This is a genomic window from Streptomyces sp. NPDC030296 (assembly GCF_055572815.1).
Genome location: NZ_JBVICQ010000005.1, coordinates 286,269 through 619,803, shown reverse-complemented (window position 1 = coordinate 619,803; position 333,535 = coordinate 286,269). Strand labels below are relative to the sequence as shown.

The window sequence follows — 333,535 nt, the reverse complement described above, 5'->3', positions numbered from 1 at the left end:
GGTTGATAGGCCGGATCTGGAAGCACGGTAACGTGTGGAGGTGACCGGTACTAATAGGCCGAGGGCTTGTCCTCAGTTGCTCGCGTCCACTGTGTTGGTTCTGAAACCACGAACAACCCCGCGTTTGTCACAGAGCGTGGTGCGGTTGATTGTTTCATAGTGTTTCGGTGGTCATAGCGTGAGGGAAACGCCCGGTTACATTCCGAACCCGGAAGCTAAGCCTCACAGCGCCGATGGTACTGCAGGGGGGACCCTGTGGGAGAGTAGGACGCCGCCGAACTCCTTTTACAGCTCTGGCTCTTGGGCACTACGCCCAGGAGCCAGAGCTTTTTTGCGTTGAGGTAGGGTCAGGGAGCATCATTGGCTCGTTTTGCACAGGAGGCCCCCGGGTGGAGGTCCAGGAGACCCGAGTCCAGACGGACCGGGTGCTCACCATCCCGAACATCCTCAGCATGGCGCGGCTCCTCGGAGTCCCCGTCTTCCTGTGGCTGATTCTCTGGCCTGAGTTCGGCGGCCCCCAGGTCGACGGCTGGGCGCTCCTCGTGCTCGCCCTGAGCGGCGTCAGCGACTATCTGGACGGCAAGCTGGCGCGACGCTGGAACCAGATCAGCAGCCTCGGCCGGCTACTCGACCCCGCGGCAGACCGGCTCTACATTCTGTCGACTCTGGTCGGTCTCACCTGGCGCGAGATTCTCCCTCTTTGGTTGACTGCTGTACTTCTCTTGCGTGAGCTGGTTCTGCTGGTGATGGTGGGCATCCTCCGCCGACACGGCTATCCGCCGCCGCAGGTGAACTTCCTCGGGAAGGCGGCCACCTTCAACCTGATGTACGCCTTCCCCTTGCTGTTGCTCAGTGACGGAACCGGATGGATCTCGTCACTCGCTGCTATTTTCGGATGGGCGTTCGCCGGATGGGGTACAACGCTGTATTGGTGGGCAGGGATCCTCTACGTGGTTCAGGTCCGCCGACTTGTCGCGGCGGACGCCATGGCCGATTGAGCCCGTCCGATGGGACAGCCGTAGTGGCTCGATGGCCCGCGTCGAAAAAGTGCGGGACAATCTGGACGGGTGAAGTCGGCTAGACCGTGTCTCTTCAAGGAGGACGCTTCCGACATGAAGGCCGTCGTGATGGCCGGAGGCGAGGGCACACGCCTTCGCCCCATGACCTCGAGCATGCCCAAGCCGCTCCTGCCCGTGGCGAACCGCCCGATCATGGAGCACGTACTCCGGCTGCTCAAAAGGCATGGGCTCAATGAGACCGTCGTTACCGTCCAGTTCCTGGCGTCACTCGTCAAGAACTATTTCGGCGACGGTGAGGAGCTCGGGATGGAGCTCTCCTATGCCAATGAGGAGAAGCCACTCGGTACTGCCGGGAGCGTGAAGAACGCCGAGGAAGCACTGAAGGACGATGCCTTCCTCGTCATCTCCGGTGACGCCCTGACCGACTTCGACCTCACCGAGCTCATCAATTTCCACAAGGAAAAGGGTGCTCTCGTCACCGTCTGCCTGACGCGAGTGCCGAACCCGCTGGAATTCGGCATCACGATCGTCGACGAGGAGGGCAAGGTCGAGCGGTTCCTGGAGAAGCCCACCTGGGGGCAGGTCTTCTCGGACACCGTGAACACCGGCATCTATGTGATGGAACCCGAGGTCTTCGACTACGTCGAGGCCGATGTCCCCGTCGACTGGTCCGGAGATGTCTTCCCGCAGCTCATGAAGGAAGGCAAGCCGATCTACGGCTATGTCGCCGAGGGCTACTGGGAGGACGTCGGCACGCACGAGAGCTATGTGAAGGCACAGGCCGACGTCCTCGAAGGCAAGGTCGACGTCGAGATCGACGGATTCGAGCTCTCACCCGGTGTGTGGATCGCCGAAGGCGCCGAAGTGCACCCCGACGCCGTGCTGCGCGGGCCGCTGTACATCGGGGACTACGCGAAGGTCGAAGCCGGCGTCGAGATCCGCGAGCACACCGTGGTCGGCTCGAACGTCGTCGTGAAGAGCGGGGCCTTCCTCCACAAGACCGTCGTCCACGACAACGTCTACATCGGACAGCACAGCAATCTGCGTGGCTGCGTGGTCGGGAAGAACACCGACATCATGCGGGCCGCGCGGATCGAGGACGGCGCCGTCATCGGCGACGAGTGCCTCGTCGGCGAAGAATCGATCATCCAGGGGAACGTTCGCGTCTACCCCTTCAAGACGATCGAGGCGGGTGCGTTCGTCAACACGTCGGTGATCTGGGAGTCCCGCGGACAGGCGCATCTCTTCGGTGCCCGCGGCGTGTCCGGAATCCTGAACGTGGAGATCACCCCGGAGCTGGCCGTGCGACTGGCCGGGGCGTATGCGACGACCCTCAAGAAGGGCTCGACGGTCACCACCGCACGTGACCACTCCCGAGGCGCGCGTGCCCTCAAGCGGGCGGTCATCTCGGCGCTGCAGGCCAGCGCCATCGACGTACGGGACCTGGAGAACGTACCGCTGCCGGTGGCCCGGCAGCAGACCGCTCGGGGCAGTGCCGGTGGGATCATGATCCGGACCACGCCCGGCGTGCCGGACTCCGTCGACATCATGTTCTTCGACAGTCAGGGAGCGGACCTGTCGCAGGGCAGCCAGCGGAAGCTGGACCGGGTCTTCGCGCGGCAGGAGTACCGGCGCGCGTTCCCGGGCGAGATCGGCGATCTGCACTTCCCGGCCAGCGTCTTCGATTCGTACACCGGGTCCCTGTTGCGGAACGTCGACACGACGGGGATCGCCGAATCGGGGCTCAAGGTCGTCGTCGACGCGTCCAACGGCAGCGCCGGACTCGTACTGCCGAGCCTGCTCGGCAAGCTGGGCGTCGACTCGCTGACGATCAACCCCGGCCTCGACGAGTCGAGGCCGACGGAGACGGGCGACATGCGTCGGTCGGGGCTCGTGCGGCTCGGCGAGATCGTGGCGTCGTCGCGGGCCGCGTTCGGAGTGCGGTTCGACCCCGTCGGCGAACGGCTGTCCCTGGTCGACGAGAAGGGGCGGATCGTCGAGGACGACCGGGCCCTGCTGGTGATGCTCGACCTGGTGGCCGCGGAGCGGCGGAGCGGGCGCGTGGCGCTGCCGGTGACCACCACCAGGATCGCGGAACAGGTCGCCGCGTACCACGGCACCCAGGTCGAGTGGACGACCACCTCGCCGGACGACCTGACCCGGGTCGGCGGCGACGAGACGACCATCTTCGGCGGAGACGGGCGCGGCGGGTTCATCGTGCCGGAGTTCAGCAGCGTCTTCGACGGGACGGCGGCCTTCGTACGGCTCATCGGGCTCGTGGCGCGGACACAGCTCACGCTGAGCCAGATCGACGCGCGGATTCCGCGGGCGCATGTCCTCAAGCGGGATCTCGCCACTCCGTGGGCCGTCAAGGGGCTCGTGATGCGCCGGGTCGTGGAGGCCGCCGGCAGTCGCTTTGTCGATACGACCGACGGTGTGCGGGTCGTGGAGACCGACGGGCGGTGGGTGATGGTCCTGCCGGATCCGGCGGAGGCCGTCACGCATCTGTGGGCCGAAGGACCCGACGACGCCTCGGCGCAGGCCCTGCTGGACGAATGGTCGTCGGTGGTGGACAGCGCCGGACGCTGAAACACCCGCCACACGCGCGTGCCGGACAAGTGCCCCCAACGGGGCCTGTCCGGCACGCGGGTGGGGCCATTCGGAGGTAGCGGGCGCGACGTGCGACGATGTGCGGCATGCCGCAGCAGCCCCCCGTTCGGAGCACACCCGCGCGCCCGTCGCGTCCGGACGCCTCCATGTCGCTGCTCAACAACGTCATGGACCACAGCCTCGACGACGGGTACGCCGAGGCCGCCGCCCGGAAGAAGGCCGACGGCACCGGGGGCATGCCGAAAACCGTACGGGCGAAGCTGGGCCTCGCCGTCGGGCTGGTGCTCGCCGCCCTGGTGGTGACCGTGGGCGCGGCGCAGGCGCGTATCAGCGCACCGGCGCTGGCCAAGGAGCGCGAGGAGCTCATCGACCGCATCCACCAGCGGACCGCGGCCGCGGACAAGCTGGAGGACTCCGTCGACGACCTCCGCGACGACGTGAGCGCACGCCAGCGCGAGGCGCTCAAGAACGGCGGCAGCGGCCAGGGCGACCTCGTGGGCATCCTGTCGGGCGCCGTCGAGGTGCACGGCCCCGGCGTGAAGCTCGTCGTCAACGACTCGAAGACCGCCAGCCAGGGCGGTGACGGCGGCCCCCGCGAGACCTCCGGATTCTCCGACACCGGGCGTGTGCGCGACCGGGACATGCAGCGGGTCGTCAACGGGTTGTGGGAGTCGGGCGCCGAGGCCGTCTCGATCAACGGACAGCGGCTCACCGCGCTGTCGGCGATCAGGGCCGCCGGCGACGCCATACTGGTCGACAACAAGCCGCTGGTGCCGCCGTACACGGTGCTCGCGGTGGGGGACGGGCAGCGGCTGAGCACCAGGTTCCAGAACAGCCCCGACGGGCTGTACCTGCATGCCCTGCAAGAGAACTTCGGGATCCGGACGAGCATCTCCGCGGAGAGCGACATCAAGGTGCCGGCCGCGCCGAGCGTGATCGTACGAACAGCAGAACCGAGCACTAGGAAGGGCACATCGTGATCGCCGTACTGGGCCTCGTCCTCGGAGTCGTGGCCGGACTGTTGGTCCGGCCCGAGGTACCCGCGGTGGTCGAGCCGTACCTCCCCATCGCCGTCGTCGCCGCCCTGGACGCCGTTTTCGGCGGGCTGCGCGCCATGCTGGACGGGATCTTCGACGACAAGGTCTTCGTGGTGTCGTTCCTGTCCAACGTGGTCGTGGCCGCCCTGATCGTGTTCCTCGGCGACAAGTTGGGTGTGGGGGCCCAGCTGTCCACGGGCGTCGTGGTCGTTCTCGGCATCCGCATCTTCTCCAACGCCGCGGCGATCCGCCGGCACGTGTTCCGGGCGTGAGGCCGATGAGCGAGAGGCACGAGACGCCGAGGCCGACGACGGGCCCGGGTGCGGGCCGGGGCGCGGGCGGGGCGGACGACGACGAGCCGACGACCCGGTTGCGCCGTGAGCTGCCGCAGGAGGTCCCCGTCACGGCCGCCGGAGCGCCCGACACGGCCACGCCCGACGAGAAGAACCGGCTGACCGGACGGCAGCGGCTGGCCCAGGGGCTGTGGCCGCCGCGCTTCACACGAGCCCAACTCATCGTGGCCGTGCTGCTGTTCGGCCTGGGCTTCGGCCTGGCCGTCCAGGTGGCCTCCAACAACGACGACAGCGCGCTGCGCGGCGCACGCCAGGAAGATCTCGTACGCATCCTCGATGAACTGGATGACCGTACTCAGCGTCTGGAGGAGGAGAAGCAGGGTCTCGAGGATCAGCGCACCGAGCTGGAGAACAGCTCGGACCAGGCCGAGGAGGCACGCAAGCAGACCGTCGAGAAGGAGAGACAACTCGGCGTACTGGCGGGCACCGTGGCCGCGCAGGGACCCGGCATCACGCTGACGATCAACGACACGAAGGGGACGGTCGAGGCGGACATGTTGCTCGACGCGATCCAGGAGCTGCGCGCCGCCGGCGCGGAGGCGATCCAGGTGAACGGCGTACGCGTGGTCGCCAGCACCTATCTCACCGATTCCGGCAAGGGAATCAGTGTCGACGGGAACAAGATCACCCAGCCCTTTCGTTTCAAGGTCATCGGCAACCCGCAGGACCTCGAGCCCGCGTTGAACATCCCCGGAGGCGTGGTGCAGACACTGGAGAAGGAGCAGGCCACCGTGACCGTGGAGCGGGCTGACAAGATCGTCGTGGACGCCTTGCGAGCGGCGAAGCGGCCTGACTACGCTCGGTCGTCCTCCCAGTGAACCGCAGGTGCATAGGGGTCGTCCGGCGAGGGCAAGAGGTTGCGGGGGGTCGGCGCACCGAATGGGTGGTGCGTGGTGGAAACTGTCTGGTGGAAACGGACGTTGTGAGGATGTCCGGGTCGGCCGGTGTGTTCAGTCAGGGTTCGTCCTGCCCCACGGGCGGGTCTGTTTCGGTCAAGGGGAATCGCCCGTGAAGTTGTTTGCGAAGTTGTTCGGCAAGAGCGCGCGAGAGGACAGCGGCAACGCGACCTCCCGCCATCGCGCGCAGCCTTCGGAGGCGGAGGGCCAGGGCGGCGAGCGCCCCCTCTTCCGGGACCAGGTCGCTGGTCCGGGCGGTGACATTTCCGGAGGTCAGGGCGCGCCGTCTGTTGACCCTGCCCAGTCGGGCCGCATAGGTTTCGGGGACCCGTCAGCCTCAGGTACGGGTGGAGGGTTTGCCACCGACCCGTATGCGTCCAATGCCCCGGCGGGGCAGCCGCGGCAGGAGGATCCGTCGATGTCGGCCCTGGTGTGTACGCGGTGCGGTAACCGCAACGCGGAGAACAGCCGCTTCTGCTCGAACTGCGGTGCGCCGCTGCGTCCCGGCGCCGTCCCGGAGCGTCCGTCCGAGACGACCTCCACGATCTCGATCTCCGGCCTCGAGGCCTACGACTCCGAGACGACGGGCCAGACGCAGCTGCCGGCGCTCTCGCCGGAGGCCCAGGCCGCCGTCGACGCGCTGCCGCTCGGATCGGCACTCCTCGTCGTACGCCGCGGGCCGAACGCGGGCAGCCGCTTCCTGCTCGACAGCGACCTGACGACGGCGGGCCGTCACCCGCAGAGCGACATCTTCCTGGACGACGTCACTGTCTCCCGTCGCCATGTGGAGTTCCGTCGGGCCCAGGACGGCTCGTTCACGGTCGCCGACGTCGGCAGCCTGAACGGCACCTACGTCAACCGCGAGCGCATCGACCAGGTCGCCCTGCACAACGGTGACGAGGTGCAGATCGGCAAGTACCGGCTGGTCTTCTACGCGAGCCAGCGGGGTTACTGACCCGCCCCCGGACTCGATCCGGGGGGAATCCCCAGGGAAGGTCCATGCTTCGAACAACGAGCGGTGGTGCCGATCACGGCACCGCCGCCGCGAACAGTGGCCTGATGAGCATCGGCTCGGTGCTGAACCTGCTGCGCGAGGAGTTCCCCGAGGTCACGATCTCCAAGATCCGTTTCCTGGAGTCGGAGGGGCTCATCGAGCCGCAGCGGACCCCCTCGGGGTATCGCAAGTTCAGCGCCGGGGACGTCGAGCGTCTCGGACACGTCCTGAGGATGCAGCGGGACCACTATCTGCCGCTCAAGGTGATCCGTGAGCACCTGGCGGCCCTGGAACGGGGCGAGGACGTCCGGCTGCCGCCGGTTGGCCGCCAGCGGGACATCGGCGACGGAGAGCGGCTGAGCGAGCTCTTGGGGGAGCCCGAGGAGCCCACCGCCGCCCGGATCGGGCGGGCCGAGCTGCTGGCCGGCGCCGGGATCGGCGAGGAGCAGCTGGCCGAGTGGGAGTCGTACGGGCTCGTGGCGCCGCTGCCGGACGGCACGTACGACGCCGAGGCCCTCACGGTCGCCACGCTTGTGGTGGAACTGGGGCGATTCGGTATCGAGCCGAGGCATCTGCGGGTGATGCGGGCCGCCGCCGACCGTGAGGCGGGCCTCGTGGAGCAGGTCGTCGCGCCGCTGCGCCGCCACCGCAATCCCCAGACCAGAGCGCACGCGGAGGACCGCACGCGGGAGCTGGCGGGGCTCACGGTGAAGCTGCACGCCGCGCTGGTGCGGAGCGCGCTGGGTGTCCGGCTCCGCTGAAGAGGGGTGTTCGCCTGTGGCGGATCGTCCGGCCTATCCGTGCTCGACTACCCAAACATCCCGAGCACGGCCTAGGGTTGCTGTGTGAACGAGCTCGATGTCGTAGGTGTCCGGGTCGAAATGCCCTCCAACCAACCGATCGTGCTCCTGCGTGAAGTGGGAGGCGACCGTTACCTCCCCATCTGGATCGGGCCCGGGGAGGCCACCGCGATCGCCTTCGCCCAGCAGGGCATGGCCCCCGCGCGGCCGCTGACCCACGACCTGTTCAAGGACGTGCTGGAGGCCGTCGGCCAGGAGCTCACGGAAGTGCGCATCACGGATCTGCGTGAAGGCGTCTTCTACGCGGAGCTGGTCTTCGCCAGCGGTGTCGAGGTGAGCGCCAGGCCCTCCGACGCCATAGCGCTGGCGCTGCGCACCGGGACGCCGATCTTCGGCAGTGACGGGGTGCTCGACGACGCGGGCATCGCGATCCCGGACGAGCAGGAGGACGAGGTGGAGAAGTTCCGCGAGTTCCTCGACCAGATCTCGCCGGAGGACTTCGGTACCAGCAGCCAGTGAGGCAGGGCCGCGGTGGTGTCTGTCCCCGCGGCCGCCGGGCCGTCGGCCCGTGGCGCGGGGCCGAGTCGCCGACGCGCCGCCAAGGGCGGCTGGTGGACCGCCGGGCCGCCGCGCCGTCACCGGGCCGCGCAGTGGTGACCGGCGGGAGCAGCACCGCGTGCCGTCCACGGCCTAGCGGAGCGCCGACCGAGCGGGTCGGGGCCCGGGCGTGTCGATCAAGGGGGCGGCGTCACGAGAGTCCGGCACCTGACACGTGCCGATGCGGTGTCCTGGGGTTCCGCTTAGCACATTCGGCTAGCCTTTCCCCGCGGAAGGGCACGGGAAACCACTCTCAGGGTGATTATCACTCGGCGTGCCGAGTGTGGCGGTCGTTGACGCACCCCTGGTGGCTGCCTACCGTCGATAAGGCAGGTCAAGGACGGAGGTCGGCGTGAGGAACAGCGGCGACGGTACGGCTGGGGGTGCCCCCGGACGCAGTCTGGGGGAGAGCGGCTCGTACCCTCCCCCGAGCGCTCGGCTCCGCTCGAGCAGGGGCTATCCCCATTCCGGCGGCGCGGCCGGTCCCGTTCCACAGTTGCCGACGGCTGTCCATGACAGCACGGAGGCAGAGCCCGAGCCGCACGAGAACGTCGGATACCGCGGCCCCACCGCGTGTGCCGCCGCCGGCATCACCTATCGCCAGCTCGACTACTGGGCCCGCACCGGCTTGGTGGAGCCCAGTGTGCGGTCCGCCCACGGGTCCGGGACGCAGCGGCTCTACAGCTTCCGGGACGTCGTCGTCCTCAAGATCGTGAAACGGTTCCTCGACACCGGCGTCTCCCTGCAGAACATCCGCACAGCCGTCCAGCACCTGCGGGAGCGGGGCTTCAGCGATCTGGAGCGGATGACGCTGATGAGCGACGGGGCCACGGTCTACGAATGCAGCTCGCCGGACGAGGTCCACGCCCTTCTCCAAGGCGGCCAGGGGATCTTCGGAATCGCCGTCGGGGTCGTCTGGCGCGATGTGGAAAGTGCTCTCTCCCAGTTGCACGGCGAGCGGATCGACACGGGCGAGACCCTGGTCCGCCCCAATCCCACGGACGAACTGGCGCGCAGGCGCAACCGCGCGGTCTGATCGGGGCGCCGCGGCCGAGAGCGGCGGGTGGCGGCGGGCCCGAGCGGCGGGTGCCGGCCCTCGGCGTCAGGAGCGTGGCCGGCCCATGACCGGGCCGGGTCGTCTGCGGCGACAGGGCCGCCGTCGGGCCGTGGCAGGGCATTGTCAGTGGTGTAGGGCAGCATCGGAGATGTGAGAACCGCGCCCACGATCCTGCATCTCGACATGGATGCCTTCTACGCCTCGGTGGAGCAGGCGTCCAAGCCGAGTCTGCGCGGGAGGGCCGTCATCGTGGGCGGGATCGGCCCCCGCGGCGTGGTCGCCACCGCCTCCTACGAGGCGAGGGTCTTCGGGGTGCACTCGGCCATGCCGACGGCGCAGGCCCGTCGGCTCGCGCCGAACGCCGCCTACCTCACGCCCCGCTTCACGTTCTACCGGGCGATCAGCCAGCAGGTCATGGGGCTGCTGCACGGCCTGTCGCCCCTGGTCGAGCCACTGAGCCTGGATGAGGCCTTCGTGGACCTGGAGGCCGGGGGAGTGGCCTGGGACGAGGCCTCGGCGCGTGCGACGGGCGTGCGACTGCGTCAGGAGATACGGGAAGTGACCGGGCTGACCGGGTCGGTGGGGCTCGCCGCGTCCAAGATGCTCGCGAAGATCGCCTCCGAGCAGGCCAAGCCGGACGGGCTGGTGCTCATCGAGCCCGGCACCGAGCGGGCACTCCTCGGGCCGATGTCCGTGCGGATCCTCCCCGGCGTCGGGCCGGCCACCGGGGACCATCTGCGGCGCGCGGGGATCACCACCGTCGAGGAGATCGTGGAGGCCGGCGAGGACGAGGTCGTACGGCTGCTGGGGAAGGCCCACGGGCACGGCCTGTACGCCATGGCGCTGGCGCGCGACGACCGGGCCGTGGTCGCCGAGCGGGACGCCAAGTCCGTGTCCGTGGAGGACACCTACGACGTGGACATCCATGACCGGGTGCGGGTCCGGCTGGAGGTGCAGCGGCTCGCCGACCGGTGTGTGCGGCGGCTCAGGGGGGCCGGTCTGTCGGGGCGGACGATCGTGCTGAAGGTACGGCGGTACGACTTCTCGACGCTGACCCGGTCCGAGACGCTGCGAGGGCCGACGGACGATCCGGCCGTGGTGCGGGAGGCAGCGGGGCGGCTGCTGGAGGCCGTCGACACCACCGGTGGGGTACGGCTGCTGGGGGTCGGGGTCAGCGGGCTCGCCGACTACACGCAGGAGGACCTGTTCGCCCAGGCCGCGGGGGAGCCGGAGCTTCCTGAGGAGGAGACGGTGGAGGAGGCCGTTGCTGACGAGAGGAGCGCGGGGCATGTCGTCGAGCGTCGGTGGTCGGCCGGGCACGACGTATGGCACTCCGAGTACGGGCACGGCTGGGTGCAGGGAAGCGGGCTCGGGCGGGTCACCGTGCGGTTCGAGACGCCCGAGGACAAGGAGCCGGGGCGGGTGCGGACGTTCCGGACGGACGACCCGGATCTCGAGGCGGTGGACCCGCTGCCGCTGGTGCCGGGCGGGCCGGTGCGACCTTCGGAGGCGGTGCCCGTGCCGGGGCCGGGAACGGAGCACGAGGGAGGGGCGGGGAGGGCGTCGGGATGAAGGGGCCACTGTGGGGCTGAGAGGCCGTGTCGAGGCGGCGCGGAGTGGGGACGGGGTGGGTTCAGGGGTCTTCCTGGCTCGCGACGTTGCCGAAGTCGTGGTCCAGCGGGGGCGGCGGGGCTATGTCCAGGCCGTAGTGGTGGTAGAGCTGGAGTTCCTGTTCGGGGGAGAGGTGGCGGCCGACACCGAAGTCGGGGGCGTCCTTGATGAGCGCGCGGTCGAAAGGGACGCGGAGGGAGCCCTCGACGAGTTCGCTGGGCTCGAGGGGGATGAAGGCGTCGCGGCCGAAGAGGCCCATGCGTATCGCGGCCCACTCGGGGACGCCGGTCGCGTCGTCGAGGTAGACCTCGTCCACGGTGCCGATCTTGGTGCCCTTGCGGTCGAACGCCTTGCGGCCGATCAGATTGCGCGGATCGATGTCGGTCTGCACGGGCCCTCCAAGTGGTCGCCATGGGGGTTTGCAAATCCTTCCTCACCACTACGAAAAGGCACAACCGGGACGGCGGCCACTCGAAGGCGCGTGCGTTGACCGCGCTGATACGCTGGCAGCGGCTGTTGAACCCGTGCGGGAGAGTCCTCCGGACACCATCCGGAGGCGCCGAAGGAGCAAATCCTCCCCGGAATCTCTCAGGCTCACGTACCGCACGGACGAGGTCACTCTGGAAAGCAGAGCGGGTGTCGACGGTTTCCGCTCTCACCGACGGTGAAAGCCGGCCCCTACCCGGGCCGGTGAAGCTCTCAGGTCGAGATGACAGAGGGGGAGGCCGTCGGGCACCCATGCCGTGGTGCCCTCGAAGGTCGTGTCAGACCAGGAGGCCTCCGCAATGACCGCCCACCGCATTCCGCTCACAGAGCTCGAACAGGGCATCCCGTTCGAGCGGCGTCACATCGGACCCGACGCCGAGGCCCGGGCCAAGATGCTCGCCCACGTCGGATACGGCTCGCTCGACGAGCTGACGGCCGCCGCGGTCCCCGATGTGATCAAGAACGCTGAGGCGCTGAAGCTGCCGGGCGCCCGCACCGAGGCCGAGGTGCTCGCCGAGCTGCGCTCGCTCGCCGACCGCAACCAGGTGCTGGGCTCCATGATCGGGCTCGGCTACTACGGGACGTTCACCCCGCCGGTCATCCTGCGGAACGTCATGGAGAACCCCGCCTGGTACACGGCCTACACGCCTTACCAGCCCGAGATCTCCCAGGGGCGGCTCGAAGCGCTGCTCAACTTCCAGACCATGGTCGCCGAGCTCACCGGGCTGCCCACCTCCGGAGCCTCCCTGCTCGACGAGGGCACGGCCGCCGCCGAGGCCATGTCCCTGTCCCGGCGCATGGGCCGGAACAAGAAGGGCCTCTTCCTGGTCGACGCGGACACGCTGCCGCAGACCATCGCCGTGATCGAGACCCGCGCCGAGCCGACCGGGGTCGAGGTCGTCGTCGCCGACCTCAGCGACGGCATCCCCGCCGACATCGCCTCCCGCGAGATCAACGGCGTACTCCTGCAGTACCCGGGTGCCTCCGGTGCCGTACGCGACCTCAAGCCGGTCATCGAGCAGGCCCACGGCCTCGGGGCGCTCGTCACCGTCGCCGCCGACCTGCTCGCCCTCACCCTGCTGACCCCGCCCGGTGAGCTGGGCGCCGACATCGCGGTCGGCACGACGCAGCGCTTCGGTGTGCCGATGGGCTTCGGCGGGCCGCACGCGGGCTACATGGCCGTGCACGAGAAGTTCGCGCGCAGCCTGCCTGGACGGCTCGTGGGCGTCTCCGTGGACGCGGACGGGCACAAGGCGTACCGGCTCGCCCTCCAGACCCGTGAGCAGCACATCCGCCGGGAGAAGGCGACCAGCAACATCTGCACCGCCCAGGTGCTGCTCGCCGTGATGGCCGGCATGTACGCCGTCTACCACGGCCCCGAGGGGCTGCGGACCATCGCCCGGCGCACCCACCGGTACGCCACCGTCCTCGCCGCCGGGCTCGCCGCGGGCGGCGTCGAGGTCGTGCACGGCGCGTACTTCGACACGCTCACCGCCCGGGTGCCGGGACGGGCCGCCGAGGTCGTCGCTGCCGCGCGGCAGCACGGCGTGAACCTGCACCTCGTGGACGCCGACCAGGTGTCCGTCTCCTGCGACGAGACCACCACGCGGGCGCAGCTGGGTGCCGTGTGGACGGCGTTCGGGGTGGAGGGCAACGTCGAGGACCTCGACGCCGTCGCCGAGGACACGCTGCCCGAGGCGCTGCTGCGCTCCGACGAGTACCTCACGCATCCCGTGTTCCACGAGCACCGGTCCGAGACCGCGATGCTGCGCTACCTGCGCCGTCTCGCCGACCGGGACTACGCGCTCGACCGGGGCATGATCCCGCTGGGCTCCTGCACGATGAAGCTCAACGCGACCACCGAGATGGAGCCGGTGACCTGGCCCGAGTTCGGGCAGCTGCACCCCTTCGCGCCCGCGGCGCAGGCGCAGGGCTATCTGACGCTGATCCGTGAGCTGGAGGAGCGGCTCGCCGAGGTCACCGGATACGACAAGGTGTCGCTCCAGCCGAACGCCGGCTCGCAGGGTGAGCTGGCGGGCCTGCTCGCCGTGCGCGGCTACCACCGGGCCAACGGCGACGACCAGCGCACCGTCTGCCTGATCCCGTCCTCGGCGCACGGCACCAACGCCGCGAGCGCCGTGATGGCGGGCATGAAGGTCGTCGTCGTGAAGACCGCCGAGGACGGCGAGATCGACGTCGAGGACCTGCGGGCCAAGATCGAGCAGTACCGCGACGAGCTGGCCGTGCTGATGATCACCTACCCGTCGACGCACGGTGTGTTCGAGGAGCACGTCGCCGACATCTGCGCCCAGGTGCACGACGCCGGCGGCCAGGTGTACGTCGACGGCGCCAACCTCAACGCGCTGGTTGGCCTCGCCAAGCCGGGCCACTTCGGCGGTGACGTCTCGCACCTGAACCTGCACAAGACGTTCTGCATCCCGCACGGCGGCGGCGGTCCCGGTGTCGGGCCCGTGGCGGTCAGGGAGCACCTGGCGCCGTATCTGCCGAACCACCCGATGCAGCCCGCGGCCGGCCCGGAGACCGGTGTGGGCCCGATCTCGGCCGCCCCGTGGGGCTCGGCGGGCATCCTGCCGATCTCGTGGTCGTACGTCCGGCTGATGGGAGGCGAGGGCCTCAAGAGGGCGACGCAGGTCGCCGTGCTCAGCGCCAACTACATCGCCAAGCGGCTGGAGCCGCACTACCCCGTGCTGTACACCGGTCCGGGCGGGCTCGTCGCGCACGAGTGCATCGTCGACCTGCGGCCGCTCGCGAAGACGACCGGGGTCAGCGTCGACGACATCGCCAAGCGGCTGATCGACTACGGCTTCCACGCGCCGACGATGTCGTTCCCGGTGGCGGGGACGCTGATGATCGAGCCGACCGAGTCGGAGGACCTCGCCGAACTGGACCGGTTCTGCGACGCGATGATCGCGATCCGCGCGGAGATCGAGAAGGTCGGTTCGGGCGAGTGGCCCGCAGAGGACAACCCGCTGCGGAACGCCCCGCACACCGCGGCCGCGCTGGGCGACGAGTGGAACCACGCGTACACCCGTGAGGAGGCCGTGTTCCCGGCCGGGGTGAAGCCCGCCGACAAGTACTGGCCGCCGGTTCGCCGGATCGACCAGGCCTTCGGTGACCGGAACCTGGTCTGCTCCTGCCCGCCGCTGGACGCCTACGAGGAGTAGTCGCCCGCGGATACGCGTCGGGGCCGGTGCGGAGAGTGCTTCTCCGGCCGGCCCCTCTTTGTGTCCGGGCGGGCGTCCGCCTGCGGGGACGCTCGCCCTGTGCGCACCTCTCGCGGCTCAGGCCGCCGTCATCACCGTGCCGCTGTCGAGCGGGCGGTGCGGGGCGATGATCTGGCCGTCGGGAAGGAGCTCACCGGTGTCCTCGAAGAGCAGAACGCCGTTGCAGAGCAGGCTCCATCCCTGCTCCGGGTGGTGCGCCACGAGACGGGCGCCTTCCCGGTCGGCGGATTCGGCGGTCGGGCACGGTGGCTGGTGCTGGCACATGGTTGTGGGGATCTTTCGCTCTGTCGTCAGTGGTGAGATGGCTGTCGTGTCTGTATCGCGGCGTGAAGCCTCGCTCATGGCCGCCCCCCGTTGTGATTATTCGGTCCGGTCCCAGTGTTGCCCCACGGGCGTGAATCCGCAGGCATTTCGCAGCACGGCTTTCTCACAGGTTGATGACGCATCCTCCATGCGCACGGTTCATCGCAACGCCCCTGCCCGTTCGGGTGGTTCGCCATGGTCGGATGGGGCTAGTCCGTCGTGGGGCGCGGACTATGAATGGCTCGTACGAGCGTATTGCCGCGCGTAAGAGCGGAATGCCGTGCCGATGACAATGGCGTACCCCGCCGCCCGGATATCGGCGGCGGGGTACGCGACGGTGCGAATGAGGTGGCGGCCCTCGGTTCAGGCGGGCGATCCCATGAGGGGTGCGGGGGTCAGGCGGGTGGTCAGGACCGGGAGGAGGTCGGCGACCCGGTGCGGCCGGTGGGCCGCGATCCCGGGTGGGGCGGGCGCCAGCGGCACGAGGAGGTCGGTCGGTGCCGGGACGCCGGTCGCGCCGTCGGCCGTGGTGTCCGCGTGCAGCCAGAGGGTGAGCATGTACAGCTCGGGCACGGACAGCAGGCGGGGCTGGTAGGGCTGTTGCATGAGGTCGGCCTGGCGCAGGGCGAGTTCGGTGGACGCGAGGTACGGGCCCTCGAAGAAGTGCGAGAAGGCCCAGCCGTCCGGGGTGAGGCGGGTCTCGGCGGCGGCCAGGGCGCGGTCGCCGGAGCGGATCAGGAAGCGCCAGCCCGCGAGCCGTGTGCTGCCGGCGCCCTCGGGGGTGATCCGGTCGAGCACGTGGACGGGCAGCGGGAGCTCGGGGGTGGCGGGACCTTGGGCGCTTCGCAGGGAGGGAGTTCGGGCCTCGCTGACGGCGGTGGGTGATCCGAGTGCCGTGAGGACGGTGCGCAGGGCGGGCGCGGGAGCCGGGGGGACAAGCAGCGGCATGGTGGGTCGCCTCTCATTCGACAGGCACGGTGGCGCGAGGGCGGGGGCGGACGGCGCTGTCAGCTCTCGGGGATCGGAGAGACGGGTGCCCGGGGTCCGGTGCGTGGGTTGAGGGTCCGCCGTGCGAGCTCCGACGACAGGACCGAGGACCGCGAGAGCCGACTCTCAGCCTCGTTTGCGGAGTTTATACGACGCTTGTTCAAACAGTGTTTCGTCTAGCTGTCTTCGATATGAAGAGCAAGGCGGTATCCGGTCGCTGAATCGCGGGAATCATCCCGATATTCTCTGGGGAGTGAGAGGATGACCTCGGATTACCGTCGCGTAGCGGTAGGCCGGTTCCCATCGGTGCTTTTCACGAATCTCGAGGCATGGAAAGCGCGTGCTCTTTCTTGCCGCGTGAATGTGCCAGAAGCACGCCGCGTGCATTCCATGGAGGGTGAACGCGCTCAGCCTAGCGGGCGCAGGTCTCCCGCGGGACGTTATCGGCGGCTCTGCCTGGGCATCATCATCCGTGAACCGCAGTCGTGGCCGGCTCATCGGCCTGCCCATCCGAGGAGGGACACTTCGATGGGGGAGAAGGTCGTGGCGGGGTCGTTCGGCCTGTCCGACCGTCAGCTCTACCGTGACAAACTGCGGCAGTGCCTGGCGGGACTGGAGCGCCTGCTGGAGGAGAAGCGGTTCGATCGCCCCAAGAACCTGATGGGTGTGGAGATCGAGCTCAACCTCGTCGGGGCGGACGGTCTGCCGAGAATGATGAATGCGCAAGTACTCGAACGGATTGCGAGCCGAGATTTCCAAACAGAACTCGCCATGTTCAATCTGGAAGTCAACATCGCTCCACACCGCCTGGGCGGCAGGGTATTCGACCAGCTTTCCGAGGAGCTGCGTACGTCCCTGGCGTACGCCGACCGGAAGGCCGGTGAGGTGGATGCCGGCATCGTGATGATCGGCATTCTGCCGACACTCGACCGGGACGATCTGGTCTCGTCCAATCTCTCCGCGGGCGACCGCTACACCTTGCTCAACGATCAGATCGTCGCCGCGCGGGGCGAGGACTTCACGCTCGACATCGATGGTGTGGAGCGGCTCGTGTGCACGTCGAAGTCCATCGCGCCCGAGGCCGCCTGCACCTCCGTGCAGTTGCACCTCCAGGTCACCCCCGAGCGCTTCGCGGACGTGTGGAACGCGGCCCAGGCGGTCACGGCGGCGCAGGTCGCCATCGGCGCCAACGCGCCGTTCCTGTTCGGGCGCGAGCTGTGGCGTGAGTCGCGGCCGCCGCTGTTCCAGCAGTCCACGGACACCAGGCCGCCGGAGCTCCAGGCCCAGGGGGTCCGGCCGCGCACCTGGTTCGGGGAGCGGTGGATCTCCTCGGCGTACGACCTCTTCGAGGAGAACCTGCGCTTCTTCCCGGCGCTGCTGCCCATCTGCGACGACGAGGATCCGCTCGGCGTCCTCGACGCGGGCGGCGTGCCGAAACTCGCGGAGCTGACCCTGCACAACGGCACGGTCTACCGCTGGAACCGGCCGGTGTACGGCATCGCCGACGGGGTCCCGCACCTGCGGGTCGAGAACCGGGTGCTGCCCGCCGGCCCCACCATCACCGACGTGATCGCCAACGCGGCGTTCTACTACGGGGTCGTGCGCGCCCTCGCCGAGGAGTCGCGGCCCGTGTGGACGCGGATGCCGTTCGAGACCGCTGCCGCCAACTTCGACGAGGCGTGCCGGCACGGCATCGACGCGCGGTTGCAGTGGCCGCGCCGGGGCCGGTACGGCGGGGTGGGGCCGGTGGACGCCGTCAACCTCGTACGGGAGGAACTGCTGCCGCTCGCCGAGGCGGGGCTGGACGCGTGGGGCGTCGAGCCGGTGGACCGGGACTTCTACCTCGGGGTGATCGAGGAGCGCTGCCGACGGCGGGTCAACGGGGCGTCCTGGCAGGTCGAAACGTTCCATCAGGCGCTGGAGAAGGGCCTCGGACGGGACGCGGCGCTGGCCGCCACCACACGGAGGTACTGCGAGCTGATGCACGCCGGGGAGCCGGTCCACACATGGCCGGTGGGGTTGCCGGAGCCGGTGCCGATGGGCTGAGGAGCCGGGCCCCGCCACCTGCTCCGCCGTGGGTCGAGCCCTGAACGTACGCCCCTGGAAAGATCCGCGGCGCCGCAGGCGATGATGGTCCTTCGGTGGGAACGGACCAGTGGAGGCGTGGGTGCAGGGGCAGGCGGAGTCGGTGGACGGTGCGTTGCCGGGGGAGCGGCCGACCCGGCGGATACTCAGGGACGAGACCCTGCTCGTGCTGGGCCTGTCGCTCGGCGCGAGCGGCGTGTCCGCGCTGATCAGCTTCATCGGTTCGGTCACCAAGCCGGGCGGGCTGAAGGACCAGGCGGCCACCATGAACGCGTCGGCGGCGCCCGGCCGCCCATGGCTCGACCTCGCGTGGCAGCTGTTCGGGATCACGACCGCCCTGGTTCCGGTGGCGTTGGTCGCCCACCTGCTGATGAGGGAAGGCGCGGGCCTGCGGACGCTCGGGTTCGACCGTACGAAGCCGTGGTTCGACCTCGCCCGGGGTGCGGCGATCGCCGCCGTGATCGGCAGCACGGGCATCGCCTTCTATCTGGCGGCCCGTGGGCTCGGCTTCAATCTCACGGTGGTGCCGGAGGCGCTGCCCGAGGTGTGGTGGAAGTACCCGGTGCTGATCCTCTCCGCGATCCAGAACGCGGTCCTCGAAGAGGTGATCGTGGTCGGGTATCTGCTGCGCCGGCTCCAGCAACTGGGCTGGTCCCCGGCAGGCGCACTGGCCGCCAGCTCGGTGCTGCGCGGCTCGTACCACCTCTACCAGGGCATCGGCGGGTTCGTCGGCAACATGGTGATGGGCGTGGTGTTCGTCTACCTGTACCGGCGGTGGGGCCGTGTCGGCCCGCTGGTCGTGGCGCACTCGCTGCTCGACATCGGGGCGTTCGTCGGATACGGGCTGCTCGCCGGCAAGGTGGGGTGGCTGCCGACGCCTTGACGGGGTGAGGGTGCCACGACCAGGGCGCGGGCAGGGGCGTACGGCGGAATGCGTACGCCCCTGTGGTGTTGGTGCGCCCCGTGGTGTGTCGTCAGGCCAGCAGTTCGCCGTCGATCACTGTGATCGCCCGGCCGCTCAGGAGGGTGCGGTCGCCGCGGAGCTCCGTGCGGACGTGGCCCGAGCGGGCGGAGGCCTGGAGGCCGGTGAGGGCGGGGCTGCCGAGGCGCTCGGACCAGAACGGGGCGAGGGCGGTGTGGGCGCTGCCGGTGACCGGGTCCTCGTCGATGCCGACGTTGGGGAAGAAGCAGCGCGAGACGTAGTCGTGGCCGGCGGAGGGGTCCTCGGCGCGGGCGGTGGCGATGACGCCGCGCCGGGAGTGGCGGCCGAGGGCCCGGAGGTCGGGGGTGAGGCCGCGGACCGTCTTCTCGTCGGCCAGCTCCACCAGCAGGTCTCCGACCTGGGGGCCGGTGTCGAGCACGGTGAGCGGTTCGGCGCCCAGCGCCTCGGCGAGGCCGTCCGGGGCGGTGACCGGGGTGAGGGGCGCGGTCGGGAAGTCGAGCGTGAGGGAGCCGTCCGACCGGGGGGTCGCGGTGAGGACGCCGCTGCGGGTGGCGAAGCGTACCGGGCCCTCGTGCGAGCCCGTGGAGGTCAGCACGTGCGCGGTGGCCAGCGTGGCGTGGCCGCACATGTCCACCTCCGCGACGGGTGTGAACCAGCGCAGCGCCCAGTCCGCCTCGCCGCCCTCGGTGAGCGGGTGCGCGAACGCGGTCTCGGCGTGGTTGACCTCCAGGGCCACGTTCTGGAGCCAGGCGTCGTCGGGGAAGGAGTCGAGGAGGAGGACACCGGCCGGGTTGCCGTGGAAGGGGCGGTCGGTGAAGGCGTCGACGATACGAATACGCATGGGACGACGCTAGAGGTCCGGAGGAGGCGCGGGCCAAGGCCAATTTACGGGCACTGGACCGACGATCACTGGATCCGACGAGCGGGGCGCCCTCACTCCGGCGACCCCGCGGTCACTCCAGCGGCTTGACGATGCGGTCCAGGGTCCGGCGCCCCAGTCCGCTCATCGCCGGGTTGCTCTCGACGTAGTACCAGACCAGGCCCATCGCCTGTTGGAACGCCCACGCCTTGCCGCGCTCCCACTCCAGATCGTCGCAGCCCAGGGTCCGCCGGAGTACGTCCCGCGGGCCCGGCCGCAACAGGTGCCAGGCACTCACCAGATCGAGTGCGGGGTCGGCGGGGCCGAAGCCACCCGTGTCGAGGACGCCGGCGAGGCGGTCTCCCGCGACCAGGACATTGCCGGGGATCAGGTCGCCGTGGCTCATCACGTCGGGACCTGTGCGGGGCAGCTCCCGGAAGTGGCTCCACGCCTGGCGCAGCGGGGCCACGTCGAGCAGCCCCTCGCTCTCCACGAAGCACTGCGCCATCCAGTCGTCGTGGTCGGTGAGAACACCGCCACGGCCCTCGCCGCTGAAGCGCCGCCCCCGCGTCTCCGCCTTCCGGAGGGTCGCGATGAAGGCCCCGAGGTCCTCGGCGAACGCTTCCGACCCGCTCGGATCGGCGTCGGAGGCGACCGTTCCCGGTATCCAGGTCTGGATCGACCACGGCATGGGGTAACCCGCTCCCGGCTTTCCCAGGGCGACGGGTTCCGGGGCGGGGAACCGGGACACATGAGCCAGCTCCGCGCTCGCCCGGGCTTCCTGCTCCAGGATCGCCGACGCCTCGGCCACGTCCGACGGACGCAGGGGTAGGCGCGCGGAGAGGTCGTTCCCGATGCGGAAGATCGCGTTGACCGTCCCGGTCGACGACACGGGGTGGATCGCCTTGTCGCTCCACTGAGGGAACTGATCTCGGATCAAGGTCGCCACGATGTCGGTGGTCACGTCCAGTTGGTCGTCGTGCACGGCCGTCTCTCTCGGGGGCTGAGGTGAGGGCGGTCAGTATTCCTGCGCCGGGGCCGGCATCGCCGAGCTTTTTTCGGCCGCCCGCGCTGTCTCGACAGGTGGGGGACGGGTCCGCACCGGTCAAAGGGGTTGTCGTATGACAGCTTCCGATATATCGTTGAAGCATCGCGACAGATCAACGATGGAATGGAGTGATCGTGATGCGTTCCCGTGGACAGGACTACGGACAGGGCTTCGGTTTCGAGCGGGGGCATGGGCGCCCCGGTGGCGGCCATCCGTTCGGCCGGGGTGACGGTGAGGCGCCGCGCGCCGCGTTCGGGCCCTTCGGGCCGGGCCATGGTGGCCCCGGCCCCTTCGGACCATTCGGTCCGGGACCCTGGGGTGGACGAGGCCGGGGCGGCCCCCGGGGGAGGGCGCGGCGGGGAGACGTACGCGCGTCGATCCTGGCCCTCCTGAAGGACCGGCCGATGCACGGCTACGAGATGATCCAGGAGATCGCCGAGCGCAGCGGCGGGGCGTGGAAGCCCAGCCCCGGCTCGGTGTACCCCACCCTCCAGCTGCTGGAGGACGAGGGGCTGATCGCCAGTGCGACCGAGGGCGGCAAGAAGCTGTTCTCGCTGACCGAGGCCGGTCGTACGGCGGCCGAGGACGGGCCCGAAGCCCCCTGGGAAGAGGCCTCGCGCGGGGTCGACTGGGAGGCGCTGAGCGAGATCCGGCAGGCCGGGTTCGGTCTGATGGAGGCGTTCGGCCAGGTCTGGAAGACCGGTGACAAGGACCAGCGCGACAAGGCGCTGGCCGTGATCAACGAGGCCCGCAAGAAGCTTTACCTGATCCTCGCCGACGAGGACTGAGGCAAGGGCCCAAGGTCTACCTCGGTGCGGCTCGGAGTGCCCCGCGGAGTGGTTTCCGCGGGGCGCTTTCCGTGTGCGCCGGTCGTGGCGGGTGCGGGGAGGGAATCGGGGGGTGATCTCACTTCACCAGGGCGTCCAGCTTGCGCAGGGACTCGCTGAGGGCGGCTGTCGCGGAGTCCTTGAGCTTGCCCGCCATGAGGGAGACGGCCGCGCCGGTGAAACTCCCGTCGATGCGGACCGTGGTGGTGTCGCCGTCGGGCGTGAGGGTGTAGCGGGTGGCCAGGTCGACGGCCATCGGGCCCCTGCCGCGGATGGCCAGCACCCTGGCCGGCTCCAGCTCGGCGATGGTCCACACGACCTCCGCCGGGAAGCCCATGAGCTTCAGGTTCTCCGGGAAGGTGCCGCCCACCGCGAGCGACTGCGGGCCGCCCTTGGGGAAACCGGTGTGGGTCGTGTTCCACTCGCCGTGCGAGGGCCAGTCCACGAGTCGGGCCCAGACCTGCTCGGCCGGTGCCCCGATGCGTGCCTCCGCGCTGACATCGGCCATGTGACAACCCCTTCGTCTCGGACGGTGGTGTCGCGGAACGTAGCCGCGAGGGCCGGAACATTCAATACTGATGAACCGTCAGAAAGCTTGCGTGGTCAGGGTCGCGTCTCATCCGTAGGGAGGAGGCGGGAGCAGTCCTCACGCAACCTGTGTGGGACTCGAAGATGGTTCGTTTCGTGGATGCCGTCCGCCCCTGTGGCTGATGGGGTGGAAGGCGTGCGATCCCGTATTCCTCGGCAGGCGGCCGTCGGTGACGGTCCGAATCACGCGGAGCTCGAGAGCAGGCTCACGGACGAGCTGGCCTCGGTGGTCGGTGGCGCGCGCAGACGGGCGCTGCGGGACGGCGACCGGCAGATCGACACGGCTCATCTGCTGCACTCCCTCCTGGAGTCCGACCCGCAGGTACGAGCCGCCTTCGACCCTCCGCAGATCGCCCGGCTGCTCGGCTATCTCGTGCAGCGGAGCATCGGGTACGGGCTGCGGTGGCAGATCGGCGTCGAGGACGCGGGGGCCGGCCCCGTCGCGCCCGGTGTGCCGGGCTGGTCACCGGTGGCGGCACGGGCCATGGCGGAGGCGTACGAGCGGGCCGCGCGGCGCGGTGCCGACCGGGCCCACGGGATCGATCTGCTCGCCGCGATCGTCTCGGCGCCGGCCTCACGGGCGGTGGAGGTACTCGGGCACGCCGGTGTCGATGTCGGGGGCACGGATCTGCGGGGTGCGGGGCCCCGGGGTGGAGTCGAGGGCTGAGGGTTCGTCGGGTGTCCGAGCGGTGAGACAGGAGCAATGTGGGGTGACGCTCCTGTTCTCGCCTGTCATGATGTGCCGGTGCATACGTCTCAGAGCAGCAAGGGGCAGGGCGGGCGCGTCGGGCTGGGACTCGCGCTCGTGTCGGCGTTCGCCTTCGGCGGGTCCGGCCCCGCTGCCAAACCACTCATAGAGGCGGGGCTCGACCCGCTGCACGTGGTGTGGCTGCGGGTCGCGGGCGCCGCGCTGGTCATGCTGCCGCTGGCCGTGCGGCACCGGGATCTGGTGCGGCGGCGGCCCGCGCTGCTCGCCGGGTTCGGGCTGCTCGCCGTGGCCGGTGTACAGGCCTTCTACTTCGCGTCCATATCCCGGATCCCCGTCGGGGTCGCCCTCCTCGTCGAGTACCTCGCTCCGGCGATGGTGCTCGGCTGGGTGCGGTTCGTGCAGCGGCGGCCGGTGACCCGGACCGCCGCCGCGGGGGTCGTCCTCGCGGTCGGGGGACTCGCCTGTGTCGTCGAGGTGTGGGCGGGGCTGAGCTTCGACGTGCTGGGCCTGCTGCTCGCGCTCGGCGCCGCCTGCTGTCAGGTCGGGTACTTCGTCCTCTCCGACCAGGGGAGCGAGGCGGGGGACGAGGCCCCGGATCCCCTCGGTGTCATCGCCTACGGTCTGCTCGTCGGCGCGGCCGTGCTCACCGTGGTGGCCCGGCCCTGGGGCATGGACTGGGCGGTGCTCGGGGGGAGCGCCCACATGGACGGCCGGCCGGTGCCGGCCTGGCTGCTGCTCGGGTGGGTCGTGCTGATCGCCACGGTTCTCGCCTACGTCACCGGGGTGGTGAGCGTACGGCGCCTGTCCCCGCAGGTGGCGGGCGTCGTCGCGTGTCTGGAGGCGGTCGTCGCGACCGTGCTCGCCTGGGTGCTGCTCGGCGAGCATCTGTCGGCACCGCAGGTCATCGGTGGGGCGGTCGTCCTGGTGGGGGCGTTCGTGGCGCAGCGGTCCGTGCCGGGGAAGGGGGCGGCCGGAGCGGCTGAGGTGGTGGCGTCCGGCGGGGAGGGCGCCGAGCGGGGCGAAGTGGCCGCCGGACGCCGCTGACGGTGGGCGCGTGGGGGCCGGCCGATCGCGGTGGTGGCGCGGTCAACTCGCCGGTGACCAGATGCCCCTGCGGTTCAGCTGGTGGTCGCGGGCTGCCGCGTCGCCCGGGCCGCCTCGGGCCGTGAGGCCGGCCACGATACGGTCCTGGACCTCCTCGGGGCGGTGGGCGGCGTACTTGAACTTGGCGCGTACGGAGGTCACTTCGAGACGCAGGCCCCGGATGCCGGGGAGAAGGCGGCCGTAGGGCGCCTCCTCGGCGGCCGCGGTGGCGGAGCCTCCCTCCGGCTGGAAGTGGACCAGTTGGCGGTTGAGGAGAGCGGCCTTCTCCGCCGGCTCGTCGATGACGTGGGCCGTGCAGCGGAGTTGGACCGCCGCGTAGAAGCTGGTCGGAGTGCCGTGTTCCGGTGGGGCGTCCGGTGGTGCCTGCCAGGGGCCGGGGATGTAGACGTAGTCGTCCACGACGCTCAGCAGGACGTCGGGCGCGGCCTCCAGCGCCGGCCACAGCGGGTTCGGGCGGGCCAGATGGGCGAGGGCGACACCGTGTTCGCCCTCGTCGGGGTCGTAGGAGAAGTGCATCGGCTGGACGTGGGGCGGGTCGCCGGGCAGGCCGTTGACGGCGAGTTGGCCGAAGTCGTGGGCGGCGAGCCAGCGCCTCCATTCGCTGTCGTCGCGTGGGGCGTCCCAGGGGTGGATCAGCATCACAGGCTCTTGAGGTACTCGGGGAGTTCGATGCCGGGCGCCAGGTCGGGCGACGGGATCGGGGCCTCGTAGCCCTTCCGCAGGGGGACGACACCGGCCCAGTGGGGGAGCGTGAGGTCTTCGGGTTCGTCGTGGACGCCGCCGGTGCGGGCCTTGGCGGAGACCTCGTTCAGGTCGAGCTTGATCACGGCGGTCGCGGCGGACTCCTTGGGGTTGGCGGGCCGGGAGTCCCGCGAGCGGCCGGGGACGGCGTGGTCCACGAGGGCGTCCAGGGCGATCCGCCGCTCCTCCGGGTCGGTGACCTGGTGGGCGAGGCCGTGCACGACCACGGAGCGGTAGTTGATCGAGTGGTGGAAGCCGGAGCGGGCCAGGACCAGGGCGTCCACGTGGGTGACTGTCAGGCACACCGGGAGGCCGGGGTCGGCCTTGCCCGTCATCCGCAGTGGACGCGACCCGGTCGAGCCGTGCACGTACAGCGTCTCGCCGACCCGGCCGTACAGCGTGGGCAGCACCACCGGCGCGCCGTCCCGGACGAAGCCCAGGTGGCAGACGTACCCCTCGTCGAGTATCGCGTGCACCGTCTCCTTGTCGTACGAGGCCCGGTCCGAGGCCCGGGTGGGGACCGTGCGGTCGGTGGCGGCGTAGGCGGCCGGTGTCGGCGTCGTCGACTGCGGGGTCCCCGTCATTGCGCTCTCCATTGCACTAGTGCATAATCAGCTTTGTGCTAGGAGAATACACAATCGCTGGTCGGGGTGCAGCCGAGATCGCGGCCAGTGTGGAGCGCGCGGTGGGGGCCGGGGAGTTGGAGCCGGGTCAACTACTGCCTCCCATGCGGGAGTTGGCGGCACGACTGGGGGTGAACCCGAACACGGTCGCGGCCGCCTATCGCACGCTGCGCGAGCGTGGGGTCATCGAGACCGCCGGGCGGCGGGGGAGCCGTGTGCGGCCCAGGCCGGCCACCACCGGGCGCGAGTACATCCGGGTCGAGGTGCCGGAAGGGGTGCGGGACCTCGCCGACGGCAATCCGGACCCCGAACTGCTGCCGCCTCTCGCGGCCGCGTTCGCGGCGGCGGCGGAGCAGGGCGACCGCGAGCCCGTGCTGTACGGGGCGGGGCCCGTCGAGCCCGACCTGGCACGGATCGCACGGGCCGATCTGGACGCCGACGGGGTCCCGGACGGACCCGTCGCCGTCACCTTCGGTTCCCTGGACGCCATCGAGCGGGTGCTCGCCGTGCATCTCAAACCCGGGGACGCCGTGGCCGTCGAGGACCCCGGGTGGGGGAGCGTCCTCGATCTCGTCCCGGCACTGGGCCTGCGGACCGTGCCGGTCGGCGTCGACGACGAGGGCCCGCTCCCCGAGGACGTACGCCAGGCCCTGGAAGCCGGGGCGCGCGCCCTCATCGTCACCGACCGGGCGCAGAACCCGACCGGAGCGGTGGTCGGTGCCGAGCGCGCGCGTGCTCTGCGCGCCGTGCTGGGGGAGTACCCGGAGACCGTTCTCGTCGAGGACGACCATGGTTACCGGATCGTCGACCAGCCCCTCCATCCGCTGGCCGGCGTCACGCGCAGCTGGGCCTTCGTACGGTCGGTCGCCAAGGCGTACGGCCCCGATCTGCGGCTCGCCGTCCTCACCGGGGACGCCGCCACCCTCGACCGGGTGCGAGGGCGGCAGCGGCTCGGGCCCGGCTGGGTGAGCCGGTTGGTGCAGCGGGCCGTCGTGCGGCTGTGGGCCGACAGGGCGGTGGACGCGCCGGCCGTGGCGACGGCGTACGGGCGACGCCGCGACGCGCTGATCCAGGCGCTCGCCCGGCGCGGGGTCCAGGCGCGCGGCGCCAGCGGGATGAACGTGTGGATCCGCGTCCCCGACGAGACCGGCGCGGTCGCCCGCCTGCTGCACGCCGGCTGGGCCGTGGCCCCCGGCGCCCGCTTCCGGATGAGCGCCCCGCAAGGGATCAGGATCACCGTCTCCACGCTCACGGAGGAGGAGATCGAGGAGGTGGCGGACGCGGTGGCGTCCGCGGTGGGCGGCCCGGGGGCGGCGGGCGGGTACGTGTGAGGAGGGGGCGCTTGGCGGATGAGACCCCGGCCCGGGACATCGAGGGCGACGTGTGGAGCTTCGGCACGTACGCCCCCGAGCTGGGCGGCTGACCCGGGCGGGCCGGGCGGGGGCTCGTGGCGCTCCGCTCCGGCCCGGCCGCCTCCGAACCCGGCTCGGCGTCAGCCGCATCCGGCCCGGCCCGGACGACCGCGGCTGAGCCGAGGCCGGGCCGGCCTCCGCTCGAAAGGGCGGTGTGCGCGGGCCGCGGGGCTCCGGGTGCCGTCGGCTCGTGGCCGGCTCAGGTGCGTGGCCTTGCCTGGGTCAGGGACGCGCCCGCCAGGACTATCGCCGCGCCCACCGGGGTCGACCAGGTCAGGGGTTCGCCGAGGAGCGCCACGCCCGCCGCCGTGGCGATGACCGGGATGAAGTAGGTGACCATCTGGGCGGTGGTCGGGCCGACCTCGGAGACGAGGCCGTACTGGACGAGCATGGCGACTCCCGTGCCGAGGGCGCCCAGGGCGATCACGGCCAGCAGGGGCAGGACCGGGAAGCGGCTCGGCAGGGTGGTGAACAGCGGGGTGACCACGGCGAGTTGGGCGGTGGCCAGGAGGAGCTGGGCGCCGGTGAGGGAGAGCGGGGAGCGGTCGGTACCGGCCAGGGTGCGGCGAACGTAGATCCAGCCGATCGGGTAGCTGAGGGAAGCCAGCAGAGCCATCGCGGTGCCCCTCGGGTCGAGGCCGTCGAAGCCCTGCCAGGCGCCGAGGACGGTGAGCACGCCGAGGAAGCCGAGGCCCAGACCGGCGACCCGCACCCGCGTCGGCCGGTCCTCGGAGAGCGCCACCAGGGACAGGGCCATGCCCCACAGGGGGGAGGTCGCGTTGCAGATGCCGGCGAGTGTGGAGGGGATCGTCAGCTCGGCGTAGGCGAAGAGCGAGAACGGCAGGGCGTTGAGGAGGAGAGCCGCCACCGCCAGATGCCCCCATGTCCGGGCGCCGCGCGGCAGCCGCTCACGCTTCACCGCCATCGCCGCCGCCAGGACCAGCGTGCCGAAGACCAGCCGCCCGAAGGTCACCTGGAACGGCGCGTAGGCCTGTGTGCCCACCTTGATCAGCAGGAAGCTGAAGCCCCAGATCAGGGAGAGAAAGCCGAAACGCAGGCGCCAGTCGACGGTGGCGCGGCGCTGTGCGGAGGCAGGGGAGGTGGCTCGGGAGGGCGTCGCCGTGGTCATGCCCCACACGATGCTCCGCAACGATCTCGTAGCACAAGCGAGATTTGGTGAGCCGATTCTCGTAGCATCGCTTACATGTTGAATCTGGAGCGCCTGCGCACCCTCGACGCCCTCGCCCGGCACGGCTCGGTCAGCGGCGCGGCGGAGGGCCTGCACGTGACCACCTCGGCCGTCTCCCAGCAGATGGCGAAGCTGGAGCGGGAGGTGGGGCAGCAACTGCTCGCCAAGAACGGACGCGGAGTGCGGCTCACCGACGCGGGACGGCTCCTCGCCGACCATGCCGCCCGGATCCTCTCCCAGGTCGAGCTGGCCCAGTCCGATCTGGAGGCCCAGCGGGGGCAGGTCGTCGGCGAGCTGCGGCTCGCCGCGTTCCCGACGGCCGTGCGGGGACTGTTCCCCGCCGTCTTCCGCACGCTCAAGGCCGACCATCCGGCGCTGCGGGTGCGGTCGCGGGAGCTGGAGCCGGAACTCGCGATCAACGCGGTGGTGCGGGGCGACGTCGACCTGGCCGTCGTCCTCGACTGGTACAACAAGCCGCTGCCCGTGCCCGAAGGGCTCGCCCGCGCCTCGATCCTCGACGATCCCGTGGAGGTCGCCCTGCCCGAGGACCACCCGCTCGCCGGGCGGGGGGAGATCGACCTGGAGGAACTGGCGGACGAGGCGTGGGTGGCGTGGCCCGAGGGCGAGTTCTGCCACGAATGGCTGCTCTACACCCTGCGCGCGAACGGCATCGAGCCCCACATCGCCCACCGGGCCGGCGAGCACCACACCCAACTCGCCCTCGTGGAAGCCGGGTTGGGGGTGTGTATCGCGCCCCGGCTGGGACGGGACCCGATGCCGGCCGGGGTACGGACCGTACCCGTGCGGCACCGGGTCCACCGCACCGTCTACGCGGTGTGGCGCGCCGACGCGGACCGCAGACCGTCCATCAGGGCGGCCGTCGAGGCACTCAGGGCAGCCGGGGCGGCGAGCCGGGCGTAGGGGGCTGCACTCGGGCAGCCGGGGCGGCGTGCGGGGCGTAAGGGACTGCACTAGGGTCGACTGGTTCGAGGACCGGGGGACGGCCGCGGCGGCCTTCGCCGGAGTGCTCGGCGACGACATCGAAGGCCTGGTCGCCGAGCCGTCGGAAGGCCCGCTGCGCCGGGCCCGTCGGGTCCTCGACTGCTCGGGCCCGGTGCCCTGGCCGGGGAAGGAGGCGGTGTTCCGTGCCGCGGTACGGCTACCTGTCCTGCACGCGGCCCTCTTCGCTGGCCTCCGCGCCGGCTACCACGATCTCTACGGCGACCTCGAACCGGCGGCCGCCCTGGCCCTCCTCGACCGGCTGGAGCTCCCGGCCGACACCGAGCACCTCGCGGAACTGCGGCATGTGCTCGCCGCGGGGCACCGGAACCACCACCGCAGCCCCGGCGCGTGGGACGAGGCGGTGCGTTCCCGTGGCTGAGCGGGGCGGGCGGCCCGAGTCGGCCGCCTCGGCGGCTCTGTGGAGCGCTACGGCCCAGTCGCGCTCGGTCGCCGTCCCCGGGGCCGGTGTCTCGTCGAGTGCGCCCCGGTCACAGTGAACCGAGCTTGCGGAAGTCCCAGGACGTGATCGCGTCCGGGGTCAGGCGCAGCCAGGCGTGTCTGCCGTCGTGCGGCATCTCGTCGATGCCGAAGTTCTTGCGGGCGAACAGGCGCTCCGCCTCGACCAGTTCGGCGAGCGACTCGCCCGTCCGCGGAACCTCGCCGACCACCTCGACGGTGCCGGACAGCTCGACACCCCGCAGCTCGCCGTAGTCCTCGCCCGCGTCGACCACGACGGCGACGCGCGGATCGCGGCGCAGCTCCGACCAGCGTTTGCTGCGGGTGATCGAGTACAGCCAGAGCGAGGTGCCGTCCCAGACGAACCAGAGCGGGCTGACGTGCGGCGCGCCCTCGGCCGAGACCGTCGCGACCCGGCAGGTCCGCTGGGCGCCCAGGAACGCGTCCAGCTCGCCCGGCTCCATCATGATCTTCCGGCCCCGGCGCTGAGTGGCGGCCATGGATTCCTCTTCTCTGACGTGGCGTCAGATGAGCATGGGTCGTCTTCCGTCCATGCGCAAGAGGCGTTACGCTCGCCCGCCCCGGTCACCGGCACCCGTTGCCGCCGGTCGCCGATGCCCCGCTCTCGACCTCGCTCGAAACCCAGGGGGACACCATGCCGTCGTACGCGCACGAGTCGAAGAGGCGGCGGGAGCTGGGCGAGCTCCTCGATCCCGCCACCACCGCGCTGCTCACCGTGGAGTGCCAGCAGGGGGTCGTGGGGCCGGACAGCGCCCTCCCCGAACTCGCCGAGACGGCCCGCTCCTCGGGGGCGCTCGCGAACGTGGCACGGCTGGTCGCCGCCGCCCACGCGAGCGGGGTCCAGGTCCTGCACGCGGTCGCCGAGCGGCGGCCCGACGGGCGGGGCGCCAACGACAACGCCCGTCTCTTCCGGGCCGCTGCGCGGCTTCCCGTACGGCAACTGACGGGGACCGCGGCCGTACGTGTCGCACCGCCCATCGAGGTCGCCCGGGAGGACCTGGTCGTCCGGCGGCTGCACGGACTGTCCCCGCTGGCCGGCACCGACGTCGACGCGCTGCTGCGCAACCTCGGCTGCCGCACGCTGATCGTCGCCGGCGTCTCGGCCAACGTGGCCGTCCCCAACGCCGTCTTCGACGCGGTGAACCTCGGCTACCGCGTCGTCGTGCCCGGGGACGCCATCGCGGGGGTGCCCGCCGACTACACCCCCGCGATGATCCGCCACACCCTCGCGTTGGTCGCCACGGTCGCGACCACGGCCGAGGTCCTGGCCTGTGTCGAGCGGGCCGGGCGGCAGGCCTGAGCGTCCAGGGACGTCAGGCCAGGGTGATCGACGTCCCACTCACCTTGATCTCCTTGGCGGGCAGGGCCTCCGTCGCGGGGCCGCTCTTCACGCTGCCGTCGGTGATCGAGAAGTTGCTCTGGTGGCAAGGACAGTTGATCACCCCGTCGGCGACCGTCTTCACGGCGCAGCCACGGTGGGTGCAGGTGGAGGAGAACGCCTTGAACTCGCCCGCCTTCGGCTGCGTGACCACCACGTTCTTGTCCTCGAAGATCTTGCCGCCGCCCTCCGGGATGTCGCTGGTCTTGGCCAGCTCGGTGCCGCCCGAGCCCGCGTCGCCGCCGCCCGTGCCGCCGCCGCTCGTGCTGCCGCCGCTCGCGGAACCGCTCGCGTCGCCGCCGGTGCCCGACGAGCCGGACGAGTCGTCGCCGGACCCGCACGCGGTCAGCGCGACGGCGAGTCCCGCCGCACCGGCCGCCGCCAGCATCGTGCGACGGGCCGGTTCAGAAGCGGGTGTGATCGTTTCGCTGCTCATGCGGACGAATCCCTCCGAGATCGCTTTGCACTTTCGCCCATGGATACGGCGACGGCGCGGTTGAACGTTCAGACAGGGGTACATCTTGGTCCGCCCGGCATCACGATCGCGTCAAGTGAAGCTGTCTCGAACCTGTCGATCCGGAGGTCGACTCCGGCTGTGGCTACGACCGAGCCCTCGCCCTCGCCCGGATCGTGTCGATGACCGCCCGGACCGCGGTGACGAAGTTCTGCGGGTCGTCCAGCGACTTGAACCGCGGGGCCAGCCGGGCGATGTTGGGGAACTTCTCGGGCGGCAGGGTCAGATAGTCCGTCTTCCACGCCCGGAGGTCCGCCTCCCGGAGATCCGGGGACAGCGACGCGAGACTCGCGTCCATCGCGCTGTAGGACAGCACCAGATCGGCGAAGACCCGGTAGTAGCGGGCCGCGTCGTCGTCGTCGAGGCCGGCGCGGCGCATGCAGTCCAGTTTGCGTTCCACGGTCCGGAACTCGTTCTCCCGGCGGGCGGTCCGCGCCGCCGCGAGGGCACCCACCCGAGGGTGCCGGAGGAACGCCTGGTGGGTGTGGACCGCGATCTGCATCAGGTCGTGGGCCCAGTCGTCCGTCGGCGGCGGTGTGTGCGCCAGCGCCTCTTCGTGCAGGGCGTCGATGAGGGCGAGCAGCAGCTCGTCCTTGTTGCGGAAGTGCCGGTAGATCGCGGTCGGATGAGCGGCCAGCTCGCGGCCGAGCGCCGAGAACGTCAGCTTGTCCATTCCGGACGAGTCGGCGACCCGGAACGCGGCTCGGACGATCATCTCCTGGCTCAGCGTTCCGCGGGGCAACCGGCTTCGGCGGGCGCCCTTGGCCGTACCGCCGGCGTTACTCGAGGTCATATGTCCTTCCTCATCTCGGCTGTCTCCCATAGTGGTCCACCGGTGGCGGGGCTCAGCCCGCCACGGCCGACCCGTCCGCACGAGGATCGGTGGCCGCGACCAGGCGCGGACCGTCGGCGCCGCCCGCCCGGCGGACCAACTGGCCGTGCCCCACACCGTCGTCGTGCGCGTCGATCAGCTCGACGTCGAAACCCCCGTCCTCGATCGCACGGACGCCCGCCGTGGGCACGTCCCGCTCGGCCTTGACGGTACCGGCGCCCTCCGTCACCCCGGCCTCCATGGCCCCGAGGACCCAGCGCGGCGACGACACGGCACGCTCCGCCGAGGCGCCGGCGGCCAGGCGCAGGGCCAGATGGGTGTGCACCTGCGGCTGCGCGCGTCCTCCCATCACCCCGTGCGCTCCGACCAGCGCACCGCCCTCACGGACCAGGACGGGCATCAGCGTGTGCAGGGGACGCTTTCCGCCGGCGAGACGGTTCGGCGACGCCGGGTCGAGCGAGAACGACGCGCCCCGGTTGTGCAGGACCACACCGGTACCGGGATCGAGCACCCCGGAGCCGAAGCAGTGGAACACGCTCTGGATCAGGGACACCCAGGTACCGTCCCGGTCCGTCACGACGACGGCGACCGTGTCGCCGGACGCCTTGCGCTGACCGAGCAGTTCGACCGGGGTGCCCGCCATCGCCCGCTCGGCGATGCGCCGCACGTACGGCTCGGACAGCAACTCCTCGGCGGGGGCGGCCTCTCCCCACTCCGGGTCGCAGCAGAAGCGGTCTCGGTCTGCGGCGGTCTGGGCGAGCACGGAGGCCACCACGCCCGCGTCGCGGCCCAGCGGATCGAGGGTTCCCCGGACCGAGCGGACCACGTCGAGCGCGCGCAGGCCCTGGAGGAAGTACAGGCCCTGCGAGTTGTCGCCGCCGGAGAGATGGTCGACGCCGTCGTACGCCGCGCTGTGCGTTCCCGACAGCCGCACCGTGTGCTCGGCGAGGTCCTCGACCGTCATGGCCGAGCCCCGCTCGGCGAGCAGTCTCACCAGGCTCAGGCCCACGTCTCCGCCGTACAGCGCGGACGGGCCCTGCGCGGCGATCGACGCGAGCGTCCGGGCGAGGGCCGGCTGCCGCAGGGTCCCACCGGCCGCGAGGACGTCGCCGTCGGCGAAGAACACACCGCGCATGCCGGGGTCGCGGGCCAGGGTCCGCTCCTCCCTGCGCAGGTCCAGAGCGAGTCCGGGGGCGACGGGGACTCCCTCGCGGGCGGCCGTCTCGGCGGGCGCGAGGGCCGCCGAGAGCGGACGGGTTCCCCAGGTGTCGGCGAGCGCGGCCCAGCCGGCCACCGCGCCGGGGACCGTCACCGGGAGCGCGCCGAGGACGGGCATGCTCTCGTACCGTGCCGCGATCTCCCCGGCGTCGACGGCCCGCGGTGCCCGGCCGGCGGCGTTGACGAAGCGAACCTCGCCGTCGGCGGTGCCCACCAGGGCGAGCAGATCGCCGCCGACGGAGCACTGGTTGGGGTAGACGACGGTCAGCACGGCGGCGGCCGCGAGAGCGGCGTCCACCGCGTTGCCGCCGCCACGCAGGACGTCGGCCGCGACGCCGCTCGCCGCGGAGTGCGGTGTCGCGACGGCCCACTCGTCGCCCGTGGCGGAGAGTCGGCGAGCAGTGAATTCGGACATGGTTCCCTTCCCCAACACCGGTGCGGATCCGCTGAGGTGCGCCCGTCCGCCGGTGCGGCAGAGCCGTGAACCCGGATGCGGCGGCTGGGCTCACTCCTCGGGCGATCGTCGTTAACCGCCCTGTTACGGGGGTTTCCTTGACAGCCTCGGAGCGCCCGCCCTAGCTTCCCCTCATAGTCAACGGCATCGACTATGGCACTGACTACCTGTCGGGGCAACCACGGAAAACTCCCTGAAGGGGGCCGGCAATGGCAAGATCATCGCGTCGTGCCTGTCGTACGACACTCCCCGCCGCCTGTGCCGCGTTCGCGGCCGCGGCCGTGCTCGCCGGATGCGGTGGCTCCACGGAGAACGCGGCCTCGCCCGCGGTCTCGCCCGTGGTCGACCTGCCGGCCGGGACGCTCGTGAAGGACGGACAGATCACCTACTGCTCGGACATCAGCGCACCGCCCCTGACGTACTACGACGCCGCGCAGAAGCCGGTGGGCGCCGAGATCGAACTCGGCGACGCGCTCGCCGCGCGACTCGGCGTCAAGGCGACCTGGGCCAACACCGCCTTCAACGGCATCATCCCCGCGCTGCAGGCCAAGCAGTGCGACGCGATCATCACCCAGCTCTACATCAAGCCCGAGCGGGAGAAGGTCGTGAACTTCGTCCCGTACATGTACGCCTCGAACACGTTCGTCGTGTCCGCGAAGGACGACAAGGGCGTCAAGAGCGCGGGCGACCTGTGCGGCAAGAAGGCCGCGGCACAGACCGGCACGACCGTCGCCGACTACCTCTCCGCCCAGTCGAAGAAGTGTGTCGCGGACGGCGAGAAGAAGGTCGACATCCGGCTGTTCAACAAGGACACCGACGCTCTCCAGCAGTTGCGCCTCGGTCTGGTCGACTCCTACGGGACGACCCTCGAGACCGCCGCGTACGTGATGAAGCAGCAGCCGGACACCTTCCGACTCGTCGGCAAGCCCTTCAACCGCATCAAGGTGGGCGCCGCGACCCGAAAGGACGACACCGCCCTGCACGACGCGCTGACGAAGGCGTTCGCGGAGATCCGGAAGAACGGCGAGTACACCGCCATCCTCAAGAAGTGGAATCTGACCGGCGACGACATCGCCGGATAGCGCCCGGCCCGTTCGACCGGTGGGGCCGCCCGGCCGCCGTCCACCGGGGCCGCCAGGGGGCCGGCCGTCCGCATCCGCACATACGCAGGGAGAGGATGACGTGGCTGACACGTCCTTGCTCGCCGACTCGGCGCAGGTCGCCGGCTTCGACTGGTCGTTCTTCTGGCACTACCTCATATCCCCTTCGGGCACCTTCCTGGAGGGCCTGTGGCGGACCGTGTACATCTCGGTCGTCGCCCAGGCGCTCGGCGTGCTCCTCGGCCTCGTCGTCGCGCTGGCCCAGCGCAGCCGCTTCGCCGCACTGCGCTGGGCCGGCGGCGTCTATGTCTGGCTCATCCGGGGCACGCCCCTGCTCGTCCAGCTGGTCCTCGTCTACAACGGCCTCGCGGCGGCGGGCGTCTACCGCTTCACCGACGTCCAGGTGGGGGGCCTCGTCCTCCTGGGCGTCGTACAGGCGGCCGTCCTGACCCTCGCCGTGAACGAGGCGGCCTACATGGCCGAGATCATCCGTGCCGCGCTCGACGCCATCGACCGAGGGCAGACGGAGGCGGCGCAGGCGCTCGGCATGACGCCCTCGCTGACCATGCGCGTGGTGCTGCTGCCCCAGGCGCTGCGGATCATCGTTCCGCCGCTGGGCAACGAGTTCAATCTGATGATGAAGTCGACGTCGCTGCTGTCGGTCATCGGACTCCAGGAGATGTTCCTGACGGCCCAGTCGATCAACTCGGCGACCTTCAAGACGTTCGAGATCTTCCTCGTCGCCGCCTGCTACTACCTCGCCCTGACGACGGTGTGGTCGTTCGTCCAGCGGTTCGTCGAACGCAAACTGGCGGACCCGGGGACCACGCCGCCGCCCGGCCCCTCCCTCAGGGAGCGGCTCGTCGGCGGCAGGGGCGGCGGTCCCGCGCCCCGCGGTACCGCGGTCGTCGGCAAGGAACCCACGCTCGCAGGCAGGGAGGTGTCCTGACGTGGAACCGATCGGGAGGACAACGACGGTGAACGACCCGCACGGTCCGCACGACCACCCCACCCCCGGGCACACGGGCCCGACCGGCCCCGCGGATCCGACGGCGGTGCTGTCGGCACGCGGGATGGTCAAGGCCTTCGGCGGTGTACGTGTGCTCAACGGTGTCTCGATGGACGTCCGGGCCCGCGAGGTGGTGGTCGTCGTCGGGCCGTCCGGGTCGGGCAAGACGACGTTCCTGCGATGCCTCAACCACCTGGAGAACATCGACGAGGGGGAGATCCTCGTCCACGGCCGCCGGGTCGGCTACAAGGACGGCCTTGACCGGCTGGTCGAGGAGCGGCCGAGGGCGATCGCCGCCCGCAGACGCAACATCGGCTTCGTCTTCCAGCGCTTCAACCTCTTCCCCCACCTCTCCGCCCTGGACAACGTGGCCGTCGCCCCGATGAAGGTCCTCGGCGTGCCGAAGGCCGAGGCGAGGGAACAGGCGCACGCCCTGCTCGCCAGGGTCGGCCTCGCGCACAAGGCGTCCTCGCGCCCGTCCGTGCTCTCCGGAGGCCAGCAGCAGCGCGTCGCCATCGCGCGCGCCCTCGCCATGAAGCCGGAGCTGATGCTGTTCGACGAACCCACCAGCGCCCTCGACCCGGAGATGGTCGGCGAGGTCGTCGCCGTGATGAAGGAACTGGTCGAGGACGGCCTGACCATGATCGTCGTCACCCATGAGATGGGCTTCGCGCGGTCGGCCGCGGACAGGCTCGTCATGTTCGACCAAGGGGTGATCCTGGAGGAGGGCACCCCCGGGAAGCTCATGACGGACCCCGACCACCAGCGCACCCGCGCCTTCCTGCGGCGCATCGACGGCCACGGCTGAGCGGCGCCGGGGCCTTCCCGCCCGTGCCCGGTGACGCCCTGTCACCCCGCCCCGGTGATCACCCTCGGTTACTATGCTCACTTCATGCCGCAGGCCGGACTCGCTGGTGAACACCCCGAGGTCGACCGCGGGTTGCGAGGAAGACGAAGTGGGTGGCCTGAGGACATGCTGAGAGAGGTCGTCGCGACGCGTTACATCACGCCCCTCCGTGAGGGCGGCTCGCTGCCCGGACTCGTCGAGGCCGACGACCGCGGTACGTACGTCCTGAAGTTCACCGGCGCCGGACAGGGCCGCAAGACCCTCGTCGCGGAGGTCGTCTGCGGCGAACTGGCCCGGCGGCTCGGCCTGCGCGTCCCCGGCCTCGTGACCGTCGACCTCGACCCCGTCCTCGGGCTCGGCGAGCCGGACGAGCAGGTGCAGGACCTGCTGAAGTCCAGCGGCGGCACCAACCTCGGCATGGACTTCCTGGCCCGGGCGATCGGCTTCGACCCGCTCGCGTTCGAGGTGAGCCCCGAGGAAGCCGGACGCATCGTCTGGTTCGACGCGCTGATCAACAACGTCGACCGGTCCTGGCGCAACCCGAACCTGCTGATGTGGCACGGGGAGCCGTGGCTCATCGACCACGGCGCCACCATGATCTGGCACCATCACTGGCCCGGCGCCCGCACATCCGCCGCCAAGCCGTACGACGCCTCCGACCACGCCCTCGCCCGCTTCGGCCCCGATGTCGCGACGGCCGCCGCCGCGCTCGCCCCCCTGATCACCCAGGAACTCCTCGCCGAGGTGACCGCGGAGATCCCGGACGTGTGGCTGGCGGACGAGCCCGGCTTCGACACCCCGGACGCCCTGCGGCGGGCCTACGCGGAACCGCTCCTCGCCCGGGCCGCCGGCATCCACGAACGCATCGAGGGGATCAAGTGAGCGACCGCTTCCTCGCCACCGGGGCGACCGGGCAGGACGTCTACGAGTACGCGCTGCTGCGTGTCGTGCCGCGGATCGAGCGCGGCGAGTGCTTCAACGCCGGTGTCCTCGTCTACAGCCGCTCCCGGGCCGTCGTCGCCGCGCGCACTCATCTCGACGAGACCAAGCTGCTCGCCCTGGACCCCGAGGCGGACGTGGCGGGCGTACGGGCCGCTCTGCGGGCCGTGGAGGGCGTCTGCGCCGGCGGGGAGGCCGCGGGCCAGGCCGCCGCAGACGACGCGGGACGGCGGTTTCGGTGGCTCGTCGCGCCGCGTTCCACGGTCGTGCAGGCCGGACCTGTGCACACGGGGCTCACCTCCGACCCGGTGGCCGAGGCCGCACGACTGCTCGACCTGCTGGTCAGGTGAGACCCTCGCGGCCGGGGCGGACGACACCCCGGTGGCCGGGCGGCGACATGCCGCCGATCGGCCGGGCGTAAGGGATCACACCTGGTGGGGCGTTGACACCGGGTGCCAGGACTTCTAGCGTCACGTGTGCCGAAGGTACTAAGCGGTCGCTCACCGGATGGGCGAGCCGCAGGAGCCGCATCCCAAGGGCGAGGAGAACCAGCAATGTCCACCACTGAGCAGCGTGTCGCCGTGGTCACGGGTGGCGCGCGCGGCATCGGCGCCGCGACCGCCGTACGACTGGCCGCCGAGGGGCGGGCCGTCGCGGTGATCGACCTCGACGAGGCCGCGTGCAAGGACACCGTCGAGAAGATCACCGCCGCCGGCGGCAAGGCGCTCGCGGTCGGCTGCGACGTCTCCGACGAGGCCCAGGTCGAGGCCGCCGTCACCCGCATCGCCGAGGAGCTGGGCGCCCCGACGATCCTGGTGAACAACGCGGGCGTGCTCCGCGACAACCTGCTGTTCAAGATGAGCGCCTCCGACTGGGACACGGTCATGAACGTGCACCTGCGCGGCGCCTTCCTGATGGCGAAGGCCGTCCAGAAGTACATGGTCGAAGCGAAGTTCGGACGGATCGTCAACCTGTCCTCGTCCTCCGCGCTCGGCAACCGCGGCCAGGTCAACTACTCCGCCGCCAAGGCCGGTCTCCAGGGCTTCACCAAGACCCTCGCCATCGAGCTCGGCAAGTTCGGCGTCACCGCCAACGCCGTCGCGCCCGGGTTCATCGTCACCGACATGACCGCCGCCACCGCCGCCCGCGTCGGCATGGGCTTCGAGGACTTCCAGGCCGCGGCCGCCACCCAGATCCCGGTCCAGCGCGTCGGCCGGCCCGAGGACATCGCGGGCGCCATCGCCTACTTCACGGGCGAGGACGCCGGATTCGTCTCCGGCCAGGTGCTGTACGTAGCCGGCGGACCGCTCAACTAGAGGACCGGGAACATGACTTCGGTGGAACTCCCCGAGCTTTCGGGCAAGGTCGCCCTCATCACCGGCGCCAGCCGCGGCATCGGCTACGGCATCGCCGAGGCCCTCGTCGCGCGCGGCGACCGGGTGTGCATCACGGGCCGCAACGAGGACGCCCTCAAGGAGGCCGTCGACCAGCTCGGCGCCGACCGCGTCATCGGCGTCGCGGGCAAGGCCCACGACGAGGCCCACCAGGCCCAGGCCGTCGAGCGCACGATGGAGGCGTTCGGGCGCGTCGACTTCCTGGTCAACAACGCCGGTACGAACCCTGTGTTCGGGCCGATCGCCGACCTCGACCTGAACGTGGCGCGCAAGGTGTTCGAGACCAATGTCGTCTCGGCGCTCGGCTTCGCCCAGCGGACCTGGCACGCCTGGCAGAAGGACAACGGCGGCGCGATCGTCAACATCGCCTCCGTCGCCGGTGTCTCCGCCTCGCCGTTCATCGGGGCCTACGGCATCAGCAAGGCCGCCATGATCAACCTCACCCTCCAGCTGGCGCACGAGTTCTCGCCGAAGGTACGGGCCAACGCGATCGCGCCCGCCGTGGTGAAGACCAAGTTCGCCCAGGCCCTGTACGAGGGCCGGGAGGCGGAGGCCGCCTCCGCCTATCCGCTCGCACGGCTCGGCGTGCCCTCGGACATCGGTGGCGCCGCCGCGTTCCTCACCTCCGAGCAGTCCGACTGGATCACCGGCCAGACGCTCGTGGTCGACGGCGGCATCTTCCTCAACGCCGGGGTCGGCTGACCGGCGGCCGGGCCCCGTCCGCGGGCGGGCGCCGAGGGTGTTTCCGAAGGCTTCCGCCGAGCCTTCGCCGAATGTCCCCGGCGCCCGCCGCGAGCCTTCACCGGGGCTCGACGAAGCCGTCACCAGGAGCTGATCAAGGGTTCTGCCAGCCGGACGATGGCGGCCGGCAGAGCCTGCGGTATCGTTCGGCCACTCTTGGTACGGCATTTCGAGGAGCATGCACGTGTTCAACCGGAACCGATACTTGCCGCCCCTCGCGGCGATCGCGTCCATATCCATGGTGGCCGGGTGTGGTGTGTTCTCCTCGGATGCCTCGGAGGAGCAGGGCCCGATCATCGTGGGCACCACCAGCGCGCCGAGCACGCTGGACCCCGCGGCCGCCTGGGACAGCTCCTGGGAGCTGATGCGCAACGTCTTCCAGCCCCTGCTGAACTACAGCCCCGGCGGATCCGACCCCGAGCCGGACGCCGCCGAGAGCTGCGAGTTCACCGACAGCGGCAGCACGACCTACGCCTGCACGCTCCGCGAGGGCCTGAAGTTCTCCAACGGGAACACGCTGGACGCCAAGGCCGTCAAGTACTCGTTCGACCGGATCAAGAAGATCAACGTCAACGGCGGCCCCGCCGGTCTGCTGACCACGCTGTCCCGGGTGCAGGTCAAGGGTGACCGCGAGGTGATCTTCCACCTCAACCAGCCCGACGCGACCTTCCCCCTCGTGCTCACCACGCCCGCCATGTCCATCGTGGACCCGGCGGAGTACCCCGCGGACAAGCTCCGTGAGGACGGCGGGGTCACCGGCTCCGGGCCGTACAACCTGGAGTCCTACGAGGAGGGCAAGACCGCCGAGCTGGTCGGCAACGACAGCTACAAGGGTATCGCCGACCGCAAGAACTCCGCGGTCACGATCCGGTACTTCCAGCAGTCGGACCGGCTGGTCAAGGCCCTCAAGGACAAAGAGATCAGCGTGGTCTACCGCGGTCTCGCGGCCAAGGACGTGGTGGACATCGAGGCCCACCGCGACGAGGAGAACCTCCAGATCGTCGAGAACGCCACGACCGAGATCAGCTACCTGGTGTTCAACCCGAAGTACGAGTGGGCCAAGAACCCCGCCGTCCGCAAGGCGGTCGCCCAGGTCCTCGACCGGCCGGCGCTCGCGCACAACGTCTACAAGGACACCGTCGAGCCGCTGTACTCCATGATCCCGAGGGGCCTGGTCGGCCACACCACGGGCTTCTTCGACGACTACGGCACCCCCAGCCCCGCCAAGGCCCGGAAGCTCCTGCGGGACGCGGGCATCACCGAGCCCGTCCCGCTGACCCTGTGGTACACCAGCGACCGCTACGGCTCCCAGACCAAGCCCGCCTTCGAGGAGCTGAAGCGCCAGCTGGACGATTCCGGCCTGTTCACGGTCACGCTGAAGAGCCGCCCCTGGAAGACCTATTTCCAGGGCTACCAGAAGGGCGAGTACCCGGTCTTCGGCCGTGGCTGGAACCCCGACTTCAACGACGCCGACAACTTCATCGCCCCCTTCGTCGGCAAGCAGAACGCCCTCGGCACCCCGTACGAGTCGCCGGAGATCACCGACGAGCTGCTGCCGGAGTCCCGCGCGGAGAGCGACCGCGGTGCCGTCGGCGAGGAGTTCGAGGAGGCTCAGCAGATCCTCCTGGACGACGCCCGGCTGATCCCCCTGTGGCAGGGCAAGCTGTACGTGGCCGCGGACGAGGAGATCGCCGGCCTGGACAAGCTCATCGACCCGGCGACGATGATGACGATGTGGGAACTCTCCCGGAAGACCAGCTGGTAGGACCTGGCGCGGGCCGGACCGTCCGACGGTCCCGCCGGTATCTCCGGTGGCCGGCCCCGATTGTCAGTGGGCGCCTGTAGGTTCTGTGCTCTGACGGCGGCCGCGCCTGGCGCGGCCGTCCATGGCCGCGCGCATCGCGGTCGTGAAGCGAGCGCACACCGGAGGAAGTTGACGTGACCGACATCGCCATGCTGCCCGAGTCCTGGCGCGGGGTCCTGGGGGACGAGCTGCAGCAGCCCTACTTCAAGGAACTCACCGAGTTCGTCGAGGAGGAGCGAGCCAAGGGTCCCGTCTACCCCCCGCGCGAGGAGGTCTTCGCCGCCCTCGACGCCACGCCGTACGAGCGGGTCAAGGTGCTCGTCCTCGGCCAGGACCCCTACCACGGCGAGGGCCAGGGCCACGGGCTGTGCTTCTCCGTGCGGCCCGGTGTGAAGACCCCGCCCTCCCTGCGGAACATCTACAAGGAGATGCAGGCCGAGCTGGGCACCCCCATCCCGGACAACGGCTATCTGATGCCGTGGGCCGAGCAGGGCGTCCTCCTGCTGAACGCGGTGCTCACGGTCCGCGCCGGTGAGGCCAACTCCCACAAGGGCAAGGGCTGGGAGAGGTTCACCGACGCCGTGATCCGCGCCGTCGCCGACCGGCCGGACCCGGCCGTCTTCGTGCTGTGGGGCAACTACGCGCAGAAGAAGCTCCCGCTGATCGACGAGGAGCGCCACATCGTGGTGAAGGGCGCGCACCCCTCGCCGCTGTCGGCCAAGAAGTTCTTCGGCTCCCGCCCGTTCACCCAGATCAACGACGCGATCGCCCGGCAGGGCCACGAGCCGATCGACTGGACCATCCCGAACCTCGGCTGACCCCCGCCGGTGGTCCGGCGGTCACCCGCCCGCCCTCCGTACGGCCGCCGGGGCGACCCCGCGGCCGTACGGAGCCGCCTGACCGGGATTGTCAGTGCCTGCCGCTAGCGTCGGCGGGGACAGGCGGAGCCGGGTGCGACGAGTGTGGAGGACGCGGTGGAGCGACAGGAGCAGGCGGCGCCGGACGCCATGATGACCCGCATCGGGCAGACGGTCATGCTGCACCACGGCGGGGACCGCGAGGAGGCCCGGGACCGCTTCCTGAAGCTGTGGGAGGAGATCGGCGAGGACGGCGATCCGTTCCACCGCTGCACACTGGCGCACTACATGGCGGACACCCAGGACGACCCGGTCGACGAGCTGGCGTGGGACCTCAGGGCCCTGTCGGCGGCGGACGAGCTGACCGACGAGCGGGTGGCGCGACACCACGAGGGACTCGCGGTGCGCGGCTTCTACCCCTCGCTGCACCTCAACCTCGCCGCCGACTACGCGAAGCTCGGCCGCCCCGAGGCCGCCCGCAGCCATCTGGCCCTGGCCCGGGGCGCCCTGGGCGCACTGGCGGACGACGGCTACGGCGACGGCATCAGGGCCGCCCTCGCCCGGCTGGAGTCCCGCCTCGACGAGGAGAGCCCGGCCACCGGGGGAGAGACACCGGGGCCGCCCAGACAGCGGCCGTAGGGTCTGCGGCTCGGCATCGCGTCCGGGGTTCCGCCGTCCGGCCGCCGGGAGGGGTGCCGGCCCGCTCACGCCGACCTGGATACGCCGGCCTGGACACGCCTGGCCGGACGAGGTCAGGGCCGCCCGGCGCCGCGCGTGGCCGTCCCCGACGGTCTCTCAACGGCCGTAGACATCCTTGCAGATGACCGCCTGGGGCGTGTCCCTGCCCCAGCCGCCGTACTTGTGGCCGAGGGCGCACACGTCGCCGTTCCCCGGGGGATGCGCCGGGATGGTCCCCGGGATCGGGGGGATCTCGACACGGGGCTGGGACCTCGGAGGCGGGGCGGGCCGCGGGGCGGTCCGTTCCCGGCGGGCAGCCGGTGCCGTGGGCCTGGCAGCGGCGGCGGGGGCCGACGTGGCGGCGAGTCTCGGCGCCGGTGAGGCGCTCGGTGTGGGGCGACGCGGGGGGCCGATCAGTTCCAGCGCCTCCCGCGCCGGGGCCTGCACGATCTGGGTCGCGGTGGTGCCGTCGGGCCGGGGCTCCGACGACTGGGACGGAGTGGGCGGCGTCCCGGGCGGGGGCGGGCGGTGAGTGGTCACGCAGCCGGTGAGAGCCGAGACGGCCACGGTGACCAGGAGCGTCGCGGTGGTGGTCGGTCGATGCACCCGCGCAACTCTGCTGTGTCCACGCCGCTTTGGGGAGGGGAGAGGCGGAGGATGCCCCACACGGGTGACCCCCGGGCGTCGTCTCAGTGACCCGTCGCCCCGTCGATCCGTTCGCGGAGGAGGTCGGCGTGACCGTTGTGGCGGGCGTACTCCTCGATCATGTGGGTGTAGATCCACCGGAGGCTCGGCGCCTCGCCCTTGCGTCCGTGCGCCGACCTGGCGATGTCGTCCAGGGCGGCGCGCGCGGCGTTGCGGCGGGCGACCGCGATCTCGTCCCGCCAGACGCGGTACGCCTCCTCCCAGGTGTCCCGTTCGGTGAGGTGGAACTCGCCGTCCGGGTCCTCGTCGCTGAAGTAGATCGGCCCCTGGTCGTCACCGGCGAGCACCTTGCGGAACCAGATGCGCTCCACCTCCGCCATGTGCCGGACGAGCCCCATGAGGGACAGCTCGGAGGGCGGCACGGAGGCGAGTCGCAACCGGGCGTCGTCCAGGCCCTCGCACTTGAGCGCGAGGGTCTCCCGGTGATGGTCGAGCCATCCCTCCAGCATGTCCCGTTCACCGGCGGTCACGGAGGGTTCGGTGCGCTGCGATGTCATGCACGTATCCTCACCCACCCGGGCCCCGCCCGGCCACGCATATGCTGGGGCTCGGCACACCGTGGACGGGAGACCCCTGTGAAGGTCGGCTGCATCGGGCTCGGCGACATCGCGCGGAAGGCGTACCTGCCGGTGCTCGGCACCCAACCGGGCGTCGAACTGCACGTGCAGACGCGGACGCCCGCCACGCTCACCGGCGTCGCCGACAGCCTGCGTCTCCCGCAGGGACAACGCCACGCCGACCTCGACGCGCTGCTCGCCCAGAACCTCGACGCCGCCTTCGTGCACGCGCCGACCGGCGCCCACCCCGAGATCGTGACCCGGCTGCTGGAGGCGGGCGTCCCCACGTACGTCGACAAGCCCCTCGCCTACGAACTCGCCGAGTCCGAGCGCCTGGTGCGGCTCGCCGAGGAGCGGAACGTGGGTCTCGCCGTCGGCTTCAACCGGCGCTACGCCCCCGGATACACCCAGTGCGCCGACCATCCCCGCGAGCTGATCCTGATGCAGAAGAACCGCATCGGCCTGCCCGAGCACCCCCGCACGATGATCCTCGACGACTTCATCCACGTCGTCGACACCCTGCGGTTCCTGGTCCCGGGGACCGTCGAGGACATGACCGTGCGCGCCCGGACCGAGAACGGGTTGCTGCACCACGTCGTCCTCCAGCTCGCCGGGGACGGCTTCACCGCGCTCGGCGTCATGAACCGCCTCAGCGGCTCCGCCGAGGAGATCCTGGAGGTCTCCGGGCAGGACACCAAGCGCCAGGTCGTGAACCTCGCCGAGGTCATCGACCACAAGGGGCAGCCGTCCCTGCGGCGGCGCGGGGACTGGGTGCCGGTGGCCCGGCAGCGCGGCATCGAACAGGCGGTGCTCACCTTCCTCGACGCCGTCCGGGCCGGCAAGGTGCTCAGCGCACGGGACGCGCTCGCGACCCACGAGATGTGCGAGCGGGTCGTCCGGGAGGTGGAGGAGCGCTCCCGTCCCGGTCGGCCCTAGGCCGTGTCCGCAGGCCCTCGAAGGCGCCCCACACCACCAGGATCAGCAGCGCCGCGTGGACCGGCCAGTCGCCGAAGCGGACGTACGGTGTCGTACCGCTCGCCGTCGGTACGTCGTACACCGCGGAGGTGCTCTCGTCGGTGCCGAGCCAGGAGCCGACGCGTTCGCCGCTCGGACCGTGGACGGCGGAGACACCGGTGAGGGTCGCGTGCACCATCGGGCGGCCCGTCTCCGCCGCCCGCAGCGCGGCCAGTGAGGCGTGCTGCTCCGGCGCCCAGCTCTGCTGGAACGTGGAGGTGGCCGACTGGGCGAGCAGCACCACGGCGCCCTCGTCGACGAGATGGCGGCTCATGTCGGGGAACGCGCTCTCGAAGCAGACCATCGGCCCGACGCGCAGCCCCTTGCCGACGTCCATCACCACCTGCTCCGTGCCGCGCCTGCGGTCCTCACCGGCCGCCTCGCCGACGGAGGTCGCCCAGCCGAGCAGGGAGCGCGCCGGGACGTACTCGCCGAAGGGGACCAGCCGCATCTTGTCGTAGCGGTCGCCGGTCGGGCCGTCGGGGCCGACGAGTACCGAGCTCTTGTAGATGCCGGGGCGGTCCGAACGGTCGGCGTCCACGTTGACCAGGATGTCCGCGCCCGTCGCGCGGGACAGCGCGGCGATGCGGTCGGCGAGGTCGGGACGCTCGACCAGGTCGTAGCCGACACTGCTCTCGCCCCACACGATGAGATCGAGGTCCTGATCCGCGAGACGCCGGGTCAGCGTCTCCTCCCTCGTGAACCGGTTCTCGGGGCCGTCGGTGACCCCGGGCTGGACGACGGCGATCCGTACCCGGCCGTCCGCGTCGGGGCGCGGTGACCACACCCACGCGGCGGACGTCACGGTGGCCGTCGCGACCAGGCCCGCGACGGCGGGGACCCGCGCCCGCCGTACCGCGACGAGGACGGCGACCGCGACGTTCACGGCGACCACCAGGAAGCTGAGCAGCCAGACCCCGCCGACCGAGGCCAGCCGCAGCGCGGCCTCCACCTGCCACTGGCTGGACCCCAGCAGCCCCCAGGGCCCGCCGAGCCCCTGCCAGGACCGGACGAGCTCGATCGCCAGCCAGCCCGACGGCACGACCAGCAGGGCGGCGGCGACCCGCCGGGGCGGGGGCGCGCCGGCCAGCAGACGGTGCACCAGCCAGCCCCAGGGCGCCCAGAGCGCCCCGAGCAGGGCTGCTATGACGAAGGTGAAGACATGCAGGTTCGGCAGCAGCCAGTGGTGCAGCGCCAGCATGTACCCGAGGCCGCCCAACCAGCCGTCGTACGCGGCCCGCCGCGCGGTCGGGGCCGTGCGGACCAGCAGCAGCCAGGGCACCAGGGCCACGTACGCGAACCACCACAGGGCCGGTCCGGGAAACGCGACCATGGGCAGCGCCCCGGCCGCCGCGGCGCCGAGACCACGCCGCCATGGGGAGGCCGTCCCTTCGGGCGTCGTCATCCAGCGCCTCCCTCCCCGGTGATGGGTATCTTCCAGTGTGCGCCCCCGAGACGATCTCCGACAGAGGGCGTGGGGAGGGACGGGCGTGACGGGACGGTACGCCGGGGCAGACGGGCAGCCGGGCAAGCGAGGGCGGCGGCGCTGGGATCAGGCGGGGGTGGCGGTGGCGTGGGGTCAGGCCGGGTGGGGGTGGTGGTCGGTGGGGAGGCCCTCGGGGGTGCGGCGCCATTTCTCCCGGACCACGACCTCGCTGAGCCGCCAGCCGTCGTCCGTGCGGACCAGGCCGAACGTGTAGCGGCCGCCGCAGACGAAGTCGGGCGCGGTGGATCCGCCGTCGTGACCGGCGAAACGCATGGGGTTGATGTAGTCCGCCTGCACCTCGGCGGTGTCACCGGTGTCGTGGTCCAGGTACCCGAACCGCACCCGCCGGTTGACGATCAGGTGCTGGCGCATGGGGAACAGCTCCATGCTGCGGGCCAGCCAGCCGGTGACCTGCGCGGCGTCGCCCTCGATACCGCCCGCCGAGCGGTAGTCGGCGCGGCCGCCCGGGGCGAACAGCCCCCGGTACGCCGTCCAGTCGCCGTCGTCCACCGCCACCGCGTACTCGGTGATCAGGCCGTCGACGGCGAGCCGGTCCATCACGGTCGCGAGCTCCACACGCTGCGTCATCGGTTCAGTCTTGGGGCAGGGGGCGCGACACGCCAAGGGGCGTGCGGTGACGACATACGACCGGCCGATATTCGGTGGCCCGCGGAGCCCGTGGTGATCGAATCTTGCTCCCGTGAAGGAAAGTGAGCGAGAACGAACAGAAGACACGACCGAGCCCCGATTCCGGGTCCGGGCCCGCCACACGGCGGACACGATCACCGTGTACCAGGCCTACCGGCCCGGGATCGGCGGCCCGGCCGCCCGCGACGGCCGCTTCCCGGCCGAGTGGAAGCGGGACCGGATGACGTGGATCAAGCCCTCGTTCCTCTGGATGATGTACCGCTGCGGATGGGGTCTGAAGGAAGGCCAGGAGACGGTGCTGGCCGTCGAGATCCGCCGCGAGGGCTTCGAGTGGGCGCTGCGCCACTCCTGCCTGTCGCACTACGTCCCTGAGTTGCACGAGAGCCAGGCCGCCTGGCAGCGGGAGCTGCGCCGGTCGCCCGCCCGGGTGCAGTGGGACCCCGAGCGCGGTCTGCGGCTGAACCCGCTGCCGTACCGCTCGTTGCAGCTGGGCCTGGCGGGCGAGGCGGCGGCCCGGTACGCCGACGAGTGGATCGTCGGGATCGAGGACGTGACCCCGCTCGCCCGGGAGGTGCACGGCCTCGTCCGGGCGGGCGAACTGGAACAGGCGGCGAAGCTGCTGCCCGAGGAGCGGCCGTACCCGCTCGACGACACCATGCCGGCCCATCTGCGCGGCTGAGCCGGCCGGCCGGACGGGTCGTACAAGTCGTACAGGTCGAGCGGGCCGTCGGTGTCAGCGGTGGCGGCGGCCGAGGAGGACGCACACCGCGTTCTCCTGGATCGCGCGCAGCCGCGCCAGCAGGGCGGGGTCCGAGGTCCTGTTCACCTGCGTCGTGATCGAGAAGGTGATCGACTTCCGCCCGTCGGGCGTCGCCGCCATCAGCTGCGTGTAGCCGGGGAAGTTCCCGGTGTGCCCCAGCACGACCCCGCAGCGGGTGCTGTAGCGGAAGATGGCCAGGCCCGCCGAGTTGCGGCCCGGGCCGGCCGGCTCGGAGGCGCCCTCGATCCAGCGGCGCTGCTCCTCGCGTACGGCCGGCGACGTCAGTTCACCGGCGGCGTAGGCGCGGATGAACCGCGTGAGGTCGCGCGGGGTGGAGACGATGCCGCCCGACGCCCACACCCCGGAGGCGCTGAGCAGCTCGCTGACGTCCTCCGGCGGCCCGGGCGGGCGCACGTCGTACCCGTGCATGTACGGCTCCGGAAGCTCGTAGCCCAGCGGGAGGCTGGTGTCGCGCAGGCCGAGCGGCCGGGTGACGAGGCGGTGCAGCAGATCCTCGTACGTCCGCTGGGTGGCCGACTCCGCCATGAGGGCCACGGCGATGTTGTCCGAGTTGGAGTACTGGTACCGGGAGCCCGGGGGAAAGCGCAGCCGTTCGCCGGCGACGAAGTCCAGCAGCCGTCGCGGGTCGAAGGTGCGGCGCGGGTCCGCGGTGAGCAGTTCCAGGAACTCCGGGTCCTCGGAGTAGTCGGGCAGCCCGCTGGTGTGGTTCAGCAGCTGCCGGAGGGTCACCTTGCGCCAGGCGCGGGGGAGTTGCGGGAGTCGGCGGCCGATCGTGTCGTCGAGGCCGAGGGCGCCCTGCTCCACCAGACGGAGGGCGACGGCACCGCTGAACGCCTTGGCCGTACTGGCGATCCGCATGTGGTCGGTGGGCTGGATCGGGCGGTCGGTCGCAAGGTCGGCGACACCGGCCCGCAGCACCTGGGTTCCCTGCTCACGCTGGAGGACGACGATGACGCCGGGTGGCCCTCCCGGCGTGTGGACCAGTTGTTCGAGCTGGTGGCGCAGGGCGCGCTCGTCCCCGCCGCCGGGAGCGGCACCCGTCGCCGGAGCGGCGAGGAGGCCGCCGAGACAGGACGAGCCGAGCAGGGCGACGAGCGCCAGACGGGCACGGGCGCGAGGACGGGGGCGGGGGATGAGCGGCATGGTGGTCCCGGGGAGCGTAGAGGGGGGCGGGCCCCCTCAGCATGGGCAGGACCGACGGCCGTGCGCTCGTGAGCTTGCTCTGTACGGCGGATCGGCGGGCCCCGGCCCCCGTCCGGGGCCCGCCGTGGGGTGCTCAGTGCCGGGCGAACTGGACCCGGGTCGGCTGCACGGTGTTGGGCCGCAGCGCGATCCCGTCGATGGTCAGCTGTTCCCCGTAGATGTCGGTGATCCTGATCGCGCCGCCGCAGCCGGCGCCGTGCTCGGAGAGGAAGTAGTTGTAACCGGTGCGGGCCAGCGCGGTCCAGCCGCTGCCGGTGCGCACCTCCAGCCGGGCCAGCGGGTTGCGGTGGCCGAGGGCCTGGATGCCGCACCAGTAGCGGCTGGAGCCGGTCTTGTACCGGATGGAGAGCGTGTCGGGCGAGCCGGGGCTCACCAGGCTCCAGGTGATCGGTATCTGGCCGCGCGACGGATCGGCGAGCTTGGCGAAGGCCTGGGTGGAGAGGTCGAGCTGGCCGGGCTTGCAGGGGGCCGGGCACTCGTTGGTGATCCGGACCGTGACGGAGGCACTGCCCGAGCGGACCAGGACGTAGGCCCCGCACGCCCTGGACGTCTCGTAGTCGGTGGTGTTCATCGCGGCGATCATCATGTCGGGGCTCGGGCCGAACGAGCATGCGCCGTCGCCGTTCCCGGCGTCGTAGAGGGTGGCGATCCCCTGGTAGGTGGTCCTGGGGCGGATGCGTCCCGCCAGGGTCGCCGTACCGGACCCCGGCCGGCGGGCGCTCGTGACCTTCGGCTTCGGGGACTTCGCGGTCGGGGTCGGCGACGGGCTGGGGGACGCGCTCGTCGAGGCCGACGGGCTCGGGGACGGCGACGGCGAGGACGTACGCCCGGTCGGTGTCGGCCGCTCGCGCGCCGGGGCGTCGGCGGCGGCCGTGGTGGTGACCTTCCTGGCCTCCTCGCTCTCGGCACCGCGGCCGGAGCCGAACGCCATGACGAGGGACGCGACGAGTGCGACGGCCGCCACGGCGACGGCGGAGACGAGGGCGGTGCGTCGGCCGGACCGGGAGGAGCGGCGCGGTGAGCGGTGTGAACGGGATGCCACGGATGAGTCCTTGCCTGGCTTGGGCGAACGGATGGTGCGTGTGTGGCTCCTGTGGGGGGAGCACACACCTCATCAGTGGCCGCCGGGTGCGGAAAGGTTGCCGTCACTTTCGCATCAGATCGGTGGACCGGGTGGGGGAACGAGCAGAACGGCTTCTGCCCTGGTGGCCGACCGGTGTTCATAGGATGATCGATCATCGGGCAGCGGGAGAAGCGGTGAAACGGAGCCGCCGGGGGTACAGCCGCCGGGGTACAGGGAGGTCGTTATGTCACGTCCGGTCACGGTGGTCACGGGGGGAAGCCGGGGCATCGGCGCCGCGACCTGTCTGCGGCTCGCGGCGGACGGCCATGACGTGGTCGTCGGATACGTGAGCGACGGCGCCGCCGCCGAGTGGATCGCGACGGGGGTCCGGGCGAACGGCGCCCGGTGTGTCACCGTCAAGGCGGACACCTCCGTCGAGGCCGACGTCGACCGGCTCTTCGAGACGGCGGCGGAACGGCTCGGCCCGGTCACCGGGCTGGTCAACAACGCCGGTGTGACGGGCCCGTTCGGCAGGCTGGCCGACACCGACCCGGCCGTGCTGCGGCAGGTGGTGGAGGTCAACCTCCTGGGCGTGCTGCTCTGCTCCCGCCGCGCGGCGCGCGGCATGGCCGCGTGGGGCGGTGGAGCCATCGTGAACGTGTCCTCGGCGGCGGCCACGCTCGGCAGCCCTGGTGAGTACGTCCACTACGCGGCGACCAAGGCCGCGGTCGACACGCTCACGACGGGGCTGGCCAAGGAACTCGGACCCGACAACATCCGGGTCAACGCGGTCGCGCCGGGCGTCATCGACACCGAGATCCACGCCAGGAACGGGGATCCGGGGCGGCCCGAGCGGATCGCCGCGTCCATTCCTCTGCGGCGTCCGGGGCGGGCCGACGAGATCGCGTCGGCCATCGCGTGGCTCATGTCGCCGGAGGCGTCGTACACGACGGGTGCGGTGCTGCGGGTGGCCGGCGGGCGGTGAGGGCTGGGCGACGGCCGTTGGCCCACAGCCCCGCACCGCCGCTACCGGCCCTACCGCTTCTCGCGCAGGCGTTGGAAGGCGGTCGGGGTGGGGCGGTGGGGCAGGAAGTCCTTGATGCGCCTTGCGCAGTCCTGCGGGGCCGCGAGGGACGTGTCGCACTCGATGTCGTAGATCCCGTGGGTGTGCACCCGCGCCAGCTGCCGTGCCGCGAGCCCCGGGGGTCGGTCGCCCCGCTCGCGCTCCCGTCGTTCGAGTTCGGCGCGGGGGCAGTGGACGCCGACGAACACGACGTCCTGCGGTACGAAAAGGTCCAGGCAGTCCCGCAGCCGCCACCCCTCGCTGAGGACGTGGTCCACCACGACGTTGTTGCCCGCGGCTGCCATGCCCGCGATCGCGCGGTGGTAGCCCCGCCAGGTGCGGTGGAGCACGTTGGCCAGCCGCTCGGGGTCCATCTCCCGCCGTGTCCGCATGGCGTGGAACGCGTCGACCGGCAGATGGAAGAACGGCTCGTCCAGGATCCGCAGCAGCTCGACGGCGATGCTCGACTTGCCCGAACTGGACGTGCCGTTCAGGAAGATGATCAGCCCCCCAGGGACGCCGTACGATACGGCCGCACCCTGCTCCGGGACGCTCACGCGGCCTCGATGACCTCTCCGCGTATCGCCGCGGCCCACTCCACCACCAACAGCTCGTACTCCGCGCGCTCCTGAGCCGACAGCGAACCGCCCGCGCGCCGCCACAGCGCGCGGATCTGGTCGTTCACATCGGCAGCGGACCGCACGGAACCACAGGCAAGGGAATCGGGGGACATGCGGACAAGCGTAGGCGCAAGAGCTGACGGTGCGCTACAGCCCGGCTACGGATCCCGTATGTGCTTGGTCACTGAAGGGAGTTGGGGCGTCCGCTCAGGTGCGGACGCCCCAACTCACGTGCTCGGGGCGGCTCCGTGACGCGGCCGCCCGCGGATGCCTCCCGGTCAGCCCGCCGACTCGCCGGCGTGCGGGCTCAGTACGCCCATCGAGACGAGGACGACGATGACGATGCCGAGGGCGATGCGGTACCAGACGAAGGGCATGAAGCTCTTGGTGGAGATGAACTTCATGAACCACGCGATCACGGCGTACCCGACCACGAACGCGATCACCGTGGCGAAGATCGTCGGGCCCCAGGAGACATGACCGCCCTCCAGGGCGTCCTTCAGCTCGTAGCCGCCGGAGGCCAGCACGGCGGGGATGGCGAGGAGGAAGGAGTAGCGGGCCGCGGCCTCGCGCTTGTAGCCCATGAGCAGGCCGCCGCTGATGGTGGCGCCGGAGCGGGAGACGCCCGGGATGAGGGCCATGGCCTGGCAGAGGCCGAAGATCAGGCCGTCCTTGACGCTCAGCTGGTCCAGGGTCTTGCGTTCCTTGATGGCACGGTGCTTGCCGCCCGTCTCGTCGCGGGCGGCCAGACGGTCCGCGACGCCCAGGACGATGCCCATCACGATCAGCATGGTCGCGGTGATGCGCAGATCGCGGAACGGGCCCTCGATCTGGTCCTTGAGGGTCACGCCGAGGACACCGATCGGGATGGAGCCGACGATCACCAGCCAGCCCATCTGGGCGTCGCGGTCGCCGCGCATCTCCTTGTTGAACAGGGAGCGGGACCACGCCGAGATGATGTTGACGATGTCCTTGCGGAAGTAGATCAGCACCGCGGCCTCGGTGCCGATCTGGGTGATCGCCGTGAAGGCCGCTCCCGGGTCCTCCCAGCCGGAGAAGGCCGCCGTCAGCCGCAGGTGCGCGCTGGAGGAGATGGGGAGGAACTCGGTCAGCCCCTGGACGAGTCCGAGGATGAGGGATTCAAACCAAGACATGAAGTTACGTGGTCCAAGCGCTGATCGTGAGGGGCCGACGGGAAAGGTGACACGCCGCCGACCCGGCCGCCGGGCGGCCGTGCGGGGCGGGTGATCACAGGTACGGGGGCAGCCTAGCGCCCCCGGATGACAGGGCTGCCACAGGGGTTTGGCAGGGCCGTGCGGGGGAGGGGCGGGGACCGGCGTACCGAGGGGTGGAACGGCCGAATCCACGGTGTTGACCGGTGACTATGTCCGCACATACGTTGCTGGCTGGAGAAAGCGCTTGCCGTTGCGAGGGTCGCCGTACCGCCGGAGCCCTGGCCACCAGGCGTTGGCCACTGTCCGACGTCCCGTTCGATGGAGTGCTGATCACGTCCATGCCCACACCCAGCAACGATCCGAGCCCGACTCCGGACCAGCCGCGGACCCCTCTGAAGGGCCGCCGTGTCCGCGCCGCCATCGTCGGTGTCGGCGCCATCGGCGGCGGCTCCCACCTGCCCGCGCTCGCGCGCCTCGCCGAGGAGGGGGAGGCCGAGGTCGTCGCGGCGGTCGACATCGATGCCGGGGCGGTGCGCGCGTTCTGCGCCGAGCACGGCATCCCGCACGGCTACACCGATCTGGACCGCATGCTGGCCGAGGAGCGCCCCGACCTGGTCTGCGTGTGCACCCCGCCCACCCTGCACCGCGACCAGACCGTGGCCGCCCTGCGAGCCGGCGCCTGGGTGTGGTGCGAGAAGCCGCCGGTGCCCACGCTCGCCGACTTCGACGCCGTGGAGGCGGAGGAAGGCGCGGACACCGGCGGGCCGTTCGCCTCGATCGTCTTCCAGCACCGCTTCGGTTCGGGCGCCACGCACGTACGGAAGCTGATCGTCGAGCAGGCGGTCGGCCGTCCCCTCGTCGCGCACTGCCAGACCACCTGGTACCGGAACGCCGCCTACTACTCCGTGCCCTGGCGTGGCCGCTGGGCGACCGAGGGCGGCGGCCCCGCCATGGGCCACGGCATCCACCAGATGGACCTCCTCCTCGACCTGCTCGGCCCCTGGAGCGAGGTCCGCGCCATGGCCGGGCGGCTCGTCCACGACGTGGAGACCGAGGACGTCTCGACCGCCCTCGTGCGCTTCGAGAACGGCGCCCTGGCCACCGTCGTCAACAGCGTCCTCAGCCCCGACGAGGTCAGCCGCATCCGCATCGACTGCGAGCGCGCCACGATCGAACTCACCCACCTGTACGGCCACTCCAACGCCGACTGGTCCATCACCCCCGCCCCCGGCACCCCGGACGCGGACACGGCGGCCTGGCGGGACTTCGGCGCCGACGTGCCCAGCTCCCACCTGGCCCAGCTGCGTGAACTCGTCGCGAGCATGCGCGCCGGTGAGCGGCCCCGCAGCAGCGGCGCCGACGGCCGGACGAGCCTGGAGCTGATCGCCGCGCTCTACAAGTCGGCGTTCACGGACACGACCGTACGGCGTGGCGAGATCGGCCCGGGGGACCCGTACTACACGGCCATGCACGGCGGAGCCCCCGGCTGGGCGCCCGCACCCGCCCAGGAGCCCGCCACGAGTGAGGAGATCCCCGCATGACCTTCCACGACGGGCTGCGCGTGGTCCACGCCCACGGCGACCGGATCACGGTCACCGAGCCGGCCACCGGCGTCGAACTGTTCAGCTACGTGTACCGGCCGGAGGCGGCCTGGGAGGCCCCCAAGCCGTACCTGCACCCGATTCGCACCCTCGCGGGCGACGTCGTCACCGGCTACCGCCCCAACGACCACCGCTGGCACAAGGGCCTCCAGCTGACGGCCTCGCACCTGTCGGGTCAGAACCTGTGGGGCGGCAACTCCTACGTCCACGGCGAGGGATATCTGCCCATCCCCGAGCGGGTCGGCTCGATGGCCCACGCCGGTTTCGACGAGGTCGTCTCCGAGGGCGACCGGGTGGTGATCGCCGAGCGGCTGACCTGGCACCCGTACGGCGGGGAGCTGTGGGCCGACGAGGAGCGCCGGATCGAGGTGCACGACGTCGACACCGAGGCGGGATCGTGGGCGCTCACCTGGACCAGCGCGATCACCAACCGCCGTGACGAGCCGCTGCTGTTCGGCAGCCCGACCACCGCCGGGCGCGAGATGGCCGGCTACACCGGCCTGTTCTGGCGCGGCCCGCGCGCCTTCCGCGCGGGGCGGATCATCGGCCCCGACGCCGAGGGGCCGGAGCTGATGGGTGGGCAGGCGCCGTGGCTGGCGTACTCGGGCGAGCACGACGGCGCCGACGGGCACGCCACGCTCGTCTTCGTCCACGCCCCCGAGAACGACCACACGGGTGCCGAGGGCGCCCACCCCGCTCACTGGTTCGTCCGCAACGAGCCGTTCGCGGCCGTCGCCCCCTCCTGGGCGTTCTTCGACGAACTGGCGCTAGCCCCCGGCGACACGCTCACCCGCCGCTACCGGGTCGTCGTGGCGGACGGGGCATGGGAGCGGGAGGAGATCGCCAAGTACCTGGAGGCGCACCCATGGTGAAGGGTCACGAGGGACTGCCCGGCGGGGTCGCCGTCTCACACCTGTCCGTCTACGACTGGCCCGCGACGGACGGGGTGTGCGGCGGAACGCCCCATATGCACCTGACCTGTTCGGAGGGGTACGTCGTCACCGGCGGACGCGGCGCCGTGCAGACCCTGACGGCGTCCGGGTACGAGGTCACACCCCTGACGCCGGGGACGGTCGCCTGGTTCACGCCCGGCACCATCCACCGGCTGGTCAACGAGGACGAGCTGCGCATCACCGTCCTGATGCAGAACAGCGGGCTGCCGGAGGCGGGCGACGCCGTGCTCACGTTGCCGCCGCGGTACCTGACCGACCCGAAGACGTACGCCGCGGCGACCCGTATCCCGGTGGACGCGCCGGAGGAGGAGCAGGAGCGGGTCGCCCGGGCCCGCCGCGACCTCGCCCTGGAGGGCTACCGGGCGCTGCGCGGCGCGGACGGGCCCGAGCCGCTCGCCGCGTTCCACCGGGCCGCCGCGGCATTGGTCCGGCCACGGCTCGCCGAGTGGCGGGCGCGCTGGGTAGGGGGCGCGCGGGCCGCCGCCGAGGCGACGGGGGAGCAGTTGGACCGGCTGGAGCGTGGGGACGTGACCTACCTGGCCGACGCCGTGGTCCGGGCCCAGGAGCCCTCGGTGCACGGGAAGTTCGGGATGTGCGGGCGGCTGGACGTCTATCAGGGGGACTGAGCGGGGGTGGCGGGGCGCCGCCGGGGATGGGGCCGGGGCGACGGGGCGCCTGCGGGGCGGGGGCGACGGTCACCTGGCGGCTGCGGGTCGTGGCGGCCAGTTCCCCGCGCCCCCTTCAGGGCGCGGGTGTGAGCCTCTGCTTGTTGCCGCAGGCCGAGCAGTGTCAGACGAGGGCGGTGGCCAGCAGGGCGAAGGCGGCGACGATGAGGGCGACGCGGCCGTAGTGGTAGCGCTCCCAGCGGTTCATCTGCTCCTTCCAGTCGGCGGGCCGGTTGTCGGGGGTCCAGGTCTTGCCCCGGTTGTTGATGGGGACGAGCAGCAGGACCGACATGATCACGCTGAGGAGCAGCAGTACGCCGGCGGTGACGACGAGGCCGGTGCCGGCATCGTGCCGGCCGGCCGCGGCCCAGACCCCGACGAGGGCCAGCGAGCTGATGTACCAGACCGGCATCACGGCGCCGAGCATCCGGCCGCCGTGGGAGCGGCCGAGCTGGCCGCTGTCGCCGGGGAGCGCGTCCAAGATCCGGTTGAGCACGAAGGCGACGGAGAACTCCACCCCCACCATCACGCCGACGGACACGAGGGTGACGACCTGGAGCACGTTGAGCATGGCGATGCCTCTTCCCGAGATCGATCTAGCGTTGCTAGATGATGTGGCAACGCTAGTACTGGCGCCGCTCGCTTGTCTAGCGATGCTAGAATTCGAGGCATGTCGGTACAGGAACGCAAGGAACGCGAGCGGGCGGCCCGTGAACGTCTGATCGTGGCGACGGCCCGCGAACTCGCCGAGGAGCAGGGCTGGGACGCGGTCACCACCCGTCGGCTGGCCGAGCGCATCGAATACAGCCAGCCCGTCCTCTACAGCCACTTCCGGGGCAAGCGGGAGATCATCGGCGCCGTCGCCCTCGAAGGCGCCGCCGAGATGGCCGCGGCGCTGCGGGCCGCGGCCCCCGCCGCGGACGGCCCCCGCGCCCGGGTCGTCGTCCTCGCCCGCACCTACCTCGACTTCGCCGAGCGCAACCCGGCGGTCTACGACGCCATGTTCCAGCTCGACGGCGGTCTGACGTTCGCGCGGGAGGACACCCCCGCACCGCTGAAGGACGCCTTCGCCGCCCTGCTGGAGACCCTCGCGGAGGTCGCCGGGGACGGCGTCCACCCGGGCGTGTTCACCGAGGTGTTCTGGGCGTCCCTGCACGGGCTGGCGACCCTGACCCGGGCGGGACGGCTGCCGGCGGAGTACGCCGAGGGCAGACTGGAGCTGCTGGTGGACCGGCTCGCCGTGGTCTGACGCGGGCCAGCGAACGCCCCGGCGGGTGTCACAGCGGTCGGCGCATGCAGGCCCGGGGCCACCGGTCCAGGCCGTGCGCCGCTTCCCGGGCACGGATCGCCCGCAGGCCGGGGGTGAGCCCGCTCTCGGTCAGGAGCCGGAACCCGCAGCGCGCGTAGTAGGGGGCGTTCCATGGGACTTCGGTGAACGTGGTCGGCGTCAGGGCGGGTGCCCCCTCGGTCGTGGCCTGACCGGCCAGATGGTCCAGCAGGGACCGGCCGAGGCCGCGGCGCGCACTGTCCGGGCCCGACCCGCCCGGCGGTGTCAGCGGGCCCGCAGGTGGTGGCGCTTGCGCCAGGCCACTGCCGCACCCAGCAGCGCCGGGAGCGCGATGCACGCCATCGCGAGCAGGAAGGCCGGGGACGTCGGGGCGGAGGCGCGGGCGCCCGCTACGGCGTACGCGGCGGTGTTGGGGATGGAGCCGAGGGCGGTGGCCAGCAGGAACGGCAGGTAGCCCATGCGGGAGACGGAGGCGCAGTAGTTCGCCGCCCAGAACGGCACCCCGGGGAAGAGGCGGGCCGCCAGCATCGAACGGAACCCGTGACGGCTGAGCTGGCCGTCCGCCGACTTCAGCCAGCGGTGCCGCAGCAGCGGCCGCAGCGCGTCCTGCCCGAGCATCCGGCCCAGCGCGAACGCGATGCCCGCCCCGAGGACCGTTCCCGCGAGCGCCGAGGCCAGGCCCAGCTGCGAGCCGAAGAGGGCGCCCGCCGCGATGTTGAGGATCGGCCGGGGCACGAACGCCACCGTGCACAGCCCGTACGCCACCGCGAACACCACGGCCGCGGTGCCGCCGCTCAGCTGGGGCGGCCAGCCGTCGGCCAGCAGCCGCTGCGGCTCGAACAGCAGCACGGTCACCACGGCGCCGGCGAGCAGCGCCAACAGCAGTGAGAACCGCGCCCACGGCGAGAGCAGCGCTCTGCCCCAGCGGGCGGCGCCGTTCGGCGGGACGGCGGGGACGGCTGCGGGTGCGGCGACGGCGAGCTCCGTGGCGGCGGCCCGGGGAAGGACCGAGGCGGTGCCCCCAGAGCGGGTGGTGGCATCGAGCATTCGTCGACGGTAACCGACCGATGTGTGTGTACGCCCTACGGAACGTCTCACCGCGGTCACAGGAACCGGAACGGCAGCACCCTCGGGCATCCGCCACCGGGCGCCCGGCCGGGGACCGTACACCGCGCGGCCTGCGCCTTCGGGAGCACGCGCACCGCCCGGCCCGCGTTCAGCCCGCCCCCGACCTGTGAAGCATCTCTCTTCGGCACGGTTCGCGAACTCGCCCTCCCGGAAAACCATTCGACGCGGGCGGCCGCGTCGGCGAGGATCGACCCATGTTCCGGTACGCCTTCGTTCTCGCAGCGTCCGCGGTAGACGCGGATGCGCCGAAGGCTGCCCTTCTGATCGTCGTGGCCGCCGCAGACGGCGCCCGAAGCTGACCCTTCCCGGAGATTCCGGCGGACCCCGCAGGGGGAGGGTCGGCGCGTTCTCGGGGTCCCCGTCCCGGCCACGCCCTCACGGCGCCGGGGCCATCACTCAGTACCGCTGAAGAGGCTTCGAGGTATCGCCATGTCCAAGACCGCTTACGTCCGCACGAAACCGCACCTCAACATCGGCACGATGGGCCACGTCGACCACGGCAAGACCACCCTGACCGCCGCCATCACCAAGGTCCTCGCCGAGCGCGGGGCCGGCACGTTCGTGCCGTTCGACCGCATCGACCGCGCCCCCGAGGAGGCGGCGCGCGGCATCACCATCAACATCGCGCACGTCGAGTACGAGACCGACACCCGGCACTACGCGCACGTCGACATGCCCGGCCACGCCGACTACGTCAAGAACATGGTCACCGGCGCCGCGCAACTCGACGGGGCGATCCTCGTCGTCTCCGCGCTCGACGGGATCATGCCCCAGACCGCCGAACACGTCCTGCTCGCCCGGCAGGTGGGCGTCAACCACATCGTGGTGGCGCTCAACAAGGCCGACGCGGGTGACGAGGAACTGACGGACCTCGTCGAGCTGGAGGTGCGCGAGTTGCTCACCGCGCACGGCTACGGCGGCGACTCCGTCCCCGTCGTACGGGTCTCCGGGCTGAAGGCCCTCGAAGGGGACCCACGCTGGACGGCGTCCGTCGAGGCGCTGCTCGACGCGGTGGACACCTATGTCCCGATGCCCGAGCGGTATCTGGACGCGCCGTTCCTGCTGTCCGTGGAGAACGTCCTGACGATCACCGGGCGGGGGACCGTCGTCACCGGTGCCGTCGAGCGGGGCACCATCCGGGTCGGCGACCCGGTCGAGGTGCTCGGCGCGGACGTCGAGACGGTCGTCACCGGTCTGGAGACCTTCGGCAAGCCCATGGCGGAGGCGCAGGCCGGGGACAACGTGGCGCTGCTGCTGCGCGGAGTGGCGCGGGACACCGTCCGGCGCGGACACGTGGTGGCCGCGCCGGGAAGCGTCGTGCCCAGCCGGCACTTCACCGCGCAGGTGTATGTGCTGTCGGCGAAGGAGGGGGGCCGCACGACGCCGGTGTCCAGCGGGTACCGGCCGCAGTTCTACATCCGCACCGCGGACGTGGTCGGTGACGTCGACCTCGGGGAGGCGGCCGTCGCCCGGCCGGGCGACCGGATCACGATGCGCGTGGAGCTGGGACGGGAGGTTCCGTTGGAGCCCGGTCTCGGGTTCGCGATCCGTGAGGGCGGCCGCACCGTGGGGGCGGGGACCGTCACGGCCGTCCGCTAGTCGGGGCAAGGAGCGTGGGGGACCGCGGGCCGTCGTGGCCGGTCGCGCGGTCCCCCACAACCCTTTCCGGCCGGTCGCGCGGTTCCCCGAGCCCCTTTCCGGCGGTGCTCCTACGGTCCTTCGGCCGGGTCCGCGCCCGGCAGAATGGATCCCGTGAACGAAGCCATACCCGTCTCCCGTGCCATCGACCGGGGCACCGCCAAGCTCATGCCCGACGTCGACCGGGAGCGGGCCTGGCTGCTGACGGTGGACGGGGCCCCGCAGTCGTACGTGGACCTGGACGAGCCCACGCACCTGGAGTTCGAGTACGCGCGGCGGCTGGGGCACGCGCTGGACACGGTGGCGGAGCCGGGGCGGCCGCTCGACGTGCTGCACCTCGGCGGGGGCGCGCTCACCCTGCCCCGCTATGTGGCCGCCACCCGCCCGGGATCCCGGCAGGACGTCGTCGAGTACGACCGGGGACTGCTGGACCTCGTCGTGGAGCGGCTGCCGCTGCCGGCGGACGCCGGGATCGCGCTGCACGACGCCGACGCGAGGAAATGGCTCGAAGGCGCTCCCGCCGGCTCCGCCGACGTACTCGTCGCGGACGTCTTCGGCGGCTCACGCGTGCCCGCGCATCTGACGACCGAGGGGTACGCGCGGGCAGCCGCACGGGTCCTTCGGGCGGACGGCGTCTATCTCGCGAACCTCGCCGACGCCGCGCCCTTCGCGTTCCTGCGGTCCCAACTGGCGACGCTGGGCACCGTGTTCGAGGAGCTGGCGCTGATCGCCGAACCCGGGGTGCTGCGCGGCCGGAGGTTCGGCAACGCCGTGCTGCTCGCCTCCCACCGGCCGCCCGACGTCGCCGTCCTCGCCCGGCGCACCGCCGGTGACGCCTTCCCCGCGCGGGTCGAGCACGGGGCGGCGCTGCGCGACTTCATCGGCGGTGCCGCGCCCGTCGGCGAGGAGGACGCGGTGCCGTCACCCGAGCCGCCCGACGGCGCCTTCGGCATCGGCTGAGCCGGGCTCGGCGTCCGGCTCGCCGAGGGCGACGGGCTTGGTTCCCCGCCGGGTCAGGGTCCGCACGTCCCGGATGCACAGCACCGCCGCCGTGGCCGCGACGCACGCCCCGGCACAGCCCCACAGGGCCGCCGGGCGCCCGAAGGCGCTCTCCGCGGGCCCCGCCAGCGCGGCGGCCAGCGGCACCATCGAGACGGAGCCGAACCAGTCGTACGCCGAGACGCGCGACAGCTTCTCCTCGGGGATCTCCTGGTGCAGCGCCGTCATCCAGGAGACGCCGAACACCTCGATCGACATCCCGCTGACGAACATCGTCACGCACAGCACGGCGACCGGCGCGGGCACGGCGAGCGCCGCGGACGGCAGGGCGAACGGGAAGACGCACAGCACACCCACGAGGAGCAGCCGGCGCGGTTTCCAACGGGTCATCAGCAGCGCCCCGACGGCGTTGCCGGCTCCGAACAGCGCCAGCGCCAGACCCCAGGGGCCCGCACCGCCCAGATGGTCACGGGCCACCTGGGGGCCGTAGACCGCGTCGGCGGCGACGATGACCGCGTTGACGAGGGAGAACTGCACGACGATCGCCCACAGCCAGGGCCGGCCGGTGAACTCCCGCCAGCCGTCGCGGAGATCGGCGAGCATGCCGTGGCCCGGCTCGCGGTCCGGTATGTGGCTCACGTCGAGGAAGGCGCGCATGGCCCCGGCGATCGCGAACGCGGCCGCGTCGACGGCGAGCACCCAGCCGGGGCCGATCACCGCGACGAGCGCACCCCCGACGGCCGCGCCGGTCATGGTCGCGCCCTGCGAGGCGAACCGGAACAGCGCGAAGGCCCGCCCCGCCTGCTCGGCGGTGACCGACGACAGCAGCATGCCCTCGGCCGCCGGGTTGAAGAACGCCTGCCCGGTGCCGCCCAGGGCGGACAGCAGCATCATCTGCCACAGCCGGGCCTCCCCGGTGAGCACCAGCACCGCGAAGACGGCCTGGGACAGACAGTTGAGGGTGTTCGCGGCGACCATCACCCGGTGCCGCGGCAGCCGGTCCGCGACCGCGCCGCCGATGAGCAGGAACAGCACCAGCGGCAGGGTGCGCGCCGCCGCCACCAGACCCACGTCCCCGCCGTCGCCGCCCGACTCCAGGACCGCGAAGGCGGCCGCGATGAGGGCGCCGTGGCTGCCCAGGTTGGTGACCACGGCGGCGGTCGTCAGCATCGTGTAGTTGCGGCCCGCCCAGGCGGGCCGGCGGAAGGCGGCGGGAGTGGTCACCGGCTGACTATCGCTGCCCCCGGCAGTGCTTGCCAAACCGTTTCCGCATGGCGTATGGCCAGATCAGGCCACCGGGACGGGGTGGCTCGGCCGCCTCGGGGGCCGGCACCCGCCGGCCCCCGTACCCGGTGTCGTGCTCAGCCGCCCGTGGGCTCGCCGTACAGCCGTACCGTGCTGAGGATCTTCTGCACCGTCGAGTCCGGCACCTCGTCGTCGACGCCCTTGGCGCCGTGGAACGTCCAGGAGACGTAGTCGTCCTTGGAGTTCTTGAAGGCGAACGTGGTCGCCTTGCCGTCGGTGTCGCACTTGCCCTTCTTGGGGACACCGGTCGAGGAGGTGGTCGCGACACTGCCCTCGACGCCCGACGCCGTCGTGTACGGCTCCGGCTTGCCGACCTTCATCAGCTTCTTGGAGGAGTCCTTCTGGTCGGTGTACCCGCCGAAGACCCACCACGCCGAGTCGTTGCGGGCGATGTCGTCGGTGTTCTTCGCGCCCTGCTGTCCCTTGGTGCCGACGGCGGCGAGGGACGTCTCCTCCTTGTAGCCGTCCTTGTCGGCGTCGGAGACGCACCACTTCTCCTTGAGGATGGCGGGCGCCGACATGCCGATGATGACGGAGGTGTCGTCCTTCGAGTTGTCGTCGAAGCCGATGAAGGTGCCGGGCGTCTTGACGTCCCAGTCCGGGGGCACGTCGAAGGCCGTGCCCCACTTCGGGTTGACGACGACCTTCCAGCCCTTGATGGTCGGCTGCGCGCCGGCGTCCTCACCGCGCGGGTTGTCCTGGCTCTCCGAGGCGGTCGGCGTGGGCGAGACCGACGGCTTGGAGTCGTCCTTCGCATCGGTCCTGCCGTCCTCCTCGCCGCCGAGGACCAGGAATCCGGTCACACCGGCGGCGACGACGACCGCCGTGGCCGCCACGATCGCGATGAGCTTGGTCCGGTTGCCGCCGCCTCCGCCCGGCGGTTCCGGCGCGCCCACCGGGGACGGGGCACCCCACTGGGGCTGCTGCCCGTAGTGCGGTTGCTGACCCGTCGACTGGTAACCCGGCTGCTGGTACGGGTTCGGCTGCTGGTACCCGGGCTGCGGGTACGCCGGCTGTTGATGCCCCGTCTGTCCCGGCTGGCCGTACCCGGGTTGCTGGTACGGGTTCGGTTGCTGCGGGTTCTGCTCGCCCCCGGGCGGCTGCTGCTGTCCTGGCCACATGGCTCGTAACCATAGATGTGCCGGAGGCGGGGGTGCCACGGAGCCCCCGCCCCGCGGCCGTCAGCCGCCCGTCGGTTCGCCGTACAGCCGGACCGTGCTCAGGATCTTCTCGATGGTCGCGTCCGGGAGTTCGTCGTCGACACCCGTGGCACCGAACAGGCTCCACGCCACGTAGTCGCCCGCGGAGTTCTTGAACCCGAAGGTCACGGCCTTGCCGTCGCTGGCGCACTTGCCCTTCTGCGGCGTGTTCTCGGAGCGGGCCCAGGCGACACTGCCCTCCACCCCGGAGGCCGTCGTGTACGGCCGCGCCTTCTTGTCGACGGTGAGGCTCTTGCGGTCGGGCTGCGTGTAGCCGCCGTACACGTACCAGGGCACCTGGTTGAGGGCGACCTCGTCGGTGTCCTTGGCGCCGTTCGCGCCCTTGGTGCCCGCGCCGGCGAGCTCGGTGTGGTCCTTGCGGCCGTCCTTGTCGTCGTCAGAGGTGCACCACTCGGACTTGAGGAACGCCGGTGCCGACATGGTGATGAGGGGCGGGTCCCCGACGTCGCCCTTGGCGTCCTCGAAGCCGGTGACGGTCGTCGGCGACGCGACCTCCCAGTCCGCCGGGACGTCGAAGGCCGTGCCCCACTTGGGGTTGACGACGACCTTCCAGCCCTCGACGGTCGGCTTCGGACCGTCCGCGCCACGGCCGTCGTCGGCCGAGGCGGAGGCGCTCGGATCCGGGGAGGCGCTCGCCGAGGACTTCCCGCCCTTGCCGCCGCCCTTCGCCTCCTCGTCCTTGTCGCCGCCGAGGACCAGGAACCCGGTCACCCCGGCGGCCACGACCACGGCCGCGGCCGTCACGACCGCGATGAGCCTGGTCCGGTCGCCGCTCTTGCCGGGCGGCTGCGGCGTGCCCGACGGCGCCGGCGTGCCCCACTGCTGCCCGTACGGTCCCTGCGCGGCCGACTGCTGACAGCCGGGCTGCTGATAGGGATTCGGCTGCTGGTATCCCGGCTGCTGGTACGGGTTCTGCTGCGGATTGTGCTCGCCCCCGGGCGGCTGCTGCTGTCCTGGCCACATGTCCGGCAACGGTAGTGAGCCCGTGCCACGGTTCCGTCACCGTGCGCCTCCAGGCATGTACTGGTCATGTGGAGAGTTCGTGAGGGATCGGGCGGCGCCGGCTTCTGTTGCGCTGACCACACCGCGGCACCCCTGGTCAGAGGTTCCTACTCGTGGGTAACATCCCGGCATGAGCGCAGACCAGATGTCGATCGGCGAGATGCTCGCCGCCACGGTGCCGATGGCCAGGACGCTGAACCTGGAGTTCCTGGAGACCACGCCGGAGAAAGCCGTGGTGGCGCTGCCGGACCGGAGCGACTTCCACAACCACGTCGGCGGGCCGCACGCCGGCGCGATGTTCACGCTGGGCGAGTCGGCGAGCGGGGCGATCGTGCTCGCCGCCTTCGGTGACCAGCTCTCGCGTGCCGTGCCCCTCGCGGTCAGCGCCGAGATCGCCTACAAGAAGCTCGCGATGGGCGAGGTCACGGCCACTGCGACCCTCGGCCGTCCCGCCACCGAGGTCGTCGCCGAGCTCGACGCCGGTGAGCGCCCCGAGTTCCCCGTCTCCGTCGCCATCCGGCGCGCGGACGGCGCCGTCACCGGCGAGATGACCGTCGTCTGGACCCTGCGCCCCAACGGCTGACCCGGTCACCTCCCGTCACCCTCGCCGTCCGCCGCCCCGGCCGACCGGCGAGGGCTCCTTCGCGCAGCGCATTGACACGAGTCACTGACGGCCCTAGGTTCCCCGCCGACACGCGCACCGTGGTCCACCACGACGCCTGCACGAAGGAGTGAGGCTCATGCACGACACCGTGTCCCGGAGTTCCGCCCGCTTATGGCGGCTGGCGGTGGGAGCGACCGCCCTCGCCGCCACCCTCCTGGCACCCGCCCCGGCCCAGGCCGCACCCCCCGGAGAGCCGGCCGTCGTCCGCACCGACGCCGGCTGGGTACGCGGGCAGACCACGGCCGAGGGGCGGCAGTTCCTCGGCATCCCCTACGCCCGGCAGCCCGTCGGCGACCTCCGCTGGACCGAGCCCCGGCCGGTGCCCCCCTGGCAGGGGGTGCGCGAGGCCGGCGCGTTCGGCAACAGATGCGCCCAGACGGCCAGTTGGGACCCCGGCTACGAGCGGCCCAGCCACACCGAGGACTGCCTGGCCCTCAACGTGTACACACCGCAGGGCACCGCCCGCCGCCCGGTCATGGTCTGGCTGCACGGCGGCGGCCTCACCGCTGGCGCCGGCGAGGACGTGGTGCCGGACGCCTTCGCACGGCGTACCGGCACGGTCGTCGTGACCGTCAACTACCGCCTCGGCGCCATGGGCTTCCTCGCCACCGACGACCTCGACAACGAGGCGAGCGACGGCGTCTCCGGCAACTTCGGCATGCTCGACCAGCAGGCCGCGCTGCGCTGGGTACGGGCCAACATCGGCCGCTTCGGCGGCGATCCGGGCCGCGTCACCATCGCGGGCGAGTCCGCGGGCGGCCGCTCCGTCTGCACGCAGCTGGCCTCACCCACCTCCCGGGGCCTGTTCCGCGCCGGCATCGTGCAGAGCGGCGCGTACGGCGACTGCTCGGCCCGCACGCACGAGTCGGCGGTCGCCCAGGGCAGGACCTTCCTGACAAGACTCGGCTGCGCGGACACGGCGTGCCTGCGGGGGAAGACCGCCGCCGAGATCCTCGCCGCCCAGGCCGGCCTGAACTGGGGGCCCGTCGCCGGCGGCGCCTTCCTGCCCGTCCAGCCCTTCGAGGCGTTCCGGAAGGGGGCGGCCGCCCGGGTGCCCGTCCTCAACGGTGCCAACCAGGACGAGGGCCGCCTGTTCGCCTTCGGCCGCTTCGACGCCGCCGGGACCCCGCTCACCGCGGAGCAGTACCCGACCGTCATGCGGGCCGCCTACGGCGACCGCGTCCTCGCCCGCTACCCGCTCACGGACCACCCCTCGCCGACCATCGCGTACGGCACCGCCCAGGGCGACCAGGGCTTCGCCTGCCCGGCGCTGCGACTGAACGAGGTTCTCGCCGGACGCGGACCGGTGTACGCGTACGAGTTCGCCGACCGGACCTCCCCGCCCTTCGCCTCACTGCGCAACCTGGACACCGACTTCGACTTCGGCGCGACCCACGTCAACGAGGTGCAGTACCTCTTCCGGCACTTCGGTCTGGACAGCCCGCTGGACGCCGGGCAGCGGGCCCTGGCGCGCCAGATGACCGACTACTGGGGCTCCTTCGTCCGCGACGGGGTGCCGAGGGCCGCCGGTCAGCCCGCCGTCCCGGCCGGTGGCGACCGGGTGCTGACCCTCAGGGCCGCCGCGCAGGGCGGAAACGGGCTCAGCCGGACCGTGCACGGGGAGCACGCGTGCGACCTGTGGGACAACCTGCGGGGCTCCGCCGCCGTCCCAGTAAGCAGGTAGGCTGCCCCGGCGCGCGCTCCACCATGGGCGCGCGCCGCGGGCCCGAGAACCGGACGCATGGGAGGAAGCGGCTTTGCACGTCCAGGAGTGGCTCGAAACGGTGCCACCGCTCAGCATCTATCTGCTGGTGGGGCTGGTCATCGGTCTGGAGAGCCTGGGCATCCCGCTGCCGGGTGAGATCATCCTGGTCTCCTCCGCGCTGCTCGCGTCCCAGCACGGCGAGATCAACCCGGTCGTCCTCGGCGCCTGCGCCACGGCCGGCGCGATCATCGGTGACTCGATCGGCTACGCCATCGGCCGCAAGGGCGGTCGTCCGCTGCTGGCCAAGCTCGGCCGGAGATTCCCCAAGCACTTCAGCGAGAGCAATATCGCGGTGGCCGAGCGGTCCTTCGACCGCTGGGGCATGTGGGCGGTCTTCTTCGGCCGCTTCATCGCCCTGCTGAGGATCTTCGCCGGCCCCCTCGCCGGTGTCCTGCAGATGCCGTACTGGCGCTTCCTCACCGCCAACGTCCTCGGCGGCATCCTCTGGGCCGGCGGCACCACCGCCGTCATCTACTACGTCGGCGTGGTGGCCGAGGCGTGGCTCAAGCGCTTCTCGTGGCTGGGCCTGGTGCTGGCCGTGCTGATCGGTGTGGCGTCGATGCTGGTGGTCAAGCGCAAGGCGAAGAAGGCGGCGGAGAAGGCCGAGGCCGGTGAGACCGAACTGGTCCCGGCCGCGGATTGAGAAGCCGCGCCCGAGGGAGCCGGGGCAGAGCACGGGCGGATACGCGGGCTGGGCCGACAGGCAGGGGCCGCGCCGCCGACCGGTGGCGCGGCCCCTCCGCCGTCTCAGGCGCCGTACTCCTCCTGCGCGGCCCGGTGGGCCTGCGCCAGTTCGGTGTAGTGCGTGCCGTTCAGGGTGACGCCCTCGCGTTCCTCCTCGGTGAGGGGGCGCTTGACCTTCGCCGGCACCCCCGCGACCAGCGAACCGGGCGGCACCCGCATCCCCTGCGGCACCAGCGCCTGCGCCGCGACGAGGGAGCCCGCCCCGATCACCGCGCCGTTCAGCACGGTGGCGCCCATCCCGATCAGGCAGTCGTCCTCGACGGTCGCCCCGTGCACGACGGCGTTGTGCCCGATCGAGACGCGCTCGCCGATCGAGATCGGGAAACCGGGGTCGACATGGAGCGTGCAGTTGTCCTGGACATTGCTCCCGGCCCCCACCACGATCGGCTCGGACTCGGCCCGCAGCACCGCGCCGTACCAGACGCTGGACCCGGCGCCCAGCGTCACGTCGCCGATCACCGCCGACGTGGGGGAGACGAACGCGGCGTCCTCCACGTCCGGCTTCTTGCCGCCGAACACCGTGATCAGGGCCCGCTGCCGATTCATTGCCGCCTCCTGGTGATGGATCAGTCTCCCTCCGCACCGTAAGCCATGGGCACGACGTCGCGTGGGGTGAAGATCACAGTCCAACGACACGGTCCGGAAGCCGACCGGTGAGTACGGTGAGCGGGTGCCCATAAGCAGGAACACGTTCTCGTCATGGCGGCGTCGCGCGGTGCAGCGCGCCGTCCACGCGGGCTGGGAGTGGGTGCAGCGCAAGGGGGCGGTGACGGCCGACCACCCCGGCCGCTTCCGGTTCGGCGCGATGGGAACCGGTACCAGACTGGCCTTCCCGCTGGGCACGGTCTTCGGGGAGCCGTGGATCCATCTGGGCTCCCACTGCATCATCGGCGAACAGGTCACGCTGACCGCCGGGCTGATGCCCGACCTCGACCTCGGCGCGGAGCCCATCCTGCGCATCGGTGACGGCGTCGTCCTCGGCCGGGGCAGCCATGTCATCGCCGACACCAGCGTGACCATCGGCAGCGACTGCTACTTCGGGCCGTATGTGTACGTGACGTCCACGAACCACTCGTACGACGACCCGCACGAGCCGATCGGCAAGCAGTGGCCGCGGATGGACCCCGTGTCCATCGGGCCCGGCTGCTGGATCGGCACCGGCGCGGTGATCCTGCCGGGAGCGCGGGTAGGCCGCAACGTCGTGGTGGCCGCCGGAGCGGTCGTCCGGGGCGAGGTTCCGGACCGCTCGGTGGTGGCGGGGGCGCCCGCGAAGGTCGTACGGCGGTGGGACCCGGTGGAGGGCTGGCAGCCGCCGATCCGGACGCCCGCGCCCGTGCCGATCCCTGACGGGGTCACGCCGGAGCAGTTGCTGGCGTTGGCCGAGTGGGAGGCGGAAGGGGCCGGGGAGTCCGCCTGAGGCGTCGGTGGATCCGGGTGGTTGTCGGCTGCGGGTTCGTCGTGGCTGATCGCGCAGTTCCCCGCGCCCCTGGAGCGGCGGTGTCGGGCTCGGTGGTGGGATGCTCAGCCTGTTGCCAGGAGAAGGGTGCCTGCCAGGGCCAGGCCCGCGCCGGCCGCCTGGATGGGGCGCAGGCGTTCGCCGAGCATGAAGCGGGCGGCCAGGGCGGTGATCACGGGGTACAGCGAGGCGAGGACGGCGGCGACGGTCACCGGACCGTGCTGGGCGGCCAGGGAGTAGGTGCCGTTGGCGGCCACGTCCGCGAGGCCGACGAAGGCGGAGGCCGGGAGCGAACCGTACGGGAAGCCCTCGGGCGGGAGGGCAGGCGCGCCGCGCCGCACCGAGACGTAGAGGGCGGCGCCGCCCGCGGCGGCGTTCGTGACACGCTGGACGAACAGGGCCAGGAACAGGCCGGTGAGCGTCGTCGACGCCTCCGCGATCAGGGCCATCACCGCGCCGAAGCCGAAGGCCGCGATCAAGGTGAGGACGATGGCCTGCCGCTGGACGGGGGCGCCCTTGAGCTGCGGGCCGCCCGCGAGCACGATCCCGACGACGGCCACCAGGATGCCGGCGATCTGCGGCAGTGCGGGGCGCTCCCCGAGGAAGAGTCCGATGCCCACCGGGACGGCCACGCTCAGCGAGCCGAGCGGGGAGACGACGCCCATGGGGCCGAGGGCGAGCGCCTTGTAGAAGGCGAGCATGGCGACCGGGCCCACCACGCCGGCGGCCACGGCGAACCACAGCCGGGGGCCGGCCTCGCTCCAGCCGCCGGTCGCGACGACGATCGCGCCGAGCACGACGGCCGCGATCGTCTGGGAGACGACGACCACGGTGAGCGCCGGGACGCGCCTGCTCAGCAGCCCGCCGCCGAAGTCGGCCAGGCCCCACAGCAGGCTGGTGGCCAGGGCGAAGAGTGCGGTCATCGGGCAGCCTCGCAGTACAGTTCGGTGAACGAAGAGTGCACTCCACCGTAGTTCATTGAACTGAACTATGCCATTCAAAATATTGGACGGAATGTGTCGGACCTCGACCTGCTGACCCAGTCCCTGGCGCGAAACGTCAAACGCTGGCGCACGGAGCGCGGCTTCACCCTGGACGCCCTCGCCGCCCGTGCCGGAGTCAGCCGCGGCATGCTCATCCAGATCGAGCAGGCCCGCACCAACCCCAGCATCGGCACCGTCGTCAAGATCGGCGACGCCCTCGGCATCAGCATCACCACCCTGCTCGACTACGAGCAGGGCCCGAAGGTCCGGGTCGTCCCGGCCGAGCAGGTGGTCCGGCTGTGGCACACCGACGCGGGCAGCTACAGCAGGCTCCTCGCCGGTACGGAGGCGCCCGGCCCGCTGGAGATGTGGGACTGGCGGCTGATGCCGGGCGAGGGCAGCGGCTCGGACCCGCACCCCGCCGGCACCGTCGAGATCGCGCATGTCACCGCGGGCGAGCTGACGCTCACCGTCGAGGGTGCGGAGTACCGTGTCCCGGCCGGCGCGAGCGTCACCTTCGAGGCCAACGCCACGCACCGGTACGCCAACGAGGGCGACGTCCCGACCGAGATGGTGCTGACGGTCTCGGTGCCGCCCGTCCACTGAGACGTGGACCTCCCCTCACCGGCGCTTTGTTAGCGTGCCGCTCATGCGCGCACCCATCGGAGACTTCGACCACGCCACGCCCGCCCCCGCATGCCTCGACCAGCTGGTCGGGCCGGTCGCCGACGCCGTACGCCACTGGGGCGGCGCCGTGCCCGCCGAGCAGATCCTGTACGTCGAGACGGACCCGCGGTGGGCCGACACCGCCGTGTTCGTCGAGCACTACGGTCGGGATCTGCTGGAGCGGTCCGCGAACTGCGTGGTCGTAGCGGGCAAGCGGGGCGGCGAGTCGAGCCTCGCGGCCTGCGTGGTGCTGTCCACGACCCGTGTCGACGTCAACGGCGTGGTCCGGCGGCAGTTGGGCGCCCGCAAGGCGTCCTTCGCGCCGATGGACACGGCCACCGGGGAGACGGGCATGGAGTACGGCGGCATCACGCCTGTCGGGCTGCCGGCGGGGTGGCCGGTCCTGGTGGACTCCGCCGTGGTCGACCTGCCGTACGTCCTGGTCGGCAGCGGCCGGCGGCGCGGCAAGCTGCTGGTGCCGGGCAAGGCGTTCGCCGAACTGCCCGACGCGGTGGTCCTGGAGGGCTTGGGCATCGCCTGAGGGGTGCCGCGGTCGCCCGGGGAGGGCTGGGCATCGTCCGACGGGCGCCGCGGACTACGGGGGGTGCCGTCTGGCCGGCGCGGATCCGGCGACCCGGTGCGGGGCCGGAACGGCGGCGCCGGGCGCCGGGCCTCGCGGCACGGAACCCGGCGACGTGCGGTCGTGCGCGACTCAGGCGGCCGCGGTGCCCGTGCTGGCGGTGAGCTGCTCGATGACGGCGGTGAGGCCGGTGACGACCTCGGCGTCGTCGGCCGGGTGGGTCTCGGCGAAGCGGACGACCGAGCCGGGGATGGAGAGCTTGGCGTCCTCCAGGACCGTGGCACCGGCGATGCCGACGGCCTTGCGGGTCTCGTCCTGCGCCCATACGCCGCCGAACTGGCCGAAGGCGGTGCCGACCACGGCGACCGGCTTGCCCGTGAAGGCGCCGGCGCCGTACGGGCGGGACAGCCAGTCGATGGCGTTCTTCAGGACGGCCGGAATGGTGCCGTTGTACTCGGGGGAGAAGAGCAGGAAGCCGTCGGCCTGGCCGGCCGCCTCGCGCAGCCGGGCGGCGGTGGCCGGGAGGGCGGCCTCGTTGTCGATGTCCTCGTTGTAGAACGGAACGTCGGCCAGGCCCTCGTACAGCTCGATCTCGACGCCCTCGGGGGCGTGCTTCACGGCCGCCTCGGCGAGCTGACGGTTGTGCGAACCGGCGCGAAGGCTGCCTACGAGCGCGAGGATGCGTACGGACATGAGCTGACTCCTAGCAAAGGCGGAAAGCTGAGGGACGAGGGTCCGGGATAAGCGGACCGGGGTCCGTTGAAATTTGTACCAGCTATCCGGACCGCGGTCCACTTCTCTGTGGTGAGCGTTACGCTCTTTTCATGAACGAGCCGCTGCCTCCCTTGGTCAGGCCCTCGGAGAGTGACCCCCTCGACGGCCTGATCGACCCCCTCGACGGCCTGATCGACTTCGTATCGCCCGCCGGTGACCAGCCGCGACTGCGGGCGGACGCCGCGCGCAACCGTGCCCGGCTGCTGGAGGTCGCCGCACGTCTGGCCGGGGAGTGCGGAGCGGGCAACCTGACGATGGAGGCCGTGGCGACCGCCGCGCAGGTCGGCAAGGGCACCGTCTTCCGGCGCTTCGGCGACCGCACGGGACTGCTGGTCGCCCTCCTCGACCATCACGAGCGGGAGCTCCAGGCCGCGTTCCTGACCGGGCCGCCGCCCCTCGGTCCGGACGCGCCGCCCGCCGAGCGGCTCCGCGCGTTCGGCGCGGCCGTCCTGCGGCACGAGTACGCCCATCGCGACCTCTACCTCGCCGCCGGTGCGGACGCCTCCCGCCGCTTCAGCGGCCCCGCCAACCAGCTGCGGCTCGGCCACCTGTGCATGCTGCTGCGGCGGGCCGAGGTCACCGGGGACGTGGAGCTGATGGCGCAGACCATGCTCGGCTACCTGGACATCCACCTGGTCGACCACCTGGTCAGCCGACGGGGGATGCCGCTGGAGCGGCTGGAGCTGGGGTGGGGGGACCTGGTGGGACGGTTCGTCCAGGCGGACTGAGGCGGCCTGAGGCTCTGTGCAGGCAAAGCGACCGCTTGGTAGCTTGAGGGCGGTGTCGGCCGGCGGCACCGCGTACGTGCGAGGGGGAGTGGCAGATGGCCGACTCGAACGGGTCCCGGCCCGAGGGTGCGGGGACGGGGTTCTTCAACTCCGTGGACGACGTCCTCGCACAGCTCGCCGAAGCGGGCTACCTGGCCTCCACGGCCGTCGCCACCACGGTCTTCCTGGCCGACCGGCTGGGCAAGCCGCTGCTCGTGGAGGGCCCCGCGGGCGTCGGCAAGACCGAGCTGGCCAAGGCCGTCGCCCGGGTCGGCGCCGCCCGCCTGGTCCGGCTCCAGTGCTACGAGGGCATCGACGAGTCCCGCGCCCTGTACGAGTGGAACCACGCCAAGCAGCTGCTGCGCATCAGCGCCGGACGCGACGAGGCCTGGGACGACACCCGCAACGACATCTTCAGCGACGAGTTCCTGCTCACCCGGCCCCTGCTGACCGCCATCCGGGGCGACGAGCCGACCGTGCTCCTCATCGACGAGACCGACAAGGCCGACGTCGAGGTGGAGGGGCTGCTCCTCGAAGTGCTCAGCGACTTCCAGGTCACCGTCCCCGAACTGGGCACCATCGCCGCCACCCGGCGCCCCTTCACGGTCCTCACCTCCAACGCCACCCGCGAACTCTCCGAGGCCCTGCGCCGCCGCTGTCTCTTCCTCCACCTGGACTTCCCCGACGCCGAGTTGGAACAGCGGATCGTCCGGCTCAAGGTGCCCGGCCTGGACGCCGTGCTCGCCGACTCCCTGGTCCGCGTCGTCGGCGCGCTGCGGGAGATGGACCTGCGCAAGGCGCCCTCGGTGGCCGAGACCATCGACTGGGCCCGCACCCTGCTGGCGCTCGGCGCCGACACCCTGGACGAGACCGTCGTCCGGGACAGTCTGGGCGTGATCCTCAAGCACCGGGACGACATGGAGAAGGCCACGCGGAAGCTGACCCTGGTATGACCGCGGTGGACGGCGCCGGGTCCGCCTCCGGTGCGGCCTCCTCGGGTACGGCTGACCCCGGTATGGCCTCCGCCGCGCCGCTCGCCGAGCGGCTCACGGGGTTCGTACGGGCGTTGCGCGGCCACGGCATCCGGATCGGGCCCGGCGAGACCGTGGACGCGGCGGCCGTTCTGGAGGCGCTGGGCCTCGCCGACCGGGAGCGGATCCGCGAGGGCCTGGCGGCGGCGCTGCTGCGTGCCGACCGTCAGCGGGCCGTGTTCGACGCGGCCTTCGAGCTGTACTTCCCGCTCGGCGTGGGCGAGTTGACGGGCCCGTGGGAGGCGCCGGCCGCGGACCGGGACGAGTTGCGCGCACGGATCGCCGCCGCGCTCGCCGCCGGTGACGTCGCCGCGCTCAACCGGCTCGCCGGTGAGGCGGTCGAACTCCTCGGCCGGTACGGCACGTCGTCCCCGTCGGACGGCTGGTCGGCCCACCAGACGCTGGACCGCCTGCGGCCCCAGACGTTGCTCGCGGGAATCCTCGCGGCGCAGCGGACCGGAGGAGGGGGTGGAGGCGGCGGCGGTTCCGGCTTCGGCCCGGGGAACGGCGCCGGGGGCGGGTTCGGCGCCGGTGCGGGTGGTGCGGGCGGCGCTGGAGCCGGGCCGGGCTCGGGCGGCCCGGGTTCCGGCAAGTTCACCGATCGGCTGGACGCGGACGAGATCCGGCGCCGTATCGAGGACTTCCGCGAACGGGTCCGCACCGAGGCACGGCGACGAGTCGCCGAACGGCGGGGCGCGGCGCTGATCGCCCAGCGGGGCATCGCCCGCAGCGCCGACCAAGTCGACTTCCTCATCGCGAACCGCGAACAACTCGTCGAACTCCGCCGCACCGTACAGCCGTTGGCCCGCAAACTGGCGACCCGTCTCGCCGCGCGGCGGCGCAGGGCGGCGCGGGGGCGGATCGACATCCGGCGCACACTGCGCCGCTCGCTGTCCACCGGGGGAGTACCGCTGCGCCCGGCCTACCGGCGGCACCGGCCCGCCCGCCCGGAGATCGTGCTGCTGTGCGACGTGTCCGGTTCGGTCGCGGGGTTCGCGAACTTCACGATGCTGCTGGTGCAGGCGATGGCGGACCAGTTCAGCAAGGTGCGGGTCTTCGCCTTCGTCAACAAGGTCGACGAGGTCACCCACCTCGTCACCACCGGTGAGGCCGATCCGGCGGAACTCGGCCGCCGGATCGCCGAGGAGGCGACCATCAGCGGCTGGCACGGCAGCAGCGACTACGGGACCGCGCTCGGGGAGTTCGCCGAGCGCCACCTCGACGCCGTGGGGCCGCGCACCTCGGTGATCGTCCTCGGTGACGCCCGCACCAACGGGTTCGACCCCAACGCGGCCGCCCTGCGCCGAATCGCCGGCCGCGCCCGCCGCGTCCACTGGCTCAACCCCGAGTCACCCGAACTGTGGTCCACGGGCGACTCCGCCGCGCACGTCTACGCCGAGGTCGTCGAGATGCACGCCTGCCGCAACGCGCGGCGCCTCGGGGAACTGGTGACACGGTTGCTGCCGGTGTGAGGCGGTGCCGATGCCGGCCTCAGTCCTGAGGCCCCGCCCCGGCCTGAGGGGCGCCCCCGACCTCAGGTCAGCCCCCGGCGTCAGGTCAGCCCCCGGCGTCAGGTCAGCCCCCGGCGTCAGGTCAGCCCCGGCCGGTGTCGATCACGCAGAACCGGTTGCCTTCCGTGTCCTCCAGGACGACGAAGTCGGAGTCGTCGTCGTACAGCTCCCAGTCGACGCGGCGCGCGCCAAGACGCACCAGCCGCTCGACCTCCGCCGCCTGGTCGGCCGCGTTCCCGGCGTAGAGGTCCAGATGCACCCGGGGCCGCGCCTGCACCGGGGTCTCGCTCAGCCCGAGCGACAGCTGGGGCCGGTGGCCGTCCGGGTGCACCAGCACCACCCAGTCGTCCTCCGGTTCCTCGCGCGGCACGTAACCCAGCGCTCGCGTCCAGAACGCGGCGGCCCGCCGTACGTCGGAGGCCCCCATCACCACGGATCCGATGCTCAGCATGCACCGATTCTCGCGGACCCGGGCCGCCTCTCACGAATCCGGGCCGCCGCGCCGCTGCGGTTCCGCCACCTTGCCGCGATCCTGGAGACAGGCCTCGACGTCAGGAGGTGCGTCCATGCCCCGCACCGTCACCGTGGGCTTCGACGGTTCCCCGGAGAGCCGCGCCGCCGTCGAGTGGGCGGCCCGTGAGGCCCGGCTCCGCGCGCTGCCCCTGCTCCTGGTCAACGTGTGGGAACCGGTGCCCGAGCCGATGGGGCGGTCCCCGATGCTCGGTCCGTCCGCCCAGCAGGGCTGGGCCGAGCACGGGGTGACGTCGGCGGGCCCCTGGGCGCGGCGGATCCTGCGCGACGCCGCCGACGAGGTCCGGCGGCGCCATCCGGCCCTCGACGTAGGCCTGGAGCAGCTGACGGGCCGGGCGACGGAGGAACTGCTGAAGGCGGCCGTGGACGCCGAACTGCTGGCCCTCGGCTCGCACGGGCGAAGCCGTGTCGCGGGACTGCTCGTCGGCTCCGTCGGACTGCACGTCGCCGCGCACACGGAGCGTCCCGTCGTCCTCGTCCGGGCCGGCGAGTCGGCCGACGACGAGCACGTGCGGGATGCGTCAGGTGCCGCGCCCGCCGGGGCGCCGTTCCGGCCCGTCGTCCTCGGCCTGGACCCCGCGCACCCGGACGACACGCTGCTCCGCTTCGCCTTCGAGGCCGCCGCCCTGCGGAAGACCGCGCTGCGCGTCGTCCACGACACGGGCCACCGCTCCCCGGCCGGGCGCGGCCCTCACGAGGGCGGCGCGCCGGACGCGGCGCCCGACCACGGGGACGTCCTCGGGCCGGCCGGTGCACTGCACGCCTCGCGGCAGGAGTTCCCGGACGTCGAGGTCGTCGAGGAGTCACCCCCGGGCAAGGCGGCGGACCACCTCGTCGCGGCGTCGCGGGAGGCGTCGTTGGTCGTCGTCGGCCGCCGGGTACGCCATTCCCCGCTCGGCGCCCACCTCGGGCCGGTCGCCCACGCGGTGCTGCACCACGCGGCGGCGCCGGTGGCGGTGGTCGCCCACAGCTGAGCAGCCGTGCGGAACCTGATCCGACGTGGAACCTGAGCCGCCGCGTGGATTCTGAGCCGACGCGCGGCACGCAGCCGCCGCGCCGACGGTCAGCCCAGCCGGGGAATCTCGATGGCGGGGCAGCGGTCCATGACCATGTCGAGCCCGGCGGCGCGGGTGCGGTCGTAGGCATCCTCGTCGACGACGCCCAGCTGGAACCAGACGGCCCGGGCGCCGATCCGGACGGCCTCGTCGGCCACCGGACCGGCGAGGTCGCTGTTGACGAAGACGTCGACGACGTCCACCGGGAAGGGGATGTCCGCGAGCGAGGCGTACCCCTGCTCGCCGTGGACCGTCTCGGCCTTGGGATGGACCGGGACGACCCTCTTGCCGTAGCGCTGGAGGACGTCGGCGACACCGTACGCGGCGCGGCCGCGGTTGGTGGACAGGCCCACGACGGCCCAGGTGTCGCCGAGTTCCGTCAGGATCTTGCGGATCGTGGCGGCGTCGCCGTACATGTCCTGTCTCCTCATCGTCCGTACGAGAGCGCCCGGTGCGGGCTGCCTGCGCCAACAGCGCGACGGGTCCGGTGATTCCCGCGCCACCCGAGCGGCGCCGCCGGGGCGACCGGCGACCGGCGACCGGCGACCGGCCACCGCCGAGCGGGCCGGGCCGTCGCCTCGGTCGGCCGCACGGAATGTCGTGGTGCGCACTGCGTTCCGCCGCTCGCGCGCCTACGCTCACCTCGTGCTGCGTATCACCGACGCCCGGACCGGCGAGCCCGTCGACGTCCGCAGAGCGCTCACCAGGGTCCACGTCCACGTGCCGAGCGACGACACGTCGGGGCTGCGCGTGCTGCTGGTCGCCGATGTCCTCGCGCGGGCCCTGGACATGGGCGGTGTCCCGGCCCTGCTGGTCGCCGACCCGCCCGCCACCCTGCGCGGACGCGCCGACGACCTGGGCGTCCGGCCGACGGAGGCCGCCGGGGCGGGCGGCGGGCGGCAGGTGCTGGTGGTGGCCGGCACCGGGCAGACGACCGGCGACGGCGTCGGTGTCGAGGTCGCCCCGGTCACAGGACCGGAGGCACCGGCCGCGTCCGGCACCGCCCTGCGGCTCGCCCTCCTCCGCGTGCCCCGCCGCACCCCCGTCGCGCTCGACGCCCCCGCCCTGGCCGAGGCGGACGAGACCCTCGACGCGTGGCGCAAGGCGGTGGCCGGCTGGGCCACCCGCCCGTCGAAGCCCGTCCCGGAGGACGTACGGCAGGCCCTGCGCACCGCCTGGGAGGACGACCTGGACGTGGCGGCCGTGCTCGCCGTCCTGCGGGCCGTGGAACGGGCCGACGACGTGCCGGACGGGGCGCGGTTCGAGACGTTCGCCTACGCGGACCGGCTCCTCGGGCTGGAGCTGACCCGGGAGATCGGAGCACCGGCATGAACGGGCGGGGAGCGGGACCGCTGCGCAGACTCGTCGTCCTGCGGCACGCCAAGTCGGCCTGGCCGGTGGGCGTCCCCGACCACGAACGCCCCCTGGCCACGCGGGGTCGCCGCGACGCCCCCGCCGCCGGGCGGGCCCTCGCCGAGGCGGACTGCCTGCCCGACCTCGCCCTGTGCTCCACGGCCGTCCGGGCCACCCAGACCTGGGAGGCGGTCGCCGCCCAGTGGGGGACGCCGCCGCCCGTACGCCTCGACCCGCGCGTGTACGCCGCCGACGCGGGGGAGCTGCTGGACGTCGTGCACGAGGTCCCCGACGGGGTCAGGACCCTGCTGTTGGTGGGCCACAACCCGGGCCTCGAGGAACTGGTGCTGGACCTGGCCGGTGACGCGCTCGACGGCGCCCTGGACGCCGTCCGCACCAAGTTCCCGACCTCCGCCGTCGCCGTCCTCGCCTGGCACGGCGACACCTGGTCCGCCCTGACCCCGGGCACAGCCCTCCTGACGGACCTGATCGTGGCCCGCGGAGAGAAGAAGGGCTGACGGCAGCCCTGCCTCGCTGTGCACGCCGGCGCACACGCCCGGCGCGGACGTGTACCGGGCTGCGCATAGGCTGGCCCGATGCAGGACGAGTACCGCACCGTCGCCCGCGCCGGCGTGCACGAGACCGAGGTCAACCGCTCACGTTTCCTGTGCGCGGTCGCCCCGGCGGCCACCGAACGGGAGGCCCAGGAGTTCATCGCGGCCGTCCGCAAGGAGCACGCCGACGCCACGCACAACTGCTACGCGTACGTCATCGGCGCCGACGCCGCCGTGCAGAAGGCGAGTGACGACGGGGAGCCCGGCGGCACCGCCGGTGTCCCCATGCTGCAGATGCTGATGCGGCGTGACATGCGCTACGTCGTCACCGTCGTCACCCGGTACTACGGCGGCGTCAAACTGGGCGCCGGCGGCCTCATCAGGGCGTACGGCGGTGCCGTGGGCGAGGCGCTGGACGCGCTCGGCACCCTCACCCGCCGGCGCTTCCGCCTCGCGACGGTCACCGTCGACCACCAGCGCGCCGGCAAGGTGCAGAACGACCTGCGGGCCACCGGACGCGAGGTCCGCGACGTCCGCTACGGAGAGGCCGTCACCATCGAGATCGGGCTCCCCGACACCGACGTGCCCGCGTTCCGCGCCTGGCTCGCCGACACCACCGCGGGCACGGCCGGCTTCGAACTCGGCGGGGAGGCGTACGGCGACGCGTGACAGGCGTGCCGACCGGCGAACGACCCGTGACCGCGGCGAGAATCGCTCCCATCTCCCCTTTTTCCCCAATGGTCGGCTTTCGCGGCGAAAAGTCGACGCGTCTCCACGAACCGGTGACTGTGGCGGACCGTGCAGGACCAGGTGCCGACAGGTATTAGCGTGGTCGGTGCGCCCGGCGTGGCAGGGGTCGGTCGCCGCGGGGCCAGGTGGGTCCAGGGAGGGATGAGGGGAAACATGCGGGTCGGAGTGGCGTCTTGAGGATTCTGCACACCTCCGACTGGCATCTCGGTCGGGCGTTCCACCGGGTGAGCATGCTCGGGGCGCAGGCCGAGTTCATCGGCCATCTCGTCACGAACGTGCGGGAGCGCGAGGTGGACGCGGTGGTCGTGTCCGGGGACGTGTACGACCGGGCGGTGCCGCCACTGGCCGCCGTCGAGCTGTACGACGACGCCCTGCACCGCCTCGCCGAGCTCGGCGTCCCCACGGTGATGATCTCCGGGAACCACGACTCGGCGCGTCGACTCGGCGTCGGCGCCGGGCTCATGGGCCGTGCGGGCATCCACCTTCGCACCGACGCCTCCGCGGCCGGAGTCCCGGTGGTCCTCGCCGACGCCCATGGCGACGTCGCCTTCTACGGGCTGCCCTACCTCGAACCCGCGTTGGTCAAGGACGAGTTCGCGGTCGACAGGCCGAACCACGAGGCCGTGCTCGCCGCCGCCATGGACCGCGTCCGCGCCGATCTGGCCACCCGCGCACCGGGCACCCGTTCCGTCGTCCTCGCCCACGCCTTCGTCACCGGTGGCGCGCCCAGCGACAGCGAGCGGGACATCTCCGTCGGCGGGGTCTCGTCCGTGCCCGCCGGGGTCTTCGACGGCGTCGACTACGTCGCCCTGGGCCATCTGCACGGCAGCCAGACCCTCACCGACCGCGTCCGCTACTCGGGCTCCCCGCTGCCGTACTCCTTCTCGGAGGCCGACCACCGCAAGAGCATGTGGCTGATCGACCTCGGCGCCGACGGCTCGATCGACGCCGAACGCGTCGACTGCCCCGTGCCGCGCCGACTCGCCCGCATCCGGGGCCGGTTGGACGAGCTCCTCGACGACCCCGGCCTCGCCCGGCACGAGGACGCGTGGGTCGAGGCCACCCTCACCGACCCGGTGCGGCCCGCCGAACCCATGGCCCGGCTCTGCGCGCGCTTCCCGCACACCCTCAGCCTCGTCTTCGACCCGGAACGCGCCCCCGACGACCCGGACGTCTCCTACGCCCGGCGCCTCGCGGGCCGTGACGACCAGCAGATCGCGGAGGACTTCGTGGCCCATGTGCGCGGCACCGGCCCCGACAGCCAGGAACAGGCCGTGCTCCGGGACGCCTTCGACGCCGTACGGGCCGACGAGACCTTCCGGGAGACCGCCCGATGAGACTGCACCGGCTCGACATCACCGCCTTCGGCCCCTTCGGCGGCACCCAGTCCGTCGACTTCGACGACCTGTCGGCCGCCGGCCTCTTCCTGCTGCACGGCCCGACCGGCGCCGGCAAGACGTCCGTCCTGGACGCCGTCTGCTACGCCCTGTACGGCTCGGTGCCCGGCGCCCGCCAGAACGGCCAGGGCATGACCCTGCGCAGCGACCACGCGGACCCCGCGACACGCACCGAGGTCCGCCTCGAACTGACCGTCGCGGGACGCCGGTTGGAACTCACCCGGCAGCCGCCCTGGGAGCGGCCCAAGAAGGGCAAGCGGCAGGGAACGACGGTCGACAAGGCGCAGAGCTGGCTGCGGGAGTACGACGCCGCCGCGGGCGCCTGGAAGGACCTCAGCCGGTCCCACCAGGAGATCGGCGAGGAGGTCACCCAGGTCCTGGGGATGAGCCGGGAGCAGTTCTGCCAGGTGGTGCTGTTGCCGCAGGGGGACTTCGCCCGGTTCCTGCGGGCCGACGCCGAGGCCCGTGGCCGGCTGCTCGGCCGGCTGTTCGACACCCAGCGTTTCGCCGCCGTCGAGAAGCGCCTCGCAGACCGGCGCCGGGCCACCGAGGCACAGGTGCGCGAGGGCGACGCCGACCTGCTCGCCGACGCCCACCGCATGCAGCAGGCCGCCGGAGGCGACCTCGTCCCGCCCCCGCTCGCACCGGGCGATCCGGGACTCGCCGAAGCCCTCCTCGGCTGGGCCGCCGTCGCCCGCAGCACCGCACGGGAGCAGCTCACCATCGCCCACTGCGCGCGGGCCGCGGCCGAGTCCGCGCATACGGCCGCCGAGCGCGACCTGGACGACGTACGGGAAGTGGCCCGGCTCCAGCGGCGGTTCGCCGAGGCGCGGGAGCGGGCCCGGAAGCTCGAGGAGCGGGCCGACGCCCACCGGGCGGACCGCGAACGCATGGAACGAGGCCGCAAGGCCGAGGCCGTGGAACCGGCGCTCGACCTGCGGGACGAGGCCGAGACCGCGCACCGCAGGGCGAGCGCGGACGAGGCACGCGCGCGTGCCGCCCTGCCCGCGGAGCACGCCGACGCCGGCGCCGCCGGGCTCGCGGCCGCCGCCCGGAAGGCGTCGGAGGAGCTGGGCGGCCTGGCGTCGGCCCGCCGCGCCGAGCGGAAGCTGACCGACCTGCTCGCCGAGCGCGCCGAACTCGACAGCGAGGAGCGCGCCGACGAGGACGTCCTCCAGGACGCCGAGAGCTGGCTGGCCGACTGGGACACCGCACGGGCCGGGCTGCAGGCCCGCGTCGAGGCCGCCCAGGAGGCCGCCACCCGGGCCGAGCAACTCGCCGTGCAGCGCGAGCCCGCCGAGAGGCGGCTGCGAGCCGCCCGCGAACGGGACCGGCTCGACCGGGACATCGACGAGGTCCGGGCGGACGTCGTCCGGCTCGCGGAGCGGGCCGGGGACGCGCGCACCCACTGGCTGGACCTCAGGGAACAGCGCCTGAACGGCATCGCCGCCGAACTGGCCGCCGAACTGGTCGACGGCCGGCCGTGCGCCGTCTGCGGCGGTACCGACCACCCCGCGCCCGCCCGCAAGGACGCCGGGCACGTCGACCGCGAGGCGGAGGAAGGGGCGCTCACCGCGTTCCAGCGGGCCGACGAGGAGCGCGCCCAGGCGGAACGGCGCCTCGGGGACCTGCGGCGGGCGCTCGCCGCCGCGAGCGCGGAGGCCGGTGACACACCGACCGACCGACTCGCCGCACTGGCCGAGGAGGTGGAACGGGACTACGCGCAGGCCCGGCGCGGCGCCTCGGACCTGCACCCCGCGCAGGAGGCACTGCTCCACGCCGAACGGGAGCGCGACCGGCGGGCCGCCGCACGACAGGAGGCGGCGGTCCGGGCCGCCACCCGCAACACCCGGCGGGACACCCTGGAGCGGGAACGGGCCGCGCTGGAGGAGGAGTTGACGCAGGCCAGGGGCGAGGCCCGGAGCGTGGCCGAGCGGGCGGAGCAACTGGAGCTCCGGGCCGCCCGGCTCACCGAGGCCGCCGAGGCCGTGCGCGCCGCCGACGACACCGCGCAGCGGCTCAAGGACGCCGACGCACGCCTCGCCGACGCCGCCTTCCGCGCCGGGTTCGACACACCGCGGGCGGCCGCCGCGGCGCTCCTCGACGCCGCGGCCCACCGGGACCTGCAACGGCGTCTCGACGACTGGCAGGCGGAGGAGGCGGCGGTACGGGCCGTGCTCGCCGAGCCCGAGACGGCCGCCGCGGCCCAGCGGCCGTCCGCCGACGTCGCCGGCGCCGAGCGGGCCGCCGAGGCCGCCGCCCGGCGCCTCCAGCGGACGGTGTCCGCCTGGGACGAGGCCGAGCGGCGCAGCGCCGCGCTCGACCGGCTCTCCGCGCGGGCCGCCGCCTCCGTACGGCGACTGGCACCGCTGCGGGAGGAGTACGACCGTGTCGCCCGCATGGCGGGACTCGCCGCGGGCACCGCAGCGGACAACGAGCGCAAGATGCGGCTGGAGGCGTACGTCCTGGCCGCCCGTCTCGAACAGGTCGCCGCCGCCGCGACCGTACGGCTCCAGCGGATGTCCTCCGGCCGCTACACCCTCGTCCACTCCGACGACCGCTCCGGGCGCGGGCGCAGCGGACTCGGCCTGCACGTCGTCGACGCGTGGACCGGCCGGGAGCGGGACACGGCCACGCTCTCCGGCGGTGAGACGTTCTTCGCGTCCCTCGCGCTCGCGCTCGGCCTCGCCGATGTCGTCACCGACGAGGCCGGCGGTGTCCGCCTCGACACCCTCTTCATCGACGAGGGGTTCGGCAGCCTCGACGACCAGACCCTCGACGAGGTCCTCGACGTCCTCGACGCGCTCCGCGAGCGGGACCGCAGCGTCGGCATCGTCAGCCATGTGGGGGACCTGAGGCGGCGGATCCACGCCCAGCTGGAGGTCGTGAAGGACCGGTCGGGGTCGGTCGTACGGCAGCGCGCGACAGCCTGATCACGGCGTCAGTGGCCGAGAGGGCGCCGGGGGAGCGGTGAGGAGTACACGACGCTGGTCGTGACGGAGCCCAGCGAACCGATCTTCCCCGACACCTCCTCCAGGTGGCGCATCGAACGGGCGGTGACCTTGATCACGAAACAGTCGTCGCCCGTGACGTGGTGCGCCTCCAGGATCTCGGGGGTGACGGCCACCAGGTCGTGGAACGGCTTGTAGTTGCCGTTGGGGTACCGGAGGCGCACGAACGCCAGGATCGGCAGGCCCAGCCGCTCCGGTTCCACCACGGCCGCGTACCCCTGGATGACGCCCGCCTCCTCCAGCCGCCGCACCCGTTCGGTGACGGCGCTCGCCGACATCGACACGGCACGCGCCAGATCGGCGAAGCTCGCCCGCCCGTCACGCTGGAGGACTTCGAGGATGCGCCAGTCGGTGGCGTCCGGGACGTACGGGGAATTCACGGTCATGAGGGAGAGATTGCAGGGGATTCCCCGGCCGGGCAAGGACCGGACCGTGGAATGCCCCTTCAGGAAGATGATCACCGGCCGTAGGTTTCTGGTCAGCGGGGCCGGAAGGCGGCCCCGTCGAGGAGTCGGCCGCAGCGCCGGGCAGAGAGAGGCCCCGAGATGACCACCACGACCGCCGTGAACCCCGTCCTGAGGGTCGCCCCCGCCGCCCCGGCCGAGGTCGCCGCCTACTTCCGGGCCAGCCTCGTCTTCCACGCCGACGTCTCCGACGTGGCCGCCGCGCTCGCCGCCGACGGCGACCCCGGCTTCGTCGTCCTCGACTCCCGGTCCACCGCGTCCTGGGACCAGGGGCACATCCCCGGCGCGGTCCACCTGCCCACCGCTCTCATCCCCGAGCAGGCCGAGCAGCTCCTCGACAGGTCCGTGCCCGTCGTCACCTACTGCTGGGGCCCCGGCTGCAACGGCGCGACCCGGGCCGCCCTCGCCCTCGCCGAACTCGGCTTCCAGGTCAAGGAGATGCTCGGCGGATTCGAGTACTGGGCCCGCGAGGGCTTCCCGTACGAGACCTGGGAGGGCACCGAGCGGCGCGCGGCGGACCCGCTGACCGCGCCGGTGGACGCCGAGGACTGCGGCTGCTGAGCGCTTCACTACTGACACTCTGTCAAGAAGCGTTCCCACCCCGTGAGTTGAGCGAGCAGGTGAACGTGTAACTTCTGGGCATGGCTCGGTATGCGGATTCGGTGGTTCCAGGTGTGGTGCGGTGGGTGGAGTCGGCTGTCGGCCCGCTCATAGCCGTGCCGGAAGCGGTCCTGCCGTTCTGGGCGGGCGCCGACGGCGACGAGACGTCCTCCGACCACGACCGCGCCTGCGAGGTCGCCGGCCACGCCGGGCTGCTGCCCGTCGGCGACACCCGCGCTCTGGTACTGGGCGGTGAACCGGCCGCCACCGCGTACCTCCCCGAGCACCGCCTCTTCGTCCGCCGGTACGCGACCGGCGCCGAGGCGCGGCTCCTCGCCGAGGCTCGGTTCCTGGCCGAGGTGCCCGCCGCCCTGGACGACGCCGTGTGGGAGCCCGCGCTGGAGTGGCGCGTGCCGGGACCGCTCGTCCTCTTCGACGCGGCCCGCCCCGGGCGCGCCGCCACGGCGACCGACCATGTGCGGGTCGAGTCGGCGCCCGGACGGTACGGGGTCAGCGCCGGGTACGTCCCGACGGGGCCGTGGGCGGGGCTCCGTCTGGTGCGGGTCGGACCGTCGGCAGGCTGATTCGGGTCGGTCGGCAGTGGGCGGTCGGCGGCCGGGGGCGGAGGTCGGGTCGGTCAGCGGTGGGTGGTCGGGAGGCGGGGCCGGAGGTCGGGGTGAGCGGCCGGGGTCGGAGATCGGGGTCGGAGATCGGGGGTGGGCGGCCGGGCCCGGTGGTGCGGTCGGGTGGGCCCGGCGCGCTCGGGTCACAGCTGGGAGAGTTCGTCCACCAGGTCGTCCAGGCCCAGGGAGCCCTGGGAGAGGGCGGCCATGTGCCAGGCCTTGGCGTCGAACGCGGCGCCGCGCCGCTGCCGGGCCTTCTCGCGGCCGAGCAGCCAGGCCCGCTCGCCGAGCTTGTAGCCGATGGCCTGCCCGGGGATGGTCAGATAGCGGGTCAGCTCGCTCTCCACGAAGTCCGCAGGGCGGCTGCTGTGGGAGCCGAAGAACTCCTCGGCCAGCTCGGGGGTCCAGCGCTCGCCCGGGTGGAAGGGGGAGTCCGCCGGGATCTCCAGCTCCAGGTGCATACCGATGTCCACGATGACTCGGGCCGCGCGCATCATCTGCGCGTCGAGATAACCGAGCCGCTCCTCCGCGTCCTTGAGGAAGCCCAGCTCGTCCATGAGCCGCTCCGCGTACAGCGCCCAGCCCTCGGCGTTGGCGCTGACCCCGCCGATGGTCGCCTGGTAGCGGGAGAGGTCGTCCTTGACGTACACCCATTGCGCGAGCTGGAGGTGATGGCCGGGGACGCCCTCGTGGTACCAGGTGGACACCAGGTCGTACACCGGGAAGCGGGTAGCCCCCATCGTCGGCAGCCAGGTGCGGCCCGGACGGGAGAAGTCCTCGCTCGGCGCCGAGTAGTAGGGGGCGGCGGCACCGCCGGGCGGGGCGATGCACGACTCGACCTTCTTCACCGGCTCGGCCAGGTCGAAGTGGGTGCCGTCGAGCGCCTCGATCGCCCCGTCCATCAGGGACTGGAGCCACTCGCGGACCTCGTCGACGCCTTCGATGTGCCGGCCGTGCTCGTCCAGGTGCGCCAGCGCCACCCAGGGCGTCGCGGCGCCCGGAAGGATCTTCTCCGCCTCCTGCCTCATCTCGCCGAGCAGCCGGTGGAACTCCGACCAGCCGTACGCGTACGCCTCGTCGAGGTCGAGGTCCGCCCCCGTGAAGTAGCGGGCCAGCCGGGCGTACCGCTCGCGGCCCACCGTGTCCGGGGCGCCCTCGATCGCCGGCGCGTACACGTCGCGCATCCAGTCGCGCAGCTCCACCACGGCCCGCGTCGCCCCACGGGCCGCCTCGTCCAGCTCGGCGCGCAGGGACTCCGGCCCCTCCGCCGCGAAGTCCTCGAACCAGCCGCGCCCCGCGCCGTCCGTGTCCGCCCACTCGGTGAGCTGCCCGATGAACGTCGCGGTCGGCCGCGGAGCCGCGAACAGCTTGCGGTCCAGGCCGAGAGCGAGCGACTCGCGGTATCCGGCGTACGCCGTCGGCACCGCGCGCAGCCGCTCCGCGATCGCCGCCCAGTCCTCCTCGGTCTCCGCCGGGGTGATGGTGAAGACCTCGCGCACCTCGTGCGGGGGCGTCGCCATGTTGCCGACCGCGCGCAGATGCTCGTCGGCCTCGTGAACGGCCAGTTCGGCGGTGAGGCGCTCGCGCAGCAGGCGCGCGCACCGGCGTTCGATGTCGCTGTCCGCGCCGGGTCGCCTCTCCGCCTCGTCGAGCCGGGCCAGCGTCGTCCGGATCAGCTCCGCACGGGCCTCCAGACCGGCGGGTGAAGTGTCCGGCAGCCTGCTCGAACTCTCCTTCACACCGAGGTAGGTACCGGTCAGCGGGTCGAGGGCGATCAGGTCGTCGACGTACGCGTCGGCGACCTCGCGGGGCAGGGGGCTCTTGGTGTCAGACATGCGGACAATCTTGGTACGACGACCGGTCTCCGTCAGCTGCTTGACCGGGCGTTGAGCCTTACGGCGGCCGGATTCCGCTCAGGGCGCAGCACCCCGTACCGCTCAGGGCCGCAGCGCCCGTACCGGTCAGGGCCGCAGCGCCCGTGCCGCCCAGGGCGCAATACCCGTGCCGCTCAGGCGGGCCGTTCCGCGTCCGGCGGGAGCAGCGGCCCGCACTCCCACTGCTGGAAGATCAACCTGGTCTCCACGCGCGCCACTTCGCGCTGCGACGTGAACTCGTCGAGGACCAGCCGCTGCAGATCCGCCATGTCCGCGACGGCGACATGCACCAGATAGTCGTCCGGTCCGGTGAGGTGGTACACGGTCCGCGACTCCGGCAGCGCCCGGATCCGCTCCACGAACGGCCCCACCAGCTCCCGCCGGTGCGGCCTGACCTGAACCGACAACAGCGCCTCCAGCCCCCGCCCGAGCTTGGCCGGATCGAGCCGCAGCTGATGACCGAGGATCACTCCGGAGCGGCGCAGCCGGGTCACCCGGTCCAGACACGTCGACGGCGCGACCCCCACCTGGGCGGCGAGATCGCGGTAGGTCGCCCGTGCGTCGTTCTGCAACAGGCGCAGAAGGTGGAGGTCCACCGGATCCAGTACGACAGATTCGGCCATAGCCCGAACGTAACACGGAGACCTATCCGTACGGCCCGTCCGATGTTCACCCTGACGCCCATGAACTCAGCGAGCACGCACGCGTACGACCCCGCACGCACCACGCCGAGAGCGCTGGACACCGAGGCCGTGCACGCCGGCCGCGACGATCTCGCGCGCCAGGGCCTGCACGCCGCGCCCATCGACCTGTCCACGACCTACCCCTCGTACGACAGCCGCGGTGAGGCCGCCCGCATCGACACCTTCGCCGTCGACGGCGCCGAACCCGAGGGCACCCCGATCTACGGACGGCTCGGCAACCCGACCGTCGCCCGCTTCGAGACCGCCCTCGCCCGCCTGGAGGGCACCGAGAGCGCCGTCGCCTTCGCCAGCGGCATGGCCGCGCTGAGCGCCGTGCTCCTCGCCCGCGCCTCCATGGGCCTGCGCCATGTCGTCGCCGTACGGCCCCTGTACGGCTGCAGCGACCATCTCCTCACCGCCGGGCTGCTCGGCTCCGAGGTCACCTGGGTCGACCCGGCCGGCGTCGCGGACGCGCTGCGGCCCGACACCGGTGTGGTGCTGGTCGAGTCCCCGGCCAACCCGACCCTCGCCGAACTCGATCTGCGGGCCCTCGCCCACTCCTGCGGCTCGGTCCCGCTCCTCGCTGACAACACCTTCGCGACGCCGGTCCTCCAGCGGCCCGTCGAGCAGGGGGCCCGGCTCGTCCTGCACAGCGCCACCAAGTACCTCGGTGGTCACGGGGACGTCATGGCCGGGGTCGTGGCCTGCGACGAGGAGTTCGCCGGGCGGCTGCGGCAGATCCGCTTCGCGACCGGCGGTGTCCTCCACCCGCTCGCCGGTTACCTCCTCCTGCGCGGCCTCGCGACCCTCCCCGTGCGGGTCCGGGCGGCTTCCGCGACCGCCGCGGAACTGGTCCGCCGCCTCGACGCCGACCCGCGTGTGGCCCGGGTCCACTACCCCCGCGTCGGCGGCGCGATGATCGCCTTCGAGGTCCACGGCGACCCCCACGACGTCATCGCGGGCGTCCGGCTGATCACCCCCGCCGTCAGCCTCGGCAGCGTGGACAGCCTGATCCAGCACCCGGCCTCCATCAGCCACCGCATCGTGGACGAGACCGACCGCCGGGGCGCCGGGGTGAGCGACCGGCTCCTGCGGATGTCTGTGGGCCTGGAGGACGTGGACGACCTGTGGGCGGACCTGGACGGGGCGCTGGGCCCCACGGCCGACGCCACCACCACGGGGGTCGACGTCGCCGCCGACCGGCCTGTGGCGAGCGTGGGGTCGGCGTCCGGCCACTGAGCGGCCGTCGAGACCGGGGCCGGACCGCCGCGGCCCACCGGGCTCTGCGCTGAGAGCTCCGGGGCGTGCGACTCTGACCGGCGCCGCGCTGCTCCGGGGCCTCGGCTCTGGTTGTGTCGCGCTACTCCGGGGCCGTGGCTCTGTGCTTCCGGTGCGCCCGGGGCCCGCGGGCTCCGGGCCCCGCGTCCGGGCCCGAGGGTCTCACTCCGCGGGGACGCTGAGCGCGAGTTTGCCCGTGACGCCGCCGTCGAGGAGGCGCCGGACGGCCGCGGCGGCCTCCGCGAGCGGGTACACGCGGTCCACGACGGGGCCGAGTGTGCCCGCCTCGATGAGCGCGGTCAGGTCCCGCAGCCCGTCGGCGTGCTCGGAGGCGATGAACGTGCCCAGGTGCCGGCCGGAGAATGGCGACAGCAGCTGGGCACGGAGCTGTCGGTCGGTGCCGCCGAGCCAGCGGCCGTCCGTCTCCCCGCCGGTGATCACCAGCCGCCCGCGCGGCGTGAGGGCGCGGCACAGATCCCGCAGGGTGCTGTTGCCCGCGATGTCGATGATGGCGTCGTACCGCCGCGGGCCGGCCAGGAAGTCCTGACGGGTGTGGTCGATCACCTCGTCGACGCCCAGTGCCCGCACGGCCTCGACCTTGGCCGTGCGCGCGACGGCCGTGACCCGCGCCCCGAAGGCATGGGCGAGCTGGACGGCGAAGGTGCCTACCCCACCGGACGCTCCGGTGATCAGAACCTCCTGGCCCCGCTGAAGCCGCGCCCTGTCGCGAACCGCTTGGAGCGCGGTGAGCGCGCTGACGGGTACCGTCGCCGCCTCCTCGAAGGTCAGCCCGGCCGGCTTGGGGGCGATCCTGTCGGGCCGGGCGACGGCGTACTCGGCGAACGCGGCCGCCGCCGTGCCGTACACCTCGTCGCCGGGCGCGAACCCGGTCACGTCCGGGGCGACCGCCTCGACGACACCGGCGATGTTGCGGCCGGGGTTGGGGAGCTTCGGCCCGCGTAGCCCGCTCACGGGCCGGACCGCGTACGGCAGACCGGCCATCAGGTGCCAGGTGCCGCGGTCCACGCTGGAGGCGCGCACCCGCACCCGTACCTGCCCCGGCCCGACCGCCGGCCGGGCGAGCCGCGCCATGCGCAGGACGGCTTCCGGCTCGGCGCCGTAGCGCTCCTGCACGACCGCGGCCATCATCCCGGTCTCCCCGGCTCGCGCTGCCTCGCTGGTGCTCCGCATCGTCGTCTCCCGCTTCGGGTGCCCCGCTGGACTTACGCCGTAAGTGCAGCACTTACGCCGTAAGTAGAGCACTTACGCCGTAAGCTCGTCAACGCCCGGAGACCGTGAGAGGAAGTGACCGTCCCCCGTGACGCGACGTACCGCCCCGCAGCCGCCCCGCGAGACGCTCACCCGGCAGCGGGTGCTGCGCGCCGCCGTCGAACTCGCCGACAGCGGCGGCCTGGAGACGCTCAGCATGCGCAGGCTCGGTGAGGCCGTGGGCGTCGAGGCGATGTCCCTGTACAACCACGTGGCCAACAAGGAGGACCTGCTCGACGGCATGGTCGACCTGGTCTTCGGCGAGGTCGACCTGCCCTCCCCGGACGACGAGTGGCGGCCGGCGATGCGGCAGCGGGCGGCCTCGATGCGCCAGGTGCTGTCCCGGCACCGCTGGGCGATCGGGCTGATGGCGTCGCGGGCAGCACCGGGGCCCGCCACTCTGCGGCATCACGACGCCGTGCTCGGCTGTCTGCGCCGGGGCGGCTTCTCCCTCAGCCTCACCGCGCACGCCGTATCGGTTCTCGACGGCTACATCTACGGGTTCGCCCTCCAGGAGAAGGCCCTGCCCTTCGAGACCCCGGAGCAGACCGCCGACGTGGCGGAGGCCATCATGAGCGGCTTCGGGGACGGCGAGTATCCGTACCTGACCGAGATCGCGACAGAGCACGTCATGCGGCCCGGGTACGCCTACGGCGACGAGTTCGACTTCGGGCTGGACCTCATCCTCGACGGTCTCCAGCAGGCGGCGGACGGGACCCGGTGACAGCGAAGCGCGGGAGCCTGTCACCGGCTCCCGCGCTGTTTGTCGTGGCCCTTCTGTGGTCGGGGCAGGTCACCGCCCCTTGCGGAGCCCCTCCGCGCCCTCGGCCCGGTGCGCCGCCGCCACAGCGTCCAGGCGGGCCGTGATCACCAGCGTCCCTTCCTCGACCTGGTAGTCGAGCGGCAGACCCAACGCCCGCATCGCCGCGACCATCCCCGTGTTGGACGACTGCGTCACCACGTATACGTTCGCGCAGCCGGCGTCGCCCGCCATGGCCACCAGCCTGCGGAGCAACTCGCTGCCGATACCGCGTCGCTGCCACTCGTCCTCGACGAGCAGCGCGATCTCCGTCTCGTCGCCGTCCCAGAGCAGATGGCCCAGTCCGACGAGGCGCCCCGAGGTGGTCTGCGCGGCGAGCGTCCGCCCGAAACGGGGGCTCAGCAGATGCTTGAGGTAACGGTCCGCGTCGCCGACCGGCCCGTGGTAGCGCATGCTCAGCGTCCGCGCCGAGCACCGCTCGTGCATGGCCTTCGCCGCGCGCAGATCGCCCCCGTCGGCACGGCGCACCATGATGTCGTTGCCCTCGGGCAGCGTCAGCACGTCCTGGCTGCGCGGGATCCGCGGCCCGAGCCGCGTGTCCAGCTCCACCAGGGCCCGCGCCCGAGCGAACTCCGTGGGCGTGAACGGCAGATACGGCCGCTCCACCGTGATCGTCCCGCCCTCCGGCGCCCGCAGCCGCATCACCGTGCCCTCCAGGGCCCCCTCGACCGGCGCGCCCTCCTGGACCCGGCCCGAGCCGGGAGCGGTGGCGGGCAGCGAACGGATGGTGCAGCGGCCGAGCAACTGCCGCAGCGCCAGCGGGAGCTCCGCGGCGTCCAGCGCCGTACGCGTCGCCAGGCCGAGCACCCGCGTCGGCGCGTCCACCAGGTCATGGGCGTCGCCGCGCTCGATCCAGGTCTCGCTGCCGCCCGCGTCGGACACCGACCGGCTGATCTCCGTGGCGGACAGCTCCTCGGGTGCCCGCAGCAGGAACTCGTCCACGGTTCCCTCGGCCAGCGGGTGCGTCTGCAGGCTCAGGATGTCGACCCGGTGGCCCGCCAGCGCCGTGCACAGCGCCGCTAGCGACCCCGGTTCGTCCTTCACGGTCGTCCGCATCCGCCACAGCACGGTCGCCCCGGCCATGGCCTCGGCGCCCGCCACACCTTCCTCGCCCGCTCCGGCCGGCCCGGCCTGCCGCTCCGCGGGGAGCGGCGGCCGGGCGCCGGTATCGCTCGTGGGCGGCGCGTGACCGTGGCGTCGTGTCCACCACGCGTGGAACCCGACAGCGGCCGGCAGAACGGCCGCCGTGAACGCCAACAGCACCGCACCGCCCGTGCCCTGCGCGGCGGGGCCCGCCACCGCGTCGGCCACGGCCGCCGCCGCGAGGAGCGCGGCGAGACCGACCACGGCCCGCCGCCAGTGGCGCACCGGGCGACCGTTCCTCGCCCGGGTCACATCAGACATGTCTGGAGTCATGTGGCCACTGTGAGGGAAGGGTGTTGCGTGATCACGAACGCCTTGTGACCGGCCGGTAAAGGCATCGTTCCGTCCCTTTTGTTGCAGGTTGGACGACCGATGAGCGGGCAGCCGGACTGCTGGTGGACCGGGATCAGACCGCCAGCGCCGCGCGCAGCCGCCGTGCTTCGGTGACCAGCCGGGACGAGCCCCTCCGGTCCGCCGCCAGATCGAGGTGGGGCAGCTCCCCGCGCGCCCCGGACCGCTCCACGCTTTCGGCGGCGACGGCCACCAGCTCGCCGAGCCCCCGAACCGGCATGGTGGCCTTGGCCCGGCCCTTGCCGCCGTCCTCGCCTTCACCGTCGGAGAGTTCGGCGAGCAGGTGCGGCAGGGCCGCTCGCAGGACCGCCCAGGCCGTGCCGTACGCGCCGGTGGAGGCGGCCGTGCGTATCGCCTCGGCGATCCGCAGCGGCTTCAGACAGCCGGTCACGGCGAGTCGACCGAGGTCGGCGCCGGCCTGCTCGACGTCGAGCTGCCCCCGGGCCGCCAGCACCAGCAGCGCGTCCACGGCGGCGAGCCGGTCCTCCGGGCGCTTGGCGCCCAGCCCGTACACCACGCACAGCCGCACGGCGTCGCCCGTCTCGCCCTCCGCCTCGGCGAGCGTCGGCAGGAACGAGAATCCGGTCCCCGTGTCCTCGATGACCCCCTGCGAAATGTCCCGCAGCACGCGTGCCGCCACCAGCTCCGGGCGTCCGGGCACGACCGCGAGCCAGTGCCGCCACTCGGAGTCGTCCCAGTGGGAGCAGTACCAGTGGCTCTGGTACTCGGACAGCGGGCGCCCCAGCCGGTGCACCTGCGGCGGGAAGGACTCGCCCTGCAACTCCGGGAGCTCCCCGAACTCCACCAGGATCCTCGGCCCTTCCGTACGGCTGCTCCGCACGGGCCGGGAGGGCACGTCGGTCACCAGCCACTCCGCCAGCCGGTCGCCCTCCGGTGTGCCCAGCTCCCGGGCGGCCACCGCGGCGGCCTCCGACGCGGCCGTGTCGGCGCGCCGCACCCGCAGCAGCGCCTGCGCGAAGTCCGCCCGACCGGGCCGGGCCCCTAGCCGTCGACAGGAGTCGAGTCTCGCCACCAGCTCCCCGGGCTCCAGCGACCCCGTGCTCCAGGTGGGCGTGGCCAGCAGGAACGGCGGCGGCTCGGTGCGGACGCGATAAGCGACCTCCCACAGCCGGGCGTCGCGGATCCCGGCGAGGCCGCTGTGCACACACCCTCCGGACGTGGGCGCGTGCGAGCGCGCCTCGTGCAGGACGGAGACGCGGACCCGCTCGAACAGCGACGCCAGGACGATCTCCAGGTCGTGCGGCGAGTCCCGGAAGTACCGGTCGACGTACGCCGGCTCCATCTCCGCCCACCAACGCCCCGCCGCCACCGGACCCAGCGCCTCCACGAGTGCCTCGCGATCCCGGTGGGCGTGGCGTACGAGCCCGTCCAGCGTCCGCTCGAAGGCGCTGATGTCGCCGTCCGAGGCCAGCAGCGCGTTGACCTCCTCGGCGAGTTCGGCGACCGTCTCCGGAGCCGGCGCGAGGCGCGTGGGCTCGGGCACGGCAGGGAGCAGCTCCTCGTACACCTCCGGGGACTTCCCGGCCGGGGAGACACCGAAGACGTCCTGGGCGCGGGCCCGCAGGCCGTGGCTGAGATCGGGGACCGCGCCGGTGATCTCCTCGCGCGCGGCTCCCTCCTCGTCGGGGACGTCGCCGATGTGCCGCTCGACGAGCTTCAGCGCACGCTCCTGCACCTCCGTGTCCTCGTGTCCGAACGCCTGAGCGACCACGGGGAGGAGAGCGCCCGCCGTGGACGGGTCCTGCCTGAGGACCTTGCCGAGCAGGATCAGCTGGGAGCGGACCAGCTTCCGCTCGGGGCGGAAGAGCACGGCGCCGGACATCTCGATGAGCCGGTGTGACCCCAGTGCGCCGTCCAGGGCGAAGTCGGCGAGGACGGACTGGGCGTGCCCGGCGACCGAGGAGGGGGCGTCCGCGCACAGGGACATCCAGTCCGCGATCCGCTCGCACCGCTCGTCACGGGTGAGGTCGAGCGAGGTCAGCAGGCCGAGGAACACCTTGTTGTCGGCCGTGGAGCCGCCGCCGCGCAGCAGCCGGGACACACAGCCGTCGATGAGGATCTTGCGGTCGAGGAGGCCCTCCTCGGCGAGCTGGGTGAGGGCGTAGGTCCAGTTGTTCAGTCCTTCGCCGTACCGCCAGTCGCTGCGGGCGCCGATCTCCGAGATGTCGAACAGCGCGGTGACGAGCTCCGCGAGATGCGGGTCCTTGCGCAGGTTGCCGATGACGGTGCCCGCCTTCCAGCGCGCCCGGCCGATGTGCTCCATCCAGCCCCGTACATAGGTCTCGGACGTCGGCGCCGCACAGCCCGCGAGCCGCACCAGACCGGACATCAGCTCGTACGGCACCTGCGCGGTCAGCGGGCGCTCCGCCAGCCGGTGCACCAGGTCGTCGAGCCAGCGCGGCTCACGGTCGCCGAGCACATCGATCAGGACCGGCGTCGGCGCCTGCCGCCAGCGCATGTCGGCCCCCGCGATCCAGTCGGCCACCGCCGCCGCGCCCGTCTGGCAGGCCGCTCCGGCCGCGTGCAGCGCCGGATACGCACGCTGCAGGGGCGAACCCCACGGCTCGGACCGCAGCTTCTTGCGCAGCTCCTTCAACTCTGGCATGCAGGACCGTCGTTCGGCGTCCGTCATGCCGTCCGCCAGGGTGACCACGTCACCCACGTTTCCCGCCCGTACCGCGTTGACCAGCGTCGTCGCCGTCATCGCGCACCCCCGTCGATGCTCGTCCCGCTCGGTTCCCTGTCGGTCGTCGTGCTGTCCGGCTCCCCCGGGGCCGGTGTCCCGCCCGTCCCCGCGTCCGCGCCCCGGCGGACCATCCGCACCGCCAGCGCGTGCTTGCAAGGACCCCTGCCGCCGCGGTACTTCGCCCACCACAGGCAGGAACAGCTCAGTGTGCCCCCGTCGTCGCGGACCCGGTGGACATGGCCGTCCTCGGCGGTCACCGTGCCGAGCGAGCCGTCCAGGGAGACCGCCCCGGCGGCCACCAGGCCGCGGGCGGAGCGCAGCCGCGGATTGTGCCGCTCGACGCGCTCGGCGTCGTAGGGGAGTTCCCGGTGGAAGTAGGCGGCCTCCGCCGTGTCGTAGCCGACGCGTCCCGAGGTCCCCAGCCGGGTCAGCGCCGCCCGTACCCGCTCGGCGGTGAGGCCGGAGGACGCGGCCAGGTCGCCGACGTCGATGCGGGGCTCCCAGGCGAGGAGGACCGAGATCAGCTCCGCGTCCTCGGCGGCCTCGTCGGTGGCGAGGGCCTCCAGCACACCGCCCTCGCCGGAGAAGCCGCGCGATGCCTCCGGGGACAGCGTGAGGGTGAGGCGCATACCGGGCAGCTCGACCTCCCACGCGCTCGCCAGGGCCGCGGCCCCGGCGGCCGGCGGGCCGTAGACGCGCAGCGCGGTCGCGTGGCGCAGGACCCGCTGGAGGGCCACCAGCCGCTCCGGGCCGGGCAGACAGACCGCGCCCTGCACCGGCCGGGTCGTCGGGCGCAGGACCCGGCCCGAGGGCACGACCCACTGGACGCCCCGCGACGCGCCCCGCGCACCACCGCGCGGCAGCGACCGCAGGAACCGTACGGCCTCGGCGGCGGGCAGCTCGGCCCGCAGATCGAAACCGGCGGCGATCACCTGCGCCTCGGCGAAACCGCGCAGCCAGCGGTCCGGCAACGGCACCTTCTTCTCCACCACCGGGCCGTCCAGCGTGGTCACCGCCAACGCGTCCGGGCCGACCCGCAGATGCAGCGGATCGTCGGAGCCGACGCGGGACAGCGCCTCGCGCAGCGGGTTGTTGACGTCGACGTTGGTCGTGCCGTGGCCGACCTCACCCCCGTCGAGGCCCGGCTCCAGGACGTCGAGCCGGGCGTACACCCCGCCGCAGCCGGAGAACGACTCGAAGCGCAGCCGGTCCCCGTTGCCCGTCACGACCGGGTCCAGGGAGGCCCGCAGCTGCTGCTGGTAGTAGCGCGCCGCCGCCACGTCGGCGACCGCCAGCAGGGCTGCCGCGGCCACCTGAGGAGAGGTCAGGAAGCCGGTGAAGAACCGCGGATGGTCCTGGAACCCCGTGGGGGTCGCACCCCGGGAGGTCTCCAGTCCCAGCCGGTGTCCGCCCGCCGCGGACTCCAGCACGGAGGGTCGGGTATAGGCCACGGCCTGCAAAGATCGCGTCATGGGAAAACCGTAGGAGCGACCACTGACAACGGGTGATGACCTGGGAAAACGCGGCGGACGGCCCGGTGTTGCCGAGCCGTCCGCCACATGACTGGGGCCAGGTTCGCCGGCCCCGCGCTTCAGGCCGTGCGGGTCACTGTCCCACCAGCCCCGGCTGGAGCGTCTTGGTGTAGAGCACGGTGCCGTCCTGCTCGCGCAGACGCACCGTCAACTCCCCGCTGTGGCCGTCGATGTCGACCTCGCCGAAGAACTGGTAGCCACCCGCGGGCGACACGTTCGCCGTCGTCGGCGCCTTGAGGAAGACCCGCTCGGGACCGAACGTGTCGTCGAGAGCGTTCGCCGGGAAGGCACCGGCGTTGAGCGGCCCGGAGACGAACTCCCAGAAGGGCTCGAAGTCGGTGAACGCGGCCCGCGACGGCTGGTAGTGCTGCGCCGAGGTGTAGTGCACGTCGGCCGTCAGCCACACCGTCCCGGTGATCTTCCGGTGCTTGATGAACCGCAGCAGTTCGGCGATCTGCAGCTCACGTCCGAGCGGCGCGCCCGGGTCGCCCTGGGCCACCGCCTCGATGTTCGGCTTCCCGTCGCCGGTGTCCGGCACGACCAGGCCGAGCGGCATGTCGGAGGCGATCACCTTCCACACGGCACGGGAGCGCGACAGTTCCCGCTTCAGCCACCGCAACTGCTCGGCGCCGAGGATGCCCACCGGGTCGGTGGTCTGCTTGCCGGGCGAGTTGGCGTCGCGGTACGTCCGCATGTCCAGGACGAACACGTCGAGGAGCGGGCCGTGGCGCATCACCCGGTGCACCCGGCCCTCGCGGGAGCCCGGCCGCAGCGTGGAGATGGGGAAGTACTCGCTGAAGGCGCGCCGCGCCCGGGACGCGAGCACGTCCACGCTCTTCTCCGTGTAGCGGGCGTCGGTGAGGATCTCTCCCGGGTACCAGTTGTTGGTGACCTCGTGGTCGTCCCACTGCACGATCGACGGCACCTGCGCGTTGAACCGCTTCAGGTTCTCGTCCAGCAGGTTGTAGCGGAAGTTGCCGCGGAACTCCGCCAGCGTCTCCGCCACCTTGGCCTTCTCCTCGGTGGTGATGTTCCGCCAGGTCCCGCCGTCGGGCAGGGACGCCGTCGCGGCGATCGGGCCGTCCGCGTAGATCGTGTCCCCGCTGAACAGGAAGAAGTCGGGGTCGAGCCGTCCCATCGCGTCGAAGACGCGGTAGCCGCCGCGGTCCGGGTTGATGCCCCAGCCCTGCCCGGCCAGGTCGCCCGACCACAGGAACCGCACACCGGAGCGCCGCTTCACCGGCGTCGTCCGGAACGTGCCGGTCACCGGCTCGCCGGTGCGGCGCGGGTCGTCCGGGTCGGCGAGGAGCACCCGGTAGTGGATCTGCTCACCGGCCGGCAGGCCGCGCAGCCGGGTCGTCCCGGTGAAGTCGGTGCCCGCGCCGAGCAGCGGGCCGTGCCACCGGCGCGGGTTGCGGAACGACTCGGTGGCGGACGTCTCCACGATCATGCGCGCCGGCCGGTCCGAGCGCACCCACACGAGACCGGAGTGCGCGCTCACGTCTCCGGTCTGCACACCCCAACCGGCCCGCGGGCGCCCCGACAGGGCGAACGCCGGAGCCGCCGCGAGCGAGCCGGGCAGGGCCAGGGCCGCCGACGCGGCCAGGGAACCGCGCAGCACACTGCGGCGGCCGGGCAGGGAGATCGGCGGACGGTGTGACATGAATGAGCCTCCTGGGACGGATTCGGCCAATGCGCAGTGCCACAAGTACTGGTGCGCCGAGGCGCACGCGGAAACGACAAGTGAACAACTGACCGGGGTGCGGGGGAAGCACGCCACGACGCCCGAGCGGGGTGTGTCGCACGGGTCCGGGAGGGTGGGATGTGTCGCGCGGGCCCGAGCCGGGCGGGTCGCGCGGGGTGGTGGTGCGCGGGACTGGGAGGGGTGCTGGTGCGCGGGCCCGAGCCAGGCGGGCGCGCGAGGTGATGGCGCGGGCCTGAGAAGGATGTGGCGCGCCGGCCCCGAGAGGGGCGTGGCGCGCCCGGCCCTGTCAGGTAGCCGGGATCACGGGCGGCCGTCCTGTCGGGCCGCCTCCGCCATCAGCCGTACCCCCTCCCGGATCCGCGCCGGGGACAGGTGCGCGTACCCGAGGACCAGCCGAGGCAGGTCGTCCGGCACGCGCCCGTACCACCCCAGCTCCCGCACCGCGACCCCCGCCGCCGTGACCCGCTCCACGAAGCGGTCGCACGGTCCGTACCGCTCGGGCAGCGTGGCGATCACATGGAGCCCGGCGGCGATCCCGGACACGCGCGTACCGGGCAGGTGCTCGGTGAGGGCAGCCACCAGGGTGTCCCGGCGTTCACGGTAGGCCCGCTGGCAGCGGCGCAGTTGCCGGTCGTGGTCGCCGCGCTCCACGAACCGGGCGAACAGGGCCTGGTCGAGGGTGGGATGGCCGAGATCCATGGTCCGCTTGCGCTCGACGACCTCCTCGGCCAGGGACGCCGGTACGAGGAGCCAGCCGAGCCGCAGTCCCGGCGCGAGCGACTTGCTGACGGAACCCGTGTACGCGACCCGCTCCGGGTCCAGTCCCTGGAGGGCGCCCACGGGGGCGCGGTCGTAGCGGAAGTCGCCGTCGTAGTCGTCCTCGACGATCAGACCGTCGACCGACCGCGCCCAGTCGAGCAGTTCGGTCCGGCGCCGCGCCGAGTAGGCGATGCCCGAGGGGAACTGGTGGGACGGCGTCGTCACCACCGCCCGCACACCCGAGTCGCGCAGCGGCCCCATGGCCAGACCCGCCCCGTCCAGCGGCAGCGGCACGGTGCCGATCCCGGCGGCGGCGTACAGGGACGCGTGCTCCGGGCTGCCGGGGTCCTCGACGCCCAGGGCGTGCTCCCCGCGCGCGTGGAGCACGAGCCCGAGCAGGGTCATCGCCTGGGCGACCCCGGAGACCACGACCAGCCGCTCCGGGTCGGCGACCACGCCCCGGCGCCGGGCGAGCAGTTCGGCGAGCGCGGTGCGCAGCCGGGGCAGGCCGCGCGCGTCCGGATAGCCGAGAGCGTCGTGGGGGAGTTCCGCGAGCACCCCGCGCTGCGCGGCGGCCCAGGCGGCGCGCGGAAAGAGCGACAGGTCGGGTGTGCCGGGGACGAAGTCGGCACGGGCGCCGGGGGAGCGTGGGGCGAGATCACGCGCGCGTGGCGGTCCCCCGCGGACCGCCGCCCCCACCCAGGTCCCCGCGCCCCGACCGCTGCGCAGATACCCCTCCGCCGCCAACTGCTCGTACGCCTCGGTCACCAGCCCGCGCGACACCCCCAGATCGGCGGCGAGGTCCCGGCTCGACGGCAGCCGGGTGCCCCGCGCCAACCGCCCCGTACGGATCGCCTCCCGCAGCGCGGTCTGCAACGTACGTCCACGCGCGCGTGCCGGAGCGGAGGCGACCGGCAGCAGCAACTCCCAGGCGGCGGCCCAGGGCGCGGACCCCTCGCCGTCCACGGGCGAGACGTCCGGCGGAGGATGGGCCCCCGACGGCGAATTGGTCCCCGATGACGTCATGGAAGTGGACCTTAAACCGGTCCGCCCGCGTCCCTAGCGTCACCGTCATGAACGCCACCACGGCTCGCGGAGCCCTGCTCGCCGCCCTCGCCTGCGTCCTCGTCGGCGGCTCCTTCACCGCCAACAGCGTCCTCGGCGACTACCCGTACGCCGGCGGCCAGTTCCTCCGCTACGGGCTCGCCTTCCTGCTGCTGCTCCCGCTGCTCGGCCGCGGCGGCACGGCACCGCTGCGCCGCCTCACCACCCGGCAGTGGCTGCGGCTGGCGCTGCTCGCGGCGGTCGGCATGGTCGGCTTCAACCTCGCCGTGCTCGCCGCCGAGCGCACGGCGGAACCGGCCGTGCCCGGCGTGTTCGTGGGCTGCGCCCCCGTCGTCGTGGCCGTCTGGGTCCCCCTGTCGGAGGGGCGGCGCCCCCGACGGACCGTGCTGTACGGGGCGTCGCTGGTCGCGGCGGGCGCGTTCACCGTCCAGGGCTGGGGCCGCACGGACGGCGCCGGGATCGCCTTCTCCGTCTGCGCGCTGGCGGGCGAGGTCGGCTTCGCGGTGCTGGCCGTGCCCGTGCTGCGGCTCCTCGGCCCGCGGCTGCTGTCGGCGACCGTGTGCGGTGTCGCCGCGGTCGAGTCGGCCGCCGTCGGGCTGAGCGTCGACGGCGGTGCCTGGCTGCGCCGCCCGGACGGCACGGAGGCCGCCGCGCTCGTGTGGCAGGCGGCGGTCGTCACCGTCATCGGGTTCGTGTGCTGGTACATGGGCATGCAGCGCATCGGCGCCGAACGCGCCACCCTCTTCTCCGGCCTGATCCCGGTGGCCGCCGCCTGCACCGCGCCCCTCGTCGGCACCGGCTCCTACGGCGCCGCCCAGGCGGCGGGCAGCGCCCTGGTGGGCGCAGGGGTCGCCCTGGGCTCCGGGCTGGCCGCGCGCCGCGGCTCAGCGGCTGCCGTCGAGGATGACGCGGGCCACCAGCGCCGGGTCGTCGTTCATCGGGCAGTGGCCGCAGCCGGGCAGCCGCACCAGCCGCGCGCCGGGGATGACCCGCTTGGCGCGGACGCCCTGCCGGGGGACGAGCAGCCAGTCCCGCGTGCCCCAGGCCACGGTGACCGGCAGCTCCGGGATGTCGTCGGTGAACAGGACGCTGCCGCCCGCCCGGAGGGTCGCGTCGAACCCGGTGGCCCCGGCCAGCGCGAGCGTCTCCGCGACCACGGCCTCGGGTGAACGGCGGCTCGGGCGGGCGTAGATGGTGCTCGTCAGGGCGGCCCGGCCGGCCGCCGAACGCGACAGGCGCTGGACCAGCGGCAGCGGCATCCGCCGGGAGAGGTGCCGCATCGTGAGCAGGATGCCGAAGGCGTAGCGCCGCTCGGCCTCGTTCCAGAACCCGGCGGGCGACAGCGCCGTGACCGACCGTACGAGCTTCTCCCGGCCCAGCTCCAGGGCGAGCAGACCGCCGAGGGAGTTGCCCGCGACATGGGGGCGGTCGAGCTCCAGGGTCTCGCAGAAGGCGCGGAACACGGCGGTGGTCGTGGGCAGGTCGTAGGCCAGGCCGTCCGGGAGGCCGGGGGACGCGCCGAAGCCGGGCAGGTCCACGCTGATGACCTCGCGCTCGGCCGCCAGCAGGTGCACCACCGGGTCCCAGGCCTGCCGGTGGTGGCCGATTCCGTGCAGCAGGAGCAGCGGTTCGCCGGTGCCCTCGCGCGCGTAGGAGACCGTCACGGACCGCGGGCCGAGCGGGGAGGGGACCTGGAAGGAGACCGTGGCGGACATGGTGCAGCTCCTCGTCTGTGAGGGTGGGGCGCGCCGTCGGACGGCATTCGTAGACAGCTTGTCAGCAACCGCTACCGACGGGTAGTCCTCGTGGGTAACAAACGCCCTGGACACCGGCCCGCGCGTCGGATGGGATGGGACGGTGACCACTGACACCGCGACCGACGTCTTCGAAGAGCACCGTCCCGTCCTCATGGGAGTCGCCTACCGCATGCTCGGCAGGGTCGCCGACGCCGAGGACGTGGTCCAGGAGGCCTGGCTGCGCTGGACCGGCGCCGACCGGTCCGACGTACGCGAACCCCGCGGCTACCTGGTCCGCGTGACGACCCGCCTCGCCATCGACCGGCTCCGTCAGGTGCAGTCGCGCAACGAGGCCTACCCCGGTCCGTGGCTGCCCGAGCCGTACGTCACCGACTACGAGGCCACCGTCCCGGACACCGCGGAACGCGCCGTGCTCACCGACACCGTCTCCCTCGCCGTCCTCGTCGTCCTGGAGTCCCTCTCGCCCCTGGAACGCGCGGTGTTCGTGCTCCGGGAGGCCTTCGGCTACCCCTACGCCGAGATCGCCGGCATGCTCGACCGCACCGAGCCCGCCGTGCGCCAACTCGCCGGACGGGCCCGCCGGCACGTCGACGAGCGGCGCCCGCGCTACGAGGTCGACCCGGCCGAACGCCGGGAGCTCACCGAACGGTTCCTCGCCGCGGCGGCCGGCGGCGACCTCGACGGGCTCATGGCGCTGCTCGCCCCGGACGTCCGCCTCGTCGCCGACAGCGGTGGCCTCGCCAAGGCCCCGGTGCGGATCATCGAGTCCGCCGACAAGGTGGGGCGCTTCCTGCACGGCGTGTCCGGCCAGGGCGTCGGGGACGCCTCGTTCCGCTTCATGGAGATCAACGGCGGCTTCGCGCTGGTCGTCCTCGCCGCAGGCAAGCCCGACGCCGTGTTCCAGCTCGACGTCGCCGACGGACGAATTCAGCGCATCCACATCGTCCGCAACCCGGAGAAGCTGCTCGCCCTGCCGCTCGACCAGTAGCCCGTGGGCCGTCGGGCACCCGCCCGACGACCGCCGTACGACCCGTCAGGTGATCGGTCGTACGGCGGTTCGGCATGCCCTCATGAAGGCTCCGTGAACGCTGTGCCACGCCCCGCGCGACGGATGCCCGAGGCTTCGAGGATTGGTCTTGACCAAGGGTGGGGGCGGGCCTATGGTCGCAGGAAAGTGCAACAACCTTTAATAAACAAGGGCGCCAAAAACGCCGCCGGGACACGGCGAAGCAGCGGAGGACAGGGTGGGGACCCAGCAGCTCGAATCGGTGCCGGAACCGAAGTACTGGCACCTGAAGACCGTGCTCAGTGAGGCATTGGACTCCGAGTTCTCGGTGGGTGAGGTCCTGCCCAACGAGCGCGACCTGGCGGCCCGCTTCGGCGTCGCCCGGGCCACGCTCCGCCAGGCACTGGAACAGCTCGAACTGGAAGGCCGGCTCCAGCGCCGGCGCGGCGTCGGCACGACGGTGGCCCCGCCGCGCGTGGGCGTCTCCGTCGGCGGCGAGCAGCACGCCTGGCCGGGCACGGCCGGGGACGGCTGGCAGGCCGTGGACTGCGCGGAGGCGGCGCCGCCCACCGCGGTGGCCGAGATCCTGGACACCGTCCACGGCGAGCAGGTCCATGTCGTACGCCGCTCCCGCGTCTCCCACGGCCAGCCCGTGGCCGCCGAGCTGCTCTACATCCCGGCGGCCTCGGTGCCCGCCCTCTCCGCCATAGACGCGCCCTCCGGCGCCGCACGCGCGCGTGCGGTGCTGCGCGAGTTGCAGCGGCTGGAACTGGAGGGCCAGGACCGCTCGGTGGAGCTGGGCTCCGCGCGCGCGGAGGACGCGAAGGAGCTGGACCGGCTGCCGGGGGCGCCCGTCCTCGTCGTCACGACCCGCTTCTTCGCCGAGGGACGCGCCGCCGCGGTCTCCCTGGCCACCTACCGTGCCGACACCTGCCGCCTGACCTTCGGCGCCTCGGGCGACGTCGAGATCCACCACGGCCCGGAACGCCGCGCGTCCTGAGGACACCGGCTCCACGAGCCGCACCCGCCGTGCCCCGGACACTCCGGGGCCCGGCGTTTCACATGGGGTGAAGGGCGCGTCAAGTGTCGAGAGGGCTCAGCGCCGGGCCGTGACCGTGCCCTCGACCGCGAACAGCTGTTCCTCGACATGGTCGAGCGCGAGTCGCAGCGCGCCCGTGGCGACGGCCGTCTCGCCCAGCCGGGACAGGGCCACCCGGGGCGGGCGCAGGCAGTAGCGGGCGAGTTCCTGCCGCAGGGGTTCGAGGACGTCGTCGATGCCGGTCGCCCAGCCGCCGACGACGACCAGCTCGGGGTCGAGCGCCAGCACCAGCGCGGCCACATCGTGCACCAGCCGCTGTATGAAGCGCTCCACCGCGGCGCGGGCCCGCTCGTCGCCCTCGCGCGCGTGCCGGAACACCTCGGCGACGGCCTGCTCGTCGAGCGGGTGCAGCGGCTCGCCGGTGGTCGACAGCAGCGCCTCCGGGGTGGCCTCCCGACCCAGCAGATGCAGCGCGCCGATCTCCCCGGCCGCGCCCCCGTAGCCCCGGTGCAGCCGCCCGCCGATCAGCGAACCCGCGCCGGGGCTCAGCCCGGCCAGCACGAACACCAGGTCGTCGGACTCGGTGGCCGCGCCCTTCCAGTGCTCGGCGACCGCGGCGGCGTTGGCGTCGTTCTCCACCAGGACCGGGCACTTGAAGGAACGGCTCAGCCGCTCGCCCAGGTTCAGCCCCGTCCACTCCGGCAGGGCCGTACCCAGCCGTACGGTGCCGTCCGCCTCGACGATGCCGGGGGTGCCCACGCCGACGGCGCGCAGCGAGTCCCGCGCGACACCGGATCTGCGGAGCAGCTCCGCGACGGTCGAGCGCAGCCGTTCCAGCCGTTCGTCGGCCGGCGCGGTCTCGGCGACGTCCTTGGCCAGCGACCCCAGCACCCGCCCGTCGAGGTCCGCGAGCAGCGCGGTGACGCCGTGCGAGCCCACCTCCAGCCCGAGCAGGTGTCCCGCCTCCGCCCGGAACCGGTACCGGCGCGCGGGCCGGCCCTGGCGCCTGGCGGCCCCTTCCTCGGCGGCCCGCTCGACCACCAGGCCCGCCTCGACCAGCCCTTCGACGACGCCCTCGACCGTGGGCCGGGACAGCCCGGTGACCCGGGTGATCTCGGTGAGCGTGGCGTGATCCGTGGCGCGCAGCGCGTGCAGCACCACCGCCGAGTTGATTCTCCGGAGCAGAGAAGGATCCCCGCCGGTCAGCTGCCCCAACGTCCGTCCTCCCAGCTAGCACGCGTGTGTGCCGGATCGTACTCGCCAAGGGGGACCCCGGCGAGTGTCCACCGCCCTCGACCTGCCGAGCGCCCCGCCGGACCACCGCCGCCGCCTCGCAGGCCCACCGTCGCCGCGCCACCGCCTCGCAGGCCCACCGCTGCCGCACCGCCTGCCAGCCGCCGCTTGGTCGGCCGTCGGCCGTCGGCCCCCGGACCGTCGGCCGACGGTCGCCCCGCCGTCGTCGGCCGACGGTCGCCCCGCTCGGCCGGTCGCCCCGCTCGGCCGGCCGGCCCGCCGGTCGGACCGCGCACCGGACGCGAGCCCCACGGAGCAGCCTCCGGCCACTGACGGGACGCCAATTGTCAGTGGTGCCCGCTTTACTGAACGCATGAGCATCACGCGGCACCTCGCCCTCATCGAGAGGCTGTGCTCCGCCGAGTTCCCCGCGGAGCCCGGCCGGTCGGACACCGGCACGGGCGGTCCCGGCTACCACGTCGCCGAATTACAGACGAGCGCCGACTTCTGGGAGGACGACGGCACTCGCCGGGAGGAGACCGAGGAGCAGTACGAGGCGGACCGGGACGCCCTCTCGGAGCGGCTCGCCGACCGCTGGGGCGCACCGGACGTGATCAGCCTCTGGAGCGTTCAGGACCGTTCCATGGAGGGCGAGGACATACCGGAGCCATGGGCGGTGCTCAGCTCGCACGTCCCCGATGTGCACCTGTGGCAGGTGGACGGCCGCTGGGTCGCCCTCGGCGTCTCCCAGTGGGACAAGGAGCTGCCGTTCCAACTGGTCGCCCTGATAACGGAGACGGACCCGCCCTGACCGAGCGGGTCCCACGAGTGACGGGCCCGGACCCCACGGCCGGCAGGCCGCGCGGCCCTCCGCTCAGTCCTCTGCCGCCACCGCCTCGGCTCAGTCCTCCGCCGCCACCCGCAGCCGGGCGAACTCCTCGGCCATCGTCGTCGCCGTCCAATGCGCGTTCAGGCCGCTGGGGTTGGGCAGGACCCACACCCGGGACATGCCGATCGTCCGTTCCTGCGGACCGACCACGGCCTTGCGGTCCCCGAACGCCGCCCGGTACGCGGTCACACCGACCACCGCGAGCCACCGCGGCCGCAGCCGCTCCACCTTCGCGGTGAGCAGACGGCCGCCCTCGGCGTACTCCTCCGCCGTCAGCTCGTCGGCACGCGCCGTCGCCCGGGCGACCACGTTCGTGATGCCGAGCCCGTACGACGGCAACTCCCCCTGCTCGGACGGCTTCAACAGGCGCGGCGTGAAACCGGACAGGTGCAGGACCGGCCAGAAACGATTGCCGGGCCGGGCGAAGTGATGGCCGGTCGCGGCCGTCATCAGCCCCGGGTTGATGCCGCAGAACAGCACCCGGAGGCCGTCCGCGACCACGTCCGGCACCAGCCGGTCGCGGGCGGCCTCCAGCTCCTGCGGGGTGAAGCGCGTCAGAGGATCGCTCCCGGCGTGTAGCCCGCCGCCTCCGGGCGCTGCTTGACGATCTCCTCGACCCGGCCGACGACGACGGCGACCTGGTCGGCCGCGGCGCCCGTGAAGGACAGCTTGTCCGCCATCAGCGCGTCGAGCTGTGCCCGGTCCAGCGGGATGCGCTCGTCCGCCGCCAGCTTGTCGAGCAGTTCGTTGCGCTCGGCGCCCTGCTCGCGCATCGCGAGGGCCGAGGCGACGGCGTTCTCCTTGATCGCCTCGTGCGCGACCTCGCGGCCGACGCCCGCGCGCACCGCGCCCATCAGCACCTTCGTCGTCGCGAGGAACGGCAGATAGCGGTCCAGCTCCCGCGCGACGACGGCCGGGAAGGCGCCGAACTCGTCGAGCACCGTCAGGAACGTCTCCAGCAGACCGTCCAGCGCGAAGAACGCGTCCGGCAGCGCGACCCGGCGCACCACCGAGCAGGACACGTCGCCCTCGTTCCACTGGTCGCCCGCCAGCTCGCCGGTCATCGACGCGTAGCCGCGCAGGATGACCATGAGGCCGTTGACGCGCTCGCAGGAGCGGGTGTTCATCTTGTGGGGCATCGCCGAGGAGCCGACCTGGCCCGGCTTGAAGCCCTCGGTGACCAGCTCGTGGCCGGCCATCAGCCGGATCGTCTTTGCCAGCGACGACGGGGCCGACGCCAGCTGCACCAGCGCCGTCACGACCTCGTAGTCCAGCGAGCGGGGGTACACCTGGCCGACGGAGGTGAAGGCCTGGGAGAAGCCCAGGTGCCCGGCGATCCGGTCCTCCAGCTCGGCCAGCTTCGCGGCGTCCCCGCCCAGCAGGTCCAGCATGTCCTGCGCGGTGCCCACCGGGCCCTTGATGCCGCGCAGCGGGTAGCGGCCGAGCAGTTCCTCGACCCGGCCGTACGCCACGAGGAGCTCGTCGGTGGCGGTCGCGAAACGCTTGCCGAGGGTGGTGGCCTGCGCGGCCACGTTGTGCGAACGGCCGGCCATGACCAGCTCGCCGTACTCGCCGGCCAGCTTGCCGAGACGGGCGAGGACCGCCACCGTACGGTCGCGCATCAGCTCCAGCGAGAGCCGGATCTGGAGCTGCTCGACGTTCTCGGTGAGGTCGCGGGAGGTCATGCCCTTGTGGACGTGCTCGTGCCCGGCGAGGTCGTTGAACTCCTCGATCCGCGCCTTCACGTCGTGCCGCGTGACCTTCTCACGCTCGGCGATGGAGGCCAGGTCGACCGTGTCGAGGACCCGCTCGTAGTCGGCGAGCGCCTCGTCCGGCACCTCGATGCCGAGGTCCTTCTGGGCCCGCAGCACGGCCAGCCAGAGCTGCCGCTCCAGCCTCACCTTCTGCTCGGGCGACCAGAGCGTGGCGAGCTCGGTGGAGGCGTAACGTCCGGCGAGGACGTTCGGGATGCGGGGCTTGGCTGGCGCAGAAGTCACGTGTACGGATTCTACTGGCGATTCATGCAGGTGAGCGCCGCGGGCCTACTCGTCGGAACCTACGAGAGCCCGGTCACAGCCCCCGGCGGGTCGGAGCGTCCCACCCGGGCGCGTGCGCGGAGGGCGGTCTCGGCGCCGGTCGGCACGGGTGGGAGGGCGGCCACAGCGCTCGTCGGCACGGGTCCGGAGGGCGGCCTCTCAGCGCTCGTCGGCGAGTTCCGCCAGGACGTCCCCGTGGCACAGCTCCGGCGCGCACCAGCAGGCCAGCGTCTTGCCGCGCAGCTCCGGGACCAGCTCCAGCAGCTCGGGCCGGGCCGCCAGGTACTCCCGGTACTTCGCCATCACCTCGGCCCGGGTCCCGTCCCGCTTCTTCTTGTCGGTGTCGGGCTGGAACGGGTTGTACAGCGGGTGCTGCGGAAGGTCCCAGTGACCCATGGTCCAGCGGCGGCCGATGTACACGACGTCGTCGGGGGCATGCTCCAGCCGCGGCCCGAAGTCGCGGATGCGGCCCTTCAGGTTGATCACGGTCGTGGCCACGTGCGGCTCCCTCCGGTCCGGCCCCTCCTCGGAACCCCGTCGACTCTAGGCTGCCGGTCCCTCGTACGGCAGCAACTCGGGGCGTTTCGCCGGCAGCCCGTCGCCCGAGGAGCGGCCCGTCAGCCGGCGTCCGATCCACGGCAGCAGGTACTGCCGGGCGAACCGCGCGTGGGCCATCTGCCGGGCGACCCAGGCGGGCGGCGGTGTCGCGGCCATCGGCGTACGCCACTCGGCGTCCTCCGCCGGATGGCCGAGGGCCTGCCACACGGCCTCGGCGACCCGGCGGTGCCCCTCGGCGGTCAGGTGCAGCCGGTCCACGTCCCACATCCGCGGGTCGGACAGTGAGGGCGCGCCGTACAGGTCGACGACGAGCGCGCCGTGCCGGGCGGCCAGGTCGTCGACGCAGGCGAACAGCTCCTCCATGCGCGGCCGGAACCGCTCCAGCACCGGGCCCTGGCGGCCGGGGCTGCGCATCAGGACGAGCTGCTTGCAGGCGGGCGCGAGACGTTCCACGGCCTCCTCCAGCAGCCCGCGCACCCGGCCCATGTCGCACTTCGGGCGCAGGGTGTCGTTCAGACCGCCGACCAGCGTGATCACATCCGCGCCCATGGCGGCCGCCACGTCGACCTGCTCGTCGACGATCTGGCCGATGAGCTTGCCGCGCACCGCGAGGTTGGCGTACCGGAAGCCGGGCGACCGCGCGGCCATCCGGCTCGCGAGGAGATCCGCCCAGCCGCGGTAGGAACCGTCGGGCAGCCGGTCCGACATGCCCTCGGTGAAGGAGTCACCGACCGCGACGAGGCTGGAGTACGGGGGAGGGGCGTCGTGGGTGTGGGTGGCGTTCGTCTGCATGGCGTACCTGATGCTATCGCCTTCACATACCCAGCGGTCGGTCACCCTCTCCCCTCAGCGGTGACAGGCCGCGGGCCGCTCCCGTGTCAGGCCGCGAGTCGCCCCGGTGTCAGGCCGCGGGTCCCCCCGGTGTCAGGCCGCGGGTCCCCCCGGTATCAGGCTGCCGGCTGTCCGAACAGCTCCCGCAGGACGTCCTCCATGGTCACGATCCCGCCGAGCCGTCCGTCCGCGCCCAGCACGGCCGCCAGATGCGTACGGCTGCGGCGCATCGCGGTGAGCACGTCGTCGAGGGGCGTCGTCTCCCGGACGCGGGCGATGGACCGCATGTCCCGGATCGTGAACGGCACCTCGCGCGGGGCCGCGTCGAGCGCGTCCTTCACATGGAGGTAGCCCACGATCCGTCGCCCCTCGTCCACCACGGGGAAGCGGGAGAACCCGGACTCCGCGGACAGCCGCTCCAGCTCCTCCGGGGTGACGCCCACGCGCGCGTAGACGACGCGTTCCAGCGGGAGCACGACGTCCCGGACGGGCCTGCGGCCCAGTTCCAGCGCGTCGTGCAGCCGCTCCCGGGCACGGTCGTCGAGCAGGCCTGCCTCGGTGGAGTCCCGGACCAGCCGGGCCAGCTCCGTGTCCGAGAAGGTCGCCGCCACCTCGTCCTTCGTCTCGATGCGCATCAGCTTCAGAAGCGCGTTCGCGAAGGCGTTGACCGTGAAGATCACCGGACGCAGCGCCCGTGACAGCGTCACCAGCGGCGGGCCGAGCAGCAGGGCGGAGCGCACCGGCTCCGCCAGCGCGATGTTCTTCGGCACCATCTCGCCGAGCAGCATGTGCAGATAGGTGGCGAGGGTCAGCGCGATCACGAACGAGATGAGGTGTCCCGCGCCCTCCGGCACGCCCACCGCGTGGAACACCGGCTCCAGCAGATGCTCGATCGCGGGCTCCGCGACCACACCGAGGACCAGGGTGCACAGGGTGATGCCGAGCTGCGCGGCCGCCATGAGCGCCGACACGTGCCGCAGCCCCCACAGCACGCTCCGGGCCCGGCGGTCGCCCTGTTCGGCGTACGGTTCGATCTGGCTGCGGCGGACCGAGATCAGCGCGAACTCGGCGCCGACGAAGAAGGCGTTGACGACCAGGGTCGCGAAGCCGATCAGCAGCTGGACGGCGGTCATCGCCTCTCCTCCTCGTGCTCGTCGCCCGCGGGGACCGGCGCGTGCAGCAGCACCCGGGCGGCCCGCCGACCGGAGGCGTCCACGACGTCGAGCCGCCAGCGGGCGACCTCCACGGTGTCACCGACGGCCGGGATACGGCCCAGCTCGGTGGCGACGAGGCCGGCGAGCGTCTCGTACGGCCCCTCCGGCACCTTGAGCCCGACGCGGGCGAGCTGGTCGGTGCGGGCCGCGCCGTCGGCCGAGTACAGCTCACGGCCGTCCTCGTCGGTGCCGACGGGGGCCAGGTCGGGTGTCTCGTGCGGGTCGTGCTCGTCGCGGACCTCGCCGACGACCTCCTCGACGATGTCCTCCAGCGTCACCACGCCCGCGGTGCCGCCGTACTCGTCGATCACGACGGCCATCGTGCGCTTGCCGGAGAGCCGGTCGAGGACCCGGTCGACGGTCAGCGACTGGGGGACGAGCAGCGGCTCGCGCAGCAGCTCCGCCACGGAGGTGCGCAGCCGGCGCCCGGCGGGCACGGCGAGGACGTCCTTGATGTGCACGGTGCCGACCACCGAGTCGAGGCTGCCACGGTAGACGGGGAAGCGGGACAGACCGGTCGCCCGTGTGGCGTTCGCCACGTCCTCGCAGGTCGCCAGGGCGTCGAGGGCGATGACCTGCACGCGCGGCGTCATCACGTTCTCCGCCGTCAGGTCGGCCAGGTTCAGCGTCCGCACGAACAGTTCGGCGGTGTCCGGCTCCAGCGCGCCCTCCTTCGCGGAGTGCCGGGCGAGGGCCGCCAGCTCCTGGGGGCCGCGCGCGGAGGCCAGCTCCTCGGCGGGCTCGATCCCGAACAGGCGCACCAGACGGTTGGCGGTGTTGTTGAGGTGGGTGATGAACGGGCGGAACGCCGCGCTGAACCAGCGCTGCGGGTTCGCGACCTTCTTCGCCACCGACAGCGGCGAGGAGATCGCCCAGTTCTTCGGCACCAGCTCGCCCACGACCATCAGCACGATCGTGGACAGGGCCGTACCGATCACCAGGGCGACGGAACTCGACGCCGAGGCGGGCACGCCCAGCGCCTCCAGCGGCCCCGCGATGAGCTTGGCGATGGACGGCTCGGCGAGCATGCCGACGACCAGATTGGTGACGGTGATGCCGAGCTGCGCGCCGGACAGCTGGAACGTCAGGTTCCGTACGGCCTTCAGGGCGCCGGCGGCACCCCGCTCGCCGCGCTCCACGGCCTGTTCCAGCCAGCCGCGGTCGACGGTGGTCAGCGAGAACTCGGCGGCCACGAACGCGCCGCAGACCAGCGACAGCAGTACCGCCACCAGGAGGAGGAGCACTTCGGTCATCGGTTCACCCCCGTCCCATGATCCGGCAGGGGTGGGATGATCGCGCGATGTCGTGCACCGGCTCGGGCGCGAGGGGCGCCGGGCCGGCTACTGGGAGGCTCGCCCATGGGCGGACGCTCACGACCTTTCCGTAGATGTTCACTGATCCACCCATGGTAAAGGGTCGGCAAAGTGGTGCTCGCCGTCCCGGTCGCGTCGGCTTCCTCGGTCCCGAGCGGGTGCCCTCCACCGCCCCGTTCCTCCTGAGCGCGTACCCGGGCGATCGCCGCGCATGAGCGGTCGGTGGCATCGGCGCGCGTCCCCGCTCCGTGCGCACCGCCGGTCGGCGCCCTGGGCTACAGGGGCTTGACCCAGCGTCGCCAGTGGTCCTCGCGGTGGTAGCCGGTGGCGGCCCAGGTGTGATGGGCCTGTTCGTTGGCCTCCAGGACCATGGCGTCCACGCGCCGCCCGCCGAGGGCGACGAACCGCCGCTCCACCGCTTCCAGCAGCGCGGTGGCGATGCCCTGCCGGCGGCGGTCCGGATGCACCGCCAGCCGGTAGGCCGAGCACCGCCAACCGTCGAAGCCGGCGATGACGGTCCCCACGAGGACGCCGTCGCGCTCCGCGAGGATCAGCGCCTCCGGGTCCCGGGCGAGGAGCCGGGCCACTCCGTCGTGGTCGTCGCTGATACTCGTTCCTTCCGCGGCGTCACGCCAGAACCCCAGCACGGTGTCGATGTCCGAGGGGGCGGCGCAGCGGATTCGAAGATCACTCATGGGACGAGCCAAGCAGAGCGCTCACCTGTCCGGCGAACGGATTTCCGCCCCCGCGCGGCGGCCACGGCGTACACGGCCACCCGCATCCCCCAGCCCTCACTTGCCGCGCAGCGCCTCGATGACGCGGGCGAACGGCTCCATGTTCGGCTCCAGGACCGTGAGATACGTGAAGCCGTACCGCTTCCGTTGCGCCAGTACCTGTTCGACCATCTCGTCCAGCGTCCCCACGAGGACCAGCGGCAGCCGCAGGACCTGCTCCTCGCTCAGATGCGGGATGTGCCCGAGCCACGGCCGCACGGCGGCGCCGCGGTCCTCGGTGAACTCCACGATCTGGATCAGCAGATTGAGCTCGGCCGGCTCCTCCCGGCCGGAGGCGAACTCGTGGTACCGGGCGACCCGTTCGTCCAGCTCCTCCGCCGTCAGCACCTCCAGCGTGCCGCCCGCCCCCGGCCGGGCGCCCGTGAACGCCGCGATGTCCGCGTGCTCGGCGGTGACCCGCAGCATCCGGTCGCCGTTGGCGCCGACGAGCAGGGGTACGGTCCGCTGCGCGGGGCGCGGTTGGTGCTCCTCCGAGTCGAGGAGCCGCCGTAACTCGGCGATGGTCCGGGCGAGATGGTCGACGCGCTCGCGCGGCGACCCCCACGGCAGGCCCGCTCTCTCGTGCTCGGCCGGCACGTACCCGGTGCCGAGCCCCAGCTCCAGACGTCCGTCGGTCAGCGCGTCCGTGGTGGCCACCTCGCGGGCGAGGAGCGCCGGGTTCCAGAAGCCCGTGTTGAGCACGAACGTGCCGACCCGAGGCCGTTCGGTCGCCTCCGCCGCGGCGACCAGCGCCGGGAACGGGGCCGGCATGCCCAGATGGTCGGGGACCAGGATCACGTCGTAGCCGAGCCGCTCGGCCCTGCGGCACTTCGCGCGCCAGGCCTCGGCCGAGGTCGGATTGAGCAGATTGACTCCGAAACGGAACGGGCGCGGCATGAACTCTCCTCACCGACAGGGGATTTGAGCTGTGTGTCCCGGCGAGTACACCACCCGGGCGCGCTCGCTGCCAGCACGCCCGGCGCGCGGGCACCCGCACGTTCGGCGCGCGGGCACCCGCACGTTCGGCCCGCGGCGTCTGCTCGCCCGGGCCCACGGCCCCGCCGGACGGTCACTCGTGCGCGATCGCCGCCAGCACATTCATGCGCGACGCCCGCAGCGCCGGCAGCAGGGCGGCCACCACCCCCACCACCGCCGAGCCGATCACCACGGCGACGACCGTGCCCCACGGGATCGCCAGCGCCTTCATGCCCTGGAGCGCCAGCACCTGCTGCACGCACACCCCCCACACCAGTCCCAGCGCCAGCCCGAGGACCGCGCCGAACACGGCGATCACCACCGACTCCAGCCGGATCATCCGCCGCAGCTGCCGCCGGCCCAGGCCGATCGCGCGGAGCAGCCCGATCTCCCGGGTGCGCTCGACCACCGACAGCGCGAGGGTGTTCACCACGCCGAGCACGGCGATCACGATCGCGAGGCCGAGCAGCGCGTACACCAGGTACAGCAGCACGGCGATCTGGCCGCGGACGAGCTCCTTGTAGTCGGCCTGGTCCCGCACCTGCACCTGGGGGTACGCGTCCAGCGTCCGCTCCAGGTTCGCGCGCAGCTCGTCGGCGCCGACCCCGGAGGCGGCGTTCACGTACAGCGCCGAGTCCTGGCCTTCGGGCACGTAGCGCTCGACGGTGCCCGTCCCGAAGAAGAGGCCGCCCTGCATCCCGAAGCCGTCGGCGGTGTCCTGGTCGGTGAGCGCGGCGACCTCCAGCTCCGCGTCCTTCCCGCCCGGGAACCGCACCGGGACCGTGTCGCCGAGCGTCACGTCGTGCTCGCGGGCGAAGTCCACGTCCATGCCGAGGGCGCCGTCGGCGAGCGCGGCGGCGCTGTCGCCCTCCGCGTAGGTGACGTTCGCGACCTCGTCGAGCCGGGGGTCGTAGGCGGCGGCGGTGGTCTCGATCCGCTTGTCGTCCGGCAGCCGCACGGCGACGGGCGCGAACCGCTGCCGTACGACGAGGCCGACGCCCTCGGTGTCGCGGACCTTGTCGGTGAGCTCCTGGGGGAACGGCAGGAAGTTCTGGTTCTGGACGACGAAGTCCGCGCCCAGTGTCTTGTCGATCTCGTTGTCGAACGACTTGGTCATCGACGCGCTCGCCACGGACATCCCGGCGACCAGCGCGAGTCCCACCATCAGCGCGGCGGCCGTGGCTCCCGTACGGCGCGGGTTGCGCAGGGCGTTGCGCTGGCTCATCCGGCCGACGGAGCCGAACATCGCCGGGAACGCGCCGCCGAGGACCCGGATCACGGGCCGTACCAGGAGCGGGCCCGCGATGACGGTCGCGATCAGGGTGAGGACGACGCCGAGGCCGAGGAGCGAGGCCGCCGAGCCGGTGTCCGACGACACCGCGCACCCGACGAGCGCGGCGGCGCCGGCCGCGCCGACGACCGCGCCGACCACCGCGCGCGTCCGCAGCGGCCGGCCCACCCCGGCGATCTCCGCGTCCGTGAGCGCCGCCATCGGCGACACGGTCGCCGCGCGCCGCGCCGGCAGGTACGCCGCCACGAAGGTCACCCCGAGCCCGACGACGTACGCCGCGATCGGTGTCCCCACGCCGACCACCATCTCGGTGGACTTGAGGTTCATCCCGAAGGCGCCCATGAGCTCGATCAAACCGAAGGCCAGTGCGATGCCCGCGGCGAGGCCGAGTGTCGACCCGACGAGGCCGAGGAGCGCCGCCTCGGTGAGCACGGACCGGCGCACCTGCCGCCGGTCGGCGCCGAGGGCGCGCAACAGGCCCAGCTCACGGGTGCGCTGGGCGATGAGCATCGAGAAGGTGTTGACGATGAGGAACACCCCGACGAGCGTCGCGATGCCCGCGAAGCCCAGCATCACGTACTTGATGACGTCGAGGAACCCGCCCAGCGAGGCGGCCGCCGACTCGGCCTGCTCGTCGGCGGTCTGGTACTCGTAGGTGCCCGGCCCGAGCGCGGTGGCGATCCGTTCCTTCAGCCGGGCGTCGCCGACACCGGGGGCCGCGGTCACCGAGATGCTCGTGGCGGCGTCCGGGTCGCCCAGCAGCCGGGTCTGCGCGGTCGGGGTGTCGAGGAAGACCAGCGCGGCGCCGGGGTTGGTGGTGGTGAAGGTGGCGATGCCGACGATCTTCACCTTGAAGGAGCCGGGCGCGGCGAGCACGGTGAGCGTGTCACCGATCGCGACGTCCTTCTTCTTCGCGGTGTCGGCGTCCAGCAGCGCCTGACCGGGGCCCTCGGGCGCGTGCCCGCTGGTCAGCTCCACGGGGCTGCGGTCGGTGGGGTACCAGTTGGTCGCGATGGTGGGGGCGCCCGTCGTCGGGCCCACCGACTCGTTGTCCCGGTCGACGACGGTGATGTTCTCCACGGCCGCGTCGACATGGGTGTCCGCGACGCCGTCGACCTTCGCGACCCGCTCCGCGAGCGAGGCGGGCACGGTGTCCACGGCCCCGGACGGCAGCTGGCCCTCCAGGTCGTCGTCCTTCGGGCCGACGGTGACATCGGCCGAGGTGGAGGCGAAGAGACGGTCGAAGGTACGGGTGACCGTGTCCGAGAAGATCAGACTGCCCGCGACGAACGCCACGGACAGGACGACGGCCAGCGCCGAGAGCACCAGCCGTCCCTTGTGCGCCAGGAAACTCCGCAGGGTCGCCTTCAGCACGGTCTCAGTCCTTGTCGAGGTCGGTGGTCCCGGTGGTGCGCGCGTCGGCGGGGGCGCCCGCCCCGTCGGGCCTGGCGCGCGGGTCGAGCCCGGAGGGCTGGGCGCCGCTCCCGCTGAACAGGCGCATGCGTTCGAGGACCGCCTCGGCCGTGGGGTGCTCCATCCGGTCCACGATCCGCCCGTCGGCGAGATAGAGCACCAGGTCGGAGTGGGCGGCGGCCCCGGGATCGTGGGTGACCATGACGACGGTCTGGCCCAGCTGGTCGACGGCCTCGCGCAGGAAGCCCAGCACCTCCAGTCCGGCCCGCGAGTCGAGGTTGCCGGTCGGCTCGTCCGCGAAGATCAGCTCGGGCCGGGAGGCGAGGGCGCGGGCGCAGGCGACCCGCTGCTGCTGGCCGCCGGACAGCTGGGACGGCCGGTGCCCCAGCCGGTTCCGCAGTCCGAGCGTGTCGATGACCTGATCCAGCCACTTCTCGTCGGGTTTCCGGCCCGCGATGTCCATCGGCAGGGTGATGTTCTCGGCCGCGTTCAACGTCGGGATCAGATTGAACGACTGGAACATGAAGCCGATGCGGTCCCGGCGCAGCCGGGTCAGGTCACGGTCCTTGAGCCCGGTGATCTCGGTGTCCCCGAGCCACACCTGCCCGCCCGACACGGTGTCGAGCCCGGCCAGACAGTGCATCAGCGTGGACTTCCCCGAGCCCGAGGGGCCCATCACCGCGGTGAAGCGGCCGCGCGTGATGTCCACGTCGACCGAGTCGAGGGCGAGCACCGCCGTCTCGCCCGAGCCGTACGCCTTCGTCAGGCCCCGGGCGCGGGCGGCGACACCGTCGGCTTCCGCGCGGCCGAGGGAGTGCTCAGCGGCAGCAGTGGACAAAACGGCCTCCCAGCTCGAACGGGTTCGCATTCCGGGCGTTCCCGGACGAGCCTAATGTGATCCAGTCCACACCGGGTATCCCCCCGAAGTCCGAGGCGACCTCCGTCGCAGGTCGGGCACCGGATGTCGGTGTAAGGGGCACGGGCGTTGCGCCCCTAGGGGTCCGAGGGGTGCTGCTCTGCGCGGTGAAGTGTGCGGGGGCAGGTGGGCCCTTGCCGTGCTAGCACTCCGGCGCTAGCGTCGAGGCATGGCCAAGACCCAGCTGAACGTACGGGTGGACGAGGACACGGCGCGAGCCGCCCGGGAGCGAGCCCTGGAGCGCGGGATGAGTGTCAACCGGTACATCGAGGAGCTGGTCAGACAGGACACCGGAGAGGTGGGCCACACCTTCGTGGAGTCCGCGGCCGATTTCATGAAGCAGTACGAGGCGGTCTTCGCGGAGGAGTTCGACGGCGCCCCCACCAGGACGACGTCGAAAGCTGCGGGGGAACCCGGGGGCGGGCGCGAGGGACGCCACTGATCCCTTGAGCCAGCTCAGAATCGACCTCGCCTGGCTGCTGATGGTCGCCGAACAGAAGACGCCCGGTGATCCCCAGGTCAGCGACTGGGGCGCCCTCGTCGCGGCGGTCGCCCGGCACGACGCGCAGATCTTCGACGTCCCCGTCTACGACACCCCGCACGCCCGCGCCGCCTCCCTCCTGCAACTCCTGATGCACGTCCCGGCCCTGGAGCGCTCCAACGCGTTGTTCGCCTCCGCCGTCGCCTACGGCTACCTCGTCGCCAGCGGCGTCAAGGTCGTCACCTCCGCCGAGCAGGTGCGCGAACTGGCCAGACTCGTCAAGAGCGGCGAGGCCACGGTGCAGGACATCGCCCAGGAACTGCGCCAGTGGAGCCGGTGAACCACCGCCCGGCGCCTCGACGCCGGGCAGGTCCAACGGAGGAGCCCTGAGGCGTGTCCGGCGGATCATGAGTGTTCCGATGTCCGTGGCCGTGTAGCTGGTCGTGGGTCGTGGTGATCTGAGGAACAAGGAGTGGCGCCGTTTGCAGCCTCATCTGCCCGTGGGCGGGCGGCGCGGTGGGCGGTGGGCCGGCCACCGAAGAGTGATCAACGGGACCTTGTCCCGTGCGCGGACGGGGATCCCTTGGCGAGACCTGCCGGAGAGGTTCGGCAGGTGGAAGACGGTCTACGAACGGCACCGACGCTGGTCCGCCGACGGTACTCGGGAGCGGATACTCCAGGCCGTCCAAGCCGACGCCGACGCCGAGGGCCGGATCGACTGGAGCATGGTGGGCGTCGACTCGACGTCCTGCCGTGCCCACCAGCACGCCGCCGGCCCGCAGGAAGGCTCCGCGGATACCGAAAAAAGATCAACCCCTCGGCAGCGGGGCCGGATCAGGCACACCCTTTCCAAGCCGAAGGGCCAGAGAGCCAACCGTAGGCGCCGTGGTAGCAGAGGCGGCCGACCTGTCGGCTTCGACAAGGAGCAGTACAAGCGCCGCAACGAGGTTGAGCGGATGATCAATCGCCTGAAGAGCTTCCGTGCCGTCGCGACTCGCTTCGACAAACGGGCCTACGTCTTCCACGGCACCATCACGGGGGCCGCGATCCGGCTCAGGCTCCGAGCCTGCCCCCCGGACGACGTCTCAACCCGTGAAGGGATCTTCCACCGTCGGGATGTATGGAGACAGCAATGCCTCCCTGTGCTGGGTGATCGTGCCACGAACGAGCCTCAGCACCCGTATCTCGTTCTCGCGATCCGGTTCCTCGTCATCGTGAAAGTGGAGGAGTCCGTAGGAACCAGGGGCGACCACGGCCACATGCTCAAACAGTCCGACAACGTCAGGAGACGAGCGGTGATTGGAAGAGCCCCCGAGGTGGATGAACGGCGCACCGTTCATCCACCTGAGGTCAAGCAAGTACGGGCTGTCCATCTGGGCGATGTGACGGCGAAGCTCATCGACGATCTGCCGCAACCGAGTCTCATCGTCGTCATTGGCTGTGGTCTCCCTGACCGTGATCCACCCGTGGTACTCAAACATCCTGCGATGGTAGTGAGATGACCCGCTTCACCGCTCCGGCGGCAGCACGATCCGCCGGACACGCTCTTATCGGCTCAGCACGGAACGTCTGCTGCGGCAAGGGCATCGACGATGCCGTGTTCGCGGGCCGCGCGGAGACCGTGGACGGCGCCGGCCATGGCTGGCGATGCCCACAGCGGACGGCCGAGTGGATCGGCGATGACCTGCACGTTCACACCGTGCTTCTTGTGTTTCCCGGAGGAGAAGAGCAGGTCGGCAGCTATGCGGTCGATCGGCGGCAGGGTTCCGTCCACCAGGAAGCATGCCTTCGTCGAGGCGGCCCGCGCCGCCGCTTCGAGGGTGGGCGCGAGGTCGGCCATGAGGTCGACGGCCTCGGCGATGTAGCGGTAGGCGGTGGTCGTGCCGACGCCGAACTCGGCGGCGAGCTGGGCATAGGTCTGTCCGTTGTGCAGGTGGGCGAGTGTGAGGAGAGCCTGGCGGCCGGCGCTCAGGCGTCGCCAACGGGCGCCGATCACGCGGCGGCGTTTCCGCAGTCGTTCTGTGAGGAAGCGCAGGGTGGAGCTGGACACGTCGACGCCCGACGGGTAGACGAACACACGAAGCCTCTGGTGGAGACGGTCAAAGCTCCGACCGGTGAAGATGCTCTCCCACTCGATCAACGCCTCTTCAGCGTCGAAGTTGCCGTAGTCCAGCGACTCGGAAGCCTTGTCGGGTCCCCCGACCACGACCGCAGCCGCAGCTTCGTGACTCGGTGCCACGAAGAACCTGATGATGATGCTCACCGGGGCACAGTGCCTGCTCAGACGGCCCCGGTCTACCTGCCGTCAGCCCGCGGGCCGCGAGCAGCCAAGCCGCTACCGTCGCCGATCAAGGCGGCCGTGATCAAGAACTACAGCTGCGGCCCGTGTCCATCCGTTCTTCCGCTCCAGCGGAGCGATGAGCCCTCGCACATACGCAAGTGCCGACTCCCGCGGCTCCGACCTGGCAAACCGGTGCACGAACCGCTCGTGCGAAGCGGTCGGGTCATCCGTCCACACCCTGGCATCGAAAAGGCCCCCACCCAGGACCAGGCCGACGACTGAGCTGTCCGGCAGTCACGACAAGCGCCGTTGCCGTACTAGTCAGCCGCCTTCTCAGGCGGGCGGGCCCTGGTCCACGGTCTCCTCACCCGAGTCGGGCCGCCGGGCCCGGCCCAGTACGTGGTGCGAGCTGGGCAGACGCGGGCCCCGTGGCGGTACGGACAACTCCCTGACCGACTCGATCTCGAACGCCGCGGCGCCGATCGCGCCCACCGGGTCGCGGGACACATGGCAGCCGCCGAACAGCAGGGGCCACACCGTGTGGTCCAGCGCCCGCCGGGTCGTGCGCATCGCCCGGCCGCCGCCTCCGCCGTGCTCGAAGAACCTCAGCTCACCGCCGGGACGCAGGACCCGCCGGATCTCCCGCAGCGCACGCTCCACATCCCGCACGCTGCACAGCACCAACGACACCACGACCGCGTCGAACGCCTCGCTCTTGACCGGCAGGGCCTCCGCCGCGCCCGGCACGACATCCACCGGCACATCGGCGCGCAGCGCCGCCTCCAGGGCCAACTTCCGCAGCAAGCGCTCCGGTTCGATCGCCACGACCTCCGCGACCGTACGCGGGTAGTGCGCGAAGTTCAGGCCGTTGCCGGCGCCGATCTCGATGACCCGCCCCGAGAGCCCGGCGAGCAGCTCGTCGCGCAACGGGCCGACCATCGGCTCCGCCGACACGCTCAGCCGGGCGTAGAACCGGGCGAACAGGGGGTGGCGCACGGCGTCCTTGCCGGCACGGACCATGACGGACCTCCCGAGGAGGACGACAGATACCCGGATTGTCCCCCGTCGGGGACCGGCTCACCCGTCCCGCGCCGAGAGGCGGACACGACGGCGCCCGCCGCGCGGCCCTGGGGAGGAGGTCGCGCGACGGGCACCGGTCGTACGGCGGGCGGTGTCTCCGAGGTGCCGGGAGGTCAGGCGATGAAGTTCCGCACCTGCTCGTAGACACCGTGGTCGTTGTTCATCTCGTCGTGCGAGACACAGCCGACCTCGACGTTCGTGGCCCCGTTCAGGATCGCGGTGGTGTCCGGGGTCAGCGCGTCGTCGCAGTTCGACCAGTAGCTGGCGTACGACACACTCCCCGGCGTCTCGTCACCGGAGTTGAGCGAGGTCAGGAACGAGCTGCCGGTGTACATCTCGGCACACGAGGTGTAGAGCCAGCGGCACCAACCCGCCACGGTCGTCCCGTGGTTGACGCCGGCCGTGGAGACGAAGTCGTCGACGTACGCCGTTCCGCCGAGGTTCTTCAGGTAGTAGCGGGAGTTGAGCGCGCCCATCGAGTGGACGACCACGTCGACCTTGGAGGCGCCCGTCGAGGCGAGCACGCTCTGGATCTTCGTCTTCAGCTGCGCCGCCGTCGTGGCGTTCGACTGGCCCCAGTCGTACGACCAGGAGTGCAGCTCCGAGGCGGTGTAACCGTCCGCCTTGAAGTACGCGATCCAGTCGTCCCAGCTGCTGGACGAACTGCTCAGACCGTGCACGAAGACGACCGGGTTGTGGGTCGCGGCCCGGGCGGGGGCCGCGGAGAAGGTCAGGGACAGCAGGAGCGTGCTGGTCACGGTCGCGAGGGCCGTGGCGATACGGCGCATGCGGCGATGCATGGAGCCTCCTGAAGCGGGTGGGGTTCGTCAGGAGTGTCAGCGGGGTCTACGCGCGCCGCATCGGCGAAATCGCCGGTCTTTACCGGTCGGTTAACTCGCAAGTAACGTGATGAGTGTGGTGACTCCGGTGAACCCCCCACGCCCTCCGCATCGCTCGCCACCGCCCCCCAGGACCGCGCGGCCGAGCCCGAACACGGCATCGGCCGCCGCGCCGACGCCACCCGAAGGCGTGCCCGCGCCGGCGCTGTCCGAAGGCGTGCGCGTACGTCTGCTGCACGCCGCCCACGGCGATCCGCGCGCCGCCGCCGAAATCGCCGCCGCCCTGACCCCGCGCCAGGCCATCGGGCTCGACCCGCTGCCCGCCGAGCCGTTCGCGCTCGCCCCCGCGCTGCTGCGCGCCCACCGGCGGGACGTACGCGCCCTGCCCGACGACACCCGCTTCCTCCTGCTTCTCGCCGCGGCCGACCAGTACCCGATCCCGACCCACGCCTACGAGCGGGCCGTCACGGCCGCCGGACTCGACACCCGGCCCCTCGACGCGGCCGAGGCGGCGGGCATCGCGGACACCACGGCCCAGGGCGTCGTCTTCCGGGACGCCTGGACCCGTGTCGCCGTCTACGAGTCCGCCTCCACGGCCGACCGCCGCGCGGCCCACCGCCTCCTCGCCGGAGTCCTCAGCGGCGAGGGCGAGAGACCCGGACGCTCCTGGCACCGGGCCGCCGCCGCCCTCGGCCCCAGCCGCCGACTCGCCGCCGAACTCCGGTTCGCGGCGAAGGTGGCACGTGCCATCGGGGAGCCCGCGCTGGCCTCCGCCCTCGCCGAACGCGCCGCCGCCCTCACCCCCGACCCCGCCGAACGCATGCCCCTGCTCGCGCGGGCGGCGGCGGAGGCCTGGCAGTCGGGCGACGGCGACCGGGCCCGCCGACTCGTCGCCGCCACCGACGACGACGCCCTCGCCGGCCTCCTCGCCCTCCGTTCCGGCAACGCCTCCGAGGCCTTCGACGCCCTCCTCACCGCCACGCTCAGGCACGGCGGCGGCAACGACCCGGACACGGCTGCCCATCTGTTGGCACGAGCCACCGAGGCCGCCATCTACACCGGGGACCTGCGCCGCTGCCGGGAGGCCGCCGCCGTCGCCGACCGGCTCGGCATCCTGCCGCCGAGCACCCTCGGCGCGCTGGCCGCGGCGTTCGAGGGACGCTACGACGACGCCTGCGACGTCCTCGAAGCCGCGGCGGGCCGCTGCGGCCCCGGCGGTGACCCCACCGGGCTGATCCACGCCGGGATCGCCGCCCTGCTCCTCGGCGACCACACCCGCGCGTTCACCGCCACCGCCCGCGCCGCCGCCTCCGCCCGCGCCAGGGGCGAGACGGTGACCGTGCCGCAGGCCATGGAGTTCCGGGCGTACGCCGAGTTCTGGACCGGGCGCCCCAGGGCCGCCGAGGCCGCCGCCGTGGAGGCCCTGCGGCAGGCGTACGCCACCGGGCAGGACAACGGGGCCTGCCATCTCCAGGCCGCCCTCGCGATGTTCGCGGCCGTCACCGGGGACGAGCAGGCGTGCCGGGAGCGCGCCGAGTCCGCCCGCGCCCACGCGCTGGAACGGGGCCTCGGACTCCCGGCCGCGCTCGCCATGTACGCCCTCGCCTTCCTCGACCTCGCCGCCGGCCGCTACGCCGCCTCGGCGGCCCGCCTGCGCGCGCTCGCCGGGTTCGGCCCGGGGCACGGGCACCGGGCCATCCGCCACCTCGCCACCCCGCACTACGTCGAGGCCGCCGTGCGCACCGGCGACACCCGCGTGGCCCGCGCCGCGCACGCCGACTACGACCACTGGGCCCGCACCGTCCGCAGCGCCGACGACCTCGCTCTCAGCGCCCGCTGCCGGGCGCTGCTCGCGACGGGGGAGGAGGCCGTGGAGCACTACCGCGCGGCGCTCGACCTGCACGCCTCCGGCACTCGTGACTTCGAACGGGCCCGTACGGAACTGCTGTTCGGCAGCGCGCTGCGGCGGCTGCGCAACCGCACCGAGGCCCGCGACCGGCTGCACAGCGCGCTGCAGGCCTTCGACCACTTCGGCTCGCCCCACTGCGCCGACCAGGCCCGCGCCGAACTCCGCGCCCTCGGCGAACGGGCCCCCGCCGCCCAGGGCCCCGACGACCTCACCGGCCGACTCACGGCCCAGCAACTGACCATCGCCCGCATGGCCGCGGACGGCGCCACGAACCGGGAGATCGCCGCCCGCCTCCTCCTGAGCCCCCGCACGATCGACCACCACCTCCGCGGCGTCTTCGCCCGCCTGGGCATCAGATCCCGCATCGAACTGGTCCGCCTGCTGGGAGAAACAGCGAGCTGAAGCCCGCCGCCGTCGTGCCGAGCCACCACTGCCCTCACGTGCTGTCACCGCTGTTGGGCAGTCGTTCCGCAGGGCGGAACGGGTGGGCACAGCCCACGGTGCCGGGCGCCTTGTCAGGAGGGCCGACCGTCACGCGCTCTCCCGCGCCGCGAAGGCCGCCGCGTCCCACGCGCCGCCCAGCGCCGGCGCCAGCCAACCGCTCGCCCGCGCCCGGAACTCGGCCGGGTCCAGCGCGCCCGCGCCCTCCGGCACCGCACCCAGCAGCGGCGCTCCCGCCACCACCGGCAGGTCCGCCACATTGCAACGGGACGCCAGGTCCGGGGCCTCGGGCCAGCTGCCGATGACGACGCCCGTCAGCCGCACCTCCCGCGTGGCGAGTTCGCGGGCCGTCAGCTCGGTCGTGTTGAGCGTGCCCAACCCTGCCGAGGCGACCAGCAGCACCGGCGCGCCCAGCAGCCGCGCCGTGTCCGCCAGCGTGCCGCCCGCCTCGTCGAAGCGGACCAGGAGACCGCCCGCGCCCTCGACCAGGACCAGGTCGTGGTCGGTCTCCAGCTTCGCCGCCGCCTCGGCGACGTCCTCGGGGTGGACCGGGGCCAACCCGGACCGCCGGGCGGCCGTCGCGGGGGCCAGCGGCTCCGGGTAGCGGGCGAGTTCGTGCGCGGCGACGGCGTCCCCGGCGAGCCGCACCACCTCGTCCGCGTCGCCGCGCTCGTCCGGCCCTACCCCGGTCTGCGCGGGCTTGAGCACCGCCACGGACCGGCCGGCGGCCGCCGCCACCGCGGCGACGGCCGCCGTGCCGACCGTCTTGCCGACCTCCGTGCCCGTCCCCGTCACCACCAGGATCGCCATGTCATCCCTCCCGCGCCGCCGCGCACACCGCCCGCGCGATCCGTGCCACGTCCTCATCACCGGTGACGTACGGCGGCATCGTGTAGACGAGATCGCGGAACGGCCGCAGCCACACGCCCTCGCGCACCGCGGCCTCCGTCGCCGCCCTCATGTCCACCTCGTGGTCGAGCTGGACGACACCGATGGCGCCGAGGACCCGGACGTCCTTCACCCCCGGCACTTCGAGCGCCGGGGCCAGCCCTTCCCGCAGTCCCGCCTCGATCCGCCGGACCTCCGCGAGCCAGTCCTGCCCCAGCAGCAGCTCGATCGAGGCGAGCGCCACGGACGCGGCCAGCGGATTGCCCATGAACGTCGGCCCGTGGGCGAGTACGGGCACCTCGCCCCGCGAGATCCCGTCGGCCACCCGTGCCGTGCACAGCGTCGCGGCCATCGTCAGATAACCGCCGGTCAGCGCCTTGCCCACGCACATCACGTCCGGCGTCACCGCCGCGTGCTCCGCCGCGAACAGCGCGCCCGTCCGGCCGAACCCGGTCGCGATCTCGTCGAACACCAGCAGCACGTCGTGCGCGTCGCACGCCTCGCGCAGCACCCGCAGATACGCGGGGGAGTGGAACCTCATCCCGCCCGCGCCCTGCACCACCGGCTCCACGATCACGGCGGCCAGTTCGTCGGCGTGCCGCTCGATCGCCGAACGCAACCGCTCCGCGTACGCCTCGTCGTACTCCGCCGGCGGCGCCTCGACGAACACCTGGCGCGGCAGCACGCCCTGCCACAGCTCGTGCATCCCGCCGTCGGGGTCGCACACCGACATCGGCTGCCAGGTGTCGCCGTGGTAGCCGCCGCGCCAGGTCAGGAGGCGCTGCTTGCCCGGACGGCCCAGCGAACGCCAGTACTGGAGGCACATCTTGACGGCGACCTCGACCGACACCGACCCCGAGTCGGCGAGGAACACATGCTCCAGCCCCTCGGGTGACATGTCGACAAGACGCTTCGCCAGTCGTACGGCGGGCTCGTGGGTGAGCCCGCCGAACATCACATGGCTCATCCGGCCGAGCTGCTCGCGCGCGGCCTCGTTGAGCACCGGGTGGTTGTAGCCGTGGATGGCCGACCACCAGGACGACATGCCGTCGACGAGTTCACCCGAGCCGTCGGCGAGCCGCAGCCGGACCCCGCTCGCCGACTCCACGACGAGCGGCTCGACCCGGCCCGGCATCGGACCGTAGGGATGCCACACATGACGCCGGTCGAGGTCCAGCAGCTCGGCCACGCTCGGTTCGGGCGCTTCAGGCATTGGGCGCGAGATCCGTTCCGGCACCCCGGCGGCGTACGGCGACCAGGTCAGTCCGGGCCTCGCCCGCCTGCGGGGCCGCCGCGGAGGAGGAGGTGGCCGCGGAACCGCAGACGCCGCCTCCCTCGTGCGACCCGCACCCGCCACCGCCCTCGTGGGACCCGCAGCCGCCGCCCTCATGAGCACCGCACCCGGCGCTCTCGTGGGACCCGCAGCCGCCCCCGGCCGCCCGGTGCTCCGGCAGCGTGATCTGATCGGCGCCCTCCACCTGGAACCCGGCGTCCGCGATCATCTCCAGGTCGGCCTTGCCGGCCTGACCCTCGCTCGTGAGGTAGTCGCCGAGGAAGATCGAGTTTGCCAGGTGCAGCGCGAGCGGCTGCATCGTCCGCAGATGCACCTCGCGGCCACCGGCGATGCGCACCTCGACGTCCGGGCAGACGAACCGCACCATGGCGAGGATCCGCAGGCACCGCTGGGGCGTGAGGTTCCACTCCTTGGCCAGCGGGGTGCCCTCGAACGGGATCAGGAAGTTGACCGGCACCGAGTCCGGGTCCAGTTCACGCAGCGAGAAGACGACGTCGACGAGGTCCTCGTCGGTCTCGCCCATGCCCGCGATCAGACCGGAGCACGCCGACAGACCCGCCGCGTGCGCCTTCTGCACGGTGTCCACCCGATCGGCGTACGTGTGGGTGGTCGTGATCTCCCCGTACGTCGACTCCGACGTGTTGAGGTTGTGGTTGTAGGCGTCCGCGCCCGCCTCGCGCAGCCGTTCGGCCTGACCGTCGGAGAGCAGACCCAGACAGGCGCACACCTCGACGCCCTCGTTCTCCTCCTTGATGGCCTTGATGGTGCCCGCGACCCGGTCGACGTCACGGTCCGTCGGGCCGCGCCCGGACGCCACCAGACACACCCGCTTGGCGCCGCCGGCGAGACCGGCCGCGGCGGCCTTCGACGCCTCCTCGGGCTTCAGCCAGGTGTACTTGAGGATCCCGGCCGTCGAGCCGAGCCGCTGGGAGCAGTACGAGCAGTCCTCGGGACACAGCCCGGACTTCAGGTTGACGAGATAGTTCAGTTTCACTCGTCGCCCGAACCAGTGCCTGCGCACCTTTCCGGCCGCGGCCACCACGTCGAGCAGGTCGTCGTCGGAGGTGCCGAGAACGGCGAGCGCCTCGGCACGGCTCAGCGGCTCGCGCCGGAGCCCCTTGTCCACCAGCGTGTTCAGCAGGTCCATGAGAGCCGATCCTGTCCTACCGGACCGCTCCCGGCCAAGGAGACTTCGGACAACAGAGTCGGATCGACGTGTGGGTATCGCCACATCGTGGGCGACCGGCCGTCCCGTTAGTGTCTGTGCACTGCCTACAAAAGCCCCTGCCGCGCTGCCCGATGACAGCACCGGCGCCGAGGGCTGCCCACGCGACCCCCGGAGGACTCATGGCGTTCGGCTGGATCGACGAGCAGGCGTCGGCGCGCCGCCGCGCCGGGCTCGTACGGACCCTGCGCCCCCGCCCCGCCGACTCGCCCCTGCTCGACCTCGCGAGCAACGACTACCTGGGGCTGGCCCACCACCCCGAGATCATCGAGGGCGCGGCCGAGGCGGCACGCACCTGGGGCGGCGGGGCGACCGGCTCCCGGCTGGTCACCGGCACCACCGAACTCCACGGCGAACTGGAGCGCGAACTGGCCGCCTTCTGCGGCTTCGAGGCCGCCCTCGTCTTCTCCTCCGGCTACGCCGCCAACCTCGCCGCCGTCACCGCGCTCGCCCCGCACGGCTCGCTGGTCGTGTCCGACGCGGGCAACCACGCCTCCCTGATCGACGGCTGCCGACTGGCCCGCGGGACCACGCAGGTCGTCGAGCACGCCGACCCGGACGCGGTCCGCAAGGCGCTCGGCACGGCCAAGGGGCCCGCGATCGCGGTCTCCGACACGGTGTTCTCGGTGGACGGCGACGCCGCCCCGCTGGCCGGGCTGGCCGAGGCGTGCCGCGCGTACGGCGCCGGTCTCGTCGTGGACGACGCCCACGGGCTCGGTGTCCTCGGCGACGGCGGCAGGGGCGCGCCGCACGCGGCGGGGCTCGCCGGAGCACCCGATGTCGTCGTGACGGTCACCCTGTCGAAGTCGCTGGGCAGCCAGGGCGGTGCCGTCCTCGGACCGGCGAAGGTGATCGACCACCTGGTCAACGCGGCCCGGACGTTCATCTTCGACACCGGGCTCGCCCCGGCGGCGACGGGCGCCGCCCTCGCCGCGCTCAGGCTGCTGCGCCGTGAGCCGGAGCGGGCGGCCCGGGCCCGTGAGGTGGCGCGGGCGCTGCACACACGGCTGACGGCGTCGGGCCATGAAGCGGTGCGGCCCGACGCCGCCGTGGTGTCCGTACGGGCGCCGTCTCCGGATCAGGCGGTGCGGTGGGCGGCGGACTGCCGGGCGGCGGGTCTCGCCGTCGGCTGTTTCCGCCCACCGTCCGTGCCCGACGGCATCTCGAGGCTGCGATTGACCGCCCGGGCGGATCTCACCGAGGGGCAGATCGACCGAGCCGTGGGAATCATCGGCGATACGCGACCGTGAGTCGGCGTCGCGGCCGTGCGTCGCCAGAAGCGGAACCGGTGGTGCGGTCGGTGGTGCTCACCGAAGCGTGGTGACGAATCCCTCCCATGCCTCGGGGGTGAACAGCAGGGCGGGCCCCGCCGTGTTCTTCGAGTCGCGCACGGCCACCAGTCCGGCCAGCCGGCCGGACCCGGGACGGGCCGTTTCCACACAGTTGTTCATCCCCGTGCTGCGGCTGCTGCGCAGCCACCGCACACCGCGTAGTGCGGTACTGGTGGGTACGTTCCGAGGCAGAGCTGACATGGTGCCTCCTTACGCGCCGGAAGCTAGCCCTGAGCCAGTCCGGCGATGTAATCCAACGAGTCCTCGGGCGAAAGGGCGTGGATCTGAAGGGTGTTGAAGGCCTCGACATAAGCCTTGAGGTCTTCTTTCCGTTCGAGGTAGAGGCTACTCGTCAAGTGGTCGAGAACAACCACGTCCAGATCGGACGTGCTCCGAAATGAGAAGATTACGAAAGGACCGGTGATGCCGATGTGTGCCCCGGCAGTGAACGGCAGCACCTGCAGCCTCACTTGAGGCAGACGCGCCGCTTCGACCAACTGCTCCAGCTGACGGGCCATGACCTCGGGCCCGCCGACCTCACGCCGCAGAACGCCCTCGTCGAGCACGGCGCTCAGCTCCATCGGTGGACGTCCGCGCAGAACGTCCTGCCGCGCGAGCCGCACTTCCACGAGAGCGTCGAGTTTGTCGTCTTCCAGCCCCTCCACCGCGGCCCGTGTCACCGCTCGGGCGTACTCGGGGATCTGCAGCAGACCCGGCACGACCGAGGTCTCCAGGGTACGCATCCCGCTCGCCTGCGACTCCAGACTGATGAAGTCCCGGTACGTCGGCGGCAGCACCCCTCGGTACGCGTGCCACCAGTTGTGCCGTCCGCCCCCGTCCTCGGAGCCCGCCAGCGCCATCAGCAGTTCGCGTAACTCGGTGTCGTCGATCGCGTAGGCGTCCAGCAGTCGGTGGACGTCCGCGGGTTTCACCCCGCTGGCACCCGTCTCGATGCGGCTCACCTTCGACTGGTGCCAGCCCACGAGACGGGCGGCCTCGATGCTGGTGATGCCGACGCGGGTGCGCAGGAGGCGCAACTCGGCGCCGAGCTTGCGGCGGCGCACCGCCGGACCGTACTGCATGGGTGTCTCCTTCCGCCCGGCGCGCGAAGTCGGGTGACGGTAGAGGATGGCCCGAGGGGCCCCTCGAATACGGTCGGCCGTCGGAGAGTTCACCGCTTCGAGCGACAGATATATGCATATCTTGGTGGATCGCCACCCGTGACGGCCCAGGTAGTGGCAGTCTGGCGCGAAGCACCAGTCCGGGACCGTACTCGAATCATCCGCTCCCAGTCGGACATCGGTCCCGTGGGAAAGGGACGCACCGCCATGGCAGATCACCTGGAAGCATCCGTCACTCTGCCGAGCGATCCCGCCTCGGTGTCCGCGGCCCGGAGATACGTCGCCACCGTGCTGGCCGAATGGGGCCTGCCGAGCGACACGGACATCGCGGACACCGTGCGCCTGATCGTGTCCGAACTCGCCACCAACGCCGTTCAGCACACCTTCGGTCAGTCACCCACGTTCACCGTGGACCTCGTCCTCGACCGTGACGAGCATCTGCACATCGGCGTCACCGACAGCCATCCGCGCTTCCCGAAACGCCTGCCCGCCGCCGTACAGCAGGACAACGGGCGGGGCATGGTCATCATCCGCTGGCTGACCGCCGAGTGCGGCGGGCGGCTGAGCGTCAGACCCACGCGGGAGGGCGGCAAGACGGTGGCGATCGAGCTTCCGTGGGCCGTCCCCGTGCAGCCGGTCAGGGCAGGCGGTCCGCAGGAGCCCTGACGGAGTCCCGCCCCTGGGCAGGGACCGTCCCGCCGGGGCGCGGCGCGGAGGGCGTGCGGTTCCCGCGGACGGAGCGCCCCACCAGCCTCGGGAGCAGGCCCCACAGCAGCAGACAGCCGACGAGCGTGCCACCGCCGGCGGTGAGGCCCGCGGCCCGGCCGAGTGTCACGTCCACGACGAGCAGGACCGACCCCGCGAAGGCCGGCATCAGCACCCCCAGGCCGACACCGGCCAGCCGGGACGAGACCCGGACGATGGTGGGCTTGGCGTTCTGCTGGAACAGCGAGCGGTGCAGGGCGGCCGGGGCGGTGAAGAGGGCCGCCGCGAGGACCGCCAGCAGCAGTGTGGTGACGTACGTGGCGCGCTGGAACGAGTCCAGGTCCGGAAATCGCGGGGTGAAGGCCAGCGTCAGCAGGAATGCGAAGAGGATCTGCACCCCCGTCTGGGTGACCCGCAGCTCCTGCAGCAACTCGGAGAAGTTGCGGTCGGCCCGCTCGAGAGGCGTCTCGTTGCGAGCGGGGCTGATGCGTTCGTCGGCCATGGCTGTACGAGTAACCATCCGGGCCCGTGTCACGCCTGCGGGCGAGGCGAAAGAGGGTTCGGGCGCAGTCGGGGAGCGGCCTGGGAGCGGCCGGGGGCCCAGAGGCGCCCGGGGGCGCCTCTGGGGGCGGCCGGGCACGACCGAGAGGGCGGCCGGGCACGACCGAGAGGGCGGCCGGTGGTCCGGCCGCCCTCCGACGGGTCAGCGGACCCGGCCGTACCAGACGCTCTTCGTCCAGATCTTCTGCAGTCGCACGACGTCACCCGTCTTCGGCGAGTGCCAGATCTTTCCCTTCCCCGCGTAGATACCGACGTGGTACACGTTCGATCCCGAGTGGAAGAAGACGAGGTCTCCGAGCTTGCGGCTGCTCGCGGAGATGTGCTTCGTCTTGTTGTACTGCTGCTGGGCAGTACGGGGCAGCTTCTTGCCCGCCTTCTTGAACGAGTAGAGCGTCAGTCCCGAGCAGTCGAACCTGCCGGGGCCCGTCGCGCCGTACCTGTAAGGGGAGCCCTTCTTGGAAGCCGCGACCTGAAGTGCCTTCGACGCCACTGAGGCGGCCTCGGCGTCCGATGCGACCCCCGGGACCACGATGCTGCCGCCGACGGCGGCGATGGTCAGAGCCGACGCCGTGCCGGCCCGGGTCAACAGCGACGGGACACGATTGAGCGCAGACATGCGCAACCCTTCGTCAGCCGCCTGTGAAGGATGACCTGTCGGATTCGGGCTGGCGAAGTTGCCCGGCCGCTGACGCGGCTTCACCCCAAGGGCTGCTCGACCCGGTCATGGCGTGACCGTCCCGGCGACCCGTCGTGCTTGGGTCCTCCACTCCTGCCGATCCACTCCTGTCGACCGGTCATCCGGACGGCGGCAGGACTCGGCGTCCGCCCGGATCGCCCCGCCGCTGCGGCGGGGGCTTGTCGTCAGGAAGGGATCTTGGCGCACGGAAGTCCGAAAATCCCAACAGAATCAGGGATTTGTGGTGTTACTCACCACTCGCCCGTTCGGGTGGACAGACCCTTTTCAGTCGTTCTGTCCACAGAGTCGAGGGTGTCCGCACCAGCAATGGAATGGTGGATTCCGGCACTCTTGCAGGCATGATGCGCAACTCCGGCGATTCTGAGGGCGGGTGGGCCGTTGGGTTGTTCCGGATAGGCCGTCCGGTGGGTCGAAACCCGGACCGGAGGGTCCGTCAGTAGTACGGCGGACGACGCCCGATCGGTTCAGGCGGGGGGCCTCGGGGTCACGCGGGGGAGTCCTCGGGTTCCGGCGGAAGGGTGACCCGGGCCGCCCGCCGTTCCCCGTCCAGGACCCGCAGGGCACGGGCCAGGGTGGAGGCGTGCAGCTCGTTCTCACCGCGCGCGTGCATCAGTTCGAGCGCGTCGCGCAGCGCCGTCGCTCTGCCGACGAGGGCCTGCGCGGCCCGCAGCCCGCGATATGTGTCGCCGGGGCGGGCCGGGTTGATCCGGCCCAGCAGGTCGACCACGTCCAGATAACGGTCGATCAACTCCGCCTCGGCGCGCGTCAGCGCGGGCAACGGCGGCAGTTCGGGTGGGAGCATCGGCGGCTCACCTCGAGCCGGGGAGCGCCCGTGAGCCCTCGCGGCTCGGCACGATCCGGTCGGCCAGGCCGTACTCCACGGCTCCGTGCGCGTCGAGGATCTTGTCCCGCTCGATGTCGCCGCTGATCCGTTCGTGGCTCTGCCCGGTGTGCCGTACGAGCATCTCCTCCAGCCGCCGGCGGTTGCGCATCAGTTCCGCGGCCTGGATCGCCAGATCGCTCGCCTGCCCGGTGACCGGCTCGGCCGGCGCCGGCTGATGGATCACCACCTGTGCGCCCGGCAGCACGGATCGCTTGCCCGGGGTGCCCGCCGCCAGCAGCACCGCGGCGGATGCCCCCGCCCGGCCGAGGCAGACGGTCTCCACGTCGCAGGTGACGAACCGGATCGTGTCGTAGATCGCCGTCATCGCGCTGAACGAGCCGCCGGGGGAGTTGATGTACAGGCAGATGTCCCGCTCCGGGGACTGGTACTCCAGGTGCATGAACTGTGCCATCACGTCGTTCGCCGACGTGTCGTCGATCTGTGTCCCGAGGAACACGATCCGCTCCTCCAGCAACTTGGCATACGGATCCATCGTTCGGTGACCCGTGCCTGTGCGTTCGGTGAATTCGGGGAGCACATGGCGGGCCGACGGGCGGTTCGCGGGCATGGGAGTCTCCTCTGATCGACTTCTGCAAAAAATGTACAGGACGTACGTCCCTTATGGGGGTGGCGCTCGGCTGACAGCGAAAATCCCCGCGGAGCGTGGCTCCACGGGGATCGGTCTCGGGGCTCGGGTGAGCGGTGGGGCGTACGGGGTGGAGCGTCGGGTCAGTTGAGCGGGGCGGGGGCGGGGGTCCCGTAGAAGGGGGGCCAGCCGCGGGTGGCGGCCAGTTCGTTGAGGGCGTTCGCCACCTCGAGCGCCGAGATCCGCTGGTTCGCCGGCGCCTCCGTCGTGCTCACGGTGAAGCTGACCGTGAGCTCCGTCATCTCGGTGCCGGGCATGCGGACGTACCCGCTGAACTCGGTGCCCTCGGGGAAGTCGGCCCCCGCGTTCTCCTGGGCCCGGGTCTGGACCTCGGTCCGGCTCGGGGGTTGGGTCTGAGGCTGATCCGGCGCCGGGTTGTCGTCCACGGTCCCGTTCTCGGCCGCCTGGGCCGGTCCGCCGGCGAACAGCGCGGTCCCCGCCGCCGTACCCGCTGCCGCCGTCCCCGCTGCCGCCGTCCCGGTGTATCCGAGCAGTGTGCGCCTGGAAAGACTCGACATGATCTCCCCGTTCGATTGTCGTGAACGCCTCCTCTCGGAGGTTGTCGCGATCGTACGAACGTACGGAGCGTCATGGGGCAGAATGGGATCTTCCGCTCCGGGGAGGCGGTGGGACCCGGTCTAAGCTGGACCCCATGGCCTACGAGATTCCGGTGACGCAAGCCAGGGCTGAGCTCGCCGACCTGATCAACCGAGTGGTCTACGGCGGCGAGCGCGTCGTCGTGACGCGGCATGGCAAGCCCCTCGTCGCCCTGGTCTCCGCCGCCGATCTGGAGCAGCTCGAAGCGCTCCAGGAGCCCGCGGAGGAGCCCGTGATCAGCGCGGTCTCCGGCGTCCGCGAGGTGGCGTCGCCTCCCCGGGACCAGCAGCGGTTCGGTATCACGGCGGAGCACCGGGGGTCGGCCTCCTAGGAGGCGTGCGGGTGCGTCACTTGCGCACACATGCGAGTAGGCCGTGCGTCCCGTCCGCTACAGCGGGGGCGCACGGCCTGTCTGTGGGGCCGCTTCTCGTATGGCTCAGGCGCCGGCGCCTGCTCCAGGGCGGGGCCGGCTCCAGCGGCGCTCGCGGTCAGTGCGCGGGCGTGGGCGCCGGAGCGCGGCCGGTGGTGGGTAGGGCGGGCTGTGACCCGGCGGGCTTCTTCACCTGCTTGAGCAGGGGGCCCATGAGGACCGCGCCCAGGCCGAGTGCGGCCCACCAGGTCAGGATGAGCACCGGGCTGAGGGCGGCGGCGCCGTCGAAGAACGAGACGGAGCGCAGCAGTGTCGCGCCCGCGCCCGGCGGCAGCCACTGACCGAGCGTCCCGGCGGGCTCGGGCAGCATCCGGGGTGCCGAGGCGGCGCCCGAGAAGGGGTTGCCGAGGAACACGATCAGCAGCGCGCCCAGACCGAGGCCCGCCCGGCCCAGCAGCGCGGCCAGCCCGGCCACGGTGGCGCCCACGGCAAGGGTGGTGAGGCTGAGCACGCCGGCCTCCGCCCACCAGTCACCGGTGAGCACGCCCAGCCAGGTGTGCGCCAGGGTCACGGCGGCGAGGCCGACCAGAACGGCGGCCCCGGCCAGTGCGCCGGCCGCACGCGTCCCGCGCAGCCCGAGCAGCGTCACCACCGCGCCGGAGGCCGTACCGGCCAGCGCCAGCGGCAGCACGCTCGAACCGAAGGCCGACCCACGCGGGTCCTCCGCCGGGGTCGGCACCACATCGGTGACCTCCACCCGGGCGCCCTCCCGAGCGGCCTGCTCGCCCACCGCCTGCTGGAGCAATTGCGCGACCATCGGGCTCGCCGCCGACGCCGTCAGCAGCTTCGGCCCCGCCTCGGTGACCACGACCGCGCCGTACACGGTCCGGTCCTCTATCGCGTCCCGTGCGGCGGCCTCGTCGGCGTAACGGTGCACTTCGAACGCGCCGTCCCGCTGCTCCAGGCGCTGTTCGACCTGCCCGGCGGCGGCTGCGGGCCCCGCCACCCCGAGCGGCAGATCGCGCGGGGCGATACGGGCGTTGGGCCAGGCGAAGGCCCAGAGCGCGAGTGCCGCGATGACGGGGATCAGCACGATGACCGCGACCATCCGGCGACGCGGCGGTATCACGTGCGCCTCCGAGTCGGCCGGTGCTGCCGGTGCTGCCGGGGCGGTGGGCTCGGCCGTCGAGGGTGCGGTGGGCGTGGCGGACATGGTTTCCCTCCATACCGATGGGTGGGTGGGGTGGATGGGAGCTTGGGTGACCGGGTCTCGGTCGGCCGGGCTCCCACCTCACCAAAAAGAAGGAGCGTTCGTTTTTCTTGTTCTTCACCATGCTCGCCGGGGTGCGCCTTGTCAAGAAGGAACGTTCGTTTTACGTTGGCGGCATGCCTCGCGTATCGCAGGAGCGTCTAGACGCCCGCCGCCGCCAGATCCTCGACGCCGCGGCCCGCTGCTTCGCCCGCAACGGGTTCCACGCCACGTCGATGCAGGACGTACTGAAGGAGGCGGACCTCTCCGCCGGGGCCGTCTACCGCTACTTCAGCGGCAAGGAAGAGCTGATCGCCGCGATCGTCGCGGAGGTGATCGGTGAGATCCGGGGTGCGTTCCAGGAAGCCGCCGCACAGCGGCCGCTGCCGTCCCCGGAGATCCTCATCGGCATGGTCATCCGGCAGATCCTCAGCAAGGAGGCGACGCTGGGGCCGAGTGGTGGGTCCCTCTACCCCCGGTTGATGGTGCAGGTGTGGGCCGAGACCATCCGCAACCCGGATTTGCAGAACGTGCTCAACGACGGCTTCGCGCAGGTGCGGCAGCCGTGGATCGAGATCGTCGAGGCGTACCAGGACGCGGGGATGATGCGGGCCGACATCCCGGCGCTCAGTGTGGCGCGGACGTTGATCGCCCTCGCCCAGGGTTTCGCGGCCCAGTACGCCCTCTTCGGGGACATGCCGGTCCAGGTGGTCGAGCTGGGGCTGAAGGCTCTGATGAGCATGGAGGACCCGGCCGCCCGCACGTGAGCCGAGCGTGTCCCCGCACGTGAGCCGAGCGTGTCCCCGCACGTGAGCCGAGCGCGTCCCGCACCTGAGTCGTGGGATCGGTTAACGTCACCGAAACGCCGCCCAATTAGCCTGCGGCCACGCCACCTGCGATGTTGCGCGGTGGCGAGGCAACCGGACCCCGCACGGTCCGGAGCGAGGATGTGAGGTGGGACGCCGTGCAACTGACCCCGCACGAGCAGGAGAGGCTGCTGATCCATGTGGCGGCGGACGTGGCCGAGAAGCGCAGGGCCCGGGGCCTGAAGCTGAACCACCCCGAAGCCGTCGCCCTGATCACCGCGCACATCCTGGAAGGCGCGCGGGACGGCCGTACGGTGGCCGAACTCATGGCGTCCGGGCGGAAACTGCTCACCCGCGACGACGTGATGGAGGGCATTCCCGAGATGATCCACGACGTCCAGGTCGAGGCGACGTTCCCGGACGGCACCAAGCTCGTCACCGTCCACCACCCGATCGTCTGAGGGGGCTGCCGTGATTCCCGGAGAGATCCTCTTCGCCGAGGACCCGATCGTGTACAACGAGGGCCGTGAGGTCACCCGGCTGACCGTCCTCAACTCCGCCGACCGGCCCGTCCAGGTCGGCTCCCACTACCACTTCGCCGAGGCCAATCCCGGTCTGGAGTTCGACCGTGCCGCCGCGCGCGGCCGGCGGCTGAACGTCGCCGCCGGCACCGCCGTACGGTTCGAGCCCGGGATCCCCGTCGACGTCGAACTCGTCCCGCTCACCGGCGCCCGTGTCGTGCCCGGACTGCGCGGGGAGACCGGAGGTGCCCTCGATGCCTGAGATCTCGCGTGCCGCGTACGCCGACCTGTTCGGGCCGACCACGGGTGACCGCATCCGGCTCGCCGACACCGATCTGCTCGTCGAGATCGAGGAGGACCGTTCCGGCGGTCCCGGACTCGCCGGTGACGAGGCCGTGTTCGGCGGTGGCAAGGTCATCCGCGAGTCCATGGGCCAGGCCCGCGCTACGCGCGCAGACGGCACCCCGGACACGGTCATCACCGGCGCGGTGATCATCGACCACTGGGGCATCGTCAAGGCCGACATCGGCATCCGCGACGGCCGGATCACCGGCATCGGCAAGGCGGGCAACCCCGACACCATGGACGGGGTCCACCCGGACCTCGTCATCGGGCCCGAGACGGAGATCATCGCGGGCAACGGGCGGATCGTGACCGCCGGTGCCATCGACGCGCACGTCCACTTCATCTGCCCGCAGATCGCCGACGAGGCGCTGGCGTCCGGAGTCACCACCCTGGTCGGCGGCGGCACCGGACCGGCGGAGGGCTCCAAGGCCACCACGGTCACCCCTGGCCCCTGGCATCTCGCCCGGATGCTGGAGGCGATGGAGCAGTACCCGCTCAACATCGGTTTCCTCGGCAAGGGCAACACCGTCTCCCACGAGGCGATGCTGTCCCAGATCCGGGGCGGAGCGCTCGGTCTGAAGCTGCACGAGGACTGGGGGTCGACGCCCGCCGTCATCGACGCGTCCCTGACCGTCGCCGACCGGACCGGCATCCAGGTCGCCATCCACACGGACACCCTCAACGAGGCCGGGTTCGTCGGCGACACACTGGCGGCCATCGCCGGACGGGGCATCCACGCGTACCACACCGAGGGCGCCGGCGGCGGGCACGCGCCCGACATCATGACCGTGGTCTCGCAGCCGCACGTGCTGCCCAGCTCCACCAACCCGACCCGGCCCTACACCGTCAACACCGCCGAGGAACACCTCGACATGCTGATGGTCTGCCACCACCTCAACGCCGCCGTGCCCGAGGACCTCGCCTTCGCGGAGTCCCGGATCCGGCCGTCGACGATCGGGGCCGAGGACATACTGCACGACCTGGGCGCCATCTCGATCATTTCGTCCGACGCGCAGGCCATGGGCCGCGTGGGAGAGGTCGTCCTGCGCACCTGGCAGACCGCGCACGTGATGAAGCGGCGACGGGGCGCGCTGCCGGGTGACGACCGCGCCGACAACCACCGCGTACGTCGCTATGTCGCCAAGTACACGATCAATCCCGCGCTCGCGCAGGGCCTCGCCCGAGAGATCGGGTCCGTGGAGAGCGGCAAGCTCGCCGACCTGGTGGTGTGGGAGCCCGCGTTCTTCGGGGTGAAGCCACAGCTCGTGATCAAGGGCGGGCAGATCGCGTACGCGCAGATGGGCGACGCCAACGCGTCCATCCCGACACCGCAGCCGATCCTCCCGCGCCCGATGTACGGGGCGATCGGGCGGGCGCCGGCCGCCAACTCGTTCAACTTCGTGGCGCCGCTCGCCATCGAGGACGGACTGCCGGAGCGGCTCCAGCTCGGGAAGCGGTTCGTCGCCATCGAGTCGACGCGCGGGGTCACCAAGGCCGACATGCGGGAGAACGACGCACGGCCCGAGGTGCGGATCGACCCCGACAGCTTCGCCGTGCACATCGACGGAGAGCTGGTGGAAGCGACACCGGCCGCCGAACTGCCCATGGCTCAGCGGTACTTCCTCTTCTGATGTCCAGGGCGACTCTTCTCGTACTGGCCGACGGCCGCTTTCCCGCCGGGGGGCACGCGCACTCCGGTGGGGCCGAGGCGGCCGTCAAGGCCGGGCTGATTCGCGGGGCGGAAGGGCTGGAGGCGTTCTGCCGGGGCCGGTTGCACACGGTGGGGCTGGTGTCGGCGGCGCTGGCCGCGGCGGCGGCACTCGGGGTCGACCCGGTCGCGCTGGACGCGGCGGCCGACGCCCGGACACCGTCGCTCGCCCTTCGGGCCGCCTCCCGCAAGCTGGGGCGGCAGTTGACGAGGGCGGCCCGGGCGACCTGGCCGTCCGGTGAACTGGACGCGCTGGCACGCGAGTTCCCCAAGGGAGCGCACCAGCCTGTGGTGTTGGGGGTCACGGCGCGGGCGGCCGGGCTCGGGCCCGAGGACGCCGCGTACTGCTCCGTGTACGAGAGCGTGAGCGGGCCGGCCGGTGCGACCGTGCGGTTGCTGAGCCTGGATCCGTTCGACGCGACGGGGGTGGTGGCGCGGTTGGCTCCTGAGATGGACCGTGTGGTGCGGTCGGCCGTCGAGGCGGGGCGGGAGGCGGTCGAGGGTGGGGTGGATGCGCTGCCGACGGCTTCGGGGCCGTTGCTGGAGATCGGGGCGGAGGTGCATGCGGCTTGGGCCGTGCGGTTGTTCGCCTCGTAGGAGGGGTTCGCCCCCGCCGCCCCTGCCCGTCCCATCACCAGGGGCTGCGCCCCTTCGACCCCCGCGGTCGAGCTCGGGCCCCTGGGGTTCGTCGGCGGGTGCGGGTTGTCGTGGGCTGATCGCGCAGTTCCCCGCGCCTCTAAAGACAAAGACTCGGGCGCCCCCTGGTTTTCAGATCCCCACGCCCCCGAACTCTTCGGCCAGCCCAACAACAAAGGAGCCGCTTCATGCATCTCGACCATGACCACCTCCATGACGGTCCCTCCGCGGTGAGCGCGGACGCGTATCGGCCCGACGGTCGTCGCCGTGCGCTGCGGATCGGTCTCGGCGGACCCGTGGGGTCCGGGAAGACGGCCACCGTCGCCGCGCTGTGCCGTGCGCTGCGGGACGAGCTCGCCCTGGCCGTCGTGACCAACGACATCTACACGCGGGAGGACGCCGAGTTCCTGCTGCGCGAGGCCGTGCTGCCGCCCGAGCGGATCGCTGCCGTGGAGACGGGCGCGTGCCCGCACACGGCGATCCGGGACGACATCTCGGCGAACCTGGAAGCCGTCGAGGACCTGGAGGACGAGGTCGGCCCGCTCGATCTCGTCCTCGTCGAGTCCGGCGGCGACAACCTCACCGCGACGTTCTCCAAGGGCCTCGTGGACGCGCAGATCTTCGTGATCGACGTGGCCGGCGGCGACGACATCCCCCGCAAGGGCGGCCCCGGCGTCACCACCGCCGATCTGCTCGTGGTCAACAAGACGGACCTCGCGCCGTACGTCGGATCGGACCTCGGTCGGATGGCCGCCGACGCGAAGGCGCAGCGTGCCGAACTGCCGGTCGTGTTCCAGTCGCTCAGGAGCGAGGCCGGTGTCACCGACGTCGCCGCCTGGGTACGGGAACGGCTCGCGGCGTGGACCGCGTGACGGCGGGAGGCGCCGGGTCGCTGGGTACGGGCGCGACGCAGCCGCGGGACGCGAGCCCCGCCCCTACGCCCGCCATGAGTACGACCGGTGTCCGCGCCACCGCGCGGCTCGCCGCCCGTGCCGACGGGCGCGGGGGTACGGCCCTGCCGGTGCTGGAGAGCCATGGGCCGCTCGCGCTGCGGCGCACCCGGGGGAGCGGTGACGAGGCGCGGGTCATGCTGGTCGGCGCCATGAGCGGCCCGCTCGGGGGCGACCGTCTCGCCGTGGAGGCCGAGGTCGGGGAGGGCGCCCGGCTGCACCTGGGGTCCGCTGCGGCGACCATCGCGCTGCCGGGACAGGGCAAGGAGGAGGCCCGCTACGACGTACGGGTGCGTGTCGCGGCCGGGGGCGAACTGCGGTGGCTGCCCGAGCAGTTGATCTCGGCCTGCGGCAGCGACCTGCGGGTGTCGACCTCCCTGGATCTCGCCTACGGTGCCCGGCTCGTGTTCCGGGAGGAGCAGGTGCTGGGGCGGGTCGGGGAAGAGCCGGGGCGGTTGAGCAGCCGGCTCACCGTGCGGCTGGACGGGCGGGCGTTGCTCGACCAGGAGGTGTGCTGCGGGCCGGGCGCACCCGGCGGCTGGGACGGTCCCGCCGTACTGGGCGGATATCGTGCGCTCGGTCAACTCGTTGTCGTACGACCGGAGTTCGCGGAGCGGGCGCCTGCGCCCCGGGTGCTGGGGGAGTCGGCCGCGCTCACTCCGCTGGCCGGGCCCGCCGTCCTCGTGAGTGCCCTGGCGCCCGACGCGCTGCTGCTGCGGCGGGTGCTGGACGAGGCGTTGGCCGGGCTCGACGGCTGACCCGCAGCCCGCTCAACGGAGCGTTCCTCACCGGTTATCGGATTAGTAAAGAACGTTCCGCCCCCCTGTTCCCCGATGCCTCACAGGTACGAGGATCCCCGTGACCATTCGAAACTTCGCAACGATGTACGGGGAGTTCCCTCTTGAGAGGTATGAGGCCGACGAGAAGGGCGGCAGCGTTCGGCTCCGCCGGACTGCTCGTCACGGCGACCCTGATAGCCGGCGCCGTCACCGCCCCCGTGGCCAACGCCGCGGCCGGCGGCGGAGGCAAGGACCTGGAGGCCAAGGGTGTCGCCGTCGCCGCCGCCAAGGCGGCGAAGAAGGGCGTCACGTGGCAGGACTGCCCCGAGGCATGGGGTCTGGAGAAGCCCATCCAGTGCGGCTGGGTCACCGTGCCGCTGAACTACGCCAAGCCGAACGGCAAGCAGATCAAGCTCGCCGTCGACCGCATCGGCAACACGGGCACGAAGGAGGAGCGCCAGGGCGCCCTCGTCTACAACCCGGGCGGCCCCGGCGGCTCGGGTCTGCGCTTCCCGCGCCGTGTCACCACCAAGAACCCGCTGTGGGCGAACGTCTCCAAGGCGTACGACTTCGTGGGCTTCGACCCGCGCGGTGTCGGCAAGTCGGCGCCCATCTCCTGTGTCGACCCGCAGGAGTTCGTGAAGGCGCCGAAGATGGACCCGGTGCCCGACACCGAGGCGGACAAGCGCAAGCAGCGCAAGCTCGCCGCCGCCTACGCGGCCGGCTGCAAGGAGCGCAGCGGCGCGATGCTGCCGTACATGACCACGGCGAACACCGCGCGTGACCTGGACGTCATCCGTGCCGCCCTCGGAGAGAAGAAGCTCAACTTCCTCGGCGTCTCGTACGGCACCTACCTCGGCGCGGTCTACGGCACCCTCTTCCCGACGCACGTGCGCCGCCTGGTCGTCGACAGCGTGGTGAACCCCTCGCGCGAGAAGATCTGGTACCAGGCCAACCTGGACCAGGACGTCGCCTTCGAGGGCCGCTGGAAGGACTGGACGAAGTGGGTCGCGCAGAACGACGCGACGTACCACCTCGGTGACACCCGCGCCAAGGTGCAGGCGAAGTGGCTGGAGCTGCGCGCCACCGCGAAGAAGAAGCCGATCGGCGGGCTCGTCGGCCCGGCCGAGCTGATCTCCTTCTTCCAGAGCGCCCCGTACTACGACTCCGCGTGGGCGCCCACCGCGCAGGTGTGGAGCAAGTACGCCGCAGGTGACACCCAGGCACTGGTCGACGCGGCCGCCCCGGACCTGAGCGACACCGCGGGCAACGCCGCGTCGGAGAACGGCAACGCCGTCTACACCGCGGTCGAGTGCACCGACGCCAAGTGGCCCACCAGTTGGAAGACGTGGGACCGCGACAACACCCGGCTGCACAAGAACTACCCGTTCATGACCTGGGCCAACGCCTGGATGAACCTGCCGTGCGCGACCTGGCCGTCGAAGCAGTACACGCCGGTGGAGGTCAAGACGAAGAAGGGCCTGCCGCCCGTTCTGATCGTCCAGTCCGAGCGCGACGCGGCCACCCCGTACGAGGGTGCCGTCGAGCTGCACAAGCGGTTCAAGGGCTCGCGTCTGATCACGGAGACGAAGGCCGGCTCCCACGGAGTCACCAGCCTGGTCAACGCGTGTGTCAACGAGCGCGTGGACTCCTACCTGCTCACCGGCAAGGTGGGCAAGTCCGACGTGAAGTGCGCCCCGCACGCCACGCCGGCACCGTAGGGAACTGAGTGAGTGAGGGGCGACCGGGCCTACCGGTCGCCCCTCACTCGTGTGCCAGGCCCGACTCGGCTGCTCACGGCCGGTGTTCCGCCAGCCAGGCGTCCTCCGCCGCGTAGTCGAAGAGGTCGCCGTATGTCGCGGCCATCTTGGGGTACGCCTCCCGCCAGTCCCGGCCGCCCGCCAGCCGGCTCTCGATCCACGCGACCGTCTCCGGCAGGGTCTCGGCGTACCGGACCACCGGGCGGTAGCCGACCTCCCGCTCGGCCGCCGACATGTCGCACACCACGTCCGTGGGTACGGACCACGGGGTGTCGCCCACCGTGGGCGAGGGGGCGGGCCCGTCGACGAGCACGTCCTCCGCCGCCACCCCCATGACGGCGTCGATCGCGGCGGCGATCTCCGCGACCGTGGGCGCGTCCGGGTCGACCGCGTTGAGCGCCCGGGAACCCGGCCGGGCGGCGGCCGACCGGATCAGTTCGGCGATGTTGGTGACGCTGGCCGGATGGAAGCGGCTCCGCCCGCCGTACGAGAGGACGCGCCGGGGTCGCCGGTCGAGGTTGCGCTTCACGAAGTACAGCTCACGGGGCGTACGGCAGTGCGGCCCGTGGATGGCGCCCGCGCGCAGCAGGGTCGACGGCAACCGGTCGCCGACGGCGAGGAGTTCCCGTTCGAGACCGGCCTTGCGGGTGCTGTACGAGGTCTCGCCGGGCCTGATGGTGCGCTGGTCCTCGGTGACGGGCACGGGGTACTCGGGGAAGCCGTCCGGCTCGGCCTGGGTGTCGAAGTTGCGGCCCTTGTCGTCCTCGTACACCGACACGCTGGAGACGACGACCGCCGAGCCGATCCGGTCGGCCAGCGCGGTCAACTGCCGTGCGTGCCCGGGACCGTAGGCCACCATGTCCACCACGCCGTCGCAGCCGCCGCCGATCGCCGCCGCCAGCGCCGTGTCGTCCTCGCGGTCCACGCGTCCGACCCGTACCTCCTCGGGCCAGCCGTCGTCCCGCCCGCCTCCCCGCGAGAGGGCCGTCACCTCCCAGCCGTCCCTCGCGAGCGCGCCCACGGCCACCCGCCCGATCTGTCCCGTCGCCCCGATCACCACAGCACGTCTCATGCGCCGACCGTACGGCGGTAGCCCTCACACGGGAGGCGGATCTGCTCTGGGCAGAGCCCGGCCGCCCGGGCCGGGCCGCCGACTCCGTTCGCCGCGTCGCCCCTTGAGCAGTGGACGGGCGGGGGAGTGGCAGTAGTCAGGGTGCGGGAGGGTGACCAGCGGCGTGGGACCGGGCGGGGCAGGGGGTTGCGGGTGGAGGCGTACGAGGCGCTGGAGCCGGGGGGCCCGGAGCGGAGGCTCTACCTCAGCAGCGTCGACGGCATCGTGTACGCGGTGACACCGCGGCACCGATGCCCGCCCCCGCCGTCGGGGTTCTCGGCTCCGCCCACGTCAACTCAGCGGCATACGCGGGAACTTGCGTTCCTTCCGGTCCTTGCGTTCCTTCCGGTCCTTGCGTTCCTTCGCCGCGGCCTCGGCCTCCTGGGCCTTCACGACGGCCGCGTACTGGTCGACGTACTCCTGCTCGGAGAGCGAGAGGATCGCGTACATGATCTCGTCGGTGATGGCACGCAGGACGGCCTTCTCGTTCTCCATGCCCTCGTAGCGGGAGAAGTCGAGGGGCGTGCCGAAGCGGATCACGACGGGGTGGATGTTCGGGATGACCTTGCCCGGCGGCTGCGCCTCGAACGTGCCGATCATCGCGCACGGGATCACGGGCACCCTGGCCTTCAGCGCCATGACCGCCACGCCGACCTTGCCCTTGTAGAGGCGGCCGTCGTGCGAGCGCGTGCCCTCCGGGTAGATGCCGAGCAGCTCGTCCTTGCTGAGCACCCCGAGCCCCTCGCGGATCGCGGCCTGACCGGCCTCCTTCCCGGAGCGGTCGACCGGGATCTGACCCGCGCTGCGGAAGAAGAACGCCGTCAGCCGGCCCTTCACGCCAGGCCCGGTGAAGTACTCGGCCTTCGCCAGGAAGGTGATGCGCCGCTTGAGGATCGCCGGCATGAGGAAGTGGTCCGAGAAGGACAGGTGGTTCCCGGCGACGATGGCCGCGCCCGACGACGGCACGTGTTCGAGACCCTCGATGCGGGGCCGGAAGACCAGCCTCAGCAGCGGACCCAGAAGCACATACTTGAGCAGGTAATAGAACACGGCGTCCCCTTCGCTCTACCGGATCGGCTCTATGGACGTGTTCCGCCAGGTCACAGCACTCTCAAGCTGCGCCGCAGCATCTGCGGACGCGATCGTGCTGAGCCCGTCGCCAGGTGAGGGCAGGTCCGATCGGCCTCATGCCGACTCCTCGCTGACTGTACTGACGTTGCGTCAGGCGCTGGCGCGCTGGTGAGCCTCGTCCTGCGGTGCCGAGGATTGATCGTAGCCCGTAGTTCCGGCGGTAAGGAGGGCCCCGACCTGCCTCGAACGGCAAAGACGATCAGCCGGGCGCGGTCGGTGTTCGACAGGGTGCGAGGGCGGGTCGGCGTACGTCCCGACGGCGGAGCGCTGCGCCGCGCCGTCGGCGAACTCTCCGGAGCCCACTGGTCCGAACTCGGCGGCCACATCAACCGCCTCTTTGACACCGACCGGCTCACCGAGCCGACCGACCGTTGACCAGCCGACCGACCGTCAACCGGTGGCAGCCGCTCCCCGCAGGGGGAGCGGCTGCCACGGGCCGGCCACACGCCGGCGGGCCGCCCGGCTGACCGGACCGGCCCCTGGTCAGGAGCCCTCCCGCAGAACCTCCCCCAAGGTCCCCAGCGCCGAGCGGAGTTCCGCGGCCGTGACCGTCAGCGGCGGCGCCAGGCGGATCGTCGAGCCATGGGTGTCCTTGACGAGGATCCCCCGGTCCATGAGCCGCCGGCTGATCTCGCGGCCCGTGCCGATCGCCGGGTCGATGTCGACACCCGCCCACAGGCCCCGCGCCCGGAAACCGACCACGCCCCCGCCGATCAGCGCCGTCAGCCCGTCCCGCAGGACGACGCCCAGCTCGGCCGCCCGCTGCTGGAACTCCCCGGTCCGCAGCAGCTCGACCACCGCCGAGCCCACCGCCGCCGCCAGCGGATTGCCGCCGAACGTCGACCCGTGCTCGCCCGGCCTCAGCACGGACAGCACCTCCCGGCGCGCCACCACCGCCGACACCGGCACGATGCCACCGCCGAGCGCCTTGCCGAGCAGCACGGCGTCGGGCACCACGTCCTCGTGCTCGACCGCGAGCGTACGGCCGGTACGGCCCAGACCCGACTGGATCTCGTCCGCGATGAACAGGCACCCGGCCCGCCGGGTCACCTCCCGCACCCCGCGCAGATAGCCCTCGTCCGGGATGAGCACACCCGCCTCCCCCTGGATGGGCTCGATCAGCACGGCCGCCGTCGTCTCGTCGACGGCCGCCTCCAGCGCGGCCAGGTCGTTGTACGGCACCACCCGGAAGCCCGGGGTGAACGGCCCGAAGCCGCCCCGCGCCTCCGGGTCGGTGGAAAAGCTGACGATCGTCGTCGTACGGCCGTGGAAGTTGCCCGCGGCCACCACGATCGTCGCCCGGTCCGCGGGGACGCCCTTCACCTCGTACGCCCACTTGCGGGCCACCTTGATGCCGCTCTCCACGGCCTCGGCGCCCGTGTTCATCGGCAGCACCATGTCCAGGCCCGTCAGCTCGGCCAGGGACTCCGCGAACTCCGCCAGCCGGTCGTTGTGGAAGGCCCGCGACGTCAGCGTCAGCGTGTCCAGCTGGCGGTGCGCGGCCTCGATCAGCGCCGGATGGCGGTGACCGAAGTTGAGGGCGGAGTAGCCGGACAGCATGTCCAGATAGCGGCGGCCCTCCACGTCCTCGACCCAGGTGCCCTCGGCACGGGCGACGACGACGGGAAGCGGATGGTAGTTGTGCGCGAGGACGGGCTCCTCGGCACGGATGAGGTCGGCCGACGAACGCGTACGGACGGGAGCGGTCATGAGCGGGCCTCCTGGGTCGTGGGTCGAAACGCCCGCGGCGGGCGGTGGAACGGGGGGCGGGTCTCCAGCTTCACGGGCGGAGCTCCTGCGTGCAGCACTTGATGCCGCCGCCGGCCTTCTGGAACTCCGACAGGTCGAGCGGGACGGGCACGTAGCCCTGCCGGTCGAGCTGGTCGGCGAGCTCCTTGGCGCGGGACGAGATGAACACATGGCGGCCGTCGGACACCGAGTTCAGTCCGAAGGCCAGCGCGTCCTCACGGGTGGCGATCACCGCGTCCGGGTACAGCCGGGCGAGGACCGCGCGGCTGCCGGGGGAGAACGCCTCCGGGTAGTACGCGATGTTGCCGTCCTCCCCGTCGTCGAGCACGAACAGGGCGGTGTCCATGTGGTAGAACCGCGGGTCCACCAGCTGGAGGCTGATCACCGGGACGCCGAAGAACTCCTGCGCCTGGCGGTGGGCCTCACGCGTGGTCCGGAACCCGGTCCCGGCGAGAAGGAAGCGGCCGGCCGGCACCAGATCGCCCTCCCCCTCGCACACCGACTCGGCCCGGTGCACCTCGTACCCGGCCTCCTCGAACCAGGCGTCGTACGCGGTGGACTCCGGGCGCCGCTCCGGCGCGTGGAACAGCGAGCCGAGGACCCTGCCGCCGAGGACGAGCGCGCAGTTGGCCGCGAAAACCATGTCGGGCAGCGCCGCCACCGGCTCCACGGTCTCCACGGTGTGGCCGTGGTCCCGGTAGGCGCTGATCAGCGCCTGCCACTGCTCACGGGCGAGGTCGACGTCCACGGGGGCGTCCGGATGCATCCAGGGATTGATCGAGTACTGAACGGCGAAGTGTCTGGGTTCGCAGACGAGAAAGCGCCGAAGGCGCGGCACACGGCTGTCGGGCACAGAGGGTCTCTCCGCTTCCTGACGGTGTCGGCTGGGATGACACCACGGTAGGAATCAGGACAGACGCCCGACAAGCGATGAGCGCTGCGTGTTCACGCAGTGATACTGCGTATACGGTCCGGTCAGCGCACGTTCGGTGCGTCGTGGGTGGCGGCGGCCTCCGGAGCCTCGGGCAGCAGGTGCGACAGCACCATGTAACTGATCGTCTTCCGGATGAACGGCTCGGTGCGGATCCGCTCCAGCACCTCCTCGAAGTGCTCCACATCGACGGCCCGCACATGCAGCAGCGCGTCCGCGCCGCCGGTCACCGTCATCGCCGCCGTGATCTCCGGATGGTTGCGCACCACCTCCGCGAGCCGCCGGGGCGGCGCCGCGCCCTCGCAGTACACCTCCACGTACGCCTCCGTACGCCATCCGAGCGCCGCAGGCTTCACCGTGGCCGTGAACCCCGTGATCACCCCGGTCTCCCGCAGCCGGTCCACCCGCCGCTTGACCGCGGTCGCCGAAAGACCGATGGCCGAGCCGATCTCGGCGAAGCTGGTCCTCGCGTTCGCCATCAGCGCCGTGATGATCTTGCGATCGAGCTCGTCGAACGCCGCTGACTTGCTGTTCATGCGGGCACTGTATCCAGCGACCGGCGCCCACGGCGCGCGCCCGGAACGCCTCCGGCGCGCGGACATGTGCAGTCGTACGAATTACTCCTACACTCCGGGTTCATGCTGCGCGCGCTCGCCGTCGATGACGAGAAACCCTCCCTCGAGGAGCTGCTGTACCTGCTGAACGCGGATCCGCGGATCAGCAGCGCCGAGGGCGCCGGCGACGCCACCGAGGCACTGCGCCGGATCAACCGCGCCCTGGAGTCCGGGCCCGCCGGCCCCGAGGCGATCGACGTGGTCTTCCTCGACATCCACATGGCCGGGCTCGACGGCCTCGACCTCGCCCGGCTCCTCACCGGCTTCGCCCGGCCCCCGCTCGTCGTCTTCGTCACCGCCCACGAGGGCTTCGCCGTGCAGGCCTTCGACCTCAAGGCCGTCGACTACGTCCTCAAGCCCGTCCGCCGGGAACGGCTCGCCGAGGCGATACGCCGAGCCGACCAACTGCGCGGTGCCGCCCCGCCGATACCGGTCCACGAACCCGACCCCGACCAGATACCCGTCGAGCTCGGCGGAGTGACCCGCTTCGTCGCCGTCGACGACATCACCCATGTGGAGGCCCAGGGCGACTACGCCCGGCTGCACACCTCGCAGGGCAGCCATCTCGTCCGCATCCCGCTCTCCACCCTCGAGGAACGCTGGCGCGCCCGCGGCTTCGTCCGCATCCACCGCCGCCACCTCGTCGCCCTGCGCCACATCGGCGAACTCCGCCTCGACGCGGGCACGGTCAGCGTCCTCGTCGGCTCCGTGGAACTCCAGGTCAGCCGCCGCCACGCCCGCGAACTGCGCGATCTGCTGATGCGCCGGACCACGGGCTGAGGAGACGGCATGCCCCAGAACCCCACCGAACGACGCGTCGTCGTCACCGGCGTGCCCCGCCGCACGCTCCCGCACTCCCGGCGCCCGGGCGGGAGACACCCGCACCGCTCCGGCCACCACCGCCCGCGCACCGAGATCGACGAACAGACCACCCTCGGCCACACCTACGTCCGCTCCCTCATGCGCAGCCAACTACGGGCCGCCCTCGCGGTGTTCGCGGTCCTCGTCCTGCTGGTCGCCCCGCTGCCGCTGGTCTTCGCCGCCATGCCGGACGGCGCCGGCCTGGAGTGGGCCGTCCTCGGCTTCGGCATCTACCCCCCGCTGGTCCTCCTCGCCCGCTGGCACGTACGGCGCGCCGAACGCAACGAACAGGACCTCGTACGCCTCGTCGAGGACCGCTGAGACCCACCCTGCCCGAGCCGACCGGAAGCCCAGCGTGAGCGAGACCCGAGCATGAGCGAGAAACCCGGCATGAGCGAGACACCCGGCATGAGCGAGAAGCCCGCGTGAACGAGAACTACGCCGTCCCCGCGGTCGCCCTCGTCGTCGTGGCGACCGTCTTCGTCGGCGCGTTCGGTCTGCGCATCTCCCGCACGACCTCCGACTTCTACGTCGCGTCCCGCACCGTCGGCCCCCGCCTCAACGCGGCCGCGATCAGCGGTGAGTACCTGTCCGCCGCCTCCTTCCTCGGCATCGCGGGCCTCGTCCTCGTCCAGGGCCCCGACATGCTCTGGTACCCGGTCGGCTACACCGCCGGATACCTCGTGCTGCTGCTGTTCGTCGCCGCCCCGCTGCGCCGCTCGGGCGCCTACACCCTGCCCGACTTCGCGGAGGCCCGGCTCGCCTCGAAGACCGTACGGCGGCTCGCGGGCGCCTTCGTCGTCGGCGTCGGCTGGCTCTATCTGCTGCCCCAGCTCCAGGGCGCCGGACTGACCCTGAACGTGCTCACCGACGCGCCCCAGTGGCTCGGCGGGGTCATCGTCGCCGTCGTCGTCGCCGCGACCGTCGCCGCGGGCGGCATGCGCAGCATCACCTTCGTACAGGCGTTCCAGTACTGGCTCAAGCTCACCGCCCTGCTGGTCCCCGCGCTCTTCCTCGTCCTCGCCTGGCAGGGCGACGGTGCTCCCCGCCACGCCTTCGACGAACCGGCGTCCTTCCGCGAGCAGCGGGTCGTCCGCGTCGACGCGACCCTCGACCTGAAGCTCGCCGAGCCGCTGACCGTCACGGTGTCCGGCACCATCGACGGCCGCCACCACGACGAGAATCGGATCGACCTGCCCACCGGCACCCACCGGGTCGAGCGGGGCACCCGGCTCACCTTCACCGAGGGCGACCCCGTGCCCGTCGCCGACCGCGGCAGCAACGGCGGCATGTCCACCTCCCTCGCCGAGGGCCGCGAGGAACGCCCCCTCTACGCCACCTACGGGCTGATCCTCGCCACCTTCCTCGGCACCATGGGCCTGCCGCACGTCGTCGTCCGCTTCTACACCAGCCCCCACGGTGTCGCCGCCCGCCGCACCACGGTCGTCGTCCTCGGCCTCATCGGCGCCTTCTACCTCCTCCCCCCGGTCTACGGGGCCCTCGGCCGGCTCTACGCCCCCGAACTCACCCTCACCGGGGACGCCGACGCGGCCGTACTCCTCCTGCCGGACCGCATGATCGGCGGTCTAGGCGGCGATCTGCTCGGCGCGCTCGTGGCGGGCGGCGCGTTCGCGGCGTTCCTGTCCACCGCGTCCGGCCTCACCCTGGCCGTCGCCGGCGTGCTCGCCCAGGACGTGCTGCCCGCGCGCGGGGTACGGCACTTCCGGCTCGGCACGGTCCTCGCCATGGCCGTACCCCTCGCGGCGAGCGTCCTGGTGGGCGGACTACCGGTCGCCGACGCGGTCGGCCTCGCCTTCGCCGTGTCCGCCTCGTCCTTCTGTCCGCTGCTCGTCCTCGGCATCTGGTGGCGGCGCCTGACCCCGCCGGGCGCCGCCGCGGGCATGCTCGCCGGCGGCGGAGCGGCGCTGCTCGCCGTCGCGGCGACCATGGCCGGCTACCCCGGCACCGGCGCCTTTCACGCCCTGCTGGCCTGGCCCGCCCTCTGGTCGGTCCCGCTCGGCTTCCTGACGATGGTCCTGGTCTCCCTCGCCACACCGAGCAGGGTCCCGGCCGAGACCCCGTCGATCCTGGCCCGCTTCCACCTGCCGGAGGAACTGGTCGGCGGCCAGCCGGGAGCGGCCTCGAAGGAGATCGAACTGTGGCGCCGGTGAACGGAACCAGCGAGCCGTGGGCGGTGTACCAGTTGCAGGAGGTGAACGATGAGCCCTGAAGTCAGTGGCTTCCTGGCCGGGTTCCTGGTCGCGGTGCTGCCGTTCCTCGCGGCCGGCTTCTGGCTCGGTCGCCGGACGGCCAGGCCGGGCAGAAGCCTGGGCGGCCTCGGCACACCCGTGGAGCACGCCACGTTCCAGACCCTGCACACCGCGACGCTCGCCGCGCCCCCGCTGCGCGCCGGACTCACCGAGGAGACGGCCCGCAGATCGGCCAAGCGGCTGCGCACCTTGCTCGGCACGGACGCGCTGTGCCTCACCGACCACGAGTCGGTCCTCGTCTGGGAGGGCGTGGGGGAGCACCATCGCGCCGAGATCATGGAGCGTCTGGCCGGCCCCCTGGAGAGCGGCCGGGGCGAGGCGTTCCGTCTGACCTGCGACATCCTCGACTGCCCGGTCCGCTGGGCGGTCGTCGCCCCCCTCACGGTCGACGACCGCGTCCACGGCACGCTCGTCGCCTGCGCCCCTCTGGAGTCCGCCGTCCTCGTCCGCGCGGCCGGTGAGGTCGCCCGCTGGGTCTCCGTCCAGCTCGAACTCGCCGACCTCGACCACTCCCGCACCCGGCTCATAGAGGCCGAGATCAAGGCGCTGCGCGCCCAGATCTCCCCCCACTTCATCTTCAACTCGCTCGCCGTGATCGCCTCGTTCGTCCGCACCGACCCCGAGCGCGCCCGCGAACTGCTGCTGGAGTTCGCCGACTTCACCCGCTACTCGTTCCGCAGGCACGGCGACTTCACCACCCTCGCCGACGAACTCCACGCCATCGACCACTACCTGGCCCTGGTGCGGGCCCGCTTCGGCGACCGCCTCTCCGTCACCCTGCAGATAGCGCCGGAGGTCCTGCCCGTCACCCTGCCTTTCCTCTGCCTCCAGCCCCTCGTGGAGAACGCGGTGAAACACGGCCTGGAGGGCCGGCTCGACAAGAGCCACATCAGTATCACCGCCCAGGACGCGGGCGCGGAGGCACTCGTGGTCATCGAGGACGACGGCGTCGGCATGGACCCCGAGGTGCTGCGCCGCATCCTCTCGGGCGAGACGAGCCCCTCGGGCGGCATAGGCCTGAGCAACGTCGACGAACGGCTCCGCCAGGTGTACGGCGACGACCACGGCCTCGTCATCGAGACCGCGGTCGGCGCGGGCATGAAGATCACCGCCCGGCTGCCCAAATACCAGCCGGGCGTTCACCCGGACGGGGGAATACCCCGAGCCTGAGGATCACGCAGCGTGCGTATCAGGTGCGAGCGTCTCAGGTGCGCGATGCCACCATCCCCAGCGTCAGCAGGCCGAGGACGACCCATCCGAACCACAGCCAGCCATTGCTTCCGAGAGCCACCGTGTAGGCCGTCACCGCGACCAGCCCACCCACGGTGAGCACCCCCATGGCCTTAGTCGAACTGGGCATCGCGACACCCTCCTCATGGTTCGTCCTCCTCCATGGTGCGCCTGTCCTGGCGCATCGCGGCGCAGACGACGAAATGTGTGTCCGAATGCCATCCACTGTCGCCCACCCAGACAGCGGCTTCATAGATGTCGTGGGGGTAGCCGTACTCCTTGGGAGGCACCTCTTTCTGGCAGATGTCGGCTCCCTCGCGCCTCGCGTCCTTCAGCTTCAGGTCGGAAGGCACCTGGAGGAACGCGAGCACCTGCTGGTCGTGCGGCCCGTCGCACGGGACCAGCTTGGCGCGGTCGAGGGAGAGCTCGTCGAGGCAGTCCCGCTTCTGCATGGTGGCTGTGTCCGTGAACACCATGCCCATCGGTCGATGCTCCCCGATCGGGCCGTGCACCGGCCCGTGGGTGCCCAGCAGCAGGCAGGCGACGCGCTGTCCGGCGGTGTCGAAGCCGTCGGCGGTCGGCACCACCGCGTAGCCGCGGGTGTCGGCGAGCAGGCCGTCGGCCTCCTTGGTGAGCCGGTCGCACTGGGCGGCGCCGCCGCTGCGGGCGTCCTCGGCGGATCCGGCCTCGTACACGGCCATGACCTGCCCGTCCGTGCCCTCACCGCAGTCCACGACGGTGAGCCGGGGCTGGTCCGTGAAGGGGACACCGGACCAGTCGGCGTCGACGCAGTCGCCGCTCCTGAGTGCCCGTGTCAGCCCGATGGCGTCTCCGTAGGGCCTCGCGCCGCTTCCGGTGGCGCCGAGTTCGCGGAGGTCCGGCAGGTTCTCCAGCCCGTAAAGGATCCCGCTCAGCAGCAGGGCCAGGCCGAGGGTGGTCGCCATGCCGGCCAGCAGGGCCTTCGCCCGGTGATGACGGCGCCGCCCGTCGGTGCGGGTGCCGGGGGAGCGGCGGGCGGGGCCGAGGTCGGAGGAGGAGGCCCAGGCGGAGTGGTTCTCCAGCGCCGGGGTGGGCGCGGGCCACGGCGTCTCGTGCGGGTGCCGGGAGGCGAGCACCTCCGGTTCCACGGTGTACAGGGCCCCGCTCGCCCACTGTGGCTGGGACCCCAGGTCCGGATCGGTACGGGGGTGGGCCCGCGGGGTCACGATCGAGGCGAGGGCCGCCTCGGTGTCGGCGGCGGTGATCCGGTGCACGGGGTCCTTGGCCAGCATCGCGGCCAGCAGCGGCTCCAGGGCGCCCGCGCGCAGCACCGGACGCGGTTCCTCCAGGACGACGGCGGTCAGGGCGGCGATCCCGGAGTCCCGGTCGAAGGGGCCGAAGCCCTCCACGGCGTAGTACAGCGTGCAGCCCAGCGAGAACAGGTCGGCCGCGGCGGTCGGCGGCCCGCCCTGGGCCCGCTCGGGTGCGAGATACCCGGTGGTCCCGACCAGCATGTGGGAGCGGGTGTACCGCGTCTCCTGGGTGTCTGGCTGCACGGAGATGCCGTAGTCGGTGAGCAGGACGCGCGCGTACGGCGATCCGGTGCGGTCGGGGGCGAGCAGGATGTTGGCCGGTTTGACGTCCCGGTGCATGATGCCGCGCTCGTGCCCGGCGGTCAGCGCGTCCAGGACGGCGAGCCCTATCCGGGCGCACTCGGCGGGCGCGAGCGGGCCACGTCGGGTGACGAGCGCCTTCAGGTCCAGGGCGCCGGGTACGTATTCCATGACGATCCACGGCAGCTCGTCGTGTTCGATGACGTCGTGCACGGTGACCACGTGCGGGTGGCCGCGCAGCCCGGCGGCGTGCCGGGCCTCCGCGCGGGCCCGCGCGACCCGGGTGGCGCGGTCATGCTCCTCCTCGTCCGGGTCGCGGAACACGATCTCCTTGAGCGCCACCTCGCAGTCCAGCTGCTCGTCGTGGGCGAGCCAGACATGGCCCATGCCGCCGCTGCCCAGGCGGTTCAGTAAGAGGTAGCGGTCGGCGATGACCCGGCCGACTCCCGACTCCGGTGCTTCAGGCTGCATCGGTCACTCCCCAGGGTTCAGATCCATACGTGCTGGGCCGGGTCCTCGACGGGGCCTCCGGTGTCTCCGCCGGACGCTCCTGGACCTCCCGGGTCCTCGGACGGGGTGCCGCCGGACGGCTCGGGACCAGTGCTCGTCGGATCGACGGGCGGGTCGCTCTCCTCCGTCGGGGTGGGTTCCGGTGGGGGAGGGGCCGCGCTCGACGTTGTGGGTGTCGAGGTCGGGGTGGTCGGCTCAGGTGTCGGTGTCGGTGTCGGTGTCGGTGTCGGTGTGGGCGTGGGCGTCGGAACGGGCGTGGGCGTGGACCCGCTCGGGGAAGGGATCCCCCCGGCGGAAGACCCCACCGAACCCGAATCCGACCCTGAACCGGATCCCGAACCCGAGCCGGAGCCGGAGCCGGAGCCGGAGCCGGAGCCGGAGCCAGATCCCGAGCCCGAGTCGGACCCGCTGTCCGTTCCCCCTGAGCCCGAGTCGGACCCGCTGTCCGTACCCCCCGAATCCGAGTCGGACGCGGAACCCCCCGACGCCGCACCCGGGTCGGTGCCGGTGCCGGTGTCGCCGTCCGACGGCGGCACATCCGTCGGCTTCCAGTCCACCGTCAGTGTCACCGCGTCGCCGAACTCCCGCTTCGCACCCGCTCCCGGGCTGGACCCCGTCACGGGAGCGTCGCTCGGCGGCATCTCGTCCCCCTCCACGACCACCGCGAGCCCGTCGTCCGCCAGGGCCGCGCTCGCCTCACCGAAGGACTTCCCCGCCACCTGCGGCACGGTCCGCCGTTCACGCGCGTCGAACGATTCGTCCGACTCGCCCGCGGTGCCGACGTCCCGGCTGATGCCCTGGCCCGGGTCCTCGACGTCGACGAGCTTGATCTCCTTCAGCTGCTCGGGCGCGGGCTTCACCACGACCGTCGACGACTCGTCGTAGCTGTCCCACTGGTCGTTGCGGTCGTCGAACTTCACGTCGATGCGCTCGGGGTCGTCGTCGAACGCCCGCAGGGGATTTCCGCAGCTGCACTTCACGGCCGGCAGCCCCTGTTCGTCCACCAATACGGCGATGCCCGCTTCCAACAGCGCGTCGAAGGGGACGCCTTCGCCGTTCTTGTAGTCGTGGTTCTTCACGAGCGTGTCGTGGCGCAGGAGAACGGGAGTGAGGTCGTCGAGATAATCGCTGATTCCGTCGACCTTCACACCCACGATGTCGGCCCACACCTGAGCCTTATTCCGGTTTTCGGGATCGGTCAGAAACCGCTCGAGTTTGACGATGTCGCAGATCTTCGGGCGCTTCCGCGTTCCGCCGTAGAGGCCGGGCGCGTTCCCCTGCTGGAGTCCGCTGTGCGGCTCACGGGACGTGAGGTTCTTCTGGTCCCGGCCCAGCCCGGCGTCCTCGTCGAAGAAGGGTGCGAGGGAGGCCACTCCAGCGGCGACCGCCCGCACCGGAAGCAGCGCCGGACCGGAGTCACCGCATCCGCTGAGGACCACCACGCCGACCAGGAGAACGGCGATCCTGCGGACGGCCGATTTCCCGGCATTTCGTAAACACGTTCGCAGGCATGCGTGAATTGTCATGACCGCTCCCCCCGGCGGTTTCCCCCGTCACCCCGCAGGGCGGAAGCGGGGCTCACGCATCATGCTACTGAAGGCAAAAGCCTTTCAGTCAAGAAAAATATGAATGTGCGGTCGTGGGGTCGAACAAAAGAATAGGGGTCACGGAAAGGGGGAGTGACCCCGAGACCACGAGAAGGGCTCAGCGGCCGCGTGCGTTGAGTGAGGCCAGATAGGCGTTGTACGCCTCGAGTTCCTTGTCGCCGTCCCGGTCGGCCGCCCGGTCCTTGCGCCGCGCCTGGCGCTGTTCGGAGCCGTACCACTGGAAGAGCAGCGCGAGCAGCACCAGCACGGACGGGATCTCGCTGAACGCCCACGCGATGCCGCCGGCCGCGTTCTGGTCGGCGAGCGCGTCGATGCCCAGCGACGCGGGCGGGTTCTCGTACGACCTCACCATCGGCGTGGACGCCATCATCAGCGCGATGCCGAAGAACGCGTGGAACGGCATGCCCGCGAACAGCTCCAGCATCCGCATCAGATAGCCCGGGCGGTGCGGGCCCGGGTCCACACCCATGATCGGCCAGAAGAAGAACAGGCCCACGGCGAGGAAGTGCACCATCATCGCGATGTGCCCCGGCCGGGACCCCATCAAAAAGTCGAACAGCGGGGTGAAGTACAGCGCGTACAGGCTCGCGATGAACATCGGGATCGTGAACGCCGGGTGTGTGACGATCCGCATGTACCAGCTGTGCAGGAACATCAGCAGCAGCTCACGGGGCCCCTTGCGGCCCTTGCCCGCCGTCGGCAGCGCCCGCAGCGCCAGGGTGATCGGCGCGCCCAGCAGCAGCAGGATCGGCGCCAGCATGCTGATCACCATGTGCTGCACCATGTGCACACTGAACATGACCATCCCGTAGTCGTTCAGCCGGGTGCACATCACCAGCAGGATCATCAGCACACCCGCGACGAACGCGACGGTCCGCCCCACCGGCCACTTGTCCCCGCGCCGGACGAGCCGGACGACGCCCCACGCGTACAGCGCGAGCGCCACGAGACAGCCGACCAGGAAGAACGGGTCCGCCGACCACCCGAGCCCCCGCCCCAGAGTGAAGGGCAGGAGATCCGTGCCGTGCCCGCTGTGATCCATTCCGCCGGCTCCTGATTCGTGGGGGTTGAGCGCTGTCTGTCCGGCACCAGACTAGAACCGCCCCCGGCCGCGTCGGCGACCGGGGGCGGTACAGCGCTCACCTCACTCAGAGCACGCACTCGGCTTCGTCGTACCGCTCCTCCGGAACGGTCTTCAGCGTCTCCACCGCCTCGGCGAGCGGCACCATCACGATGTCCGTCCCCCGCAGCGCGGTCATCCTGCCGAACTCCCCGCGGTGCACGGCCTCCACCGCGTGCCACCCGAAGCGCGTCGCCAGGACCCGGTCGTACGCGGTCGGCGTACCGCCCCGCTGTACATGCCCGAGGATGACCGGCCGCGCCTCCTTGCCGAGCCGGGCCTCCAGCTCGACGGAGAGCTGCCGGGCGATGCCGGCGAACCGCTCGTGCCCGTAGATGTCCTTGCCGCCCTCGTCGAAGTCCATGGACCCGGCCTTCGGCTTGGCGCCCTCGGCGGCCACGACGATCGCGAAGCGCTTGCCCGCCTCGAAGCGCTCGCCGACCCGCGCGGCCAGCTCCTCGATGTCGAAGGGCCGTTCCGGTACGACGATGGCGTGCGCGCCGGCCGCCATGCCGGAGTGGAGGGCGATCCAGCCGGTGTGGCGGCCCATGACCTCCACGACCAGCACACGCTGGTGGGACTCGGCAGTGGTCTTCAGCCGGTCCAGGGCCTCGGTGGCGACACCGACGGCCGTGTCGAACCCGAACGTCACATCGGTGACCGCGATGTCGTTGTCGATGGTCTTCGGCACGCCCACGACGGGCAGCCCGTTGTCCGACATCAGGCGGGCCGCCTTGAGCGTGCCCTCACCGCCGATCGGGATGATCGCGTCGAGGCCGAGCTCCGCGAGATGGCCCTTCGCCCGCTCCACACCGTCCCGCAGATGCGAGGGCTGGACGCGGGAGGAACCGAGGATCGTGCCGCCGCGAGCCAGGATGCCGCTCACCGCGTCGAGGTCGAGCTTGAGGTAGTCGCACTCCAGGAGGCCTTTCCAACCGTCCCGGAAGCCGATGACCTCGTCGCCGTGGTCGACGACGGCGCGGTGCACGACGGACCGGATGACGGCGTTCAGCCCGGGGCAGTCGCCGCCGGACGTGAGGACACCAATGCGCATAGCCCGAATTACCTTCTCAACGTGGGCAGGATCCGGACCACGCTGTCCGGCGGAATCCCCGCCACCCTACCGGCGCCGGGGGGCCGGACCGTAGCGGGCGTCCGCCTGCTGGACGCCCCCGCACAGGTGAGCGCACGCCTGGTCAGACGGGCTGTCACACCTGAGCGGGGGCGGTGTCAGACGGGCTTCGGTACGGGCACTGAGGAACCGTTTCTCAGGCTCCTCGGCCCGCCTCGCCGAAGGTGCGCGGACCTCGGCCGACGCCGTCCCGGCCGCTCCGCGCGCAGGCGTTACGCCGGCTCGGTGGCCGCCGCGATCCGCTCGTTGCGCAGAGCCTCGAACCAGCGGTCGTCGGTCGGCGGCAGCGCGTTGACGTCGAGCGCCAACTTCAGCAGCAGATCGGCGATCAGCGGGTTCCGGGCGAGCACCGGACCGTGCATGTAGGTGCCGAACACGGTGTCGTTGTACGCGCCCTCCGTGCCGTCGCCCGTGCCGTTGCCCTTGCCGAGCCGCACGTTCGCGAACGGGCGGGCGGTGGGGCCCAGGTGGGTGACGCCCTGGTGGTTCTCGAACCCGGTCAGCTGCGGCAGACCGAGACGCGGGTCGATGTCCGCGAGGACGTCGCCGACGCACCGCTCGCCCTCGCCGCGGACCGTGGTCACGTCGAGCAGGCCGAGGCCCGGCTCGCGCTGACCGAGGTCGTTGACGAACTCGTGGCCGAGGATCTGGTAGCCGGCGCACACCGCGAACACGATCGCGCCGTTGTTCACCGCCTGGTACAGATGCCCGTCGCGGCGCAGCCGCTCGGCGGCGAGCCGCTGCGGACGGTCCTCGCCGCCGCCGATCAGGTAGATGTCGCCGGAGGTCGGGATGGGCTGGTCGCTGCGCACGTCCAGCCGGGCCACGTCCAGGCCGCGCTGACGCGCCCGGCGCTCGACGACCAGCACGTTGCCCTGGTCGCCGTAGGTGCTGAGCAGGTCCGGGTAGACCCAGACGACCCGCAGGCTGTTGTCACTCATGAGTTCCCCTCGAGTCGTCGTGGTCAGTTGCCGACGCGGCGGCGCAGGTCCTGGAAGGCGGTGTAGTTCGCGATGACCTCGATCCGGCCCGGCGGGCACATCTGCACCGCCTGGTCGAGGCTGTCGCACACCTGGAAGTGCTGGTTCGCCACTTCCAGACGCACCGCGAGGTCGAGCTTCCGGTCGCCCAGCACGAAGATCGGGTGGCCGGTCAGCCGTGTGTAGTCGACGTCCCACAGCCAGGAGGTGTCGGTGCCGTCGGCGCCGCGCGCGTTCACCGACAGGATCACCGGCGACGGCGGCGGGTCGATCAGCGAGAACGTCTCCAGCCAGCCCGCCGGGTTCTTGGCGAGCAGCAGCCGCAGATCGCGCTGCATGAACTGCACCACGTCATAGCGTCCGGCGACGGCCTGCACCTGGTACATCCGTTCCAGTGCGACCTGCGGGGGGACCCCGAACACGGCGGCGACGGCGGCCGACGAGGCGGCGTTCGCCTTGTTGGCGCGGCCCGGCAGCTGCAGGTGGATCGGCCAGGCCGAACCGTGCGGGTCGAGGACGTGGTCGCCGGAGAGCGCCCAGCTCGGCGTGGGCCGGCGGAAACCGCACTCACCGCAGAACCAGTCGTCGCCCGGGCGCTGCATCACACCGCCGCACGACGGGCACGACCAGGCGTCGTCCTTCCACATCTGGCCGACGGCGACCCAGACCACGTTGGGGGAGGACGACGCGGCCCACACCACCAGCGGGTCGTCGCAGTTGGCGACGACGACGGACTTGGTGCCGGCCAGGCCCTCGCGCCAGGCCTCCGCCATCATGCGGGTCTCGGCGGCCCGGTCGAGCTGGTCGCGCGAGAGGTTGAGCAGCGCGATGCACTTGGGGTCCGTGTCCCGTGCGACACCGGCGAGGTACTTCTCGTCGACCTCGATGACGCCGAACTTGGCGTCGGAGTTGCCGGCGAGCGCCGACGTGATGCCCGCGGGCATGTTCGCGCCCAGCGCGTTCGACACGACGGGGCCCGCGGCGCGCAGCGCCTCCGCAATCAGCCGGGTCGTGGTCGTCTTGCCGTTGGTGGCGGAGACCAGCACGACGTCCAGGTTCTGCGCCAGTCGTGCGAGCAGATCGGGGTCGAGTTTGAGGGCCACCCGGCCGCCGATCACCGATCCGCTACCGCGTCCCGCGGCACGCGATGCCGCCGCGACCGCCTTGCCCGCCGTCACGGCCAGCTTGGCCCGCGGCGTCAGCGGGTCCGAGTTGCCTGCCATCAGTTCTCGATCCTCCTTGCGTACAGCGCCGCGCCCAGTCCCGGCAACGTGTGGACCAAAGCCTATCGAGATCCACTCACGCGCCCGAATCTCGCCGGGCCGCCGGCACCGGCGGGACCGGCGATATCGGGTCCGAACGTACTCTTGCGCCCATGCGAAGCGGCTCGATTCCCGGCGCCCGAGGGCGCGTTCTCCCCATGACACTGCTCGGGGACCCCGTCCTGCACGCCCCTGGTGAAGAAGTCACGGAGTTCGGTCCCGAACTGGAGCGGCTCGTGGAGGACATGTTCGCGACGATGTACGCGGCGCGGGGCGTGGGTCTGGCCGCGAACCAGGTGGGCCGGGCGCTGAGGGTGTTCGTGTACGACTGCCCGGACGACGAGGACGAGCGCCATCTCGGCCATGTGGTGAACCCGCGGCTGGTGTCGGCGGACGGGATCCTGCTGCGCGGGCCGGAGGGCTGTCTGTCGCTGCCCGGGCTGGAGGCCGGGGTAGAACGGTACGACGAGGCCGTGGTGGAGGGGTACACGGTCGACGGGGACCGCGTACGGGTGCCGGGGACCGGGTTCTTCGCGCGGTGCCTCCAGCACGAGTGCGATCACCTCGACGGCCGGGTGTACGTGGACCACCTGTCGGGATGGCGCCGCTCCCGGGTGCGGCGGAAGATCGCGAAGGCGCCGTGGGGCGGCTGACATGCCGGCGGGCGCGGGTACGCCGTCGCTGGTCGCGCGGCGCACCGCGCCCTTTCCGGCGCGGCCGGGGTCAGAAGCCCGGGCCGCCCACCTTGTCGCCCGCGGCCGCCAGGCGGCCCCACAGGAGGTCGGCCATGCTGCGGACCAACTCGGCCCTGCTGCAGGGGCGTTCGCCGAGCCACCAGTCGCCCGCGGCGTGCATCATGCCCACGATGCCGTGGCCCCAGATCCGTGCGAGCCGGCGGCTGTCGGGGCCGAGGTCGAGGCGGTCCTCTATGACCTTGCCCAGTTCCTCGCCCATGCGCCGCAGCAGGGGCGCGGAGAGCTTGCCGACGTCGAAGCCCTGGTCGCCCCCGGGCTGGCCGCCCTCGGCGGGATGCATCAGGAAGCGGTACACCTGGGGGCGGGCCTCGATGGCCGCGAGATAGGTGTCGAGGGTCGCCTCGACGCGTTCCCGGCGCTCCGCCGGGGCGTCCAGGGCGGCCCGCAGGGAGTCCAGGAGGGCATCGGTGTGACGCTGGGCGAGCGCGGCGTAGAGTCCGCCCTTGTCGCCGAAGTGGCGGTAAAGGATGGGCTTGGTGATGCCCGCCTCGGCGGCGATGGCGTTCATCGACGCCCCGGGGCCGTCGCGGAGCACCACACGGTCCGCGGCCTCCAGCAGCTCGCGCCGACGGCGGTCGGCGGACCGTTCCTGGTCGGTCGACTGCGTGGTGTCCATGTCTCTCCCCCAGTACAGATTTCGGTGACGCCTGCGCAAAGTAGCACTGACGGACACGTCGCGATCGAACGGGCTACCGAGGGCGACCCGGGAGTTGACTTTTCCTACCGACCGGTAACAGACTCGCGTTACCGCAGGTAACATCTTAGTGCAGTGCTGGAGGCGTCATGGCCGAGTTCACGATGGAACTCAACGAGGAACAGCGAGAGGTCCGCGACTGGCTGCACGGATTCGCCGCCGATGTGATCCGGCCCGCGGCCGCCGAGTGGGACGAGCGCGAGGAGACGCCCTGGCCGGTCATCCAGGAGGCAGCCAAGGTCGGCATCTACTCCCTCGACTTCTACGCCCAGCAGTACTTCGACCCCACCGGCCTCGGCATCCCGATGGCCATGGAGGAGCTGTTCTGGGGTGACGCCGGCATCGCGCTGTCCATCGTCGGCACCGGCCTCGCCGCGGTGGGCGTCCTCGCCAACGGCACCGAGGAGCAGATCGGCACCTGGATCCCCCAGATGTACGGCGACGTCAACGACGTCAAGGTGGCCGCGTTCTGCTCCTCCGAGCCCGACGCCGGCTCCGACGTCGCCTCCATGCGCACCCGCGCGGTCTACGACGAGGCCAAGGACGAGTGGGTCCTCAACGGCACGAAGACCTGGGCGACCAACGGCGGCATCGCCAACGTCCACGTCGTGGTGGCCGTGGTCGACGCCGAACTCGGCTCCAAGGGCCACGCGTCCTTCATCGTCCCGCCGAACACGCCCGGCCTGTCCCAGGGCCAGAAGTTCAAGAAGCACGGCATCCGTGCCTCCCACACCGCCGAGGTCGTCCTGGAGGACGTGCGCGTCCCCGGCTCCTGCCTCCTCGGCGGCAAGGAGAAGCTCGACGAGCGCCTGGCGCGGGCCCGCGAGCGGGCCAAGGCCGGCGGCGAGCGGGTGAAGAACGCGGCGATGGCCACGTTCGAGGCGAGCCGGCCCGCCGTCGGGGCCATGGCCGTGGGCACCGCCCGCGCCGCCTACGAGGTCGCTCTGGAGTACGCCAAGACCCGCGAGCAGTTCGGGCGGCCGATCATCGACAACCAGGGCGTCGCGTTCCAGCTGGCGGACATGCGGACGTCCGTGGACGCGGCCCGGCTGCTGGTGTGGCGGGCCTCCTGGATGGCGATCAACGGCAAGCCGTTCACCGCCGCCGAGGGGTCGCAGTCGAAGCTGTTCGCCAGCGAGACGGCGAAGAAGGTGACGGCGCAGGCCCTGCAGATCCTCGGCGGCAACGGCTACACCCGGGAGTACCCGGTGGAGCGCATGCACCGGGACGCGGCCATCTACACGATCTTCGAGGGGACGAGCGAGATCCAGCGGCTGGTGATCGCCCGCACCGTCTCGGGGATGTCCATCCGATAGCACTCCGGGACCGTCGTGGGACGCGCCGCGCCCCCCGGGGTGACGGTCACCAGGTGACCGGGAGGGCCTCCGGGCCGCGGATCAGGGCGTCGCGCCGCCAGCGGACCTCGGCGGGCGGCACCGCCGGCCGCAGACTCGGCACCCGGTCGAGGAGCGCGTCCACGACCAGTTCGGCCTCCAGCCGGGCCAGGCCGGCGCCCACGCACGCATGGGCGCCGTGCCCGAAGGCCAGATGGGGGTTCGGGTCGCGGTCGAAGTCGATGCGCTCGGGGTCGGGGAAGACCTCCGGGTCACGGTTGGCGGCCAGGTACGACACATAGACCGGCTCGCCGGCCCGGATGCGGACACCGTGGAGGACCACGTCCTCCAGGGCGATCCGGGACAGGCCGACGGCGTTGCGGTGCGGGACGTACCGCAGCAGTTCCTCGACGGCGCGCGGCCGCAGCCCGGGCTCCTCGCGCAGCCGTGCGAGCAGGTCGGGGCGGCTCAGCAGCACGAAGCACATCCGGCCCGTGTTGTGGGTGAGGGCCTCACCGCCGATCTGCAGGGAACCGGCCAGCGCCGGTGCCTCCTCCTCGGTGATGTCCCCCCGGGCCACGGCCGCGCCGAGCAGGGAGACGACGTCGTCCCCGCCGGAGTCCCGGTGCTCGGCGACGGCCTTCGCGAAGTACGCCGTCATGTCCCGCTCGGCCCGTTCACCGGCCTCGACGCCGTCCGTCAGGGACAGGATCCGCCGGGTCCGTACCCGCATCTCCTCGCGGTCCGTCTCGGGGACGCCCATCAGGTCACTGATCACGGTGACCGCGAACGGCTCCAGCACCCGCGCGACGAGGTCCGCGGGCGGGCCGTCGCGCAGCATCGCGTCCACCGTCGCCTCCAGCTTCCGCCGCGCCGTCGCCCGCAGCCGGGCGATGCCCGGGGCGTCGAAGGCGGGGGCGAGCGCGCGGCGCAGCCGGGCGTGGTCCGGCGTGTCGGCCAAGGCCATCGCGCCGGGCCGCGGGGCGAAGTGCGGCGCCCACCGGGTGACCTGACGGCCGGCCACCTCCGCCCGGCTGAACCGGGGGTCGTCCGTCACCAGACGTACGTCGTCGTGGCGGGTCAGCAGCCATGCCCAGCCCTCGCCGTTGGGCAGCTGGATCCGGTTGATCGGGCCCTCCCGCATCAGCTCGGCCAGCACGGGGTCGAAGTCGACCCCGGTCAGCCTCAGGACGGGCCAGTGCCGTACCGGCGGGGCGCCCAGGGTCTCTTCGCTCGTCGTCATGTGTCGCCACGCATGGGAACGCCTGCTTTCGCTGTCCGGAAGGGGCCTTCGGCCGGGGCACGCGGTGAGGGGGTGGAGTACCCACGATCACCCGTCGGCCCGGCGATCTCGCGCCGGACTACTCCGGACCGGCGAACCGGACGGACCACCGCCCCCTACTCCGGACCGGGCGGTCGTGCCATGGTCGAGGAGGCACAGCGCCGCCGCCGGAACCGACGGGAGTACGCCATGACGCGCACGGCAGGGCACCTGCTGGACACCCTCACCGCGAAACTGGCCCCCGACCCCGACGACAACCCCCTGCTGCCGCTCATCGCGGCCGGGACGGCCGACCGCGCCACCCTCGCCGTACTGGCCCTGGAACAGCACCTGGTGATCGCCTCCGACCACCGCTCCTTCGCCCGTCTGGCCCAGCGGGCGGCGACCGAGGCCCCCGCGAGCGCCGCCTTCTTCCGGCTGCTCGCGGACGGCGAGGCCGTCGCGGCCGGCCATCTGACGGTGTTCGCGCGGGCTTGCGGCGTGGACGAGGAACGGGCCGCCGCCCATGAACCGCTGCCGGGCTGCCAGGCCTACCCGTCGTACGTCGCCCGCCTGGCGCTGGAGGCCGCGCCGGCCGACGCGGTCCTCGCCCTGACCGCCAACTTCGCCTCCTGGGGCGGCTACTGCGCCACGATCGCGCGCGCCCTGCGTGACCACTACGACCTCACCGACGACGCGTGCGCGTTCTTCGACTTCTTCGCCGAGCCGTCCCCCGACCTGGACAAGAGCGCACGGACGGCCGTGGAGGAGGGATGGGAGGCGGGCCGGCTCGACGAGAGGCTGGCCCAGCGCCACGGCCGACTGCTGCAGAGGTATGAATCCATGTTCTGGAGCACACTCGCCCGCCTGTGAGAGGAGGCGGGAGGGGGCGGCTCAGCCGGAGACGGCCCCACTGCTGTGCGCGATGCACGCCACGTCGATACGGTCGGCCAGCTTCGCCAGCTCGATCGTCAGCGCGGCCACCGTGTCCTCGTCCAGGTCGTCCGCGCCCGCCTCCACCAGGTGCAGCCACCGTCCGCCCAGCGTTCGCAGCAGCTTGCTGACATCGGCGGCGGCCACCTGGAGGGTCCCGCGGTCGTCGACGATCAGAGGCAGAGTCACTTCGCGGTTCACAACGGGGATGGTAACCGCGGAAGGCTCACGCCCCGTGCCACACGGTGGTGATGTTGCAGAACTCCCGGATTCCGTGTCCGGACAGCTCACGTCCGTAGCCCGACCGCTTGACCCCGCCGAACGGGAATGCCGGGTGTGAGGCGGTCATTCCGTTGACGAAGACGCCTCCCGCGTCGAGGTCCCGTACGAAGCGGTCGACCTCGGCCGGGTCCTGTGTCCACACGTTCGAGCTGAGCCCGAACGGCGTGTCGTTGGCGATTGCGATCGCTTCGTCGAGGTCGGCGACCCGGTACAGGGTGGCGACAGGACCGAAGGTCTCCTCGCGGTGGACGCGCATCTCGGGGGTGATGTCGGCGAGGACGGTCGGCGGGTAGAACCAGCCGGGCCCGTCCGGGCGCTCCGCGCCGCACAGCACCGTGGCACCGCTCTCCACGGCCTCGTCGACCAGGCCCTCCAGGTCCTCGCGGCCCTGTTCGCTGGAGAGCGGCCCGACGTCGGTGTCCTCGTCCAGCGGGTCGCCGACCTTCAGCGCCCTCATGCCCTCGACGAAACGCTCGGCGAAGGCGTCGTACACGTCTTCGTGCACGATGAACCGCTTGGCGGCGATACAGGACTGACCGGTGTTCTGCGCGCGCGCCGTCACCGCGGTGCTCGCCGCGCGGTCGACGTCAGCGGACGGCATCACGATGTACGGGTCGCTGCCGCCCAGCTCCAGCACCGTCTTCTTGATCTCGTCACCGCCGACGGAGGCCACGGACCGGCCCGCGGGCTCGCTGCCCGTGAGGGTGGCGGCCCGGACCCGAGGGTCGCGCAGGACGCCCTCGACGGCGCCGGACCCGATGAGCAGGGTCTGGAAGCAGCCCTCGGGGAAGCCCGCCCGGCGGAACAGGTCCTCCAGGTAGAGGGCGGTCTGCGGGACGTTCGAGGCGTGCTTGAGCAGGCCCACGTTGCCGGCCATCAGGGCGGGCGCGGCGAAGCGGATCACCTGCCACAGCGGGAAGTTCCACGGCATCACCGCGAGGACCGGGCCGAGCGGGCGGTAGCGGACCAGGACGCGGGAGGCGCCGGAGTCCTTCACGTCCGCGTCGGAGGGCTCCACGTCGGTGAGCAGGACCTCCGCGTGCTCGGCGTACCAGCGCATCGCCTTCGCGCACTTGGCGACCTCGGCGCGGGCCTGCTTGACCGGCTTGCCCATCTCGGTCGTCATGACGCGGGCGACGTCCTCCGCGTCCTCCTCCAGGAGGTCGGCGGCCCGGCGCAGCAGCCGGGCGCGTTCCGCGAACGACGTCGTCCGGTAGCTGCGGAACGTGCGGTCGGCCGTCGCGAGCCGACGCTCGATCTCCTCCTCACCCAGGGCCTCGTACGTCTTGAGCGTCTCGCCGCTCGCCGGATTCACCGTCGCGATGGGCATGCCTGACCTCCTGCGTGGGCTGTCCCTCGACCTTCCCGCGCGGCGACGCGCGCCGCAACGCGGGCTCAGCCCGAGTGCTCAGCCAGCCGGTCGAGAAACTCGGTCTGCGCCTTCACGAGCACCGCGCGGGCCCGCTCCAGGTCGCACCACTCCACCCGGTCCAGTTCGGGAAACTCCTGGATCCGCCCCGACCGGGGCGGCCACTCCATCCGGAAGGTCCCCGGCACCACCGTCGACGGGTCCAGGTCGGCCTCGATCGCCCACGCCGTGACGATCTTGCCGTTGGTCTGCCGCACCTCGCCGAGGGGTACGGCCTCCCCGTCGGGCGGCTCCAGCCCCAGCTCCTCACGGAACTCGCGGCGCGCCGCCTCCCAGGCGGGCTCGTCGGCCTCGTACTCGCCCTTGGGCACCGTCCACGCGCCCGCGTCCTTCCGCTCGAAGTACGGGCCGCCCATGTGCCCCAGCAGCACCTCGACGCCGTGCTCGGTGCGGCGGTACAGCAGCAGACCGGCACTGCGCCTGGGTGTCGTCACCGGGTGACCTCCGGGTGTGCGGCGAGCAGGGTCTCGACCGTATCGGCTTCGGCGGGGGTCTTGTCCTCCCGATAGCGGATCACGCGCGCGAAACGGAGGGTGACACCGGCCGGATAGCGGGTCGAGCGCTGGAGGCCGTCGTAGGCGATCTCGACGACGAGTTCGGGACGGACGGTCACACCCCAGCGTTTCTCCTCGACGACCAACTCCCGCAGCCGCTCGGTCTGCCAGGTCAGCATCGCGTCGGTCATGCCCTTGAAGGTCTTGCCGAGCATCGCGAAGCCCCCGTCGGCGGTACGGGCGCCGAGGTGGAGGTTGGAGAGCTTGCCGGTGCGCCGCCCGTGGCCCCACTCCGCGGCCAGCACCACCAGGTCGAGGGTGTGCACGGGCTTCACCTTCAGCCAGGAGGCGCCCCGGCGGCCCGCGCTGTAGGCGGCGTCCAGGGCCTTCAGCACGACCCCTTCGTGGCCCCGCGCGAGCGTGTCCGCGAGGAAGCGCTCCGCCTCGGCGAGGTCGTCGGGGCCGTGCACGAGGGTGCGCCGGACCCGCATCGGCTCCGGGACGAGCCGGGCCAGCTCGGCGTGGCGTTCGGTGAACGGCAGGTCGAGGAGGTCCCGGCCGTCCATGGAGAGCACGTCGAAGAAGACCGGCGACACCGGCACCTGCTCGGCCGCCGTCGCCACGTCCAGCCGTGAGCCGACCCGCCCGGCGGTCTCCTGGAAGGAACGCGGCCGTCCCGTCTCGTCGAACGCGATCACCTCCCCGTCGAGGATGAACCGCTCGTCCCGCAACTCCAGCGCCGCCGCCGTCAGTTCGGGGAGGCGGTCGGTGATGTCGTCGAGGGTCCGCGTGTACAGGCGTACGTCGGGGCCGTCACGGTGGACCTGGACGCGGATGCCGTCCAGCTTCTCCTCGACCGCGCAGGCGCCCAGCTTCTGCACGGCCTCCGCGACCGAGGAGGCGCTGTGCGCCAGCATCGGCAGGACGGGCCGCCCCACCGTGAGCCGGAAACGCTCCAGGGCCGGTGGGCCGTCCGCGAGCAGCGCCTGCGCCACCGTCTGGAGCGAGCCGGCGAGCATCACCGCCCGGCGGACGTCGGCGGGGGGCGCGCCCGTCGCCGAGGCCAGGCCCTCGACGGCCACCGCGTCCAGCGCGCCCTGCCGGACCTCGCCCGTGAGCAGCCCGAACAGATAGCGCTGCTCGACGTCGGTGGCCCGGGCGAGCAACTCGCCCAGGAGACGCCGGCGTTCCGCCTGCGAGCCGGTGCCCGTGACACCGCCGATCTCCGTGAGACGGGCGTCGACGTCGCGTACGGCCAGGGTGGGCTCGACGGCGGGGGCGATGTCCTGGTCGAGGACCTTCCAGCCGATGCCGAGCCGGCCCTGGGGGAGACGTCCCGCGAGGTACGGGATGACGATCGGCACGTCTTCGGCGTCCGCCTCCCGGAACAGCTCGGCGAGCAGAGCGGTCTTGCGGGAGCGGGCCGAGGTGGCGGCTACCTGGTGGGACAGGTGGGCTAGCTGGGCGAACAGCATGCAGCCATGGTCCTACGGAGTCCGGTCGGGCGCCTATTGGGTGGGGGTGCGGGGGTGCGGCGGTGGGCGCGGTGTGTGGGGGCTGGTCGCGCAGTTCCCCGCTCCCCTCGATGGCCCTTCGGGCCGATCGTTCGCGCAGTTCCCCGCGCCCCTCCTTCACGCCGGTCGGTGCCTGTCCAGATCTGTCATCAGGAGGTCTCCGTTGATCGTGGCTCCTGCTCGGTAACCGGAGGAGGCTGCGTTGATGACCTGTTCGGAGAAGGCCAGGGCGTTGCCCGCTGCCCAGATGCCGGGGATCGAGGTCCGGCCGGTCGCGTCCACCACGGGGTAGGCGCCGAAGGGGGTCTCGTGGAGGTCAGCGCCCAGGTGTTCGAGGAGGGCGGTCTGGGGGAGGGGTCGGGGGGCGGCGAAGAGGACTTGGCGGGGGTGGGTGGTGCCGTCGGCGAGGCGGACGCCGGTGAGGCGGTCGGCCTCGGTCAGCACGGCCGCCACCTCGCCGGGGACGACCTGGACACCGGCCGCGGCGAGCCGGCGGAGGTCGTCGTCGGAGAGGTCGGTCTCGGGGACGGTGTGCAGGAACAGGGTGACGTCCTTGGACCACTGGGACACCATCAGGGCCTGGTGCACGCTCATGGGGGTGGTGGCGAGCACGCCGAAGGCCTGGTCCCGCACCTCCCAGCCGTGGCAGTACGGGCAGTGCAGGACGTCCCGTCCGAAGCGCTCGGCGAGGCCGGGGACCGGCGGCAGCTCGTCCTGGAGGCCGGTGGCGACGACCAGGCGCCGGGCGTGGAAGGTCCGGCCGTCGGCCAGGGTGACCGCGAAAGCGGCGTCGTCCGCGTCCTCGTCGCGGGTGACGTCGACCGCCCGGCCCCGGACGAGGTCGACGCCGTACCGGGCGATCTCCTCGCGGCCCACGGCGAGGAGCTCCTGCGGCGGCATGCCGTCCCGCGAGAGGTAGCCCTGCATGTGGGCGGCGGGCGCGTTGCGGGGCTCCCCGGCGTCGACGACCAGGGTCCGGCGGCGGGCTCGGCCGAGGACCAGGGCCGCGGACAGTCCTGCCGCGCCGCCGCCGATCACGATCACTTCGTACTGCTGGGTCATGGTGACCACCTCCAAGGAAAAGGTCGCCCGAGCGCTGCCGTATTGACAAACCTCTTTGCCGAAACTGCAATGGCCGCATGAGCGAGAAGAGTGACGGGGCGAGCGGCACGGACGAGGTGCTCGCCGGGGTCGGGCCGAGGCTGCGGGCCCTGCGGAAGGACCGGGAGGTGACGCTCGCGGGCCTGTCCGAGGCGACCGGGATCTCCGTGAGCACCCTCTCCCGCCTGGAGTCGGGGCTGCGCAAGCCCAGCCTGGAGCTGCTGCTCCCGATCGCGCGGGCCCACCAGGTCCCGCTGGACGAGCTGATCGGGGAGCCGCCCGTCGGAGATCCGCGGGTCCGGTCCAAGCCCATCGTGCGGCACGGGCGCACGTACTGGCCGCTCACCCGCCAGCCGGGCGGCCTCCAGGCCTTCAAGGTGCGCGTCGAGCCGGAGGGGCAGCAGGTCCCCGAGCCGCGCACCCACGAGGGGTACGAGTGGCTGTACGTGCTCTCCGGGAAGCTCCGCGTGGTGCTCGGCGAGCACGATGTGGTGCTGACCGCGGGGGAGGCCGCCGAGTTCGACACCCGGGTGCCGCACTGGTTCGGGGCGGCGGGCGAAGCGCCGGCGGAGTTCCTCAGCCTGTTCGGGCCGCAGGGGGAGCGGATGCACGTCCGGGCCAAGCCCGCCCGCCCGTGACGCACGCTACTGTCCGCCGACTGTTCCCCGGAGGGCAAGCGACCGCTTAGTATGCGGATGTCAGTCGACCCCGGTCCGACGAAGCTGTCCCGTGGAGGCACCGCATGCAGGCATGGCAAGTGCACGAGAACGGCGAGCCGAGCGAGGTGATGCGGCTCCAGGACGTGGAGCGGCCCACGCCCGGCGACGGCCAGGTCCTGCTGAAGGTGCGCGCCGCGAACATCAACTTCCCGGACGTCCTGATGGCCCGGGGCCACTACCAGGTCCGCCCGCCGCTGCCGTTCACGCCAGGCGTGGAGATCTGCGGCGAGACCGAGGACGGCCGCCGGGTCATCGCCACCCCGGCGCTGCCGTACGGCGGCTTGGCCGAGTACGCCGTGGCGGACGCCGCTGCCCTGCTGCCGGCGCCCGACGCGCTGGACGACGCGGAGGCCGCCGCCCTGCACATCGGCTACCAGACGGGCTGGTTCGGCCTCCACCGCCGGGCCCGCCTCGAAGCGGGGGAGACGCTGCTCGTCCACGCTGCCGCAGGAGGGGTCGGCAGCGCGGCCGTGCAGCTCGGGAAGGCGGCCGGCGCCACGGTCATCGGGGTCGTCGGCGGCGCCGACAAGGCCGCCGTCGCCCGGGAGCTGGGCTGCGACGTGGTGGTGGACCGGCGGAGCGAGGACGTCGTCTCCGCCGTCAAGGACGCCACCGGAGGGCGGGGCGCAGACGTGATCTACGACCCCGTGGGCGGCGAGGCCTACACGCAGTCGACCAAGGTCGTCGCCTTCGAGGGCCGGATCGTGGTCGTCGGCTTCGCCAGTGGGACCATCCCGAGCCCCGGCCTCAACCACGCCCTCGTCAAGAACTACTCGATCCTCGGCCTGCACTGGGGCCTGTACAACACCAGGAACCCGAAGCTGGTCCAGCACTGCCACGAACAGCTCACCGAACTGGCGGCGCGTGGCGTCGTCAAGCCCCTGGTGAGCGAGCGGGTGCCGCTCGACGGGGCCGCGTCCGCCGTCCAGCGCGTCGCGGACGGTGTCACCACCGGTCGGGTCGTCGTGGTGCCCGCACCGGAGAACGGAGCCGCCGCATGACCGACGCAGCCGAACTGAGGCGCCGCACCGCCGAGTTGTTGGCCGCGCACCCGCCCGCCACCACCGACCGCCTGGACTTCCTGCGCGCCCGCTTCGACGCCGGGCTCGCCTGGGTGCACTACCCGGAGGGCCTCGGCGGCCTCGGCGCCCCCCGCTCCCTCCAGGCCGTCGTGGACGCGGACCTGGCGGCGGAGGGCGCCCCCGACAACGACCCGCGGCGGATCGGCATCGGCCTCGGCATGGCCGCGCCGACGATCCTCGCCTACGGCACCGAGGAGCAGAAGCGGCGCTTTCTGCGGCCCCTGTGGACCGGGGAGGAGGTCTGGTGCCAGCTGTTCAGCGAGCCCGGCGCCGGATCCGACCTCGCCGCGCTCGGCACCCGCGCCGTCCGCGAGGACGGGGGAGACTGGGTGGTCAACGGGCAGAAGGTGTGGACGTCCAGCGCCCATGTCGCCCGCTGGGCCATCCTCATCGCCCGCACCGACCCGGACGTGCCCAAGCACCGGGGCATCACCTACTTCCTCTGCGACATGACCGACCCCGGCATCGAGGTCCGGCCGCTGCGGCAGATCACCGGCGAGGCCGAGTTCAACGAGGTCTTCATCACCGACGTCCGCATCCCCGACTCCCGCCGCCTCGGCGACGTCGGCGACGGCTGGAAGGTCGCCCAGACCACCCTCAACAACGAACGCGTCGCCATCGGCGGTATGCGGCTGCCCCGCGAGGGCGGCATGATCGGCCCCGTCTCCAGGACCTGGCGCGAACGGCCCGAGCTGCGCACCCACGACCTCCACCAGCGGCTGCTCAAGCTGTGGGTCGAGGCCGAGGCCGCCCGCCTCACCGCCGAGCGGCTGCGCCAGCAGCTCGTCGCCGGACAGCCCGGCCCCGAGGGCGCCGGCATGAAGCTCGCCTTCGCCCGCCTCAACCAGGAGATCAGCGGCCTGGAGGTCGAACTCCGCGGCGAGGAGGGCCTGCTGTACGACGACTGGACCATGCGCCGCCCCGAGCTGGTCGACTTCGTCGGCCGCGACGCCGGCTACCGCTACCTCCGCTCCAAGGGCAACAGCATCGAGGGCGGGACCACCGAGGTCCTGCTGAACATCGTCGCCGAACGCGTCCTGGGCCTGCCCCCTGAGCCGCGCACCGACAAGGACGTCGCCTGGAAGGACCTCGCCCGATGACCGACCTTCTGTACTCGGAGGAGGAAGAGGCCCTCCGCGCGGCCGTCCGTGAGCTGCTCGCCGACCACTGCGACGCGCCCGGAGTCATCGCCCGAGTGGAGACGGACGCCCCGCACGACCCGGCGGCCTGGAAGGCGCTCGCCGAGGGCATGGGCCTCGCCGGACTCCTCGTGCCCGAGGACCGGGGCGGCCAGGGCGCCACCCACCGCGAGGCCGCCGTCGTCCTGGAGGAGCTGGGGCGTGCCGTCGCCCCCCTGCCGTACCTGACGAGCGCCGTCGTCGCCACCGAGGCCCTGCTGGCCTGCGCCGACGACGACCTGCTCGCCGAGCTGGCCTCCGGCCGCAGGATCGGCGCCCTCGCCGTCGCGCTGAACGTCCCCGCCGGCGGCGCCTACAAGGTCGTACGGTTCGAGGGCGGCGCCCTGCACGGCGAGCTGACCGGCATCGCGGACGCGGCCGTCGCCGATGTGCTGCTCGTCCCCGCCGACGACGGCGGGCTGTACGCGGTCGACGCCCCCGCCGCGACCGTCACCCCGCAGCCGTCCCTGGACCTGACCCGGCCCCTGGCGACGGTCACCCTCGACGGGGCGCCCGGCCGCCTCCTCGGCGACGCCGAACCCGCCGTGCGCCGGGCCCTGCGCGCCGGGGCCGGGCTGCTCGCCTCCGAGCAGCTCGGGCTCGCCGACTGGTCTCTGACCGAGACGGTCCGCTATCTCAAGGAACGCAAGCAGTTCAACCGGCCCGTCGGCGGCTTCCAGGCGCTCAAGCACCGGCTGGCGCAGCTGTGGCTGGAGGTCGTCAACCTGCGGGCAGCCGCCCGCAACGCGGCCGACGCGCTCGCCACCGGCGGCGACGACATCGACGTGGCGGTCGCCGTCGCCCAGGCGTTCGCCGCGCCCGTGGCCGTGCACGCGGCCGAGGAGGCACTGCAACTCCACGGCGGCATCGGCATGACCTGGGAGCACCCGGTCCACCTGTACCTCAAGCGGGCCAAGGCCGACGCGATCGCGTACGGCACCGCGGGCGCCCACCGGGAGGCACTGGCCGAACTGGTCGACCTGCGGGCACCCTGAGCCACCGCCGGCCACCCTCGGCCGGCGTCAGCCATCGACGGAAGGCGCCACGGCAGCACGCGGAAGCACGCGGCAGCATGCGGAAGCATGCGGAGAGCCCGTCCCACCTGGGGCGGGCTTTTCCGCGTGCCCCGCCTGGACGGGGTGAACGCACGGCGGCGGTCCGGCCAACTCCTGCCCCACGCAGGCGCGTTGCGCGGGACGGGACCCCATACTCGCTGGGGTCCCGTACGCCACCCCAGGGGAGGCAGAGCATGGCCCTCACCACCCGCCGCAGAGCCCTCACCACCCTCGGCGCCGCCCTCGCCGGCCCGTTCGCCCTGCCCGTCGCCGAGGCCCTGGCAGCGGAGGACCGCGGGCACCGCCCCCGACCGCTGTGGCGGGCCCACGCGCACAACGACTACGAGCACCCGCGCCCCCTCCTCGACGCCCTCGACCACCGCTTCGGCAGCGTCGAGGCCGACATCTTCCTCGTCGACGGCCGACTCCTCGTCGCCCACGACCCCGAGGACCTCGACCCCGCCCGCACCCTGGGATCCCTCTACCTGGCGCCGCTCGCCGCCCGGGTCCGCGCCCACCACGGCTCCGTGTACCGGGGACATCGCGGGCCGCTGCAACTCCTCATCGACATCAAGACCGAGGGCGCCGCGACCTACCTCGAACTCGACCGGCAGCTGCGCCGCTACGGCCCTGTCTTCTCGACGTACGCGCACGGCCGGGTGCGCCCCGGACCGGTGACGGCCGTGATCTCCGGGGACCGGGCCGCCCGCGTCCCCATGGAGGCGCAGACCGTGCGGCACGCCTTCTACGACGGGCGGCTCGCCGACCTGGTGAGCGCGACACCCGCGCCCGCCTCCCTCATCCCGCTGATCTCCGACAACTGGTCGCTGAACTTCACCTGGCGGGGCGCCGGTTCGTTCCCGGCGGCCGAGCGGGCCAAGCTGCGTGCCATCGTCTCCACGGCGCACGGGCGTGGACAGCGGGTCCGGTTCTGGGCCACGCCCGACCTCGCGGGTCCGGACCGGGACGCGGTCTGGGGCGAACTCCTCGCCGCGGGCGTGGACCACCTCAACACCGACGACCTCGCGGGTCTCGAAGCCTTCCTCGACGCCCACCGGTTGAGCTAGCGACACCACACGTTCGGCGGACACGTCAGCCGCACGGACCAACCCTCCGCTACGCCACACTTGCGGCCGAATGCCGCGAAGTGGGCGTGGCGGAGGAGGTTGACGATGGCCATTTCCATCTCTGTGGTGCTGCTGCTCGTGATCCTGGCGGTGGTCTTCATGCGCAACGGCGCGCTGAAGGTCTCGCACGCCGCCGTCTGTGTGCTGCTCGGGTTCTCCATGGCGAGCACGAGCCTGGCGCCGACCATCCACAACGGCCTCACGGCCACGGCGGACATCGTCAGCAGCCTCAAACCCTGAGCCGGCACCCCGCCCGTCGCTCCACCGTCACGGCCTGGTGAACACCCCGATCCCGTTCGGCACGGGTCGTTCCTCGCCGGCGCTGGGGTGGTTCCGCACGGTCACGGCGCTCTCGCCGGCGACACGGGCGACCAGGGTGGAGGAGCCGCCGCCGTCCAGGCTGAACGCGTCGTCCGAGCCCAGTCCCCGCATCACCTCCGCGACCTCGGCGACGGTGAGGCCGGACCGGTGGGCGGGGGCGCCGTCCAGGGCGAGCAGCAGCAGCCGGTGGCCGTCCTCGGCGACACCGGCCGCCGTGCGCACCGCCGAGACCGTGTCGTCGAGGCCCGGCAGCGGACGGCCCGACCGCAGGACCGGGTAGCCGCCGAGCGCGAACTCGTAGGCGGTGCGGGCCGTCGCCGCCACCAGGCGGTGCCGTACCTGGACCGGGTCGCCGGGGGAGAGCTCGCGCAGCCACTGGGCGCCCGCCTCACGGCCGACGAGGACCGTGGCGCCGGGCGCGACGGCACCGCTGCCGGGCGTGGGCGCGACGGAGACCACCCGGCCGCCTGCGACCAGCACCTCGTGGACGTCGGTGCTGCACGGTGCCGCCCGGTCGGTGTCGGTGCCGCACACGGCCCGTTTCCGGGAGACGGTGCCCCAGTCGGAGGTGAACGCGCCGACGGAACCGACCGGCAGGGCGTACTGGTTGAGACCGCCCAGCGGGAGGACGCCCTCGGCGGTGGTGACGGAACCGTCGAGGGCGATGCTGTCGAGGCGTGCCACGCCGTCGGACGTGACGCCGAGCACGTCCTTGGTGCTGGTGCCGGGCGGCAGGGCAGGGCCGAAGCGCTGTCCGTCCGGTACGGCGGCCTTGAGGGCGTGCCCGTCGGCGATCGCCGGGCCCACGGAGGCGCCCGTGGCCGTGACACCCGGGTGCTGGGCCTCGGTGATGTTGAAGAAGTCGCCGTTCACCCCGGCCACGGCGCCCGCGGCGGTCGCCATCTGGGACACGGTCTGCCGGGCGGCCACGGCGCCCGGATAGAGCAGGCCGACGCCCACCCGGCGATTCCGCAGATCGACGCTCAGCACATGGGCGTGCGCCACACCCTGCGCGCCCGTCACGTCGAACTCCGTGTACGCGACGCCCGGCGCGAGGTCGGCGGTGCGGGGCGTGCCGGTGGCGGACGCCGCTCCCACGAGGCCGGCGCCGGAGAGCACGCTCCACGCCGCGACAACCGTCAGTACCGCTCTGAACCGTCCGCCACGACGTGTCACGGTGCCCCCTGATGTCTCGTCAACCGTCCCAGGGCCCCGGGGAAGTGCACCAGACGACTACCGGCCGGGCGGCGGCTCCGGGCCGACGACGCGGGAACGGATCAGGAAACGCACTCCTTCGGGTGCCTCCAGGGAGAAGCCGCTACCCCGGCCGGGGACGACGTCGACGATGAGCCGGGTGTGGCGCCACACTTCGTACTGGCCGCGGGACATCCAGAAGCCCACCGCCTCGTCGACCCCGTCGACCCGCAGTTCCGCGAGGAGGACGTCCGAGTCGCCCGTACGGAACTCGCCGTCCGGGTAGCACATGGGGGCGCTGCCGTCGCAGCAGCCGCCCGACTGGTGGAACATCAGCGGGCCGTGGGCCGCCCGCAGCCGCCGGAGCAGGTCGGCGGCGGCGGGGGTCAGCTCTACACGCGGGACCACATCCATGGCCGCAGTCAACGCCCCGTCAGGTTGCGAGGACGTTGCGTACGGCGCCGTCACTCCTCGGTGAGGACCTTGCGTCGCGCGGGAAGAGGTTGCCGCCCTGCCGGGCGGGGTTCCGGCCATCCGAAAGGCCCTGACCAGGACGGGGAAGTTGGCCGGAACCGAGCGGTGCCGGATATGGAAGATTCCCGGTGGGTGACACGTGTGCGCCGGTGGCGTCCGACCTGTCACAGCAGTACATCGATTTCGTTGGTCACTTGACTACCGGGCGTCACACGCGATTGGCTCCGCCCAGCGAAAGTCAGCCAGTCGCCGCACGTCAGCGCGGTATCGCGGTGTTTTCGCCTCCCCCGACGTCCCGCCTTGGTCGCACAGCGAGGTGCCACACCCTCATGAACCCAGCCCCCGCCGCCCGCCGTTCCTCCCTCCTGTTCCGCGCCGTGGCCCTCGCCGCCGCCGTCTGTCTCACCGTCGCCGGCTGCTCCGTCCTCACGGGAGCCGACTCCGACGCGGGTGACGGAGCGTCGGGCGGGCCGGGCGGAAGCGGGATGAAGGTCGCCCTCATCGCCCACGGCGCGGAAGGGGACGCCTTCTGGGACCGGGTGCGCAAGGGAGCGGAGGCCGCGGCGGCCAAGGACGGCATCGACCTGACGTTCGTCAGCGACCCCGACGCCGCGGGCCAGGCGAAGCTGGTGCGGAACGCGATAGCCGACAAGGTCGACGGCATCGCGGTGACCCTCGCCAAACCCGGGGCCATGCGTGGCGCGGTCGCCGAGGCCCGCGCGGCCGGCATACCCGTCGTCGCCCTCAACTCCGGTATCGACGCCTGGCGGCCACAGGGCCTGCTGGGCTTCTACGGCCAGGACGAGTCCGTCGCCGGACGGGCGCTCGGCAAGGAACTGGACGCCCGCGACGCCCGGCACGCCGTCTGCGTCATCCACGAACGCGGCAACGTCGCCCTGGAGGCCCGCTGCGCCGGCGTCCGCAAGACCTTCGGCGGACAGACCGAGAACCTCTACGTCGACGGCGCCGACATGGACCAGGTGACCGGTGTGATCGCCGCGAAGCTCCGCCAGGACCCCTCCATCGACGAGGTCGTGACCCTCGGGGCGCAGTACGCGCTCGCCGCCGTCGAGTCCGTCAAGGACGCGGGAGACCGGGCCGAGGTCGCCACCTTCGACCTCAACGCGGACCTGGTGAAGGCCGTCAGGAGCGGCGCCGTGCAGTTCGCCGTGGACCAGCAGCCGTACCTCCAGGGCTACCTCGCGGTCGACGGGCTCTGGCTCTACCACACCAACGGCAACATCAGCGGCGGCGGTGTGGAACCGGTGCTCACCGGCCCCGCCTTCGTGACCAAGAGGAACATCGCCGGGATCGAGAAGTTCGCCGCGAACGGCACCCGCTGACGCGATGCCGACGCCCCGCGTGGACACGATGCGAACGGCACGCCCGCACACCGGGCGCACAGCCCTCACGCAGCCGCCGCGAACGCCAAACGGAACCCTCCGTTCGGACACGGGTTCACCACGGATCCCAACCATCCGGAACGGTCCGGTAACGGCGGCACCAAGCTTTCGACCTCCCCGGACGCACGCGTTCACTTGTGCGGATAACATCCTGCGCATCCCCTGTGCACCATGCTGACGGGTGACCACCCACCACCCTCGGCCGCCGAAGGCCCGCCCCCCGAAACCCTTCCGCTCCCCGCAACCGCCCAAGGACGACGATGCCCCCAAGGACCGGCGCCCGGCGCCGTCTCGGCTCCATACGTCTCTCGCTGATCCTGCTGGCTCTCATCCCCAGCGTCACGCTCACCGCGAGCTGGGCCATGACGACGACGCAGATGTTCTCCGAGGGGCTGCGGCTGCGGGCGCAGACGGGGCTGAGCAAGTCCACCGGCGCCATGGGCACCGAGGCCACCCTGGCCCTCCAGCGGGAGCGGGTCCTCTCCGCCGCCTACATGGCTGCCCCCGGCAGCTCCAGGGCCGCCCTGGACGAACAGCGCGGGAAGACGGACGCGGCCGTCACCCGGCTCGCCGCGAAGGCGGACGCCATCGAGGACGCCCCCGACCGCGTCGGCGAGCGGCTGTACTCGGTGATGGCCGGCTCCGGCAGCCTGGAGTACTACCGGGGCCAGGTGGACAACCCCACGGACATCACCCCCGAGCAGATCCTGGACCAGTACACCGAGATCATCGACGGCCAGATCCACGCCTTCCAGGAGCTTTCCCAGGTCGACGACGGCGACCTCACCTCCCAGGCCGGCCCGCTCGTCACCCTCGAACAGGCCGCGGAGCTGGTCTCCCAGGAGGACGCCCTCCTCACCCTGAACTGGCCCGCCGGGGAACTGGACGACGCCTCCCGTGAGCGTTTCGCGCAGGTGGTCAACGCCCGGCGCTGGCTGGTCGACAACCAGCTCGTGCCCTCCCTCGAAGGGGAGGTGAAGAGCGAGGTCGAGCGCATCGTCCAGGACAAGGACTGGCAGAACCTTCTGGCGGTGGAGGACCAGATCCTCTCCGCCCACGCCACCGGCAAGAACCACAGGACCGCGCTGCCCGACTCCCAGGACCGCTGGGACGCCACCATGGCCAGCCTCGCCCTCCAGTACGAGAAGCTGATCCGGGAGCAGACCAGCGCCCTGCTGGACCGCAGCGGCGAGGAGGCCCGCGGACTGCTCATCAAGGCCGGCTCGCTCAGCGCCGCCGGGCTCGCCGCGCTGCTGCTGTGCGTCGTGATGTCGTGGCGCATCACCCGTTCCCTGTCGCTGCGGCTGCGCGGCCTGAGGACCGCCACGCTCAGCCTCGCCCAGGAGCGTCTGCCGGACGTCGTCGCCCGCCTGGAGCGCGGCGAGAAGGTCGACGTCGACACGGCGGCGGCCCCGCTGGACTACGGCACCGACGAGCTCGGCCAGGTCGCCAAGGCGTTCAACGCCGCCCAGCGCACCGCCGTGCACACCGCCGTCGAACTCGCCGACACCCGGCGCGGCTTCCAGCGCGTCATCCTCGGCATCGCCCGGCAGAGCCAGAACCTGGTCAACCTCCAGCTCACCAAGCTCGACGAGCTGGAGCGCCAGCACCAGGACCCGGAGATCCTCAAGGGCCTGTACGAGCTGGACTCCACCGCGAGCCAGCTGCGCCGCTACGAGGAGAACCTCGTCATCATCAGCGGTGAGCGGCCCGGCCGTACCTGGACCGAGCCGGTCGCGCTGATCGACATCCTGCGCAGCGCCGTCGGTGAGGTCGCCCAGTACCAGCGCGTCGAGGTGCACACCGAGGACGACGTGTGGATCGCCCCGCCGGCCGTGGCCGACGTGATCCACCTCCTCGCCGAGCTGATCGACAACGCCACCTCGTACTCGCCGGCCCCCAGTCCCGTGAGCGTGCGCGCGGCGATCGTGGCGAAGGGCCTCGTCCTGGAGGTCGAGGACCGCGGACTCGGCATGTCCGAGGAGGACTACGAGGCGTTCAACGCCCAGCTGGCGGTGCCCCCGCAGTTCGACGTGGTGGCCCTCGCCGACGACCTCCGGCTCGGCATGTTCGTCATCGCCCGCCTCGCCACCCGGCACGGCATCGCCGTCACCCTGCGGGCCTCCCCGTACGGGGGCACCACCGCGATCGTGCTGATCCCGCACGACATCGTCGTCCACGAGGCCCCCGAGCCCGGGACGGACGGCACCGACGAGGACGAGCCGCCCGTGCGGTCCTCCCTCGTGGCCCGGCGGGTCGCCGCCGCCGAGCCCGAACCCGTACGGACCGAGCCCGCGCCGGAGGACCGGCCCGCCGTGTCCACCCGGACCCCCGTGACCCCGGCCGCGCACGACACCGGGAACGCGGACCGCACGTCTTCGGCCCGGACGAACGGCGGCCGGATCCCGCTGCCCCGGCGGGTGCCGCAGACCAGCCTGGCGGCCGAGTTGAAGGAGGAGACGGCGCCCTGCCCCGACGGGGACGACGACGACTTCACGGCCGAGCGAGCCGCCTCCTCGCTCGCCGGCTTCCAGCGCGGAACACTTCGGGCCCGTGACGACGAGGCGGAACCCGAGTACGTACGGGGGGAGGAATCCGCTTCCGTCGACCCGGGAGACCGGATCCCCGCCTCCGGCACCTGACGTCCCCATCGACTCCCCCGCCGCAGCCCGCTCATGAAGGACACACAGATGACACGCCCCACCCCCGCCACCCACAGCCAGCTCGACCAGCTGCTCACCGGACTGGTGGACCGGGTCGCCGAGGTCGACCACGCCGTCGTGCTCTCCGAGGACGGGCTGGTCGTCAGCAAGTCCACCGCGTTCCTGCGCGACGACGCCGAGCGGCTGGCGGCGACCGCGTCCGGGCTGATGAGCCTCAGCAAGGGCGTCAGCATGGACTTCCGCGGCGGTCCCGTGCGCCAGCTGCTCATAGAGATGGGCAACGCCTTCCTCATCCTCACCAACGCCGGGCCCGGCGCCAACCTCGCCGTGCTCACCCGTCAGGGCGCGGACGTCGGCGTGGTGGCTTACCAGATGAACATGCTGGTGAAGAAGATCGGCGAGCACCTCAGCGCGGCCCCGCGCGCGGGCGTGGTCGTCGCGGACAGCGGCGAGTGAGGTGAACGGAGGCGACGCGGCGGGCCGGCTGGTTCGCCCGTTCACCCTGACCGGCGGCCGGACCAGACCGAGTCGGAGCGACTTCACCCTCCTCACCACGGTGACGGCGGTGGACCCGCAGCCCGTCGGCGGGGCCCGGCCGCAGCCCGAGCACGCCCGGATCCTCAGACTCTGCGCCAAGCCGATCGTGGTGGCGGAGCTGGCCACCGGGCTCGACCTCCCGGTGAGCGTGGTGGCGATCATGCTCTGCGACCTGCTGGAGGCGCGCCGGATCACCGTACGGCAGCCGCGGCTGATCTCCCGCACTCCCGACCTGGACCTGCTGAAGAAAGTGAGGGACGGCCTTGGCCGCCTCTGACCCCACCCCCCAGGGGATGCCGGCTCCCGACGCGGTGAAGATACTCATCGCCGGCGGATTCGGCGTCGGCAAGACGACCATGGTCGGGTCGGTCAGCGAGATCGTCCCGCTGCGCACCGAGGAACCCCTCACCACGGCGGGCCTCGGCGTCGACGACCTCGACGGCATCCCCGACAAGCAGGCCACCACGGTCGCCCTCGACTTCGGGCGGATCAGCATCGGGGACGACCTCGTGCTGTACCTGTTCGGTACGCCCGGGCAGCAGCGGTTCTGGTTCATGTGGAACGACCTGGCGATCGGCGCGCTCGGCGCGGTGGTGCTGGTGGACGTCCGCAGACCCGAGTCGAGCTTCGCGGCGATCGACTTCTTCGAACGCCGGAAGATCCCGTTCGTCATCGGCGTCAACGGGTTCTACGGCGAGCACCCCTATGAACCGGACGAGATCCGCGAGGCCCTCGCCCTGCCCGAGCACACCCCGGTCCTCCTCTTCGACGCCCGCGAACGCGCCTCCTGCCGAGACGTGTTGATCGGCCTCCTGGACCAACTGATCGCCACTTCGGCCCGCTGAGGGGGAGGGGCGCCGCCGGCGCCGTGGTTCTCAGGGGCGGGCCTCCTCGCGGACGAGGCCGGAGACGTGGTCGGTGATGGTGTCCAGGATGCTCGTCCAGGTCGTGTCGTCGCCCAGGACCAGGAAGTTGAGGGTGAGGCCGTCCGTCATGGCGGCCAGGTAGCGGGCCAGGACGGGGACGGGGACAGTCAGTTCGAACTCCATCGTCCGGCGCAGCTGCTCGATCAGTTCGGTGTACGTGTCGCAGTACATCTCGTACTGCCGCCGCGCCAGGTGCTCGAACCCGGGCTCCCGCAGGGCGTACTGGGTCAGCTCGTAGGTGAGCATGTGCTCGCCCGGGTGGGCGGACACATGGTCCCAGTACGCCTGGAAACCGGCCCGGACGGTCTCCCTGAGCGTCTCCCGAGGGCGGATCGCCTCCCGCACCAGCGCCACGTAATGGCCGGTGATGGTGGTGATGACGGACTCGATCAGCTCCTGCTTCGAGGCGAAGCAGTAGTGGAAGACGCTCAGGGACACGCCTGCCTCGGCCGCGATGGACCGGGTCGTCGTCCTGGGGACGCCGTCCCGGGTCATCGCGCGGATCGCCGCTTCGGTCAGCTGTCTGCGGCGTTCGGCCGACGGCAGGCGTGCCATGTGGTTCCCTTTCCCCCGTGCGTGCGGTCAGCCGCCGTGGACGCCGACCTCGTACAGGGAGTAGCCCCAGTCCGTGCCGCGGTCGACCCCCTGCATCCGAACATAGCGGGCGGGCACCGCGGAGAACTTGGCCGTGTCGAGGCCGCCGTCGCCCGAGGTCGTCGACCACACGGTCTTCCAGTTCGAGCCGTCGGTGGAGACGTCGATCCGGTACGACCGGCCGTAGGCGCGCTCCCAGTCGAGGGTGACCCGCTTGACGGTGTGGGTGGAGCCGAGGTCCACCGTCCACCACTGGTCGTCGTTCCAGTCGCTCGCCCAGCGGGTGCCGCCGTCACCGTCCACGGCCCGGCCGGGCTGGTAGCTGGTGAAGGGGTTCGACTCGGACGCGCTCGCCGTGGCCGTGGCACCCTTGGCGAGGTTCACGCCCGCCTTGTGCGCCTCGGACGCGCCCCAGGTGTCGAGGTAGGACTCGGCGCCCCGGAAGAGGTCGTCCACGACGCCCTTGCCGCCGACGAGCCGGATGTCCTCGATCCAGTCGGGGACCATGCCGACGTGGGCGGCGCCGTCGGTGTTGAAGTCGAAGGTGCGCTGCCCGGTGGTCTGCTTGTCGATGGTCGAGCCGCCGTCGGCGCTCTTGAAGGGGTACGTCACGGGGTTCGACGTGTTCGCGCCGCGCGGGGCGGGGTGGTCGCCGATGCCGTTGAAGTCGGTGCCGAAGCCGTAGCCTACGTCGTACTTGGCCCGCAGGGCGTCCGTGCGCGCGGCCTCCTCGCTGAACTCCTTCGAGCCGTGCATGTACTGGGCGACGAAACCGCCGAGGGAGTAGACCCGCTCGGTCCAGTTCAGGTCCATCCAGCTGTGCGAGGAAAGGACGCCCGGGTAGGACTCGGCCTCGAAGATGTCGAGGACGCGGCCGGTGGCCTTGACGCTCATGTGGTCGATCTCGACCATCATCTTGCGCTTCATCATGCCGCGCAGCGCGTACTCGCCGAGGTCGGTGAGCCCGCGCACGTTGCACTGCGCGTTCTCGTCGTACTCCGGGACCTCGGTGCCCGACGGAAGGTCCGCCTCGGCCTTCGACACGGCGTCACCGATCGGGTTGTCCTTCTGCGGGCCCTTGCACTTCTCCGTCTGCCAGAACGTGCCGGTCGACAGGAACTGGCCGACGTTGATGGCGGTGCCGAGACCGTGTTCGTCGAAGCGGACGCCGCACAGCGCGTTGTCGAACTTGTGGCACAGGAACATGCTGCGCACACCCAGGTCGTACAACTCGTCGAGGCCCTTGTCGATGTCCGACTTGCTGCACTGCGGGATGTCGAGGATCTGCTTGCAGCCGAACGGCTCGGACGTCTCGACGCCCAGCACGACCGCCAGCTTGCCCTGCGCGACGACCTCGCGGGCCTGCGCGCTGTCGGTGACGATCCGGAACCAGCCCTTGCCGGTGCCGCCGTACTGCGCGTCGATGTAGGCCTGGAGGTCGTACGACAGCTTTGCCTGGAGCCGGATCGAGGTCATCTCGTCGCAGCTTCGGTCCTTGAACGGGTAGACCGAGCAGATCATCCCGTTGGTGACGAGGTCGTTGACGAGGACGCGCTGACCGCCGCGCCAGGCGCGCTCGACCCAGGCGTAGTAGTTGGCCTGGTGGGTCATCGAGTCGTAGGCCGGCCAGTCCTTGAACGTCGGGTAGCCGACGGGGTCGTGCTTGCCGTCGCCGCCGTGGGTGATGTAGTCGAAGATCGCGAGGGTGCCGTCGGGGTAGTGCTCGGGACAGTCCTTCAGCGCGTCGGCGATGCCGGACGTCGAGAAGACCTTGCCGCAGATCAGCCGGCCGCCGAACGCCTCGTTGGAGAACAGGTGGTTGTGCGCGTCCACGAAGCCGCGCACCTCGCCCGCCGCGTTCGTGCCCTTGAACGGTTCGCCCGTGACGTTGATCTGGGAGTCGGGCGTCGGCCGCGCGGTGGGCTGCCACCAGTCGCCGGTGGCGGCCGAACCGGCCGACGGGGTCAGCAGCATGCCCATCGCGGTCAGGAACAGCGTCAGCACCATGAGGGGTCTGCGTCTGTGGTGGGCGCGTCGGGTCCAGGTCATCGTTCACGTCCTTGGTCGAGGGAAGCGCGGTCGATCGGCCAGACCCTGCGGGACGCGCGCACACCACGACGCCATGGCCCGGTTTTGTCATGGCTGGCACAAGCGATGTGACGAGAATCGCCACTGTGGTGATGCGAGTCAATAGTCCGGGACAGATGACCTGCTGGTGATCGCGTGGTAGGCCTCGAGGTGGCGTCTCGTCAAACTCGTTGCTCGGCACGCCATTAGCAGCGACCACTGACAATCCGGACCGGTGGAGGGCCCGTTTCGGTCGACCCGGCGGTCATCCCGCGTCGGGGGTGACCGGAGGTCTCGGGGGCTCGGCCGCTTCCGGCCGGCCCTCTCCCTCGCACAGTGACATGTGTGCGCTTTCAAGGAATTGGCCGGAAAATATGGTCGGCGCCCCTTTCCGGTGACACTCGTGAGCACGATGCCCGGCAGGCAGCGCGGAGGCACGCCGGTTCAGCGAGGGGGAACGGCCATCACCACCATGCAAGGCAGCGGTACCGGGGCGGGGTTCGGGAACGCGATCACCGCCCTGACCCGACGACGGATCGAGATCTACGACGGCGCGGGCGACGACTGGCGGTTCGCCGAGAGCCTGAAGTCCGTGAGCGGCGACACGGCTCAGGAGTACGAGGGCCGGACCCTCCTGGAACTCATCCAGAACGGCCACGACGCGCTGCCCGCGGGCAGTACCGGCAGGATCGCTCGAACCCCCGGAGGTCGTGACCGGGCGGTTCAGGACGACGAGTCGGCCGTGGAGACCGCGGCCGTGCCGGTGGTGGCCGGTGCGGTCGTGGTCGGCGTGACGTGCTCGGGCAGGCCGGCCGTCCGAGGGCCCCGGCGGCCCGCCATACGGCACCCGAGGCAGCCCGGGTGGCCGCCACGGACGGAGCGGTCGCGGGCGCCGAGAGCCCACTGGTCCCTCGGCCGCGGCCCCGGCGGCTTGCCCCAGCCGGCGAGGTGCAGGACCCAGGTGACCAGGAGCGCGGCGACCGAGACGGCGATGCCCAGCGGGATGCCCGGCGCCCAGCCGCAGACGCCCGTGCCGAGCGCCACGGAACCGGCCGTGCCGATCGCGGTACCCGTCCAGCCGGCCACGGTGTGGCCCTCGTCGTAGAGACTCATGTGTCTGCTCCCCTCGCGCGCCGGGGCGCGCCACGGCATGCCGCGGCCACGCCTACGGCGCCGGACTGTAATATCTTAGTGGCTAAGGAATCTAGCCTGTCCCGGAGGCACATTTCAATGGAGGCCGAGCGCCACCCCACCGTCCCGGACGCCATCGGCGCCATGGACCGCATGATCGCGACGATGATCGTGGGACAGCAGGAGTTCGCGCGCCGGTTCGGCCTGAGCGTCACCGACCTGGTCTGCTTCGCCTACGTCCTGGAGGCCGGGGACACCCCGGTCACCGCCGGTGACCTGGCCACTCGTGCGCATGTCACGACCGGTGCGATCACCGGCGTCCTCAACCGCCTGGAGGGCCGGGGCTTCGTCGCCCGCAAGCCGGACCCGGCCGACCGGCGCCGTGTCCTGGTGGTCGCCCAGCCGACCGCCGCCGAGCAGGCGATGATCCTCTACGGCCCGTTCTACGAGCGTCTCGCGGAACTCTTCGGCGGCTACACCCCCGACGAACTCGCCGTGCTCACCGACTGGTTCACCCGCGCCGGCGACGTGGCCCGCACCTTCCTGGAGGAGTCCCGCTAGGGTCTGTCGTTTGGATCATGCCGGCTTCGGGCTACGGCACCTTGTGGCTGCCGATGCGCGTACCAAGCCCCGCGACCCAGGCATGAACGACAGGGCCTAGGTGGGGGCGGGCCTCAGCGGCGTACGAGGTCGATCCGGTACCCGCGGGTGCGGGAACCGTCCTCCGAGGTCACCGTGACGACGGCCGACGTCCGGTCGCCGCTGCCCGTGCGGTCCACGGTGACGGTCGCGTACGGGTCGCGGGCCGTGGCCGTGACAACCGCCCGGTGCGGGCGGGCCGTGGTGACGCGGTAGGCCGTCGTGTCCGGGTCGAAGGACGCGATCGGCTCGCCCGCCACCTCGATCGAGGCCGCGGCGGCGTCCGCGGAGCGGCCGGGGTCCTTGGCGTACACCTCGATCTCGCTCATCGTGATGTAGCCACCTGGGCGGGCCGTCATGACCACGCGGGCGGCGGTGGCCGGTCCCGTGTCCAGTGACACGTCGATCACCGGGGTGCCCTCGGTGCCGACCGGGACGGAGTCGCTCGCGTCGGTCCAGGGCCCGTCGGCGCCGGCGCGTACCTGGACCTTGAGGCTCTCCGGGAAGGAGACGTTGCCGCCGTCGCGGTGGAAGTGGGCGACGACGCGCGTCAGGTCGCGGGCCCTCGGCAGGGTGAAGGTGACGGTGTCGGAGGGATTCTTGGCGCCCGATCTCCAGTTGGACCAGGCCTTCTCGGACCGGTCGCCGTTGCGCAGCCGCTCCTCCGAGTAGCCGCTCTCGGTGAACGTGGCGGCGACGGAGACCTCCGGGTCGGGAGCGATGTTGACCTGCGTGGCCTCGGTGACCTGGACGCGTACGGTGGCGTCGACCTCACCGCCGCCGACGACACGGGCGGTACCGGAGAGTTTCACGACACCGGGCTTGTCGTAGGCCCTGGCGGGGGCTGCCTCCCAGGTCACGGGGAGATGGGTGCGGCCGCCGTGCCGGCCGACGCCGATGACCTTGGCCGGGAGTTCCGGCGTACCGCCGGCATGGGTCTTGGCGCGGCCCGGCAGCGTCGAGGCGATCGTGTCGACGGTGACGAGCGCCTTCGCCCGGAGCGTGCGGCCCAGGGCGTCGGTCGCCTCGCCCTCGACGCGCACCGCGCCCGGTCTCTTCCAGCGCCGGTCCGACGGCAGGTCCCACACCACCGGCAGGGAGCCGCGGGCACCGTCCCGGAACACCGGAGTCACCGTCTGCGGCATCGTCGGCCGCAGCCCCGGCACGGTGAACACCTCGGCCCGCTCGGTGCGCAGCACCGTCTCGTCGGTCACGGTCCAGCGCTGGTTGGCCGCCGAGGTCGGTGTGTACGTCGACACCTTGGCGCCGTCCGCGGACGACTGACCCGTGACGTCGATCAGACGGCCGGTCGCGGCGTTGACGAAGGTCCAGGTGCCGTCGCCGGTCGTCGACATGATCCACTGAGCGGCGTCGGGGGCATCGCCGGCCGCCGCGTCCTCCAGCACGGCCTGGTTGTCGCGCACCGCGAGGCGCGTGCCGGTGGCGGCGTTGACGAGGGTGTACCGCTCACGGTTGCCGGTGCCCGGCGTCAACTGCCGGACTGCCCACAACTGCCGTGCGCTGCCGGGGTCGTTCGTGCGCAGGACGACGCCGGTGCCGTCCTCCGACGGGGCCAGCGACCTGCCGCTCTGGGCGCCCTGGAGCCGGTACACATGACCGGGCCGCACCAGGGCGGCGTCCTTCGCCACGCCGCTGACGCCCTTGACCAGGAACGTGGTGACCGATTTGGCGGGGACGTCGAGCGTCGCCGAACGGTCGGTCACCCGGACCGGGGTGCCGCGCACGAGAGCGCCGTCGGCGCTGGTCACCACGGGCGTGACGGTGGCTCCGGGGGAGACCGTGCCGAAGCGCGAGAGGTCGAGGGTGACGGAGCGGCCGGTGGTGCCGCTGTTGACGTGGACGACGGTCGCCGCACGGCCGGACTTCTTCACCGCGGCGACGCTCGACGGGTCGTCGACCTTGACGAACCGGTCGCCGGGGCGGATGTGATGGGTGAAGTTGCGGATGGTGTGGAACTTGGAGTTGGCCCGGATCGGGCAGGTCTCCAGGGTGTCGTCGGCGGTGCAGTTGAACGGGACGTGGACGCTGCCCCAGTTCTTGCCCGCCGCGGCCTGCGGGATCGAGTCCTCGATCGGCTGCCAGAACACCCAGGCGGACGGCTCCAGTTCCCGCATGTCGTCGACCATGCGCGAGGCGATGCCGAGCCCCGGCTCCATGCCCGTGAAGTCGGTGCCCGTGCCCCAGGTGCCCTCGACCTCGCTCATCCAGAGCCTTTTGTCGGCGCCCTTGGCGATGTCACGGGCGCTGGTGCGCATCCCGGTGCCGTACGTGTGCACGTTCAGCTGGGGGAGGGCCGCCCGCGCGGAGGCGTCGTAGGCGTTCCAGTTCTGGGTGAAGATCGTGGGGTTGGTCTCGTCCATCGCCGAGATCTCGGCGTCGGTCCTCGCCCCGTCGAGCGCCTTGTCGAGTGCGCGGACGACCTTCTGCTGGAGCGCCGGGCCCGCGTGCGCGCCCTCCTGGCGGCCTCCGGTGGGCTGGCCGTTCGCGCCGATCTGGGTGCCCCAGTAGTTGGTGTTGGGCTCGTTGAGGGGTGCGATCGTGTCGAAGTCGATGCCGTGCGCCTTCTCCAACTCCTCCGTGACGCGCACGAGATAGGTGGCGAACTCGTCGACGCGGTCCGCGCGGATCTGGTCCGTGTTCGCGTCGAAGCCGCCGGAGACATAGCCGCTGACGGTCTGGAACCAGGGCGGCGAGTTGCTGAACGCCTCCCACTTGGTGACCTTGTCCTTGACCTGGTCCACCCACCAGCGCTGGCCGGCGTCGGCGTCCCAGTTCCAGTGGTCGGGGTTGGCGGGATCCCACCAGTCCATGTCCTGCCGGGTGGTTCCCTCGGGGGCCTTCCAGAAGCCCTCCATGGTCGCGCCCGTCTTCATGTAGTCCTTGCGGACGTCCGGGGCGTTGCCGCCGCCGATGTTGTAGCGCGCGATGTTGAGGGCGAGTCCGTCGTCGCCGAACAGCATGTCCACGAGTCGTCTTCGGATGGGCTCCGGATAGCGGCCGGTCGCGTTGGCGAACCAGACGAGGCTCGTGCCCCAGCCCTCGAACTCCTGCTGCCGGTAGGAGGGATCGATCCGTACCGTGACTCCGCTCCGCGCCGCCGGAGCCGGTGTGTCCGCGACCGCCGGGGGCGCGGCCACCAGGCCCGCGCCCAGCACCAGGGGAAGCGTGGGCGCCAAGGCGCGGACGATGCGATGCCGTTGGGACACGGCACTCCCTTCCACAACACAGAGCTGAACAGAACCGATCAGAAGGAATCGCGCTCTGGGCATGCTTGATGACGGAAATGAACACGTCAAGACGGAGGGTGACTTCTTAGGTCGAGCTGACGCGGAGGGCCCCGATGGAACCGTCGGCGTCGGCACCGGCTCGGGCTGGTCACGGCTGGGCGGCGGCGGGACCCGGACCGGCGGTCAGGCCACGGCGTCGCGGCGGACCAGCTCGGCGTAGAGGGTGAGCGAGGTGACGCCCCCTGGATGCGGGCGCCGCCGCCGTCGTCGAGGCCGATGAACCGGGCAGCCCGTCTTCAGGGCGAGGTCCATCAGGGCGAGGGTCTTCTCCCCGAGCGCCTCACCCATGCTGCCGCCGAAGACGGTCGAGGCCTGGACGCACACCAGACCGGGCGGCCGTCGATCGTGCCGTGCCCGGTGACCACCCCGTCACCCCGGTGACCACCCCGTCACCGTGGGGGCGGTGGGCGCCGTCGCCGGCGCCCGGCGCCTCCGCCAGCTCGCGCAGGCGGTCGGCGGTGCGGTCCGGGGCCCGCCCTGTCGTGGGGGCGCCGAGGGGGCCGGCATCGGGGGTGCCGACCGGGCAGGCGGTCGGCGTCCGTTCCGCGGGCGGCCTCGTCCGGGATGTCGTCACCTCTAGTGTCACAGCCACCTCCGAAGCGGCTTCCGAATATGGCAGCGCGACGGCCGAGACCCGGCCTGATGGCCGTTTCATTTGCGGGAGTTGAGTCCCCCGGACCCGGAGTCGCTCCCCGGGTGACAACGACCGGTCCAGGAACCGGGGCGCGCGAACAGTTCACCGAGCGGTGACGGCCGGGAAGGATGGGTCCCATGGATGTCGACGCACTGCGCCGGGACACCCCGGGCACCGCCCACCGGATCCACCTCAACAACGCCGGAGCCGGCCTGCTCTCCCGGCAGACCCTGACGGCCGTCATCTCCCACCTGGAACTCGAGGCCGCCATCGGCGGCTACGAGGCCGCGGCACGGGAGAGGGAACGGATCGACGCCACCTACACCCATATCGCCCGACTGCTCGGAGGGCGGCCCGAGGAGGTCGCCCTCTTCGACAACTCCACCCACGCCTGGAACGCCGCCTTCTACTCCCTGACGTTCAAGCCGGGCGACCGCATCCTCACCGGCCGCGACGAGTACGGCAGCAGCGTCCTCGCCTACCTCCAGATCGCCCGCCGCACCGGCGCGGAGATCGTCGTCGTCCCCGACGACGAGCACGGGCAGCTCGACACGGCCGCCCTCGCCGACCTCATCGACGAGCGGACCAGGCTGGTCGGCGTCACCCACGTGCCGACCAGCGGCGGCCTGATCAACCCGGCCGCCGAGATCGGCCGGATCACCCGCGCCGCCGGGGTGCCGTTCCTGCTCGACGCGACCCAGTCCGTGGGGCAGTTCCCGGTCGACGTCACCGAGATCGGCTGCGACCTGCTCACCGCCACCGGCCGCAAGTTCCTGCGCGGCCCGCGCGGCACCGGCTTCCTGTGGGTGCGGCCCGAGGCACTGGAGTACCTGGAGCCGCACGTCGTCGAGATCCAGGCCGCCACCTGGGACGGCGAGCGGGGCTTCACCTGGCAGCCCGGCGCCCGGCGCTTCGAGAGCTGGGAGACCGGCTACGCCAATGTGCTCGGTCTCGAAACGGCCGTACGCCAGGCCCTCGACCTGGGCCTGGACCGGATCGGCGAACGGGCCCTCGCCCTCGGCGCGTATCTGCGCGACCGCCTCGACGCCCTGCCCGGCGTCACCACCCACGACCTCGGCGCGCACCGCTGCGCCATCGTGACCGCCAAGGTCGACGGCGTGCCCGCCGCCGAGGTCGCCGCCGCGCTCGCGGGACGCGGCATCAACGTCACGTACACCGTGCCCGAGCACACCCAGTTCGACACCGAACACAGGGGTGTCCACCCGCTGGTGCGTCTCTCCCCGCACTACTACAACACCGAGGCCGAACTCGACCTGACCGTCGAGGCCATGGCCGGCATCGCCTCAGGCGGATGACACGGGGGCCCGGGGCGGACGTCCGCCCCGGGCCCCCGTGTCCCTACCGGCCGCCGTCCGGTGCCTCAGGACTCCTTGCCCCGGCCGGTCATCGCGTCGCGCAGCCGGTCGACGAAACCCATGCCCGGCGCCAGCATCTTGTTGGCCGGGGGCTTGTCCGGCGCGGACGGGTGCGGCCGGGTCGGCGCCGTCTTCTTGGCCGTCCGCACCTTGTCGCCCAGCTGGTCCAGCATCTCCGCCGGACAGGACCGGGTCATCCGGGGGAAGAGATTGGTCTCCTCGTCCCGCACATGGCTCCTGATCTCCGTCATGAGCTGGGTGATCAGCCGGTCGAACTCGGGGTCGTCGGCCTCGCACCGTTCCAGGTCCTTCATGAGGCGCTCGGCCTCGGCGTGGTCCTGCAGCTCGCGGTCGGCGATCGCGTCCCCGTCGGGCACGTGCTCACGGACCGCCGGGTAGAGGTACGCCTCCTCCGCGACCGAGTGCCGGATCAGCTCGATGGTGACCTGGTCCGCGTACTCCTTGCGTTTGGCGTGCCCCGAGGGCAGCTGTTCGATCTTGCCGAAGAGCTCCTCCACCTCGCGATGATCGGTCTTGAGTTCCTCGACGACGTTTCCGCCGTGTCCCATGACTCGCTCCTTTCCGCCTGTCCCGCCCGTCTGCTGGGGGCGGGCCCGAAGGGGGCCAGTGAACCCCCTTCGTGTCCGGTATCGACGTATTGATCCCTTGGTGGTCAGGTCGGCCGGCCTGTGTGGCCGAGGACACGTCCGTCGCGTGGCCTGCGCCATTCCCGTCGCGACGGTCCCCGGCTACGTTCTTCGGTGCGCGCTCCCCAGTACCCCGGATGGCCCAGTGCACGCAGATCTCTCCCCCCTCATCGCCGCGACCGCCCAGTGGCTGACCCGCGCCTACCCGGCGGGCGGCGGCGCGGTCGACTCCGCCCTCTGCGAGGTGCAGGCACGGCAGGCGGTGACCGTGGCCGCCTGGCTGCGCTATCCGACGCCGATGGACGCGGGCCTCGTCGGCGTCGCCGGACCCGGCGGCTCGGCCCGGCTCGACTGGATCACCGGCTACGAGACGGCCGACGACACGGACCCCGTGGCCGAGGACGAGCACGCCTGGCGGAGCTGGGTGGACGAGGTCGTCGCCAGCTGGGCGGCCTGCCTGCTCACCGACCCCGCCCTGGCCGGCGCCGCGGTGACCGCCCTCGCCGGCACCCACCACACCGCCGGTTCCCCCGTGGCCTTCCGCCGGCTGCTCGATCCGGACGTCCAGGACCGCCGGGCCGCCGCGCTGCTGCGCCACCCCGACCTCCTCGCCCCCGTGGCCGGACTCCACCACGCCGGTCTTCTCGACGCACTGCGGCCGGGGCAGGCCCTGCCGGCCTGAACCCCGGCCGCGAAAGGGCCCGGCCGCCCGCTACCAGCGCAGCGGAAGGCGCGCCAGGAACTCGGTGAGCAGGTTCGCGAGGGTCCGGTGGTCGCTGAGCGAGGGATGCCAGTCGCAGCCGAGGAGGTCCAGGGCCGCGTCGCCGAAGAAGAAGTGGCGGACCCGGTCGTCGCCCCGCCGGTTGCGTTCCCGCACGATCCTCGTGGTCGCGTCGGCGAACGGCCGGGTGGCCGAGACCACCAGGAACGTGCTGGGGCCGTAGCGCGCCCGCAGCCGGTCGAGGAAGCCGTGGTAGGCGCTCTCGTAGTCGGCGACCAGCGCCTCCTGGGTGGCCCACCGCTCACCGGGACGCAGGGGCGTGGAGAAGTCGTTGATGCCCAGACCGATCACGACGACCTGGGGGCGCCAGCTGTCGGGCTTGCGCCACACGTCGCCGTCCACGTTCAGCAGGGCCCGCTCGTAGAACGTGCGGTAGCTGACGCCCGGGTCGCCGCCGTTGTAGTTGCGGACCATGCCGCGACCGGAGATCGCGTTGAGCTGGTGGTCCGCGTCGAGCCTGCGCGCGACCAGCGAGCCGAACGCGAGATCGGCGTTGCTGTTCCGGTTGACGCCGCCGTTGCCCGAACAGTCCCGGGTCTGCGAGACATTGCCGTACCCGGCGGTGAACGAGTCGCCGATGAACTCGATCTGCCGGGTGCGCGCCCGGGACGCGCCGAGGACGGCCCCGCCGGGGGCCGCCGTGAACCCGCCGAACCGCCCCACCGCCCACGGGCTCTCCGTGCGCTTGACCAGCCGCACCGTGTGCTCGGTGTCGGAGAGGCCGCGGAGCCAGGACACGGTGCGGCCCGGGGTGACCAGTGTGGCGGCGGTCGTCCCGTCGATCCGGACGTCGTAGTCGTTGTTCGAGTCGTCGAGGACGATCCCGATGCCCGTGCCCCGGAACCGCGCCTCGAAGTACACGCCGGGCCAGGTGTACTGCACCATCCCGTCGGCGGCCTCCTTGACCCGGCCCACGGTGTGGAAAACGGCCCGTGCGTCGGCGGCCGCCCGCGCGGGGGAGGGGACGGCGGCGGTGACGAGCCCTGCGGCGGCGGCCGCGACCAGGGTCCTGCGGGAGAGGTGTGACGGTGGGGGCAAGGGGCGAGACATGTGCATGTGACATCCCTTCGACACGCGGACGGACGGGCGCGGGTGTGGGAGCGCTCCCAGTGCATGCGCTTTCGAAGGTGACCGCCCCACACGGGCCCGTCAACCCCTCGGGTCGACATCCGTCACGCGGTCGGCATCCGTCACGCGCCGGACCGCCGCGACGGGCCGCCCACCCGCCCGGAAGCCGGACGGGCGCCCGCTAGGCCCCGGCGGACGCGTCAGGCCCTTGTGGTACGCGTAACGCACCGCCTGCGCCCGGTCCTTGACGCCCGTCTCGGCGAAGAGGTTGTTGATGTGCGTCTTGACCGTGGCCGGGGAGACGTGGAGGGCGCGGGCGATCTCCGTGTTGCTGAGTTTGCCGGCGATAACGGCCAGCACCGGCCTCACGGGCGGTCAGCCGGTCGGGGAGCGCGGCGGGCGCCGGATCCGGGGCCGGGAGGGCCGGTTGCTCCAGCAGACGCCGCTGGACCGACGGGGACAGACCGGCGTCCCCGTCCAGCACGGCATGGACCGCCCTTACGATCTCGTCGCCGTCGGCGTCCTTGGTGAGACAGCCGCGCGCCCCGGCCCGCAGCGCCGGGAAGAGCCAGTCGTCGTCGGCGTACGTGGTGAGCACGACGACCTCGGTGCCGGGGTGGTCGGCGCGGATGCGACGGGTCGCCTCGACGCCGTCGCAGCGGGGCATGCGCAGATCCATCAGCACGACGTCCGGAGCGAGTTCGGCGACGAGCCGTACGGCCTCCTCGCCGTCGCCGGCCGAACCGACCACCTCGATTCCGGGCAGCAGCCCGAGGATCATCACGATGCCCTCGCGCACCACGGTCTGGTCGTCGGCGACCACCACCCGTGCCGTCCGGCCGCCCCCTGTCCCCGCGTCTTTGGTTCTGCGTTCCCGGTCTCCTCGTTCACGCCGGCACCCGCAGCCGCACCACGAAGCCCTCCTCGTCCGGTCCCGCCTCCAGGGTGCCGCCGAGCCGTTCGGCCCGCTCCCGCATCCCGAGCAGACCGTACCCACACTGAGCCGTCCGCGGCCCGCCACACCTGCGGGGTCACCGCCCGGCCGAGGCCCGACTGTACCCGTCAAACTAGGCGGAAGCGCAGGTCAGGGGATCGGAGGCAGGGAGGATCGTGGGTGGAGGTGTGCTCTCCACCCACGGGGGGAGACGGGGTTTCCGGCGAGGGCCGGGGCGGGGCCCAAAGCGGCCCGTGCGCAACGGGGGCGTGTCCCGTGGTGAGGGCTGTGGCCGTGTCCCGGTGTCAGCCCGCCGCGTGGTCGACGCGCAGCCGCACCTGCTCCTCCAGGCGACGCAGGCTGGTGTCGAGGGCGTCGGCCACGGCCTGCTCGCCCGGATCGTGGCTGTCGTCGAAGAAGGACAGGTGGACCGTCACCTCGCTGGCCCCGCTGTCGATACCGGCGACCTGGAGCCACCCCGTGTAGCTCGACCGGCCCCGCGTGCCCCACTCCAACCGCATCTGCTCGCGCCGGGCGCGCAGCAGCGCGGCCATGTCCTCGTCCGTGCGGTCCTCGTGCACGGTGACAGCGGGCAGGCCGGCGGCCTCCACATGCAGGGCGTCCGGCAGCCAGGCGTCCAGCTGGTCGACGTTGGCAGCCTGGTCGAACACGTGCTCGGGCTGTGCGGGCATCGTGCGGGAACGTTCGTACTCGGTCATGGCGGCACCACCTTGACCCGTCTCGGCGCAGCGGATCCGCGCGTGAGCGTGCCGGGTACCCGGCGGCCTCCGGCGTGAATCAGCCGGGCGGCTGCGATGCCGGCTGCCGCGCGCGGCCGGCGCGGTCGTCGGCCGGCGGAGGTGACCGCGTGGTTTCGGGTACCCGTGCGCCGGCGGCGGCCACGAAGGGCGCGCTCGCCGGAAACGGCCGGCTGCACCAGATGGGAAGAGCGGCACACAGCCGAACAGCTGAACAGCCGGATACAACGATGTGCGAGGAGGTACGCGATGCGACTGCGGGATCACGTGGTGGTGGTGACGGGGGCGTCCAGCGGGATCGGCAGGGCCACGGCCGAGGCGTTCGCCCGCAAGGGGTGCGCGGTGGTGCTGGCCGCGCGGCGCGAGGAGGCACTGGAGGCGACCGCACAGGAATGCGGCAAACACCGAGGGGCCCGGACCCTGGTCGTGCCGACCGACACCACGGACGTCGGCGCGGTCGAGGAGCTGGCCGCGCGTGCCGTGCGGGAGTTCGGCCGGATCGACGTCTGGGTCAACAACGCGGCCGTCAACGCCTTCGGCCGCTTCGAGGACGTACCGATCGAGGACTTCCGCAAGGTCCTCGACGTCAACGTGATGGGCTATGTGTACGGGGCGCGGGCGGCGCTGCCGGTGATGCGCGCGCAGGGCCGGGGCACGCTGATCAACATCTCGTCCATCGCGGGTGCCGTCGCCCAGCCGTACAGCCACCCGTACAGCATGTCGAAGCACGCCGTGCAGGGTCTCGGGTCGAGTCTGCGGCAGCAGCTGCGGGTGGAGGGCGTGAAGGGCGTCGACGTGTGCACGGTGATGCCGGCGACCATCGACACCCCGCACTTCGAGCAGGCGGCCAACTTCACCGGGCGCAAGGTGCTCGCCATGCCGCCCGTGTACAGCCCCGAGCGGGTCGCCCACGCCGTCGTCGACCTGGTCCGCCGTCCCCGGCGCGAGGTCGTCGTCGGACCGGCGGGCAAAGCCCTGGTACGGCAGGCGCGGAGGTCGCCGGCCGCCGCGGAGCGGGCGATGGCGCGGCAGACCGACAAGACCCATCTGTCACACGACGAGGCGGCCCCGGCCACCCACGGCGCGCTGCATGTCCCGGCGTCCGGAGAGGGCGCGGTCCACGGCGGCTGGGGCGGCCGGCGCCGTACCGCGCTGCGCCGCACGGCCACCGTCGCGCTCGTCGGAGCGGGGGTGGCCGCCGCTGGCCGCCGGCTCGGCCGGACCGCCTGACACACGGGGGGCCGGGAGCGGCGGTTCGCGGCTCCCGGCCCACGGCACCAGGTGCGGCGGTGCCCCGGTGGGTCTCCACCGTCGCCGCCGCGCCCCGTTCAGCCGCCCTGCTCCGTCACGATCGCGTCGAGCGTCGCCGCCACCGCGTGGAGGTCGTCCGGCGCCGACCGGCCGGCCGCCAGGCGTTCCCTCAGCTCGCCGCCGGAGATGACCCGCAGGACGCCCTGTTCGCCCGCCGAGGCCAGCTCGTTGGCCGAGAGCACCTCGGCGCGTCCCCGCGAGAGCACCAGCGTGGCGTCGTCCTCGCGCTCCAGCAGTTCACGCACATGGCTTGCGGTGATCATCGGCCTGCCTCCCTTTCTCCCGAGGTCCTCGACGACGCCCTACCCCGCCGCCCGGCTGGTGGCGAAGGGCCGCATCGGTACGTGGACGCGCTCCATCACGAAGCCGCTGCGCACCCGCGCCGGGATGCGGGACAGCGGGATCCTCAGGTCCTGGGCCGGCACGTCGTACTCCAGCCGGGCCAGCCGTGGCCCGAGTGCGGCGAGCAGCGCGATCGTGGCGTCCTCGCCGGGGCACCGGTGGCCGTCGGCGCGGTCGCCCCCGCCCTGCGGGACGAGTGCGTCGCGGCCGGGCGGCGCCTTCAGGAAACGCCGGGGGTCGAGGACGAGGGGACGGTCCCAGAGGTCGGGGTCGTGGTTCTGCCCGTACAGGTCGAGCAGGATCAGCGTGCCCGCGGGGATGCGTTCCCCCTGCCACTCCAGGTCGGCGACGGCGCGCCCGCCGATGAAGGGCGCGAACGGGTAGAAGCGGCGCAGCTCGTGGGCGAACGCCACGGCGTACGCGGGGTCGTCCTCGGCGAGGCGCTGGCGGATCTCCGGCCGGAAGTGCAGCGCGTGTCCCGCGTAGGCGACGAACCAGCACACGGCGGCCGTGGGGCGGACGATGTTGAGCAGTTCGACCGCGGCGGTGTGCGGGTCGAGCGTCCGGCCGTCGGCGTCCCGGTGCCGTGCCACCGTTTCCAGCGGCGACCCGGCCGGTGCCGGGGCGGCACCCTCCCGTACGTCCTCCACCAGACGGGCGAGCCATGCCTCGCTGCGGCTCCGGGCGTGGCGGGCCCGCCAGTGCCGGGGCCCGGCGGTGGCGAAGCCGTCGACCATGGCGACCAGGTCGCGGGCCGTCTCCCCGGCGTCGTCGAGGGGGATGCCGGCCCAGCGGCAGACACCCCGGGTGAGGACCCGGCTCGCCTCGTCGAAGAGGACCACCGACGGCTGCCCGGACCACGCGTCCACGGCCTCGTCCCAGGCGGACGCGACCTCGTCCACCAGACCGGCGACCGCCTCCCGGCCGGTGAGCAGCGACAGGAACATGTCCTTGCGGACGCGGTGGGCGGTCCCGTCCAGCGTGTGCACGGCTCCGTGGCCGAACAGGGTGCTCAGCACGGGTCCGGGGAGCGCCGTCGCGCGTTCCACATGCCGTTCGTCGTAGAAGAACCGCACGGCCTCGGGGCCGCGCAGGGCGACGGCGTGCTGCCCCATGACACGGACGCGCACCAGAGGTCCGGAGGTGCGGCTCCAGAGGTCGGGGAGCCAGTTGTATCCCTTGACGAGTGCCGCGAGCGAGCTGTCCCCGAGCGGGGGGCGACTTGGATTCATGCGGCGCGAGTGCCCGCCCCGCGCCGTCGGTAACGCCGCGTCGCCCTCCTGGGACAGCCGGCCCCCGTCATCCGCCCCGGGAACAGCCGATCCGCCGCCCCATGGGCGCCCCGAGGCGGCCGGCCTGCCTCATCTGCCTCCGCGGTCTGTGGACCCGGTCTCCCCCCGGAAACAGGCGACCCGCCTCCACTGCCCACGGGGAGGGGCCGCCCGTCGTCATCCTCCTCCGCCCCCGGCTGTCCGCCGGTCGGTGCGGGCCGGCCGGCGGACCCGGACCGGTACCACCGTCGTGACGACGCGGGTGACGCCGGGGTTCCGGGGCACCGAACCGAAGCCGAACCGCACCGGGGGATCGACGGGCGCAGGCGCCCCGAGGTCGTCCCCCGCGTAGGCCGCCGACAGCGTACGGACCGGCCGCAGATCCCTCGCGCCGTACCACTCCCGTCGCCCCGAGCCGGCGCTGCCGCGTGTCCGCACGCCCCGCAGCAGCAGCCGGGCGGGGAGGTCGGTCAGGGTGCTCCAGGCCGGCCGCCGGGCGAGCGCGCCCGGCAGGGCACGCAGCAGCAGCCCCAGCGGACCGCTCCGCCCGAGGGTGAACCGCAGGTCCAGCGGCCCGGCCCGGACCGTCCAGGCCTCCCGGCCGCGGCGCACGTCGACCGGCACGACCCGCACCTCGTCGAAGCGGTACGTGCCGGCGATGAAGTCCGCCGTCCCCCGGGTCGGCGCCAGCAGCAGCCGGTGTCCGTCCGCCCGCTCGACCATCACGTCCCCGAACGGCCCGAACGGCGACACCTCCCAGTGCCCCACCACGACACGGGTCCCCGAGGACGTGCCGAGGCCCGCGATCCACCCTTCGAAGACCAGCCGCCCCGAGCCCCAGCCGAAGACGGGCCGCCCCGAGCCCCAGCCGAGGACCGGCCGCCCGGAGTCCCAGCCGAGGACCGGCCGCCCGGAGCCACGGCGACGCACGGTCACCGGCTCCGCTCTCGCGTGCCGCTGCCCTCGGCGTCCTCCGCGCACGGGCGGGGCCGGGACATCCCGAGCCGTACGTGCCTGACCCCCGGTGAGAAGTGCGCGAGGGGCTCGGCGCCCGGCGCGGGAAGCCCCGCCTCCGTCGTGAGGGTCTCCTCGACCGCGTCCACGGTGGCCTCGCACAACGGCCACGGCTCGTGCTCCACGGGCGTCTCCCAGATCCGGCCGAACCGGCTGGTGTACGCCCGCCAGCGCGAGGTCAGCCACACGTCCCGCTCAGCCGGTCTGATCGGCTCACCGGGGCGGATCACCAGACGGTACGACGCCCCGCCGCTCCACCGGGTACCGGCGTACGACACGGCCGTCGCGTCCCGCGAGGTCCGCAGCCGGCCCAGCCGGTACGGGGCGCCGACGGCCCGGGCCGCCAGCATGAGCGGGCAGGCCACCTCGATGGAGAGGAACCACAGCCCGTCCCGCCCGTCCGGCGTCCGCACATACGTCCGCAGATTGGTCTCGGCGAACGTCGGGAGCCCCCGTGCCGACGCGGGCAGGCCGGGGGTGCGGACGTCGGCCATGACGAACGGCGTGAGACTCACCCACGCCGTGTCCTCGTACGTGTCCACCTCCAGGCCCTCCGGCAGGAGGGCCTGGACCTGGTCGGGACGGAACGGCCAGTGCACGAATGCCTGCGTCGACCATCCGGCCCGCAGAACGGGCATCCGCACCCGTTCCTCTGCTCCATAGGCCACCACAGCGTGCGGGTCCCCGTCCGCGGCCCGTGGAAACGCGGTAGGTCGCGGACGGGAACGGGCCGCGCCTCACTCGACGATCAGTGCCACCGCCATGCCGATCAGCCCGGTAGCGATCATCACCGCGAGCAGGATGATCAGCACGAGAGGCAGGGCACCCCATCCCTTGCGCCGCACGGCGGGCGGGTCGGGACGGGCGACGCCGGAGGTCCCGCCCTCGGCGGGCGGCGTCTCACCCGGGGGCACTCCGCCACCCGGTTCCAGGCCGGTGGTCCGGTTCGGCTCGGGGTCAGGGCTCGTCATGGCAGACCCTCCTCCCGCTCGCCCTGTCACTTCCCTCACCCACGGTCCTCATCCTCGTGAGGGGTGGGGAGGACGAGGTCCGGGTTTCCCCGGTCCACCCGGCGAAACAGCTGCGACGGGGGTGTCACACCGCCGCTCCTCGGTACTCCGCACGGGAACAGCAACCAGTCACCGTCAGCGGGAGGCGACCATGAGCGAAGAGAACCCGGCGACCGACGCCTACCAGCCCACCGGCGGCAACGAGGAGCAGGAGGACGCCGCCCCGTTGGATCTCCAGGACGCGGTCGACGAGCGCACGTACGACGACATGCTCGACGAGGGCTACTCCCCGCCCGAGAGGCCACTGGGCGTCTCCAAGACCGGCACCACGGCCGCCGAGCAGCACGAGGGCGAGTCCCTCGACGAACGGCTGCGCCAGGAGGTCCCCGATGTGACGGTCCCGCCCGGCGACGGGGTCGGCGACCTTCCCGGCGGCGAGGGCGAGCCCGTCGACCCGGAGGCCGGCGCCGACCGTGCCGGTCGGCTCGTGGCACCGGACGAGGGCGCGCACCCCGACACCACGAAGGAACTCGTCGCCGAGGACGAGGGCATCGACGGCGGAGCGGCGGGCGCGGAGGAGGCCGCCGTGCACATCGTGCCCGACGACCGCCTCCCGGGCCCCGACGACTGAGACCCGTCCCGGCGCACCGCGCCGCGCCGACGCGCCTGCGAGCCGTCCGTGGCGGAGGGCTGGAAGGGGAGCAGTGCCCCGCTGCCCATGGGGCTGTCCGCGCGCTACGCCGCCGCGCCCAGCGTGTCCGCGAGGCGGCGGCGGGCGGCGCGGAGTGCGGGCAGGACCGCGAGCGCCAGGGCGCCCAGTACCGCCGCCGCGGCGAAGACCGACAGCACGACGGGGGAGGGGCCCCGGGCGATCCCGGCCCCGATGCCGCTGGAGCTGCCCTGCGCGTCGATCAGCCAGTGGGCGAGCGGCAGCCCCAGCGCCAGGGCGACTGCCGTCGCGACGAGGGCGGTGCACCCGGTGGCCGTGACGGTGATGCCGGTGATCTGCCGCGGCGACAGCCCGATCGCCTTCAGCGCCAGCAGATCCCGCTCGCTCTCGCGGACCGTGCCGCCGATGACCGTCAGCAGTTCGACGAGCCCGATGAGCGCGAGGACCCCCAGCAGGCCCACGACGACACCACGCAGCGGCGACAGACCGTCGGCGGGATTGGTCACCGTGTGCACGTCCAGCCGGCCCGGCCCGGCCGCCGCGGTCAGTTCGGCGGCCACCCGCCGCGGATCCGCACCGTCGCGCAGCCGCACCTGGTAGAGCGTCGGCCGGAGCCCGGGATCGTTCTCCCGCAGGGTGTCGAGCGAGGTGGAGATGGTCCGGCCCGCGTTGTCCGGCTCGATGCTGCGGCCCACGATGTGCAGGATCTGGGGCCGACCGGCCACGGTCAGCCGCACCCAGTCGCCCACCGCCACGTCCAGCAGGTCGAGCAGACCCTGCCCGGCCACCGCCTCGTCGGGACCGCGTGCGGGACGGCCCTCGGCCAGTGTGAACGGGTACGGCTCCGCCTCCGTGCCGAGGCCCCGCAACGCGATCGTGGCCGTCTGGCCCGACACCAGGGCCGCCACCTCGACACCCGGATGTGCCGCGGCGACCTCAGGGTTGCGCGCCAGGAGCGCCCGGGCCTCCGCCTCGCCGAGGCCGTCGTCGACGCGGACGGTGAGCGCGGCCGCCAGCCCGATCCGCTCCGGCTCGCTGTGGAAGCGGTCGATGGTCGTCCACGCGCTCATCGCCACCACGATCAGCGTCAGCGGCAGCGCGAGGCGGGCGATGGTGGCCAGGGACCGCGGCCGGCGCGTGAACGCCCGGTGCCAGCCGAGTACCAGCGCGGGTGGCAGCCCTAGAGCGAGCCCCCGCCGCGCCACTCCCGGCAGCCGCCCGCCGGCCGGTACGGCGGCCCGCGGCACCGGCACCGGGGGCACCCGCCCCGCCCGCCAGGCCGCGAGCCCGGTGGTGGCCCCGATGAACAGCACCACCCCCACCGGCACCGCGACGAGGGCGGCGGTGTGCCCCGGCATGCCCTGCCACAGGTCGACCGCGTCCCCGAGGCGTCCGGGCAGCAGCGGGCCCAGCGCCTGGGTGAGCGCCGCCGCGGCCACGGCACCCAGCAGCGCGTACGCCAGATGCTGGAGCAGGAAGATCCGCACCACCTGGCCCGGAGTGAAGCCGATCGCCTTCAGGATCGAGATGTCCCGCAGATGCCCCCGGACGCGGGTGCCGATCGCCCCGTGCACGGCCAGTCCGGCGGCGACCAGAGCGCCCAGCCCGAACAGCCCCAGCACCAGACCGAGCAGCCGGTCGTCGCCCTCCGCCTCGGCCCGTGCCTGCTGCCAGGCGGAGACCTCGCTGACGGCACCGGCGCCGAGCAGGGTGACGGCCCGCTGGACGGCGTAGTCGGTGTCGTCGGGGTCCGTCAGACGCAGCCCGATCACCTGGCCCTGCTCGGCGGCGGCGCGGGGCAGGGCGGCCGGCCGGACCCAGACCAGGCCCGGCCGCTCGCCCTTGCGGTAGCGGGGCTCGGCGCTGTCGGCGACGCCCAGCACGGTCAGTTTCCCGCCGCCGCCGGGCAGGGACAGCACGTCACCGGGGCCGGCGAGCAGGGTCCGGGCGAGGCTGCCCTCCAGCACCACACCGTCGGGGCGGCCGGGATCCAGCCACCGGCCGGAGGTGAGCAGCGGTCGGCCCACCTCGGGCCGCTCGGCGGTGCCGCGCAGCTCGACGGAGGCACGGGTGCCGCGGGAGGTGACCGTGGTGTCGGCGGTCGCGTAGGGGCCGGCCGTGGACTCGACGCCCGCCAGCTTGGCGAGCTCGGACACCTCGGCGGAGGGCGCGGTGTGGATCCACACATGGGCGCCGCGGGACTGCGTGAACAGCCGCTGCCACGGGTTCGTCGCGTACCCGAAGAGCGCCGTCGCCAGCAGCAGGGACGTCACGATGCCGACGGTGGCCAGCACCAGGAACAGTGCCTCGCCCCGGTGGGTGCGCAGGTCCGAGTGCGCCCAGCGCAACATGGCTCGCATCCGTCAGTCCCTCAGCTCCAGCACGGCGGGCACCCCCGCGCCGGGCGACGGGGCGCCGTCCAGCTCGACGTCGTCGGCTATCCGGCCGTCGAAGAAGCTGATCACCCGGTCCGCGGCGCTCGCCAGCCGGGCGTCGTGCGTGACGAGGAGGATCGTCTGGCCGCGTTGGTGGAAACGCGACAGCAGTCGCATCACCTCACGGGTGCCCTTGCTGTCCAGGCTGCCCGCCGGCTCGTCGGCCAGCAGCAGGGGAGGACGGTTGACCAGGGCCCGGGCCAGTGCGACCCGCTGCTGCTCGCCGCCCGACAGCTCGCCCGGCATACTGCGCTCCTTGCCGGCGAGCCCCAGCTCGGCCAGCAGCTCCGCCCGCTCGGCGCGGGCACGCTTGGCGGAGACCCCGGCCAGCAGCGCGGGGAGTTCCACGTTGTCCGCGACCGACAGATTGGAGACCAGGTTGAAGAACTGGAAGACGATGCCGATACGGCGGCGGCGCTCCACGGCCCAGCGGGCCTCGCTGTAGGCGTCCGTGCGCTCGCCGTCCAGCCAGATGCTGCCGCTGTCCGGGCGCTGGAGCCCGCCGAGCAGATGCAGCAGCGTCGACTTGCCCGCGCCGGACGGGCCGGTGACGGCCACGAACTCGCCCCGCCGCACACACAGGTCCACCCCGCGCACGGCGTGGGCGGGCGCGCCCTCCCCGTGGTGGGTCTTGACGAGTCCCTCGGCCCGCAGCACAGCAGTGGGCGCGTCGCTCATTCCGGCTTCTCCAGTTCCTCCTGGCAGCGCTCCAGCCAGTCGAGATCGGCCTGGAGATGCAGCATGGCGCCCTCGATGAGCAGCTGGGCGATGCGGTTGTCCCGGTGGTCGGCCGTGGCGAGTTTCGACAGATTGCGCATGGTGTTCAGGTAGTGGCGCCGTTGTCGGTTGATCAGGGTGATCTGGTCGGCGAGACCGGTCTGCGGGGCGAGCGCGAGCTTCATGAAGAACTCGTCCCGTACCCGGGGCTCGTCCGACGTCTCCTCGTACCAGGCGCTCAGTGCCTCCTGCCCGGCAGCGGTGAGGCGGTAGATCTTCTTGTTGGGCCGGCTCGACTGCTCGACCTCCTCGCCCTCGATCAGGCCCGACTTCTCGAGGCGGCCGAGGGTGACGTAGATCTGGCCGATGTTCGGCTGAGGGTACGCGGCACCCAGGAGTTGCTCAAGGTCCTGCTTGAGCTCGTAGCCGTGGGCCGGGCCGCGCGCCAGCAGGGCCAGGAGGGGCAGGCGCACTCGAGCTGTCCTCCTCGCGGCCTCGTATTGTGTTCCAGGCCCTAGTATCGCCCATACCTAACGGGTATACATAGCCTCTGACTCCGGGCGAAGGTGCCCGGCGCCGGGTGCACAGGGAGGAACCTATGCGGTGGATACGCGCCGCCGGTAGGGGCCTCCTCGTTCTCGCGGTCGTCCTGGCCGGTTACGGCGCCTCCGGCGCGCAGGCCCAGGGCGGACTCCGGGGCCGCGGTCCGCTGACCCTGGCCACCGCGGGCGACCTCACCGGCTACCTCGGCCCCCTCCTGGAGGGCTGGAACCGCGCCCACCCCGCGGAGCGGGTCACCCTCGTCGAACTGCCGGACTCCGCGGACGAGACCCGCGCGCAGATGATCACCGATCTGCGCGGCGGCGACCGCGGCCGTTTCGACGTGCTCAACATCGACGTCACGTGGACCTCGGAGTTCGCCGCCGCCGGCTGGATCCGCCCGCTGCCGCGCAACCGTTTCCCGCTGGGCAGCTTCCTCCGGCCGGTCGTGGACACGGCGACGTACGACGGACGCCTCTACGCCGTCCCGTATGTCACCAACGCCGGTCTGCTGCTCTACCGCAAGGACGTCCTCGCCGAGGAGGGCGTCCCGCCGCCCCGCACCTGGGCCGAGCTGGAGCACTACGCGCGGACCATCGCGCCCGAGCACGGCCTCGACGGCTACGCCGGTCAGTTCCTGCCCTACGAGGGCCTCACCGTCAACGCGGCCGAGGCCGTCTACTCGGCGGGCGGCACGATCCTCGGCGACGAGGGCGAACGCGTCACGGTGGGCTCGGCGGCCCGCGAGGGCATCGGGTTCCTCGCCCGCGGCGTACGCGACGGGTGGATACCCCGGGAGGCGCTGGAGTACAAGGAGGAGGAGTCCAAGCGGGCCTTCCAGGACGGCCGGCTGCTCTTCCTGCGCAACTGGCCCTACGCCTACGTCGGCGCCTCCGCCCCCGGCTCCGCGGTCGCCGGGAAGATCGGCGCCGCACCGCTGCCCGGCCCCGACGGACCCGGCACGAGTGTGCTCGGCGGCTCCAACCTCGCCGTCAACGCGCACGCCGAACACCCCGACACCGCCGCACGCCTGATCACGTACCTCACCAGTGAGCGAGTCCAGCGGCAGGTCCTCACCCGGGGCGCGCTGCCCCCCGTGCGCGCGGACCTCTACCGGGACCCCGAACTGATCCGGGAGTTCCCCTATCTGCCGACGCTGCGCCGCAGCGTCCTCGCGGCCGCCCCGCGCCCCAAGAGCCCGCGCTACGACCAGGTCAGCATGGTCGTGCAGGCGGTCGTCCACGACGCGATGACGGGCCACTCGACGCCCGAGGCCGCGGTGCGGAGGCTCACGCGGGAGCTGGCCGACATCTCCCGCCGCGGCTGACCCCTTCCATCCCGCCGTCCCTACATACATGTTAGGTAACGCCCGGGTATCGACCTGCCGTGCTGTGGGGTCAAATATCCGCATTTAAAGGGCCAGTGCTCAGATACCTGCTGTTCATTCGTTGACACCCCCGCGAAACGCCTACATAACATGCATGCATAACCGTCAGCTCGCACAGACAGGCCAACGGGGTGAGCTCCAAGCGCATCGAATCGCGTCACTGGTGGCGTGACGCAGTGATCTACCAGGTGTACGTCCGCAGCTTCCTGGACAGCACCGGCGACGGCGTCGGCGATCTCGCCGGGGTCCGGGCCGGACTGCCGTACCTGAAGAAGCTGGGCGTCGACGGCATCTGGCTGAGCCCCTTCTATCCCTCCCCGCAGCACGACCACGGCTACGACGTCGCCGACTACTGCGACGTCGACCCGCTCTTCGGCGACCTCGCCGAGTTCGACCTGCTGGTGGCGGCCGCCCGGCGGCTCGGCGTCAAGGTGCTCCTCGACATCGTGCCGAACCACTGCTCCAGCGATCACCCGTGGTTCCGCGAGGCCCTGGCCTCCCCGCCGGGCAGCGAGGCCCGCGCCCGCTTCCACTTCGCCGACGGGCGGGGACCGGACGGAGCCGAGCCGCCCAACAACTGGCACGCCATGTTCGGCGGCCCCGCCTGGTCCCGCGTCACCGAGGCCGACGGCCGGCCCGGCCAGTGGTACCTGCACATGTTCACGCCCGAGCAGCCCGACTGGAACTGGCGTGACGCCGAGGTCGGCGCGTACTTCGACCGCGTCCTGCGCTTCTGGCTCGACCGGGGCGTCGACGGCTTCCGGATCGACGTCGCCGCCGGCCTCTTCAAGCACCCCGAGCTGCCCGACTCGCCGGACCCCGAGGCCGACGCCCGCACCCGCGACTCGGTCAACCCGCTCGCCTGGAACCAGCCCGAGGTCCACGACGTGTGGCGGCACTGGCGGGCGGTGTGCGAGGAGTACACGGAGCGGGACGGCCGCGAGCGGCTCCTCGTCGGCGAGGTCTCGGTCCCCACGGCACGCGAGCACGCCCTGTACGTGCGCCCCGACGAACTCCACCAGGCGTTCTTCTTCGACCTGCTGAGCGCCTCCTGGGACGCCGACGCCTTCCGCAAGGTCATCACCGAGGCCATGCAGGACATCGCGGGCACGGGATCGACCGTCACCTGGGTCCTCAACAACCACGACCAGGTCCGCACGGTCACCCGCTACGGCGAGCCCGTCGAGGGCAGCGGCCTCGGCGCCGCCCGTGCCCGCGCCGCCGCCCTGCTGATGCTGGCGCTGCCCGGAGCCGCCTACATCTACCAGGGCGAGGAGCTGGGCCTGCCCGAGGTCGTCGACCTGCCCGACGACGTGCTCACCGACCCGATCTTCCGCCGCACCGGCAGCCGCGCCCGGATCCGCGACGGCTGCCGGGTGCCGCTGCCGTGGTCCGGGCAGGCCTCCCCGTTCGGCTTCACCTCCGGGGTCGAGGGCGCGAAGCCCTGGCTGCCGCAGCCCGAGTACTTCGCCGAGTACGCCACCGACCGCGCGCTCGCCGACACCCGCTCCTTCTGGCACCTCTACCGCGACGGTCTCCAGCTGCGCGCCGCCCTGCCCCAGCTCGGCGAGGGCGAGATGCGCTGGCTGGACACCCAGCCCGGCGTCCTCGGCTTCGTCCGCGGCGACGGCCTGGTCTGCGCCGTCAACTTCGGCACCGCCCCCTCGCCCGCGCCCGTCGCCGGCACCCCCCTGCTGTCCAGCGGTCCCTGCCCGGCCGGGGTCCTCCCCGGCTCCACGGCCGCCTGGTGGATCGGCGACGACGCCGGTTCCTGAGCCCCCACCCCCCTCACACCGTCCATTCCCCCGCTCCGAAGGGACATCAACGATGATGCGACGACGTACCACCCTGCTCACCGGCTGCACCGCCCTCGCCCTGGCGCTCGGCGCCACCGCCTGCGGAGGCGGCGGCCCCGTCGCCGCGGGCGGCGGCGACAAGGCGCTGAACGGCCAGACGGTCACCGTCGCCGGCGTCTGGTCCGGCAGCGAGCAGAAGAACTTCCAGAAGGTGCTGGACGCCTTCACCGAGAAGACCGGCGCCAAGACCCAGTTCGTGTCCACCGGTGACAACGTCTCCACCGTCGTCGGCAGCAAGATCGAGGGCGGCAACGCCCCCGACGTGGTGATGGTCCCGCAGGTCGGTGTGCTCCAGCAGTTCGCCCGGAACGGCTGGCTCAAGCCGCTGTCCGGCACCACGCGGAAGTCCGTCGACGCCAACTACGCCACCGTGTGGAAGGACTACGGCAGCGTCGACGGCACCCTCTACGGCCTGTACTTCAAGGCCGCCCACAAGTCGACCGTCTGGTACAGCCCCGACGCCCTCGACACCGCCGGCGTCAAGCCGCCGAAGTCGTACGACGCCATGCTGAAGGCCGGGCGGACCGTCTCCGACTCGGGCCTCGCCGCCTTCTCCGTCGCCGGGCAGGACGGCTGGACGCTCACCGACTGGTTCGAGAACGTCTACCTCTCCCAGGCCGGCCCCGAGAAGTACGACGCCCTCGCCGCCCACAAGCTGAAGTGGACGGACGGCAGCGTGGTCGACGCGCTCACCACGCTCGGTGAGCTGTTCGGCGACAAGCAACTGCTGGCGGGCGGGCAGAAGGGCGCCCTCAACACCGACTTCCCCGGCTCCGTCGAGAAGGTCTTCGGCCCCGAGCCCGAGGCCGGCATGGTCTACGAGGGCGACTTCGTCGCCGGCGTCGCCAAGGACCAGTTCGGCCGGAAGATCGGCGAGGACGCGAACTTCTTCCCGTTCCCGCCGGTCGGCGGCGGCAAGGCACCCGTGGTCAGCGGCGGTGACGCGGCCGTCGTCCTCAAGGACGGCAAGAACACCAAGGCGGGCATGGCCCTGCTGGAGTACCTGGCCACCCCGGAGGCCGCCGCCGTGTGGGCCGAGGCGGGCGGTTTCCTCTCCCCGAACAAGAAGGTCGACCCCGCCGCCTACGGCGACGACGTCACCCGCACCACCGCCGAGTCCCTCATAGCCGCCGGGGACTCCGTCCGCTTCGACATGTCCGACCAGGCCCCGGCCGCCTTCGGCGGGACCAAGGGCGCCGGCGAGTGGAAGATCCTCCAGGACTTCCTGCGCGACCCGTCCGACCCGAAGGGGACCGCCGCACAGCTGGAGGCCGCCGCGGCCAAGGCGTACAAGGGCTGACCGCGATGACCGCCACTGCCACGAAGGTGGCCGTTCCCCCCGCCGCCGAACCCGCCGTGCGTCAACGGCGCGCCCGGCGGCGGGGCCGGATCGTCGCCCTCCTCTTCGTCTTCCCCGCCCTGCTCCTGCTCGGCGCGCTCGTCGTCTACCCCGTGCTGTTCTCCGTGGGCCGCAGCCTCTTCGACGCCACCGGCACCCGGTTCGTCGGCGGCGAGAACTACACCGAGATGTTCCGCGACCCGGCCACCCTCAAGGCGGTCCGCAACACCGCGATCTGGGTCGTCGTGGCGCCGGCCCTGCTGACCGGGCTCGGGCTGATCCTCGCGGTGCTCGTCGAGAAGGTCCGCTGGGCCACCGCGTTCAAGCTGCTCCTCTTCATGCCGATGGCCGTCTCCTTCCTCGCCGCCGGCATCATCTTCCGGCTCGCCTATGACGAGGACCCCGACAAAGGCGTCCTGAACGCGGCGGTGGTCGGCGTCCACGACGCCTTCCAGGGCTCCTCGTCGTACCCGACGGCCCGCGCCCGTGACGGCCAGGGCCTCAGCGCGGGCGCCGACGGCTCCTACCGCACCAGCACGACGGTGTCGCCCGGCGACACGGTCGCCCTCGGCCTGGTCGGCGTCGCGCCCAAGGACCTGCCCGAGGGCGCCCGGCCCGCCCGTACGGCGGCCGCCCGTGAGACGGCCCCCGACGAGCTGCGCGGCGTCGTCTACCTCGACTTCACCCGCGGCGGGGGCGGAGAGCCCGGCCGGGTCGACCCAGAGGAGAGCGGACTGCCCCGGATGACCGTCGAGGCGGTGCGCGACGGGAAGACGGTCGCGAGCACGACCACCGGAGCCGACGGCTCCTTCCGCTTCGCGGACCTCGCCGAGGGCACCTACACCGTCGCGCTCCCCGGCTCCAACTTCGCCCCGCCCTACGAAGGCGTCTCCTGGCTCGGCCCGGCGCTCGTCACCCCCGCGATCATCGGCGCCTACCTGTGGATCTGGACCGGCTTCGCGATGGTGCTCATCGGCGCGGGCCTGTCCACGCTGCCGCGGGACACGCTGGAGGCGGCGCGGATGGACGGTGCCAACGAGTGGCAGGTGTTCCGCCGGATCACCGTGCCCCTGCTGGCGCCCGTGCTGACCGTGGTCTTCGTGACCCTCGTGATCAACGTGATGAAGGTGTTCGACCTCGTCTACATCATCGCGCCCGGACCCGTGCAGGAGGACGCGACCGTGCTGGCCACCCAGATGTGGCTGGTGTCCTTCGGCGGCGGCAACAACCAGGGCCTGGGCAGCGCCCTCGGGGTCCTGCTCCTGCTGCTGGTGATCCCGGCCATGGTCTTCAACGTCCGTCGATTCCGAGGGAGTCAGCGATGAATCTCGGTGCGCTCCGGCGCGGACTGGGCAACAGCCTGGTCCAGGCCTTCCTGGTGGTCATCGGGCTGATCTGGCTCACCCCGCTGGCCGGACTGCTCCTGTCGTCACTGCGGTCCGCCGAGGACACCGCCAGGGGCGGATGGTGGACGACGTTCACCAGTCCCGGGCAGCTGTCCTTCGACAACTACGCGGCGCTGCTGGAGAACGCGGGGATCACCAAGGCGTTCTGGAACACCGTGCTGATCTCCGTACCCACGACGGTGCTCGTGGTGGTGATCGCCGCGCTCGCCGGGTACGCCTTCGCCTGGCTGGACTTCCCCGGCCGTGACACGCTGTTCCTGCTGGTGGTCGCCCTGCTGGTGGTGCCGGTGCAGATCGGTCTGCTGCCGGTGGCGAAACTCTTCGGCCAGCTCGGACTCTTCGGCACGATCCCGGGTGTCGTCCTCTTCCATGTCTCCTACGGACTGCCGTTCGCCGTGTTCCTGCTGCGCAACTACTTCGCGGAGATCCCGAAGGAGATGCTGGAGGCGGCCCGGATGGACGGGGGAACCGAATGGCGGATCTTCACCCGGCTCGTCCTGCCGGTGGGACGGCCGGCGATCGCGAGCCTCGCCATCTTCCAGTTCCTGTGGGTATGGAACGACATGCTGGTGGCGCTGCTGTTCGCCGACAGCTCCTCCCAGCCGCTGACGGTGGAGCTTCAGTCGCAGATCCGTCAGTTCGGCAGCAACATCGACGTGCTGGCGCCGGGCGCCTTCCTGTCGCTGATCGTGCCGGTGGTGGTGTTCTTCGCCTTCCAGCGGCACTTCGTGCAGGGGGTCATGGCCGGGTCGGTCAAATAGCGCCCCGAGGCCGCCGGCGGCGCGCTCACGGCGCCGGCCGGACGGCCGGGCCGAACCGCACCGAGTGCCCCTTGTTCCTCGATGTATGCCCCCCGGTGCGGGGTCTTTTCGTGGCGGCCGAGATGTCTGTACGAGGCTTTGGTCGTGGCGCGACAACTGAGTTAACCTTCACCGGATTTTCTCATCCGGCTCATCCGTGAACTGCGGAAACGCCGAGGAGGAGCGGGCCCCGTCAGGGGCCCGGCGCGGGTTCCGAGTCCTCGGGGTGAGGGCTCTAGGGGAGCGGAACGAGGGTGCGCATGAGCGGCAAGACGATCGAGGGCACCGACCGGGCCCCGGGCGAGCAGGAACTGCGGCAGTTGCTGGCCGGACTGACCGCCGTACGGGACGGCGACTTCGGCACCCGGCTGCCGTCCGACGGCGACGGGCTGCTGGGTGACATCGCCACGGTCTTCAACGGCATGGTGGACCAGCTGTCCGTGTTCACCTCGGAGGTCACCCGCGTCGCGCGCGAGGTGGGCACCGAGGGCACGCTCGGCGGTCAGGCCGAGGTGCCGGGGGTCTCGGGCACCTGGGCGGACCTGACCGACTCGGTGAACGCCATGGCGGGCAACCTGACCACTCAGGTGCGCGACATCGCCCAGGTGGCGACGGCGGTCGCCAAGGGCGACCTGTCGCAGAAGATCGACGTCCCCGCCCGCGGCGAGATCCTCCAGCTGAAGGAGACCGTCAACACGATGGTCGACCAGCTGTCGTCGTTCGCCGACGAGGTCACCCGGGTCGCCCGCGAGGTCGGCAGCGAGGGCCGCCTCGGCGGGCAGGCCCAGGTGCCCGGTGTCGCCGGCGTCTGGCGCGACCTGACCGACTCGGTCAACTTCATGGCGGGCAACCTGACCTCGCAGGTCCGCAACGTCGCCCAGGTGACCACGGCGGTCGCCCAGGGCGATCTGTCGCAGAAGATCACCGTGGACGCGCGCGGGGAGATCCTGGAGCTGAAGAACACCATCAACACGATGGTCGACCAGCTCTCCGGCTTCGCCGACGAGGTGACCCGCGTCGCCCGCGAGGTCGGCACCGAGGGCCGCCTCGGCGGGCAGGCCGACGTCAAGGGCGTCAAGGGCACCTGGCGCGACCTCACCGACTCCGTGAACTTCATGGCGGGCAACCTCACCGCGCAGGTCCGCAACGTCGCCCAGGTCGCCACCGCGGTGGCCCAGGGCGATCTGTCGCAGAAGATCACCGTCGACGCGCGCGGGGAGATCCTGGAGCTGAAGAACACCATCAACACGATGGTCGACCAGCTCTCCGCGTTCGCCGACGAGGTGACCCGCGTCGCCCGCGAGGTCGGCACCGAGGGCAATCTGGGCGGACAGGCGATCGTCCGGGGCGTGTCGGGTACCTGGAAGGACCTCACGGACAACGTCAACGTGATGGCGTCCAACCTGACCGGCCAGGTCCGCTCCATCGCCCAGGTCGCCACCGCCGTCGCACGCGGCGACCTCTCGCAGAAGATCACGGTCGAGGCCAAGGGCGAGGTCGCCGCCCTCGCGGACGTCATCAACACGATGGTCGACACCCTCTCCGCCTTCGCCGACGAGGTGACCCGCGTCGCCCGCGAGGTCGGCACCGAGGGACGCCTCGGCGGCCAGGCGCACGTGCCGAACGTCGCCGGCACCTGGAAGGACCTCACCGACAACGTCAACTCGATGGCCAACAACCTCACCGGCCAGGTCCGCAACATCGCCCTCGTGACCACCGCCGTCGCCAACGGCGACCTGTCGAAGAAGATCGACGTCGACGCGCGCGGCGAGATCCTGGAGCTGAAGACCACCATCAACACGATGGTCGATCAGCTGTCGTCGTTCGCCGCCGAGGTCACCCGAGTCGCCCGCGAGGTCGGCAGCGAGGGCCGGCTCGGCGGGCAGGCCGAGGTCGAGGGCGTCGAGGGCACCTGGAAGCGGCTGACGGAGAACGTCAACGAACTCGCCGGGAACCTCACCCGCCAGGTCCGCGCCATCGCCGAGGTCACCAGCGCCGTCGCCGAGGGCGACCTGACCCGCTCCATCACCGTGGAGGCCTCCGGCGAGGTCGCCGACCTCAAGGACAACATCAACTCCATGGTGGAGTCCCTGCGGGAGACCACGCGGGCCAACCAGGAGCAGGACTGGCTGAAGACCAACCTCGCCCGGATCTCCGGCCTCATGCAGGGCCACCGCGAGCTGCCCGTCGTCGCCGAACTCATCATGGACGAACTCTCGCCGCTGGTCTCGGCGCAGTACGGCGCCTTCTACCTCGCCGAGGACACCGAGCGCGGCCCCGAGCTGCGGCTCGTCGGCTCGTACGGCTACCCCGACGACACCGACCGGCCCGACCGCATCCCCGTGGGGCGCTCCCTCGTCGGGCAGGCCGCGCGCAACCGCAGGCCCATCAGCGTCGAGGAACTGCCGCCGGGCTACGTCACCATCTCCTCCGGCCTCGGACAGGCCGTGCCCAGCGCCCTGGTGGTGCTGCCCATCGTGGTCGAGGACCAGGTCCTCGGCGTCATCGAACTGGGCTCCGTCACCCGCTTCACCCAGATCCACCAGGACTTCCTCGCCCAGCTGATGCCCACCATCGGCGTCAACCTCAACACCATCGTGGCCAACGCCCGCACCGACGAGCTGCTGGACGAGTCCCAGCGGCTCACCGCGGAACTCCAGGCACGCTCCGCCGAGTTGCAGGTGCAGCAGGACGAACTCCAGCGCTCCAACGCCGAACTGGAGGAGAAGGCGTCGCTGCTCGCCTCGCAGAACCGCGACATCGAGGCCAAGAACCTGGAGATCGAACAGGCCCGGCAGGAACTGGAGACCCGCGCCCAGGAACTGGCGCTCGCGTCCAAGTACAAGTCGGAGTTCCTGGCCAACATGAGCCACGAACTGCGCACCCCGCTCAACAGCCTGCTGATCCTCGCCCAGCTGCTCGCACAGAACCCCTCCCGCAACCTCACCCCCAAGCAGGTCGAGTACGCGGGCATCATCCACTCGGCCGGCTCGGACCTGCTCCAGCTGATCAACGACATCCTCGACCTGTCGAAGGTCGAGGCCGGCAAGATGGACGTCACCCCCGAACGGGTCCCGCTGCGCAAGCTGCTGGAGTACGTCGAGGCGACGTTCCGGCCGATGACGACGCAGAAGAGCCTCAAGTTCACGGTGGCCACCGCGCCCGGCACACCGGCCGACCTGCTCACCGACGACTCCCGGCTGCGGCAGATCCTGCGCAACCTGCTCTCCAACGCGGTGAAGTTCACCGAACAGGGCGGTGTCGAACTGCGCATCGAGCCCGCCGCCGACCGGGAGGTGCCCCTCGGCGTCCTCCGCGGCGGCCCCGTGGTGGCCTTCCGGGTGAAGGACACCGGCATCGGCATCCCCCAGCAGCAACTGGAGGCGATCTTCGGCGCGTTCCAGCAGGCCGACGGCACCACCAGCCGCAAGTACGGCGGCACCGGCCTCGGCCTGTCGATCACCCGGGAGATCGCCCATCTGCTGGGCGGCGCCGTCACCGTCGACAGCACACCGGGTCAGGGCAGCACCTTCACGCTCTACCTCCCCGTGGCACGCGCCGACTTCGAGGACGTACTCGCGGGCGGCGCCCGGCCCGTGGAGCAGTCCGACAGCGCCGAACTCCCGCCGGCCGCCCCGTCGGACACCGCTCCCGCCGTGACGGCGGAACGGCGCAGGCGGCGCCTCCTCGTCGTCGAGGAACGGCCGCGCGGGCTGCTGACCCTCGTCGCCGAACGCGCCGTCGCGGACATCGCGCCCGACCCCGACGACCCGCTCGGCGCCATCGACATCATCACGGCGGTGGGAGCACAGGAAGCGGCGAGCACCCTGGCCGCCGACCCCTGCCACTGCGTCGTCCTGGAACTCGGCATGCCCGACGGCGAGGGCGCCCGGCTGCTGGAGGCCATGGAGGGCGACTCGGCCCTGGCCAGCGTGCCCGTCCTGGTGCACACCGGGCACCGCGTGGACCTCGCGCAGGAGCAGACGCTGCGCTCCCGCGCGGAGAGCCGCCCGCTGGACTTCCTGTCCAGCCTCGACGAACTGCGCGAACGGATCACGCTGCACCTGTCCGCCGAGGAGCCGGGCGACGTGCTGTCCCTGGTCCGGGGCGACGATCTGCAGCGCCCGGCAGCCGAGGTCGTCGACGACGCCTTCGTCGGCCGTACCGTGCTCGTGGTCGACGACGACGCGCGCAACCTCTTCGCCCTCAGCGGGGTCCTCGAACTGCACGGCTTCCAGGTCCTGCACGCCGACAACGGCCGCAAGGGCATCGAGATGCTGCTCGCCCACCCCGACATCTCGCTCGTCCTGATGGACGTGATGATGCCGGAGATGGACGGCTACACCGCGACCGCGGAGATCCGCGCGATGGACCGGTACGCCGAGCTGCCCATCATCGCCGTCACCGCCAAGGCCATGCCCGGCGACCAGGAGAAGAGTCTCGCGTCGGGCGCCAACGACTACGTCACCAAGCCCGTCGACACCAACGACCTCATCGGCCGCGTCCGACGTTGGCTGTCCACGTGACGGGGAACCCGCCCCGCCGCGCGCACCAGCCGACCGCCTGGCGTCCCCGGACGCCCGAGCCCAGGAACAGGCCAACCGTGAGCAACCTCCACCAGCCCACCGACCCGCCGGACCCCGGCGCCCCGCCGGGCGAGCCGTCCGCCGACGACCGGGCGGCGGGCACCGATCTGCTCGCCACCGGCCCGGCCGCCGGGACGGCCGTCGCCCGGACCCCCGACGGCCGGGTTCCGGGCGGTGACGCGGTGGCCGTCACCGGCCCGGACGACGAGGACGGCACAGGACAGCCCTCCCCGGTCGGACGGCTCGCCGCGACCGTCGAGCGCCTGCGCCGCGAGGTGCAGGCCGCCCAGGCGGAAGCCGACGGCCGCGCCCTGGTCGAGCTGGCCAAGGGCATCCTCGTCGAACGCCTCCACTGCGGGCCGGCCCAGGCGGCACGGCAGCTCGCCGAGCTGACCGAACAGGCGGGCGTGACCCCCCTGGAGTTCGCCGTCGAGGTCATCAACCAGGCCTCGCGCGACCGGCTCTCGGAGGTGACGACCGCGTTCCTCGCGACCACCGCGCACCGCGGCGACACCACCGACGCGGGGCGCGACTCCTTCGCCGTACGGCTGCGGACCGCCGAGAGCGGGGCGCTGGCCGCGGACGACGCGCAGGCCGTGGCCGACTCCCTGCTCGAACACGCCCTGACCCCGCTCGGCGCGGAGGCCGTCGCCATCTGGGCGCTGGACGCCGACGGTTCCCTCACCCTGGCGGGCAGCGCCGGGTTCTCGGCGGCGGAGGCCGGTCGCTGGCGGTATGTGCCGCCGGGCGTGGCGACCGTGGCACGCCGCGGACTCGGCGAGCGGACGGGCCAGTGGATCGGCTGTCTGTCGAAGACCGGGCTGCCGTCCATCGGCCAGCACCACCACCCCGACGGGGGCCGCGTCGCCCTCCCCGCGGGCACCGGGGGCCGCATCCACGGTGTGCTGGAGATCGTCTGGCCCACACCGCTGGAGCCCCAGCCCCCGCAGATCGTCCGGCAGGTGGAGGCCCTGGCCGAGCTGTGCGCACACACGCTGGAGACGTACGTCCCGCGCCGGCCCGACGGCGACACCCGGCCCGGCGTCCTGCCGGCCGTCGCCGAGCTGATGGACCTGGCCGACGGCCTCCACGACCCCGCCCTGGTGCTCGTCCCGCACCTGGACGCCGACGGGGAACTGGTCGACTTCCGCATCCACCACGTCAACCGGCGCTTCCTCGACCCGGCGGGCCGGCCCCGCGGCGTCGTCAACGGGGCGCTGCTGCTGGAGGCCTACCCGATGGCCGCCGGGGACAGCGAACTCTTCGGCCAGGTCGAACGGGTCTACGCCACGGGCGAGCCGTTCCGCGCCCACCGCATGCGGCTCACCGCCCTCGTGGACGACGTGCCGCTGGCCGCGGTCGCCGATGTCAACATCAGCCGCCACGGGGGCAGCGTCCTGCTCATCTGGCGGATAGAGGACGAGACGGCGCGCCTGGCGAGTCTGCTCCAGCACGCCCAGCGCCTCGGCCGCATCGGCGGCTTCGAGGAGAACCTCCTCACCGGCGAGATCACCTGGAACGGCCAGCTCTACAGCCTCTACGGCAAGCCGGTCTCCGCCGGTCCGGTCCCGCTGGAGGAACTGCCCGCCCACGCCCACCCCGACGACGCCGTCGCCATCGGCAGGTTCCTGCGCACCCTGCTGCACCACCGCCGCCCCGCGTCCACGGCGTTCCGGCTCCAGCGGCCCGACGGTGTCACCCGGCACATCCGCGTGGTGGCCGAACCGGTCCTCGACTCCGACGGCCGACTGTTCGTCGTACGGGGCGCCTACCAGGACATCTCCGCCCACCACTGGACGGAGGTCGCCCTCGCCGCGACCCGTGACCAGCTCGCCCACACCGAGCAGCAGGCGAGCGAACGCGACCGGCTGACCCTGCAGCTCCAGCACGCGATCATGCCCCCCGCGCAGGCCCCCCTGGAGGCCCCCGGACTGCGGGTGGCCGTCCGCTACCGGCCCGCGGAGACGCAGAACCTGGTCGGCGGCGACTGGTACGACGCGGTCGTGCTGCCGTCCCGGCTGGTGCTGCTGTGCGTGGGGGACGTCGCCGGACACGGCATCGAGGCGGCCACCAGCATGGTCGTCCTGCGCAACGCGCTGCGCGGCCTCGCCGTGACGGGAGCGGGACCCGCCCAGCTGCTGTCCTGGCTCAACATGGTGGCCCACCACCTCAACGGCGCCGTCACCGCCACGGCGGTCTGCGGCCTGTACGACCCCGAGGTCCGCACCCTGCGCTGGGCACGGGCCGGCCATCTGCCGCCCGTCCTGGTGCGCGACGGCGAGGCGGCACCGCTGCCCCTGGTCAAGGGCCTGCTGCTCGGCGCCGTGCCGGAGGCGACGTACGAGGAGCACGAACTCCAACTGGCCGTCGACGACACCTTGTTGATGTACACGGACGGTCTGATCGAACGCCGTGACCGTTCTGTGGAGGAGTCGCTGGCCCAGCTGCTGACGGCCGCGAGCACGGTCCCGCCCACCCTCGACCAGCAACTGGACCGCCTGCTCACCTACAGCAAGTCGGACACGGACGACGACACCTGCATCGTGGGTGTACGGGTGGACTGAACGTGCGACGCGCCGGGCCCTCGGGGCCCGGCGCCGGCGGCGCGGACCCGGGGGTGCCCCGCGGGTCCGCGCCGTGCCGTGCGGTCAGGCGTAGTAGTGGATCGTCCCGCGCAGTGCGGGCTCGGCTCCCTCGCAGTGCTGTTCGAACGTGGCGGCGAACGCGGTGACCGTGCCGTCGGCGTCCCGGGCCAGCTTGGTGAGGGTCAGGGTGCCGTGGCTGCGGTTGCAGCCGCCGAAGCCCGACACGTCGAGGCCGGCGACGCCGGGACCGCTGCCGCGTTCGGTCCGGTAGGTGCGCCCCGCCTCGAAGCGTTCGCCGGTGGGCGGGACGAGCAGCGCCGACCACGACTCCCGTTTGCCGGACGCGTCCCACGACAGTCCGCCGACGCCCCACTCCCGCAGCGCGAAGATGCTCGTGGCCCCGGTGTGGGTGCCCGAGCGGCCCTGGCCGGGGTAGTCGCCGGGCTCGCTGGCGTAGGTGAACGACAGCGGGTACGCGCGGTACTTGACGACACCCTTGAGCGCGGGGGCGTCCCGGGCCTCGCAGCGCTGGGTGTAGGCGGCGTCCAGCAGGGTGATGTCCCCCGAGGCGTCGGCCTCGATCTGGTGGATGGCGAACTGCCCGTACACCACGTTGCAGCCGCGGTGCTGTCCGCTCACGTCGAGGCCGGGAGCCCGGCCCGTCGCGGAGTGCGCCCGCTCCGCGTCGCGGTAGACGCCGGGGTGCAGCTTCTCGCCGTGCGGGGCGGCGAGCACCACGTCCCACCACGCGCTGTCGTTCTCGACCCGGAACCGTACGACCTCCAGCGCGCCCTCGACGGTGATGCTCGCCGTGGACGGGGTGTACGCGACGGCGGAGCCCTGCCCGATCCAGTCACCGGCCTCGCTGGTGTGGCGGTAGGCGGTCACGGCCCTGGGCGTACCGCCGGCCGCCGCGGCGGGCTGCGCCGCCCCCGCGGTGAGCCCGAGGGCGACGGTCACGCCCGTCAGGGCGCCGAGTAAGCGGCGCCACCGTCCTGCGTGGGTGAGCACGGTTGTTCCCCCTCCGTCGGTCGACCGCCCCACCGGGCGCTCGAACCCCTGTGTCCATGACAGGCACTGGACTGTCCCGAAAGCCCACTCGTAAACGCCGGACACGCAATCAGGTCCGGTCCACCGGCGGGTTATACGATGACGTGTCTTCAGGTCCGTCGTTTCCGGGGACGCGGTGAGCGGCGACACGGGGGAGCGTCGTCCCCCGGTACCCGGCACAGGGAGGGAACGTGGATGCCGCCGACGGCGAGGAGGGGAGGGTCCGGGCGCCGGGGCCCGGGGACGCCGCGCTGGAGATCCGTTCGCTGTCCGGCCGCCCCGGTATCCGTGCCGCTGGAGAGATCAACGTGATCACCCGTTCATCCTGGGAACAGGCCCTGAAGAAGGTGGCGAGCACCCATGGCGACGTCTCCCACGTGGAGCTGTCGGGGCTGATGTCCATCGACGTGGGCGGCGCGGCGGTGCTGGCGGTCACCGCGCAGCGACTGACCACCGGCCGTATCGTCGTGCACCGTCCGCCGCCGGAGCTGACGCGCATCCTCGACCTGTTCTGGCCCGACCTCGCGGCGATCGAGGTGGCGGAGCGATGACCGTGGCTGCCGACAGCGGACCCTTCGTGCACCCGGCGCTGTTCTACCGCGGTGAGGAGCAGTACCTGACGGGCACCGTGCCGTTCCTGCGGGACGGTCTGGCCGCCGGGGAGGCCGTCGCGGTCGCCGTCCCCGGCCCCCGCCTCGCCCTCATCGAGGCCGGGCTGGGCGCCGACGCCGCCGGGGTCGAGTTCCTCGACATGACGCGGGCGGGCCGCAACCCCGGGCGGATCATCCCCGGCGTCCTGCGCGCCTTCGCCGACGCCCACCCGGGCGGCCGGGTGAGGATCATCGGGGAGCCGATCTGGGCCGGCCGCTCGGCGGCGGAGTACCCGGCGTGCGTCCAGCACGAGGCCCTCATCAACGCGGCCTTCCAGGGCCGTGAAGTGACGATTCTCTGCCCGTACGACGAGGAGGCCCTGACCCCGGCGGTGCTCGCCGACGCCCACGCCACGCACCCCGTCGTCATCGACTCCGGGGGAGAACGGCCCAGCGCCGCCTACGCTCCCGAGCAGATCGTCGCCCGCTACAACGAGCCCCTCGCCGGCCCGCCCGGCGCGGCGGCCCTGCCGTTCGACGCGGAAGCGCTGCCGTGGGTTCGCGCGTTCGCGGTGCGGGAGGCCCGCCGGCTGGGCCTGGCGGAGGCGCGGGTGCAGGATCTGGCGCTGGCGGTCGCGGAGCTGACCACCAACTCGGTGGTGCACGGCGGTGGATCGGGGACGCTGAGGATCTGGGCCGAGGACGAGCAGATCGTCTGCGAGGTCCACGACCTCGGGCTGCTGACCGACCCCCTGGCCGGCCGCAGGCCCCCGGCACGCGACCAACTGGGCGGACGGGGTCTGCTGCTGGTCCACCACATCACCGACCTGGTCCGCCTCCACACGGCGCCCGACGGCACCACCGTCCGCTTCTACCTCGACCGCTGACCGCTGACCGCTGACCGCTGACCACCGGCCGCCGGCGGGGCGCGGCCGCCGCGCGCCGGACGATCACCGGCGCCCCGGCGCGAGGTGCCAGAATGGCGGGGCAGAGGCCAGGGGAGGGGAGAGCGCGACCGTGCCGGACAACCGAGCGGGACGACCTTCGACGGAGGACCACGGGCAGCGCGGCGAGGGACCCGCATCGGTGACGATCGCGTACATCGCCGAGTCGGCGGGCGTCTCCGTACCCACCGTGTCGAAGGTGCTCAACGGCCGGTCCGGGGTGTCGGACGAGACACGGGCCCGCGTGGAGCAGCTGATCCACCAGCACGGCTACCGCAAGCCTCCCAAGAACCGCAGCAATCTGGTGGAGCTGGTGTTCCGCGAACTGGAGAGCATGTGGGCCGTGGAGATCATTCGCGGCGTCGAACGGGTGGCCCGGAAGAACCGGATCGGCGTGCTGGTGTCGGAGTTCGGGCTCCATGACACCTCCGGCATGACCATCGACGACACGGTCGGCCGACGCCCCCGGTGCGTCCTGTCGGTGGCGCAGCTCTCCGAGGCGGAGCGCGAGCAACTGAGGGCGCGGGGCATTCCGTTCGTCGTCGTCGACCCGATCGACGAGCTGCCCGACGACGTCCCGTTCGTGGGAGCCACCAACTGGAGGGGCGGTCAGGCGGCGACCCGGCACCTCATCGGACTCGGACACCGGCGCATCGCGATGATCAGCGGACCCGACCACGCCTTCTGCCTCGCCCGGCTGTCCGGCTACACGTCCGCTCTCGCGGAGGCCGGCCTGCCGGCGGAACCCCGCCTGGTGGTCAAGACCCAGCTCACCCGTGAGCACGGGTACGCGGCCGCACGGGAGTTGCTGTCCCGGCCCGACCGGCCCACCGCCGTGTTCACCGCGAACGACATGCAGGCGGTCGGTGTCTACCAGGCCGCCCGTGAACTCGGGTTGCGCGTCCCGGACGATCTCAGCGTGGTGGGCTTCGACGACGTACCGGCCGTGGCATGGATGGATCCGCCCCTGACCACCGTCCACCAGCCCCTCGCCGAGATGGCGACGGCCGCCACGGAACTGGCGCTCGCCCTCGGCCGCGGTGAGGAAGTGCCGCAGGTCGGACTGGAGCTAGCCACCACCCTGACCCTCCGGGAGAGCACGGCCCCACCGAAGGAGCAGTGAGCCGGGCCGCGGGACGGCGGTTGCACTCCGGCTCATGGCAGCGGAACCTTCCCTCAGCCGGGCTGTCGAAGCGCTTCACTCGAACCGGCTAGGAAATAACGGATCTCTCGCGAAATCAGAGATCTGACAATGGGAAACTTTCTGGTGCTCCGGGAATTGACAGCTCATCACAGGCAATGGCAGCGTCGATGCGCTTCGACAATCGGTCCTCGCGTCCAGCGAACTGAGGAGTCAGAACCTGTGAGCTCTCCCGTCCAGCCCACGGCCGACCGGCCGCCGTTCCGCGATCCCGCGCTCACGCTCGCCCAACGCGTAGACGACCTGCTGGAGCGGCTCACGCTCGACGAGCGGCTCGCCCTGGTCCGAGAACGGCTGCTGACGGAGATCGCGGTACCGGTCACCGGCCACCGCCACACCTGGACGACCGTCTCCTCCGGGACGCCGGAACGGTACGACGGTGTCCACGACCTCCTGTTCACCCTGTGCGGCGCCTTCCGGCCGGCGTCCTTCCGCCTCGACCCGCCGGGCGACGGACCCGACGGCGTGCTCCCGGCCCGGCAGGGCGAGGGTGAGGGGGCCGCCGCATGAGCGCGCCTCCCTTCCTCTCGCTCCCCGCCGGTTTCCGGTTCGGGGCCGCCACGGCCGCCTACCAGATCGAGGGCGCCCATGACGAGGACGGCCGGGGTCCCTCCATCTGGGACACCTTCAGCCACACCCCGGGCCGCACCCTCGACGGCGCCACCGGCGACATCGCCGCCGACCACTACCACCGCCACCGCGAGGACGTGGCCCTGCTGCGCGACCTCGGCGTCGACAGCTACCGCTTCTCGATCGCCTGGCCGCGCGTCCTGCCCGAGGGCACGGGCCGGGTCAACGCCAAGGGCCTGGACTTCTACGACCGGCTCATCGACGACCTGCTGGCCGCCGACGTCGCACCCGCCGTCACCCTCTACCACTGGGACCTCCCGCAGGCCCTGGAGACACCACCCGACGGAGGCGCGCCGGGCCACGGCTGGCGGGTCCGCCGCACCGCCGAGGCGTTCGCCGAGTACGCGGCCGTCGTCGGCGCGCGGTACGGCGACCGGGTGGAACGCTGGATGACCCTCAACGAGCCGTACTGCTCCGCGTTCGTCGGCCACGCGGAGGGCCGGCACGCGCCCGGCACCCAGGAGGGCACCGGCGCGCTGGCCGCCGCCCACCATCTGCTCGTCGGCCACGGTCTCGCGGTCCGCGCCCTGCGCGAGGCGGGCGCCGGGAACATCGGCATCGCCCTCAACCTCGACCGTGTCCACGCCGCATCCGACCGGGCCGAGGACCTCGCCGCCCGCCGCCGCGCCGAGACCCTCCACAACGACATCTGGACCGAGCCCCTCTTCGCCGGCCGCTACCCCGCCCATGAGGCCGACACCTGGCCGCCCGGCACCGCCGACGGCCCGTGGCGCCTGCCCGGCGACCTCGAACTGATCGGCGCACCGCTCGACTTCGTCGGCCTCAACTTCTACCGGCCCCTCACCGTGGCCGCCGCACCGCACCGCGAACCCGATCCCGAGCGGCGCACCGCCGTGGACATCGGCGTGGTGGAGCTGGATCCGTACGGCACCCGGCACACCACCATGGGCTGGCCGGTCGTTCCGGCCGCGTTCACCGAACTGCTCCGCGAACTGCCCTCCCGTTATCCGGGGTTGCCGCCGGTGTGGATCACCGAGAACGGCTCCGCCGAGGCCGACACGGTCGCACCGGACGGCCAGGTCCACGACGGCGAACGGATCGGCTACCTCGCCGACCACCTCCGGGCCGTGGCCGACGCTGTCGCCGCAGGGGCGGACGTACGCGGCTACTACGTCTGGTCCCTGCTGGACAACTTCGAGTGGGCGCGCGGCTACGACCAGCGCTTCGGCCTGGTCCGCGTCGACTACGACACCCTCACCCGCACGCCCAAGGACAGTTACCACTGGTACCGGGCCCTGATCGCCGCGCACCGCGCGCGGACGGAGGACACCGCACGATGAAGTTCACCGACGGCTACTGGCTGATGCGCCCGGGCCACACCGCGCGCCACGCCACCGAGATCTCGGACGTCCACGTCGACGAGCACCGGATGACCCTCTACGCCCCGGTGAGACACGTCCGCGGGCGCGGCGACACGCTCAACAGCCCCCTGCTGACCGTCGAGTGCTGGTCGCCCGCCGAAGGGGTGATCGGCGTACGGGCCACCCACCACGCCGGATCGGTGCGCCGTGGCCCGCGGTTCGCGCTGCCCGGCGCCGAGGAGGGCGCCGGCAAGGTCCGGCGGGACGGCACGTTGCTGGAGCTCGTCTCCGGGGAGCTGACGCTGCGCGTGGACACCTCGGGACCCTGGAGGCTGGACTTCACTGCCGGGGGACGGACGCTGACCTCCGTGGGCGAGCGGGGCACGGGCTTCGTCACCGACGCCGAGGGCCGCCACCACATGGTCGGTCAACTGGCCCTCGGGGTGGGGGAGCTGGTGTACGGGCTGGGGGAGCGGTTCACCCCGTTCGTCAAGAACGGCCAGGCGGTGGACATCTGGCAGGCGGACGGCGGCACCAACAGCGAACAGGCGTACAAGAACATCCCCTTCCATCTGACGAACCGCGGGTACGGCGTCCTCGTCAACCATCCCGGCAGGGTGAGCTACGAGATCGCCTCGGAGACGGTGGGCCAGGTGCAGTTCAGCGTCGAGGACCACACGCTGGAGTACTTCGTGGTCCACGGACCGACACCCAAGGAGGTCCTGGAGCGCTACACCGCGCTCACCGGCCGTCCCGCGCTGCCCCCGGCCTGGGCGCTGGGCCTGTGGCTGTCGACGTCGTTCACCACCGACTACGACGAGGCCACCGTGAACGGCTTCATCGACGGCATGGCCGAGCGCGGCATTCCCTTGAGCGTCTTCCACTTCGACTGCTTCTGGATGCGCGGCCACCAGTGGTGCGACTTCGACTGGGACCCCGAGACCTTCCCCGACCCGGCGGGCATGCTGGCCCGGCTCAAGGAGCGGGGGCTGCGGGTCTCCGCCTGGATCAACCCCTACATCGCCCAGAAGTCGCCGCTGTTCGAGGAGGGCATGCGCGCGGGCCACCTCGTACGGCGGCCCGACGGCAGTGTGTGGCAGTGGGACCTGTGGCAGCCGGGCATGGCCCTGGTCGACTTCACGAACCCCGCCGCCCGCGACTGGTACACCGGCAAGCTGCGCGGCCTGCTGGACCAGGGCGTCGACTGCTTCAAGACCGACTTCGGCGAGCGCGTCCCCACCGACGTGGTCTGGCACGACGGCTCCGACCCGGACGGCATGCACAACTCCTACACCCACCTGTACAACCGGGCCGTCTTCGAGCTGCTGCGGGAGGTGCGCGGCGAGGGCGAGGCGTTGGTCTTCGCCCGCTCCGCCACCGTCGGCGGCCAGCAGTACCCGGTGCACTGGGGCGGCGACTGCGAGTCCCACTTCAACGCCATGGCCGAGTCACTGCGCGGCGGGCTGTCCCTCGGCCTGTCCGGGTTCGGCTTCTGGAGCCACGACATCGGCGGCTTCGAGGGCACCCCCACGCCCGCCGTCTTCAAGCGCTGGGTGCAGTTCGGCCTGCTCTCCTCGCACAGCCGGCTGCACGGCAGCAAGTCGTACCGCGTGCCTTGGGACTACGGAGAGGAGGCCGTCGAGGTCACCCGCGCGTTCACCCTCCTCAAGCACCGCCTCGCCCCGTACCTCCAGCAGGCCGCCCGACAGGCCCACACCACGGGGGTCCCGGTGATGCGGGCCATGGTGCTGGAGTTCCCCGACGACCCCACCGCCGCCTTCCTCGACCGCCAGTACATGCTGGGCGGCGACCTGCTCGTGGCCCCGGTCCTCACCGACGACGGCACGGTCGAGTACTACGTCCCCGAGGGCACCTGGACCAACATCCTGACCGGCGCCCGTGTCACCGGCCCGCGCTGGGTGCGGGAGCGGCACGACTTCCACACCCTGCCGCTGCTCGCCCGCCCCGACTCGGTCGTCCCCTTCGCCGCCGACGACCAACGGCCCGTCTCGGCCTGGGCGGACGGCGTCGAACTGCGTGTCCACGCCTTCGCCGACGGCGCCGAACGCACCGTGGTGATCCCGCGCCCCGACGGCCCCGGGGAGACGGCACGCTTCCACGTACGCCGGGACGGCGACCGGTACCACGTCACCACCGACAGTCCGCACCCCTGGCACCTGCGCACCGGCGGCCCCGACGGCGCCCTCCTCAGCACCACCGGGGGGCCCGCGACGGTCGGGGTTCCCGGCGCGGACCACCACGGGCCCTGAGGAATCCGGTCCGGATGAGGCGGGGTGGCGTGCCGGGCGCACGCCACCCCGGTCCGGCCGGTGCCACGGAAGGTCAGCCGCGGCCAACGTGGTCCACTTCTGGTTGCTGCCGCCGTGGCAGTCCCACAGGTGGAGCTGGGTGCCGTCGGCCGTCCCGCTGCCGCAGACGTCGAGGCACTTGCCCAGGGAGCGCAGGGTGCCGTCGGTGTACGCGGACCACACTCCACCCGGGCGGGCGCGGGAGCCGGGTTCCTCAGCGTCTCATGGGACGTATAGATACCACGTGGTTACGTGCATGACATCCCACGAATACAGGGAAGTTGAGGATGGCTGAGTCCAACCGTGGCTAACCATGCCCTGTTCCGTCGCCAGCTGACTCATTGACATCCTGTGTAGGGGGCTGGTTTCGCATCCAATGACCGTCGGTGCTCCACCCCAGCAGGCGTCGGGCCCGTCCGTCGTCCGCTGTTCCGCCGGCGTCGAAGGCGCCGCCCTCCGCGATCAGGGTCAGTCCCGCCAGGGCCGGCGCCAACCGGGCCGCGACATGGGCGGGGTGACGGGCCGTCTCCTCGTCCAGCCCGGCGATGATCCGCCGCTGCTCTCCGGGCGGGCAGAGGGACAGGTGGAACAGCATCTGGCGCCAGGCGTACGCCGCGTCCTTGAGGGTGCCAAGGGGGCGCGGGTTGTGGTGGACGCGCGCTGTCAGCCGGCACACCGTCACGAAGCACCGCCGTGCCAGGTCGGCCCAGCCCGGCTGCGGGGTGATGCGCGCCGGCCCGACCAGCGTGGCCAGGTTGTGCGTGGTGAGGATCTGCGCCTGCTCGATCACCGTGCCGTTCGCGGCGACCGACCAGAACCCGGACGGTGTCCCCGCGCGCTCGGCGCACAGGCGCGCGAAACCGGGAGACGTACGGGCGCCGGACGAGTGGGCCGGCGCCGCGCCGGCCTCCGCGATCGCCAGATCGCGGATCGCCGCGTAGTCGATGCCGTAGTAGCGCTCGTACAGTGAGCCCCCGCCGAGCAGGTCGCCCGCGATCCGCGCCGCCGTGAGGAACTTCGGGCTGAACGCGCCCATGAAGATGTCCGCCGCCAGCTCCTCCACGAACGGGGCGCCCAGGTCGCACCGGCGTCCCAGCTCACCCAGCTCACGGACCAGCGGGTTGGGCAGCAGGGTCCCCGGGAACGCCTGCACGGCCAGTTCGCCCAGCTGCCGCAGCACGGTGAGCGCGCCCTCGCCGTCGGCCCTGCCCAGCACGGCGGACCGCTGCCCCGACACCGCCCGTACCCAAGGCAGTTCCTCCACGCGCACCTGCCGCTCCAGGTTGAGCAGCAGCAGGGAGCGGCGGTTGCGGAACGCCCGGTAGTGCGCCGTCATCAGCGCCCGCAGCGCCTCGTCCCGGTACGACCGCGCGGTGGTCGCGGCGACCAACTGCGGTACCAGTTCGGCCAGTACCTCGGCCGACGGGACCACGCCCCGCTCCACGAGGGTGCCGATCGGCGCGCTCAGCGCGGACTCGACGACCCGGCCGATCACGGGCGGCACGGCGGCGCCGACGGGCAGCCCCGTCTCCCGGGCCTCCTCCTCGGTCACCGCGCGCAGGAGCGGGGCGACATCGGTGACACCGGTGTCCTGGGGGAGTACGGCGAGGCGGCGCAGCATCAGCTGGGCCAGGGCGTGGTGGGAGGGGAGGGCCGCCTGCGCGGCCTGGCCCCGGCGCAGCGCCGTGTGCGCCGCGGACCCGGGCAGACCGCGTCGCCGCACCATCGACTCCACCGCGTGCCGCAGCAGACCGAGCCGGCGCGCGTCCAGCGGCCGACCGGCGACGACCTCCTCCAGCGCGCCCCGCAGAATGCCCAGGTTCGACTTGGGGTCGCGGTGCTTGGTGCAGCGGGTGTGCTCCGCGGCGAGCCGCCGGTAGCGGCCGAGCAGCATCGTGCCGTCCGCCAGCCAGTCGTCGTCCGGGACGAGTTCGAGGACCCGGCCGTCCCGTGCGGTGCGCAGCCAGTGGACGAGGAGTTCGTCGCCGAACGGCTGCCACACGGCGAGCGCCTCGCGCTGGGTCTCGACGGCCGCGTTGGGCCGCCGTCGGATCAGGGTGTCGACGGTGTCGGAGACGGTGTACCGGTGGACCGCCGTGGCGGCGTCCGGCGCGGGGGCGTCCGCCGGGCGGGGCAGGAACCGCAGTCGGCCGGCGAACGGTTCCAGTTCCGCCGCGAGGTCGAGAGCCGCGTCCACTTCCTCGTGCCGCACCAGCCACGCCACGGTGAGCAGCGCCGCCTCCTCGGGGACGCCGATCTCGTAGTGGCCGCTGTCCAACAGGGCCCACAGCCAGGCCAGTCCGGGCTCGGTGAGGCAGTGGGCGAACAGCGCGCGCCGCTCGGCGGGCACCCCGAGGCTCCGCGCGGCCTCGATCTCGTACGGCTGGAGGGGGCCGCCCGCGCTCGCGGTCCCGGTCGCGAAGCCGCCCCGCACGACCTCGGGGGTCGCCCAGGCGGGGAGGTCGGCGACCGGGGTGCGGGAACCGATCGTCAGCCGGCCCGAGGCCATCCCCGCGAGGACCTGCCGCCAGCGCTGACCGCGCACTTCGGCCCGGCGCCGGGTGTCGGCGTCCTCGTGGGCCAGCCGGGTGGTGAAGGCCCTGGCCAGCTGGGCCGCCGCATAGGACGGCGCCGCGGTGGGGTGCTGCTGCTCAGCGTTGTCGTTCATGAGCCGACGTGGCGGGTTCCGCCCCCGCGCCCTCCGGGGCCCGAGCCCGGTGCTCTGCTGCTGAGCTACACGTCGATGACCGCAGAACCTAGACGCCGACCCGCACGCCGTACAACTGATTTCCGTGCGGTACTCGGCCGGTACCGTCCAGGTCCGATCGGCCCATGCGCGGGCGCGCCTCGGCTGTGCACGCCGCCGCCCGGTGAGGATCGGTGCACCGGCGGCCTCGGTACGGCCGCACGTCCTCACCTCCCGTGCGAAGGGGCCCGGCACCATGGAACCCATCGACGACCCCCTGTCGGGCGCAGGCCGCTACGGCGAGGCCGTCTTCTCTCCGGGGCAGGCGGGCGAGGGCGAGCGCATCGACTTCGGCGCGCTGGCCTACGACGACATCACCATGGCGCGGCTGCGGGCGCTCGGCGTCGGCCCCGGCTGGCGCTGCCTGGACGTCGGCGCGGGCACGGGCACGGTGTCCCGGCGGCTCCTGGAGGAGGCCGGGGTGGCGAGCGTGCTCGCCGTGGACCGCGACGTCCGTTTCCTCGGCGCCCGTACCGTCCCGGGACTCGACGTGCGGGAGGCCGACATCACCGCCCCCGACTTCGTGTCCGGCCGGTTCCGGCTCGTCCACGCGCGCTTCGTGCTGATGCACCTGCCCGAGCGCGACCGCCTGATCACGGCGTTGGCCGACCTCGTCGAACCCGGCGGCGTGCTGGTCCTCAGCGACGCGGTCGACCCGACCGGCGACCGGACGCCCGACACCCCCTACGACCGGGTGATGCGGGCGATGTGGCAGGGGCTGCGGGCCACTATCGGGACCGATGTCTCCCGGGTGCCGTCGTACCCGCACCTGCTGCGGGCGGCGGGGCTCGGGCCCGTGGCCGCCGAGATCCATGTGCCGCCCCTGCTTCCGGGCAGCCCCATCAGTCGCTTCTGGGCGAACACCTGGGAGCGGAGCAGGGCCGCGATGCTCGCCACGGGTCTCGTCGACGCCACGGCCGTCGACGAGGCGGTCCGCTACCTGGCCTCCGAGGAATGCGCCGCGCTCTCGGCCGGCATGCTGACCGCCTGGGGGTGGAAGCCCGGGAACGGCCGGGGACCGGAGGGAGGCTCGCGGTAGCGAGCGCCTTCCCCGTCGGCTGCCCCCGCCCCGCCACTCAGGCCGCGAGGGCCTCCTCGACGGTGGGGTGACAGGCGATGACCTGGTCCAGGGCGACCAGGTGCAGGAGCCGCCGCACCGGATCACGGGCGCCGGCGATACGGAGCCAGCCCTGTGCGCCGCTCACCTCGTGGTGGGCGGCGACGAGGACGTTGACGCCGCTGGAGTCCATGAAGGTCACCTCGCTGAGATCGACCACGGTCCGGGCGCCCGCGTCCCCGTCGGGCAGCAGGGCTTCGGTGAACCGCTCCTTGACCGTATGGTCGATCTCGCCGCGCAGCGTCACCACCCGGACGCCGTCGACGGAGGTGAGACCGATCGACAGCCGGCCGGGACGGGCTGCTCCATGGGTGTCTGTCACCGCTCGTGTCCTCGACTGCTGTGGTGGGTGGCTGCTCGGGTTCGGACAGGATGTACTTCGACAGCCTGCCACGATGGTACGGCGAACGGGTGTTCAATGCCTGGGTCGGTCTCAGGGAGCATGTGAGTGATGGTGCGGGGTACGCGCAGGCAGGTGAACGGGGGATCAAAGTGGACCCGGCGGAATCAGTTCCTGACGGCGAGGGCGGTGTGATGCCCGATGTCGCTCCGATCCAGGACACCGTCGCCCTGGACGGCGACGGGTCCTGCATCGCCGAGGCGCGGCACAGCGCCGCCGACTTCCTCACCCGTGTCCAGGTCGAGCACGGCGTGCCGGTGTCCGCTCGGGCGATGGAACTGACCCAGCTGGTGGTCAGCGAACTCGTCACCAACGCGCGCAAATACGCCCCCGGCCCGGTGCTGATGGAGCTGCGTGTCTCCGGCGCGATGGTCGAGGTGGCCGTCTGGGACAGCGATCCCGTCCTCCCGGTGGCCCGGGCCGCCGACCCGGGCCGGGTCGGGCAGCACGGCCTGGAGATCGTCATGGCCGTCGCGCACGGCTTCGAGGCGCGGCGCGAACCGGTCGGCAAGCGCATCACCGTCCGCATCGCCCTGTCCGACGACCCCGCCGTGGACGTCACCGGCCGTCACACTCCGTAGAGGAGAATCCGGGCGAATCCGGCGCCGCGTCGGGTCCTCGGGCCGCGTGCCGTGTCGCACATCGGGTGATGTCGCGGGAACTCGGGGAAAAAGTTGCGGCAACCGACGGGAGGTTGTCGTGGAGCGTGGAGATCTGGAACTGGGCGAGCTGCTGGCCGCCGCGGAGGCGGCCCCGCCCGGGGAGTCCGTCGACGTGGTCGCCCGTGATCTGCAGAAGCGGTTCGGTGCGCAGCGGGTCTCCTTCCTCTTCGCCGACCTCATCGGTCAGCGGCTGGTACGTCTCGCCGCGCCCGGCGGTGACACCACGGACCGCGCCGAGCCGATCGCCCTGCACGGCAGCGTCTACGACGGCGTGCTCCGCGGCCAGCGCCAACATGTGGAGCCGGACGGCCAGGACGGACTGCGCGTCGTCACGCCGGTCACCAACCGCGGCGACTGCATCGGCCTGCTGGAGGCGACCCTCCAGTCCGCCGACGACACCGCGCTGCGCCAGGTACGCGACGCGGCCCACGCGCTCGCCTACATCATCGTCACGGACCGCCGCTTCACCGATCTCTACCACCTGGGCCGGCGCACCACCGAGACCAGCCTCGCCGCCGAGATCCAGCACCAACTGCTTCCCTCGGCGCCCTGCTGCGAGGCCGACCAGTTCACCCTCGCCGCCGGGCTGGTCCCGGCCGACGACATCGGCGGCGACACCTACGACTACACCCTCGACCGCGACACGCTGCATCTGTCCATCACCGACGCCATGGGCCACGACACGGACTCCGCCCTGCTGGCCACCCTGCTGATCGGCGCTCTCCGGCGGGCGCGTCGCGGCGGCTGCGACGCCGTCAAACAGGCGGAACAGGCCCACCAGGCACTGCTGCGCCACAACTGCGGCCTGGCGACGGGCCAGTTGCTCTGCGTCGACCTCGACACGGGCGTCTGCGAACTGGTCAACGCCGGCCATCCCTGGCCCCTGCGGCTGCGCGACGGCGCCGTCGAGGAGGTCCCACTCGCCGTGAACCTGCCGTTCGGCGTCGCCGCGCCCATCCCCTACCGCGCCCAGGAGCTGCGCCTGCGCCCGAAGGACCGGCTGATCCTGCTCACCGACGGCATGCAGGACCGCGGCGCCGCGGCCGTCGACCTCGTCGCCCTCCTCCACGAGACCCGCGCCCTCCATCCGAGAGAAGTCGTACGCCGGCTGACCGGCGCCGTCTTCGACGCCTGCCGGGGCAACCTCACGGACGACGCCACGGTCCTGGTGCTCGACTGGCACGGCAACCGCCGCCGCCCCGCACCCGGAACGACCACTTCCCGCCCGGCCGCGCGCATGGCAGCCGACGACCGGGCAACGCGGCAGACGTGACACGTCTCGGAATCGTCGTACTGACCCTGATGGCCGCCTGCCTGGCCTCGGCGGCGGCGGTAGCGACCTCGCCCGACTGGTGGATCGCCGCGCTCCCGCTCACCTGCACAGGCGTCCTGGGCGCTTGGGATCTCACCCAACGCCGGCACTCCGTGCTGCGCAACTACCCCGTCCTCGGCCACGCCCGCTACCTCCTGGAGCGCATACGCCCGGAACTCCAGCAGTACTTCGTCGAGCGGAACTTCGACGGCCGCCCCTTCGACCGGGACGTCCGCAGCATCGTCTACGAGCGGGCCAAGGGAACCGACGCGGAGGAGCCGTTCGGCACCGAACGCGACGTGTACCGGCCGGGCCACGAGTCCCTGGTCCCGTCGATGGCGCCGTGCCCGGTGCCGGACGACCCGCCGCGCGTACGGATCGGCGGTCCCGAGTGCGGCCGCCCGTACGACATGGCCCTGCTCAACGTGTCGGCGATGAGCTTCGGCTCGCTGTCCGCCAACGCGGTCCTCGCGCTCAACGGGGGCGCGGCGGCGGGCGGGTTCGCCCACGACACCGGTGAGGGCGGCCTGTCCGAGTACCACCTGCGTCCGGGTGGCGACCTCGTCTGGGAGATCGGCACCGGCTACTTCGCATGCCGCACCGAGGACGGCGGTTTCGACGCCGCCGAGTTCGCCGACAAGGCCGCTCACGACCACGTCAAGTGCGTGTCCCTGAAGCTGTCGCAGGGCGCCAAGCCCGGTATCGGCGGCGTGCTGCCGGGCGCCAAGGTGAACGCCGAGATCGCCCGGGTCCGCGACGTGCCCGAGGGACGGACGGTCGTCTCACCGCCGTACCACCGGGTGTTCTCCACGCCACGTGAACTGGTGCGCTTCATCGCCCGTATGCGGGAGCTGTCCGGGGGCAAGCCCGCCGGGTTCAAACTGTGCGTGGGTTCACGACGGCAGTTCCTGGCCGTGTGCAAGGCCATGCTGGAGGAGGGCACGGCACCCGACTTCATCGTGGTCGACGGCGCCGAGGGCGGGACCGGCGCGGCGCCCCTGGAGTTCGTCGACCATGTCGGCACCCCCCTGACGGAGGGCCTGCACACCGTGCACAACGCCCTCGTGGGGGTGGGCCTGCGGGACCGGGTCAGGGTCGGCGCGAGCGGCAAGATCGCCACCGGCACCGACCTGGTCAAACGCATGGTCCAGGGCGCGGACTACGGCAACGCCGCGCGGGCGATGATGTTCGCCGTCGGATGCATCCAGGCACAGCGGTGCCACACCAACACCTGCCCCACGGGCGTCACGACCCAGGACCCCCGCCGGGCCCGCGCCCTCGACGTGACCGACAAGACGGCGCGCGTCCGGCGCTACCAGGAGGCCACCGTGGCCGGCGCCCTGCAGATCATGGCGGCCATGGGGGTCACCGACCCGCGTCAGCTGCGCCCGCACATGCTCCGCCGACGCGTCGACACCTGCACCGAGCGGTCCTACGCGGAGCTGTACGAGTGGCTCGCGCCGGGACAGCTGCTGGCCGAGCCGCCCGCCTCGTGGGCGGCCGACTGGCGGGCCGCGGACCCGGACCGCTTCACCGTCTGACCTGGAGGGCCCGCCGTCCCGCGGGTCCCCCCTCCGCACGGGACCGAGAAAAAAATTCCGAGGTCGGAGGAATGCGTGTCGGAGGCCGGGGTATGCGCGTGCTTGCCGGACGAAGGGCCGGCGTGGACGAGGTCGATCGACTGGGAGGGGCGGATGATGGCGACGGCCGTACAGACCACTGGACGGACGGCGGACGTTCCGGAGATCGCGGACCCTTCCAAGGTCGCACCGAAGGACGCACGTGAGCTGTCGAAGCTCTTCTTCGACCAGCTGGCGGTACTGGAGGAGGGCACCCCCGAGTACCAGTACGCCAGGAACACACTGATCGAGATGAACATGTCCCTCGTCCGCTTCGCGGCCGGTCGTTTCCGCAGCCGCGGGCCGGAGGAGATGGAGGACATCGTCCAGGTCGGCATGATCGGACTGATCAAGGCGATCGACCGGTTCGAGCTGTCCCGCGAGGTCGAGTTCACCTCCTTCGCCGTCCCCTACATCGTCGGCGAGATCAAGCGGTTCTTCCGGGACACCTCCTGGGCCGTCCATGTGCCCCGCAGGCTCCAGGAGGCCCGTGCGCAGCTCGCCCGCGCCAACGAGGAGCTGCAGAGCCGCCTCGGCCGGACCCCGACGACGAAGGAGCTCTCCGAGCTGATGAGCCTGCCGGAGGACGAGGTCGTGGAGGCCCGGCTGGCCGCCAACGGCTACAAGTCGGCCTCCCTGGACGCGGCGATCACCGGCAGCGAGGACGGCGAGTCCGCGCTGGCCGACTTCATCGGGGACGAGGACGCCGCGTTCGGTCTGATCGAGGACTTCCACGCCCTCGCCCCGATGATCGCCGAACTCGACGAACGCCATCGCAAGATCATCCACTGGCGGTTCGTGGAGGAACTCACCCAGGCCGAGATCGGCGAGCGCCTCGGCATCTCCCAGATGCAGGTCTCCCGACTCATCTCCCGCCTCCTGACCCGCCTGCGCGAAGGCATGCTCACCGGCGCCTGACGTCTGAGCCCGGCACCCGGGGGCGGTCGCGCCGACGCGACCGCCCCTCCGCATGGGCCGGTGTCAGCCCACGTGGACGCGGGGGCGCCGGGCCCGGTCAGGTTCCGCCTCGCGGAGGACCTCGCGCGTGACCGGGGCGACCTCGCCCTGGCCGAAGAGGAAGAACCGGAGGAAGTTGGCGAAGGGGGTGCCCTCCGTCCACTCGAAGTAGATGTGGGGTATGCCCCCGGTCGTGTCGCGGACGTGCAGGAGCAGCGCGGCCAAGGCGTTCGGCACCGAGGAGGACTCCAGCGTCAGCACCCGGTAACGGCCGTGCAGCACCTCGCCCCGGACGGTGAGGCCCGCCTCGAACTCCGAGGGGTCCGTCACCGTGACCTCCACGAAGACGACGTCCTCGGCCAGGGGCACGTCGTTGTCGTGACGGATCTGCTCGATCTTCTCCCGGTACTCGGTACTGTCCCGGCTGTCGGGCTCGTTGGCGACGAAGCGGATCCTGCGGTGGGCGATGTCCCGTACGAAGCGCTCCGCCACGTCGTCCAGTTCCACGCTCGTCACGCGCAGTTCGAAGGCGCGGGCCAGCCGGGACAGGAGGGAGACGAGGACGATGCCCGCGATGAAGCAGGCGCCGATCTTCACACCGTCGGGGCGTTCGACGACGTTCAGCACGGTGGTGTAGAGGAAGACGACCGAGATGACCGCGAAGGCGATCGTCCAGTTGCGCTGGCCCGCCTTGCGGGCCGCGATGGTCACCGCGATCGCCGCGGAGGAGATGAGGACCAGGACGCCGGTCGCGTACGCGCCGCCCTGGGCGTCGACGTCCGCGTCGAAGATCCAGGTGACCAGGAAGCCGACCAGGGTGAAGACGATCACCATGGGTCGGACGGCGCGGGCCCAGTGCGGGGCCATGCCGTACCGGGGGAGGTAGCGCGGCATCAGGTTGAGCAGGCCTGCCATGGCGGAGGCGCCCGCGAACCAGAGGATGGCGATGGTGGAGATGTCGTAGGCCGTGCCGAAGGTGTTGCCCAGGTAGTCGTGCGCGAGATAGGCCAGCGCGCGCCCGTTGGCGCTGCCGCCCGGCTCGAACTCCTTCTCCGGGATGAGCAGGGTGGTGATGAAGCTCGTGCAGATCAGGAAGACACTCATGATCACGGCGGCGGCCGTCAGCAGCCGCTTGGTGTCCCGGATCCGTCCCTTCGGGTTCGCCTCCGTGTCGCCCGGGTCGCCCTGCACATGCGGCATGACCGCGACGCCGGTCTCGAAGCCGGAGAGGCCGAGCGCGAGCTTCGGGAAGACGATCAGCGCCACACCGATCATGACGAAGAGGTTGCCGTGTTGGGCGGTGAGTGCGGTCGACCAGTCCGTGACGACATGGCCCTCGGTGGTGACATGCCACAGGCCGGTCACCACGACCACCGCGTTCAGTGCCAGATAGACGGCCACCAGTGCCACCGCCACGCCGATGGCCTCCAGGAAGCCCTTGAGGAACACCGCGCCGAGCAGGGCGATGAGCACGAGCGTGATCAGGACCTGCTTGTCGTGCAGGGCGTCGGCCAGGTGGGGGTTCTCGACCAGGTGCGTCGAGGCGTCCGCCGCCGACAGGGTAATCGTGATCAGGAAGTCGGTCGCCGCGAACCCCAGCAGGGTCAGGACGAACAGCTTGCCCTTCCAGAAGGTCAGCAGACGTTCCAGCATGGCGATGGAACCCTCGCCGTGGGGGCTCTCTTCGGCCACCCGCCGGTACACGGGGAGCGCCCCGGCCAGGGTGACGATCACCAGGACGACGGTCGCCACGGGGGAGAGCAGCCCGGCTGCCAGCGCCGCGATGCCGGGCTGGTAGCCGAGCGTGGAGAAGTAGTCGACGCCGGTCAGGCACATCACCCGCCACCAGGGTTGACCCCGGTGCGCGGACCCGGATCCGGGCCCCGGCTCAGGCTCGGGGTGCGGTGCGGTGTGGTCGCCGCCCTTGCCCATGTCGGACAGGCCCTCCAGCATCCACGCGCGCAGGCGGGTGGGACGGGTGGCCTCCGTGGCAGCCATGAGGGAACTCCAGACGTGCGGTGATACGAACAGTTCCGGCCATCGGAAGACCGCCGCATCAGCGTAAGCAGGGAGTGATTCCAAGGCCATGGCAAATGGGGCAGGGTGGCGTCAAGACCGCGTTAAGGAGTGCGCGGGATGGTCCGCGTGCGGTCGACGCCCTCCCGGGCCGCGCCCGGCCGGAGCATCTGACCCCCGGTCCAGGATCAGCCGGTCGTCGCCGGAGCGTCCGAGGAGCCCCGTCTCCTTCCGGAACGGGCCGAGTCGGACGAGCGTCGGTGCCTCGTGAGCCTTCAGTCACGCCTCAGGGACGTGTGCCGTTTCCCGTGAGAAATCCCTGGGACCCCAGATCGACAAGGGCACCGGACTTCCGCGCGTGACCGGTCAAAAGCGATGCGGCATCCGGCAATTCACGGCTCACGTGGTCAGTACCGTACGACAACCGAACATCAGCGCTGTCCGGCGCGGACACTTCATAGGGTCCTTGCACCGGCGGAGAGGGCGATGCCCGGTCCGCACCGTGATGGGGAGGAGATGTCGGGATGAGCAATGTGGAGATCTCGCTGAAGGAGATCATGACGTCGATCGAAGGCGCCTTGGGGACCGCGCTGGTCGACTACACGAGCGGGATGGCGCTGGGCACGCTCGGGGGTGGGAAGGACCTCGACCTGACCGTCGCGGCGGCGGGCAACACGGATGTGATCCGCGCCAAGACCCGCACCATGGAGCACCTGGGGCTCACGGGCGAGATCGAGGACATGCTGATCACGCTCGGCAGCCAGTACCACATCATCCAGCCGCTCAAGGGCCGCAGCGGCAACGGTCTGTTCCTCTACCTCGTGCTCGACAAGGGCAAGTCGAACCTCGCCATGGCCCGCCATCAACTCAAGCGCGTCGGAGCGGATCTCCACGTATAGCGATGCCGTGATGCGCGCCCTCGCATGCCCATGACTTGAAGACTTCTTCAACTGGGAATATCCAGATCAGGTCAATGCCATGGGTGTGCGGGGCCGGATCAGCGAGGATTGGCGCAGCACACGGCGCCGGCCCCCGTCGAGCCGTCCGTGGTGGCATCTGGGCCGACGCCGAGAGAAAGCCCAGAGAAAGCCCAGAGAAAGCCCGTCGAACACGGCAGGGAGCGAGCGATTCCCATGCAGGTCCCCCTCTACCAGGCCAAGGCCGAGTTCTTCCGCATGCTCGGACACCCGGTGCGCATCCGGGTTCTGGAACTGCTGCAGAGCGGCCCGCTCGCCGTGCGCGACCTGCTCAGTGAGATCGAGATCGAACCATCCAGCCTGTCCCAGCAACTGGGTGTCCTGCGCCGTTCGGGGATCGTCGTCTCCATCCGGGAGGGCTCCACGGTCAGCTACGCGCTCGCCGGCGGCGACGTGGCCGACCTGCTGCGCGCCGCTCGCCGCATCCTGACCGAATTGCTCGCAGGTCAGAGCGAGTTGCTCGCGGAACTCCAGCAGGCGGACTTCCAGCCGGCTCTCACACCGGGCGGAGCCGACCCGCGCGCGTGACCCGACGTGCGACCCGGGCGAGCCCCTGCGCGAGCCCCGACCCGGTCCGACAGGCCCCGACCGGGCGACATCGCGTCCAGCCGGTCGGCCGAGCGTGATCCCCGGGATGTGGTGAAGTGGGGATCATGACGACGAGTGACACGATCGTGGTGCCGGAGCTGTACGTCGGCTACCCCGGAGTGGCCTTCGGGGGCTATGTCGCTGGCACTCTGGCGCAACGGTCCGAGGCGAAGACGGTACGGGTGGACTTCCATGGGCCGGTGCCGGTCGAGGTGCCCGTACGGATCGCCGAAACGGCGGACGGCGGCGTCGAGTTGGGCGAGGCCGAACAGCCCCTCGCCTCCGCCCGCCCCGCCGAGCTGCCGCTCGATGTGCCGGCCGCGCCCTCCTGGGACGAGGCGGCCGCCGCGGCGGAGAGGTTCCGCGCGACACCGCCCCCGGGTGTGGTCGACTGCTTCGGCTGCGGCCTGCGCACCGCCGACCGCGGCCTGCGCGTCTACTGCGGACCGGTGCCGGGACAGGACGTCGTGGCCACCGCCTGGACCCCGTCGCCGGTCTTCGCCGACCCGGACGGCCTGCTCCCCACCCGTCTGGTCTGGGGCGCCCTGGACTGCCCGGGACACTGGGCGGGCCGCTTCCTCGGCACCCAGCGCCCCGGCGCGGTCACCGCCTCCCTCACCGGCACGGTCCTGCGGCCGGTCGCCGCGGGCGAGCCGTACCTCCTGTACGCCTGGCTGCTCTCGGAGTCCGGCCGCAAGCACACGATGGGCGTCGCGCTCACCACACCCGAGGGCGAGCTGTGCGCCGCGTCCGAGTCGCTGTGGATCGACCCCCGCCCCGCCTCCTGAACCGCGGCTCCTCCTGTGAACGGCGACTCCTCCTGGCGCTACGGCGTGTACGGGGCGTCGCTGTGGTGCAGTTCCACCATGGAGGCGCCGCTGACCTCGTACACCGCGGTGCGGGTGAGGGTGACGACGGCCGCCGGATCGTCGTCGCCGCGCGTCCGGTAGACGACGGTCACCTGTCGCGGCGGCCCGGCGGACGGGAAGTCGATGGAGACCACGGGGGTGCGGTCGCCCAGCTCGGCGGCGGCCGCGGGCACGGGGGTGCCGCCGTCGTTGCGCCAGGTGACCAGCGTGTAGAACTTGCCCGTACCGCCGGTCGAGATCTTCAGCGCGCCCACGGCGTCGGCCGCGCTGTCCCCGGTGATGTCACCGATGGCGCACTGCGGTTGCAGCTCGATCACCACACCGTCCGGACCCTCCCAGCGGCCCGCGCTGAGGGAGGCCCCCGCGATGCCGTACCCCTCCAGCCCTCCGCCGTCCAGGGACGCGTTCTGCAACTGCGCGCAGGTCATGGCCTTGGCGCCACCGGCTGTCGTACCGCTCGGCTTCGAGGACGGGGTCTTGGTGGGGGTACCGGGTGTCTTCTTCGGGCCGCCGGGCGTCTTCGCCGGCGTGGGAGTCGCGGACTTCGACGCCTTGCCCGGCTTCCCGCTCCCGCCCGACTCTCCCGGAGCCAGGTCCTTCGGCCCGCAGGCCACCACCAGCCCCGCGATCAGCGCCGCGGCGGCCGTCTGGGACATCCGTCTCGCACAACCCCTGGATCGGTTCACTCGTCACACTCCGTCGCGCCATGGCCCGGCCCTTCCGCCGGGCACGGTCGGAGACGCGGACGGGTGATACCCGGTTGCACCGAGTTGTCCCTGTTCTGTAACGCGCTCCCCAACGCCCGACCGGGGTGCGTATCGCCGTGGCTGTCGCGAATGTCATGACCGCGTACCGGAGCGGGCGCGGGCGATGCCGGGCGACGCGGACGCTCCCTACCCTCTGCTCACTGACCACGAGTCACGGGGGAGGCACCCATGGACATCAGAGCCGCATCCAGAGCCGGAACGAGCGCCGGAACCGAAGCCGCATCCAGAGCCAGGGCCAAGGCCGAGGTCGCGGTGGTGCCCGCCCGGCGGGCGACGCTCGCCGTCAGCCTCGTCCGCCGGCACCACGGCGCGGAGGTCGAGGTTTCCAGCCAGTTCCTCGACGAGCCCGGCCTGCGCCGTCTCCTGGACACCCTGCACCCGCTGTCGGACAAGGAACTGGCAAGGATGCTGCGCGAGAAGACGATCACCCAGGGCTATTGAGCGGAAGGGCCTGCGCGCACCAGATCGTCTTGCCGTCGCTGGTGTGCCGGGTGCCCCAGCCCTGGGTGAGCTGGGCGACGAGCAGCAGACCGCGGCCGCCCTCGTCGAAGGCGCGCGCCCGGCGCAGATGCGGGGCGGTGTTGCTGCCGTCGGAGACCTCGCAGATCAGGGCGGTGTCACGGATCAGGCGCAGTCGGATCGGTGGCTCGCCGTATCTGATGGCGTTGGTGACCAGCTCACTCACGACCAGTTCGGTGACGAACGCCGCCTCGACCAGCCCCCACGCCTCCACCTGGTCGACGGCCGCCTGCCGGGCCTGCTGCACCTGCGCGAAGTCGGCCTCGACGTCCCAGTCGGCGACATGGTGGGGATCCAGCGCGTGTGTGCGCGCGAGCAGCAGGGCCGCGTCGTCGGTCCGGCGATCGGGCAGGAGCATGGCGTCCATCACCGTGTCGCAGAGGGTCTCCAGTGACGTCGCGGAGGGCCGCAGGACCCGCAGCAGTTCGGCGATCCGCTGGTCGACGTCGCGTTCGCGGCTCTCCACCAGGCCGTCGGTGTACAGGGCGAGCAGACTGCCCTCGGGGAGCTCCACCTCGGTCGCCTCGAAGGGCAGCCCGCCGATGCCGAGCGGCGGCCCCGGCTGCGCGGGCACGGGCATGCTGGCGCCGTCCGGGAAGACGACCAGCGGCAGCGGATGGCCCGCGCTCGCCACCGTGAAACGGCGCGAGACCGGGTCGTAGACGGCGTACAGACAGGTGGCCCCGGACTCGCCGGTCGGCTGGAAGTGCCCGCCGGGCTGGTGGTCGCTGGAGAGGTGCAGGACCAGATCGTCCAGATGGGTGAGCAGCTCGTCCGGCGGCAGGTCCACGTCGGCGAGGGTCCGCACCGCCGTGCGCAGCCGGCCCATGCTGGCCGACGCGTGCAGGCCGTGCCCGACGACGTCGCCGACGACCAGGGCGACACGGGCGCCGGACAGCGGAATGACGTCGAACCAGTCACCGCCCACCTCCGAGCCGGTCCCGGCGGGCAGATAGCGGGAGGCCACCTCGACCGCCTCCTGGCTCGGCAGCCGCTGCGGCAGCAGACTGCGCTGCAGGGTCAGCGCGGTCGTGCGCTCGCGTGAGTACCGGCGGGCGTTGTCGATGGCGACGGCCGCCTTCGCGGTCAGCTCCTCGGCGAGGATCAGATCGTCGGCGGTGAAGGCCTCGGGCCGGTCCCGGCGGGAGAACACGACGACACCGAGGAGCGCGCCGCGCGCCCGCAGCGGCACCGTGATCCGGCCGGTCAGTCCGTCCTCGGCGAGCGACTCGTCGATCACCGGGTTGCCCGGCGGCCAGTGGGCCGGGTCGGCGGCGAGCCCCGGCCCGAACGCCCATTCGCCGCCCTGCCCGGACTGCGCGGTCAGCTCGACCGTGGACCTGCCCGTGGCCATGCAGCGGGCGGCCACGGAGCCGGCGGCGTGGCTGACCGGCTTGGGGGGCTCGGGGAGAGAGGAGTCGTCGTCCCTCGCGCTGTGCCGGGCGGCGCGGCTGAGCGTGAGGGCCTCGCGGGGGCTGAGCGCGGGGGGCGAGGGCGGTTCCTCCCCGCGCAGCACCTCGTCGAAGAGGTCAACGGTGACGAGGTCGACGAATCCCGGTACGGGGGTCCTGGCCAGCTCCTCGGCGGTGCCGATCACGTCGAGTGTCCGGCCGATGCCGCCGCTGGCCTCGTTGAGGATGAGAAGACGCTGCCGGGCCCAGTACTCGGCGCTCATGTCGAATCCCCAGTTGGCGACCGCGCGGACGTTGCCCTCGGCGTCCCGGACGGGCCAGATGCTGGTGGCCCAGGCGTTGGCGTAGTCACTGCCGCGCGGGCGGAAGACGGTGATGAGACGCGTGGCCTCGCCCGTCCTCGCCACTTCGGCGAGCGCGTCGGTATAGGGCTTGTCGTCCCGTTCGGGGAACAGCGAGCGGTCGAACTCGGGAAGCACCTCGCGGTACTTCTTGCCGAGCACCTGCTCCTCGGTGTGCGCGATCACCCGGCCGGAGGAAGCGTTGATCCACAGGAACCGCAGCTCGGGGTCGTAGACGCCCAGAGCGAAGGGGCACTGCTCGAAGGCCCGGTCGGCGATCACCGGGCGGCGCCCCCAGCGTTGCACGGTCAGGACGTGGCCCAGTGCCCGGCTGTCGGTGCCGCGCAGGGGGTGGGCCGCCACCACGGCGTCCACCGTGGATCCGTCCCGGTGGCGGAGGGGGACGAACCCCGTGGGGTCGGGGCCGACGCCATGGTCCGCCGGGAAGCCGGGCGGTACGGGATCGGCCAGCAGCTCGGCCACGGGGCGCCCGACGGTGTCCGCCGCCGTCCAGCCCAGCAGCAGCGTGGCTCCCTCGCTCCAGCCGCTCACCACGCCGTCCGCGTCGACCACGACGGCGGCGGTGGGGGCGTCCTGCTTGCCGGCCATCTCCACGCGTCACGCCTCCGTCCGGACAGCCGCGCCCGCCAGGGCCGGTTCTGCCGGCCCGTGTCTCCAGCCTAGATCCGCTCACGTTCCCCGGCGCTTCGACAGGATCCGCCGGGGACCGCGACGGGGACCTCCGGGGCAGCGACGAGCACTGGGCGGACGGCGGGCAGGCCGCGCGACGCATGCCCCCGCCCACCCTGGCGGGGGCTCAACCGCGCAGCCCCCGCAGTATCACCTTCAGACGCGAGGGGCAGCAGGTCGTCCCGGGCGACCACGTCGCGGACGGCGCCCGCCATGTGCGCGAGATCCAGTAGCCGGCCGGCGAGCGTGTCCGGCCCGGTCGTCAGTTCCTCGGCGCGGGCCAGGGCCCGAGCCGGCACCGCGGTTCGGGGGTGGGGACGTGCCGGTGGACGGTGGCCACCCCCACCTCGGCGAGGCGGGCGACGTCGTTCAGCCGCAGCGGGGTGCCGTCGTCGACGTGACGCCGGGCCGCATCGACGATCCGCTGCCGGTCGCGGGCTGCGTCCTTGCGCCCGAGAGGGAACCGGCGAAGCAAGCGCGTGCCAAGCATCGTCTGACAAAGGCAAGTTGGAGAAGGTAGGTGGACCGAAAGCGATCACGAGGCGACCAAAGTCGGTCGTAGAATGCCCTCTGTCACCCGCACGCCACCGACGCCGCGAAGCGGTCCGGTCCGTGCGGTTGGAAACGGGGGGTTCTGGTGGGGGAACGAGCCGTGCCGGCAGGCGTGTTGCGGTTCATCGTGCTGCGGGCGTGGGCGCATCGCGCGCTGCTCGGCGCCGTACTGCTGACTGTCTTGTCGACGACGGCCGTCCTGGCCGCGCTCACCGCCTACTCGAGCGCCATCGGCGACGCGGCGCTGCGCCGGTCGCTCGCCGAGGAACGCACCGCCGCCGAGGCCGCCCTGGTGGTCAAGGCCGACGTGCCGGCCGACGAGAGGCAGGCGGCCGACGACGCCGTGCGGGCCGACTCCCGCACCATCTTCGCCGGGCTGCCCGTCAAGGTGCGCACACTGCTGCGATCCGGCCCCTACGCCCTGCCGCCCACACTGCGACCGGCCTCCGAGCGGGGCGGCAACCCGGACCTCACCCACTTCGCGGCCCTGGACCGCACCCAGGTGCGGGCCGTCGCCGGACGGCTCCCCCGGAAGGGAGCGACCTCGGGGCCCCTGGAGGTCGCGCTCCCGCAGAGCGCCGCCCGACAGCTTCGGATCGAGCCGGGCGACCGGCTGACCGTCACCGACCAGCTGGACGGCCCGGCCGTGCGCGTACTCGTCACCGGCGTGTACCGGCCGGTCGACGTCGGGGCACCGTACTGGCAGCTGGACGACCTCGGCGGCCGCGGGGTGAAGGCGTCGAGCTTCACGACCTACGGCCCTCTCCTCACCGCCGCCGGCGTGCCGACGTCCGGCCGGGTGAGCGTCGGCTCGTCGGGCTGGCTGGTGTCGGCCGACTACTCCTCGCTGACCACGGAGCGGATCGGCGCGCTGCGCGAAGGCGTCCGCTCGGGTAGCGCGAAGCTGCGCGAGCGGCCCGCGCTCAGCGGCGCCACCACGGCGGCCACCGCCCTGCCCGACGTACTGGACCGCGTCGAACGCTCCCTGCTCGTCACCCGCTCCAGCATGCTCATCGTCGCCGCCCAGCTCGGACTGCTCGCGGCCTGCGCCCTGCTGCTCGTCGCGGGACTGCTCAGCTCCGAACGCATGGACGAGACCGGGTTGCTGCGAGCGCGCGGCGCCACCCGGGCCCGCCTGGCGGGCCTCGCCGCGCTGGAGGCCGTGCTGATCTCCGTGCCGGCGGTGGTGACGGCGCCGCTGCTGTCGGGACCGCTGACGGGGCTGCTGGCCGCGCAGGGCGCGCTCGGCAGGACCGGCGTGCGCGTCGACCTGACCGCCGCCGGCCGGCCCGAGGTGTGGGTGGTCTCCGTGAGCGTGGCCGCGCTGTGCGCGCTCGCGGTGGCCGTCCCCGCGTGGCGGGCGTCCCTCGCCACGGCTCGGGCCGCCGCCCTGCCCGCACCGCTGCGCGCCGGCGCGGACCTCGGACTGGTCGCCGTGGCCGGTGTCGCCTTCTGGATGCTCTCCGGCCGGGACTCCGGCGCCGTCACCGCCGACCGCGAGGGCGTCCTCGACGTCGACCCGCTGCTGGTCGTGGCGCCCGCCCTGGTGCTCCTCGCCGGAACGGTCCTGGTACTGCGGTCGCTGCCCCTCCTGGCGCGGATCGGTGAACGACTCCTCACCCGTGGGCGCGGCCTGACCGCGGCCATGGTCGGCTGGCAGTTCAGCCGCCGGCCCATGCGCGGGGCGGGCCCTGTGCTGCTCCTGGTCATCTCCGTGGCGCTCGGTGTCATGGCGATCGGGCAGGGCGCGTCCTGGCACCGCTCCCAGGCCGACCAGGCCGACTTCCGCGTGGGCGCCGACGTACGGGTCCTGGCCTCCGGCGGCGACGGGTTAGGCCGTACGGACGTCTACACGGACCTCCCGCACGTCGACGCGATCGTCCCCGCGGCCCGTGGCACGGTGGCACTCTCCGGCAGCCGTACCGCGACCGTCGTCGCCCTGGACACGGCTCGGGCGTCCGGGGTGGTACGGGCACGGCGGGACCTGTCGGACGGCCCGCTGCTCGCCGGGCTCGCCCCGCGCGGTGCGCCGCCCGCCGACGTGGAGATCCCCGAGGGCACGACCCGGCTCACGCTGACCGCCACCCTGCACAGCACCCCGCGCGGGCAGGGCGCGGACGTCACCCTCACGGTGCTGGACCGCCACGGCACCTCCTACGAGATACCGTCCGGCCACCTCCCCGCCGACGGCCGCCCCCACGAGCTGACCCCCGAACTGAACGGTGCCCGCGGCCCGTTGACGCTGTCCGGACTCGAACTGACCACGCCGCAGCCGTTCAGCCGACCCCACCGGCACCGCCTGGTCCTCGACACGCTGACCGCGGCGGCCGGCGGCGGCCACGAACAGAAGTTGACCCTGCCGACGAAGTGGACGACCGCGATCGAGGCCGACACGCCCTCCGTCCCCGACGACGACGCCATCGCTTCGCACCCTCGGATCACCTCCACGGCGCCCGTCACCATGACGTACAGCACCGGGTACCAGCCGCCGGACGTGTCACCGCCCGCCTCGCCGCTGGAGGTCCGGCTGAAGGTCACCCAGCCCGCCGAGCCCGAGGTCGTCGCGGTCGCCACCGACCGTTACCTCACCGCGTCCGGGACCCGTCAGGGCCAGCGTCTGCAGGTCACCTTCGAGGGCCACTCCGTGCCCGTACGTGTCGTCCGCACAGCGAGCGCCCTGCCCACGACGGAGACCACCGCACAGGACGGCGGGGCTCTGATGGTCGATCTCCGCGCCCTCAACCAGGTACTGCAGGCCCGCCACGGAACCAGCCTGAAGCCCACCGAGTGGTGGCTGCGCACGAGCGCCCCCGGTGCCACGGCGGCCGCCCTACGGGCGCTGCCCGACATCGACCCGGAGCAGGTCATGGTGCGCGACGAGACGGCGGCGCAGCTGAGCGACGACCCGTTCGGGGCTGCCCCGGAAGCCGCGCTGGTCGCGGCGGCCGCCGTGACGGTCCTCTTCGCCTCGCTCGGCTTCGCGGTGAGCGCGGCGGGCGCGATCCGCGCCCGGGACGGCGAGTTCGCCGTGCTGCGCGCCCTCGGGACACGGCGTCGCCGGCTCGCCCGGCTGGTCGCCGCGGAACACGGCGTGCTGGTGGCCCTGGCGCTGCTGGTCGGCACGGCCCTGGGCGCCGTGCTGACGTACGCGCTCGTGCCGCTCGTCGTCCTGACCGGGCAGGCCACCCGGCCGCTCCCGCCGGTGCTCGTCGAACTCCCGCTCCTGCGGCTCGCCGCGCTGCTGGCGGCACTCGCCGCGGGCCCCACCCTGGTGACGGTGGCCCTCGCGCTCCGGCGCGCGAAACCCGTGACGACGACTCTCAGGGACGAGGTGACGCGGTGAGCGCGCGACCAGTGCCCCCTCAGGGCAAGGGGACGGAGGCGGCGCCCCCGCACGCGGGGGCCGGGCTGCGGACCCGGCTGAGGGCCTTCGCCGGTACCTCGGTGGCCCTGGCGCTGCTGGTGGCCGTGACGGCCGCGCTTGCCGCCGCGTACCCCCGTGCCGTCGACCGGTACGGGGACGCGGGGCTGCGCCGGGCCATCGAACAGGCCCGTCCCGACCGGACGACTGTGCAGATCCAGGCATCGCCGCCCTGGATGGTGTCGCTCAAGCAGATGGAGTCCCTCCTGCGCGCCGGTCCGCTGGCCAAGGCACAGACCGAGGTGCTGGCCGCGGCAGAGGCGCCGCTCGTTCCCGACCGCGCGCAGTCGTCGTACGGCGTACGCACGACCGTCCCCCTGGAGACCTCCGAATCCTGGCTGGCCCAGCCCGCCGGTCTGCCCGCCCAAGTGGTGCTCGCCGCACAGCACGACCTCGCCTCCCACTCCCGCCTCTCGGCAGGCCGGCTGCCCCGCACCTCGGGCGAACCGGTGACCGCGGCCACCGAGAGCGTCGAGGCCGCCGTCACCGCGGACACCGCCCGCACGCTCAACATCAAGGTCGGCTCCGTGATCCGCGTACCGGGCTCGGGACGCGGCCCGCTCGCCGTCCGGATCACCGGGATCGTCGTCCCCCGCAGCCCCGACGGCGCCTACTGGTCGGCACTGCCGGTACTGCGCACCCCCGCACTGAGCCGTCTACCCGGTAGCCAGCTCGCGGAGGTCTACTGGCTCGGCGGCCTGCTCCTCGCCCCCGACGCCGGTCCGGCCCTCCTGGGCACACCCGGCCGGCCGGACCGGTACTGGAACGTGGCCCCCGACGTCGCCACCCTGCGCGGCCACGATCTCGACCGGCTGGCGTCCGCCGTCGCCGCTCTCGAGTCGGGCCCGGGAGTGCAGCGCCTGCGGGCGGCCGTCGACGACGAGCTGGAGGCCCAGACGAACCTCGACGAGGTCCTCGCCGACCACGCCCGACTGCGCTCCGGGATCGAGCCACTGCTCGTCCTCGCCGCCGTCGGGACCGGCAGCCTCGCCGTCATCGTCCTGGCCATGGCCGGCGGAGTCGCGGCCGATCGCCGCCGCGCCGAACTGGCCCTGCTCCGGGCCCGCGGCGCCTCCTTGCCACGCCTCGCCGCCCGGCTGCTGGCCGAGACGGCGGCGGTGGCGGTACCGGCCGGTGCCCTCGGACTCACCGCCGCACTGCTCCTCCTGCCCGACGCCCGCACCGCACCCGCCGTCACCGCCGCTCTCGCCGTCACCCTGCTCGCCTGCCTCGCGCTGCCCCTGCGGGCCGTGGCGGCGCACCGCACGGTGCGGATGCACGACGGCCGGGAGGACCTCACGGCGACCCGGCCGTCGCGGCGACGCACGGTCGTGGAAGCGACGGTGCTGGTGATCGCGGCGGGCGCGGTAGCCGCCCTGCGCCGCCAGGGATCCGGCGGCACCGGCCTGGTGGCCGCCGCCCCCCTGCTCACCGGCGTGGTCGCGGCTCTGCTGCTGGCCCGTCTGCACCCCCTGCCGCTGCGCGCGCTCAGCAAGGCCGCCGCACGCCTGCGCGGCCTGGTGATCCCGCTGTCGCTGGCCCAGGTGGCCCGCGCCCCCGGCTTCGCCGTGCTGCCGCTGCTCGCCCTGCTCAGCGCCCTGACCACGGCCGCGTTCGGCGGCTCCGTCCTGGCGGGGGTCACGGCGGCCCGCGACCAGGCCGCGCTCCTCGACGTCGGCGCCGACGGCCGCGTCGAGACCACCACCGGCCGACTCCCGAAGGCCCTGCCCGAACGCGTGCGTGGGCTGCCCGGCGTACGGGACGTGACGGCGGCGAGCGTCACCCACGAGGCGAAACCGCAGCAGAACGGCCAGCCGGTCCCGCTGGCCGGCGTGGACCCCGCCGCCTACGCGCGCCTGTCGCACCGCACGGGACTGGGCGCCTTCGACGCGGCGAGCCTACGAAGCGCGGACGCGCGCGAGGGTGGGAACGAGGTCGACGCGAAGGGCCGGGGCGAGGGCGAGGACGCCGGTGCGGGCGACGGCGCCGATCGGCCGCTGCCCGCGCTGGCCTCCCCCCGAGTGGCCGAGGAGTACGGCACCGGCCCGTACGCCGTCCTGCTCCCGGACGGTACCTCCGTCACCGTCCAGGTCGTCCTCGTCCGGGAACACACCCCGGCGGTGATCGGCGACGACTTCCTGATCGTGGACCGTGCCGGGCTTCCCCGCGCGGCGGCGCACGCGACGACCCTGCTGCTGACCGGCGACACCCTGGACGGGCGGGCGCTGCGTTCGGCGGCGGACGGCACCGGCGCATCCGTCCGGCTGCGCGCGGAGGAACGCGCGCGGCACGTCGACTCACCGCTGCAGTCCGGCGCGGAACGCCTCTACGTCGTCGCGGTCGCCGCGGGCGCCGGGTACGCGGTCCTCGCCCTCCTCCTGACCGTGCTGCGCACCGCGCCCGAACGCAGCGCGCTGCTCGCCCGGTTGCGCACGATGGGCATGAGCCGCTCCCAGGGCCGACGGCTGCTGATCCTCATGGCGCTCCCACAGGCGTTCCTGGCCGCGGCGGGCGGCGTGCTGACCGGCTGGGCCGGCATCCACCTGCTGTCACCCGGCATCGACCTCGCCTCCATCGCCCTGGCCTCCCCGTCCGGCCTCGAAGGTGCCGCGCTGCGCACGGATCCGCTCTCGCTGGCGGTTCCGGCGCTGACCGTGCTGCTGCTGGCGGTCGGCGTGCCGGCAGCCCAGGCCTGGTGGACCGGCCGACGCGGCTCGGTGACCGAACTGAGGCTGGGTGACAACTAGACGATGAGCCGCACGTCGAACAGCCCCGGGGCCCGCCGTCCGGATCACGCCCGTCGTGATCACGCCGGTACGGGGACCGGTGCCGCCGGTCCCTGCGGGCTCGGTGTGACCCGAACGCCCTGCCGCCGGGCCCCGCGCCTCGGTGCGATCCACACGGCATGCCGTTGGGCCCCGGCTCCGCACCCCGGCGTGATCCGCGCGGCATGCCGTCGGGTCCCGTGTCCCGGCCTGATCCGCACGGCGGTTGTCCGCCCCCTCCGGTACCGGCCCGTGTCCTTTCGTCCGCCCAGGAGCAGCCGATGACCACCACTCCCACCTTCCACGAGCTCGCCGACCGCGCCCTCGCCGCGCGCAACGCCGCCGCCTACGGTCACGACGCCCTGATCACCTGCGACCGGGTCGTACGGATCTTCTCCGCCGACGGCGTGGAGGTCCAGGCGCTGCAGGGCCTCGATCTCCTCGTGCGGAAGGGAGAGCTCATGGCCCTGGTCGGCGCCTCCGGCAGCGGCAAGTCGACCCTCATGAACATCCTGGCCGGACTGGACAAGCCCACCGCCGGTGCGGCCCGCGTCGCCGACCACGACCTGATCACCATGTCCGCGAAGGAGCGCCTCGCGTACCGTCGCACGACCGTGGGCTTCGTCTGGCAGCAGACCTCCCGCAACCTCCTGCCCTACCTCACCGCCGCGCAGAACGTCGCCCTGCCCCTGCAGCTCGCGAGCACCCGAGGCGGGCGCCGCGCCCGGGCCGACCGCGCCAAGGAGCTCCTCGACCTGCTGGACGTCGCCGAGTGCCGCGACCGCCGACCGCACCAGATGTCCGGCGGCCAGCAGCAGCGCGTCGCCCTCGCGGTCGCCCTCGCCAACGACCCCGCGGTCCTGCTCGCCGACGAGCCGACCGGGGAACTCGACTCCCACACCGCCGAACAGGTCTTCGCCGCGTTCCGCACCGCCAACGAGGAACTGGGGACCACGATCGTCATCGTCACCCACGACCAGTCCGTCGCCAGTGAGGTCCGCCGGACCGTGGCCATCAGGGACGGCCGCACGTCGACGGAGGTCCTGCGTCACAGCGAGGTCGACTCCGCCACCGGCCAGGAGAACCTGGTCGCCCGCGAGTACGCCATGCTCGACCGGGCCGGCCGCCTCCAACTCCCCGCCGAGTACACCCGCGCCCTCGGGATGCGTGACCGCGTAGCCCTGGAACTGGAGCCCGACCACATCGCGGTCCGCCCGGACGACACACGGAACGACGACGCCCAGGCGTGAGAACGACAGGTCTCAGGACTCGGTGATCTCGCCGTCCTTCAGTTCCAGCACACGATCGGCGAGGTCGAGAAGGGTCGCGTCGTGGGTGGCCACGAGAGCCGTGATCCGCTCGCTGCGGACGACCGCGCGGAGCAGTTCCATCACGGAGTGCCCGGTCTCCGCGTCGAGCTGACCGGTCGGCTCGTCGGCGATGAGGATCGAGGGGCTGTTGGCCAGGGCGCGGGCGATGGCGACGCGCTGGCGCTGCCCGCCCGACAGCTCGCCGGGCCGCTGCGCGGCATGGTCGGCGAGCCCCACCAGCGACAGCAGCAGATCGACGCGCTCCCGCCGCTCACGCGGGTCGGCCCTGCGCAACCGCATCGGCATGCCCACGTTCTCGGCGGCTGTGAGGATGGGGATGAGCCCGAACGACTGGAAGACGAAGCCGATGCGTTCCCGGCGCAGCGCGAGGAGGGCGTCCTCACCCTGTTCCCCGAGGTCCAGCCCGTCGACGGTGACGCTTCCGCTGTCCGGCTCGTCCAGGCCGCCGACGATGTTGAGCAGGGTGGTCTTGCCGGAGCCCGAGCGCCCCTTGAGAGCGACGAGCTCCCCCCGAGGGACCTCGAAGGAGACGCCACGCAGCGCATGAACAGCGCTCGCACCCCGCCCGTACGACTTGTGCACATCCGCCACCCGCAGCATGGCTGCGGTGGTCACCGCCTGGCTCATCGCGCCCCCCGTAAGCTCCGCTGATACCGCGGCGCGCAGTATCCCACCCACCCACACCACCGGCAAAGCAGGCCGCACGCACGGCACTTGGGTACGTCCAGTCGTGGTCGTGCACGCGGATTGTCCGATGTGATGCATAGCGACAGTGATGTGTGACATACAGACTCTTGCTCCGTTATGGGTAGCTTGGGGTGCTCGCCCGTCCATGGCGCTGCGTGACCGCACGCGCCGCCCACCGATCCCCGGTCCGGGAGACCCATGCGCCTTCGAATAGCCTCCGTGCCGCCCCTCGCCCTGACCGGCGGCGCGCTGACCGTGGGCCTCGGCGGTCTGTATCTGGCCGGGCTGCTCGTCACGGGTGGTGAGATCGAAGCGGGGACGACGGTGCGCGGGGTGGACATCGGGGGCCTCAGCCGCGCGGAAGCCATCCGCAAGCTGGACGATCACTTCGCGGCGGCCGGCCCGAAGGAGCTGGCCGTGAAGGTCGGAGACCGGAAGGGAACCCTCGACCCTCGCCGCGCCGGACTCGGCTTCGACACCGAGCGGACCGTCGACCGCGCGGCGCGCACCGCCTCCGATCCGTTCAGCGTGATCGGCGCGTTCTTCCGCTCGGGGGACGACATCGAGCCGGTCGTGGATCTCGACAAGAGCAAGGCCCGCACCGCCCTCGGGAAACTGGCGCGGAACCTCGACCAGAAGGTGCGCGACGGAGCCGTGACCTTCGAGGAGGGCCATGTCGAGCAGGTCACCCCGCGCCGTGGCTACGCACTGGACGTGGACGCCGCGGTCGACACCCTGCGGACCTCATTCCTGCACGGCCAGGCGAACGCGGTCACGGCACTGCCCACCCGCGAGACCCGGCCGAAGGTGACGGCGGCTGAGGTACGGCGAGCGGTGCGCGACTTCGCCCGGCCCGCCATGTCGGCTCCCGTCACGCTCACCGCGGGCGGCAGACAGTTCACGCTCAGCCCCACCGTCGTGGGCGAGCACCTGACGATGCGGCCGGACGACTCCGGCGAACTGCTCCCGGAACTGGACGGCAAGGGGCTGCGCTCCGCCCCAGCGGTGGCCCGCCCCCTGGCCGGCCTGACCACGACGGCCGAGAACGCACGACTGCGGCTGGACGGCGACCGGGTCGTGGTGGCCGACGACGCCCGGACCGGCACGCAGGTCACCGGCCAGGCGCTGACCAAGGCCGTGCTGCCGCTGCTCACCAGGACGGGCGCCGCCCGCAGCGGGGACGTGGCCGTGCGACGGATCCAGCCGGAGGTGACCCGCGAGAACGCGGCGCGGCTGGGGCTGACGGAGAAGATGTCCTCCTTCACGGTCGACTTCGAACCGGCCCCGTACCGCACGAAGAACATCGGACGGGCCGCGCAACTCATCAACGGCTCCGTGGTACAGCCCGGCGAGACCTGGAGCTTCAACCGGACCGTGGGGGAGCGCACCGCGGCCAACGGCTTCGTCGACGGCATCATGATCCTCGACGACAAGTTCAAGGAGGCGCCCGGCGGCGGTGTCTCCGCCGTGGCCACGACCATGTTCAACGCGATGTTCTTCGCCGGGGTCAAGCCGGTGGAGCACGGCGCCCACTCCTTCTACATCGAGCGGTACCCGGAGGGCCGTGAGGCGACGGTCGCCTGGGGCAGCCTCGATCTCAGGTTCACCAACGACTCCGGCCACGCGATATACATCCAGGCCGAGGCCACGGACACCTCGGTGACGGTCTCCTTCCTCGGCACCAAGAAGTACGACGAGATCGAGTCGGTGAAGGGCCCCCGGACCAACGTGCGGCCGCCGGAGAAGCAGGTGAGCACCGACGAGAAGTGCGTGCCGCAGACCCCGCTGGAAGGCTTCGACGTCACCGTCGAGCGTGTCTTCCACGACGACGGCACGGTGGTGAAGCGGGAGCCGTTCCACACCCACTACACCCCCCGCGACGAGATCACCTGCGAAGCCCCCCAGCCTCCGGACAACGGCAACGGCACCCTCGCCGCCCGGTAGTCCCCGTAGACGAGGTGAACCGGAGCCTTGATCCCGGGGGAGAGCGAACGGGCCCCGATGAGGCTGGCAGGTTGCGGTACACGCTCCGGGCGACGGTCGGACAGCCGGGGCGGGCGCCCACCTGGAGCAGCTCGTCCACCCCGTCCTCCCGCGGCAGCGCTGAGGGGCGGTTTTCCGACAGCGCTGCCCCACCGCCCGGCGTTCCGGCCTCTCGCGCTGTCCCGTCGATGTGCCTCCTCCGCCCGTCGGACAGGCGGATCAGCGCAGGCCGGCGAAGAGATCGCTCTCGGGTAGGGCGGCGCCGGTGGTGTCCCGGACGCGCAAGAACGTCTCCACGCCCATGAACTCGCCGAACCTCTCCCTGCCCATCCCGAGGAAGAAGATGTTCTCGCCCTGGCTGGCGTGCGCGGCCAACGCGTCGAACTTCTGACCGCTGAACGCGGTGGTGTCCACCCACGTGGTGATCTCATCATCGGGGAGGCCGATCTGGGCCATCGCGGCGGCCTCGGCGGGATCCGGCTCCGGCATGTCCGGATCGAACTCGCGCATGATCTCGCCGAACCGCCGCACCGCAGAGCGGGGCATCGTGGTCCAGTAGACCTTCGGTGCCAGGTCCTCGGTCATGTCCAGCGCCGCCATCGTGACGCGGTGGGCCTGGATGTGGTCGGGGTGGCCGTAGAAGCCGTTCTCGTCATAGGTGACGACCACATCGGGTCGGTAGTGCCGCATGAGTTCCGCGAGCCGGGCCGCGCCCTTCTCCACGGGGGTCTGCCAGAAGGATTCGGGGGCGTCGTTGCTCGGCCAGCCCACCATCCCGGAGTCCGCATAGCCCAGCATCTCCAGATCGCTGATCTTCAGGACCTCGCAGCTGGCCTCGAGTTCCTGACGGCGGATCGAGGCGACCGCAGCCGGATCGTGTCCTGGGTCGCCCGGTTTGACACCCCCGGGCCCGTCACCGCAGCCGCCGTCGGTGCACGTCACGAGCACCGTGCGAATGCCTTCCGCCGCGTACCGCGCGAGGACCCCTCCGGTTCCCGTGGCCTCGTCGTCCGGGTGGGCGTGTACTGCCATGAGCGTCAGGGGGCGGTCAGTCACGAATCAGTCCTCCTACGGACGTATGTCTTGATCCAAGTACGGCGGCCTACCGCGACCTGGGGGTCCGGGCCCGGCGCGGCGGACGACCTCACGGTCCCCGTGATCCCGGCGTGCGTGGTCCCCGCCCCTCACTTGATCAACCGCGCGGACCGTGCCGGATGTTCCCAGCACGGACGCTTGGTTTCAGGCGTCGGAGTACGGCGCGAACGGTCTGTCGTTCTGATGAGAGGCTCGAACCCAAAGCCCGGCTGATCCGGGGCGAAGTGTGGACACGCCGGGCTGAAGTCTCCTAGCCTTGCTGACGGACCATCAGAGACGTCGATGTGACCCGACAGCGCGGTAGCCATCGACTCCTGCTCCTTCCGAGCGGTTGCCCCCGCTCGGCGTAGTGGCCCGCTGAACCACACCTGGCGGGCCGAAGCGGCGACATCCCGCTACGGCATCGGCGCGGCAGCGCGCGCCCCACGCCTGGCAGTCATCTGTTCAGGAAGGGGACACCATTGTCATGTTCATGAAAATCAGGGTCACGGTCACACGTTGGCCGGCCATCGGTTCGGCTCTGCTCCTGGTCGCGGCCGCTCTCATCGCGAACCTGTCCGGCGCGACGCCGGCCGCGGCGCACCCGATCAACGCCGCCGACTTCCAGCAGGTGCAACTGGCCCGTGGGGTGGCGGAGGTCGGTGAGCCGATGTCACTGGCGGTGCTCGCCGACCGGTCGGTGCTGCACACCGCTCGCAACGGGACCGTGCGCCGCACCGATGCCAACGGCACCACCACGGTCATCGGCACCATCCCCGTCTACGTGCACGACGAGGACGGCCTGCAAGGCATCGGCGTCGACCCGGGTTTCGCCACCAACCGGCACATCTACCTCTACTACGCCCCGCCGCTGTCCACACCGGGCGGCGACGCACCGACCACCGGCGGCAACTGGTCGACGTGGCAGGGCGTCAACAGGCTCTCCCGGTTCACGCTGAACAGCGACTTCACGATCAACCAGTCCAGCAAAGTGGATGTCCTCGACGTGCCGGCCGACCGCGGCATCTGCTGCCACGCCGGCGGAGACATCGACTTCGACGCGGCGGGCAACCTGTACCTGTCCACCGGCGACGACACCAACCCGTTCGAGTCCGCCGGATACTCCCCGCTCGACGAACGCACCAACCGCAACCCGGCGTTCGACGCCCAGCGCACCGCCGCCAACACCAACGACCTGCGCGGCAAGATCCTACGGATCAAGGTGAACGAGAACGGGTCGTACTCGATCCCGGCGGGCAACATGTTCGCGCCCGGCACGGCCAGGACCCGGCCGGAGATCTACGCGATGGGCCTGCGCAACCCGTTCCGGATGAGCGTCGACAAGGCCACCGGCGTCGTCTACGTCGGCGACTACGGCCCCGACGCCGGCGCCACCTCGGCGCGCGGGCCGCAGGGCCAGGTCGAGTTCAACCGCGTCACGGGCCCGGGTTTCTACGGCTGGCCGTACTGCAACGGCACGAACACGAACGCCGAGACGTTCGCCGAGTGGGACTTCGCCACCAACACGGCGGGCGCGAAGTACAACTGCTCGGGCGGGGCGACGAACAACTCGTTCCGCAACACCGGCCTGAGCACGCTGCCGCCCGCCAAGGCCGCCTGGATCCGCTACGGCGGCGACGCCGGCAGCCCGCCGGCGTTCGGAGGCGGCTCGGAGTCGCCGATGGCGGGCCCGGTGTACCGATACGACCCCGACGTCAGCTCGCCCACGAAGTTCCCCCAGTCGTTCGACGGGCAGTTCTTCGCCACGGAGTTCGGCCGCGGCTGGATCAAGCCGATCCACCTCAACGCCGACGGCTCCCCGGGGACCATCGACAGCTTCCCCTGGACCGGCAAGCAGGTGATCGACTCGGCGTTCGGCCCGGACGGCTCCTACTACGTGCTGGACTACGGCACCGGGTATTACCAGGGCGACCAGAACTCCGCCCTGTACCGCTTCGACTACGTCGGCGTCGGCAACCGCGCGCCCACGGCGGTGGCCGGCGCCAACCGGACCTCCGGCGCGGCGCCGCTGACCGTGACCTTCTCCTCGGCCGGCTCGTCCGACCCTGACGGTGGGGCGCTGACCTATGCGTGGAGCTTCGGTGACGGCACCAGCTCCACCGCCGCCAACCCGACGAAGACGTACAACACGAACGGGAACTACACGGCCACGCTGACCGTGCGCGACCCGCAGGGTGCGACCGGCACCGCCGACGTGCGGATCACGGTCGGCAACACGGCGCCGACCGTGACCATCAACAGGCCCGCCGCGGGGGAGATCTTCGCCTTCGGCGACACCGTGCCGTTCAGTGTCACCGTGACGGATCCGGAGGACGGCACCGTCGACTGCGCCAAGGTCAAGATGACGTACATCGTCGGTCACGACAGCCACGGTCACCCGATCACCTCGAAGACCGGTTGCTCCGGCACGATCACCATCCCGGTCGACGGTGAGCACGACGACGCGGCGAACATCTTCGGGGTCTTCGACGCCGAGTACACCGACAACGCCGGACTTACCACGCACACGCAGCACATCCTCCAGCCGAAGCACCGGCAGGCCGAGCACCACAAGACGTCGTCGGGCGTCAGCACCTTGGACAAGTCGACCGCCGAGGGCGGCAAGTCCGTCGGCGACATCGAGAACGGCGACTGGATCGCGTTCGAGCCGTACAGGCTCAGCAACGCCACCTCGTTCAGTGCCCGGGTGTCGTCAGCCGGCGCGGGCGGCACGTTGCAGGTTCGGGCCGGCTCGCCGACCGGCACCGTCCTCGGCTCCGCCACCGTCCCGGTCACCGGCTCGTGGACGAACTTCACCACCGTGGGCGGCTCGATCTCCGGTGCACCGGCCGGCACCACCACGCTCTACCTGACCTTCGCCGGCGGCTCCGGATTCCTCTTCGACGTCGACGCGTTCACCTTCGACACCGGCGGCGGCCCGTCCGCGGGCCCGATCGTGGGGGTCGCGGGCAAGTGTCTGGATGTCCGTGACGGCGGCTCCGCGGATGGGACGGCGGTGCAGATCTCGTCCTGTACGGGTTCGGCGAGGCAGCAGTGGACGGTGGCGCCGGGATCGACGGTCAAGGCGTTGGGCAAGTGCCTGGACGTCAGCGGCAACAGCACGGCGGACGGGGCGAAGGTCCAGTTGTGGACCTGCAACGGCGGCGCCAACCAGAACTGGCAGGCGGCCCAGGACGGGTCGCTGAGGAACCCGCAGTCGGGCAAGTGCCTGGATGTGTCCGGCGCCAACTCCTCGGACGGCACCCTGGTGCACCTGTGGTCCTGCCACGGCGGGGCCAACCAGAAATGGACCCTGCCCTGATGTCGGTCACCAAGAAGGGAGCGACGCACATGCGCAGACGACCCCGAACCCTGCTCGGTGGGGCGGCCACGGCATTCGCCACCCTGGCCCTCCTCGGGCAGCCCCACCCCGTCCACGCCGCGGACACGGCCTACGACGTCCTCGTGTTCTCCAGGACGGCCGGTTTCCGGCACGACTCGATCCCGGCGGGGATCCAGGCCATCCGCGACCTCGGCGCGGCCAACAGTTTCACGGTGACGGCCACGGAGGACGGCAGCCAGTTCACCACCGGCAACCTCAGCCGCTACGAGGCGGTGGTCTTCCTCAACACCACCGGCGACGTCCTGAACGACGCCCAGCAGTCGGCCTTCCAGTCGTACATCGGCTCGGGCGGCGGCTTCGTCGGCGTCCACTCGGCCGCGGACACGGAGTACAACTGGCCGTTCTACGGCGATCTGGTCGGCGCCTACTTCGCCTCGCACCCCGCCGTCCAGCAGGCCAACGTCAAGGTGGAGGGGCGGGCGCACGCGGCGACCGCCCACCTGCCGCAGACCTGGACCCGCACCGATGAGTGGTACAACTTCCGGACCAACCCCCGCACCACCGCGCGCGTGCTCACCACGCTCGACGAGTCGTCGTACTCGGGTGGCTCGATGGGCGCCGACCACCCGCACAGCTGGTGCAAGACCTACTCCGGGGGCCGGGCCTTCTACACCGGCGGCGGGCACAGCCAGGCGTCGTACGCGGAGCCCGCGTTCCGGGCGCACCTGCTCGGCGGCATCCGGTACGCGGCGGGCCGGACCAAGGCCGACTGCCGGCCCGAGACCGGCTATACGCCCCTCTACAACGGCTCGACCACCGGCTGGTCGCAGGCCGGCCCGGGCGGCTTCACCAACACGGACGCCACCCTCACCTCGTACGGCGGCATGGGCATGCTCTGGTACAGCGCCCGGCAGTTCACCAACTACTCCCTGAAGCTGGACTGGAAGATGCCCGGCGACGACAACTCCGGCGTGATCGTGGGCTTCCCACCCACGAGCGACCCGCAGTCGGCACTGGACAACGGCTACGAGGTCCAGATCGACGCCACCGACGCGCCCGACCGCACGACGGGCTCGATCTACGCCGTCAAGGCCCCGGACACGGCTGCCCGGGACGCGGCGCTCAACCCACCGGGCGAGTGGAACACCTTCGAGTTGCTGGTGGAGGGCGAGCGGCTCCAGGTCTGGCTCAACGGCGTGAAGATCAATGACTTCACCAACACCGATCCCGCCCGCTCGCTCGCCGGTCACGTCGGCATCCAGAACCACGGCACGGGGGACGACGTGTCGTTCCGCAACGTCCGGATCAAGGAGCTGGGCGGCAGCCCGCCACCCACCCCCGGCGCCGGGCGGATCGTGGGGGTCGCGGGCAAGTGTCTGGATGTCCGTGACGGCGGCTCCGCGGATGGGACGGCGGTGCAGATCTCGTCCTGTACGGGTTCGGCGAGGCAGCAGTGGACGGTGGCGCCGGGGTCGACGGTCAAGGCGTTGGGCAAGTGCCTGGACGTCAGCGGCAACAGCACGGCGGACGGGGCGAAGGTCCAGTTGTGGACCTGCAACGGGGGCGCCAACCAGAACTGGCAGGCGGCCCAGGACGGGTCGCTGAGGAACCCGCAGTCGGGCAAGTGCCTGGATGTGTCCGGCGCCAACTCCTCGGACGGCACCCTGGTGCACCTGTGGTCCTGCCACGGCGGCGCCAACCAGAAATGGACCCTGCCCTGAGCTGACGCGGCACGCCAAAGGGCCACCTCCCAGGGGGAGGTGGCCCTCTCGTGCGTCTAGGCTCGCGCCCAGCGCTGGTTGGCGCCGTCGTGGCAGCTCCACACGACGACCGCGGAGCCGTTGGCGGTGCCTGCGCCGCTGACGTCCAGGCACAAACCGTTCTGAGCGTTGCGGATCGTGCCGTTGCTGTTGACGGCCCACTGCTGGTTGGTGGCACCGTCGCAGTCCTGGATCTGTACCCGCGTGCCGGCGGCGGCACCGGGCGGAACGTTCAGGCACTTGCCCAGCACCTGCAGCGCCTGACCGTTCTGGGTGAACTGCTGGTTGGCGTTGCCGTGGCAGTCCCAGACGATCATCGGTGTGCCGTTGGCCGCGTTCGCGCCGTTGACGTCCAGGCACCGGCCAGCACTCTCGCTGCGCAGGCGGAACGTGGTCGGGTTCGGCGGGTCCGGCGGGGTCGGCGTCGAGCCGTCCAGCTGCGTGAAGAAGTTCCACACCACCGCCCGGGTCCACGACCTCTCACCCGGTTCGTAGTCGCCGGGCGATCCATCGACAGGACCCGGCGTGTGGCCCGCGTCGAACGCGGCCCATGCCACGGGGTAGCCGGCGCGGCACCCCGAGTAGGTCGTGACGACATGCGTGAGGCTGCCCCGTGCCGGCTCCGGCGGGTTCTGGGGAGTGCAGCCGTTGTTCCGCACGAACCTGTCGCGCAGCGAACGTCCCGTGGCGATCGGGAGCACCGGGTCCCGCAAGCCGTGCAGTCCGATGTACGCGACCGGCTGGGTGCCGCCGTTGCACCCGCTCAACTGGCCGCCCGCGTAGACGGCGACCGCGCGGAACACTGTCGGCCGGGCGCACGCGAGTGCGAAACTCATGCCGCCGCCGTAGCTGAAGCCCCCGGCGAAGCGCTGGTTCGTGTCGACACACAGGCCCGCGTCGATCTGCCTGACCATGTCGTCCACGAAGGTCAGGTCCTCGCCGTTGGAATTGGCCCAGCCATTCCCGAGGCCCTGGGGCGCGACGAAGATCGCGCTGTCGTTCGAGATCGCCCGCAGGCCGTAGTACGACCAGGAGTATCCGCTGGTTCCGCCCGAGTCGACGTCGCCTGCCGTGCCGCCGTTCCAGTGGAAACCGAAGACCAGCCGGTACGGGCGGTTGTTGTCGTAGTTGGCGGGCAGCCGCAGGATGTAGTTCCGCGTCCTGCCGCTGCTCTGGATCGAGCGCGGACCGCTCGACAGCGTGGGGGGCTTGCCGCATCCGGCGCTCGGGGCGACGGAGGGCGCCTCGGCGGCGGCGGCGGACGTCAGTCCGATGCCGCTGATGCCGGCCGCGGCGAGTAAGAGGGTGATGGCCACGGCGATCGGTGTGCGCCATCGGTGACGGTTGCTGCGTTGTCGCATCACGTTTCTCCCTTCATGGATGAGCGACTCAGCGGTAGCCGGCGGCGACGATGTTGGCCTGTACCGCGTTGTCGGTCGCGTCGGACGGGTAGCCGGACACCATCGCGCCCTCGTAGAAGGTGCCGGCGCTGAGGTTCGCGCCGCCGCCGGGCTTGCAGCAGTCACCACCGCTGCCGAGGATGATGGCGCCCTGCTTCTTCATGGGGCTGTAGCCGGGCGGAAGCGCGCCGTCCCAGAGCGTGGTCAGGCTTCCGGTCTGGGCGTTGGCACCCCTGAGCGCGAAACGGCTCGTCCCGTTGTTCTTCAACATCGCCGTCACGAACTTGCTGGTGAAGGCCCGCTGGTTCGGGTTCCAGGTCTGACTGCCACCGGAATAGAGCCCCCATTCGAGGTCGGCCTGAACCCATGGACCGTTGCCGACGCACCCGCCGAACCAGCACTGGGTGCTGAAATTGATCGCGTCCATCGCCCCGGCCGCGTCGGCCGCCCGGGTCGTCTCACTGTTGCCGTAGTCGAAGCAGCAGCCGCCGTTGACATGGGTGCCGCTGGTCACCATGTACATGCCTTCGGGGGCGCTGCCGGTCGGCACGCCGGTCAGGTGGCCGTCCCGCCAGTAGCTGTTGCCGGGATTGATGTAGAGCGAGTAGGCCTTGCTGCCGCCGACCGTCAGTGACTCCGACGTCGCGGTCGCCGGGCGGCTCTGGGGGGAGCCGGGAACCACACTCGATCCCTGGTACCACAGGTCGTTCCCGCGGCCGGACTGGTCGTAGACGACGGTGATGACACAGGTGGTCCCCGTGCAGAACGAGTCCTGCGTCGCCGCGTCGGCGGCGCCCCCCGCGCTCCGGACGCCGATGTTCCGGGCCGTGCTGTCGGACGAGCGCCGGACCTGGTAGAGGTTGCCGTTGTAGGTGCCGTAGAGCGCCCGTACGGTGCTGTGGGCGGCGATGCAGGGGGTGCCGCCCGAGGCGTAGATGTCGCATGTGCTCGCGCCGCCCGGCACCGGCGGGTCGGGCGGGTCCGGCGGCGGGGTCGGTGAGCTCCACTGCTGGTTGGTGCCGCTGTGGCAGGACCAGAGGATGGTCCTGGTGCCGTTGGCGGTGCCGCCGGCGTTGGCGTCGAGGCAGAGTCCGGACTGGACGCCGGTGATGGTGCCGTCGGGGTTGACGTTCCACTGTTGGTTGGTCTGGCCGTTGCAGTCCCAGATGATGACCGGGGTGCCGTTGGTGGTGCCGCTTCCGCTGGCGTCGAGGCACTTGTTGCCGGGGAGGGTCAGTTGTCTGCCGGTGGTGTAGGTCCAGGTCTGGCCGGCCGCGCCGGTGCAGTCCCAGAGTTGGGTCTGGGTGCCGTTGGTGGTTCCGCCGGGGACGGTCAGACAGCGGCCGGACTGCGCCCCCACGATGGGGGCGCTCTGCCCGGGCTCGATCGGTGCCGCCACCGCCGTGGCGCCGACGGCGACAAGCGCCAGGGCGGTGCCCAGCGCGGACAGACGTCCGTACCGGCGGGGCCGAGGTATTCGAAACACCATGGCGGTTCCTCACCTGGTCGTAGGAAGTGATGCCCGGCGCGCGACCGCGCCGGGCATCCATCGGACGGGCTATACGGCGGTGAACCGCCACTGCTGGTTGGTGCCGCTGTGGCAGCTCCACTGCAGGAGCCGTGCGCCGTCGGCCGTCGAGCCGCCGTTGACGTCGACGCACAGTCCACTGGGGACGCTCTTCATCGTGTACACGCCCGCCGTGGCCGACGGGGTGACGAGGAACTTCTGCGGATTGCCGTTGTTGCAGGTGGACTGTTGCAGGAACGCGCCCTGGGTGGTGGACCCGCCCGTGACGGCGAGGCACTTGTCGCTGTGCGCCGCCTTCAGATAGACGGCGCCGCCACCGGCGTCGACGGCCTGCCACTTCTGGTTGTTGCCGCCGGTGGACGGCCACTGGACGATCTGGGCGCCGTCAGCGGTCGAGGCCTCGCTGACATCCATGAACTTTCCGCTGTGCTGCGCCGCCACCGTCCAGGTCCGACCGGCGACGCCACCGCCGCCGCTGCCCGGTTCGCCGACCCCGTTGCCGCCGAAGGTGAGCGAGTCGAGGTCGAACCAGTTGTTCGAGGTGCCCTTGAACACCAGGTAGAGCGGGTGCGAGCCGGAGAGATCGGCTGTGTTCACCGCCGACGTGGACTGGTACGTGTTCCAGCCGCCGGTGCTGGGCACCGGTGTCGTGGCCAGGAGCGTGCCGGTCGGGGAGTCGGCGCGCAGTTCGATCGATCCGCCGCCGCTCGGCGACGACAGGCGGTACTTCACGCTCGTGATGCCCGACAGACTCATCGGTTTGAACGCGATCCAGTCGCCGTCGGAGATGTCGCCGACCCGCTTGCCGCTCTCCGCGCCGGCCTGCTCGACGATCTGCACACCCGACTGGTCCGTGTAGAACTCGGCCTGCTTGTGCTTGGGCTGGAGGATCACCTGGGCGTAGCCGGTGAGCGGGTTCGCACCGCCGGGACCGCCGTCGTCGGTGTAGCGGGCGTTGAGCACGTAGTACAGGTTGGCGCCGTCGGGGTGCCCGCCCAGCAGCGTCGTGTCGATGGTGCCCGAGCACCCCGGATGGTCCGTGGTCTCGTGCTGGTGGTCGTCGTGGCCGAGGGCGGGGTTGACGAACACCTTGGCGCAGTCGACGGGCGCGCCGCCGGGGTCCGAGACGGACACCTTGTACGGGACGCGGTCGCCGAAGTCCAGCATGCCGCCGTTGGACGGAATGGTGAGGGTGACGGTCGGCGCGGTGTTGCCCACGGTGATCGGCACGTTGGCGAAGGCTGTCCTGCCGGTGTTGTCGGTGACCTTGAGCTGGGCGGTGTAGTTGCCGTTGGCTGTGTAGGTGTGTGACGGGTTGGCCGCCGTGGACGTGGTGCCGTCGCCGAACGTCCAGTGGTAGCCGAGCGTGCTGCCGGGATCCGGGTCCGTGGACCCCGCGCTGCTGAACTGCACGTTCAGCGGCGCGTCCCCGTTGGTGGGCGTTCCGGTGGCCTTGGCGATCGGCGACCGTCCGCCGTGGTTGTAGTCGATGCGGTAGAGCCCCGAGTCGTTGTTGCCACCGGAGAAGTTGTTGCCCCATTCGAGCAGGTACAGCGAGCCGTCGGGCCCGAACTCCATGTCCATCGGCTTGAGGAACTTGGCGGCGGGCATGAAGGGGTTGGTCCGGGTGACCGCCGTCGCGGAGTCGAAGTGGACCTCCTTGACGGTGTGGCGCGACCACTCGTAGAAGAAGTGGACCCCGTCGTAGTAGGGCGGGAACTTCGTCTCGGACGGGTTCGCGGCGTCGTAGCGGTAGACGGGTCCGCCCATCGGCCCCGAGCCGCCGGAGCCGAGTTCGGGGAAGTTCGGTGAGACGCCGTAGCCGTACCACATGTTCGGCGCGACGATCGGCTTGAGGCTGGTCAGGCCGGTGTTGTTCGGCGAGTTGTTGACCGGCGCGTTGCAGTTGAACTTGGCGCCGACGGCGCCGGTGCTCGGGTTGTAGGGCGCGTAGGCCTGGTTGTCGCCGTGGCAGAACGGCCAGCCGTAGTTGCCCGGGGCCTTGATGACATTGAGCTCGACGAGCCCTTCGGGGCCGCGGTTGGTCGTGGGCGGGTTCCGGTCCGGGCCGTAGTCGGCGAGGTAGACCCACCCGTTCTCCGGGTCGATCGAGAAGCGGAACGGGTTGCGGAAGCCCATCGCGTAGATCTCCGGCCGGGTCTGCGCCGTGCCCTGCGGGTAGAGGTTGCCGGCCGGGACGGTGTAGCCGCCGTCGGCCGACGGCCGGATGCGCAGGAGCTTGCCCCGCAGGTCGTTGGTGTTGCCGGCGGTGCGTGCGGCGTCGAGGTTGGCCTTGCCCTGCCGCCAGTCCAGCGGGGCGTAGCCCTGCCAGTTGGGGTCGAGGTTCGGTGGGACGTCGTCCCCGGTGCCGATGTAGAGGTTCTTGTCGGGGCCGAACTCGATGTACCCGCCCGTGTGTCCGGGCTCCGCGAACGTGCGGTCACGGGTCGCGGGGATGTCGATGATCGTCACCTGGCTCGACATGTTCAGGGTGTCGCCGGTGAGCGTGAACCGGGAGACCCGGTTGATGTCGTTCGGGACTCCGGCCGGCGAGTGATACAGGTACACATAGCCGTTGCGGGCGAAGTCGGGGTCGAGCGCCAGTCCGGTGAGGCCGTCCTCGCCGCCGGTGTAGACGCTGAGCGTGGCGGCCGTCACGGTCCTGTTGGTGGTCGGTTTGAAGATCTTCAGCTGCCCGCCCCGCTGGACGTAGAGCACCCGCCCGTCCGGGGCGACCGCGAGGGCCATCGGGTCCGCGGTGTTGTCGTCGAGGGTGCGCTTCTCGAAGTTGCTCCACACGGTGCCGCCGCAGTCGCCGGACTCCTTGCCGGCCGCCCACTTGACGCCCCCGAGGACGTGGTTGCGGAAATGGGTCTCGCTGTAGGCCGCGCTGGCGTGCCCCATGGCGGTGGCCCACACACGGCCGCCGCCGGTGTTGCGGCACCAGGAGATGGGGTGGTCCGGCCCCATGGCGCGGGGGCCCGGGTTGTACGTACGCTCGTCCGCGGTGACCAGGACGTGCACGTCGCCGCGGGGGTTGCGGTCGAAGTTGTACCACTCCTCGCTGCGGTTCCAACGGTCCGGCAGGCCGGCCGTCGACGGGTGCTTCTTGTCCGCGACGACGGCGGTGCCGGCCAGCACGCCGGGGGAGTGCTCCGGCATGTGTGCGCCGCCGTTGATGGTCTGGTCCCACCACGGGTACTCGTTCTCGATGCCCATGTCCGTGGCGTTGTGGATCGAGACGATGCCCTTGCCGCTGGCGAGATAGCCCTCCACCGCCTGACGTTGGGACGCCGTGGACCACACCATTCCCGAGGTCTGGAACATGATGAGCACGTCGAAGGTGGCGAGATTCGCCGGGGTGAAAACGCTTGAGTCCTCGCTGTGGACCAACTCGAAGTTGTTGGCCGCCGCCTGCTCACGGAACATCGCCAGGCCGGCCGGGATCGAGTCGTGCCGGTAGCCGACCGTCTTCGTGAAGACCAGGGCTCGGAAGGCCGGCGCCGCTGACGCCGGTTGGGCGATGACGAGCGACAGGAGCACGCTCGCGATCGCCCCGAAGATTAATGTGATGCGACGCATGCCGTCTCCTATTCGGCGGAGCAACGATGGCATGACCACGGGCACGCGCCGGCCGCACCTCCGATGCGCCAGAGTCCCTGAGCGCGTCGGAGGCGCGCGTGTGCCGTCAGCTCGTCGTCCCGTCCGCCGTGACGGGCAGTCAATTCCCTACGGAAGAGAAGGGGGGCGTCACACCGGATGCGACGGTCTCCCGTGGTCTGCGGGTCAGGATGCAGCGGGGTTTCGCAACAGTCAATATGGATCGGGTGCGGCTGATTCCATAACACATTTCGCGCATCATTCTTCGTGGTTCGCGGTCTTCATGGTTCGGCGCGCGACTGTGGACGGGGCGATTCGATAACAGATTTTGGCGTATCAGTCGCTCTCGACTGATCGCCGGTCCAGATGGGGCAGTTGGCTCCCCTGGTATTGCCAGGCGCTCATCGATCCATTTACCCTCGGGGCCGCGATGTCGCCATTGCGTCCGGCGAAAGTTCGAAACAATTCGACGACAGCTCGCGGGCGAGAGCTGTCATTCCATGCCCGGCCGTACCCGGACGATTCGGCTATCGGTGACTCATTCCTGCTGACGACGCGAATGTTGAGGATCCACCACGATGTCTGGCCTGCTGCCGTCGCCGCTGCTCGCTCTTCGAGGCATCGGCAAGTCGTTCCTCGGCGTGCGGGTGCTCGACGGCGTCGACCTCCAGGTCCGGCCGGGCGAGGTGCACGCGGTCGTCGGCGAGAACGGCGCCGGCAAGTCCACGCTCATGAAGGTGGTGTCCGGCGTCCATCAGCCCGACGAGGGAACGGTCGAGTTCGCCGGCGCGCCGCGCACGTTCCGCAGCCCGCGCGAGGCCCAACAGGCCGGTATCGGCATCGTCCACCAGGAGTTGACCCTCCTGCCCGAGCGCACCGTCGCGGAGAACGTCTGGCTGGGACGCGAGCCCCTGCGCCGCGGGCTCGTCGACCGCGGAGCGATGCTCCGCCGCACCGCGGGGCTCCTCGCCTCGATCGGGGAGGGCTCGTTACCGCCCGACACGCGTGTGGGACGACTCGGCGTGGCGCAGCAACAGGTGGTCGAGATCGTCAAGGCGCTCGCCCTCGACGCACGGCTGCTCATCATGGACGAGCCCACAGCGGCTCTCGCCGACCACGAGGTCGACCAGCTCTACACGCTCGTACGGCGGCTGCAGGAACACGGGATGGGCGTTCTGTACGTCTCGCACCGCCTCAAGGAGGTCTTCGACCTGTCCAGCCGGATCACGGTGCTCAAGGACGGCCGGGCGGTGGCCACCTTGGACACCGCGGACACCAGCGCCGATCGGCTGGTGCGCCACATGGTGGGCCGTGAGTTGTCGAGCTACTACCCCGACCGGGCGAAGCCGGAGGAGCTGGGCCCGGTGCGACTGACCGTCCGGGGCGCCGGCAACCGGAAGCTGCGCGGCATCGACCTGCGGCTGCGCGCCGGCGAGGTGCTCGGCGTCGGCGGCCTGCAGGGCTCCGGCCGGTCGGCGTTGGCCCGCGCGTTGTTCGGCGCCGCACCGTTCAGCACCGGCCAGGTGGCCGTCGACGGAGCCCCGGTCCGGGTGCGCTCGCCCCGCGCCGCGATGCGGGCCGGTATCGCCTACGTCTCCGAGGACCGCAAGGGCGAGGGGATCGTCGCCGAGCAGTCGGTGCTCGACAACGCGCTGCTGGCCGTCCGCGCCGTCCGCGCCGTCGGCACCGTCCGCCCTGGCCGGGTCGGCCGCGGTGCCCGGACCGCGCGGGTCCGGGAGCTGCTCGCGGCCGTCGAGCTGCGCGCCGCACGGGAGGACCAGGAGATCCGTTTTCTGTCCGGTGGCAACCAGCAGAAGGTCGTGTTGGCCAGATGGCTCGCGCTCGCCCCGAGGATCCTGCTCTTCGACGAGCCGACCCGGGGCATCGACGTGGGCGCCAGGTCGGCGATCCACGATCTCGTCCGCCGGCTGGCCCGCGACGGCGCCGCCGTGCTGATGGTCTCCTCCGAGCTGCCCGAACTGCTCGGCATGAGCGACCGGATCATCGTCATGCGCGACGGCCGGATCGCCGGCGAGCTGCCCGCCGGCGCGACGGAGGAGGATGTCGTCGCCCTGGCGGTCGGCACCGCGCGGGAGGCGGCCGGATGAGCGGCACGTTGTCCCCGCCGGCCCGACGGACCCCGCCCGGCGTGTTCGTCGCCCTGGTCCTCACCCTGGCGATCGGTTGGCTCGTCGTCACGGCCGACGGCGGCCGGCTGTTCAGCCTGCCGACGACGGTGAGCCTGCTGCACGTCGCCGCAGGTCTGGGCCTCGTCGCGGTCGGCCAGACACTGGTCGTCATCGGGGGCTCGCTGGACCTGTCGGTGGCGTACGTGGTCAGCCTGAGCACCCTCGTCGCCGCCGAGACCATGGCCGGTGACGACGGTGCGCTGCTGCCTGCGATCGGTCTGACGCTCGCCGCCAGCGCCGCGATCGGCCTCGTCAACGGCCTGCTCGTCACCATGGCGCGGATCAACCCCTTCATCGCGACCGTCGGTGTCGGACTGCTGCTGAAGGGATACCTCGACAACGGGTACGACGGGCCGGCCGGCAAGACCGCACCCGCCCTGGTACAGGGCCTCGGGTACCAGCGCGTCGGCCCGGTGCCGCTGGCGTTCCTGCTGCTGCTCGCCGTCGCCGCGGCGGCCTGGTTCGTGCTCGCGCGCACCCGCTTCGGCCACCATCTGGTCGCCGTGGGCGGTGACCCGGAGGTCGCCCGCCTCTCCGGCGTGCGTAACCGCCGGGTCCTCGTCACCGCCCATGTGCTGTGCGCCCTCTGCGCCGGCCTCGCCGGGGTCTACCTCGCCAGTCGGCTCGGCGCCGGCGCACCGAGGGTGGGCACCGAGGGACTGTACGACCTGGAATCGATCGCCGCGGTGGTGCTCGGCGGCACCGCCCTGGCCGGCGGGCGCGGCGGCGTCGTCGGCACGGTCGGCGGCGTGCTGCTGCTCGCGAGCATCGACGCCGTCTTCAACCAGCTTGACGTCGATGTGTTCTTCAAGCAGGTGATCCGTGGTGTGATCATCATCGCGGCGGTCGCCGTCTACGCCCGCCGGGCGATGCGAAAGGCGTCCTAGCATGCGGATCGCACGCCCCCTGCGGCTCCCCGGGTTCCGCTCCGGCGGTCTCGCACCGATCGTCGTCATCCTGTTGGTCCTGCTGGTTCTGCTGAGCGCCCGCCAACCGGACTTCTTCTCGCCGCCGTCGCTGATGTCGTTCCTCGGCCGCTCCGCGCCGATCGTCCTGCTCGCCGCCGGCCAGTACTTCGTGATCGTCTCCGGCGAGTTGGACCTGTCCGTCGGCTCTCTGGTCACCGCGCAGGTGGTCGTCGCCGCCCGGCTGATCGACGGCGATCCGTCGGCCGGCTGGCCCGTCGTCGTGCTCCTGCTCGCGTTCGGCGTCGCCGTCGGCCTCGTCAACGGCCTCGTCACCACCTGGCTGCGCGTGCCGTCGTTCATCACGACCCTCGGGATGTTCCTGATCCTCGTCGGCGCCGTGTACCTGTGGTCCGACGGTGCCCCGAAGGGCGGCCTCTCCGAGGAGTTCCGGCGGCTCGGCCGGTCGGGCTTCGAGAACGTGCCCGTGCTGGGCCGGATACCGTACGCCCTTGTCGTCCTGCTGGCGGCGGCCGCTCTGGCGCTGGTGCTGACGCGTTCGGACTTCGGCCGCACCCTGGTCGCCGTCGGCGGCAACCCGCGGACGGCCGAGCTGAGCGGCGTACGCGTGTGGCGCGCCAAGACCATGGCGTTCGTCCTCAGCGGACTCGCCGCCACGCTCGCGGCGGTCCTCATCGGCGGGTACAGCGGAGTGTCGTTCCAGGCCGGCGCCGGCCTTGAGTTCGGCGCGATCACCGCGGCGGTCCTCGGTGGTGTCGCGCTGGGCGGGGGCCGCGGTTCGGTCGTCGGCGCGATGCTGGGCGCGCTGACCCTCGAGACGCTCTTCACGCTCATGAACTTCTACGGCGTCTCCGGCGCCCTCGAACCGGCCGTCCAGGGCGCGATCATCCTGTGCGCCGTGGCGGCGGCGTCCTTCCGTGTCCCGTCCAGATGAAGGGGATCCAGTGAGGCATTCCATGACGGTGCTGGTCGTGAGCACCTTATTGGTGCTGGCCGGCTGCGCCACCGACGAGCCCACCACCGGAGCGTCGGGTTCCCCCTCAGCGGGCAGCGGGTCGGGCACCGGGAAGCAGTCCGAGTTCTTCGTGCGGGCCGACTACGACAAGCAGCTCGCGCTCCTGGACACCGCGCCCACCGGGCCCGCCGGCAAGCCCTGGGAGCAGGCGCTCAACCCGGCGATGGTGAAGACCGCGAAGTTCAAGAAGCCCGGACCGCACAAGATCTGCTTCTCCAACGCCGGGCTCAACAACCCGTGGCGCCAGGTCGGTTTCAAGACCATGCAGGCCGAGGTCGACACACACCGCGACCGGATCTCCGAGTTCGTCCACGTCGACGCCGAAGGCAAGGACCAGAAGCAGATCGCCGACATCAACGACCTGCTCGGCAAGGGCTGCCACGCGCTCATCGTCTCGCCGAACACCACCGCGACGCTCACCCCCGCCGTGGAGGCCGCCTGCCGGAAGGGCCTGCCGGTCGTCGTCTTCGACCGCGGCGTCGACACGACCTGCCCGGTCACGTTCATCAACCCGATCGGCGGCTACGGATTCGGCCATGTCGCGGCGGAGTTCGTCAGCCGGAAGATGAAGCCGGGCGGCAAGGTGCTCGCGCTGCGCATCCTGCCCGGCGTCGACGTGCTGGAGACCCGATGGGCCGCGGCGAAGGTCGCCTTCGACAAAGCGGGCGTCGACGTCGTCGGCGTGGAGTTCACCGACGGCGACCCGGCCAGAACGAAGAAGATCGTCAACGACTACATCCAGCGGTACGGCACGATCGACGGCGTCTGGATGGACGCCGGGGCGGTCGCGGGCGCGGCGGTCGAGGCGTTCGAGGACGCGGGCAAGCCCGTGCCGCCGATCAACGGCGAGGACCAGCTCGACTTCCTGAAGCTGTGGAAGGACAAGAAGCTCACGGCGATCGCCCCGACCTACCCGACCTACCAGTGGCGCACCCCGATCATCGCAGCGCTGAAGATCCTCGACGGCGAGCAGGTGCCGAACCCGTGGAAGCTGCCACAGCCGACCATCACCCAGGACAACCTGGACGAGTACGTCGACCCCACCATGCCGCCACTGCACTACGCGATGTGCGGCTGCACCGACCTGCCCGGCTACCCCAAGCGCTGGAAGTAGTCCGGTGTACCCCATCGGGGTGAACCCATGGGTCTGGGCCTCACCGGTCGATGACGAGGCCCTGGCCGAACTGGTGCCCCGCATCGCCGCGTTCGGTTTCGACGCGGTCGAGCTGCCGATCGAGCGACCCGGTGACTGGGACCCGGCACGCACGCGGGACCTGTTGGCGGCACACGGCCTGCGCGCGGTCGGCGTCTGTGCCGTCACCTCGCCCGGACGTGACCTCGTGAACGCCCCACCGGAGGTCGTCGCCTCGACCGCGGCGTACCTGAGAACGTGTGTGGACCGTGCGGCGGCCGTCGGCGCGCCCTGCGTCGGCGGCCCGGTCTACGCCGCGGTGGGACGGACCTGGCGGATGTCACCGGTGGAGCGCGCTGCCTGCTACGCGGACGTCCGCCGCGCCCTGGGGCCGGTGGCCGACCACGCGGGGGAGCGGGGCGTGAGCATCGGCGTGGAGGCCCTCAACCGCTATGAGACGAGCGTCGTCAACACGGTCGAGCAGGCGGTGGAGCTGATCGACGGCCTGCCCGCGAACGTCGGTCTCATGATCGACACCTATCACATGAACATCGAGGAGGCCGACCCCTACGAGGCGCTCGTCACGGCCGGTCCGCACATCAAGCACGTCCAGGTCAGCGGCACCGACCGCGGCGCCCCGGGCGCCGACCACTTCGACTGGCCACGCTTTCTCGCCGCCCTGGCCACGACCGGCTACGGCGGCGCGCTGTGCATCGAGTCGTTCACCGCGCTGAACGAGGCCATCGCCACCGCCGCCTCGATCTGGCGGCCGCTCGCCCCGACGCAGGACACCCTCGCCCGCGACGGGCTGTCCTACCTCCGCACCGTCCTCCACGAACTGGAAAACGCTCCCTCGACAGGGTGATGGGGGTGGCTTTGGTATCCGAAAGACGTCATACGTCGTATGTGTCGGGAACCGCCATAAGGAGAACACGTGTTCACAGCCCGCACGACACGAAAGATGCGAAGGATACGAAGGCGGCTTCTCGCCGTGGCCGCCACACTGGGTTCAGCCGCGACGGCCGTGATGGCGTTCCCCGCGCCCGCGTCCGCAGCTGCACACACGGTGTACGTCTCGCCGTCCGGCACCGGCACTGACTGTTCCAGCACGCAGCCGTGCTCCCTGACTGCCGCGCAGGCGGCGGTGCGATCACTCAACGACGCCATGTCGGACGACATCGTGGTGCAGTTGGCAGACGGCGTGTACCGGCTGGCCCAACCCTTGCGGCTGACAGCGGAGGACTCCGGCTCAGGCGGTCACACGGTCGTGTGGCGGGCCGCCCCGTCGGCGCGTCCGGTGATCACCGGTGCCCGGGCGGTCACCGGCTGGTCGGTGGCCGACACAGCCAAGAACATCTGGAAGGCCGACGTGCCCGCCGGTCTCGATGCCCGGCAGCTCTATGTCGACGGCGCCGTCGCCACCCGGGCCCGCACGCAGGTGAACCGGGCCGACTTCACCGCCTCCAGCGCCGGATTGAGGTTCTCGGGCGGAGCGCTGAGCTATCTGAACAACCTGGCCGACCAGAACCGGATCGAGGTGGAGAGCGTCAACTCCTTCACCGACCGGTACTCGCCGGTGCAGAGCATCAGCGGGAACTTCATCACGATGCAGCAGCCGGCGTGGAACAACAACAACTTCGGCTACGACACCCTCATGCGGCCACACCGGGCCGGCCCGTTCTACCTGTCCAACGCGTACGAGTTCCTGGACTCGCCCGGCGAGTGGTACCTCAACCCCACGGCCGGAACCCTGTACTACATCCCCCTGGCCGGGCAGAACATGAGCTCCGTCAGCGTGGAACTGCCGAGGCTGCAGTCGCTGGTGAACGTCGGCGGCACGTACGGCGAGCCGGCGCACCACCTCACGTTCAGCGGCATCACCTTCACCGGTACGAGCTGGCTGGGCCCCAGCAGCAACCAGGGTTACGTGGACCAGCAGACCGGCGCGTACCTGGCCGGCGACTGGAGCTGGCCGAGCTTCGACTCCTGCCACAACGGCTGCACGCAGTTCGAGGCCGCCCGGCCGCACTGGCGGCAGATGCCGGCCGCCGTGCAGGTCTCCGCCGCCGACACCGTCACCTTCACCGACTCCCGGTTCGTCAACCTGGGCCAGACGGCCATCGGTATCGGCAACGACGCCAACGCGCACACCAGTGGCGTCGGCCTGGGCGCCGCCAACATCACGGTGACCCGGTCGGAGATAGCCCGGAGTTCAGCCGGTGGCATCCTCGTGGGCGGCGTGCGCGCCGACGCCCACCACCCCGGCGACCAGCGCATGGTCAACAGGGACATCACGATCAGCAACAACCGCATCCACGACCTCGGGGCGGACCACCGGGGCGTCGTCTCTGTGCTGACCACGTACGTCACGGGCAGCACCGTCGCCCAGAACGAGGTCTACAACATGCCGTACTCCGGCATGTCGATCGGGTTCGGCTGGGGTGCCAACGACGCGGGCGGCAGCAACCACTACGCCAACCGTGGCCTGTACAACTACCAGCCGCGCTACACGACGCCGACCACCGCGTCCAACAACCGGCTCATCGGCAACTACATCCACGATGTCATGCAGCAGATGAACGACGGCGGCTGCATCTACACGCTGGGATGGAACCCGAGCGCGCTGATCAGCCGGAACCACTGCCTGCGGACCAACGGACACTTCGGGCTGTACTTCGACGAGGGCTCGAAGTACTACAAGGCCGACAACAATGTCTTCTCGAACACCGGTACGTGGGCGACAGCCAACTACTGGGGCGGCGAGAACATGGGGAACTGGACCGTCACCAACAACTGGTCGACCAACGGTAGTACGAACGTGACCAACGGGGACCGGGGCAACGTGGTGTCCGGCAACGTCACGGTCACCAACGGCAACTGGCCTTCCGGTGCCCAGGACGTGATGGCGTCCGCCGGACCGAAGGACACCACTCCGCCGCCGACGACGGCTCAGCAGATCGTGGGGGCGCAGTCCGGCCGCTGTCTGACCGTCCCCGGCGGAACCACCAACGGCACCCAGACCCAACTCTGGGACTGCACCGGCGCGGCCGGCCAGACCTGGACCTACACCACCGGCAGACAACTGACCCTCCCCGGCAACAAGTGCCTCGACGCCAGTGGAAGCGGCACCACCAACGGCACCCCGGTCATCATCTGGGACTGCAACGGCCAGACCAACCAACAGTGGAACGTCAACCCCAACGGCACCATCACCGGCGTCCAGTCCGGACTCTGCCTCGACGCCAACGCCGGCGGCACCGCCAACGGCACCAGGACCATCCTCTGGTCCTGCAACGGCGGCACCAACCAGCAGTGGACACGGCGATAGCGGAATCGACGCCCTTGACCGCCTGGCCCACGAGCGACGGCATCGGCCCCTCCTCGCCTTGCAGCCGCACGCGCCGAGCCCCGCTCACGGCAGCCATCAAGGTGCCGTAGTCCGAAACCGGCATGATCCGAACGACCGGCCCTAACGCCGCAGCCGGGTCGGCTCGCCCGGCCCGCTGCGGCGCACCACCCACGCATCGGTGATGTGGGTGAACATCGCCTCGGCCGCACCCTTGGGGTCGTGCCCGGCGATCCGTTCGTAGATGCGCCGATGGCCCTGGTTGGACGCGACGCACAGGGCGCGGCCGGTCCGGCCCACGTAACGGGCGGAGTCGATGACCTGGCGCTCCAGCGCACGGACCACGGCACGGCCGATGCGGTTCCCCGACGCCTGCATGACGGTGTCGTGGAACGCCCGGTCCTCTTCCTGGTACGAAGCGGGGTCGTCGACGAGCTCGTCCATCCGCTCCACCAGCCTGCGTAGCCGGTCGATCACCTCGGCGTTCGCCAGGCGGGCGGCGACGTTGGCCATGTCGGACTCCAGCACGCGGCGGGTCGCGACGAGGTGATCGAGGGTGGCCAGGCTCTCGTCCTCGGCGATGGTCGCGCCGAGGACCAGCTCGTCGAGCATGTTCCACATCGCAGGAGGGGTGACCATCGTGCCGGCGCCTTGGCGGACCTGCACCAGCCCCTTCTCCTGAAGGATCTTCACCGCCTCGCGGACCACGGTGCGGCTGACCGAGAAGGTCGCGCAGAGCACGGGCTCGGGCGGGAGCGGCGAACCGGACGGATGGACTCCACGGACGATCCGCTCCACCAGCTCGGCCGTGACCGCGGCGGCAAGGTTCGCCGGGCGCCGACTCCAGGCGGGGACCTCGGAGGCCCCTGCGGATGACTGCGGTACTGCCGTCATGACACCCCCCGGGACCCGCGTCGTGCCACGGATTCTCGCTCACTATACGGCATCCGGTTGACGTCATACGTCATACGGGTTACATACGTCATACGAGTTGCGTTCCTCCTCAACCTCAACTGCCGGACAGCCGGCCACCTCAGGAGAGTGGGGCAGCAATGAAGCAGCGAACACCGAGGTCGGCGACCTTGGTCGCCGGGCCCGTTGTCTCAGCCGGCTGCCGAAGCGCCTCCGTCCCGGATGCGGCGTCCGGTGGTCCAACGGCCGGACTCGTCGTCGAGCGGCATCCCGGTGGGACGGTCGAGTTGGTCGCGCAGCCGTTCGGGCAGTACCGCACCCTGCTCGGGGCCGCCATCAGGTCCTCGCCGGCGGTCGAGCGGGTCTTCTCGTCCTGGATAGAGGCCGACGACAACGGCCTGAACAACGACGGGGCGAACTCGACGGCGATGTCGGCGTCATGAGGTCGCCGGTCGTCACGGCCGGTGCCACGCAATGGGGTCGAGCTGTCGGTGACGCCGACGGCGTCTACGGCGACGGCGTCGTGCCCGTGCCGGTCGTCATCGTCGAGACCGACGAGGGGATCACCGGAGTCGGCCTGGGACCGCACACGGAAGCCGAGGCGATCTTCGCCGCCCTCGACGGCCAGGACCCCCGCGCGGCGACCGCCCTCTACGACCGCATGCTGCGGCACACCTTCAACGCCGGGCCGGTCGGCAACACACCTGTCGCGCTGCTGCACGCCGCGACGTCGGTGCCCAACCACCTCGTCAGCGCACCACAGGGCCTGCGCCCGCCGATCGGCGTCGCGCTGGACCTGGACGTCGAGGACGGAGCCCTCGTGCTCGGCGACACGCCGGGCCTCGGCATCCGGATCGACGGGACGGTGATGACCGCGCCCCGGCAGCGAACGGCACACGCACCCGACGGACCGCACATACGGCTGGAGCACGTCGGCCGGCGGCTGCTCGCGGTCACCCCCGGACCATGCCGATCCACGGCGGAAGGGACGTCCGACACCATGGCAATGGAGGATCGATGAACGCGTTTGTCTACCGCGCGGCACGCACCCACGAGATCGAGATCCGGGTCGCCGAGGCGTCAGCCCCGGCGAAGGAGCGGGGCGGGCGCGGCGTCGGCACCATCGCACCGGGCCGCATCGCCACCGGCGACACCGAGGCGTTACGCGCGGCCCCCCGGCGCGACCGGGCGATTCCCGGCGGGATCCCGGCCGGTCGCCGGAGCCACGCCGACGATCTCGCCGGGGCCACGGTGCCCCTCGCCCCTCCTGCGTCGGGCCGTGTCAGTGACCTTGTTCTTCCGGTCGACGGCGGATGGCCGGGGCGATGACCGGCCGCCCAGCATTACCAGCCGGCCGCGCCCGAGGCGGCGTGTATGGGCTCATGATGCGGGCCGGTCGAGCCGGCCGTGCCGCCCGAGCCGACGAGACGAGCCTGGTCGTCGCCGCACAGGCCGGCGATCCACGAGCGCTCGACGACCTGGCCGCGACGTACCTGCCACTGGTGTACCGGATCGTGCGCAGGGCACTGGGTGAGCTCGCGGACGTCGACGACGTGGTGCAGGAGACGATGCTGCGGGCACTTCCTGAGCTGCGCACGTTGCGCACCCCGGAGTGCTTCCGGCCCTGGCTGGCCACGATCGCGACCCGACAGATCAGCACCCATCTGCACCGGCGGCACGCGGACGCCGAACGGACGGCCTCCCTCGACGAGTTGGCCGACCCGCCGGACACCGACGCCGAGAACCTCGCCCTGATCCACGTCGAGCTGTCCGGTCATCGCAGAAAGACCGTGCGCGCCAGCCGATGGCTCGACCCGGACGCCCGGGCGCTGCTGTCGCTGTGGTGGCTGGAGGCCGCGGGCCGGCTCACGAGGGCGGAGCTCGCGGCGGCGCTGGGAACGAGCGTGGCCCACGCGGGTGTGCGCGTCCAGCGGATGCGCAACCAGCTGGAGCTGAGCCGGTCACTCGTCGCGGCGCTGGAAGCCGGCCCCCGTTGCCCACAGTTGACCGCCGCGCTGGGGGGCTGGGACGGCGTACCGAGCGCGCTGTGGCGTAAGCGCATCACCCGGCACACCCGATCCTGTGCGGACTGCGGCCGGGCCGCCGACGAACTGGTGCCCCTTGAGCGGCTGGTCGTCGCCCTGGCGCTGCTCCCCGTCCCGCCGGTGCGCTCCACCACGGTGCTCGACAGACCCGCGCTCGCCGGGGCGACCGGGAATGCCGTCGTCGCGGGAGCCGAGTCGGCTCGTCCGAAGGCCGGGCGAGTCGGCACCCAGGTTTTCGCGTTCGGCGACGGCGCCGTCTTTTTCGGCAGCAGGCCGACGGCGACTGCGACTGTTCAAGCAGGCCTCCGATAACGAAAACTGCCGTGATTCACATGCGTCCGTCATTCTGAATTCACTGCTTGAAAAGGTTATGAGGGGTGGTCTTCAATTATTGACGTTTCCCTCTTGAATGGTCCATGACGATCTGTCAATCTTCTAGAAGTCGACGCTGAGCGTTGCCCATTCATGGCCTGTGAAAGCGGAAGCCAAAAGGACTTCAGCACGAGGAGCCGATCCGGGCCGGGTGACGACCCTCCGGGCGAAGCCGGAGGGCAGGCTTTCCAGGCGCCACGGCAGCGGCATGACGCTGACATGCTCGCTGCGCGAGCGCTCTGGGAGGGGGCCGGCGTGGAGGGGGCAAGCTCCGCGCCGGCTCGGCCGGCTGCCGGCAGGCGGCCAACGTCAAGATCCTGCACAGCGCAGAGGTGACCACACCGCCAACCGGGAAGGCGCGACCATGCCCCGCACTCGCCGCCGGCGTGATCTCGCCCGCTGCTCGCCAGCATCCTGGCGGTTCCCGGCGTGCCGGCGGTCGTCGACGAGTTCGGCGCGCCGATGGACACCGGGCTGAATTGTCAGGATGCCGGCAGCACCGACGACTTCGTGCGCTACTTCCGGGCCACCACCACGGTGCTCCGGGAACTGTGGTTCGGACGGTGACGTCCCGGCCCCGGCCGGACTGCAAGGGCGGCGGCAACCAGTCGTGAAGGGAGAACGACATGTCCGAAGTGACACGCAGACGGTTTCTCGCCGCCGGGGCGGCGGCCGGAGCAGGCATCGTGCCGGGTGGGTGGACGGCCGTCGCCAGGACCGGCTCGGCCGCGCCGCGGGAGGTTCTGGCCGCCAATGATCTCGCCCTGTGGTACGACAAGCCGGCCGGCACGGACTGGCTGCGGGCACTGCCGATCGGCAACGGACGCCTCGGCGCGATGGTGTTCGGCAACGTCGACACCGAACGGCTGCAGCTCAACGAGGACACCGTCTGGGCCGGCGGTCCGTACGACTCCGCCAACCCTCGCGGCGCGGCCAACATCGCCGAGATCCGGCGGCGGGTCTTCGCGGATCAGTGGGGGCCGGCCCAGGACCTGATCAATCAGACGATGCTGGGCAGCCCGGCCGGACAGCTGGCCTACCAGCCGGTCGGAAACCTTCTGCTCAACTTCGGCAGCGCCACCGGTGCGTCGCAGTACAACCGGACGCTCGACCTCACCACCGCCACGGCCCGCACGACCTACGTGCTGAACGGCGTGCGGTACCAGCGTGAGGTGTTCGCCAGCGCACGTGACCAGGTGATCGTGGTCCGGCTGACGGCCGACCGGGCCAACGCCATCACCTTCAGCGCCACGTTCGACAGTCCTCAACGAACAACGCTGTCCAGCCCGGACGGGGCCACGATCGCCCTCGACGGCACCTCCGGCACCATGGAGGGCGTCGCCGGACGGGTCCGGTTCCTCGCCCTCGCCCATGCCACCGTGACGGGCGGCACGGTCAGCAGCTCGGGCGGCACGCTACGGGTCTCCGGCGCCACCAGCGTGACGGTGCTGGTGTCCATCGGCTCCAGCTACGTCAACTTCCGGAAGGTCGACGGCGACTACCAGGGGATCGCGCGCAGCCATCTCAACGCTGCCCGCAACGTCGGCATCGACCAACTACGCGATCGGCATCTCGCGGACTACCAGGCGCTGTTCGACCGGGTGTCGATCGATCTGGGACGTACGGCGGCGGCCGACCAGCCGACCGACGTACGGATCGCACAGCACGCGCAAGTGAACGATCCGCAGTTCTCCGCTTTGTTGTTCCAGTTCGGCAGGTACCTGCTCATCTCGTCCTCGCGGCCGGGTACCCAGCCGGCGAACCTGCAGGGCATCTGGAACGACCAGATGGCTCCGTCCTGGGACTCGAAGTTCACCGTCAACGCCAACCTGCCGATGAACTACTGGCCCGCCGACACGACGAACCTGCCCGAATGCTTCCTCCCGGTCTTCGACATGATCGACGACCTGACCGTGACCGGCGCCCGGGTGGCGCAGGCGCAGTACGGCGCCGGCGGCTGGGTGACGCACCACAACACCGACGCGTGGCGGGGCGCCTCGGTCGTCGACGAAGCGCGGTGGGGGATGTGGCAGACCGGCGGCGCATGGCTGGCCACCCTGATCTGGGACCACTACCTGTTCACCGGTGACAGCGACTTCCTCCGCTCGAACTATCCGGCCCTGAAGGGCGCCGCCCAGTTCTTCCTCGACACGCTGGTCGCCCACCCGACGCTCGGACACCTGGTCACCAACCCGTCGAACTCTCCGGAGCTCGCTCACCATACGAACGCCACCGTCTGCGCGGGGCCCACCATGGACAACCAGATCCTGCGCGACCTTTTCACCAGCGTCGCCCGCGCCGGCGAAATCCTCGGCGTGGACGCGGCCTTCCGCGCTCAGGCACTGGCGGCCCGGGACCGGCTGGCCCCGACACGGGTCGGCTCCAGGGGCAATGTCCAGGAGTGGCTGGCCGACTGGGTGGAGACCGAGCGGAACCACCGGCACGTATCCCACCTGTACGGTCTGCATCCGAGCAACCAGATCACCAAGCGTGGGACACCCCAGTTGCACGAGGCCGCGCGGCGGACGCTGGAACTGCGCGGTGACGACGGGACGGGTTGGTCGCTGGCATGGAAGATCAACTTCTGGGCGCGGTTGGAGGACGGTGCCCGGGCCCACAAGCTGATCCGGGACCTGGTGCGCACGGACCGGCTCGCGCCCAACATGTTCGACCTGCACCCACCGTTCCAGATCGACGGCAACTTCGGCGCCACCTCGGGCATCGCGGAGATGCTGTTGCACAGCCACAACGGCGAACTGCACGTGCTGCCGGCGCTGCCGTCCGCCTGGCCCACCGGGCGCGTGAGGGGACTTCGGGGTCGCGGCGGGTACACCGTCGGCGCCGAGTGGAGCAGCGGCCGGATCGAGCTCGTCGTCACCCCCGACCGAACCGGCGCCGTCCGGGTGCGCAGCCGGATCTTCGCCGGCGACTTCACGCTGCGGGACGATGCGAGCGGCGAGCCGGTCCAGCCGAAGCGCCTCGAGGCCGATCTCATCGAGTTCGCCGGCCAGGCCGGCAGGACCTATCGCGCGTCCGCGGTCAGGTCGGGGCCGGTGGAGGCCGGCGTGGCGTATCGGCTGGTGGCCCAGCACAGTGGCAAGGCTGCCGACATCAATGGTGCGTCCGCCGGTGCGGCCCTGATCCAGTGGCAGATCACCGCCGGTCGCAACCAGCAGTTCGAGTTCCTGCCCTCCGACGGCGATCACTACAAGATCCGGGTACGGCCCAGTGGTCTGGTCCTGAACGCCGCCAGTGGCAGCAGCGGCGCCGACATCACCCAGCAGCCGGATGCCAACGCCGCGGGCCAGCAGTGGCGGATAGTCGACCACGGCAGTGGCGTGATCAGTCTGGTCAACCGGCAGAGCGGCCTCGCCCTGGACGTGTGGGAGGCGTCCACCGCCGACGGAGCCCGCATCTCCCAGTGGTCGGTCACGGGTAGCGCCAACCAGCGATTCCAACTCCAGCGCATGTAGTCAGGCGGCCTGCCGGAGTCGTCTACAGGTGCGGCGTTCCTTCGGTAGTCATGCGTTGTTCAGCATAAAAATCCACCAGTGACTACGCCTTGCCAACGTGTGATCACAGGGGGAATGCTGATGCCCGGCAGGTCCTTGAAAGTTGTACGACCATCGCTTTCCCGGTGTGGAAGCGGCGGCGGCATGCGAGAACGGGGCACACGATTTCGGTCAGGGCGACTGTCGTCGGCCGACGTCCACACGCGACCACGGTGGCCGTCGGAGCGTCAGATCTCGACTCGCCGAGCCGATCGAGCCCGCCCCTGCGACCGTCCTGCCGCAAGACCTTTCCAAGGGCACCCATCGGCCTTCCGGTCTCCCGGCCCGACGCGATCGAGGGCCGGGCGCGGCGCCACATTCTCGCCCCCTGCGGACGCCGAGCCCTGGGCGACACGGCCGACCCGCCCGGCCGCCGTCTTGGCGGGGACGCGGCGGATGCGTCCATCAAGGGCCTCCTCCCCGGCACCTCGCGCCGCGCCCCGGAACGGTCCGCACGCTCCGGCGGAACGTCGCCCCCGCCAGGGCGCGGACGGGCGGTTCGCCACTCCCCCTTTCCCTACCGATACGGAGGAATGAAGCATGCGTATTCTCGTCGCCGGCGCCACCGGGGTGATCGGACACCCCCTGGTGGGAGCGCTGCGGGCACGCGGCCACGAGGTGAGCGCGCTGGTACGCCAGGAGTCGCGGGAGCGGGCCCCGGAGGCGGACCGCATCGTGAGCGCCGACGCCCTCGACCGCGAGGCCCTGCTGTCGGCGGTGTCGACCGTCCGCCCCGAGGTGGTGGTCCACCAGATGACGGCGCTGCGCCTGCTGGCCGACGACCCGGGTGCGGCCTTCACCCTGACCGCGCGGCTGCGTACCGAGGGCACCGCCAACCTGATAGCTGCGGCCCGGGCGGCCGGTGCGGGACGGCTGGTCGCGCAGTCCATCGCCTTCGCGGCCGCCCCGGCCGAGGAACTGGTCCTCGACGAGGACGCACCGCTCTACGTCGACGCACCCGATCCCGGTTGGGCCGCCACCGTACGGGCTGTCGCCGAGCTGGAGCGGCTGGTTCTGAACAGCGGGCCGCTCGCCGGCGTGGTCCTGCGGTACGGCACGCTGTACGGCCCCGGCACCATGTACGCCCGCGACGGCGGGGCCGCCCAGGCGGTGCTGGCCGGACAGCTCCCGCTGCCCGGGGACGGCGCCGGGATCACGTCGTTCCTGCACCTGGAGGACGCCGTGGCGGCCACGGTCGCCGCCGTCGAGTCGGAGGCCACCGGGGTGTTCCATGTGACGGACGACGAGCCGGCCCCGGCCGCGCGGTGGCTGCCGCACTACGCCCAAGCGCTGGGTGGCCCGGCCCCTCGTACGATCCCGGCGGACCACGCGCCCCAGCTGCTCGGCTGGTTCCTGGCCCATCAACTCACCGCCGCGCACGGCTCGGCCAACGACCGGGCCCGTACGGCTCTGGGCTGGAAGCCGCTGCGGCCGAGCTGGCGCGAGGGACTGGGCCAGGAATGACCGGCACGGTCCGGGACGGCTGCAAGGACCACCCCAAGTGCCGCTCCCACGCCATGAAATGACGCGATCATCCTGAGAAAAGTGGAAACTGTGAACCCGATCACGACGTTACGCCCGTCCGCCGACACCGTGGAGCGGTACCGCAAGGAGGGCCTCTGGCGCCCCGACACCATCCTCGACGACCTGGCGCGGTGGCGTGCCGAGACTCCCGACGCCCCTGCCCTTCTCGTCTCGGAGGCCGGCCGGGGCCTCGTACAGATGAGCTACGCGCGGTACGCCGAGTACGTGGACCGCTTCGCCGGCGCGTTGCACGCCCTGGGAGTACGCAGCGGTCACGTCGTCGCGATGCAGGTGCCGAACGTCTGGCAGGTCGGACCGCTGCTCCTGGCCTGTGCCCGGCTCGGGGCCGTCGCCGCGCCCATCATGTGCGCGTTCCGCCCCCGTGAGCTGGAGCGGATGCTCCGCCGGCTGGACGCCGTCGTCTGCGTGACCGTCGACCGGTGGGACGACTTCGAGCACGCCGCGGCGCTGGCCGACATGGCACCCCGGCTGCCCGCACTGCGCCACCGGGTGGTGCTCGGCGAGCGGACCGAGGACGGGGAACTCGACTTCCGCGAGTTCTTCGAGCACACGGAGCACAGCACCCTGCCGGATCCGTCCGTGGTGGACCCGGACCGGGTCTCCCTGGTGCTGTTCACCTCCGGTACCTCCGGTGAGCCGAAGGCCGTACTGCACACCCTCAACACCTTGTACGCCTGGTACGCCCCCGTCGCGGCCGCCGACGGCATCGGCCCGCACAGCCGCGTCTACTCACCGAACGCGGCGACGCACATCGTCGGCCTCACCATGGGGATGTTCATGCCGCTGCACCGCGGGGGGTGCGCGGTGATGACGGACCGCTGGGCGCCGGAGGCCATCGTCCCCTTCCTGGCCCAGGCCCGGGTCACCTGGATGGTCATCGTCCCGGTCTTCCTCTCCGCGCTGATCGACGCGATGGAACGCACCTCGCGGCGACTGGACACCGTGCGCATCATCCGCGCGGGAGGCACGACGGTCCCGCAGCCGCTGTTCCGGCGGGTGACGGAGACCTTCGGCATCCCGTTGGACGTGGGCTGGGGCATGACGGAGGGCGCCAACACCTTCACCCGCGCCGGAGAGCACCCTGAGCTGGCCGGACGCACGGTCGGGCGTTGCGCGCCGGGCCACGAGATCGACCTGCGGGCCGACCACCCGATCAGCGACGACCGGCCCGGGCGCCTCTTCGTGCGCAGCCCTTCGCTGTGCCTGGCCACCTGGGGCCGGGACGACGGACGTCTGACCGTGCTGGCCGAGCACGACGACGGCTGGTACGACACCGGTGACCTCGCGGCGCCGGACGGCCACGGCGGCATCCGGCTCCACGGCCGTGCCGAGGACCGGATCGGCGTCATCATGATCCCGGTCAGTGACGTGGAGTCGGCACTGCTGGACCACCCCGACGTACGGGATGTCGCCCTGGTCGGCTACCCGGACGGCCACGGCGGCGAGCTCGCCTGCGCGGTCGTCGTGCCGGGGGAGCGGACGCCCACCCTGGAAGGCCTGCGTGACTGGCTCGGCGGGCTCGGCATGAGCGAATGGTGCCTGCCCTCCCGCCTGGAACTCCTGCCCCGACTGCCGCGCAACGAGACCGGCAAGGTGCGGAAGAACCTGCTCCGGGAACGGCTTCGGCTCCGCTCGGACTGACCGAGAGGTTCGGGTCGCCCGGGAGACCGTCCCCGGGCGGCCCGACTGCCATGCAGTGGCCCTGACCCTTGAGATGCGCTGGTGCCGCGAACTACGACGCCCGGCGGGCCGCGGTGACGAAGAAGGTCGCCGTCGCGGTGAAGGCGTTCCGGCGCGAGAGATCGCCCAGGTCGTCCTTCCACCGCGCCGCCTCCTCCTCGCTGACGGCGCCCTGGGTGAGAGCAGCCGTCAGGGCCGGCTCCAGCACCACGCCGAACGCCGACGCGTGGTCGTTCAGCGCCGCCATGATCGGAACGACCTCGATGTCGGTGAAGCCCGCGTCGGCGAGGTGGGAGGCGCTGCGGGTGCCGGAGTGGGGATTCGGGACGGCCGAACAGAACGCGCGCTTGACCGCCTCGGTCGTCTCGGGGATCCGTGAACTCACCGCCATCGACCCGAGATCGGGGTCCGCGAGGACGATGGTGCCACCCGGTCTCAGTACCCTGCGGGCCTCGGACAGCGCCTCGGCGGGATCGCCGAAGTGGAGGAAGGTCCGCTCGGACCGGTACCACGACAGTTCACCGTCCTCGAACGGCAGCTCGAAGGCACTGCCTTGGACGAACCGGCAGTGCGGGAACCTGGCCAGAGCCGCGTCGACCATGGCCTGGCTGCTGTCGACCCCCACGGCGTCCATTCCGAGCCGCACGAGGTCCGCTACGGCGCGGCCGGCGCCGCACCCGACGTCGGTTCCCTTGCCCTCGGCGGTCTCCAGGGCGCGGTAGGTGGCCTCCCGCACCGCGCGACCGCTCTCGCTCTCCTCCATCTTCCGCAGATAGGCGATGAAGTCCTCGGGGACGCCGGAGGAGTCGACGTCGTGGAAGCGTGCGGCAATGCTCTCGGCCGTGCGTGGTCCGGTGGTGTCCACGTGCTGCTGTCTCCCGTCAGCGGGGTGCCTGATGTGTGCGTGCGAGCGGCGCTTGTTGAAAGTCAAAGCAGAGTAGCAGCAAGGGAGTTGGGGACCGTGAGCTCTGCGATCGGCACCTGCCGGGGCCCGTCGGCCGGGTTCGTCGTCGGCGTGGTCACGGCCGGCGCCTGCGTTTCCCCGACCAGTACCGGGCCCACCGCAAGCGTGCGTGATCCCGACGCGCCGGTGATCGCCGGGCGTGTACCGTCGTGCCGCGCCGGCACTGCCCCGAGCCCGCCGGCCCTTCGGTAGCGCCGCAGTCAGCGCGGTGGCAAGGCCGACGCGGTCGGCCACCCTCCGCAGCAGCACCACATGCGCGTGGCCGATCAGGTTCACGTCGACGGGAGAGCCGGATGCGGGGGGTGACCCGACCACAAGTCGCGGCCCTCGCAGCCCATCGCCGCGACGGCCGTCGGTGGTGAGGTCCCGGAGTCGCCTCGGGGGAGGCGGCTCCGGTGACTGTCCGGGGCTGGGGGCTATCGGGCCCACCGGACGGAGTCCTCGATCGGGCAGCGCGCGCCCCGGTGGGGCGGCGTGGTCGTGGCCCGTCCGGTTCGCAGGACCGCCAGGACCTCGTTGTCCCCGTCGGGGCCGAGTCCGGCCGTCGGGCGACCGAACTCGCCGCCCAGCGGCTGGGCGGCATATCCGGCCTCGGTCAGTGCGAGCCAGATGCGCATCAGCGTGGCTCCCGCTTCGAGGCGGTCGGCGACGGACCGGCGCGGGCCGCGCGGGACGAGCACGGCCCCGCAGTCGCGCAGCCTCCTTGCCCGGACGCCGGCCGTCGCCGAGGCCAGTTGGCGGACCAGCGCCCGCGGTACGGCCTCGCTGTGGACGGCGCGGGCGAGCACGCCGGTCGCCCCCGAGTGGTCGAGGAGGTCACGCGGGTCCCCGAAGGAACGGCGGCCGCTGTCGTTCCGTGCGCGTTCCCGCAGCCAGGACCGGAGTCGGGCGTCCGACGCCGGATCGGCGGCCATGGCCGAGTCGAGCTCGGTCCGGGCGAGCCGGGCCAGGGCGTTGGGGCCGGTCACCGTCTCCAGGGCGAGGTTCCGCTCGGCGCTCAGCAACTCGATCCGCTTCGCCGTCGCCGTGTCGAGAGGGGTGCGCAGCAGGCCCTCCCGGTGGGTGGAGCGCAGGCCGAGCGCGCCCTGCCGGACGAGGATGTCGTCGCGGAGGCGGTCGCAGTGGAACCGGCCGACGAACGCGGGCATCCCGTCCTGGTCGGCCGGCTGATCCGAAGCGGTCGAGGCCTCCCACTCGCCGTGCGCCAGGTAGGTCATGGCGCCCAGAGCGCAGCCGAGGCTCTCCGCCCAGCCCAGCGGGTCCCGGACGGCTGCGGGCCAGCGCTGCGGGTCGTGCGCCAGCCGGACCGTGCGGTCGTCGAGGAGTTCGAACGCCCAGGGCTGGGCGTTGAAGGCGGAAGGGGCGAGCCGGGCGCCCTCCAGCACGCTGGCGAGCCGCTCGGGCAGCGGGCGCGGGGGTTGTGGCGCGGCCGAGGGCCGGAGGGGATCGCGCCGGGAGGCGGCGCGTAGCGCCCGTCGGGACCGTACGATCTCCACCGGCAGCCGCGCCCGGTGCAGCAGGGCGGCCGGGCGGGTCTTGACCGCGGCATGCACGTCCATGGTGACGACATGCCGTGTCCGGCGGTTCACGAGCACGTCCACGTCGGTTCTCGCGGTCAGTGTGGCCAGGCCGAGGACGCAGTAGCCGATCTGCGGCCAGGCGCCCCCGTTGACGCGCCGGTCGGTCTGCACGGCCAGGAAGTCGCTGGGGACCTGAGTACGGCCGATCCACCGCATCGATACGCACAGGCGGTTCTCGCGGTGTGCCTCGGCGCTCGCCCTGCCGTAGAACGGCACCGGGTTGCGCCGGTAGTCGAAGACGTACAGCGTCGGTTTCCCGCCGAAGTCCATACCCGCCAGGACCGGGATGCCGAGCCGGGCGGCCCGCTCGTGCAGCTGGTACTTGACCCAGGACGACATCGTCGGGTCGATGGCGTCGAAGGCGATGTGGGCACCTTCGAGTGCCTCGTCGAGGTTCTCCAGGGTCAGCCCCTGCGGATATACGGTCACTTCGGCCGCGGGGTTGAGCGCGCGAATCCGGTCGGCGATCGCCACGGGCTTCGAACGGCCCAGGTCGGCCTGTACACAGGCCTGCCGGTTCAGGTTCGAGACGTCGAAGACGTCGGGGTCGGCCAGCCGGAAGCGCAGCACACCGAGCCGGGCCAGTGGTTCGACGATCCCGCCACCGCCGCCGCATCCCGCCACGAGTACGGTCGCGGCGCGCAGGGCCGCCTGTTCCCGTTCGCTGATGATGCCGAAGTTGCGGCTCACGGCCTCGGCCCCGGCGGCCACCATGTCGATGTCCGCCCGGTGGGTGTCAGTGGCCATGGCTGGATCCGTTCCCTCGGTGCTCGTGTTCGGCCCGCGCTCCCACGGCGGTGGAGCGAAGTGCCTTACTACGCTTGTGGGATGGGCGTGTTCGGCTCATGCGCTTTCCAACTCGGCGCAGGCGGACCTGCCGACCGGGAACCGCGTCATCTGCTGGGGCCTGACCCGGGGCGGCCAGCATTGCGGGACGAGGATGTTCAGCGCGTAGGCGCGGGCGACGAGCGCGGACCGGGTGGGGGCCTGCAGTTTCTTCAGCATCGCGCTGATGTGGTACTCGACGCCGTGGCTGCTGAGGCCGAGCCGTGAGGCCAACTGCTGGGTGGACAGCCCGGCGGCCACGCCTTCCAGGATGCGGGCGGGTACCTCGGCGAGGGTCGTGGCCGGTGTGAGCGTGGGGCTGTGGACGGCGTCCGGGACGATGAGCGCGATCGCGGCGCAGTCCGTGCGGCAGACATGCAGGACGGTGTTGAGCGTGAGGCCCGTGACCAGGCAGTCCCTGTCCGTGAGGTTCCCGCCCGTGAGGTCCCCGTCCGTGAGTGTCAGGCGGATGCTGAAGTCGCCGCACCGCCCGTCGACGAGTTGGGAGAAGTGTTCCTCCAGACTTGCCGCGGTCGTCTGGTGGAAGAACCGTGCCAGAGGTTCCCCCGTCACCTCCGCGGGTACGAGCCCGAACTGCTCGCAGAACGCGTCGTTCGCCTCCACGACCCGGAGGGCGGTGTCGAGATGCACGATGCCGAGTGCCGCGGGGAGTGCCGACGGGGTCGCCGACACCGACGGGTCTCCTGATTTCGCCGCGACGGGCTCTCGGTGTGGCTCCAGAATCGTGGCCTTCGTCGAGACGGACACGGGGCATGCTCCGCAGGGTCGGCCGCCGGCAGGGTGGTCAAGGCCCGCCTGTGAACTCAAGCAGACACACGCCGCTGTACGGGAGAACCTGACCCGGGCACGTCGCCAGCTCAAAATCAACCTCGGACTTGAGGAGGGAGAGACCCATGAGTGACTTCCCGAACGACCAGGACTGCGACCGGACTGCCGCCGATGACCAACTCGACCTCCTTCTAGCGTCTGCCGACGCCGAACTCCTGATCGCCATCGGCTCCGCTCAGGCCCGACCTAACCGCCGGAACCTAGCCAAGGAGCTGGACAGGACCCCCACAATCGAGCAGATCACGAGCGAGACCCTGGGAGAAAAAATCGCACCTCGTGCGTCCGCCGAAACCAACGGCGCCGTACTCATGGCCGAGGCACGCCTCATCCGATTCAGGGAGACCCTGTACTCCGCAACCGCAAGCGTCTCCCTCGCTCTCACTGATCATCTTGGCCTGTCAACCGCGATGCAATACGTAGAAGCCATGGCCACATTGATCGCCAAGACGAGGGCCGAACTGCGACTCCGGACGCTCACCATCCAGAAGGCGAACACCTACTTCGAGGCCCTTGAAGACGGGCTGAAGGGGCTCCGGGAGGAGCTGTACCTCCTCGCGGAGGTACAGCTCCTCCCGGGGGACGCAAAGCAGGCCGTCCTCTACCTCTTCGAGCACACCGACGAGTTCGGGGGCTGCCCCGTACCTTCGCGCTTCTGATCATCAGCCGCCTACCGCGCCCCAACCTCGAACCGACCAGACCGGCTCCTGCCCCCTCCGTGGGTAGGAGCCGGTCTGGTTCCCCGGTACGACGGCAAGTCTGGCTCGGCCAGAAGCCGCCCTGCGCAGTCTCGGGGCTACTGCCTCGAGCGCGGAGCTCGCACGGGTCGGTCATGCTGGCGGCGCGCCCGTCAGTGCCCTCGGTGTGATGCTCTAGGCCGGGTCGCATCCGGCCGCGAGTTTGGCCTGTGACGCGCGCGATCGTCGGTGGATGGCTGGCGTGGAGATGATGATCTCGGCGGGTGCTCGTTGACCGGCGGAGGCCGGCCGCCGAGCAAGGGAGACCGCCGATGGGGGCCTCGCTGCAGCCGCAGACCGGCCGGGACGTACCGCGCTATGGATGGACCTCGCCGTGGCCCCCACGAACCTGCCGCCCGGCATGATCCTGGACGGCGAGGCCGTGGTGTACGTCGCCGACAACGACGGCACCATGCACGTCAGCTTCGCCGCGGCGCAGTTCCGCGCGCTGTTCCGCCCCTGCCGCGCGAGGGAGCTCGCCGACCAGTACCCGGCGCCGTACGGGGCCTTCGACATCCTGGCCCACCCCGCGGCGGGCATCCCGGCCGTCGGCCACGTCGCTACGTGGAGCGCCGCCAGGTCCCTCCTGGACGTGCTTGCCGACGTCGGTGCGCCGATCGTGTCAGTGTGGTCGACCCCGGACCTCGAGGAGGCCCTGCTCTGGTTCGAGACGCTCGAAGGCACCGACGTTGAGGGGGTCGTGCCAAGCCGCTCCGGTCGGCCTACAAGGCCGACCGTATGGGCCAAGGTTAGGCACGCGGACACAGTCGACGCCACCTTGGTCGGCTTTACCGGCACGGCGCGGCACCCGAAGACCCTCGCCATACGGCTCCCTGACGGACGGGTGGCGTTGTCCCGCGGCTCATAGCAGCGCAGCCGGACGCCGGGCTCCCCCGCATCCCGCGTCGTCCGCTCCACTGTCGCAGATGCCCACCGTTCGGCGAGCAACTGCTGGAAGGCGAGGGCGGTGTCGTCGTCGGCGGCCGCGACGACGACCAGGAGGCAGGGCTCACTCACGTGCGCCTCGTTGATGGGGTCCTTGTAAGGCATTATGCCCATGCTACCGAGCGGGTTCCGCCGACCGAGTAGCATCAGGGGCTGTCGCCTGCCCAGACCCAGCGGGCTGGGTCGCCGGGGCGCGGGTCGTGCAGCGCCCGGCCCCCGGGCCGAACTGCCCGAGTCCCGTGAGGAGGGAGACGCCGTCGTCGATCGCCTCCTCGTAGGTGTCCGTCCCGGTGTCGATCGTGAGCCGCACGACGCCCCTCCCGTGTAGTGGCGTGCACGCTGACCATCCTCCCCGGCTCCCGGCGTCTTCTGTCGACAGCAGGCTTGCCCCCGGCTGCCGATATGGATGATCAGCACACCGTCCCCGGGGGGTCTCGCCCGGATCGACACCGGCTGGAGCGCTCGGCCTACCGGCCCATCCCCATGACCCGACAGGCCGGTTGCTGCACGCGCGCCCCGGCCCGCCGCTTGGTTGGTCATCTAGAAGAGGCCCTCGTAGCCCTGCCAGCCGGTGGCGATCTTTGTGCGCGCGCCGAACGATCCCTTGCCGTCACCGTTGTTGCGCCAGACGTTGCCCGCGCTGTCCCGCGAGACCAAGTCGGCCTTGCCTTCACCGGTGATGTCGCCGACACCGACGACCACGTTGTAGGAGCCGCCCCAGTTCGAGAAGACCTTCGCCCGGGCGCCGAACGTACCGCTGCCGGTCCCGTAGTACCGGTACAGGCTGTTCGCCGTGTCTTGGGCCAGCAGGTCGCCGATGCCGTCGCCGTTCAGGTCCCCGGCGCCCACGACCTTCTTGTACGTCTTCCAGTTGTCGTAGAGCTTCACCCGGGCGGACAACGTGCCCGTGCTGGTGCCCTTGTAGAGGTACACGGTCCCGGTCGAGGAGTTCCGCGCGATCAGGTCGGGGCGGCCGTCCTTGGTCACGTCACCGGGCGCGGTCAGCACGTCGTACTGGTTCCAGCCGGACGTGCCCAGCGAGGTGTACGCCGTCGACGGCTTCAACGCAGCCCCACAGCCCGGCTTGTAGGCGCGCAGCGCCCCGCTGCTCAGCCGCACCAGGACGTCGTTGCAGCGGTCGCCGCTGAGGTCCCCGAACGGCACCGCCTTGACCGATGTTGCCCAGCCACTGCCGCTCACCTTCTCCGAGAAGGTGCCCTTGCCCGTGCCTTGATGGAACGCGAGTGCGCCGGAGGAGTTGAGGGTGAGGAGGTCGCTGATGCCGTCCCGGCCCGCGTGATCGCGCCGCACGGGAGCGGCGAGAGTCCCGGCCGTCATCAGGTGAATGCGTTCACCGGCGTCCACGAAAGCCACGCGGCCACTGTCAGGGTCCAGGGTCCAGCGCACACGCCGGTCCGAGGTGCTGCCCTCGGGCATGAGGTTTGTGGTCGCGGGCAGATCGGCCAGGTCGGAAGTGACTGCCTGTCCGGAGCGGACGTCGGTGCGCACCAGCTTGCCGCGCTCGTTGTCATGGCGGACCAGGAATCCGTCGGCCAGCAGCGCATCCCCTGTCGGCACGGCCACCGAGCGGCCGCGGGAACGGTCGAACACACCGGCCTTCTGCTGGGCGGCACACGCCCAGTAGACGAAGCGGCCGTGGGCCTGGAGCTCGCTGGGCACGCACGCCGAGCCGACGTTGACGTCGACCGCCGCGGTGGTCGAGCCGAGGCGGTTCATCGACAGGTGCCCGGCGGTGGAGGTCGTGGTCCACAGTTGTCCGTCCCACAGGGTGGCGGCCACGGCCGTGCGTGTCGAGACGACCTTGGACTGCGTCCAGTCGACGAGGAAGTGTTTGTGATTCGGGCCGCCCGAGAGCAGCGCGTACCGTCCTTCCGCAGCGCTCACCTCACCGTAGAAGCTGTCAACGGCCAGCGTCTGGACCTCACCGGTGGGTGTACGGCGGTGTACCAGCTGGGAGTTGTCCAAGTCGTTGTAGACGACGGATCCGTCGCCCGTGCCGAACAGCCGCACACAGCTGTTCACGAAGATGCACGGCTTGACCCCTCCACCAGCCTGGCGGACTGGCCCCACCTGGGGGATCGCGTCGGCCGACACGGCGCGCGTGTTGAACATGACGTCATAGGACGGGGGGGCGGTCTGATCGGTCCAGGCAAGGGTGCCGCCCACCAGCGAGAGCCCGTCGACGGGCGCGGGAACCGGCGGCAGATCCATCAGTTCATTGGCGACGATCTGCCCGTCCGGCGCCTCGGAGAGCCGGTACATGCCCCAGTGCGCCTTGTCCGGACCGCCCACCACCACAGCCGATCCGTCCGCCGACGCGTGCACCCAGCCGTCCATCTGGGGGAGCAGCGTGCGCCATTCGCCCGCGTCGGTAAGGGGCCGGGTGAGCACGGCACGGGTCTCGTCGCCGTACGTGGCCACCACGACGTCGTCACCGATGACCGTGAAGTCGGTCTTTCCCACAGTGCCCTGGGAGGGAACGGTGATCACCGGTCCGTCCAGCGCGTCGCGGCGCAGCAGCCGCGCGCCGGCTCCCGGATACCACCAGCCGACGTAGCCCTCGTTCAGGACGGGCAGTCGGGCCGAGTTGGTGTTGTAGGGGGCGAACAGCTTGGTCCAGGTCCCGTCGCGGACGTCGACGAGGACGAGCTGGTAGAGGAAGACCTGCGGGTCCTCGGTCGGCACGCGGTAGCGCAGCAGCAGCGAGCGGTCGTCCTTCCCGCTCAACGCGAGAAGCTTCGCGTCGGCGGGCCAGCCGGTCACCTTCGTGTCCTCGGTTCCGCCCCCGGCCGCCTGCTTCAGCAGGTGCAGTTCGCGTACGTTTGTCGAGCCGCCCAGGTAGGCGACCACGACACCCTGGCCAGCCGTCCCCGCATAGGTCAGACCGGTCGGGACTGTCACCGAGCCGCGGTCCTCGCCGGAGCCCATCGCGCGGAACCGCACGACGCGTCGGCCCTCGGCGTCGGCCGACAGCGTGTAGGTGGTGTCCGACTGGGCGAGCCCATTGGGCTGCTGAGTGTCGGCGAACTCGGTCACCGGTCGCGTCTGGCGCGTCGCGTAGTCGGTCCAGAGCAAGCCGCTTGATCCCTCGGGATTCGACAGCACACCGGTGTCGCCGAAGCCGATGAACACCGGATTGCGCGTGGCACGCCGGTCCGCGGCGGGGATCACGACCTCGCCCGCCGCAGCGACTTGGTCCGCCCCGACAGCCACCGCCGTCCCCGTCGGCACGGCGCCCTGAGCACCTGCGGCGAGGACGACGATCACGGCCAGGGCCGCACCTCCTCTGCCCAGCAGACAGCGTCGTACGACCTTACTGACCCCCACAGCCCCCCCGGCCCCTCACCCTGCTAGCCGCGACCCCGAAAGCCCCGGACAGCCTGTGCATGAAATGTGCATGCCCTGAGTGGGCGACGGGAGCCTATCAGTGCACACCAGCCGCCGCATTGGAAGCCTGATGACGGCCCTTCCCGAGATCGTCGCTGCGGCCTCACCGTTCCCGACGACGCCGCGTTCGAGGGGGAACTGGTGGTGTGGGAGTGCGGCCAACCAGCCGACCAAAAGGGGGCAAACATTGTGAAATCACGTTTCTTACGGCCATTCATAACTGGAGCATGATCTTCCATGCTGAGAGATGATGTTGTAAAGATATAGTCAAACGCCTGTACCCGGCCGGGGGAGGAATCGGCCGGAAGTTGAGGAGGGGTTAACGCGTGCAAATACTTTTTCAGCGAAGCGCGAGAAAAAAACCTTTACTGTCATGGTCATGGCTGGCGCCTTGTTTGTCGGCTCTGTGCTGACCGCTCAGGCGGCGAGCTTCGACAACATGTACAAGACCGACAACACGTACTGGGACTGTGAGGACGACAGCTATTTCTGTCGGACCGACAACGGCTACCTGACTTTCGCCATCGAGCCGGGCATGACCGACGCCGGCGACTCCGATGTGCGCGAAGTGCTTCGGGATGAGTACGGGCCCACCGATCTCGAACGGCACGAGCACACGGGCAGTGAAATCCAGTACGACTCTCGTCCGAGACGGACATCATCTTCGACTGGAACGACCCGAGTCTTGCCGCCGGTGTTCAAGGTGTGACCTGGTGCAATGACGCCGCGAGCGAGTATGAGTGCGACCAGCACTACATCAGCTTCGACAACATGGGTAGCGGGTCGGCGAACCCCTGGAAGGCCGTTGTCTGCCACGAAACCGGGCATGCCGTCGGCCTCACCCACGGGTACGAGGCATCCCCACGGCAAGGCAATACGGACAGCGACTTGGGCTGCATGCGCACGGGTGGCACCGTTGAGCAGTTGATTTCCTGGACGAATCTCGGGTCGCACAACGTCGGCCAGATCAACGATATCTACGTCAAGCCGTGACTGGCCCTGCTGCGAGAACCGATTCTGCCGGGCGGCCGTCGAGGCGTCGGGCTGTGCCAGACCATGTGAGGGGAAGCCGTTTCATGTTTCGTGTGAAGAGTGACCAGCCTGCTGCGGGTCGGCGGTGGCTGCCCGCGACGCGGCGGGGGCGCCTGACTGCTCTTGCTGTCGCGGTGGCGGCCGTGGCCGGCGGAACCTTCGCCGGTGTTGCCACCGCCAATGGCGGTGACGAGGGGCCGCTGGCAGTCGCGGCCCACATGTCGGAGGGCTTCCCGACCCTGACCGCGTCCGACTGGGTCACCCACGGCGACCACGCCGTCGTGATCGAGATGGTGCCCGGCAGCGAACGCAAGGGCGCCCTGCCCGAAGACAAGAAGGACAACGGCGAAGGGCACATCCCGCGCACCGCGACGATGAAGGTCGACCAGGTGCTGTGGTCCAAGCCCGGCGCCGAGGCCGCGCCAAAGACCTACCCGGTCGAGCTCCTGGGCTGGTGGTGGGAGGACGGCGTCGAGCGGGAGTTCGCCTGGCAGGGCGAGCCCCGCTACGAGGAGGGCCACAAGTACATCGCCCTGCTGGTGAAGGGCGACGACGGCAAATGGAACGCAACCCTGCACACGATGCCCTACGACGACGGCAAGGTCGGCACCGGCGAAAGCGCCAGCAAAACCAGCACCGACGAGAACGCCAGTGAACTTCAGGGCCTGGAGAAGGAAGCCCACGGCAAGAACGCGGCCGCGGTGAAGCAGCTCCTGGAAGCGGCCCAGGCCGCGAAGTAGCCACACACGCTGAAACCGGCCCCAGCGGCGGGGAACACATCGCGACCCGCCACACTACTCCGAAGTGATCCAGCCGCCTTGGGTGTCGCAGTCGTTACCGACCTTGAGTCACAGCGTCCGCGAATCAACAACCGGCGGCACCGGACAAGAAGGGGCGCGGCCACCTTCAGCTACGTGCCGACGCTCACCCTGAGCTCCAAGGCAGGAGCCGACGAACGCGCCGAGGCCCAGCACATCAGGCAGGCGTTCCTGGTCCCGGAGGACACCAAGCCGTACATGTCAGCGAAGAAGGTGCCCGGTGAGACGGCCAAGGATCCGTTGCACCGGACGGTGAGCGCCGCCCGCACCGACAAGACCCGCGGAGAAGCAGTCAAGCAGCACAAGCGCTACTGGGGAGCCAACTACACCGCCGGCGGGACGAAGGAGTGCGACGAGTACCCCTTCGCGAGCACCTATGAGGGGGCCGCGGAGAACTACTACGAAGCGGAAGCGAAGAAGTTCAGCTTCTCCGCGAAGCCGATCGCGAAGGACGACAATCAGGCAGGCGGGTCCATTCTGAAGAGCTTCTACGCCAAGAACCGCATCCTCGATGGCCTCGACGGCGTGGACGATCTCGACGGCTTCATCTTGAAGATCGTCAGCTGATCCAGTTCAGAATGCGGCGGCAGCGGGCCATTGACCGGGGCCCGCTGCCGCCGTCTGTTCACGATCGGGCCGGCCAGAACTGCACGAGGTAGCGCTCGACACCATGTCCGGTGCCCTCGCCCTCCGACAGAGCCGCAGCGGCGGCGCGGCCCGCACAGCTGACACGCACCCGCCACGATCCGCCGACATCAGCCAGCGTGATCAGGGCATCAGTCCGGCCGGTGTGCATGGACCACACGGCCACCTCACCACTGGTGGAGACGAAGTCGGCTTCGGCCTGCTCGTCCCAGCCGGCCGGATCCGTCGCTGGCGGAGGCCCGCCCCACACCTCTACCGCGACAGCGGCGGTGTGGGTGTGGCCGCCGCTGGTGATGTCCAGCCGCCCGGGATGAGTGCTGAGAAAAGCATCGAAGTCGAAGTCGTCCGGAAACGGGACGGGCAGGTCGGCATCATCGCTTTCCTGCAGCCCGAAGGCGTGAAACCCCACATAGGCATCCACATGCTGCTTCCGGACAAGCTCAGCCACGAGCCCTCCTCACCTCAGACAACACGTCACCTTTGAAACTGCAGCCCCATCGTCGACTTCGCTGCGGCCGAGCAGCAAGCAGTTCCGGCAGCGGTCGGGGTTGTAGACGCAGGTGACGAAGGTGCCCAGGTACAGGTGGGTGTCGTGGGGGGCCAGGATGCGGCGCAGGCGTGCTTCGTCGGTGACAACCTGGCCGTCGAAGACAGTCTGGCGGGCGAGTTCGGTGAGCCGGGCCTCGGCTTCGGCTCCGGCGGGCCCGGTCAGCGCCGGCCGGGCGTCGTCGGCGCCCCGCTCAGCGAGGAACTGGCCGCGGGCGAAGGCTTCTTCGGCCTCGACCTTGGACTGGTGGCCGCACAGTGCTGATACCGGCCACACGGGCCTGCTCCTCCCGCCCCGACGGCGCAGGCCCGGACTAGGGCGCCAGACGGTGGCCCTGTGAGGGGTGGAACGGCCGGGCGAGTTCCGCGGGCGGCGGCAATGAAGGCTGTTCGTGCGACCTCCTGCCCATTCAGGAGGTCTCGTAGCACGAGTTCACTCGGAGTGTGGCCGCCGTCGCTAGGGACCTGGAACTCAGTCGACCGCAGACCTGTCTGATAGAGGATTCGGGCGTGCTGGTGAACTGGATCGCTATTCGGGAGAGCCTGCACTGCCGCGTAGAACCTTCCGTAAGCCGACCTCACATCCTCACCGCAGGGCCTGAACGTGGCAGAGCTGTCCCGCTCGACCTGGTCCGGGTGGTACTTGGCGGCCATCATCAGCAGCTGGAAGGCCTTCCAGACCTCGTAGCCCGGAAGGGACTCCAGAGGGGGGCCGTCTCCGTTGTTGTCTGCCTCGAAGGCTTCGGTCGCGTCAAGGCGATGTTTCTCCAGGCAGGCCAGCGCGCGGATGCGCCGGACTTCCTCCTTTGTCCAGTCGCCCCTTGCGGCCGTGTGCGTGGAGTAGCGCGCGGCTTCGAGATAGACCGGCTGGGGTCCCTCCAGCTCTACTGCGAAGGTCGCGGATCGAAGCGCGTGCATAGCGTCGGCAAGTTCGATCTCGCCTTGTGCATGGGACAGCGAATGCGGATCCACACGAGCCGCCTCTTTGAGTCGTTCTCCGGCAGCATCGACCTGGTCACAGGTCAAGAGGAGAGCGTGAGCTGCCTCCCGCTGCATACCGCGCCGCCATTGGAGGAACGCAGCCGAGGACTCAGCGTGTACAGCGTCTAGCGCCGCGCGATAGGTGGCTTCTGCTTGCTTGAGGCCCGATCTGGCGGTCTCCTCAGCCTGCCTGACCGCGCCCCGCATCTGCCACCGACCGACGAGAATCGCACCCCCGATGCCCAGCATCGCGACGCCCGCGGCGCTCACGGCGCCGATCCCCTCCAGGTCCATGCCCTTGATCTTGCCGCAGTGCCAACACGTTGGACGCCCAGATCCAACCAACGATGGTGAGATGACTGCCGGCCGCAGCGGGGAGCCGAGGCCGGAACGGCAGATGGGGCGAGGGCCGACGGGCCCGTCACACATTCCCAGGGGGGGGCCGTCGGGTGGTGCGGGGGCGGGATGACCAGGCCAGTGCCACGGTAGCCGCCGTCTGCGATGACGGTGGTCCTGCCGACGGCGTCTATCGCTCGGGACCGCGCGATGCGCGTCCGCGGCTGCTGCCCAGGCTGCCGAGTCGACCGGCTGCTACCAGGCCGGGACGCGACCGGCACGCCGATCTGCAGGGACTGCGCGGGCATCGTCCGCGACTTCTTCTGCGACCGCTGCGGTTCAGAAGGGTTGCTCCTCGGTGAACGAATGGAGTTGGTGGCCGGCCCCGCCGGGCGCCCGTGGGAGACGGCTGTCCCCGCTCGTGCACCGGCCTGCGGTTCCACGGCTGCGGCCCCTTGACCACCCCCTTGACCGGCAGGTGGTCAAGGGGGTCCGGCCTGCGAAAGCCTCGGTGACCGGACGTCAGGGTGCGGGAGGCGCCTAGGTGATGCCGACGTCGCCCGCAGACGTCGCGGCGAGAGCCACCACCCGCCAGATCACTTCGGGGATGCCGCCCCGGAGCCCGTCGTAGGCGTCATTGAGGAGGTCCACGACCAGCGACACGGATGAGCCGTCCGGCCCGTGAGCCGAGAACTTGACCTGCTGCGCCGTCCAGGGCTGCTCTCGGGGCGACGCGAACTCCACCAGTGCGTGGTATGCCACGAGGTCTCTGCCGTCCTGAGTGAGGACGAGCGTGCCCGCCTGGAGGTCGAGGCCGACCTCCACTTGGGTGTCCTCCTGCGTCACGACGGGTACGCCGGTGGCGCTCAACTCCATGCTGCTCTCCAAGGGCAAGGTGGGATTGTCTGCCGAGCATCGCAGCCGACCGTCTCCCGTGGGCGCGTGATCCATTCGGGTGGGGGGCGGAACCGGTCCACCGCGTGGGCCGTGCCGCCGCCGGAAGTGAAGGGTGAAGGTAGACGTCGAACTGCGGCCCCCACTGGGGCGGGTGGAGCTAAGTGCCGGCCCCAGTTGGTTCAGTCCTCGTCGTTTCGGATGATGCCGCCTGGCACGTGCGGGTCGAATCGGCCGGCGCGCATGGCCTCGATGCACTGCAGGACACGGGCGAAGGACGTCAGCCCGTACGTGATGTATCGCGTAGGCGAGTCCCCGGAGACGCTTTCACGCTCGATGGGAACGCCGCCCATGATTGCCCAGTACGTGTCACGCACCTCGTGCTCGGGGTGAGCTGTGACCCACGCCATCTCGACGTCCGACGCGAACTCGTTGGCGGCCGTGCAGGTGTACTGGCTCCATCCCTCGACGGGCTTCGTCGGATCGAGCGCGGCGATCGTACGGACCTCATCGATGCAGCGCTCGTAGATGCGGGACAGTTCGGCGTTCAGATCTTGGCTCATCAGGTTCCCCCTCTCTCGCCGGACCGTCCGGCGACTGATGAACCCTGCCCGAGGCCGCGGTGGAACAGTCGCGCTGCCTCATACGCGATCCAGTGGCCCGAGGGGGCGGAATCGGGTCCTTTAGTCCGTAGAGGGACGTACCGAGGCCTCGATGTCAGGCGGCAGCTTGGTTCGCTCGATGTTCTTTGCTGATTTGATCTGATCAGGCCGCAAATTGAGGGCGCCGGTGAGGTCCGCCCCCTCCAGACGGGCGTCGGTGAGGTCTGATCCGTCCAAGTTGGCGTCGGTGGGGCCTGTCAAACGAGTGGTGTAACTGCGGTAGTTGATTACTGACGGGCCGCCGAGAGGCGGCCGTCGAAGGTGATGTCGAAAGCGTTCAAGGCGGTCTTCCAGCGCATGGTCCAGCGGGACTGCCCCTTGCCCGTGGGATCGAGGGACATGATCGCCATGTAGACGCATTTCAGGGCGGCCTGCTCGTTGGGAAAGTGTCCACGGGCCTTTACCGCCCGGCGGATGCGGGCGTTGACGGACTCGATCGCATTGGTGGTGCAGACGATGCGCCGGATCTCGGTGTCGAACCGCAGGAACGGGGTGAACTCCTCCCAGGCGTTCTCCCACAGTTTCACGATCGCCGGATACTTCGTGCCCCAGGAATCGGCGAACTCCGCGAACCGGTCCAGGGCGGCCTCCTCGGTCGGCGCCGTGTAGACGGGCTTGAGGAGACGCGCGATCTTGTCCCAGTCCTGACGGACGGCATAGCGGAAGGAGTTCCGCAGCAGATGCACGACGCAGGTCTGCACGATCGTCCGGGACCAGACCGTCTCCACCGCCTCAGGCAGGCCTTTCAGCCCGTCGCAGACCAGCATGAGCACGTCGCTGACGCCGCGGTTCTTGATCTCGGTGAGGATGTGCAGCCAGTGCTTGGCGCCCTCGCCGCCGTCGCCGGCCCACAGGCCCAGGATCTCCCGCCGGCCCTCGGTGGTGACGGCCAGAGCCACGTAGATGGGCCGGTCGGCAACCGCGCCGTCGCGGATCTTCACGTGGATGGCGTCGATGAAGACCACCGGATAGACGGCGTCGAGAGGACGGCTCTGCCATTCGGCCATGCCCTCGAGGACCTGGTCGGTGATGGTCGAAATGGTCTGGCGGGAGACTTCGGCGCCATAGACCTCGGCCAGGTGGGCTTGCACCTCGCCAGTGGTCAGGCCCTTCGCGGCCAGCGAGATGACCATCTCATCGACGCCGGTCAGGCGCTTCTGCCGCTTCTTGACGATCTTCGGTTCGAAGGAGCCGTCCCTGTCGCGCGGCACCGTAATCTCCACCGGGCCGACGTCGGTCAGCACGGTCCTGGAGCGTTTGCCGTTGCGGGAGTTGCCGCCGTTCTTGCCGACCGGGTCGTGCTTGTCATAGCCAAGACGGTCCGTGATCTCGCCTTCCAGAGCGGACTCCAGCAGCCGCTTGGTCAACTGCTGCAGCAGCCCGCCCTCTCCGGTCAGCTGCAGCCCCTCCGCCTGGGCCCGGTGCACGAGCTCGTCGATCAACTGGTCGTCCACGGCCTTCGCCGACGCAGCCTTCGAGGGCTCGACGGTCCCCGACTCGGACACGTTCTCACTGGTCATCGATGCATCTTCCATGATCGGGAGTTACACCGAACGTCTTACAGTCCCCCCTGTTGTCGCTGGAGAACATTCAACCGGCTCACCAGCGGGTTTTACTCAGGATCGTCGCAATCCCTTCCCGGTGAAACCTTCATCAAGGCGGTGCACTCGTGAACTACGGCTCCACGGCGTTCCTGCTTCTCGTCCTGGCGGTGACCGTCTTGTTCGCCACGGTTGCCGCAGCATTCCTTGGCCGTAGCGCGTCAAGAGATGGTGACAGCCCACGCCTCAGGGTGAGGGCGCCATGACGGGCCCGGAGCGCTGTCAGTAGGTTCCCTGGCCTGACCGGCCGAAGCGGGAGTGGTGAATCGTGACGGAGGCGCCGCCGTACCTGATGCGGCTGGTGCAGGTCGGCTACCTCACCGGGCAGGTCAGAAGACGGGGTGGTCGTCCGGTCGGTCCCGCCGGTCCTGCTGCCGCCTGGCCGCCGGCATGTTCTGCGTGGCGGCGGGATGGGCAGGTGGACCGGCATGGTGGCGCGGGAGAAGTCCCCGCTACGGCAGCCGCGGGATTACCGCGAGGCTCGTCTTCATCGTCGTGACGTCGGTGTTCTGCGGGGTGGCATAGATCTGTCGGTGTCAATCGTCCTGCTGAGCGCTGTGGTCACCGGCTTGGGCATGGCCGGGCTCTTCATCCCGGCTATCAGCTCCCGCCGGCTGCAGGACATCATCCGCCAGCGTGCTGCCGACCGAACCCGTCCGGCCGGGCCGGGCAGCGTCTGACTGTGCAGAGCTCGGTCGTCGCCGTCCCATTCGCCCGGAGAGCGTCCCCGGTAAGGGACGACGGGCGATCACCCGGACACAGTGCGAGCACCGCTTTCTCGATCATCCCCAGCTTGGTCTCCAACTGCTTGGTGGGCCGGTTCTCAGTGCCCATGCCATGGCGTCAAGGTCGACGGTGAACTCCAGCCTCTCCACTGCGCCAGCAGGACCGTCCGCGTTCACCGTGAAGGTGTACACGCGGGGCAGCTCGGTGTTCTTGAACCTCGAGCTGTTGTCCAAAAGGCAGGTGAGGCGGCGACGCGGCGGCAGCATCGGGATGGTCCGGGCCAGAACCTGCTGCATGACCTGGGTCAGGTCCGGTTCGTCCCCCACGGGAGCCACCGGACTGGATAGGCGGGTTGCAGGAGATACGGACGTTCCGGGCGACGGTTGGACCGGCGTTCTCGATGACCAGCAGGAGCGAACCGTCGTTGCGTTCGGGCTGAATGTCGACGATGACGTACGGCTCGTTCTGCTCCAGGTGGATGCGTTCCGCGAGGGCCAGTTGCTGGGCAGCTGATCGGCGGGCGATAGCCGCCTGCCAGACGGCAATGACAGCAGCAACGACGGCGACGACGACCGCCTATTGATCGACGGTCAGGTCCGTGAGGTGGTTCATGTCCTGATGCTACCGACAGGAGCTGACAACGTCGACGATGTCGTCGGTCTCGTGGACGAGACCGACGACATCAAGGAGTGGTTTGGCGAGCTCGGCAGTGCTGCTCTCAGCAGTGCCGCAGACCGCGCGCGCTCGGATCGGCGTCGAACGAGGACGGTGTGTTGACCCAGTCCGCCGGGACGTAGCCCCACCCGTCGTAGCCAGGAGCGGTCCAGTCACCCTTGGTGTGATACCAGGTGGTGTTGCCGCCGCCGTGCAGTCCACCATAGGTCCAGCAGTCGAACCAGCTGAAGGTGGAATAGAGCTGCCCCGTGATGTTCGCTTCGTGGTAGGCGCCCGAGCGCAGAATGGCGGGGGCTCCGTTCCCGCACCACAGCCGGCCGTCGCTCGCCCGGACTCCGCACTCGGCGCTGGCAGCGGCGCTGGCCGAAGGGGCGGCGATCACACCGCCCGCCGTCAGGGCGAGGGCTGCCATCCAGAGGGAGAGACACTTCCTGGTCCTGGTCATCCACCTGTCCTTTTCTCATTGGTTTTCGAGTTCGACCGAAAGGTGCCGGGTGCCTGCCCGGCTCTTCCCGCAGGCCCTTCGCAGCACCGTGATGCACTGCTCAGCACTGCGCGACGCCGGGCAGTTGGTTGTCCGGACTGCTCATGTAGATGTTGCTGACATAGCCCCCGTACTGAGGCAGGTAGGCCCACCACTCGTTGGTGTAGGGCGGGACCGAGACGGTCTCCCCTCGCGTCTGGCAGCCGACCAGCACCTCGACCCCGGCGGGGAGCTGGAGGAGCGGGTCGCGGGTGGTGTTGGGCTCGGGGCGGACGTTGACACCGGAGCTCCAGGTGCCGAACCACGTGCCCGCCGGTCGTACGCCACCGGGAACGTTCAGCGAACGGGTCAGCCTGCCCAGGTCGGTGTACGCCTTGCCGTACGAGGTGCCGACGTCGTGCAGGGTGTACACGGCCACGATGGAGCGGTCACCGGAACCCACCGTCCCGGTCGTGTGCAGCGCCGGTTTCGTCAGGTCGACGGACGCTGCCTTGCCGTTGACGGCCGACGTGGCGGGGCGGCACGTACCTTGCTCGATGTCGCCGAAACCCGACCAGCCCTGTTTCACGGCCCACGGCTTGTTGAAGGCGCCCGCGATACCGAAGTGCTGGTCGAAGTGGTCGGTGGCGGAGCAGCGTGTGGACTGCTTCAGATTGCCCATGATCAGTTCGCGGACGCGGGCGGGCGCCGTGTCCAGCAGGTAACGGTAGATCTTCACCGTGTCCGCGGCCGTCAAGGCTGTGTAGCCCCACATGCCGTCCTGGTTGGCCGGCGGTGGGGTCGTGTTGCTGGAGAGGGACAGCTCACGGGCCATCCGGGTGACGATCGAGCCCTCGCCGTTGCGCACCCAGAATTCGCTGGCGGCGTCGTCGTCGCTGCTGCGCAGCATGGAGTTCCACTTGGCCTGGTCACCGGATGGGATCTGGTAGTCCGGGCCGCGGTTCCAGAGGTAGTCCAGCGCGATCAGCAGTTTGACCACGGAGGCCGACCGGAACTGCTTGTTCGGGTTCAGCTGCTCGGTGAAGGTGCCGGTCTGCCGGTCGAAGACGGCGACTCCCGCCGTCACACCGGCCGGCACGGTGACACCGGCCGCGTCACGTGGCGCGGACGACGCCGCGTCCGTTGCCGCGTTCGTTGCCGCGTTCGTTGCCGCGGTGGCCGAAGGGCTGAGCAGGGCGGTCATCACGGCCATGACCACGGCGCACAGCACTGCTACGGAACGCCATCTGCTCCATCGGAACATGGCTCAGTACCGCTTCGTACGGTCGAGGACGTTGCCGCCGCACACCGGCGCAGCGCGGGACATCCGCCCGTCGGGATTGTCGCTGGTGCCGTGGCCCACGGCGGCCGGGTGGGCCGCGTCCGGTGCGATGGGCGACAGGCCGCCAGCCGCCGCGCCGAGCAACCGCAGTGAACGCGAGGTGCGCACGGTGAGTTCCCCGTCTCTGTCGGTGGTGGTTCGGCCGGGTGGGCCGGACCTGCCGAGAAGACTCACCTGGGCCGCGTTGCGGCGACAATAGGTTTCGGCGTACGCCGAAAGTCCCTAGGCGGGAGATTCGATCCGCCACCGGGTGGGTAGGGGGTCCGGCCGTTCCAGCCCCCCAGCACAACCAGCTCTCGGGAGCGCCCAGTTCGCTGGATGCACATGGCAGATCAATTACCATCGCCCGATGACTTCTTCCCTTTCGAAAGTGACGTGATGGCTCGGCCGAGGGTCAGGTCCTGACGAATTCATCAAATTCTTCGTCAGGCCATTCAATGCCGCGCAGAATCGTGTACACCTCGACCTCACCGTGGTGGAGAAACCGGCGCAAGAGCGGGCCGTCAGAGCGTTGGAGGCGGGAACGGGTCCCGACATCGTGATGTTCCGCGCGCCGGTGATCACCTGGACCTGGTGAAGCGTAAACATCTCCTCGACCTCTCCCCGTACGCGGACCGGTACGGCTGGCGATCCCGCCTCCTCGCGCCGGGACGAGGCTGGCCACCGTCGACGGCATGCTGTTCGGCGTCCCGAGGAGCAGCGAGACGATGGGACTGATGTTCAACACCTCGGTCCTCGCGGCGCTGGGCGTACAGCCCCCGCGCACCCTGCGGGACCTGGAGGACGTGGCGGACCGCGCGCTCGGCAACGGGGTGCTCCCGTTCGGAGCCGGGTCCGCGGACATGCCGTCGGTGTGCGAGTTGATCTGCACCCTAAGACGTCATCTCAATTGGTGGCCGTTGGCGTAGATAGTCGCTGGCAGGCGTGCTGTGGGGACGTTTGAATGTCGTGGTGAGCGACTACTGGACGCCGGCGCATCAAGCGGTTGAGCAGGAGGATGCTGAGGCCCTGGCCCGGTTGCTGGCTGCTGGTTCTGATCCCGACGAGGTCTTCAGCAACATGACGCTGCTGACTCACGCGATCGACGCCGAGGGTGACGGCTCCTTGCAGAGCGGGCAGCTGTTGACGGTGCACACCACGGCCGTGTTGCTGGCCTTCGGGGCTGATCCTGAGCTCGCAGACCCAGACGGCCGCACACCCATGGACATGGCCAATCACTACGGCCACGCCCAGACCGTGAAACTGCTGCAGGCCCACATCAGCAGACGAGCCGCCGATAACAGATGAGGGTGCAGGCGATGCTCGTGAAGGCGAGGAAGTGCTCGGCCTTGCGCTCATAGCGGCGGTGGAGGCGGCGGCAGCCGGCGAGCCAGGACATGGTTCGCTCGATGGTCCAGCGGTGGCGGCCGAGTCGCTGCGAGGTCTCGATCCCCTTGCGGGCGATGCGGTGCCTGATGCCACGGCCTCGTAACCATCGGCGCAGGTGGGAGTAGTCGTAGCCCTTGTCTGCGTGGAGCTTGTCCGGCCTGCGGCGCCGCCGCCCGCGGCGGGAACGGACCGGAGGTATGCCCGCCGTGCCGGGCGGCGCTCCGGTCCAACTGGGCGATGGCGGCGCCCGCATCGACGGTCTCCACCTCTATCTGGCCACCAACATCGCCGAAAGATTCTCACCCCCCGCGGCCTGGACCACCGCGTCCAGTTCCCCGGCCCCGGCGGCACCAACGCCGTGGAAGCCGCGCTCAAGCTGGCCCGGAAGGTCACCGGCCGGCCCACCGTGGCCTACTTCCAGCGCGGCTTCCACGGCATGACGCTCGGAGCCCTGGCCATCACAGCCAACCCGGCCAAGCGCGCAGGAGCCGGCGTACCGCTCCCACACGCCGTCCCCGTGCCCTACGACGACTCCGCCGACGACGAGGAGAAGTCGGTGGCACAGCTGGGTCGGTCACTCGACGGTGCCGCCGCGAACGGGCCGCTCGCGGCGGTAGTGGTGGAGACGGTCCAAGGCGAGGGCGGCGTCAACCCGGCCCGCCCGGCCTGGCTGCGCGCCCTGGCTGCCTGGACCCGGGCCCACGGCGCCCTCCTCGTGGTGGACGACATCCAGATGGGCTGCGGTCGAACCGGGCCGTTCTTCTCCTTCGAAACGGCCGGAATCATCCCCGACATCATCTGCCTGTCCAAGTCCATCAGCGGGTACGGGACGCCCATGGCCCTGACCCTCATGCGCCCCGAGTACGACCTGTGGAAACCCGGCGAACACAACGGCACATTCCGCGGATACAACCCCGCGTTCATCACCGGAGCACGGGCGCTCGAAGTGTTCTGGTCCGACCGTGTCCTGGAAAACCGGACCACCGCCCTGGGCGAGCGGGTACGCAACGCCCTCACCGAGACCGCACGCCTCCATGGGCTCGACTCCCCGCGCGGGCGCGGCCTGGCCTGGGGCCTGCCCTTCGACCGCCCCGGCGCGGCCCGTAAGGTGTGCGACGCCGCGTACCGGGGCGGCCTGCTCCTGGAGACAGCCGGCCCTCACGACGAGGTGGTCAAGGTCCTGCCGCCGTTGACCGTGTCCCATGAAGACCTGGACCAGGGCCTCGGAATACTCGACGAAGCCGTCGCTTCGGTGGTCGGCAGGCGAACCCTCGCGGCCTGAGCGGACCCGAAGCCAGCCCATGACGAGACGCCTCGGCAGCAAAAGGGCTGCCGGGGTGAGCGAAGGGGGAAAGCGGATGTCGGTCGACCTGGCGGGATTCCTCGGCGTCGTGCTCGTGGCCTATATGGTCCCCGGCCCGGACTTCCTGGTCGTGGTGCGCTCTGCCGGCGAGCACCCTGCCAAGGGACGAGCTGCGGCGCTGGGCGCCCAGACCGGGCTGTGCGTGCACATGCTCGCCGCCGCCGCGGGGCTGTCGCTGATCGCCGCCCGCTCTCCTGTGGTGTACGACGGCATCAAGCTGCTCGGCGCGGTCTACCTGATCTATCTGGGGATCCGGGCCGTGCGGGCCGCCCGGCGGGCTGCCCGCGAGCGCCGGACTGAGACGGGGGCGTCCGACGGCCCTGAAGGGTTGAACACACTGCGGGACCCGGCTGCGGCGGAACGGGCTCGCGGTCGGTGGCGGGCCGGCTTCACCGAGGGCTTCCTCACGAACGTACTCAACCCCAAAGCCGCGTTGTTCTTCCTCAGCATCCTCCCGCAGTTCGTGCAGGGTGGGGGCTCGACCGCCCGGCAGATCTTCTTCCTCGGCATCCTCGATGTCCTGATCGGCGTCGTCTACTGGTTCGCCCTGGTCGCCGTCGCCGCGCGGCTGCGGGCTTTCCTCGCCCGGCCGAAGATTCGCCACCGATGGGAGTTGACGACCGGCTGGCTGTTCATCGCCATCGGCATCGGGGTCGCAGTGGTCTCCTGACGAGGACCGCCCACTCCTGCGGATGCCCCTCCGAAGTCGGCGGCGGACCTGCGCTTGCGGAGCGGGATGCGGGAGTCCCGTGCCACAGGGAGATCATTCTGCAAGGACCCCTCAGACCATCCGAAGCTAATCCGACAAGGTCAGTAGCTGGTGCATCCGGCGGCGGGGCGGGCTCTTCAGCGGGCTCGGCGACTGAAGCTGATACCGGCGCCGCTGACGAGCCTCCGCGAGACAAACAAACCTTATGCGCGCAGGCGCAGTTGAAGGATCGCAACGGCAGTGCCCACCGCCGGCGGCGTGTGTCACGAGGACGCCGCAACCGTACTCCGTCCCACCCCTGTCCCAGCATGCCGGTGAAGTCCCAGGTCAAGTGGTGGACCGTCCCAACGTCCCGTAGGGATTCGGTTTCCTTGCCGCCGCTCGGGGCGCCTGCCAGCGTCGGGCCCGGCTTCGCATCAGCGGTGCCAGACTGAGATGAGGGAACGAATGCGATCGAATGTTGTGACGAGGACGCTTGTCAGCGTCACCGCCGTCGTGGGGATCGCCGCCGGCAGCCTGGCGGGCGCCGGCACCAGTTTCGCGGCATCGGCGCCGGCCGCGAAACCTGCGGTGAGCTCCGAGGTCCCCGCCGTGTCCGCGGTGGTCAACCTCGGCCTCAGCACCGCGCAGGCCAGGAACGTCCAGTGCTATCTGAAGGACTCTCACGGCTACACCGACCGGCTCGACGGCAAGCTCGGCACCGACAGCTGGAAGGCGATGCAGCGCCACCTCAGGGCGTCCTGGGAATACACCGACGCGATCGACGGCGACCCCGGAGCCAACACCGTCAGGGCGTTGCAGCGCATGCTGGAGCACGCATGGGGCTACACCGGTCGGATCGACGGCGACCCCGGATCCGGGACCCAGGCCGCGTTCAAGCGGTTCGCCAATGACATGAGCGTCTTCTGCTGAACTTGACCCTGCCGGGGGATCTTGGGGATCCACCGGCAGGGCAGCAGGAACATGCTCGGCTCTGTTCAAGGACCGATCAGTTGTCGAGGTGCCCGTTGTCGCTCCGCTCCCGCTCTGGTGAGCAAGTTCCTTCTCTACCGTGCGGATGGCGCGAGCGAGCAACCCGGGTGGTACGACGGCGATTCTTGCCGCGGTCGGTCGGATTCGGTCCGGTCAGTGGCCCCCTTTTGCGGCCCTGAGGCTGACGGAGTCGATGGCGCACCGCGACCAGTCCAGCTCGCCTCTGGCCCCGAGCTCGTCCAGAAGGACGCGGTGCAGCCGGGCCCAGACCCGGTCTTGGCTTCACCGGATGAAACGCCGGTGGACCGTCGGCCATGCTGGGCCGAACACGGGGGGCCTTGACCGGGGCTTGACCCGGAATCTTGGACACGGGCTATGCGGCTTGGGCCGGGGTAGTTGATGTTGTGTCGAGTGCTGTCTCGTAGGCGACGGGACTGCGTTGTCCGAGGCTGGAGTGGCGGCGTCGAGTGTTGTAGCGGTGCAGCCAGCGGAACAGGTCGAGGCGGGCTTCACGCTCGTCGGCCCAAGCCCTGCGGCCCTGGAGGATCTCCCGCTTGCAGGTGGCGTTGAAGGACTCGGCGAGCGCGTTGTCCGCCGAGCTGCCGACGGCGCTCATGCTCTGGATCACGCCTGCCCGGCGGCAGGCGTCGGCGAACGCTCTGCTCGTGTACTGGGCGCCGTGATCGGTGTGCATGACGGCGCCGGCGAGGCTGCCGCGTCACCGCTCGGCGGCGGCCAGAGCGTCGACGACGAGGTCGGAGCGCATGTGCTCGGCGATCGTCCAGCCGGCCAGGCGCCGGGAGGCGAGGTCGATGACCGTGGCCAGATACAGGAACTTCCCGCCGGCCAGCGGGAGATAGGTGATATCACCGACGTACTTCGTGTTCACGGTTGCGGCGGTGAAGTCGCGGCCGACGAGGTCGGCGGCCTTCGCAGCGGCCGGATCCGAAATGGTGGTGCGGTGCTTCCTGCGCAGTCGCAGGCCGGCCAGCCCGGCCTGGCGCATGATCCGGGCGACTCTCTTGTGGTTGACCACTTCGCCAATATCACGCAGTTCGGCGGTGATCCTGGGGGCGCCGTAGGTGCCGTCCGAGTCACGGTGAACCGCGCGTATCCGGGCGGCGAGCTTGGCGTCGTCCGTCTGCCGGGCCGCCCTCGCGGCTTCGGTCCGGCGCCAGTAGTAGAAGCTCGAGCGGGCAACGTGAGGATGGTGCATAGCCGCTTCACGCCGAAGCGGCGCTGGTGGTCGGCGACGAACTGGAAGCGGTTCACCAGCGAGTCTCCCCGGCGAAATACTTTGCCGCCTTGCGCAGGATCTCGCGTTCCTCTTCCAGCTCGCGGACCTGCTTGCGCAGTGCCGCGTTCTCCGCCTCCAGCGCAGTGGGCGGCTCGGCGGGTATCTCCACCCGGCGGCCCCGCGGCCGGCTTGCCCCGGCCGCCCGTACCCAGTTCCGCAGCGTCTCCGGGTTGACGCCCAGATCAGCGGCGACCAGCCTGATCGTCGCTTCGGGCCGCGACTGATACAGCGCGACCGCGTCCGCCTTGAACTCGGCGGGGTAGTGCTTCATGACCACGAGATGTCCGTTCTCAGATCCTCAAGATCCAGTGTCTCGTGTGTCCAAGATCAGGGGTCAAGGCCCGTGTGGGCCTCTCCCTGCCCGCCGGGCCGCGCACCTCACGAGGCGGCGGTCCCGCTGCCACCGGTGCGGCGTGCCGGCGCCGGAGCCGACGAGCCTCAGGCCCTGTTTACCGGTCGGGTCCGGCGGCTTCACGAGTGTGCGCACAGACGCGACGCGGCAGCTTGAAGTTTCAAACAAATTCTGCGACCCTATGTTTGATTCTTCAAACGTTCCTTCCGGAGCGCTTCTCGTAGTTCCCTCCAGGAGTTGCCGTGTCTGTTACCCCTGAAGCAGTACCCGTCCGCCGTGGCCAGCTCGTCGTGGCGGGGGGTGTGCTCGCCGCGATCGTGGCGGCGTCCCTGGCGGACGCGGTGATCGCCCTTCTCGCCCTCGCCGTCGGCGCGCCCGACGACTTCCAACCGCTGGAGCCGGGTTCGTACATCTTCTTGACGGCGGTCGGGATGGTGGCGGGCGCCATCGGCTGGGCCATCGTCCGCAAGGTGTCGAAGGACCCCGAGGCGCTGGTGCGTTGGCTGGTGCCGACTGTCGTCGTGGTGTCCTTCGTTCCCGACTTCCTGCTCTTCGGTGAAGGTGGCGTGACCGGCGTCGTGGCGCTGCTCCTGATGCATGTCGTGGTCGCGGTGGTCGCGGTGTTCGCCTACCGCAGGGTCATGCCGCTGTCGTAGGGGCGGTGTGAGGAGGATGCGGAAGGCCGGGCGGGCAGGGATCACGATCCCTGCCCGCCCGGCCTTCCGCATCGACGGCTCATCGCTTCTGGACAAGAGGCGCCTCGGTGCGGGCGGCAATGTCCTCGGCGGTCACACCCGGCCCGCATTCCACGAGCGTCAGGCCCTCGGGTGTGACGTCGAGGACGGCGAGGTCGGTGATGATGCGGTGGACGCACTGTTGGCCGGTGAGCGGGAGGGTGCACTCCTTCACGATCTTGGGGCTGCCGTCCTTTGCGGTGTGCTCCATGAGCACGATGACGCGGCGGGCGCCGTGGACGAGGTCCATCGCGCCGCCCATGCCCTTGACCATCTTGCCGGGGATCATCCAGTTGGCGAGGTCGCCGACGGCGGAGACCTGCATGGCGCCGAGGACAGCGGTGTCGATGTGGCCGCCGCGGATCATGCCGAAGGACAGGGCGGAGTCGAAGAAGGAGGCGCCGGGCAGGACGGTGACGGTTTCCTTGCCCGCGTTGATCAGGTCGGGGTCGACCTCGTGCTCGTACGGGTAGGGGCCGGTGCCGAGGATGCCGTTCTCGGAGTGCAGGACCACGTGGACGTCCGGCGGGAGATGGCCGGGGATGAGGGTGGGCAGGCCGATGCCGAGGTTGACGTAGGAGCCGTCGGTGAGTTCGGCGGCGGCACGGGCGGCCATCTGGTCCCGGGTCCAGCCCAGCTGCGTACCAAGGGTGATGCTCATGCGCGTACGGTCCTCTTCTCTATCTGCTTGTCGGCGGCCTGGGCCGGGGTGAGCACCACGAGGCGCTGGACGAAGATGCCCGGAAGGTGGATCTCGTCCGGGCTCAGCTCACCCGGCTCGACGACTTCCTCCACCTCGGCGACGGTGATCCGGCCGGCCATCGCCGCGAGGGGGTTGAAGTTGGCGGAGGACTTGCGGAAGACGAGGTTCCCGTGGCGGTCGCCGCGCCAGGCCCGTACGAGGGCGAAGTCGGTGGTGATGCCGTGTTCCAGGACATAGGCGCGGTCGTCGAAGTCGCGGGTCTCCTTCGGCGGGGAGGCGAGGGCGACCGCGCCGTCCGCCGTGTAGCGCCAGGGCAGTCCGCCGCGGGCGACCTGGGTGCCCACACCGGCCGGGGTGTAGAAGGCGGGTATGCCCGCGCCGCCGGCGCGCAGCCGTTCGGCGAGCGTGCCCTGCGGGACCAGCTCCACCTCCAGTTCGCCCGACAGGTACTGACGGGCGAACTCCTTGTTCTCGCCCACGTAACTGCCCGTGACGCGGGCGATCCGGCCGTCGGCCAGCAGGACGCCCAGTCCACGCCCGTCCACGCCGCAGTTGTTCGACACGACCTCCAGACCCGTGGCGCCCTGGGCGTGGAGGGCCTGGATGAGCACGTCGGGGATGCCGCTGAGGCCGAAGCCCCCGACGGCCAGGGACGCACCGTCGGGAATGTCCGCGACCACCTCGTCGGCGCTCGCCCAGACCTTGTCCATGTGAAGAAGTGCCTTTCTTTCCGCTGCGGGTTCAGGTGTTCTCGCGCAGGGCGTCCGAGATCGGTTTCGCACCGCCGTGGGCGGTGAGGCCACCGTCGACGGGGATCTCCGCACCCGTGATGAAGGACGCCTCGTCGGAGAGGAGGAAGGTGACGAGAGGGGTGATGTCGTCGACGGTTCCGGTGCGGCCGAGCGGTGTCCCGTGGAGGTTCGCCTCACGGAACCCGGGCGCCGCGGAGGCGGTCATGTCGGTCTCGATGAAGCCGGGGTGGATGATGTTCACGCGGATGCCGCGGGGCCCCAGTTCCATGGCGGCGGTTCTCGACAGGCCGCGCAGCGCCCACTTGCTGGCGGTGTAGGCGACCGGGTAGTGGGCGGTCAGCGCCGCAGAGGAGCCGACGTTCACTATCGACGCGCCCGCTCGCATCAGTGGCACCAGGTGCTGGATGCCCAGGAGCGGCCCGGTGACGTTGACCGCGTGGACACGGGCCATGTCCTCGGGGCGTACGTCGTCGATCCGGGCGCGCCAGGTGACGCCCGCGTTGTTGACCAGGCCGTGCACCTGCCCGTACGCCTCGCGCAGGTCGGCGGCGAGTTCCGCCCAGTCCTGCTCGCTGGTGACGTCGAGGCGGCGGCAGCCGGCTGCCTCGGTCACGTCGGTGGCGATCACCCGGGCGCCCTCGCGGGTCAGTGCCTCGGCCTCGGCGGCACCCTGGCCACCGGCCGCGCCTGTGACCACGACGACCTTGCCGAGGAGCCTCTTGGGGTGCGGGTCGGTCACGGCCGCTCCCGGGGACGGCGCCGGGCGACCGGAACCGGTACGGGATCAGGGCCGGGCACCACGGTGTTGGAGACGGAGCCGATGCCCTCGACGGTGAGTGTGACCGTGTCGCCGGGCTTGAGCGGCGGCGGGTCCTGTCTGCCGCGTACGCCCCACAGCTCGGCGAGACAGCCGCCGTTGCCGCAGGTACCGGACCCGAGGACATCGCCAGAGCGGACGAAGGTGCCGCGGGAGGCGTAAGCGACCATCTCCTCGAAGGTCCAGCTCATGTTGGACAGCAGGTCCTTGCCGACGACCTCGCCGTTCACCTCGGCGGTCAGCGCGAGCCGCAGGAATCCGTCCTCGTCGCGGTACTCCTCCAGCTCGTCGGCGGTGACCAGGTAGGGGCCCAGCGTGGTGGCGCTGTCCTTGCCCTTGCAGGGGCCGAGGCCGACCTTCATCTCGGCGGACTGAAGGTCGCGGGCGGACCAGTCGTTGAAGATCGTGTAGCCGATGATGTGGTCGCGGGCCTGCTCGGGGGTGAGGTCACGGCCCTCCTTGCCGATCACGGCGGCGACTTCGAGCTCGAAGTCGAGCACGCTCGATCCCGGGGGCATGGGGATGTCGTCGTGCGGGCCGTACACGGCGTAGGGGTTGGTGAAGTAGAACGTCGGGGCCGCGTACCACCGCTCGGGTACGCCGGCGCTGCCGTCCACGGACCTCCGTACGCCCTCGACGTGTTCCTCGAAGGTGACGAAGTCCCGCACGGCTGGCGGCTGGAGGGGCGGCAGCAGCCGTACCTCGGAGACATGTGGACCGGTCGGCACGTCGAGCGTCGCGGAGCCCGCTTCGAGCAGTTGCGGCAGGCCGCCCTCCTCGGCGAGTAGTCCGGTCAGGGAGTGGACACCGGGCAGGGGGCGGAGCATCCCGTCCTCGGCGACGACGGCCACATGGCGTCGGTTCTGGTACTCGTACGCGGCGAAACGCATGCGGAGGTTCCTGTCGGCGTGAGGGGCGAGCATGGAGACCCGGGGGTGCGGCGCGGGGAGTCGGGGCAGCTGACAGGGCCACCGCACCCCCGGGGACTGGGGGACTGGGGGACTGGGGGACTGGCCGGTCAGACCGGCGGGGCGACGAAGCAGCCGCGGTCGACGTCGTTGAACGACTCCTTGGCGACCAGTTCGTTCATCGGGTTCGCCGTGCCCCACTGGTCGGTGACCTCGGGCCGGGAGAAGTCGTAGACGTGGGGGTGCCAGGTGTCCTCGTCCAGCTCCTCCAGCTCGGTGGTGTACTCGACGGTGTTGCCGTGCGGGTCCAGGAAGTACGTGAACGTGTTGTCGCCCGCCATGTGCCGGCCAGGACCCCACACCTTCTTGAACCCGGCCCGCATCACCCGCCCGGAGCCGCGCATGTACTCGTCCAGGCCTCGCATCTCGAAGGAGACGTGGTGCAGGGAGGTGTGCGGGCCCTTCGCGAGGGCCATCGAGTGGTGCTGGTTGCTGATCCGCATGAAGTGCATGACCTCGCCCATGTGCGGCGAGCTGAGCGTGTCGGAGAGCCGGAAGCCGAGGTGGGTCTCGTACCACTCGCGGGTCTTGGTCAGATCCGGGGAGTTGAGCACCACGTGCGACAGACGGACCGGGATCGCCTCCTTCTCCTCGATACGACGGTGCCGGCGGGCCTCGACATCGGCGGAGACCTCGATGGTGCGGCCGTCGATGTCGAAGAAGCGGAAGCCGTAACCGCCGCCGGGGGTGTCGACCTTCCCCGGCTGGGAGATCAACTGCACCCCCTGGGCAAGGAGTTGATCGGCGAGCGTGTCCACATCGGCTGTGCTCGCGGCACCGTAGGAGACAAGGTCCAGCCGCTTCTCGTCGGCCTTGCGCAGCCGTACGACGTAGTGCTCGGGGCTGCCCTCGGCGGCGAGGAAGGAGATGCCGGAGTCCTCGGCGACCTGGGTCAGGCCCCAGACGCCGGCGTAGAAGTCGAGCTGCTTGTCGTAGTCGGGCACGGCGAGGTCGACGTGCCGGAGATGAGTGAGCAGGCGGTTCATCGTGGGGGTTCCTCCTCAGACGAGGTTGAGCAGGGCGGCGGCGTTGCCGCCCCGCACGGCGTGGAAGTCGTGGTCGGGCAGGCCGGCCGCGCGCAGCGCGCCCAGCGGGTCCTCGGTGCCCATGTCGAAGGGGAAGTCGGAACCGAGCAGGACCCGTTCGGCGCCGACGGTGCTGATCAGGGCTCGGAGCACGCGCGGGTCGTGGACGAGGGAGTCGAAGTACAGCTGCTTCAGGTAGCTGCTCGGTTCCCGGGTGCAGGCCTGGGCGTCGGGGCGGGCCCGCCAGGCGTGGTCGGAGCGGCCGATGTGGGTGGGGAGGTAGCCGCCGCCGTGTGCCGCGACGAGCCTCAGGTCCGGGTGGCGGTCCAGGACGCCGGAGAAGATCAGGTGGGAGAGGGCGACGGCGTTCTCGGTGGGCTGGCCGACGGTGTTGGACAGGTACCACTGGTCGAGGCGCTCGTCGAGGGTGCAGCCGAAGGGGTGCAGGAAGACCAGTGCGCCGGTCTCCTCGGCGCGGGCCCAGAAGGGTGCGAGCCGCGGGTCGGAGAGCTCCACCTCCCGTGTCCCGCCGGGGCCCGGGGCGTGCGAGGAGATCTCGACGCCCTTCAGCCCCTGGTCCAGGGCGTGGTCGAGCAGCGCCACCACGAGGTCGGGGTGCTGGAGCGGGACGAGGCCGAGGCCGTGCAACCGGTCGGGGGCCTTGGCGCAGTGCGCGGCGGTCCCCTCGTTCGCCAGCTGGCAGACGTGGGCGGCCAGTTGGGGGTCGGCCCAGTAGTGGTAGTGGCCGGGTGAGGGGCTCACCAGCTGCACGTCCACGCCGGCTACGTCCATGGCCGCCAGGCGCACGGCGACATCTGTCAGCCGTGGCACCCGCTCGCCGACCATGGGACCGTTCACGGCGAGTGCCGCAGGGCCGTTGCGTCGGGCGTCGAGGTTACGTGCCTCGGCCAGGCCCGAGTGTCCGGCGACGGCCTCCTCGATCTCCGGCAGCAGCAGGTGGGCGTGGACGTCGATGGTCGGCGTGGAGGACGTGGCGGCGGTCATGGGCGCTCCTTGAGGACGTTCATGGTGCGGGCGACCAGCCCGGCCATGTCGGCGTCGCGCACGCCGTCCAACTGCCACTGGCCGATCTGCACGGACGCCTCGACGACGGTGCGCACCCGGGGGATGCGGCGCTCGTAGTAGCCCTGGAACAGCTCGTCGTCCCAGTCCCGGCCGCTGGTGAGCAGTTCGGCGAGGACGGAGGCATCCTCCAGGGACATGGCCGCGCCCTGGGCGAGAGTCGGCGGGCAGCAGTGGGCGGCGTCGCCGATGAGCACCACCCTGCCCCGGTGCCAGGAGCCCTCGATCAGGAGACGGTCGAACCAGGTGTAGTTGACCTTCTTCGGGTCTGTGATGTGCTCGGTGATCTCCGGCCAGACCCCGCCGTAGGCCTGCGCCAGGTGGCGCATCTCGTCGGCGTAGGTGGCCGGGTCGATGGAGGCCCGGTCGCGGCAGGCTTCGACGACGTACGCGTAGATGGTGTTCTCGCTGGTGGGGCAGTAGCCGGCGATGTAGGCGGGGCCGCCGTAGGCGAGGTCGGTGCGCGTGACGCTCTCGGGCCGTGGGGCGGCGATGCGCCAGATCGCCATGCCGGTCGGCTCGGGTTTGTCGGTGATGCCGATCGCGGCACGCGTGGCGGAGTTGAGGCCGTCGGCGGCGATCACCAGGTCGTATCGGCCCTCATTGCCGTCACTGAAGCGCACCGAGACGCCGTCGGCGTCCTGCTGCAGCACCTCGGCGGTGGTGCCGAGGAGAACGCGGGCGCCGGAGGCGTGGACCGCGTCGATGAGGATCTGCTGCAGTTGGGGGCGCTGCATGCCGAGGGTGGCGGGCAGGTCCTCCCCGCCGGTCTGGATGTCCTCGGCGACGAACAGCACGGTGCCGTCGGGGGCGGTCACGCCCAACGAGCCGAAGGCGAACCCGGAGGCTTCCACCTTTTCCCACACGCCCAGTTCACGCAGGACTCGCAGGGCGTTGCCCTGGAGGGTGATGCCGGAGCCGGTGGTGGCGTTCCAGTCGGGCTTCGCCTCGATCAGGTCGACGGCGATGCCGGCGCGGCGCAGCAGGACGGTGACGGCGTTGCCGGAGGCGCCCCCGCCGATGACCAGGACCGTGGGGGTGCCCCCAGCCGGAGGCTGGGGGCGGGTGAGGCTGTCAGCCATGTCGGGGATACCTCCCGGGGTTGGGTCGCGCGGCTTCGCGCGGCGAGGTGCGGCTCGCCCGCTGGGAGTGCGGGGCTGGGGTGGGGACGGAGTGCGGCAGAACGGGGGGAGCGGTGTGGGCCGGATGCGCCCGTTGCTGTCCGGGGGAGGGGGGCGCATCCGGCGGCTGAGCGGGCTACTTGATCTACTTGACGGCGATGGGGTTGACCGGGGAGCCGACGGCTCCGGTGATGGGCAGCGGTGCGGCGGTGAGCCAGAACTCGTACACGCCGTCCGCCGCGCAGTCGGCGGCGAGAACGTCGAGGTCCCACATCTCGCCGATCAGCAGGCCCATGTTGGGGATCACGATCTGGTGCAGGGGCTGGAAGGCGTTCTCGAACTCGTTCGGCCGTACCTCGAAGCCCCAGGTGTCGGTGGCGATCGCGGCGATCTCGGTGCCGTGCAGCCAGCCGGCGGTGGTGAACGACAGGCCGGGCGCCGGCCCGCCCGCGTAGTCGCCCCAGCCGTCGCGCCGGGCACGGGCGAGGTGTCCGGTGCGGACGAGGACGATGTCGCCGCGTCCGACGCTCACGCCGTGGGCCTCGGCGGTAGCGGTCAGGTGCTCCTCGGTGATCGCGAAACCGTCCGGCAGCTCCGGCTCGCCGTCGTCGTCACCGATGACCCGGGCCACGTCCAGCAGAACGCCGCGACCGGCCACGTACGGGGCCATGTGCTCGATGCCGGTGACCAGGTCGCCGTCGGAGGTGACGACCTTCTCCGCGTCGCGTCCGTTCCAGGCCTTGCCGTGGTCGAAGATGTGCCCGAGGCCGTCCCACTGCGTGGAGCACTGCAGCGGCATCGCGATCACGTCGTCGGCGCCGCCGATGCCGTGCGGGAAACCCTGGTTGCCGAGGGCCGCGTCCGTGCCCGTGTCGAGCATGGTGTGCACGGGGTTGGTCCGCCGGCGCCAGCCCTTCTGCGGCCCGTTCATGTCGAAGCGCTGCGACAGCGAGAAGCTGACGCCCCGACGCACGAGCGCCGCGCCTTCGAGGCGCTTGGCCTCGTCGAGGAAGTTCAGTGTGCCGAGCACGTCGTCCTCGCCCCAGCGCCCCCAGTTGGAGTACGCCTTGGCGGCCTCGGCGATCGCGCCCTCCGGGTCGTGGCGGTCCAGGCTCATGGCTTCTCCTCCACGCAGCGGGTGCGCTGCACACCCAGACCGGTGATCGAACCCTCCATCACGTCGCCCTCGCGCAGCAGCCGCCCCCAGTGGATGCCGTTTCCGGCCGGGCTGCCGGTCAGCACCAGGTCGCCGGGCAGGAGCCGGGAGGTCTGGGAGATGTACGACACCAGACGCGCGACGCCGAAGAGCATGTCCTTGGTGGACTCGTCCTGCATGGTCTCGCCGTTCAGCTTCAGCGTGACCCGCAGGTCACCCGGGTCGGCGATGGACCCGGCGGGGACGATCCAGGGCCCGAGCGGGGTGAAGCCGGGAGCGTTCTTGCAGCGCAGCCAGTCGGTGCCGATGGCGGGCATGTCCCGGCGGAAGACGGTGGCACGGTCGGTGAGGTCGTTGGCGATCGTGTAGCCGGCGACGTACTCCATGGCCTCCTCGACGGAGACCCGGTAGGCGGGCTTGGCGATGACGGCCGCCAATTCCAGCTCCCAGTCGGGCTTTTCGGCCCATGCGGGGAGTACGACATCGTCGTACGGGCCGGCGATGGTGCTGGGCAGGCCGATGAAAACGTACGGCAGGTCCTCTGCCGCCCGCCTGTCCATGACCGCGGCGATCTCGGCCCGCGCCTCCTCGACCGTGCGCGGGTCGTCGGGGGAGCGGTGGGCGATCTCGAGGTCGATCACGTGCTGGCGGTAGTTGGCGCCGGACTGGAAGATCTGGCGGGGCTCCAGCGGAGCGTGCACCCTCAGGCCATCCAACGGCCGCCAGTCGAGGGCGTCCTCGTGCGCGAGGGTGTGCAGGACGGGGAGGGCATCCTCCCACTGCTCCAGTACGGCACGTATGTCGGACGGCTCCCAGGCCAGGACCCGGCTCAGATCCAGCACCCGCTCCCGGGCGACGAGACCGGGGAACGTGTCCTTGTCCGCGGCCGAGAACGTGCCGAGCGCGAAAGGGCCGACAGGTTGCGCGAGCGTTGCCATGAGATTTCCTCCTGCTGGGGTGCGGTCTACTCTGACCCCGATCAACGAATCAAGGAAATCAATCCTGTGGATGCTGCGAATCCACGAGATGGATACCCTCATAGGCTGCTAGGTGGTGCCCGGTGAACCTCTCCCGACTCGACCTCAATCTGGTCGTCGCCCTGCGCGCGCTGCTGGAGGAGCGCAACGTCACCAGAGCCGGCGAGCGCATCGGACTGAGCCAGCCGGCGATGAGCGCGGCACTGTCCCGGCTGCGCCGCCATTTCGACGACGAACTGCTGGCCCGGACCGGCAACTCCTACGAGCTGACCCCGCTCGGCGCCGCCCTGCGGGACCGAAGCGCGACCGCCTGCGACCTGCTGGAGCGTGTGTTCTCCAGCCAGGCCGACTTCGACCCGGCCGCTGAGTCGCGCGAGTTCACCCTGCTCGCCTCCGACTACGGCGTGGCCGTGTTCGGCGCCGCGCTGGCCCGCGCCGTGCACCGGGAGGCGCCCGGGATCCGGTTCACCTTCCAGCACCCGGCGCCGTCGGTCGTGGACAACACCGCGACCGTGCTGAGTACCGTCGACGGACTACTGATGCCGCACGGTGTCATCAACGGCCTGCCCGCCGTCGAGCTCTTCAGCGACCGCTGGCTGTGCCTGGTCTCCGACGATCACCCCGAGATCGGCGACGAACTCACCCTCGACCAGCTGGCCCGCCTGCCCTGGGCCGTGTACCAGCGCCCCTACGACGCCCCGGCCGCCCGCCAGCTGAGCATGCTCGGCATCAGCCCCCAGGTGGAGGTCTCCGTGCAGACCTTCCAGCTCCTCCCCCACATGGTCGAGGGCACCCGCCGCGTCGCGATGATCCAGGCACGCCTGGCCCGCAGCGCGGTCCGCTCCGCCGCGGTGCGCGTCCTGCCCTGCCCCTTCGAGGCCGTACCGGTGCAGGAAGCGCTGTGGTGGCACCCCGTGCACGCCCAGGACGCGGCCCACATCTGGCTGCGGCAGAAGGCCGCGGAGGTGGGCGCGACTCTGACGGACGGCGGGGCGGGCGCGGCCGTACCTCCCGCAGGGGGCGCATAGCGGGCACCGGAGCGGCCCCTGCTGCCCATCGGGCAGCAGTCGGCAACCAGCGGCACTCCCGGCCCTCACAACCGGCCGTGTCGGCGCACGGAGAGACAGGGGAGTCCGGCCCTCGCGCCGCGAGCCGGGGCACCGTCTCCGGCACTCCCCGGCTCATCGGCGTCCCCACCGTCAGGTCAACTGCTCCGGCAACGGCCGGGGGTCCGCGGCGCCCGCGCGGCGGCGGGCCGCCAGCAGCCCCGCCGCGACCAGGGCGGCGGCCAGCCCCAGGATGCCCACCGCACCGGCGAGAGACCCGACCACCGACTCCACGGCAAGCAGCACCAGTGGGCAGACGAACTCACCGCCGAAGAAGGCCGCCATCCACAGGCCGGTGCCGCGGCCGCGGTCCTGGAACGCCAGCCGGGACATGGCACTCGTGAGAAGGGCCGGCAGCAGCATGCCGGTACCCAGACAGTTGATGACTGCTCCGACGACCAGCAGCGGGGCGTTGCCCGCCAGGGACATCACGCCGAAGCCGGCCGCGCAGACCGCGAAGACGGCGGGCAGCATCGGGTCCGGGGAGCGCTCCAACCGGGCGAAGACGACAGCTCCGCCCACGGTGGCGGCACTCGCGAGCGCGGTGGCCAGACCGATCACACCGGTGTTCTCCACCCCGAGGTCGTCGAGCAGGTACGCCATCTCCACCGGCACGGTGTAGAAGACCATCGCGCCGAAGAAGGTGAGCGCGCAGATGCCCGCCAGCTGCCGGAAGGGGAACGGACGGCGGGTCTCCTCCTCGACCCGGGCTTCCTCGACGGCCGTGCGGGACGCCGGGTTGGGCAGGGCGATGGCCATCAGCGGGGCGATCAGCAGGCTCACGGCGTAGACCCAGAACGGCAGGCGCCAGCCCGCCGCGCCCATGGCGCCACCCAGCACGAAGAAGGCGGTGGCCGACGCGGAGGCGCACATGGTCTGCAGTGCGAGGTACTTCACCCGCTGCCGGCCGCTGTAGTAGTCGCCGATCAGGGTGGTGCAGCAGGTCATGATGGCGGCCTCGGTGACACCGACCAGGGCGCGGCTGGCGATGATCGCACCCAGTGAGTCCAGCCAGAGGGGTGCCGTACCGAACACGGCGTAGAGGACGGTCGCCACCAGCAGCAGGCGCTTGCGGCCGAGCCGGTCCACGATCACCCCGGCGAACGGGGCCAGCAGCGCCAGCGCCAGCGCCGGAACGGTCAGTGCCAGGGGAACCAGCGCCTTGGCCCCCGGGGTCGACGCGAAGTGGTCCTGCATCTTGGGCAGCACCGGAGCGATCAGCACCGCCCCCAGGATCGGCAGACAGCTGCCCGCCATCAGCAGGGTCACGCGCAACAGATGGGCCGGACCCGAGACGGCAACGGGTGACGGAGCAGCGTCGTCGACCACGGTGGGAGACGGTGGCGAAACGGAACCGGGCATGGCGACTCCAGGGACGGTGGACGGGAGCGGGCATGCCTTTCACGGGCGCCGACGGCGCACGGCATGCTGAGGACGGCCGCACACCGGCGGCTGATCCGGACAGCGGCGTGCGGGGTAGGGACGACTATGAGCGGTTCGGGGTCCTGTCGCCATCCTCTGTGCGATCCGAATTCCGTATCCGGCCCATCCACACCGTGGATGGGGCCGGCCTGTGCCCAGCCGAGACTCGGTGACGGTTTGACGAGTCGTTTGAAGTTTCAACCGCGAGCCGGTTAGGCTTGAGATCATGACCACGTCGCCACGCTGGCTCAACAGCGAGGAGCAGCGGGCCTGGCTGGCCTACATCGACTTCTCCACGCTGCTGGCCGACCATCTCAACCGGCAGCTCCGCCGGGACGCGGGGGTGACGCACTCGGACTACAGCCTGCTTGCCCGCCTGTCCGCGGCCCCCGACCGCACACTGACCATGTCCGAGCTGGCCGAGCGCCTGAAAGTCACGCGCAGTCGGCTCACCCATGCTGTGACCCGCCTCCAGCAGGCCGGTTACGTCAGCCGCCGCGACGACCCCAGCAACCGCCGCAATCAGCTCGCCGTCCTCACGGCGCAGGGGCAGACTCTTCTGGACCGGGCAGCCCCCGGCCACGTCGAGGCTGTACGCCGCGTCGTCTTCGACGCGCTCACCCCGGAGCAGGTGCGCCAGCTCGCGGAGATCGGCGAGAGGATCAACACCGCGCTGCAGTTCGCGGACGCCACCGAGGACGACCAGGAGCCGCTGCCCTGGCGCCGGCGGTAGGACTGCCGCGAACGTCGCTTCCGGGTGAGATGATCGTCCGCGTCCCGTGCATTCGCGCGACGCCACGGTCGTCTCGATCGGCGCCCCCTGCCCGAGCAGCGCGAACTGGGCTGGCCTCCGACGCGGTCGTGGTCTACAAGTCCGTCGGCTCGGCCGTCCAGGACCTCGCGGTCGCCGCGATGTGCGTCCGGCGGGCCGGCGAACTGTCCCTCGGCATCATCCTGCCGAGCACCGTCTCCCCCCTGGCGCAGCGAGCACACCCATGCGCCGGAAGCTCACTGACCCGTCCCTGCTGAAGAGGGCCGCCCACGTCGACGACACCTGGGCCAAGGCACCGGAAACCTTCGCGCGACGGTCATGGCGGGGCCGGCGGCCAAGGCAGCTCTCCCGCGTCCTGCGCCGCTGGTACGACCTCGTCACCGACCACACCGAGGACCTCGCCCACCGATCGTCTGGAGTACGGCAAGCCGTACGCCGACGCCTGGTGAAGCGGCCGGCCTACGCCGCTTCATTTCTGAGTGGTTCGCCGAGGAAGCCAACGGGTCCCCGGGGACATGACGGCAGCCCCGGAGGCGTCGCGGCGGATCGCCGTCCTCAAGGAGCCCGTCGGTGTCTGCGCGGCCATCACCCCGTGGAACTTGTCGGCCGCGATGATCACCGCAAGCCAGGACCCGCGCTGGCTGCCTGATCGACGCCGGACTGGAACCACCGAGTATGCCGTTCCGCAAGATCTTCGTCAGGAGCAGACCTGCTTGAGGTGGGCGGACGGCACGGTGGGGTCAGCGCGTGAGCGGTGTCTGTCGGAGTTGGCCGACAAGTTGTGGGGTGAGGAGCGCGCCGGCGCGGTCGGCGAGGACGGCCATCTCGTAGCCGATGAGGCCGATGTCGCAGCCCTCCTCGGCGAGGACGCCGAGGCAGGAGCCGTCCCGCATGTGGTTGACCATCATGAAGCCGTCGAGCATTTCGATCATGACGAGTTTCATGCCGCGGAAGCCGTGCGCCTGCGCGGCGTTCTGGGCGAGGGAGGTGATGCCGGAGACGACGGCGGCCAGGTGGTCGGCGAGATCACGGGTGAGGCCCTCGGAGGCGGCGATGAGCAGGCCGTCGGAGGAGACGGCGACCGCGTGGGTGACGCCGTCGGCGGTGCGGGCGAAGTCGGAGACGAGCCAGCCGAGGTTGTGGTGTGCGGAGGTCACGGGTGGTGTGTTCCTATCTGGCCTCGGCGCGCGCGACGCCCGCCCGGAAGCCGTTGAGCATGGAGGAGACGTACTTCCGCCGGTCCGGCGGTGCGGCGGCGTCGTCTTGGGCGAGGAGCCGGGCGGGAAGGGTGACAAGAGCGGACACTCCTCCGCCCGGGGTGTCGGAGAGCAGGACGTCGACGCCGAGTCGGCGGGCGAGGCGGCCGACAACGTAGTGGCCGAGGTAGCGGGTGGACGCGACGAGGAAGGCTTCCTCTCCGGCGATGCGGGCGTTGGCGCGAGCCAGGTCCTGGGGGGACATGCCGAGGCCGTGGTCGACGACGGCGATGTTGAACTCGTCGCGGTCCCCCCAGCCGTGGACCTCCACGGGCTGGTCCGGTGGGGAGAAGGTGAGGGCGTTCTCGAGGAGTTCGGCGAGCAGGTGGGAGAGTTCGGCGACGGCGCGGCCGCTGATCCGGCAGGGCTCGATCTGAGCTATGGAGACCCGCCGATACTGTTCGACCTCTCCGATGGCGGACTGCACCAGTTCGAGACTGCCGGCGGTCGTGGTCCGGATCTGGGGGGTGCGTTCGTCGACCAGCACCAGCAGGCTTTCCGCGTTCCGGCGCATGCGGGTGGCGAGATGGTCGAGTTCGAAGAGTTCCGCGAGCGCCTCGGGGTCGAGCTCCTGCTGTTCCAGGGCGGTGATGAGGGCCAGCTGGCGGCGGACGAGTCCCTGGTTGCGGCGGCCGAGATTGGCGAGGGACTCTGCGGTGTTGCGGCGCAGCACGGCCTGCTCGGTGGCCAGCCCGAGCGCGGTGTGCTCGACGTTGTGCAGCGCCTCGACGACCCGGGTGATCTCCTGTGCACCGCTGGGTGGCCGCTGGTCGTCGTCGGGCGGGACGAGTTCGCCGGACTGGATGCGCGCCACGGTCTCGGGGAGACGGCGCCGGGCGACGTCGTCGGCCTCGCGGGCGAGCGCGTCGAGCGGCCGGGTGATGGAGCGGCCGGCCAGGACCGCGGCGGCGATGAGGGCGGCGAGTACCAGCGCGCCGAGGGCGAGGTAGCCGGCCAAGGAAGCGGTGGCGTCGTCGCTGAGGGTAAGGGCACGGGTCTGTGCGTCGGAGTCGACCCGGTGCTGTGCCTGGTGGACGGTGCCGTCGACACGGAGCATGTCGTCGGCGAACCCCCTCCCGTCGACACGGATCCGTGAGCCGTCGGAAGCCTTCAGGGCCGCGTTCTCGACGGTGTCGAGGCGCCGGGTCACGGGCGAGGAGAACATCTTCATGACGGCGTCGCGCTGGGTGGGCGTGGCGAGCTTGAAGAAGCGATTCATGGCGGAGATGCGGGTCGCGCGTCTGTCCACGAAGTCCAGGAAGTTCGTCCCCCGGAAGGACCCCGCGGCCAGGACGCCGCTGAGCAGGCCACCTTCCTGGCTGCCGGCTTCCTTGGCCTCGGCGAGGGCCTGCAGGGCAGCCAGGTCGTCGCGCAGCCGCCGGTCGCCGCGCGTGGCCTTGTCGGCGGTGGGGTCCGCGGCGTTGAGGGCGCCGATCACGTCGGTGTAGTAGGTGTGGGTCTTCGTCCGGTCGGCCGAGCCGGAGTCCACGCTGTCGCGGATCGCGGTCAGCTGTTCCAGGCGGCTCATCGCCTTGGCCGCTACCGGCTCCTCCCGCAACTCATGCCGGAAGGCGTCGACCTGGTCGCGGCTGCGGTCGAGCCGGTTGCGGAAGCTCTCGTCGCCGGCGAGCAGGCCGTTGGTGAAGACCCGTTCCGTCTGCAGGTTGTGCACCAGGTCCTGGATGCGCAGCGTCACGTCGATCTGCGCCCTGGTGTCGCGGGCGTCCCGGTAGTCCTGGAGGCGGTCGGCGACAGCCAGTCCGACCACCACCAGCAGCAGGCATGCGGGCACGGCGAGGATGACCGCCATGCGCCCGCGGATGGTGCGCCAGCTCAATGCGTCACCCACGGTCTGCGCCCAGGTGCACCGGGCGATGGACAGCATCTGTGAACCTCTCCTCATCAGTCGATCCAGGCATGGTGGATCTGGGCATGCGGAAACTCGGGTGCGGTGCCAGGGGGGGCCAAGACTTGCCGCCGTGGCCGTACCGGGCGGCGGCGCATGAGTGTGCCGAAGGACCACGCCCGAGGTTCCAGGCGTGTCGACTGCGACGATCATGGGTCAAATCGCCCCCGTCGCCTAGCCCTCTGACCATCGACGTAGCGGATCAGGCATATCCACCCGGCCAATACCGCGCCGCCGCACGGCTCGTCGTCGAGCGGAGTCGGGTTCGAGGGCCGCGTGGCTCTCGGCCCGGAATCGTCTCGATCGGAGTGGCGGCGGGCGGGGTACGGGGGGCGGCGGGAGCCAAGCACAGTGCGGACTTCGGCAACTCCGGGTGGGGGGCTCGCCACCAAGATTGCCTCCCGGTCTTCTACGCGGGGTACTCGCCGCCAGATCGCTGAGGACAGCGTTGACCGCAGGACCAATAAAGATCGGCTGTATCGAAGTCCGCACTGTGCGAGCACGTAGAGCCCGAGCCCGGAGGGCTCGACCCTATGAGGGCCGAGGGCAACGAGGCACCCTCTGACCGACGAAGGGCAGGAGCTGATGCAGTGCCTCTTTCCGGCGTTCAACGAGGAGGATGCCTTGGTCACCGGGCAGCTCAGCGACGCGGACTGCCGAACCGTCGCCGATGGACTGCGCCGGGTGGTGCTGCACGTGGAGGAGAACGGCGAGCAGCGCCGCCAGGATCTGTTGGCGGTGCCGTCCCCGCGCCACGCCGCGGCGGCCGCCGTAAGGCCTGAGCCGCGACAGTCCCGGACGAGGACACCGGAATCGCTACAGCTCGAGTGACCCGTCTGCCAGGGCACCAGTCAGTAGGGGGCGAGGTATGCCCATCGTCGCAGACCTCGACGATGAGGCCACGTTCCCGAACGAGGCGTAGGCACACCGGAGCGCCGCGGTAGCGGATGGCGTTGACCAGCTCGCTGACGACGAGCTCGACGACGAACGACACGTCTTCGTCGACTCCCCACGCGGCCAGCTGGTCGCAGGCCGGCGAACGCGCTCGTGCCACTTCTCCGGGGTCGGGAGGCCACCTCCCACGTCGCCACCAGTCCCTGTCCAAGGCCACCGGCAGCTACCCGGTCGCCCCCGCCCCGAGGGCGACCGGGATGAGAGACAAGGACACGGACACCGGGCGGCCATCACCACGGCGGACGGGCCGAGGGCCGAGTGACCATGCCGTACCACCGCCACCAGCGGCTGAGACGCCTGCTCCCGTCTCGACATCGGCCAGAACGCGTCAGCCGGCCGGCCGAGGACCTCTTCTGACGCGAGACCGAACAGTTCCTCGGCTTCCCGGCTCCACCCGGTGAACCGCAGGTGCTGGTCCAGCACCGC

Annotated in this window: 301 protein-coding genes, 1 tRNA gene, 2 rRNA genes, 16 pseudogenes and 2 riboswitches (1 of these 322 running past the window's edge); of the genes and pseudogenes, 163 read left to right on the top strand and 157 right to left on the bottom strand. The window is 71.6% G+C overall.

Annotation, left to right across the window (positions count from 1 at the left end):
* The 12 genes from ACZ4Z3_RS18260 to ACZ4Z3_RS18205 form a co-directional block, all read left to right on the top strand.
* Window positions 1-74: ribosomal RNA gene (locus tag ACZ4Z3_RS18260) — 23S ribosomal RNA — on the top strand; the annotation flags it as partial.
* 89 nt (window positions 75-163) lie between these two features.
* Window positions 164-280: ribosomal RNA gene (gene rrf, locus ACZ4Z3_RS18255) — 5S ribosomal RNA — on the top strand.
* 109 nt (window positions 281-389) lie between these two features.
* Complete coding sequence (locus ACZ4Z3_RS18250; protein ID WP_055715902.1) at window positions 390-998, top strand: CDP-alcohol phosphatidyltransferase family protein; 609 nt, start codon at window positions 390-392, stop codon at window positions 996-998.
* Between the two features lie 114 nt (window positions 999-1,112).
* The gene (locus tag ACZ4Z3_RS18245; protein ID WP_468501924.1) at window positions 1,113-3,608 is read left to right on the top strand and encodes a sugar phosphate nucleotidyltransferase; all 2,496 of its coding nucleotides are present in this window, start codon (window positions 1,113-1,115) and stop codon (window positions 3,606-3,608) included.
* A 98-nt stretch (window positions 3,609-3,706) separates the two neighbouring features.
* Window positions 3,707-4,609, top strand: a complete 903-nt coding sequence (locus ACZ4Z3_RS18240; protein ID WP_468501923.1) for a DUF881 domain-containing protein — start codon at window positions 3,707-3,709, stop codon at window positions 4,607-4,609.
* Complete coding sequence (locus ACZ4Z3_RS18235; protein WP_009343209.1) at window positions 4,606-4,938, top strand: small basic family protein; 333 nt, start codon at window positions 4,606-4,608, stop codon at window positions 4,936-4,938. The genes ACZ4Z3_RS18240 and ACZ4Z3_RS18235 overlap by 4 nt, the downstream gene beginning before the upstream one ends.
* Window positions 4,939-4,943: 5 nt before the next feature.
* Window positions 4,944-5,837, top strand: coding sequence for a DUF881 domain-containing protein (locus ACZ4Z3_RS18230; protein WP_468501922.1), 894 nt, complete (start codon window positions 4,944-4,946; stop codon window positions 5,835-5,837).
* Window positions 5,838-5,898: 61 nt separating this feature from the next.
* Entirely contained in the window at window positions 5,899-6,870 is a 972-nt protein-coding gene (locus ACZ4Z3_RS18225) for an FHA domain-containing protein (protein ID WP_079049810.1), read from the top strand.
* Window positions 6,871-6,914: 44 nt separating this feature from the next.
* Complete coding sequence (gene ftsR / locus ACZ4Z3_RS18220) at window positions 6,915-7,670, top strand: transcriptional regulator FtsR (protein ID WP_468501921.1); 756 nt, start codon at window positions 6,915-6,917, stop codon at window positions 7,668-7,670.
* Between the two features lie 84 nt (window positions 7,671-7,754).
* Window positions 7,755-8,228 carry a bifunctional nuclease family protein gene (locus ACZ4Z3_RS18215; RefSeq protein WP_028797289.1) on the top strand — a complete coding sequence of 158 codons (474 nt, stop codon included), beginning with the start codon at window positions 7,755-7,757 and terminating at the stop codon, window positions 8,226-8,228.
* Between the two features lie 430 nt (window positions 8,229-8,658).
* Complete coding sequence (locus ACZ4Z3_RS18210) at window positions 8,659-9,342, top strand: MerR family transcriptional regulator (protein WP_468501920.1); 684 nt, start codon at window positions 8,659-8,661, stop codon at window positions 9,340-9,342.
* A gap of 171 nt (window positions 9,343-9,513) precedes the next feature.
* Entirely contained in the window at window positions 9,514-10,935 is a 1,422-nt protein-coding gene (locus ACZ4Z3_RS18205; RefSeq protein ID WP_468501919.1) for a DNA polymerase IV, read from the top strand.
* A gap of 61 nt (window positions 10,936-10,996) precedes the next feature.
* On the opposite strand, the gene ACZ4Z3_RS18200 is transcribed toward ACZ4Z3_RS18205, so the two are convergent.
* Complete coding sequence (locus ACZ4Z3_RS18200; RefSeq protein WP_107465468.1) at window positions 10,997-11,365, bottom strand: PRC-barrel domain-containing protein; 369 nt, start codon at window positions 11,363-11,365, stop codon at window positions 10,997-10,999.
* 126 nt (window positions 11,366-11,491) lie between these two features.
* Window positions 11,492-11,588: riboswitch (glycine riboswitch) on the top strand.
* Window positions 11,589-11,759: 171 nt separating this feature from the next.
* Between ACZ4Z3_RS18200 and gcvP the strand changes: the two genes are divergently transcribed.
* Window positions 11,760-14,645 (top strand): aminomethyl-transferring glycine dehydrogenase, encoded by a 2,886-nt coding sequence (gene gcvP, locus ACZ4Z3_RS18195; protein ID WP_468501918.1) that lies wholly within the window; start codon window positions 11,760-11,762, stop codon window positions 14,643-14,645.
* Between the two features lie 117 nt (window positions 14,646-14,762).
* On the opposite strand, the gene ACZ4Z3_RS18190 is transcribed toward gcvP, so the two are convergent.
* Window positions 14,763-14,969 (bottom strand): DUF5999 family protein, encoded by a 207-nt coding sequence (locus ACZ4Z3_RS18190; RefSeq protein ID WP_107465470.1) that lies wholly within the window; start codon window positions 14,967-14,969, stop codon window positions 14,763-14,765.
* Between the two features lie 402 nt (window positions 14,970-15,371).
* Window positions 15,372-15,956, bottom strand: coding sequence for a hypothetical protein (locus tag ACZ4Z3_RS18185; protein WP_468501917.1), 585 nt, complete (start codon window positions 15,954-15,956; stop codon window positions 15,372-15,374).
* Between the two features lie 567 nt (window positions 15,957-16,523).
* Between ACZ4Z3_RS18185 and ACZ4Z3_RS18180 the strand changes: the two genes are divergently transcribed.
* A complete protein-coding gene (locus tag ACZ4Z3_RS18180; RefSeq protein WP_468501916.1) occupies window positions 16,524-18,041 on the top strand; it encodes a glutamate-cysteine ligase family protein in 1,518 nt (505 codons plus the stop codon).
* 121 nt (window positions 18,042-18,162) lie between these two features.
* Window positions 18,163-18,963, top strand: coding sequence for a CPBP family intramembrane glutamic endopeptidase (locus ACZ4Z3_RS18175; protein WP_468501915.1), 801 nt, complete (start codon window positions 18,163-18,165; stop codon window positions 18,961-18,963).
* Between the two features lie 91 nt (window positions 18,964-19,054).
* On the opposite strand, the gene ACZ4Z3_RS18170 is transcribed toward ACZ4Z3_RS18175, so the two are convergent.
* Both ACZ4Z3_RS18170 and ACZ4Z3_RS18165 read right to left on the bottom strand, forming a co-directional pair.
* Window positions 19,055-19,864 (bottom strand): PhzF family phenazine biosynthesis protein, encoded by an 810-nt coding sequence (locus tag ACZ4Z3_RS18170; protein ID WP_468501914.1) that lies wholly within the window; start codon window positions 19,862-19,864, stop codon window positions 19,055-19,057.
* A 112-nt stretch (window positions 19,865-19,976) separates the two neighbouring features.
* The gene (locus ACZ4Z3_RS18165; RefSeq protein WP_468501913.1) at window positions 19,977-20,867 is read right to left on the bottom strand and encodes an aminoglycoside phosphotransferase family protein; all 891 of its coding nucleotides are present in this window, start codon (window positions 20,865-20,867) and stop codon (window positions 19,977-19,979) included.
* A gap of 200 nt (window positions 20,868-21,067) precedes the next feature.
* Between ACZ4Z3_RS18165 and ACZ4Z3_RS18160 the strand changes: the two genes are divergently transcribed.
* Entirely contained in the window at window positions 21,068-21,718 is a 651-nt protein-coding gene (locus ACZ4Z3_RS18160) for a PadR family transcriptional regulator (protein ID WP_468501912.1), read from the top strand.
* A gap of 118 nt (window positions 21,719-21,836) precedes the next feature.
* Here the strand turns inward: ACZ4Z3_RS18160 and ACZ4Z3_RS18155 are convergent, their stop codons facing one another.
* Window positions 21,837-22,265 (bottom strand): type II toxin-antitoxin system Rv0910 family toxin, encoded by a 429-nt coding sequence (locus tag ACZ4Z3_RS18155; RefSeq protein ID WP_468501911.1) that lies wholly within the window; start codon window positions 22,263-22,265, stop codon window positions 21,837-21,839.
* 216 nt (window positions 22,266-22,481) lie between these two features.
* Between ACZ4Z3_RS18155 and ACZ4Z3_RS18150 the strand changes: the two genes are divergently transcribed.
* Together ACZ4Z3_RS18150 and ACZ4Z3_RS18145 are read left to right on the top strand one after the other, a co-directional pair.
* Window positions 22,482-23,012, top strand: a complete 531-nt coding sequence (locus ACZ4Z3_RS18150; protein ID WP_468501910.1) for a peptidase — start codon at window positions 22,482-22,484, stop codon at window positions 23,010-23,012.
* Between the two features lie 72 nt (window positions 23,013-23,084).
* On the top strand, window positions 23,085-24,098 hold the full coding sequence (locus tag ACZ4Z3_RS18145; RefSeq protein ID WP_468501909.1) for an EamA family transporter: 1,014 nt from the start codon (window positions 23,085-23,087) through the stop codon (window positions 24,096-24,098).
* 42 nt (window positions 24,099-24,140) lie between these two features.
* Here ACZ4Z3_RS18145 and ACZ4Z3_RS18140 read toward each other — a convergent pair whose 3' ends face one another.
* Both ACZ4Z3_RS18140 and ACZ4Z3_RS18135 read right to left on the bottom strand, forming a co-directional pair.
* Entirely contained in the window at window positions 24,141-24,797 is a 657-nt protein-coding gene (locus ACZ4Z3_RS18140; RefSeq protein WP_468501908.1) for an FMN-binding negative transcriptional regulator, read from the bottom strand.
* Window positions 24,797-25,483: a pyridoxamine 5'-phosphate oxidase family protein gene (locus tag ACZ4Z3_RS18135; RefSeq protein ID WP_468501907.1), complete on the bottom strand. Its 687-nt coding sequence runs from the start codon at window positions 25,481-25,483 to the stop codon at window positions 24,797-24,799. The genes ACZ4Z3_RS18140 and ACZ4Z3_RS18135 overlap by 1 nt, the downstream gene beginning before the upstream one ends.
* A gap of 35 nt (window positions 25,484-25,518) precedes the next feature.
* On the opposite strand from ACZ4Z3_RS18135, the gene ACZ4Z3_RS18130 reads away from it, so the two are divergent.
* Window positions 25,519-26,853 carry an aminotransferase class I/II-fold pyridoxal phosphate-dependent enzyme gene (locus tag ACZ4Z3_RS18130; protein WP_468501906.1) on the top strand — a complete coding sequence of 445 codons (1,335 nt, stop codon included), beginning with the start codon at window positions 25,519-25,521 and terminating at the stop codon, window positions 26,851-26,853.
* A gap of 280 nt (window positions 26,854-27,133) precedes the next feature.
* On the opposite strand, the gene ACZ4Z3_RS18125 is transcribed toward ACZ4Z3_RS18130, so the two are convergent.
* The gene (locus tag ACZ4Z3_RS18125; RefSeq protein ID WP_468501905.1) at window positions 27,134-28,063 is read right to left on the bottom strand and encodes a DMT family transporter; all 930 of its coding nucleotides are present in this window, start codon (window positions 28,061-28,063) and stop codon (window positions 27,134-27,136) included.
* A 75-nt stretch (window positions 28,064-28,138) separates the two neighbouring features.
* On the opposite strand from ACZ4Z3_RS18125, the gene ACZ4Z3_RS18120 reads away from it, so the two are divergent.
* Window positions 28,139-29,044, top strand: a complete 906-nt coding sequence (locus tag ACZ4Z3_RS18120; protein ID WP_468501904.1) for a LysR family transcriptional regulator — start codon at window positions 28,139-28,141, stop codon at window positions 29,042-29,044.
* 28 nt (window positions 29,045-29,072) lie between these two features.
* Entirely contained in the window at window positions 29,073-29,504 is a 432-nt protein-coding gene (locus tag ACZ4Z3_RS18115) for a hypothetical protein (RefSeq protein ID WP_468501903.1), read from the top strand.
* Between the two features lie 109 nt (window positions 29,505-29,613).
* Here ACZ4Z3_RS18115 and ACZ4Z3_RS18110 read toward each other — a convergent pair whose 3' ends face one another.
* Window positions 29,614-30,081 carry a pyridoxamine 5'-phosphate oxidase family protein gene (locus ACZ4Z3_RS18110; protein ID WP_468501902.1) on the bottom strand — a complete coding sequence of 156 codons (468 nt, stop codon included), beginning with the start codon at window positions 30,079-30,081 and terminating at the stop codon, window positions 29,614-29,616.
* 155 nt (window positions 30,082-30,236) lie between these two features.
* Between ACZ4Z3_RS18110 and ACZ4Z3_RS18105 the strand changes: the two genes are divergently transcribed.
* On the top strand, window positions 30,237-30,902 hold the full coding sequence (locus tag ACZ4Z3_RS18105) for a cysteine hydrolase family protein (protein WP_468501901.1): 666 nt from the start codon (window positions 30,237-30,239) through the stop codon (window positions 30,900-30,902).
* A 13-nt stretch (window positions 30,903-30,915) separates the two neighbouring features.
* On the opposite strand, the gene ACZ4Z3_RS18100 is transcribed toward ACZ4Z3_RS18105, so the two are convergent.
* The 3 genes from ACZ4Z3_RS18100 to ACZ4Z3_RS18090 all read right to left on the bottom strand — a co-directional run bounded on the left by ACZ4Z3_RS18100 (window position 30,916) and on the right by ACZ4Z3_RS18090 (window position 33,959).
* A complete protein-coding gene (locus tag ACZ4Z3_RS18100) occupies window positions 30,916-31,416 on the bottom strand; it encodes a Rieske (2Fe-2S) protein (RefSeq protein WP_468501900.1) in 501 nt (166 codons plus the stop codon).
* A 163-nt stretch (window positions 31,417-31,579) separates the two neighbouring features.
* A complete protein-coding gene (locus ACZ4Z3_RS18095; RefSeq protein WP_468501899.1) occupies window positions 31,580-32,287 on the bottom strand; it encodes a TetR/AcrR family transcriptional regulator C-terminal domain-containing protein in 708 nt (235 codons plus the stop codon).
* Window positions 32,288-32,339: 52 nt separating this feature from the next.
* The gene (locus tag ACZ4Z3_RS18090) at window positions 32,340-33,959 is read right to left on the bottom strand and encodes a gamma-glutamyltransferase family protein (protein WP_468501898.1); all 1,620 of its coding nucleotides are present in this window, start codon (window positions 33,957-33,959) and stop codon (window positions 32,340-32,342) included.
* 248 nt (window positions 33,960-34,207) lie between these two features.
* On the opposite strand from ACZ4Z3_RS18090, the gene ACZ4Z3_RS18085 reads away from it, so the two are divergent.
* The 10 genes from ACZ4Z3_RS18085 to ACZ4Z3_RS18040 all read left to right on the top strand — a co-directional run bounded on the left by ACZ4Z3_RS18085 (window position 34,208) and on the right by ACZ4Z3_RS18040 (window position 43,328).
* The gene (locus tag ACZ4Z3_RS18085) at window positions 34,208-35,080 is read left to right on the top strand and encodes an ABC transporter substrate-binding protein (protein ID WP_468501897.1); all 873 of its coding nucleotides are present in this window, start codon (window positions 34,208-34,210) and stop codon (window positions 35,078-35,080) included.
* A 100-nt stretch (window positions 35,081-35,180) separates the two neighbouring features.
* Window positions 35,181-36,047 (top strand): amino acid ABC transporter permease, encoded by an 867-nt coding sequence (locus ACZ4Z3_RS18080; protein WP_468501896.1) that lies wholly within the window; start codon window positions 35,181-35,183, stop codon window positions 36,045-36,047.
* A gap of 124 nt (window positions 36,048-36,171) precedes the next feature.
* Window positions 36,172-36,915 carry an amino acid ABC transporter ATP-binding protein gene (locus tag ACZ4Z3_RS18075; protein WP_468501944.1) on the top strand — a complete coding sequence of 248 codons (744 nt, stop codon included), beginning with the start codon at window positions 36,172-36,174 and terminating at the stop codon, window positions 36,913-36,915.
* Window positions 36,916-37,080: 165 nt separating this feature from the next.
* Window positions 37,081-37,836 carry a HipA family kinase gene (locus tag ACZ4Z3_RS18070; protein WP_468501895.1) on the top strand — a complete coding sequence of 252 codons (756 nt, stop codon included), beginning with the start codon at window positions 37,081-37,083 and terminating at the stop codon, window positions 37,834-37,836.
* A complete protein-coding gene (locus ACZ4Z3_RS18065; protein WP_468501894.1) occupies window positions 37,833-38,243 on the top strand; it encodes a DUF3037 domain-containing protein in 411 nt (136 codons plus the stop codon). The genes ACZ4Z3_RS18070 and ACZ4Z3_RS18065 overlap by 4 nt, the downstream gene beginning before the upstream one ends.
* Window positions 38,244-38,447: 204 nt before the next feature.
* Window positions 38,448-39,209, top strand: a complete 762-nt coding sequence (gene fabG / locus ACZ4Z3_RS18060; protein ID WP_159766128.1) for a 3-oxoacyl-ACP reductase FabG — start codon at window positions 38,448-38,450, stop codon at window positions 39,207-39,209.
* 12 nt (window positions 39,210-39,221) lie between these two features.
* Window positions 39,222-39,989: an SDR family oxidoreductase gene (locus ACZ4Z3_RS18055; protein WP_468501893.1), complete on the top strand. Its 768-nt coding sequence runs from the start codon at window positions 39,222-39,224 to the stop codon at window positions 39,987-39,989.
* A gap of 223 nt (window positions 39,990-40,212) precedes the next feature.
* Window positions 40,213-41,793 carry an ABC transporter substrate-binding protein gene (locus ACZ4Z3_RS18050; RefSeq protein ID WP_468501892.1) on the top strand — a complete coding sequence of 527 codons (1,581 nt, stop codon included), beginning with the start codon at window positions 40,213-40,215 and terminating at the stop codon, window positions 41,791-41,793.
* A 173-nt stretch (window positions 41,794-41,966) separates the two neighbouring features.
* On the top strand, window positions 41,967-42,650 hold the full coding sequence (locus tag ACZ4Z3_RS18045; protein ID WP_468501891.1) for a uracil-DNA glycosylase: 684 nt from the start codon (window positions 41,967-41,969) through the stop codon (window positions 42,648-42,650).
* Between the two features lie 189 nt (window positions 42,651-42,839).
* Window positions 42,840-43,328, top strand: coding sequence for a hypothetical protein (locus ACZ4Z3_RS18040; RefSeq protein WP_468501943.1), 489 nt, complete (start codon window positions 42,840-42,842; stop codon window positions 43,326-43,328).
* Window positions 43,329-43,484: 156 nt separating this feature from the next.
* Here the strand turns inward: ACZ4Z3_RS18040 and ACZ4Z3_RS18035 are convergent, their stop codons facing one another.
* Window positions 43,485-43,973, bottom strand: coding sequence for a hypothetical protein (locus tag ACZ4Z3_RS18035; protein ID WP_468501890.1), 489 nt, complete (start codon window positions 43,971-43,973; stop codon window positions 43,485-43,487).
* 83 nt (window positions 43,974-44,056) lie between these two features.
* Window positions 44,057-44,569 carry a DinB family protein gene (locus ACZ4Z3_RS18030; RefSeq protein WP_468501889.1) on the bottom strand — a complete coding sequence of 171 codons (513 nt, stop codon included), beginning with the start codon at window positions 44,567-44,569 and terminating at the stop codon, window positions 44,057-44,059.
* A 78-nt stretch (window positions 44,570-44,647) separates the two neighbouring features.
* Here ACZ4Z3_RS18030 and ACZ4Z3_RS18025 point away from each other — a divergent pair, with 78 nt between their 5' ends.
* A complete protein-coding gene (locus ACZ4Z3_RS18025) occupies window positions 44,648-45,565 on the top strand; it encodes a Gfo/Idh/MocA family protein (RefSeq protein ID WP_468501888.1) in 918 nt (305 codons plus the stop codon).
* On the opposite strand, the gene lnt is transcribed toward ACZ4Z3_RS18025, so the two are convergent.
* Complete coding sequence (lnt, locus tag ACZ4Z3_RS18020; RefSeq protein ID WP_468501887.1) at window positions 45,477-47,048, bottom strand: apolipoprotein N-acyltransferase; 1,572 nt, start codon at window positions 47,046-47,048, stop codon at window positions 45,477-45,479. The genes ACZ4Z3_RS18025 and lnt overlap by 89 nt on opposite strands.
* A gap of 174 nt (window positions 47,049-47,222) precedes the next feature.
* Entirely contained in the window at window positions 47,223-47,717 is a 495-nt protein-coding gene (locus ACZ4Z3_RS18015) for a nuclear transport factor 2 family protein (protein ID WP_468501886.1), read from the bottom strand.
* A 112-nt stretch (window positions 47,718-47,829) separates the two neighbouring features.
* On the opposite strand from ACZ4Z3_RS18015, the gene ACZ4Z3_RS18010 reads away from it, so the two are divergent.
* The gene (locus ACZ4Z3_RS18010) at window positions 47,830-48,456 is read left to right on the top strand and encodes a DUF4291 domain-containing protein (RefSeq protein ID WP_468501885.1); all 627 of its coding nucleotides are present in this window, start codon (window positions 47,830-47,832) and stop codon (window positions 48,454-48,456) included.
* 54 nt (window positions 48,457-48,510) lie between these two features.
* Here the strand turns inward: ACZ4Z3_RS18010 and ACZ4Z3_RS18005 are convergent, their stop codons facing one another.
* Complete coding sequence (locus ACZ4Z3_RS18005; protein ID WP_468501884.1) at window positions 48,511-49,701, bottom strand: serine hydrolase domain-containing protein; 1,191 nt, start codon at window positions 49,699-49,701, stop codon at window positions 48,511-48,513.
* Window positions 49,702-49,834: 133 nt separating this feature from the next.
* Window positions 49,835-50,803 carry an expansin EXLX1 family cellulose-binding protein gene (locus ACZ4Z3_RS18000; RefSeq protein ID WP_468501883.1) on the bottom strand — a complete coding sequence of 323 codons (969 nt, stop codon included), beginning with the start codon at window positions 50,801-50,803 and terminating at the stop codon, window positions 49,835-49,837.
* A 265-nt stretch (window positions 50,804-51,068) separates the two neighbouring features.
* Here ACZ4Z3_RS18000 and ACZ4Z3_RS17995 point away from each other — a divergent pair, with 265 nt between their 5' ends.
* Entirely contained in the window at window positions 51,069-51,809 is a 741-nt protein-coding gene (locus ACZ4Z3_RS17995) for an SDR family NAD(P)-dependent oxidoreductase (RefSeq protein ID WP_468501882.1), read from the top strand.
* A gap of 50 nt (window positions 51,810-51,859) precedes the next feature.
* On the opposite strand, the gene ACZ4Z3_RS17990 is transcribed toward ACZ4Z3_RS17995, so the two are convergent.
* The 3 genes from ACZ4Z3_RS17990 to ACZ4Z3_RS17980 all read right to left on the bottom strand — a co-directional run bounded on the left by ACZ4Z3_RS17990 (window position 51,860) and on the right by ACZ4Z3_RS17980 (window position 53,661).
* The gene (locus ACZ4Z3_RS17990) at window positions 51,860-52,444 is read right to left on the bottom strand and encodes a chloramphenicol phosphotransferase CPT family protein (protein ID WP_468501881.1); all 585 of its coding nucleotides are present in this window, start codon (window positions 52,442-52,444) and stop codon (window positions 51,860-51,862) included.
* Window positions 52,441-52,620 carry a hypothetical protein gene (locus ACZ4Z3_RS17985; protein WP_079054655.1) on the bottom strand — a complete coding sequence of 60 codons (180 nt, stop codon included), beginning with the start codon at window positions 52,618-52,620 and terminating at the stop codon, window positions 52,441-52,443. Before ACZ4Z3_RS17985 ends, ACZ4Z3_RS17990 begins: the two co-directional genes overlap by 4 nt.
* Window positions 52,621-52,785: 165 nt before the next feature.
* Complete coding sequence (locus tag ACZ4Z3_RS17980; RefSeq protein ID WP_055516744.1) at window positions 52,786-53,661, bottom strand: undecaprenyl-diphosphate phosphatase; 876 nt, start codon at window positions 53,659-53,661, stop codon at window positions 52,786-52,788.
* Between the two features lie 359 nt (window positions 53,662-54,020).
* On the opposite strand from ACZ4Z3_RS17980, the gene ACZ4Z3_RS17975 reads away from it, so the two are divergent.
* Genes ACZ4Z3_RS17975 through ACZ4Z3_RS17965 form a run of 3 tightly spaced genes read left to right on the top strand, consistent with a single transcriptional unit; the run spans window position 54,021 to window position 56,862 of the window.
* Entirely contained in the window at window positions 54,021-55,223 is a 1,203-nt protein-coding gene (locus ACZ4Z3_RS17975) for a Gfo/Idh/MocA family protein (protein ID WP_468501880.1), read from the top strand.
* Complete coding sequence (locus tag ACZ4Z3_RS17970) at window positions 55,220-56,155, top strand: DUF6807 domain-containing protein (protein WP_468501879.1); 936 nt, start codon at window positions 55,220-55,222, stop codon at window positions 56,153-56,155. Before ACZ4Z3_RS17975 ends, ACZ4Z3_RS17970 begins: the two co-directional genes overlap by 4 nt.
* Window positions 56,149-56,862, top strand: a complete 714-nt coding sequence (locus tag ACZ4Z3_RS17965; protein WP_468501878.1) for a cupin domain-containing protein — start codon at window positions 56,149-56,151, stop codon at window positions 56,860-56,862. The genes ACZ4Z3_RS17970 and ACZ4Z3_RS17965 overlap by 7 nt, the downstream gene beginning before the upstream one ends.
* 163 nt (window positions 56,863-57,025) lie before the next feature.
* On the opposite strand, the gene ACZ4Z3_RS17960 is transcribed toward ACZ4Z3_RS17965, so the two are convergent.
* On the bottom strand, window positions 57,026-57,472 hold the full coding sequence (locus tag ACZ4Z3_RS17960; protein ID WP_468501877.1) for an anthrone oxygenase family protein: 447 nt from the start codon (window positions 57,470-57,472) through the stop codon (window positions 57,026-57,028).
* Between the two features lie 99 nt (window positions 57,473-57,571).
* On the opposite strand from ACZ4Z3_RS17960, the gene ACZ4Z3_RS17955 reads away from it, so the two are divergent.
* The gene (locus tag ACZ4Z3_RS17955) at window positions 57,572-58,150 is read left to right on the top strand and encodes a TetR/AcrR family transcriptional regulator (protein WP_468501876.1); all 579 of its coding nucleotides are present in this window, start codon (window positions 57,572-57,574) and stop codon (window positions 58,148-58,150) included.
* 28 nt (window positions 58,151-58,178) lie between these two features.
* Here the strand turns inward: ACZ4Z3_RS17955 and ACZ4Z3_RS17950 are convergent, their stop codons facing one another.
* Window positions 58,179-58,526, bottom strand: a complete 348-nt coding sequence (locus ACZ4Z3_RS17950; RefSeq protein WP_468501875.1) for a hypothetical protein — start codon at window positions 58,524-58,526, stop codon at window positions 58,179-58,181.
* Window positions 58,454-59,236 carry a TVP38/TMEM64 family protein gene (locus ACZ4Z3_RS17945; protein WP_468501874.1) on the bottom strand — a complete coding sequence of 261 codons (783 nt, stop codon included), beginning with the start codon at window positions 59,234-59,236 and terminating at the stop codon, window positions 58,454-58,456. Before ACZ4Z3_RS17945 ends, ACZ4Z3_RS17950 begins: the two co-directional genes overlap by 73 nt.
* A gap of 510 nt (window positions 59,237-59,746) precedes the next feature.
* Here ACZ4Z3_RS17945 and tuf point away from each other — a divergent pair.
* Together tuf and ACZ4Z3_RS17935 are read left to right on the top strand one after the other, a co-directional pair.
* Window positions 59,747-60,916, top strand: coding sequence for an elongation factor Tu (tuf, locus tag ACZ4Z3_RS17940; protein ID WP_468501873.1), 1,170 nt, complete (start codon window positions 59,747-59,749; stop codon window positions 60,914-60,916).
* 153 nt (window positions 60,917-61,069) lie between these two features.
* On the top strand, window positions 61,070-61,915 hold the full coding sequence (locus ACZ4Z3_RS17935; protein WP_468501872.1) for a spermidine synthase: 846 nt from the start codon (window positions 61,070-61,072) through the stop codon (window positions 61,913-61,915).
* On the opposite strand, the gene ACZ4Z3_RS17930 is transcribed toward ACZ4Z3_RS17935, so the two are convergent.
* The 3 genes from ACZ4Z3_RS17930 to ACZ4Z3_RS17920 all read right to left on the bottom strand — a co-directional run bounded on the left by ACZ4Z3_RS17930 (window position 61,877) and on the right by ACZ4Z3_RS17920 (window position 65,442).
* Complete coding sequence (locus ACZ4Z3_RS17930; RefSeq protein ID WP_468501871.1) at window positions 61,877-63,178, bottom strand: MFS transporter; 1,302 nt, start codon at window positions 63,176-63,178, stop codon at window positions 61,877-61,879. The two genes, ACZ4Z3_RS17935 and ACZ4Z3_RS17930, sit on opposite strands and share 39 nt — an antisense overlap.
* 137 nt (window positions 63,179-63,315) lie before the next feature.
* Window positions 63,316-64,380, bottom strand: a complete 1,065-nt coding sequence (locus tag ACZ4Z3_RS17925) for a DUF8017 domain-containing protein (protein WP_468501870.1) — start codon at window positions 64,378-64,380, stop codon at window positions 63,316-63,318.
* 60 nt (window positions 64,381-64,440) lie between these two features.
* Window positions 64,441-65,442: a DUF8017 domain-containing protein gene (locus ACZ4Z3_RS17920; RefSeq protein ID WP_468501869.1), complete on the bottom strand. Its 1,002-nt coding sequence runs from the start codon at window positions 65,440-65,442 to the stop codon at window positions 64,441-64,443.
* Window positions 65,443-65,626: 184 nt separating this feature from the next.
* On the opposite strand from ACZ4Z3_RS17920, the gene ACZ4Z3_RS17915 reads away from it, so the two are divergent.
* The 3 genes from ACZ4Z3_RS17915 (at window position 65,627) to ACZ4Z3_RS17905 (ending at window position 68,553) form a co-directional block, all read left to right on the top strand.
* The gene (locus ACZ4Z3_RS17915; RefSeq protein ID WP_468501942.1) at window positions 65,627-66,064 is read left to right on the top strand and encodes a DUF4442 domain-containing protein; all 438 of its coding nucleotides are present in this window, start codon (window positions 65,627-65,629) and stop codon (window positions 66,062-66,064) included.
* A 157-nt stretch (window positions 66,065-66,221) separates the two neighbouring features.
* A complete protein-coding gene (locus tag ACZ4Z3_RS17910; protein ID WP_468501868.1) occupies window positions 66,222-67,829 on the top strand; it encodes a carboxylesterase/lipase family protein in 1,608 nt (535 codons plus the stop codon).
* Between the two features lie 73 nt (window positions 67,830-67,902).
* Window positions 67,903-68,553, top strand: a complete 651-nt coding sequence (locus ACZ4Z3_RS17905) for a DedA family protein (RefSeq protein WP_055543237.1) — start codon at window positions 67,903-67,905, stop codon at window positions 68,551-68,553.
* Window positions 68,554-68,657: 104 nt separating this feature from the next.
* Here ACZ4Z3_RS17905 and ACZ4Z3_RS17900 read toward each other — a convergent pair whose 3' ends face one another.
* Window positions 68,658-69,200 (bottom strand): gamma carbonic anhydrase family protein, encoded by a 543-nt coding sequence (locus ACZ4Z3_RS17900; RefSeq protein ID WP_468501867.1) that lies wholly within the window; start codon window positions 69,198-69,200, stop codon window positions 68,658-68,660.
* 124 nt (window positions 69,201-69,324) lie between these two features.
* Here ACZ4Z3_RS17900 and ACZ4Z3_RS17895 point away from each other — a divergent pair, with 124 nt between their 5' ends.
* Window positions 69,325-70,071, top strand: coding sequence for an acyltransferase (locus ACZ4Z3_RS17895; RefSeq protein ID WP_468501866.1), 747 nt, complete (start codon window positions 69,325-69,327; stop codon window positions 70,069-70,071).
* Window positions 70,072-70,175: 104 nt separating this feature from the next.
* Here ACZ4Z3_RS17895 and ACZ4Z3_RS17890 read toward each other — a convergent pair whose 3' ends face one another.
* Complete coding sequence (locus ACZ4Z3_RS17890) at window positions 70,176-71,033, bottom strand: EamA family transporter (RefSeq protein ID WP_468501865.1); 858 nt, start codon at window positions 71,031-71,033, stop codon at window positions 70,176-70,178.
* Window positions 71,034-71,126: 93 nt separating this feature from the next.
* Here ACZ4Z3_RS17890 and ACZ4Z3_RS17885 point away from each other — a divergent pair, with 93 nt between their 5' ends.
* Both ACZ4Z3_RS17885 and ACZ4Z3_RS17880 read left to right on the top strand, forming a co-directional pair.
* Window positions 71,127-71,699, top strand: a complete 573-nt coding sequence (locus ACZ4Z3_RS17885; protein ID WP_468501864.1) for a helix-turn-helix domain-containing protein — start codon at window positions 71,127-71,129, stop codon at window positions 71,697-71,699.
* A 43-nt stretch (window positions 71,700-71,742) separates the two neighbouring features.
* Window positions 71,743-72,300, top strand: a complete 558-nt coding sequence (locus ACZ4Z3_RS17880; protein WP_404156482.1) for a YbaK/EbsC family protein — start codon at window positions 71,743-71,745, stop codon at window positions 72,298-72,300.
* 171 nt (window positions 72,301-72,471) lie between these two features.
* On the opposite strand, the gene ACZ4Z3_RS17875 is transcribed toward ACZ4Z3_RS17880, so the two are convergent.
* Window positions 72,472-73,032, bottom strand: coding sequence for an NAD(P)H-dependent oxidoreductase (locus tag ACZ4Z3_RS17875; protein ID WP_468501863.1), 561 nt, complete (start codon window positions 73,030-73,032; stop codon window positions 72,472-72,474).
* Window positions 73,033-73,163: 131 nt separating this feature from the next.
* Between ACZ4Z3_RS17875 and ACZ4Z3_RS17870 the strand changes: the two genes are divergently transcribed.
* The 3 genes from ACZ4Z3_RS17870 to ACZ4Z3_RS17860 all read left to right on the top strand — a co-directional run bounded on the left by ACZ4Z3_RS17870 (window position 73,164) and on the right by ACZ4Z3_RS17860 (window position 76,383).
* Window positions 73,164-73,841 (top strand): TetR/AcrR family transcriptional regulator, encoded by a 678-nt coding sequence (locus ACZ4Z3_RS17870; protein WP_468501862.1) that lies wholly within the window; start codon window positions 73,164-73,166, stop codon window positions 73,839-73,841.
* A gap of 95 nt (window positions 73,842-73,936) precedes the next feature.
* A complete protein-coding gene (locus tag ACZ4Z3_RS17865; protein WP_468501861.1) occupies window positions 73,937-74,833 on the top strand; it encodes an AAA family ATPase in 897 nt (298 codons plus the stop codon).
* 62 nt (window positions 74,834-74,895) lie between these two features.
* Window positions 74,896-76,383: a VWA domain-containing protein gene (locus tag ACZ4Z3_RS17860; protein WP_468501941.1), complete on the top strand. Its 1,488-nt coding sequence runs from the start codon at window positions 74,896-74,898 to the stop codon at window positions 76,381-76,383.
* Window positions 76,384-76,504: 121 nt separating this feature from the next.
* On the opposite strand, the gene ACZ4Z3_RS17855 is transcribed toward ACZ4Z3_RS17860, so the two are convergent.
* Window positions 76,505-76,873 (bottom strand): VOC family protein, encoded by a 369-nt coding sequence (locus ACZ4Z3_RS17855; protein ID WP_468501860.1) that lies wholly within the window; start codon window positions 76,871-76,873, stop codon window positions 76,505-76,507.
* Window positions 76,874-76,988: 115 nt separating this feature from the next.
* Between ACZ4Z3_RS17855 and ACZ4Z3_RS17850 the strand changes: the two genes are divergently transcribed.
* Window positions 76,989-77,927: a universal stress protein gene (locus ACZ4Z3_RS17850; RefSeq protein ID WP_468501859.1), complete on the top strand. Its 939-nt coding sequence runs from the start codon at window positions 76,989-76,991 to the stop codon at window positions 77,925-77,927.
* Window positions 77,928-78,016: 89 nt separating this feature from the next.
* On the opposite strand, the gene ACZ4Z3_RS17845 is transcribed toward ACZ4Z3_RS17850, so the two are convergent.
* Window positions 78,017-78,424, bottom strand: coding sequence for a CoA-binding protein (locus tag ACZ4Z3_RS17845; protein ID WP_468501858.1), 408 nt, complete (start codon window positions 78,422-78,424; stop codon window positions 78,017-78,019).
* 229 nt (window positions 78,425-78,653) lie between these two features.
* On the opposite strand from ACZ4Z3_RS17845, the gene ACZ4Z3_RS17840 reads away from it, so the two are divergent.
* The 5 genes from ACZ4Z3_RS17840 to ACZ4Z3_RS17820 all read left to right on the top strand — a co-directional run bounded on the left by ACZ4Z3_RS17840 (window position 78,654) and on the right by ACZ4Z3_RS17820 (window position 84,995).
* Window positions 78,654-79,340, top strand: coding sequence for a hypothetical protein (locus ACZ4Z3_RS17840; RefSeq protein ID WP_468501857.1), 687 nt, complete (start codon window positions 78,654-78,656; stop codon window positions 79,338-79,340).
* A complete protein-coding gene (locus tag ACZ4Z3_RS17835; protein ID WP_468501856.1) occupies window positions 79,337-79,879 on the top strand; it encodes a SixA phosphatase family protein in 543 nt (180 codons plus the stop codon). Before ACZ4Z3_RS17840 ends, ACZ4Z3_RS17835 begins: the two co-directional genes overlap by 4 nt.
* Before the next feature lie 78 nt (window positions 79,880-79,957).
* Window positions 79,958-80,584 carry a YigZ family protein gene (locus tag ACZ4Z3_RS17830; protein ID WP_359691133.1) on the top strand — a complete coding sequence of 209 codons (627 nt, stop codon included), beginning with the start codon at window positions 79,958-79,960 and terminating at the stop codon, window positions 80,582-80,584.
* A gap of 254 nt (window positions 80,585-80,838) precedes the next feature.
* Entirely contained in the window at window positions 80,839-82,002 is a 1,164-nt protein-coding gene (locus ACZ4Z3_RS17825) for an exonuclease SbcCD subunit D (RefSeq protein ID WP_468501855.1), read from the top strand.
* The gene (locus ACZ4Z3_RS17820) at window positions 81,999-84,995 is read left to right on the top strand and encodes an AAA family ATPase (protein ID WP_468501854.1); all 2,997 of its coding nucleotides are present in this window, start codon (window positions 81,999-82,001) and stop codon (window positions 84,993-84,995) included. The genes ACZ4Z3_RS17825 and ACZ4Z3_RS17820 overlap by 4 nt, the downstream gene beginning before the upstream one ends.
* Window positions 84,996-85,003: 8 nt before the next feature.
* On the opposite strand, the gene ACZ4Z3_RS17815 is transcribed toward ACZ4Z3_RS17820, so the two are convergent.
* A complete protein-coding gene (locus ACZ4Z3_RS17815; protein WP_468501853.1) occupies window positions 85,004-85,459 on the bottom strand; it encodes an Lrp/AsnC family transcriptional regulator in 456 nt (151 codons plus the stop codon).
* Window positions 85,460-85,618: 159 nt separating this feature from the next.
* Here ACZ4Z3_RS17815 and ACZ4Z3_RS17810 point away from each other — a divergent pair, with 159 nt between their 5' ends.
* A complete protein-coding gene (locus tag ACZ4Z3_RS17810) occupies window positions 85,619-86,098 on the top strand; it encodes a rhodanese-like domain-containing protein (protein WP_468501852.1) in 480 nt (159 codons plus the stop codon).
* 80 nt (window positions 86,099-86,178) lie between these two features.
* The gene (locus tag ACZ4Z3_RS17805) at window positions 86,179-86,721 is read left to right on the top strand and encodes an Imm21 family immunity protein (protein ID WP_468501851.1); all 543 of its coding nucleotides are present in this window, start codon (window positions 86,179-86,181) and stop codon (window positions 86,719-86,721) included.
* A 182-nt stretch (window positions 86,722-86,903) separates the two neighbouring features.
* Here the strand turns inward: ACZ4Z3_RS17805 and ACZ4Z3_RS17800 are convergent, their stop codons facing one another.
* Both ACZ4Z3_RS17800 and ACZ4Z3_RS17795 read right to left on the bottom strand, forming a co-directional pair.
* Entirely contained in the window at window positions 86,904-88,595 is a 1,692-nt protein-coding gene (locus tag ACZ4Z3_RS17800) for a DUF885 domain-containing protein (RefSeq protein WP_468501850.1), read from the bottom strand.
* A gap of 173 nt (window positions 88,596-88,768) precedes the next feature.
* Window positions 88,769-89,257 (bottom strand): Lrp/AsnC family transcriptional regulator, encoded by a 489-nt coding sequence (locus ACZ4Z3_RS17795; protein WP_055515086.1) that lies wholly within the window; start codon window positions 89,255-89,257, stop codon window positions 88,769-88,771.
* A gap of 60 nt (window positions 89,258-89,317) precedes the next feature.
* Here ACZ4Z3_RS17795 and ACZ4Z3_RS17790 point away from each other — a divergent pair, with 60 nt between their 5' ends.
* Entirely contained in the window at window positions 89,318-90,556 is a 1,239-nt protein-coding gene (locus tag ACZ4Z3_RS17790) for a trans-sulfuration enzyme family protein (protein ID WP_468501849.1), read from the top strand.
* Between the two features lie 201 nt (window positions 90,557-90,757).
* On the opposite strand, the gene ACZ4Z3_RS17785 is transcribed toward ACZ4Z3_RS17790, so the two are convergent.
* Window positions 90,758-91,786 (bottom strand): NAD(P)-dependent alcohol dehydrogenase, encoded by a 1,029-nt coding sequence (locus ACZ4Z3_RS17785; RefSeq protein ID WP_468501848.1) that lies wholly within the window; start codon window positions 91,784-91,786, stop codon window positions 90,758-90,760.
* 127 nt (window positions 91,787-91,913) lie between these two features.
* Between ACZ4Z3_RS17785 and ACZ4Z3_RS17780 the strand changes: the two genes are divergently transcribed.
* On the top strand, window positions 91,914-92,588 hold the full coding sequence (locus tag ACZ4Z3_RS17780) for a TetR/AcrR family transcriptional regulator (RefSeq protein ID WP_468501847.1): 675 nt from the start codon (window positions 91,914-91,916) through the stop codon (window positions 92,586-92,588).
* 69 nt (window positions 92,589-92,657) lie between these two features.
* Here ACZ4Z3_RS17780 and ACZ4Z3_RS17775 read toward each other — a convergent pair whose 3' ends face one another.
* The 5 genes from ACZ4Z3_RS17775 to pdxR form a co-directional block, all read right to left on the bottom strand.
* The gene (locus tag ACZ4Z3_RS17775; protein WP_468501846.1) at window positions 92,658-94,088 is read right to left on the bottom strand and encodes a GNAT family N-acetyltransferase; all 1,431 of its coding nucleotides are present in this window, start codon (window positions 94,086-94,088) and stop codon (window positions 92,658-92,660) included.
* 145 nt (window positions 94,089-94,233) lie between these two features.
* The gene (locus ACZ4Z3_RS17770) at window positions 94,234-96,903 is read right to left on the bottom strand and encodes a DUF6493 family protein (protein ID WP_468501845.1); all 2,670 of its coding nucleotides are present in this window, start codon (window positions 96,901-96,903) and stop codon (window positions 94,234-94,236) included.
* Window positions 96,900-98,357: an SWIM zinc finger family protein gene (locus tag ACZ4Z3_RS17765; RefSeq protein ID WP_468501844.1), complete on the bottom strand. Its 1,458-nt coding sequence runs from the start codon at window positions 98,355-98,357 to the stop codon at window positions 96,900-96,902. The genes ACZ4Z3_RS17770 and ACZ4Z3_RS17765 overlap by 4 nt, the downstream gene beginning before the upstream one ends.
* A gap of 133 nt (window positions 98,358-98,490) precedes the next feature.
* Window positions 98,491-100,080 carry an alkaline phosphatase D family protein gene (locus ACZ4Z3_RS17760; protein ID WP_468501843.1) on the bottom strand — a complete coding sequence of 530 codons (1,590 nt, stop codon included), beginning with the start codon at window positions 100,078-100,080 and terminating at the stop codon, window positions 98,491-98,493.
* Window positions 100,081-100,422: 342 nt separating this feature from the next.
* Window positions 100,423-101,907, bottom strand: coding sequence for a MocR-like pyridoxine biosynthesis transcription factor PdxR (gene pdxR / locus ACZ4Z3_RS17755; RefSeq protein WP_468501842.1), 1,485 nt, complete (start codon window positions 101,905-101,907; stop codon window positions 100,423-100,425).
* Between pdxR and ACZ4Z3_RS17750 the strand changes: the two are divergent.
* Window positions 101,898-102,311, top strand: a pseudogene (locus ACZ4Z3_RS17750) (EamA family transporter); the annotation flags it as partial. The gene pdxR and the pseudogene ACZ4Z3_RS17750 overlap by 10 nt on opposite strands.
* Before the next feature lie 519 nt (window positions 102,312-102,830).
* On the opposite strand, the gene ACZ4Z3_RS17745 reads toward ACZ4Z3_RS17750, so the two are convergent.
* Window positions 102,831-103,661 carry an alpha/beta fold hydrolase gene (locus ACZ4Z3_RS17745; protein WP_055538380.1) on the bottom strand — a complete coding sequence of 277 codons (831 nt, stop codon included), beginning with the start codon at window positions 103,659-103,661 and terminating at the stop codon, window positions 102,831-102,833.
* Between the two features lie 142 nt (window positions 103,662-103,803).
* Between ACZ4Z3_RS17745 and ACZ4Z3_RS17740 the strand changes: the two genes are divergently transcribed.
* Together ACZ4Z3_RS17740 and ACZ4Z3_RS17735 are read left to right on the top strand one after the other, a co-directional pair.
* Entirely contained in the window at window positions 103,804-104,691 is an 888-nt protein-coding gene (locus ACZ4Z3_RS17740) for an RNA polymerase sigma-70 factor (RefSeq protein WP_468501841.1), read from the top strand.
* Window positions 104,692-104,947: 256 nt separating this feature from the next.
* Window positions 104,948-105,709: a GntR family transcriptional regulator gene (locus ACZ4Z3_RS17735; protein WP_468501840.1), complete on the top strand. Its 762-nt coding sequence runs from the start codon at window positions 104,948-104,950 to the stop codon at window positions 105,707-105,709.
* 96 nt (window positions 105,710-105,805) lie between these two features.
* Here the strand turns inward: ACZ4Z3_RS17735 and ACZ4Z3_RS17730 are convergent, their stop codons facing one another.
* Window positions 105,806-106,963: an ROK family transcriptional regulator gene (locus ACZ4Z3_RS17730; RefSeq protein ID WP_468501839.1), complete on the bottom strand. Its 1,158-nt coding sequence runs from the start codon at window positions 106,961-106,963 to the stop codon at window positions 105,806-105,808.
* Between the two features lie 391 nt (window positions 106,964-107,354).
* Here ACZ4Z3_RS17730 and ACZ4Z3_RS17725 point away from each other — a divergent pair, with 391 nt between their 5' ends.
* Window positions 107,355-107,792 carry a hypothetical protein gene (locus tag ACZ4Z3_RS17725; RefSeq protein ID WP_468501838.1) on the top strand — a complete coding sequence of 146 codons (438 nt, stop codon included), beginning with the start codon at window positions 107,355-107,357 and terminating at the stop codon, window positions 107,790-107,792.
* A gap of 90 nt (window positions 107,793-107,882) precedes the next feature.
* Here the strand turns inward: ACZ4Z3_RS17725 and mug are convergent, their stop codons facing one another.
* From mug to ACZ4Z3_RS17675, 10 genes are all read right to left on the bottom strand, one after another.
* Entirely contained in the window at window positions 107,883-108,380 is a 498-nt protein-coding gene (gene mug, locus ACZ4Z3_RS17720) for a G/U mismatch-specific DNA glycosylase (RefSeq protein ID WP_468501837.1), read from the bottom strand.
* A gap of 44 nt (window positions 108,381-108,424) precedes the next feature.
* Window positions 108,425-109,867, bottom strand: a complete 1,443-nt coding sequence (gene purB / locus ACZ4Z3_RS17715; protein ID WP_055713685.1) for an adenylosuccinate lyase — start codon at window positions 109,865-109,867, stop codon at window positions 108,425-108,427.
* A 198-nt stretch (window positions 109,868-110,065) separates the two neighbouring features.
* A complete protein-coding gene (locus ACZ4Z3_RS17710; protein ID WP_468501836.1) occupies window positions 110,066-110,404 on the bottom strand; it encodes a DUF4326 domain-containing protein in 339 nt (112 codons plus the stop codon).
* 45 nt (window positions 110,405-110,449) lie between these two features.
* Window positions 110,450-111,256: an SGNH/GDSL hydrolase family protein gene (locus tag ACZ4Z3_RS17705; RefSeq protein ID WP_468501835.1), complete on the bottom strand. Its 807-nt coding sequence runs from the start codon at window positions 111,254-111,256 to the stop codon at window positions 110,450-110,452.
* Window positions 111,257-111,411: 155 nt separating this feature from the next.
* Window positions 111,412-112,428: a hemolysin family protein gene (locus tag ACZ4Z3_RS17700; RefSeq protein WP_468501834.1), complete on the bottom strand. Its 1,017-nt coding sequence runs from the start codon at window positions 112,426-112,428 to the stop codon at window positions 111,412-111,414.
* Entirely contained in the window at window positions 112,425-113,762 is a 1,338-nt protein-coding gene (locus tag ACZ4Z3_RS17695; protein ID WP_468501833.1) for a hemolysin family protein, read from the bottom strand. The genes ACZ4Z3_RS17700 and ACZ4Z3_RS17695 overlap by 4 nt, the downstream gene beginning before the upstream one ends.
* Before the next feature lie 335 nt (window positions 113,763-114,097).
* Window positions 114,098-114,517, bottom strand: coding sequence for a GNAT family N-acetyltransferase (locus ACZ4Z3_RS17690; protein ID WP_468501832.1), 420 nt, complete (start codon window positions 114,515-114,517; stop codon window positions 114,098-114,100).
* Between the two features lie 96 nt (window positions 114,518-114,613).
* A complete protein-coding gene (locus ACZ4Z3_RS17685; protein ID WP_468501831.1) occupies window positions 114,614-115,492 on the bottom strand; it encodes an LLM class F420-dependent oxidoreductase in 879 nt (292 codons plus the stop codon).
* 172 nt (window positions 115,493-115,664) lie between these two features.
* Entirely contained in the window at window positions 115,665-118,235 is a 2,571-nt protein-coding gene (locus tag ACZ4Z3_RS17680) for an ABC transporter permease (protein WP_468501830.1), read from the bottom strand.
* 4 nt (window positions 118,236-118,239) lie between these two features.
* A complete protein-coding gene (locus ACZ4Z3_RS17675) occupies window positions 118,240-119,112 on the bottom strand; it encodes an ABC transporter ATP-binding protein (RefSeq protein WP_468501829.1) in 873 nt (290 codons plus the stop codon).
* 247 nt (window positions 119,113-119,359) lie between these two features.
* Between ACZ4Z3_RS17675 and ACZ4Z3_RS17670 the strand changes: the two genes are divergently transcribed.
* The 3 genes and pseudogenes from ACZ4Z3_RS17670 to ACZ4Z3_RS17660 all read left to right on the top strand — a co-directional run.
* Window positions 119,360-119,632: a toxin-antitoxin system HicB family antitoxin gene (locus ACZ4Z3_RS17670; RefSeq protein WP_359700788.1), complete on the top strand. Its 273-nt coding sequence runs from the start codon at window positions 119,360-119,362 to the stop codon at window positions 119,630-119,632.
* Window positions 119,633-119,636: 4 nt separating this feature from the next.
* Window positions 119,637-120,011, top strand: coding sequence for a hypothetical protein (locus tag ACZ4Z3_RS17665; RefSeq protein ID WP_055537472.1), 375 nt, complete (start codon window positions 119,637-119,639; stop codon window positions 120,009-120,011).
* Window positions 120,012-120,114: 103 nt separating this feature from the next.
* Window positions 120,115-120,735, top strand: a pseudogene (locus ACZ4Z3_RS17660) (IS5 family transposase); the annotation flags it as partial.
* A 21-nt stretch (window positions 120,736-120,756) separates the two neighbouring features.
* Here ACZ4Z3_RS17660 and ACZ4Z3_RS17655 read toward each other — a convergent pair.
* The 5 genes and pseudogenes from ACZ4Z3_RS17655 to ACZ4Z3_RS17635 form a co-directional block, all read right to left on the bottom strand.
* Window positions 120,757-121,152 carry an Imm7 family immunity protein gene (locus ACZ4Z3_RS17655; RefSeq protein ID WP_468501940.1) on the bottom strand — a complete coding sequence of 132 codons (396 nt, stop codon included), beginning with the start codon at window positions 121,150-121,152 and terminating at the stop codon, window positions 120,757-120,759.
* Between the two features lie 77 nt (window positions 121,153-121,229).
* Window positions 121,230-121,748 (bottom strand): annotated as a pseudogene (locus ACZ4Z3_RS17650) (transposase family protein); the annotation flags it as partial.
* A 303-nt stretch (window positions 121,749-122,051) separates the two neighbouring features.
* Window positions 122,052-122,216, bottom strand: a pseudogene (locus ACZ4Z3_RS17645) (IS701 family transposase); the annotation flags it as partial.
* Between the two features lie 69 nt (window positions 122,217-122,285).
* Window positions 122,286-122,972: a class I SAM-dependent methyltransferase gene (locus ACZ4Z3_RS17640; protein WP_468501828.1), complete on the bottom strand. Its 687-nt coding sequence runs from the start codon at window positions 122,970-122,972 to the stop codon at window positions 122,286-122,288.
* Between the two features lie 173 nt (window positions 122,973-123,145).
* Window positions 123,146-123,832, bottom strand: coding sequence for an esterase/lipase family protein (locus tag ACZ4Z3_RS17635; RefSeq protein ID WP_468501827.1), 687 nt, complete (start codon window positions 123,830-123,832; stop codon window positions 123,146-123,148).
* 256 nt (window positions 123,833-124,088) lie between these two features.
* Between ACZ4Z3_RS17635 and ACZ4Z3_RS17630 the strand changes: the two genes are divergently transcribed.
* Window positions 124,089-126,182, top strand: a complete 2,094-nt coding sequence (locus tag ACZ4Z3_RS17630) for a helix-turn-helix transcriptional regulator (RefSeq protein WP_468501826.1) — start codon at window positions 124,089-124,091, stop codon at window positions 126,180-126,182.
* 129 nt (window positions 126,183-126,311) lie between these two features.
* Here ACZ4Z3_RS17630 and bioD read toward each other — a convergent pair whose 3' ends face one another.
* Genes bioD through bioB form a run of 3 tightly spaced genes read right to left on the bottom strand, consistent with a single transcriptional unit; the run spans window position 126,312 to window position 129,550 of the window.
* Window positions 126,312-127,031 carry a dethiobiotin synthase gene (bioD, locus tag ACZ4Z3_RS17625; protein WP_468501825.1) on the bottom strand — a complete coding sequence of 240 codons (720 nt, stop codon included), beginning with the start codon at window positions 127,029-127,031 and terminating at the stop codon, window positions 126,312-126,314.
* Window position 127,032: 1 nt separating this feature from the next.
* A complete protein-coding gene (locus ACZ4Z3_RS17620; RefSeq protein WP_468501824.1) occupies window positions 127,033-128,322 on the bottom strand; it encodes an adenosylmethionine--8-amino-7-oxononanoate transaminase in 1,290 nt (429 codons plus the stop codon).
* On the bottom strand, window positions 128,315-129,550 hold the full coding sequence (gene bioB / locus ACZ4Z3_RS17615; protein WP_468501823.1) for a biotin synthase BioB: 1,236 nt from the start codon (window positions 129,548-129,550) through the stop codon (window positions 128,315-128,317). Before bioB ends, ACZ4Z3_RS17620 begins: the two co-directional genes overlap by 8 nt.
* Window positions 129,551-129,750: 200 nt before the next feature.
* On the opposite strand from bioB, the gene ACZ4Z3_RS17610 reads away from it, so the two are divergent.
* Window positions 129,751-130,878 carry an 8-amino-7-oxononanoate synthase gene (locus tag ACZ4Z3_RS17610; protein ID WP_468501822.1) on the top strand — a complete coding sequence of 376 codons (1,128 nt, stop codon included), beginning with the start codon at window positions 129,751-129,753 and terminating at the stop codon, window positions 130,876-130,878.
* Between the two features lie 57 nt (window positions 130,879-130,935).
* Here ACZ4Z3_RS17610 and ACZ4Z3_RS17605 read toward each other — a convergent pair whose 3' ends face one another.
* Both ACZ4Z3_RS17605 and ACZ4Z3_RS17600 read right to left on the bottom strand, forming a co-directional pair.
* Window positions 130,936-131,160, bottom strand: a complete 225-nt coding sequence (locus tag ACZ4Z3_RS17605) for a DUF397 domain-containing protein (protein ID WP_055512956.1) — start codon at window positions 131,158-131,160, stop codon at window positions 130,936-130,938.
* 23 nt (window positions 131,161-131,183) lie between these two features.
* Window positions 131,184-132,041 (bottom strand): helix-turn-helix domain-containing protein, encoded by an 858-nt coding sequence (locus ACZ4Z3_RS17600; RefSeq protein WP_468501821.1) that lies wholly within the window; start codon window positions 132,039-132,041, stop codon window positions 131,184-131,186.
* A gap of 246 nt (window positions 132,042-132,287) precedes the next feature.
* Here ACZ4Z3_RS17600 and ACZ4Z3_RS17595 point away from each other — a divergent pair, with 246 nt between their 5' ends.
* The gene (locus ACZ4Z3_RS17595; RefSeq protein WP_468501820.1) at window positions 132,288-132,746 is read left to right on the top strand and encodes an ATP-binding protein; all 459 of its coding nucleotides are present in this window, start codon (window positions 132,288-132,290) and stop codon (window positions 132,744-132,746) included.
* Here the strand turns inward: ACZ4Z3_RS17595 and ACZ4Z3_RS17590 are convergent.
* The 5 genes from ACZ4Z3_RS17590 to ACZ4Z3_RS17570 form a co-directional block, all read right to left on the bottom strand.
* Complete coding sequence (locus ACZ4Z3_RS17590) at window positions 132,718-133,287, bottom strand: DUF6328 family protein (RefSeq protein WP_468501819.1); 570 nt, start codon at window positions 133,285-133,287, stop codon at window positions 132,718-132,720. The genes ACZ4Z3_RS17595 and ACZ4Z3_RS17590 overlap by 29 nt on opposite strands.
* Window positions 133,288-133,488: 201 nt before the next feature.
* Entirely contained in the window at window positions 133,489-133,962 is a 474-nt protein-coding gene (locus tag ACZ4Z3_RS17585; RefSeq protein ID WP_468501818.1) for a C40 family peptidase, read from the bottom strand.
* A gap of 3 nt (window positions 133,963-133,965) precedes the next feature.
* Window positions 133,966-134,164: riboswitch (cyclic di-AMP (ydaO/yuaA leader) on the bottom strand.
* Between the two features lie 363 nt (window positions 134,165-134,527).
* Window positions 134,528-134,845 carry a hypothetical protein gene (locus ACZ4Z3_RS17580; protein ID WP_468501817.1) on the bottom strand — a complete coding sequence of 106 codons (318 nt, stop codon included), beginning with the start codon at window positions 134,843-134,845 and terminating at the stop codon, window positions 134,528-134,530.
* A gap of 7 nt (window positions 134,846-134,852) precedes the next feature.
* Window positions 134,853-135,494, bottom strand: coding sequence for an ATP-dependent Clp protease proteolytic subunit (locus ACZ4Z3_RS17575; protein WP_468501816.1), 642 nt, complete (start codon window positions 135,492-135,494; stop codon window positions 134,853-134,855).
* 161 nt (window positions 135,495-135,655) lie between these two features.
* Window positions 135,656-136,090: a hypothetical protein gene (locus tag ACZ4Z3_RS17570; RefSeq protein ID WP_468501815.1), complete on the bottom strand. Its 435-nt coding sequence runs from the start codon at window positions 136,088-136,090 to the stop codon at window positions 135,656-135,658.
* Between the two features lie 134 nt (window positions 136,091-136,224).
* On the opposite strand from ACZ4Z3_RS17570, the gene ACZ4Z3_RS17565 reads away from it, so the two are divergent.
* On the top strand, window positions 136,225-136,500 hold the full coding sequence (locus ACZ4Z3_RS17565; RefSeq protein ID WP_468501814.1) for a type II toxin-antitoxin system Phd/YefM family antitoxin: 276 nt from the start codon (window positions 136,225-136,227) through the stop codon (window positions 136,498-136,500).
* A gap of 157 nt (window positions 136,501-136,657) precedes the next feature.
* On the opposite strand, the gene ACZ4Z3_RS17560 is transcribed toward ACZ4Z3_RS17565, so the two are convergent.
* A complete protein-coding gene (locus tag ACZ4Z3_RS17560; RefSeq protein WP_468501813.1) occupies window positions 136,658-137,752 on the bottom strand; it encodes an ABC transporter permease in 1,095 nt (364 codons plus the stop codon).
* A gap of 173 nt (window positions 137,753-137,925) precedes the next feature.
* On the opposite strand from ACZ4Z3_RS17560, the gene ACZ4Z3_RS17555 reads away from it, so the two are divergent.
* The 8 genes from ACZ4Z3_RS17555 to ACZ4Z3_RS17520 all read left to right on the top strand — a co-directional run bounded on the left by ACZ4Z3_RS17555 (window position 137,926) and on the right by ACZ4Z3_RS17520 (window position 145,254).
* A complete protein-coding gene (locus tag ACZ4Z3_RS17555; protein ID WP_468501812.1) occupies window positions 137,926-138,555 on the top strand; it encodes a TetR/AcrR family transcriptional regulator in 630 nt (209 codons plus the stop codon).
* Window positions 138,556-138,752: 197 nt separating this feature from the next.
* Window positions 138,753-139,055, top strand: a complete 303-nt coding sequence (locus ACZ4Z3_RS17550) for an urease subunit gamma (protein ID WP_468501811.1) — start codon at window positions 138,753-138,755, stop codon at window positions 139,053-139,055.
* 10 nt (window positions 139,056-139,065) lie between these two features.
* Window positions 139,066-139,377 carry an urease subunit beta gene (locus tag ACZ4Z3_RS17545; RefSeq protein ID WP_468501810.1) on the top strand — a complete coding sequence of 104 codons (312 nt, stop codon included), beginning with the start codon at window positions 139,066-139,068 and terminating at the stop codon, window positions 139,375-139,377.
* Complete coding sequence (locus tag ACZ4Z3_RS17540) at window positions 139,370-141,091, top strand: urease subunit alpha (protein WP_468501809.1); 1,722 nt, start codon at window positions 139,370-139,372, stop codon at window positions 141,089-141,091. Before ACZ4Z3_RS17545 ends, ACZ4Z3_RS17540 begins: the two co-directional genes overlap by 8 nt.
* On the top strand, window positions 141,091-141,765 hold the full coding sequence (locus ACZ4Z3_RS17535; RefSeq protein WP_468501808.1) for an urease accessory protein UreF: 675 nt from the start codon (window positions 141,091-141,093) through the stop codon (window positions 141,763-141,765). The genes ACZ4Z3_RS17540 and ACZ4Z3_RS17535 overlap by 1 nt, the downstream gene beginning before the upstream one ends.
* Window positions 141,766-141,992: 227 nt before the next feature.
* Complete coding sequence (ureG, locus tag ACZ4Z3_RS17530) at window positions 141,993-142,676, top strand: urease accessory protein UreG (protein WP_468501807.1); 684 nt, start codon at window positions 141,993-141,995, stop codon at window positions 142,674-142,676.
* Between the two features lie 74 nt (window positions 142,677-142,750).
* A complete protein-coding gene (locus ACZ4Z3_RS17525; RefSeq protein ID WP_468501806.1) occupies window positions 142,751-143,512 on the top strand; it encodes an urease accessory protein UreD in 762 nt (253 codons plus the stop codon).
* Between the two features lie 152 nt (window positions 143,513-143,664).
* On the top strand, window positions 143,665-145,254 hold the full coding sequence (locus ACZ4Z3_RS17520; protein WP_468501805.1) for an alpha/beta hydrolase: 1,590 nt from the start codon (window positions 143,665-143,667) through the stop codon (window positions 145,252-145,254).
* Between the two features lie 73 nt (window positions 145,255-145,327).
* On the opposite strand, the gene ACZ4Z3_RS17515 is transcribed toward ACZ4Z3_RS17520, so the two are convergent.
* A complete protein-coding gene (locus tag ACZ4Z3_RS17515; protein ID WP_468501804.1) occupies window positions 145,328-146,365 on the bottom strand; it encodes an NAD-dependent epimerase/dehydratase family protein in 1,038 nt (345 codons plus the stop codon).
* 330 nt (window positions 146,366-146,695) lie between these two features.
* Entirely contained in the window at window positions 146,696-147,454 is a 759-nt protein-coding gene (locus tag ACZ4Z3_RS17510) for a lysophospholipid acyltransferase family protein (protein ID WP_468501803.1), read from the bottom strand.
* A gap of 297 nt (window positions 147,455-147,751) precedes the next feature.
* Here ACZ4Z3_RS17510 and ACZ4Z3_RS17505 point away from each other — a divergent pair, with 297 nt between their 5' ends.
* Complete coding sequence (locus ACZ4Z3_RS17505) at window positions 147,752-147,910, top strand: hypothetical protein (protein WP_468501802.1); 159 nt, start codon at window positions 147,752-147,754, stop codon at window positions 147,908-147,910.
* A gap of 108 nt (window positions 147,911-148,018) precedes the next feature.
* Here the strand turns inward: ACZ4Z3_RS17505 and rocD are convergent, their stop codons facing one another.
* From rocD to ACZ4Z3_RS17490, 3 genes are all read right to left on the bottom strand, one after another.
* The gene (gene rocD, locus ACZ4Z3_RS17500) at window positions 148,019-149,245 is read right to left on the bottom strand and encodes an ornithine--oxo-acid transaminase (RefSeq protein ID WP_468501801.1); all 1,227 of its coding nucleotides are present in this window, start codon (window positions 149,243-149,245) and stop codon (window positions 148,019-148,021) included.
* A gap of 70 nt (window positions 149,246-149,315) precedes the next feature.
* The gene (gene ddaH / locus ACZ4Z3_RS17495) at window positions 149,316-150,137 is read right to left on the bottom strand and encodes a dimethylargininase (RefSeq protein ID WP_468501800.1); all 822 of its coding nucleotides are present in this window, start codon (window positions 150,135-150,137) and stop codon (window positions 149,316-149,318) included.
* Between the two features lie 122 nt (window positions 150,138-150,259).
* Window positions 150,260-150,751 (bottom strand): Lrp/AsnC family transcriptional regulator, encoded by a 492-nt coding sequence (locus ACZ4Z3_RS17490; protein WP_055537445.1) that lies wholly within the window; start codon window positions 150,749-150,751, stop codon window positions 150,260-150,262.
* A 102-nt stretch (window positions 150,752-150,853) separates the two neighbouring features.
* Between ACZ4Z3_RS17490 and ACZ4Z3_RS17485 the strand changes: the two genes are divergently transcribed.
* The 4 genes from ACZ4Z3_RS17485 (at window position 150,854) to ACZ4Z3_RS17470 (ending at window position 155,130) form a co-directional block, all read left to right on the top strand.
* Window positions 150,854-151,609 carry a LytR/AlgR family response regulator transcription factor gene (locus ACZ4Z3_RS17485; RefSeq protein WP_468501799.1) on the top strand — a complete coding sequence of 252 codons (756 nt, stop codon included), beginning with the start codon at window positions 150,854-150,856 and terminating at the stop codon, window positions 151,607-151,609.
* A gap of 9 nt (window positions 151,610-151,618) precedes the next feature.
* Window positions 151,619-152,011: a hypothetical protein gene (locus tag ACZ4Z3_RS17480; protein WP_468501798.1), complete on the top strand. Its 393-nt coding sequence runs from the start codon at window positions 151,619-151,621 to the stop codon at window positions 152,009-152,011.
* A 104-nt stretch (window positions 152,012-152,115) separates the two neighbouring features.
* Window positions 152,116-153,861 (top strand): sodium/solute symporter, encoded by a 1,746-nt coding sequence (locus ACZ4Z3_RS17475; RefSeq protein ID WP_468501797.1) that lies wholly within the window; start codon window positions 152,116-152,118, stop codon window positions 153,859-153,861.
* Window positions 153,862-153,909: 48 nt separating this feature from the next.
* Window positions 153,910-155,130 (top strand): sensor histidine kinase, encoded by a 1,221-nt coding sequence (locus ACZ4Z3_RS17470; protein WP_468501796.1) that lies wholly within the window; start codon window positions 153,910-153,912, stop codon window positions 155,128-155,130.
* 34 nt (window positions 155,131-155,164) lie between these two features.
* Here ACZ4Z3_RS17470 and ACZ4Z3_RS17465 read toward each other — a convergent pair whose 3' ends face one another.
* The 7 genes from ACZ4Z3_RS17465 to ACZ4Z3_RS17435 all read right to left on the bottom strand — a co-directional run bounded on the left by ACZ4Z3_RS17465 (window position 155,165) and on the right by ACZ4Z3_RS17435 (window position 163,354).
* Window positions 155,165-155,320, bottom strand: coding sequence for a hypothetical protein (locus ACZ4Z3_RS17465; protein ID WP_107102705.1), 156 nt, complete (start codon window positions 155,318-155,320; stop codon window positions 155,165-155,167).
* Between the two features lie 13 nt (window positions 155,321-155,333).
* Window positions 155,334-157,253, bottom strand: coding sequence for a serine/threonine-protein kinase (locus ACZ4Z3_RS17460; protein ID WP_468501795.1), 1,920 nt, complete (start codon window positions 157,251-157,253; stop codon window positions 155,334-155,336).
* Between the two features lie 17 nt (window positions 157,254-157,270).
* Window positions 157,271-158,818 (bottom strand): DUF6777 domain-containing protein, encoded by a 1,548-nt coding sequence (locus ACZ4Z3_RS17455; RefSeq protein WP_468501794.1) that lies wholly within the window; start codon window positions 158,816-158,818, stop codon window positions 157,271-157,273.
* 178 nt (window positions 158,819-158,996) lie between these two features.
* A complete protein-coding gene (locus ACZ4Z3_RS17450; RefSeq protein ID WP_468501793.1) occupies window positions 158,997-159,941 on the bottom strand; it encodes a cytochrome c oxidase assembly protein in 945 nt (314 codons plus the stop codon).
* Between the two features lie 106 nt (window positions 159,942-160,047).
* Window positions 160,048-161,073, bottom strand: coding sequence for a 6-phosphofructokinase (locus tag ACZ4Z3_RS17445; protein WP_055540951.1), 1,026 nt, complete (start codon window positions 161,071-161,073; stop codon window positions 160,048-160,050).
* A 290-nt stretch (window positions 161,074-161,363) separates the two neighbouring features.
* Complete coding sequence (locus tag ACZ4Z3_RS17440; protein ID WP_055522331.1) at window positions 161,364-162,092, bottom strand: type 1 glutamine amidotransferase; 729 nt, start codon at window positions 162,090-162,092, stop codon at window positions 161,364-161,366.
* A gap of 23 nt (window positions 162,093-162,115) precedes the next feature.
* Window positions 162,116-163,354 carry a Mur ligase family protein gene (locus ACZ4Z3_RS17435; RefSeq protein ID WP_055715413.1) on the bottom strand — a complete coding sequence of 413 codons (1,239 nt, stop codon included), beginning with the start codon at window positions 163,352-163,354 and terminating at the stop codon, window positions 162,116-162,118.
* A 152-nt stretch (window positions 163,355-163,506) separates the two neighbouring features.
* Here ACZ4Z3_RS17435 and def point away from each other — a divergent pair, with 152 nt between their 5' ends.
* Window positions 163,507-164,046 carry a peptide deformylase gene (gene def, locus ACZ4Z3_RS17430; protein WP_468501792.1) on the top strand — a complete coding sequence of 180 codons (540 nt, stop codon included), beginning with the start codon at window positions 163,507-163,509 and terminating at the stop codon, window positions 164,044-164,046.
* 70 nt (window positions 164,047-164,116) lie between these two features.
* Here the strand turns inward: def and ACZ4Z3_RS17425 are convergent, their stop codons facing one another.
* Complete coding sequence (locus tag ACZ4Z3_RS17425; protein ID WP_468501791.1) at window positions 164,117-164,764, bottom strand: TetR/AcrR family transcriptional regulator; 648 nt, start codon at window positions 164,762-164,764, stop codon at window positions 164,117-164,119.
* 167 nt (window positions 164,765-164,931) lie between these two features.
* Between ACZ4Z3_RS17425 and ACZ4Z3_RS17420 the strand changes: the two genes are divergently transcribed.
* Window positions 164,932-166,158 carry an acyl-CoA dehydrogenase family protein gene (locus tag ACZ4Z3_RS17420; protein ID WP_466799841.1) on the top strand — a complete coding sequence of 409 codons (1,227 nt, stop codon included), beginning with the start codon at window positions 164,932-164,934 and terminating at the stop codon, window positions 166,156-166,158.
* 46 nt (window positions 166,159-166,204) lie between these two features.
* Here the strand turns inward: ACZ4Z3_RS17420 and ACZ4Z3_RS17415 are convergent, their stop codons facing one another.
* Entirely contained in the window at window positions 166,205-167,419 is a 1,215-nt protein-coding gene (locus ACZ4Z3_RS17415) for a cytochrome P450 (RefSeq protein WP_468501790.1), read from the bottom strand.
* 228 nt (window positions 167,420-167,647) lie between these two features.
* On the opposite strand from ACZ4Z3_RS17415, the gene ACZ4Z3_RS17410 reads away from it, so the two are divergent.
* Window positions 167,648-168,310 carry a thiaminase II/PqqC family protein gene (locus ACZ4Z3_RS17410; RefSeq protein WP_468501789.1) on the top strand — a complete coding sequence of 221 codons (663 nt, stop codon included), beginning with the start codon at window positions 167,648-167,650 and terminating at the stop codon, window positions 168,308-168,310.
* A gap of 21 nt (window positions 168,311-168,331) precedes the next feature.
* Here the strand turns inward: ACZ4Z3_RS17410 and ACZ4Z3_RS17405 are convergent, their stop codons facing one another.
* From ACZ4Z3_RS17405 to ACZ4Z3_RS17385, 5 genes are all read right to left on the bottom strand, one after another.
* Complete coding sequence (locus tag ACZ4Z3_RS17405) at window positions 168,332-168,571, bottom strand: DUF6213 family protein (protein ID WP_055715409.1); 240 nt, start codon at window positions 168,569-168,571, stop codon at window positions 168,332-168,334.
* 25 nt (window positions 168,572-168,596) lie between these two features.
* Window positions 168,597-169,982 (bottom strand): NADP-dependent succinic semialdehyde dehydrogenase, encoded by a 1,386-nt coding sequence (locus tag ACZ4Z3_RS17400; protein WP_468501788.1) that lies wholly within the window; start codon window positions 169,980-169,982, stop codon window positions 168,597-168,599.
* A 65-nt stretch (window positions 169,983-170,047) separates the two neighbouring features.
* On the bottom strand, window positions 170,048-170,515 hold the full coding sequence (locus ACZ4Z3_RS17395; protein WP_468501787.1) for an NUDIX hydrolase: 468 nt from the start codon (window positions 170,513-170,515) through the stop codon (window positions 170,048-170,050).
* Window positions 170,512-172,050: an ATP-dependent DNA ligase gene (locus tag ACZ4Z3_RS17390; RefSeq protein ID WP_468501786.1), complete on the bottom strand. Its 1,539-nt coding sequence runs from the start codon at window positions 172,048-172,050 to the stop codon at window positions 170,512-170,514. Before ACZ4Z3_RS17390 ends, ACZ4Z3_RS17395 begins: the two co-directional genes overlap by 4 nt.
* Before the next feature lie 156 nt (window positions 172,051-172,206).
* The gene (locus ACZ4Z3_RS17385) at window positions 172,207-173,151 is read right to left on the bottom strand and encodes an NAD(P)/FAD-dependent oxidoreductase (RefSeq protein WP_468501785.1); all 945 of its coding nucleotides are present in this window, start codon (window positions 173,149-173,151) and stop codon (window positions 172,207-172,209) included.
* A gap of 77 nt (window positions 173,152-173,228) precedes the next feature.
* Between ACZ4Z3_RS17385 and ACZ4Z3_RS17380 the strand changes: the two genes are divergently transcribed.
* The 6 genes from ACZ4Z3_RS17380 (at window position 173,229) to ACZ4Z3_RS17355 (ending at window position 178,591) form a co-directional block, all read left to right on the top strand.
* Window positions 173,229-173,828 (top strand): helix-turn-helix domain-containing protein, encoded by a 600-nt coding sequence (locus tag ACZ4Z3_RS17380; protein ID WP_468501784.1) that lies wholly within the window; start codon window positions 173,229-173,231, stop codon window positions 173,826-173,828.
* 104 nt (window positions 173,829-173,932) lie between these two features.
* A complete protein-coding gene (locus ACZ4Z3_RS17375; RefSeq protein ID WP_468501783.1) occupies window positions 173,933-174,910 on the top strand; it encodes an NADPH:quinone oxidoreductase family protein in 978 nt (325 codons plus the stop codon).
* Window positions 174,907-176,091: an acyl-CoA dehydrogenase family protein gene (locus tag ACZ4Z3_RS17370; protein WP_468501782.1), complete on the top strand. Its 1,185-nt coding sequence runs from the start codon at window positions 174,907-174,909 to the stop codon at window positions 176,089-176,091. The genes ACZ4Z3_RS17375 and ACZ4Z3_RS17370 overlap by 4 nt, the downstream gene beginning before the upstream one ends.
* Window positions 176,088-177,164, top strand: coding sequence for an acyl-CoA dehydrogenase family protein (locus ACZ4Z3_RS17365; protein WP_468501781.1), 1,077 nt, complete (start codon window positions 176,088-176,090; stop codon window positions 177,162-177,164). The genes ACZ4Z3_RS17370 and ACZ4Z3_RS17365 overlap by 4 nt, the downstream gene beginning before the upstream one ends.
* 254 nt (window positions 177,165-177,418) lie before the next feature.
* Window positions 177,419-178,291 (top strand): phosphatidylinositol-specific phospholipase C/glycerophosphodiester phosphodiesterase family protein, encoded by an 873-nt coding sequence (locus tag ACZ4Z3_RS17360; RefSeq protein WP_468501780.1) that lies wholly within the window; start codon window positions 177,419-177,421, stop codon window positions 178,289-178,291.
* 105 nt (window positions 178,292-178,396) lie between these two features.
* The gene (locus ACZ4Z3_RS17355) at window positions 178,397-178,591 is read left to right on the top strand and encodes a hypothetical protein (RefSeq protein WP_468501779.1); all 195 of its coding nucleotides are present in this window, start codon (window positions 178,397-178,399) and stop codon (window positions 178,589-178,591) included.
* 27 nt (window positions 178,592-178,618) lie between these two features.
* Here ACZ4Z3_RS17355 and ACZ4Z3_RS17350 read toward each other — a convergent pair whose 3' ends face one another.
* Together ACZ4Z3_RS17350 and ACZ4Z3_RS17345 are read right to left on the bottom strand one after the other, a co-directional pair.
* A complete protein-coding gene (locus tag ACZ4Z3_RS17350) occupies window positions 178,619-179,848 on the bottom strand; it encodes a phosphodiester glycosidase family protein (protein ID WP_468501778.1) in 1,230 nt (409 codons plus the stop codon).
* 57 nt (window positions 179,849-179,905) lie between these two features.
* Window positions 179,906-180,280, bottom strand: coding sequence for a DUF779 domain-containing protein (locus tag ACZ4Z3_RS17345; protein WP_468501777.1), 375 nt, complete (start codon window positions 180,278-180,280; stop codon window positions 179,906-179,908).
* A gap of 389 nt (window positions 180,281-180,669) precedes the next feature.
* Between ACZ4Z3_RS17345 and ACZ4Z3_RS17340 the strand changes: the two genes are divergently transcribed.
* The 5 genes from ACZ4Z3_RS17340 to ACZ4Z3_RS17320 all read left to right on the top strand — a co-directional run bounded on the left by ACZ4Z3_RS17340 (window position 180,670) and on the right by ACZ4Z3_RS17320 (window position 185,788).
* Window positions 180,670-181,683, top strand: coding sequence for a substrate-binding domain-containing protein (locus tag ACZ4Z3_RS17340; RefSeq protein ID WP_468501776.1), 1,014 nt, complete (start codon window positions 180,670-180,672; stop codon window positions 181,681-181,683).
* A gap of 320 nt (window positions 181,684-182,003) precedes the next feature.
* Complete coding sequence (locus ACZ4Z3_RS17335) at window positions 182,004-184,385, top strand: sensor histidine kinase (protein WP_468501775.1); 2,382 nt, start codon at window positions 182,004-182,006, stop codon at window positions 184,383-184,385.
* Window positions 184,386-184,433: 48 nt separating this feature from the next.
* Complete coding sequence (locus ACZ4Z3_RS17330) at window positions 184,434-184,862, top strand: roadblock/LC7 domain-containing protein (protein ID WP_159765985.1); 429 nt, start codon at window positions 184,434-184,436, stop codon at window positions 184,860-184,862.
* Window position 184,863: 1 nt separating this feature from the next.
* On the top strand, window positions 184,864-185,220 hold the full coding sequence (locus ACZ4Z3_RS17325) for a DUF742 domain-containing protein (protein ID WP_468501774.1): 357 nt from the start codon (window positions 184,864-184,866) through the stop codon (window positions 185,218-185,220).
* A 16-nt stretch (window positions 185,221-185,236) separates the two neighbouring features.
* The gene (locus ACZ4Z3_RS17320; RefSeq protein ID WP_055536795.1) at window positions 185,237-185,788 is read left to right on the top strand and encodes a GTP-binding protein; all 552 of its coding nucleotides are present in this window, start codon (window positions 185,237-185,239) and stop codon (window positions 185,786-185,788) included.
* Window positions 185,789-185,818: 30 nt separating this feature from the next.
* Here the strand turns inward: ACZ4Z3_RS17320 and ACZ4Z3_RS17315 are convergent, their stop codons facing one another.
* From ACZ4Z3_RS17315 to ACZ4Z3_RS17305, 3 genes are all read right to left on the bottom strand, one after another.
* Window positions 185,819-186,424: a TetR/AcrR family transcriptional regulator gene (locus ACZ4Z3_RS17315; protein ID WP_468501773.1), complete on the bottom strand. Its 606-nt coding sequence runs from the start codon at window positions 186,422-186,424 to the stop codon at window positions 185,819-185,821.
* Window positions 186,425-186,451: 27 nt separating this feature from the next.
* Window positions 186,452-188,470 (bottom strand): galactose-binding domain-containing protein, encoded by a 2,019-nt coding sequence (locus tag ACZ4Z3_RS17310; protein WP_468501939.1) that lies wholly within the window; start codon window positions 188,468-188,470, stop codon window positions 186,452-186,454.
* A gap of 783 nt (window positions 188,471-189,253) precedes the next feature.
* On the bottom strand, window positions 189,254-189,643 hold the full coding sequence (locus ACZ4Z3_RS17305) for an HGxxPAAW family protein (RefSeq protein ID WP_468501772.1): 390 nt from the start codon (window positions 189,641-189,643) through the stop codon (window positions 189,254-189,256).
* Between the two features lie 117 nt (window positions 189,644-189,760).
* On the opposite strand from ACZ4Z3_RS17305, the gene ACZ4Z3_RS17300 reads away from it, so the two are divergent.
* Window positions 189,761-190,222, top strand: a complete 462-nt coding sequence (locus ACZ4Z3_RS17300; protein WP_468501771.1) for a MarR family winged helix-turn-helix transcriptional regulator — start codon at window positions 189,761-189,763, stop codon at window positions 190,220-190,222.
* 113 nt (window positions 190,223-190,335) lie between these two features.
* Here the strand turns inward: ACZ4Z3_RS17300 and ACZ4Z3_RS17295 are convergent, their stop codons facing one another.
* Entirely contained in the window at window positions 190,336-193,527 is a 3,192-nt protein-coding gene (locus ACZ4Z3_RS17295) for a glycoside hydrolase (RefSeq protein WP_468501770.1), read from the bottom strand.
* 207 nt (window positions 193,528-193,734) lie between these two features.
* Window positions 193,735-194,263, bottom strand: a pseudogene (locus tag ACZ4Z3_RS17290) (carboxyl transferase domain-containing protein); the annotation flags it as partial.
* 116 nt (window positions 194,264-194,379) lie between these two features.
* Here ACZ4Z3_RS17290 and ACZ4Z3_RS17285 point away from each other — a divergent pair.
* Complete coding sequence (locus tag ACZ4Z3_RS17285; protein ID WP_468501769.1) at window positions 194,380-195,558, top strand: aminotransferase class V-fold PLP-dependent enzyme; 1,179 nt, start codon at window positions 194,380-194,382, stop codon at window positions 195,556-195,558.
* 65 nt (window positions 195,559-195,623) lie between these two features.
* Here ACZ4Z3_RS17285 and ACZ4Z3_RS17280 read toward each other — a convergent pair whose 3' ends face one another.
* Window positions 195,624-196,187 (bottom strand): hemerythrin domain-containing protein, encoded by a 564-nt coding sequence (locus tag ACZ4Z3_RS17280; protein ID WP_468501768.1) that lies wholly within the window; start codon window positions 196,185-196,187, stop codon window positions 195,624-195,626.
* Between the two features lie 223 nt (window positions 196,188-196,410).
* Here ACZ4Z3_RS17280 and ACZ4Z3_RS17275 point away from each other — a divergent pair, with 223 nt between their 5' ends.
* Window positions 196,411-196,947, top strand: a complete 537-nt coding sequence (locus ACZ4Z3_RS17275) for a hypothetical protein (protein ID WP_468501767.1) — start codon at window positions 196,411-196,413, stop codon at window positions 196,945-196,947.
* 30 nt (window positions 196,948-196,977) lie between these two features.
* Here the strand turns inward: ACZ4Z3_RS17275 and ACZ4Z3_RS17270 are convergent, their stop codons facing one another.
* The 4 genes and pseudogenes from ACZ4Z3_RS17270 to ACZ4Z3_RS17255 form a co-directional block, all read right to left on the bottom strand.
* Entirely contained in the window at window positions 196,978-198,096 is a 1,119-nt protein-coding gene (locus tag ACZ4Z3_RS17270; protein ID WP_468501766.1) for an SGNH/GDSL hydrolase family protein, read from the bottom strand.
* Between the two features lie 207 nt (window positions 198,097-198,303).
* Window positions 198,304-198,895, bottom strand: a pseudogene (locus tag ACZ4Z3_RS17265) (response regulator); the annotation flags it as partial.
* 106 nt (window positions 198,896-199,001) lie between these two features.
* Window positions 199,002-199,109: pseudogene (locus tag ACZ4Z3_RS17260) on the bottom strand (ATP-binding protein); the annotation flags it as partial.
* A 244-nt stretch (window positions 199,110-199,353) separates the two neighbouring features.
* Window positions 199,354-199,767, bottom strand: coding sequence for an SRPBCC family protein (locus ACZ4Z3_RS17255; protein ID WP_055518512.1), 414 nt, complete (start codon window positions 199,765-199,767; stop codon window positions 199,354-199,356).
* 288 nt (window positions 199,768-200,055) lie between these two features.
* On the opposite strand from ACZ4Z3_RS17255, the gene ACZ4Z3_RS17250 reads away from it, so the two are divergent.
* A complete protein-coding gene (locus ACZ4Z3_RS17250; RefSeq protein ID WP_468501765.1) occupies window positions 200,056-201,036 on the top strand; it encodes an SDR family oxidoreductase in 981 nt (326 codons plus the stop codon).
* A gap of 98 nt (window positions 201,037-201,134) precedes the next feature.
* Here ACZ4Z3_RS17250 and ACZ4Z3_RS17245 read toward each other — a convergent pair whose 3' ends face one another.
* From ACZ4Z3_RS17245 to ACZ4Z3_RS17225, 5 genes are all read right to left on the bottom strand, one after another.
* The gene (locus tag ACZ4Z3_RS17245) at window positions 201,135-201,380 is read right to left on the bottom strand and encodes a hypothetical protein (protein ID WP_468501764.1); all 246 of its coding nucleotides are present in this window, start codon (window positions 201,378-201,380) and stop codon (window positions 201,135-201,137) included.
* Window positions 201,381-201,419: 39 nt separating this feature from the next.
* Window positions 201,420-202,691 carry a cytochrome P450 gene (locus ACZ4Z3_RS17240; protein ID WP_468501763.1) on the bottom strand — a complete coding sequence of 424 codons (1,272 nt, stop codon included), beginning with the start codon at window positions 202,689-202,691 and terminating at the stop codon, window positions 201,420-201,422.
* Between the two features lie 216 nt (window positions 202,692-202,907).
* On the bottom strand, window positions 202,908-203,555 hold the full coding sequence (locus ACZ4Z3_RS17235; RefSeq protein ID WP_468501938.1) for a hypothetical protein: 648 nt from the start codon (window positions 203,553-203,555) through the stop codon (window positions 202,908-202,910).
* 107 nt (window positions 203,556-203,662) lie between these two features.
* Complete coding sequence (locus tag ACZ4Z3_RS17230; protein WP_468501762.1) at window positions 203,663-204,382, bottom strand: YqjF family protein; 720 nt, start codon at window positions 204,380-204,382, stop codon at window positions 203,663-203,665.
* 99 nt (window positions 204,383-204,481) lie between these two features.
* Window positions 204,482-204,715 carry a DUF6480 family protein gene (locus ACZ4Z3_RS17225; RefSeq protein WP_468501761.1) on the bottom strand — a complete coding sequence of 78 codons (234 nt, stop codon included), beginning with the start codon at window positions 204,713-204,715 and terminating at the stop codon, window positions 204,482-204,484.
* Window positions 204,716-204,905: 190 nt separating this feature from the next.
* Here ACZ4Z3_RS17225 and ACZ4Z3_RS17220 point away from each other — a divergent pair, with 190 nt between their 5' ends.
* Window positions 204,906-205,385 (top strand): DUF5709 domain-containing protein, encoded by a 480-nt coding sequence (locus ACZ4Z3_RS17220; protein WP_468501760.1) that lies wholly within the window; start codon window positions 204,906-204,908, stop codon window positions 205,383-205,385.
* A 104-nt stretch (window positions 205,386-205,489) separates the two neighbouring features.
* On the opposite strand, the gene ACZ4Z3_RS17215 is transcribed toward ACZ4Z3_RS17220, so the two are convergent.
* Genes ACZ4Z3_RS17215 through ACZ4Z3_RS17205 form a run of 3 tightly spaced genes read right to left on the bottom strand, consistent with a single transcriptional unit; the run spans window position 205,490 to window position 209,049 of the window.
* The gene (locus ACZ4Z3_RS17215) at window positions 205,490-207,784 is read right to left on the bottom strand and encodes an ABC transporter permease (RefSeq protein WP_468501759.1); all 2,295 of its coding nucleotides are present in this window, start codon (window positions 207,782-207,784) and stop codon (window positions 205,490-205,492) included.
* Between the two features lie 3 nt (window positions 207,785-207,787).
* Complete coding sequence (locus ACZ4Z3_RS17210; protein WP_468501758.1) at window positions 207,788-208,537, bottom strand: ABC transporter ATP-binding protein; 750 nt, start codon at window positions 208,535-208,537, stop codon at window positions 207,788-207,790.
* Entirely contained in the window at window positions 208,534-209,049 is a 516-nt protein-coding gene (locus ACZ4Z3_RS17205; protein WP_099965223.1) for a PadR family transcriptional regulator, read from the bottom strand. Before ACZ4Z3_RS17205 ends, ACZ4Z3_RS17210 begins: the two co-directional genes overlap by 4 nt.
* Window positions 209,050-209,174: 125 nt before the next feature.
* On the opposite strand from ACZ4Z3_RS17205, the gene ACZ4Z3_RS17200 reads away from it, so the two are divergent.
* From ACZ4Z3_RS17200 to ACZ4Z3_RS17170, 7 genes are all read left to right on the top strand, one after another.
* Window positions 209,175-210,443 (top strand): ABC transporter substrate-binding protein, encoded by a 1,269-nt coding sequence (locus ACZ4Z3_RS17200; RefSeq protein ID WP_468501757.1) that lies wholly within the window; start codon window positions 209,175-209,177, stop codon window positions 210,441-210,443.
* Between the two features lie 236 nt (window positions 210,444-210,679).
* Entirely contained in the window at window positions 210,680-212,278 is a 1,599-nt protein-coding gene (locus tag ACZ4Z3_RS17195; protein WP_468501756.1) for a glycoside hydrolase family 13 protein, read from the top strand.
* 52 nt (window positions 212,279-212,330) lie between these two features.
* Window positions 212,331-213,659 carry an ABC transporter substrate-binding protein gene (locus ACZ4Z3_RS17190; protein WP_468501755.1) on the top strand — a complete coding sequence of 443 codons (1,329 nt, stop codon included), beginning with the start codon at window positions 212,331-212,333 and terminating at the stop codon, window positions 213,657-213,659.
* 5 nt (window positions 213,660-213,664) lie between these two features.
* A complete protein-coding gene (locus ACZ4Z3_RS17185) occupies window positions 213,665-215,023 on the top strand; it encodes an ABC transporter permease (RefSeq protein ID WP_468501754.1) in 1,359 nt (452 codons plus the stop codon).
* Window positions 215,020-215,865 carry a carbohydrate ABC transporter permease gene (locus tag ACZ4Z3_RS17180; RefSeq protein ID WP_468501753.1) on the top strand — a complete coding sequence of 282 codons (846 nt, stop codon included), beginning with the start codon at window positions 215,020-215,022 and terminating at the stop codon, window positions 215,863-215,865. The genes ACZ4Z3_RS17185 and ACZ4Z3_RS17180 overlap by 4 nt, the downstream gene beginning before the upstream one ends.
* Window positions 215,866-216,164: 299 nt before the next feature.
* Window positions 216,165-220,430, top strand: coding sequence for a HAMP domain-containing protein (locus tag ACZ4Z3_RS17175; RefSeq protein ID WP_468501752.1), 4,266 nt, complete (start codon window positions 216,165-216,167; stop codon window positions 220,428-220,430).
* 242 nt (window positions 220,431-220,672) lie between these two features.
* Window positions 220,673-223,054, top strand: coding sequence for a SpoIIE family protein phosphatase (locus ACZ4Z3_RS17170; RefSeq protein ID WP_468501937.1), 2,382 nt, complete (start codon window positions 220,673-220,675; stop codon window positions 223,052-223,054).
* An 84-nt stretch (window positions 223,055-223,138) separates the two neighbouring features.
* Here the strand turns inward: ACZ4Z3_RS17170 and ACZ4Z3_RS17165 are convergent, their stop codons facing one another.
* A complete protein-coding gene (locus tag ACZ4Z3_RS17165) occupies window positions 223,139-224,086 on the bottom strand; it encodes a hypothetical protein (RefSeq protein ID WP_468501751.1) in 948 nt (315 codons plus the stop codon).
* A gap of 230 nt (window positions 224,087-224,316) precedes the next feature.
* Here ACZ4Z3_RS17165 and ACZ4Z3_RS17160 point away from each other — a divergent pair, with 230 nt between their 5' ends.
* The 6 genes from ACZ4Z3_RS17160 (at window position 224,317) to yicI (ending at window position 231,082) form a co-directional block, all read left to right on the top strand.
* The gene (locus ACZ4Z3_RS17160; RefSeq protein ID WP_468501750.1) at window positions 224,317-224,676 is read left to right on the top strand and encodes an STAS domain-containing protein; all 360 of its coding nucleotides are present in this window, start codon (window positions 224,317-224,319) and stop codon (window positions 224,674-224,676) included.
* Window positions 224,673-225,602: an anti-sigma factor RsbA family regulatory protein gene (locus ACZ4Z3_RS17155; protein WP_468501749.1), complete on the top strand. Its 930-nt coding sequence runs from the start codon at window positions 224,673-224,675 to the stop codon at window positions 225,600-225,602. Before ACZ4Z3_RS17160 ends, ACZ4Z3_RS17155 begins: the two co-directional genes overlap by 4 nt.
* Before the next feature lie 130 nt (window positions 225,603-225,732).
* Window positions 225,733-226,782, top strand: coding sequence for a LacI family DNA-binding transcriptional regulator (locus tag ACZ4Z3_RS17150; protein WP_468501748.1), 1,050 nt, complete (start codon window positions 225,733-225,735; stop codon window positions 226,780-226,782).
* Between the two features lie 240 nt (window positions 226,783-227,022).
* Window positions 227,023-227,370 carry a carbohydrate-binding protein gene (locus tag ACZ4Z3_RS17145; RefSeq protein ID WP_468501747.1) on the top strand — a complete coding sequence of 116 codons (348 nt, stop codon included), beginning with the start codon at window positions 227,023-227,025 and terminating at the stop codon, window positions 227,368-227,370.
* Window positions 227,367-228,791: a GH1 family beta-glucosidase gene (locus ACZ4Z3_RS17140; RefSeq protein WP_468501746.1), complete on the top strand. Its 1,425-nt coding sequence runs from the start codon at window positions 227,367-227,369 to the stop codon at window positions 228,789-228,791. The genes ACZ4Z3_RS17145 and ACZ4Z3_RS17140 overlap by 4 nt, the downstream gene beginning before the upstream one ends.
* Window positions 228,788-231,082 (top strand): alpha-xylosidase, encoded by a 2,295-nt coding sequence (gene yicI / locus ACZ4Z3_RS17135; protein ID WP_468501745.1) that lies wholly within the window; start codon window positions 228,788-228,790, stop codon window positions 231,080-231,082. Before ACZ4Z3_RS17140 ends, yicI begins: the two co-directional genes overlap by 4 nt.
* A 48-nt stretch (window positions 231,083-231,130) precedes the next feature.
* Here the strand turns inward: yicI and ACZ4Z3_RS17130 are convergent.
* The 3 genes and pseudogenes from ACZ4Z3_RS17130 to ACZ4Z3_RS17120 all read right to left on the bottom strand — a co-directional run.
* Window positions 231,131-231,301 (bottom strand): annotated as a pseudogene (locus ACZ4Z3_RS17130) (ricin-type beta-trefoil lectin domain protein); the annotation flags it as partial.
* A 127-nt stretch (window positions 231,302-231,428) separates the two neighbouring features.
* On the bottom strand, window positions 231,429-233,789 hold the full coding sequence (locus ACZ4Z3_RS17125) for a hypothetical protein (protein WP_468501744.1): 2,361 nt from the start codon (window positions 233,787-233,789) through the stop codon (window positions 231,429-231,431).
* A 3-nt stretch (window positions 233,790-233,792) separates the two neighbouring features.
* Window positions 233,793-233,864 (bottom strand) — tRNA-Pro (locus ACZ4Z3_RS17120).
* A 199-nt stretch (window positions 233,865-234,063) separates the two neighbouring features.
* On the opposite strand from ACZ4Z3_RS17120, the gene ACZ4Z3_RS17115 reads away from it, so the two are divergent.
* Window positions 234,064-234,906 carry a class I SAM-dependent methyltransferase gene (locus ACZ4Z3_RS17115; RefSeq protein ID WP_468501743.1) on the top strand — a complete coding sequence of 281 codons (843 nt, stop codon included), beginning with the start codon at window positions 234,064-234,066 and terminating at the stop codon, window positions 234,904-234,906.
* Between the two features lie 37 nt (window positions 234,907-234,943).
* Here the strand turns inward: ACZ4Z3_RS17115 and ACZ4Z3_RS17110 are convergent, their stop codons facing one another.
* Entirely contained in the window at window positions 234,944-235,306 is a 363-nt protein-coding gene (locus ACZ4Z3_RS17110) for an STAS domain-containing protein (RefSeq protein ID WP_468501742.1), read from the bottom strand.
* A 212-nt stretch (window positions 235,307-235,518) separates the two neighbouring features.
* On the opposite strand from ACZ4Z3_RS17110, the gene ACZ4Z3_RS17105 reads away from it, so the two are divergent.
* From ACZ4Z3_RS17105 to ACZ4Z3_RS17090, 4 genes are all read left to right on the top strand, one after another.
* Window positions 235,519-235,965 carry an ATP-binding protein gene (locus tag ACZ4Z3_RS17105; RefSeq protein WP_468501741.1) on the top strand — a complete coding sequence of 149 codons (447 nt, stop codon included), beginning with the start codon at window positions 235,519-235,521 and terminating at the stop codon, window positions 235,963-235,965.
* Window positions 235,966-236,083: 118 nt separating this feature from the next.
* A complete protein-coding gene (locus ACZ4Z3_RS17100; RefSeq protein ID WP_468501740.1) occupies window positions 236,084-237,319 on the top strand; it encodes a PP2C family protein-serine/threonine phosphatase in 1,236 nt (411 codons plus the stop codon).
* On the top strand, window positions 237,316-238,899 hold the full coding sequence (locus ACZ4Z3_RS17095; RefSeq protein ID WP_468501739.1) for an FMN-binding glutamate synthase family protein: 1,584 nt from the start codon (window positions 237,316-237,318) through the stop codon (window positions 238,897-238,899). The genes ACZ4Z3_RS17100 and ACZ4Z3_RS17095 overlap by 4 nt, the downstream gene beginning before the upstream one ends.
* 153 nt (window positions 238,900-239,052) lie before the next feature.
* A complete protein-coding gene (locus ACZ4Z3_RS17090; RefSeq protein ID WP_468501936.1) occupies window positions 239,053-239,895 on the top strand; it encodes an RNA polymerase sigma factor SigF in 843 nt (280 codons plus the stop codon).
* Between the two features lie 63 nt (window positions 239,896-239,958).
* On the opposite strand, the gene ACZ4Z3_RS17085 is transcribed toward ACZ4Z3_RS17090, so the two are convergent.
* Together ACZ4Z3_RS17085 and ACZ4Z3_RS17080 are read right to left on the bottom strand one after the other, a co-directional pair.
* Window positions 239,959-241,932: an APC family permease gene (locus ACZ4Z3_RS17085; protein WP_468501738.1), complete on the bottom strand. Its 1,974-nt coding sequence runs from the start codon at window positions 241,930-241,932 to the stop codon at window positions 239,959-239,961.
* A 111-nt stretch (window positions 241,933-242,043) separates the two neighbouring features.
* Complete coding sequence (locus ACZ4Z3_RS17080; RefSeq protein WP_468501935.1) at window positions 242,044-242,229, bottom strand: keywimysin-related RiPP; 186 nt, start codon at window positions 242,227-242,229, stop codon at window positions 242,044-242,046.
* A 245-nt stretch (window positions 242,230-242,474) separates the two neighbouring features.
* On the opposite strand from ACZ4Z3_RS17080, the gene ACZ4Z3_RS17075 reads away from it, so the two are divergent.
* The 3 genes from ACZ4Z3_RS17075 to ACZ4Z3_RS17065 all read left to right on the top strand — a co-directional run bounded on the left by ACZ4Z3_RS17075 (window position 242,475) and on the right by ACZ4Z3_RS17065 (window position 244,303).
* A complete protein-coding gene (locus ACZ4Z3_RS17075) occupies window positions 242,475-242,849 on the top strand; it encodes a hypothetical protein (protein ID WP_390946613.1) in 375 nt (124 codons plus the stop codon).
* Between the two features lie 234 nt (window positions 242,850-243,083).
* Entirely contained in the window at window positions 243,084-243,455 is a 372-nt protein-coding gene (locus tag ACZ4Z3_RS17070) for an ArsR/SmtB family transcription factor (protein ID WP_468501737.1), read from the top strand.
* 125 nt (window positions 243,456-243,580) lie between these two features.
* Window positions 243,581-244,303, top strand: a complete 723-nt coding sequence (locus tag ACZ4Z3_RS17065; RefSeq protein WP_468501736.1) for a hypothetical protein — start codon at window positions 243,581-243,583, stop codon at window positions 244,301-244,303.
* Between the two features lie 38 nt (window positions 244,304-244,341).
* On the opposite strand, the gene ACZ4Z3_RS17060 is transcribed toward ACZ4Z3_RS17065, so the two are convergent.
* Window positions 244,342-245,040: a hypothetical protein gene (locus ACZ4Z3_RS17060; RefSeq protein ID WP_468501735.1), complete on the bottom strand. Its 699-nt coding sequence runs from the start codon at window positions 245,038-245,040 to the stop codon at window positions 244,342-244,344.
* Window positions 245,041-245,319: 279 nt separating this feature from the next.
* Here ACZ4Z3_RS17060 and ACZ4Z3_RS17055 point away from each other — a divergent pair, with 279 nt between their 5' ends.
* On the top strand, window positions 245,320-245,592 hold the full coding sequence (locus ACZ4Z3_RS17055) for a hypothetical protein (protein ID WP_468501734.1): 273 nt from the start codon (window positions 245,320-245,322) through the stop codon (window positions 245,590-245,592).
* Here ACZ4Z3_RS17055 and ACZ4Z3_RS17050 read toward each other — a convergent pair.
* The gene (locus ACZ4Z3_RS17050; RefSeq protein WP_468501934.1) at window positions 245,576-248,032 is read right to left on the bottom strand and encodes a SpoIIE family protein phosphatase; all 2,457 of its coding nucleotides are present in this window, start codon (window positions 248,030-248,032) and stop codon (window positions 245,576-245,578) included. The genes ACZ4Z3_RS17055 and ACZ4Z3_RS17050 overlap by 17 nt on opposite strands.
* Window positions 248,033-248,375: 343 nt before the next feature.
* Window positions 248,376-248,588, bottom strand: a complete 213-nt coding sequence (locus ACZ4Z3_RS17045) for a hypothetical protein (protein WP_468501733.1) — start codon at window positions 248,586-248,588, stop codon at window positions 248,376-248,378.
* A gap of 177 nt (window positions 248,589-248,765) precedes the next feature.
* Between ACZ4Z3_RS17045 and ACZ4Z3_RS17040 the strand changes: the two genes are divergently transcribed.
* From ACZ4Z3_RS17040 to ACZ4Z3_RS17030, 3 genes are all read left to right on the top strand, one after another.
* Window positions 248,766-252,008 (top strand): FtsX-like permease family protein, encoded by a 3,243-nt coding sequence (locus ACZ4Z3_RS17040; RefSeq protein ID WP_468501732.1) that lies wholly within the window; start codon window positions 248,766-248,768, stop codon window positions 252,006-252,008.
* Window positions 252,005-254,833 (top strand): ABC transporter permease, encoded by a 2,829-nt coding sequence (locus ACZ4Z3_RS17035; protein ID WP_468501731.1) that lies wholly within the window; start codon window positions 252,005-252,007, stop codon window positions 254,831-254,833. The genes ACZ4Z3_RS17040 and ACZ4Z3_RS17035 overlap by 4 nt, the downstream gene beginning before the upstream one ends.
* Window positions 254,834-255,132: 299 nt before the next feature.
* Window positions 255,133-256,101, top strand: coding sequence for an ABC transporter ATP-binding protein (locus tag ACZ4Z3_RS17030; protein WP_468501730.1), 969 nt, complete (start codon window positions 255,133-255,135; stop codon window positions 256,099-256,101).
* 12 nt (window positions 256,102-256,113) lie between these two features.
* Here the strand turns inward: ACZ4Z3_RS17030 and ACZ4Z3_RS17025 are convergent, their stop codons facing one another.
* On the bottom strand, window positions 256,114-256,809 hold the full coding sequence (locus ACZ4Z3_RS17025; RefSeq protein WP_468501729.1) for an ABC transporter ATP-binding protein: 696 nt from the start codon (window positions 256,807-256,809) through the stop codon (window positions 256,114-256,116).
* A 258-nt stretch (window positions 256,810-257,067) separates the two neighbouring features.
* On the opposite strand from ACZ4Z3_RS17025, the gene ACZ4Z3_RS17020 reads away from it, so the two are divergent.
* Entirely contained in the window at window positions 257,068-258,813 is a 1,746-nt protein-coding gene (locus ACZ4Z3_RS17020) for a VanW family protein (RefSeq protein WP_468501728.1), read from the top strand.
* Here ACZ4Z3_RS17020 and ACZ4Z3_RS17015 read toward each other — a convergent pair.
* Window positions 258,813-258,964: pseudogene (locus tag ACZ4Z3_RS17015) on the bottom strand (alpha/beta fold hydrolase); the annotation flags it as partial. The gene ACZ4Z3_RS17020 and the pseudogene ACZ4Z3_RS17015 sit on opposite strands and share 1 nt — an antisense overlap.
* A gap of 107 nt (window positions 258,965-259,071) precedes the next feature.
* Window positions 259,072-259,908 (bottom strand): PIG-L family deacetylase, encoded by an 837-nt coding sequence (locus ACZ4Z3_RS17010; protein WP_468501727.1) that lies wholly within the window; start codon window positions 259,906-259,908, stop codon window positions 259,072-259,074.
* 505 nt (window positions 259,909-260,413) lie between these two features.
* Between ACZ4Z3_RS17010 and ACZ4Z3_RS17005 the strand changes: the two genes are divergently transcribed.
* The gene (locus ACZ4Z3_RS17005; protein ID WP_468501726.1) at window positions 260,414-263,248 is read left to right on the top strand and encodes an RICIN domain-containing protein; all 2,835 of its coding nucleotides are present in this window, start codon (window positions 260,414-260,416) and stop codon (window positions 263,246-263,248) included.
* A 29-nt stretch (window positions 263,249-263,277) separates the two neighbouring features.
* Window positions 263,278-264,990: a ThuA domain-containing protein gene (locus tag ACZ4Z3_RS17000; RefSeq protein ID WP_468501725.1), complete on the top strand. Its 1,713-nt coding sequence runs from the start codon at window positions 263,278-263,280 to the stop codon at window positions 264,988-264,990.
* A gap of 56 nt (window positions 264,991-265,046) precedes the next feature.
* On the opposite strand, the gene ACZ4Z3_RS16995 is transcribed toward ACZ4Z3_RS17000, so the two are convergent.
* The 3 genes from ACZ4Z3_RS16995 to ACZ4Z3_RS16985 all read right to left on the bottom strand — a co-directional run bounded on the left by ACZ4Z3_RS16995 (window position 265,047) and on the right by ACZ4Z3_RS16985 (window position 271,539).
* Window positions 265,047-266,390: a ricin-type beta-trefoil lectin domain protein gene (locus ACZ4Z3_RS16995; RefSeq protein ID WP_468501724.1), complete on the bottom strand. Its 1,344-nt coding sequence runs from the start codon at window positions 266,388-266,390 to the stop codon at window positions 265,047-265,049.
* Window positions 266,391-266,418: 28 nt separating this feature from the next.
* Entirely contained in the window at window positions 266,419-267,918 is a 1,500-nt protein-coding gene (locus tag ACZ4Z3_RS16990; RefSeq protein WP_468501723.1) for an arabinofuranosidase catalytic domain-containing protein, read from the bottom strand.
* A gap of 69 nt (window positions 267,919-267,987) precedes the next feature.
* Window positions 267,988-271,539 (bottom strand): ThuA domain-containing protein, encoded by a 3,552-nt coding sequence (locus ACZ4Z3_RS16985; RefSeq protein ID WP_468501722.1) that lies wholly within the window; start codon window positions 271,537-271,539, stop codon window positions 267,988-267,990.
* A gap of 596 nt (window positions 271,540-272,135) precedes the next feature.
* Between ACZ4Z3_RS16985 and ACZ4Z3_RS16980 the strand changes: the two genes are divergently transcribed.
* The 6 genes from ACZ4Z3_RS16980 (at window position 272,136) to ACZ4Z3_RS16955 (ending at window position 280,147) form a co-directional block, all read left to right on the top strand.
* Window positions 272,136-273,665: a sugar ABC transporter ATP-binding protein gene (locus ACZ4Z3_RS16980; RefSeq protein ID WP_468501721.1), complete on the top strand. Its 1,530-nt coding sequence runs from the start codon at window positions 272,136-272,138 to the stop codon at window positions 273,663-273,665.
* Window positions 273,662-274,633, top strand: coding sequence for an ABC transporter permease (locus ACZ4Z3_RS16975; protein ID WP_468501720.1), 972 nt, complete (start codon window positions 273,662-273,664; stop codon window positions 274,631-274,633). The genes ACZ4Z3_RS16980 and ACZ4Z3_RS16975 overlap by 4 nt, the downstream gene beginning before the upstream one ends.
* Before the next feature lies 1 nt (window position 274,634).
* A complete protein-coding gene (locus tag ACZ4Z3_RS16970; protein ID WP_468501719.1) occupies window positions 274,635-275,606 on the top strand; it encodes an ABC transporter permease in 972 nt (323 codons plus the stop codon).
* A 22-nt stretch (window positions 275,607-275,628) separates the two neighbouring features.
* Window positions 275,629-276,801, top strand: coding sequence for a substrate-binding domain-containing protein (locus ACZ4Z3_RS16965; protein ID WP_468501718.1), 1,173 nt, complete (start codon window positions 275,629-275,631; stop codon window positions 276,799-276,801).
* Between the two features lie 4 nt (window positions 276,802-276,805).
* The gene (locus ACZ4Z3_RS16960) at window positions 276,806-277,684 is read left to right on the top strand and encodes a sugar phosphate isomerase/epimerase family protein (protein ID WP_468501717.1); all 879 of its coding nucleotides are present in this window, start codon (window positions 276,806-276,808) and stop codon (window positions 277,682-277,684) included.
* A 162-nt stretch (window positions 277,685-277,846) separates the two neighbouring features.
* Window positions 277,847-280,147 carry a ricin-type beta-trefoil lectin domain protein gene (locus ACZ4Z3_RS16955; protein ID WP_468501933.1) on the top strand — a complete coding sequence of 767 codons (2,301 nt, stop codon included), beginning with the start codon at window positions 277,847-277,849 and terminating at the stop codon, window positions 280,145-280,147.
* Window positions 280,148-280,288: 141 nt separating this feature from the next.
* On the opposite strand, the gene ACZ4Z3_RS16950 is transcribed toward ACZ4Z3_RS16955, so the two are convergent.
* Window positions 280,289-281,059 carry a FadR/GntR family transcriptional regulator gene (locus tag ACZ4Z3_RS16950; protein WP_468501716.1) on the bottom strand — a complete coding sequence of 257 codons (771 nt, stop codon included), beginning with the start codon at window positions 281,057-281,059 and terminating at the stop codon, window positions 280,289-280,291.
* A 158-nt stretch (window positions 281,060-281,217) separates the two neighbouring features.
* Here ACZ4Z3_RS16950 and ACZ4Z3_RS16945 point away from each other — a divergent pair, with 158 nt between their 5' ends.
* The 8 genes from ACZ4Z3_RS16945 to ACZ4Z3_RS16910 all read left to right on the top strand — a co-directional run bounded on the left by ACZ4Z3_RS16945 (window position 281,218) and on the right by ACZ4Z3_RS16910 (window position 290,231).
* Window positions 281,218-281,520: a hypothetical protein gene (locus tag ACZ4Z3_RS16945; RefSeq protein WP_468501715.1), complete on the top strand. Its 303-nt coding sequence runs from the start codon at window positions 281,218-281,220 to the stop codon at window positions 281,518-281,520.
* Window positions 281,517-282,098: a hypothetical protein gene (locus tag ACZ4Z3_RS16940; protein WP_468501714.1), complete on the top strand. Its 582-nt coding sequence runs from the start codon at window positions 281,517-281,519 to the stop codon at window positions 282,096-282,098. The genes ACZ4Z3_RS16945 and ACZ4Z3_RS16940 overlap by 4 nt, the downstream gene beginning before the upstream one ends.
* Entirely contained in the window at window positions 282,095-282,406 is a 312-nt protein-coding gene (locus ACZ4Z3_RS16935; protein WP_468501713.1) for a hypothetical protein, read from the top strand. Before ACZ4Z3_RS16940 ends, ACZ4Z3_RS16935 begins: the two co-directional genes overlap by 4 nt.
* 53 nt (window positions 282,407-282,459) lie before the next feature.
* Entirely contained in the window at window positions 282,460-283,434 is a 975-nt protein-coding gene (locus ACZ4Z3_RS16930) for an RNA polymerase sigma factor (protein ID WP_468501712.1), read from the top strand.
* A 489-nt stretch (window positions 283,435-283,923) separates the two neighbouring features.
* Window positions 283,924-284,061, top strand: a complete 138-nt coding sequence (locus ACZ4Z3_RS16925) for a hypothetical protein (protein ID WP_468501711.1) — start codon at window positions 283,924-283,926, stop codon at window positions 284,059-284,061.
* 59 nt (window positions 284,062-284,120) lie between these two features.
* Complete coding sequence (locus ACZ4Z3_RS16920) at window positions 284,121-286,967, top strand: glycosyl hydrolase family 95 catalytic domain-containing protein (RefSeq protein ID WP_468501710.1); 2,847 nt, start codon at window positions 284,121-284,123, stop codon at window positions 286,965-286,967.
* 618 nt (window positions 286,968-287,585) lie between these two features.
* Window positions 287,586-288,509, top strand: coding sequence for an NAD-dependent epimerase/dehydratase family protein (locus ACZ4Z3_RS16915; RefSeq protein ID WP_468501709.1), 924 nt, complete (start codon window positions 287,586-287,588; stop codon window positions 288,507-288,509).
* A gap of 81 nt (window positions 288,510-288,590) precedes the next feature.
* Window positions 288,591-290,231, top strand: a complete 1,641-nt coding sequence (locus ACZ4Z3_RS16910) for an AMP-binding protein (RefSeq protein WP_468501708.1) — start codon at window positions 288,591-288,593, stop codon at window positions 290,229-290,231.
* Between the two features lie 91 nt (window positions 290,232-290,322).
* Here ACZ4Z3_RS16910 and ACZ4Z3_RS16905 read toward each other — a convergent pair whose 3' ends face one another.
* The 3 genes from ACZ4Z3_RS16905 to ACZ4Z3_RS16895 all read right to left on the bottom strand — a co-directional run bounded on the left by ACZ4Z3_RS16905 (window position 290,323) and on the right by ACZ4Z3_RS16895 (window position 294,332).
* Window positions 290,323-291,135: a methyltransferase domain-containing protein gene (locus tag ACZ4Z3_RS16905; RefSeq protein WP_468501707.1), complete on the bottom strand. Its 813-nt coding sequence runs from the start codon at window positions 291,133-291,135 to the stop codon at window positions 290,323-290,325.
* Between the two features lie 515 nt (window positions 291,136-291,650).
* Window positions 291,651-293,561 (bottom strand): ThiF family adenylyltransferase, encoded by a 1,911-nt coding sequence (locus tag ACZ4Z3_RS16900; RefSeq protein ID WP_468501706.1) that lies wholly within the window; start codon window positions 293,559-293,561, stop codon window positions 291,651-291,653.
* Window positions 293,562-293,657: 96 nt separating this feature from the next.
* Window positions 293,658-294,332 carry a helix-turn-helix transcriptional regulator gene (locus ACZ4Z3_RS16895; RefSeq protein ID WP_468501705.1) on the bottom strand — a complete coding sequence of 225 codons (675 nt, stop codon included), beginning with the start codon at window positions 294,330-294,332 and terminating at the stop codon, window positions 293,658-293,660.
* A gap of 221 nt (window positions 294,333-294,553) precedes the next feature.
* Here ACZ4Z3_RS16895 and ACZ4Z3_RS16890 point away from each other — a divergent pair, with 221 nt between their 5' ends.
* Window positions 294,554-295,144 (top strand): hypothetical protein, encoded by a 591-nt coding sequence (locus tag ACZ4Z3_RS16890; protein ID WP_468501704.1) that lies wholly within the window; start codon window positions 294,554-294,556, stop codon window positions 295,142-295,144.
* A 400-nt stretch (window positions 295,145-295,544) separates the two neighbouring features.
* Window positions 295,545-296,090 carry a DNA ligase-like domain-containing protein gene (locus ACZ4Z3_RS16885; RefSeq protein WP_468501945.1) on the top strand — a complete coding sequence of 182 codons (546 nt, stop codon included), beginning with the start codon at window positions 295,545-295,547 and terminating at the stop codon, window positions 296,088-296,090.
* 56 nt (window positions 296,091-296,146) lie between these two features.
* Here the strand turns inward: ACZ4Z3_RS16885 and ACZ4Z3_RS16880 are convergent.
* Both ACZ4Z3_RS16880 and ACZ4Z3_RS16875 read right to left on the bottom strand, forming a co-directional pair.
* A pseudogene (locus ACZ4Z3_RS16880) lies at window positions 296,147-296,272 on the bottom strand (DUF6207 family protein); the annotation flags it as partial.
* Window positions 296,273-296,707: 435 nt separating this feature from the next.
* Window positions 296,708-299,515 (bottom strand): FG-GAP repeat domain-containing protein, encoded by a 2,808-nt coding sequence (locus ACZ4Z3_RS16875; protein ID WP_468501703.1) that lies wholly within the window; start codon window positions 299,513-299,515, stop codon window positions 296,708-296,710.
* Window positions 299,516-299,954: 439 nt separating this feature from the next.
* Between ACZ4Z3_RS16875 and ACZ4Z3_RS16870 the strand changes: the two genes are divergently transcribed.
* The 4 genes from ACZ4Z3_RS16870 (at window position 299,955) to ACZ4Z3_RS16855 (ending at window position 301,992) form a co-directional block, all read left to right on the top strand.
* Window positions 299,955-300,284 (top strand): hypothetical protein, encoded by a 330-nt coding sequence (locus ACZ4Z3_RS16870; RefSeq protein ID WP_468501702.1) that lies wholly within the window; start codon window positions 299,955-299,957, stop codon window positions 300,282-300,284.
* The gene (locus ACZ4Z3_RS16865; RefSeq protein WP_468501701.1) at window positions 300,281-300,568 is read left to right on the top strand and encodes a hypothetical protein; all 288 of its coding nucleotides are present in this window, start codon (window positions 300,281-300,283) and stop codon (window positions 300,566-300,568) included. Before ACZ4Z3_RS16870 ends, ACZ4Z3_RS16865 begins: the two co-directional genes overlap by 4 nt.
* A gap of 92 nt (window positions 300,569-300,660) precedes the next feature.
* Window positions 300,661-301,347, top strand: coding sequence for a hypothetical protein (locus ACZ4Z3_RS16860; protein WP_468501700.1), 687 nt, complete (start codon window positions 300,661-300,663; stop codon window positions 301,345-301,347).
* A gap of 174 nt (window positions 301,348-301,521) precedes the next feature.
* Window positions 301,522-301,992, top strand: a complete 471-nt coding sequence (locus tag ACZ4Z3_RS16855; protein WP_468501699.1) for a NucA/NucB deoxyribonuclease domain-containing protein — start codon at window positions 301,522-301,524, stop codon at window positions 301,990-301,992.
* Window positions 301,993-302,050: 58 nt separating this feature from the next.
* Here ACZ4Z3_RS16855 and ACZ4Z3_RS16850 read toward each other — a convergent pair whose 3' ends face one another.
* The 7 genes and pseudogenes from ACZ4Z3_RS16850 to ACZ4Z3_RS16820 all read right to left on the bottom strand — a co-directional run bounded on the left by ACZ4Z3_RS16850 (window position 302,051) and on the right by ACZ4Z3_RS16820 (window position 307,009).
* Window positions 302,051-302,518, bottom strand: coding sequence for a hypothetical protein (locus ACZ4Z3_RS16850; protein ID WP_468501698.1), 468 nt, complete (start codon window positions 302,516-302,518; stop codon window positions 302,051-302,053).
* A 9-nt stretch (window positions 302,519-302,527) separates the two neighbouring features.
* The gene (locus ACZ4Z3_RS16845; RefSeq protein WP_468501697.1) at window positions 302,528-302,893 is read right to left on the bottom strand and encodes a hypothetical protein; all 366 of its coding nucleotides are present in this window, start codon (window positions 302,891-302,893) and stop codon (window positions 302,528-302,530) included.
* A 1,165-nt stretch (window positions 302,894-304,058) separates the two neighbouring features.
* Window positions 304,059-304,136: pseudogene (locus ACZ4Z3_RS16840) on the bottom strand (IS5/IS1182 family transposase); the annotation flags it as partial.
* A gap of 337 nt (window positions 304,137-304,473) precedes the next feature.
* Entirely contained in the window at window positions 304,474-304,827 is a 354-nt protein-coding gene (locus ACZ4Z3_RS16835; RefSeq protein WP_468501696.1) for a hypothetical protein, read from the bottom strand.
* 182 nt (window positions 304,828-305,009) lie between these two features.
* Complete coding sequence (locus ACZ4Z3_RS16830) at window positions 305,010-305,390, bottom strand: hypothetical protein (RefSeq protein ID WP_468501695.1); 381 nt, start codon at window positions 305,388-305,390, stop codon at window positions 305,010-305,012.
* Between the two features lie 120 nt (window positions 305,391-305,510).
* On the bottom strand, window positions 305,511-305,690 hold the full coding sequence (locus ACZ4Z3_RS16825; protein ID WP_468501694.1) for a pentapeptide repeat-containing protein: 180 nt from the start codon (window positions 305,688-305,690) through the stop codon (window positions 305,511-305,513).
* Window positions 305,691-305,716: 26 nt separating this feature from the next.
* On the bottom strand, window positions 305,717-307,009 hold the full coding sequence (locus ACZ4Z3_RS16820; RefSeq protein ID WP_468501693.1) for an IS256 family transposase: 1,293 nt from the start codon (window positions 307,007-307,009) through the stop codon (window positions 305,717-305,719).
* Window positions 307,010-307,518: 509 nt separating this feature from the next.
* On the opposite strand from ACZ4Z3_RS16820, the gene ACZ4Z3_RS16815 reads away from it, so the two are divergent.
* Window positions 307,519-307,770 (top strand): hypothetical protein, encoded by a 252-nt coding sequence (locus ACZ4Z3_RS16815; protein ID WP_468501692.1) that lies wholly within the window; start codon window positions 307,519-307,521, stop codon window positions 307,768-307,770.
* Between the two features lie 175 nt (window positions 307,771-307,945).
* The gene (locus tag ACZ4Z3_RS16810; RefSeq protein ID WP_468501691.1) at window positions 307,946-308,329 is read left to right on the top strand and encodes a hypothetical protein; all 384 of its coding nucleotides are present in this window, start codon (window positions 307,946-307,948) and stop codon (window positions 308,327-308,329) included.
* A 205-nt stretch (window positions 308,330-308,534) separates the two neighbouring features.
* Here the strand turns inward: ACZ4Z3_RS16810 and ACZ4Z3_RS16805 are convergent, their stop codons facing one another.
* The 3 genes from ACZ4Z3_RS16805 to ACZ4Z3_RS16795 all read right to left on the bottom strand — a co-directional run bounded on the left by ACZ4Z3_RS16805 (window position 308,535) and on the right by ACZ4Z3_RS16795 (window position 310,404).
* On the bottom strand, window positions 308,535-308,936 hold the full coding sequence (locus tag ACZ4Z3_RS16805; protein WP_280893105.1) for a hypothetical protein: 402 nt from the start codon (window positions 308,934-308,936) through the stop codon (window positions 308,535-308,537).
* Window positions 308,937-309,036: 100 nt separating this feature from the next.
* Window positions 309,037-310,158 carry a hypothetical protein gene (locus tag ACZ4Z3_RS16800; RefSeq protein ID WP_468501932.1) on the bottom strand — a complete coding sequence of 374 codons (1,122 nt, stop codon included), beginning with the start codon at window positions 310,156-310,158 and terminating at the stop codon, window positions 309,037-309,039.
* Window positions 310,159-310,221: 63 nt separating this feature from the next.
* Window positions 310,222-310,404, bottom strand: a complete 183-nt coding sequence (locus tag ACZ4Z3_RS16795) for a hypothetical protein (RefSeq protein ID WP_468501690.1) — start codon at window positions 310,402-310,404, stop codon at window positions 310,222-310,224.
* Window positions 310,405-310,970: 566 nt separating this feature from the next.
* Here ACZ4Z3_RS16795 and ACZ4Z3_RS16790 point away from each other — a divergent pair.
* Both ACZ4Z3_RS16790 and ACZ4Z3_RS16785 read left to right on the top strand, forming a co-directional pair.
* On the top strand, window positions 310,971-311,204 hold the full coding sequence (locus tag ACZ4Z3_RS16790) for a hypothetical protein (RefSeq protein WP_468501689.1): 234 nt from the start codon (window positions 310,971-310,973) through the stop codon (window positions 311,202-311,204).
* A gap of 43 nt (window positions 311,205-311,247) precedes the next feature.
* A complete protein-coding gene (locus ACZ4Z3_RS16785) occupies window positions 311,248-311,583 on the top strand; it encodes an ankyrin repeat domain-containing protein (protein ID WP_468501688.1) in 336 nt (111 codons plus the stop codon).
* Here ACZ4Z3_RS16785 and ACZ4Z3_RS16780 read toward each other — a convergent pair.
* A pseudogene (locus ACZ4Z3_RS16780) lies at window positions 311,555-311,863 on the bottom strand (transposase); the annotation flags it as partial. The gene ACZ4Z3_RS16785 and the pseudogene ACZ4Z3_RS16780 sit on opposite strands and share 29 nt — an antisense overlap.
* 93 nt (window positions 311,864-311,956) lie before the next feature.
* Here ACZ4Z3_RS16780 and ACZ4Z3_RS16775 point away from each other — a divergent pair.
* The 3 genes and pseudogenes from ACZ4Z3_RS16775 to ACZ4Z3_RS16765 form a co-directional block, all read left to right on the top strand.
* A pseudogene (locus ACZ4Z3_RS16775) lies at window positions 311,957-312,946 on the top strand (aminotransferase class III-fold pyridoxal phosphate-dependent enzyme); the annotation flags it as partial.
* 76 nt (window positions 312,947-313,022) lie between these two features.
* On the top strand, window positions 313,023-313,697 hold the full coding sequence (locus ACZ4Z3_RS16770; RefSeq protein ID WP_468501687.1) for a LysE family translocator: 675 nt from the start codon (window positions 313,023-313,025) through the stop codon (window positions 313,695-313,697).
* A 486-nt stretch (window positions 313,698-314,183) separates the two neighbouring features.
* Entirely contained in the window at window positions 314,184-314,648 is a 465-nt protein-coding gene (locus ACZ4Z3_RS16765; RefSeq protein ID WP_468501686.1) for a peptidoglycan-binding domain-containing protein, read from the top strand.
* 184 nt (window positions 314,649-314,832) lie between these two features.
* Here ACZ4Z3_RS16765 and ACZ4Z3_RS16760 read toward each other — a convergent pair.
* Both ACZ4Z3_RS16760 and ACZ4Z3_RS16755 read right to left on the bottom strand, forming a co-directional pair.
* Window positions 314,833-314,978, bottom strand: a pseudogene (locus tag ACZ4Z3_RS16760) (IS5/IS1182 family transposase); the annotation flags it as partial.
* A 103-nt stretch (window positions 314,979-315,081) separates the two neighbouring features.
* Window positions 315,082-316,282 (bottom strand): annotated as a pseudogene (locus tag ACZ4Z3_RS16755) (IS3 family transposase).
* A 317-nt stretch (window positions 316,283-316,599) separates the two neighbouring features.
* Between ACZ4Z3_RS16755 and ACZ4Z3_RS16750 the strand changes: the two are divergent.
* Window positions 316,600-317,013: a DUF6069 family protein gene (locus ACZ4Z3_RS16750; RefSeq protein ID WP_468501685.1), complete on the top strand. Its 414-nt coding sequence runs from the start codon at window positions 316,600-316,602 to the stop codon at window positions 317,011-317,013.
* A gap of 79 nt (window positions 317,014-317,092) precedes the next feature.
* Here ACZ4Z3_RS16750 and ACZ4Z3_RS16745 read toward each other — a convergent pair whose 3' ends face one another.
* From ACZ4Z3_RS16745 to ACZ4Z3_RS16705, 9 genes are all read right to left on the bottom strand, one after another.
* A complete protein-coding gene (locus tag ACZ4Z3_RS16745) occupies window positions 317,093-317,728 on the bottom strand; it encodes a CoA transferase subunit B (RefSeq protein ID WP_468501931.1) in 636 nt (211 codons plus the stop codon).
* 20 nt (window positions 317,729-317,748) lie between these two features.
* Window positions 317,749-318,504, bottom strand: coding sequence for a CoA transferase subunit A (locus ACZ4Z3_RS16740; RefSeq protein ID WP_468501684.1), 756 nt, complete (start codon window positions 318,502-318,504; stop codon window positions 317,749-317,751).
* 31 nt (window positions 318,505-318,535) lie between these two features.
* Window positions 318,536-319,285 carry an SDR family NAD(P)-dependent oxidoreductase gene (locus ACZ4Z3_RS16735; protein ID WP_468501683.1) on the bottom strand — a complete coding sequence of 250 codons (750 nt, stop codon included), beginning with the start codon at window positions 319,283-319,285 and terminating at the stop codon, window positions 318,536-318,538.
* Entirely contained in the window at window positions 319,282-320,253 is a 972-nt protein-coding gene (locus ACZ4Z3_RS16730) for a fumarylacetoacetate hydrolase family protein (protein ID WP_468501682.1), read from the bottom strand. Before ACZ4Z3_RS16730 ends, ACZ4Z3_RS16735 begins: the two co-directional genes overlap by 4 nt.
* 128 nt (window positions 320,254-320,381) lie before the next feature.
* Entirely contained in the window at window positions 320,382-321,317 is a 936-nt protein-coding gene (locus ACZ4Z3_RS16725; protein ID WP_468501681.1) for a VOC family protein, read from the bottom strand.
* A 15-nt stretch (window positions 321,318-321,332) separates the two neighbouring features.
* The gene (locus ACZ4Z3_RS16720) at window positions 321,333-322,361 is read right to left on the bottom strand and encodes an amidohydrolase family protein (RefSeq protein ID WP_468501680.1); all 1,029 of its coding nucleotides are present in this window, start codon (window positions 322,359-322,361) and stop codon (window positions 321,333-321,335) included.
* A complete protein-coding gene (locus ACZ4Z3_RS16715) occupies window positions 322,358-323,521 on the bottom strand; it encodes an FAD-dependent oxidoreductase (RefSeq protein WP_468501679.1) in 1,164 nt (387 codons plus the stop codon). The genes ACZ4Z3_RS16720 and ACZ4Z3_RS16715 overlap by 4 nt, the downstream gene beginning before the upstream one ends.
* A gap of 184 nt (window positions 323,522-323,705) precedes the next feature.
* Window positions 323,706-324,677 carry a cyclase family protein gene (locus tag ACZ4Z3_RS16710; protein ID WP_468501678.1) on the bottom strand — a complete coding sequence of 324 codons (972 nt, stop codon included), beginning with the start codon at window positions 324,675-324,677 and terminating at the stop codon, window positions 323,706-323,708.
* The gene (locus tag ACZ4Z3_RS16705) at window positions 324,674-325,654 is read right to left on the bottom strand and encodes a fumarylacetoacetate hydrolase family protein (RefSeq protein WP_468501677.1); all 981 of its coding nucleotides are present in this window, start codon (window positions 325,652-325,654) and stop codon (window positions 324,674-324,676) included. Before ACZ4Z3_RS16705 ends, ACZ4Z3_RS16710 begins: the two co-directional genes overlap by 4 nt.
* A gap of 122 nt (window positions 325,655-325,776) precedes the next feature.
* Between ACZ4Z3_RS16705 and ACZ4Z3_RS16700 the strand changes: the two genes are divergently transcribed.
* A complete protein-coding gene (locus tag ACZ4Z3_RS16700) occupies window positions 325,777-326,721 on the top strand; it encodes a LysR family transcriptional regulator (RefSeq protein WP_468501676.1) in 945 nt (314 codons plus the stop codon).
* A gap of 171 nt (window positions 326,722-326,892) precedes the next feature.
* On the opposite strand, the gene ACZ4Z3_RS16695 is transcribed toward ACZ4Z3_RS16700, so the two are convergent.
* Window positions 326,893-328,161, bottom strand: a complete 1,269-nt coding sequence (locus ACZ4Z3_RS16695; protein WP_468501675.1) for an MFS transporter — start codon at window positions 328,159-328,161, stop codon at window positions 326,893-326,895.
* Between the two features lie 286 nt (window positions 328,162-328,447).
* On the opposite strand from ACZ4Z3_RS16695, the gene ACZ4Z3_RS16690 reads away from it, so the two are divergent.
* The gene (locus ACZ4Z3_RS16690; RefSeq protein ID WP_468501674.1) at window positions 328,448-328,954 is read left to right on the top strand and encodes a MarR family winged helix-turn-helix transcriptional regulator; all 507 of its coding nucleotides are present in this window, start codon (window positions 328,448-328,450) and stop codon (window positions 328,952-328,954) included.
* Between the two features lie 554 nt (window positions 328,955-329,508).
* Window positions 329,509-329,565 (top strand): annotated as a pseudogene (locus ACZ4Z3_RS16685) (hypothetical protein); the annotation flags it as partial.
* 168 nt (window positions 329,566-329,733) lie between these two features.
* Here ACZ4Z3_RS16685 and ACZ4Z3_RS16680 read toward each other — a convergent pair.
* Together ACZ4Z3_RS16680 and ACZ4Z3_RS16675 are read right to left on the bottom strand one after the other, a co-directional pair.
* Window positions 329,734-330,150, bottom strand: coding sequence for a roadblock/LC7 domain-containing protein (locus tag ACZ4Z3_RS16680; RefSeq protein WP_468501673.1), 417 nt, complete (start codon window positions 330,148-330,150; stop codon window positions 329,734-329,736).
* Window positions 330,151-330,163: 13 nt separating this feature from the next.
* A complete protein-coding gene (locus ACZ4Z3_RS16675; protein WP_468501672.1) occupies window positions 330,164-332,134 on the bottom strand; it encodes a sensor histidine kinase in 1,971 nt (656 codons plus the stop codon).
* A gap of 606 nt (window positions 332,135-332,740) precedes the next feature.
* Here ACZ4Z3_RS16675 and ACZ4Z3_RS16670 point away from each other — a divergent pair.
* The gene (locus tag ACZ4Z3_RS16670; RefSeq protein WP_468501671.1) at window positions 332,741-332,986 is read left to right on the top strand and encodes a hypothetical protein; all 246 of its coding nucleotides are present in this window, start codon (window positions 332,741-332,743) and stop codon (window positions 332,984-332,986) included.
* Here ACZ4Z3_RS16670 and ACZ4Z3_RS16665 read toward each other — a convergent pair.
* Window positions 332,972-333,535, bottom strand: the 3' portion of a protein-coding gene (locus tag ACZ4Z3_RS16665; protein WP_468501930.1) for a PAS domain-containing protein. The gene runs 24 nt beyond the window's last position; 564 of the gene's 588 nt are visible here — the last part of the coding sequence; its start codon lies beyond the right edge, outside the window — the gene reads right to left on this strand; it ends in the stop codon at window positions 332,972-332,974. The two genes, ACZ4Z3_RS16670 and ACZ4Z3_RS16665, sit on opposite strands and share 15 nt — an antisense overlap.

Coding starts and splice junctions, on each gene's coding strand:
- ACZ4Z3_RS17055 (WP_468501734.1), top strand. CDS start 245,320: ATGGACATCAGAGCCGCATCCAGAGCCGGAACGAGCGCCGGAACCGAA.
- ACZ4Z3_RS17240 (WP_468501763.1), bottom strand. CDS start 202,691: ATGAATCCAAGTCGCCCCCCGCTCGGGGACAGCTCGCTCGCGGCACTC.
- ACZ4Z3_RS17845 (WP_468501858.1), bottom strand. CDS start 78,424: ATGTACGGCGACGCCGCCACGATCCGCAAGATCCTGACGGAACTCGGC.
- ACZ4Z3_RS16720 (WP_468501680.1), bottom strand. CDS start 322,361: ATGACCGCCGCCACGTCCTCCACGCCGACCATCGACGTCCACGCCCAC.
- ACZ4Z3_RS17390 (WP_468501786.1), bottom strand. CDS start 172,050: ATGCTGTTCGCCCAGCTAGCCCACCTGTCCCACCAGGTAGCCGCCACC.
- ACZ4Z3_RS17320 (WP_055536795.1), top strand. CDS start 185,237: ATGCCGGCTCCCGACGCGGTGAAGATACTCATCGCCGGCGGATTCGGC.
- ACZ4Z3_RS17600 (WP_468501821.1), bottom strand. CDS start 132,041: ATGCAGTACGGTCCGGCGGTGCGCCGCCGCAAGCTCGGCGCCGAGTTG.
- ACZ4Z3_RS17050 (WP_468501934.1), bottom strand. CDS start 248,032: ATGGCCGGCAAGCAGGACGCCCCCACCGCCGCCGTCGTGGTCGACGCG.
- bioB (WP_468501823.1), bottom strand. CDS start 129,550: ATGGACCTGCTGAACACGCTGGTGGACAAGGGGCTCCGGCGCGAGCCG.
- ACZ4Z3_RS17725 (WP_468501838.1), top strand. CDS start 107,355: ATGAGCATCACGCGGCACCTCGCCCTCATCGAGAGGCTGTGCTCCGCC.
- ACZ4Z3_RS17635 (WP_468501827.1), bottom strand. CDS start 123,832: ATGCATCGCCGCATGCGCCGTATCGCCACGGCCCTCGCGACCGTGACC.
- ACZ4Z3_RS17215 (WP_468501759.1), bottom strand. CDS start 207,784: ATGCGAGCCATGTTGCGCTGGGCGCACTCGGACCTGCGCACCCACCGG.
- ACZ4Z3_RS18125 (WP_468501905.1), bottom strand. CDS start 28,063: ATGACCACGGCGACGCCCTCCCGAGCCACCTCCCCTGCCTCCGCACAG.
- ACZ4Z3_RS17875 (WP_468501863.1), bottom strand. CDS start 73,032: ATGTCCGTACGCATCCTCGCGCTCGTAGGCAGCCTTCGCGCCGGTTCG.
- ACZ4Z3_RS16955 (WP_468501933.1), top strand. CDS start 277,847: ATGGCGTTCCCCGCGCCCGCGTCCGCAGCTGCACACACGGTGTACGTC.
- ACZ4Z3_RS17365 (WP_468501781.1), top strand. CDS start 176,088: ATGACCGACCTTCTGTACTCGGAGGAGGAAGAGGCCCTCCGCGCGGCC.
- ACZ4Z3_RS17175 (WP_468501752.1), top strand. CDS start 216,165: ATGAGCGGCAAGACGATCGAGGGCACCGACCGGGCCCCGGGCGAGCAG.
- ACZ4Z3_RS17560 (WP_468501813.1), bottom strand. CDS start 137,752: ATGTCCGCCACGCCCACCGCACCCTCGACGGCCGAGCCCACCGCCCCG.
- ACZ4Z3_RS17280 (WP_468501768.1), bottom strand. CDS start 196,187: ATGGGACACGGCGGAAACGTCGTCGAGGAACTCAAGACCGATCATCGC.
- ACZ4Z3_RS16935 (WP_468501713.1), top strand. CDS start 282,095: ATGAACGCGTTTGTCTACCGCGCGGCACGCACCCACGAGATCGAGATC.
- ACZ4Z3_RS17915 (WP_468501942.1), top strand. CDS start 65,627: ATGTCGATCGGCGAGATGCTCGCCGCCACGGTGCCGATGGCCAGGACG.
- ACZ4Z3_RS18170 (WP_468501914.1), bottom strand. CDS start 19,864: ATGCGTATTCGTATCGTCGACGCCTTCACCGACCGCCCCTTCCACGGC.
- ACZ4Z3_RS17305 (WP_468501772.1), bottom strand. CDS start 189,643: ATGAGTCTCTACGACGAGGGCCACACCGTGGCCGGCTGGACGGGTACC.
- ACZ4Z3_RS18005 (WP_468501884.1), bottom strand. CDS start 49,701: ATGCCGCTCATCCCCCGCCCCCGTCCTCGCGCCCGTGCCCGTCTGGCG.
- ACZ4Z3_RS17540 (WP_468501809.1), top strand. CDS start 139,370: ATGCCTGAGATCTCGCGTGCCGCGTACGCCGACCTGTTCGGGCCGACC.
- ACZ4Z3_RS17815 (WP_468501853.1), bottom strand. CDS start 85,459: ATGACCGTGAATTCCCCGTACGTCCCGGACGCCACCGACTGGCGCATC.
- ACZ4Z3_RS17245 (WP_468501764.1), bottom strand. CDS start 201,380: ATGATCACCGCAAGCCATGTGCGTGAACTGCTGGAGCGCGAGGACGAC.
- ACZ4Z3_RS17075 (WP_390946613.1), top strand. CDS start 242,475: ATGAGCAATGTGGAGATCTCGCTGAAGGAGATCATGACGTCGATCGAA.
- ACZ4Z3_RS17410 (WP_468501789.1), top strand. CDS start 167,648: ATGACGCGCACGGCAGGGCACCTGCTGGACACCCTCACCGCGAAACTG.
- ACZ4Z3_RS17835 (WP_468501856.1), top strand. CDS start 79,337: ATGAACGGGCGGGGAGCGGGACCGCTGCGCAGACTCGTCGTCCTGCGG.
- ACZ4Z3_RS18015 (WP_468501886.1), bottom strand. CDS start 47,717: ATGACGCAGCGTGTGGAGCTCGCGACCGTGATGGACCGGCTCGCCGTC.
- ACZ4Z3_RS16920 (WP_468501710.1), top strand. CDS start 284,121: ATGTCCGAAGTGACACGCAGACGGTTTCTCGCCGCCGGGGCGGCGGCC.
- ACZ4Z3_RS17460 (WP_468501795.1), bottom strand. CDS start 157,253: ATGCAGCCTGAAGCACCGGAGTCGGGAGTCGGCCGGGTCATCGCCGAC.
- ACZ4Z3_RS17590 (WP_468501819.1), bottom strand. CDS start 133,287: ATGGCCGACGAACGCATCAGCCCCGCTCGCAACGAGACGCCTCTCGAG.
- ACZ4Z3_RS17695 (WP_468501833.1), bottom strand. CDS start 113,762: ATGACCGAAGTGCTCCTCCTCCTGGTGGCGGTACTGCTGTCGCTGGTC.
- ACZ4Z3_RS17065 (WP_468501736.1), top strand. CDS start 243,581: ATGACGACGAGTGACACGATCGTGGTGCCGGAGCTGTACGTCGGCTAC.
- ACZ4Z3_RS16740 (WP_468501684.1), bottom strand. CDS start 318,504: ATGGACAAGGTCTGGGCGAGCGCCGACGAGGTGGTCGCGGACATTCCC.
- ACZ4Z3_RS17870 (WP_468501862.1), top strand. CDS start 73,164: ATGAACGAGCCGCTGCCTCCCTTGGTCAGGCCCTCGGAGAGTGACCCC.
- ACZ4Z3_RS17385 (WP_468501785.1), bottom strand. CDS start 173,151: ATGACCCAGCAGTACGAAGTGATCGTGATCGGCGGCGGCGCGGCAGGA.
- ACZ4Z3_RS17345 (WP_468501777.1), bottom strand. CDS start 180,280: ATGGATGTGGTCCCGCGTGTAGAGCTGACCCCCGCCGCCGCCGACCTG.
- ACZ4Z3_RS17855 (WP_468501860.1), bottom strand. CDS start 76,873: ATGCTGAGCATCGGATCCGTGGTGATGGGGGCCTCCGACGTACGGCGG.
- ACZ4Z3_RS16915 (WP_468501709.1), top strand. CDS start 287,586: ATGCGTATTCTCGTCGCCGGCGCCACCGGGGTGATCGGACACCCCCTG.
- ACZ4Z3_RS17585 (WP_468501818.1), bottom strand. CDS start 133,962: ATGTCTGCGCTCAATCGTGTCCCGTCGCTGTTGACCCGGGCCGGCACG.
- ACZ4Z3_RS17060 (WP_468501735.1), bottom strand. CDS start 245,040: ATGTCCCAGACGGCCGCCGCGGCGCTGATCGCGGGGCTGGTGGTGGCC.
- ACZ4Z3_RS18110 (WP_468501902.1), bottom strand. CDS start 30,081: ATGGCCGCCACTCAGCGCCGGGGCCGGAAGATCATGATGGAGCCGGGC.
- ACZ4Z3_RS16730 (WP_468501682.1), bottom strand. CDS start 320,253: ATGCGTTTCGCCGCGTACGAGTACCAGAACCGACGCCATGTGGCCGTC.
- ACZ4Z3_RS17830 (WP_359691133.1), top strand. CDS start 79,958: ATGCAGGACGAGTACCGCACCGTCGCCCGCGCCGGCGTGCACGAGACC.
- ACZ4Z3_RS17380 (WP_468501784.1), top strand. CDS start 173,229: ATGAGCGAGAAGAGTGACGGGGCGAGCGGCACGGACGAGGTGCTCGCC.
- ACZ4Z3_RS17925 (WP_468501870.1), bottom strand. CDS start 64,380: ATGTGGCCAGGACAGCAGCAGCCGCCCGGGGGCGAGCAGAACCCGCAG.
- ACZ4Z3_RS17880 (WP_404156482.1), top strand. CDS start 71,743: ATGCGCGCACCCATCGGAGACTTCGACCACGCCACGCCCGCCCCCGCA.
- fabG (WP_159766128.1), top strand. CDS start 38,448: ATGTCCACCACTGAGCAGCGTGTCGCCGTGGTCACGGGTGGCGCGCGC.
- ACZ4Z3_RS16675 (WP_468501672.1), bottom strand. CDS start 332,134: ATGCTGTCCATCGCCCGGTGCACCTGGGCGCAGACCGTGGGTGACGCA.
- ACZ4Z3_RS17125 (WP_468501744.1), bottom strand. CDS start 233,789: ATGAACGACAACGCTGAGCAGCAGCACCCCACCGCGGCGCCGTCCTAT.
- ACZ4Z3_RS17620 (WP_468501824.1), bottom strand. CDS start 128,322: ATGCCTGAAGCGCCCGAACCGAGCGTGGCCGAGCTGCTGGACCTCGAC.
- ACZ4Z3_RS17520 (WP_468501805.1), top strand. CDS start 143,665: ATGAGGCCGACGAGAAGGGCGGCAGCGTTCGGCTCCGCCGGACTGCTC.
- ACZ4Z3_RS16695 (WP_468501675.1), bottom strand. CDS start 328,161: ATGCCCGGTTCCGTTTCGCCACCGTCTCCCACCGTGGTCGACGACGCT.
- ACZ4Z3_RS17025 (WP_468501729.1), bottom strand. CDS start 256,809: ATGAGCCAGGCGGTGACCACCGCAGCCATGCTGCGGGTGGCGGATGTG.
- ACZ4Z3_RS17570 (WP_468501815.1), bottom strand. CDS start 136,090: ATGTCGAGTCTTTCCAGGCGCACACTGCTCGGATACACCGGGACGGCG.
- gcvP (WP_468501918.1), top strand. CDS start 11,760: ATGACCGCCCACCGCATTCCGCTCACAGAGCTCGAACAGGGCATCCCG.
- ACZ4Z3_RS17980 (WP_055516744.1), bottom strand. CDS start 53,661: ATGTCTTGGTTTGAATCCCTCATCCTCGGACTCGTCCAGGGGCTGACC.
- ACZ4Z3_RS16705 (WP_468501677.1), bottom strand. CDS start 325,654: ATGGCAACGCTCGCGCAACCTGTCGGCCCTTTCGCGCTCGGCACGTTC.
- ACZ4Z3_RS17640 (WP_468501828.1), bottom strand. CDS start 122,972: ATGGTCCGTGCCGGCAAGGACGCCGTGCGCCACCCCCTGTTCGCCCGG.
- ACZ4Z3_RS17805 (WP_468501851.1), top strand. CDS start 86,179: ATGGCTCGGTATGCGGATTCGGTGGTTCCAGGTGTGGTGCGGTGGGTG.
- ACZ4Z3_RS17595 (WP_468501820.1), top strand. CDS start 132,288: ATGGCAGATCACCTGGAAGCATCCGTCACTCTGCCGAGCGATCCCGCC.
- ACZ4Z3_RS16985 (WP_468501722.1), bottom strand. CDS start 271,539: ATGCGTCGCATCACATTAATCTTCGGGGCGATCGCGAGCGTGCTCCTG.
- ACZ4Z3_RS16900 (WP_468501706.1), bottom strand. CDS start 293,561: ATGGCCACTGACACCCACCGGGCGGACATCGACATGGTGGCCGCCGGG.
- ACZ4Z3_RS17865 (WP_468501861.1), top strand. CDS start 73,937: ATGGCCGACTCGAACGGGTCCCGGCCCGAGGGTGCGGGGACGGGGTTC.
- ftsR (WP_468501921.1), top strand. CDS start 6,915: ATGCTTCGAACAACGAGCGGTGGTGCCGATCACGGCACCGCCGCCGCG.
- ACZ4Z3_RS17185 (WP_468501754.1), top strand. CDS start 213,665: ATGACCGCCACTGCCACGAAGGTGGCCGTTCCCCCCGCCGCCGAACCC.
- ACZ4Z3_RS16970 (WP_468501719.1), top strand. CDS start 274,635: ATGCGGATCGCACGCCCCCTGCGGCTCCCCGGGTTCCGCTCCGGCGGT.
- ACZ4Z3_RS18155 (WP_468501911.1), bottom strand. CDS start 22,265: ATGGCCGATGTCAGCGCGGAGGCACGCATCGGGGCACCGGCCGAGCAG.
- ACZ4Z3_RS17820 (WP_468501854.1), top strand. CDS start 81,999: ATGAGACTGCACCGGCTCGACATCACCGCCTTCGGCCCCTTCGGCGGC.
- ACZ4Z3_RS16770 (WP_468501687.1), top strand. CDS start 313,023: ATGTCGGTCGACCTGGCGGGATTCCTCGGCGTCGTGCTCGTGGCCTAT.
- ACZ4Z3_RS17945 (WP_468501874.1), bottom strand. CDS start 59,236: ATGCTCGATGCCACCACCCGCTCTGGGGGCACCGCCTCGGTCCTTCCC.
- ACZ4Z3_RS18105 (WP_468501901.1), top strand. CDS start 30,237: ATGCCGTCGTACGCGCACGAGTCGAAGAGGCGGCGGGAGCTGGGCGAG.
- ACZ4Z3_RS17960 (WP_468501877.1), bottom strand. CDS start 57,472: ATGCTCAACGTGCTCCAGGTCGTCACCCTCGTGTCCGTCGGCGTGATG.
- ACZ4Z3_RS17220 (WP_468501760.1), top strand. CDS start 204,906: ATGAGCGAAGAGAACCCGGCGACCGACGCCTACCAGCCCACCGGCGGC.
- ACZ4Z3_RS17445 (WP_055540951.1), bottom strand. CDS start 161,073: ATGCGCATTGGTGTCCTCACGTCCGGCGGCGACTGCCCCGGGCTGAAC.
- ACZ4Z3_RS17850 (WP_468501859.1), top strand. CDS start 76,989: ATGCCCCGCACCGTCACCGTGGGCTTCGACGGTTCCCCGGAGAGCCGC.
- ACZ4Z3_RS16830 (WP_468501695.1), bottom strand. CDS start 305,390: ATGAGCCAAGATCTGAACGCCGAACTGTCCCGCATCTACGAGCGCTGC.
- ACZ4Z3_RS17425 (WP_468501791.1), bottom strand. CDS start 164,764: ATGGACACCACGCAGTCGACCGACCAGGAACGGTCCGCCGACCGCCGT.
- ACZ4Z3_RS17030 (WP_468501730.1), top strand. CDS start 255,133: ATGACCACCACTCCCACCTTCCACGAGCTCGCCGACCGCGCCCTCGCC.
- ACZ4Z3_RS18070 (WP_468501895.1), top strand. CDS start 37,081: ATGCTGAGAGAGGTCGTCGCGACGCGTTACATCACGCCCCTCCGTGAG.
- ACZ4Z3_RS17020 (WP_468501728.1), top strand. CDS start 257,068: ATGCGCCTTCGAATAGCCTCCGTGCCGCCCCTCGCCCTGACCGGCGGC.
- ACZ4Z3_RS17970 (WP_468501879.1), top strand. CDS start 55,220: ATGACCTTCCACGACGGGCTGCGCGTGGTCCACGCCCACGGCGACCGG.
- ACZ4Z3_RS16980 (WP_468501721.1), top strand. CDS start 272,136: ATGTCTGGCCTGCTGCCGTCGCCGCTGCTCGCTCTTCGAGGCATCGGC.
- ACZ4Z3_RS17270 (WP_468501766.1), bottom strand. CDS start 198,096: ATGTCTCGCCCCTTGCCCCCACCGTCACACCTCTCCCGCAGGACCCTG.
- ureG (WP_468501807.1), top strand. CDS start 141,993: ATGCATCTCGACCATGACCACCTCCATGACGGTCCCTCCGCGGTGAGC.
- ACZ4Z3_RS17605 (WP_055512956.1), bottom strand. CDS start 131,160: ATGTCAGCTCTGCCTCGGAACGTACCCACCAGTACCGCACTACGCGGT.
- ACZ4Z3_RS16800 (WP_468501932.1), bottom strand. CDS start 310,158: ATGACCGCCCTGCTCAGCCCTTCGGCCACCGCGGCAACGAACGCGGCA.
- ACZ4Z3_RS18185 (WP_468501917.1), bottom strand. CDS start 15,956: ATGCCGCTGCTTGTCCCCCCGGCTCCCGCGCCCGCCCTGCGCACCGTC.
- ACZ4Z3_RS17005 (WP_468501726.1), top strand. CDS start 260,414: ATGTTCATGAAAATCAGGGTCACGGTCACACGTTGGCCGGCCATCGGT.
- ACZ4Z3_RS17975 (WP_468501880.1), top strand. CDS start 54,021: ATGCCCACACCCAGCAACGATCCGAGCCCGACTCCGGACCAGCCGCGG.
- tuf (WP_468501873.1), top strand. CDS start 59,747: ATGTCCAAGACCGCTTACGTCCGCACGAAACCGCACCTCAACATCGGC.
- ACZ4Z3_RS16890 (WP_468501704.1), top strand. CDS start 294,554: ATGAGTGACTTCCCGAACGACCAGGACTGCGACCGGACTGCCGCCGAT.
- ACZ4Z3_RS17450 (WP_468501793.1), bottom strand. CDS start 159,941: ATGGATCACAGCGGGCACGGCACGGATCTCCTGCCCTTCACTCTGGGG.
- ACZ4Z3_RS16945 (WP_468501715.1), top strand. CDS start 281,218: ATGAAGCAGCGAACACCGAGGTCGGCGACCTTGGTCGCCGGGCCCGTT.
- ACZ4Z3_RS18090 (WP_468501898.1), bottom strand. CDS start 33,959: ATGTCCGAATTCACTGCTCGCCGACTCTCCGCCACGGGCGACGAGTGG.
- ACZ4Z3_RS18100 (WP_468501900.1), bottom strand. CDS start 31,416: ATGAGCAGCGAAACGATCACACCCGCTTCTGAACCGGCCCGTCGCACG.
- ACZ4Z3_RS16765 (WP_468501686.1), top strand. CDS start 314,184: ATGCGATCGAATGTTGTGACGAGGACGCTTGTCAGCGTCACCGCCGTC.
- ACZ4Z3_RS18140 (WP_468501908.1), bottom strand. CDS start 24,797: ATGCTGATCCACCCCTGGGACGCCCCACGCGACGACAGCGAATGGAGG.
- ACZ4Z3_RS18040 (WP_468501943.1), top strand. CDS start 42,840: ATGATGACCCGCATCGGGCAGACGGTCATGCTGCACCACGGCGGGGAC.
- ACZ4Z3_RS16670 (WP_468501671.1), top strand. CDS start 332,741: ATGCAGTGCCTCTTTCCGGCGTTCAACGAGGAGGATGCCTTGGTCACC.
- ACZ4Z3_RS17285 (WP_468501769.1), top strand. CDS start 194,380: ATGGATGTCGACGCACTGCGCCGGGACACCCCGGGCACCGCCCACCGG.
- ACZ4Z3_RS17255 (WP_055518512.1), bottom strand. CDS start 199,767: ATGACCGAGTACGAACGTTCCCGCACGATGCCCGCACAGCCCGAGCAC.
- ACZ4Z3_RS17155 (WP_468501749.1), top strand. CDS start 224,673: ATGACCGTGGCTGCCGACAGCGGACCCTTCGTGCACCCGGCGCTGTTC.
- ACZ4Z3_RS16990 (WP_468501723.1), bottom strand. CDS start 267,918: ATGGTGTTTCGAATACCTCGGCCCCGCCGGTACGGACGTCTGTCCGCG.
- ACZ4Z3_RS18030 (WP_468501889.1), bottom strand. CDS start 44,569: ATGACATCGCAGCGCACCGAACCCTCCGTGACCGCCGGTGAACGGGAC.
- ACZ4Z3_RS17210 (WP_468501758.1), bottom strand. CDS start 208,537: ATGAGCGACGCGCCCACTGCTGTGCTGCGGGCCGAGGGACTCGTCAAG.
- ACZ4Z3_RS17330 (WP_159765985.1), top strand. CDS start 184,434: ATGACACGCCCCACCCCCGCCACCCACAGCCAGCTCGACCAGCTGCTC.
- ACZ4Z3_RS16715 (WP_468501679.1), bottom strand. CDS start 323,521: ATGGCTGACAGCCTCACCCGCCCCCAGCCTCCGGCTGGGGGCACCCCC.
- ACZ4Z3_RS18180 (WP_468501916.1), top strand. CDS start 16,524: ATGGGGGAGAAGGTCGTGGCGGGGTCGTTCGGCCTGTCCGACCGTCAG.
- ACZ4Z3_RS17355 (WP_468501779.1), top strand. CDS start 178,397: ATGGCCATTTCCATCTCTGTGGTGCTGCTGCTCGTGATCCTGGCGGTG.
- ACZ4Z3_RS18085 (WP_468501897.1), top strand. CDS start 34,208: ATGGCAAGATCATCGCGTCGTGCCTGTCGTACGACACTCCCCGCCGCC.
- ACZ4Z3_RS17575 (WP_468501816.1), bottom strand. CDS start 135,494: ATGCCCGCGAACCGCCCGTCGGCCCGCCATGTGCTCCCCGAATTCACC.
- ACZ4Z3_RS17690 (WP_468501832.1), bottom strand. CDS start 114,517: ATGAGTGATCTTCGAATCCGCTGCGCCGCCCCCTCGGACATCGACACC.
- ACZ4Z3_RS17765 (WP_468501844.1), bottom strand. CDS start 98,357: ATGACGCGATCTTTGCAGGCCGTGGCCTATACCCGACCCTCCGTGCTG.
- ACZ4Z3_RS17480 (WP_468501798.1), top strand. CDS start 151,619: ATGCCCCAGAACCCCACCGAACGACGCGTCGTCGTCACCGGCGTGCCC.
- ACZ4Z3_RS17455 (WP_468501794.1), bottom strand. CDS start 158,818: ATGACAATTCACGCATGCCTGCGAACGTGTTTACGAAATGCCGGGAAA.
- ACZ4Z3_RS16940 (WP_468501714.1), top strand. CDS start 281,517: ATGAGGTCGCCGGTCGTCACGGCCGGTGCCACGCAATGGGGTCGAGCT.
- ACZ4Z3_RS17340 (WP_468501776.1), top strand. CDS start 180,670: ATGAACCCAGCCCCCGCCGCCCGCCGTTCCTCCCTCCTGTTCCGCGCC.
- ACZ4Z3_RS17900 (WP_468501867.1), bottom strand. CDS start 69,200: ATGAATCGGCAGCGGGCCCTGATCACGGTGTTCGGCGGCAAGAAGCCG.
- bioD (WP_468501825.1), bottom strand. CDS start 127,031: ATGGCGATCCTGGTGGTGACGGGGACGGGCACGGAGGTCGGCAAGACG.
- lnt (WP_468501887.1), bottom strand. CDS start 47,048: ATGACGACGCCCGAAGGGACGGCCTCCCCATGGCGGCGTGGTCTCGGC.
- ACZ4Z3_RS16995 (WP_468501724.1), bottom strand. CDS start 266,390: ATGCGACAACGCAGCAACCGTCACCGATGGCGCACACCGATCGCCGTG.
- ACZ4Z3_RS17085 (WP_468501738.1), bottom strand. CDS start 241,932: ATGGCTGCCACGGAGGCCACCCGTCCCACCCGCCTGCGCGCGTGGATG.
- ACZ4Z3_RS17700 (WP_468501834.1), bottom strand. CDS start 112,428: ATGACCGCCGTCCAGCTGCTGATCGGCTTCGCGACCCTGGTCGTCAAC.
- ACZ4Z3_RS18245 (WP_468501924.1), top strand. CDS start 1,113: ATGAAGGCCGTCGTGATGGCCGGAGGCGAGGGCACACGCCTTCGCCCC.
- ACZ4Z3_RS17860 (WP_468501941.1), top strand. CDS start 74,896: ATGGCCTCCGCCGCGCCGCTCGCCGAGCGGCTCACGGGGTTCGTACGG.
- rocD (WP_468501801.1), bottom strand. CDS start 149,245: ATGACCGCTCCCGTCCGTACGCGTTCGTCGGCCGACCTCATCCGTGCC.
- ACZ4Z3_RS17670 (WP_359700788.1), top strand. CDS start 119,360: ATGGCCAAGACCCAGCTGAACGTACGGGTGGACGAGGACACGGCGCGA.
- ACZ4Z3_RS16965 (WP_468501718.1), top strand. CDS start 275,629: ATGACGGTGCTGGTCGTGAGCACCTTATTGGTGCTGGCCGGCTGCGCC.
- pdxR (WP_468501842.1), bottom strand. CDS start 101,907: ATGACGTCATCGGGGACCAATTCGCCGTCGGGGGCCCATCCTCCGCCG.
- ACZ4Z3_RS17535 (WP_468501808.1), top strand. CDS start 141,091: ATGTCCAGGGCGACTCTTCTCGTACTGGCCGACGGCCGCTTTCCCGCC.
- ACZ4Z3_RS16975 (WP_468501720.1), top strand. CDS start 273,662: ATGAGCGGCACGTTGTCCCCGCCGGCCCGACGGACCCCGCCCGGCGTG.
- ACZ4Z3_RS17790 (WP_468501849.1), top strand. CDS start 89,318: ATGAACTCAGCGAGCACGCACGCGTACGACCCCGCACGCACCACGCCG.
- ACZ4Z3_RS16930 (WP_468501712.1), top strand. CDS start 282,460: ATGATGCGGGCCGGTCGAGCCGGCCGTGCCGCCCGAGCCGACGAGACG.
- ACZ4Z3_RS17580 (WP_468501817.1), bottom strand. CDS start 134,845: ATGCTCCCACCCGAACTGCCGCCGTTGCCCGCGCTGACGCGCGCCGAG.
- ACZ4Z3_RS18190 (WP_107465470.1), bottom strand. CDS start 14,969: ATGTGCCAGCACCAGCCACCGTGCCCGACCGCCGAATCCGCCGACCGG.
- ACZ4Z3_RS17000 (WP_468501725.1), top strand. CDS start 263,278: ATGCGCAGACGACCCCGAACCCTGCTCGGTGGGGCGGCCACGGCATTC.
- ACZ4Z3_RS18120 (WP_468501904.1), top strand. CDS start 28,139: ATGTTGAATCTGGAGCGCCTGCGCACCCTCGACGCCCTCGCCCGGCAC.
- ACZ4Z3_RS17555 (WP_468501812.1), top strand. CDS start 137,926: ATGCCTCGCGTATCGCAGGAGCGTCTAGACGCCCGCCGCCGCCAGATC.
- ACZ4Z3_RS17180 (WP_468501753.1), top strand. CDS start 215,020: ATGAATCTCGGTGCGCTCCGGCGCGGACTGGGCAACAGCCTGGTCCAG.
- ACZ4Z3_RS16885 (WP_468501945.1), top strand. CDS start 295,545: ATGGACCTCGCCGTGGCCCCCACGAACCTGCCGCCCGGCATGATCCTG.
- ACZ4Z3_RS17310 (WP_468501939.1), bottom strand. CDS start 188,470: ATGGTGCTGACGCTGTTCCTGACCGCGATGGGCATGCTGCTGACCCCG.
- def (WP_468501792.1), top strand. CDS start 163,507: ATGCGAAGCGGCTCGATTCCCGGCGCCCGAGGGCGCGTTCTCCCCATG.
- ACZ4Z3_RS17435 (WP_055715413.1), bottom strand. CDS start 163,354: ATGGCAGGCAACTCGGACCCGCTGACGCCGCGGGCCAAGCTGGCCGTG.
- ACZ4Z3_RS17785 (WP_468501848.1), bottom strand. CDS start 91,786: ATGCGGAGCACCAGCGAGGCAGCGCGAGCCGGGGAGACCGGGATGATG.
- ACZ4Z3_RS17360 (WP_468501780.1), top strand. CDS start 177,419: ATGGCCCTCACCACCCGCCGCAGAGCCCTCACCACCCTCGGCGCCGCC.
- ACZ4Z3_RS17795 (WP_055515086.1), bottom strand. CDS start 89,257: ATGGCCGAATCTGTCGTACTGGATCCGGTGGACCTCCACCTTCTGCGC.
- ACZ4Z3_RS18230 (WP_468501922.1), top strand. CDS start 4,944: ATGAGCGAGAGGCACGAGACGCCGAGGCCGACGACGGGCCCGGGTGCG.
- ACZ4Z3_RS17490 (WP_055537445.1), bottom strand. CDS start 150,751: ATGAACAGCAAGTCAGCGGCGTTCGACGAGCTCGATCGCAAGATCATC.
- ACZ4Z3_RS17440 (WP_055522331.1), bottom strand. CDS start 162,092: ATGAGTGACAACAGCCTGCGGGTCGTCTGGGTCTACCCGGACCTGCTC.
- ACZ4Z3_RS17810 (WP_468501852.1), top strand. CDS start 85,619: ATGACCACCACGACCGCCGTGAACCCCGTCCTGAGGGTCGCCCCCGCC.
- ACZ4Z3_RS17250 (WP_468501765.1), top strand. CDS start 200,056: ATGCGACTGCGGGATCACGTGGTGGTGGTGACGGGGGCGTCCAGCGGG.
- ACZ4Z3_RS18135 (WP_468501907.1), bottom strand. CDS start 25,483: ATGACGGGGACCCCGCAGTCGACGACGCCGACACCGGCCGCCTACGCC.
- ACZ4Z3_RS17760 (WP_468501843.1), bottom strand. CDS start 100,080: ATGTCACACCGTCCGCCGATCTCCCTGCCCGGCCGCCGCAGTGTGCTG.
- ACZ4Z3_RS18055 (WP_468501893.1), top strand. CDS start 39,222: ATGACTTCGGTGGAACTCCCCGAGCTTTCGGGCAAGGTCGCCCTCATC.
- ACZ4Z3_RS17105 (WP_468501741.1), top strand. CDS start 235,519: ATGCCCGATGTCGCTCCGATCCAGGACACCGTCGCCCTGGACGGCGAC.
- ACZ4Z3_RS17995 (WP_468501882.1), top strand. CDS start 51,069: ATGTCACGTCCGGTCACGGTGGTCACGGGGGGAAGCCGGGGCATCGGC.
- ACZ4Z3_RS16710 (WP_468501678.1), bottom strand. CDS start 324,677: ATGAGCCTGGACCGCCACGACCCGGAGGGCGCGATCGCCGAGGCCGCC.
- ACZ4Z3_RS17955 (WP_468501876.1), top strand. CDS start 57,572: ATGTCGGTACAGGAACGCAAGGAACGCGAGCGGGCGGCCCGTGAACGT.
- ACZ4Z3_RS17370 (WP_468501782.1), top strand. CDS start 174,907: ATGACCGACGCAGCCGAACTGAGGCGCCGCACCGCCGAGTTGTTGGCC.
- ACZ4Z3_RS17225 (WP_468501761.1), bottom strand. CDS start 204,715: ATGACGAGCCCTGACCCCGAGCCGAACCGGACCACCGGCCTGGAACCG.
- ACZ4Z3_RS17470 (WP_468501796.1), top strand. CDS start 153,910: ATGAGCCCTGAAGTCAGTGGCTTCCTGGCCGGGTTCCTGGTCGCGGTG.
- ACZ4Z3_RS17890 (WP_468501865.1), bottom strand. CDS start 71,033: ATGACCGCACTCTTCGCCCTGGCCACCAGCCTGCTGTGGGGCCTGGCC.
- ACZ4Z3_RS17775 (WP_468501846.1), bottom strand. CDS start 94,088: ATGTCTGATGTGACCCGGGCGAGGAACGGTCGCCCGGTGCGCCACTGG.
- ACZ4Z3_RS17705 (WP_468501835.1), bottom strand. CDS start 111,256: ATGCAGACGAACGCCACCCACACCCACGACGCCCCTCCCCCGTACTCC.
- ACZ4Z3_RS17655 (WP_468501940.1), bottom strand. CDS start 121,152: ATGTTTGAGTACCACGGGTGGATCACGGTCAGGGAGACCACAGCCAAT.
- ACZ4Z3_RS18075 (WP_468501944.1), top strand. CDS start 36,172: ATGGTCAAGGCCTTCGGCGGTGTACGTGTGCTCAACGGTGTCTCGATG.
- ACZ4Z3_RS17070 (WP_468501737.1), top strand. CDS start 243,084: ATGCAGGTCCCCCTCTACCAGGCCAAGGCCGAGTTCTTCCGCATGCTC.
- ACZ4Z3_RS17910 (WP_468501868.1), top strand. CDS start 66,222: ATGCACGACACCGTGTCCCGGAGTTCCGCCCGCTTATGGCGGCTGGCG.
- ACZ4Z3_RS17400 (WP_468501788.1), bottom strand. CDS start 169,982: ATGCCCATCGCGACGGTGAATCCGGCGAGCGGCGAGACGCTCAAGACG.
- ACZ4Z3_RS16820 (WP_468501693.1), bottom strand. CDS start 307,009: ATGACCAGTGAGAACGTGTCCGAGTCGGGGACCGTCGAGCCCTCGAAG.
- ACZ4Z3_RS17420 (WP_466799841.1), top strand. CDS start 164,932: ATGGCCGAGTTCACGATGGAACTCAACGAGGAACAGCGAGAGGTCCGC.
- ACZ4Z3_RS17415 (WP_468501790.1), bottom strand. CDS start 167,419: ATGACGACGAGCGAAGAGACCCTGGGCGCCCCGCCGGTACGGCACTGG.
- ACZ4Z3_RS16870 (WP_468501702.1), top strand. CDS start 299,955: ATGGCTGGCGCCTTGTTTGTCGGCTCTGTGCTGACCGCTCAGGCGGCG.
- ACZ4Z3_RS18225 (WP_079049810.1), top strand. CDS start 5,899: ATGGGTGGTGCGTGGTGGAAACTGTCTGGTGGAAACGGACGTTGTGAG.
- ACZ4Z3_RS16950 (WP_468501716.1), bottom strand. CDS start 281,059: ATGACGGCAGTACCGCAGTCATCCGCAGGGGCCTCCGAGGTCCCCGCC.
- ACZ4Z3_RS17565 (WP_468501814.1), top strand. CDS start 136,225: ATGGCCTACGAGATTCCGGTGACGCAAGCCAGGGCTGAGCTCGCCGAC.
- ACZ4Z3_RS17335 (WP_468501775.1), top strand. CDS start 182,004: ATGCCCCCAAGGACCGGCGCCCGGCGCCGTCTCGGCTCCATACGTCTC.
- ACZ4Z3_RS17515 (WP_468501804.1), bottom strand. CDS start 146,365: ATGAGACGTGCTGTGGTGATCGGGGCGACGGGACAGATCGGGCGGGTG.
- ACZ4Z3_RS17525 (WP_468501806.1), top strand. CDS start 142,751: ATGAGTACGACCGGTGTCCGCGCCACCGCGCGGCTCGCCGCCCGTGCC.
- yicI (WP_468501745.1), top strand. CDS start 228,788: ATGAAGTTCACCGACGGCTACTGGCTGATGCGCCCGGGCCACACCGCG.
- ACZ4Z3_RS17115 (WP_468501743.1), top strand. CDS start 234,064: ATGGAACCCATCGACGACCCCCTGTCGGGCGCAGGCCGCTACGGCGAG.
- ACZ4Z3_RS18240 (WP_468501923.1), top strand. CDS start 3,707: ATGTGCGGCATGCCGCAGCAGCCCCCCGTTCGGAGCACACCCGCGCGC.
- ACZ4Z3_RS17315 (WP_468501773.1), bottom strand. CDS start 186,424: ATGGCACGCCTGCCGTCGGCCGAACGCCGCAGACAGCTGACCGAAGCG.
- ACZ4Z3_RS16790 (WP_468501689.1), top strand. CDS start 310,971: ATGCTGTTCGGCGTCCCGAGGAGCAGCGAGACGATGGGACTGATGTTC.
- ACZ4Z3_RS17140 (WP_468501746.1), top strand. CDS start 227,367: ATGAGCGCGCCTCCCTTCCTCTCGCTCCCCGCCGGTTTCCGGTTCGGG.
- ACZ4Z3_RS17485 (WP_468501799.1), top strand. CDS start 150,854: ATGCTGCGCGCGCTCGCCGTCGATGACGAGAAACCCTCCCTCGAGGAG.
- ACZ4Z3_RS17090 (WP_468501936.1), top strand. CDS start 239,053: ATGATGGCGACGGCCGTACAGACCACTGGACGGACGGCGGACGTTCCG.
- ACZ4Z3_RS17375 (WP_468501783.1), top strand. CDS start 173,933: ATGCAGGCATGGCAAGTGCACGAGAACGGCGAGCCGAGCGAGGTGATG.
- ACZ4Z3_RS17685 (WP_468501831.1), bottom strand. CDS start 115,492: ATGCCGCGCCCGTTCCGTTTCGGAGTCAATCTGCTCAATCCGACCTCG.
- ACZ4Z3_RS17800 (WP_468501850.1), bottom strand. CDS start 88,595: ATGTCTGACACCAAGAGCCCCCTGCCCCGCGAGGTCGCCGACGCGTAC.
- ACZ4Z3_RS17920 (WP_468501869.1), bottom strand. CDS start 65,442: ATGTGGCCAGGACAGCAGCAGCCGCCCGGGGGCGAGCACAATCCGCAG.
- ACZ4Z3_RS17200 (WP_468501757.1), top strand. CDS start 209,175: ATGCGGTGGATACGCGCCGCCGGTAGGGGCCTCCTCGTTCTCGCGGTC.
- ACZ4Z3_RS17985 (WP_079054655.1), bottom strand. CDS start 52,620: ATGTCCCCCGATTCCCTTGCCTGTGGTTCCGTGCGGTCCGCTGCCGAT.
- ACZ4Z3_RS17190 (WP_468501755.1), top strand. CDS start 212,331: ATGATGCGACGACGTACCACCCTGCTCACCGGCTGCACCGCCCTCGCC.
- ACZ4Z3_RS17745 (WP_055538380.1), bottom strand. CDS start 103,661: ATGTCCGCCACGGTCTCCTTCCAGGTCCCCTCCCCGCTCGGCCCGCGG.
- ACZ4Z3_RS17465 (WP_107102705.1), bottom strand. CDS start 155,320: ATGCCCAGTTCGACTAAGGCCATGGGGGTGCTCACCGTGGGTGGGCTG.
- ACZ4Z3_RS16725 (WP_468501681.1), bottom strand. CDS start 321,317: ATGAACCGCCTGCTCACTCATCTCCGGCACGTCGACCTCGCCGTGCCC.
- ACZ4Z3_RS18160 (WP_468501912.1), top strand. CDS start 21,068: ATGCGTTCCCGTGGACAGGACTACGGACAGGGCTTCGGTTTCGAGCGG.
- ACZ4Z3_RS17230 (WP_468501762.1), bottom strand. CDS start 204,382: ATGCCCGTTCTGCGGGCCGGATGGTCGACGCAGGCATTCGTGCACTGG.
- ACZ4Z3_RS16815 (WP_468501692.1), top strand. CDS start 307,519: ATGGTGGCGCGGGAGAAGTCCCCGCTACGGCAGCCGCGGGATTACCGC.
- ACZ4Z3_RS18095 (WP_468501899.1), bottom strand. CDS start 32,287: ATGACCTCGAGTAACGCCGGCGGTACGGCCAAGGGCGCCCGCCGAAGC.
- ACZ4Z3_RS16805 (WP_280893105.1), bottom strand. CDS start 308,936: ATGACCAGGACCAGGAAGTGTCTCTCCCTCTGGATGGCAGCCCTCGCC.
- ACZ4Z3_RS17770 (WP_468501845.1), bottom strand. CDS start 96,903: ATGACGGCGACGACGCTGGTCAACGCGGTACGGGCGGGAAACGTGGGT.
- ACZ4Z3_RS17610 (WP_468501822.1), top strand. CDS start 129,751: ATGGCGTTCGGCTGGATCGACGAGCAGGCGTCGGCGCGCCGCCGCGCC.
- ACZ4Z3_RS17965 (WP_468501878.1), top strand. CDS start 56,149: ATGGTGAAGGGTCACGAGGGACTGCCCGGCGGGGTCGCCGTCTCACAC.
- ACZ4Z3_RS17300 (WP_468501771.1), top strand. CDS start 189,761: ATGGAGGCCGAGCGCCACCCCACCGTCCCGGACGCCATCGGCGCCATG.
- ACZ4Z3_RS16690 (WP_468501674.1), top strand. CDS start 328,448: ATGACCACGTCGCCACGCTGGCTCAACAGCGAGGAGCAGCGGGCCTGG.